Raw genomic sequence first — 461,373 nt, 5'->3', positions numbered from 1 at the left:
CGGCGGCTGTTTCTCACACGCGGAACACTTTCAAGCTAACCTGAAGGAATTGTTACAATACACAGACTTAATTTTACTTGATATCAAGCATATTGATCGAAAGAAGCATATCTCCTTAACTGGTATGGCTAATGAGCATATTCTAGAATTTGCACAATTCTTATCTGCTCAAAATATTCCCGTATGGATACGCCACGTACTTGTACCAACCATCTCAAATGATCGTGACGATCTAAAAAAACTTGGTGAATTCATCGGTGCACTTACTAATGTTAAGAAGGTTGAAGTACTTCCCTATCATGAGCTCGGAGTATACAAATGGGAAGCTCTTGGAATGGAGTACCCATTAAAAGGTATTCAACCACCAAGTGATGAAGAAGCCCAAGAGGCTCTTGAGCTTTTAACTGCTACAGTAAAATATGCATAATGAAAATGGGGAGCAAATTATTTGCTCCCCATTTTTTTACTTCCACCAATTATCAAACATCGTTGTCGGCGGGCGTCGTTTATGTTCCGTTATGAGATATCTCTGTTCAATTTTCTCCGCTACCTCGTTCGCCACTTCTTTTCCTTCAAGAAAATCATCCAGTTCCTCGTACGTAATTCCGAGTTCCGTCTCATCTGCTTGACCAGGCTTTTGATCCAATAAATCAGCTGTTGGGACTTTTAAATATAGACGTTCACTTGCACCGAGTTCTTTCAGTAGCTCTCGGCCTTGTCTTTTCGACAGTCCAGACAGAGGAAGCAAGTCCGCTCCCCCGTCTCCATACTTTGTAAAAAAACCTGTAACGGCTTCAGCTGCATGGTCTGTACCAACGACAAGTAAGCCTTCCTGCCCTCCGATGGCATATTGTGCAATCATTCTCATTCTCGCTTTGACGTTCCCTTTATGATAGTCGCGTAACGGCTCTCCTGCCGTTTTTTGATCATATTCAAACTTTACTGCATCCACTGCTTCCTTAATATTAAAAACAAATTCCTCATCCGGCTGTATGAACTTAAGGGAGCTTTGAGCATCTTCTTCATCTTGCTGAATACCATATGGTAAACGTACAGCGATAAACTTACATTCATAGCCTTCTTGTCTTAACTCTTCGACTGCTAATTGGGATAATCGACCAGCTAGTGTACTGTCTTGTCCCCCACTGATTCCCAATACTAAACCTTTTGCGTTTGTTTTCTTCACATATGCCTTTAAAAAAGCAATGCGATCGTTCACCTCTTGGTGAGCGTCAATAGAAGGCTTCACATGTAACTCATTTATTATAAGGTTTTGTATGTTCCTCAACTCTTCTCCTCCTTATCTTATATTCTGAGATTTAATATTAGCCTTAATCTCTGCTATATTTCTCATTTTGTTATCCCAACATTTTTGACTTAAATCCACTGGGTATTCCTCTGGGTTTAGCGCTCTTGTATATTCCTCCCAAAGCTGTTTGAGATTTTCTTTTGCATAATTCTGCATTTGAACTAAACTTGGTACCTCATATACTTGCTCTCCGTTAATAAAGATATCCTCGTGGAGATCCTTTGCTGTGAAATTCGTAATGAATTTACTGATATAGGTGTGGACTGGATGGAACATTTTAATTCTAGACTCCGCTTCTGGATGTTCCTCATCCAATGTAATATAATCTCCTTCAGATTTATGATTTTCATTATTAATAATCCGATATACCCTCTTTAGACCTGGGGTAGATACCTTCTCAGGATTACCACTAATTTTAATTGTATCAACAAGCTCTCCATTTTCACCCTCAATGGCCACGAGCTTATAAACAGCACCTAACGCGGCTTGGTCATAAGCTGTGATTAGCTTTGTACCTACTCCCCACGTATCAATCATAGCTCCCTGAGCTTTTAAGTTAATGATGGTGTACTCATCAAGATCGTTTGAAGCAATAATTTTCGTTTCCGTGAATCCAGCTTCGTCAAGCATTTCACGAGCTTTTTTTGAAAGATACGCAAGGTCTCCACTATCGAGACGAATACCAAGAAAATTAATTTTATCACCAAGTTCTTTAGCAACTTTGATCGCATTTGGTACACCTGATCTTAGTGTGTCGTAAGTATCTACTAGAAACACACAGTCCTTATGTCTTCGAGCATATTTATGAAATGCAATATACTCATCCTTATAGGCTTGGACCAAAGAGTGAGCATGGGTGCCAGCTACAGGTATGCCAAACATCTTTCCTGCACGAACATTAGAGGTAGCCTGGAAACCTCCAATAAAAGCTGCTCTTGTACCCCAAATAGCCGCATCCATTTCTTGAGCTCTTCTAGTACCAAACTCCATTCCCACTCCATCACCGATCACTTGTTTAATCCTCGATGCCTTCGTTGCAATTAACGTTTGATAATTTATGATATTAAGCAGTGCCGTTTCAATTAGCTGAGCCTCTGCTAAAGGAGCTTCCACTCTTAATAACGGCTCATTCCCAAAAGCAATTTCCCCTTCGACCATTGAACGGATATTTCCTGTAAAGGTTAACGTTTTTAAATAATCAAGAAAATCCTGCTTATATTGAGCGACCTCGCTTAAATATTCAATATCACTATCTGTAAACCGAAATCCTCTTATGTAATCAATGACCCTTTCTAAGCCTGCAAAAATAGCGTAGCCATTTCCAAAAGGCAAATTTCTAAAATATAAGTCAAATACTGCTTTCTTGTTGTGTATCCCATCCTCCCAATAAGTTTCTGCCATATTGATTTGGTATAAATCCGTATGTAAGGTCAAGCTATCGTCTGGATAGTCACGTTTCATTACTAAAATCTCCTTAACTTCAAAAATGCATTTTAACCTATCATAGCGAAACTACCTTTAAATGTCACGATTTTAAGTAAATTGTCAAAATAAATCCTTATTATCTTCGTATTTGCGCAGGAGTTTATGATTTACTATACTTATAAGGAGAACATTCAAAAGAAGTGAGGTGATTTCGATGGATGAGATTCTATTTGACTTAACAAATTTTTCAACAATGTATACCATTTATGCTTCTGTCGTGATCAGCCTGATCCTTCGATTGGTTTGGATTTGGAACATTGAGTTCCAATTTCTTGATACCGTTTGTTCCTCAACCGATCTAAGCTCGGAACATAGACAACTTGTTTATGAGCGAACATACTCTCACCAACTACACCCTGCACTAGTCTGGATATTTCGATACATTAGACGAAAAGTTGCAGGCAGTGATGATACAGATAGCACCTTTCCTCCTTCAGCCAGATAAAACAAAATGATACGGAGGAAAGATAAATGAGTGAATTTTTTCAAACAGTATTTGTAAACACATTCTCAAACGCCATCCATACCATTGCGATTTTTTTTAACGGAAGCTTCGGTTTATCGATTATATTTCTTACATTAATTGTTCGCCTTCTGCTCATGCCGCTTATGCTTAAGCAGTATAAAGGTCAGCAGCAGATGAAAGAAAAAATGGAGGCACTAAAGCCTGAATTAGATGGTATCCAGGCAAAAATAAAGAAAACAAAAGATAGTAAAGAGCAACAAAAACTGCAGCAAGAAATGATGGGTTTATACCAAAAACACGGAGTAAACCCGTTAGCGATGGGGTGTCTACCCATGCTCATTCAAATGCCTATTTTAATGGGATTTTATTACGCGATTCGAGAATCTCACGAAATTGCAACCCACTCATTTTTATGGTTCAACTTAGGCGAGTCAGATATTTGGATTACTGCAATTGCTGGTATTGTGTATTATTTACAATTCAAAGTGTCTATGTCTAACATAAGTGGTCAACAACAGCAGCAAATGAAGTTCATGGGTCTCCTTTCACCTATTATGATTGTCATGTTTTCATTTAATGCACCTGCTGCTTTACCTCTCTATTGGGCAGTTGGGGGTACTTTCCTCATTATCCAAACACTAATAGGAAAAAAATTATACCAAACACCTGCACCAACACTTTCAGCTAATACAGAAAAAGCATAGTTAAAAGGGTCTGCTCTAATAAGAGCAGACCCTCTTTTATGCCATCATAAATCCAATTGAAGCTAGGACAATTCCTAACCCGTAGCTCAATATCAAATATAGGACGAATGCTTTATGTTCTTTTGATTGCCAAAGCTGTATCAGTTCAAGTTTGAATGTAGAGAATGTAGTAAAAGCACCCATAAATCCAACTCCTAAAAAGGAGTAAACGTCCCCTCTTATCCCCTTACCTACCAACAAACCTAAAAGTAATGAACCTATTGCATTAATAAAGAGTGTACCAATAGGAATGGAAACGTTTATGTACTTTTTCGCAAGTAGACCAATAATATATCTAGCATTTGCTCCAATAAACCCACCTGCAGCGATTAGTATGAAATTCATTGAACAGCCACCCTTTTCTGCCCTATTTGGAAGCCGCCAAATGCACAGACAAGGCCACCTATCATACTTATAAATACATAACAAATAGCTAGAAGATATTGTCCCTCTTGTAAAAGCGAGCTAAGTTCCACACTTAAGGTAGAGAAAGTCGTAAAAGAACCAATTAACCCCGTCCCAATAGCAGCTGCTAAGTCATCAGGGAGCTTTTTTGATAGCAACAGTCTAGAAGTAAACCAACCAAGTGCAAATGCTCCTAACAAATTGGCAAGTAATGTTCCTAAAAATGGTAACCATTTTCCATTAATGGCTAACATATTGTAATAAATACTATATCTCAACACACTTCCAATGGAGCCACCGATACCTACAAATAATAACCTCATAATAATATTCACCCTATTAATTAGAAAAATGACAGATTAAAAGAAAATACTGTTAGCTACCCTGCTAACAGTATTATGTAGTCTGATGTTAAGCTTCTTTAAAATAATCCTTGTAATAGCCGCCGACTTTTCCACTATTATCTATAATAAAGTAAAATTCTTCTGTTTCATTTTTTACTTCGTACACATTTCCTGGTGTTAATTTATTATCTACAATATATTTTTCAGCTTTTGTGTGAACACAAGTTACCTTTTTTATTGTTTCTGACTCTGACCATTTTAGATGAATCACTACAGTCACTCCTTTTACATTATCTATCTTATTATAGAAAGGAAGTAACTACTTAGCAACTTTTTCTAAAAAATGCTTCTTTAAAGGCTTGATTCGAAAATTTCTTTTTGTCACTTTTCGAACTTTGTTTTCTTCAAAGGTAAAAAATTCACCTGTTAAGATATTTTTTAAAGTGATATAACTAATTTCACATATTGTATCTAATCTAATAAACTCTAGATAGTTGTATTGTCGATTATTATACACCAGCTCATAATAGCCATTTTCTCGATTCCCACTCATATTCTGACCCACTTTCTTAAGTTGGTGATATTAAGTGTTTACCACAATGGATACTCGTATTAAACCGATGTACAATAAAAAAGTTAACTATTGCTTGATTTTTTTAGACGATCAAGTTCTTTTAGTAGATATTGATAATACCTTTCACTCAATCTTCCTTTGGCCCCTCTAAGAATTTCGGTCGAATAATGGTCGGGGGGTGACACTTCGGGCATTTTGTTATACACATGGAATGTCAAAACATCCTTTAATATTTCTCCATCGATGTCCACATCTACAAAGGTAGGGCGATACCATCCTCCATAGAACCCCTCTCTACCAAATAAATACTCGACCCCTTCATATGGAGTTAAGTAAACTACCCCTTCGGTTTCACCACCATCTTCTACAATATCTGCTCTTCCGCCATCACTTACTCTGAAAAGATATTTCATGGAGTATCCCTTTAAAACGGCAGCACCGACGAGATTTTTAAAACAGTGATCTACCCCCGCTTTTCGGAATCGTTCATCATCCATACATGAACCATATGCAAAGTAATATACTTGTTCAGGACGATTTTTCATGAATCTATGTAACTTCCAATCTCCGTGGGTGATTTTTTCAGCCTTGCTTGATTCATCCACATTCACATACACGAGCGCTACTTTAGTGCCTTTATCAGTATGAACGGTAACATTTGTTCTGTCATACAAATTAGACTCTTTACCCTCTTCATAATCCTCCAATGCGTCAAGCTGAGGTAAAAGGTTTTTACTAACTTCATATAACTCTCCATGCACCTTACCGGAATCATTGAGTTCTAGTGTAGGATAACCGTTACCTGTATCAAAAAGCTCACCGTTTACCCATGCCTGTTCAGCGATACAAGTAGCTTCTCTGATTAATCTGTGATTCGTTTCATGTCTTCTTAATGTACCATAAACAAAAAGTGTAATCGTATCCATCCTTCTCCCCCATCGTACAAACTATTTACCATATTTTATCATGAAAAAAATCATTACGTGAAAATCCTGTAACAGAATATTAATAATTTTATGGCAGTAAATCTAGAGTTTTGGGTTTTCAAATGGATTAAAACCCGATACAATGATAAAAAGCTAGAAAATTCAGTCCATTTTAAGGAGGCTTGCAAATGAAGATTATGAGTAATGAAATGTTAGTTGTCTCGTATCGGAATGCATTGAAGTCAGGTGAGGATAAAGAATGGGCGAAGTTTTTGAAGAAGGAAATTGAGAAAAGAAATTTGAAACCGACAATTAAATCATAGGACACAACCACCGGCACCCAAGTGCCGGTGGTTTTATTTATCCTCGAAAATAAACAAGACGGGTTTCCCCGTCTATAACTGATTGATCATATTTAAGTAAAGTTGTTGCGGTGGTTGACTGGAGAGACGTTTCTCCTTTTGAGCTGATTCATTCATTTCTCTCATTTCAAGAGGAAAATCCACGTGACCACCTACAGGATAACCTTGAAGACCCTCACCTGATATAAACAATTCAATTCCATCCTCGGTAACAAAAAAGGCGTCTTCACTCAACATATACCGATGATGACATCTGCTTTTCGTTTGCATGAATTTCCCTCCACTTTTTGTTCTCAAACTTATTATATATTAAATGTTCTGAATATTCATATAGTAAATTTTAGGAAATTGTGAACAAAATTGTCGTTAATTTGTAAAAAAGATTGACACTTAGCGATTTACTGTAGTAAAGTTAGAAAAAATTAAATGTTTTGATTTCTTATCAAGAGAGGTCGAGGGTCTGGCCCTATGAAGCCTCAGCAACCATCAATTTTTTGAAAAGGTGCTAATTCCAGCAAGTATTTTACTTGGAAGATAAGAAGAATGGCTCATGTTGATAACAAAGTCTTCTTCTTAGAGAGAAGGCTTTTTTTTATTATTAGGATGTTGGGAGAGACTAAAATGTACAAAAATGAAACAAAGGTAGCGCAGATCGGAAACAGAAGTGAAACTCAAACTGGGACAGTAAACCCACCTGTATACTTTTCGACAGCTTATCGACACGAAGGAATAGGCCAATCAACTGGATTTGATTATATTCGAACAGGTAATCCAACAAGAAAACTTGTAGAGGCAGCAATTGCTGATTTAGAAGGCGGTGACCAAGGATTTGCCTGTAGTTCCGGAATGGCTGCAATCACTACCATTCTTGCACTCTTTGAATCTGGCGACGAATGGATTGTATCAAGAGATTTATACGGTGGAACCTATCGAATTCTAGAGCAAGGATTTAAAAAATGGGGACTTTCAAGTACGTATGTACAAACTCATGATGTGAGCATTATCGAACAGGCTATTACAGAAAAAACGAAAGCCATATTCATTGAAACACCAACCAATCCTCTAATGGAAGAAACGGATATTCAAGCGGTTGCTGAACTAGCGAAGAAATATAATATTTTATTAATTGTCGACAATACGTTTTACACTCCATTACTTCAAAGACCGATTGAGCTTGGAGCTGATATTGTCATTCATAGTGCTACCAAATACTTAGGTGGACATAATGATGTGCTAGCTGGCTTGATCGTCGGGAAAGGAAAAGAGGTTTGTGAACAGCTTGGATTCCACCACAACTCTATTGGAGCTGTTTTAAGTCCGTTTGACTCTTGGCTTCTTATTCGTGGGATGAAGACTTTAGCACTTAGAATGAAACAGCATGAAAAAAATGCAAGCGAACTTGCAAGCTTCTTAAAGAATCATGAAAATGTAGTAGATGTTCTTTACCCAGGCCGCGGCGGCATGCTATCCTTCCGAATAAAAAAAGAAGAGTGGGTTAATTCATTTTTACAAAATCTTAAGCTTATTACGTTTGCAGAAAGTCTTGGGGGTGTAGAAAGCTTCATTACATACCCAGCTACACAGACACACGCGGATATTCCGGAAGAAATTCGTTTTTCAATAGGCGTTTGTAATCGCCTGCTTCGTTTCTCTGTTGGTATTGAAGACGTGGAGGATTTAATTAAAGATATTGACCAAGCTCTTACTCGTTTAAGTTCGGAGGCATAAAAATGACAAAAGAACACAATTTCTCATTTGAAACAAAACTACTTCATAATGAACATAAATTTGATCCAACAAACGGTGCTGTTTCCGTTCCTATTCAACATGCATCCACCTTCCATCAGCATAGCGTCGATGAGTTTGGAAAATACGACTATGGTCGAAGTGCGAATCCAACTCGCGAAGCTTTTGAAACAGTCATTGCTAACCTTGAAGAAGGTACAAACGGATATGCCTTTTCATCAGGTATGGCAGCCATTTCGACTGCGTTTCTCCTTCTCTCTCAAGGAGATCATGTGGTGATCACAGAAGACGTGTATGGTGGGACCTACAGAATGGTGACGGAAGTTCTTTCGCGTTTTGGAATCGAGCACACATTTGTTGATATGACGGACCTCACAGAAGTTAAACAGGCGATTCGTCCGAATACAAAGGTTTTCTATGTAGAAACTCCTTCCAATCCCCTTTTAAAGGTGACAGATATCCGAGCCATTAGTGACATTGCTAAAAGTGTTGGAGCTTTAACCTTTGTTGACAATACATTTTTAACACCTGCTCTACAAAAGCCCTTACTTCTTGGTGCGGATGTGGTGCTTCATAGTGCCACGAAGTTCCTTTCTGGTCATAGTGATGTAGTTGCTGGTGCGATCGTTGTTAACGATCCTGATCTTGCTAAACAGATTGGATTTTTACAAAACTCATTTGGCGCTGTGTTAGGCGTTCAAGATGCGTGGTTAGTGTTACGAGGAATAAAGACCTTATCGGTTCGTATGGACTTCTCAATGAAATCTGCACTAAAAATAGCACACTTCTTGCAGGACCATCCTTCTGTGAAAAAAGTGTACTACCCTGGACTTACTGATCATCCACAGTACGAAATACAAAACGAACAATCAGAAGGGGCCGGAGCTGTTCTTTCGTTTGAACTCGAAAGTGAAGAAGCCGTAAAACAATTTGTTGAATTAACAGAGATCCCTGTATTTGCTGTTAGTTTAGGAGCAGTTGAATCGATCCTCTCTTACCCGGCGAAAATGTCCCATGCAGCAATGCCGATTGAACAACGCTTAAAAAGAGGAATCAGCCAAAGCCTGCTTCGCCTTTCTGTTGGCCTAGAACATCCAGATGATATCATTAAAGACTTCACGGCTGCTCTTGAAACGATAGCCGCGAATTGCCAAGGAGAGAAAGTAAGATGAGCCTTTTAGATAAACTTAAAAAAGACATTGTCATTGGTGATGGTGCAATGGGTACCCTTCTCTACTCTTATGGAACAGATACTTGTTTTGAAGAGTTAAACCTGTCGCATCCGGATGATATTTTTAACATCCATAAGGCCTATCTACGAGCAGGAGCGGATGTTATACAAACGAATACGTACGCTGCCAACTCTTTAAAGCTACAAAGATATGGTCTTGAGGACTCTGTTGAAAAAATTAATCGTGCTGCCGTAAAAGTTGCGAAGCAAGCCATTACAAATGAAAGCTTTGTTGTCGGGACCATTGGTGGTAACCGTGGTATTCGCCCCAACTCATTTTCTTTAGAGGAAATTGTCCAAAGCTTTTCACAGCAACTACATTACTTGCTGCTGGAAGATATTGATGGCCTATTACTTGAAACATACTACGATTTAGATGAAATTGAAGCAGTCCTATCCATTGCCAGAAAGGAAACCAATTTACCTATTATTGCTCAAGTTTCCATGCAGGTCCCTGGCATTATGCAAAATCGAACACCCATTAATGAAGCTCTCTTACGTTTAGAGAGTCTTGGTGCTGATGTGGTCGGTGTGAACTGTCGTCTTGGTCCCCATCATATGCTTGAAAGCTTGGAACAAGTTGAATTACCTAAAAAGGCTCTTCTATCAGCATATCCAAATGCTAGTCTTCCTACGTACACTGATGGGAAATTCCATTATGAAGGAGATGCGGATTATTTCCGAAAAAGTGCACAGGAATTCAGAGCTCAAGGTGTTCGTCTTTTAGGAGGATGCTGTGGCACAACTCCAGCCCATATTGAGGCATTTGCATCAGAACTAAAAGGAACTTCACCGGTGACGGAAAAGCAAGTTGAAGTAAAAAAAGAAGTGGTTCAAGTGAAAACTGTACAACCAAAACGCACGGAACGTCCTCTACAGGAAATTGTTAAAGAAAGATCATCAGTCATTGTTGAATTGGACCCGCCTCGAAAGCTGAACACAAAGAAATTTTTTGAAGGAGCACAAGCGCTTAAGGAAGCCGGTGTTGATGCTATTACATTAGCTGATAATTCACTAGCGTCTCCAAGAATTTGTAATACTAGCTTGGCTCAATTGACCAAAACAAATATCGGCTTACGACCACTTGTTCACATTACTTGTCGTGATCGAAATATTATTGGTCTTCAATCTCATCTGATGGGACTTCATACCCTAGGATTACATGATATATTAGCTATTACAGGCGACCCTGCTCGTGTCGGTGATTTTCCTGGTGCATCATCAGTATATGATGTCTCTTCTTTCGAACTCATTAGCATGATTAAGCAGTTTAATGAGGGCCTTTCCCCTACTGGTAAGGACTTAGGAGAAAAGGGCGTATTTTCGGTTGCTGCCGCGTTTAATCCAAATGTAAAATATATAGATAAAGCTGTTTTACGTATGGAAAAGAAAGCAAAGTATGGAGCAGATTACTTTATTACTCAACCAGTATATTCAGAGGAAAAACTATTAGAGATCTACCATGCAACTAGGCATATCAACCAACCTATTTACATTGGGTTAATGCCACTTACATCGAGTAAAAATGCGGAGTTTCTTCATAACGAAGTACCTGGAATAAAAATTTCTGATTCTATTAGAGAGTTAATGGCTACTTTAAAAGATGATCCTGTTCAGTCAGCTCAAGAAGGAATTGCTATTACTAAGTCCTTGATTGACGCAGCTTCTGAATTGTTTAATGGAATTTATTTAATTACTCCTTTTATGCGCTATGAAATGACCGCACAGCTCGCTACCTATACAAATACGATAAACAGCCAAGTGTTAAGGAGGAAGCTGAATGCAAACAGCATCGTTAAATGAACAACTTAATAAACGAATTCTCATCATGGATGGTGCGATGGGTACGATGCTCCAACAAGAAGCATTAACAGCTAAGGATTTTGGTGGAGAGGAGTATGAGGGTTGTAATGAAATCTTAAACCTCACTGCCCCTGATGTGATTGAAAAAATTCACCTTGAGTACTTACGCGCTGGAGCAGATATTATTGAAACCAATACTTTCGGTGCAACTAGTCTAGTATTAGATGAATACGATTTAGGCACTAAAGCGTATGAAATAAATGTGGTCGCTGCCAAGCTAGCAAGAAAGGCGTGTGATCAAATATCTACACCTGAGTGGCCACGCTTTGTCGCAGGGTCCCTTGGTCCTACAACCAAAACTTTAAGTGTAACAGGTGGAACAACCTTTTCTGCTTTAGTTGAAACATATGAGGAGCAGGTACTCGGTCTTCTAGACGGTAATGTAGATTTACTGCTTCTTGAAACCAGCCAGGACTTGTTAAATGTAAAAGCTGGATTTTTAGGAATTCAAAGAGCCTTCGACCTTCGTAACCGCAAGCTCCCTATTATGATTTCAGGAACGATCGAACCGATGGGAACAACACTTGCTGGTCAATCCATTGAAGCCTTTTATATTTCCATTCAACATATGAACCCTATAGCAGTTGGACTAAATTGTGCAACAGGACCTGAGTTCATGCAGGATCATATTCGTTCCCTTTCTTCCCTATCAAACTCTGCAATCAGTTGTTATCCTAACGCTGGTTTACCTGATGAAGAAGGTCATTATCATGAAACACCTGATTTGCTAGCAAAAAAGCTTGGTAACTTTGCTGCTGAAGGCTGGATTAATATTGTTGGAGGTTGCTGTGGTACAACCCCTGAACATATTAAAGCTATTTCTGATGAGATGAAAAAATACAAGCCTCGTCAACGAATTGAAAACCATACCCACATGGTGTCAGGCATAGAGCCATTTGTATACGATGATCCAACTCTACGACCAATCATGGTTGGGGAACGAACAAATGTTATCGGGTCTAGAAAATTTAAAAGATTGATTAGCGAAGGTAAGATTGAGGAAGCTTCAGAAATTGCTCGTGCACAAGTGAAAAACGGAGCTCACGTTATCGATATCTGCTTGGCGGATCCCGACCGAGACGAAATCGTTGATATGGAGAACTTTATTCAAGAAGTAGTTAAAAAGGTAAAGGTTCCTTTAGTTATCGATTCAACGGATGATAATGTGCTAGAAAAGGCACTTAGTTATTCTCAAGGAAAGGCCATCATCAACTCCATTAACCTGGAAGATGGCGAAGAAAAATTCGAATCGGTTTCCAAGCTCATTCACAAATACGGTGCCGCCATTGTTGTGGGGACCATTGACGAAAAAGGAATGGGTGTCACTGCCGAGAAGAAACTAGAGGTAGCGAAACGTTCTTATGATCTTCTAGTTAATAAATATGGTGTTCCTCCTCAGGATATTATTTTTGATCCGCTTGTCTTCCCTGTTGGTACCGGAGATGAACAATATATTGGATCTGCAAAAGCAACCGTTGACGGAATTCGAATGATTAAAGAGACGATGCCTGAAACTCAAACAATATTGGGAATCAGTAATGTATCCTTTGGTCTTCCACCTGTCGGCCGTGAAGTGTTGAACTCTGTTTTCCTTTATCACTGTACGGTTGCTGGATTGGATTACGCGATTGTTAATACAGAAAAACTCGAACGTTTTGCAAGTATTCCACCTGAGGAAGTAAAATTGGCTGAAGATCTTCTTTTCCATACTACAGATGAAACACTAGCTGTTTTTACAGATTTTTACCGAGAAAAGAAAAAAGAAGCCAAAAGCACGCTACCGGATATGACATTAGAGGAGAGACTCGCTTACTATATCGTTGAGGGCACAAAAGAAGGATTAATCCCTGACTTAGAGCTTGCTTTATCATCCTACCCTGCCCCACTAGATATCATTAATGGTCCATTAATGGATGGAATGAAGGAAGTAGGTCGCCTATTTAATGACAATCAATTGATCGTAGCTGAGGTACTTCAAAGTGCTGAAGTAATGAAAGCCTCCGTTTCCTTCTTAGAACCACATATGGAAGCTGGAGATACATCTGCATCAAAAGGGAAAGTAATTCTAGCTACTGTAAAAGGTGATGTTCATGATATCGGTAAAAACTTGGTGGATATTATCTTAAGCAATAATGGATATGATGTAGTTGACTTAGGTATAAAGGTAACCCCTACTACACTAATCGAATCAATAAAAAAGGAAAATCCCGACATTGTTGGATTATCAGGGTTACTAGTAAAGTCCGCTCAACAAATGGTTCTGACAGCTCAAGACATGAAGCAAGCAGGAATTAATGTTCCAATTTTAGTTGGTGGTGCAGCTTTATCTAGAAAATTTACTGACACGAAAATTTCTAAAGAGTACGATGGTTTAGTCTTGTACGCTAAGGATGCAATGAATGGCTTAAGTCTTGCCAACCAGCTCCAAGATGAAGAAGAGCTTAAAAAGCTAGAGATCGAGCATGCAGAAAAACAAGAGCGTTTATCTAGTGCAAGCATCGACACAAGTACTTCAACAGCTACAGCTACAGCCGTTAAGGTTCGCTCAAAAACAAAACGAGATTTTATCGTTCAAGTTCCAAAGGACGTTAAAAGACATATTTTACGACAGTACTCCCTTGCTCATATTGAACCATATATTAATGAACAAATGCTTATTGGTCATCATTTAGGGGTAAAAGGAACGATCGAAAAGCTATTAGCAGCTCAAGATGAAAAAGCGTGGAAAGTAAAAAATGTTGTTGATGAGCTCAAAGCAGATGCAAAACAAAAGGGTTGGATTAAACCCCAAGCAGTGTATCAGTTTTATCCTGCTCAATCAAAAGATGAGAGTATCTATATTTATAATCCTGAAAATCATTCAGAAATTATTGAAACCTTTACTTTCCCTCGTCAGGAATCAGAACCATTTTTGTGCTTAGCAGATTATGTTAAATCTGTTGAATCTGGTGAAATGGACTATGTCGGTTTCTTTGCAGTAACTGCAGGCACAGGGATTCGTCAGGTCGCAGAAGAATTAAAAAAGGCTGGAAAGTTTTTAGAAAATCATGCTCTTCAAGCTCTAGCGTTAGAGACTGCTGAAGGATTTGCAGAATTCATTCATCGCCTCATGCGTGACCAGTGGGGATTCCCAGATCCGGTTAGCATGACGATGAAGGATCGATTCTCGGCTAAATATACTGGTCAACGCTTCTCCTTCGGATACCCAGCTTGTCCAGAACTTGAAGATCAAACAAGACTATTCTCGCTTCTAAAGCCTGAGGAAATAGGCATTCAATTAACAGAAGGTTTTATGATGGAACCTGAAGCTTCTGTTACAGCGATGGTATTTTCACATCCAGAAGCCCGTTACTTCAATGTTTTAAGGTAATTGCTAGAGAGTGTTTAGCCTAACAAGCTAAACACTTTTTTGTTTTTTTCTCCCTATTTTTCTACTACAATAAAAGTAATGACAAAAAGAATAGGTGATTCAATGGATTTTTCAATTACTCCTTTAGGTGATGCTGCACTAATGGTTGAATTCCAAGCAACAGGGTTAAGTGAGAAGGCCAATGAATACGTTCACTCTGCGTATCATTTACTCTCAAAACGGCCAGTACCAGGAATGATCGCTTTAGTTCCCGCTTATACAACCTTAACGCTTCATTATGAGCCTTCTTACATAAATTCGGACTATCCTTATCAGCACATCAAAATTATCATCCAAGAATTACTGCGAAAAGGTTTTAAAACGGACAATAGACATGGAAATTGTTTTCTTATCCCAGTTTGCTATGAACCCCCTTTTTCTTTGGATTTAGCAGAGGTTGCGCAAGTAAACCATCTAGCCGAGGAAGAAGTTATTTATTTTCATACAAAGCAAATCTATCGCGTTAGCTTTCTCGGCTTTTCACCAGGGTTTCCTTTTTTAAGTGGACTACTTAAATCAATTGCTACCCCTAGAAAAGAAAATCCTAGAACCCTTGTGAAAGCTGGATCAATTGGTATTGCTGGTGAACAAACAGGAATTTACCCGACAGATAGTCCTGGTGGCTGGCAAATTATCGGTCAAACACCAATTCGGATTTATTATTCCGAAAAAAAGGAGCCCACGCTTTTTTCACCAGGCGATACGATCCGTTTTTACCCGATAACAGCTAAACAGTATTATCAACTGGAGGAATCTCATGAGTATAACTGTCCTTAAGCCTGGTCTCTTCACAACCATTCAAGATCTAGGTCGTACCCACTATCAAGCTTTGGGGATTGGCACTACAGGTGCGCTAGATCTTTCCTCTCATCGCCTTGCTAATTGGCTTGTGGGAAATGAAGATAACGAAGCAACGATTGAAATGACCCTTATTGGCCCTACTCTATTGTTCAAATGTGCAGCAGTCATTTCGATATGTGGAGCAGATCTATCCCCTTCATTAAATGGTACTAAAATAGACAATGGAAGAACTCTTCAGGTTTCAAATGGAGATATTCTCTCATTTTCCGCCATTCGTAATGGTAGTCGGGCGTATCTTGCTGTAAGAGGAGGTATCCATACTCCTTCCCAATTCGGGAGTAGAAGTACTGATACCAGATCACAAATTGGAGGCCACCATGGGAGACCATTAAAAGCAAAAGATCAATTATTGATTTCATCCAGTTATCTTTTACATCGGATACAATGGAAACTCTCCCCTGAATTACATAACCATGTGATGGAAAATAGAAAAGTACGATTTACAAAAGGAAAGCAATTCGATCTCTTTACTAGCGGTAGCCATCAAGCATTTATCTCGTCAGACTATCAAATCAATAAAGATTCAAACCGAATGGGAATCCGACTAAATGGACCTCCCCTTGATTTACAAACAAAACAGGAGCTTATTACTGAAGGAGTGGCACATGGCTCTATACAAGTTCCTCCAAATGGGCAGCCTATCATCCTTCTTTCAGATAGACAAACAACTGGAGGGTACCCGAAAATAGCACAAATCTCATCCGTAGACCTCCCCTATCTAGCACAAAAAAAACCAGGAGAAATGGTAAATTTTGAAGAAATCACCTTACAAGATTCTCAAAAATTATATGGTAGGATGAATCAACTTATGCGGGTGCAAAAGGCAATCATTAAAGAAAGATTAAAAGGAGTGATTCAATATGGAGGTTGATCTGAATTGTGATTTGGGCGAAAGCTTTGGTGTTTATAAACTTGGAAATGACCAAGAAATGATGAAATATATTACTTCGGCTAACATCGCATGCGGTTTTCATGCAGGCGACCCGATTACAATGAGAGATGCTGTACTAATGGCCTTAGCCAACGGGGTATCTATAGGAGCGCACCCAGGTTTAGCTGATTTGAGAGGATTTGGTCGGAGAAATATAACCATCTCTCCTAAGGATGCCTATCATGATGTAGTATATCAAATCGGTGCATTAGAAGCATTCGTCAAATCAGAGGGGGGATTATTACGACATGTAAAACCTCATGGAGCTTTATATAATTTATGCGCTGAAGATGTGGCACTTTCTGAAGCTGTTGCAGAAGCTGTTTACCGAGTAAATCCTTCTTTATATTTATATGGATTAAGCGGAAGTAAGTTAATTGAGGCTGGAAGGAAACTGGGTCTTAAAACCGTAAATGAGGTGTTTGCGGACCGAGCTTATATGGAAAATGGGACACTTGCTCCAAGACATATGGAAGGTGCCGTCATTAGCGACGAAAATACTTCTATCCAGCAAGTGCTTCAGCTAGTTCTTGAAAAGCGGGTAACAACTATTACGGGTAATGAAATCCCGATACAAGCAGACTCTATTTGCTTACATGGTGATGGGAATAAAGCCGTTGAAATGGCAAAATTCATTTCTTCTACGCTTAAAAACAAAGGAGTAATTTTAAGACCATCCTAATAAGAAAGAAAGAAGCGCCATTTATTGCTGCGCTTCTTTTAATCTGTTAGTGATTCCTTCAAAAGAAGAATTTCTTCCTCCGTTTTTGCGATCATCAATAATTGTGTATCCAATCTTTTTGATATATTATCAAAGTTTTTTTGATAACTAGCCTGCAATTTCGATAAAGTTTCCTCAATTGCTACGGTCACTTTTTCAAAGGGATGTTCCTCAATCTTTTGTAATAATTCCTTAATATCCCCTATATCAATTTGATTTACAGCTACACGATGCTCAATGCTATTCACTTTTTCAAGCGTTGCAAGTCTTGATTCAATAGAATCTAATTTTGAATTTACATTTATATTGATTTCATTTAAAAGCCGCACTAATTGCGTCATCTCACTCATGTACAAAACCCCTCAATGTTTTTTCTAATTGTATCATTTACAACATCAGAAAGGTGTTACAGAACTTCGTTTATTTCGTGTCAAAAAAACAAACATTTAAATTTTTAATTGACTACAAGCTCCACTTTTAATGTTTAGGATATTTTCCAACAACATGAATGGCTGAGATAATTTTTTTATTAATCCATTTTCGATTTTCTATTGTGTTAAGTGTTTCATAAACCATTTTTCTACCTTCTTCTGTCGTTACATAGTGACTAGGAAGGCTGTTTAAACTAAGTGCGATGATATCATTTCGACATTTGGAACATTTACAAAATATTTGATAATCAGGTCCAACCATACACATGGTGACTAAGGCGATTACTATTTCTTCCATAACATTTACGTAACTATTCATTTTTCCACTCCGCCTTATTAGGATAAAAATTGCCAAATTGAATGTATTCAGATACTCTATAGATACTTATTTTAACAGGAGATTCCTATGATTCGTATGATTGGCATTACAAAAGATTTTACCATAAAAGACATTAGTTTCCGTCATTTTAATCCAAATGACTGGATTTGGTATTGGATTGATTTCAATCAGCCAAGTGAAGAAGAAACGATTTTTTTAGAGAATCCCTTGCAATTTCACCCCCTCGCTATAGAAGATTGCATTAATAAACTTCAACGTCCTAAACTGGACTATTATGATCAGCACACCTTCTACGTTACACATCGCTTAGGTGAAGGGAGCCTTGAAAAGGAAGAAATTAACTTTTTTGTTGAAAAGCAATTTATTGTCACTTATCACCATTTACCATCACCAGAGATTGATCAAGTATGGGAGCGTTTAATTCATTCTCGTGAGATAAAAGACTGGAATCCATATTTAGTGTTCTACTACGTGCTTGATAAGATTGTTGACAATTATTTCCCCTTTTTATATGAAATCGAAGATACACTAAATGACATAGAAGATAATTCAAACCATTTATCAATGGAAAAGTTGCTTGATCAATTGTTTGAAACGAGACACCATTTATTGAGCCTGCGCCATACAATTATTCCTATGAGGGACCTTCTTTACCGAATGTTAAACTCTCACCGACTAGAAACCATTCAAGGAAAAAAGGAGTATTTTGCAGATATTTATGACCACTTGCTGAAACTATCTGAAATGATTGATGCAAACCGTGAAATAACTACTGATATACGCGATAGTTATATTTCGTATAACTCCCACCAAACCAATCGTGTAATGAAGGTACTTACAGTAATTACAACCATTTTCATGCCACTAACCTTTATAGCAGGCATTTACGGAATGAATTTTCAACATATGCCAGAACTCCGGTGGGAATACGGATACTTTCTTATACTTCTCATAATGGTTATTATTGGGGGAGGTATGTATATTTGGTTTAAAAAGAAGGGTTGGTTTCGATAAAAATGGAGCAAAATCCCCAGTAGTAGCTGGGGATTTCATTTTAGATGATTTTTTTATCATTTATATCATATTTTTCTTTTAACCATGGAGGAGCTGTTTTGATTAGTCTTTGTAGGATGAATGTTGTAAATAATAAATCATCCGTAAACCCAAAAATAGCAAATATATCTGGTATCACATCAATTGGCAATAAAAGATATCCAATAATAAGTGCTATTGGCCAGGCCTTATGTTTTAGTGATACGTCTCGTGCAAAATAAAACTCTCTTATGAAGGGTAAGAATCTCCAAAATTTAACGACAAATGCTACTCTTCTCCAAGCTTTTTTCATGCTCGATTCCCCTTCCTGAAGCTTTTACTGAATATGGATTAGATCTTGATCCTCACTCTTAACCCCTGCATCAAATATCATCTTAGTTTTAAATCGATACTTGATTGTTGATGACGATTTTTCAAGTTTTTCTGGCAAGGTAAATCGAAAATTCAATTGATTTTGTTCTTGTGATTCAATCATTTGTGTAGTATAGATTGTTGAACTTTCAATAATTACTTCTTTATCTTCCTCTTCATTTTTCATTACTAAATCACATTCAATTCTTCTTAACTGTTGCTCAATCGTTCCTCCTTGAATATGAAAATGGCCTGTGACACACTCCCCTGGTTGAAATTTTGTATGATCTAGCTTTAAGTCTATAGTAGCTGATCCAATTCCTAATAATGACATATACTTTCTCAAAATCATATGTTCCCAATCCCCTCAATATTTTTTAGTTACCCTTATCCTTATCCTATTATCAATAAAATAAAAATGGTCCTTACCCAGAAGGTAAAGACCATAAATAAAGACCTTTACCATATGGTAAAGGTCTTGCTAACAACAAGTAATAAGTGTTGCCAACAAAGCCGAGAGTTTCCTCCGAAGTGACGACTTTGCTGTAAAAGCTACTCCCCTTTAGGAGATGATATAAAATTTATATACTAATTTTATGTTGTTTCCCTTAAATTTGTCAATCTTTTTATAATGGAATTTCTAAAACAATCTTTGTCCCTTTACCAGGAGAGGAATGAATATGAACTTCCCCTTTTACCGCACGAGCACGTTCCTCCATACTAAATAACCCTACTCCCCTTTTAACGTTTGACAGATCAAACCCTTGACCATTATCTTCTATGATCACGCGAACCTCTTGTTCGCTCTCTCGAATAATGATGGAAACTTGCTCAGCATTTGCATATTTTTGAATATTAATTAATGCTTCCTGTAGAATACGATAAATAGTAATTTCCTTGTTTGATGAAAGCCGCTGTTGTAAAAAGCAATCAAATTGAACATCAATCTGATAATTCTCTGAAAAACGGGTTAAATAGGAACGGATCGCAGGTAAAAGACCAAGATCATCGAGAACAGACGGTCTTAATTCTTGGGATATTTTTCTAACTTCTTCAATAAGTACCGTAGCTTCTTTCTGGAGCATATCAAGTAAGGGATGCTTTAGTTGTGATTGTAAAATATTTATTGAAATCAAATGACTATACAGGTTTTGACCGATTCCATCATGTAGATTTCTTGAAAGCCTTTTTCTTTCGTCTTCTTGTACCTCAATGATTTTTGTCATCATACTTTGTAGCTCTTCTTCTACTTTTTTTCTTTCTGTTACCTCATGACGAATCGCCAAATACTGATACGGTTTTCCATTTGAATCCAAAAACGGAACAATTGTTGTATCAACCCAATAATATGTACCATCTTTTGCACGATTTTTTATTTCACCATTCCATACTTGGCCAGATGATATGGTCATCCAAAGGTCTTTGAAGAAAATCTTTGGATGAAAGCTTGAGTTAATAATTCGATGATCCGATCCGATCAGTTCTTCTCTTGAGTATTTAGAGATCTGAGAGAACTTATCATTTACATATGTAATTCGACCTTTTTCATCTGTAATAGCTACAATAGATGAGGCATCTAGGGCAAATTTGAAATCCTTTAATTCTTGAACAGATTTTTGTAACTCTTCGGATAGTTCGTTAAGAGGATTAGGTGAGTGGTGATTTACGTTGATGATCCTCGATTGATCCTTCAACTCTATAGCCTCCCTCTAAGATTCTTTTACAATTTTTCAAACGATAGAAATTTTTTTATATCCGCTGCAGCTTTCTCAACTAACTTTTTTTCATCATCACTAATGAAAGTTTCCGATCTAAACCCCACAAGCAATACACCTTTAGGTATGCCATTAATGAGTATTGGTACAGCGTACGCATAGAGAAGTTTTTCTGCTAACAGGATGGGATACTCTAATGCTTTCCCTAGGATATTCTGAGGAAAATACTTAATCTCCATCGGTCTACCAGTAGATATCACTCTACCTGCAATTCCTTTTCCATACCTTAGGGTGATTCTCTCATATTTATCATTGCTATTACCGGAAGCAAATTTCCAGCCAATATTAGGTCCTTTACTCTCTTGAAAGGCTAGACCGACAAAGTCACATTCAATCGTTCCTTTAAGCTGTTCACAAGCCTGTTTCATGTATGTCTGATTGTACAAGTTATCCATAACCATTGAATACATCCTTTACATGCCATAGCCGAGCAAGCCTTTTTTAAGTGCAAATGCAACTAGCTCAGGTCTAGTTTTCATTTGAAGCTTCTCCATAAGATTTCCCTTATGTGTTTCAACTGTTTTAACAGAAATGACCAGCTTTTCAGCAATTTCTTTATTAGCATAGCCTTTTGCAATTAAAGTTAAGACTTCTCTTTCTCTATCAGATAGAAGACTAAAAGTATCTTGATTACCTTGTTTCACACTGTCAATATACTCTTCCATTAGCCTTTTTGTAGCAGATGGGTGAAGGTAAGCATCACCTTTTGCAACCATTTTTATGGCACCTAACAATTCATCATGAGGTGCGCTTTTCAAAATACATCCTGATGCACCCGCTTGAATCGCTCGAAATAAATACTCTTCATCATCATGCATCGTTAAAATAAGAATTTGGACATTTGGCATCAACTTTTTAAGCTCTGATGTAGCTGATAACCCATCCTTGCCATGTGGCATGCTTAAGTCCATTACAACTACATCTGGCTTTAGCTCCTGGGCTAACTGAATACCTTCGTTCCCTTCTGACGCCTCCCCCACTACTTCCATCTCTGGATGGTTACTTAATAACATTTTCAATCCCATTCTAACGACAGCATGATCATCACATAAAATAATTTTTATCAAGGTAAGCCCCCCTATGACTTCTAAAAAGGAACATCATCCTTATATTCTTTTATTATAGCGGTAAAAGAACATCAATTGTAGTCCCTACCCCTATTTCAGAAGTGATCACGCATTGGCCCCCAACTAAATTCATACGTTCTTTCATTGCAGCCAAACCACTAGAACGTTGCATTTCATTTTCCACGATAAAACCATTACCATTGTCCTTAATTGTCATGTTTAATTTGTTTTCAACAAATAAGAAATCTAGCTGTACAAAATGAGTGTCCGCATATTTTGCTACATTCCCTAACGCCTCTTGACATACTCGAAAAAGGGTTATTTTTTGGGTTTCTGTTAAATTCGGTTCCTGTCCCTCAATATCAAGATCGACTAATATACCGTATGTCGACGTATACATCCGTAAATAGCTTTTCATTGCTGGTACTAACCCAAGTGTTGTTAACGTGGGAGGATGAAGTTCAACTGACAAAAGCCGAATTTCCTGAATCGTCTTTTCAAGTAATTGACTCATTTCATTCACATATGATTTCATATTTGAACTGTTTATCGCCTGTTCAATAAATTGGAGACCTGTATACATACTATAGAGAGTTTGCCCAACACCTTCATGAAGCTCAAGTGCGATACGTTTAATTTCTTCTTCTTGGGATTGGATAATGTATGAGCTAATTTGATTTTGAGTCGGTGAATTTTTCATAAGGAACCTCCCCGTAACCTATAAATATAGATAGACACATACCCCATCATTGTATGAAAACAAATGATAGGGCATATGCCTTGTTTTATGCTACATTTTTCGAAGGTGTTGTGCTTACAGTAGAGCGTTGATAGTAGAACCAGTTTAATACAACCGAAATTACATAGAACGCGATAAAGAAATAAAAGGCATTTACTGGTGTTCCAAACTGATTAACTGACCAACCGAAAAGCTTCGGTATAAAGAATGAACCATAAGCTGCAAATGCAGCAGTGAATCCTAGTACTGGAGCGGCTTCTTTTACAGGGAAAATATCTGGAATCATCTGGAATGTAGAACCAGAACCTAAACCTGCCGCGATAAATAGAACTAAGAACGATGCAAGGAATCCTGTAAACATTTTGTCATTTGTAAAGTAGATAACTCCTGATGCCCCAATTGCCATAACTACAAGAACCCAAGCAGTGACAAGAGCACCACCTACTTTATCGGAAATCCAACCACCAATAGGTCTTGCTGCTGCTGCTAAAAATGCTCCTAAAAAGGCTAAACCAACATGTTCTGGGAATTGAGATTTTAGTAGTAAAGGAAATGCTGCTGAATACCCAATAAAAGAACCGAAAGTAGCAACATATAAAACAGTCATAATCCAAGTATGTTTACGCTTAACGATAATAAACTGATCCTTCACTGATTGAGTTGCCGTTGGAATATTATCCATCCCAAACCAAGCAGCAATCGTTAAAATTGCAATCGGAATGACCCAAATGAAAGCTGCATTTTGAATCCAAACACTTTCACCTGTTGGCAATGTTTGACTTCCACCAACTAAAGCAAATGTACCAGATGCAATAATGAGAGGAGTCACGAATTGAACAACCGATACACCCATATTTCCTAGACCACCGTTAATACCAAGTGCTGTTCCTTTTTCTTTTTTAGGAAAGAAGAAACTCATATTAGCTGAAGAAGAAGAGAAGTTACCTCCACCAAGTCCACATAAAGCAGCAAGGATGAGCATAGTAGAATATGGTGTGTCAGGATTTTGGACAGCAAATCCAATCCCAACTGCTGGAATAGCTAAGATAGCGGTAGAAAAAACGGTCCAGTTTCTTCCTCCAAACTTACCAACTGCGAATGTGTACACAAACCTAAGCGTTGCACCCACTAGTCCTGGCATTGCCGCAAGGGTAAACAGCTGTTCAGGGGTAAAATTAAATCCAACATCATTTAAGCGTACTGCCACAACCGACCAAATTTGCCATACAACGAATGCCATCATTAAAGATGGAACAGAGATTAATAAGTTTCTCTTAGCATGTTTTTTTCCTTCTTTTTTCCAAAATTGTTCATCTTCCGGATTCCAATGAGTGATTCTTCCTTTACTCATGTTTATCAGACCTTTCTTATTACATAATATAGTTTACTAGCTTCATCAAACGCTACCCATTCCTTTTCACTAACACTTACTTGAGATGAACCAGGTATAGCAAAGAAGTTTCTGTCATCAAAATAGATTCTCACATGTGTTTCGTCAGGACATAATCCCACTTTTACTAATGATTTTCTTATAAACGGTGCTGCCTGTTCTTCACCCGAATAATCCTGGATTGAAAGCTCAACCGTTTGATTGACATAGATTTTTAGTTCCTCAAGATTAATGCCCTGCACAGCTGCTTCCACATCCTTTTCCATTAGGATAAACAAACATCTTATAACCTTGGAGATAAGACCAAAAGTCATCTTGTGCGTGTATCTCAATATGCTCAATAACTTCTTCTTCTGACTGAAACCGAGTCATACCTTTGATCTCTGCAATAACTATATCTGCACCTTCAGTTACTTTTTCATCCAGATACCAATTCACACGCATTCCTTTAAACAAATCCGTTAACAACTGATCAATGAGATTAGAGAATTCTCCAACATGTTCTCTTACAAAACAGAAGTCTAAGTAAGTTTCAGAATTCATTGTCAATCACGCCTTCTTTTGGTCTTGTTTGTAAATTAGAAATGCTATAGGGAATAAAACTAGATTTAATACACAATAAATAATTGCTGTTACATAGTTTTCAAAATAATACTGGTGTACCATTTTTTGCGTAAACACAATATTTAACATAAGAATGACTAACAGAGCAGCAAAGTTGAAATTACACTTCATAACGTTTCACCTTCACTGCATATACTGCGTCTTTCTCTACTATTACTTCAATTTCAGGTAATGGTCTTCGAGGAGGTCCGGCTGTTGGTGCCCCTGTTTCCACATCAAATTTCCCATGATGGCAAGGACAAAGCATCTCCCCTTTTTCCTTTTCCCAAAATACTGGACAGCGAAGATGAGTACATGCATTCTGATAAGCAACATACTTCGTTTCAGTTAAACGAATTAGAATGGCATCATCATGTTCTCCTGGAAATTTAAAATCAACTGAATGGCCAACAGGAATACTTTTTATATCAACGATCTTTTTGTGTGGATATTCCTTGTTACCTAGCCCCATTAATTCCTTGGCTGCCACCCCACCCCAAGGAAGAGATGAGACGGCAAATACACCAGCTGCCCCTACTAATGTCTTCATAAATCCTCGACGGTCTAGCTTTCTTTCATTGTTCCGATTGATATTATGGGTATAATTATCTTCATTAAAGGGGATTTTATTATTTTTATGTGTCATGATAATCCCTCCTAAAATAACTTGGTTACTCCCTGTAAAATACCAGGGAGATTCACTCGTACATTTGTTTCGCCTTCAAGATATGGCATACTTGTTACCCATTTACCATTATCTAAATTGAATTGCTTTTGCTTTGCTTCGATCTCATCATCCGTTAGCCACTGTAACGTATTTGATGGACATACACTTGCACACATAGGAGGTATTCCATCCTTAGTCCGGTCAATACACAAATCGCATTTGTACATAAGATTTTGTTCCGTATCAAATTTTGGAATTCCATATGGACAAGCGATCGTACAGTTTTGACAGCCAATACATTTTTCTACCAATGCAGACAATACCGCTCCTGTTTCATGGATTTGGATCGCCTGAGCAGGACAGCTTCTTGCACATGCCGGATTTACACAGTGAAGGCACATGAGAGGCATCGTCTGACGGTTTACAAGAGGATTCACATCATATACATAGTTTCTGTTTTTCTCTTCATGTCCTCCGCACTGCGTACACGCAGCCAGACAAGAACGGCAGCCGATACAGTTTTCTAATTCTAGATAGAGCCTCTTCTTCATTTATTGCACCTTCTTTATTTCTAGTTTTTCAATTTGTGCGGCACATGCCTTAAACTCTGGCATTCTTGACATCGGGTCAAGTGCTGCAATGGTTAGGAGATTAATAGATTGATCGTGACCAAAGTGATATGGTACGAACACCGTATCTTTGCGAATCGCTTCGGTTATTTTCACTTTATAATCAGCTGTTCCACGACGAGTGAACAGTCGAACCACCTCTTCATGCTGAATATCATATTTAGATGCGGTATCCGGATGCACCTCAACATAAGGCTCTGGACACATATCACGTAAAAATTGAATTCGTCTCGTTTGATTTCCGGATAGGTAATGGTACACCACACGCCCGGTTGTTAAACGTAATGGATATTCTTCACATGGCTCTTCGGCTGGTGGTCGGTATGGAAGTGCACAAATTTTGGCTTTTCCATCTGGATGATAAAACTTTTTGTCTAAGAACATATGTGGTGTTCCTTTATCAGCTTCATCTTTACAAGGCCAAAATACTCCATCTTGCTTCTCGATCTTATCCCACGTGGCTCCATAATAGTCTGCGTAACCACCTTTAGAGGCTAAGCGGAATTCGTCTCCCACATCTTTTGCTGTTTTTAAATGTCTGAAGTATTGCCCTCTTCCAAGTCTTTCAGCAAGATCAACTTGAATTTCCCAGTCTGGTTTAGATTCGCCAACAGGCTCTTGTGCTTTATTAATTTTAATGATACGACCTTCGATATTGGTGACCGTTCCCTCATCCTCAGACCAAGTGGTTGTTGGAAGAATAACATCGGCAAATTCGGCTGATTCAGAAAGATAAAAATCTGCAACAACCATAAAATCGAGATTTTTCAAAGCGTTTCGTACATAGTTAAGATTAGGAGCACTAACTGCTGGGTTTGAGCATAGTAAGTAAAGACCTCTAATCGTTTTGTCTGTCATTAGCTCAAACATCTCGTAAGCTGACACACCTGCTTGTGGCATCTCTTCTGGCTTGATTCCCCATACTTTACTTACTTCCCGAACATGTTCTGGATTGGCAATTTTACGATAACCAGGTAGCGCGTCCGCCTTTTGCCCGTGCTCCCGTCCTCCTTGCCCATTGCCTTGACCAGTAAAAGTGGCTACTCCTGATTTAGGGCGACCAATCTTGCCCGTTACGAGAGCTAGATTGGTATACGCGGAAACATTGTCAACACCCTTATGTTGCTGCTCAATTCCACGAGCAAACATAACTACAGCATTTGGAGCTTTTCCATATATCTCAGCTGCTCTAATAATCTTCTCTGGAGCAACACCTGTAAGTTCACTTGTATATTCTGGAGTAAATTGTTTCACTAATTCCTTTGTCTCTTCAAATCCATTTGTGTGATTGTTCACAAAATGTTCATCAATATGGCCCATTTCGATTAATTGATGGAGAATTCCATTTGCAAGGGCAAGGTCTGTACCTGGACGAAGATCCAAATGAAGATCTGCTCTTCTTGCAATTGGTGTTTCACGTGGGTCGACTACAATGATGTATCCTCCTCTTTCTTGTACATTCCAAATGCGGAACATAGAGGTTGGATGACATTCAGCTGTATTACTTCCAGCTATAAGCAAGCAATCTGTTTCATGTATATCTGTCCAAGGAATCGTTGATCCTCTATCGACACCTAGTGATCTCATAAATCCTCCAGCTGCACTCGACATACAGAAGCGGCCATTATAATCAATATATCTTGTGCCTAGTGCGACACGAGCAAACTTTCCAGTTAAATAGCATTTCTCATTTGTCATTGAAACTCCGCTAAAAACTGAAAGACTATCTTTTCCATAATCCTTCTGTAATTCTTGGAATTTCTTTACGATTAAAGTGTAGGCTTCTTCCCAACTCGCCTCTCGGAAACCTTCTTTGGTTCCTTTTAATGCTTGATTATCACGGATCAACGGTCTTAGAATACGATCATCATGATTTGTTTGCTGGTATGCTGTCACACCTTTCGGACACATTTTCCCAACTGTTACGGGCCATTCATAACGAGGCTCTACGCCTATTATTTTGTTTGTTTTTGTATCCACTCGTAAATTCATTCCACATTGCATTCCACAATAACTACAATGAGTTTTTACTAATTTCTCGTTAGGATGATGTAAGTTCTTTACATCTTTAAAAAATTTATCCCTTTGCATTCTGGTTTGCCTCCTTAACTTTCACTTCATGTGTAGGGAAGCCAGAGAACTGAGCGATACGGTACTTTCTCCGACATGGAAGACATAATTCCGCAAGATGGAAATCTTCCTTTTTAAATTCCATATGGTTCACGCCTAGTACATGGACGACATCATTTGATTGTTCAGTAGATACAAATTCCTCACCACAAACCTTGCAATGCTTCATTGACTGCTCAGCATAATGCTCACGGTAGTTCCTAGCAAAAATACTGACAGGACGGAAAGGAATATGTGCTAATTTTCCAAATGGTAAATATATTAAAGTAACAATCACGGAATATTGATGAATTAACGACATGACCGAGTGACCCCAGCCGTGTAAGAACATATTGATAAAGGTTAATGCAATCCCAGTGAAACTAACAAAAAGAAGTAAATATAATGGCAAAAAGTCGTAAACAATCGTTTGTTCTGCACGTGCTTGCATGTTCTTCAAGCGTCTGTAAATTATCATGCAAACACCAGTGATTACCATGACTGCAGATATGTTTAAAGCGTTATAGAAAAGGTAGCCTAATGCACCATCTGCTTTTATAGTCATGATGTCAATTCCCATTCCAACGACCGTATAATATCCGTTCTCTTCCATCGTAAAATACATCCAACCAAACACTAGTGGGAAAGTAACGAACGCTGCGATTACACAACCCCAACCCATTAAAATATGTTGAGTCCAACGATAGATCCCACGATTCCAAATAAAACGGTAGGTGACTAAGTGTTCTGTAGTCGTTTTAGGGGTGGACTTTCGAAACAAAAGTTTTAATCCCTTTTTAATAAAGATTTTTGTAGGTGGACGTTCTCCCCATGCGATAAATCGATAAAAGAATCCTCCTAAAAAAACAATTGTCCCAACCATGTATCCGTATAAATTTAAATCGATATGAGTAAACATTCTCGTTCCGATAAATGATAAAATTGCTAGTCCGCACACACTTATAAACATAGATTTGGCAAACTTAGAAGCAAACGCACGATCGATTGAATGTGTTGCTTTTTTATTTGCTGTTAGTTCTCCTTGCATTTTTTAGCTCCTCCTTGAAAAATCAACATTTAAGTTATCCTCATTTTATGTCTTGATCTCATTTCAACGTATCGGGGGATTTCCCTACCAACCTCTGAAAATTCCCTTAGAGGGCTATTTTTCGGCATTCACATGGAAGTCCGCACCTTACAAACGTTGATATATCAACGTTTTTTGATTTGTGGCGATTTTGTAACAGTTCATGTCATAATCGGTTTATAGGCAAAAAAAACACTTTTCTGTAGTAGAAAAGTGTTTTATCCCCCATTCAACTCGATATCAATCATGTGATCTAATCTTTCTAAACTTTTTCTTGCCCTTTCATTTGAAATGGTTCGATAATGATGCAATCCCCCTTCTTCCTCATCCATTTCATCCGCCTTTTTTACGATTTCTTGTAAGGGAGTTCTAATGATTGTATTGGTTGGTAAAAACGAATCGGTATGAAATAAGATGGCATGAGAAATGACCTTTGCTGACGCGGGATTTTCACCAAGGCGAATTAATAATTTATGAGCGCGCTCCGCCCCTTTTATAGGATGGATATCATATTTTTTATACATTTCATAATCCCACTTCCCATTTTTATACCAGGTGAAGTGTCCAATATCATGCAGCAACCCTGCTTTTGCTGCTAAATCAACAGGTACTGAGTGTTTCTTTGCTAAGTGAAAGGAATGATAAGCGACAGCAATCGCATGGGAAATGCCTGATCTAGTCAAATATTTTTGTGCAATGTGATGGTCAAAAATCGCCTTTAATTCAACGTCACGCAATTGTTGTCCCCTCCTTTTTACTCAGGTAAATTGCCAACATAAATGATATAGGCCAAAAAAACGATAATAAATGCAGCTAGGCCTACGGTAATAACACTTCTTATCGCTCCTTTCCAATTGGTAACACCTGAAAAACCAATGATACCAACGAAAAATACAATCATTGTAAAATAATAAATCATTTTTAACGGATGAACTCCAACCCACTGGATAAAGTAAGAAGTAAGTATATTAGTAGAGAGAACAAATACGAGGCCAGCAGATAGTAAAACCATGAAAAATGACCATGTATTGAGTATCTTTCCCATATTTTTCTCCTCCTTATTCTATTCTTACTATTAAATATATACAGAAAGAGATGGAGTTATTTCATATTGTCTTAATATTCCGTATATTATTCCACAAACTTTGCTGTAATCCTTCTTATTGAGAAATATCTTTTCAAATTTTTCTCAATTAAATGAAAAAACTGCAGGCCTCTTTAGCAAGCGAGCAGTTTTTTTAGAAGTCCGTACTTTTATATTAATACCGTTTAAACTGGCTAACGAATCTTTTACTTAATAGTCTAGGCATTGGTGGTAAGGCAACAACCGATAATTTTCCATCCAGCACTTCAGGGACTCCTTTTTCATGAACCGCATAAAAACCACTTTCCACCAACGTTTCAAGCTCGTTTTCACTACCTCTTAATATCATTTTTTTCATACCTGATTGGTACCATTCTACATAGTATTCAAAGTAATCAGGAAACCTAGCTTGCTTAGAGCTGACCATATTTATGGTGGATATAGTAGCAGCATGAGCAATCTGTGAGGCAAGTTTCCTCGGAGACAGCTTTAATTCCTCGTTCACAACGTAGTATTGCACGACCTCATTATTCACCGATTCCCCTCCCTTACAGCAACAAATTCAACTTTTTCTTCTATGTATACTCATAAAAAATACATTCTATGCGAAAACCATTGTTTCTGGACCATCAAACTTGTCCATAAAAAGAAAAGCACTCCTTTTAGAAGTGCTACCGTTTTATCCTTGATGACCAAAAGCATCAAAGCCTTCTCTTTCTGCCCTGTTTGCTAACTCTTCAGCTCTACTTCTATCTGCAAAAGCTCCTATTTGTACTTTGAATAACCCATCCTCTTGGTACACATAGGTCTCGAATCCATTCGAAACGGCTCTTTTGGCTAGCCCATCAGCATTTTCTTTTGTTCTGAATGCTCCTATTTGGACACGATAAACTTCTTGTCCAGGCGATGGAATATTTGTCGTTTTTCTTCTTAAATTTAACGCCCTAGCCAACCCATTCGTATGCCCCCTTGCCAAGCTAGAGATAAAAGCTGCACTTCTTAACTTCTCAGCATCAGAAGTGTTATCAATAAATCCATTCTCTGTTAGGACCGCATCCATAATGGTTTCCCTAAGCACATGAAAATCATCTTGCTTTTGTCCTCTATTAGAGAAGTTTACTACTTTAAGAACTTCCTCATGTATATCTTGTCGGTACGTAGTTGTAGGCGCTCCCACATTTGGGTAAATATAACTCTCAAATCCAGTCCCCCCACCTGCATTTACGTGAATCGAAAGGTAGAAGTCAGCTCCCCAGCTGTTAGCTGCATTTGTTCGGGAAGTTAAACTCACGGTTTGGTCCCCCGTTCGACTCATCTGAACTTCAACATTTTCGTATTCATTAATAAGAAAATTACGAATGGTAGAAGCTAAACTGAGCGTTATATTTTTTTCTTGAAGTCCATTACCAGTTGCACCTGGATCTGATCCCCCATGACCAGGATCCAAAAATATTTTCACCATATTATTTCTCACCTCCTTACTACTTATATATGAAAGAACAGCAAAATAAGACAATGTTTTCACCTATTAATTCTGAAATTTACTCACCGAAATAAATCTGATATTCGTTATTATTAAAAGTATTTTCCTTTACAGTTATTTTTTCATTTCATATATTAGAATAGAGCAGTATTTTATACATGCGAAAGAAGAATACTTTATACATAGAAGTAGAAAATATCTTAAAAGGATGATTTTGTTTTGACCATTGAACTCGTTATATTAGTTGTATTAATTTTACTAAATGCCTTTTTTGCAGCGTCAGAAATTGCACTTATTTCCCTAAATGATAATAAAATTAAAGTCATGGCTGATGAAGGACACAAGAAGGCAAAGATGCTCCACCAGCTATTAAGTGAACCGAGTCGATTTTTGGCAACCATACAAATTGGCATCACTTTAGCTGGGTTCCTAGCGAGTGCCTTTGCTGCAGAGAACTTTGCTAGTGACTTCACTCAACTGCTACTTACTTTAGGGGTACCCTTATCAGAAAGAATGCTTGGTACTGTTTCTGTTTTTGTTATTACTATCATTTTGTCCTACTTTACTCTCGTATTTGGAGAATTAGTCCCAAAACGTTTGGCAATGAAAAAAGCAGAAGCTATTTCAATGATAGCAGTAATTCCGCTTACCACATTGTCAAAAATTTCTGCACCATTTGTGAAATTGCTTACAGGATCAACAAACATTATTGTTCGTCTTTTTGGTGTAGATCCACATGCGGAGGATGAGGATGCAACAGAAGAAGAAATCAAACTAATGCTTGATATCGGCAAGGAAAGAGGGACCATCCAAGAGGCGGAAAGCGTTATGATAAACAATATTTTCGCCTTTGATAATACGTATGTTACTGATATTATGACTCATCGTACAAATATTGCCGGTATCCCTGATGATGCATCAATAAGGGATGTTGTACGCATTGTTAATGAAGAAAAGTATACGAGATTCCCTGTTTACGAAGAAGATATGGATACGATTATTGGTATTTTTCATGTGAAAGATTTAATTGAATTTATGGAGCATGAAGATAATCGTCCTTTTGAAATAAAAAAAATGATTCGTCCCCCATTTTACGTGATTGGATCTATGCGCACGGATGATGTGTTTAAAGAGCTTCAGAAGAATAAAACGCATATGGCCATTGTATTAGATGAATACGGTGGAACTGATGGAATTGTCACCATTGAAGACCTACTTGAGGAAATTGTGGGTAATATTTTTGATGAATATGATGAGCATGAAGAAGAAGAAATTGAAATAGTTAAAGTAAATGATGATGAATATAACATCTTAGGAACCACTAGTTTAGACGATGTGGAAGAAGTGTTAAAACTTGATCTACCTTTAGACCAATATGAAACATTGAGTGGGTTTTTCATTGGGGAACTAGGAAGATTTCCTGAGCAAAATGAGCAGCCATCTATTTCATTTAATGGTGTACTGTTTACTGCAACCCAATTGGATGAACTTAGAGTTTCTAAAATTCAGGTAAAAATTCTAAAGGAAGTAGAAAACACCAAGTAAAGACGTTCATGTAACGTCTTTTTTATATTTTTTCATGTCCTAGTTAAAATATAAATTGACATATTAGATGAATTTCTAGATAATTCAACTAATGTGCAAAAAAACGCAATTTTCGACATCAGGAGGATAATCAATGGAATGGATTCAAACAATTGTTGGACAAGCAAATAATATCTTATGGTCATATATTTTAATTGGCTTGTTATTAGGCTTGGGCATTTATTTCACCATAAGAATGCGGTTTGTCCAGATCGTAAAAATCGGGGAAATGTTTCGCGTACTAAAAGATAAAAATACAGACGTATCTGGTGGAAAAGGTGTTACCTCCCTACAAGCATTTTTTATCGGTGCAGCTACAAGAATTGGTACAGGAAATATTGCTGGGGTAGCAATGGCTATAGCAGTTGGTGGTCCTGGTGCTGTTTTTTGGATGTGGATGGTTGCCATATTAGGAGGCGCAAGTGCATTTGTTGAAAGTACTTTAGCTCAAATCTATAAAGTAAAAGATGGAGCCGGATTTAAAGGCGGCCCAGCTTATTATATGAGAAAACAACTCGGTTCTGTTGGACTTAGTAAAGTATTTGCCTTTGGTATCATATTTTCTTTTGGATTAACATTCATTGCTGTTCAAAGTAATGTTATTGCTGCTTCTTTTAACAGTTCATTTGGTTTTGATGGATCACTTGTAGGCATCGTATTAGCCATTTTAACAGCCATTATTATATTTGGCGGAGTACAACGTGTCGCAAAGTTTTCGTCTGTTATTGTACCGATTATGGCATTCTTTTATATTATTTTAGCCGCGTACATTATCATTACTAATATTCAGGAAGTACCAGCCGTTTTAGCACTTATTATAAAAAATGCATTTGGGATCGACCAAGCAATTGGTGGTGGCATGGGTGCTGCGATTATGATGGGTGTAAAAAGAGGATTATTCTCAAATGAAGCTGGTATGGGTAGTGCACCAAATGCTGCTGCGACTGCAGTTGTTTCTCACCCTGCAAAGCAAGGGTTTGTTCAAGCACTAGGTGTCTTCTTCGATACTCTTGTTGTGTGTACAGCTACAGCATTTATTATCTTACTGTCTGACTCTTATACGACAGGTCTTCAAGGTATTGAACTGACACAAGCATCTTTAGGTGAACATTTTGGAAGCTGGGCAAGTCTCTTCTTAACTTTTGCCATTTTTATGTTTGCATTTTCTTCAATTATTGGGAACTACTACTATGGGGAAGCCAATATAGAATTTGTTCATAAAAGTAAAGCTACCTTAATTATTTTCCGAATTCTAGCTGTTGGAATGGTCATTTTCGGTGCTGTTGCAAGCTTACAAATTGTTTGGGATTTGGCCGACTTAGCAATGGCCATTATGGCATTTACAAACCTTATTGCCATTGGTTTACTTGGTAATATTGCTTTTAAAACACTTGATAATTACCTTGAACAACGTAAGCAAGGTCTTGACCCTGTGTTTTTTGAAGATAGTATCCCTGGATTAAAAGGAGTAGAGAGCTGGCCTAAACAAAAGCAAGAAACAACTGAAAAAGCTTAATCAAAAGACTGGGAATTCCCAGTCTTTTTCATTTCTTTATCCCTCGCATAAGTAAATCGTGAACTTGGAATAATACTCATGGTACCTAAGTGGAAGGATGATACGATTGAAATTAACTGGACTTTTATCTATTCTCATGCTTATTCAACAACCAGCCAATCACGATGTACTTACATTGATGGATAATGATCAACCCATTATGACTGTAGATCGCGAAGAACTAGTTTTTCCTCTTCCCAATACTCCTCTTATGGACTTGCATCATCTTGACATCTTAACTTCTGAACTTTCCCAACAAGTATACATAGAGCCGAAAAATGCTTTTCTTGATGAACATGGAAATTTACAGCCAGAGCAGCTGGGATATCAACTTGATAAGAGAGCATTTCATACCCTATATCACTCCTATTTTTATAGTAAAGGTGCTAAAACGCTTAAAGTTCCTAAAAAACCGATTTATCCAGAGGTAGATAGTGAGCTATTGTCAAGAATTCGACAACAAGCGATTGGATATTATGTCACTTATTTCAATAGCTACAATACCTCAAGAACAAATAATATTAGAATATCATCCGAGGCAATAAATAACTACGTCCTATTTCCAGGTCAGACCTTCTCGTTCAATGAGGTGGTTGGTCAAAGGACTAAAGAACGTGGATATACTCCAGCTCCCATTATTGTTCGAGGTGAGCTTTCTGAGGGGGTCGGCGGAGGTATTTGCCAAGTATCTTCTACCCTCTTTAATGCTGTGGATCGAGCAGGGTTAAAAATCGTGAAACGATATTCCCACTCCAAACGTGTACCTTATGTTCCTCCAGGTCGCGATGCAACAGTAAGCTGGTATGGACCTGACTTTGTTTTTATGAATAACTATAAGCATCCTATTTTGATACGCTCCAAAGTAAGAGGCGGTTCCGTGTCCATTCTCTTGTATACTTCAGATGATGTGAATGTTGAACATAACCAAGTGCCAAGCATGTATCAATAAAAAAGGCTGTCCAGAGGGAGTACCCTACCCAATGGACAGCCACTTTTAATATAGATGAAAATACTTAGATCGGATGGAATCAGATAACAGCTCAGATACAGGGACGACCTTAATATGTTTCTGCTTAAATTGAGGCATTGACTCAGTAACTCCTAACGAGCATACCTTACCTGATGTACCAACATGTCCAATCGCAACAGCGGTACCTCGGCTCTCCGCAATCCTTGCAAGAATAAGCATTTGTTTTTTGACCTGATTCACAGAACAGATATCATCTAAAAACACATCTCGCTTAATAAATGGTACATTTAATTCCTCAGTGATTTCCTCAAATTTTGATTTTGGACTTGTTGCACTATCTACAATATATAGCTGCTTTTCCTTTGCCACTTCGACAATCACCCTGACAATCTCTTCATTCTCAACGACAAGCGAGCCCATATGATTATTTAATCCCATAGCATGAGGAACACTATCGATAGCATCAATGACTCTCTTTCTTACTTCTTCCTTTGATAAATCATTCGTTATTGGCTTTGGTCCTAACCAAGATGCCTTTCCTTTTTTCGGCTGCATAGGCAAGTGTACCATGATCTCTAAGCCATTTTCATATGCCCATTCTGCATGCTTTTTTGAAAGCTCATTAAAAGGCATAATAGCCGCTGTGATTTGCACATCACCTTCTAGAAAATCCTTAACACCTCCCACACCACCACCAAAATCGTCAATAATAATAGCTGCCTTTTTCACTTCCTGGCCATGTCCATGATGAGAGAACAGTGTAAAAATGACCAAAAAAATGATAAATGAAGTTTTTTTCATAAAATCCTCCATTTGAAATGTTAGTTATTGGTATAGTTTCTCTCATTGAGGAAAAACCATACAAAAAACTCGCCCAAAACATTGGACGAGTGTTGGATTACGATATTTTTTTCAAAGTCTCTGGAGAGGAAACCCTTTTGTGGAGAAGAAATCTTGGGGAACTAGACACTAAAAGGAATAAAATAACGGAACAATAGATGGCTGCTCCAATCATTGTTCCACCGTTTACGCCTAGTGAAAATAAGAATGGAGACATCCCATCCGGTGCATATTCTCCCCAGAATAAAAATCCCGCGATAAAATGCCAAAAATAACGTGCCGCACTTCCAACGAATGTGGCAACGATGATCCATTGAAGGGCTTTCTTTTTATTTTCTGTTAGTGCTACCTGAATTTTTTTCATAAAAAAACCTGCAAATCCAATAAACGCAAAGGCAAGAAAATACTCAATGAAGGCCTGTAACGGAGTCAAAATATATGCATCACCCATAGCAATTTGTAATAGTCCCCATAAAAAGCCAGAAGCGGTTGCAGCAACGAATCCCCATCTAAAGGCGATAATCAAAATTGGTACCATCGCAAATGAAATAGAAATACTAGGCGAAAGTTTAATCGATGGAAGAAGGTCTAGAATTAATGCAAAGGCTGCAAAAAAAGATGCTTCAATCATCATAATTAATCGTTTGTTTCCCATATAAAAAAATCTCCCCTTTTTCTGGAAACCTCAAGGAGAGCGTAGATAGACATGATTACACGAAAAATGCAGTCTTTCCACATCCCTGCGCTAGAATTATCTAACAGGTTCAAAGGGTCAGAACAAACGTTCACTCTCAGCATAACGCTCCCCTTGTGGTTTCGTTGTATGTAGTTTGTTTATAATTTCGTATTCATTATATCATATAAAATTAAATAGAAAAGCATCTAGTTGAAACTAGATGCTTTTCATGTTTATATTTTAAATCTGCGAACCAACTGCTGTAAGGTTTCTGCCATACCTGATAGATCTTGAGCACTTGCGGTTACTTCCTGGAGAGTAGCAACGTTTTCTTCTGTTCCGGCTGCTACTTCTCTGGTTGTTGCAACGCTTTCTTCTGCGATTCCTTTTACTTCGTCAATTGCTTGTACGACATTTGTACTATGCATACTTAGTAGCTCAATGGCACATGAAACGTCAGATACCTTTTCTATTACGTCTCCCATTGACTCTCCAATTAGAGCAAACGCTTTCTTTGCATCCTGACTATATTCGAATCCTTCTGATACTTTGTGAGACTGTTCTTCCATTGCAGATACAGCTAGATCCGTTTCAGATTGGATATAAGAAATCATTTTTGTAATTTGATCAGCTGATTTTTTTGATTCCTCTGCGAGCTTTCTTACTTCGTCTGCAACTACAGCAAATCCCTTGCCATGTTCACCTGCTCTTGCAGCTTCGATTGCCGCATTTAAGGCTAGCAGATTCGTCTGATCTGCAACCGTTGTAATCATATTTAGGATAGAAGTAATTTCATTTGAACGCCTACCTAACTGACGAATGATTTCTGAGGCATTCAAAACACCATCATTAATCAAATTCATTTGGTTAACTACTTTTTCTATAGATAATGCTCCTTGATCTGTAACTTGAAACGTATTATCAGCTGTGACGAGCATTTTTTCACTACTTTTTGTAATCAAACTTATATTGCTAGACATCTCTTCAATTAATGTGTGAATTTTGGTTAAATGTTGCAGTTGCAAATCCATACCCTCTGAGTTTTGTTCAACAATATAAGAAATTTGTTCACTTGCTTGAGTACTGTCCTGCGCACTTGTACTTAGTTGTTCACTACTAGCTGCAACTTGAGCTGATGAATCTCTAACTTGTATAACAACTTCTCTTAATCCAGAAACCATTGAGTTGACAGACTGGATCATTGCCCCAATTTCGTCTTTATTCTTCACTTGAATCTCATCTATAGATAGGTCTCCGCTCGCAACCTTTTCAATTGCCTTAGATGCATGAACAATTGGTTTCGCAATCTGTAAACTTATAATTGTCGCTAGTACTAATGCAACAAGAATCGCAGTTACACTGATCACAATCATTATTGTAACAATTCCATCTATTTTTTTTGTGGTCAAGCTACTTGCATGGTCTAAATGTTTCTCCTGAATAGATAGAAGTTCATTTACTTTTGCATTAAACTGCATACCTAACGTTTGTGCAGTTGATTTTGCTAGGATTAAATAACCTAATTCATCGTTGTCTTTTTTCATTTGTATTTGGTCTTGAGCAAATTTCGAATCATTTGTTGACATTTCCTCAAGAGCAGTTAACGTATCTAATAACTCCTTATCAGTGATTGTTGTTTTTAATTTTTTCATAGAGTTATCAAAGCTCTTTACTGCCTCATCGTATTCTGTCAGATAGTCAGCCTCTCCAGTGAGTAGGAAGCTCCTTACGGCTGCTGATTTTCTAATCATTTGCTCTTGGAGATTTTTCACTTCTAGCTTTTGACCTACTTCTTCACTTAAGAATGATTGATACGTATTGTTTACTGAATATAGTTGAAAAATCCCAGCACTTGCTACAACTACTAACATAAATAAAACAATAACAAAACTACCTATAATTTTTTTTCGAACAGTGATATTCATGTTTGCTCCCCCATTTATAGGTTGTACTTTATACCTATATTAACAATAGTTCTTTTGATATGGAAGCGTTTTATTTCAAATGAAAAGAAATAGACAAAATCTATTTCTTTTCGTAAGGAGCCATTTGATAAAAATAATTTGGCAATTGAGTGCTATTATCATATTGCTGGTGAAAGATATGGGTTAATGCGGGAGAAACAGGAGGAATTAACCAAGTCCAATTACCTGTTAATTTCCGACTTTTTTCTTTCTCTCTTTCTTCAAACAACTTAAACTGAGCCGCTGCGGTGTGATGGTCAACAATACTTACTCCAGCCTTTTTATAGGAAAATAGAACCGCTCGATTCACTTCAAGTAGTGCACGGTCCTTCCAAAGACTGCTATTTCTAGACATATCTAATTTCATATGATCAGCAACGATAGGTAACACATTGTATCGGCCTTCATCCGATAAATTTCGAGCACCAATTTCTGTTCCCATATACCACCCATTAAAAGGAGCTGCTGTGTATTGAATCCCACCAATTTCAAGACGCATATCAGCGATCATCGGTACACCATACCACTTTAATTTTAGGTCTTCAAACCACTCATATTCCGGATGTGAAAGATTGACCTCAAGAACGAGACTCGGAGGAATAGTTTTCCAATTTGGTTTTTCATTATTTACTTGAACCACTAGAGGTAAAAGGTCAAAATTTGTATGCTTCCCCTTCCACCCTAACTCTTCACATACCTTTGTAAACGGAATAGAGTGAGGGTCTCCAATCAATCCTTGCTGTGTATCATATCCAGCATATCGAACAAGCTGGTGGTTCCAAATTCTAATGGAGTGTTCCTTTGTTTTTTGTTTGAAAATAGAAATGGTTGGTCTAATATGACCATTGTTGGTTGCAAATTTGATATGTTCGAAAAGAGCATGGATGATCTCATCGGAGTGATGTAAATGACGACAATCTTTAACAACCAAAGACTCCCAAAACAAACGTCCAATACATTTATTACTATTCCTCCATGCCATCTTTGCGCCATGGGAAAGTTCTTCATATGTATGTTCATATGTTCCCGTCTTAAGAATCGAACTTTTAACTTCTTCCACTCTTGTTAATAAAGTAATATGATCTTTTTCTAGTTCTATATAACAAAGAGTGATAAACTCTTCTGCTTTTTGGAGTAAATCTTCATTCAATGCTAATCCCTCACGTTTTTAGTTTACATAATAATATTATCGTAACTTTTGACCTTAATTGAATCTCATTCATTTTAATTGATGTAAAAGCATGGTAAGCAGCGCATCAGAAGTTATCGTTTTAGCCTCTCCACCTCCTTGTGCCTGTTTTTCATTTCCTCCTCCCCTTCCATTGATCACTGGTAAGATTGATTGAGCAAGATTCTTCATATTGATAGCCGACTCTTCTCTTTGACACACAAATTGAAGTTTCCCATTTATCTCTGAAACGAAAAGAACATTGACTTCCGGGTCAAGAGCCAAAACATATCGAGCAACGGTTTGTAGCTCTTGAAGGCCCTTATCTGCAAAACTAGCTTGAACAACTCTATAGTGTTCAACTTTTATTGCTTTTTTTAATAAGTCCTGAGCTTCAAACTGTAATATATTTTCTTGTAGAACCTTTATTTCTTTTTCAAGTGTTTTATTTCTTTCAATGAGTCGGAGGGCAGCAGTCTCTAGTTCATTTTGAGGTGCATGTAAGAGACTTGTTAACTTTGATACAACAGTTGTCTTATCATGAATCTGCTTTCTAACACGGTTGCCACATACAAACTCGACCCTTGTCTTTTTCTTTTGTCGTTCAGTACCCAATATAGTAATCGCCTGAACCTCACCTGTACTTTGTGGATGGGTACCTCCGCACCCGTTATAATCAAATTCCGAAATGATTACTAAGCGGATATTTTCTTCAACTGAAAGGGTTTTCCGTAATGGATATTGGCTTACTTCCTCTTTTGAAACCCATTTAGTCTCTATTTTTCTTTGTTCTAGTATGATCTTGTTAGCTAATTCCTCAACTTTTTCCAGTTCGTTAGAAGAGATATTATCTACATTGAGATCAATTGTTACTTTTTCTGACCCAAGATGAAAACTGATGGTTTCATAACCATATAATTCTACAAATGCGGCAGTGAGGATATGCTGTCCAGCATGCTGCTGCATGTGATCAAATCTTCTTTCCCAATCTATATTCCCCTCAACTTTAGAACCAACAGAAATGGAGTCACTTATATAATGTCGAATTTCTCCATTGACTTCTTCGACATTCGAAACTGTCTTTCCGTTAATCGTTCCCGTATCGCATGGTTGCCCTCCACCAGTAGGATAAAAGGCGGTCTCACTTAGTACAATATAATCGTCTTCACTTTTCGTAACAGTTGCTACAAAAGTGGATTGATATACATTTTCATAATATAGTTTTTTTGTCATTTTTCTATAACACTCTCTTTCGTTAAGAAATGCTACACCTACTTTATCACAAAAAGAAAAGAGGTAGCTATTTTCTACCTCTCTACTAGTTTTTATCGGTTTCAAATACTCACATCACGTTTTTGAAAATAAACAAACGTTGAGATCATAAACACAATATAATATACAGTAAGAATCAATAGGGAACCATTTAAGCTAATATTATCCAAAATCTTATCTTGGAAGGCAAATACGGTTAAGTCTAGATGTGGAAAAATAAGAAACTTTGCCCAAGTATACTCTTCGGCGAGCATAATAATAAGTCCACCTAATGTAGTTGAAACAAATAGAACAAAAATTCCAACCCCTACTGCTACTGCCTGACTTTTAAAAAGAGTGGACAGCATAAAAGAAATCGTAGTGATCATTAGCAAACTTGGAAGAAAATAGACTGTTTTTAACAGAAACTGCGTTCCAAGTATGGCCTCTTTTTGTCCATCGAGCGTATATTCAAAGAATGGTGTCTGAAAGTCTCCTAGACCAAAAAATAAAATTCCTACAATAAATCCTGAGACAAATAATGTGGCCATTAAAATGATGGCATATAATAAAACCGCAACATATTTTGACAATAAGATTTTCCATCTTTTATGCGGTCTTATGAGCAACTGTTTAATTGTGCCATCTGAAAACTCAGCAGCGACGACCGCACTTGCTACAATAACAGAAAACAAGGTGACAAGTGTTGTTACACCTATAACGACATCGTTCATAAAATGCCAATTGGTTTTTGCCGTTGGATTTATATTTTCTTCAAGAAATCTGTCATTTTGTTTGATTTGATCTTCTAGCCACGTTGGATCTTGGTCGGCGGGAGTTTGCTCAATTTCTAGTTTATACTGAGCATTCTGTGCTTCTAAATTTTCACGCCAGTTCTCATCGGCTTCTCCATTAATTCTTTGATAAATAAATCCACCAATCACCATTGCAATAATTAATATAGAAATATAAATCCAGCTTGGCCGTTTCTCAAAGATTTTTATCATTTCATTTTGAATCAGACCGATCATATCGATAGCTCCTTCTTTTCTTTATTTGTTATCTCAAGGAAGCGATCTTCAAGTGATGCTTTTAAATAAGAAATTTCATATACTTGTAGTCCGTTTGAGACAAATAGCTGATTCGCCTTAGCGACTGTCTCCCGATCCATAGATGCATATATAAAACCCGCTTCTATCTTTCTTCCTTCTCCCAAATTTTGATTTACTAGTAGGTTAAAGGCCTGTTCAGTGTTATCAACCTCAAACATCACATGTTGCTTTGTTTGACTGCCTAGTTGGACTGCTTCATCCATTCGGGAAATATGAGTAAGCCTACCTTTTTCGATAATGGCAAATCGATCACACATGAGTTCCATTTCTGAAAGCAAATGGGATGAGACCAATACAGAAATACCTTGATTCACTAATAATCTTAAATAATCACGAAATTCTCTTATTCCTTGTGGATCAAGTCCGTTCGTTGGTTCATCAAGAATTAGGATGCTTGGACTATGTAATAAAGCTTGAGCTACGCCGAGTCTTTGTCTCATTCCTAGAGAATACGTTCTTACTTTCTGATGGATTGCTTGTTCTAGACCAACCAAACGGATGACCTCATCAAGCTTTTCAACTGAAACATCCTTTGTAGCCATTCTCATATAATGCTTTAGGTTTTTCATACCACTCATATATTTATAAAATTCAGGATTTTCTACAATGGCCCCTATTTCTCCCATTGCTTCTTTAAAAGACTGATCTAAATCATGTCCATTTATCACGACTTTTCCTTCTGTACGATTAATTAAATGGACGATCATTCGAATGATGGTTGTTTTTCCTGCTCCATTTGGACCAAGTAACCCGAAAATTTCTCCTTTTTCTATTTGGAAAGTTACGTTTTCAACAATCAGTTTCTTCCCTATTTTCTTTGTAAGATTGTGAACTTCTAGAGCATATTGAGACATTTTCACCCTTCTTTCTATCCTTTATTTAGAACTTGTAATAGTCTATACGATTGAAATTGAAAAAAGTTACAAATTATAATTTATCTTCCATTGTTCTTCCCTACCCTCTGTTAAAATAATAATAGATTTCAGTTTGAGCAATGAACAAACTACTTCCCGATTACCAACATCTTTTGTATAATTGGAACTTATGGGAACAACAATAAGTTTAGAATATTTTAAAGAGGTTTATTATGAAAATTAGTTCGAAAATCTTTATGGAAAAGCTATCATCCGTTCAAATCATTGTGATATTTTACGTACTTGCTGTGGTTATATCAACAGTACTTTTAATGCTTCCAATCACATTAAAATCTGGAGAGGACATTTCCTTTATTGATGCATTATTTACTTCTGCTAGTGCGGTAAGTGTTACAGGACTTTCTACCATCTCTATCTCTGAAAAGCTAAGTGTAGCAGGAACATTCATTTTCGCTTTCATTCTTCAATTCGGTGGAATTGGGATTATGACACTAGGCACATTTATTTGGCTCCTAATGGGAAAAAAAATTGGACTTCGTGAACGAAAGTTAATTATGACCGATCAAAATCAGTCCACTCTGTCAGGTCTGGTTCAGTTAATGAGACAAATTCTTTATCTTATCATCTTTATTGAAATAATTGGGAGTGTAGTACTCGGGATTTACTTGGTTAATTACTATCCCAATTGGCAGGAAGCCTTCTTACATGGCTTTTTCATGAGTGTTAGTGCGACCACGAACGCAGGATTTGATATTACCGGTCAGTCCCTGCTTCCATATGCTAATGATTATTTTGTTCAACTCGTTAACATCATACTGTTAATTCTTGGTGCTATCGGTTTTCCTGTTCTAATTGAGGTTCGTCACTTTTTATTTCGTAGAGAAGATAGCCTATTTCGATTTAGTTTATTTTCAAAAATAACAACAACAACTTTTTTCCTTTTAGTTATCGGTGGAACTTTACTCATTATTCTTTTTGAGTATAATCATTTTTTTGCAGGGAAATCTTGGCATGAATCATTTTTTTACGCATTATTCCAATCGGTTACTACTAGAAATGGTGGTTTAGCGACCATGGATGTAAGTGAATTCACAACCCCTACCCTACTACTTTTATGTATTCTCATGTTTATCGGGGCCTCTCCAAGTAGTGTGGGTGGAGGTATACGAACTACCACTTTTGCAATAATGATGTTAAGTATATTTACATATGCAAAAGGTCGAGATACGATAAAAGTATTTAAAAAGGAAATTTTACAAGAAGACATTCTTAAATCATATATTGTCATCACAACGGCAGTTATGATTTGTTCAGCATCTGTCATTATATTGGCTGTTCTAGAGCCTTCAATTGGTTTAATGGAGATTATCTTTGAAGTTAGCTCAGCATTTGGTACAACGGGATTATCAATGGGGATCACAGCAGATTTAAGTACAGCCAGTAAGCTAGTCATTATTTTGGTCATGTTTATTGGTCGTATCGGAATCTTCTCCTTCTTATTCATCATCCGTGGAAACCCAATTAAAGAAAAGTTCCATTATCCAAAAGAACGCATTATTATTGGTTAGTTATAGTAAAAACTCCGTTGCTAAGGCAACGGAGTTTTTTTACACTAATGGTGGAGTTTTCTTTTTTATTTCAATTTGCTTGATTTTATTATCCTCAACTACAAGCATTTCAAAGTGGAGGTGATGGTATTCAAATGTTTCCCCTTCCTCTGGGAAATGCCCCATCTCTTTTAATAAAAATCCAGTTAATACATCTTCATCTTCTGGAATCTTCGTTTTAAACACTTCATTTAATCTTCTTAAGGCTAACTTTCCATTACAAATAATATGAGAGTCCGTTAATTCATCGATCAAAATCTCTTCATTTTCATCCGTCTCATCTTTTATTTCAAGGCCTATCATGGCTTCTATAATATCCTCATTTGTAATAATACCTTTGGTTCCCCCATATTCATCAAGTACAATCGCTAAATGCTTACGTTCTTTTAGCATCATTTTAAATATTTTTTCAATAGAGTGAAATTCAAATACAAATAACGGGGAATTATCTGTGAAATCCTCTAATGGTTTATCCGGTTCTACTGACCAAGATAATAGCCCCTTCGAATGGAAGACTCCTACTATATTATCCATATTTTCTTTATATACTGGATATCTTGTATATTGATTGTTTATAACTACTTCTCTCGCTTCTTCAAATGTCGAGTCAAAAGGAATCCCTTGTATTTCCATGCGCGGGGTTTTTAATGCATCTCTAACATCTAAGCTATAAAAATCAATAACACCCTTTATACTTTTTGTCTCCTCATTTTGAAATGTACCTTCCGTCGCTGCAATGTCTACCATAGTAATTAACTCTTCCTTTGAAATAGACACGCCATCCTTATCTTCTTTTTCTAAAAGCTTAATGACAGCTCTTGTAAAGCGTGACAATAGAAACGTTAATGGTTTTAAAATAATCATTATGAACTGAATGACTGGAAATACGAGAAAGGCAATCTTTTCTGCAAAACTTGCAGCAATTGACTTAGGCAATACCTCAGCAAATACAATTAATACAACCGTTAAGATCCCAGTCACAATCCCTACATTCCATCCATACTCAATGGCAATAATGGTTACCAAAGTAGGTAGCATAATATTAGCTATATTGTTACCAATTAATATCGCTGTAATTAATTCGTCCAAATTAGACACCAGTGATAAAAGCTTTTGCGCCTTTTTGTCACCGCTTTCTGCCTTTGTCTTAAGTTTCATTTTATTAACCGCAGTTAATGCAGTTTCACTTCCAGATAGAAAAAAAGACATTAGCAGAAAAAATATAATGGCTATAAACACAAATCATCCTCCAAACAAATCTATGATGAGTATAACATTACCAAATTCCAATTCATTTTGCCACTATCATGTTATTTCTCATGCCATTGATTTAGCAAAAAAATGAAGCCCAATATCGTACCGATAATAACAACAATAAAGCTAATCCAATATGGTCTAGTATCACTAGAAACAGGATTTCTATATTTCAATGGAACGAACGAATCACCAAGAAACGCAAAGAAACGGATATATACCCAATAAAGAGAATACGAGTCCCATGTATCCCATGGACCTCTATACACAATAAAATGGAGAAAATACTTTAATACTATTTCAATCGCGAAAACAAGATTGATTATAGTAAAGTAGAAAATAAATGTATGGTGCTTCGGCTTATAATAAATGGAAAATAACACGAGAAACGTAAAACTCATAGCCACGGTAGGTAGAATAACTGGTAGAGGCAATACAAATCGATAAAACCCATTACTGTAGAAAAACATACACAATGCTATGGATATTATGATGCTTATTCCTGTAATAATGCCGTACCTTACATAATTCTTTCGTAAGATAACCAATAATCCGAGAGCAGTAAGGATAAATACAACGATTAAAATGATCCAATGGATTCCCGTCTGTTCGAGCATATCTAACCTCTTGTTTTTCATATTTCCTTTATTTTTCACCAAAACAAGATTATTATATCAAAAAAAAGAAGCATGAAAACTCATGCTTCTCTCATCTTATACCGGTACGCCGACAAAGAACTCATTATAAAGTGCTTTTACGGCATGCTTTTCATCCGCTTCTTTGACACCAAACATCATACTAACTTCAGATGAACCTTGGTTAATCATCTCTATATTCACACCAGCATCGGCAAGTGCCTTCGCAGCTTTTGCTGTTGTTCCAACATTTTGTCTCATGCCTTCACCAACAATCATGATTAAAGCCAAATCGTGCTCAACCTTCACTTCATCTGCATTCAACTCTGTGAAAATAAGGTTGACTATACGTTGTTCTGTTTCGTAATCCATTTGATCCTGACGTAAAATAACAGAAATATCATCAATTCCTGACGGAGTATGCTCGTAAGACATTCCATGTTCTTCTAATATTCTTAATAATCTGCTTCCAAAACCGATTTCTCTGTTCATTAAATATTTCCCAACATAAATGCTACAGAACCCTTTATCACTTGCAATACCTGTTACAGGACCATTTTGAACACTGCGCTCATGAACGATTAAAGTCCCTGGTGAAAGCGGGTTATTCGTGTTTTTAACCTGTACTGGAATTCCTGCCCTAAAAGCTGGAATTAATGCTTCATCGTGAAATACAGAAAAGCCAGCGTAAGAAAGTTCTCTCATTTCACGGTAAGTAAGTTCTTTTATTTCTTTTGGGTCTTGAACAAGATTTGGATTTACAGAATAAACAGCATCTACGTCTGTAAAATTTTCATACAGATCTGCTTTTATTCCATTCGCTAAGATCGATCCTGTAATATCGGAACCACTTCTCGAAAAAGTTACAACATTTCCAGCCTTTGTATAACCGAAAAATCCAGGGAAGATCAAAATCCCATCTTCTTCTCGTAGTTTATATAAATTGTCATATGATTCCTGTAATACTTGTGCATTTCCTGTCTCATCAGTTACAAACAATCCAGCGTCCTTTGGATTGATGTATTTTGCCTGCACTCCTTTTGATTGAAAGAAATTTGCTACTAATTTTGCATTATTGTCTTCACCGGCCGCTTTAAGAGCCTCCATATAATGGTCTGGATTGGATTTATCTGCAGATAATAAAGAGTGTAAAGTATTTGTAATCTCTTCAGTAATATCTGTTGAGAGATGGAGTTCCTTAACGATGCTATCGTAACGATCGATTATTTGCTCAAGTGTAGCCCTTGTATCTTCACCTTTTAAACCCTGCTCAGCGCATTGTATCAACAAATCTGTCACTTTTATATCATCTGATTTTCTTTTTCCTGGTGCTGATACAACAATTACCTTTCGGCTAGGATCAGCTGTGACGATTTGAAATACTTTTTGTAACTGCTCTCCATTTGCTAAAGATGATCCTCCGAATTTTGCTACTTTCATGTAAACATCCCCTGATAAATAAAATTTATATTTATTATCGCTTCAAAGTAGTAAAGAATCAAGCATTTTTTCCTTATTAGATGGACAAATGTATTTTCAGAGAGGACAATGTAGTTTTTTTATGTTTCTTTTCCTCTGGTGAATGGAAAATGAACTTACGTTTACAATATGTAAAAAGGAGTGAAAACTATGCGCACAAATTTTAAAATCATCCTTCTTAAGTTCATTGTCTGTACAATTATATTTACTATCGCCTTTGACCTGTTCTTTGAAGCTGGGGTTTCCGAAGTCTTATCATTCAGTATTTTGGTCACCATGGTTTCCTATTTCATTGGAGATAAAATAATCTTACCTAGGGTTGGAAACCGTGCCGCTGTTGTAATCGATTTTTTCACTGTTTACACAATTGTGTGGATTTTTGGAAATATTCTCCTACACAGCTATGAACAGATTGCGTGGGGAAGTATAATAGCAGCAACATTAGTCGGAATATCTGAGGTGTTTGTACATCTATTTCTTTTAGGTCGGTTAGAACCACTGACTCCTACAGAAAGGAAAATACCTTTACGAACCTCTCAGAAGCTAGCCTTTGGGACGGAATTTGCCGAAGAGTCAGATCCGCGCAAGAAAAACTAAAAACGTTACTGCTATAAAGCAGTAACGTCCTTCTATAAATTCCTTGTATGTTATGCATAGTTTTTTTCTTCTAAATGCATAGATAATTTTTTCCTCGCTCGATATAACACAGTTTTGACATTGTTTTGATTAAGGTGTAAAGCTTCGGCAATTTCTTTTTCCTTCAGCCCTTCTACAACTTTTAAATGAAGCACTGATTTTTGATTGGCATTTAGCACACCAAAGGCTTTTGTTATTTCATTCTGTAATAACAAGGAAGTCACTTCTTCTTCCACATTTCTATGAGATGCCACCTCTTGGTAGGTGATTTCAGTTTCAAGTACTTCTTTTCTTCTTTTTTCTTTTCTCACAAAATCAATTGCTGTTCTTGAAGCAATCGAGGATAGCCATGAGCGGAGCTTAGCATCATCAACTATTGTATCTATTTTTCGAAATGCTTTAAAAAACGTTTCTTGTACCACATCCTGTGCTAAATGGTAATCCCTTGTGATACCGAAGGCGATATGAAAGAGAAGTTTTTGATGACTAAAACAAATCGTCATCATATCTTCCTTCGATAAATGCTCATTCATGATCACTCCCTCCCTTTCCCCGTAATCAATTTATTTAAACATTTCATTTACAAATATAGGTGCATTGCTCTCGTCAAACGTTCCTAAATAAGGGTCCTGTTGATTTTTAAAAATATAGGCGACTACATACGTCTTTTGGCTATCTGGTAAATAAGCATCTTCCGTAATATTCATCAGTTCTTTTATTTGATCTTTCGTTTTGAAAGTTTTGGTGTTTGGATGATTATTCATGTTAGTAAACACTTCATGATTCGAATATCCATCAGGATTAATTTCAAGGTCCTCTTTTTCTAGAACCACAGCATAATCGATGTCCTCCTCCGAGATAAAGGCATTATCAAGCAGTTCTTTCTCAGCTAACCAATCTTCAAGCCTTTTGTAGGTAGCTAAGGCAGTGATATCAGCGTATCCGTAATACTCTTTGCTATTATCCAATGAAAAGGATATATGAGACTGAAAAGATTTTGAGCTATACATCTCTTCATACGTCGAAGCTAGTATATCTTCTTTTATAATTGATAGAAATTCCTTGATATCAGCTTTCTCAGAAATCACGGCACGATCATTTTTATATCCCATTGACTCAATAGTAATCATGTTAATTTCATCCATTGTTAAATTGAATAATGAATAGTTCACCTCTTTATATTCCTTTGATTCATGAATGGGTTTATAATACGCCAAATAATCATCCTTGTTTATTTCATATTCACGAACCATTTTTTTTCCGTTCTTTAACTCGTACACAAAGAAGGCGGTTTCGTTTTGTTCACTTGTTGCTTTTTTACTATCTTTATTGGATAGAATCTGTTTATGCAAATCGTGAACTAATTCAATATTGCTTTTTTCATTTAAGTAGAAGGTGTTTTTTGAATAGCCACTTTCCTCCGGGTTCAAATAAAGATACGGCCCATTACTTAAATGCACCTTTTGGATATCTTCTATTTCTGGAATTCGGTTTTCATAGTTAGTAAGATCAAACTGAAATATAGCTATGATTACTATTAAAATACCACCATAGTACAAATAGCCTTTAAGATGACCAAAGACTCTCCATGTTTTATGGAGTAGTATTTCAGCTAGTATATAGCCAAAAAAAGATCCAAACAGATATCCGAAAAATAACCAGCCTTCAGAAAGCTCACGATAGTCACCGAAATAAGCAGCCGCCAATAATGCACAGCAAACAGTCATTCCAAATTTTAAAATTGGTTTTAAGATTGGAAAAATAACAGCTTGTGATACAGATTCCGGTTTCCTTTTTTTATAAAGCGCTAAACTAAAGAAATACAATACTATGGAAATACCTGCATAAATTCCTAAAAGGATCATATTAGAAATATCTTGTATTGCTTCTATCATGGTTAACGGAGATAAATATTGTACTTTTCCATTTAGATGATAACTATCTGGAAAACCAAACATAAAAAACTGTAGATTAAATGCACTTAATACAAATAATCCCACTGGCAGAAGCAGAAAAATATACGATAGAATTCCTTGTACAATTGAAATACCAGTGATCATACCGATAAACACTGTACTTATATATATGATGGTATTAAAAAGAATTGTCATCCCTAGCCAATAAAAAATAGAGTCAATTTCTACTATAGATTGCAAATTCAAAACACTTCGCTGAACAAAAACAATCATTGCTATTAAGATGACCGGGATGTTCACCATTAACCAACCAGAAAGAGTGTATTGATGGAATATCTTTTCTCTACTTACTGGTAAACTATGAATAAGATCTGAGCTTTGTTTTGACTGCATAAAGTGAAACAAGAACAAGGGCAATAAAACAGGCACGGATACTAGTAAAATATATTGAAGTTCCAGATTGAATTGGAACACATTCGCTGGTTCAAACATCAAACGTTCATTTGTTGTACTCATTAATATTTCAAATGGAATAGCAAACAACAATACAAGAAAATAAATAATAGAAACCCAACCTGAGCTCCTAAGCATTAACTTGAATATCTCAGGGTTAAGCAAAAATGTTTTTGATGGCATATCCGACACCCTCCATTTCATAAATAAAGATTTCTTCTAATGTTAGTGGGAGAATATCGAGAATGACAGGTTGATATTTCATGACTTTATCTACTATTTCCGCTTCTTTTCCTTTAACAATACAGATAAAGACACTTCCTCTTTTCTCTTGATATAAAAGTTTGACATCGGTAAATAGATTCTCCGGAACATTTTCCTTGAATGCTACTTGAATTTTATGTGTGTCGGACTTTAAGTCATCAAGTTCCTTCTCAATCATTAGCTCTCCTTTATGCAAAATGCCTATATAATCACAAATATCTTCTACTTCACGCAAATTATGGGACGAGATAAGAACAGTCATTTCCCTGGATGCTACATCTTCAATAATTAAGCTTTTAATATTTTTCCGAACAACTGGATCGAGTCCATCCATAGGCTCGTCTAGAAGAAGGATGTCAGGCATGGTAGACAAGGCTAGAATAAACGCTGCTTGCCTTTGCACACCTTTTGAGAATTTATGAAGTTTTCTTTTTTCATCGATCTTAAATGCATCCACAAGTAATTCATATCTCTCTTGATTCCAGTTATGGTAAATCTTTTCATAAAATTTCCCCATATCAGCTAGTGTGTATTGTGAAAAGAAGAATGGTTGGTCAGGAATAAAGAAAACTCTCTGTTTTATGTAACTATTTTCAAATACTGAGCTCTCATCAACCAATACAGAACCGTGGTCAGGAACATAAATTCCAGCTAAAAGCTTTAATAAAGTTGTTTTCCCCGCTCCATTCGTTCCAAGCAATCCATATATTGATCCCTTTTGAATATGGAGGGTTATATTTTCAACCGCATCGGTTCCTTCAAAGGATTTACTTACCCTACTAAATTGAATCACTCTTGCTCCCTCCCCCTATTGTGGATTCCACTTCCTTTATGATCTCAACGAGTTGATCACTAGTGATTCCAAGATACATAGCTTCTGACAAAAGTTTTATTAGATCCGATTTAATTGTCTTCATTTTTTCACTGTTTTGCTTTGGAGTATCTGGACTCACAAAGCTCCCCTTTCCTTTAATTGAATAAATATATCCTTGAATCTCAAGCTCTCGATAGGCTTTTTGGATGGTATTCGGGTTAATCGTCAGTTGCTGCGCCATTACACGAACGGATGGTAGCTGTTCATCCGCTTTCATGACTTCACTAATAATAAGCTCTTTTAACTTGTCAACCAGCTGCTCATATATTGGCTTTCGACTTCTTATATCTAGCTCAAACATGATCATCCTCCAATCTGTACCTAGTGTACTATTAATCGTAATACAGATGGTACAGTTGAATTATATTTTAAATGTCCAAAAAATAGAAGGGTTTTTTTAAAAAAAATAAAAAAACACCGTCATTTGGTTAAAATGACGGTGCTTGTAAGGCAATATAACTATGACTTGCAGGATAGTTTCAACACAACTTTCCCAAAATTATTCCCATTCTCTATTCGATATTGGGCTTGCTGAACTTCTTCTAAAGAATAAACTGAATCTATAGCCGGGCGTAATTGATGTTCTTCATACAGTTTCAGCATATTTGTAAAGTCTTTTGGTGAACCCATGGTAGAACCAAGAATATCCAAATGCTTAAAAAATATTTTTGGCATGACGATTTGTGGAATTGGTCCAGCAGTTGCACCAAAGCTAACAATTCTTCCCCCGTTATTTGCTACATTGATGAGTTTAGAAAAACTAGAACCTCCCACACTATCAACTATGAGATCTGCGTAACCCATTTGCTCCTTTAATAGTTGATCCCATCTTTCTACTTTATAATTTACACCACCCGAAGCTCCCATGCTTATCGCTTTTTTAATCTTCTCGTCGCTACTAGATGTAACAAATACCTTTGCTTTTACAGCAACAGCCATTTGTAGAAGAAAGGTTGCAACGCCTCCGCCGATTCCAGGGATTAATACAGTCTCTCCTTCTTGTAGTTTTCCTCTTGTAAACAACGCACGGTAGGCAGTTAAACCTCCTAATGGAAGCGCTGCTGCTTCCTCCCAGCTAAGGTAAGCAGGCTTCGAGAATATATTTTCTTTAGGTATTTTTATGTATTCAGCAAAGGTTCCATTTGAAGGAACACCGATAATTTGAAAAGTTTTTGAATAGAAATTTTCATTTTCTCCCCAATTTAATGCTGGATAAATAATGACTTCGGTCCCGACTTCTAACACCCCAGCCCCATCAGCACCTGGTATTGCCGGTATCTTAATTCCTGGGTATTGTCCCATTCGAACATATATATCACGACGGTTCAAAGCTGACGCCTTCAACTTTACGAGCACTTCATGAGCATTCGGTATCGGCTTCTCCACTTCCTCTAGTCGAAATTGTTCTGGTCCTCCTAGTTCACGTAATACGATTGCTCTCATCCATTACCCTCCCCGTTTTTCTATAACTCTACCTTTAGTTTAGCGTTTGACACTTACAGTTTCTACCTTATTATTTCGAGGTTTTTTATTAATTTCGACTCTACAATCGCAAATAACCAAACTTCCCCTCAGCTTTTGTGGAAAGAACACTAGTTTTGATAGCTTTTGTCTTATGGCAGGAATCTAACTAGTTTCATAGAGAATAATTGTTAATATTGGCACACCACTAAATTTTTATAAGAAAGGAACGTCACTATGATAAATCAAGAAATTACAAGAGCCTATTCTATTCAAGAGGTATCAAAACTACTTGGAATTCCTTCTGGAACCATTAGACAGTGGGAAAAAGATTTAAGTGGACTATTAGTCATTCCGCGGACAAAGCAAGGTGCGCGTTATTATACAAGTGTTGAAATTAAACTTTTAGAAAAAATTTCAGCTATGAGAGCTCAAAATGTGGGCAAGGGGATGATTAGAACTCTTTTAGAGAAACACTTACAATCACCTTCAGAATCTGCCTCCGAATCATTCGAAATGGTTTTGGCAACGACAGATGTAGCAGAGACGGAAAAAACAAACGAGCACTCCTTACAATTAACTGACATTCAAGCTAGCCTTCAAATCTTAAAAGATGGTGTGATCCATGAAGTAAGGCGAGAGATGTTAGAACAGCGTTCCATCCTTATGGATGAAATCAAGTACGAATTAGCAAATTCATCTTTACAAACAGTCGTTGATCTTTCAAAGTCCATTCAAAGATCAAACGATAAACGAAAGGCCGATATGCAAGTACTAACAGAAGCGATTCAATCAAATTCGAAATATACCTCTGAAACATTCGGAACCTTATCAGAAACGATTGCGAAACATTCGAAAGCAACCTCTGAAAGCATTGAACAAAAAATAGAGCAAATGAACCAAGCCGTTCAAACAGAAAATGACCAGCTTCTATCATCAGTGTCTCAAACCGTAGCAGATGTCAAAAATGATGTTCGCACAGTTGCCTTTTCTTTGCATGAGGATCAGCAGCAGCTTCGAGAATCTATTCACGAACTCCAAGAATTTACTAGTCATATTCATCAACGTGAAGAAGGATTTCAAGATTTGGTTTCAGCTTTCCGTGAAGCAGCCGCAGCAAAACCAGTAAAAAAACGCAGCTGGTGGAAACTTTGGGGAGATTAATATGTGGTTAAAAGACAAAGCATGGGTGAATCCCGCTTTGTCTTTTTTGCCGATGGACACCTGCTTTTATGGATGACCTATACCATATTCACAACTATATTCCGAATCACTCGAACCCCCTACTCCTCTCGATTCTCTGAAACACCCAGAACTTACTACTTATAAAGTTAATTACCATCCCAAATCCTGTGCATATGACTTTTGCTATTAAAATTGGAAGATGAACCAGGTTGATAAGGAATAGAATCAACACCGACACTAAAATTAAGGTAGCTACATTTGCTACTACATATTTTAAGGGCTCAGAGTACTCATTACCTTTATTCTCCTTAAAGGTCCATAAACGATTCATTATAAAACTATTTAGCGTTCCACATCCATATGAGATGATTTGAGACATTAAAATAGGACAACCATTTGTAAGTAACAGGCTAAACACACCAAAATCAACCACCGTATTAATTGCTCCGACAATAGAAAACTTGATAAATTCAATAAATGTCTGATTCCTCATCAATCTCACTACTTTACCCATTTTTCATCCTATTATGTTTCAAAACTAGTCAAATTATTTATACGTAGTTAAAAATTGTTAGAAATAAGTTCTTATCTTATAATTATTTAGGTGGTTATTTTTCAATATAGAAGGAAAATGAATGAGTAAATTATCTGGTTTCATCAGCGGCTGGCTATCGCATAGAAAGGCATTACTTGAATTAATAAAAGTAGTTGACGATGAGCAACTCTCCTTTAAACCGTGGGAAAATGGAATGTCCTTATCGGAGCTTGTCCTTCATATCTCGGGTTCCACTTCAATGTTCGTAAACACAGTGAAGACTGGAGTGTTTGCACCTCCAACAGAAAAGAAGGAAGTTTCTACTGCAAAAGAGCTTATTGAATTTGTTGAAGCTCAGACTGAGTATGCTAAACAAGAGCTGGAAAAATTAACTGACGTACAATTGGAAAGCATCATTGCTTTTGCTGGAATGGACCTACCAGGAAAAGCTATTTTGGAGCTAGCAAAAGATCATGAAATTCATCATAAAGGACAACTTTTTACATATGTTCGTCTATTAGGACTTGAAGAGGTTCCTTTCTTCATCTATCGTCCATAAAAATAGCAAAAAAGAAGCAGGCCTTTCTTGAAAAAAGGCTTGCTTCTTTTTTACTCTCCTAAATCAACGTTATGATACACACGTTGTACATCTTCTAAATCTTCTAATGCATCAATTAATTTTTCAAATTGTGCTTGAGCTTCTGTGTCTAGGGTAATATCATTTTGAGCGAGCATCGTTAGCTCGGCAACCGTAAATTCTGTAATTCCAGCCCCTTTAAAAGCAACCTGTACAGCGTGGAACTGATCGGGTTCGGCATACACAATTACAGTATCCTCTTCTTCAAGAATATCACGTACATCAAGATCTGCTTCCATTAGTAACTCAAGTACCTCATCAGATGTTTTACCTTCAATACCAAATACAGCAGTATTATCAAACATATAAGCAACAGATCCGCTAACTCCCATGTTTCCGCCGTTTTTGCCAAACGCAGCACGAACGGTAGAAGCTGTGCGATTCACGTTATTGGTAAGTGCATCAACAATGATCATTGATCCGCTTGGTCCAAAGCCTTCGTAACGAAGCTCATCATAATTTTCTTCTGCTCCACCTTTAGCTTTATCAATCGCACGGTCAATAATAACTCTTGGTACGTTATACGTTTTCGCACGCTCTAAAACGAATTTAAGCGCCTGGTTTGATTCTGGATCCGGCTCACCTTGTTTAGCTGCTACATAAATTTCTAACGCAAATTTGGAGTAAACTCTACTCGTATTTGCATCCTTAGATGCCTTTTTTTCCTTAATATTGTTCCACTTACGGCCCATAATGAACACTCTCTTTCAACATTATATCTACCCGCCTAATAACTAGGCTTACACTTAATCACATGACATATTATACCGCAACAACTCCAATTACGAAAGAATTATAACGGTGACATTATATCGGTGACAGACACCCTTCGTGGACACTTCCCCTATTTTTGTCCATCTCAGGTGGACAGTGTGCACTTAGGACAACAAAAAAAGCTGCCGTAGCAGCTCATGTATAAAAAAGGCTCTTGGCTCTTATTAATCTCCATCCAACATTCTAAATACGCCACCCAATAAACTACCTTCGTCTTTTCCATTTCCACCAGCCTGCGGAGCTGCGGCAAATACACGGCTTGCTAAACGACTGAATGGTAGAGATTGAATCCAAATGGTTCCCGGTCCACGCAATGTAGCAAAAAACAACCCTTCTCCACCGAATAAAGCTGTTTTAACACCTTTAACCATTTCTATATTATAATCTACATCCTTCGTCATTGCGACTAGGCAGCCCGTATCGACACGTAAAACTTCCCCTGGTGTAAGCGTTTTTTGATAAATGGTCCCTCCAGCATGAACAAAGGCCATTCCGTCACCTTCAAGCTTTTGCATGATAAATCCTTCTCCACCGAAAAATCCTGCCCCAATTTTCCTCTGGAATTCAATACCAACGGATACACCTTTTGCAGCTGCTAGAAACGCATCTTTTTGACAAATAATTTTCCCTCCTAGCTCGCTGAGGTCCATCGGTACTATTTTTCCTGGGTAAGGAGAAGCAAAGGATACATGCTTTTTCCCACTTCCTTGATTCGTGAATGTCGTCATAAACAAGCTTTCGCCAGTAATCATTCTTTTTCCAGCTCCTAGCAATTTCCCCATCAGACCTCCACCTCCGGAAGAACCATCACCAAAGATCGTCTCCATATGAATGTGGTCCTCCATCATCATTAAACTCCCTGCTTCAGCCACAACCGTTTCTCCTGGATCAAGCTCCACTTCAACAAACTGCATGTCATCTCCATAAATCTTAAAATCAATTTCATGATTATTCATCTACATTTCCTCCAAATTAACTGTTTGGTATTTTCATTCTCGTCCTTATAAAAACTACTAGCCATTTTATATACGATGAAATTATAAAGAAGTTTCCTATACATACAATTTTTTTTGACTTGCTTATGTAGTAGAAACACCCTGCTATCAACCGCTAGCGTTATGCTATAAACAAATTTCCCCTTTAAGAAAAATAGTATTACACCATCTGACAGATTGCATGTATTATTTATTATAATTTTCTGACAACAAATGTCTCTATAATACAATTTCCGACACAGAAATCGCAGGAAATGTCAAGTCTTGCGCTTTCCCGAGAAATAATGTATGTGATGACAAAAATCTACACTAGGCTACTGCCTTGTCAATTATTTGTGGTATTCATACATTATACGGACTAACTTTAAAGGAGAGCTGCCTCAAATGTATCACTACCCTACTTATTTTACAAATGGTTATGTAGTCCCCACTACTTCCATTCATGACTATTATCGGCAACCACCTCAAATTCAAGGATTAGAAAGAAGATTAGCAACTTTAGAAAGAAAAAATGAAAACCAATCGAAAGAAATTGAACGCCTTAATAGAGAATTAACTCGTCAAATAACAGAAATCACAAGAATGAATAAAGAAATTGGCAGAATAAATCAAGAAATTGTCCGAGTGAACCAAAACGATGAAAAACATACTCGTCGACTAAGTCGATTGAACCAAAGACTTAGAACCGTTGAGAAGCGTCTAAATATCCCCTTTTCCACTCAGGATGAGGAATTTTAATAGACTATAGGGGAAGATCGTTATTCGGTCTCTTCCCCTCTTTGCAATCACCTTTTTAACCCTTTATTATTTTAAATTACGAAATAAATAATTTGAATTTTAAAAATTTTAATCGGAATCAAAGGAAATTCTATTCCAAGGATAACAAAATTAGGTTATATTAGGTTATATCGGAAGTATTCACAAGTATTTATGAGATGGAGTTGAACCAATGTTTGAACGCTACAAAGGTAGATTGACTTCAACTATTGCGTTTTTGATTGGAATGACTACATGGAATATAGTTTTCTATGTAGCAAAAAATTATGAGTATGATCCATGGCTTGACCTTCCTTTCACTTTTACCTTCGCCATAACTGCTTGGTGTCTAGGTTCGTATTTTGACAAATCAAAAGTACTTTTTAAAAAGCAATCAAACAGTGAAGAAAACTACAAAAAACTGTTAGAAACAAATACATACTTATTTAACAATTTGAATCAAGTAGTCTATCAAACGGATCACTTGGGTTGTTTTACAGTGTTGAATCCAGCCTGGGAGACGGTTACTGGCTATTCACCCCTCGAAAGTATTGGGCGTTCTCTTTTATTCTATGTGTACCATGAAGACCAAGAATGGATGAATCAACGAGCTATCGAAACGATTAAGCATTCCACTCAAATTGTCCAAGAAGAAGTACGTTTACGTAAGAAAGATGGTGGCTTTGTTTGGATAGAAGTCAACTCTAAATTTAATTTTAACGATAAAGGTAAGCTTATTTCTACGGTTGGAACATTAACGGATATTACCGAATGGAAGCTTTCAGAGTTAAAATTGCTTCAATTAAACGAAGACTTAGCCATACATTCTGACAAGTTAAGTGTGGTAGCAAATATGTCTGCAGCCATTGCCCATGAAGTCAGAAACCCTCTTACCTCCATTTCGGGATTTATTCAGTTATTGAAAGAGCAACGACATCTTCAAAAAGAGTATATTGATGTCATATTTTCAGAGATTGAGAGAATTGAACTAGTATTAAGCGAGATGCTGCTTCTATCCAAGCCACAAGTAGTCAATCTTAAAAAGTTTGACATCATTAAAACTTTAGACTATGTTATTGCACTTATCAGCACTAAAGCCAATATGAGTAGCATTGAAATAAAGCTGAAGAAAGATGATAAGCCAATTTGGGTGTATGGTGAAGAAAATCAGATCAAACAAGTTTTTATAAATATTATTAAAAATGCGATTGAAGCCATGCAAAATGGTGGAAAAGTCCACGTAAGTCTTGTGAATGACTGTCAGTTTGTTTCAATTTATTTTTCCGATACGGGATGCGGTATTTCTAAAGACACTCTTGAAAAGATCGGACAACCATTTTACACAACCAAGGAAAAAGGAACCGGTTTAGGTCTAACGACTTGCTTTAAAATCATTGAAAATCATAAAGGTAAAATACATATATCTAGCCAAGTTGGTATCGGAACAACTTTCGAAGTAATTCTCCCACTTACCGAGGCTGAAGTTTCTGCTGTCATATAAGAAAGTACCACTATATAGTGGTACTTTCTTTAATAGACATCTTGCCGAACAAAAACAGCAAAAGAGACAAACAATGCCACAACTGCCCAAACCGCTAGTATTCCAATAGAAAATAAAAGTGTCATCCCGGGTACTGGTGGAGAGCTGCCTGCTAAATATCCTGTTAAATCAAGATTGATCATAAACAAATATTTCGCCGATTGCCAGGAGGAAACAAGATTGCTCAAAATTAACCCAGCAATTAAAGCAGCAAGCATGACTCCCATGCTAGCTGACGTACTCTTTAATAAAACAGATAACATAAAACTAAGGGTTCCTACAACTATCGCAACAAACCAGACTAATCCAAACTCCATTAAAATATACTGCCACTGATCGATCAATTGTACATTTGACGTATTAAGCTCTCCTCCGACGCTAGTGAAACCTGTTAAAATCGGTGCCTTCCAACCTCCGAATCCAAACACCACTCCTGAGATCACATACGCCAGTAATCCCATAAGGACAACAATAATAGAAATAGACAATATTAATGCAACGTATTTACTTAAGAGGATCTTCCACCTTTTTACCGGCCTCGTTAATAGGAGCTTAACCGTACCCGCACTTCTCTCTGAAGATACGATATCTGCAGCAATGATCATAATTAATAATGGAACAAAGAGGGTAATTGACTCTTGTGCAAAACTACGAACAAATGTTGGAGCACCCGGCTCGGCTGGATTAATATTATTATCTAGATAGTATTGTTGCTGCTGGACACGAATTTGTAGTTGAGCTTTCCATTCATCTGAAATACCACTGCTCGTTAATCGGTTTTGTGTATCAACAATTTGTTGCTGTAAAGTGGTTCTCCAATCAACATCCCCTAATTTTTCAACTTGTCTTTGAACCTCACGAAATTGCGCATATGTAAAAAGACAAATTAAAACGGTCATAATCGCTACAACAACAATCAATTTTCTCTTCCGGATAATCTTTAGCATTTCATTAAATATAAGCTTATTCAACGGATTCTCCTCCTGTTAATTCGAGGAATAGGTCTTCTAATGTAGGCACTTTCCTTTGGATTTCGTGGACCTCTACCCCATTTTCTACGAGCATTCGATTCCACACAGAGGATTTTTCTAATAACGGAGTTACTAACAGGTTCTCTTCATCCAGAATGACCGACGTAGTCGACTCCAGAAGCTTTCTTCCCTTTTCAACTGGAGCCACTTTCCAAACTAATTGCTCTTGAAGATTTAACAAATTGCTAACTGTATCTACTTTAATTACTCTTCCTTTTGAAATAACAGCCACCCTATCACACATCAATTGTATTTCACTGAGCAAATGACTAGATACAAGCACGGTTAAGCCTTCTTTTTCAGCTAAAAACCGGATAAATTCTCTCATTTCACGTATTCCCATCGGGTCTAATCCATTTGTGGGCTCGTCCAAAATCAACACCTTGGGCTTTCCAAGTAGCGCCTGAGCAATTCCTAATCTTTGTCTCATACCGAGCGAGTAGGTTTTAACAGGATCATCGATTCGATCTTGAAGTCTGACTAATTTAACAACATATTCTAAATGTTTGGAATCGAAATTCGGTATCATCCGAGAAAAATGTTGAAGATTTTCCCTCCCTGTTAAATAAGGGTAAAGCTCCGGATTTTCTACAATGCACCCTAGGTGACTCATAGCTTTAACAAAATCCTTCTTCACATCATATCCACAGACATGAATGCTTCCTGCTGTTGGACGGATTAACCCCACTAACATTCGAATAGTTGTAGTTTTTCCTGCTCCATTTGGTCCTAAAAAACCAAATACTTCACCGCTTTTAAGCTCAAAGTCTAGTCCTTTAATAATTTCTCTTTTCCCTATTCTTTTACGTAATCCTTTAATAGATAAAGTTATCTCCGACATAATAAAACTCCTACCATGTTATTAGTGAAGCTACTCTTTCCGCGATTAATTGATATCCTTTGCTATTCGGGTGAAACTTGTCTGAAAACAAGTAGTCATTCACCTTAAGCTGAAATAAGTCAAAAGTTGGTACAAAAACTGTATTCGGGTATTGATCAAGAAGCTGATTGGTTGAATAATTCCAATCTCTTACCACAGCCGTTGTCGTTGCAGCATCCTCAAGGTCATTAAAGGGATTGTATAAGCCCACTAGAAAAATGACGGCATCTTGATTTTTTGATTTAATCAATTCAATGGTTTCATTGAGGTTTCTTACATATTGGTCTTTTATAACCGATATTTCGTCTTGCTTTGGACTAACGAGAGTTTGTCCACCTTGAAACAAGTCATTTCCACCGATTGTCATTAAAATGACATCTGCATCTTTGATTTGATTTTGAATCGTTTCCCCTTTTACTTGAGTTAGAAGTTGTTCTGAACGGTACCCTTTCACCCCAAAATTATGAAGAGTAAGCTTTTCATCCGTCTTCTTTTCTAATTCCTCAACTAAATAACCAATATATCCTTTTCCTTCTTCATCACCTGTTCCCCTAGTTAGAGAATCGCCAAGAGCAACAATGGTTTTTCCTTCCTTTTCGTTTACAATTTCCTCTACTTGAGTTTGTTCCCTAACCGTAGATTCTTTATTACTCAATTGATTGTAAATGGTCCATGAAAACCCAAATAACAAAACCAAGAATGCTCCTATCGATAGGAACGAGACAATGGTAACATACGTTTTATTCATAATTTTTCTCCTATTAGCAGTATTGGTCTATACTCATATTTTACTGACTGAAACCGCTTTGTTCAAATTTGACCTTCTTATTATAAAAGTTCATTACTAAATTATGGATATAATAACTAACTTTGGACAAATTAATAAGGAAAGTCAGTTATTATTAAGGAGTATGAGAAATGGATTTAATGAACAACATGTCATTTGAAATGACAAAAAGTTTTATCCCAAATATCAGTAAATCTGACAAACTGAAAATTGTAGAGTTAACAAGAGATGGAGTCGTGATTCAAATGGAAAACTCTAATTGTAGGGGTGTTTTTCCACTTGATAGTTTTCAATATTGGATAAAAAAAGGTTCACTTATCCATTTGGAGGAACAACAAAAATCATCATAATGTGAAAAACACTAGCTCGAAGCTAGTGTTTTTCATTATGTTTATCTTCAGCAACCAGGAAATGATTAACAACCTCAGGGAAATTTTTCAACTCTTTTTTACCTATATCAGAAATGGTATATACACCTCTGTTTACTTTTTCAAACCAGCCATAATAATTTTTTGAAAGAATCGATAATGTCTTTTCACCCGTCCCTTGTTGACGGAGTGACCTTGGAGTCATCGGGCCGTTTCTATCTAACAAACTGGCAATTTGTATACAGTTCTCTTTGTATGCGGTCATAATTTTTGTCTTTGAACTGCCGCCAATATTGTAATTAACGTTTCTTCCTTTCATTTCCTCAATCAACTTTTTCCGGTTTCTTACATGATAATTTTTACTTCTCTGTTTGTTAAATGGTTGTGGGGAAAAACAGACTTCCATTTTTGCACCGCTTTTTAAAAAAGAAACAACAATTAGCCCTAATTCGAGCCGTTTTAATAAGTGACAAAGATCATGCCATTTTTTGGAGTTCATCTTATATTTTGGCTTAGGAATTGCTATATACACTTGATCCGTTAGCTTCTGCCTTTTTGTTGCCTGCATAAGGAGGTCAACAGTTAAGGATAATTTCAATTCGACAACAATTAATTCGTCATCCTTTAGTGCCACTACATCACAATGATGAACTTCTCCCTGTACCTCAAAGCCAAGCTTAGAAAAAAACTTTTCTATCGGTTTATATAAATCTACTTCGTAGAGCTTCTTTTCCTTGCTTACCATTCTGTTCCCCTTCTAGCCCTTTTCCGAAAAGTATACCACACCGGGTAGGTGTCAGACACCCTTCGTGGACACTTTTCCTTTTTTGTCCTCCTCAGGTGGACAGTTTATTTAATAATAAAGCTCATATCCATTTGGTGTTAGGAACAGCTACCAAATAGATATGAGCTTAAGTAACAGATTATTTACTTATTGTTTTACTATTTTCAAAATCTTTTTTAGTCTCCTCGTGATCTCCAAGGTACACATATTCCTTTTCCCAGAATTCGGCGTTTTCAATTCCAACTTTAACTGGGTCGAACACAGGGTCTTTACCAGCTTTCTTTTGTTCTTCGTAGTCACGAAGAAGTTTTAATGCTGGCTTCGTTAGTAGAACTATCGCAATAATGTTTAGCCATGCCATACTTCCTACCCCAATATCACCTAACGTCCATGCAAGACCCGCTGTCTTCACACTTCCGTAGAACACCATAAATAGGAACACAACACGTAATATATAATCCATCCATTTACGGCTCTTCTTGCCATTTATGTAAGCAAGATTCGTTTCAGCCATATAGTAGTACGCCATGATTGTTGTAAATGCAAAGAACAATAAAGCAATTGCAACAAATGGACCACCAAATCCTGGCATTACTGACTCAACCGCAGCTTGAGTATATTGAGGACCAGGTTCTACTCCTTCTAAGTTCGTACGAATCGGGTCAGCCCCTTCAGGAGTAACATTGTACATACCTGTAATTAAAATCATAAACGCTGTTGCAGAACAAACGAATAATGTATCGATATACACCGAGAAAGCTTGAACAATCCCTTGCTTCGCTGGATGTGAGACTTCTGCTGCTGATGCCGCATGCGGTGCTGTCCCTTGACCGGCTTCGTTTGAATAAATCCCACGTTTTACTCCCCAAGCGATAGCAGATCCAAGTATTCCACCAAAAGCAGCATCTTGGCCAAAAGCACTCGAGAAGATTAATGAAATAACTCCTGGTAACTCAGAAATATTTAATACAATAATTGCTAATGCTACAATAATATATCCAACCGCCATAAATGGTACGACAATCTCAGCTGTACGAGCAATACGCTTAACCCCACCAAAGATGATAACAGCTAAGACGAAAACAACAATTGTACCGGTAATTGCAGGACTAATACCAAAAGCATTGTCTATACCCGCAGCGATACTATTTGCTTGAACTCCGGGAAGCAAAGCACCCGTTGCAAGTACCGTTACAAATGCGAATAAAACTGCATACCATTTCATTTTCAAACCTTTTTCAATATAGAAAGCAGGTCCCCCACGGTATTGACCGTTTTGTTTTACTTTGTACACTTGACCAAGCGCAGCCTCAACAAACGCAGACCCCGCTCCTAAAAAGGCAATTAACCACATCCAAAAAACAGCACCAGGTCCACCGTAAGCAATAGCTGTAGCAACCCCTGCGATATTACCTGTACCAACACGTCCCGATAGGGCTAATGATAAAGCCTGAAAAGAAGTAATACCATTTTCTGATGAATGCTTTTGGAACATTAACTTTCCAACATCACCCATATGTCGAACCTGTAAAAATCTAGTCGCAATTGAAAAATACAATCCTACTCCTAAACATAAATAAATAAGTGCTGGGCTCCAGATTATTCCACTTAACCAGTTTACGAAATCTTCCAAATAAATTCCCCCTTTAGTATATTATTTTCTTATTATAATAAGAGTTGTCATAATTGAAAAGTATTATTTTTAATTTTTTAAATATTTAGATTTAGTTTGTAAGATTATCTCACAATAGAATCCCATCATACTGTCCATCCCACACGGACAAAAATACCCATTTTGTCTTTTCAGGGTGTCTGACACCCTCTCTGTGGTACACTATTGACGTAGAGTTAATAAGATAAACAAGGCGAAAAATAGTCTAGATAAAGGGGAAGCAGTGGTTGAATATTTGTGTCACCCACTAATGTAATTTATATGAAAAATCGAGCTATCAGCGGGCTATTGTTTAATTGGAGAAATGTAGTTTTTGTTCTTGTTATTTTAGGTGTTTTTATTTTCCTGAGAAATACTACTCTGTTTGAAGCGATCCTAGAGGGTGACTTACAGAAGATTAAAACATTTGTTGGAAACAATCGAATCAGTATTTTACTATTTTCAACATTGGTCATGATCATTCAAAACACATTCACAATCATCCCATTACTAGTAGTAATAACCATTAATATAACTTTTTTTGGCTTTTGGTTAGGGTTTTTATGGAGTTGGTTAACAAGTATTCTTGCTGCCATCATTATTTTCTTCCTTGTTCGGTATTTATTTCAAAGCTGGCTTCTAGGCAAGGTAGATGAAAAACTAGTAAAAAAAGTTGAAAATAAGGGATTTCTTTATGTGTTTGAAGCAAGAGTATTTCCTTTTGTACCTACTAGTTTGGTGAATATACTAGCGGGGGTCAGTTCTATTAAGTTTTATAGCTTTCTTCTCGGAACCCTATTTGGAAATTTTATATACTTTTTCGTTTTAGCTCTTATTCCTGTTGGTTTTTTATCATCCACTGTTAACGAATATATAGTTGGGGGTATATTACTCCTATTTCTCACCTTTTATTATGTTTACAGTAAAAAAAGGGCAAAAAGAAAAACACCTTCTAAAATGGAAGAATAAATAATTTATCCTAGTTCTACTACTAGGATTTTTCCTACGTTCTGAAAATTAATAAATTTCACATAAAAAATTTTTTTAGTACAAAACTACTCTAGTGTGTAGTATGATTGGACAATATTATCACAACGAGGGGGATTACCTTGCAACACGGCTTAAAAGAAAAAAGAAAAAATCGTGGAATCCTACTAATCAGCTGCCCCGATAGACCAGGTATCGTTTCGAAGGTTTCTACGACATTATTTGAACATGACTGTAATATTATCGATTCAAACCAACATTCAACTGACCCAGAAGCCGGTCATTTTTTCTTACGAATTGAATTCGAATGTTCAGATTTAGAAAATACAAAACCATCTATTGAGAAGTCATTTGAACTTCTCTCCGAAACATTTGATATGAAGTATTCCTTTAACTATGGAAGTGAATCACAAAACTTAGCCATTTTTGTTTCAAAGGAGAATCACTGTCTCCTCGAATTATTATTAGAATGGCAACGTGGTGATTTGTTAGGTGATATTAAATTAGTTGTGGGAAATCATGAGGACCTTAGAGAATATGTTGAGAATGTTAATATTCCTTTTTACTATTTACCAGTTACTCGTGAAACCAAAGAAGAAGTTGAGAAAAAACAATTGGAACTATTAAAGGAATATAAAATAGATACTATTGTTTTAGCAAGATATATGCAAATTTTGTCTCCAGCATTTATCGAGCATTATCCTTATCAAATTATTAATATTCACCACTCTTTCCTTCCTGCATTTATAGGTGCAAATCCTTATAAGCGTGCCTATGAAAGAGGCGTTAAACTCATTGGTGCCACAGCCCATTATGTTACGGATGATTTAGACGAAGGACCTATTATTGAGCAAGATATCGAGCGAGTCAAACATCACCATGAACTTTCTGACTTAAAGAAAATTGGAAGTCAAGTTGAAAGGAAGGTATTATTAAAGGCGGTTCAATGGCATAATAGCCATAGAATTATTCCGTTTGGAAACAAAACAATCGTCTTTGACTAAAACACTTCAAAAAAACCGGCATATATTTACATATGCCGGTTTTCCAATTATTCCACCAATGGATTTTCTCCTCTCTGAACTCCGCTATATTTATTATGTAGGATAAAGTAAGAATCTTTCTTGGCAAGCCGCTGTTCCGTTCGTACTTTTAAAATGGCCGTTTGCTGCTGCTTGTTTATTAATCTAGCGGCTTTCTTGTTAATGATAATGCGCATCCCTGTTTTAAAAGAAACAAGCGATTGCAGATAGCTATATTGTACAATGTCCTCAATATGTACTAGTGAAATCCATATACAGTGGTCACTAGAAGGTGATTGGGTTGGAAACCAATACATGTTTAATGGTGCACTAATAACTATAGGAACCATATGATAATTACCTAATACTGCTTTTGCCCCATTAATCGCCCCTTCTAAGGTAAATCCATAGTATTTCATGGTTTCCTCTAAAATTCTTTTAGGAGATTTGGAAACCAAAAAGGAATTCTTTCCTTCCTGAACCATTGTACATACATTTTCGTTTGGATCGATTTCAGGAATCAAAAACAGTGTTTCACTTGTTAAAATATAGCTATCCATTATCTTCATCTAGAACTCCTCCAATTGGTCTCATAATACAAAATGAGTTATTTATAGCAATATTATCCTTAGCAGGTACGTACTCTTCAACAGTTGTTTCAATAGTTAAAAAATTCGCCATAATCCATGTTACATTTCCTAACACGGCCAATTTGACAAAACTAAATTAAGTATTATAATATACTTTTTTCCTATTACTAAATTACTATTTTCCTAATCCTCATGTAAAATTAAGGTCCATCTTAATAAGAGAAATAGGATTAGGACTGTTCACAAAACGTTCATATTTCCTCATTTTGATAAATTGGTGATAATACTCACAACATTAGTAATTACAAAGTGGATTTTTACCTATAATAATGTTAGTATCAATGGAAGAATAGGAAGTGAATACATATGATAAAAATTGAAATACCTAAACCAGATGTCGTAATTACTAAGAAGCGACAAGTTGGAGAGCCAGTTGAAGCAGTAATAAGCAGCGAATACGGTTTTACTGATTATCACAAAATCCCAAGAGATAAAGGTGGAATAATCCTTTTCTTTAATGCAAGTGATGATTTACTGTTTGTCGGTAAAGCAAGGAAGCTTCGCCCAAGAGTGAAAAAGCATTTTGAGGATCAAGTTTCCCCTATTAAAAATCATCGGGATGAAGTATACAAAATTGCTGTTATCACTGTTGAAGATGCGATGGAAAGAGAAATTTATGAAACATATATTATCAATACGGAGCAGGCAAAATATAATATTGATAAAGTTTTCTTTAAATAAAATAAGCAAATCAAACCCCTTCATTTCTAAAAATGAAGGGGCTTTTTCTACTCTAGTTCTTCTTTATTGTTTTTCTTTTTTACAAAGCGGTAGGCTAAATATGCGATGTAAAGCGGAGTTGCTATGTAGATTAAATATGGGAATTGCTTATATGTTCCTTTATAGATAACAAATAACAAACACCCAATAAAGAGAGTAACAATCGTCCCGTACTTGGGTAAAGGAATTTCCTTAAAACTTGGAATTCTTATCCGGCTGACCATTAAGAAACATAATCCTGTAAATACAACGGTTGTTATTATGTTTGGTATATAATTTCCAAACAGCGTTAATAAGGCCAAAATTCCACCTGCCGCAGTAATTGGTACACCTATAAAATAATTTAAGCTTGATTTCGAACTACTTATATTAAATCTGGCTAGTCGATAAGCACCAAACAATGGGAATAAACCAGCCACCATTATCCCTAGCTTTCCAAGTTGATTTAAATATGTATAATACACTAAAAATGATGGAGCGACTCCAAATGTAACAATATCTGCTAATGAATCCAGCTCTTTTCCTAGTGAGCTATCTGCCTTAAGCATTCTCGCTAAGCGCCCATCCATGCTATCTAACATCATTCCAATTAGTATTAAAATGGCCGCATTATTATACTCACCTTCCGCAGCAAAACCGATGGATAAAAATCCGCAAAATAAATTTCCTAATGTAAACATATTAGGAATACTTTTTGTAAACCGCACTAGCTCCTTCAACCTCCTTTTGAGCCTCTAAATACATTACCAACCTATTATACCATTTTCTTCTTCTATTCCTAGCGCTATAAAAGATAATGCCTAACCATCCTTGGATGTTAGGCATCTCCACAAATGAGGGGCATTTACTCAACCTTGAATTCTATTGACGTACTATACGCCTTCCCCGTCCTAGGTGTCATCCAAACATTTAACGTATATTTTCCTTTATTTAGTTCAACATCTTTCACGTTAATGTCATAAGAAAGTTCGTCCCCCGGAGCGAGTACCTCACTTCCTAGCACTTGTAAAAAAGAGCTAACACTTGAAAATAAGAACACCTCTTCTCCGCTTGAATTTATTATTAAATAATCAAACCTTTGAGAGGAAGAAAAATCGAGTTTAATTTCCTTACCTGAGTCATTTTTTACATGATACTGAAACAAAAGTGGACTAACTTCATTAAGCCTAGTAACTACTTCCCCTTGTGCTGTATCCATATTTTCCTCCTCTTTACCTGTTGATAGTACCGGTTCTGCTTCCCTTTTTGCACCACACCCACCTAAAATAAAAACTGCTATTAAGAACAATAAGATTTTCTTCACATTAACACCTCACTTTGTAACTCTTTTACCTTATTAGTCGTCTGGAAGTGTTTTGAAGTTACAAATTAACTCAGCAGGAATAAAATTATCTGAGACTCGATTCTCTGCATTCCACTTCCTTTTTTGAAAAAAACATGGTACTTTTACAGATAGAACTATCTTGAAATTTTATTAGTGCTTTTTTACTATTTTTTGTATATAGGATGAACAGGAGTACACTCATTGAAAAAAAACATAGTTATTGTCTATATCCTTTTTTGTTTTACTTTTATTTTAACTTCCGTTTATATAACTGGTGATCTCACCTCTAATAAGTTTTCACACCTTGTAAAAGATATTCTGTTCGTTATTTTTAATTTGTTCTTTTTCTATTTTATCATTAAGAAAAGCACTAAATTAAAAACGGTAGAAAAAGAGGAGCAACAATTATCTACTTTGATTAATTCAATGGTAGACTTTGTTTGTTTTAAAGATGGAGAAGGACGTTGGCTAAAAACCAATAGTTTTGGACTTGGACTTTTTCAATTAGAACATGTGGATTATAAAGGGAAAACGGACACAGAATTGGCTGAATACACTGAGTTTTATCGTGATGCTCTCATTTATTGTGAAGAATATTCAGACCGTATCGCATGGGAGAGCCGAACGGTTACTAGATGTGAAGAAGTCATCCCTCTTCCTGATGGAGGGACAAAAACATTTGACACCATTAAACATCCCCTATTTTATGAAGATGGCTCGAGAAAAGGTCTAGTAGTAATTGGAAGGGATATCACGGAAAAGAAACTTGCAGAAGAAAGATTAGTACGTTCAGAAAAACTATCTGTAATTGGGGAGCTAGCAGCTAGTGTTGCACATGAAATACGAAACCCCCTAACTTCTCTTAAGGGATTTGTTCAATTTATTCGGCCTGCTGATCAGAAAAACGATAGATATTATGAAATTATGCTCAGTGAACTAGAGAGAATAAATGATATCGTTAGTGAGCTCTTACTTTTAGCAAAGCCCCAAAAAGTAAATTTTTCAAAGACTCATGTTAGTAACACCATCGAACATGTTATTTCCTTATTAGAAACACAAGCAAATATGGTGAATGTAAGTATAAACTTCTATAAAGTTCACTCTCCCACCATCAATTGTGAAGAAAATCAAATCAAACAATTGCTTATAAATATCATTAAAAATGCTATTGAAGCGTCTAGAAACGGCGGTACAGTAGATGTCATACTTGATGTGAATTCTGATGGGATGACAGTTATTCGGGTGATTGATAGTGGAGAAGGAATATCTGAGCAAGCGAAAAACTGTCTTGGTGAGCCATTTTATAGTTCAAAAGAAAATGGAACGGGTCTTGGTTTAACCGTGAGCTTTAAGATTATTGAGCAGCATGGTGGAGATATTTCCTACAGTAGTGAGCCAAATAAAGGTACAACTGCAACCATTCTTTTACCCAGTTTTCCTATACAGGTAGAAAATGTTATAACATCTTAGTATATTTTTGAATACATCAACTTAAACTACATTTGAGCATAATTCTTGCTCAAAACTTGTGCCGGGAGTGGATATCCATGAGTAGAAACAAGCTATTGGTACCTGGGTCAGAAAATGCGCTGAATCAGATGAAAGAAGAGATTGCCAATGAGTTTGGAGTTCAACTTGGAGCAGATACAACCGCACGTGCAAATGGCTCTGTTGGAGGAGAAATGACTAAACGCCTCATCCAAATGGCAGAACAACAATTACGGTCTTAATCGAAGAGAAGCTCAGGAAAAATATCCTGAGCTTCTCTTTTTTTCTTAAAATGAAACTTTAGGATTGTATAATAGTACATAGTCACGCAAAATTTAGAAATAATAACTTTTATTGGAGAAGTTTGATGTTCAGGAGGAAATGATGGAAAATTACCCGCTTTTAGAAGTTGAAAAGCTCGCCTTAAAAAAATTAAAAACTTATAAACAAAGCATATTACGTTATCTATTACGTAGTATGCTTGCAAGTATGTTCATTGGGTTTGGAGTAATTGTTGCCTTTAAAACAGGTGGCTATTTTTACAATGAGCATTCTCCTGTGGCCTATCCAATGGCAGCTTTTACGTTTGGAGCAGCTATTATCCTAATCGCCTATGGTGGGGGGGATTTATTTACAGGTAATACCTTTTATTTCACCTACACAGCACTCAGAAAAAAAATGAGTTGGAAACATGTTTGGACACTTTGGGGGTTAAGTTACATAGGAAATATATTAGGTGCAACAGCATTTGCTTTATTAATTTATGTAACAGGTTTATTTGCGGAGGCTTCGGTAAATAGTTTTTTGTTAAGTGTTGTTGAGAAAAAAATGCATGTTCCAACAATGGAACTTTTCTTCCGAGCCATTCTTTGTAACTGGCTTGTTTGCCTAGCCTTCTTTATACCTATGGGAATGAAAGAGAATGGTGCAAAGCTATTTGTGATGATCCTATTTGTTTTTTGCTTTTTCATCTCTGGATATGAACACAGTATTGCTAATATGTGTACCTTTGCTATCGCTCTTGTTCTGAATCATCCTGGAACGATCTCCTTTTCAGGAGTTATTCATAATCTCGTTCCCGTGACCATTGGCAATCTTATTGGAGGTAGTATCCTCATGGGAGCCATGTATTATTACGTTAACCTTCCTTTTCTTGATGACGAGCATTAGTGATTACCTACTGTGTGAATAGGAGTTAATATGTTATGACACATTATTTAACTGTTGGATCGGAACTGTTTCTTGGTTTTATCGTGCTATTTCTATTAGCTAAAACGCTTGGTAAAACTCAACTCTCACAAATTACACCGTTTGATTTTATTTCAGCTCTAATCCTTGGTGAATTAATTGGAAACGCCATTTATGACCATGAAACAAGCTGGGTGGAAATCGTATTCAGCACTACGGTCTGGGGTGGTTTAATTTTTGGAGTCGAGATAATCACTCAGAAATTTAAAAAAACTCGAAAAGCGCTTGAAGGTGAACCAAATATCGTTATTCGGAATGGAATAATAAAATATGAAACGTTAAAAAAGGCTAAACTTGACATAAATCAATTGCAAAGTTTAGTTCGTCAACAAGGGTATTTTTCTCTGCAGGAAGTTCAATATGCAATCCTTGAGACAAATGGAATTGTTAGTGTACTACCGAAATCCCAGAATAGACCACCCACTTTAGATGAATTGAACATTCAGTCAGAGCAAGCTTCTATTCCTACAACATTAATACTTGATGGCGAAGTGCTGTATGGGAATCTCCAAGAAGCAGGACTAAATGAACAGTGGCTAAAAAACGAACTTTCGAAACAAAACTTTCATACGTATGACCAGGTTTTATATGCTGAGTGGAAAAAAAATCAGGAACTATTTGTGATGTCGTATCAATAAATCGGGCTTTGAGAGCCTGATTTTTGTTTTGTTCTCATAACCATTTTAAACTTATCATATGTAATCGTTTTCCTCTAAATATGAATGTTTTGTGACACCATGTCACAAAATTGTCGAAATTTACAACAGCTAAAGATATATTAAAAAATCCTTGATATATCAACATTCACCCTCACTTTTTCACCCTAACATTATTTTCCTTACTATTTTTGTCACATATTAATCTCACTTAACATGTTATTATCATCTACATAGTGGTAATTAGGAAGTAGATAGAATTTTACCTTAAGAAATACTAACAAAATGATCATTGTGAAAAAACGAACATTTTGTTATACAAAAATATCTTTTTGTGGTAAACTCTAATTTTCCTTGTGAAACAAAACACAAACCTGATTTCATATAAGAAGGAGATGAAACAATTGAAGTTGAAAATGCTATTTCTATCCCTTGTAACAGCCGTACCATTATTATTTTTGAGCGGTTGTGAAATGGTTGTATTTCAGCCTCAAGGGCCAGTAGCTAGAAGTATCATGGAGCTAATTAATTGGTCTTTAATGTGGATGCTTTTAGTGGTAGTTGTTGTATTTGGCTTATTTGGCTATATTGTTTGGAAATATAGAGAAAAGCCAGAAAACATGGGTTATGAGCCTCCAGAAGAACACGGTAGTACCGTATTAGAAATCGTCTGGACAGCAATTCCTATTTTGATCGTTATCGCTTTAACGATTCCTACAGTTACAACATTGTATGACTTAGAAGATGTTCCTGCAGGGTACGAGGAGAAAGAACCGATCGTTATTCACGTCACGTCTGCAGACTGGAAATGGATATTCTCTTATCCAGAAGAAGGAATTGAAACAATTAACTACGTGAACATTCCAGAAGATACTCCTGTATTGTTTAAATTAACATCGGCAGGAACGATGCAATCTTTCTGGGTGCCAGCTTTAGGTGGACAAAAATACTCAATGAATAAAATGGAAACAGAACTTTATTTAGTTGCTGACAATCCTGGTTCATATATGGGTAGAAACACAAACTTCAACGGACGTGGATACGCTCAAATGGAATTTGAAGTACTCTCTCAAACCGTTGATGAGTATGATGCATGGGTAAAAGAAGTAAAAGAAACAGCTCCTGAGCTTACAGAAGAAAAGTACATGGAACTGCTGAAACCAACACATCTTGGTCGTTTAACTTATTCCAACACCCACTTAGCTTGGATCAACCATGCGGAACACGATTCTGAACTTGTGACAGATCCTGAAGACTATCGTTACCATGGGTACCAAGGAAAGATTTTTGACCAGGAAGAAGAAAAAGATACTACTGATGTAGAAAATAACGAAGAAGACCATGGAGGTGACCATAGTGGGCATTAAGTGGGATGAAATTCTGATTACGGGAGATCCAATTATCCTAGGTTCACAGATTGCTATTTTATTAACTTCTCTAGGAATTATTGGTGGTATTACGTATCTTAAAAAATGGAACTGGCTATGGCGTGAATGGATCACTACCGTAGACCATAAACGTATTGGAATCATGTATATCGTTGCTGCTGTACTTATGTTCTTCCGTGGCGGTATGGATGGACTAATGATGAAAGCTCAAACATCTCGTCCAGAAATGGGCTTTCTAGACGCACAGCATTATAATGAAGTATTTACAGCTCATGGTGTTATCATGATTTTATTTATGGCTATGCCATTCTTAATCGGTTTAATGAACGTTGTTATTCCGCTTCAAATCGGAGCGAGAGACGTCGCGTTCCCTCAGCTGAATGCATTAAGTTTCTGGTTATTTTTCAGCGGTGCGATGCTGTTTAATATCGCATTCGTTGTGGGTGGTGCTCCAGATGCAGGATGGACTTCTTACTTCCCTCTTGCAGGTAAAGAATTCAGCCCAGGAATCGGGAATAACTACTATGCTATTTCATTGCAAATTGCTGGTCTAGGAACTTTGATGACTGGTATTAACTTTATCGTAACGATTTTAAAAATGCGTACAAAAGGCATGACATTAATGAGAATGCCTATGTTCACATGGACAACGCTTATCACTTCGGTTATTATCGTAGCCGCATTCCCGATTTTTACGGTTGCACTTGCGTTAATGACATTTGACCGCTTGTACGGTACACATTTCTTTACAGTAGCTGCTGGTGGATCTGACATGCTTTGGGCTAACTTGTTCTGGTTATGGGGACACCCTGAAGTATATATCGTTATCCTCCCTGCTTTCGGGATGTTTTCTGAAATTATTTCGACATTCTCTCGCAAACAGCTATACGGTTATAAATCGATGGTCGTTTCAATCGTTGCCATTGCAGTACTAAGTATGCTTGTATGGGTTCACCATTTCTACACAATGGGATCTGGCGCTTTAGTCAACTCATTCTTCTCTATCACAACAATGATGATTGCCGTTCCGACGGGTGTAAAAATGTTTAACTGGTTGTTTACGATGCGTAAAGGTCGAATTAAAATGACTACGGCTATGCTTTGGTCTTTAGCATTTGTACCTAATTTTGTTATTGGTGGAGTAACAGGTGTAATGCTAGCGATGGGTGCTGCTGATTATCAGTACCATAATACTTTATTCTTAGTTGCTCACTTCCACTATGTATTAATTCCAGGTGTGGTATTTGCAGTATTCGCTGGACTTTACTACTGGTGGCCAAAAATGTTTGGTTTTATGTTAAATGAAAAATTAGGAAAATGGCATTTCTGGTTGTTTGTAATCGGATTTAATGTAACCTTTATGCCAATGTTCTTCCTCGGTCTAAATGGAGCTGTTAGACGTGCTTATACCTTTTCTGCTGAGTCAGGATTTGCTCCTCTATTCTTACTGTCTGCAATCGGATCAGTTATCCTAGCAGCTGGTTTTGCAATGTTCTGCTACAATATTTATTGGAGCATTCGTTATGCGGACCGCAACATTTCAAGTGACCCATGGGATGCTAGAACACTTGAGTGGGCAACAGCTTCACCTGTTCAACACTATAACTTTGCTAAACTACCAGAAGTGAAATCTTTAGATGTATTCTGGTATATGAAAAAGAATAATGAAGGTCTTACATTAAAAGACGAAGAAATAGAAGAAATTCATATGCCAAGCAACTCTGGTTTACCTTTCTTAATGTGCGTCGCTTTTGGAATTGTTGGGTTCTTCCTTATATTCGAATGGCATTTATTAGCTGCAATTTCTGCTGTACTAATTATTGCAGGATTGATTTATCGTTCATTTGATTACAATGATGGTTACCACATTCATAAAGACGAAATTAAAAAGACAGAAAACGCTTGGAGAAAAATGGAAGGCAAGGTGAATAATCATGTCAGCTAATGTGAACACTTCCCTCCCATTAGAATATCAAACAGAACAAAGTCGTATGAATATTTTAGGGTTCTGGATATTCCTCGGGGCCGAAATTGTATTATTTGCTACCCTATTTAGTGTTTATGGAGTACTCTATAAAAATTATGCAGGTGGCCCAACTCATCAAGATATTTTTATGATTAAAGAAGTAATGATTCAAACGGTCCTACTCTTAACAAGTAGTTTTACGATGGGTGTTGCCATTTGGGAAATGCGTCGAAACAATAAGAAGGGCTTAATTGGTTGGTTTATTTTAACCCTTCTATTAGGTGCAGGATTCCTATTCATGGAGATTAATGAGTTTATTCACTATGTTCATGAAGGTGCAACTATGCAAACAAGTGCCTTTCTTTCTAGCTTGTTTGTCCTTTTAGGAACACACGGTGCTCACGTTACCTTCGGGATTTTCTGGGCAGCGATGGTTATCATTCAAATTGCCAAGCGTGGATTAACACCTGTTACTGCTAGAAAGACTTTTATCATTGGTCTTTACTGGCACTTCCTTGATGTTGTTTGGATCTTTATCTTCACGTTTGTTTATTTAAAAGGGATGGTGTTATAGATGGAAAAAAGTACAGAACGTTTTCCGCTAGCTCACGTCTTTGGATTCGTATTGTCACTAGTACTGACATTCGTTGCTGCATGGGTAGCACTTGAGATGAACTTGTCCTTTACAATTGTCATGTGGATTATTGGATCGCTAGCAATTATTCAAGCTGGTCTTCAATTGTTTATGTTTATGCATATGACAGAAGGAGAAGACGGCAAAGTAAATATCATAAATATCGCGTTTATGGTATTCTGTGCAGTTGTTATCGTTGTTGGTTCTATCTGGGTATTAACATCAGGACATGCTGCTCATTAATGAAAATAAAAAATCCGGCTAATTAAGCCGGATTTTTTTATTTGCGTACTTCCCCCATCAAGGAAATAAATAAGCCAAAACCGAACACCAACATGGATGAAGCCATAATACTAATGCTAATAGAAAGTGTATAACTCATTGTGATACCGCTTTCAAAAAAGCTGTATAAAAACAATAATGCCCCCATTACTAAACCAAATTTAGCAATTGTACTAATTGGACCTAACGCTCTACGTTGCATCTCATTCATATTATTTCATCCCCTTTATTTATATTTTAATAAAGTTCACAAATTTGTCAAATATTTTTTGAAAATTAGACACATTTTAGGCTTGTCTTATTTAAAATTACATTCTTATGAATGATTTTACCCTCCACTCGCATAAGATGTACAAGTTATCCCCTTTGGACAATCCTAGTGAGTGGAGTGATCTTGTGATTTATCTAAGTTATATCGTTCTTGGCTTAACATTGGCTGCCCCCATTGGGCCTGTAAATGCAGCAAGATTAGATAAAGGTTTAAAAAATGGATTTTGGCATTCATGGGCTGTTGGAGCTGGTTCGATGATTGCAGATGGAATATTTATGTTAACCGTGTATATGGGGATTGTACATTTTCTTGACAATCCATTAATCCAGGTTTTTTTATGGCTTTTTGGAGGATTTATTCTTATTTACAGCGGGATTGAAAGTATTGTGACTGCTAACAAGTTCACCTTTGACTATCAGCGCAAGAATGAATCCATTTTTCGTTGCTTTTTGATAGGGTTTATCATGTCTATATCTAGCCCTCTCTCCATTCTGTTTTGGCTTGGTATTTATGGATCGGTCCTGGCAAAAACAGCATCAAGCTTCGGGACAACAGATTTACTTCTGTATAGTTCCATGATATTTCTCGGACTTGCTCTATGGGATGTATTTGTTGCAGGCCTTACTAGCCTTTTTCGGAAGTGGCTTAGTTTGAAGTATATCATTCTTACCTCTATCCTCTCAGGCGTATCATTATTAGGGTTTGGTCTTTATTTTGCGTTCCAAGGGATAAAGGTATTATTTTTTCAGTAGTAACTACATATGATTTCAAAATGAGGAAGCAAAGGAAAATAACCAGAAGAAATGGTGGTGAATCATTTGAATTTTCCTCCTATTTTATCCGGTCCCATTTTGAGAAGAGTGGATGAACTTCAAATTACCGTATGGGTAGCAACTTCTAAGAACTATGACATTACGGCAGACCTTTATATCACCGATCAAAATCATAAAATGCTTCCTATTTCAGTAAAGAACCATAAACTACCCTTAGGAAAACAACTTTATTTACACTTAATAACCATCAATCCATTAAAGAAGCTCTTCCCCACCGATCAATTATTAAGCTATAATTTATTTTTTTCAAAGGGAAATCATACATTTGACTTACAACACCTAGGATATATTGACCATAATAGTATTTCTAGAATTGTTTATTCGACCTTAAAATACCCTTCCTTTTATATATCAAGTACGAAATCGTCCTCGTTCTTGTATGGCTCTTGCAGAAAAATACATGGCAAGGGTGATGACTGCCTTCATTTGGGAGATCAACTACTGGAAAAACACCCGTTAGATCATACAAAACGACCCTCCGCACTATTTTTATTGGGGGACCAAATTTATGCAGATGATGTTTCAGAACTCATCTTGCCTTTTATCCGCAAAATAGCAGAGGCACTGTTGGGATATGAGGAAGACTTATCTTCTATTGATGAGCGAATAACAAACTACACTGATAGAAAACAGATTTCTAAATATTTATGTAATTTCACGTCAAGAAAATCTAGTAATCACTTATTTACTTTCGGAGAATATGCAACCATGTATTTGTTAAGCTTCGGGCCGGCACTATGGAAGCACATTTTGCCTCAATTAAGTAACAACTCCGATCATACAGACATTATAAATTTCGCAAACTCTACATTCTCTACTCAAAGACTGCTAGCAAATATACCAACGTATATGATATTTGATGACCACGATATTACCGATGATTGGAATATAACAAAAAAATGGAAAGAAAATGTGGAGAACACTCCACTCGGAAAACATGTGGTTGCTAATGCCTTAACAGCCTACTTTGCCTTCCAAGGCTGGGGAAATGACCCATCACGTTTTTCTAGTGAATTCCTCTGTGCTTTAACAGAATATATAAATACTTACCCCACAAACATACACACTTATAAAAGTTGGATCACCTCAATAATTGGTTTTGGACCATGGACATACATAGCACCTACTAAACCAAAAGTGTTATGTCTAGACACGCGCACAAGCCGGGAATGGAGTTATAGTAAGAATCATTCAATCAGGTGGATACCTCCTTCTACATCAGGACCTGAACTAGTCAGTGAGAAAGGTTGGACTTTTGCTACAAACAAATTATTGGAAAGTGGTTGGCGGAAGAACGATCCATTAGTCATCGTTTCGCCTGCTCCTCTTTATGGGATAGAGGTAATCGAATCTTTCCTTGAAAAGTTTATTTCTCCGTTAAGAAATAGAGGGATACCTGTGACTACTTCCTTTGATTTAGAGGCATGGAGAATGAATGGGAAAGGCGTGTATCATTTTTATGAAGTACTTATGAAATTGGATCCCTGTGAAATAACTATTCTATCAGGAGATGCACATATGGCATCTGCGATAGAAGTATGGACACAATTCGGTAAAAAAGAGAAAATCAAACTACTCCAACTTACAAGCAGCCCATTAAAAAATGAAACCTTTAGAGGCGTTTCTGGATTATCACTAAAAGCTGCCATTGTTCTTTATACCATTTTTCAAACAGAAGACAGGATTATCCGCGTTTGTGACGAGAAGCAAAATTTCCATTACAATTCAATTGCAAAAACCCATGCAGTGACGTTAGCTGAAAGTATCCATTACCAATATGTAAATAAAAAGAGTATTACAGAGTTATCCAATAATCTAGGTTTAGTATCTTTTTCAACAGGGCAAACATATCACCAACTTTTAACCAAAAAGGATGAAGCATAAAGCTTCATCCTTTTTTGACTATAGGGGAAGTAACTCAATCGTTTCTCTATTCTTCAGATCTTCTACCATTTGGACCCACTGAACAGGCTTATTTGATAACACACTGTAATAAGTAGTAATGAAATCAACGACTAAATCTGAAGAAATCTCTTCAAGCAGGTCATCTAATGGCATAAAGCATAAATCAAGACCAGCTACCGCTTCTCCATCATTTTTCCAAGAGGGGTGTACATAAGTAAAGTTTAACTTTTTGTATCCTAGATGGGAAAGTACTTCCCTTCTTACAAACGGATCCATTGCTTTTACTCCACCAAATTCGAAATCACCGCGTTGATAAGGATCATAGATCTCCGCAAACATTCCGAACAGTTCTTTCCCATTTTCTTTCGCTAATTCAGATAAGTCCTTTAAACGGTTTTGAGCAAGAAAGCGACCTAAGCTAAGACCTTGGCGACCAATAATTGTAAAGTCTGTCATAGCAATGTTCCAGTTCGGATAGTAACGATATTCTGTGGAACCAACCACATCATCGTTATGTACTGCAACAAACACACGAATACTCGGATCTTCTAATGGCTCCTTCCATAATTCAAACTCTAAAACCTCTTCAGGTGGGAAAACTTCCTTCATTAACTCATGCATTTTAACAAACAAAGGATCCTCAATGTTCGTAATACGAATGTACTCCATTCCTTTCACTCCTTTTTAAAAATTTATTTCCAGTCAGTATAAAGATCTATTCTACGATCACGCCATGTCGTCACCGAACCCTTTTCCCTCGCTTCATATAGAAGGTCTAAGTCAAGGTCCGCAGTAACGATCATGTCATCATTAATTTCTCCCTGCACCATTATGCCTTGTGGTGGAAAAGGAACATCATTCGGTGTGATAACAACCGCTTGACCAAAATTGCCACGCATAAAGTCAACTGTTGGCAAGGATCCAACTGTTCCAGTTAGGACGACATAGATTTGATTTTCAATAGCTCTTGCATGGCTCGTATAGCGTACACGATGAAAACCGTGACGGTCGTCTGTACATGATGGACAGAAAATTACATCCGCCCCTTTTGCTTTTGCCATTCGAACGATCTCAGGAAACTCTATATCATAGCAGGTAAGCATCGCAATTCTACCTTTATCTGTATCAAACACTCGCAGTCCATCCCCAGGAGACATATTCCATTCTTCCACTTCAGTAGGAGTAATATGGAGCTTCGCTTGTTCTTCTACACGGCCATCTGGGTAAAACAGGTGAGCAACATTAAGGAGCTTACCCTGTCTTTCTAATACATGCGTTCCCCCAATGATATGCATACCTGTCTCTGAGGCGAATTTTTTGAATAATTCTACATATTTTTCTGTAAACTTTGGTAGATCATTTATGGATAAAGGTTTCCCATTTTTATCGCCAATGGATAAAAGTTGGGTTGTAAAAAATTCAGGAAAGAGTATAAAATCCGAACCAAATTCCTGTGCTGTTTTTATGTAGTGCTCACACTGAGCAGCAAAATCTTCAAATGATGAAATCGTATGTAAGTGATATTGAACAGCAGATACTCTATATTTCAAAAAGCAGCAGCTCCTTTACTGTTAACATATTCAATAGTATGGATGAAATTTAGAAAATCTACAACTTTCTTGCTCTATTTATTGGTTATTATTTATAAATTGTCAAAAGCATCTTTACATACTTTCATGAAAGTGCTAATTTATTAATAGTTTTATAAAGACAGTGTATACAAGAAAAACATAGGTGATTAGGAGTTTCGTAAAGAAGAAGAGGTGAATCTATGGACAGCCAAATCATTCGTTTTATTAGGGAAAGCTACAGCATGACCCAACGAGACTTTGCAAAACTTGTTAACTGTAGCTACTCACTTATCGCCTTAGTTGAACTAGGAAAACGCAATGTTACAAAAAATCTCGAAAAAAAGATTGCAGAGGCACTTGATCTCGATCAAAAACAAATTGAATCCATATCAATAATTGTAAAAGAAATGGGTAACGGTCTTCCTCCATTTATGTAATACACAAAATAAACAGTGGCTTCTACCAAGAAGCCACTGTTTTTATTGTTGTTGATATTGTACTTGATGGAGGTTCGCAAAAATCCCACCTTTTTTAATTAATTCATCGTGAGTGCCTTGCTCAGCAATTCCGTCCTCAGTAACCACAACTATTCGATTAGCATTTCTGATCGTTGCTAATCGGTGGGCAATGATCAATGTCGTTCGATTTTTAGCCAGCTCAGATAGGGCTGTTTGAATAATCATTTCCGTTTCAGTATCTAGTGCTGATGTAGCTTCATCTAAAATTAAGATAGGTGGGTTCTTTAAAAACATTCTAGCAATCGCCAGTCTCTGCTTTTGACCACCTGAAAGCTTTAAGCCCCTTTCCCCTATTTGTGTCTCGTATCCATTTGGCAAAGAAGCAATAAATTCTTGAAGATGCGCCTTTCTCGCAGCATCCTCAATTTCTTCCTGACTAGCATGTAAATTTCCATAAGCAATATTTTCTCGTATCGTTCCTGTAAATAGAAACACATCTTGTTGAACAATACCGATATTAGATCGAAGAGACTTTTTCGTCATGGAGCGAATATCAATGCCATCTATGGAGATAGCCCCGCTCGTTACATCATAAAAACGAGGAATAAGTGAGCAAATCGTTGTTTTCCCTGCTCCTGAAGGACCCACGAATGCAATCGTTTCTCCTTCATTTATTTCTAAATTGATGCCTTGTAAAATAGATTTTGAACTGTCGTAATGGAAATTTACATGATTGAAGCGAATATTTCCGTTTAAAGTATCCAACTCAATAGCATTATCTTGATCCAAAACATCTGGTGTCGTATCGATCAGTTCCAAAAAGCGCTTGAACCCTGCCATCCCCTTTGGGTAAAGCTCCATAATTGCACTGATTTTATCAATTGGCTTAAATAGAACATTCACGTATAAAATAAAACCTACAAGCTCACCATACGTCAGTTCACCTGAAAAACTAAGCCAAGCTCCATAAACTAACACAATAAGAACAAAGAAACGAGTCATCATATAAATGCCTGATAAACTAAAAGACATCACTTTATAGGCAGACAGTTTTGATAAACGAAAGCGTTCATTATTTGATTTAAATCGCTTTATTTCAAAAGCTTCATTGGTAAATGATTGTACAACCCTAGCTCCTGACACACTATCCTCTACCCTTGAGTTTACGTCAGCGATATCATTATACATATTACTCCATGCTTTATTCATGCGAAGATTACAAAATGTAATTAACCAGATTAATAGAGGCACCATAAACACAGCTATCAGCGCCAGTTTGACATTAATAGTTAGCATAATCCAAAACGCACCAATAAATGTCATACACGCAATAAAGATATCCTCTGGTCCATGATGAGCTAACTCCCCAAGGTCAAATAAATCGTTAGTTATTCTACTCATGATATGACCCGTCTTTGTGTTATCAAAGAATCGGAACGACTGTCTCTGAACATGGGTAAACAGTTGCTGTCTCATATCTGTCTCAATATTAATTCCTAGCATATGACCTAAATAGTTGACGATATACTGTAAAAAAGTTGAGAAAATATAAAACGCTAACAATCCTAGACTGACAGAAACAATCATCGACCAGTTTCCACTAGGCAAAAGAGAATCAATAAACCATTGAACAGCGAGCGGAAAAGCTAGCTCTAATAATGCAACAACTACAGCCGCAGTAAAGTCAATCGTAAACAACTTTTTATGTGGCCCATAATAAGAAAAAAATCGGCGAATCATAGTTAGTCTCCTTATACAAAAGCTATTGGATATTATTTCTAGATACGAATTATTATAGAGTAAGACTATTTACATAGCAACGAAAAAGAGAGCATTATAGCTCCCTTCACCTTTACTTTAATTTTAATTCTGAAATGAATTGATAGTTTTCTAAACTGTATGAACTTATTTTCGAATGAGATATGGCATAAAGTTGTGCATCTATATATACCAAGCGTTGAATTTCATTTTCCCATTCTTCATACAGTTCTTTCCCCTTCATATGAGTGATCTTTGACTTCAAGGAGAAACCTTTATCGAGGCTTAAATTATATACATAAGCACCTTGAAAAATAAACTTTTGCTCGTATTCATTTCCTTTCACACTCTCATACACATTGATCGGAAAAGCAAAGAGGCCATTCTCCCTATTATACAGTAATGCTTTATGATCGTAGTTTAAAGGTGAATATGTTCCTCTTCCTCCGATAATCTCTGTAAACTTTTCTTTTGGGTTATTAACATCGGTTATATCAAATAAAGAGAGTTTTACACCCTCAGTTATAACTCTTGGCTCCTTATCTCCCTCCATAGTAACAAGCTTCGTATCGTACCCAAAACCTATAATATGATTCTCATCGTAAGGATGGAGATAATTACTGAATCCAGGGATTTTCAGCTCCCCAAGAATCGTTGGATTACTTGGCTCTGATGCATCAATGACAAATAAAGGATCTGTCTCTTTAAAAGTTACAATATATATGCGATCCCCCAAAAATCTTGCTGAGTAGATTCTTTCTCCTTTTGCAAGATCAGACAGTGTACCGACCTGTTTTAAATTTTTATCAAATACGATCAAGTGATTTTTGGAAGGCTTGCTTTCATCCCAACTATCTCCTTCGGTTGTTGCTACTCGGAAATAACCATTATGTTCATCCATGGAGAATTGATTTAGAATTGTACCAACCAGCTCTGTACTGCCTTGAAAAGTAACATCTAACTGATTAACCCCAAATTTATATATCATTGTCTTTGGTGTGAACGCTTCCTCTCGTTCATCTGCAGATCTCCAGTTCGTAAGGGCTAAGTAGAGGTTTTCTTTCGACATATACAGCTGACCTCCACTCCCTAAATACGTTGTTATTTTCGCTTCCTGGCTAGGTTCAGCAAGGTCGAAAGCAGCAATAGTGGTATAATTTGCTTCCTTTGATCCAGGAATGTATTGTATTTCATCATATGATACAGAGGTTTCTTCCTCTTTATTTACAGAATCTGAGTATCTTGGACGTAGATCAACTCCATCATCATCTTCCAATAACCAATATTGTGGAAAATGATTTGCGATTAAATAAACCTTACTTCCTATCTTTCTAGCACTTGAAAGGTATCCTTCTAGCGATATTTCTCTTTCTAAAGTTGGCTTTGTTGGATCCTTTACATCATAAACAAGAGCCATTGTCATTTCATTCATAGGCGCATACAAACTATCTGTCGCTATTTTCTTTTCGGCTGTATCAGTTTCATAACTATAGCTATAGCCGATTATTAATAACTGTTCTTTATCCAAGAACAATTGTGAAGGAGAAAATGTTTTTTGAAATTGGATGGATGCCACATGTTCCATTTTTCCGGCTGATTTGGCAGAAATAATATTTACCCTACCATCTACTACTTGATATATATATTCACCGTCCGTTTTAACAATATCCGCTTCATCAATCCCTTGAACTTGAACATTTGTACTTGAAACCTCTTGACCACTTGCTTTTGAACTTGTGTCAGAAGCAGCATTATCCATGGAGGACTCCTCCATAGCTTTATCTTCTTTTGTAAAAGTAAAAAACTTTTGATTTTGTTTTTCTTCTTTAATAATTTGGTAAAAATACTTGTTTAACTGCCCTTTATTTTCAATAACGGGTAGTATGCCGTTAACTATCTCACCTTCGAGTTCATTTCCTGATCCATACTTTGCTGCAAGAAGTGTTTCTTTAGTGTACATAACAATCGATACCAATAAAAACCCAAGGAGAATAGAAATTCCAATCATCCATTTTATTTTCATTGCAACCACCCTTCTGAAAAACGACTCTTTATAGGATTGGACTCTAATGATTACAAAAAGGTTACAAATTAAAAAATATGAAACAAAAAAGTGTGTTTGACCTAGGTTACTTGTCCAACCACCATGACCTTTTTTTCATAGGATAAATAGACAGTAATACAAGCTGTTCACTTTTTAAGTGGAGGTGAAAAGAATGGGCGAAAGTTATAACGGAGGATTTAACAACGGATTTGCTCTACTTGTTGTATTGTTTATCTTGTTGATCATTGTCGGTGCTTCTTATTTTAACTACTAAAAATAACTAAAGGATACCTTTGCTTAACAGGTTTGCTTCCAAACAAAAAGACCTTGCTTCTATTTAAGAAGCAAGGTCTTTTTTATTTAAACGATAAATTTTAATTACATGTGTGACGAGTACTTTAACTATTGAATACACGGGGATAACAAAAATAATCCCTAACAATCCCATTAAATTTCCTGCGGTTAAAATTAGAACAATAATCGTTAACGGATGGATATTCAAGCTTTTCCCCATTACTTGTGGCGAGATGACATTGCCTTCTACTTGTTGAGCAATCACTGTTATGATGGCAACATAAACGAGCATGATGGGATCTTGAAATAACGCAACAAAAAGCGCAGGAATTACGGCTAAAAATGGACCTAAAAAAGGGATGACATTCATTAACATTGCAAACAGAGCTAATACTAATGAATACTCAAGATCAATAATTAAATATCCAATATATAGTAATATTCCAACACATAAGCTAACAATCAATTGTCCTTGAATATATGTAGAGATGGTTCTATCTGTTTCTTTTAAAATTTGTAATACATCTTGTTGTAAATCCTTTTTAAAGAAACTTGCCACTCTTGGTGCAAAATTGTTACTATCCTTTAACATATAAAACAGGATAAATGGAACTAGCACCAAATAGAAGATCGTATTAATAAAACCACCAATAAATCCAAAGATAGAAAAAATCCCATTAGCAATATTACCGGTATTGTTCTTTATTTGTGCCTCCAGCTGATTACTTCCATCAATAATACCTTGTTGAATAAATTCGGGAAACGTATCACGATTTTCTTGAATATATTTGATTCCGTCAACAACCGTGGAAACCATGTTTGGTATATTGTTAATAAAAAGATCTAATTGATCAGATATTATTGGTCCGATTAAACGAATGAAGCCATATAGGACTAGTGTAATCGCTAAATAAGCAGAAAGAATTGCCATCCATTTAGGGACCTTTTTCTTCACTAACCATAAGATTAGAGGCCTACACAAGTAAAATAATATTCCTGCAACTACAAAAGGCAAAAATATCGTCTGCAATAATACGATGAGAGGTTGAAATAAAAATGCATTTTCCCTAACTAATAAAGAAATTATTAATATGAAAATAATAGCGATCATCGCCTGAAACCATCTTTTATTTGTTAATGACATTTTACACTTCCCCATAATTTAGATATATATTTGATGATAGCAGGAAATGAAATAAATGCCAAACTTTTCTACTTTATGTTTTAACAACATGTAAATTCCCATTAATAGCAAATGTAATACGGCCCGTTTCCTCTGAAACTACAATCATTATTGCGTCAGTCAACTCAGATAATCCTAATGCAGCTCTATGTCTGGTACCGAGCTTTTTACTTTGAAATTCTTGACTGCTTACTGGTAGAATATTTCCCGCTGAGTGAATAAAATCATTTTGTATTAAAACTGCGCCATCATGCAATGGGTTCCCAGGATAAAATATGGTTTCAAGAAGAGTTTGACTGAATTTCGCACCTATTATGACGCCGTTGTGTAGAATTTCTGTTAATGGCTGCTTTCTTTCAACAACAATTAATGCTCCGTGTCTCTTTTCTGAAAGTTTGGATGCAGCCTTTGCAATTTGGTTGTATTCTGTTGTATATGGTGATAAGTATGACTCTAAGTAATAAGAGGATGCAACACTTTGAGCGTCAGAAACCAGCTTAAGTAAAAGATCGAACTCAGAAAGAATACAACAATCTTCTTCAGAAATTGTGTCTTGAATTGAATTTGTTTTCTCCTGTATCGTTGATAACATAAGCTTTACATCCTGTTGAAATCTTTTTTGTTCATACATCTTTCCCACCTCCTACAACCTACTTATGAAACAAGAGACGCCCTAGTAATATTTACTAAGGCTACCCTTTAATGCACATATTTTTCATTCCCTAGCATTTCTCTTTCGAAACGTCGTATTAGAAGATCCAAACCTTTTTTCAGTTCCATCCCCTCCATTGGCTTTCCGTGACCAGTAAAAATGAGCTCTGGATTAAGGTTTTGTATTTTCTTAATCGAATCAAAAGACTGATCCCAATCTTGAGTGAAATATGCTGGTGGAGCATGAATCTCTTTCCTTTGAGTTAAAACAGCCAAAGCCGATTCCTGCTTCACGGTAATAAGTGCGTCACCCGCGATTACGACACGGTCCTTTTCACGAAACAATGAGATATGTCCTTCTGTGTGTCCTGGTGTATGAATCCAGTTCCAACTAGGCATTTCTGGAATAGAACCATCTGTTGGAAGCAACCGTATATATGATTGAATATTTATCGCTTTTCTTGGATATAGAGGTGATAACCATGCCATAAGCCCTTTTTCAATGAACGGGTGTGGTGGAGGATAATCTTTTTTACCTGTTACATACTGTTGTTCCTGCTCATGAATATAAACAGGGACCTGCCATTCATTCAATAAATAGGAAAGAGCACCAACATGGTCAAAATGAGCATGCGTCAAGATGATAGAAATTGGTTTCTTTCCACCACCTAATACCTGTTCAATAAATTGCTTAATATAAATTCCTGAGAAAGGAACGCCCGCATCTATTAATACCCAATCGTTCCCCTCTTCTCCACATCCACCTACTAATGCAATATTTGCAATAGCTGTACGATAGCCATAAATATCTTGCGTTATCTTATTCCTTCTTGCATCCAAGTTCATTCACCTCCTATGAATAGGATGTGATAGTTTCACCCTATTCATGTTAGGAGATTGTTACAATTTTTATGATACTTCTGCAGTTTTGGATGCTTGAACTAAATGTTCAATTTCAGCTAATTTCTTTTCATGGAAGTATTGCACAATCTTACTGCCAACAACTACGCCATCGCAGTAAGAACCTAATTCTACGACCTGTTCAGGGGTGGATATCCCAAATCCAGCAAGCACTGGAATAGGACTTACGCTCTTAATATCCTTTAAATATTTTGAAACACTATCATTAAATTCTGTACGAGCACCTGTTATTCCAGTAACTGTGACAGCATATAAGAAACCTCGACCTTTCTTTGCGATTTCTTCTATTCTTTCAAGTGGACTTGTTAATGTGACTAGGCGTATCAACTCAATATTCGCATCCTGTAAGTGAGGAGCAATTAATTCTTCCTCTTCAATAGGTAAATCAGGAATAATGCAGCCGTCTATTCCAGCTTTAACCGCGTCATGAATAAATGAACCAATTCCATAAGCATAAATCGGATTCATATAAGTCATTAAAATAAGTGGGGTAGATACAATCGGACGAATCGTTTGAATCGCTAACAATACTTCCTTTAAGGTTGTACCTGATTGTAATGCCCGTATCCCAGCTTCTTGAATAGCTGGTCCATCTGCTACTGGATCTGAAAAGGGGATGCCAATTTCTATTGCCGTTGCTCCGCAATTCTCTAAAAAGATCAATTGATCCATTAACTGATCTAATCCTCCGTCCCCTGCCATCAGATACGGCACAAATGCCTTACTATTGTTCTCTTTTAGGCTATGGAACGCCTTTTCAATGCGATTCATTATTACAATGCCTCCTTCATATTTGCTTGAATAGTTTGTACATCTTTATCTCCACGACCTGAAAGACAGACGACAATTGACTCATTTTCTGTCATTGTTTGCGCATGTTTTAAGGCATATGCTACTGCATGTGCACTTTCAAGAGCAGGAATAATCCCTTCAAGCTTACACAACAATTTTAATGCTTCTAACGCTTCCTGATCTGTAATACTTTCGTACTGTACTCTCCCGATATCTTTTAAGTAACTATGTTCTGGCCCCACTCCGGGATAATCTAAACCTGCAGAAATGGAATGAGCCTCTTGGATTTGACCAGCATGATCTTGTAACAAATACATAAGAGCACCGTGTAGTACTCCTGGCTTTCCTTTTGTTAGAGAAGCTGCGTGCTGCTCCGTATCAATTCCATGACCAGCAGCTTCTACACCTATTAGTTGTACCTCACTATCCTCAATAAATGGATAAAACATCCCCATTGAGTTACTCCCACCACCAATACAAGCTACAATGGCTTCTGGGTTTTTGCTGAATTTTTCATTATATTGCTGCTTCGTTTCCTTCCCGATCACACTTTGAAAATCTCTAACCATCATCGGAAACGGATGAGGTCCCATAACAGATCCTAAAATATAGTGAGTATCTGTCACATTTGAAACCCAATAACGCAATGCTTCATTACATGCATCCTTAAGCGTTCTACTTCCAGAGGTAACAGGTACTACTTTTGCACCTAGCAACTCCATTCGAAACACGTTTAGTTGCTGTCTTTTAATATCTTCCTCTCCCATAAATATAACGCATTCCAGATTTAATAGTGCACAAACCGTTGCAGTAGCTACCCCATGCTGACCTGCTCCGGTTTCAGCAACAATTTTCTTTTTTCCCATTCTTACTGCTAACAGCGCTTGACCAACCGTATTATTAATTTTATGAGCGCCTGTATGATTTAAATCCTCTCTCTTTAAATAGATTTTTGCACCCTTCGCATGCTTGGATAAATTTTCAGCAAAATATAAAGGTGTTTCTCTTCCTACATACTCTTTTAATAAGTAGGCTAGATCCTGTTGGAAGCTTTCATCATTTTTGGCTTCCTCATAAGCCTTGCCTAGCTCTAAAACTGCTTGCATTAACGTTTCTGGTACAAATCTTCCCCCGTATATACCAAAATGGCCCTTTTCATCCGGCATTACATATGTCGTCATTTACAAATCTCCCCTGTTCCCAATTTCGCTTCCTTAAGAAAATGAATCATTTTCTCATCGTCCTTTTTACCGTTTGTCTCCACTCCACTACTAACATCAACCATATATGGCTGTAGTGCCTGAATAGCTAACGAGACATTTGTGATATTAAGCCCACCTGCTACAATAAGCTTTTTCCCTTTTATAGCCATTGAGTCCACGACCTCCCATGGAAACGTCTCCCCGTTACCACCTCGGTATTTTCCTTTAGGACTATCTAAAAGGATATATTCACATGGATATTCCTGAATTTTCTCACAATCCTTCTTTGATGATACACCTAATGCCTTGATCACTGGTACTGAAAATTTTTTACAAACATCAGGATTTTCATCTCCATGAAGCTGAACCACTGTTAATCCTGTCTTATCAACTATATCTTGGATGGTCTCTACATTCTCATTTACAAACACACCAACTTTTAATACATGAGCGGGAAGGGTGTCAATAATGGTTTTTGCTTGTTCAACTGTTACCTTTCGTTTGCTTTCTGCAAAAACAAAACCAATTGCATCTGCTCCAGCTTCCACAGCAACCTTTGCTGCATGTATGTCAGTGATTCCACATATTTTTACTTTCAATTAGAAGCCACCCTTCTTAACGGAAGCTTCATTGACCGTAATGCTTCTTCCGGCTTTTCATGCCTCATAAATGTTTCACCCACTAAAATACCTGAAGCACCAGCCGCTACCACTCTTCTTACATCTTCTGTAGTAGCAATACCACTCTCGCTTATTAAGTATCTATTGGAATCAACTATTTTAGTGGCTAATCTTTCTGTTGTTGCTAAATCGACTTCAAATGTTTTTAAGTTTCGATTGTTTACACCAATTAAAACATTATTAGTAGTTAACACTTTTTCTAATTCTGCCTCGTTGTGTACCTCCATGAGCACCTCAAGACCTTTGCTAGTAGCGTAATGATAGAGCGAATGCAAAGTATCTAAATCTAACGCAGCAGCAATTAACAAAATAAGATTAGCACCTGCATGCTTTGCGTAATCAATCTGAATAGGATCAATAATAAAATCTTTGCAAAGGATAGGTGCCGTGATCGTCTTTCTCACTTCTTCCAAGTCTCGAAAATCTCCTTTAAAGAAAGTACGGTCTGTCAAAACACTTACCGCATCCGCACCTGCTTGAACATATTGTAGGGTCTGTTCAGAAGGATCACAATCTAGATTAATTGCTCCTTTGGAGGGAGATGCTCTTTTAAACTCTGCTATAATTTTCACTTCTTCCGCTTGTTGTAACTTTTGAATAAATGACACAAGCTTCCTGTCAACTTCCTTTAGCACTGGTTGTTCTTTTAAAATAAGAACTTCCTTCTGTTTCTCAGCAATAATTCTGTCGAGAATCGTCTCCATACTTACACGACTCCTTCTTTTTTGTATTTTTTCCCTTTTGCAATTAGACTTTCAAGCTTCTGTTTCGCCGAACCGCTTTCAATACTCTCTTTTGCCTTTGCGATCCCTTCTTCAATGGAATTCGCTTTTCCACTTGCATAAATCCCAATCCCTGCATTGAACAACACGGTATCGCGGCAGGCTCCTTTTTCACCATTCAGAACAGATAATAAAATTTCCCCATTTCTCATGGCATTTCCACCGATAATTGCCTCGTTAGGATAAGAAGATAAACCAACCTCTTCAGGGGTAATTATCTTTTCTGAAATCGAGCCATTATCAACAATGATTAAATGATTTTCCCCTTGTAACGATGCTTCATCCATAAATCCTGCACCGTTAATTACAACTGCCCTTTTTCTTCCTAAGGTATGAAGAACCTCACCAAAGGTCTGAAGCAAATCTCTTCTATATATTCCTAATAATTGATAATCAAGTTCCATTGGATTTGTTAATGGTCCAATTAAGTTAAATATCGTAGGTATTTTTAACTCTCTTCTCACTTTCATAATGTTTTTTATTTTTGGATGTACATGTGGAGCAAATAAAAAGCTAATCCCAACATCTTCTAAACATTCTTCTGCTTCTTCAGGGGTTAAGGATAAATTAATACCTAAATACTCCAAAACATCCGCACTTCCGGTTTTACTAGAGATACTTCTGTTTCCATGCTTGGCAACTGAAATACCAGCACCAGCAATAACAAATGCGGAAGTAGTGCTTACATTGAAGCTTTTCGAACCATCTCCACCTGTACCACAATTGTCCATTACATTCTCCATCTTTTTGGTAAAGGTGAGTGATTTTTCACGAACTGCCTGAACTAAACCAACAATTTCCTCCACCGTTTCTCCCTTTGTCTTCAACCCGATAAGAAATGCAGCAATTTCACTATCAGTGACTTCGTCGGAAAAAAGTTTCCTTACTGCATCTTCCATTTCTATTTGTGACAATGACTTGTTTTCAGACAGTTTTTGTAGATACTCTTTCATTTAGAAACTCCTCTCCAATTGATGTTAGGAATGCTTGAATTAGTTTTTTTCCGCTATCTGTCCCAACTGATTCGGGATGAAATTGAAAACCATATAATGGTGCCTCTTTGTGTTTAATCGCCATAATCTCGCCATCATCAATGGAAGTAGCAAGAACTTCTATCGTGCTTGGAAGTGTTCCTTTTTCAATAACAAGGGAATGGTATCTCATTACCTCCAAAGGTTCTTCAAACTCTTTAAAAAGCTCTGACTTCTCATGAGAAATCTTTGATATTTTACCGTGCATAATTTCTTTCGCTTTTGAAACCGTTGCCCCAAAGGCATGACCTATTGCCTGATGTCCTAAACATATTCCAAGTATTGGTATCTTTGTATATAACTGTTGAATCACTTCAATACAAATCCCAGCGTGTTCAGGGCGTCCTGGCCCTGGTGAAATCACAATTGCTTTGGGAGATAGCTCAATAATGTCTTTTACTGTGAGACTATCGTTTCTTTTTACAACTATTTGTTCTCCTAGTTCACCTAAATATTGATATAGATTGAAGGTAAAGGAATCATAATTATCAATTAATAAAATCATTTTTCAACCTCCAAAAAAGCTTTCATTTTGTGAATGGTTTCTTCGTATTCTTTTTCTGGAACCGAATCATACACAATTCCTGCCCCAGCTTGGATATATGCTGTAGAATCCTTAACCACCATTGTTCGTATAGCAAGAGCAAAGTCGATATTTCCATTAGCAGAGTAATAACCGACTGCTCCTGAGTAAATGCCTCTTTTGACATCTTCAAGTTCGTTTATGATTTCCATCGCCCGAATTTTTGGTGCTCCAGAAACGGTACCTGCCGGTAGGCATGCAATCAATGCATCGATTGGATGATAACTGCTCAACAACGTTCCTTTTACTTCTGACACAATATGCATCACATGCTTGTATTTCTCGATATCCATGTACTTGCTGATCTGCACACTACCAAATTCACAAACTCTCCCTAAATCATTTCGACCAAGGTCAACGAGCATCCGATGCTCAGCTAATTCTTTTTCATCTTGAATTAATTCAACACTCAATTGCTCATCTTCTTCCAGAGTTTTCCCTCTAGGCCTCGTTCCTGCAATTGGATTTGTGTAGACAGTTTGCCCGACTGCCTTCATCAAACTTTCCGGTGATGCTCCTGCAACCACATAATCTTCAAAATCGAAATAATACATATACGGCGAAGGATTTTGAACTCTAAGCTTACGATAGAAAGAAAATGGATCACCCTTTATAGTTGCTTTCATCCTTTGGGAAAGGACGACTTGGAATATATCGCCTTCGACAATGTACTCCTTTGCTTTTTTCACTCTTTCAATGAACTCTTCTTTTGTGATTGACGCTTCATAGGAAGAAATGGAAACTGATGATGGTGCTTCTTCTCTTTCGTTCAAAATCTGATTCTTTGTTTCTTCGACCAAACCTTGTATATCCTCCAAAGAAGATTGATCACTGATTGGAATTCCAACAATGAACACCTTTTGAGTTAAATGGTCAAATACAACGATTGTTTCGAATAAGAGAAAATGAACTTCCGGAACGATCATTTCGTCTCTTGGTATTTCACCGATTTCCTCGTAATAACGAACGATGTCATAGCTTACAAAACCTGCAGCTCCCCCAATAAAAGGAATTTCTTTCATGAAATCATTTTCAATATTCGGTACAATCTTTTTCAGCACCTCAAGAGGGTTAGCTCGGAGGGTTTCACTGCTTTGTTTTTTAATAAGTATTGTGTTATTTCCGCTGCCCTTTAGTTCCACTGCAGGATTAGCTGCTATGAATGAATACCTCCCTGAGTGCTCGTGCTTTAACGAGCTTTCTAATAGACATTTCTTTACACCTTTAATTCGCTGAAATATAGAAATGGGTGTTAACGTATCACCAAGAATTTCTTCAATAATGATGTTTTGAACATTGGCATTCATGGTTTTTTCCCTCCTTATAAATAAAAAAATCCCCTATACGCAGAAAACTACGTATAGAGGACGATGATCATCGTGGTGCCACCTCAAGTTCAGAGCATACATGCTCCCTTTAATTCCTTGTAACGGTGGAATTCCGTTGGTCCCTACTCACGTTCAAGACCACTCTCATAAGTCCATTCAGCCAAGGGTTTGATCGGTTCTCAGCAATCCCGACTCTCTGTGTCAAACAAACTCGGCTTACTACTCTTAATCAACGATTTACTTTTATGAATACAAAAAGGGCTTCTCTCCTGAAAAAGGACGAGAAACCCGTGGTGCCACCTTTATTAGCTAATTAAATTAGCTCACTTTACAGATATCTTTGCTTTCATGAAGCAACAAATATCTGTCTCTTGTAACGATGAGACTTTCGCCAAGGCCTACTACTTTATAAGGTTCGGTTTGGAGGCTCCGAAGTCCATTCCCTAATACTTCCACACTGATTTGCACCAACCATCAGCTCTCTAAGGTTTCTGTAAAAGGTACTACTCTTCATCAACACCGTCGTCTTTAATTGTTTATTATCATATAAGATTTACCTAAAAAAGTCAACGATAAAAACTGAAAATTTAAAATTAAACCGTTTTCGCTAATAGTTTTTCTACATTTTCTCTCCACACATGTGCCAATTCATTTACTTCTAATAAGTTTTTTAAACCCTCTCTATTTTTCTTATCATGAAGGAAAATTTGATTAGCATAAAGGATAGAAATTTTTTCTTGGGTTCTTTCTAACAATTCAAGCTTCCCTTCACTATGTACGGTTCCTTCCTGCAGCACCTTAAAGAAATAACCCGTATAGTTTGTCTCGACAATTCTTTTTAAAAAGAGATCTACATCATTGAACTTCGAAATTTTGGAGCAAGGAACACGACCTTGTGTGACTTGCACAACTGCATTCCCAAGGGAATAAATATCTCCTATGTAAACATCCTTTTCAAGCATACCCGTTACAGAAAGGTTTTCTCCTAGGGCTGGTGGGGTTAGCTTTACACCAAACTCCTTTTCCCATTGCTTATAATGTTCAAAAGAATAAACGCATACCGCACGCTCTGGTCCCCCATGGTACTCTAGACTAGCAACACCATCTCCGTCAAACCCATCCTTTGTTAACTCGGCTACAGATACCTTTTCTTTTCCAATACCTGAGCTTTCGTTTTTCCCTTTCCACATAAAAGCTTTCGGCTTACCAACACTAAGAGTTATTATTTCTCCCATTATGTCACCCCATACAATTCATATGATGATTCATATTTTAGCCTACAGTTTCTGAAAAATCCATTTTTATGTAAAGAAAAAAACTCATGAGTTTTGATTCTAAGGTCCATATTATAGTTATGCGAGTAATCACCTAATTAGGTGAAAAGGTCCCTTTCTTATAAAAAAATGAATGAAGGCGGGTCGAAATGTCAAATTCTTATAAATCTAGAAACGGGAAAAAATATAAGGAAAACAAAAAGAATGGTGATGGTAAACACCATAATCAAAGGTGGGCAGTGCTATCATTATCATCTATTCCTCTTGTTATGACACTTGGTAATTCCATGCTGATACCGGTACTTCCCGTTATGGAAAAGAAAATTAATATTTCTCCCTTCCAAACAAGTATGATAATTACTGTTTATTCAATTGTTGCTATATTACTGATCCCAATCGCTGGTTACTTATCTGACCATATTGGAAGGAAAAAGGTAATAATCCCGAGTCTTTTCATTGCAGGTATCGGGGGACTTATTTCTGGTTGGGCCTCTTGGAAGATGGAAGATCCTTACTGGATTATTCTAATCGGCAGGGCTTTACAAGGTGTTGGTGCAGCAGGGGCATTCCCTATTGTTATGCCACTGATTGGGGATATGTTTAAAAGTGAGGAAGAAGTTAGTAGTTCTCTTGGCGTGATTGAAACTTCAAACACTTTAGGAAAAGTATTAAGCCCTATCCTTGGTGCTTTTTTAGCAAGTTTTTTCTGGCATCTCCCATTCTGGTCTATCCCAGCATTTTGTATAATTTCTATTCTTTTAACTCTCTTTCTCGTTCAAAATCCGAAAAAGAGAACTGAACCAATTCCATTTAAAAAGTTTTTTCAAAAGGTAAAGAAAATCTTTATTCAAGATGGTCGTTGGCTCTACACCGTATTTATTGTTGGAGTTATTCTCATGTTTGTTTTATTTGGAATACTATTTTACCTCTCAGATATATTGGAGAAACAGTATAATATTAAAGATGTGAAAAAAGGATTGTTTTTAACAATCCCGCTCGGAGCACTATGCCTTGCTTCGTATATAACAGGTAAAATGATTAAGGAAAATAAAGTTTTGATGAAATGGATTACGTTTGTTGGAATCGTTTTACTAGTGATTAGTACGGCTTCTCTAAGCTTTTCGGATAATTTATGGTTTATGATATCAATGTTTACTATCGGTGGCATTGGAATAGGCGTTGGACTTCCTTGCTTAGATGCGTTCATTACAGAAGGAATCGAGATGGAGGAGAGAGGCACGATTTCCTCTATCTACAGTTCAATGAGATTCATTGGTGTAGCAGCGGGACCACCTATTATGGCAATTCTTCAAAAACATCTGCAAAGTTCCCTATTTTATATACTAGCTGGTATAAGTGCAATTGGTTTACTTGTAATACTATTTGGTATAAAACCTGAGAAAAAAAGTGCATAAAAAAGAAGTCGTACTTTAGTACGACTTCTTTTTTATTTAATTTGGTCTCTTCTTCTCTGCCTTCTTTTCTTTTGTTGAAGCATTCCCTGACAAATCCATGTCATTAATGCTTTTCGGAACACTTTGCATACCTGATTTTGTTTTAATATTTCTCTTCGTCAAATGAATCCCCCCTTTATTCGAGCTACATTTAATATGGCTTTTCTGACCTTTTTCTACGCATATTAAAAAGGCCAGTGGGATCCACTGGCCTTGACGACTTATTCTTGAACTGGTTTCTTTACTAACCCAAGGATTACTCCTGATACGATGGCTCCAGCAACGATAGCGATTAAATACATAAACCATCCGCCCTCAACTAAAGGAACTACGAATAATCCACCGTGTGGTGCACGTAATCCAATACCAAACATCATTGTTAATGCACCAGCCACCGCTGAACCCGCCATTAGTGAAGGAATAACACGAAGTGGATCAGCCGCCGCAAAAGGAATGGCTCCTTCTGTGATAAAAGATAATCCCATAATATAGTTAACTTTACCTGCTTCTCTATCTTGTTTTGTGAACTTATGGCCAAAGAAAGTAGTAGCGATTGCAATTCCAAGTGGAGGAACCATACCTGCTGCCATAACTGCAGCCATTGGCTCATATACCCCATTTGCTAGCAACCCAGTTCCAAATACATACGCAGCCTTGTTAATCGGTCCACCCATATCAAATGCCATCATTAAACCTAATACTAATCCTAGTAATACTGCATTTCCTGTACCTAAACCTGATAACCAATTAGTAATTCCTGTATTAAGTGCCCCGACTGGACCATTTACGATATAGATCATTGCAAAACCTGTAAGAGCAATTCCTAGCAAAGGATATAAAAGAATTGTTTTAATACCTTCAAGAGATGATGGTAAACTTGTTAGTAGTTTTTTCAGACCAACAACAATATAACCTGCTAAAAAACCTGCAATAATTCCACCTAAGAACCCTGCACCACCGCTATTCGCTAATAAACCTCCAACTGCACCAGCTGCAAAGCCTGGACGATCTGCAATACTCATAGCAATAAACGCTGCTAAAATGGGAACAATAAACCCAAATGCACCACTACCACCACCGATTGTCATTAATGCTTCCGCAATTGGATGATATGAAGGATCCTCTGGATTAAAAGCATTGTAACCGAACATGAAAGAGATGGCAATTAATATCCCTCCACCTACAACGAATGGAAGCATATTAGATACACCGCTCATTAAGTGTTTGTAAATTGTAGCTCCCACACCTTGACCTTTTTGCTCAGACGAAGTAGAAGATGCATTCCCACTACCCTTAAAAATTGGGGCATCTTGTTTTAGAGCTCTTTCAATAAGTTCCTTCGGCTTACGAATTCCGTCTGCTACTTTTGTTTCAATAACATGCTTCCCACTAAAACGATCAGTTTCAACATTTGTATCAGCTGCAACAATTACAGCAACTGCTCTTTCGATTTCTGCAGGCGTTAAGACGTTCTTTGCTCCGCCAGAACCTCTTGTTTCAACTTTAATATCTACACCTAGTTCAGCCGCCTTAGACTTAAGAGAATCAGCAGCCATATACGTATGGGCAATTCCAGTTGGACAAGCAGTAACAGCAACGATAAATTTCTTTTCCCCAGACATCGTTTCCTCGTCCCCTTCCTCTTCCTGGTCGTACTGATCAATAATATTCAAAACATCACTTTCTGTTTTTGCATTTAATAATGATTCTCTTACTTCCGTTTTCATCAAAATAGACGAAAGTCTTGCGAGCGCTTCCAAATGAGTATTATTTGCCCCCTCTGGAGCTGCAATCATAAAGAATAAATGTGCTGGTTGACCATCCAGTGAATCGTAGTCAATTCCATTTACCGACTTACCGAATGCAATTGAAGCTGTTTTAACTGCCCTCGTTTTTGCATGAGGAATGGCGATTCCTTCGCCAATTCCGGTTGTACTTTGCTCTTCACGCTTTAAAATGCCTGCTTTAAATTCATTTGCATCCTCTAGCTTTCCAGCCCGATCTAATACATCTACGAGCTGATCAATCGCTTCAGACTTTGTTGAGCCTGAAAGGTTTAGATGGATGGTTTCTTTTGTTAAAATTTCAGTTATTTTCATCTCTATTTCTCCTTAGAACTTTGTAATGTTAACGCTTGTATATAGTGTTTCTATCATTTCTTTCGTTGCTAAACCAATTGAAAATGCAGTTGCGCTTCCAGATGCAACACTGTATCGAAACGCTTCCTCAATCTCCTTCGTTTCTTCGTATTTAGCTAGAAAACCGGCTACCATTGAATCTCCTGCTCCAACTGAACTTTTCACTACACCTTTTGGTACATTTGAAAGGTAAGCAACCTCACGATTTACTAACACGGCTCCTTCTCCTGCCAAAGAAACAATGACATTTTCCGCTCCCATTTCTACAAGCTTACGAGCATAAGGAACCACTTCTTTTGCAGTTGAAAAACTTGTATTAAATAATTCACCAAGTTCGTGGTGATTTGGCTTAATAAGAAAAGGTTTAAACGGTAGAACTTTCTTTAATAAATCTCCTTCTGCATCTACAACAAACTTTGTTTGGTTTAGATGGCAGATAGAAACTAGTTTTTCATACGTACTTGACTCCATACTTGATGGAATGCTACCAGCTAATACTAAAGTATCTTCTGAAGTTAATTGAGATATTTGATCCTGAAGCTTTTTAAAATCTGCTTCTGTGATGGTTGGTCCTTTTGCATTAACTTCTGTTTCGCTATTGGATTTCAACTTTACATTAATTCTCGTATCTTCATGAACCTCAACAAATTTTGTTTCAATATCTTCCATTTGCAAATAATTCTTAATGTAAAGTCCTGTAAAACCACCTACAAATCCTAAGGCTTTACTTGGAACACCCATTCTTTTTAGAAGTCTTGAAACATTTATTCCTTTACCACCAGGAAATTTAGATTCATTTTTTGTTCGATTCAGATCGCCAAGTGTTAAATCTTCAACCTCCACAATGTAATCGAGGGAAGGATTAAGTGTTACGGTGTAAATCATTCTTTCACAACCTTTATTGTCGTTTTGCTCATGTATTGATCTTGGAATTCACTATTTAGTTCATCCGTAATGATGGACGCTTCATGTAAATCAGCAATTTTTGCAAATGCTATTTCTGAAAACTTCGATTCATCACTTAACACAAATGCTTCTCTTGAGAGAGAAATAGCTGATTGTTTAATCATTGCTTCTTCTTGATCAGGTGTGGTGTACCCAAATTGAGTATGGATTCCATTGACTCCCATAAAGCATTTGTCAAAACGGTATAGCTCTAAACTTGTTAGCGCTCCTCGACCAATAATGGCATTCGTCTTAGGTTTTGCATACCCACCGATTAGATACATTGGGATGTCTTTATCTAGTAAAGGTTTTACATGCATAAGTCCATTTGTCACGACCACAATGTTTTTTGGTAAGTAAGGAATCATTTCCATTACTGTTGATCCTGCATCAAGAAAAATACAATCTCCTTCTTCCACTAAGCTAGAGGCATACTTGGCAATTCTTTTCTTTGGTTGAAGGTTTTTGGTGGCTTTTTCGACCATGCTCGGTTCTTGTAGCTTTCCCTGTAACCTGGCAGCACCACCATGTATTCTTTTTAAGAACTTATCATCTTCTAGTTGTGTTAAGTCCCTTCTAATCGTTGACTCTGATGAATTTGTTAAATCTACAAGGTCTTGTATCTTCACAACACCTTTTTCCTTCAATTGTTGCAAAATCAATCGATGGCGCTCTGGTGTTAACAATGTATCACCTCATTAAAACGCTTTCTTTTTTTATTTCTTGAATCTAGAGTACTATAACCCCTCTCGAAAATCAATCACTTTCTATCAAAATCTTTCTCAAATTATCAAAAACTATCAAAATTTCGACAAAATTCTACCATTTTCCTATGAGAAAATGAAGGAATTCGCTTAAAAACATTCACATGTTTTACTAACTGTTTGGGGAAAGTAGTAAATGAATTAGATAAGGAGGCTATAATTATGGATACTAGAAGAGTAAAGCAAATATTATCATCTTCAGCAGATATTCACGTGGAGTATAACGGTGCTTCTGTATGGATTGACGAACTTCATGAAGATGAGAAGACCGCAACCGTTCATTTGCGTGGACCATTGGAAGAAAGATCAACTGTCGATATTTCTGAACTAGAAGAAGCATAATAAATTACAACCAAAAGGACTTCAACTTATGAATCTTTTTGGTTGTTTTATTTTACAGATTTTTATTAGGTCAAAAAAAAGAAGCATCCATTCAAAATGTCGGATACTCCAATTATTTTCCTTCGGGTTGGGCCTGATTACGCTCATTTTGGACCTTTTCATACCATAAGCGGGCATGCGAGAGCATTGTAAATAATAGAAAGAAATTCATTGACCATACACTCACGAATGATGCAATTCCTCCAATTTCAATTGAGTGCCAACCTTTTAGCTTCATCACTAAAAAGGTCTCAATAAAAACCAGAAAAAAACCACCGATCCCAGCAATAATTGTTCGAAGCATGTGACACCCCCACGATCTATACAGAATTTTGTAATAATTATAACAAACTGTCACAAAAAGTTCAAATATTAAAAAAGGTTGGGCATATATCTATGCCCAACCCGACTTCTTAACGATTTCTACCTGTCATATTACCATTATTCCCACCAAGACCATTACGATCATTATTGTTATCTTCATCATTAAGATCTAAATCCAAGTCATTGTCGTCATTATCGTCATTTAAGATGTTGTTATCCCGATCATTTCGGTCATTGTCCAGGATATTGTTATTTCGGTTGTCTCGATCATTGTCAAAAATATTATTATCACGGTCATCGTTATCGTTATTAAAGATCCCATTTCCTCGATTACCGTTATTATTGTCTAAAATACCGTTATCATCATTTTGATTGTATCTTACCGGTCTATAATTGACGTCATCGTCATTGTTTAAGTTGTTATCGTCCACTCCACAAGCAGACAATAAACCAAGTGTCATAACGGATGACATCGCTGTAAGAAGTACTTTTTTCTTTATCATTTCGTGTTACCCCCTTGATTTCTTTTGGTGAAGCATCTTTAATTTGCTCTCTTCCAGGGGTTTTTAACCTACATTCCACTTATTGTTTTTTGACACATGCACCAATATAAGGTATTCAACTAATTGAGATATAGGGCAAAATAAAAAAGCCACGACAGTGACTTTATCTTTTTAACTTATAGAACGTTTCAATAAAGCAGTCTGGTTCTTCTCTTACCTTATAAGGAAACAATCCTTGATTTGTATGTAAATATAGAATTCCTAATTCTTTCGTCAATTTCCTATATGAAATATCAAGTATATCCGAAAAAGGAAAGGTTGAAACACTTGTAGTTATTTTGTCTTCATACATCCTTAAATGTTGCTCTTCGTGGAGGACTAACTGGGAACCATCTACAATTTTTCTTGTTACAGTAAAGTATCGCTGAGTCATAATCACAAAGAAATGTACTCCTTTTTATTTATAATCATTAGATTTTTATTTTCAATTATCCATTGAAAAGGTAAAATAGGAGATATTTTATCTTATTGGAGGATCTAACATGCTGAAGATACGCGAAGCACATATTAATGATTTACCTATCCTTTTATCAATATATAATGATGCAATCGTAAACACAACTGCCACCTTTGATTTGGAACCTGAATCATTAGAGAAGAGAAAAACATGGTTTGCCAAATACGGTGGTAAATATCCATTAATTGTTTCTGAATGGAATGGTGAAGTGGTTGGATATGGAAGCTTAAGTGCATTCCGTGAAAAACCCGCATTCAATTCAACCACCGAATTATCAATCTACATATCTTCATCAGCAAGGGGCTTAGGAATTGGTACCGCATTAATGACTGAGTTAATTACTCGAGCAAAAGAAAACGGATTCCATACAATGATCGGAGGAATTACGGCAGGAAACGAAGGAAGTATTGCCCTACATAAGAAATTTGGATTTACATTGGCAGGACATTTCAAAGAGGTTGGGTTTAAATTTGATGATTGGCAGGATGTACTCTTCTATCAACTCATCCTTCCAATCGAGTAGGAAGAAAACTTCGAGAAAGGCTAAGACTAGCCTTTCTCATTCATTTTAATAAGACTTACTTGGGTTGTTTAACACTTCTATGATTTTAGTTGATTGCTTCATTTCACTATGACATAAGGGGCAGCTTGGGCTTTCGGTGCTTTTAAAATTGTCACGAATCCAACACTTACAACTTTCTGATGAGCAGACCCACACCTTTGTTTCTTCTTTCACAACTTCTTCTTGATTTTTTCTTCCGAATCCCATATTTCCCCTCCTAAAGTAGCTAAATAATAAAAAATCCAGCTATTATAAAAAAGAAGACCAATCTATCACCCTTTTTATAATAATTGGATTTTCTATTCCGCTTTTTTTCCTTAAATAGATTATACCACTGTTGTGAAAATTTGTATAGAAAACATTTCCCCAATAATTACTACGAAAGTGTATATACTAACATTACATAGTTTATGAAAGGAGACTAATAATGGATTATAGAAAACAGAATAACTTCCAAATTCCTTATAAAAAGCAAGATACTAGTTATGGTATTGAAGAGGAAATGAGTCTTCAATCTATTCAATTTGCAACCACTCTTAATACTTACCTAAATGAACGAATAGATTCAGAATACCAAGAGAACGACTAATCCCTATTCCCTTCGACATAATCCTGTTGAAGGGGATTTTTTTCTGAATTCACATTAATCTTTTTGTCGTACAAGCAATCCTTCATGAATACAATGTGTACGAGCAGTTGTATTTGATTGGAGGGAATTTACTTTGAGTGTATTTTTTAGTTATGTGCTACTGGGTTTATCACTTGCTGCTCCGATTGGTCCTATTAATGCTGCACAAATGGATAAAGGCATTAAACATGGCTTTTTAAACGCATGGGTGCTAGGCCTAGGGTCTGTGATAGCAGACATTTTTTATATGCTGCTTGTTTTTTTAGGATTTTCTCAATTTATTGAAATTCCTATAGTAAAAATGTTTTTGTGGTTATTCGGTTTTTTTGTATTGGTCTATACAGGTGTGGAGGGGTTAATGGGTGCTGGAAAAATTGTACTTAGCAACGGAAACAGGGATGCATCTTTAACCAAATCCTTTATTACTGGATTTTTCATGTCCATCTCTAATCCACTAACTATTTTATTTTGGTTAGGAATATATGGATCCGTATTAGCAAAAACGGCAACCATGTACGCACACACAGAACTATTATACTTTAGCAGTGCCATCATTTTAGGACTTATTATCTGGGATGTGTGTATGGCAGCAGTTGCAAGCAGCTTTAGGAAATTACTCACAACAAAACTGCTAACAATTATAACAATCATCTCTTCTATATCCTTAATTGGTTTCGGCTTATATTTCGGGTTTGAAGCGTTAAAAATCTTTATGAACTAATTTAAAAGCCCCCTAAAAAATGGGGGCTTTTACCGTTTTCGATAGGGTCGATGGCTTTTTATCTTACCATTATGTGTGTTGATTTTTTTCTTTTTTGCCCGGTCTTTCACAAAATGGGAGATGATGTCAGCGCAAATAATTATTAGCACGATTAAAAGACTGACAAATAATCCAGGTCGGGAAGAAGCATGTAATAAAGTACCTGAAATGGCTAAAAGGATAAGTCCCATCCCGATAAACCTTTTGATATGGTCCCAGCGAGAAAAAGTAATGAGACGCGGCGCTGAAAATAAAACAAGAATCCAATTGTATAAAAGCATTAATCCGGCTGCGGTTGTAATATACTCATAAATGGAATCCGGCATCAACCGTGCGGTGACTATGGAAGCAACTAAGCCTGATATCGTGACCATTAAAGCAATGGGAGGTACTTTTAATTTCCCTTGCTTCGCTAATATTTTGGGAGCATCATGATCGTCTGCCATTGTTACTAACATGGTTGTTATAGCGAATAACGATGCTGCCATAGTCGAGAAACCAGCAATAATAAGAGCCCCATTAAACACATGAGGAACAAACCCTAAGTTGGCATATTCGTGAAGAGCGCTAACAAATGGACTTTTTTTATCGGAATGTTCTTGCCACGGAATCATTGTAACAGCTAGAAGTATGGATATAAGGTAAATGATCGTTAGGACGATGAGCATGATTTTACCTGCTTTTGGAGCTTCATCTTTGTTCTTTAAACGCGTGGCCATAATTCCCATAATTTCTATTCCGCCAAAAGCATAAAATCCAAAAATTAGAGCAGACCATAAGCCTTTTAATCCATTTGGTAAGATTTCATTTTTGGTATTAGGAAAATGATCAAATCCCTTCTGGCCGTCAATAACCCCAGTTAAAGCAAGAATGGCAATAATTATAAACATTAAAATAGCTGAAATCTTAATAACACCGAGGAGGTTTTCTATTTTCTCGAACCCTTTATTACCTAGAAGAACAACAATAATACCTAGTACGGCATAAAAAGCAGAAAATACCCATAAAGGGATATTCGGAAACCAAAATTTAGTAAAGATTGAAAGTGCTGTAAGTTGACTACCAGTAATGAGCATTTCTGACATCCAATATACCCATCCACTTGTAAACCCAGCCCATGGACCAAAAGCCTTTTTCGCATATGCCCGAAATGATCCTTTTTGAGGGTCCTGAGCGGACATTCTTCCGAGTGAGTCATATACAATATAAGTCCCTGTCCCTGCTATTAAAAAAGCCAATAAGACAGCTGGACCAGCCATTTGTATCCCGATGCTTGAACCTAAAAAGAAGCCCGTACCGATAATACACCCGACTCCAATTAAGGATAACGCATACCAGGAAAGTCCTTCCTCGTTTCCTTTTGTCTTTTTATCCACATAATTCTCCCCTTTCATTACCTATTGTTCGATGAACAGGAAAGAGTTATGTATCTATAAAACAAAATGTTTTACTTATGATTACAGAGGCACCTCACCTGTATATACAGGCAAATAAATAAGAAAGCGTGTTCCTAAAGGACTGCTTTTAACATTCATCGTCCCATGATAGTTTTCAATGATTTTCTTTGATACAGAGAGCCCTAATCCAGTTCCCTCATCCTTTGTCGTAAAAAAAGGATCAAATATATGTTGAAGTAGGTTAGGAGTAATTCCAGCACCATTATCAACAAACTCAATATATATATGCGGGCCCACCAACTCTGTTGAAATCGTGATTTCCATTGTACTATCATTTTTGGCTTGCAAGGAGTTTCGATATAAATTAGAGAAGACCTGAAATAACTCTTCTCGATCACCTATAAAGAAACATTTTGCAGATGCCTCACTAATTTTATATGTAATATTAACATTATGAAGAAGTGCATCACTGTTGAGAAAATGACCGAGATAATCAATAAAGAAATCTTTCACCTCTAGAATTTCTCTCTTAACCGTACCCGGCTTCGATATACGCAGAAAATCGGTTATAATCTTGTTGGCTCGATCAATCTCTGGAATAAGTAGAGACTGAAACATCTCCGCAGTCTCCTCATCAACTCTCCCCTGTAGTAATTGTAAATATCCTCTTACTGTTGTTAAAGGATTTCGAATTTCATGAGCAATTCCCGCTGCTATTCTACTAGCTAAAGTTTGTTTTTCCGCTTCCTTAATATAATTTAAGAACCGAAATACACCTACAACACGTTCGATCCTTCCTTCTGAGTTTTTAATTAGTCTTGTATTAATAATTCCGTAATTTTTATCTAATATTTCTTGATTGACAATTGGCTTACCTGTTCGTAGCGTTTCAAGCATTTTGATTTGTTCATCTGGAATCTGGAGTAGTTCTCGCACATGCTTGCCAACTACACTTTCACGATCCACATGTAAATCCATTGCAGCCTGCGCATTGCAAAGAGTTACTATCCCCTCAGAATTAATAAATACAATATGATGCGGTACTACATCTAATATTTCATTTAGAAAAATCTCAATTTCCCCAAAAGGAATCATAGGCGTCGAGGTGATCTTTAATTCTCTATTTTTTGCAGTTGAATCTTTTATTAAATTAACGTTCTGAACCTCATTTTTAGTAAGCTCCATTCTTAAATCCGGGTCAGTATATGTAAAAGAAAAAGGCAATGTAGATACAAACCTTTTGTATAAAGACAATTCTTGTATTAATTGTTCCATTTCATTTAAGTTATGATTAATTGTCAAAAGAAACTCTCCTAGCATATAACGTTCTTCCTATTATTATACGCTTAGTTCTAATTCATGAAAACTGCTTTTCCATCCTACAAAATAAGGTTATACTAATACAAGTTACAATCAGGAGGTAAAAGATGAAATTTACAGAATATACAGTAGAAAGAGTTGAAGACCCCTTCAATATATTAACAGGAAATCGATACGAATTTTTGATCGATTTTAATGTGGACGAAGAGGATGAATTGTTCAGAGAAGAGGGGCTAAAGTTAAAGGTCCTATATGTGGTTGATGAAAATGGCCTACGTATTTCACACTATCACATACTAGAATCAAATACAGAAAAAGTGTTGGAATTTGACTTAGAAGATGAAGAGCTAGAAATGCTTCAATCATTTTGTAAAGAACATTATCTAGAAGCTGAAGAGGAGTAAGAAGAGCATTCGCTCTCTTTACTCCTCTTCTACTTTTTTACCCTCTTCAATAATATGATACATTAAATGCGCTAAATGGTGAATGGGCCCATAATCTTCTTCAGCCTCTTGCCCCTCAGCTTCCTCTTCATTGTACTCCAAATCATTTAATTGAAGTGCTGCAAATTGATAAAAATCCTTAAGTTCAAACGAATAGCAACCACTTGGCTCTTCACTTTCTTCTTCATAGTGAAGAACAAGATACGATTCTTTTCCTTCTTTATCCACTGCATCAAAATAAACAAAAAACCCGATATTTGTATCTAATTCGAATAAATGCCTAGTCCCTCCTTCTGTTGCCAGGTGAAAATCTTCTTCATTTAGTTTATTAACTCTCATCTTATCCACTTGATCTTCTTTATGAAAATTTACTGCGAATGATTTCATATTCAACCTCCTATTTGATTCAGACACAAAAAAGAGCTCTAAAAAGAGCTCTTTTGGATCCATTAGATTTTATTAACATTAACAGCTTGTGGTCCACGCTGTCCTTGTTCGATATCAAAGCTAACTTCTTGACCTTCATCAAGAGACTTGAAGCCTTCGCTTTGAATTGCTGAGAAATGTACGAATACATCCTCTCCACCTTCAACCTCAATAAATCCAAAACCTTTTTCTGAGTTAAACCATTTTACTTTACCAGTTGCCATGTAAAAAATCCTCCTAAAATTCAAAAGCTCTTATTAATGATACCAGGTATCACATTTATATATTGCCTATTTTTTTGAATTTCAATCATAAAAATAGAATTTATTTTTGTTTTGCTGGTTTTCTATTACGAGATCCTCTATCATCTCTGCGATCTTTGCCTCGGAAATCCTTGCTTCTACCACGGTCATTCGAACGTGTACGGTCTCTAAAACCAGACTTCGGTTTACGTGAACGAACTGGTTCTACCGCTGTTAGTTTGATTGGAGTAACATCTGGTTCCTTAGTTAAAAGCTTTAATGTTGCAGCTAGTACCGTTACAGAATCAATATCCTCTAATAACGACTCAGCGGCACGTTTGTAATCAGAGTAATCATTATTTTCAATTACCTTCATAATTTTATTAATTGTAGCTTCTTGATTACCAGCGATTACATCTTTGTAAGAAGGAATTGGTTTTTTTACCATCTTTTTCTTTGTTACTTGCTCAATAATTTTTAAATGATCAAGTTCGCGTGGGGAAACAAATGTATAAGCTAGACCTTTCTTCCCAGCACGTCCTGTACGACCAATTCTGTGTACATAGCTTTCTGGATCCTGCGGAATATCAAAATTGTACACGTGTGAAACCCCACTAATATCCAGACCACGAGCGGCTACATCAGTTGCTACCATGATTTCAATTGTACCATCCTTAAAGCGACGAATGACTTGGTCACGTTTTGATTGCGGAATATCACCATGGATTCCTTCAGCTGAGTAACCACGCTTGATCAACCCTTCAACTACTTCATCTACACGCTTTTTCGTACGGCCAAAAACAATCGCAAGCTCTGGAGATTCAATGTCGAGTAAACTAGTTAATACATCAAACTTTTGCTTTTCATGTGTTTCAAGATAAAATTGTTCAATATTTGTGACTGTCATTTCCTTTGCTTTCACTTTTACAAGCTCAGGGTTTTTCATGAATTTTTCTGCAAGAGTTTGAATTCTCTTGGGCATTGTCGCTGAGAAAAGTAATGTTTGACGTTCCTCAGGAATATCACTTAGAATTCTTTCGATATCTTCGATGAAGCCCATATTTAGCATTTCATCTGCTTCATCTAGAACAACCATTTTAATATTATTTAGACGGATTGTTCTTCTGTCTAAATGGTCAATTAGTCGTCCAGGTGTTGCAGCAATGATCTGTGGTCGGTTTTTTAATGATCGAATTTGGCGATTAATATCTTGACCACCATAAATCGGAAGTGTACGAATTCCTTTTACTTGCCCAATTCGGTTTAATTCTTCAGCCACCTGAACTGCTAGTTCACGCGTAGGAGCTAATACAAGACCTTGAATACCCTCTTGTAAATCCATCTTTTCTAGTAATGGAACACCAAACGCTGTTGTTTTTCCTGTTCCTGTTTGTGCTTGCCCAATCATGTCTCTTCCTTGAAGAGCGATCGGAATCGCTTGTGCTTGTATCGGTGTTGGTTCTTCAAATCCCATATTTGATACTGCTTTTTGTAATTCACTACTTAGACCAAAATCTGAAAATGTTGTCAAAGTTATTTTTCCTCCTTAATTTTAAACACCTATATCATTATTTTGTACTTAGAATTATATTTTAAAGTTTTTTTTTGTAATTTTTTTGAGTGAAGGAATGATCGCGAGAGAATAAAACGGAGTTAATTATCATGGTTTCATTCCAAAGAAAAAGGTGATGCTTATATCAATGCATCACCTTAAATGACTCAATATATTAAGCTTTTTGAACGTTAGAAGCTTGTGGTCCACGGTTGCCTTCAACGATTTCGAAAGTAACTTCTTGGCCTTCTTCTAAAGTTTTGAAGCCTTCTGATTGGATTGCTGAGAAGTGTACGAATACATCTTGACCTTCAGCTGATTCGATGAATCCGAAACCTTTTTCTGCATTAAACCATTTTACTTTACCTGTGTTCATGTGTAAAACCTCCAAAAAATTGTTCACCATAAGTACTAAATATATAGATCAAAAACGTAAAAAGCCGTAACAAGCAAGGAAGGGAAGAAAATCGACCACATCCTGCAGTTACGACCACTTAACCAAAAATATATACCGAACTTTATAGCGTTATATTCATATTAATCGAATATGCAGAATAAGTCAAGAAGATTAAATGGATTGAACTACTTCATTTTCTACTTTTGACTGCAACGTACGTTCTGCTGAATCAACTGTATGTTTTAAAAGCATGGCAATCGTTACTGGACCAACCCCACCAGGAACTGGTGTAATAGCGGATGCTTTCTCAAAACAAGTATCGTACTCTACATCTCCAATGTTTCCTGGGTTATAACCAGCATCTAAAATCACAGAACCTTCCTTCACCCATTCACCCTTAATAAAGTTAGGCTTACCAACTGCAGCAACAACAATATCCGCTTGTTTCACAATATCTGGTAAGTTGTTAGTATATGAATGGCATGTAGTTACGGTTGCATTTTCATTTAATAGTAGTGCTGATACGGGTTTACCAAGAATAGGACTTCTCCCTACAACTACTGCATGCTTTCCTTGTACTGGAATTCCATATTCCTTAATAATGGTTAAAATAGCAGCTGGTGTACAAGAAGGAAACACACCAAACCCTAATGCTGTTTGTCCATAACCAAAGCTAGTAACACCGTCAACATCCTTTTCAATGCTGATTGTATCAAACGCTTTTCTTTCATCCACTTGCTTAGGTACTGGGTGCTGAAGTAGAATGCCATTTACATTATCATCGTTATTTAATTCAGTAATTGTGGCCAAAAGCTCCTCAGTAGTTGTGGTTGCAGGCAAATGAATTCTTTTCGATACAATCCCTAATTTCTCACATGCATTTCCCTTCATCTTCACATATGTGGCAGAAGAAGGATCATCACCAACGAGAATGGTAGCTAAACAAGGAGTAACTCCCGCTTCCTTGAGCTTTTCCACTCTTTCCTTAAGAGAATTTTTGACTTTGTTTGCTACCATCTGACCATCCAAAATAACAGGTTTCGTCACGTTAACCCCTCCATATATTAGAAAAAGAGACAGACGTACGCCTTCTCTCTGCCCAGACGACCGGCTTAACAGCGACGCAGCTCCCCTGTGGTTGCTTCCACATTTGTCGTCAGTTACTGCGATTTTTTATAAACTTTGTTAATTCATGCTTATTATATTCTTAAAACACATATATTTCAACCAAAATAATATATCAACGTTCGGGTTTTTCTTTTGTATATAGAAAACGGACAACTATTGTTGTCCGTTAAGAAAACTCTTTTGAGATATAATTGGCTGTAGTAATTTACCTAAAACAATGAAAGCCCTACCTCTCTTCCATCCTTACGGTTCCTAGACCGCGCCAGTGTGAATCAGGCCCTGTAATTCTTCAGGGAATGACACTCTTGTAAACTTAACTCTAAATCATTTGTTTGGAAATGAGTATATAAAGTGAAAATACGAAAAAAAAGAAGGATTGTTGGGGAAACCGTCTAATGTAATTTTCTAATGGTATCATGGAATACCATTCTGAAGAGTATCAATTGTATTACAAACATATTTCTTGTTGAAGTTTATTTTATTGTATAAATAACAATCCACCTCAAAAGAGCAACAGAATTCATTGTATAACATTTTTTTACTTTTGTCAAAAAAGCTCCCCATAAGGAGAGCTATGCTAGCTTTTCACTAGTTTGATCATCAATGGGAACAGTTGCATATAACACTTCAATTTCCAATTCCTTTTGATACTTCTGTTGGATCTCTTTATTCCAGTCAAGTTCTTCAGCCATGAAATCCAACACTTGGTCTTTATATGTTTTAACCGTATTTATATCAAAAAGAAGGGCCCCAGTTCTCCGATTGAAAAAATCAATAGGTGAATACGCCATTTCATGATCGATTGCGTACTTTAATTGTGCAAATAAAAATACAGGGATTTGATATTTTCTTGCTTCCTCTTTACTTTTTTGGATAATCTCCAGTAGGATAGGCACGTTGGAGCCATACATTTTTATCAATTTCGTTGCGTCTTCGGGTGATAATCCTACTTCAACTCCCTTTTTGACTTGATTAGAAATATACATATTAAATCCTGTACTCCCCCCAACATCGCCTCCAGAAATAGGATAATCCTTTGTGCGACAACTTGAGAACTCCTCTCCTGATTCTTCATTATATTTTTTTGCTAATAAGTCAACAACTGTCTCCGCCATTTTTCTATAGCCTGTTAACTTTCCACCCGCAATTGTAATCAAACCTGACTTTGATTCCCATATTTCGTCTTTTCTTGAAATTTCAGAAGGATTTTTTCCTTCCTCCCAAATTAATGGTCTAACTCCAGCCCAATTCGATTCAATATCATCAACTGAAATCTGAACCGTAGGAAACATATAGTTGATACTAGCAATAATATAGTCTCGGTCACTTTTGGTCATTCTAGGTTGGGCAATGGACTCGTCATAGAATGTATCAGTCGTACCTACATAAGTTTTTCCATCCCTAGGAATAGCGAATACCATTCTACCGTCAGGTGTATCAAAGTAAATGGCCTGCTTGAGAGGAAATCTTTCTTGATTAACAACAATATGCACACCTTTGGAAAGCTTTAGCACTTTCCCAGCTTTGGATCGATCAAGTTCTCGAATACTATCTACCCAAGGACCAGCAGCATTAATCACTTTCTTTGCCCGAATTTCATATGATTCTCCACTAATTAAATCACTTACTTTCGCGCCAACAATTGTACCATGTTCATAAACGAGTTTTTCTACCTTTGTATAATTAATCGCACATGCACCCTTGTCAACCGCTGCCTTCATTACTTCTATTGTAAGCCTTGCATCATCCGTACGATATTCGACATAGTAACCGCCACCCTTTAACCCATCCTGTTTCACAAGCGGTTCCTTTGTTAAGGTTTCATTTGCTGAGAACATCACTCTTCTCTCTGATTTTTTAACTCCCGCTAAAAAGTCATAAATACGTAACCCTACAGAGGTACTAAATTTCCCAAATGTCCCGCCTTGATGAAAAGGAAGCAGCATCCACTCTGGCGTAGTTACATGTGGGCCATTCTCATACACAATGGCTCTTTCCTTACCAACCTCAGCCACCATTTTCACATGAAACTGTTTTAAATACCGCAATCCACCATGAACAAGTTTTGTTGAACGACTGGAAGTACCAGCAGAAAAATCTTGCATATCAACAACCGCCGTTTTCATTCCGCGAAGGGAGGCATCTAGTGCAATACCAGCACCTGTGATTCCACCACCAATAACTAAGACATCATAATGTTTTGTTGAAAGTTCAGTTACTAGATATTTTCTTTGTTTATTTGAAAAACTCATCCCTGTTTCCCCCTACTTCTTAATTAGAGTGAATAAAAAAGACCACAAAATGCACTATCCTTAAAGATAATGATTTTGTGGTCTCTCCGATTCTCCAACCTGAATTATTAACTTGCTATTATTATACCAAACTGTATGTCACTGGTAAACATTAATCACATCAATATATTATTTAAATGCCATTGCTGCATGAACAGCCTTTTTCCATCCAGAATAAAGCACTTCTCTTTTATCAGAATCCATTTTCGGTTCAAAAGCACGATCCACTGCCCATTGCTTAGCAATATCTTCTCTGCTTTCCCAATACCCAACCGCTAAACCAGCTAAGTAAGCAGCACCTAGTGCGGTCGTTTCATTTACTTTTGGTCTTTCCACTGGTACGTTTAATATATCAGATTGGAAGCTCATCAAGAAGTCATTCTTAACAGCCCCGCCATCTACTCTTAACGCTTTAAGTTCAATACCGGAATCCGCTTCCATGGCAGAAAGAACATCCTTTGTTTGATAAGCTAAAGATTCTAGAGTAGCACGGACAAAATGCTCTTTTGAAGTTCCTCTTGTTAACCCAAACACCGCACCACGAACATCGCTATCCCAATAAGGTGTACCTAATCCAACGAAAGCTGGAACAACATATACTCCTTCCGTTGATTCTACTTTTGACGCGTAGCTTTCACTATCCGCAGCATTCTTTAACATTCTAAGTCCATCTCGAAGCCATTGAATGGCAGAGCCCGCAACAAAGATACTCCCCTCTAACGCATACTCAACCTTCCCATCAACACCCCACGCTAACGTAGTCAGTAAGCCATTGTCGGATTTCACTGCCTTTTCACCCGTGTTCATGAGCATAAAGCAGCCTGTTCCATACGTATTTTTAGCCATCCCTTCACCAAAACAAGCTTGACCAAACAAGGCAGCCTGTTGGTCTCCAGCAATCCCCGCAATCGGAACCTCTTGCCCAAAGAAATGATAATCAACCGTATGTGCATACACTTCTGAGGACGGACGAACTTCAGGAAGCATGGATTTTGGAACTGATAAAATTTCAAGAAGCTCCTCATCCCATTTCAAATCGTAAATATTATACATTAATGTACGAGACGCATTCGAGTAATCGGTAACATGAGCTTTACCACCGGATAACTTCCATACGAGCCAAGTATCTATTGTTCCAAAAAGGAGTTTCCCTTGATCTGCCTTTTCACGTGCACCTTCTACATTGTCGAGAATCCATTTTACCTTTGTTCCTGAGAAATAAGCATCGATAAGAAGACCTGTTTTATCACGGAAAAGATCATTGTATCCTTTTGCTCTTAACTCATCACATATTCCACTTGTTTGTCTCGATTGCCAAACAATTGCATGGTAGACTGGAAGACCTGTTTCCTTATCCCAAACTACAGCTGTCTCACGTTGGTTTGTTATCCCCAAACCAGCAATTTGTTCAGGTTTTACATTCGATTCAGACATAACACTCGCAATAACAGCTAATATAGACCCCCAAATTTCGCTCGCATTATGTTCGACCCAACCTGGCTTAGGAAAAATTTGAGTAAATTCCTTCTGAGCTACGTGGACGATTTCTCCCTCTTTGTTAAACAAAATCGCTCTAGAGCTTGTTGTACCTTGATCCAAAGATAAGATGTACTTTTCCATTAAAAGTTCCCCCTAATAATAGATAAAATTTAAGCTGCTTGTGAGGCAGTCGAATTACTTGATTGTTTTTTACCAAAAACATATGATAATGAAAGAACGACTATTGAAGTGCCTACTACCGGCCAAGTGTAGGAACCTGCTTCTCCTAGAAAGACTGTTTCGTAGAAAACTGCTCCTAATGCACCACCAAGAATTGGGCCAACAACTGGAATCCAGGAATAGGCCCAGTTCGAACCACCCTTACCTGGGATGGGAAGTAGAAAATGCGCAATTCTTGGACCTAGATCACGGGCGGGGTTAATCGCATACCCGGTGGTTCCTCCAAGTGACATCCCAATTACCACAATTAAAAGCCCCACTGCAATTGGATTAAGTCCTTCTGTGAAATTATTTGCTCCGATAAATAATAATCCTAATACTAAAATAAAAGTACCGAACATCTCACTAAATACGTTTGAGAAAGTATGAGGAATTGCAGGACCAGTTGCAAATACACCTAACTTCGTTCCAGGGTCTTCTGTACCTTTCCAATGAGGTAAATAATGTAAGAATACTAAACTAGCTCCTATTATAGCACCAAGCAATTGAGCAATTATGTAACTCGGTACATCTGCCCAAGGAAAACTTCCATTCACCGCAAGCGCAACCGTTACAGCAGGATTTAAATGTGCCCCACTAATAGAGCCTACTGCAAAAACAGCCATGGTTACCGCTAGCCCCCACGCTAGAGTAATCACAATCCAGCCAGGATTGTTAGAATAACTCCCCTTTAGAGAAGAACCCGCTCCAATTCCCGCTCCAAACACAATCAAAATCATTGTTCCAACCACTTCACCTAAAAACGGCGACATACACATACCCCTTTCTTTTTTATAAATTTCAAGCCAACACTTGGAACATCAAAAAAGACCCACGACAGAATACACCATTTAGGCAATCTGCGTGAGTCTCCTATTCTCCGTCACAAATGATTAACTTGTATTTACAGTATATAAATATTTGAAAACGCTGTCAATAACTATATGAATAAATTGCTAAAATTTACAAACATTTTAGTAGATTAATATAAGTTCCATAGTTCCTTTTTTGAAGTTGTTATAGACGTAGCACCTGCCTTTAATGCATTATCTACCTCATCAAACGTACGAATAAGACCCCCAGCAAAAATGGGAGTATCAAGTCTATTTTTCACTTCTTTTATCATCCAGGGCATAGCTCCTGGAAGGACTTCAATATAATCTGGCTTCGTTTTATTCACTAGCTTATAGCTCTTTTCTAGTGCATGGGAATCAATTAAAAAAATTCTTTGAACTGCAATTACCCCTTTTTGTTTTGCTTTTAAAATGACACTTGATTTGGTAGAGATTATTCCATACGGTTTAATTTCCTGACAAATATATTCTGTTCCATAATCATCATTTTTCAGACCATGAATCATATCAACATGGTAGATCATGTCCTTTCCATGTGCCTTAGCTAATTGATTAATATTTTTCAACTGGGCGATATGCGTTTCTAGGAACACCCCTACTCGATACGAGCTTTTTAAGAATAACTCAAAATCCTTTAAATTTGATGATGCTGGCAATATTTTTTGGTCCATCCTCTCACATCCTTATCTATTATCTTATTTTGTATATTTGTAATTCTCAAGGACTTTTTATGCAAAAAAAGAAAAAGTCAACCTTTGTTACCGGTTGACCTTTTTCTCTTATGCCTGCTTTTTAGTTTTGACTGTCGTTCGTTTTTTCTTGGGAGCTTCCGTGGTCGCTTGTTTCGGTTTTGTTTTATCAATAGACGCTTGTAGTGCAGCCATTAAATCAGTGACATTTGACTTTTGTTCTTTTTCAACTGGCGTAACAATATCTTTACCTGATCGCTTAGATTCAATCAGTTCAATCAATGCGGTTCGATATTCATCTGTGTATTTTTCCGGATTAAACGTTGTGGTTAATTGATCAATCAACATAATAGCTGTATCAAGTTCTTTATCTGTTACTTTATCTTCCGCAGGAACATTTGGGACATCAGCTGCGGATCTTACCTCATCCGGAAAATGAATCGTTTCTATTACTAATGAGTTTTCATACACTCGTATGACAGCCAACTGTTCTTTTGATCGAATGATAATCTTTGCTAGGCCAACCTTTTCAGATTCTTGAAGCGCCTTTCTTAATAAGGAGTATGCCTTTCCACCCCCATCACTCGGGGACATATAATAACTTCGATCAAAATAGATTGGATCGATTTCCTCCATCTTTACGAAATCAATAATCTCCACTGCCTTTTCTTCATTCTCTTTTTTTAATTTATTAAAATCCTCGTCTTCAAGAATGACGAATTTTCCTTTTGTGTATTCATATGCTCGAACAATTTCATCTTGCTTAACTTCTTCATCGCAAACAGGACAAGTTTTTTCATATTTAATCGGAGAGTGACATTTCTTGTGTAATGTCCGAAGCTTAATGTCCTTATCTTCTGTTGCCGAATGAAGCTTGATGGGGATATTTACAAGCCCAAAGCTGATACTCCCTTTCCAAATTGTATGCATGTGCATTCTCCATTCCTATTAGCCATTTTTATTATTTTTGCTTTTAAAAAACACATTATCCTACTTACTATTTGGAAAAAGAGTAAGTAAATGATGATATAGGAAAACTAATAAGTAAGGAGAGTGATTCGTGTGAAACCAATGCTACCTACTTTAACATTTGAGGTACCACAAGGTGATAATTGGAACTACGAAGTAAAATACGACGGCTTTCGTGCCCTTTTATTTTGGGATAAGGAAATAAAATTAATAAGCAGAAACGGAAACTCCTTACTCGAAATTTTCCCAGAAATTAAACTTTACTTAGAAAAAAACAATGAAGTGTTTAAAGAATTTCTACCCTTGGTACTCGACGGGGAGTTAGTGTATCTTGAAAATGAATATAAAGCGCATTTTAGCAACATTCAAGTTCGAGGCAGAATGCGCAGCGAAAAAAAAATACTTGAAAAAGCATTGCATAATCCATGCCGTCTCCTTGTATTTGACTTATTATCATTAAACGGAAAACCTTACAGTGATAGGAATTATGCTGATCGTAAAAAAGCACTTCTTAAGCTTTTTGAAGACTGTCACTTACCCACAGCTCCCGACCCCGTGAGTTCAGATTTAATTCAGCTAATCCCCGCTTCTAAAGATTATCAAGCCGTTTGGGAACACGTCGTTTTACATGATGGTGAAGGAATTGTGGCCAAACAAGATACAAATCAGTGGGAGGAAGGCAAACGAACCACTCTTTGGTTGAAGTTTAAAAACTTTAAATATGTTTCCTGTTTTGTCACGGCATATGAAAAGTCAAATGGGTATTTTTATGTAGGGGTTTACAAGGATACCAATATATATCCAATTGGACAATTTTTATTTGGTATTAAACCCGAGGAAAAACAAGCTCTATTTCAAATTATTAAAGAAAATAAAACAAAAGAGGATGACCGGTTCATCTACGTTCAACCTGCGATCTGCTTAGAGATTAAGTATTTAGAACTTTATGATGAACAAATGCGTGAGCCTCATTTTGAACGGTTTCGATTTGATCTTTCACCTGAGGATTGTACGTTTGATAAATTTGTTCACCAGCAAAAGAATTTGCCTCAGGATATTGATATCACCCATCCAGAAAAGCCCTTGTGGGAGAAACCAGCGGTGAAAAAGATTGATTTTATTCGTTATTTACAGGAAATTTCACCGTATTTATTGCCCTTTTTACATAACCGACTATTAACCGTTATACGTTATCCACATGGGATGTTCGGTGAAGCTTTTTATCAAAAAAACTGCCCTGACTATGCACCTGATTTCGTTGAAACCGCCTTCCACGAGGGAATCAATTATATCGTTTGCAATAATTTAAAAACGTTATTATGGTTAGGTAACCAGCTGGCATTTGAGTTCCATATTCCTTTTCAAACTCTATCTAGTTACGGACCAAGTGAAATTGTGTTAGATTTGGATCCTCCATCTAGAAAGGAGTTTAAACTAGCTATTAAAGCTGCTCAAATGATAAAAGAAGTTCTCGACCAATTGAAACTGATTGGGTTTGTAAAAACGTCGGGAAATAAAGGGCTACAGATTTATATCCCACTTCCTGAAAATGAATTTTCTTACGATGATACAAGACTGTTTACAGAATTCATAGCCGAATATTTAATCTCGAAAGCACCTGATTCATTTACTATTGAACGCTTAAAGAAAAATAGGCAAAATAAATTGTATATCGATTATATTCAACATGCTGAAGGGAAAACCATTGTGTCACCTTATTCTGCAAGGGGAAATGATACAGCCGCTTTAGCAACTCCCTTATTTTGGGATGAGGTAACAGACGAACTTCGTATGGAGGATTTTACAATCTTAAACATGATGAAGCGTATCAATGAAAAAGGCGACCCGTTTCAATCCTATTTCGAGACGAAACAAAAGCAAAACTTTTCACCCATTCTTGAATTTTTAAAACAAAAAAAATAGCCGGGGATTGACTTCACCCCGGCTTACCTTACAGCCATTCATTTAACATCTGTTTTGAATGTTCTTCCAGTTTCTTATATTGACTGATTTCTTTTGTGATTTCTTCCTTTTTCACATAAGAAAATACTTGTTGTTCCAACTGAACTTCTATTTGAAAACGATTTGTAAAGGTTGCATTCCCGATTAAGTCAATTTTAAAAGAGTCACCAACTTTATGTGCAACACAGCGTACCTTTCCACCTGGGTTAAACACATCTATCGGCTGTTCGAACTTATTTAGGCCAAGCAAACAAGTAACAAGTGTAGAAGCAGACATCGCTGTTCCACAAGCATTCGTAAACCCAACTCCTCTTTCAAATGTACGTACAAAGATACTTCCTTCCTGAAGCGGCTTAACGAAGCTCACATTTACTCCATCTGGAAATAACTCGTTTGGATTATTTACCTTTTCACTCAGTTCTTTTTGTATATTTGATTGAATTTGAGCTTTTGATACAATTCCAATTAGATGAGGGTTTGGTACTGCAACTGCAGTGAACTTAATTTCTGAAAGTTCTTGTATTGGTTCATCTATTAATGTTTTTTGATTCATATTTAATGGAAGATCTTTAAGTTCAAAGGAAACAGGCGAGATTTCTACCTGATATGTAGGGATTTCTCCAAGTATGCTTTCTCGCTCTTTCACTTCCAAATTCGCTTTCATCGTTTCTATGATTGCATTTTGGATGGAAAGTTTTTCACAAACATAACGGGCTACACAGCGTAATCCATTTCCACACATTGACGCCTCTGACCCATCTGCATTAAATACTCTCATTTTGGCATCAAATTTTTCACTACCTAGTACAAATAAAATACCATCAGCTCCAACACCATTTTCTCTATTACAAAGAAGTAATGCAAGCTCGGATCGCTGTTGCTCAGTAAATAAAGGATTGGTCATTTCATCAATGATGAGGAAGTCATTATTTGATCCATGACATTTTAATATTTCTAAAATCACATTCAAACCTCCGTAAACATACATATTAATATTCTACATTTCCTCTATTGTACAATAAAGTAATCGTGTAGAACATTATGTTTGTATTTTATAGATAACAAATATCTTCTACAACCATTCGATTAGACCAATTGATTGCTTCAGCATATAGTTTGAATAAATCTGTTTCCATGATTCCAAGCTTTTTACATAATTCTCCGATCATTTTCCATTGTGCCTTTTCAACAGCAACGGCAAGGTCCAACACATCTTTATACTCGTTTTGCACTCCCATTAACGCTTGGACCATCTCCTCGTTTAGCGGAAGTGAATCAATCATTTTCTCTATTGGAATGGCTTTAACCCCATTCATAAAAGAAAAAATTCCTGTCATAAAGTATCCTGGTATTTTTTCGGATTTACCATTCCGTATTCTCCCAATTTCTTCGCACAGTCTCCCTCTTGTTAAGCATAGTTTTGCCACGTCTAAGGAAACACTAGAGGTTTGAGTTAATTCTTCCCTTGCTGCCAAAACATATATCCAGTTCTCTATTTCAAAGGGTCCAAACTGTTCGACCGCTTGGCGAATATGATAGATTTTTTCTTTTAATTTATTTGCAGGTGAATTAATTAGTTTTAAAATTTTGTATGAAAGAGAAGGATCTCTTTCAATAAATTCAACTATATCATTAACAGAAGTCTTTTCCTTTGATATAAATGCTCTCATATCAACATAAGAGGTAAAACAAGCTGGGATATCAAATGTTGAGAAAATGGCAGGCTTTGCAAAATAATAGCCTTGAAACAGACTATAACCATTAGATTTTGCTTCCAAATATTCTTCATTGGTTTCTATTTTTTCAGCGATTAAGGTTGTATTACTATCCATTGCCTTCTTATTTATGCGCTGTCTTACGCTCTTATCTGTTTTTTGGAAGTCAACCTTTATAAAATTCGCCTGTTCTAATATGTCATTGGAATAGGGGTTTAATTCATCTAGCAAGCTAGAATTAATCGCAATTTTATAATGACTTTTCTTCATTTCTTTTAAAATTTCTAATAGATTTCTACTTGGGCGTGTAGTTTCAACAAGCTCTACGACAATTTTCTTTGAACTAACATAGGAAGGTAATCTCATATCTATAAGTTTCTCTGTAAAATTTATAAAACAAGGCCTTCCTTCAGAAAGAGCATCTATCCCTATATTTAGAAAGCTATTAATGATCAACTCAGTAGTAGCTCGGTCACCATCTACATTTGGAAATTCATTAATATTATTATTTCGATAAAGGAGCTCGTAAGCAAATATCCCTTCTTGCTGATTAAATATCGGCTGCCTTGCAACAAAAACTTCCATCTAACTCCCTCCGACCATTGCTCTTTGGCGAATATTTATATTTTATCGGAGGGAAATCATAGATACTGTCGAAGTTTGTAGGAAAGAAAATATTTATTGTTCTATAAATAAAAATAAGGAGCATCTCATAAAAGGATGCTCCTTATCAATCATATATAATGTGTAAAGAAATTAACAAGGAATAAAAAAGCGATAACATAAAGAGGAACTGAAACGTCTCTCGCTTTACCTATCGAAATTTTCACGAGCGGATATAATATAAATCCGATTGCGATTCCGTCAGCAATGCTATACGTGAATGGGATCATCACAATCATTATCAACGCAGGAAAGCTCTCGCTTAAATCCTTCATGTCTAGGTTTCGGATATTTTGAAGCATTAATCCACCAATAATAATGAGGATAGGTGCGATTGCCGAATCTGGTATCCACTTAAAAACCGGGATAAAAAATGCAGAAGCAGCAAATAAAAGACCTGTTGTTACAGCAGTTAACCCTGTTTTTCCACCTGCAGCCATACTCGATATACTTTCCACTGTAGAAACAGTTGGACTTGTACCGAAAATAGCTGAAACAAAGGCAGAAACAGAATTTGCTTGTAAACCTTTGGAAAACTTTTCTGGATGATTGATAAATTGCGCGTGGCCATGAACCAAGCCGATATTTTCAAAAATTAGTACCATCGATAATGAAAATACTGCAACCCAAAAAGAAAAAGTAAGCACTTTAGCAAACGACATAGCCCCAAAAACTTCTACGTATTCGCTGATAGAGAAACTTGCTTGATTTCCCCCAGAAACATCGATGGTTCCAAAAACCCAAGCAATCATTGTTCCAACCGCTACCGTTAACAGAAAGTTTCCTGGAACTCCTCTTAAAAATAAAATAACCGCAATAACAAAGGTAAAAATAGAAGCCAAGACACTAGGTTCATTTAACGCACCAAGTGCTATTAAACTATTGGTTCCTTTTACAACTAAGCCGGCTTTTTCTAGACCAATAAACATGAGAAATAGCCCTAAGCCTACCGTTATTGCTTCCTTTAATGACTGCGGGATTGCCTGACTAAGCTTAATAGACAAGCTAGTAAAGGCAACAATCATAAACATTATTCCTGATACAAATACAACCGCTAACGCTTCCTGCCAGCTAAGACCCATTGTTTGCACGAGGGTATAAGAAAACAGTGCGTTAATTCCCATTCCTGGAACAAGAATAATTGGTGCATTCGCCCACAAGCCCATTAGAAGACAACCGACAACAGACGTAAGAATAGTCGCGATTATTGCTCCTTCAAGCGGAATACCTGCTTCAGATAAGATAAGCGAATTAACAGCAACAATATACACAATTGTGAAAAAGCCAATTGTTCCTGCAGCTATCTCCTTTTGAAGGGATGATCCATGCGCTTCAATCCTAAAAAAACGATGTAACCATGCACTTATCATATGGATTCCAATCTATTTAATTAGCCCTCTCCCTACCCGCTTTCACTCAGTAAATATGAGTCAGCCACAATCATATATTTTATCACATTTTGCCCTTACTGCCAATTCCTTGTTAAGGTAGTCGCATCAATTCTTTATACATATTTTCTTTATCAAGAGCACCTGTCACTTTATTTCTTATGACTCCGGTTGAATCAATAAAATAACTTGTTGGATATGCCAAGATTTCATATTCAGCAGACACTTCTCCCTTTTCGTCTAATAAAATGGGAAAGGTCAGCTTTTGGTCGCGGACGAAGGCTGTTACGTCCTCAAGGCTATCTTCCGTGTTTGTCATGTTCAACGCAAGAATGACAAATCCATCATCCTTATGTTCTTTATACAACTCCTCCATATGTGGCATTTCAGCTTTACAAGGTGGACACCAACTTGCCCAAAAATTCAATAGAACCTTCTTTCCACGATAATCTGACAGGCTCACTTGGTTCCCGTTTAAATCCATCACTTGAACGTTTGGTGCTTGATTCTCCAATTTTATTCCTACTGGAAGACTGTTGGCATCTTTGATTATTTCGTATTTATTTTCGTCTACTTTGCTAATTAACCCCTTCTCTTTTAATACAAACTTGTCAATGATAAACAGAACTGAGACAATCAACGCAATGATGATCATAAATTTTCTCATCGTAAATCCTCCACAATAAAAACCAACCCAGGTTGAAGTTGGTTTCATCATACTATAACTATTTGAATTATTCTATCTCAGAGCTCAATGATTTCTATAGCGATAAATCTTGGTCAGAATGGAAAGGAGTATGACTTTATCGTAATCGGATACTTCTTTACTAAAAGTAAGTATGGGTGTATTAACATCTTTAATATGCTTGTCCCAGATACGCGGCAGAAAACCTCGTCTCACTCTAGCCAATATTTCTCCTTGAAAGTTGTATATTTTGATATCCGTAAAAAAGGCAGAGGATTGAACGATTACTTCCTTTTTAGCAAAATTCGTTTCTACCACATACCTTTTAATAGACTTCCTTTGAACACGCGTAACACATTTACCACCCACATTATTCATGATTAAAATGTTCTTACCTTTTAGTATAAACGTGTATAACTCTCCAACATCTGACTTTGAAAAGGTATACGTTTTCGGGAAAAGTTGATCTATAAAATAAGGAATAAACCATCTAAATTTGTATTGATAAAAGTCCTTTATTTCCGCACTAAGTTGACCATTTTCACTAAATAGAAGCATCCTTAATGAGGGGGCAGGAAGAAACTGAATAGCCATAGAAGAACCTACAACACACTCTGCTGATCTCCCAATAACCGACTCTTCCGAATCTTCCATTCTATGTTTATTGACTAGAAATATTTGATAAGATATGAAACTGTAAACAATAAAAGGCAGAATTGATAGGAGAATACTATAATGTTGTTTCAGAGTAATACCGATACATACTAGAAAAAATGGTGGTATTTGTGCAACAATGCTCGCATGTAAACTTGTCATCGCTGCGTAGTAATAATAATTATGGATTTTCATAAAACAGTCTCCTTAGAAAAAATTTCCCTAATTCATTCTATGAAACTGTTTCACTATTCATGATACTTCTTATTATCCTTGCACCCTTACTTTTGTTCGGTGAATTACATTCTTCACTTTTTTCAAACAGTTACCAATAAAAAGTGATAGTTTTTTCTCAATTTTTCCAGCCCCATATACATAACGTTGATAAAAGAATTGAATAACCTCTTCAAGAAACAAGAGAGTAATAAAAGGTGTAAGTGCAAGCAAGACCCATACCGTCATTTTAATCTCCTCCCTGATAATGTTTTACATTGTATTCAAAACAAAACCAATCAATGAAACTTGTATTATATGTAATTTTAGGCTTAAAGACGCATAATAGCCTCAATACTTGCAAGCCCATCTTCGTATCCTTGTTGATATAGCTCTTCTAGTCTCGTCGCATTCCTCTCTAATCGTCCAACCTTAATTGGGCTTGACGGTCGAATAACCATAATATTTCCCTTCTTTTCTTCCTGTATAATCTCATTTATTGTGTCATTATACATTTGATATCGGCGTGTTAACGCTCGTTGAAGACCGGGATACTGAGAGTACTTCTTTTTCACAATAAAACCAAATCGTGATGGTTTTTTTGTATACCCTTCGTTTCTAGTTAATACGATAACATTCTTTCCAAAACCATCACTCTTGGCCTTTTTTAAAGGAATCGAATCACTTATTCCACCATCTAATAGGTATTTACCTTTAAAAAATATTTCTTGTGATACAAATGGCAGAGAGCTCGACGCCTTCAATACCGTCAGCATATCTTTACCATAATCACTTTTTTTAAAATACACAGGTTGACCCGAAATACAGTCAGTTGTTCCAATGACAAATTCTGTTTTATTTTGATAAAACGTTTCGAAGTCAAACGGGATTAGCCTTGATGGAATTTCATTGAAGATGAAATCCATCCCAAATAACTCCCGTTTTTTTATATAATTCTGCAAAGAGAGATAACGTGAATCCGATATATACTCAAGATTCACCCTTTTATTTCTCCCTTTCTGCTGTGATAAATACGAAGCAGCATTACAAGCACCTGCAGACACTCCTATGACATAAGGAAAAGATATTCCATTGTCTAAGAAACTCTCTAACACACCTGCTGTATATACTCCGCGCATTCCGCCGCCTTCTAATACAAGACCTGTTCCCTCTACAAACACACCATTACTTCCTTTCTTTATACCTTCATTTACATATTATAACAAATTTCAATTTTTCTTACATACAAAAAAGCCCAGAGTCCTCTAGGCTTTTATGTGAAACATTATCGTATGAGACGGAAAATGAGCGGAATTCGATAAGATGTTCCCTCGTACGCTTTAATAGCCCCAATAATCGTAAAGATAAATCCAGCCAGTCCAACGACCCAAATGGTTAAAAAACCAATTAAGACAATCATTAAAATAACACTAACAAACGTGTAGACGGTGTAGGAGATAAAAAAATTCATGTACTCTTTTCCATGGTAATCAATGTATGATGACGAATCTTTTTTAATAAGCCAAATTAGCAATGGCCCGATAAACACTGTAAAAAAGCTAATCACATAAATGGCAGCTGCCAAGGTTCTTTCTTCATTTGTTGGCATTCTATTCACTCCTTTTTATCCTATAGTATTATTTACGGTTGAAATTATGAAAGGTTTCATAAGAATTATGTACAAATATTCCGACTTCGAGAGTTCTTGATCTGGACACGCTGCCATAGATATATAGTAGTCAACTTATAGAGAGGTGAAGCAGCTAATGATGTCTAAAATAGAAGCATTTGTACTCGGTATTATACAGGGATTAACAGAATTTATACCCATCTCTAGTACTGGTCACTTGTATTTAGGAAGGCATTTATTTGGACTTGATGAAGCGGGTATTTTCTTAGATACGATGCTACATATCGGAACACTATTAGCGGTTTTAGTCATTTATAAAAATGAACTCATTACAATAATAAAGAATCCTTTTGGAAAGCTTTCTAAACTTGTTATCATTGGTACGATTCCAGCAGTTATAGTTGGGCTCTTATTAAGTGATTTATTTGATTCTATCTCTAAGAGCGGTATCACCATAGGCTGGGAATTTATTATTACTGGAATTATTTTATGGATCGCAGAGGGTGTACGTCGCGGTGAAAAAACGCTTCATTCTATCACATACGGAGACGCTTTATTCATCGGAACTTTCCAAGCTGCAGCGATCTTCCCTGCTGTTTCACGTTCAGGGTTAACTATTGCCGCCGGTCTGTTCAGAAAGCTCGATCGCGAAACTGCTGCTTACTTCTCATTTCTACTTTCTATTCCCGCTATTGCTGGTGGAGTGGTTTTACAATTTGGAGAATTAGCATCTGGACAGGTTGAGAATATTAGCTTTAGCAGTCTTCTTGTTGCGACAATTGCTTCAGCTTTATTTGGATATTTTGCCATTGTTTGGATGATAAATTTTTTAAAGAAGCACTCCTTACGATTTTTTGCTGTGTATGTTTGGATATTAGGTCTATTAATCATCATACTACAGTTGATGGGAATTTTTTAATACACTCACCTTCTGGTGGGTTTTTTCCATTCTTTATAGTTTGGGAGATTGAAACATAAAAGAATATGAATGAAAGTTAGGTTGAAAAGATGAACAAAATACTATTAAAAAATGCTCATATTTATCCCATTACTTCAAAACCCATTCATTGTGGGGATATCTTAATCGAGGATGGTAAAATAAGTAAAATTCATTCTAAAATTTCTTCTGACAGTACAACAAAGATCATTGATTGCAATGGTTATTTTTTATTACCAGGTTTTATTGATACACATACCCATTTAGGTCTTTACGATGAAGGGACAGGCTGGGCTGGTAATGATGCGAACGAAACAATCGATCCAATGAGTCCTCATGTTCGTGCCATAGATGGTGTGTATCCTCTTGACCCTGCCTTTTCTGATGCTATCAAGCATGGAATCACCACTGCTCATGTTATGCCAGGAAGCGCCAACGTAATTGGAGGAACGACCTCTGTCATTAAGACATTTGGAAAAAATATTGAAAAGATGATTGCGCAAGAAACAGCCGGTCTAAAAATTGCATTAGGTGAAAATCCAAAAAGAATCCATAGTCAAGGAAATAATGATTCGATCACTAGAATGGGAATCATGGGAATGCTTCGTGAAAAGTTTAGAGAAGCTCAGTATTGTGATAATCCAGATTTATTACGAATTGCTCCGATTGTTATGGCATTAAAACGAGAGATACCAGTTCGTATACATGCTCATCGGGCAGACGATATCATTTCGGCGGTTCGATTTGCAGAAGAATTTAACCTCGACTTACGAATAGAACATTGTACAGAAGGCCATCTTGTTGCAGAAGAATTGGAAGGGATTGGTCTCAAGGTTAGTGTTGGCCCAACCCTAACAAGGCGTTCAAAGGTAGAACTAAAGAACAAAAGTTGGAAAACTTATCAGGAATTAACTGACCATGGAGTAGAAGTCTCCATTACAACGGATCATCCATATACCCCTATTCAGTACTTAAATATTTGTGCAGCAATTGCTACTCGAGAAGGACTTCCAGAGCAAAAGGCATTAGAAGGAATTACTATATTACCAGCACGAAATTTACGACTTGAGGATAAAATTGGAAGCATTGAAATTGGTAAAGAAGCAGACCTAGTTCTTTGGAGTCATCATCCATTCCATTTTTTATCAAAACCAAAATGGACAATGATAAAAGGCTCTATAGTATATAGTCAAGCGTGATTTTTGTAGGATTTTGTCTGTCAAAAATTGACGATAAAAATAGATCATTTTCTATGCATTTTCCTATTCCAATCGGGAATAAATTTTAGTATGATACTTTAGTGAGTAATAAGTAATTTATTTTATTAGAATAAAATATAGGCAAGACTAGGGAAGGCAAATGGTGCGCCACCAGGTATCTGGTTCTAGTGGGTTCGATTCCCACCCCGAAATTTTTTAGCACTACAAAAAATTTCGAGGGTAGGATCGGAGCTCTATTTGTCATGGAGTCGGACTGTCCTCATATTGGAGGGATACACATGATCAAGAAGCGCGAGCTTCACGACTGCCATGCACTTTACGATTTGATGACGCATCCAGAAGTCTTTCCTTTTGTGCGTCAAAAAGCACATTGTTATGACGAATATTTATTTATAACAAAACAAACAATGGAAGCAGAAGAACGTGGAGAAATAATCTCTCGTACGATTCTTGATGAATGGGGTTCTCCAATAGGTACAATTAATTTGTTTGATATCGAGGACAATGCCGGCTTTCTTGGCACTTGGCTTGGAAAACCATACCATGGCAAAGGATACAATAAGATTGCCAAAGAAACTTTTTTTGAAGAGCTTTTTTATGAATTAGGAATAGAGACCATTTATATGCGAATAAGAAAGGTTAATGTCCGCTCCCAAAAAGCAGCTGAGAAACTTCCTTATGTTGTTTGCGCAAATGAAACGAGAAAAGCATTACTTGACCAATTAAACAAAGATGAAGATCTTTATAACTTATACGAAATACCAAAAGATTTATACACATTGCATGTTAAGCGTGAAAGCCATCATCAATCGCAACAACCTTTACATCAAGATTCAACACACCTATTAGAAGCATAAACGTATATATGATTTAAAGAAACGCTCTTTTTATAATGAGCGTTTCTTTTATTGTGGTTGTTGAGGGACTTCCTCCTGAACCACGAAGTCGGCAGTAAGGAGGTCATCAAGTTCCTCATTGGTGAGTGTTTCAAAACGCCCATCCATGTATAGTACCTGAGTTTGATTGGGATTAATGCGATTTAAGTTGAAATTCATGCAGGTCGCTTCCTTTCAAGAGATGTTGTCTTCATTTTTCACAAAAGAATTAGATTTCATTCACCCCTATCAAACTGTTCATAAAATTTAAAAAATATTATGACATGTACGTGAAAGGTTTGTGTCAAAAATTTGTTAGGCAACAGAAGTAAATGTGTTATAATTTCAATCGTTACTTGAATAGAAACTGAGGAAAATCATAATGAATCAAACACACACAAAGAAAGAAAAAATCAAACAACTTTTGTACATTCTTTTACCCATTCTCGTTACTCAACTTGCTTTATTTTCAATGAATTTTTTTGATACAACCATGTCAGGTCACTACAGTCCGATTGATCTAGCAGGTGTCGCCATTGGTTCGAGTATTTGGACTCCTGTATTTACAGGTTTAAGTGGGATTTTGCTTGCAATAACTCCAGTTGTATCACAGCTTATTGGAGCAAAGAAACGTAAGGAAATACCTTTTCAGGTCATTCAAGGAGTTTATCTATCAATCACTCTAGCAATAGTTGTTCTTATCATAGGTGCGATTACATTAGACTATATTCTTCAGTCTATGAGTCTTGAACCAGCTGTTGAACAAGTTGCTCATGACTACTTAGTAGCTCTTAGTTTTGGGATTATCCCCCTATTTGTCTATCAAGTATTGCGCTCATTTATTGATGCACTTGGAAAAACTAGAGTTACCATGTTTATAGCTCTTTCCTCCCTACCTATTAATATTATTTTCAACTATATACTTATATATGGTAAATTTGGGTTTCCTGAGCTCGGGGGAGTTGGTGCTGGCTATGCCACGGCCATAACATATTGGATGGTTACAGGGATTGCGATATGGATTATTACTTCTAAAGAGTCTTTCTCAACTTTCCATGTGTTCAGTAAGATTTATCCATTCGCATTAAAAGCTTGGAAAGAAATACTTATGATTGGCATTCCGATTGGCTTAGCGATATTTTTTGAGACGAGTATTTTTGCAGCTGTTACCCTTTTGATGAGTACCTTTAATACCGTTACCATTGCTTCTCACCAAGCAGCTCTTAACTTCGCGTCTTTTCTTTACATGATCCCTCTCAGTATATCTATGGCTCTGACAATTGTTGTTGGCTTTGAAGTGGGGGCAAAAAGGTATCGTGATGCGCAAATCTATAGCTGGATTGGATTAATAATGGCTGTTAGTATGGCTCTTGTATGTGGAATTATTTTAGCTCTATTACGAACAGAAATTGCCTCTATATATACAAGTGATCATGAAGTATTACAATTAACGGCACATTTCTTATTGTATGCATTATTTTTCCAGCTTTCAGATGCCATTCAAGCACCTGTTCAAGGTGCTCTACGCGGCTACAAGGATGTTAACATCACATTTATTATGTCACTTGTTTCTTATTGGATAGTGGGCCTTCCATTCGGCTACTATTTAGGCCATTATACCGATTGGGGTGCTTTTGGATACTGGATTGGTCTCATTTCAGGATTAGCTGTTGGTGCAATATGTTTGTCCAGTCGCTTAATCTATGTACAAAGAAAAATGTATAGTAAGAAGGCCAGCTCTAACTAAGAGCTGGCCTTTTATCTTCTTCTTTTATACGATTCATATTAGAAATAAACAGATCCACCATTTCACTATCCCACTGGGTGCCTTTACCAGAAAGAAGAATATTTAATGCTTTTTCTTTTATCATTCCTTTTCTATATGGACGATCAGACGTCATGGCATCAAAACTATCAGCAACTGCAATAATTCGACCATAAAGGGGAATTTCCTGTCCTTTTAACCCGTCTGGATACCCTTTTCCATCGATTCGTTCATGGTGATGTCTAATACCTGGTAACATCCCAGCAACTTTACTTACCGGTTGTACCTGCTTTAATATATGTTCTCCAATTACGGGATGAGCTTTAATATGAGCGAACTCTTCTTCCGTTAACTTTCCTTCTTTGAGCAATACATGGTCAGGCACACCAATTTTCCCTATATCATGTAATAATGCTGTTTGGTAGAGCAGGTCTAAATCATCCTTATCTAAACCAAGGGCTTGACCAATTTCAAGGGAGAACTTTGCTACACGGGAAGAGTGACCTGACGTGTATGGATCTCTCGCATCAAGAGTAGTTGAAAGAGATGTCATAAAACTTTCTAATAGCTGTTTATTGGTGGATTCCCGTTCATTAATGGCATTCACCATATGATTAAATCCGATAAACACTTTTGAAAATTCATCTGTATACACATTTGTTTTAATAAAGTTATAGTTTTCATTTTTAACATTTTCCATTAATTCCTGTAGTTGACGAAGAGGACTTTCAATATCTCTTGTCATAAACCTAGATACTAATATGGAATATATAACGGTAAAAACAATAATTAATCCGGCCCATTGCCAATACACTTTTATTTCCATTCCGGTTAATTGCGACAATTTGATTTGTGCTGCTAAAAGGAAAAGTAGGACAGGGAGAACCCCAATAATTAATATAGTGTATTGAAATTTCTTCTGAATAGCAACAACCATATCATTTTCAAAAAATAAAGAGTTTTCACCTAATCTAAGCATATCTTTCATCGCTATTGAAATTGGTTGTATCGCTCGCAGTGTTAAATAAAACTCTGTTAATGCATGAAGAATCGCTACAAATATGGCTGCTATCGTTGAGTAAAGGATATATATCATGGGAACATGAAGTTTCCCCATAGAAATAAAGATAGCTGCTAACAATGTTGCGGGGATGGATAGTCCTAAGTAATGTGGCAGCATGATTCGTTTCACCGTAAGGATAGGAAACTGATATAGCTGTCTAAGACCTTTTCTTACTTCTTCGTCTTTTACATTGGTAGTAGTAAATACAGCTTTAATAGGCTTTATATGATAATAGAACGTAATCGCTTCACATGTGAACATACAAAAAACTGAGAGAACCATGATTAATAGTAAATAAAACTGGTCATTTGCACTAATATCAATAGTTGAAAACATGAGCGTTCCCCCGACTCCGAAGACGGCTAATAAGGAACCAATAATATAATTGGTGATTAGTTGTTTAATAAATTGTTTGTACGTTGTCATTTCTCTCACCTAGAGCCTTCATATTTTTACTACCTCATACTATTTTACTATAAATGATTATAAGAAAAAAGAAGGATCCAAGGATCCCTCTTTTTACTCATCCAGTTAATATTTCTTCGTCTGGAAATTTGAAATTTAATTTTTGTGGTCTTGCAAGCATAAACATTAATGTTAACGGACCGATTTTCCCAATAAACATGACAAGTATGATGATCAACTTTCCGAGAACAGTCAAGCTAGCGGTTATGCCCATGGACAACCCGACTGTTCCAAATGCAGATACAACCTCAAACAATAATGGTAAAAAAGGGATAGGCTCTATGATGTTAATAAGCAATACGGCTAACACCACGATAAGAACACTGGTCATAGCAATTGCTGTCACGCGTGCAATATATCCAGATGGAATATTCCTCCTATAGATTTGAATATCATCTCGTCCTCTTAAATAGAAAAATGTAGAAAACAATATAACCATAAAGGTGGTCAACTTAATCCCACCACCAGTAGAAGCACTACCGGCACCAATAAACATTAAAATTGTTATAAAGAAGATCGTTGGATCATTCATTGAACCAATATCAATGGTGTTAAAACCTGCTGTTCTTGGTGAAACTGCTTGAAAGTAAGATGCCCAAAGCTTTTCAACAGTTGTTAAGCTACCAAGAGTTAGAGGGTTTCTAAACTCTAATGCAAAAATGAGTAGAATGGATACGATATTTATTACTAAAGTCCCTACGATCATCATCTTACTATGTAAGCTAAGTTTTGAAAAAGAGTTCTTTTCCTTTAAATCAACTAATACAGTAAATCCTATTCCACCAATTATGAAAAGAGCACTAATGATAATATTTATGATAGGATCTCCCACAAACTGAATAAGATTATCCGGCCACAGGGCAAAACCAGCATTGTTGAATGCTGAAATAGAGTGAAAAAAGCTTGAAAACAACCCTTTTTTCCAACCAAATTCGGGAACAAGACGAAGTGCCAGAATAATCATGGCAATAAATTCAATAGTGATAGAAAAAAAGAACAAATTCTTAACGAGCTTTATAACCCCACCAATATTTACTTGGTTAAGAGCATGTTGCATAATCAGTCGATGTTTGAATCCAATCTTCTTTCCTAGAACAATAAAAATAAACACAGAAAAAGTCATAATCCCTAATCCACCAAGCTGTATGAGCAAAGCGATAATCAATTGTCCTACATAGGTGAAGTGTGTTCCTGTATCAACTACACCTAATCCTGTTACCGTCATGGCTGAAACGGTCGTAAACAACGCATCAATAAATGTAATTGGTTTATGAGTTGAAAACGGTAATAACAAAAGTATCGTTCCTAAGAAGATAAAAAAGATAAAAATGAAAATTAATAATTGAGCAGGAGTTAATTTTATGGTTTTGTTCATAAATACCCTTCTTTTATTAAAATATAAAACGCAAAATATCATTGGAATAGTATTCCAATGATATCGTAAATAATACTATATACTATACCTCTTTGAGAATCCTGTAAAGTGGTCATTTATTATGAACTTTCCCAAGTACGTCCACCCCTCCTGTTACGGGGATTATGCTACCGGTTATAAAGCTCGACTGGTCGTCAACGAGAAAAGCGACAACTCTTGAGATATCTTCTCCTGTCCCAGGCCTACCAACTGGTATACTTGTTGAAACTTGCGATTGTGCCTCAAGTATATTTGACTCTTTCCAATGACCAGTAATGTCTCCCGGACACACCATATTTGCTGTTATACCGTTTTCAGCCTCCTCGAGAGAAAGGGTTCTTGTTAAACTTGCTAGGCCCGTCTTTGCAGCAGCAAAAGCTGAACGATAAACCCAACCTGGTGCCGTTTCCACTCGATCAAATCCAATGGTTATGACTCTTCCCCACTTTTGCTCTCTCATCTTAGGGAGTAATTCTTTTGTTAAATAAAACACTGCGTTTAAATTACCATTAATTAAATAATTCCATTCATCAATGGAGTAATCAGTTAGTTTTTTCCTCTCATGAATATAAGGCCCCGCGTTATGTATGAGAATGTCTATCGTTATATTTTTTCGTTTGATATATTCGCAAATTTTTATACAATCCTGCTGACTAGAAATATCCCCCTGAATGAGTTCAATCCTGATTCCATATTTGGCGATTAATCCTTCTGTAAGGTTCATCGCTTCATTTTCACTGCTTCGATAGTTAACAACGAGATTTATTCCTCTTTGAGCAAGCTCCTCGGCAATTTTCTTCCCAATACCCGTCGCTCCCCCTGTAATCAAAGCTGTTTTTGAATTCAAATCAATAACCTCACAATAACTAAATTTTGTTTTCTCTAATAAATATACTAAAAAGAAGTCCGCTTGAATGCAAATATAAAGTGTCTAAATTGTATTTAACCATACCCATGTTATTGCATATGATGTAGTGGAGACTTTTTATAATTAGGGGTGGTACAAATGTTTCCATGGAATATGTTCCCCTTCGGAAAGGATATGAAGGGCAGTTTTCAAGGAATGAAACCTCACGATGTCGAGAAATACGTTCAGGAGACCATGAATAAAGTGTTTAACCAAGGAATGAATGGAGCCAGCTTTTCTCCTGAGTTTGCTACAAATTCACAAAGTAACCAGAATTCGAGCTCTTTAAAAAAGGACACTCATTCTGCTCATATTTTTGAAACACATGACTTCGTTTTTGCTATGATTCCCATTAAGGACGAAGACTGTCTTAAGAAAATAAAAGTCTGTCATACGTCGAATCAGCTTATTATTGAAAATTACCCAATTGAATCAGAACGTCAAGTATACACCTTACCAGCAACAGTGAAGAAAAAAGGTGGAGTAGCAACATATAAAGATGGCGTTCTTGAAGTAAAAATTCCAAAAAGCACAGATTTTCAGTACTCTGAAATTGATGTAAAAGAAATTTATTAAAGGGTGACCATGTGATGTTTTTTAATGATGACTGTAACTTAGAATCATCCTGGAGAAAAGAAGCCGAGTCAGCTATGAAGTGGACGATGGAGCTGCAACAAAAAAACTTTCCACGCTGTGATTTATATGAAGATGATGAAGCCTTTATTCTAGAAGCAGAGATACCTGGCATTAAAATAGGTGATATACTTGTAAAATTAGAGAACGATGTTTGTATCCTAACCGGTACATGCCGAACGATGAAAGAGGGCATACGTTATCACTTGAAGGAAAGACCACATCTTACATTTGAAAAAAGAATAACGCTTCCTTCTCATATTAATAAAGAAGAAATACGTTATTCTCTTACAGATGGGATATTAACCATTAAACTACCAAAAGAAAATGAAGTTGTTGTTTTATTTATAAATAGAGAGGATTAGTGACCGGTATGGTCCTCTTCATCTTCCATCCTTGAAGAAGATGAATCCTCTTCTTTTTCACTTGCTATCCCCACCACAAACTCTTTTTTAGGCATATTGTGCATGCTTCTTGCATTAACATGGGCATATACATAATACGTTCCATCCATATCAAAAGTTCTTTCTAGGGCGTACACTCCGTATTCTTTATGTTCTACTTTTATTTTTTCATGATTTTCATCATTTGCTCGCCATATTTCAAAGGAGACTTCATCCGCATCTGTTACCTCTTCTTCCCCATAGGTTACTTTCGCTTCAAATACAACCTTTTGTCCTTTTTCGGCATGTTCTGGATTAATCGTCAGCTTTACATCTAAAAACTGAGGGGTTTCATCCTCTGCTTGCGCACAAGCTGCTAAACTCATAATCAAAAATGTGAACATAATAAAAATAAATCCTTTTTTCACTCCGATTACTCCTTTCAGATCTTTTTTAGATAACTGGAAGAACGATGGAGATACACGTTCCTTCTCCAAGATCACTCTCTATGTCAAGCACGCCTCCATGTAGTTGAATCAACTTATTGGATATTGCCAACCCAAGACCTGTACCACCATCACTTCTAGTCCGTGCTTTGTTCACACGGAAAAATCTTTGTTTAACTCTTTGAATATCTTCCCTAGGAATACCAATGCCTGTATCCTTTATAGAAAGTATACACCCTTTTTCATGTTTTGATAGAAGCACGGTTATACGCCCTAGCACCGTATAATTAATTGCGTTATCTACGATATTCTGAATCACTTGTTCTATTCTGCCCTCATCAGCATTTACGATAATGTCAGGATCTAGGTTTGAGTTTAGTAGTAAGCCCTTCTGTTGCAGTGTAGGATTGTACTTTTCCAGACAATCCTCAACAAGTTGAGCTAATGGTAATGGACGTAATTCTAAACGAAAATCTTCTGAGTCAAATCTTGATAAATCAAGTAAATCTCCTACAAGCCTTTCCATACGGCTTGCTTCTCTATGTATCAAGGCTAAATAACGCTCTTGCTCTTGGGACGTCTTTACTAGACCCGTTTTTAATGCCTCACTATAACCCTTCACATAACTAATTGGGGTACGTAGCTCATGTGATACATCTTCTAAAAATACTTTTTTCCTTTCATCTTCTCTTTGTATGGAAATCGACATGAGGTTAAAGGCGGTTCCTAATTGGCCGATTTCATCTTTAGAAAAGACAGGTACTCTAGCTGAATAGTCCCCAGCTGTTACTTTTTCAGCAGCCTTTTTCATAATTTCTAAGGGTTTTGTCATTTTTTTTACAAAAATGGTCCCTATGTAAACTGACATAATGACAAAGATTAACCCGACCACCAGAGCAATGATTGAAAAATCGTTTGTAAGCTCTGAGATTCTTGCTAAAGGTACATATAAATAAATGATCCCCTCAAGTCGATCCGAATCAATTAAAGGGACAATCACGGCCATAACATCTCGATCAAACCGTTCTTCATACCCCATTTTTTCGACAGATTGGCCATTGAGTAACCGATCTCTTTCTTCCGGTCCAATAAGTGTATCGTAATCGATTTCATATGGTAAGCAAGCGCTTAACTCTTTTGGATTACTAACAATAAAAACCTCTGATTCGTTCTTTGTATTGTACCATTCTACTTTTTCGATTAAATCACTCGATAAAGGTCCACCTTCGTATTCATCAGAGAGCCTTGTTCCTTCTTCCAATAACCCTCTTCTTACGTTTTCAACATATAATTTTTCGTAAAAATAATTTGATAATACAAACGAAATACCAATGGTAATAATAATAGTTGTTGTAACAAAAACCCATAATTTCTTTGAAAGAGTATTAGGAAGAAATTGCATTAGCAGGCACCTCAAACTTGTAACCGATTCCCCAGACCGTTTCTATGTAATCTGCCTTACCAAGCTTCATACGTAAAGTTTTTATATGTGTATCAACTGTACGAAGACTTCCGCTATAACCTAAGCCCCACACATGTTCAAGAAGTTGTTCTCTACTTAGTGCTTGACCGTGGTGCTCGATTAAGGAAAGAAGTACTTCATATTCCTTTAAAGTCAGGACAATATGTTCATGTTGAACCATTACCTTACGAGCATTCTTATCGATAAAAATGGTACCTGCCTTAATCATTTCATTTTCATTCTTAAATGTATGACTTCTTCTAAGAACAGCATGTATTCTAGCAACAAGTTCACCAGGACTAAACGGTTTCACAATATAGTCGTCTGCCCCAGTTTTGAGACCCTTCACTTTATCCCATTCTTCTCCCTTTGCCGATAGAAAAATAATAGGTGTATTTGAGACTTGACGAAGTTTTTCACAAACAACAAATCCATCATCCCCTGGCATCATAATGTCCAGTAAGATAATGTCAAAGCGATTGCCAGTAACGTATTTATACGTCTCCTCGCCATTTGTGGCAAGTGTACAAATCATCCCAGCATTCTCAAGATACATTTTCAGTAACTGCCTCATATCCTCCTCATCATCCACAATGAGAACTTGAATTTGCATATCCATTAGTCAATCTCCCTAATGATTAATTTAAAGGGGCCTTTGCCAACCTTAACTGACTTCCCTTTACTTAAATCTTTTTCCGTGATGAAATGAATATCATTACTATCATAACCCGCTACAATTAGCTGGTCTTTATACTCTGTCATTTCAAAAGGATTCGCTCCCACAGTAATCTTCGCTTGTATAACTCCTTCATTTGATATTTTATAAAGGCTATTAGAACCATGACTTAGAGCAAATGTCCCATCATTATTTTGTAATAAATTAATTGGCATAATAGGAGCTGAAATCTTCCGTTTTAACTCACCGGTCTTACTATCATAAACATGGATATAACTTTCGAGCTCTGAGCCTAGCCCATGGCCACCTATCCATATTTCATTCTTATCTTCCTGTATAATCGCGCCAGTAGCTACCGAATGAATTGAAAATTGACTCGTTATTTCTTTGCTTTGGAGATCAACTATGGTTAGCTTTTTAGAATTATAACTAACTACAAATAATTGAGAGTTTGTAGGTATTAACGCTAGCGGATTACCGGTCTTTACCACTTCATTGATTTCCTTCCCATCAAAACGAAAGAATCTTACAGACTGTCTTTCTTGATCAGACAAGGCAATTTCTTCACGATCAGACATCAAAACTCCTTCGACGATTCCTCTACCTGTTTCCCAACTGTTAATACGCTTTCCTGTTCGTAAAGAGTAAATATCAACTGTTTCGACCTGCTTTCCGTATAAAAGAAGTGAATCATTATCTGGTAATAATACACCCCCAGTATAGGGCTTATCCATTTTCCAAGTTTCAATTACTTTTTCTTCTTCAAGATCAACAAAAGAAAGTGACATATCTTTTATGTTGACTGTAATTGCTAGCGACTTATTTTCCGGAATGATTGGTTGATCATTAGAACACCCTGAAACGATAAAGAGAAGTGTCCATATCGTAATCAGTATTACTTTTTTTACCTTCATTTTCATAATACTCCTCATAACAGTTCGAATACCGCTTATTATACGACTTGTGTGTGAAATAAGTGTGAAATACAAAAATATATTAAAATGTTTTATTTGTTGGTCAAAGTCTAGTAAAGTAAGAACATGATTATGTATAACGAAATGGAGTGATGACCTTTGGCTGAAACTCATGTTTTTACAAAAGGTGAAGAAATAGCAAATTCAATTACCCATGGAATAGGAGCCCTACTTAGTATCACTGCTCTCGTTCTTCTTATTGTCTTTTCATCTTTGTACGGAAATGTATGGCATATTGTTAGCTTTACCTTATATGGCTCAACAATGGTACTTTTATATATTTCTTCCACATTGGTTCATAGCTTTCCACAAGGAAGGATAAAGGATTTATTTGAAATCTTCGACCATTCATCCATCTACTTTTTTATCGCTGGAACCTACACTCCTTTTTTATTTTTACTTGTCAAAGGTGCACTAGGCTGGACTTTGTTTGGAATCGTTTGGGGATTAGCAATTGGTGGAACTGTTTTTAAAACCTTTTATGTCAAAAAATTTCTATTCATCTCCACTGCTTTATATGTAGTGATGGGGTGGTTAATAGTATTTGCCTATAAGCCAATCTCTACTGGCATGGATCCAACGGGTTGGTATTTACTCGTTATCGGAGGATTGCTTTATACCTTTGGTTCCATTTTTTATGTTTGGAGAGGGTTCAAATTCCACCACGCCATTTGGCACCTTTTTGTTATTGCTGGAACCACTCTTCATTTCTTTTCAGTGCTCACCTTACTTCCGTAACAAGAAGCTAAAGCTTCCTTGTTACGGACAATATTTTCTCCATTTCTTCCACATGGATGGTAAGAAGTGAAAGTTTCAATTCAGATTCGATGTCAGAATCAATCACCCTTTTTGTTGCTAAGTAATATTTGTCATGGGGCTGTTTTCGAACTCGAGGATGGGAAAACTCATCCTTAAGTTCCCGTGAGATCGCCTCTCTAAGAATTTCTTCATCATCTCCCTCATTAAGTAGACGATTATTCCAAAGCGATCGATATGCTTCTATCACTTTCTCCATTTACTTCACAACCATTCTATTTGTTATTATTCGAATACATATTCGATATAAAAAAGGAAAGAATATACATCATAAAAGACGAAAGGAGAATCAACATTGGCTGAGCCTTATCGTTGTCCAAATTGTAAAACGAATCGAAGTCGTTTTAATCTTATTAAGCAAGAACCACAATCCGTAAAGTTAGATCCTCAAACTGGTAACGTGATGGAGGAGTACTCACAAGAGCAACTTTCTCCATTCCATATGGCTTACAAAGGCCCATCTTATAAAGTACAATGTGCAGCTTGTGGACTTATTGAAGATGAAAGAACATTTGTTAAATTCGGACAAAATCAAAACAATTAAGCTTGGGCACATGTTCAAGCTTTCCTTTTCCCCTTACTTGAGGTACTTTTCCTCCAACTGCTGAAGCTTTTTAGAAATTTCATCCCATAGAATGTTTTCTCCAATAAATACTAGATTTAACGGCATATTCATCTCTTCTTTTATGTAAATCGGCATTCCATACGAAAACTGAAATAAGTAAGGAAATGAAGTAGATGAAAATTTCACATAACCCTTGATTCGATAAATCGTGTCGGGCAATTCTTGTAAGAAGCTCTCAAACCCATCCATATCAACAGCCTTTGAAAACGAATAAACAAATGTACTCAATTTTAAATCATTTTCAACATGACTCTTGTTCAAATGAGGCTTTTTCTGATATGCCAGAGATTGGATTTGATTCATTGACACACTAGAGTAGGTAGTTAAAATCACATTTGCCTTTTCATTAAGAGATTGAATGCCAGTCGTAATGATTACCTTTTCACCTTCACTTAGTTCATCTGTTTTATTTACGACAATTAAATCGGCGTGTCTAATTTGCTCTGTAACCAACTGCTGAATTTGAGGAGAGAATGATCGGCGCTCTAACCAAAGTCTACCGTCAACAACGGTAAGAATTCCTTTCACATGAAGTTGGGTTGCAAACAATGGAGAGAGCACAGCATCTAAAGTTTCGACTGGATGTGCAGCTCCCGTTGTTTCTATGTATATACAATCCGGTTGATGAGTCATTAATAACTCCTGAAGTTGTGCTTCAAGTTTATCTTGGATCGTACAACAAATGCATCCACCTAGTAATTCTTTTAATGGTACGTCATCAGATACTTCATCGGAATCGATGGATACTTTACCAAGTTCATTCATCAGTACGGCAACCTTTCTGCCTCTCTCCTTCTCTGCTTGTAAAAGTTTCTTTAATAAAGTCGTCTTGCCACTTCCTAAAAACCCCGATAATATATAAACTTCCGTTTGTTTCATAACCTATTTTCCCCCATTGGCATAATTACATTTTTCAGAAAAAAGAGAGAAGATGTATGAACAACTTCCCTATTCTCTAGCCTCTTTTGATAAGAATTTAGAAATAGCGTCCTTATTTCTCTGTATATCCAAATTTAATACTTCTCCTGCATGCTTAGTATATTTATTTGTGTAGCTATTTTCAACCGGTACTCGTAATGTTTCGACATTTGATACAGGGTTTAGAATAAAAGTCGCTCCAAGTGTCAAGTAATCCTTAAGAACAATGTCGGTGTCCACATGGTTAGCAACCTCAGTTAAAATTTCTGGTAATTTTACAATTCCATCAAATGAACCAAGTGTTTCAACCGCTTCATCCTTTAACGAAATGATAATCTCCTGCTGCCTTTCAACTCTTCCAAAATCACTCTTTGCATCATGCCTGAATCTTACATAATCCAATAGCTGTTGTCCATTAAGTACATGCATTCCCGGTTCACCATAAATCCGTAAATCCTTCATCATAGGTTTTGATACATCTACTTTTAATCCTTGTGGAGCAAGTATTTTTACCACTTCAATAAACCCTTGAAAATCAATCAGAGCAACGTAATCAATTTTTACATTGAAATTTTTTTCAATCGTTTCCTTTAGTAACTTGTCTCCACCATAAAAATAAGCGTGATTTAACTTACTTTTATTATATCCTGGTATCGTTACATAACAATCTCTCATTAAGGAAACTAGCTTGACCTTTTTGTTTAATGGCTCGTATTTGGCAAGCATAATAGTGTCTGATCTTGAGGATGATTCTCCTCTACTGTCTACCCCTAGTAATAGGACATTTACATCCTTTTTATATGATTGAAATGGATGAAACCGCTCCGATGGCATCTCTTCACTTGTTTCTTCAACGGTTCTGCTTATTATATTGGGTTGATTAATCTCATTGTTCTCTTTCGAGGAGTAATAACCACAGCCTGTTAATAAAAAAATCAGGAAAACAGCTATCATACGTCTCATTGTATTCACCCCGTCTGGAACTAAATTTTTCTTATCAACTTAGAGATTAGTGTTTGTCGTTTTGTACATTTTTACATAGAAAAAGCCTTCCCGAATAATGGGAAAGCTCTCACTTATTACTTTACCTCTTGTTGAAGAAGTTCCACTGCTTTTTGAATCTGTGGGTCGTTATCTTGAATGAGTTCTCTTAATTTCTCCATTAATAAAATGGTTGACTCACCCTTTAGAATACCTGTTTGTTCAACATTTTGCTGTTTCTGGAATTCAATAACAGCTTTTTGAGTGGCTTCATCAAAGTATCCATCTTCTCTTCCTGGCTCAATACCAAGAGCTTTTAACATTTGCTGGGCAGCTTTTACTTGATTGGAAGCAACCGAAAGTGTTAACTCCTGCTCTGGGTCAATATAGGATATATTTGCGTATTCTGGCATTGCTACTTCATAATCAGGAACAATCCCCTTTTCGTGAATCCAATTGCCTTCTGGGGTTAACCATTTTTCTGTTGTATACTTCATATTCGAACCATCAGAAAAATCTTGGGCTCTTTGGACCGTCCCTTTACCAAATGATTTTTCTCCGACCAATGGGACGTTTGCCGATTCACTCACCGCTCCTGCTAGTATTTCTGAAGCTGAAGCACTTCCTTTATCAACAATTACAACTAATGGGATATCTGGGTTTTCCTTTTGCTCTGATTTAACCTCTTCAATATTCCCATCCCGGTCCTCAACCTTAAATAGCACTTTTCCTTCAGGGACAAACAAGCTCGAAATCGCAACCGCTTGATTTAAAAGCCCCCCTGGATTTTGCCTTAAATCTAAAATTAGACCTTTCATTCCTTTAGATTGCAGATCATTTAAGATCGTAATTAACTCAGTTGAGGTATTCTCAGAGAAAGTCGTTATTTGAACTTTCGCAATCGTATCAGTTACCATTTCTCCATAGACTGTTTCAATCGGGATTGTATCTCTTACAATTGAGAAGTTTAGATGTTCTGACACACCAGGTCGTTGTACGACTAGCTTAACTGTTGTACCCTTTTCACCACGGATAAGTAAAACAGCCTCTGTGGAACCCATTCCTTGAATGTTTTTTCCATCCACAGATACGACTTTATCATTCGGCTTTAAACCAGCCTTTTCAGCAGGTGATCCCTTTAAAGGAGAGACGATAATAATATAGCCATCCTTTTCCTGAATTTCGGCCCCTATCCCTTCAAATGAAGAAGAAATACTATCATGAAAACTTGATGCTTCTTCTTCATCCATATAGTCAGAATAAGGGTCATCCAATGATTGGAGCATTCCATCAATTGCCCCATTTACAAGTTGTTTTTCATCGACCTCTTTAAAGTAATTATCTTGGATCGTATCAAAAGCATTGTATAGCTTCTCAAATTCTTTTCTCTCCGTACCTGCAGTTACTACTTTTTCATCACCAAATGCAAGGGCAAACGTAGTAATACCAGCAGCTAGGAATACCACTAAAAACAACAACATAACGAAATGAAATTTCTTTATTTGAATATAGGCTGATTTACCAGAACCTGTTTGTTGTTCCTCTGGTCGTTGTTCGTTTTCCAAATGCTTCACCACTTTCATTCCATAGGCTTGTTCTTACTGTTTAGAATAACATCTTTGCATTTGTTTTAACAAAGATTTTAGTATTTTAAAGTTGTTAATTAAATTTTTTCAACGATATCAAAGTATTCTTCAAGCGTAATGTTTTTTTCAAAGATGGTTTGCGCAGCGTCCACACCAACATAACGAAAATGCCAAGGCTCATATTGATATCCTGTAATGGATTCTTTTCCCTTTGGATATCGAAGGATAAACCCGTATTTATGTGCGTTTGCGGCCAACCATTTTCCTTCTGTTGTCTCACCGAAACTTTCTGTTAAACTTAAGTTAGCACTTTTTGCTGATATATCCATAGCAAGTCCACTTTGGTGCTCACTATTTCCAGGTACGGCCACGACTTGTGCTGCCTTTTCTTCTCCACTCTTCTTTACTTCTGCATCAAATATAACTCGTTGTCTTTCGTAAGACCGATATCCGGATACTGCATATAGTTCAATTCCACTCGCTTTTGCTTCGACAAACATTTTCTCTAGTGCTATTGCCGCCTCTTGCCTCATTAAGCTTTTCTCTATTGTTTGATCTCCGAAGGAAAATGAAACATTCGGTTTTACAAGGTCAGTAGGATTATAACTATCTGGCAAAGCAAACATTTTATTTACAAGAGCAAGTACATTCAGTGGGTTTTGAATGACTTGTTTTCCGTTAACTTCTTTTACGTCGTTAAAATAAATGGCCTCTAGAGTAGGTCCTTCCGGAATCTGCTGATCTTGAGTAGACTCTTCTTCAGTTGAATCACTTTGACCGTTATTTTCCTGGTCAACGATAGGTTCATTCTCCTGTTCATCCGTCTGTGTTGTTTCTTCCTTCTGATTATTATTTACGTATGGGATTTTACTAAAATCGCACCCGGACAATAAGAGGGTAATCCCTGCAATAGATAATAAATATTTGCGCATTATTTCCACCTATCTTCTTTTTCTAATACAATATTTCTATTTTATCATCAATAAAAAAATGCAGCATCCTTTTTGAGAAAAAGAGAATAGAAAAAGCAGCCTCTCTAATTTATAGAAGCTGCTTTGTTTTTTATTGAACGGCTGCATCTAATGCAACAACAATCATGTCATTGAAAGTGGTTTGTCTTTCTTCTGCTGTCGTTTCTTCTCCAGTAAGGATATGATCACTTACCGTTAGAACAGATAAAGCTTTACGATCAAATTTGGCAGCTAATGTATATAGAGCAGCTGTTTCCATTTCAATCGCTAGTATTTGGTATTTCGCCCATTTTTCGAGTTCGCTATTATCGTTATAGAACATGTCCGCAGTAAAGACGTTACCTACCTTCAAGTTCAAACCTTTCTCTACACCTACATCGTATGCGCGCTTTAATAAATCAAAGTTCGCAGTAGGAGCATAGTCGACGCCACCAAAAGTTAGTCGATTCATTTGGGAATCTGTAGAAGCACTCATTGCTAAAATCACGTCTCTTACTTTTACATCCTTCTGAATTGCCCCACATGTACCTACTCGAATGAGGTTTTGAACATTATAACTATTCATTAATTCATTTATGTAAATAGAGATTGATGGAACTCCCATACCTGTTCCTTGTACTGATACTCGCTTCCCTTTATATGTTCCTGTAAATCCTAACATTCCTCTAACTTCATTATAACAAGTAGCACCTTCTAAAAAGGTTTCTGCGATATATTTTGCTCGTAAAGGATCTCCTGGAAGAAGAACTGTTTCCGCTATTTCATTTTCTTTCGCGCCGATATGTACACTCATCTTGTTTTCACTCCCGTTTTAGTTTACAGATATAATATTTACCAAATAAAACTATACCATAATTACTGTAAAAATAAAAAACTGCGGAGTGTCTCCACAGCTTTGTTAAAGTACGTGAATTCGACTTATTTTTTTCCAACCACCTGGCTGAAGTTGATAGTAACTAGTCCCCTGTCTCCCCTCGTCAATATAAATAATATCACCTGTACCTATATATCGACCTTGATAATCATTTGGAATGCTGTCTTTTACATTAAATATACGAAACACATCTTCTAAAATATGCAGATGTGAACTGCCCGTTACATTCATACGGTACACTTGTTTATACCCTTTAGTCTGCCTGAATTTGGGTGTTTGAAAGATCATTACTTCATACGTTTTCTTTAATAACCTGCTCCGTTCCTTTAACAACCTCAAGCCCCCCCTTTTTATCCCCTCCCTTTTTGATTAGACTTTATCACTGTCGAATCCTTCATCAAAAAAACACTTTTTTTGTCGACTTACCTTTTTGACAAAAAAAGTGTTTAAATAAAGTTAAGAATATTGACTAATAATGGATTCAAGCTTTGATTTTAGAATCGGAAGGTCACTACTATGAATACTCAATTGGATATTCGTTTCATCCATTTCAAGAGCCTCTGCTAAAAACCCACCTAATCCTCTTGCTCTCCGGTCTATTTGTAGCGCAAGATCCATTTGCTCATCTGATTGCGGAAAGAATATCACTTCTAGCTCATCTAGTTTTCCTCGAAATGGTCCAGAAGTTGCTACAAATTCAAATTCCTGCGCAAAGGGTAATCGTCTTCTTTTTCGATATGGAAGCTCTTCACAATCTGCCTCTCTCAATCGAAAACCTAGTTCAGAAACAGTATCTAACACACTTCTCATTAATTGATTAGGGACTACATTAATATAATCTTTGTCTGAAGGATCAACAGCATTTTTTATATCCAATCCCGTTTCTACCCAGACTTTTGTACGTCCAATGCTGACCGGAGTATCAAATGGCACCCTAATTACAAATGGAATTTCTTTCGTCTCGTTTGCACCAATTGTAACTGCTTGAGTAAGGCGGAACCTTTCAATATCCCCTTTTACAATATGCTTTTTATCATCTGACTCCCTTAAATAGTTGGTATGTAGATTCAGATAAATATCATCAATTAGCTGCTCAAGCTTCCCTCCCTTTATCTGTACAATCCCTTTTATTTCCTCTCCTGGTACGAAGACATCTTTTTCAAGCTTTGTATCAACCGTTGCCGATCCAATCCCAATACTTGCAAATACTTTATTAAAAAGTGACATGTTTATTCCTCCCTTTATTTACCGCATGTAGGTAACAAGTTTTTAGTTCATTTATCGTTCCAAAAGGTTCGTCGACTTGGAGCAATCTTTTGATTAACTGATTGGTCTCAATTGATATTGATAACTCTTCGTCCCATGGTCGCTCCTTTTCACTACCATTTGTTTCAAAATTGGAATAAAGCAAAAACAGGAGAAAATGGCCTAGCTGAAAGTAATCAGCCTGAGGAGATATCTCGCTTTTTAGTTCCCTCTTTTTATTGTCAGCATGTGATAACCACTTGGCCAACCCAAAATCTATTACTTTTAAATCATCTCCTTCAAGCATTAGATTTGGTATTCTTAAGTCTCTATGGACGATGCCTTTTTGATGAAGGTACTCTATTCGTTCTAGAAGCTTAAATCCATATACCAAAGACTCTTCTTCGGTATATCTTTGTCCGTCAGTAAAGATAAGCTGCTCAAATGTTTTCCCATCGATAAACTCCATTGTAAAAAAAGGAATCCTTCCCCACATCCCTTCATCAAAAATAGTAGGAAAGGAGGAATGCTGTAAGCTTTTCAGTATCTTAATTTCATACTGATGAATTCTTATCCCCTTTTTTGTAATTCTTTTATGAAATCGAACTAGCTTTAAAACAACTTTTTTTTCTAAGTAGGAATCATAAACGAGATAACTATGGCCATAGCTCCCCATTCCTAAAAACTTTTTTATTATATAACGCTCATTGATTATCTCTCCCTCAACTAATTCCTTATCAATTAGTGAAGAGAAGGCCAAGATAACAGGCTTAAAAATCCTCATGTTTTACGACCTTTTTTCATATATGATACTAACTGCTAAAAAAGCTTTTCGAGCTAAAAAAGCTGCTTTTATGTTTTCTTTTGTAATGTGCATGACCGTAATGGCTATGTTTATGCATATTCCGACGCTTGTAATAATCACTTGAACTATACTTTCGATGATGAGAACTTCCCAATATTGACTTTAGGATTTTTTTTAACATCACTTAATCCTCCTAATGGTTGATATAAATATATACGTTGCTTCTGATGGAAGGTTTCATAGAAAGGTGGCAAAATATGAATTTTTCTTCTATTCCTTTTCTGGGTCTTCTTCAAGAAAAGATTTCCCACTGGATGCTTCCACTAATTAAACGTAAAGAAATCTATAGTTTAAAGGAAAAATCAATGTTTATCGAGCAATTAAACATGCATGCCCCGTCACCGATTCTTTATACGGATCAAAAAGAAAAAAACATCGTTGCGCAAATTACAAAGGAAACTCAGGCGTATAACAAAAATAACATCACGAGAACCCAAGCCTATTATGATTTTTTCACCAGAAATCAAGAGGTTCACTGGTCCTTCCTGGCTCATATCGTTTCCCGAAATGGGGGATATTACATGACCGACTTAAAGAGCTCTTATTTAAAGGACTTCCTGTCTGATTCTCAAATAAATCGCTACTTTTTATTCCTCGAACGATCAAATGCATTCATTTTTCAAGATGCCTTTCCACAATTGCTTCTTTATGAACATAGCAAAAGAATAGGAAAGCCACTTTTCCACCTTCTAACTGCATTTCATGTATCAACATTTATGGAACCCTTTTGGAATGATTTTTATTTAAAAAAGAATTCAAAGGGAATAACCGTAGCTATGATTATTAATGAACAATTTATGTTAGAGGAGCGAGTGATCAAAGGTATTTATCATTCAACCTCTCTGCTTCAAGAGCTCCCCTACAAATTACAAGAAAATCTTGGATTTACAACAATTTTTATTCCTTACAAAGTCTCAAAAAAATACCGGTATCGTCTTAGCGGAAAGACGGTAAGAGAATTTGAACATGTGAATAAGCGGGTTGAACTAGGGAAGGAGCTATATCAAATTTTATTCGAAGAACGATATATATCAGAAACAGTTAGATTTTCTCACAATCAACCGCATACGGGTTCCAGAAGCGACTATTGGGATTTTCTCTTTACGAAACTAAAGAACGCCAATGAAAAGCTATTTAGTCCAGCCCTTGAAAGTGCTTGGGATGATGTCACGCATCAGTATACGAATAAAGTTGACTGGTTTTCACAAAAAAACATGGATGTTTTATCGTTTTTCAATGAACTTCCAGAGGTGACCGACTATGATTTAACGGTAGTCGCTTTGCGTCATTATCTTTTGTATTCTGCCCTCGACAACTTTTCTGAATCATAGTGAAAGGACGAAGCTAATCGCTTCGTCCTTTCTATTGGGGTCATACAATGATTTTCATAAGCTATTCATCTTCGATTTCTTCATCTATAATGCATTTTTCGATTAAGTATTCGAAAGTAATATCAGCGAGTTCTTCCACTTCGCCTTCTGAGGGTACATAGCCCCTCTTCATCAACTCTTGAAAGAAAAACTCTGCTATTTCATCGGTGTCGATGAATACCTCAATCTCCTTCATTGACTCGCCCCCCTTTTGTTCAAAATGTATGATGCATAAAGCCTTTTCATGCTAATTCCCTTAAAAATACAACACCTTTGATCAAATTTTCTTTTCATACGTTTGGAATGTTTTTAGTTGGACAAGCATAAAGATGAAATACCAACAAAAGTTTTAGGAGGAGTTCTTATGACAACCTTTTCAAAGCTGTTTCAATCATTTAGTGAGGATATAAATAGTGAAGAAAGTGTACTAATAAATTCATTTGAGAAGATTACGTCTTTCTTTTTTCAAGGAGCTATTTGGACAGGAGTTCCGCTTTTTATTTATTTCATCTTCTTTTATTTAAACTGATCACACATTGCTTTTTCCATCGTTCGTTTTTAATTGCTGCAGTTTTTTTAATACTAGCTTCATGACTTTTACATAATCTTCATCATGAAACATTTCATATAGTATACGATAGTCATTATACAAGTCTAATAAGGCATCGATCATTTCACTTGATTGTTTTTTTTCATTTAATATTTCTCTTTCAGCTTTTCTATAGACATTTTTCGGTTCAGGTAGTTTAAGAGTTTTTTTCTTCTTATCTAGTGAATACAAAAGTCCAAGCTTTTGTATAAACGTATCTGCGCTATCGGCATCGGCAATCAGCGTCAACTCATCTTCATTCACTTCTAGCCATTCCCCATCACTGATACGTGAGAGCTCATAGATCACATCCTCCCATGCATCCTCTTTATAACGCCAGATTTCTGTTCGAAAACCAACTACCTTAAATAAATCCGCCCCATAACCTTTTACTTGGACAAGATCTCCAATAAAAAACTTGTATTCTATATCAATCTCTTCTCGTTCGATCGGATCACCTTCATAATCGGAAAGCATTTGGAGGCTTGATTCCATGTATAATCCTTCACTTTTATTTATTTCATATACATACATACCATCAAGCCACTTTAGATTTGTTACTTTGCCCACCGTACCATACATGGTGACCACGACAGTATCACCGATTTTATATTTTGGTTTTTTTCTGTCACTCATGTCTATGGTTCACCTCAAATGTTTGTCGTATTTACTGATTACAATAGCATATGCAAGCAATAAAAAAACGTCTCTTTATAGAAGAGACGTGTCAAGCGTTTTTATTCTAATGTGTTTATGACCTAGTCATTTACATATAAATCCCATGCATCATCAAATACAGCCATGCTCTCTAAGTACTGGCCATTTAACTCCAAATAGGAGGATAATTCAGTGTAGTCAGTTGATGTCTTCGGAAAGCTATGATCTACGTAGGCATCATTGGCAAACCGACTAATGGCATCCTTTGGTGCTGGATGCCTATATTTCATTAAGAAGTGATAGAACGATTTTCTCAAAATTTAGGACACGCCTTTCACAAATGGTTTCCCTGTTACCTTACTATAGGTATTTTGGAAAAGGCAAGTGTTTTACTATCTTAGCTTGTAAAGTCAACAGTAATTCCTTTTTATAAGCGTGGCTGATTCATTAAATCTTTGTAATTTTCCTGATTAGCAAGTATTCGTGGCAGTTCATGGGGTTTGCTTAAAGGCTTGATCTTTTGAATGCGTTTTTCCTAATGAATCTCCTAGAAATAGAGAAACTAAGACAAGACCTAAGGAAGCTCTCGATTATTGTTTTCTTGTTTACGGAGGTTTTTTGATGCAAATTATGAGATATGAGTTAAAGGAAGATCGTGGAAGTTACATATTAAATATCTATCTAGAACCACAGATGACCGAGTTTGCTGCAGAGCTAGGGGAACCTTCTGGGAGAAAAACAGAATTACAAACACATCTACGGTCAATCATTAAAGAAAGGTTCCAAAATGTACCGATTACAATTGTAAAGGTGCTCGTAGGTTCCTTTGTCGTCACTACTCTTTACTTGGGGGCATCAGGGAATATAGCAAGTGCGCAAACACCCACTCAAATGCAAACAGCACCAAAATATGATACGTACACAGTTAAAGCAGGAGATACGTTATACAAGATTGCAAGGGAACTAAATGTTGCAGTAGCGGACATTAAACAAGCAAACAATCTAACAACGGATATGATTCATGTCGGGCAAGAGCTACGTCTCCCTTATTATACATATACTGTTGTTTCAGGCGATACCCTTTACTCGATTGCCAAACGCAATAATACTTCCGTTTCGTTAATCCAAAGCTATAATCAGCTGTCTACAAACGTCCTTTCTATCGGACAAAAAATAAAAATACCACAACCAATTACGTCAGTGGCTCTTTCTTCTGCAGCTGAGGAACCAGCAGTCGTGAATCCAACAGCTCCTCCAGAACAAAATGTGAGCACAGTCACCCATATCGTTGCTGCAGGAGAAACCCTATATGCCATTTCTCGACAGTATGGTACAACCGTTAGTGCGATTAAAAATGCAAACAATTTTACATCTGACATCCTTTCGATTGGTCAGAAGTTAATCATCCCGACTGCAATAGAATCTATCCAGATACCGGTTGACACGACTCCACCCGCTGAACCCACGCCGACATTTGCTGAATTAATTACGAGTGAATCAGCTGCAAGCTATCCAATCAGGGGGACCACTGAACCCGGTGCGGTCGTACAAATCTCCATATCTGATGGGATTCATCCTTCTATTACGACGAAAGTAGTGGCGAATGGGAATGGTGAATTCAGTACGAATGTGGATGTTACTTCTTTACAGGATGGGTCACTTTCTATAGTTATGAAGGCAAGCGATAATTCAGGTAACGACAGCAGCGCCACAAAAGTAAATGTTTCAAAGGATACGTCTGTTATACAACCAGAGTTAGATATTCCTTCAATAGTAACCAGTGCGAATGCAGAAAATTTTGCTATAAGTGGAAAAACGGATGCAAACGCAACGATAACACTGCGTATCACTGATACAGGTAATCAAGCAAATGAAATCACTATAAAAGCTGATCCGAACGGTCAATTTGAAGCCGTGTTAAATGTAAAAGGGTTAAAGGATGGGCCGTTATCTTTGCTTGCAACTGCTACTGATGAGAATGGAAACAAAAGTGAACCGAAAGTAGCTACAGCCCAAAAAGATACATCAGCATTCACTCCAACGATAGAAGATATACAAGGGATTACCCCTGACAACGTTAGTCAGTATCCACTCGTCGGCCACGCAGAACCAGGAGCGGTTGTTGAAGTCGTTTTTTTTGATGATGGAAATCAAGAAATTGTCACAAGAGCTAAAGCCGATTCAACAGGTACCTTCCAGGCCACTGCCGATTTACGAACGCTGCGAGATGGTGCTATTCATGTGACCATCCGTGCAACTGATGAAGTAGGAAATCAAAGTGAGCCACAGCAAACAACCATCGAAAAACGGACCATCATTGCAGCACCTGAGCTTGCAGCCCTGGACGTAATAAATAGTAAAAATGCAGAGAATTACAAAATAATCGGAAAAGCACAACCTGGGGCTGTAGTTGATGTTAGCCTATCGGATGGGGTAAACCCCGATCAGTTGGTATCAACCACTGCCAATGAAAATGGGGAGTTTGAAGTTCGTGTTGATGTTAGTATGTTAATCGACACAAGCATTATGGTTTCAGCGTTTCAAACAAGCACTCATGGGTTGACCAGTGAAACGTTTGAAACCACGATTATTAAGGATGCATCCAATCCAAATGCACCTATTTTGCATAATACAAACTTTATTAATCAGGGCAATCAATCCTCCTATCATCTGCAAGGTAAAGGCGAGCCTAATGCCGAACTATTGATTCGTATGTTTCATCCAAATGGGCAAGTACTAAATGTAACTGGAACAGTCAATGAAAATGGCGAGTTTGATATTCCGGTTGATTTATCATCCATCGATGATGGAGAAGTCACATTCGAAATCATGCAAATCGATCAAGCAGGAAATGAAAGTGAAAGATATGCCAAAATGCTAGTAAAGGATACCATCGGACCGACTGACCTTACCCTTGAAAGTATGTCAAGTATATATAGTGGAAATGTCCTTTCCTATATGCTAAGCGGTAAAACTGAGGCCCATACAAAGTTAGAGATTCAGTATACTGATGGGACCAATACGGTAACAAAAACAGTCGAGAGTAATCATGAAGGAAAATTTGAGCAAAGCTTTGATTTAGGAGAACTTAAGGATGGAAGATTGATTGTTACTTTTCGAGCCATTGATAATGCGGGTAATGTTGGAATTCCAAAACCAGTTACCATTGTGAAGGACACGACGGCACCTGCCGAGGTGGTGACAAACTTACCTGATTTCATCAATCGCACCAATCAACAACCATTTACATTAAAAGGATCAAGTATGGAAGAAGGAGCAATCGTTGATATTTTAATCAGTGACAATGAACGACAAATACGTAAGTCTGCTCTGGTGATAAATGGTTCTTTTTCTGACACAGTAGATTTATCTGTGTTTAAGGACGGTCCATTAACTTTCGAATTTATCCAAACGGATCAAGCAGGTAACACAGGGATTGTGAACTCAGCAACAGTGATAAAGGATACCGTTGTTGAAAACCCAGTTGTCGCCAAAAGTGGTTTCCGTTATGAGAATTTGCAGCACCTTTTCACCTTACTTGGGAGTGCTGAACCCGATGGAACGATTGAAGTCACTCTGTTTGATTCAGCGAATAATAAGCTTGTTTCTAAAAGAACAACCGTTGATGAAGAAGGATATTACGCAGTCGATCTTTTTTTACAAGATATTCAAACGGTACACTCTGCAACCGTAAAACTAACAGATCCATCAGGAAACCTAAGTGGTGTAACGTCAGTAACATTAAACACCTATACGGTATCGGCTGGTGATACCCTTTATTCCATCGCTAAACGATACAATACGACAGTTGATGCATTAATGGCATTAAATCATTTACCAACCGATGCCCTGGTCGTTACCCAGACACTACGTCTTCCCTTAACAGCAAGTGAAGTCGTGAATCTCGGGTATTTATACTTTGGCAGTACTAAGGAATATGCCAATGTCGTGAATTCGACGGGCCATGCAGTCAATATTGTATCACCTAGCTATTTTGATATTAATCCAGATGGGACGTTAAAGCTCACCTATCAGGTCGATCAGAATTTTATTGATACGATGCATCGTCAAGGGGTACGAGTGGTTCCATTTTTAAGTAACCACTGGAATCGTGAAGTAGGTCGAGCGATGCTCCAAAATAAAGAATTAGCTGCCCGACAAATTGCAGATGCCATTGATCGATATAATCTGGATGGCGTCAATGTGGACATTGAAAATGTAACGGCCCAAGACCGTGAAAATTATACAGAATTTGTAAGGTTGCTACGTCAATTAATCCCTAATCATCAAGAGGTTTCCGTTGCAGTCGCGGCGAATCCAAATGGTTGGGAAGCAGGATGGCATGGTTCATATGATTACACAGAGCTAGCTAACATTGCGGACTACCTTATGATCATGGCCTATGATGAAAGCTATGAAGGTGGTGAACCGGGGTCTGTAGCAAGCCACTCTTGGGTAGAAAAGTCCATTCAATATGCTGTTTCGGAAGGAGTCGCCCCTGACAAAGTGGTTCTCGGCACCGCTCATTTTGGTCGCTATTGGCAAGAAGGAGCAAATTATGGCGGATACGGACTTTCGAATTGGCAAGTGAATATGTTGGTAGAACGATACCATGGCACAATCGAGTTTGATGAAATAAGCAAGACTCCGAAAGCTACATTTACAATCAAAGAAGGTGACCCAACAACCGTTATTTCTGGACGTACTCTATCTCTAGGAACGTATACTGTCTGGTTTGAAAATGAGGAATCGATTCAACACAAGCTTGAACTTGTTAGGAAATACAATCTACGTGGCGTCGGTAATTGGAGCCTTGGACAAGAGGATAAAGATATTTGGAACAGTTATATAACAAAACTTCCGAATACCGTTCCAGTGGTATCACCTGAAAAGCCATCCGAACCTGCACAAGCAGAGTATACGACATACCGAGTTGTTGCTGGTGATAGTCTCTGGCTGATCGCAAGTAAAAACAAGACAACCATTGATGAAATTAGAGCACTTAATTCTCTAACTTCTGATATGTTATATGTAGGACAAGTATTAAAGCTCCCAACAAATAACGTTTCGCCTACTACAACCGCAGCAGAACCAGAGTCGATACAAGATCCTGTTGCGGAGACTGAACCAGGGACGGAAACAGAACATGCTATAGAGGCAGAACAAGAGACGATCCTAGACCCAGTTGCAGAGGCAGAACCGGGTGCGGAGACAGTGCCTGAAACAGTTGCAGAAACGGAACCGGTTGGAGAGCCAATTTTAGAACCAGTGTCTGAGCCTGAATCCGTACCGGAACCATCAGTGGCTCCGACAACAACGACGATTATGCAGCCATATACGGTGGTAGCTGGAGACACGCTCTATTCAATTGCTAGCAAATATGGTACATCAGTAACGGCGATTAAATCAGCAAGCAATCTAACAAGCGACTTTTTAACTGTAGGACAAATCTTGAAAATACCACAAGAAGTCGTCATCCATAAAGTTGCATCTGGTAATAGCCTATACTCGATTGCCCGCACATACAATACAACCGTCACGGCGATCAAATCAGCAAACAACTTATCAACCGATACTATCCATTTGGGTCAAACGATAATCATTCCATGATTTTATTAAGGAAAGCATGGAAATCGCATCAAGGGGACGGTTCATCTGATGCAGCGGCATCAAATGAACCATCCCCTTGATGGTTCTAACTTGTATAATTACAAAAAGGCACCCACTAGTTCCTTTTTACGATTGCTATTATTCTATGAAGAAAAATCAAAGTAATTTCTCTTTAGCAATCTTGTTAGTTTCATTAGTTCCTTTAGACTTATCCTATTACCTATTCTCCCCGTATCGACTAAAAATAATTGATCCTCTATTTCCTTGATTACATTGTCTTCCTGATATACCATTCCACATTCGCTACAGATTATCGCTGGTGTTTCAGTAATCTCAATAGCCCTTGATCCGTCTGGAAGCTCCCAATATACAGTGCTCTCACCTACACTCGCCTTCCCTTCACACCATTCACATCTCATATTAAATTAATCACTACTCCTTTACGGTTATGTCTGGTTCTTGATCAGAAATTCCCCTGAATTTTTGTTGTTGTGCCCGATATTTCTTTTCCTTTAACTCATCACGCTTTTCACGTTTATTTTTTAAGGAAGAATGAGTTTGGTCTTCCTGATATTGATGTCGTCTGTCTAACCGTTGGAGTCCATCTGGAACGAGATTGAATTTACTGTCATTCATCACAGCTGCGATACCAACATTAGATTTATAGTTCTCATATTCAGGATAAACCTCTTTAAAATAATCCTCAGCCTTACCTGGGATATAGTTTTCTGGTTCCGGATAGGATGTAATCACGCCTTCAAAATTCCTCAATACGACTTTATCAGCACTTTGGGATATCAGATAATTCGGCTGAAGAGGAATTTTCCCACCACCTCCAGGACTATCAACAACGAAGGTTGGAATAGCATAGCCCGAAGTATGGCCTCGCAACCCTTCAATAATTTCAAGACCTTTTGAGACCGGAGCACGGAAATGGCCAATTCCTTCAGATAAATCACATTGATAGATATAATAAGGACGTACTCTTATTTTCACAAGGTCATGCATCAGCTTCTTCATAATTGGAACACTATCATTTATTCCTGCTAGAATAACAGACTGATTACCAATAGGAACACCGGCATTCGCCAACATTTCACACGCTTTTTTCGATTCCTCTGTTATTTCTATTGAGGTGTTAAAGTGGGTATTTAACCAGATTGGATGATATTTTTTCAAAATTGAACATAAATTCTCAGTAATTCGTTGTGGAAAAACTACAGGAGCACGGGTACCAATTCGAATAATTTCTACATGATCAATCTCACGCAGGTTTTTCAGAATATACTCTAAAATTTGGTCATTTATTAATAATCCATCTCCACCAGATATTAAAACATCTCTCACTGCTGGTGTATTTCTAATATAAGCAATTGCTTGATCTAATTGTTTTTTTGGAACTCCCATTCCAATTTGTCCTGAGAATCGCCTTCTGGTGCAATATCTACAATACATGGAGCATTGATTTGTCACTAGAAATAACACACGATCTGGATAGCGATGTGTTAAACCTGGTGCAGGTGAATCTTCATCTTCGTGAAGAGGATCTTCGAGATCATATCTTGTTTTATATATTTCCTGCGATATTGGTACTGACTGCATTCGAATTGGACAACGTGGATCATCGGGATTCATGAGAGATGCATAATATGGAGTAATATTTAGTGGAATGGTTTTTGTCGATATCCGAACACCGTCCTCTTCCTCTGGAGTCAGATTGATTACTTTTTTCAAATCATCAAGTGTTCGAACAGTATTTGTTAACTGCCAGAGCCAATCATTCCACTGCTCTTCAGTAACATCCTTCCAAAGGTCTATATCCTTCCAATGTCTATTGGGTTTATATAAATTATGTTTCATAATAGTCCCTCCTAAATCCATTTGGCACTTTATTAACATGCAATTTCCGTGCCAATTATTAAAGTTACCGAAAAAGTTGGTAAGATTGGGGTTGAGAACTTATGGAGGGGAGGGAGTTCCAGATATAGTAAAAAAAACTGCCAGAATTCGGGCAGCTTATTTTTTAAATTTACAGTTATCTAAGCAGCCTAAAAACTTAGCAAGCTTATAGAAATCTTAGTATTTATTATTATTAAAACTCAAAAACCATACATATATATACCTTAATATTAAGCATATATACCCCGTAATGACTATACGTATCGCTGAACCATTCATATTTTGTATCGTTTATATTTTTAGTTAGCTTATTTAATACCCCACTAATAGGTATATAGTTGTGCTGATATTCTGTCATTCAAATGCCCAAAATTCGGCATTAACTAATACGAAACCTTTTAAATAACCTCCACCATTTTCCAAGTTACTAAAAGTTTAACCAATAATTTTTAAAAAATAATTTATACAATAGACATAAAAGGTAATTGTTGAAAGTGATTCGCCAAACTTAAGTTTTTATTTCGAATTTCTGTGACCAAAAACCGTTTAGTTATTTCTAATGTGGAATGCAAAAAAAGCTACCTTGTAGAGCGATTTGTCCAACTTGGGTAGCTTTTCATAATAAAATATTATTTAGATTTATAGAATGTTAATAAAACTTTATCTGGTAATCTAGTGGCATAGCAAATAAAGATGTGATTCATCATCCATTTGTATTTTTCATCATATACCTCAAACGTTGGAATGGTTCTGAAATAGTAAACATCAGGATCTACAAACTTACCTGCTATTACATTCACTACATATTCCTCAGGAACTGTTCGTATTCCATTATTTTCTATGTAGATTGACGCACCATCGTCTAGCCTGATAGCATATCTAGCAGAAAGTTCACATTTTCCATCTGGACGAATAATCTGGCTATCTACCCCTCCCGGTAAAACCTTTCCATTAAAACCATTACCAATTACCTCACCTGATAATATGGGAATCAACTGTCTTCTTCCAACGATATCATCCTGACCCACTACAATGGGTTTATCAACTTCAATTGTAATAGTAAATACTTCCTCAAATGATGTTCTAGTAGTCAAAATCATTTCCCACCTTATGTTTTGTTTTTCTAAGAATTAGAGTTTTGTTTTTAATAGGAAGTGATATAGCGCACCGTATAAGTTTGCATCACTCCCAAATCTACAAGTTACAATTTTGGGTTTTGCCGTGTGTATTGGATTTTTCTCTTTTAATTCATTAATTGCCCATTTTATTCGTTCTAGAACCACTGGTTGTGAGCTTATTCCTCCCCCAATTGCAAAAATTTCTGGATCTAAAATATATTGCAAGTTTAGAATTTGTGTACCCAATTGAATACAGTATTCATTAAAGATCTCATTTGCTTCTTTATCATGAGCATTAATGAACTCAAATACAGCCTTTCCATCGGTTGTATCATTAAGATTCTTCAATTCTGCAATCCTAGTTACCATCTTAACAGCTGAAGATTCAATACCGACAAGTTTTCCTTCTCTGGTTTGTTGATTAACCTCACTCATAACATAACTAATTTCTCCAGCCGAAAGATTAAAACCTCTATGAAGTTTACCATCGATAATGATGCCTCCTCCAACACCACTTCCCAATACTAGAACTACTGAATCTTTTGCATCCTTAACATTTCCCATCCATAATTCGGCTAATGCTGCACATTTTCCATCATTCTCAATAGATACATACATTTCATATTTTTCATAAATGATATCCACTAAATTCACATCATGCAAAAACGGAAGAAGACCTCCATGATAAATTGTACCGCTATCTACATCTATTATTCCAGGACAGCTAATTGCGATTCCTTTCACATGAAATAAATCATGCTCTTCAATGATGGAAAAAATCACTTGCTTAAAGTCGGATAAATTGGTTGTTGGGGTCGGTCTGTTTCTTTTCTTAACAATATCTCCTTCACTGTTCATTAATGCATATTTAATAAAAGTGCCGCCAATATCAATTACTATATACAAGTTCTTTCACCTCAGTTTCATTAAGTCTGGGACATAATCCATAAAAGAAAATGTTCCACAAAAGGTTAACTTGTATGGAACATTTCTAACTTTCTATTGATTTACCTTTTCCTTACTGTAGATAATATTACCAAGTCCACCATCTCGTCTTGTCATGGTTTCATCAATTTCTTTTGCTATAAATGCTGTATATCCCATAAAATTAAATGGCACATCATCTGTTCTTCCAGCTTTAATGTCTTCACATACGGCTAAAACGGAATCCAACATTTCCTTCGGAGCATCTCCATCCCCATGAGATAAGTACACTCTGTCATAACGTCCCTTGGTCTTTTTATCTAATTCTCTCAAAGTCTTCTCATATGAACTTACACCGAGTGTATGCTCATCAAAAAGGAATGTTAAGGGGTTACAAGCATCACCTAAAAGTAATGATCTCTCCTCTACGATCAAGATTGTAACTAGACCCGGGGTATGTCCGGCCCCTATGCAAATTTCCAGGGTAATTCCACCAAGATCGAAATGATCTCCTGGCGAAAGCGATTTATAACGATCACACGACTCAATAGGAATATAATCCTCTTCTTTAATCAGTGCAAATTTGTCACCCATAGTCATTTGAAGATATTCTTTTCGAATCGCAAATTCACTATGATTTACATGGACTTCCTTATCTAATGAATTCATATATACTTCATCAAATGCAGGTGAACCCATAGCATGATCTACATGACCATGTGTTAATAATACAAAAACTGGCTTATCTGTCAGTTTATTAATATACGCTTTTAAATCTCCAACTCCAGTACCTGTATCTATAAGGGCAGCTCGATTGTTTCCCTCCACTAAATACATTAATTCACCAGTTGGGCCAAAAATTCTTGTCACATGCTTTGAAATTTTACTAGATTTAAAGAATTGAAATTTTTCCATCTTATTTCCTCCTAAATCAATCCAGTTAAACATCCAATGAAATTCTAGAGAAATCTTGATATATGATCGGTTTCTATATTACCCTTAATAAATTAAGCTTTAACTGCAACTTCAGATACTTTTGCTTTCTTTTCTCTTCTTTGTATAGAATCAATACCGACAGCTGCTATAAGTACAAGCCCTTTAATTACACCCTGCCAATTAGAATCAACATTCATCAATTGTAAACCATTATTTAAAATACCAATAATCAATACACCGACAACAGCTCCTCCAACCTTTCCTTCTCCACCGGCAAAACTGATACCACCAAGGACGGCTGCGGTCATACAATCGAAAGGATAAGATGCGCCAGCACCCGGTTGAGCAGAGTTTGTCCGTGAAAGCATTATCAAAGCTGCTATACTAGTAATAAATCCGCAAAGAGCGTAAACGATATAAGTCATTTTTTCTATATTAATACCCGCTAAACGTGCTGCCTCACGACTTCCACCCATAGCATAAACATATCGTCCAAAATAGGTTTTTTTCAAAATAAACCAGGCTATTGCAACAACTACTCCAAAAATAATAACTGGTATAGGAATTGGTCCAATGTATCCTTGCCCTAACATGGCAAATCCTTCTGGTAACCCAAAGACAGGTAATCCTTTTGTAATTACAAAAGCTAAACCTTGTAACGCCAGCATGGTACCTAGAGTTACTATAATTGGCATTATATTTAATTTCACGGCAATTAACCCATTAACCGCTCCCATTAATGTACCAATAATAATACCTATGATACAAGCAGGTACTATACCCACCCCAAAATTAACCATAAGAATTCCAACAATCATACCATTGACGGCCATTTGACCACCTACAGAAAGATCCATACCACCGGAGATCATGACAAAAGTAACACCGACGACAACGATACCAAACATAGAGACTTGTCGTATAACATTCATTAAGTTTTCAAAACTTAAAAAGTTCGGAGTAGAAAATCCAAAAATAGCAATCACACATAACAAAAGAATATAAATTCCATATTTTTTATATAATTCATAAATACTCATAAGTAATTCCTCCCATCTTTCTATGAAGCCTGTTGCTCGCCACCTGATGCAAGATCCAAGATTTTAGTTTGATCAAATTCCTCTTTCGTCAGCATGCCCATCTGTTTTCCCTCTGCAATTACGATGATACGGTCGCTCATACCAATTAGCTCAGGCATCTCTGAAGACACGATCATAATGGCATATCCTGAATTTGCTAGTTCATTCATCAACTTATAAATCTCTTGTTTCGCTTGAATATCAATTCCGCGAGTAGGTTCATCAAAAATAATAACTTGAGTCTCGGCAGCCATCGTTTTTGCAATAACAACCTTTTGTTGATTACCACCACTAAGGTTGCCCACATTTTGAAGAAGAGAGGGTGCTTTTATCTTGAACTTCTTTTTATACTCCTCAGAAATTTCCATCTCTTTCTTTGTATTTACTATCCCGAATTTGCTGATCTTTTTAATAGAATTAATTACCGTATTCCATTGGATCGACTTACTTAAAAATGCACCAGAGTTTTTTCTATCCTCTGGTATTAGTCCAATTCCTTTTGCAATCGCATCTCCGGGAGATTTAATTTTTACCTCCCTTCCACTCAAAAATATTTTCCCATCCGTGCGACGAGCTGCACCGTAAATTAACTCCATCAACTCAGAACGGCCTGCACCAACCAAGCCTGCAAACCCGAGGATTTCCCCCTTATGTAATTTAAAGTTGATATTTTCCACTCCATTACCACTTAAATCTTCTACTCGTAATATTTCTTCACCAATATAATTTTTGCGTGTTGGATAACTTTCTGTTAAATCTCGACCAGCCATAAGTGAAACTAATTCTTGACGATTGGTATCGGATATATTTTTTGTGTCCACATAATTACCATCTCTCATGATCGATACTCTATCTGCAATTTCAAATAACTCCTCTAACCGGTGGCTAATATATAAAATTGTGACACCTTTAGATTTTAAATCTCGAACAATATCAAAAAGCATGTCGACTTCTGATACTGTTAAAGGAGCAGTTGGTTCGTCCATAATTAACACTTTAACATCACGGCTAACAGCTTTTGCAATTTCAACAATCTGTTGAAACGCTGGGGAAAGTTCACGTACCGGTTTATTTGGGTTAATTTTCACATTTAACTGGTCAAATATCTCAGCGGTTCGTCTTATACGCTCTTTATCATCCACAATGAAAGATCCAGGTTTTTTCTCTCCTAAAAATACATTATCTGCAGCTGACAGTGATGGAACTAAAGTGAATTCCTGGTAAATCACTTCTATTCCGTTCGCTTTTGCATACTGCGGATCCATCGCTTTATTCTCTTTTCCATTAATAGATATAATACCGCTATCTGGAGAAATGGCTCCAGAAATTATTTTAATCAATGTAGATTTTCCGGCACCATTTTCTCCAATAATTGCATGTACTTCCCCTCGAAGAAAATCTATCGATACATCGCTAAGCGCTTTTACGCCCGTATAAGATTTATGAATATCCTTGATCCGTAACACTGTGTTATTCGTCAATTTCACATCCTCCTTTTTAAGAAAAAGGGAAAAGCAACTATTGCCTTCCCCTTACTTTTATAAATAAGGAAATTATTTATTTAAATATTCATTAACATTTTCGATCGTTACTTTTTTATTGGTGCCAATAAACTTTTTGTCTAATGTTTCATCACCAATGGCTAAACGATAAGAACTATCTGAAACTTGTTCCACTAAATCACCCATATCAACGGTTCCACTAAACATACTACCAGCAGCAATTTCCTTCAGTCCCTGTTGAGTCAAATCGCATCCAAAAGCAGCATAACCATCACCAGTCTTACCCGCTGCTTTAAAAGCTTCTACTGCTTCTAATGCCATCGCATCACCGTAAGAAACGATTACCTTTGTTTCTGGATGCTTCTGAAGAACATTTTCGGCAAATGTATAACCATCACCAGGTTTCATCGCGTCTTGCTTCATAACTATAGTGCTATCTGGTAAAAGTTTTTGAAGAGTTTCTACTATTCCATCAGATCTTCTGGCCATGTCAGTACTCTGAGTACTAGTAATAACGGCAATTTCTGTTTTGCCACCATAAGTTTCATTTACAAAATCTGCTGCCATCTCAGCAATTTTGGTTCCAACATCCGTATTATCAGCAACCATAAGATGGTCATAATATTTTGTCTCTACACCAAGTGCCATAACCTTGATGCCCTTATCCATTGCGGCTTTCAATGCTTCATCAGTAGAACCATCAGCAACCATTGCAATGATTTCGTCAACATTTCCTACTGTGTAGTTTTCAATTGCCGAAACAGCTTTACTTGAATCCATTTCAAAACTAGTAGTTTCAACTGTATACCCTTTTTCCTTAAGATTTTTGGTAACACCATCAACCAAATTAATAAAAAATTCGCTTTGAAGAGTTGGAACTAAGAATCCAATCTTCTTTGTAGCTGTTTTTGTTGAAGTAGTTGATTCTGTTGGCGATGATGTCGTTGGCTTCATACTGCAGGCAACCATGCTAAGAACTATTAATACAGAAAATATTGCTAAAACAACTTTTTTCATAGTAAATCTCCCCTTTTAATATATTTTTATAAAATGGAATCGCTTTCAATATAAAGTATAATTTTCTTTATTTAGAGTATCAATGAGAGTAAATTTAGATTTAGGTAGATAATATTAATTAATTTGGCCTTAATCTATTCATATAGTGAAAATTATGGGAAGAAAAAAATAACCATCTAGAATTTTAGAATGGTAACAAGTCATTTTTCAGTTGGAACTATATGGTCATTATAGAATTCTCCAACTTACTAATCTATTAGTTCCCTTTAATAATTTCCCCATTTTTAATAGTTAGAATTCTATCGCATTTATCCTCAATTTTACGTGTGCTCGATACAATTAATATAAAGGCTGTTCCTTCCTTAGTGAGTCTGCTCATAAAATCGAAAATTAAATTTTGACCATTTATGTCACACTTCAAAAAAGGTTCAAACATTATCACAACCTGTGGATGGTAAATATACCACCGTTCAAGTAATACAGCGATCCTCTCATTTCTATTCAGTTCTTTCACACTAGAGTTATTTAATTCATCAATAATTCCATTTACGATTGTCATCTGCAACTTGGTTAACTTATTACTTACAAATCCTAAAATACCACTTGCTTTTTTCATTGAAGGAAGAAGAATATTCTCTTCAATACTCAAATTTTCCAGCAATTCGTCCTCGTTTCCTAAACTGCTAATAGAAACAATCTTTTTTGAAAGCAATCCATGAATATTTTTATAATAAAGTTGTTTTCCATTTAGATACATCATCATACTTTCCTGATGTTCCCTTCCTGACAGAAGACAAAAAAGTTTTTCTTTTTCCATGATGTCAAAACCATTCAACACGACGGTTTCACCTTGCTTAACATATAAATTTATAGGCGGAACTGACTCATTCAATACAAGATTTTTAACTTCAAATGCGATATCTTTAGTTGTTGATAAGGAATCTTTATTGTCCATTTTAAGAGAGAAATTAACCATGTACTTCTCGACCATGTCTTCTTTCAATTGAACAGTATCCATTTTTTTTGAAATTTGACCATCTCTAAAAAAGACTACTTTATTCGAAAAAAATTGTACTTCTTCAAAGTATTCACAACAGATGATAAAACTTAATCCGTCTTTCTTTAAACGTTGTAAGACTGCCTGAAGAAATATTAATTCTAAAGAAGAATAGGAGGAAAAATTCCTTTCGAAAATAACTATTTTTGCACCACTACTAACTGCTTTAATCAGTTCGACCAGATGCTTTTGTGCTTCACTAAGTGCTCTAACATGAATGTTAGGATCAAGTTTTAGCCCAATACTACTTAAAAGTCTTAAAGTTTGAGAATAAATTAATTTTCCTGGAATCATGATTTTTTTTAAACTATTGTTTCGGATAACAAAAATATTTTCTGAAATGGTTAAATCATCAATCAAAGCGCTTTTTTGAGTTATTATATATATACCTTCCCTATTTGATATTTCCGGATTAAAAAGGTTAACACGCTTTTCATTGATAAAAATGTTGCCACTTAGGATGGGTAATTTACCACTTAAAATATCCAGTAGAATGGATTTACATGAGCCATTTGATTCCATAAGAGCTACTGTTTCGCTTTTATATACGTTTAAATCAATATGTGATATTCTAATTCCCTGTTCTGATTCTGCAATAAGGTTTTCAACTCTAAGAATTTCTTGTCTCATGTTCACGCCACTAGGCTTTTAAAAAGCCATTTTACTCCTTTAATTGTATTGTAAAAAAGCTACTTTATTTTTAACAATAGGTAAAGTAATTTCAACATCTGTGCCCAAATTCAAGGTACTATATAATTTTATACCATAATCCTCACCAAAAATTATCTTAATTCGATTATTTACATTGGCCAGTGCAATCCCGTTGCTAAGTGAACTTTGTTCTTCTTCAACAGCAAAAACCTCACCACATATCTTTTGGTTAATGGTCTCCAACGTGTCAGCATCCATTCCAGAACCATCATCTGAAATAGTAATAAGAAGTCTAGATTTCGTTTGTATGATATCAATGATGACTTTACCTTCCTCTGCTTTTGTTTCCAATCCATGGTATATTGCATTTTCAACAATGGGTTGAATGGTTAATTTTGGCAAATAATAGTCAAAAACTTCATTGTCTTCTTCATCTAAATTAATATTTAATTTGAATTTATTATTAAATCTATAATTTTGAATAGAAAAGTAATTTTTTATATTATTGATTTCATCCCTAAGAGTTACAAGATAATCCTTTTGGCTTATGCTATATCTAAAAAGCGTTGATAAGGCCTCTACCATTTTTGCTATTTCATCTGCTTCTTCTATAATCGCTTGGCCACGAATTGATTCAAGAGTATTATAAAGAAAATGTGGATTAATTTGACTTTGTAAAGCATTTATTTGAGACTGTTTGTCCAACATTTTTACAGAACTTTCGAATCTAAGCTCTTTTTCACATTGTTGAACAATTTTACAAACCTCATTCAGATGATAGTCTTGAGTTGCCCACCCATCGCTCAAACAAGCTTTCCAATCACCACCTTCTATAATTTTATTTAACTTTAAATCTCTCCGCCTTATAGGGAGCAAAATATAAAAGTATATACTATAAATCATGTACGCAAATAAAAAACTTAGTAAAATTAATATAGTTATAACGGAAATATTACATACTATAAAAAACATTATTAGGCTTAAAATAATAATGTAAATGATCCCTAATTTTCTAAAGAGTTTTATAAAATTCATATCAGTACACCTCTTTAAGAATACAGCTTTCTATATTGAGCTGGTTTTATCCCGACAGTCTTTGTGAAAATTTTACTAAAGTACTTTGCATCCTTATACCCAACCTTTTCGGAAATAACTGCAATTTTATCTTTTTCATTTCGTAAAAGATCTTTTGCGGCCTCTATTCTTACTTTACAAAGGTAATCAATAAAGTTTTCACCGGTTTCTTTTTTAAATATCACACTAAAATACACTGGGTTTAAGTTTACGATATTGGCAATATCCTCAAGTACTATTTTATTTGCATAATTTTCATCAATATATTGTTTCGCCTCACGAATTGGTTTGAGATCTTTATTTAATTGTATCTCTTCATAATTTTTCAATATAATGGTTAATCTTTCTTTTAACTGGTGTACCAATGTTTGTACCGAAAAAATGCCAGTTATTGTTTTAATCATTTCATTTTTACTTTGAACAAAATTTTCATTGCTTTCCATTTGAATCAAATTAAAAAATGAATCCACCAATTGAATCGCCAAATTATAATAATCACTTGGATTAGCCATTGGTTCTTCAATCATCTCATCGAATGCTTGATCAATTAGGCTACAAAGCTTAATCGTATCGAAACTTTTTATTATTTGATTTAATGAGTTATTAAATTTTTTAATTAAAGTGCTACCTGACTTTGATAGATAATAATTATAATGATCTGCATTTATTTTTCGTCTAGTCCCTACTACAATGCGGTACTGCAATCCTGTTAGAGCTGAATTCAAGGAATGATTAATGTTAGAAAACAAGTTCTCCACACTTCCTATTCCCATCGTAATTTCATAATTATTAAAGCCATAAACATAATTTTCAATTGTTGAAAATAGAGAGCTGAATTCGTCATTTATTTTATTACTTTGTTCTTCCTGAAAATTCATAACACAACATAATATCTGTTCATTCCAAGTAGCTACTAAACTATCATTTATATAAGGGTTCAAAGCCTGATGAATAAGATTAGCCAATTTTTCCATAACAAGATTATCCTGAAGATAATCCCTTTCATCTAAATTCTTGTAATCTAGGATAAAGGTAATTGCTTGGAAAAACCCTCCCTCAAAATTCAAAGAATATAAATTATTAACAACTTGTATATCATTGTTTTCAAGCTTGTTCGTAATTAATTTTTCTACTAGTTCTCTGTGAAGAGCATTCCTACTTTTATGTAGTTGATCTTGAATTAGAACTTGATTACTATGATTCCTCATATCATTTAGCTTTTCTTTTGTTATTTTTCTCAAAACTTGGTTTAATTCATCTTTATTAATAGGTTTAATCAAATAGTCCTCAACCCCATATTTCAAAGCACTATGTGCATATTCAAAATACCGATAACCACTTATTACCACAAACTTAGTTCCAAGTTTTAATTCTTTCACTTGACGTATTAATTCCAAACCATCTATCTCGGGCATTCTAATATCGGTTATTACTACATCCGGCTGGTATTTGCGAATTAACTCAAGAGCTTCACTCCCATTGTGGGTTATAGCAATAAGATCCATACCGAGCTCGTCCCAAGAAACAAGTTTTTTGATAAGTTGCGCAACCTTATTTTCATCATCTGCAATAATAGCGGTAAACATATATTTCCACTCCCTGATTTTTTAAAATTTTACCAAAGTACTGAGAGCATTTTATACCTCTATAACCAATCTTTTAAAAAAAAGAGAATCTTTTATAGATTCTCCTTTTTAAAAAATCAATATTAAAGATCGTTTTGTATGGTTTTTGCACCACGATCATTTCTTTTACTCACCTTCTAGGAAGTTCTGCAGATCCTTGGCAAATTTCACTGGATTCTTTGCTATCAGGAAATGATCGCCATGTTCTTCTTTTGAGTAAACATAGAGAGTAGAGTTAGGCATAACCGAATGCATCCAGCGCTGGCTTGGCAGATGCTGACTATATTTACCCGTAAAGATTGCTGTCGGCACATTAATCTTTTTAGTGATTACATCGCGCCAGTCGTTGCTGCAATGATCAAACATTATCAGTATCATGTACTTCATGTCTTTTTTGATGAATTGAGACGATAAGCTCCTCGAATTCTCAGAATACGGAGTATTTGGAGCATTAACGCTGCTGTCCATAATAGGAGGACCATTTTCAGATGTAAACGCACTGATCAATTGCTCCGCATGGTCGTACATTACGCCTGCATTTAATCTTTCCTCTTCTGTCATTCCTGAACGACTTAGAATGGACGGAGGCTGGTCGACAAAAGCGATCTTGTTGATTCCTTGAGTTCCGTAGAGGTCAATATAACTCCACAAAACGGCAGCTCCCATTGAGTGCCCAGCAAAATCTGCAGATTTGATACCAAGGTGCTCCGTAAACTCCTTAACATCCGTGGCATATCGGGAAATTCTATTTCCATAATAGACCTTTTCTGACAATCCTTGGTTGCGAAAATCAAGAGAGTAAACACGGTATTTTTCACGGAGAAGGTACATCACGTTAATGAAGTGTGTGCCGTTACCTGACCATCCGGGAAGAAAAATGAGTGGTTTTCCGGTTCCTATAGCCCAATACTTCAACTCCACACCATCACTTGTTTCGAACGAATCGATTTCCAGTCCCTCAAAGTCTGTTAGTTTAGAAGGTATTCCTTTAATTTCATTTGGAAATGTGAAGTCTTCACCAAGTACGGATGTGACTAATCCTGCAATTGAATTCTTATTCATGTCATATACCCCCATAATTTTGATACCAAAATACCGATTTGGTGATTATAGTTCTACATAAAGAATACAACAGATTTTCGAGCTTACTTTTTACCCACCATAACCAAAATTAGGATAGATTTTCAATTAAAATAGCCGTTCCTTGGCCTCCTCCTGCACAGAGTGCAGCAATACCGAAACGCCCACCTCTTCGTTGTAGCTCGTACATTAGAGTAACTACGATTCTAGTACCAGATGCACCTACAGGGTGACCAAGTGCAATTGCTCCTCCATTAATATTCATTTTTAACGGGTCAATGGAAAGTTCTCTTTGAACGGCTAGAGCCTGAGCTGCAAATGCTTCATTAATTTCAAACAAATCGATGTCCTGAATGGAAAGCTTTCTTCTTTCTAGTAATTTTTGAATAGCTGGTATTGGCCCAATTCCCATTATTTCTGGTGAAACTCCAACAGATACCCAATCCACAATGGCTGCTTTTGGTTTAAGCCCTAGATCACTAGCATTTGATTCAGTCATTAAAAGAACAGCTGCCGCCCCATCATTTCGTCCACATGAATTCCCTGCTGTAACTGTCCCAGCCTTCTTAAATGCAGGTTTCAAACTTTGAAGCTTTTCTAAAGTCGTTTCAGGACGTGGATGCTCATCTGTATCAAACACATGCTCTCCTTTTTTCGTTTTGATTGCAAATGGGACAATCTCATCCTTAAATTTACCTGTATTGATTGCTTCCCAAGCTCTTTTTTGACTCAAAAGAGCAAACTCATCCTGGTCTTCACGAGGAATATTAAATTTAGCAGCAACATTTTCTGCCGTTATCCCCATTCCCATGTCTTCACCATAGATCTCTTTTGGTTGATGGCCCGCTTCTAGATTTGAATCTACTAAATAAGACTTGTCTCCCCCAAACCTTGAACCTCGTAAATAGATGGGGGTTCCACTCATACTTTCTGTTCCTCCGGCAACGATAATCTCTGCCTGCGCTGATTGGATTTGTTGAACACCTGATGCAATGGATTGTATCCCTGAAGCACATAATCTGTTTACTGTAAATGCAGGGGACTCCACAGGAATTCCCGCTCGTATGGCCGCTACACGTGCAACGTTCGATGACTCTGTGGTTTGTCGAACTTCACCTAAGATGACTTCATCTATTTTGTTTGCAGGAACATTTGTTTTTTCAAGTAATTTTTCAATCACATGTGCCGCTAAAAAACCGGAATTAATGTCTTTTAAACTCCCCCCGTATCGTCCGATTGCCGTACGGACACCATCTATTATTACCACTCTTTCACTCATTTCTTCTCCCCCTTATAAACCGTATTTAGTTAGCCCTATTTGAAACTAGGTAAAATTTATAATGAAATTAATGATTGGCAGGATAATAATTAATAATCCTGAATTCAACACGATACTTGAATTGGCAAGATCAATATCCAAATCGTAAATTTGAGTTGGAATGACAGATACAAATGCTGGTGGCATAACTGATAATATTAATATAGCTTTTAACACCAGGCCATTCTCTAATTCTCCCATCCCTATAAAATAAGCAAGACTTATTATACAAAATGGAACCAAAACAAATTTAACACATGAAATACTAATACTTTCTTTTATATATTTTCTGATGGCCTTTAACTTAATATGATAACCAATTGGCATCATTAACAATAAGGTTGCCATGGGTACTAATAGGTCAATTAGCATGCTGTAAAATTCTGGCCGTTCTATTGAAGAAACACTTAAAGTTCCTCCTACCGTAATCCCTAAAACCGCTACAATAATGAACGGGTCCTTTGCAAGCCTCAAAATAATATGGAGGAACTTTTCTTGTGTATGCTGAGTTTTAGCATAGGACCTCGCAATTGGATAACCAATTGTATAATAGATAAAATCCTCAAATAAACGGAATAAAGCTACATAAACTAAACTTGCTTCACCCAAAAAGGAAAAACAAAAGATTGTACCAAATAACCCCAAATTAGTAAAGGAACCGGATACAAACATGGATCCCTTTCTCTTGTTATCCAGCTTAAGAAATTTAGATAATATGATTGCAAATATTCCACCTAAAATGATACAAATGGCTCCGAGAATCGGTAAAAGCGCAAGCTTAGGGTTATCTATATTTATCGTCCAAAAAACACCAATAAATATAATTGGGTTTATTATAAAAAGCACTAGTTTAGTCGAATAAACATAGATACGATCCACATACTTTATTTGGTTATGGAGTTCCGCCCATTTACTTGCAATACCTAAACATACACCAAAAAAAATAATCAAGAATGGAAATAATAATTTCTCTATATGATTCACTCCTGTAAATCCTAGTCAGTTGCTCCGAAAAGCTAACCGAAAAAAGTTATTTTACTATCAAGAAATTAAAACAAGCCTCATGACTAAATTGGGGCTAGAACACGGCATTACTGTCCAAGCCCCATATGGCAGCGATTATTTATTATCTTTAATATGTTGAAGTTCAAGTACATTTCCATCTGGATCATAAAGGAAAATTTGATACCATCCTTCGATAGACCATTCACCCATATCGGAGAAAGCTACATTGTTCTCTACTAATCTCTTTTTAACAGCTTCAATGTCGTCAACACGGAAAGCTACATGTCCCGTCAGAAGCGGATTAACATAATGTTTCGTTTTAAAACCATTATGCAGATCCATTGTCGCGATATGAACTTGGTTTCCGTTCTCATCTACTAAAAATCTTGTTTCTCCATCATATTGATTTAATATTCTTCCACCGTTCATTTCCTTACTTTCAGTCAAGCCCAATATATCTCTATAAAAGAAGGTCATTTCTTCAATATTATTTGTACTATAATTCCTATGGTGCAATTGAATATCCATTTTATGATCTTCTGGTTCTGCATCAACTTGTTGAACTTCAATGCAATTACCATCTGGGTCATATAAGAAGATTTGATACCACCCCTTAATTGACCATTCGCCAAAATCAGAATAAGGTACATTATGTTTATCTAATCTGGCTTTTAATTCCTCAATATCATCTGTACGAAATGCTAAATGGCCCGTTAGAAGCGGATTAACATAGTGCCCTGTTTTAAAACCATTAAATAGATCCCTTGTCGCAATATGAACTTGATAATCTCCGCCCGCAGATAAAAATCGGGTATAAGTATCATACCCTCGACCCGAAACTTCCTCCCCGCTCATTTCTGTACTTTCTTTTAAACCTAATACATTTTTATAAAAAGAGGTCATTTCATCCACATTATTCGTACTAAAATTATAATGGTGTAATGTAATTTTCACTTTATTCACTCCTAAATTTTTTAATATCTAAAAATAAATAATCCTCATTTGATCTAAATCATGGACGTAGTAAAACTTTTACTCCTTCACCATTCAACGCAACTCTAAACGCTTCTGCAAATTCTTCTAATGAAAATCGGTGAGTAATGGATGGCGTAACATTTAATTTATTTTCCAGCAGAAGTTGTTCCATTAAGTCCCAAGTCTCCCACATAATGCGACCAGAAATTCCACTTATGGTTATTTCTTTTGTTGCTACACTAGATAAATTTACCGGAACGTCTCCAGGGAACAATCCAACCATCACAGCTTTTCCGCCTTTTTTTAAATATGGAAGCGCTTCATTAAATGCGCGACCATTCCCTGTCGTTTCTATTATCACATCCACTTTGTTCTTTCCACTGAATATAGAGGATAGCGGTGTTTCAGTCGGGTTAATAACCTTAAAATCACCGCACTGCAATGCAACATCTAATCTTATTTGTTTTAAATCACTAATATACACGGAATCAGCACCTAAAGCTAAGCTTGCACATGCTGAGTAAAGGCCTATTGGACCAGCACCAAGAACCGCTACATTTTTCCCCTGTACATTCCCAACTTGAGCTGCATGCACTCCTACTCCTAAAGGTTCGAGAATGGCAGCAACTTCTTCTGGAATGGAATCAGGTACTTTACGCAGGCAGACTTCCGGAACAACTGCCCATTCTGCAAAACAACCATCGATATGAAGACCAAAATAAGTTAAATTCTCGCAAATATGTTGGCTCCCATTTTGACATAATTCACACTCACCACATGGTATATGAGTCTCAACACTGACACGGTCGCCTGCTTGAAAAGATGTAACACCATATCCAAGTTCAACAACTTCTCCAACACATTCATGACCCGAAATACCAGGAACTTTAAGCCCAACCTCTGCTGCCCAGTTATCCCACTGATAAATGTGAAGGTCGGTTCCACAGATTGTGGTCAATTTGATACGAATTAGTACTTCTCCTCTTCCAGGCTTAGGAATTTCTGATTCTTTAAATGTAAATCCAGGTGCCGAACTTTCTTTAACAAGAGATTTCATTGTTTTGACAAGCGATTTATTTGTCATAATGTCACACACCTTACAAAAAGTAGATTTACCACTGTGAATCCTAAAACTATTTACCACTAAATACGGGTGGTCTTTTTTCAACAAAAGCTCGGATGCCTTCAAAACGGTCTTCCGTATGTAAACAACGGCCATAGTAGTCATTTTCAATTTCCCTAGCTTCACTTTCAATCCTTCCCTGTATCTCGTTAACGGATGACTTACAATTTTGAACGGCAATCGGAGCATTTCTTGCAATACTTTCAGCAAGCTCAATGGCTCTACTATGAATAAGGGACGAATCCGTTAACTCATTTAATAATCCTGCCCGATTAGCTACTTCTGCTGTAACGAACTTACCCGTAAATAACCATTCTTTCGCAATATGCGTAGAAACCCTTCGCTGCAATAATCGAGAACCTCCTCCCCCCGGCATAATGCCGCGAGTTACCTCTGGAAGACCAAAAACAGCCTTTTCTGAAGCGAGGATCATATCGCAATTTAATGCTAATTCGAAACCTCCTGCTAGTGCATATCCATCCACTACAGCAATAACTGGTTGAGGTAACTCGGCAATCGCATTAAACATTTCAGCAAAGAGTTCATGGTGACGATGAAATTCTTCTTCCGATATTCCATTTCTTTCTTTTAAATCTGCACCAGAACAAAATGCTTTAGAATCAGATGAAGTTAACAACACAACACGAACTTCACTATTGGAGATTTCCTGACAGATGTCAATAATTTGCTTCCCCATTTCTGTGTTAAAGGCATTACGAGCTTCCGGTCGGTTTAAAACCATTTTTCCAATTGTCCCATTTTCACCTATTCTTTCCCATGTAACAAAGGCCATATCTTCACTTCCCTTATTTTGATAAAGAATCAATCTTCAACACTCATATTCTCAGACAACTAAACCCGAAATAGGTTTGCTTCTCTTTTACACTACTTTACTAGCCCTAAGTTTTTCAATTTCCACATCTGTATAGCCTAGTTGGGACAGTACTTCATTTGTATGTTCTCCAAGCAGAGGTGGATATTGCCTTACTTTACTAGGAGTGTCCGAAAATTTAACTGGAAATCCTGGCATTTTTAAATCCTTTATAAAAGGATGTTCAACCTCAATTATCATCTCTCTCTCTTTAATTTGAGGATGGTTGAGAACTTGATCAATTGTATGTATTGGGCCGCATGGTACCCCTGCCTCTTCCATCTTTTCAAAAATGTCTTTACTTTGCATTAGAACAATTCTACTTATCAGGATAGGAATGAGTTCGTCTCGATTGGCAACCCTGTTTTGATTGGTTTTAAAACGGTCATCCTCCAACAAATCTACCCAATCCATGGCTAAGCAGCATTTCTCCCAGAGTCTATCATTACCGACTGCGAGAATAATATATGAATCTTTTGTTTGAAAGGATTGATATGGAACAAGAGTTGGATGCGCCGACCCCATTCTTCCTGCAGGTTTTCCAGTTGCTAAGTAGCCTGTCGCCATATGGTTTAGCAACATGACCTGTCCATCTAATAAACTCACATCTAGTAATTGCCCTTTCCCAGTCTTGAGTCTGGAAAATAGAGCACTTAGTATTCCGTAAGCTGCAAACATTCCTGTTGATAAATCTACGATTGACATTCCTGCCTTAACTGGTGGTCGATCGGGGTCTCCAGTAATACTCATTAAGCCACCAAAGCCTTGTAACAACAAATCATAACCTGCCCTATGCTTTTCTGGACCCGTCCGTCCAAATCCAGAAATGGAGCAGTAAATTAAGTTTGGATTAATTCCCTTTAATTCTTCATAACCAAGTCCCATTTTATCCAGGGCACCAGTTCTGAAGTTTTCTACTAAAACATCCGCTTCCTTGACTAATTTATAAATAATTTCTTTACCTTCTTTACTCTTTAAATCTACTGTTATACTTTTTTTATTTCTATTAGCTGTTAGATAATAACAACTTTCTCCATCCCATGAAGGAGGAGTGAATCTTCTGGCTTCGTCTCCTTTTTCGGGTTGCTCTACTTTAATGACATCTGCTCCAACATCACCTAGTAACATAGCACAAAAGGGACCAGCAAGGGTTCGGGATAAATCAAGGATTTTAATACCTTCTAGTGGTTGCATGTGCATCTCTCCTTACTTTTAATCTAGTATCTTAGATATTTCGTGCTCCCAAGCTTTTGCCACCATCAACGTGCAAGACTTGGCCTGTAATATATCTAGCTTCTTCTGACGAAAAAAACAAAACCGTATTTGCAATATCTTCTGGCTCTCCAATTAATGGAGTTGGCTGGGCTTTAATAAGATTATCTTGCACCTTCTGAGGAAGACTACGAATTAAAGGAGTATCAATTAATCCCGGTGCAATACAGTTTACTGTTATATTAAATTTGGCAAATTCAAGTGCCAATGAACGTGTTAAACTGACAAGACCTCCCTTAGATGCGGAATAATTTGATTGTCCAACCTGTCCTAACCATGCACGTGAAGAAATATTGACAATACGGCCATATTCGGCTTCTTTCATATGTTCCAATACAACTTTGGAACATATCCATGCACCCTTTAAATTGACATTCATCACAAAATCAAAATCTTCCTCCGGCATATTTAAAATCAAATTATCTCTAACTACTCCTGTATTGTTAATTAAACCATCAATTTTTCCATATCTAGCAATGATCTCTTTTACCATCACTTGTACTTCATCCATTTTTGTGATATCGGCTTTTAGACTAATCGCTTTTTGACCTTTTTCAGTTATATCACTTACAACCTTTTCAGCCTTTTCCATGTTTACATCATTAATCACTATTCTTGCACCATTTTGTGCTAATTTTTTTGCAATTCCTTCCCCAATACCACTTCCAGCTCCAGTAACTAAAATGACTCGATTTTTTACATTCATATTTACTAATTCCTTTCTAATTTTAAATATGACAAACATGAATTGGATATGTTACTTCAACTGTTACCATCATCTCCGTGAATTTTCTAGTTATAAGGTTATCAGACAAGTCGAACAAGATTCTACATAACTCACCTATTAATAAACGCTTTCATTTTTCAGTTTATTTAGAATGCATTTGAAAATCTACTTTATTATTTATAAGGTTATCAGACATAATGATAAAAAATAAAGAACTTTAATAAAAAAATAACATATAGCCATTCTAAATGTCTATAAATTATTTTAAATTATCGGAAAATTCCCTAAAAAAGCACCAAGGAATTTTACCCCTTGGCACTTTTTTAATCTCAAAAATTAATTATATTTTGATTTCATGTATCTTCGTAGCTCGGTTTCAAAACGTTCTAGATGATCCTTCATACATTTATGAGCCTTCTCAACATTTTGTTCTAAAATAGCTTGATATATATTTTTATGTTCTTCTAATAGAATGTTAGATGTTGATGGATTACTAAATCCTACCTTACGTATTTCTCTCATAGCTTTTTCCATTTGTTCAGAGATGGTATCTAATAATTTTACCATAATGGAGTTTTGAGTTGCTTGAGCTATAATATGATGAAAGAACATATCTTCTTTTTCACTTTCCTCTTTGTTTAATACATTTAACTCCATTTGATTTAATACATGTTGGAACTTTTTTAAATCATTATTTTTTCTATTCCTAGCTGCTAACTCCACATTTGATAATTCTAATGATTTTCGTGCTTCCATTAATTCAAGAATGGTTTTGTCACTCAAGAGCAATCCGGAAAAGTCTGGGATTCCAACGTCATCTTGGACAATTTTACACACTGTACTTCCTTCGCCTTGTCTGGATTCTATAAGCCCCATAATTTTCAAGGCACTTAGAGCTTCTCTAATTGTAGAACGTCCAACTGAGTAGAGTTGACACAATTCTTTATCAGATGGTAATTTTTCTCCTGGTTTTAATTTACCATCTAAGATTTGTTGCTTTATATGATCTGCAATTTTTTCATATATTCTTACAGTCGTCATTTTTAGTGGCTCCATGTTTTCCTCCTATACGCAAAAATTAACAGTTTTCTAAAAATTCTCAATAATATATGGACTAAAAAAAAGTTCTTTGTTAATATAATTTTAGAAATGATACCGATTTCACTAATAGTTCCTGTCTGACAATCTAGTTGTCATACATACATCATACCACATTACTTAATGATTTTGGTATTGTCCCTTTTTTAATGATTTCAATATTAAATTCGCATTGTTTTTTATTTTTACAAAGTTGTCTGATAATCTTACATATTAAGTTGTCAGATAACCTTATAATAAATAAAATCAGACAAAGGAGGTTTTTATACTTAATATGTTAACTAATTTTTAGCTCTTTCCTACCAAATAGATAGATTAAAAAGTACAAATTCATTTCAAAAAATAATTACGGATAGTGGGAGGAAATAAATATGTCGACAAGCAAAGGGCGAATTGGATTTATTGGAGTTGGAACAATGGGTAGACACATGGTTAATAACCTCTTAAAAGGTGATTATGAAGTATTTGTCTATGATAGGAAACAAGAAGCGTTAGATTATGTTGCTTCCATGGGAGCAACACCTGTTAAAACGTTGAAAGCATTAATTGAGAAAAGTGAAATTGTATTTGTAGCCGTTCTTACTGATGATCAAGTTAAATCAGTTATTGCAGGTGAAGGTGGATTACTAGAATATGCTACACCTGAGAAACTGATTGTTGTTAATAGTAGCGTTAGTCCACAAACCGTTCTTTCGATGGCGGACTTAGCCATTCAAAAAGGGATCCATGTGATTGATGCACCTATGAGTGGAGGTGAACCTGGGGCTATTGAAGGTACTCTTACCTTTATGGTAGGAAGTAATAATCAGCAATTGTTTGAGCGAATCAAACCTATTTTAGATCATTTAGGAAGTAATATTTTCTATGTCGGTCCAACAGGATCAGGAGAAGCTATAAAACTGTCAAACAATCTAATGGCACTATGTAATAACTTAATAGCTTTAGAAGCTGTTAAATTAGCAAAAGGTTATGGTATATCTGAAGAACAACTTATGGAAGTTGCACAACTAAGTACTGGAAATAGCTTTATAGTTGAAAACTGGGATTATTTCGGCAATATAATGCAAACGCATTCATTAGCAGGAACAAAAGATGTTTATACATTCCTTACAAAAGACATAAAACTTGCGGTTGAATCTGCAAACGCCATCGACCTGTTCTTACCGATTGGCGGGCTTTGCTGGCAACTTTCTGAAGCGGAATTAGAAGCAAGAGATATTTCCAATAGGGAATCTGGACGCATTTACAATTCACCATTTACAACTCAAGTTTAACTAATTTCAAATTTCTTTAATAGCTATTAGTCTAATCCAACATAAAGTTTAATAGGAAAAAACCTTGTAGGCTGTCTGCAAGGTTTTTTCTATTAGTATTAGTTAGTAGACTTTGTGTTTCAAAGATTACCCCCTTTTAAGAAATCATCTGGTCTCTGATTGCACTAAAAAAACAACAACACCTTATTAAAAGCCTTAAAAAGGCTTTTTAATAAGGTGTTGTTAAAGCGCTTACTTGTCACGTATCTGCTAACTCTATTTTTTGATTGATTTGTTGCACATTATTGTTTTGCTTTTCGTATTTCTTAGCTAGAAAAGCCACATAAATTGGCAATAGTATTCCTGATGTTACACATGCAGCAGCAATTTGTACCGTAGCAATGCCTACTTCAGGAGCAAAGGTTGCGCTTACAGTAGCAATAGCTGCAGGAGTGGCAATCGCATTTCCTGCAACCGCACCTTCAGCTGCACCTACAATTGGATTCCAACCCATTTTTTTAAAGATAAATGAACATGTTGTACCTGTTAACAAAACAGTTAATACACCTAGAGCAATACCTGCCAAGCCACCTTCAAGAATAGCATTTAAATTAATTGTCATTCCAAGTCCAAACGCCATAAATGGAATAAGAGCATCGACTCCTTTTGTTAAGAAATCTCTCATCTCATAATCTATATTACCTAAGATCATACCTAATATGATAGGTAATAGTACTGCAATAAAATCTATTATCGAGAATAAATTTCCACCAAACCCCATTGCACCAAACATAGCTAAAGCAATCATGGTTAGAAACGGACCATCGTTTAAAGATAAAACTCCAATTGCAGCTCGGTCATCCTGCTTCCCAAATTGACTAGAAATGGCGATATACATAGTACCGTTACTATTGGTCATAGCAGCTATAATTGCCAAAGGTGCAAGACCTAAAAATAAACCGTTGGGACCGGCAAATATATACGCTGCAATACCAAAAAGTGCACCAATGATCCACTTTGTGACTAACATAGTTGTTCCTTTTGCCAGGGCACTCTTTGCGGTTTTCAAATTAATTTCAGCACCAATACAAACAAAGAAAAAAGCTATTAAAGGAATAACCCCATTGATAAACAAAGCTTCAGTAAAACCACCGATTCTTAATAAGTTAGGTGCAAAGCTGTTTACAATTGCACCTAAGAATAGTGGTACAATCATAATTCCCCCAGGAATTCGATCTAAGGTTCTTTTTATTGGTACCATAATGATCCTCCTACTTAATAGTATTTTATCTAGCTTTAACCATATATTTTAGATTTTATTTATGATGTACTCTATGTTGTTCTTTTCTGTCTCCATAATTAATTTTGTTAGGCTATCAGATAACTCGCTTTATTAAATTATCAGATATAACCCGACGCAAAGGTTTTCTATTTAGTTGCTTCCCATTTGTTCAATTGTTTCTAACTTAAGTATGCGAGCACTAGGAGACTGTATCTTACAAGTTTTAATCAATACCACTATGCATATAGTTCAACCTCCTACACTTAATTTCTTTCAATCCTCCTTACTACTATTATTTATTAACCCCTAAGCTCTTTATATTATAAGGTTATCAGACAACATGACTGTTGGATTTCCTGACAACCGTATATCAAAAAAGGACATCTTTCAAACCTTCAAAAAAATGTTCACTATCCATGTAGGAAAAAACTGCGTTTATTTATGTATGGTTAATAGGTTATCAGACAACTCGTTATCTTGAAGCGAACTCTAAGAAAACTCCTTAGAATATCCACCTGAAAAAGAAAGCCCTTACAAATGATATATTACCAAATGAAATTTTGTTTGTCTACGGAATTTTCTGAATATTTTTATCTAATTGCGATTAGGAAATAATGGCCCTTCCTGCAAGTGGTGCAATTATACTAAATATAAAAAAATCCGATGAGCTATTGCCCATCAGATTTTTTTAACAATTTTATTATTTATAATCTAAATGTTCTCCATTACTTGCAATAACCTCTTTGTACCAATAAAATGAATTTTTCTTTATACGACGTTTTGTTCCTCTGCCCATGTCGTCCTGGTCAATATAAATGTACCCGTATCGTTTTGAAATTTGGTTGGTTGAAGCACTTATCATGTCAATGCAGCCCCAGCTTGTGTATCCGAATACATCGACGCCATCAGCAATGGCTTCTTTCATTTGCTTTATATGTTCTATTAAATAAGTAATCCTGTAGTGATCGTTTATAATATCACCTTCTTCTAATATATCGATGGCTCCTAGCCCATTCTCGGCAACAAATAATGGTTTTTGATAGCGGTCATATAGTTGGTTTAAAGCACTCCTTAACCCCTTAGGATCGATTTGCCAGCCCCATTCGCTCTTAGGCAGGTATGGGTTCTTGATTCCTCCAACTAATAGATTACCTTCCGCACCCTCGAGTTCTTCCGGGTTTGCACTAACAGTACTTGACATATAGTAGCTAAAGGATACAAAATCTACCGGATAATCCCTTAAGATTTGTTCATCCTCCGGTTCTACCTCAAGGACGACATTCTTTTCGGCAAACATCCTGGCTGTGTAGGCAGGGTAATAGCCTCTTGCCTGAACATCACTAAATAATAATGCATCACGCTGTCTTTCCGTTGTTTTCTGGAAATCGTCCGGTGCGCAGCTATATGGGACAAACAGCGTATAGCTAATCATGCAGCCCATTTTTGCCTCTGGATCAATTTCTTTTAAGGCCTTTGTCGCAAGTGCACTAGCAACAAATTGATGGTGGGCTCCTTGATATTTTGCCTGTTCAAGTTTACCGTAGCCTTCCTCTATCAAACCTAGACTTACAAAGGGATGATGCTTGCAAGAGTTGATTTCATTGAATGTCATCCAGTACTTCACTTTTCCTTTATATCGATCAAAGACTGTTGTAGCATAGCGGACAAAGAAATTGACTAACTGCCTATTCACCCAACCACCATATTGTGTAACAAGGTAAAGTGGCATTTCATAATGTGATAACGAGACAACCGGCTCAATCCCGTATTTATTTAATTCGTCAAATACACGGTCGTAAAACGCAAGCCCCTCTTCATTTGGTTCCAATTCATCTCCATTTGGAAATATCCGTGTCCATGCGAGTGACATCCGGAAGGATTTAAAACCCATTTCGGCAAATAAAGCGATGTCTTCTTTGTAATGATTATAAAAATCAATTCCATACCTCTTCGGGTAGTACTGTTTACTTTCAGGATTTAACGCTTCCTCTACCTGCTTATGTGTCATTTTAAGCCACTGATCGGACCACCGCTCTTTTGGGATTGTTTCGTCAAAAGTATATACATCAGAGACAGAAAGTCCCTTACCACCAACATCGCTGCCTCCTTCGAATTGATTTGCAGCAGTAGCTCCTCCCCATAGAAAGTTTTCCGGAAACACTGTTTTTACTTGAAACATTAATGATACTCCTCCTAAACTTACAAAATTATAGATTCATTTTATCTTTTTTTCTGTCCTAGGGAAAACATTGCCGTCATTTGACAGGTAATGTTTCCCTACAGAAATCTACTATTTTATTTAAGCAAATAATTCGAGCAAAACTTCTTTTTCATTTGTTGTTTTAAGATTGGAACTTTCTACTTTGGAAAAATCTTTACTGTTCGTAATGATGACAGGCGTGATTGTATCATAGCCCTCTGCTTTAATTGCTTCCAGATCAAATTCAATAAGTAGGTCTCCTACTTTTACGTCATCCCCCTGTTTTACGTGGGCCTTAAAGAATTTTCCATCAAGCTTTACTGTATCAAGCCCGATGTGGACCAGGATTTGTGCGCCAGTGTCACTAGTTAATCCGATTGCATGGTTGGTATTGAAAAGAGAAGTAACGTTACCGTTTATTGGCGAAACAAGACGGCCTTCCGTAGGCAGGATTGCAATCCCTTCCCCCATAATTCCACTCGAGAATGTAATATCATCAACTTCTTCAATTGGTCTTACAAGTCCCTTTATTGGACTCAGTACTGTACTTTGACGAGTTTGTATGACAACTTTTCCTTCCTCTTCTGAGTCTTCTTCACCCACTGGCTGTTCAAACTTAAGGACAAATGTCATTAGTATCGTAACCACGATTGCAACGATCATTCCGAGTACAGCATACATGAACGTCTCACCCAAAAACATTGGAAGCCCCTGAATACCAGTTTTTCCGAAGAAAAAAGCTTTTGTTTCAAAAAACATCATGAAAGTAGAAGCAGCAGCACTTCCAATCATTGCAGCTATAAATGGCTTTTTTAAACGGAGGTTTACACCATACATCGCAGGTTCAGTCACGCCAAGTACGCCAGTGATTCCTGTTGAAAAAGCAAGCGACTTAAATTTCTTGTTTTTGGCTATAAAGAAGACAGCTAATGCAGCAGCTCCCTGAGAAATATTATTTACAGTTAAAATTGGCAAGATATAATCATACCCATTGGATGCAATAGACTCTAGGATTATTGGAACAAGAGCATAATGCATTCCTATCATAACAAGCAACGGCATCACACCACCAAGCACTAAGCCTGCAAGCGGACCGGCAACCTGGAAGAGAAAAGTTACCCCATCAGCAAGCCCTTTTCCTAGAATTGCACCTATCGGGCCAATTGCTACCAGAAACACAGGAACAGTTATTAACAAAGTAACGGTTGGAACTATTATTATTTTAAGAGCATTTGGCGTATATCGGTCGGTTACTTTTTCTATATAAGAGGCAAACCAGATGGCTAAGAACATTGGAATGACAGAAGCCGAGTAGGTTGCAGGTGTGACCGGCAAACCAAGGAATGAAAGGTTATTTCCGGCTTCTTTAGCTGTTGTCATCAATGCTGTCAGGCTTGGATAAAGTACAGCCGCAGCTATAGCAACACCAATATACGGATTCAATCCGAACTTTCTTGAAGCACTAAATGCAATCAAAATTGGTAGGAAGTAAAAGGCGCCATCTGCTAAAGCATTGAATATTTGATACGTTTGGCTGTCAGCTGACACGTAGCCTGCAATAAGAAGAACTGATAATAAACCTTTAATCATCCCTGCACCAACAATTGCAGGTAGGATTGGAGTGAATACCCCCGCTAATGTATCAAGGAATTTGTTTAGAATCCCTTGTTTTTTATCGCTTTTTTGATTATTTTGTTTATCCGAAATTCCAGCAACTTTGACAAATTCTTTATAAAGATTATTGACATCATTTCCGATGATAATCTGGAACTGTCCACCTTTTTCGGCAATCCCCATGACCCCGGGTGTTTTTTCAAGCTGTGCTCTATTGGCCAGTTTGTCGTCTTTTAGATTGAAACGTAGACGGGTCATGCAGTGCACCACATTTTCAATATTTTCGGTACCGCCTACATTTGTGAGAATTTTTTTTGATAGTTGTTCATAATTCATTTTATTAAGCCTCCTTATTCAATGTAAAAGTTTTATAATAAAAAAACCTAAGTCATATACAAAAGGAGTATTCTCCATTATGTGTATACAACTCAGGTTTTGCCTTTATCAGTTACAATCCCAAGATTGTGTATTCAATTTGTTGTTCTATCCGTCACACGATGGATATGGAGCATAAGATAAACCATTTCTGATTTAGACAGAGATATATCAGTTGCCTTCTTTACGTATTTATCGATAATTTCAACACTATCAAACGCTTGAGGGTATTTCTCTTTTACAAATTCGAAAAGATCATTGTTTTCATGCGGATTTGTCTTTTCTTCTAGCAGTCTTTGGGCAAAGAAGCGCAGATGAACCACAAATCTGCTATAGTTTAATGAATCCTCATCCAAATCAATACCATAATGATATTTTACAATTTGCAATATATCTTGCACTATCTTGGTAATCTCGATTGTTTGATCCATTTCCTGGATGCCATTTTGGGCATTTACTAAATGTAGAGCAATCGATCCTGCTTCATCTTCCGGCAATACCACCCCTAACTTTTCTTTTATAAGCTCTAGCGCATGGATGCCTACCCTAAACTCTTTAGGATAAATTTTTCTTATTTCCCACAATAATGGATTTCGAATAGGAAGCCCCTGTTGAATTCTTTCGATGGCAAAATCCAAATGATCGGTTAAGGTTATATAAATATAATCATTTAACTTTCTAGTTATTTGAGATTTTGCATTTTGTATGATCTCATCCGCTATATCTAAATGATTTTGAGGTATATCTTTTAGTAATTCTGATAGTTTAGTTGTTAAACTCTCTACAAACTTTTTATCAACATTTTCCTCATTAACCAAATCCCCAACTTTTTTTTGAAAAGCTATCCCTTTACCCATTAATATTAGTTCAACATCATCATCTGCCACTGCTAAAACAACATTATTATTAAAAATTTTTTTAATTTCCATTTGGTTTCACCTCCTAAATATCAATAAAAAAAACCTAAACCGATGGCAATATTGCAATCTTGCAATATTCTCATCAACTTAGGTTTTGCCCAGAAAGGTCACAATCCAATGTTTTGCTATTTAATTTAACTTTATAATACCCTCTTATGAAAACGTTGTCAACATTTTTTCTACTTTAAGTAATTTTTTGATATTAGTAAAACGAAATACAAATATATAAGCTCAACTAAGCTGAGTTTCAGGTATACTCGGGAATATTTTTTTAGACGAGAAAAAACGATACTTGTTTAAGTATCGCCTCCTAATATTACTGCTCCAAGAACTCCCTCAGGTCCTTTGTAAATTTGACCGGGTTTTTTTCCATTAGACTATGATCTCCATGTTCTTCTTTTGAGTAGACATAAAGAGCAGAGTTAGGGATAACAGAATGTATCCAGTTTTGACTTTGAAAATTTGGACTGAGTTCACCAGTAAAGATGGCAGTCGGAACATCAATTTTATTTTGGATGACGTCACGCCAGTCGTTAGTACCGTGATCATACATAACACGAATTAAGTACTCTATATCATTGTTGGCCAATTTATTAGATAGGTTCCAAGTGTTTTCGTAATATGGTGTTCTCAAACTGTCCATTATAGAAAAATCGAGAGTCGACATCATATTTTCCAACTGCTCGGAAGAATCAAAAGGTACTCCTAAGTCCTGACGTTCCTGGTCTGTCATACCCGGACGAGGTACAATGACTGGTGGCTGATCGATAAAAGCGACCTTGTTTATTTCTTTAGTTCCGTAAAGATCGATATAACTCCACAATGTGGCAGCACCCATCGAGTGCCCAGCAAAATTTGCAGATTTAATACCAAGGTGTCCCATGAACTCCTTAAGATCAGTTGCGTGACGAGATAAACGATTCCCATATTTGACATCTTCTGATAACCCTTGGTTACGTGGATCAAGAGTATAAACACGGTAGTTATCGCTAAGAAGGTACATTACATTCAGGAAGTGTGCTCCATTAAGTGACCATCCTGGTAGAAGGATTAGCGGATCACCTTTACCAGCTACCCAATATGATAATTCCACACCATCTTTAGTCTCGAACGAGCCGATTTTTAGATCTTTAAAATCTGATAATTTAGCAGGAATACCTTTAATCTTATTCGGAAAAATGTAATCTTCTCCAAGTGCGGATACCGCTGGCAAGGCCGAATCTTGCTTTTGTTTTACCTTTGATGGTTCATTATAGCTAGATGTACTAGCTTTTTGATCTTGAATATTCGAAAATCCAGCGGCTAACAATAGTACTGCCCCGAGTAATGCTGTAACAAGTTTCTTCTTCATATCAAATCTCCTTTTGCTTCTCTATCAAACTACTAAATATGGTAATTATAGTTATTCTCACAAAAAAAGTAATATAAAATAATCTACCTTACGCTTGTTCCACCTATAATGGAGGCTGTCGACAAATTGACTTGACTCTAAAACCTCCCACACATTTACTTATGGCGAGTTCATCCTAGTTTAGAAAAGAGTTTCTATTTTGGAAAAGCTTCTTTTTTCGAAACTCTTATCATGTCACTAGAAAAGAACTTCTTAAAATATTTTTCTACCTTTAGATGTAAATTCTTTTGATACCACTGCGATAGTTTATTTTCTTCAAATAACTTCGGCATCCCTAATATTTCTGAACGTTTTCCCATTGCACCATCACCGATTGAAAGGGTATCGATCCAAATATGGTCCACTATTCCCTCCAATATCTTTGGAAAATCAGGTGAAAAAGGCAAAACAGGTGAGATTGAAGCTTGAGTAGATATTCCTGCCTCATAAACTTCTCTTAATGCTTTTAACCTTAGTTGAATTCCAGGAGCATACGGTGCAAATATCCGCTTAATATCTTCTCTATCGGTTTCAATTGTCATCGATACTAGAACATCACATTTTTCTTTTAATTTTACTAACAAGTCAATGTCTCTTGTAATCAGCGGGCTTCTTGTTTGGATTTGAAGAAAATCAGGCGGATGATCGATCATTGCAATTAATATCTCACGAGTAATATTCACTTTACGTTCCATAGGTTGGTAAGGATCTGTTGCAGAAGACATAAAAATATTTACCGGCTTGTTTTTTTTACGTAGTAAACTTATTTCTTTTCGGTAACTTTCTGCGACATTTATTTTTATATCCAACCAGCTACCCCATGGAATTTCTTTATACTTTTGAATAGGCATTTCTCGTACGTAACAATATCTACAAGAAAACTCACAACCACTATAGGGATTTAATGAATGAGTAAATCCAACATCTAAATACCCCTTTGCTTCAGTTAAAATTTTTCTAGCAAAAATTTCTTTCACACTAGTTTTCATTCCCGCACATTCTCCCCTTATTACTTTCTATATAATGTAGAGAAAGGCATTTTTATCTTTATTCCTAAATTCCTTTTACCACTATATTCTTTTTTCAATCTTTCTTAATAAGGCATTAGAACCAATTGCAAGTAATGCTGCTAACACACTACCCCAAAGTATTTTATACGTATTTAAAGTTCTAAGGCCTTCAAATAAAATATCTCCTAACCCACCCGCATTAATAGTAGCAGCTATTGTTGCGATCCCTATCGTAGATACGGTTGCAAGTCGTATACCTGTAAATATGGCATTTTTTGATAACGGAAGTCTAATTTTAAACAATACCTGCATTGTACTCATTCCTATACCTTTTGCCGCCTCAGTTACAGCAGGATCCACTTCATTCAAACCGGCAATAAAATTCCTTAGTAATAAATACTGATTGTATATAACTAGTACAATGATCGCTGTTGTTTGCCCTAAGCCTGTTAATGGGATTAACAAAGCAAAAAGGGCTAAACTGGGTATTGAGTAAACTACAGAAAACGTGTAAATGAAAAACTTAGAAAGTGCTTTAGAATAGACAGAGAGTATCGTCAAAACAGATGCTAATAATAGTGAAATGATTAAAGTAATCACTACGATAACGAAATGTTCTAATAAAGCATTTCCTAATTTATCAGGATAATTTATCGCATACTCTAACAACTTAACCCCTCCCAGAAACTTTCTTGGTTTCTTGAAGAAGTTATGAGAGAAGAAACAAATTCATCTGCTGGATTTGAAACAATGTTTTTTGGGGTATCGAATTGAGATACCTTCCCGTTATCCATGATAATCACCCTAGAGCCTAGTTTAAAAGCCTCGTTTATATCATGAGTTACTAGTATGAATGTCTTTTTTAATCCCCCATGAATTCGTAATAATTCATCTTGGAGATTTAATCGAGTAATTGCATCAATGGCACCAAAGGGTTCGTCCAATAACATGATTCTCGGATTTGTTGCTAATGCCCTAGCGAGACCGACTCTTTGTTGTTGTCCTCCCGATAATTGGGTCGGATACCGATTCTTAAAATCACTCGGTACTAGACCTACAAGAGTTAACAATTCGTTTGTTCTATTCTCTATATCCTGCTTACTCCAGTTCAAGAGTTTTGGTACGGTAGCTATATTCTCTTCAATGGTCAAGTGAGGGAAAAGTCCAACTTGTTGGATCACATACCCTATTCCCCTTCTTAACTTAACTGGATTTACGTTGGAAATGTCCTCATTAAATAACGTTATAGTTCCAGTGTCAGGTTCATAAAGCCTATTAATCATTTTTAACAAAGTCGTTTTCCCTGACCCCGAAGAACCTAATATCGTGATAAACTCTCCCTCTTCTATGGTAAGGCTAACATGATTGACCGCAACAGAAGAGGAATTACGAAAACGTTTGGTTACATCCTTTATTTCAATGGCTACTTGCATCTAATACCCTCCAGAATCAATTATTTGATTGATTCATAATACTCTTTAGCTACTTCTTCATATTCTTCTTTGTCTACATCCACTTTTGCATTTAATGCCGTAATGGTTTTTGTATCAAGGGTGGCACTTACCTTATTAATTACATCTTCAATTTCCGGATTTGCTTCAAGTACGTTATTGCGAATAACAGGTGCTAAATTATATGGTGGCCACACTCGCTTATCATCTTCTAATAGAGTAAATTCATCTGTATTTACCAATTGACCTTCGGTTGTATATGCAGGAGCAACATCTGCCTCATTATTCTTTAACACTTCATACTTTAATGCGTTGTCGTATATCTTTGATGATTTCCAATCTAATTTACCATATACCTTTTCTAAAGCAGGAATTCCATCTTCTCTTTGGTCTACTTCACCTTGGGAGGCAAATCTAAGTTTACTCGCATGTTTTTGTAAATCAGTAATGGTTGTAATTCCTAACTCTTTTGATACCTGTGTACGAATAACCAATCCTGCGCCATCATTTGCTTCAGAATAGTCTAACCAAGTAACATCAAATTGTTTGTTGTACTCTTCTTTTACCGTATTATATACTTCCTCTGGATCCGTAATTAAATCCTTCTTTAATATTGTTAATAGCCCTGTACCAGTATATTCAGGGTAAATATCGATTTCATCGTTAATTAGGGAAGTATGAATCACTGAACCAGCTATATTGGGAATTCTTTCTACCTCATATCCCGCATCTTCAAGAGCCAAAGAATATAATTCTCCTACAATTAAGTTTTCCGTAAAGTCTTTCGTTCCAACCCGAATGGTGGCTTTATCTTCACCATTACTATTACTTTCTTCATTAGTATTTCCACATGCTACTAATCCAAGAGTCAGAAAAACCCCAGTAATCCCAGTTATAAATTTTTTCATTCCTTTTTTCATGTTTAATTCCTCCTATTTACTTTAAATATTTATATTTCACTATACTTTTTTCAATTAAGTCTAGTGATAATCCAGCCAAAATCGAAACTAGTCCTACTGAGACTCCACCAATAATCAGTAAATCCATTCGATTTAATCCTAAGCCAGTGAAAATAATGCCACCAAGTCCACCAGCACCTATTTTCGCTGCAAGAGTTGCACTTGCGATAATTTCAATAAGTCCCATCTTTATTCCCGTTAAAATGAAAGGCATTGCCAAAGGAAGTGTAACTTTCCAAAATACCTGCTGTTCTGTCATCCCCAATCCATAAGCTGTTTCTATCATAAAGCTAGGAACCTCTTTTAAACCTAACAAGGTATTCATAATTATGGACGGTATGGCTAATAGTACGAGAGCCACAATAGCTGGGGTGATACCAGTCCCTAGGATAGGAATAAATAAAAATAAAATAGCTAAACTTGGTATAATTCGTAATATCTGAAAAACTGGGACAAAAAATTTTTCCGCATTATTATACCTAGCACATAGGTAGCCAACCGGCATTCCAATTATCATGGCAATCATTAAAGCAATGGCACTAATCACTAAATGCTCTCTTAGAGCCAGTAGAAACGATTCATGATTATTACTGAAGTAATCTACTAGTTGAACCCAAAAATTACTATTCAACATTGCCCTCCTCACATCAAATGAAAGTTTTTGATGATACTTTATGGATTTACAACAACAATTTTGCCGTCGGCACGATTGCTTTCCATAAGCTGGTGAGCCTTACTTATTTCCTCTAGTGTAAACACTCTTGCGATCGGCACTTCAATCTGATAGTTGTTTATATGCCTGAATAACTCAGTTAGCAATTCTTTTTTGAAATTTTGCCCACTATCAAATTGGGTTAGATATGAACCAGACGGAATATCCACCATAGGCTCAAATTGATTCAAGACCCATTCTCCACCTAGTATCCCTGTCATACAAAGTATTCCTTTCTCCGCTAACATCCCTAGGGAATTCTTTATTGTAACAGTCCCAACCAATTCCAAGATTTTATTGACTCCTTGGGGAAAAATCATTTGTAGATCCTTTTGGATATCTTCATGATCCAATAACACATAGTCAGAACCATATTGTCTCAATTTATCAATCTTGTCTTTACTCCGCGTGGTAGTAATGACAGTCACACCAATGCTTTTAGCAAGTTGTAAAGCTGCTAATCCTACCGAGCTAGTACCTCCTCGTATTAGAAGAGTGTCCTCACCCTTAAGCATCAACACATCAAATAATGAAGCATAAGCCGTATAATACATTTCAGGAATCGCCGCTAACTTCACCCAGTCCATCTCATTGTGTACCGGGTATACTTGACTCGAAGGAATAAGGGTATACTCAGCATAACTTCCATCGAACTCACGCCCAAGCCCCCCCATTAACGAAACCACCCTCTGACCTTTTTGGAACGAACTATCAGATGGATCCACAATCTCACCAACACATTCTATTCCAATGATTCGAGGCAATTTTACCGAGGGAGAATCCCCTTGTCTAGTAAAAATCTCTGATCGATTGATGCCAAAAGCTTTTATTTTTATCAGTACCCATCCCTGCTTTACAGAGGGGATAGGTACTTCTTGTACAGTTAACTCTTTTGCTGTACATGCTTTTTCTAAAACTACTGCTTTCATACGTTTCACTTCCTTTTAATTATTTTTAGAGTTTATTTTCATATATCTTACCTGTAGCAGGCTTTTTAACAAGAATCCCATAAGCAATAATCGCTAATAAACTAGTTGTAAACAGAATAATGCCTAGTGGCATAGCGGAATACTCTCCTGCAATCCCTACAAGAGGTGAAGTAATAGAACCTAATAAAAAGGGAATGACGCCTAATAAAGCGGCAGCACTACCTGCAATATGCCCTTGCGACTCCATCGCTAAGGTAAAAGAAACCGGTGCAATGACTCCGAGCGAGGCAATAAATAGAAAGAGTGGTATAACAAGTGCAAACAATGGTCCGTGTGTAAGCACCACGATTAAAACTGCTGTACTAGACACTGAAGCTACCGATAACCCAATTAGTAGAATGTTACGTTCTGCTATCTTTCCAACAATTCTTCTAACCAATTGAGCTCCTAAAATTAAACTAATGCCATTCAACGCAAAGAGCACCGAAAAGATTTGAGGTGACACACCGTATATCTTTTGATAAATAAAAGGCGTTCCAGAAATATAGGCAAATACTCCAGACATCATGATTCCCTGTGCGAGTGCGTAACCCATAAATGTTCGATTTGTTAGCAGTGTTTTAAAGTTTCTTAATAATTCTTTTAAGTTACTAGAAACCCGTTTCTCTAAAGGTAAACTTTCTTTTAATTTCAAAAACGTTATTGTCCATAATAATATTCCCAGAAATCCTAAGAAGATGAACACGCCACTCCATGAGGTAAAGGTGATGATCGCGCTCCCTAGAATGGGTGCAAGTAAAGGTGCAATATTCCCAATTAACGTAAGAAGTGAAAAAAACTTCGTTAGTTCACTACCACTATATAGATCGCGTACCATCGCTCGAGAAATGACCATACCTGCTGCAGCTGCAAACCCCTGAATAAACCGCAATACGATAAAAATCGCAATATTAGGTGAAAAAGCACAGCCAAAGGATGAAAGACAATACACAATCATCGCAAATAGTAATGGTTTACGTCTCCCATGAACATCACTTAAAGAGCCCATAACAATTTGACCAAGTCCGACACCTAACAAGGAAGCAGTCAAGCTTACTTGAATAAGTGATGCACTTGATTCAAAAAGTTTCATTAGTTGTGGAAATGATGGAAGGTACATATCAAATGTAAAGGGTCCTAGCGCAGAAAACACACCTAATAGTAGAGCAAAACCTAGTTGATTATTTTTCGTTCCCGAGTCCATTTCTGTAAATCTCCAATCTATTATTCAATTTCATTTACGGATTAACTTCTCCCCTTCTAGTAACCCTTGAAAACATTCATATAGTTTTGGAAGTCTCCATCGCTAAACACATTAAATATAATTTTCTCAAAATGATGGGAATGACTGTTTAGCCATTCATCCACTGTTTTTACTGCAATATTCGCTGCCTCTTGCTTAGGAAAACCAAATACACCTGTTGAGATGGCACAAAAAGCAATAGTTTTGATTTCATCTATTTGGTTTGCAAGTTCTAAGCAAGAAGTATAACAAGAGGCTAATTGATCTCTTTGTATTTTGGTTAGTTCCGTTCCATTAGGGACAATTGGTCCAACGGTATGCAAAACAAAATTTGCTGGCAAATTATAGCCTCTTGTAATTTTTGCTCCCCCCGTCTCCTCTAACTCTCCTTGGAGGGACATAACAGTTTCACAGTCTTCCCTTAGTTGTGGTCCTGCAGCGGAATGAATGGCGTTATCAATACAAGCATGTAAGGGTTGAAAACAACCTAACATATATTTATTTGCGGCATTTACTATTACATCTGCCCTTAATTGGGTAATATCACCTTGCCACAATATGAATTTATTCGAATGGATAAAAGAGTTATTAGGAGCTAAATTAAAAACCGTTTCAAGTTGTCCCACTCCTACAATCCCTTTTTCCTTTAATTCCGTTTGGAGTAGGGAGTCTAGTTTTTGTAAAAAATGTGTTCCAAGAGGTTTAGGTTCTCTAGCATTCAAAAGTCCCCTTAATAGTCTCCGTTTGTTTGTATATTCTTCAGGTAAATCAATTTCCTTTAAGTCACTATTTTCTTCCTGAAGAATTTTTATTAGTTCGTTCACGATCTGCTCCTCTTGATTTAAATAAAGGAGTGACGGTTTGTAGGTATTTTCTAAATGAATGAGAGAAGAATATTCTTTTAAAAACAATTGTGACATGTTTACTCCCCTTTACTTCATTAAATTTAGTATCACTTTTTGCATATCCTCGGTGAATGAAACTGTTTTTCCTTCCGTTTCTTTAAAACCCTCTGGTTCATTTTTATTTAATCGAACTAGGGTTGCCTTCTCGTTGTGATAGGTCATCCTTTCAAATGGATAACGAATAATGCCCGGTGTATTAAATCCAACACCTAATTCCATATATACAATGTCCTTTCCTTCAGTTTCTTGAAGGAAGCTCTTATAGGCCATGTCTAACTCATACCATTTTTCATCCTGTACAAAGTATTGATCCTTCCGAAGATTCACGTCCATCTTGCCACCACAAACTGGACATATAGGAACAAGGCGAGTAGGAATTTTACAATCATGTGTCTCTTCTATCATTTCTCTTACTAATGATTCGTTATAATATAACTTGTCATGGCAACCTTTAGCACATTGTAAGTAACAGTAATCCCCCTGTATTTCAAATACTTTATCTGATGGGAACCCTGCTTTTTCAAACTGACTTTCTACATTTGTTGAAAGTACGAAATATTTTTTATCCTTTACTAGTTGAAATAAATCCTTGTATAGTTTTGTGGCGCCAGTATCATATCGGTTCAAACTAATGTGTTTTGCCCAATATGCCCACTTCTCTTCTTCCGTTTCAAACGGATAAAAGCTAGAAGTATAAAGGTCGGTAAATCTGTATTTTTCAATAAAGGGGCCAAAATGGTCAGTGAAACGTTTCCCGCTATAAGTTAACCCTGCAGCTGCCGATAGACCGGCTCCACCACCTAATAGAATATAATCAGCTTTTTCGAGAGCCATTTTAACTTTTTCTAAACGGAGTTTATAACTGTTTTTCATCTATATTTCCCCTTACTTTGTTCTGTGATTTTAATTTATTATTTCTAAAACTAACCATAAATTTATTAATCTTTTTTTTAAAAACGCTTGAATTGACATTGTATAAATGCAATCATAAAATCATGATAAACGCTTTACTAACTAATTAAAAGTAGGCACCTTAAGGTTGTATAGTAACCTTTTAGTAACTAATGGAGGTTGTTTTATGGAAATTAATAAGGAATTGCCTCTCTGCCCTGTGGCAACTACGGTAGGTTTAATAGGCAATAAGTGGAAGTTGCTAATCCTTCGTGAATTATTAACTGGTACGAAGCGATTCGGTGAATTAAGAAGTCGTATAACTGGGATTAGCCAGAAGGTATTAACACAGAACTTACGGTCTATGGAGGATGATGGGATTATCGAACGTAAGGTTTATGCCGAAGTTCCACCAAGAGTTGAATATTTTCTTAGCGAGTTGGGTGATTCTTTGAGACCAATAATCGATGTAATGGCTGATTGGGGATTAGGGTACCAAGCATTGGTAAACAATAGCTCTGACGAAAAGAAAGTCAATGATTTGTAACATGACAAAGCCCTTCGAAATTCATTAAGAGTTCTGTTTTCGGGTACTTTCTTAATTAAAATACACAAGTAAAGACGTATGAATACGTCTTTTCTTTATTTATTACCGTTTCTACGAGTTCCCATTTACTTTGACCTAGAAATGACATCATTATTAAGATGGACAATGAGTATTGTCCAATTAATAAAGAGGGTCCGCATTTATCGGTTGGGGAACAGGTTAAGCACCCGAGCTGATAAATAGACGGAGAGATTCCGCCTATTGGCTCGAAAAATTCGAAAATAGGCGATTTTGCTTTGCATAAGCGTAAAAACTCCCCTTATTTACCCCCAAACGAGGCTCCATTTTGCATCTAACCGGAAATTCTCCGCTTACTTTTGCTAGTTACTCAATTAAGGACAAAACATCTTATTTATAAAGGAGTTAGTTTTATCTCAAAAATCAAAAAAACTCATTTTGATGCAATACGGTGGACCGTTTCACATAATAAATAAACTCGCCAATTTGGCGAGTTTTACTTTTTTATATACCCATAATGATGCCAATACGACTGTCATTTCGGTACGTATTTTAAGAAAAGCACTTCAAAAACGGAACTCTATACGAAATTCGAAGGGCTATTTTTATTTCCTATTTACCTATTTTAACTATAGGTTTAATGGTCACTCCAGTCTTCGAATCTTCAAATGCTTTGTTAATGTCTTCAAAATCATAGAATTTCACCAGTTTATCAAAAGGAAATTTCCCTTCTTTGTAAAACTGTACTAAGCGTGGTATATGCAATTGTGGTACGGAATCTCCTTGAACGGTACCCACAATACGTTTCCCTTCCATTAAGATATCGTTTGTGAAGTTTAAAGTAACATCTCCACCCATACCTACGATTGCTACAGTACCAGAAACTCGTAAAGCATGAATAGATTGCTTAATTACTGGAGTTGCCCCTGTCGTCTCAACAGCATAGTGAGCACCACCGTCAGTGATTTCTTTAATTACTTTAACTACATCTACTTCTCTACCATTTAGTATATGGGTCGCACCAAGTTCTTTGGCAAGGTCTAAACGACTTTGGTGAAGATCAACAACAATAATATGTTTTAAACCAATGATTTTAGCTGCCATTACAGCACTCAATCCAACAGCTCCTCCACCAAAAATAACAATGGATGTACCCGTTTCAGGTTTTAAACTATTTAATACCGTACCACTTCCTGTTTGAATTCCACACCCCAATGGGCCTAATAAGGCTAAATCGACATCTTTATCGACTTTCACTACATTGTTTTTGTTTGCAATAGAGTAAGTAGCAAACGAAGATTGACCAAAGAAAGTTGAAAGTGAATGATCGTGCTGATGTAATCGGTTAGAGCCATCTTTAGACTTCCCCCCAAAGTTAAGCTCAACCGTTCTTTCACATAAATTTTGATGACCAGTTAAACATTGGCTACATTCCCCACAATAAGAATATGAAAGAACCACATGGTCTCCTGCTTTAACTGTAGTAACACCGGAACCAACTTTTTCTACAATGCCTGAACCTTCGTGACCTAATACAGCTGGAAAAGGAGCTCCATTTCCTTTTATTGATTCTGCATCTGTATGACAAACTCCAGAAGCTACAATTTTTATTAATACTTCATCTGCTCCTGGAGCCATTAACTCTACATCCTCAATTTTTAATTCTTCTCCGACATTATGTGCAACTGCTGCTAAAATTTCCATCCCCAAACATCCCCTTGCTGAACAACGCTATTTCATATAGTTCATTCATTTGTATTATTAATATTACTACCTGTTGTTTCGTTCTCTAACCAGACAACTATTCTCTACTTCTAATGGTTTTTTTTCTTCAAAATTAATCTTTTCCATTAGCTTATGAATGATTTTCGGGAAAAAGTAAGCCCCGAAAAACGCACAAATAAAAGCCTGTGACCAAGTTTTAAACCATGTTGATAAGAAAGTTTTATCAAAGCCACTATTTAATGAGACTAATATGAATGTGATAAAAAAGGACATACAAAAGGCCATTAAAATGGCAAAAATAATATTTTTGTATTTAACATGTATGGTCAAATATATAAATACCTCCTTTTCCAAGAAATCTTTTTAAAGTAGATATATATTACCATCTGCATTTACATTAGTGAAACGAATAATTATAATGTAAACATTAGAATTTCTAATATAAAGGAGTTAGAAATAGTGAATTCGTATTATGCATTTATCAAAGCCATTGAAACAGGCAGTTTTACAAAAGCTGCTGAGCAACTAGGCTATACTCAATCTGCCGTCAGCCAAATGGTCCTTTCGTTAGAGCAGGAACTATCTACTACTCTTATTTTACGTTCGAGAAAAGGCATTTCCTTAACACCAGATGGCGAAGAGTTTTTACCTTATATAAGGAAAATCTGTAATTCACATAGAGAACTTATTGAAAAGCTAAACGAGATGCAAGGGCTACAAAGTGGGCTTATTCGAATTGGTACATTCTCGAGTGTAACATGTCATTGGTTACCTGGATTTATTAAAGATTTTAAGGAAAGATATCCCTCCGTTCAGTTCGAATTACATCAAGGGAACTATACAGAAATATCTAATTGGATTATAGAAGGAACTGTTGACTTTGGTTTCGTGAATTCTAGTACAGTATCAAACCTAACTGTCACTCCTCTGCAAGAAGATGAAATGATTGCCGTTTTTCCAACAAATCACCCTTTAGCAAAATACAGCAGGATTTCATTGAAAGAATTAACAAATGAACCATATATATTATTAAATGAAGGAATAATAAATGATCCATTAACCTTTTTTGAACAGAACCATTTCAATCCAAACATTCAATACGAGGTACACGATCCTTATGCGATTATGTCAATGATAGAACAAGAACTTGGTGTATCTATTTTACCGAAACTTCTATTAAACAGATGTCCGTATAAAATAGTGTCTAGACCTATTTACCCAACTGTTGTTCGAACCATTAGCCTTGCTTACAGTGATAAAAAAGTGCTTCCAATAGCAAGCAGACTTTTTATTGATTATGTAATTAATAAGTTTATATAAGGAGATTTAAATGAATTTACTTAAAAACCGAATTTATTTGTAAGGTAGAAAAATTCTTATATTAAATTGTATAATGTATTCATCAGTGTTATGGGATAGATGTTCAGTACTTTATTATCCAATAAAGTTTATAAGGAGAAATAAAATGACCTCGGAAGAAATAACAAGTCAAGGGATTCAATCAGTTGAAGTGGGCATTGATATACTAAAAAAAATTGCTGGAGCAGGGAAACCTCTTACAATAACTGAAATTGCAGTATTATGTGATACATCAAAAAGTAAGTTACATCGATACTTAACAAGTTTCATTAAAACTGGGATATTGGATAAAAGTCAGGATGCCAAATATACACTTGGAACAGAATTAATTCTGTTAGGTTTAAAAGCCTCACAAAAACTTAGTATTCAGGATATTGCTGCGCAACATTTATTAGATATAAAAGAAATACTAAATGAAACTGCTGCTCTAGCTATTTGGGGAGAAAATGGTCCATTCTTTGTAAGGTGGGAAGAAAACAATAGACCAATAAATATTGGGATCAAATCTGGTTCCCAAGTTAGTCTAACAACAAGTGCTACTGGAAGGGTATTTGCAGCATTTTTACCCAATAAAAAAATTGAAAAGATAATTAACGAAGAACTTGCTAATTCCTCTATCACTCAAGAACAATTTCAAAACATTATTGAAATAACAAAAAAAGACAGATTTTCTTTTGTTAATAGCTCCTTTCTCCCTGGTATTAGTGCCCTTGCTTGTCCTATTTTTGATAGTTCCTCTAATATAGTTGCTGCCCTTACAGTAGTTGGACTCGAAAGCACATTAGATACATCAGATAATTCCAAAGCTGTCCAATTATTAAAGGAAAAGGCAAATCTTCTCTCTAAACTATTGGGTTGGAATGAACAGTAAGTATTTTTGAATTAAATGCAAAGGGAGTTGCTCGTCTTTGGCAACTCCCTTCTCAATGGTTTAACTACATAGTCAACACCGGTTTAATAGTGGTACCTTCTTTTGTATCACCTATTGCTTTATTGATTTCTTCAAACTTGTAAAATTTTATCAATTTGTCAAATGGAAACTGGTCAGCCATATACAAATGAATCAATTGCGGTATAAATACTTTTGGTATACTTCCACCTTGATGTACACCTACAACCGATTTAACATTTATTAACATATCCATTACATCTAAATGTACATTCGTCCCCATTTTAGGTGCACCGATTACAGCCACTTTTCCCATTGGTGCTAAAGATAGGGTCGCATCCCTAAGAACTTCTGGTACCCCTGTAGATTCAATAGCAAAGTTTACACCTTTTCCAGTGATCTTTCTTACCTCCTCAACTACATTCACTTCTCTAGAATTGAGGACATGTGTAGCACCAAGCTCTTTTGCTAACTCTAACCGTGATTCATGAATATCCACAACGATTCGTGTTGTACAACCTGCTACTTTAGCAGCCATGAGTGCGCTCATGCCTACCGTTCCGCTTCCAAAAACAATAACACTTGACCCAGGTGTTGGCTGGAATACATTCAATATTGCACCCGCCCCTGTTTGAATCCCGCATCCAAGGGGTGCTAATAAACTAAGATCCACACTTTTATTTACTTTAACCACATTTCGTGCATTTGCAACAGCATAAGTGGCAAATGAAGACTGTCCAAAGAAGGTCGATAAGTTTTGATCGTCTTGATGCAAACGATAAGTTTTATCATCCATTCTTCCAGAGAAATTCGCCTCTAAAATATCTTCACAAGCATAGGAATGACCAGTGAGACAATAGTCGCAATGACCGCAGGATGCATAGGACAACACGACATGATCTCCAGGCTCTAAACCTTTAACATCTTCCCCTACTTTTTCAATAATTCCAGCCCCTTCATGTCCCAGAACGGCTGGGAGAGGAACTGGAAGGAGTTGATGTTGCGCAGAAATGTCTGTATGGCAAATGCCTGATGCAACCACTCTAATTAATACTTCACCTGATTTTGGATTATCTAATTTAATTTCTTCTACCTGAAATTCTTGACCGGACTCATGAACAACAGCGGCTTTAATTTTCATTATTTGTTTCCTCCCCCTTGATTATTATTTTTTTACTTTAAAGAACGAATGGCATGATAATTAACATAAGCAGATAATGTGGATTCCCCAGAAAGCTCTCTTCCAATTCCGCTGTCTTTAACACCACCAAACGGCATTCCTAAGGATAAGGATTCAAAACTATGAGTATTAATAAAAGTTGATCCTGATTCAACTTGTCTCGCTACTCCTAATGCTCTCTCAAAGTCACTTGACCACACGGATGAGCCAAGACCATACTCTGAATCATTTGCCAATTCAACCGCCTCACTGATTGTTTTATAAGGAACGATCGGAATGACAGGCCCAAATTGTTCACATGATACTATAGGAGACGATTGAGTTACATCCTTAACAACATGAGGTAGGATATAATATCCATTATCCCATCCATCAGGATCTAACTTTTGTCCAAGTTCCCTTACAGTAGCTCCACTTTGTTTTGTTTTCTCAATCAGTGACTTTACAGAATCAAACTGCTTCTTATTATTTAAAGGTCCAAAAGATGCTAGTTCATTTAGTCCGTGTCCCACTTTATATTCATCTACAAATTCACAGAATGTATTGTAGAATTTATTAATCATATGTTCTTGAACATATATTCTTTTTACAGCAAAACAAATTTGACCACTTCTCGTATAAACTCCTTTTAAAAGCTTTGGAATGATGTTTTCTATTTGAACATCATCAAGGATGATCGCTGGGTCATTTCCCCCTAACTCTAGGGTTAAAGCTTTGAAACTATTTGCCGAATTAATAGCAACCGCTCTCCCTGTTGCTGTTCCACCTGTAAAAGCTACTTTATTAATTAATGGATGCTGAGTTAAGGCTTTACCAACTTCTGTATCCCCATGAATAACATTTATTACTCCATCAGGTAGAACCTCTGCCATTCGTTGAAGTAGAATACTTAAAGCAATTGGTGCTGTTGGTGAAGGTTTTATGATTATTGTATTTCCTGTAACTAAAGCAGGAGCTAACTTCATCATTGTTAAGATGATCGGCATATTCCAAGGGACAATTGCAGCCACTACACCCTTTGGTACTTTTTCAACACTGATCCAACTATTTTCATCACTACTTTGTTCAGGTTTTAAATAATCTTCACAAATACTAGCGTAATAATGTAAAACTCCATTCCCTAAATAAAAATCCGTTTCAGCTTCCCATAAAACTCCGCCATGTTCCTTTACTAAGAGAGGCTTTAACTCAGACATCGAGTCTTCTAATACTTTTGCTGCAGCCATTACTAATTGGACACGTTCTTGCACGTTTACTTTTTTCCATGATAAAAATGCTTTATGTGCTGCTCTCACCGCTCTATCAACATCTTCTATAGTCCCCTGAGCTACTTCACCCACTATTTCATTTAATTTTCCTGGGTCGCGGACTACAAAATACTTTTGAGTATGTACTTCCTGGTTGTTAATTAATAAGTTAACCTTTTTTTGTGTTGTAGCTGTCACTATTCATTTCCCCTTTCAATTAAAGAAATTTCTCCCTTTTTTAACAATAAGTAAGTTGCCCCCAAAACTATAAAACTATTAAGCTTACATCTTTATTAAAATTTTTCCACCCTAATGAAGCGCTTACAATAAATGAATACCTAATTAAAATAACATTCTCCCTTTGTTCACGATTAGTAAACTACATATCTTAATTGTTCCTCTCTTTTCCATCATAAATAGTGTAAAAATATTTGTAAATATATTTTTCAGAAAATATTAAATATTTTTCTGGAGTGAAAATATAAAAGAGTTTCCGAAACTTATTGTAAACTCATGGGTCTTGAATGAAAGAGAATGAAAGATTCTCCATTCCCTTTCAGAATTATACAATTGAATATGTTAATGTAGTACCTATTCTGCGGTTAAGGCTGTGTTATCTATATTTATACCAATACCACAGGTTTAAACTCACTTTTTATCTCTTGGTGTCCGTTATTATTTTCATAAACGACTTCTTGTTCTAGTTCAAATTTGTCCATTATCGGTAAATCATTCACAGAGAAGAAGAACGTATCTTCTAATGCAACATGTTCATGTACTGCCCAGTTAGGAATAATAAAATAATCGCCCTTTGACCAATCAAAACGAACACCATTGATAATGCTGTATCCTGATCCTTTAAACACTTGATAAATAGTTGAGTGTGTATGTCTATGTGCTTTTGAATGAAATCCCTTAGGTAGCTTTTGTAACCATGCGCCGATATTTGGATTGGCTGTTTTTCCTGTAGATGGATTGATATATTCTACTGCATAACCATCATATGGATCAGGCTCAAAGCGAGATAATCCTTCAATTGCTTTCAATGTTTGATTCCATTTATAAGCTCCAAGTGGTGCTTTCTTAGGATGACGATCTGAAATTGGTCGTACCATCCCACCTTCATAGCGGTGTGCTGTATAGTTATCAGGAACTCTCGGTTGCTCAATCCTTTCGGGATATGGTTCAAAGAAAGTCCCCCCCATCATATAAATGGTCGGGATATCTAACACATCCATCCATATCATTGGCTCTGTACCCTCATGGCCGTGTCCATGCCATAGATTTTTAGGAGTAATAACAAAATCCCCTTCTTCCATGAAGATACGTTCTCCTTCAATTATCGAGTATGCACCTTCACCGTGCGTTACAAAACGTAACGCATTTTGTGTGTGTCTGTGTGATGGAGCCACTTCACCTGGTTGAAGAAGTTGCACTGCTGCATAAAGGGTTTGAGATGTAGATGCCCATCCCCAAGGTTGACGATAATCCAATCCAGGGTTCTGTAGATAAATCGCCCTTCTTTCTCCTCCTCTATCAGGGGTGAAAATTTGTGCTGCCTCGCCAAGCTTTTTCTCAAGTAAATCCCATTTCCAAAGGTATGCTTGTGCGTGTGGTTCTGGCTTGTGATGCATCAACTCTGGAATCGCTTCCCAAAGTGGTCCAAGGTTATATTGGCGAATATCTCTAGTAAAATCTTGAACAATATTACTCTTAAAAAAGTCATTTTTTTCAGCCATATTCCTTCTCCTCCTAATTAATTGATTATGAACCTTCCCGAGGGCATGTTTTGATTTTCTTTTCCCTAGAGTTTTCTTAATTACTTATTAACTTTTGATAAGTTACGTTTGATTTGCCCTAGATGCTTATTTACATGTTCTACAAGTAAATGATCAACAATGAATGATATTGGCTTTGTACCAAACCTTGGATTCCGACTTGTAGCTTCCAAATTTATATTGTCTCTATTTAGTTTAGTAAGTGTTTGCTCAATTTGAGGTTTTACAGCTTTTAATTCCTTTAGTACTTCTTCAATTAAAGTATTTTCTACCCTACTCGAGCTTACCGCAGCTAAACGCCCTTCATCTTGCAGACCACGGCCCCACTCCACATTTTTATCCTTCAATATTTGCTCTATTTCACCAAGCCAATATGGGGTAGCTTCTACAACATGAGTTAAAATTTGCATAATTGACCATTCATCTTCTGAAGGGTTCCATCGAATTACATCATCTGGTAACCCTTTTACGGTCTCAATGATTTCATCGATTGACTGGTTAATAGATTTAATAGAGTGATTCACACTGACCATTTCCATTCCTATTTCACCTCTATAGTCTTTTTCACATTTGCTATACTGTTTTCTAATACACCTATTCTGTCAATTTCTATTCTTACAACGTCTCCATCTTTTAAGAACACTTGAGGATTACGGGCCACCCCAACCCCACCAGGAGTACCAGTTAAGATAATATCCCCTGGTTCTAAAGTCATAAGGTTTGATAAAAATTCGACTAAATATTGAACTGAGAATACTAGGTTTGCAGTATTTGAGCGTTGACGTTCCTCTCCATTTACTGTTAACACTACTTCTAAACCAGATGGATCTTGAAGTTCGTCAGACGTCACGAGCCATGGCCCCATAGGTGCGCTTCCTTCTACCGTTTTACCTTGTAGCCATTGAATAGTACGCCGTTGAATATCTCGGTATGTTATGTCATTTACAATTGTATAACCGGCTACATAATCAAGAGCCTCATCTTGTGTTACGTTTCTTGCTCTTTTTCCGATTACAAATGCAAATTCGGCTTCATAATCGAGCTGTTCAGAAATTGGGAAAAATGGGATATCATCATGTGGCCCAATTATGGTATTTGCAAATTTAGCGAAAACTACTGGGTATGCTGGTAATTCACGTCCCATCTCTAAAATATGCTCTCGATAATTGTGACCTACGCAGATCATTTTTCCTGGAGCAGGAACAGGAGCTTCTACTTTTACTTCATCTAAGTTATAAATGAGTCTGTAATCATTAAATGAAATTTGTTCTAAGGCATATTCAATAGCCTTTTCAGCTAGTTTAACGCTTTCATTTCCTCCTTGTAAAAATCCAGTCATATCCTTTGGAACAAATGCATGAGCAATTTCTTTAGCACGTATTTTTCCTTCCGCTGTAAGCAGTGACCTGTATGCAACATGTAAATCAATTACTTTTTCATTTACCAGTGCGCCTACTCGTTTCTTGATACCTTCGTAACTAAATGTAATTAGTTTCATTTTTATATCCTCCGATTGGTATGATAGATTCAATTAATACTAATGGAGTTAACATTAATGACTTAATTGAAGTAATTTTTCATTAAATTGTTTAACATCCTCATTTATTTGATGTATTAGCTGAGACTTTGAACCAAAAGCTCTTTCTTCTCGAATAAAGAATAATAACTCAACTTCCAATTCCTCACTATAAATATCTTTATGAAAGTCTAAAATATGAACTTCATATGAAACCGTGTTGTCATCCTTAAAAGTTGGTCTTACACCTATGTTCATGACTCCAAAGTAAGCTTTTTTGTTATGATAAACTTTTACCCCGTAAACACCTTTTTTCTGAGAGTCATTATTTCTAGGATGAACTACAAGGTTTGCTGTAGGAAACCCAATAGTCCTGCCAATCTGATGACCTTTTACAACCATACCTTTAATTAATGCTAAAGCTAGATTATTAACCACCATTTTTCACCCTTTTCGATTAATTTTTTCTCTAATATCTAGAGTGTAAGAAGAGTAAAAAAATGTTGTATTCTTATTTTAAAATAGGATAGAATTCAGTCGGTATAGCTCCAAAATGTCTGCGGTGATAAAGCATAGGTTCTTTATTATCTTTTTGTATATTTACTACTTCACCAACTAAGATGGTGTGATCTCCGGCTTCAATTGTTTGATATGTTTTACATTCCAAAACAGCATATGCTCCTTCAATGATTGGAAGCTGGTTTTTTGATAAATTCCAATTACAAGTAGAAAATCGATCTACATTTTTGCTAGCAAATGTCTTACAAAGCTCCTGCTGATCTCCCGCTAAAATATGAACAGCAAATTTACCTTCATTAACAAATGCACTAATGGTCGACACTCTATGGTCAATAGACCAAAGAATCAAAGTAGGATCAAGCGAAACAGAAGCAAAGGAATTCACCGTTAGCCCGACTGGTTTACCATCTTGGTCATTAGTTGTAACAATTGTTACACCAGTAGGATAATTTCCCATTACCTCTTTAAAAAGTAGTTGATCTTCAGAATTTTCCATGATTTTCTCTCCTTAAAATTTAAGTTTTTATCACTCATGAAGGGTAAACATGATAACAAAACCATCAAATTTAATATTTTTATTGTGTATTAGTAAATTCGCTTTCTAATGTTATTAAACTGGTATTATATCCTTCAGAATATCTTTCTTGTACAAAGAAAAGGGCAATTGCTCCTATCATTCCCGGAATAGCAAAGGCGAGGAAGTTTTGATAGTAAGGAAGGTTCATACTAAATAGATACCCTCCCATCACTGGACCAGCAATCGCCCCTAATCTACCTACCCCTAGTGCCCATCCAAGACCACTTGAGCGTATTTCACCCGGGTAGTATTGAGAGATATAGGAATTACAAATAATCTGCGTACCAATTGTACAAGCACCAGCGATACCTACAAGAACATTTAAAATAATAATGTTTTCCAAAAATCCTATAAGTGTTAAAGACACTCCTGCTGTAATAAAAAAGATAATTAGTACAGTCTTAGCATGCCATTTATCTGCCATCCAACCACCGAAGATTGCTCCTAAAACCGCTCCGAAATTCAGAACAAGTAGGAACATCAATCCCGAACCGACTGGTAATCCAGCACCAGTCATTAAGTTAGGCAACCAAGTGTTAAGACCATAGATCATCAGAAGACACATAAAAAATGAAATCCAAAACATGACCGTACTAAAAGCCCGACCATTTTTAAACAACTTAACCACTGGAGCCCCCGGATTTGAGATAAATTCCTCAAATGTCTGATTTTCACTACGTGTGTAATTAGGATCAATCTTTTTTAAGATAGAGTCGATATTACTTGGATCTTTCTTACGTAATAAAAATCGTGGTGATTCTGGTAAGGTTTTATAAATAAGTGGTAGAAGTAATAAAGGCAGGGCACCAACAAAAAATAATACCCTCCATCCAAATTGGCCCATCAAAGCAATTGCTAAGCCTGCAGAAATCATTCCTCCAATTGAATAACCACTGAACATAATGGAAACCAACATACTTTTTAAAGACTTCGGTGAGTATTCTGTCATCAAAGCAACTATATTTGGCATAATCCCCCCTAGTCCTAAACCTGCAATAAACCGGAATATTCCAAATCCGGTTGGACCATTCGTCAATCCAAGCAAAGCAGTAAACAAACTGAAAATAATAATACATATGAGGATTACACTTTTTCTACCGATTTTATCGGCTAAAGGACCAAAAATAAGAGCGCCAAGCATCATCCCAAATAAAGCAGCTCCTCCTAGTAATCCTGCCTGTGTAGAAGTTAGAGCCCAATCATCCATAAGTACAGGCAGTACAGATCCATAAATGACAAGATCATAGCCATCAAATATCATGATAAAGGCACCCCAAAATAATACTGTGGCATGGAAGCGGTTAAATTTTGATTCATCAATGATTCTTGCGGGATTTATTGAGTTCATACTTTACCCCCAATTATTGATTATTTGAGATTTATCTGATGGCTTCTCTCTGTTGACTACGCTTACATAAATTGACCAAATAATTACACCCCCTTATCTTATTGATTCGCAATTGGTGAATTATGTTAACAATATGTGAATATTAGTTTAGTGCATCATAAGATCATTTGTAAAGTAATTTTCAGAATTTTTTACTCTAAATATGAATCTTCAGAATTTTTATAAAAAATGTCTTTACAACATTTATAATTATTTGATACTGTTTTAGTAACGACACGTGAACAATAGTCACTAATCGTTAACAAATAATCAATGAGGTGAGTTTTATGAAAATTGGATACTTTACTTTGACTGATAACCCAATTGAATATGGGGATACCAGAAAAAATCCAAACCAAATGATCCTAGATTTAACAGAACAATGTATCTATGCTGAAGAGCTAGGTTTTAACTCTGTTTGGGTGCCTGAACATCATTTCAGTGCATTAGGAGTATTACCTTCTCCTTCCATGTTCCTTGGTCATGTGGCAGCTAAAACTAATCGAATCAAATTGGCCCCTGCAACAGTACTACTTCCAGCAAGTCATCCTATTCGCATGGCAGAAGAATACGCTTTATTAGATTTATTAAGTAATGGTAGGGCAATATTTTCTGCTGGACGTGGATATGATAAACGTGAGTACGATGTTTTTGGAATTGATTTCAACAAGAGCCGTGATCTCTTCTTTGAAGGTTTAGATATTATTCAAAAAGCATGGAGACAAGGTACCCTATCTTTTGAAGGTACACATTTCTCATTCCCAGAGATCGAACTGACACCTAAACCGGTGCAAAAAGAATTGCCTATTTATGTAGCCGCTTTCAGTAGACCTTCTATTGAAAAAGCAGCAGAAATGGGTGAGCATGTAATCTTCGCTCCATTTGCAGCAAACATGGTTTTTGGATCAATGGAAAATGCAATTAATACATTTAACGAACTATCAAATAAGCATGGTTTCTCAGGTAAAAAAGCAAGTTGCTCTTATTTCATCAATGTTACAGATTCCGCAGAAGAAACAGAAAAAACAAAACAAAGAATGTTAAAGTACTTTACTGGTTTAGTTCCTGCATTTCCTGATGACCCAACTAAAGCTCCACCACATATTCGATACTTTGCAGAAATAGTTGAAAATCTGAAAAGTATGACAACAGAAAAACTAAGCGATAAGAGCATTATTGTTGGGGATGCCGAATATGTTACAGGAAAATTAAAGGAAATGGAAAAGGCTGGATTAGACGAAGTTATTTTATATTTTGACTTTGGAGGTCTTTCTCACCTTGAAACAATGAAGTCAATGGAACGTTTCGCGACGAAAGTAATGCCCCATTTTAACCAGAAGGAAGAATCATTAGTTAAATAATCTTTTGAAACTGTCTCTAAAAAAAGGTCTGTTCTTTCAATTAATCTATTATAGTTAGGATTAGTTTGAAGACCAGACCTCTTGAGACATCTATTTTCTGATAACTATTAAGAAGGAAGGTCCTTGGCTAATGACAATTAATAAAAGTAAAATAGAAGTTGCTCAAATCCATTTACCTGACCTGCAGTTTATTCGTTATTGTGAAAAAGAATTTAATGTTAATAGAGGTATCTATAATACTATTGATGAATGGTTGTTTAATTATGGACTTAAAAATCTTTTAGTTAGACGAGAAGCTACTCTTTATTTTTTACAAAATCTAAATGAAAAAAGAATAGCGAATAATACTACTAAAATTAGATTTGGTAGTGGCGGACTTACTTATTACCTTACTGAATTTTGCGAAAAAACATCTATCTAAACCTTTCCTTCAGTGATCATAAAAGATAGAAAGCACACTATGTTTTCAGTGTGCTTAATAAAAAATATACTTTGTACAGGTTCTAATAGAGTATTAATAACAACAGGTTTATCAGCAACATTTCTCTCAATTATAAATCGGATAACCGACAAATTTATAATCAATCCCAACTTGTGTAATCATTGAATCTGAAAGTTCCACAGCATCCTTCATTTTATGTAATCCTGTACCACCCAAAAAGGAGGGTGACAATCTACCACCTATAAGCTTTGGAGCCATATAAAGAACGACTTTATCAATTAATTGGTGCTCAAAGAACGAAGCATTAATTTCTCCCCCACCTTCAATTAGTAAAGAAGACACAAGCCACTCACCTAATGTTTCTACCACATCATTTGGGTTCACTTGCTCCTTACCCGTTGTATGGAACACATTGATTCCCATGGTTTCAATAGTCTTTTTCTTTTCTTGATCATAATTTTGACTAGTAAATATCCATGTCTCAGCCTTTTGATCAGTAATAACCCTTGATTCCAGTGGAATTTTCAATTGGGAATCCATTATGATTCGAATCGGATTACGTCCATTAGGGATACGAGCTGTTAATTCTGGATCATCCTTTAATACCGTGTTCACTCCAACTAAAATCGCCATGTTCTCGTTTCTGAGACGATGTACATCTTCTCTAGCTTCATCTGAGGTAATCCACTTACTATCAGAGGAATGAGTTGCAATTTTCCCATCGAGAGTAATTCCTGACTTTAACGTGACAAATGGTATTTTCTCGACAATAAACTTGTTAAATACCTCATTCATCTTCTGGGATTCCTTTTCACGAATCCCAATTTCAACTTCTATACCAGCTTCCTGTAGTATTTTTACTCCATTTCCTGAAACGACTGGGTTTGGATCAAGCGTAGCAATAACCACCTTCTGAATTCCTGCTTCTACTATTGCTACTGCACAAGGGCCTGTTCTGCCATGGTGCGAACATGGTTCTAATGTTACATAAATAGTGCCTCCTATTGCTTTCTCACCAGCCATACGAAGAGCGTGAATTTCAGCATGAGGTTCTCCTGCCTTTAAATGCGTACCAACCCCTACCACCCTATTATCATTTACAATAACCGAGCCCACTAATGGATTAGGATCGGTTTGACCTTTCATTGCCTTTGCGTTTTGTAAGGCCAAGTCCATATAAAATTCATGACTAGTCATTACAGCAAGTCCCATCATCTTCTAGATGACCAGATTTGTTTATTTTTGTCTGCAAATATTTCTCGTTATATTCGGAAATATCTCCCCACAATGGCTTTCTTTCCGAAACTGTAAGCCCAGCATTCTTTAATGCTTCTAACTTTTTAGGGTTATTCGTCATCAGAGTCACTGGTTTTGTTCGAAGTGCCTTTAATACTTGAATAGCATCTGAATAGTTTCTAGAATCATCTACAAAGCCAAGAGCATGATTAGCTTCTACAGTATCGTATTCATTTTCTTGTAAAATATAAGCCATTGCTTTACTAAATAGTCCAATTCCTCTACCTTCATGATTGGCTAAATAGAATAATGCACCCGTCCCATGGTCTACAATCATTTTCAATGATTGTTTTAATTGATATCCACAATCGCATCGCTTACTACCAAATATATCACCCGTATGACAGATGGAGTGCATTCTTATAATTGCATCCTCTCCGTATGAAAAATCACCATATGCTAAAACACTAGACTGTTGTAATTCAGCTAAGTTAGCAGAGGACAATTTCTCAATAATTCGCTCATAATTCTCTGTTACTTCGTCACAATTCAGCCAGCAATACCATTGGAATACCACAGTTTCCCCATATAAATTAACAGGTAGACGAATCGGTCCGACCAGATAAATTGCCCCTTTATCCGTTTTTATTAACTGAATTTTATCCTCTAGAACTGAAAGGACTTTAGAATCAAACTTTGTTGGTGTCATTAATCTTACTCCCTCTTACTTTAAATGTGATGTTAAACTTATTATTTAATAAATAGGTTATTTTCATTCTCATCGTAAATTTGTACAGTCAAATAGATAAAGCACTACTCCAGATAATATAGGAGTAATGCTTTATCTCATCATATTTACCTTAGTTTAAAGATGTTGTTTTATCAGTCTTTTGACCTTTAAAAATAAGTTGATCTAGTGCATAAGCTTTAGACCCAGTGATAGCAATCGATACTGCCATCGCTAAAAACGCCAAATCCAATTCATAACCAGCCATTTGACCATTTCCTAAAAATCCAACTGCTAATTTCACTTTAAGGGTTGCACCGATCATTAGAAGGGCAATTAAGATTGAAACCCATCTAGTAAATAGTCCAACAACTAATGCTAGCCCTCCCACAACTTCTATCAAAGCAACACCATAAGCTAGAAAACCTGGTAACCCAATACTGCTAAACCATCCAACAATATTTTCAATTCCTCCCTGAAACTTAACTAGTCCGTGAATAAAAAAGGTAATTCCTAACACTACTCGTAAAATTACAACACTCAATTCAAATTTATTTTCCATTTTCTTTCCTCCATGTTTAGTTAATTTTTGATTATCTTGGTTATTATTTTGACGTAGCTCTCTAAATTGAAGCTAATTTTGTAAATCAGCAAGAATCCAATTGATAAAATCTTCCTGGTTTTTTATTGAAACCGTATGTCCTTCTGTGTAGGATTTAAAGGTAACTTTAGCATCTAGTGCCTGGAAAAATCGATTACTTTTTAATCCCCATTCATATGGAAGAACATTGTCATATTCCCCGTGTGAAATAAACAAGGAAAGCTGATTCAAAGGTTTTGAAGAAAACTCTTCCTTAACAAATTCGGGAATATATCCACTAAGAGCAACAATTCCTTTAATTCGTTTTCCTAATGTTAAACCAAGTGTCTTAGATAAAATCGCTCCTTGGCTGAATCCAAGCAAATATATATATTCTAGATCTACCGGATATGTGGCGGTGGCATAGTCAATAAAATTAGTCAACTGACTAATAGCTTGGTCAAACACTTCCCTATGTGGTTTTCCATAGCCTTGAATGGTAAAATAGGCAAATCCCGGTGGTTGGGACAAAGGACCTCGAATACTAAAAATATAAAACTTCTCATCTAACCCCTCGACAACTGGCAGCATATTTTGTTCATTACTACCCATTCCATGCATGACAAAAATAGCAGGATATTTTTTATTAGGATCAATATAAGATGGTTTGCGTAGTTCATATAACATAGGTGAGTTCAAAATACTTCCTCCCTTCTGATAGATGTTTTATATAGAGATAAAGTATTCTTATAAGAAAACGAAAGGTCAAAAAAAATTAAATATGCACTTGTTTACTCATATGAATACTTGTTACTTATAAGATAACAACAAGTACTATAGTATGTCAACGTTTTTTTTGCTACTATATAAATATGTTTCATAAAAGAAAACACTTGAGGTGATTTAATTGGATATTGGAACCAAAATTCGAACCATAAGAAATAGAAAAAAAATTACTATTACACAAATGTGTGAAGCTACAGGTCTTTCAAAGGGTTTTATTAGCAATGTTGAAAACAATAATACATCACCTTCTATTAATACATTAAATACAATTGCAAAATTTCTCGGTGTCCCTCTTCCCTATTTATTGTTAGAAAAGAAACAGCATATGCGTGTGGTTAGAAAGGATAAAAGAACTAATTCTTCTTTTAATAATTTAAAGATTGAACATCTAGCCTCTAAGGGTGGACTGAGAACGATGATCGTCGAGTTTCCACCCGGAGCCTCTATTGGAGAACCTCATGCACATGAAGGAGAAGAGTGTCATTTAGTTTTGGAAGGAAAAATCTTGGCTGAACAAGGTGAGGATTCATTTATTATAGCAGAGGGTGATTCCTTTAGTTGGAATGCGAGTGTGCCACACTTTGTGAAAAACATTGGAGATAACAAAGCTGTAGTATTTATTTCTATTTATTCAGAAACTGAATTGAAGGATATATTGTAAAATAACAAGGTAAGGGGAGCTGAATAAGCTTCCCTTTTTTATTTCTCCACTATTCCATCCACCAAAAACACTCGCCACTTGAACCCATTTTTTACAATTATTCAAAAATAAAAGTACCTATATTAGGGATTTTAATTTTTATAGTTTCTTTATTTGACACTAAACTCTTTAATCTCTATAATCAGTATTGTTAATACAAAGGAACAACCAAGAATTAGTACAAAACTAAGTTTAATAAGACTAAAATAAAAGGAGAATTTAAAAATGAAATTTGATCCTAAAAAAACAGCTTTATTAATTGTTGATTTACAAAATGATAATTTGATTAAAGGTGGTAAATTCGAAACTTCTGGGGCTGTAGAACATGCTGAAAAACAGAATGTCGTTAAAAATATAAAGAATATATCAGAAAAAGCGAGAGAAGTAGGAATCCCTGTTTTCCATAGTCATTTTGTTGTAGAAAAGGGTGCAAAGGGAATCGGTGAGAAAGCTCCAATTTTTAGAGCAATTGCTGAGACTGAAAGTATAGTTAGAGGAACTTGGGGAGCAGCACCAGTAGAGGGAGTGGAACCTAAAGAAGGTGATTTTGTAATTGAAAAAGTTCGTATGAGTTCATTTAATGGTACGCCATTAGATACCTTACTAAGAGGATTAGGTGTAGAAACGATTATCGTTACAGGCGTATGGACTAATATGGCTGTAGAACATACTTGTAGAGATGGTGCAGATTATGGATACAATGTCGTAATTGCAACCGATGGAACTTCAACAATTAGCGAAGAATGGCAAGAAGCAGCATTAAACTACGCTATGAATAATATAGCTACAAAAATGACTTCTGAAGAGATAGTTAATAATATGTAATAAAGGTACTTACAAAACGGCTCATGCTCTAATGGAGTGACTAGGGCCGTTTTTATGTTTATATTAATAAATTTTCAAAGGATACAAGACCATTTAGATGTAATTGAATATAAAACTGGAGGAGAAATAATGAAATTTTCAACTTTAAAAAAGACTGACATTCGTATCTCTAAAATAGGATTAGGTACAAATGCAGTTGGAGGACATAATCTTTTTTCAAATTTAGATGAAAACCAAGGGAAAGAAATGGTTAGTCACGCTATTGATAAAGGAATAACATTTATTGATACTGCCGATATTTACGGTAAAGGACGATCTGAGGAGCTAATTGGTGAAGTACTAAAAACTAAAAATCGTGAAGACCTCGTTATCGCAACAAAAGGCGGCAATGAATGGTTCGAAGATGGTACTGTTCGTACAAATAATAAGCCAGAATATTTAAGAAAAGCTGTAGAAAATAGCTTATCTCGCCTTAATATAGACTATATTGATCTATATTATATTCATTTTCCAGATAATGAAACCAATCTAGCTGATTCAGTTGCTGAACTATCTAAATTAAAAGCTGAAGGCAAAATTCGTGCAATCGGTATTTCTAATGTTACTTTAGAACAGCTAAAAGAAGCGAACCAGACAGGTGAAATAGTTGCCCTACAAGCAGCTTATAACATGTTTGAACGAAGTGTTGAAAAGGACCTTCTTCCCTATTGTTTAGAAAACAATATCTCATTTATTCCTTATGGTCCATTAGCTTTTGGTCTGTTAGGAGGAAAATATACAAAAGACTTTAGATTAACTGAAACTGACTGGAGAAACTCAGTTCCCCTTTTCCAAGGAGAAACGTTTATAAAAACTTTGGATAAAGTGGAACAATTAAAGGATTTAGCTTTTATAAAGGGAATTTCCCTTTCTGATATGGCTCTAGCTTGGTTATTAGCTCAGGAGGGTGTAGAAGCTGTAATACCAGGTGGAAAACGAGCAGATCATATTGATACTAATTTAGGTGCCAGTGACATTAGTTTAACAAAGGAAGAATTAAATGCAATTGAAGTTATTTTGAATAAATAAAAATTTAAACGACTAAAAGGCTGTTGCACTGCTGAGCAATGGCCTTTTAGTCGTTTAAGTCACTACGTTACTACTTTATCAGTCCTGTTAACTATATATTGAAAATAACTAGTCAGATGATTATAATCATTACGAAATGAATTATGTCGAAGTTAAAAGGAAGAATTCATATGAATGAAGTTGGCACGTTAAAAAAAGGGATAGACATATTATGGCTAATAATTGAAAGAGGAGACCTTTCAGTACTAGAAATTATGGAATTACTCCCTATAAACAGAAGCACTACATATCGTTTAATAAATACTTTAGAACTAAATCATTTAATCCAAAAAACTACTAAAAATACTTATGAAGTCTCAAGTCATTTGTTAGAAAAATTATTTAGTCATGATAATAATTTAAACTTTGACTTGGATTTAGGTATCATACGAGTTGCAGAGGAATTTAAAGAACATACTGGGGAAACTATTTTTGTTGGTGTTTTAAATGGTACTAAAGTAGTTGCTACACATATTATTCCTGGAAGTTATCCTACTAGAACACACTATGGAAAGGGAGAATTAATTCCAGCTCATCTAAGTGCGGTAGGGAAATGTATACTAGCCTTTCAACCATCAAAGATGCTGGATACTTTTAAAAGCCAATTTATAAATGAACCACAATTTCATTCAGATGCATGGTTTAAAGAACTTGAGAGAATAAAAGAAGTTGGTTATGCCATTGATGATGAAGAAGCTGAGGTTGGTGTTCGCTGTATTGCCGCTCCAATATGGAGAGATGGACGTGTGATTGCAGGAATTGCTATTTCAGGTCCGTCCGTACGGGTGTCTAAAGATAAGGATGAGGAAAATAGTAAAATGGTCATGCGATTTTCTCAAAAAGTAACTGACAGCTTTAAAGACTAAAAAAGCTCTACTCATTAAGTAGAGCTCCCCTTTTTATGCTAAGTGGTCTAATTCAATAGACAATTCAAACTTTTATAATCTATTATTTATATCCATTAAAATTAACGAACTCTCCTACAGGTTTTCGATATCCACGTGGACGGACTTTATCAGTACTTTTACCAATTGTAATCATCATCACAGGCAGTAAGTGGTCTGGGATATTAAACTCTTCTCTTAACTCCTCTATGTTATGAACATGCATTGGACAAGTATCGAATCCAAAATATTTTGCACTCAACATAAATAACATGGCATGAATCCCTGTATTTCGAACTAATTCCATTCCAAGTTTGTTGGAATCAGATTTTAAAGCATCACTAAAGTCTTTAATTTGATTTATTGTCATTTCGTATTCTAATTCATCTATGATTTTCAGCATTTTCATCGGTGCATATATTTTTTCAACTTCAGTTATTTCAATACTGTTTTTATTTCCCATTACAATAATAACAGCACTCGCAGTTTGAATCTTATATTGGTTATAGCTTAGTTCTTTTACTCTTTGTTTTTTATCTTTATCCGTGATCACCATGTAATCCGTATATTGCAAGTTATAAGCACTTGGTGCAAGCTTTGTTAATTCAAATATTTTTTTGAAATCTTCTACTGTCATTTCTACATCTTCCCTAAAATTCATTGTGGAATGACGGGAAGTTACTAATTCTTCAAAACTCATGTTGTGTTTCTCCATTTCTCTTGAAAATTAATTTATCTATTATTTTCATTACATTATTAGTATATAATGGATGTTTTAAGTTTTTTATTGTAATTGTGTTAATTCTGTTAATTTCTTAAGTTTTTATTCAGTTCTTTTCGAACTGCTGGAGCTATCTCGGTAGCCAATAACTCTATACTTTGAGCTACTTTCTTAAACGGTACACCACCTATATCAAGCTGAGCAAGAAAACGTTGATGTCCGAAAAGCTCATATTGGCGAAGTATTTTCTCGGTGACTTGTTGTGGACTGCCAACAAATAGGGCTGTGTTCGGGCTTGCCATTTGTTCAAAGTCTTCTTTTGACATTCTAAAACCCATTCCTCGCTGGCGATTAACATACTTCCAATAATTTGAATAATAAGGATAGAATTCGTCTTTAGCAGTTTGACTGGTCTTTGAAAAATATCCATGACCGGCCACAGCGATTTTCAGGTCATCCTTAGTAAATCCAGCCTCAGCACCTGTTTTGCGATATAAATCAACAAGCGGCTTAAATCGGATTGGATCTCCACCAAGTATTACGGCAGTCATACCAACACCTAACCTGCCAGCACGGGCTGCACTTTCTACTGTACCTCCTACACCTACCCATATCGGTATATCCTTTTGGAATGGTCTTGGTGCAATTTCAGCATCCTTCAAAGCAGAACGAAAATGGCCGTGCCATGTAATTCTCTCGTTTTTATTAAGTTTTAAAAATAGATCCATATGTTCCGAGAACAAAGCATCATAATCATTTAGATCATACCCAAAAAGAGGGAAGGATTCTACAAACGCTCCCCGGCCAGCAATGATTTCTGCTCTTCCATCTGAAAGCATATCTAATGTTGCAAAATCTTCGAATAGACGGACAGGATCAACAGTACTTAACACAGTGGTTGCGCTTGTTAGTCTAATTCGCTTCGTTACTTGAGCTATAGCAGCCAAAACAACAGGGGGTGCGGAAGTTGCATAATCTAATCGATGATGTTCTCCCACACCAAATACATCTAGTCCAGCATCATCTGCGAGTTTTGCCGCTTCAATTATTTCCTTCATTCTTTGTTGGGCACTAATTATCTTTCCAGTATGTGGATCTGGACCTATATCCCCAAGTGTATAGAGCCCAATTTCTATTCCTTGATCCTCTCTACGCATAGTAATACATTCCTCCAGCTAAGCTTTTAATAAAACAACCGTTATGGATTTAAAGCCAAGATTAAAACACACCGCCGATGATTAAAATTGGTTTCAATTAATTATCTTGAATTCAAGATAATTATAAAAAAAATTATCTAAAATATTACTACATATTTTCTTTTTTTGATGTTGATGAATTCATTAGAAATGAAATTTAAATTCATACTCACAATTCTCATTTTCATTAAATTCTATGACTTTACCCAAATTGCCAAACGCTATGACTTAAGTTTCCATATCTAAATTCTCGATGAAGTAACGATGCCTTTCGCTTATTATCAGCTGCCCCCATAGCATAAAAGATCGGGATAAAATGCTCATTCCCGAATGGAGGTACTGCGAGTTTCGCATTAGGAGCAAGTGAATCATAGTTAAATAGGGAGGCTAAGTCCCAATTCTCAAGATGTTTCGATAACCATTTCTCAAATTCAAGTGCCCAAGAATCTACGTCTCCATTGTCGGCCCACTTTAAGGCCCTTAAATTATGAACTGTTCCTCCGCTTGCGATGATTAAAATATCCTTTTCTCTTAATTCAGATAGAGATTTACCGATTTTATATTGTTCATCTGGAGTAAGAGTTGAATTCACTGACATGGCAATTACGGGAACTTCCGCATTAGGATAAAGCATACGCAGAACTACCCATGCTCCGTGATCTAAACCACGAGTTGTGTTATTTTCAAAAGAAATACTATTTTTAGAGAATAGGTCCCCAATTTCTTTTGTAATTTCGTGATTCCCATGAGCAGGATACTTGATCGTGAAAAGTTGCGGGTCAAATCCACCGAAATCATAAATCGTACTATACTGATCGACCCTACTTACCTGTTGAACCTTAGATTCCCAATGGGCTGAAAATAGAATAACAGCCTTTGGACGAGGAAGATTTTGACCTAATTGATTTAGAAGTTTTGTATAATCGTTATTTTCAATCGCGAGTAATGGTGTACCGTGAGCAATAAATAATGATGGCATCATTCTTTATTTCACTCCCTATTTCTTATAGTTGGCATTTATTTTATGTTTTCTCATGTGAATATTTTTTCTCTTATAAAATACCAAATACAAATATCGATGTCAATTTTTTTATAAATACGAAATAAAGTTTTCTATTAAAAAACAATTATACAAAGAGTATGTATTCCACCATGGCCTTAAGGGGAACATTCACTTTTAAAATACAATTCTCGATCATCTTGTTACTAATAAATTACAGTAAGTAGAAAACAAAAAGCCAAATCAATTTTTAGATTGGCTTTTAATTTCTCTCAACTAGATACTCTCTTTAATTTTCAACTCTGCATGCAGCCTTATAATCGCTTTCACCAGTAAAACCAAAGTCAATATAAATAATTTGCCCACTCAAATAGCTGCATAGCTTGCTGCCGATAACAACTAATGGATAACCCATTTCCTCAGGGGTTCCTGGGCGTCCATTCCAGCTCTTTAAAAAAAAGTCATGCATTAACTGTTCGCCACCCTTATCAGTACCATCCGGACTGACCGCCAGATTAAAATCCTTTGTCAATCCACTTAATGTATAACTTGGTGCTACCGCATTAATACGAATTTTTCTATCAATAAATTCAGGCGAACGAACTTTGGATTTAATATATGCGTTCATGCATTGTTTAGAAAAACAATATGCATCTGAAGAAAAACCATCAGAGAACATTCCAATATGTTTTTCAACCCATTTAACTCCATCTTCAAAAGTAGCGCAATCAAGCAAATCACTAACAACTGGCATTTGAGCTTCCCATCCATATCCACCAGTTGATGAAATAAATGATACGGATCCTTTGTCTACAATTTTTGGTAAAACTGTTTCAACAAAATATTTCTGTCCGATGAAATTAACAACTTGGATTAATTTCTCTTTTCCTGGAACAAGTGCCATTCCATGACACATAAATAATGCATCAATTGTGTCCGGTAATTGAGAGATTACATCATCGATTGTTTCTTTTTGCCCCAAATCTCCCTTTATTGCTTTATGAACAGGTAAATCAATATCACTACGATCAATGGCAAATACATTTGCCCCTAATAAAATTAACATTTCAGTAGCAGCCTTGGCCATACCAGAAGCAGAACCTGTAATTACAACATTTTTCCCTTTATAACCAAACAAATTTTCTAAAGTATTCATATGAGTACCACCTATTAAATATTTATTTTACTATTCTATTTTATCTATAATAGGATTCGAATTATAGTAGGCACCTTTTTATCAGATAGGAACCTTTTTGTAACTAATAGGTTTTTTTAGAAATCAATCTGCCCACTTCATAACCCTCGGATGTTGCATCCATAACATTTCCTAATTTTTTTGCATCCCCGATCACTTTAATCTCAAAACCAGCATTAGTTAACTCGTCCATTAGGCCAGTTACAGGCTTTGATCCTGCAGCAATGACAACAGTATCTGCTGGAAATTCCATTTGGGTATTACCCATAGCTATAACAGAATCCACAGTAATTTCTGATACTTTTACGTCAGTATGCAGCTGTACTTTTCGACTTTCTAAGTTTTTCATGAGCTGCCATCTAGGTCCTATCGGCTCATCAGGAGCAATTTCATGTTTCATTTCGAGTACAACGACATTTCTTAGTTTCTGTGCTAAGAAGTGGGCAGTTTCCACTCCTACCTGACCTCCACCGATGACTACACAATTTGTACCAGGGAATACTTTACCAGCAAGAATATCATTTGCAAATACAACATTACTATTCTCAGCTCCCTTAATTGGTGGTTTAACAGGAACAGCACCAGTAGCTAAAATAATGACATCAGGCTTTTCACTTTGCATTAATTCTACTGTCACTTCTGTATTATATTTCACAGGAATATTTAGCTTCTTGCACTGATTCGTTTGCCATACAATAAAATCAGTGATTTCACCTTTGCATGGTGGAAATGCAGCTAAATAAAATTGACCACCTGCATGGCTTTCCTTTTCATAAACAGTTACCTCGTGTCCAGCCTTTTTTGCACTCATTGCTGCCTCTAGACCCGCAGGGCCCGCACCAATCACCGCAATCTTTTTCTTAACCTCTGCAGGTTTAATTTCACAGTTTGATTCGTTACCTAGTGTAGGATTTAGGACACATCTAATTGGCTCATCATTAAATAGAGTACCGATGCATCCGTGGTTGCATCCAATGCATTTACGGATATCTTCAAATCTTCCTTCCAATGCCTTATTTGGCAATTCTGGATCAGCTAGAGATGCACGCCCCATTGCAGCAAAATCGGCTTTACCAGAACGAATAATGCTATTTGCTAATATTGGGTCATTTATTCTTGATACAGCAATTACAGGAATACTGCAAATTTGCTTTATTTCTTTTGCCATATCAGCCGTCCATCCATGGTTAACATAAGCGGAAGCTACATTTAAATCAACTGATAAATAATTACCTACGGATACATGAATAATATCCACACCAGCATCTTCTAGGAAAGGAACAAGTGCCTTATTATCTTCCATTGTTAGGCCGCCTTCAACCAATTCATCTGCGGAAATGCGCATACCAACAATGAAATCATCGCCACATTTGCTACGGATATCTCGAATAATCTCAAGTGCAAAGCGCGCACGATTTAAGAAGCTGCCCCCATATTCATCTACACGTTTATTCCTTAAATACTTTAAAATAATTACAAATACCACAAAAATTTTATTTTACTACTAGGAGAATATAGAATGGCAATATCTGAAGCAAAACAAAAAGAAATTGAGAGGAAAAGAAGAGAACAAATCTTGTCAGTAGCTCTGTCCTTATTTTTTAAAAAGGGATATAAAAACACGAAGATTTCCGATATAGCAGAAGCAGCAAACATCAGCAAGGGTTTAGTATACCGTTATTTTGAAAATAAAGCGGAAATTCTTTTTTCCTACCGTGATGTCCTTAACGCATGCTTGGAGGAAATTCAAGCGATGCCTAGCGCTAAGGAAGCTATTAAAGAATTTGGATTACGATTTCTATCCACGCCGGATGCAAATGGTTATATCCCACCCCTACAGGTGTACGTTATCGTGTTTGTAAAAGGAGAAATTAACGATAGTAAATATGAAAATCCTGTTTATCAGGACTTTGGAAGTATTTTCTTCGGGCCCATTTTCAAAAGAGGTATGCAAGCAGGAGAGTTCAAAGACGGTGATGCTAATGAGTTCGGTAATATTTATTGGCATTTTTTGTTAGGATATATCATGGATTCTATACAAAACCCTGGAAGGTCCATTCCAGAGCTAAATTTAGATTCTGTTATCTCCTTGTTTGAACCATAATTAGTTAACATAGAAATACAATAATATTGCTATCATAAAGAGCCAGATTCAAAATGTCGTAACATCCAACTCTTTCGAATCTGGCTCTTTTAAAATAGTTTTAATTGCATATCTAGATAAGATTCCTGCTTGGCTTGCTTTATTACATCCCCAGTACTTGATTTTCCAAATAAGAATGGTGAATAGGGATCGTGCTGTATCATGTTCTGCTTAACTACTTCCTGATTAAAATTAGCATAACAGTATAAGTAGCCATGCCCACAAGTTTTGTAGGCACCAATGTCGTTGCCAAGGAGGCAGTTACAGTCATCTCTTGAAGATTTCTTCATTTTGGGTACTTGCAAATTACAGTCAATTGCCCGCTCAATTACTTCTTTTGTCATACAGCCTGAGCAATCAACTCCATATTCTACTAAATCTTTACCCTCACAACAGGTACGAATGGCTATCCCATATTTTTTACCTATTTTCACAAATTCCTTTCCAATTATTGCTCTATCTACTTTCGTAACTTCTTTAACATTGGTAAAATGACGTTTTGTTTTCTCATATAAATCAACAAAGCTGATAACACAGTGGTCCGTATAACCTTCTAAATTTGCAGCAATCATTTCAAAGCTTTTTAAATGGAATTCTAAGGAGTATTTATCTGTTATAAAAATGGGATCATAACGCCATCCAATTGATGTTATCCCAACTATACTTGATAGGCTCTTAAAGTCTTGCAGGATTTTATTCTTGTGTGGGACATTTGGTTCAATTTCTTTTCCATATGGCGTAATGCTTACAAACCAGAATTTCCGAATTGCATCTAGTTCATGCATCCTTTCAAGCATTGGTGCCGGATTCTTAGTACAAAATACAAGACAATCCACTATATCAGGTGTCAAGCTGTACCTAATAACCTGCTCTGGATAGTATGGATTTCGAGTAAGCACATACCCTTCTTTTATTCTGTTGAAAAACCACCTGCTAAAATAAGCAGGAATATCTGTCCTACTTCCTGTATTAATAATCATGCAAGTAGCATCCTTTCTGTTTAAAACTTAAGTTTCTTGTTTCATGCATTCATTATTTCTGTAAAATTTTCTTTTATAGTTTGGTACATCCGTTTTAAAAATTCCCTAATGATTCGCGGTAGACCGTTATTGGAGTGATGAACATAACCAAAAAAATATGTATTGGAATGCGGAGGAGCAAAGTTAATCATCACATAAGAATTACTTTTGGATAAACCAGCATCCGTTCTAAAGGCATAATCAAATCCGATATTGATTGCAGTATTGTTCTCCAACGTATTACGAATCGTATCTACGTTATTCGTAGTAAATAAAATATCAAATGGTAAGGAGGTAAATGCTTTAATAAACTCCTGAATATATTTGTCATCATATAAAACAATAGGCTGATTAATTAACATATCCTCTGTAATCAGATTTTCTTTTGCTAATAGAGATTGCTTATTGACTGCAGTTATCATATGAACGTCCAACAGCCTATTGAATACAAGACTATGATACTTTCTTTCTTCCCTTTCTGTGTAAATAATTATCCCAATATCTACCTCCCCATCTAAGACTTTCTTAATAATATGTTCTGAGTTATTTTCATAAATAGAAGCTTTAATGTTCGGATATTCTTTCTTAATCTCCAATATTAAATTAACTAAGATTTCCATTGGTCCCGGGTAAGTGGCAATTTTCATTTCTCCATTCATCGTATTTGTATAGGCTTCAGCTTCTTCCATAAACTCATTTAATTTTTGCAGCACTGAATTAGCCTTCTCTATTAATTTACTTCCCTCTGCTGTTGGAATGGACCCTCTTCTCGAACGGTGAAAAACACTTATATTTAACTCTTTCTCTAAACTTGTTATCGATTGACTCAAAGCAGGAAGAGTAATATGCAGATTGTCAGCAGCTTCTTTTAATGAGCCTGTTTTAGCTATTTCTGATATGTATTTCAGTTGATCAATATTCATGGTCCACCTCTTTAGTTAAGTATTGGTTAACTTTGGTTAATTTTATCTGAATTTACCATATGGTTTGTTAGATGTATACTTAAAAAAGCGTAAATTAATCCGGATTTGATAAAACGCACAAACTACTTCTCTAATCGTTATTCAGCTATCTTAAGTTGTATTTAGCATTAATAAACGTTATAAACTGGGAGGAAAAATAATGGATAAACAAAAAGTAGCTATAATCACTGGCTCAGGCCAAGGAATTGGTAAAGGTTTAGCAGAACGTTTAGCAAAAGATGGATTTTCTATTGTACTTAATGATATTAATGAAAAAACATTAATTGAAACAGAGAAAGAATTTAAAGACAAAGGTGTAAATGTCACTTCATTGGTTGGAAATGTTGCTAAATTAGAAGATCAAATGGCATTAGTTCAAAAAGCCGTTGACACATTTGGGAGTGTCGATGTTTTTATTAATAATGCTGGAATTGAAGGGCAATTAGCCCCTATTACGGAGTTAGATCCTACTGCTGTAGATCGTGTGTTAGATATAAACGTGAAAGGTGTCATCTACGGAATTCAAGCAGCTGGGATCCAAATGAAAAAGCAGGGAACTGGCGGCAAAATAATAAACGCCTGTAGCATCGCCGGTCATGAAGGATTCGAAATGTTAGCTCCATATTCTGCATCAAAATTTGCTGTTAAAGGCTTAACTCATGTTGCTGCAAAAGAACTAGCAAAATTTAAAATCACAGTGAATTCTTACTGCCCGGGTATTGTCGGAACATCCATGTGGGAACGACTTGATGAAGAAATGATGAAATTTATGGGCACTAAAAAAGGGGAAGCATTCCAAAAATACGCTGAAGGAATAGCCCTTGGCCGCACTCAAACACCTGAAGATGTGGCAAATCTAGTTTCCTTTTTAGCCTCTCCAGCATCTGATTACATCACTGGACAAAATATTCTTACCGACGGTGGTATGGTGTTTAATTAATTATAATATTCATAAAAAGGGAAGCTTTGTCAAAAAAGCTTCCCTTTCCTATGGCCTCCTTTACCATCAATAAATGGACGGTTCGTCCCATTTATTATCTGATGATAGAGCCCATATGTAATCCTTAAAACTAACTAAAATTTGATTAAATATCCTGTCCATTTGTAGCAATAACGTTCTTATACCAAAAGAATGACTTCTTTTTCTTACGTTCCAATGTTCCAGAACCATCATCATTCTTGTCTACATAAATATAGCCGTAACGCTTACTCATTTCACCCGTCGATGCGCTAACTAAATCAATACATCCCCATGAAGTATATCCCATCAACTCGACTCCATCTTCAATGGACTCGGCCATAGCTTTGATATGTTCTTGTAGATATTCAATTCGATAATCATCATTGATTGAACCGTCTTCTTCCACTTTGTCGTAAGCTCCCAAACCATTTTCCACAATGAATAATGGCTTTTGATAACGATCGTACAATTGATTTAGAGAGATTTGAAGACCGGTTGGATCAACTTCCCATCCCCATTCACTGGCTTTTAAAAATGGATTTTTAATCCCGCCAAGGATATTCCCTTGACCAACTTCTTCAGGGGTTTTGTCCCTTTTTTCTGTCCGGGACATGTAGTAACTAAAAGCGATATAATCGACAGTATTTTCTTTCATCAATTCAAGGTCGCCTTCTTCAATTTCAATCTTAATACCATGCTCTCTCCAGTATCGCTTAATGAAAGAAGGGTACTCCCCGCGTACTTGTACATCTCCACAGAAGTAGTTAAATAACTGTTCTTCCTTTAACGCATAAAGTACGTTTTCAGGATCACAGTCAACAGAATAAGTAGGAAGATAAACAATCATACAGCCAATTTGAGCGCCAGGAATAATCTCATGACATAGCTGAACAGCTCTTGCACTTGCTACGAATTGATGATGATAAGCTTGGAATGTCGGCTGGTAACGATCTTCCTCATTTTTTATCGCAAACCCAAGTCCTAAAATCGGCATATGAAGACTGCTATTGATTTCATTAAATGTCATCCAGTATTTCACTTTATTTTTATATCGGTTGAAGATAACTGTTACATATCTTTCAAAAAATGCAACCAACTCACGGTTTCTCCAGCCCCCATATTCTTTTACAAGGTGAAGAGGTAATTCATAGTGAGAAATCGTGACTACAGGTTCTATATTATATTTAAGTAACTCATCAAATACGTTTTCATAGAATGCTAATCCTTCTTCATTTGGAACTAGCTCATCACCATTAGGGAAAATACGTGACCAGGAGATTGACATACGGAATACTTTAAAACCCATCTCAGCAAATAGTGCAATATCTTCTTTGTAACGATGATAAAAATCAATAGCTTCGTGATTTGGATATGTATAATTTTCAAAGTCCAAATCAAAATTAAAACCAGGGTCTTTTAATACTTTTAGTCTTACTTTCCCCCCCGGTAATACATCAGGTGTATTTAATCCCTTTCCACCCTCAAGATATGCACCTTCTAATTGATTAGCAGCCGTTGCACCTCCCCATAAAAATCCTGCAGGGAATTTACTTTTAATTTCTTCCATAAACTATTCCTCCTTTAGTAAAAAAACTTAGTCAGCCGTTCAAAATATATGACCCTTCTCAAGAAAAAGGGGAGTAAATGTCCACTCCCCACTCACATTACCTATACTACAAAACTAGGGTTAGTAATTTTTCTTCTTTAGCTTGAACGATCTTCTTATCTGATTTTACAATTTCAATATATTGATCTGTATTTGTGACAATAATTGGAGTTGTAACATCAAATCCTGCTTCTTTTATTTTTTCAAGCTCAAAATTCACTAATATATCTCCCTGTTTTACAGTGTCTCCCTGTTTAACTTGTGGAGAGAAATACTTACCATTTAGTTGTACTGTATTTATTCCAATATGAATCAAGATTTCTGCCCCATTACTTGAAGTAATACCAATTGCATGTCCGGTTGGGAAAATCGCAGTAACTGTACCATCAACAGGTGATACCACTTCACCTACAGTAGGTTCAATCGCAACTCCTTTCCCCATTGCTTCAGATGCAAACGCAGCATCATTTACTTCGCTTAACTCTTTTACATTACCTGACATAGGGCTTACAATACTCTCTCTTTTTAATAGAGGTTGAGTTTCAACGTCTACCTTTTCTCCAGTTTCTACTTCTTTGCTTTCTACTACATTTTCTTCCTTATTCTCAAAACCAAATAAGAGCGTTGCTAACATAGCTAATACAAAGGCAGTTAAAGCACCAATTAGATGGTATACCAATGGTGAATATGCTGGGATTGATAAAAAGCTAACAAAATTGAAAACTAAAGATTTTGAACCTAAGAATCCATTTATAGCTCCACCAATCGCGCCTGCAACAGCTACATAAATCAATGTTTTTCTATAACGGAGAATTAGACCGTAAAGAATTGGTTCTGTTACACCAGCCAAAGCACCTGGAAGCATTGTAGATCCTGCTAAAGATTTAACTTTTTTATCTTTTGATTTTAGGAAAATTCCTAATCCTACACCAATTTGAGCAAAAACTCCACCGGCTAACATAGATAATAGTGGGTCTCCTCCAGCAGCAAGATTTGAAATAATGATCGGAACGATTCCCCAATGTAGTCCTAATAAGGTTAAGAAAGTCCAGCCAGCTCCCATAACAGCTCCGGTAAGTATACCGCTGCGTTCAGTAAGGAATTGAATAATTGCACCAATACCATTTCCAACGTATACTCCAAATGGTCCAAAAACTAAAACCGTAAATGGAACAATAACAATTAATGACAACATTGGAACCAAGAACATTTGTAGATCTTTATGAATCACTTTCTTTAAAAACTTTTCAAACAATGCATATATGCATACGGCAATAAATACAGGGAAAACAGTTGATGAGTAGTCAACAATAATAGCAGGTATTCCTAAAAACAGTGTTTCTCCACCTTTTGCTAATATACCTGTTAAATTCGGTTCAAGGAGAGCAGCACCGATTGATCCACCAACGTAAGGATTAGCACCAAGTCTTATCGCAAGTGTTATTCCTAAAAAGATAGGAAGAAAGTAGAACACGGCGTTACCTGCAGCTGACAAAACAGAGTAAGTTCCACTATCAGTTGATAGCCCACCTACACTTGTTAAAACGACTAATAATGCTTTAAGCATCCCGGCACCCGCAAGTGCTCCTAACAATGGTGAGAAACTTCGTGAAATAACATCAAAAATTTGTGAAGTAAGGCTCTCTTTTTTCCCATTAGAAGGACTTGAATTTGCACCAACATTTGCTAATTTATTTATTTCCTTATATACGTCTGAAACATTCGAGCCAATGACGACTTGATATTGGCCACCACTTTGAACAACACTTAACACTCCTTCTGTCTCTTCTATTGCTTCGTTATTTGCGATACTCTCATCATTTAATTTAAATCTTAAGCGTGTAGCACAATGCACTAAACTTGAGATATTCTCTTCTCCACCAATGTTTTGCAAAATTTCTTTTGCAATTTTTTCGTTTTTCATTGTTTAAACTCCTTTATCAATAGGTTTTTATAAATTTTTTAAACAAAAGAAAAAACCTAAATTGAATCTTTCAGATGAAAGTTTCAATTTAGGTTTTGCCTAGTTAACTAGTTACAATCCTAAAATAGAATTTTTTTTATTTTTTTACTACTCTTTCAATGTGGATGGTTAAATAGAGTATTTCCTCATCAGTTAACTCATATCTATATTGCTTTTCCACAAACTTCCTAATTTTTTCCGAGCATTTGTATGCCTCAGGATATTTATCTTTGATAATGTTTAAAAGATCGTCCTCATGTTCATTTTTATAATGATTGCCTTTTACTAATCTATGAGCAAAGAACTTTAAATGAGTAATAAACCGATAATAATTCAATGCATTTTCGTCATACTCAATTTTAAAGTGATATTTAACAATAGTTAATATATCTTGTATCACTTTCGTCATATCAACAGTATTGGTCATATCTTCATTAAATTGGGCATTTACAAGGTGCAAGGCTATAAATGCCGCCTCATCTTCAGCCAAAATTACATTAAATTGATCACAAATCATATTTAATGCCTCTATCCCAATATCAAACTCTTCCTTATATAAATGTTTTGTCTCCCATAATAAAGCATTCTTAATGGGTAAATTGTTGTTATATCGGTCTATCGCAAAATGAAGATGATCCGTTAATGATATATAAATACTGTCATTAAGCTTTTTCCCAAGTTGAATTTTAGCGTAATTAATAATTCTTTCCGATAATTCCATATACTCAATTGGAATATCTGATATTAGCGTTTTGAACTTCTTTGTGATATCTTCGTCTTCCAAAGTGAAGATTTTATCAATTTTCTCTTCATCTATCTCATCACCAGTACGTTTATTAAATGCTACACCACGACCCATGACGATAACCTCTCGGCCATCTTTTAATGAGACAATGACATTGTTGTTTAGTATTTTAAGTATCTCCACTTTGACACCTCCAATCACAAAAAAGACAAAACCCTACTATAAAAAGTAAGCGGTTTTGCCTGATTTAACAGTCACAATCCGTTAATTGAATATGTTTCTTTTATAGTACTATATATTCTCTCTATATGCAACTACTTCATTGTCTATCTCTTTAATAGATTATATAAAAACATTTTATTATTTTTATATCGGTACGCAATAAACTTAATTTTCGTTAATTCAATAAAAATAGTATTAAAAAGCTCAACTTTATCTCTAAAGCGAATCCAAAAAACACCCCAATTGTTTTATTTAGTGAATAACAATTGGAGCGTTTTTCATATTAGATAGGAGTACTTATATGTTCATAGACCAAGAAGAGCATCATAATAATCTTCCCAGAATTTTTCCTTTTCTTCACTTAGTTTAGTCGTAATAACCTGATCCCCGAAATTAATAAAGGACATATTTCCGTTATACGCCTCCCAATTTAACAGTTTTCCCCCATTTGGATTTCCTGTTTTGGCGAAGTTGACCAAGTAATTTGACATTTTATCACCCAAATCGTAATCAACTTGAGTCCAGAAATTCTCTCTAAGTGGTGAGAAGTAATTCAAGAAATATGGTACATCTGCAGTGTGGAATGAGCCCCATTTAGCTGATTCCTCACCTGGCATTACATAATCAAAATAATAAACATATGTTGGAGCTTTGCCTTGTAAAGATCTAGCTTTTGCAAAAGAAAGTTGCGATGCCATCATTGCATCTTGATTTACCGCATTAAATTGACTAACCGCTTCGTCACCTGTTGCTGGGTACAAAGCAAGAACTTCCGATGCTTTATTGCCAAAAACTTGGTTTACTGTTAATTCATAATTCTCTTTACTAATAGTAGTTACAGGTTCAAAAGGGTTTGCTGATGGAAGAATCCCACCTATTCCTGAATCACCTTGTACATTACCAGTCATCATGGGAACATCATATTGATTACCTTCCTTAAGTACATCTAACGGATTTCCAGTAACTACCTTACCATCGATAGTGAATCCACCGCTAAATGGAAGAGATAACAATTGATCAGTTGGCATTGCTCTCATTTCTTCTAATGTTTTTCCTTCGAATAACTTAGCTGCCTCACCTTCCTTCTGCGCTAAAGTACGGTACTTACTTCTAATTTGATTTCCACTCATAGGAACCGCTTTCTTAAAAAGACCTTCAGCTTTAGGTGATAAAGTTAGAGCATTCACATTAGCTGCACCTGCTGACTGTCCTGCTATAGTGACATTATTTGGATCTCCACCAAATTTTGAAATGTTTTTCTTAACCCATTCTAATGCAGCGATTTGATCTAGTAATGCATAGTTTCCAGATACTTCATCTTTAGATTCAGCCGATAATTCTGAATGTGCTAGGAATCCAAGAATCCCAAGTCTGTAGTTAATGGTTACATAAACAGCATCTTTTTTTGCAATAGCCTCTCCATCATATACTTCAACTGATGAACCACCTGTTGTATTACCTCCACCGTGAATATATAAAATAACAGGACGTTTTTTTGTATTTGAATCTGTTTTAGTATAAATATTTAGTGTTAAACAATCCTCAGAGTATCCTTTAGATGTATCAATAATGAATTCCGTTGACCACATCCAAAATGGGGCTTGCACTGGCTGGACACAACTTGGACCAAATGTATCAGCTTCCTTTACCCCTTTCCATTTGACTACCGGCTGTGGCTCTTTCCATCTTAAGTCTCCCACTGGTGGGGCAGCATATGGAATACCTTTGTATATTGCTACTTTAGAATCAGAAGATAAGGTTCCAGTTATTTTTCCACCATCCACCTTAATGGGTTTGGAAGGATCAATTTCTCCACCAGAATTCGTGGAATCATTAGGTTTAATCTTATTCTCCGAAATTGGGGAAAATGCAGCTAAAATAATCAAGATTGTCATACTTAGCATAGTGCGTACAATTTTATTCATTTTAAACATTTTAGTCCTCCTTCTTATCTCAATATTTGTAACATTAAACCCGATACTAAGGATGGAACACTTACAAAAACAGCTACCTCTAGAGATTTTCCATTTGCCCTCTCCCTCCTATGTTAATTGTCCACTAAATTTTTGATAGCGTTTTCATAGTAGTTCTATGTTAATTATAGGTGTACACGACAACTCTTTTAAAACCAAAAAATTTCGCTAACAAAACGAAAAAAAATAAAAAATTATCCTACACTTCACCAACAGTGGTACTAGTAGGATTTATAAATTCACAATAATTTAAAGTTTAATAGGATTCATATTACTTTATACTGATCTGAAACTTATAACAGTATAAAGGCTATATTTCCAAACATTATAAGTAAAAGAAAGCTCTTATCTTCAGAAAGAGCTTATAAGCTATACAGTTTATAAGATTGAATCTATGTATTTTTCTAATTCTAAGATAAATTTAACATCAAATTCAGGAGTAATTCGATAAAATGGAATTTTGGTAATATCCGCCAATGGAGATGTTGTAATAATAAAATCTATCTTTTGCATATTTTCCTCTTTCTCGTTTATAAATTCTGCATAGGTATATAACCCATTAAAATATAATTTTTCTCCAAGGTATTTAATGATCTTATTTTTTATAAGACTAATGACACCTTCATCAAAGTCGCAAACCAATATTGTGTTTAATTTTTGTTTCCATAATTCATTTGTTGCCACTAAATGTAACGTTACATAAGCTATTTCAGTTAGATTGGTGTTTACATCTAGGTATTTTTTTAATATTGCAGATATATCTAAAGCCATTTTAGACTCTAGGTGAAATTTCCCCATAATATCATGAGGTATTGGATTTGGTATTCTATGGTTTAATTTTAGTCGATTAATCATTGGTGTAATGTATAAAACTAAATTTTCCTTAGCTACGGTTTGTTCGGATACATTTACATTAAATCTTCGATCAACTTCTTTAACGAATTCATTAACAATCTCCACTGATTCGGATGTTTCAATTTGTTTAATATTCGTACCAGTTAAAAATTGCTTTGATTGAAAATAACACTGCAAATTCAACCATTCATTTTCTGGTAACTCTACGTTAAAATAAACTTCTATTTCTCTCCGTAAAGATTCCATAACAGGTAATAGAACCTCTTCGCCTTCATAAGATTCTAAAAAGAAACCCAACTTGTAACGCCTGATTGCAATTAGTATTTCCAAACTAAACATCATACAACTATTTCCAGTTAAATAATACCTAAATTTCTTTGATTCACTTTCTACAACATCATAGGTTTCCTTAAACAAATTTGAAGGATTTGTTTCCTTAAAAATACAATTCCAATATTTTGTTATTGTACTAACACTTATTTTTTCCCCTATTATCCAGTAAACAATATTTCTCTTATCTTTTTCCCCGCATATAAGTGTTAAACCCTTCGATTTTGAAGTAGAAACGTTAATCCCAAAGTTAATTTCCAACCAGTTTTGCACCAATTTAATATCATTTCGTAAAGTCGCATCTGAAACAAAAAGTTGATCTGCTAATTCTTCTAACTCTAAATTTTCATTAAAAGTTAAATAAAGAAGAATATACATTTGTCTTTCAAATGGTGTAGTAGGTATGTCAGAGATATATTCAAAATCAAGACATGATCTTATAATATCCTTTTCTATTATATGCATCTTGGATTTTTCAGAAAAATAATACCCTCTTTTTGTGGCTATAATAGAAATATCAAAGTTCTTTAACAAGCTATTAACTTTTTTAATATCTAGTTGAATTGTCCTTATACTAACATTACATATAAGTGCCAACTCTCCAACAGATGTACATTTATGAGCGTTGAGTAACTTACTAATAATTTCTCTATACCTTCTATTCATTTGAACCATCTCCCTAATCAAAAAATGACTTATGATTCCAAGTAATATGGTACAAGGAAAGGAAAGGAAATAAAACTACCTGGATCATATTAATTACCAGGTAGTTTACTAAAGTTATTAGGAATATTATTCACTTTTGAACTTATGAATTCCTTCTTGCATCTTCATAATTAAACCTTACAGCTCATCATAAGTAATTAATTCTACATCATTATCTTTAAGCCACTTTCTTGTGTCTGGATCACATAACATATCGACTTCCATTGGTCTGGGCAAAGTAAGTGACGAGTGTTTTAAAATATACCCATCTAAATAACCAGGATGGCATACAAACATATAATATCTATCTTCATCTGCAGTTTCTATTGTTTTCTTCAAAGATTCAAAAGGATCATAATTTGGTTTCATGAAGTCCATACTAATAAAAACGTCTTTATTATTGATCTTTATTGACCCATCCATAGAAAACGGAGAATATTTCAACCCATATTTTTCCGCAACTATCTCTAACCCCTTAAAGAAATTTACGCTAGCAACTGCATGGCCCTCGAAATAACTTGGATTCTTACCAGTAAGCTCTACAAACCTTTTATATTGAGCTTCAATTTCAAGTATTACTTCATCCAAAACTACAAAGTCCTCTTCTGCCTGCCTATATTCTTTAGAAGATTTAAATTCACCATTCTTATGAGTAATACTAGGTATCAAAGAGGGATCCGTTAGAGGTTTGCCATTGCAAATGTTTGTATGTTGCCCTAAGCAGACTTCTGAATCTTCCAACAACTTCAATCCGTGGACAACCGCAGGCATGTTAGTCATAATACCTACACTTCCAATAATGCCTTCATTTACTGTTTTAGCAATACCATAATTAACACCTTCTGAATAACCTAAGTCGTCTGCACGTACTAACAATTTCTTCATATAAAAATTCTCCCTTAAAGAGTAATCCTAACTATTTTATGAGATTTGCATGATTTTTTCTGATCTTCCCTTAACTCCCTGCATTAATACTAATTCATTAGGATAATCCTCTGAGTTTGTTACAACAATAGCTGTTGTAGTTACATATCCAGCGGCTTCAATATCAGATATAGAAAACTTCATGATCGACTGTCCACATTTTACCCTGTCTCCTACTTTTACAGACGGTAGAAAGCCTTTGCCATTCATTTTAACTGTGTCCAATCCGACATGAATTAATAGTTCTATCCCATCATTGCTTTTAATTGCAAGAGCATGTTTTGTAGGAGTTATAAGAATAACTTCTCCATTAAAGGGTGCATATACTTCTCCCTTTAATGGTTTCATCCCACAACCTTTCCCTAACATTCCTTCCGAAAAAACACCATCTTCTATATCCTTAAGAGGAATAACTTCTCCATCAAATGGTGAATAAATATTACCACTTTCGGTTCTTTCATTTTGAATTATATTACGAAACTTTTCCAATATCCCCATTGGTAACACCCCATGACTGTTCTTTCTGAATAAGCGGATCGTCTTTCTTGAAACCAAAGAAATAACTTGCAGCCGCAGAAACAACAAATGCAATTATCAACGAGATAATCCCATTGATAAAATTAGCTGTTGGACCGCCTGCAAAGCTAAGTGCAGCAAGTACACTTGCAACTGGAATCATTGCATATGCAGTGACATTCATAATACCTGCATATAGACCTCCAACAAAAGCACCAACAATCATTCCAATAAACGGACGCTTGTATCGCATCCCAACACCATACATTCCTGGCTCTGTTACACCACCTATTGCCCCAGCAACAAGGTAACCAAAACTAAGACTCCGTTGTTCCTTATTTTTAAGGCGAAGTGCTACACCTAAACACATACCTGAAACAGCAAGACTAGCAATAGCTCCTGCAGGCATCATAAGAGCTTCATGTCCATTCGTTGAAAAAACAAGAATAAGGGTAGAAATCATTACAAGATGCATTCCGCTCAACACTAAGAATTGCCAAAGTGCAGCAATTATAGCAACCGCTATGAATCCACCACCGACACTTGATAAACCTAAAAGAGCCTTTGATGTGTAATTTCCGAGAAAAGAACCAGCAGGTCCAAGAATAACTAGAGAAATCGGTAACATGACTAGAATGGTTAATGATGGTGCAAAAATCGTCTTAAGTACATTCGGTAAATATTTCTTGAAAAACTTTTCGACATAAGACATAACCCAAACAGATAAGATAATCGGTATAATTGTACTAGCATAATTCTGAACCTGTGCAGGAATACCGAATACGTTAAAAGCCTTTCCCTCGGTTGCTATTGAAATTAACGTTGGGTGCAACATAATACCACCTAAAAACATTGCAACTACTGGTGTGGCACCAAACTTTTTAGCAGCTGTATAACCAACTATAATCGGGAAGAAGTAGAATCCAGCATCCCCAACAAATGTTAATAATGTATAAATGTCACTTGTTTCATCGATAACCCCTAACATTGTTGGTCCAAGTACTGCAACGAGTAATTTAAACATTGATGCTGCCAATAGTAATGGGATTAACGGTGTGAGACAGCCTGCAAGACCATCAAGAATATCTGAACCAACAGACTTAAGTGTCACCTTTTTCTTTTGTTGATCTTTATTATCAACTGCTGTTGAATCATTTTTAAAGCCACCAATTTCACAAAGGCTATTGTATACCTGATCTACAGTTTGACCAATAATTACTTGATATTGACCTCCTGCTTGCATGACACCAATAACACCCGGAATATTTTGAACTTCCTCTTGTTTTGGTATACTCTCATCCTTAAGATTAAAACGAAGCCTCGTCATACAATGAGTTACATGACTGACATTGTCCCTTCCTCCAACTGCCTTTAACACATCTTCTGCAATCTTTTGAAGCTGTTCTTTTTTAGCCATCTTTTTTTCCTCCTTTTATATATAAAAAAAACCCAAAGCTAATATGATTTTAATCTCATAATAACTTTGGGTGATGCCTCCATAACGAGTAACAATCCCTACTATTTAAATGTTGGTATTCTTTATAATCCGATTTATATGCATCATCAGATATAAAATTTCATCTTTTGTAGTGTTAGATTTCAACTTTTCATCTATATAATTACCAATCATAAATGCACATTCATAAACCTGTTCATTATTTTCTTTCATTACCTGCAAGATGGTGGAATTATCATTCATAAACTGTGTTTCTTCTTTGACCCTTTTAATATAATACCTCATATGCATAGCGAATCTATTAAAATTAAAGCTAGTTCTATCAATGGTTATTGAGAAAAAGATTTCAATCTTATCTGCAACTTCCCAGATTAATGATTCTGTATCTGGACCTTCTTTTTCAGGCTCCTTTTCTTCTTGTGCATTCACAAAATGCATCGCAATATTCGTAATTTCACTGTCAGGAAGTATCACGCCTAGTCTTTTTTTGATTAATTCGACTGCATATCTTCCTAGAGTAGTTTCTTGGGGATATAACTGCTCAATATCATAAGAAAACAACATCTGCATTTTTTTATATTTTTTTAAACGAATTATCGCAAAATTAATATGATCCGCTAAACCAATCAGAAGATTCGGATTAAGAGGTGATGTAAGTGTGTTTCTAGCTTTATCAACAATAAGAGCAGTTACCTCAAAAATATTTTCTGGAATTTCCTCAATTAGATTGTAGAACCTATTGTCAATCCGATAAAATGTCATGGATATTGAACTTAAATCGGTAATCTCATATGGCATCGGTCGAAAACCGATTCCTTTTCCAAAGGCTATTAGTTCTTTGTTATTACTATCTGTACATATTGCTACGTTGTTATTAATTTTTTTAATTGCCCTCATAATTTAACTCCTATATGGATTATTAAATACCAAAAAACTCTTCGAAGCATACCAAATAAAGATAGGTAATGCCTCAAAGAGTAACAATCTCAAAGAGTAACAATCCTTTTAAATAAGCAGTTATGTTAACGCTTGCACTTATACTATCATAAGACTTTTGGATTGGCAATACTTTTTCATTTGTATGCTATGTGAGTTTTTGGAATCTAGCGACTCGCATTAGAAGTTAGGTGTATTTGGACCTACTCTACAAGTAGGTTATTTAGTGGTATTCGAATTGTTGCTAATTCATAATAATGTCTATTAATCCGACTCTATTAAATTAGTTGTAATTTTGTTAACCCATTTAAGATTCCATCTTCTGAGTTAGAAGAGGTGATCAAGTCACTTACCTTTTTTAATTGAGGAATTGCATTACCCATTGCAACTGATGTTCCAACTAAAGAGAACATCTCCATATCATTAATATCGTCGCCAAAAGCATATGTATTTTCTTTGTCAATCCCTGCTATTTCAAGAAGTTTAGCAATCCCAGTTGCTTTTGAAATATCGTTTGGCAAGACATCTAAAGCAAATCTATTCCATCTAACAAACCTATTTTCAATATATCTTTCCTTGTACATAACTTCATCTGGATTCTCACAAAACAGAAGTAATTGGTAAATTGGTTCCGTACGATAATGATTTTGATCGACCGAAGGATAAGCCATTTTATTCGGTTCATAAAGGTTTCTAATATAAGGATGTTCTCCAATACTTGATTTCACGTCGGAAAGACTAACATACGCAAGTGCGTGATTTTTATTTGTAGAAAACTGCGTAATATCGTGTAGAAAATCAAAACTTAGAGGATTTTTATGAATTTCTTTTCCTTCGTAAACAACATACTGTCCATTGATTGATACGTATGAATTAATGTTTAATTCATCTAACAGCCATTTAACTTTTGCAGGCGTTCTCCCTGTTGCAACCGCTGTAATGATGTTATTTTCTTGAAGTTTTTTTATCGCTAATTTTGAGGACTCAAGCAGTTTCTTTTCTTCGTTTAATAACGTTCCATCAAGGTCAAAAAAGACAATTTTTTTATTCATAAATTTCCTCCTCAATGTTTTATGAAAAAAGTATTTAGAAATTAACATTAAGTAATCCCTAAAATTATGATAAATGCGTAGGTAACTATTGTGAAGAAGGCACCTGAGAGTAAGATAGTAACCTTTTAGTAACTATTGAGGTTTTTTTTGTAAATAAAGCAGTGTCTTTATGTACTTATTCTCTTTTGTTAACTTTTTCTTGTGGGATCCTTTTTAATACTTCACAGGCACTGGAACTCCCATCCAGTTACCATTCAACCTCTTTTTTCTCTCCATGGGAATCTACATCTTAATTTTCATACAAAAAGGTGCCAATTTAGTCGGCACCTTGTACCTCGTACTTTTGAATTTTGTATTGAAGGGTTTGTCTTGGAATTTGTAGACGTTTTGCTGCTTGCTTTATATTTCCATTTGTTTGCTCAAGTGCATCACAAATCATATTTTTTTCAAACTCCTGTATTTTTTCCTTTAGCGAATAACCTTTGATAATTTTCCTAGAAACAGATGTATTTCCTTTCAGCATCGCAGGTAGATGTTCTATATCCAAACTTGTATCTTCACAAACATTCATCATATACTCGATCGTATGTTTGAGCTCCCGAACATTCCCTGGCCAATCGTAGGAGTGAAATATGTTCATCACTTCAGTAGACACACCTTGAATATTTTTCTGAAGTACTCCATTATAATGGTCGAGAAATTTATTCGATAAAAACTTAATGTCTTCTGGCCTTTTCCGGAGTGGCAATAACTCAAACGTTAATACATTTAGCCGATAAAAGATATCCGTTCTTATCAGCTTTTCTTCCAGTGCTTTTCTCGGATGAACATTCATTGCAGCGATCACCCGAACGTCTACCTGTACACTTTTTGAGGAGCCAATACGCCGAATCATTCCGTCTTCAAGAACACGTAATAACTTTGCCTGCAAATCAATCGGCATGGCATGAAGCTCATCCAAAAACAGCGTCCCTCCATCCGCAAGCTCAAACAATCCAGGGCGGTCAACTGCTCCCGTATAACTCCCTTTTGCTGTACCAAAAAGAATACTCTCGAGTAATGTTTCTGGAATGGCAGCGCAATTTTGAACAATAAAAGGGGCATTTCTTCGAACAGATGCATCGTGTATCCCTTGAACAAATAATTCTTTCCCCGTTCCACTTTCTCCATAAACTAATATCGATGATTGCGTTTTTGCTAGCTTATAAGCTTCTTTTTTAAGTTGAAGAAACTCATTGTTTTCTGTTAGTAAATCATCAAAGGTATACTTAACGGTGCTTTTGCTTTTTTTCTTTGGATTCATCACTTGTTTTTCTTTTTGTAAATCCAATAATTGTTCAGACAATCTTTTGATGCTCGAATAATCCTTTGCTACTTCCATCGCGCCAAAAAAATCGCCATGTACACAAATAGGAATCGTTGAATTAATGGTTTCAATCTTTTTTCCGTGAATATTGTAATAAGATTGAGCCACATTTACAATTTCTTTTCTAGACTTTATTACTCTTAATAACGTGCTCGTCTTTTCTGTTAACGATGGAAACACTTCCAATAACGGCTTCCCTATTACTTCACCCACCGTTAATCCATCGTGTTGGGCGGCCACCTCGTTATAAAAAATCGTCTTGCCGTTTAGATCCACAACGTGAATGCCCTCATCAACGCCCTTTAAGATTTCCGTCACTACTTCAATGGAAATACTGCTTGTTTCAAACATCATTATCACCACCTAAAGCATATATATGCTTATGTGCCGAAAAACTGTCACTTTATATTAATTTTCGGAAGCTTGGTAGGTGGATAAATTTTTCACCCAAACATTCATGTCTTCGAGCTTATCAAAAATGTAACAATTGTTCACTAACCGTCCTCGGTATTGATAACCCAATTGATGGAGAACGGCATTCATTCCAAAGGATAGCGACCTTGCTATAGAGTAGGAACAATAGATTTGTTGTTCAAATAAGTCTTCTTCAAGCTTTTTCAAAAGGATCTTCATTAATCCAAATTTTCGGTGATCCTTCTTTGTCGCACAATCCGTTAATTCTGCGTTACGAAACAAGTAATTCACTTCAGCAGATGCTGCACTAATTATTTCGTTCTGATACATAAAGGCATAGTAGATGGTACCTTCTTTCATTGTCTTTTTCACATATTCGGGATCATGCAGGGGAGTGGGATAAATTTGAAATACCTCTCGATACAAATCCGAAAGCATTTCCGCTTCCTTCTCACCCACTTTCATAATCTTGTAATCTGCTGGTGGCATAATCACTTGTGACGATCTCTTTAGATGCTGAACAGAAGCAATGATATCTTCTTCGACTTGAAGATAAGCGGTACAAGATCTGACTGGCTCAAAGTATTTACAAAAAAAATAACCATCCGATCCTAAAAAATACCCATCTATGATCGCTTCATTCTTATATCCCTTTTCTAAAAATATTTTGTAGTCCTCAAATTTCCCTTTAATAATTATTTTTTCACTATGTGCCTCTTTTGCAAGCTCTTCGGTAGCTTGCATGACGAGGTAGGGGTCCCCCACATAATGATCCACTCGTACACGTTTATTAAAAACGTCCATGTAAACTTTGAATCGAATCCCACTCTCCTCAACTGTACGATAAGCTGGCAACTGATTCATCGTATCTCCTCCTAAAGGGAAAGCCCGACCAAATACTTGATCAGACTTTCTTCATTATTTCTATACAATCTATGAATCACTTCCACTTACTTCACACCAATTCAGGATGGTAGTAGCAATGATATCCGCACTCGTAAATATATCTTCTAAAACAATATATTCGTTCGCATCATGAGCGACCTCTGTTACCCCTGGACCGAAGATTACCACTGGAATATCCCCAATTTTTGATAGTACTCCTCCATCTGTACCCCATGGGGAAGCTTCAATAACAGGGGAAGATCCCATAACTTCTCGGTAAGATGACTCAAGAGTAGTAAGTAACGGATGTTCTAGTTCTAAATCACCGGGGATCCACCTTCCACCAAACCACTCAACCGTGGTTGGATAGTCTTTAAACCATTTGTCCTTCTTTTCGAGCTCCTGCAATGAATGTTTTAGTTCAGCCTGAACGGCAGACATTTTTTCATCGGGTGCTACACCAATTCTTCCCTCTATTATACAAATATCTGGAACGGAAGATGGCCAATCCCCGCTATAAATCTTCCCGATATTTATCGGAATGGGAATGGGTATATTTTTATACAATGGGTCTACAATTCTACTATTCCGAACCTTTTCTAGCTCATTCAACTGATTGATCACCAATATTCCTTTTTCAATTGCATTTACCCCTTCGTACCTAGTACCCCCATGTGCTGAGCGTCCTTTAACAGTCACACGAAACCACATAGAGCCTTGCTGCTTTGGAAAGATTTTCAGATTGGTAGGTTCAGGAATAATCGCTCCATCCGCCCGATATCCCCTTAGTACGGCAGCCAAGGTTCCAGCGCCTCCACTTTCTTCTTCTATCACACTTTGAAAGATAATATCACCTTTCAGCTGAATCTCTGCAGCTATAATCGCTTCCATCGCATGAAGCAGGGCCACCGTTCCTCCCTTCATGTCTGTGGAACCACGACCATATAATTTTCCCTCTTCGATTAAGCCACTAAACGGATCATTTTTCCACTCAGCCAAGTTATTTTCTGGCACCACATCAATATGACCGTTTAGAATTAATGATTTGCCATTTCCAGTCCCCTTCAAAACACCAACAACATTCGGATTCCCCGTATAATCCTTTCGATCCGAGCAGTAAGCAGGATGGTTCATAAGGGTTTTATCACCAATCTCCCATATATCAAGCTGAAGACCTAGCTCTCTACACTTTTCAATAATTATTGCTTGAGCAGCAGCTTCCTTCCCCCTTACGCTTCCCTCCTGTACAAGCTTTTGAAGAAGTCTAGTTGCATGTACGCGATTCCTTTTCATCCACTTTCTAACTTCGCGAAGCTCCTCTTCCATCCCTCTTCGCCCCTTTATCTATGTGTTACTTACAAAAAAATGAACAATCAGTAGACTCACGAACTTGATCCAATGTATAAGGTTGAAAAACCTCACTTAAAACTAAACCTTTATCCGTCACATGAAAGACGGCCATATCCGTTATAATCATATCCACACACGAGCGAGAGGTTAATGGAAAAGAGCATTCTTTTACAATTTTGCTATTTCCCGCTTTATCTATATGGTTCATTAAAACGATCACCTTTTGTGCTTTCTGTGCAAGCTCCATTGCACCTCCCATACCAGGTATTTTTTTACCCGGAACAATCCAGTTCGCTAAATCTCCTTTTTCACTTACCTGCAATGCTCCTAAAATGGTGATATCCACGATTCCCCTACGTATCATTCCAAAGGCAATGACACTATCACAATAAGAACCACCACTAACTAAACTAACCGGGTATCCTCCAGCATTACAGAGGTTTTCATCCTCATCCCCATGTTCTGGTGAAGGCCCCATCCCAACAATTCCATTTTCCGCATGAAACATGACGTTTATTTCTGATGGAAGATGGTTCGGAACAAGCGAGGGAATTCCTATCCCTAAATTAACCACCATGCCTTCTTTAATTTCTGCCGCAGCTCTTTTGGCCATTTGATCACGAATACCTATTCCCATACCCATTTCCAGTTCACCCCTTCAGTCGGAACAATATAATTGACGAACACTCCAGGTGTGACGATTTCATCCGGATGAAGTTCACCCACTTCAACGATTTCCTCCACCTCTGCGATCGTAATATCTCCAGCCATCGCTACCAAAGGATTGGTATTTCTTGCACTTTTATCATAAATAAGGTTGCCGTATTCATCTGCCTTCTTCGCATAGACAATTGATATTGGCGCACTTAATGCTGTCTCTAGTAAATAATTTTTCCCCTCTAATACAACTATCTCTTTATTCGTTGACACAAAGTCACTATCCATTCCAATATCTGTTAAAAAGGCTGGAATTCCAACGCCACCTGCCCTAATTCGCTCTACTAACGTTCCTTGAGGTGAAAATTCTACTTCAAGACTTCCCTCAGTCATTAGTTGCCCAGCAACAGGATTGGAACCGATGTGAGAAGCAATGACTTTTTTTACTCGTCCGTTTGCTACAAGCCTCCCAATCCCTATATGCGGAAATCCCGTATCGTTTCCAATAAGCGTTAAATTCTTAACCCCTTTATTCAGTAGCCCTTCTATAATAGATGGCGGAGAACCAACCCCACCAAAACCACCAAACATAATGGTTCCACCATCATGAAATAAATTTAAAACCTTTTCCACCGTGGTAATCTTATTGAAGCGATTTTTCATATCTTACCACCCCCCTCTAAAAATTCATTGGAAAAGTCTAGGAAGGTTTCACGCAGAAGAATTAGTAATTCATCGATCTCGTCCTTAGAAATCGTCAGGGGCGGAGCAAGGATAATAGCATCACCATGAATTCCGTCAAGTCCAGCAGCTGAAGGGTAAAGCAATAAACCATTATTAGCCCCAAGCTGAATCATTGTATTTGTAACTTGAGCATTTCTTGGAAAAGGCTCTTTATTTCCTAACGATTGAACAAATTCAATCCCAATTAACAAACCTTTACCTCGAATATCTCCAATAAATGAAAATTCTTTCTTTATTTCTTGTAAATGATGAAATAAATAAAAGCCCTTCAATTCGACCTGCTCTATAATTCTATTATTTTGTAAATAGTCCATGACTGCTAGTGAAACCGCGCATGATTGTGGGTTCGCACTTAGGGTATGACCACTCATTATACTTTTAGTTCCAGCCAAGATTGGTTCCATCACTTTGTCACTCACTAATGCTGCAGCTATGGGTGCATAACCTGCTCCCATTCCTTTGCCGAGTGCGACTATATCTGGCTCGACTCCCCAATGCTCACAAGCTAGCATTTTTCCCGTCCGGCCAAATCCAGTCATTACTTCATCTGCGATAAAAAGAATACGATGATGGTCACATATATCTTTTATTATTTTGTAATAACCCTCTGGAGGTGATATGGCCCCACCCGCAGCCCCAATTACCGGCTCTGCTATAAAAGCAGCAATCTGTTCTGCTCCTATTTTTTTAATCACATTTTCCAGTTCAGTTGCACAGGCAAACTTACACGAGGTCGGTTCTAAGTTATATGGACAACGATAACAATAAGGAGGTTGTATGGAGGGAAAATCCTCAAGTAGAGGGACGAATCTTGCTCTCCTCAAGGTATGACCTGACATCGATAACGCACCGAGTGTGATTCCATGATAACTAACCCATCGAGAAAGGATTTTATTTTTCGTTTTAACCCCTTTTTCCTGCCAATGCTGTATGGCAATTTTCATAGCAGTCTCTGTTGCTTCTGAGCCACTATTTACAAAAAAACTCCAGTTCAAAGACCCAACACATTGTTCAGCAATTTTTTCAGCTAGTGCTTCCGCTGCTTCACTAGTAAACTGCGATCGGTAGACAAAGGACACCCGCTTTGCTTGTTGAACCATCGCATCAATAATTTCGGGAACACCGTGACCAATATTGGCAGTTACAGCACCGGATGAAGCATCAACATACCTCTTCCCTTCCTTGTCATATAAATAAATGCCCTTCCCATAATCTATTGTTGGATATACCGCATCAAGCAACGGTTTAATTAAATATGAATGCTCCATTTGACTCCCCCGTTCATACAAGCGTAAGCGATGCCTTATAAGATTGTATGAGTAAGAAGAGGAAATCTTTCTTTGCAAAGTTGTTTTTAGTTCCTAATTCGTGTATACAAAAAGTGAAAAGGAGCCAAATATAAACAAATGGTTCCTTTTCACTGCTATAGTTGATCTATTTGTATTGAGCAGCTACCTTGCCCCGCTTCAATGGTTGCTTTTCCACCGATTGGAAGTGTCGCAATTGGACTAACATGTCCAAAGTTCACGTTTGCTATAATCGGTATATGTGAAAGCTCTCTTTTAGATGAAATGATTTTCCTTAAAGCTTCTTCGGTTACTTGGGAATCCTTTTGAAATCTTCCAATCACTATCGCTTGAATATCATAGGCATCTGGGAGATGAAGGAGAGATTGCAGGTCCCTGTCGAAGGTGAGTGCATGTGATTCGTCATCATCTTCAATAAACAGGACACTCCCTTTTAGCGACGGCATAAACTCAGTTCCTTGAAGAAGATTCATTGTACACAGATTTCCCCCCATAATGGTTCCCTTTCCACTTCCTTCCTGAAGGATAAGATATTCCTTTTGTTCATGGAAAGTCCGATCTTCTTGGTCTAAATACCAAGGATCATCACTCCAAAATTCGGAGGGTGCAATTTCATATGGTGCATCATTGGTGATTGCTTCAATAAAGGAATTCATCGTGTACTCCAAGCCATGTTTCATCCCAAAAGTAGAAAATTGTGGACCAGAGTAAGTGATCAATCCAGTCTTTTGATAAATAGAAAGGTTTAATGCGGTAATATCACTATAGCCAATAAATACTTTAGGGTTATTTTTAATGATATTAAAATCGATATACTTGAGCAATTGATTGGCGTTATATCCACCTATAGCTGTAAATACCCCTTTTACATTAGGGTCCAGAAACGCGTCATGCAAATCTTCAATCCGCTCTTTGATTGACGTACTAAAAAACTCATCGTGAGTATGTACATGTTTCCCAAACGTCACATGAAACCCTAATGCTTCTAATCGATTTCGAGCAATTTCAACTTGTTTTCCCTTAATGATCGCCATGCTTCTAGAAGGCGATATGACTCGAACTTCATCACCTGGTTGTAAACGTGGTGGAACAATTCCCATTGAATCCTTCCCCTTTTCTAATAGAAAAATAGAACCTGCCATGAATTGACAGGTCCTTCTTATTATACCAAAACTGGTTCTGTGTTTGTTCGTCTAGTTGATTTTGCAACGATATCTCTAGCAATCCAAACACCGCACGCACTAGCTTGAGCCAGTCCTCGAGTGATCCCTGCTCCATCTCCACCAACATAAAGCCCGCTAATTTCCGTCTCAAAACGATCATTTAGCTTTGGTCGTGCAGAGTAAAACTTCGCTTCTACACCGTAGAACAGTGTGTGCTCAGAAGCAAGACCTGGCGATACATGATTTAATGCTTCTGTCATTTCAACTAAACTCTTCAGTGTATTATATGGAAGCACTAACCCTAAATCTCCAGGTACTGCTTCTTTAAGTGTCGGCTCTAAAAAGCCCTCTTTAATACGCTTTTCAGTGGAACGGCGTCCTTTTAAAATATCTCCGTACTTTTGAACAATTAGTCCACCGTTAGATAAACTATTGGCTAGCCTAGAAATTTCATGTGCGTACTCATTTGGCTTATCAAAAGGATCTGAGAAGGTGTGAGATACTAATAAGGCAAAGTTCGTATTTGGGCTACCTAATTTAGGATCCTTATAAGCATGACCGTTCGCTAACATGATTCCAGAGTGGTTCTCAACAACGACATGTCCTGATGGATTGCTACAGAATGTTCTTACGCGAGTACCAACAGATGTATTAAACGTAAATTTACCTTCATACAAATGCTCATTAATTTCTTCCATGACAATATTTGATGTTTCTACACGAACACCAATATCCACTTGATTATTAATCATTTTTAAACGTCTCGATTTTAATAGCTTAGCCAACCATACCGAACCGTCGCGTCCTGGTGCAACCACCACTTTTTCAGCAGATAAGCTTTCCCCAGCCTTTAATTTAATTCCGGTTACCTTATGACCATCTGGCGTTTTTTCTGTGATTAAGTCCTCAACTTCTGCCTTGTAGACCATATCAATCTTTGTTTTTAAGTATTCGTATATGCTTTGAAGGATTTGTAGATTTTGTTCTGTTCCTAAGTGTCTTACTTGAGCACGTAACAGCTTTAATCCTGCTGCATATCCACGTCTCTCGATATCTCTAACTTTATCAGTTAAAGGGTCAGTGATGCTTTCTGTCGCTCCGTGGTCAAGGTTGATTCGGTCCACGTAATTTATTAAATCAACAACCTGTGAATCTGGTAAATAATCCGTCATCCAGCCACCAAACTCACTAGTGATATTAAACTTTCCATCCGAGTATGCACCTGCTCCTCCAAATCCGTTGGTAATAGAACACGCAGGTAGACATCCTGCAAATTCCTTCCTACCAGCGGCTGGTGGGCATTTCTCGATTTTTTTTTGTAAAATAGGACAGTTTCTTTTATATATGTCGTGACCTTTATCAATTAATAATATGGATGCTTCTGGCATTTTTAATGTAAGTTCATAACATGTAAAAATTCCAGCTGGACCTGCTCCAACAACGATAACATCATAATTTGTTTTCAAGGTATTCCCTCCGAGGCTACTATCTATATTCGTATTTCCTTTAACCATGTGTAAATATACCAAATATAGATTATTCAGTCAACAAAAATACGAACATTTTTTATAACTACAAATATAATGTTCGTATTTTAGTTTTTTGAATTCAAACAAAAACTCGAGCACTATCGCTCGAGCTTCTGTTTATATTAGCATCCTTTTCCGTAGAAACTAGCACCAATGATGATGAGTAGAATGAAAAGGACAACGATTAATGCAAAACCGCCACCATATCCACATCCAACTGGCGAAACTGCTGTAGGGTACCCGTAACCAGGGTAACAAGGGTCACATCCATGTCCGTAATGCATAAAGTTTATACCTCCTAATTAAGCTTTCCTTTTACACTATCCACAATATGTAGTAGGTCCTTGTCCCGCATGTGTATATGCCCATTTTTTCCGAAAAAGTTTAGGCGATCAGTGTTTCCCTTGTCAAAAGCGGATAAACATTGTAATGTTTTTATATTAAGAGGTTAGGAGTTATTTAAAAATGAAAAGTATTTTAAAGAGCTTTGTAAATGGTATTTTAACGATTGTACCAATTATTCTCGTAATTTACGTAACATATAAAACCTTCATGTTTTTAGATGGACTATTAGGTGGGTTCCTGAAGCAGTACTTTAAAGAGTCGTATGTTCCAGGGATCGGAATTTTGGCAACGTTAGTGTTAATTACCATTCTAGGTTTTTTATCTACGAAGTTTGTAACGGGTACCATCTTCCGAATCATTGACAGATTATTAGAGAAAATTCCTTTCGTGAAAACTGTTTATTCGGTTATCAAAGATACTGTCCATTCCTTCTTAGGTGAGAAAAAATCCTTCTCAAAGGTGGCACTTGTAACCGTACCAGGTACAAATATGAAAAGCCTGGGGTTTGTTACAGCAGAGGATCTTCAAGTTTTTTACGAACCGCTAAGTGATTATATCGCTGTGTATGTCCCACAAACCTTTCAAGTTGCTGGATTCACCTTTTTAATCAAAAAAGAGGATGTTGAATTTATCGATGTTAAGCCAGAAGACGCGATGAAATTTATCCTTTCTGGTGGCATGACCTCGAAAAAAACAACATTGTTAGAAGCTCAAAAAGAAAGGTAAAAGCCTCATTTGGCCTTTACCTTTTGATTTTATGAAAATAAAACTTTATACTTACCGTATCCTTTTTCATCCAGCTCCTCAACGGGAATAAATTGAAGTGCCGCAGAGTTAATACAGTACCTTAACTTCGTCGGACCTGGTCCATCATCAAACACATGACCAAGATGAGAATCTGCAGATTTACTTCGAACTTCGGTACGAACCATAAAATGACTATGATCCATTTTTTCGATAATTTCTTCCTCATCGATAGGCTTTGTAAAGCTTGGCCACCCACATCCCGCATCATATTTATCTTTCGAGCTAAAAAGCGGCTTACCTGAAACAATATCTACATAAATACCTTCGCCAAACTGATCCCAATATTCATTTCGAAACGGCGGCTCCGTCCCATTTCTTTGGGTCACTTCATATTGCATAGGAGTTAATCTTTCTTTTAAATCTCCCTCTTTTGTCACTGGTCATCCCCCCAAGCTTTCTTAATAAAGGCAGCACGCCCAGACCCCTCTGAATACCGTCCATATCGTACTGGGTTCTTCTTATAAAATTGCTGATGATAATCTTCAGCGGTATAAAATTCTTTTGCCGGTAAAATTTTTGTCGCGATAGGCTTTGAAAAACGACCACTTTGCGCTAATTCTAGCTTTGATTGTTCAGCTAATACTCTTTGTTCTTCGTCATGATAAAAGATTGCCGTTTCATACGATTGGCCCCGATCATAGAACTGGCCACCAGGATCGGTTGGATCAATCTGTTGCCAGTATACACTTAACAGCTTTTCATAAGAAAACACTTCAGGATCATACGTAATTTGTACAGCCTCGTAATGCCCCGTTGTTTCTTGGCATACCTCTTCGTAAGTAGGGTTTTCCTTATGTCCCCCTGTATAGCCACTGATGACAGAAATAATTCCAGGCTGTTCATCAAACGGTTTTACCATACACCAAAAGCATCCACCAGCAAATGTCGCAAGTTTCTCCATAAGGCACCTCTTTTCAAATAACTCCTACATATATAGAGTATTTCATTAAGACTTTCAATGCAAACAAGGAGCTTCCATACAGTAAAAAACATAGGCACCTCTTCGACCTTCAAAGCATATGTTACACTGAATATCCTTTAAGGAGTGAGGGGTTTGTCTGAATACAGAAACCATGATGACTATATGCATAAAGCTGCTAGGTATGATTTATTAGCACAATATTATAAATACTTAGATCCATCCATGCATATTCACTATTACCAAAGACACATTAGATACATGAACAAAGCAATGAGTTCCTTAAGAGCTCAATCAGTTGCAAACTACTATCAGAGCAGTTCACCAGCTAGAATTCGTATCCTACATGCTTCACCTGATGCACCGAAAGTTGATGTATATATTAATGGAAATCGAATTTTACGCGATTTTCCATTTAAAGAAACTAGCAATTACTTATCATTACCTGCTGGAAAGTATCAAGTTGACATATATCCTGCAGGAGACATGGTATCAACCGTTCTAAGTAAAAAGGTAACGGTTGAGGCTGGGAAGCAATATACACTTGCTGCTGCTGATATGGTTGAAAAGTTAAAGCTTGTAGAGCTTGAGGATAATCCGAGTATCCCGTCCGGTGAAACAAAAGTTCGATTTGTACATCTCTCACCTGATACTCAACCTGTTGATATAGCCGTAAAGAACGGTGATGTTGTATTCCGTAATATTGGGTTCAGGCGCTCAAGCGATTATTTAGCCCTGTCTCCATTGACCGTCGATCTTGAAGTAAGATCTGCAGGAACTAAGGATGTCCTTCTTCCGTTGCCAGCTCTTTCTTTCCAAAGAAATCAAGTTTACACACTTGTAGCGGTAGGACTAAGTGATGGTGAACCATCGATTGAACCTATCATTTTAACGGAGAGAGAATAAAATAGGTGGCCATTTCCCCACCTATTTTATTGGAACAAGAAGAGTAAATACAATATTATCTCTTTTTAAATCAAATGTATTTACTCTTACCTTTGTATCACTCTTTAGTTTTAGATCATGAAGGTTTACGTAGACCTCTTCATCATTTGGTCGAATCGTAATCCAAGAAGGTATATCATAACTGTCTCGAATGAATTTCAATACGACAGGTACGGGCAATTCTAAATGCCCGATTGAGATGGTCTTCTGTCTTAGGATCAAGTCACCATTATCTAAAGACGCTGGTTCAAAGGTAAGTTTTAATTCCACGTCTTGAGTAAATATTTTCATTGTCCCGTACAATTCTACCTGGTCAGTTAGTGTGACGTTGTATTTGATTCTCTCATTCAGCCCTTGCTCTTCAATATAATGATTGATCAATCTGTTTAAATCGGCTTTGTTTGATTGAACATGAAATTGTACATAATCATCCTGATTGATATCGTTTAGAGCAATCTCTTCATCCTTTGTAGGTAGGAAAATCAAGAAAATCACTCCAACTACAACGATGATATTAACAATGATCAAAGCTATAAAAAGTTTTTTCCAACTATTCATTAGTGTTTGCCTCATTTCTGGCAGTCGTTCTAACCTCATACCGTTCCGTCAATATTCCTAATGTAAGAGTTTCGTAAATTCTCACAGCAATTTTTTCGTAACCTAAATCATTAGGATGAAAGTAATCTGTATATAAAAGATTCTCTTCACTTTCCCGAAAAATATCAGCTATATCGACAAAATAGGCCCGTTCATAGTCGGTTAATATCGTCCGACTCGTTATATTCCAATCCTGCATTATGATATCCATCTCTTCTACATCAGGAAACCACTCGTAAAAAGGATTGTACAATCCGATCAAGACAACCGTACCTGAAGGATTTACTTCACGAATCAATTCAATTATGGTCCGAAGATTTTTTTCAAATTGTTTTTTTTCCGTTTTAAATAACTCCAGATCTAAGGTAGAAAAATTTTCTCTTACTACTTTCATTACATCATTTCCACCAATGGTGATAAGGATCATATCTGCTGACGTTATAGAATCCTTCACTTCATCTGTCTTTAATTTACTAATAAGCTGGGACGTTCGATTGCCTCTTACTCCATAGTTCACGATTTCCGCTTCGCTTATTCCCTTTTCTTTTTCTAGATACTCCTTAAGGTAAGGTACATAGCCTCCACGGTTTGTACTGTCCCCTACACCCTGAGTTAAAGAATCTCCTACTGAAACCATTTGAAAAGGTTCGGAAATAAAATCGATAGGAATAGATGCTTTGTTTTTTACCGTAGTTTCTCTAAACTGTATTTGATCTAACTTTTGATTTTGTATTTGACTGCAAGAGGAAAGTACAAAAGAAATAACAAGAATAAAGGCCCACCTCACGAAACACACCTGCCTTTATAGTTTTTTGTATAGTCTATGGTGAACTGCTTGTCAAATAAACTAAAATAGACCTTTAAAAGGTCTATTGAAGGGCTTTCATATCATTAATAATTTCCTCATAAGGAATTTCATTAAGACCAGTATAATATTTCATAATTTTACCATCTTGATTAACTAGATAAAAGTCAGTCCCGTGAATAACTTGGTCTTGATTTGTTGGTTTTTTAACTATTGTCTTGAATGAATCCATTGCAAACTCTTCTATATGCGTTTGCTCATATCCAGTCAGGAAATTCCAGTTAGAAAAATCAACCTTGAAATACTCGCCAAATTCTTTTAACACTTCAGGTGTATCAACATTAGGATCTACAGAAAAGGAAACAAACTCAACATTTTCAATCCCTTCATCTTTGACCATCTGTTGAAGCTTTTCCATATTATACGTCATTGGAAGACACACGTCCTCGCAGTTAGTAAAAATAAAGTCCGCCACCCACATTTTCCCTTCTAAATCTTCTAAACTAAAGGGCTTACCTTCCTGATTTGTATACGTAAAATCAGCAACTGGCCAATTTTTCGCATCTGGTATCCCATTATTCCCACATGCTGCAAGAATAAATACCATCAGAATACTTACCAATTTAAACATCTTAACCTTCATTTATCCACCTGCATTCATCATTCTATTCAAGTTTTATTCTAGCAAACGAGATAATAAGATGAAAGGGAAAAGAACTAAACTTCCTCTATTCTCTATATAACGGAAGAATAATTCGAAAAGTTGTTCCTACACCTTTTTGACTTTCTACTTCAATAGAACCTCTCATTCTTTCAATGATTTGATAACAAACCATTAGTCCCATACCAGTGCCCTTTTCCTTTAAGGAGTAAAAGGCTGTTCCTAATCTCTGAAGTTCATCCTCACTCATCCCAATTCCTGTATCAAGAATTTCAAAAATACCAAAGTGATCTTCTTCCCTTACAGACAAAATGAGCGTACCACCGTCCTTCATGGCTTCAATCCCATTTTTTAATATATTTATAAGTACCTGCTTTAACTCACTAACATTCCCTTTAATGAAAACATCACCTGACACCTTCGTTTGCATCCCAATGCTTTTTGACATGAGTGCATACGAATTCATTAAATCCATTACTTTGTTTGCAAGATCACCGGCATTCACCTTTTCTGAAAACTCCAGGTCTGGCTTCGCTAAAGATAAATATTCATTAATAATTTTTTCGGCACGATTCATTTCTTCAAGCATTAATTTCACGTACATATGTTCTTCTTCACTCAATCCATCTTTTGCTAAGAAGATTTGTAAAAATCCTTTTACTACCGTCATTGGATTCCGAATTTCGTGAGCTACGGAAGCAGCTAATTGACCAATGGCATTCATTTTCTCGGCTCGCTGAAGCTCCTTAAGTAATTTTGTTTCTTTAATGATTGTATCCATTTTCCCAATTGCCACTTCAAACGTATGTAATTGTTCTTCCGATACGGCATGCTTCCCCTTTAATGGACTTGAAATGGATAATCTATCAAACAATATAGCTAACTGTTGGGTCATAAAGTTGAACCGTTCATATAAGGGGTCAAGATTTGAATTTTTCTTCCCACTTAGATGTATATTGAAGTTTCCGACGCTTACCTCGTGTAATCCATACAAGATCTCATCAACAGGCTCCATTACATTATTTAACACATACTTCAGAGTGAAAAATACGATGACAATCGTTACGACAAAGACAACGGTTAAATACAATATCGTTTCTAACTGCGAATTCTTAATAAATGATGCTTCTGCATCAATGACTAATACCCCTACTACTTTTCCTTCTTCATTCTGTATCGGAGCAAACGCAGATAACCAAGTACCAAAATTATCTGTATACACCTTTGTACTTACTACTTTCTTTTCTTCAATAGCTTCTAAAAGAGCGTTGCTATGAATATCAACCGACTTATAAAAAGAAAAAGGCTTCAGTCCCTCATAACTATTCGATACAACCGTGGCATATATTTCTTTATCTTTATTTATAGATGTAGCTACAATCCCACTATGAAAATATGAAGAACCTCTTTCGTTTATTAAATTCACCTGTTGTTGTAGTCTCTTTGCCGCGGGATCATTTGGGTCCTTTGACATGATTGTCTCCTCTACATCCTCAGGAGACACAACGGCTGTCCACAGTGTTGATAGTCCCTCAACACGATCTGTCAATTGCTCTATTTCCTTTTTTGTCTGTAGAGCATAACTGAAACTCGAAATCATGAAAATCACAACAAACGTAATAAAAAAGGAAAAAAATAAAACTTGCCTATATAAAGAAAGTTGTCTGATCCATTTTTTCATGCATACACCGTTCCCTTTTTAATGGGTCTCACTCCCTTTTTATTCGACATCACTATCCAAAATCCTTGTCTTTCCTCCATATTTTTATAATTTCTTTACACAGTGTATAAAGTTTGTCGAGCAAAAAACCTGAACAGGTGTTGTTCAGGCAATTTACTCAAAATAGTACATAAAACCAATGGCACCTGGTCCAGTATGAGTACTAACGATTGGAGTGGTATATTCAATATCTAATAAATCAAAACCAGCTATTGTTTTTAAGGCTGAGATCAACTTTTGATTTAACTCTGGAGCCTCTGCATGAACGAGTCCAACACCTTTGATATGATGACCAGCTGTGTCTTCAGCGAATTGCTTTGCAAGGTAGTTAGCTACTTGACTATAGCTTCTAGCTTTCGATACAGGTGTATATACTCCACCTTCTAGAGAGGCAATTGGTTTGATATTAAGAAGGGAACCAATCATTGCCTTTCCCTTGCCAATTCTGCCACCCTTCACGAGATTTTCAAGAGTATCTACAACAACAAACAATCTTGTATTGGATCGAACTTGATCAAGTCTAGTTAATATCTCATCCATACTTCTTCCTTCTTTGGCCATTTGGGAAGCTTCTATGACTTGGAATGAAAGGGCTTTCGATATAAAACGAGAGTCAACAACCTTTACATTTGCCTTTGACATGGATGCTGCCGTCTCGGCTGACTGAACCGTACCACTCATTCCTCCAGTCATATGTATAGAAAGAACATCATACCCTTCCGAACCTAATCGATCGTACAGCTCAGCAAAAACGCCAACAGGTGGTTGCGAACTTTTAGGTAACTCTTCTGCTGCCTTCATCTTATTCAAAAAATCCTTTGGGGTTAAATCAACCCGATCGAGGTACGTCTCTCCTTCAATTTGAATAGATAATGGAACAACCTCAATATCATACTTCCTAATTAATTCATCGGACATGTCCACCGTTGAATCAGTCACTATTTTAATTTTACTCAAATCCTTCACATCCTAATGCTAAAATCTCACTACCTATTATACAGAATTCTAGGTTAATGTCGAAAAAAGAAAGAGTATCGGCATGTACCGATACTCTTCATGTAAAGACAATCATGTCAAAGTAAAACAAACACATCAATTACGCGTTATTCTTTAGCTCTGGCACTTGGAATACATCCTGGTACACTGGCCACTTCAACGCTTTTTTCAAATAGTCTCTAAAAGAATAGCATTTCTTCGGCTGTTTGTCCCGGTATAGAGACGTAATAAATGATTGCAAACGGACTTGGATTAAAAAATAATAAGGGCTATCTTCCTCCAATACTGGAATTTCCATGACTTTTACCTTCTGTCCAACAACATTTTTGAACTCTAGGCTTTTGAATAGCAAAATATCAATCCTCTTTTTCACCCGTTTGCATATATTATACAATATTTATTTGTCGAAGTGTGTCTGAATATACACAAGTTGTGAAAAAATTTAAATTTTTTTCATTATGAAAAGTAGTACTATTTCCGATCTATAAGAACCCTCATTATAATGTAAAAGAGGGCATTATGAAAACAAAAAACCCACTTTTATAAAAAAGTGAGTTTGAACTTTTATCCTAAATCTACTCTCTCATCCTCATCCAAGCCCCACTCTTTCTCTTTTTTCAACTTTCTTTTATAAACAATTTTGGAAAGATTGATACTTATTTCGTATAAAAACAGAAGTGGAATGGTTACTAAAATATCACTCATAAAATCCGGAGGCGAGATGACTACTGAAATTACAACCAGGACAAAATATGCATATTTCCGTATTTTTTGAAGTACATACGGATTTACAATTCCTAAAGATGTTAAAAACATAACGACAACAGGTAGTTCAAACAAAAAGCCAAATGGAAGCGACATATTCATAATAAAGCGGAAGTACTTGTCCGCAGTAAAATTAGCAACAAGCATATCGCCACTTAAATCGATCAAAAATCCCATTACAGTCGGAAAAATAACAAAATATCCAAAGCATAAGCCGACAATAAATAAAATGAACAAAGCTGGGATATAACTCAAAGTAATTTTTCTTTCTATAGGCTTTAATGCTGGTCTCACAAACAACCATATCTGCAACGCAAGTACAGGAATGGTTCCTGCAATCGCTATTAAACCTGCTAACATAAAATAAACCCACACGATATCGCTCGGTCCTAACGCAATCAACTTAACGTCTAAGTCCCGTACAAACCATTGATAGATTTCTTCAATATAAATAAAACCAACTACAAAGAAGCCAAAAAAAGCTACAATAGAGATAATAAGTCTTTTTCTTAATTCGTCAAGATGATCAACAAGCTGTAATTCTTTATCCTCCATGTAAGTCCCCTACCATAAACAAAATGTAATCGAGAAAAAAAAAGTGTAAGAAAATTTCTTACACCTTATTTCGTAGCATTCTTCTTTTTATCTTCATCGAGCTCTTCCATTACATCACTTGTTAGCTCACGAGTAGATTTTTTAAATTCACGAAGAGTTTGACCAAATGCACGACCAATCTCAGGGAGCTTTTTAGGTCCGAAAATAATTAAAGCAAGTACAAGGATAAGGATCAATCCAGGAACTCCGATGTTTGAAAACACTGTAGAACATCCCCTTTGGTAAATTAGAATAACTAATTCTACTACGATTATAGTACTTTTAACAACGGATGGGTCATTATTAACCACATTGTCATAAGAAGTTCACAAATTCAGTAGTGATTTTTCACTTATCATTATACCTTAAATGAGTAAATTAAATAAGTAACTATCTTTATTTACTTCTGTAAAAGCAAAACCTTTTTTGTTTAATCTTTCAATTAACCCTTTATAGTCTTCCTTCTTTTGTATTTCAATCCCTACTAGTGCTGGGCCATTTTCTTTATTATTTTTCTTAGTATATTCGAATTGTGTAATATCATCCGTTGGTGATAATACTTCATCTAAAAACTCTCGAAGTGCACCCGCACGTTGTGGGAAGTTAACGATGAAATAATACAGTAGACCCTCATACAACAATGAACGTTCTTTAATTTCCTGCATACGACCGATATCGTTATTTCCACCACTTATAATAACGACAATATTTTTCCCTTTGATTTCATCCTTATAAAGATCAAGAGCTGCAATTGGTAAAGCACCGGCTGGCTCAGCAACAATCGCATGCTCATTATATAATTCTAAAATACTTGTACAAACCTTTCCTTCTGGAACCAGTAGGATATCATCCAACAACTCATAACAAGTGTCAAAGGTTTTACTACCCACACTTTTTACAGCTGCTCCGTCCACGAACTTATCAATGTCATCAAGAGGAGTCACGACTTCGTTGTGGAAAGAGGTCTTCATTGCCGGAGCACCATAAGGTTCTACACCAATTAGCTTTGTTTGGGGAGAGACGCTTTTTACATATGTGCTCACACCCGCCATAAGCCCTCCACCACCAATACTGGCAAACACATAATCTACGGTTTCTTCACAATCCTGCAATATTTCTACAGCGACCGTTCCTTGCCCTGCGATTACAAGCTCATCATCAAAAGGATGAATGAAGGTCCTTCCTTCTTTTTCCGCACACTCAACCGCTTTAGCATAAGAATCATCGAACGTATCCCCAACAAGAATAATTTCGATAAAACCTCTACCAAATAACTCTACTTGCCCAACTTTTTGCTTCGGTGTTGTCGTTGGCATATAAATTTTCCCTTGTACACCAAGATGACGACAAGCATATGCTACACCTTGAGCATGATTCCCCGCACTTGCACAAACAACCCCACTAGAAAGATTGTCCTTACCAAGCGCTTTCATCTTATAAAAAGCACCTCTTAACTTAAAAGAGCGAACGTGCTGCAAATCTTCCCTTTTTAAATACACATTACAATCATATTTTTCTGATAAACGCTCGTTTTTTTGTAACGGTGTATGGGCAACGATGTCTTTTAGTTGGTGGTGCGCTATTAAAATATCTTCAACCTGCACCCATCTTTTTTTCAGCACTTTCTGTTCCATAACCATCCTCCATTTTCCCGTTATAATCAGTACATTATACCACTCTCACCCATCATTTCAAGCTTATTATCAAAAAATTTGTATTTTTCAATTTATACACCCGGTTACTCTTGGGTCAGAATAACCTCAGAAAATGGAAAAAAGCTAGACTCATTTAGCCTAGCAACTTATGATGCGATTTTTTCATCCTTTAGAGAATGAATAATTACCTCTCGGACATAATCTGAAACTTCTTTCATATCCTTTTGATCAAATATCGAAGAAGGAATACAAGGTAATATCCTCACCTGAATGGAAGCTGGTTTCACTAACCGGCCATTTTTTTCGAAGACATCAGATGTACCAGAAATACTAATTGGAACAATTGGTACCTTCGCATCCTTAGCTAATCGAAATCCACCAGACTTAAAGTCTCCGATCGGTCCACCTTTACTTCTCGTTCCTTCAGGAAAAATAGCAATGGAGTGACCCTCTTTTAATAACTGAACAGCCTCCCGTATCGATTGAACAGATTTCCTACGATCGCTTCGATCAATAAACACGCAATTCATAATTTCCATCCAGGTAGAAAGGATCGGAACTTTTTTTACTTCTACTTTTGATATAAACCCAAACGGCTTTTCAATACTTGCCAGTAATGTAGGAATATCAAAGTCTCCTTCGTGATTGCCTATCATGACAACCGCACCTTCAGGAAGATTCTCAATCCCCTCCACCTTCACCTCAGAACCCGTCAACTTCATAATTGTTTTCGACCATTTGTTTGGAATCGCATGTATTAATTGATCTCTCTCAGAAACTGATAAACGTTTGTCTAACTTTTTCAGTCTTTGTAATTTAGGTATGCTATAAACCAAATAACCACTCATGTACAAAAAAACAGCCATTAGTCTGATCATCCTGATATCCCTCCATTTGTAACCATACTAATTATACTTGATTTTATAGGTTTTAAGTATAAAAAATAAGCAGTGATGACTCACTGCTTACGTTGGTACACAAGAAATTCATAGTTGTATGGATTTTTTTCGTCTTTCATACCTGGAGTGGATTCAATAAGCTCCCATTCGAATAAATTGTATTCCGGGAAAAACGTATCTGCCTCGAACACTTCACGAATTTCCGTAACATAAAGGCGATCTGCGAAAGGAAGAATTTCTTTAAAAATTTCAGCGCCACCAATTACAAAAAGCTCCTCATCGTCACGCTTTAATAAATCTTTTACATCATGAATAACTGTACAACCTTCAATAGTTATTCCTTTACTACGTGTAATAACAATATTTTCTCGACCAGGTAGTGGCCTTCCAATGGAATCATAGGTTTTTCGGCCCATCGCAATTGGCTTTCCCATTGTAACTCTTTTAAAATACTTTAAATCCTCAGGAAGATGCCAAGGAAGCTGATTGTTACGACCTATTGCCCGGTTTTCGTCCATTGCCCAAAGAAGGGAAATCATACACTTACAACCCCTTTTATATGAGGATGGGCTTCGTAGTTAACCAACTCAAAATCGTCATACGTAAAACCAAACAAGTCTTTTTTCTCTGGATTAATCTTTAAAGTAGGTAATGGATGTGGCTGTCTGGTAAGCTGTAATTCCACTTGTTCTACATGATTTAAGTAAATATGCGCATCTCCAAACGTATGAATAAATTCACCAGGTTCAAGATCGCATACCTGCGCCACCATCAAAGTTAAAAGCGCATAGGACGCTATATTAAATGGAACACCTAAAAACACATCAGCCGAACGTTGGTATAACTGACAGCTTAGCTTTCCATCTGACACATGAAATTGAAATAGACAGTGACAAGGAGGAAGTGCCATATTATTAATATCACCCACATTCCATGCATTTACAATTAAACGCCTTGAATCAGGGTTTGTTTTAATTTGATTTATTAAGTCAGATATTTGATCCACTGTTTCGCCTGTAGAAGTCGTCCATGATCTCCACTGGTGTCCGTACACAGGACCTAAATTCCCTTCTTCATCTGCCCATTCATTCCAAATGCGAACGCCATTTTCTTGTAGATACTTTATATTCGTGTCACCTTGAAGGAACCAAAGTAATTCATGAATGATTGATTTCAAATGTAATTTTTTTGTTGTCACAAGAGGAAAACCTTCTTGTAAATCAAAACGCATCTGATAACCAAATGTACTAATAGTACCCGTTCCTGTACGATCCTGTTTTTTTACGCCATTATCCAACACATGCTTACATAGCTCTAAATATTGTTTCATTCTTCCACCTACTGTCACAAATTTTACGAAATACTAGTCTTTTACAAGGGTATAATTATTTTGATGTTAGGTCAATGCACGAAGACGAAAATTTTTGTGTTGTTAAGTTTTGGTTCCAAGTGATTGTAGGTGCAAATTTAGGCGCTTTTTCAAAACAAAACCCCTCTGACATAGTCAGAAGGGGTTCGTGTTAGCTCATCCATTTAGGTGGTGTGTTTGTGTCCCAATAGATTGATCCTAGTTCGTGATGGGCCTCGAAGTTGTCATCGCTTGTGTGGTAATGAAAGTTAAACCAATAGCCACTATGGGGTGGATGGTCCTTTCTTACGTGGAAGCGGATGATGTCTTTGTTGTTTTCTTTGCTATAGAGGTGAAATATTTTTTCAGTGTTGCCTCCAGTTGGGACTTCGCTTAATTCTAGGAATGCTAGTTTTTCTTCCGGGTACTGTACGGCTACTTCTTCAATTGCTTTATGAATATTCGGTAGGATGACCTGTTTGAATTCATCTTCTATCACAGGTTTGATTCTACTACCAAATTTTAGGTACGATAACTCTTCTGCCTCATATAACCAGCTTTGTATAATCTGGTCGCTACTGTCTGATTCTTCTTCGGTAATCTCATCAATTTGAGTGTATGTAGTTTCCGCTTTAACTGAATCTTCACGTGTTGGTTTATCCGCTGATGCTTGATTATATAGAAAGGTTTGGGATGGTGTTACCAAACCAAATGTTAAAATTGTTACCAACACGACGAAGGATTTTTGCAACCATTTTGGCATGATCTCCAATCCTTTCTACTAGCCTTTAAGAGTATTTAGAAAATATTGACTCTTTTCTCATATTATACTCTTTTTACAGTAGGAAGTGGGAGATTAAATCACAAATATCATCATTTTGTAATAATCCCGAAATGAAATTTAGCAGACGGTCTTTTTATAACTGAGAATCCAAAATGCTCGAAGCGCTTGCTACGAAAATGATCCTTTAGCACGAGTCGTCTCCTCGCTACTCTTTTTGCCTCCGAAATGAATTCTTCCGTTACGGACGTATACGCCGCTAACTCAGCTAACGCACGAATTCCGTCCGATTCTAAAATTGTTTCTTCAAACATTGGGTCAATATACACGCAATCAAACTCATTGCTAGGAATTTTCTTTAAATATGTTAGTGCACTTAAATGGTGCACGGAAATTGCACGCATAGCCTCATCCATTGCTGCTAAACCGGACTGCCAGCTGTTTAATCCTCGACCGACAAGATAAGCGAGGTATTTATTTTCTTCTGTCCCAACCACTTTTCCTGATGCTCCAACGACAAAGCTTGCAACAATACTGTCGGATGCAAGTCCTAATGTACAATCAAGAAGACTCATTCCTTTCTCCAGACCGGTTGCATCAATAAAAGGATCGTGTTCGTTATTTAGCAGTCTTTTAATTCTGAACATAGAGGAATTTGGATGGAAGAAGAACGGCTCTTCTCCGTTTAATAAAAATAACTCAAGTCTCTCCTTTCCAAAGACAATACAGTCATCCTTATACAAGGAATGAAGAGTCTGAACCGATTTTTTCCTTCTTTCCTGATAGGGACATCCAAGGTCCAACGCTATCTTCTTCGCTTCTTCAATCATATCAGGATTGGTTCGTCCTGCTGTTGTGACAAACATATAGCTTCTTTCCTTTCAGAAAAAAAGGAATGTCAGCTGACATTCCTTTTTCTTTAACAATTTTGTTCAAATGCTGATTGGAGATTCTCCATGATTTCTTCCATCGTGTGGTCTTCGATATTATGGCGATGGATAAAGCGAACCACTTGCTTCCCTTTTACAAGTACCATTGAAGGAGATGACGGTGGGAACCCTTCGAAATACTCACGCATTTTAGCCGTTGCTTCTTTGTCTTGTCCAGCAAATACAGTAACAAGCTTGGCAGGTTTTTTCTCAGTTCTAACCACTGCTTGAGTTGCCGCTGGACGTGCTAAACCTGCCGCACAACCACATACAGAGTTAACAAAGATTAACGCAGTGTCTTCATTTTGATCCATAAAATTTTCAACATCTTCTTCTGTTTCTAACTCTTCAAAGCCCGCATGTACTAGTTCTTCACGCATTGGCTTTACCATTTGTTTCATATATTCCTCATATGCCATTGACATAAAAAAATCCCTCCTATTAACTATATCCATTGTTAGCATACTATATTTATTTCAAATGATGCAATTTTCTTAGTTTTGTTTTCTTGCTTCCGTCATTTGTTTCCAAACAGATCCTTTTGCATCCTCACCCAATTCAATTCTTTCGATAGCAAGTTTAATTTGTAAGCTCACTTCAAATTCCGGATCTTCTTCAGCTGCCTTAAGCGCAGGAAGCGCACGGTCATCTCCCAATTCATATAAAAACATTGCCGCTCTCCAGCGCACTAATTTACTCTCATCACTTAATGCCATCATCATTTCTTCCATCGCCTCTTCAAACCCTAGGTCTGATAAGCAGTCTCCAGCCGTACGCCTAACAGTCACTGTTTTATCCTTTAACGCTTTATAGAGGAACGGTAATACTTTTTTATCTTCGATCATGCCTAAATAGACAGTAGCTAATCTCCTAATTGATGCCTTTTCGTCGTTTAATGCTTTTTCTAACACAGTCAGATCTTCAACTTCTGGATCATCCATTTGTTCAAGAAGCTGATATCTTTTTCTCCAATCCGGATCATTTAATGAATGAACATCAAGCTTTTGTTTTTGTCGCTTTACAATCTTAGCTGATCCCTTACTTGTTGCATCTTGAATAAGTTCGTCTAGTCGGTCTGTTGCATAAGCCGCCATTAGCTCTTCTAAAACTTCCTGGCCGATTTGATCGAAATCTCCGTATCGAACACCTAACTCTTTCCACCGTCGAACCATTACAACGTTATCCTCTGGATCCTGAGCCTTTGAAACCGCTTCTTTATACTGTTCTGGTAATCCATATCGTCTTTCTTCTGTTCCATCCGTTAGCTTAATTTGCATCGGAATTCCTTTATACATCTGAACAAGCACCTGTATTTCTCCGTAGTGCTCATTAATTGTTTCTTCTTGCTCCAATATTTCCGTTTCTTCGCCAAATGCAAGCCTTACTTTCGGTAGAATTTCTTTCCAATCATATTTTGCATTCCGTTCCACCGCTAGAAAATCAGCTACATGGTACACACCTTTTACACCTTCAATGGTTAAAATATCCTGAATGACCTTTGGAGCACCGGTACTTGTCTCTTTCTTATAGTTATTACTTTTTCCCATTGGGAGCTCTTCATTTAAAATAACCTTCATCGTATTCGGACTAGGAGTTGGTTCAATGGATCGTATTTTCAAACCTCTTCATCCTTCCCTTATTCTTATATTTAACTATTCTCTGCAATTTCAGATAAATAGCTCCAACGCTCAATCAAATATTCAAGCTTTTCGTTTAGAGCATTTTCCTCTTCCATTAAAGCTTGAGCTCTTTCAAAATCACTGCCTGTTTTCCCCATTTCTACAGCAATTTCTTCAAGTCTTTTTTCTGCATATTCAATATCAGAATCAATGGATTCCCATTCAAGCTTTTCCTTATAGCTCATTCGTTTTTTCTTTGGTTTTTCTTCTTCCACAGGTTTCTCTGCTGCAATTGCACGAACGACTGGCTTTTCTACTTGCTTTTCAAGGAATTCACTGTAGTTTCCATAATATAAATCAATTATTCCATCACCTTCAAGCACTAGCAATTGTTCTACCACTTTGTCTAAGAAATAGCGATCGTGTGATACGGTAATCACTACCCCGGGAAAATCTTCTAAATAGTCCTCTAGGACAGTCAGTGTTTGAGTATCTAGATCATTTGTTGGTTCGTCTAATAACAAAACATTTGGTTCAGTCATTAACAGTTTTAACAAATACAAGCGTCGTCGTTCTCCCCCTGATAACTTTCTGATCTGTGTACCGTGTGTGTATGAGGGAAAAAGAAATCTTTCTAGCATTTGTGTCGCGGAAATGGTTTTTCCATCTGACGTATGAATCACCTGTGCCGTTTCTTTGATGTATTCAATCATCCGTTTTGAAACGTCCATGTCTTCATTTTCCTGAGTATAAAATGCCACCTTCACAGTTTGGCCGATGATTCGTTCACCTGAATCTAGAGGGATTTTACCAGCTAGAATATTTAATAAGGTTGATTTACCTGTACCATTTTTTCCAATAATTCCGATTCTGTCATGAGGTTTCACTAGTAAATCGTAAGACTTAAGGATCACTTTCGATTCATACGTTTTTGTTGCATCTTTTAATTCGAATACTTGCTTACCCAATCGGCTGCCTGATAAAGATAAATCTAGCTTTTCCGAAGTTTTTACGGAGCTTAAATTCTCATCCAGCTTTTCAAAACGTTGAATTCTTGCCTTCTGCTTTGTTGTTCGTGCCTTTGCCCCTCGTCTAATCCACTCAAGCTCTCGTCTGAATAGATTTTTTTGTTTTTCAAGAGTTGCTGCTTCATTTTCTTCACGAATGGCCTTAGCTTCTAGAAAGTCCGCATAATTTCCTTTGTAGCTGTATAGTTTGCCACCTTCTAGTTCAAACACACGGTTCGTTACACGGTCTAAGAAATATCGATCATGTGTAACAAGCAATAAGGCACCTGTAAAACGGCTTAAATAATCTTCAAGCCATTTCACCGATTCGAAATCTAAGTGATTGGTAGGCTCATCTAGAATCAGTAAATCTGGAGATTGAATTAACACTTGAGCAAGAGCTACTCGCTTTTTCTGGCCACCAGATAATTCTCCAATCTTTTTTTCATATTCTTCAATTCCAAGCTTATTTAAAATCGTTTTTGCGTTCGTACTTGCATCCCAACCATCTAAAGCATCCATTTTCTTTTGTAAGTCAAAAAGTTTTTCCTGAATTTCACTATCATCCGGGACTTTATTAAGCTCAAGAAGAGTTTCTTCGTACTCTTTTAGAAGCTTTAAAACAGGTGCTTCACCAGCAAAAACCTGATCAAGGACCGTTAATTCTGGATTGAGATCCGGATTTTGCTCAGAATAAGCAATTCGGTAATCTTTCGGAGCAGTTACCTCTCCTGAATCTGGAAAATCAACGCCTGCTACTATTTTTAATAATGAGGACTTTCCTGTCCCATTAACCCCAATAAGTCCAACTCTTTCTTTCGCACTTATTGTAAAAGAAATTTCATTGAATAATTCCTTTTCTCCATATGTTTTTGTCACGTTATCGATACTAATCATTGACGTTTTCCATTCCAATCATTGTAAAATTCATGTAAGAAATCTTCCATATATGCATGCCGTCTATCAGCTATTTCTCTTCCTGATTTTGTATTCATATTTTCTTTTAGCTTTAATAACTTTTCATAAAAATGATTAATAGAGGAAGAATGGCCTTTGCGGTACTCTTCATTTGTCATGCTTGATCGGACAGTAATTGTCGGATCATAAATAGGTTGACCCTTTTTTCCTCCATAAGCAAATGCCCTTGCTATCCCTATCGCACCTATAGCATCTAAGCGATCAGCATCTTGGACGATAGCTGCTTCAATGGTTGAGATGTTTCGATTATTTCCACCTTTAAATGAGATGGTTTCAATGATTTCTTTAATTTGGTTTTTCTTCGAGTCATCTAATGGTATCTTATTCAAAAAAGAAGTAAGCTTCTTTTCTCCCTCTTCCTTCGAGCTATGTAATTTTTCGTCAGAAATATCATGAAGTAGAGCTGCTAACTCAATAACGAAAGGATCTCCCATCTTTTCCTTTTCATGAATTTGCAAAGCAATATTCCGTACTCTATCAATATGAAACCAATCATGACCAGTTGAATCTGCGTACATTTCTCGTTTGACAAACTCTTCTGCCTTGGCAATAACTTGCTTCATTATACCACCTCATTCTTTCCACTCATATTCTACCATGAACTTCTTTTTTTCGAAAAAGAAAAGGAAGTGCACAATCAACGCACTTCCTTTACAGTCTATTAAACCAGCTAATTCCGATTGTATTTTCTCCTGCATGGACACCGATCGTTGCACCTAAAGGATAAATACCAAAGGCAATATCAGGGAACCGTTTACACAATTCATCATGCCATTTTCTCGCTTCCGAATCATGAAGTCCGTATAAAATGTAGGCTTCTTTTATAGCATAAGCATCAATGGAAGCTTGAAAATAAGAGATGATTTTCTCCAATCCTTTGTTTTCACTTCTAATTTTCTCCTTAGCCTGTAATACGCCGTCCTCAATGGAAATGATCGGTTTAATATTTAGCATGCTGCCAAGGAAAAAGGATAATCCGTTCATCCGTCCACTTCTGTGTAATTGTTCCAAACTCCCAATTAAAACAAATGTTTCGTTTGTATTGGCAAGATCATTTAACTTTTGCTCAACCTCCTCAACGGAATTACCAGCCTCAATCCATTCCATCCCTTTCTTTATCATTCGTGAAAGAGGATAAGAGAGTATCTTTGAATCGATTGTAGTAACAGGTGTATTCACCATGTTGGCCGCCTGAACACTTGAAGAAACCGTACCGCTTAACATAGCTGATACAAGGACAGAGAACACGTGATCATACTGTTCTTCTAGCTTCTCAAACAATGATACAAACTCACCTACAGATGGTTGAGACGTTTTTGGCGGAACTTGAAGATGCTTTAATTTCAAATAGAGTTCTTCTGCTGTTAAATCTATGCCATCCTTGTATTCCCTTTCGTCTAAAACAATCGTCATTGGTACCGTAAAAACGTCTGGATGATTGGTTAGTTCTTCATCTAAGTAAGCAGTACTGTCCGTAACCCAGGCAATTTTCTTCATTTTAAGTCCCCCCTATTAATTTTATAGTATTAATAATTATTAATTATGTAAAGATAATTCAGAAAATTACATCTAATTAAGAACCCTTGCTATATGCAAGGGTTTTATATTAAATCAGCTTTTCAATATCTTTTGATATTTCTATTGGGTTCGTATTAGGTGCATATCTTTCTACTACCTCACCCGACCGGTTTACTAAAAACTTAGTGAAATTCCATTTAACAGCTTTCATTCCTAGTACTCCTGGTGCCTCTTCCGTTAAATATTGAAAAAGTGGGTGAGCATTTTTTCCATTTACGTCCACCTTCGAAAACAATGGAAACGTTACTCCGAAATTCATTTCACAAAATGACAGGATATCAGACTCGGTACCGGGTTCTTGACTCATAAATTGATTACACGGAAAGCCTAACACAGTGAATCCTTTTTCTTTATATTGTACATAAAGCTCTTGAAGGTCTTTATATTGGGGGGTAAACCCACAATTACTAGCTGTATTTACAATTAATAGAACGTCGCCCTTATATTCTGAAAGAGAAATCGTTTGACCATTAATTTTCTTCGCTTCAAACTGATACACCGTCATCCCTTAACTCCTCCAATGTTCAACATCTAGTTCAAGTTTATCTAAGGATTGTAATATAACATCTGCGAGCACCGTTAGGTCTTCCATTTGCTCCTCATAAATGAGTCTTTTAAAATTCACTTCTATCTCTACTTTATAGCCAGACTGTTCTTGGAGTGGATCAGAGATGATTTTACAATGATACTCTCTATCCTTCCCCCAAATGGATTGGAGAACCTCTAAAATTCTTATATCAAAAGAAAGTTGGTCTTTGATAGAGAAAATCATTTTAAAATGGCAGCCCGCATCCCTTTCTGATTGCAACTTTGGGTGTAACTCTGCAGCTAAATTAGAAATATCTGCACGTAAAACGACTGTACAGCTTTTCTTACTATCACTATTCTTCTTCAGGGTCATCTCTGACTGTCGCGAAAGCTTTGCTACATTTACAATATCGTTCCTATCAATGACGCATATTTGCCCCGCTAAATCTAGGTCATATAGGGCACCTTCTAAAATTACCTTTATATTATCAAAAGCCGTTGGATCAAACATATAAAAATACCTTATCCATCATCATTTGATTAAAATAATCCTATTGCATTCCCTTTATCATCAACATCCATTTTTAGCGCGGCAGGTTGCTTCGGTAAACCTGGCATCGTCATTACGTCCCCTGTTAAAGCAACAAGGAAACCTGCACCGATCGAAGGTTTTAATTCTCTTACCGAAACGGTAAAATCGGTTGGTCGACCAAGTTTACTTGGGTCATCTGAAAGGGAATATTGTGTTTTGGCCATACAAATCGGAAGGCCGTCCCATCCATATTGCTCAAAGTCCTTCATTTGCTTTTTCGCCTTTGATGAGAACTCGACATCCTTCCCTCCATACACCTTTTGAACAATTGAACGGATTTTCTCTTCAATCGAGTCACTTACCTTATATAATGGAGTATATTCTTCATTATGATTTTCAATCGCTTTTAATAGTTTTTCTGCTAGGGCAATACCACCTTTTCCACCCTTTTCCCATACTTCGGTTAAGGCAACTTGGACACCTTCCTTTTTACACAATTCCAATAAGGTGTCCACTTCAAGATTGGTGTCTGATATAAACTTATTTATGGCTACAACGACAGGTAATCCGAAGCTTCTTATCGTTTGTACATGTTTTTTCAAGTTATCAAAGCCAGCAATTAGTGCTTCAATATTTTCATTATTAAGATCCTGCTTTCCAACACCGCCATGCATCTTCAGAGCTCTAATCGTTGCTACGACAACAACCGCCTCCGGTAATACATCTCCGTTTCTTGCTTTTATATGTAAAAACTTTTCCGCTCCCAAGTCAGCACCAAATCCTGCTTCTGTAATAACGAAATCAGCAAGCTTAGATGCGGCTGTAGTAGCAATGACAGAGTTACAACCATGGGCAATGTTAGCGAACGGTCCACCATGAACGAGCGCTGGAGTATGCTCAATCGTTTGTACAAGATTTGGTTTGACCGCATCTTTTAATATTAGTGCTAGAGCACCCTCCACACCAAGATGCGAGACAGTGACCGGCTGTTTCTCTATATTGTATGCTACTACCATCTCAGACAATCTTCGTTTTAAATCCTTTAAATCTTTCGCTAAGCATAGTACAGCCATAATTTCTGATGCGACTGTAATATCAAATCCATCCTCACGAGGTACACCCTGCATCGGTCCGCCTAAACCAATAATCACATTTCTTAAAGCACGGTCATTTAAATCGAGTGCTCTCTTCCAAACAATTCTACGTTGATCGATTTGTAGTTCGTTTCCTTGTTGGATATGATTGTCAATTAATGCAGCTAATGCATTATTTGCTGTCGTAATGGCGTGTAGGTCGCCTGTAAAATGTAAATTTATTTCGTCCATCGGCAGCACTTGAGAATATCCACCACCAGCGGCCCCACCCTTAACTCCCATCGTTGGCCCTAAGGATGGTTCTCTCATAGCAATCATTACCTTTTTTCCAAGTTGAGAAAAAGCATCTCCCAATCCAACTGTTACAGTAGACTTTCCTTCTCCTGCGGGAGTCGGATTAATTGCTGTTACAAGAATGATTTTACCTTTTGGATTTCCTTGGATTTTACTTAATGTGTCAGACGAAAGTTTTGCTTTATACTTTCCATAAACCTCCAGGTCATCAGCTGTTAATCCAATTTTTTCAGCAATTTGAATGATCGGTTTCATTTCTGCAGATTGTGCAATTTCAATATCACTTTTTACGCTAACCTTGATGTTCAATGAAGTTACCTCCATGCCCGTATTTTTTCAATGTATATTGTACCATTTGAGAATGTTCCTGTATCCACTCTTTTTTTAAGTTCTTTGATCATTATTCTTGATACTAAAAAAATCCAGTATATAATATAAATAGCCTGAATATTGAATAAAGGAGTTGAAATTCATTGCCTATCAAAATTCCGAAGCTTTTACCAGCTCGAGAAATACTGGAATCTGAAAATATCTTTATTATGGACGACGAGAGAGCGAACCACCAGGACATTCGTCCTTTAAATATTCTCATCCTAAACTTGATGCCAGAAAAGCAAAAAACAGAGGCTCAGTTACTTAGACTTTTAGGGAATACCCCTCTACAAGTTAATATTTCATTTTTACAAACTGTTACTCATCAAGCAAAAAATACAAGCCAATTGCATCTCGATCAATTTTACACGTCATTCTCTGAAATTAAGCACCGCAAGTATGATGGACTTATTATCACAGGAGCACCAGTAGAACTATTATCCTTTGAAGAAGTTGATTATTGGGAAGAGTTAAAAATGATCATGGACTGGTCAAAAACGAATGTCACTTCAACCTTACATATTTGTTGGGGGGCACAAGCGGCATTGTATCACCATTTCGGTATTGGAAAGTATGAACTATCAAGAAAATGTTCCGGCATATTTACTCACCGCGTGCATGATCCTGTCGATCTATTATTAAGGGGATTTGATGATGAGTATCTCGCACCTCACTCCAGGTACACAGATGTGGCAATCAAGGAAATTTTGAACCATCCTTCACTCAGATTATTATCGAGTTCAGAGGAAGCAGGTCCATTTATCATTAGTGCCGATGAGGGCAAACAAATCATGATTACGGGACATTTAGAATATGAATCGACAACCCTATCTGAAGAGTACTCAAGAGATCAAATAAAGGGATTGGATATCCATGTTCCGGAAAATTATTTTCCTAACAATGACCCAAATCAAATTCCAGCAAATCGTTGGCGATCCCACGCACATTTATTATTTTCAAACTGGCTTAACTACTTTGTGTATCAACAAACTCCGTATGTATGGGAATAAAAAAAGAGAGCGGTATCGCTCTCTTTTTAGTTCTCTTCATTTTTCTTTTGAATTTCTCTTAACGCTTCTATTCGCCTTTCGTCCTCTTCAAAAAATTGGACGAGGTCACCTATCCGATCTATCGCATCCCAGCTTAAGTGATGCTCAATTCCTTCCACGTCATCATAAATATTTTCTTCTTTTACACCAATTGTTCGAAGAAGCTGCTCCAGTAACTCATGCCGATAAACGAGCCTTTTACCAATTTTTTTACCCTTTGGAGTAAGTACAAGCCCTCTATATTTTTCGTACACTAAGTACTCATCTCGATCTAGCTTTTGAACCATTTTCGTAACCGAAGAGGGATGAACAGATAAACCTTCCGCAATGTCCGAAACTCGTGCATAACCTTTTTCTTCAATTAAATTGTATATCTGTTCAATATAATCTTCCATACTCGGTGTTGGCATCCGTTGACCCTCCCGCGTGCATCATCAATATTAAAAGTTTACTATAGTTAAAAAATGGAGACAAGGGAATTCCCCTCCAAACAACCACTCTCACTTCAAAAATTCCATCTTCCAGCTATAGTACTCATTGTCAGGATTTTTCTCATAGCGCATATTTGCATCAAATTTATTTCCTTTTTTACTCGTTAGACCTTTTACGGTGGCTACCCCATTCTTCAAGAGCATTTTCACCATAGTTTTTGATGGTTTTTTCTTTAAGGCAGCCAAAAATTTATCATTTTTCCAAATAACAAATTTACAGCCATTTTTCCAGTTGTTACAGCCAAAACCTTTTTGCCCCTCTATAATACTTCCTTGATTACAGGCGGGGCATTTTCCTAATGCGTCAATTGATTTCTTTTCATAAGACACTTCATTAATAATAATAGCTTTTTCATTTTTAATAGTGTTTACAGCATTTGTTGTGAACTCAAATATTAAATTCAAGAAGCTTTCTTTCGTAAACTTTTGTTTTTCTATATCTGATAATGTTTTTTCTAGACGGCCAGTAAATTCTAAGTCAAATAATTCTTTCACAGGAAAAGTCTCAACCAAATTTTTACCAAGTTCAGAACAAATCAAGCTCTTATTTTGGGTCTCAATGTATCCGATATCCTTTAATTTCTTAATCGTTTCTGCCCTTGTAGCTGGAGTACCAATGCTATAACCACTTAAGATAGCAGCCATCATTTCTTCACTTTCTTCATCGCCTTGTCCTTTTCCACAAGTCTCCATTACTTTAAGCAACGTCTTTTCGGTATGGTGCTTTGGTGGTTTCGTAGCATGTGAAGTAAGCTTGTGATCAACCATCTCAACCAGATCATTAACTTTTACAAGTGGTAAAATATTATCTTTCGATTCAATTTTTTCCACCCTTCTCCACCCTTCAACAAGCTGTACACGTCCTTTTGATACAAATACACCATTGATGTCAGGGGTATTCATTTTTGTCATGACCTTGGTTTCTTCATGTTCAGCAACCGGCATAAATTGCATAATTAGACGGTTTTTTATAGCATGGTACACAATTTCTTCATCTTTTGTTAGCGATTTAGGTAGTAAATAGGTTGGAATAATCGCACTATGGCTTTCAACCTTTGAATTATCGAACACTCTCTTTAGCTTCGAAAACTTAACTTCATTCTCAAAGGGGAGCCCTTTAGTTATATTTTCTAAAACCTTTGCTGTTTTTCCAACAAGACTTTCCTCTAATACGACACTAGCCGTTCTAGGGTACGTAATATACTTCTTCTCATACAGTGATTGGGCTACTTTTAAGACCTTATCTGATGTCCAGCCTTTAAATTTACTAGTAATAAACCCCTGTAAATTAGACAGATTGAATAAATAGGGAGGATACTCTCTCTTCCGTTCTACTTGTTTATCTGCAATTGTTGCTGACTGATCCTTCAAAGCTTGCTGAATTTTTTCTAAGTGCTCTTTATTAGAAAACTTGTCTTCCTCGTTTTCAACATAAGTACCTTCATACGCTTCACCATCTTTTGTTTTGAAAGTAGCAGCCAATTTGAAGTATTCTTCCGGTTTAAAATTTTCTATTGCTCGATCACGATCATAAATAATTTTTAAGGTTGGCAAAAGAACTCTACCTATATTAAGTGCCTTTCCCTTCCCTTTTTGGTACTTTAATGTCGCAACGGAAGTCAAATTAATCCCGATCACCCAATCAGCCCATTGACGACCGATTCCAGCATCTTGAAGAGGCCTCATCTCTACATTAGGCTTTATTTGTTGGAGCCCTTTTAACACCTCATCTGGTGTCCATTCATTTAGTAACAATCTGTACACTTGCTTTTGTGTTTTTAGGTTATAAATAATCGTATCGCCAATAATTTGACCTTCTCGGTCATAGTCACAAGCAGATATGACCATTTCCACATCATTTCGTTTGATTAAATTGTAGATAATCTTTAGTTGCTTTCTTGCACCTAAATCTTCTTTTTCTTTGTTTCTTGGGTCACTTTTTACTTTGTACCGAAAGTTTGGAGGAATAAAAGGGAAGTTTTCCATATTCCATCTAGCCATTTTCTCATCGTAATCTTTTGCATCATAAAGTTGCATAAGGTGTCCAAATGCCCATGTAATAATATATCCATTACCTTCATAATATCCATCTTGTCTGCCTTTAATTTTTAATGCATCTGCAATATTTTTTGCAACAGATGGCTTTTCAGCGATAATCACTCTACTCACTATTTCACCTACTTTATTAAGAAAAAATCACCCTAATACTTATGCGATTTCACTTTTCTAGAACTAGAACAGTATTCTATTTTACCACAATATTTATTTGTAAGGTTTAAGATTTGTTGAACAAAAAAAGCAAAGGATTTTCTCCTTTGCTTTTTTGTAAAATAATATTACTAACTTATGTTACTTTCAAATAGCCATTGTCCATAGCTACCAGACTCAATAATCTCTCCATTATCAAAGACCAACCTTCCTCTATTGTAGGTTGCTGTTACTTGACACGGAAAGGTGTGATCTAAGTATATACTTTGTTTATGCTTGGCGAAAAAATTATTTTCTGTTACTTTATAATTCTTCATTGCTACCACCGCAAAGTCCGCATCCATTCCTACTCGGATTCTTCCTTTTGAATGAAGGTGAAATCGTTTAGCAGGTGCTTCTGATGTCCACTCGGCCACCCTTGTTAAAGAAATATTATGGTTAACTGCTAACTCAATCATCGATAATAACGTAAATTGTCCACCGCTTATACCTCCCCATGCTTGAAACAGATTGTAAACAGAGGGGTCTTTCATTGAAAAAGGACAAGGAGAATGGTCAGAGGAAATCATATCAAACTTTCCATCTATTAATAATTGTAGAAGTCTTTCTTGTTCTTTTTTCTCCCTTAGAGGTGGAGCACATTTAGCAATAGGTCCCTTCTCCACAAGATCCTGGTGAGAAAATAATAAATAATGCGGACAAGTCTCTACAGTTACATCCATCCCCTCTAGTTTAGCCGCTTCAATTTTTACGATCGCAGCTTCACTACTAATATGAACAAAATGCAAGGCGCATCCAGTTAACTTTGCATAGGCTAAGGCCCTATCAACTGCCTCTGCTTCTGCGATGGTTGGACGGGATTCCAAATAATCATCTGGGCTTACTAAACCTTTTTGCAGTTTTTCCTTTTGCAACCAGTTAGTAATCGGAGCACTTTCAGCATGTAACGCTAAAATCTTACCTAGTGAAGAAATTTCCTTCATCCCATTTAATAATGTATAATCATCCGCCCGTTCAAATTCATCATTTCCCGTTTCTGATAGAAAAGCTTTAAATCCTATAGCTCCATTTTCTGCAAGTCCTTTTATATCTTTTTCATGATTAGGGACTAGCCCACCCCATAAAGCAAAGTCAACAACGGATTTCTTTTGTCCAATTCCCCCCTTTTTAAGTAACACACTTTCATTAATAGTTGACGGGATTCCATTTAAAGGCATGTCAAAAAAGGTGGTACATCCTCCTGCAGCCATCATTTTAGAGCCTGTCTCAAACCCTTCCCAATGTTCTCGTCCAGGTTCACTAAAATGAACATGTACATCAATCACACCAGGAAAAATATACAATCCGGTTGCATCTCGCTCCTCTAGTGCAGTTCCGTCCATTCCCGCCTCCAGTTTTACAATGACCCCATCTTTTACTGCTATATCTACTTGAGTCACTTGATCTGAAAATACAACCAAGCCATTACGTATTAAAAGATCATATTTAGCCATACCAGCCTCACCTCTACTATAACTTTAGCAAACTTTGATTCTCATTCAGATAAACATCTAGGCTCGCCTGAACCGCATCTCCCCGATGAACATTCACTCCATGTCGAATTAAAACGGCTTCTAATGCGCCAAGTACAGCTAGAACATTTTCTCTTCGACAGCTGTATCCCATCGTACCAATTCTCCAAATTTTCCCATGCAAAGGGCCAAAAGAGGAAGCAATTTCAATACTAAATGCTTCTAGTAACATGGTCCTAACTGATTCGCCGTCTATCCCCTTTGGAATCTCTACACAAGTAACACAAGGCAGCTTATTTTCTGAATCACCGAAAAGCTTCAATCCCATCGCTTCTATCCCCGCTATTAATGCCCTTTCATGGAACTGATGCCGAGTAAAGCGCTCCTCTAAACCTTCTAATAAAACAAGCCTTAAACCTTCATGCAAAGCGTAGATCATTGAGGTTGCCTCTGTATGATGATTGAGTCTTCGCGGACCCCAATAATCCTGTAGCATACTTAAATCAAAATAATTACTGGCAATGAAATGATTACTTCTCTTAAAATTCAAATCCTGCTCTGTAGCAATCCCTCGCTCCACCTTTTTCCGAGTGTATAATATGCTTTCAATCCGTTCGTTATACGTAATAGGAGCCATCCCAGATGGAACAGATAAGCATTTTTGAGTGCCACCAATCATTCCATCAATAAACCATTCATCGGTTTTTACCTCAACCCCTCCGATAGATGCAACAGCATCCACCACAAGCAGCACATCTCTTTCTCGACATGCCCTTCCAATCTCTTCAAGCGGTTGTAATCTACCGGTTGATGTCTCCCCATGAACAATAGCTACAATTTTAGGCGACACCTTTTCAATCTCTTCAATGACCACTTTAGGATCAAACACTTCACCCCATGGACACTCTATAGAGTACACATCTGCTCCGTACCGTTCACAAATTTCTACTAACAAATGTCCGAACCTCCCATATATCGGAACTAAGACCCGATCTCCAGGTTCGATGATGCTACAAAGAATCGCCTCATTTCCCGATCTTGAGGTACCATCAATGGGAAAAGCCCAAGTGTTCTTTGTTTGAAAAACTTGACGAAGCATTGTCATGACTTCATTCATAATAGCTGTAAAAGCAGGATCAAACTGCCCTAAAATAGGTGTGCTCATCGCACGTAACACACGAGGATCAACTTCAACCGGGCCTGGGGTCATAATTGTACGCAATGGTGTATGCAATTCCGAAAAAACCACCATGTTTCACTCCTTTAATAAGCTAATTTATATAAAACTTCTGTTAATAACTCAATTCCTGTCTCCAAATCTTCCAAATCCGTAAATTCCTTTGGTGAATGACTAATTCCAGCACGGCTAGGTACAAACAATAAGGTAGTCGGGCAAGTTCCACCAAAAACTTGAGCGTCATGCCCAGCCCCGCTTATCATTTTTTGATAGCTGTATCGTTTTCTATCTGCAATCTCACTTGCCCACTCACACATTTCTTCATCCATCTTCACTGGCTTCACGTCCATCCATTGCACAATGTCCACTTCTATATTTGATACACCAGAGAAACGCTTAAACTCTGTGAAAATTTTTTGACAATATTGCTCAATAATTTCTTCCTGATGATGCCGAATATCTAAACTAAATTCTACCTCACCAGCTACTACATTGGGTACATTCGGCTTTACGTTTAATCTTCCAACTGTAGCAACTAACATAGCATCTGTATTCTTTGCTTTCTCAGTTAAGAAAGAGATTAGATGTGAAGCAGTGCTTACGGCATCTTTTCGAAACTGCATAGGGGTTGTTCCGGCATGATTACTTTCACCCTTAATTCGAATGGTATAACGGCGCTGACCTACGATATGAGTAACAATACCGATTTGGTTTTTATTTCGTTCAAGAGTCATTCCTTGCTCTATATGGATTTCTACAAATCTCTCTATATCTGTACGAACCGGTGAAACGTATGACGTTGGATCAAAGCCTGCTTGCTTCATTGCTTCGAAAAACGAAATACCCTCTCCATCCCTAACATTCTCCACTCGAGAAAGGTTGTAAGCACCACTAATATTCCTTGACCCCCAAAAAGTTAATGGAAAACGACTTCCCTCTTCCTCACATAAAGAAACCACTTCTATCGTTTTTTTCGGGTATCCATATCTATGAAACAGCCTTACCGTAGCTAATAAGCTTGCAATAATACCGTATGAACCATCGTACTTTCCACCGTCCACTACCGTATCAATATGAGAGCCTGTCAGAATCGTCTTTTCATTTCCATCTGTACCTGGTAATCTACCAAATAAATTTCCCACGCTATCAAAATACGTATATAACTTCGTTTGATCCATCATATTTTTTAATGCTACCTGTGCCTCTAGCCAGGCTGGTGAATACAGAAGTCTTGTTACACCCCCACTTTCTGTTTCTCCTATTGAAGCAAGCCATTCAATGACTGCTCCCACTTGTCCTTCTTCGATTAATTGTTTATTAACCTGAATGGCCATCCCCTTCACTCCCTATAAATAAATACATGTTATTTTTCTTAACATCGTCACGTTATATTATTAGTTTACCTATTTTCCCAGTGAACTTCATTAGCGTTTTTGTAAAATATTCGATAGTTTTTTATGCAAATTGACTAAATCATGATAATATTAAACAAAAAATACTAAATTTTCTGCATAATAAACGAAAGGAATGTTCCTATTGAAAGTAAACCAACTCTTAACTGTGCCGGATTTAGAAGGAATGAATATGATTGCCGGACAATCAGGAATGGAACGTGAAGTAAAGTCCGTTAACATGATGGATGCTCCTGATATCATTCATTACTTAAACAAAAATGAATTCCTTGTCACAACCGCCTACCATTTTAAAGATCACCCTCAAACTCTGACCAATTTAGTTGAAGCCATGGCTACACAAGACTGTGCCGGATTAGGAATTAAAACAAAACGATTTTTAAATAAAATTCCAGATGAAGTAATTGAACTAGCAAACGAACTTTCATTACCTGTTATTGAACTTCCGTTACATTTATCATTAGGTGAAATCGTGAACCATTCATTACGCGCCATTCTTGATCAACGTGCATCCGAATTAACATTTGCACTCGAAACACATAAGCAGTTCACAAAAATCATTATGGAAGGCAAAGGAATAGGACTGTTACTTCAAGATTTATCACAGATGATCCAACGACCGGTCCGATTGATTGATCAGTATTTTAAGCCCATTTTCCAACAAACACCAGAAAGCACATTCCCTATATTTCCAGATGAGATTACACTTCCTAAGTCTCCAATCTCACCGATTTCTTTTTCTATTTCTGACACAAGAGAGACATATACTTTATTTCCCATCCATATTAGCGAAAGAAAAAAAGGGTACCTGATGATTAACGGGGAGGTAAAAAAAACAGATCAGTTAACTTCATTAACAATTGAACAAGCAACAAATGTGATTTCATTTTCTCTTATGAAAGAAAGCGCCCTTAGACAACAAGATCGGAGCATTCGTAACGATTTTTTCATTCACTTTATTGACGGAACTTTTTCATCACAGGAAGAAATTATTGGCAGAGCATCTGAATTCTCATTAAAAAATGATCAAAAGTATATCTGTGTAATAGGTAAAATCGATGGTGATAAATTCCAACCTTCCTATGCCGAGCGTCATGAAAAAGCAGATGTAATTTATGATTTTATTGAAGGCGAAGTGTCTGCAATGACCCCCAAAATTCATTTTTTCACAAAGGGTGAATCTTGTATTCTCCTATTTGAATCAGATGAAAATGTGTTGCACCCTAGTATGTACTGCGAGTCTATTTTGGTTCAACTTCAGGAAAGAATATTTAAATACTATGAAAATACCATCTCATTCGGAATCAGCAATTTATGCCACACATTTATGGATGTTAAGAACGCCTACAAAGATGCCCTAGACGCACTATCACAAGGAAAATTTTCAAAGCAGATTGGATATATCCAAACATTTCAAGCAAAAGATATCTCTGAATTGTTACGCATGGTACCTCAAGAAGATTTAAGAAACTTTTATTCTTTCGCTTTAAGTAAATTTACAGATATTAAAATAGAAGAAGAACAAACTTTACTAGATACATTGTCTGTTTACTTAGAGACACACTGCCAAATTTCTGAAACGGCGAAAAGATTATTTATCCATAGAAATACGGTGGTTTACCGTATTGAAAAATGCGAAGAAATTTTAGGAAAAAGCCTAAAGGATTCAGAAACAACCCTACAAATAAGGCTAGCTTTACGGATTAGGGCCTTGTTACAAAATTAAAGTTCCTACATAACAAAACTCAAGCAAAAGCTTGAGTTTTTATCTTTTATATAAGTTGAATAGAGTTTAACTGAATTTTTAGTCATTTTAAACAATGACAGTTAACAAAATATTGATTATGATGTAACTATTCGTAACAAATCATGTTATATTATATTACATACATAACAGAAAGGAAGAATTAACCATGACCGGACTATCAAAAGTGTTTTCTTTAGGGTTACAGCACGTGCTTGCTATGTACGCTGGAGCTATACTCGTTCCCTTAATCGTAGGAGGCGCTTTAGGATTTACCCAACAGCAACTCTCCTTCCTAATCGCGATTGACCTACTCACCTGCGGAATCGCAACTGTATTGCAATCCATGAACAATAAATACATCGGAATCGGTCTACCAGTTGTTTTAGGAACATCATTTGTAGCTGTTTCTCCTATGATTACTATCGGTACGAATTATGGTATTTCAGCTATCTACGGTTCAATTATAGCAGCTGGTTTATTCATCTTAGTTTTTGCTTCTTTATATGGAAAACTAATCAAACTTTTCCCTCCTGTTGTCACCGGAACGGTTGTTATCATAATCGGATTATCTCTAATTCCCACTGGAATAAAAAACATGGGAGGAGGAGCTACCAATCCTGAATTTGGTTCTACAGAAAATCTACTTCTTTCATTCTTAGTACTAACCATCATCTTAGTAATGAATCGCTTCTTCACCGGATTTTTACGAGCTATCTCAGTTTTAATAGGCATAATAACCGGAACCATTGTGGCAGCATTTTTGGGAATGGTGAACATAGGCGCCCTAAAAGAAGCTTCCTGGTTTCATATCCCAACACCCATGTACTTTGGTGTTCCAACCTTCGAAGTCCTCCCCATCTTAACGATGATCTTGGTAGGTACTGTTATTCTCGTTGAATCAACTGGAGCATTTCTCGCTTTAGGTAAAATCACTAATAAAGAATTATCCGAAAACGATTTGATTCGCGGATACCGTACAGAAGGTATCGCTTTTACTTTAGGAGGGCTTTTTAACGCTTTCCCATATAGCACATTCGCACAAAATGTAGGATTGGTTCAATTATCTGGCATAAAGAAAAACACCATTACAATTGCAGCAGGATTTATTTTAGTGGCATTAGGGCTGATTCCTAAAATAGCAGCATTAGCCACGATTATCCCTACCTCAGTTCTAGGAGGAGCAACGGTTATCATGTTCGGAATGGTCGTATCATCTGGCATAAAGATATTAACAAACGTAAACTTTTCCGATCATAGCAATCAGTTAATAGTAGCCTGTTCTATTTCCTTAGGACTAGGGGCTACTGTTGTACCTGAACTATTCGCCGTTTTACCAGAAGCAATCCGAATAGTAGTCGGCGATGGAATTATTGCAGGTAGTCTATCCGCCATTCTATTAAATATAATCTTTACCACACGCCCATTAAGCTCTATTAAGACCACAACAAAAGCAACAGTAACCCCAAAAATAAAAAGCATATAAAGAAAGGAAGTGAACCTAATGTACACAATTAGCCAAATAAACGATACAAATCTGGATGAATTTATGAACATAATGAATGGAATTTTCGAACACTCTCCCTGGATTGCCCATAAAGCTTTCAGCGAAAAACCGTTTCCTTCTTTACATCATTTACACCGATGTATGGTAGATGTAGTCAAACGCGCTTCCCCTGAGCAGCAATTAACGCTAATCAAAGCCCACCCTAATTTAGGTGAACGAATCGCAATGACAAATCATTCCACCGAAGAACAAAAAGGTGCTGGGTTACAGAATCTTACCAACGATGAGTACGAGCAATTCCTCCAAACCAATCAAGAGTACATGGAGAAGTTTGGTTTTCCATTCATTTTAGCCGTTCGCGGAAAGAACAAACATGAAATATACGAATCGATGAAAACACGAATTTCTTCTGGCAAAGAGATTGAGTTTGAAACAGCTTTGACTGAAATATACAAAATCGCCCTTCTTCGCTTAGAAGAGATCATTAAAGGAAAGGATGATATATTATGATTTTAGAAACTTTAAATCTTCAAGTAAAAAGAGATCTCTCTTATCTCAATTTCGGTGGCACTAATTGGGTCCACCCCTATAGTCATCCCGATGGACATGTTTACGATGTCGTCATTGTGGGCGGTGGCCAAAGCGGTTTAGGCGCCGCCTTTGCATTATTAAAAGAGCGGGTAGCTAATATTCTTGTTTTAGACGAAAATCCCGAAGGCTTCGAAGGTCCATGGGAAACATATGCTCGCATGGTAACATTGAGAACACCTAAGCAATTAACCTCTGTTGACCTAGGCATTCCCTCCCTCACGTTCCGCTCTTGGTGGGAAGCACAATTCGGACCAAAAAGCTGGGACAATATCGACAAAATCCCTAGAGGAGATTGGATGAATTATTTACGATGGTACCGTCAAGTACTACAACTGCCTGTCATCAACGAAGTTAAACTTACATTAATCGAACCTTCCCAAGAAGGAATACATCAGCTTCATATCGAAGGAAAAGGGGCGTCTACGAACAAAATATTAACTCGAAAAGTGATCCTCGCCACAGGCATACAAGGCGGCGGAGAATGGCATGTTCCATCAATGATTTCTGATAATCTACCTAAGCATCTTTACGCGCATACATCAGAGCCTATCGATTTTGAAAGTTTAAAAGGGAAGAAAGTTGCCATTTTAGGTGGCGGTGCCTCAGCCTTTGATAATGCTAACTTCGCTCTTACAGAAGGCGTAGCCGAAGCACATGTATTCGTTCGGAGAAAGGAACTTCCAAGAATTAACCCGATTCGCCAAATGGAAACATCAGGCATGATTGAACGCTTCCACTCTTTAACAGATTCAAATAAATATAAAATCATTTCTCACTTTTTTAAACATAACCAACCACCAACGAACGATACATTTGCTCGCGCATCATCCTGGCCTGGCTTTAATCTCCATCTTGGCTCTCCATGGATTCATGTCGAGCCAAGTAACGACGGAGCAAAAATCACAACTCCCAACGGGATTTTCCATTTTGATTTTTTAATTATTAGCACCGGTCTACTAACCGACCCAGCTTTTCGTCCAGAATTAAAACTGGTTGAAAAGCATATTGCCAGATGGGAAGATCGCTACCAACCTACAGAGGCGGAAGCGAACCCAATCCTCGACGCACACCCTTATTTAAGTCCTGGTTTCGCATTCTTAAGCCGTGATGAAAAGGGAAAAAAATTATTACACGGAATATTCGCTTTTAATTATTCCGCATTAATTAGTTGCGGAATTTCCGCCTCTGCACTTTCCGGAATGAAAATCGGGATCCCCAAGCTCGTTTCGGCTGTAGCAGACCAACTTTTTTTAGACGATCAAGAAGAAATACTTACAAATTTCTTTAGCTATAAAGAAGTAGAATTTACAGGAGAATGGGACAAAGAAAAAGAATTAGTTGTATCCACAAAACACACAGAAACAGAAAAGGAGAAACAATGACAGGTCTAACTACACATATTTTAGATTTATCTCACGGCCAACCAGCCAACAACGTAACCATTGAACTGTATTTTCAAAAAGAAAGTTCTACAGAATGGACCCTTCTAAAAACCGCTGTAACAAATGATGATGGGAGACTTGATTCTCCCTTCTTATCTAAGAAAGAATTAAAAACCGGTTGTTATGAGTTAGTTTTTCACATCGGGAGTTATTTTCACAACATGAACCTTGATTTACCCAACCCGCCATTTTTAGATAAGATACCTGTTCGCTTCAACATCGTTGACACAACAACACATTATCATGTTCCACTACTCGTTTCTCCCTGGGGTTACCAAGTTTATAGAGGAAGTTAAATACCACTAATCACCTACTAAAATAGCAGGTGATTTCTTTTACTAAAAAAGATAGATTTCCACTCAAATAAATATCCCCGAGTAGTTTTACTACTCAGGGACTTTATTTCTATTATACTGTACCTATTGTAACTCCCAGTTCCTTTAGCCATCTCCGGTAGGCTACAGATAGGACGTCAACTTTGTGGTTCAGTTCTGCTTGTAAATCTAATGGTAGTAATTCCGGTTTTTGGGTTTCGATGATCCAAGCATCCTGTTGAAATACAGTGTCCTGGAATTTAATAAAGTCTTCATCCGATACTTCAAAGCCGTAGTTTCTGGATACTACCATATATACCTTACATTCCTTTTCACTTAACGGTAGTACCGTAAGCAAAATCCAAAGAGTTTGTCCCGTGTCAGCATCTCGTTTAGATAACCGAGCAGACATTGGTCGAAATACTTCTTTTACATACACGTAAGTTGTTCCCTCGCGAGCCTCTGATCCAGAGTGCGCCACCGGCTGAAATATAGGTACTTCAGAGGTGAAAATCCGGTCTTTTTCTTTTGTAATCGAAAAATCAGGAAGCTCCGCATAATCAGGATGCCCCAGTAATCCGCCATGAACATACATCAAATGAGCAAAATCCGTAAAGTTTTCAACCACCCTCGTCCCAGCTGCTTTAACATCATAAGGACCACACACTAACGGCTTACGCGCAGGGTCTTCAAACTCTTCTAAGTAAGGTAGTTCCATTGTAGGTTCACCTAAACAAACCCAGATAATTCCATACTTTTCTTGACAATGATACACTTCCGCTTTAGCTCTTTCCGGTATCTTCATTTCCTTACTTTGTGCAGGAATACTTACACATTTACCTACGTCATCATATTTCCAACCATGATAGGGACAAACAAGACAATCATCTACAACATATCCCTCAGAAAGCATCGCTCCTCTATGAATACACAGATCCCTAAAGGCGTGTACACCTTTTTTTGACCGGTAGATCGACACTCTTTCTCCCATGACAATAACTCCAACCGGCTTATCAGCTAAATCGCTAGAAACATAGACAGGGTGCCATTCATTTTCCAACACCGCATCTTGTAATCTACCTTCTACAACAAGTGTCACATAAAACCCCTCCTTTATATTTTTACTCAGATAAAAACTCAGTTGTAAAAATTTCCTTCGCATCAAACGTCTCTTCTAAAATTTTCAATTCGTTCAACTGATCAATCAAAGTCGCCCAACGCTCTTCTGTCATATAACCTACTCCATGTTCTGCCGCATCCCCGCCATAAACAAATTCGCTTTGAGCCTCTGCTTCAAACTTCAATGATTCCAACTCAATATCTGGGTTATCTTCTTGAATGACTTTGTTAATATCCTCGTAAGAATCTTTGTAAAGATTCCACCCCTCAACAAACGCAGTCGTAAATGCTTTAACCGTTTCTTTATTTTCCTCTAAATATTCCTTTGTTACATATAACACAATATTGTAAGGGTCATAACCAGCATCGGAAATTAACTTCGTTTCTACTTCTATACCATCTAATTTCATAAAATATGGTTCAGAAGTTACATATGATTGGGTCACAGAATTTTCATCAGATATAAAATTTCCATGTTGACCTGTATGCGCTAATTCCTCCACTTGACTCAAGTCGTATTGCGTCTTTAAATACTCCCAATAAACAATCCCAGGCTGAACAAATACCTTTCTTCCATTTAATTCATCAAAATCTTCAATTCCCTTTCCTTTGTGAAACATAAACGCTTGCGGACTCCCTTGCATAGCAGATGCTACAGCAACCAGTTCAATACCTTCATTTCTTGCATTCACTATTTGATCTGCATGAGCTAAACCAAATTCAGCTTTTCCTGAAGCGACCATATTAATAGAAGAAACCTGAGGTCCACCAGGCTCAATCGTCACATTTAATCCACTTTCTTCAAACAAGCCATTCTCTCGAGCGGCGTACACTCCTCCGTGTTGAGCTTTCGCAAACCAGTTTAGTACCACCTTAACATCTTTTACTTCCTCTTCAGTAGACTCACTTCCCTCAGTTGTAGAGCTACTTGACTCTGCGTTACCACAAGCAGCTAATACTAAAACTAAGACCATTCCCACTAAAAGATACTTCACTCTCATTAACACTTCCATTTGACTTCTCCCCTTATCTCTTTTTCTTTATTTTTCAACCTTCATTGCAGACTCGTGCCATGATTTAAGCATGAACTTCGAAACCAAGCTTACTAGAAGGTAAAAACCAATTCCAAATATCGCACCAGCAATGGCACATGCAAATAAATATGGTGTTTTTAATTGAACAGCAGCTACAGTGATGGCATAACCTAAGCCCCCTCTACCTCCACCAATTCCAGCAATAAACTCCCCTGTTATCGCACCAACTATCGCCAACGTACACGAAATTTTCAATCCAGACATCATATATGGCATAGCCGCCGGAATCCGAAGTTTCCACATTGTTTGCCATTTCGAAGCATTATATAGTGTAAATAAATCACCCATATTTTTATCAACTGAATTCAAACCCATCAATGTGTTCGATACAACTGGGAAAAATCCAATTAAAAATGAAATAATCACGATCGAATTAAATCCAGATCCAAACCAAATAACAATAATCGGAGCAATCGCCACAACCGGGATTGTCTGTAATATAACCGCATATGGATAAAGACTTACCTCTAATATTCTAGAACTCGCTAACAAAATCGAGATTCCGATTCCTACGATCGCACTAAAGACGAACCCAATGATCGATTCTGTAACTGTTATCTGAATAGCCGGCCACAGAAGGTGCCAGTCATCAATTGCCGCTTGTAAAACATCCGTCGGTTTCGGGAGAATAAATGGTTTGATTTCAAAGACGATTGGAATTGACTGCCATAAAGACAGGAAGATTACTAAAGCAACGATGGGCCCAATGATCGTTCCCTTCACCTTTCCCCGTGCCTTCTTTTTATCCGTTATGCTCGAATCAACTACCAATTTACTACGATTCGTCGTTGCTGTTTGACTGGTCATTCTTACACCAACTCCTTTCGATTCAAGCTATACTCAAGGCTTTGCGAAGCTAAATCCACATACTCCGTAAATGCCCTATTTACCCTGTCTCTTGGATAAGGGAGATTCACATCTATTAGGGAAGCCAATCTTCCAGGACGCGCTGACATAACTGCAATTTTTGAAGATAGATATACCGCTTCGTATACATTATGAGTAACAAATAAAATAGTCGTATGTTCTTTTTGCCATATGTTTAATAAATCCATTTGCAGGGATTGCCTTGTCATTTCGTCCAATGCTGCAAACGGTTCATCCATTAAAAGCAACTTCGGTTTTGCAGCTAGAGCACGCGCGATTGAGACCCTCATTTTCATCCCACCCGAAAGCTGTCTTGGATAGGACTTTAAATAGTCTTTCAATCCAACCATCTCTAGAACTCTCAAAGCTATTTCTTTTCTTGTATTTTTATTCGATCCTCTTAATTCTAGAGGGAGCACCACATTATCAAGGACTGTTCTCCACGGTAATAAATTCGAATCCTGGAATACGTAAGCAATATCATTTGAATTGCGAATCAAATCCTTCGGGTTTTGTCCGAACACCTCTACCTTACCTTTAGTCGCTTCACCTAAACCTGCAACCATTCTCAAAGCTGTTGACTTCCCGCAGCCTGAAGGGCCTAGGAAACTAATAAATTCTCCCTCTTGAATAGACAAGTCCAATTGACTTAACGCAACCGTACCCGTGTTGTAGATTTTATCCACACCTTTAAAAGATACTACCTCTTTTTGTATGGCCCCCATTACAACTCCTCCTTTTACTTACTAAAACTCAACTTATTTGAATATGTAACACTATTTAACATTTACATTTCTTACAAAACTCAATATGTAACAAAACATAACATGTAATGTAACATAAACCCATTATATAATTTTCAGACTAATTTGACATTAGTTAACACTTACAAACTTATCATTTCTTTTTAGTTACTTTAACCAAAGCTTCAAATCATAGTTAAAAGCGAAGGGAGATTAAATGACAATAGTAAAGCCCAGTGAATACTCACTGGGCCTAGATACTTGTTTCTATCTATTAACTTAAGAAAATCGCGCCGACCACTAAACCTCCGACAATTACAAATGCAGGGTGCACCTTCCACTTTTCGATGAGCAAAAAACTCACAATAGCGATTACAAAAGTTGACCATAAACCATTTGAAAAATAGGAGGTTTGGAAAAAATCAAAAGTAAGACTTGCCATCAAAACAGCTACTGCTGGCAGGACAATCTTTGATAATCTTTTCACTTTCGGCGAATCTTTGTACTTGAATAGTAACCTTAGTAAGACAATCATGATAAATAACGAAGGGGTAATCGTAGCGAGCACACCAGTGACCGCACCAAGCACTCCCCCTACCTCATAGCCAATATAACCTGCCATTTTGGTAGCTATCGGTCCCGGTAACGCATTCCCAAGCGCTAATACTTCACTAAATTCACTTGTCGTCATCCAACCATAACGACTAACCACTTCATGTTCAATTAAGGGAATGGATGCTGGTCCACCTCCATATCCGATAATACCAGGAATGAAAAATGCAATGAAAATCTGTATATAGATCATAGGCTCTCACTATTTCCTTTTACTTGTATTTCTATTTTTTCCTTCTTATCAGACATGGTAACTGCTATAACTAATAACCCTCCAATAACAATTCCTGGATGCACATTTATTATTTCCATCACGATAAAGCTACCTAATAATAGAAAGACTCCCCTCTTCCAACCAAAGCCTTGTTTTGTTTTTTTGATAAAATCCCAAGTTAGCGTAGCCATCATGACTCCAACAATTGGGACGACTCCATTAGTCATCCCTTCAACCCTAGGATGATCCTTAACTTTATTAAACGAAGTTAATATAAGTAACATTAAAAGAATGGTTGGTAGGACAGTAGCAATTACAGCATTTAGCATACCCCTGATTCCACCTACTCGGTATCCAATATACCCAGCCATCTTTGTCGCTATCGGTCCAGGTAAAGTATTTCCTAACGCCAATATATCACTAAACTCCTGATCATCCATCCATTTAAAGGTCCCTACTACCTCTTTATGTACAAGCGGGATCGTAGAGGGACCACCACCAAACCCTAACATTCCGGACCTAAAAAACGCGACAAAAATTTCCCATTGCAGTCTCATCTAAAAGAACACCTACTTTCTATAGTCGGTGCGTACATCCGTCCGCTAGTAACCAAGTGCCGCACCATCGCCACGCGGATCTGCACCACCATACATGATCTTGCTATCCGGATTGATTAATATCGCACCTGCATGACCCATAATATCACTAAATTCTGATACACTCTCAATCTCATGCCCTTTTTCTTTTAGCTCACTACTGATAACACTAGAAATTCTTCCTTCTACTTTTACACTGTTGGATTCAGCTCCCCACGTACGACCGTATAACCATCTTGGGGCTTCAATGGCAGCTTGGACGGGATAGTGATAATCTATTATCCTTGTGACTAATGCAGCCTGCGTTTGTGGTTGTCCTTCTCCTCCCATCGTCCCGTACACCAAGTATGGTTCCCCTCCTTTAAACAGCATCGCAGGATTGAGAGTATGGTAGGTTCTCTTTTTTGGTTGAAGGCAATTGACATCATTCTCATATAGAGAAAAGAAGCTTCCTCGATTTTGTAGGACAATACCAGTATTCTTAGGGATAAAACCTGAACCGTACTCATGATAAATGCTTTGTATAAGCGAAACAGAATTTCCGTAGCAGTCAACTACACCAAGCCAAACTGTATCTCCCTTTGGATCCAACTTCTTCTCTAATTGATTACTTTTATTAAATGAAATTTTACGAGCTAGTTCTTCTCCTCGTTTTGAGGAAAGTATCTCCTCTAGAGGGATATAGGAGAAGTCAGGATCTGTTAGATAACGATCGCGATCCTCAAAAGCTAGTTTAGTAGCTTCAATTAGCAAGTGGTAATAATCGGATGACCCCTCTGTCAAAGATGGTACGTCAAAATGGTTTAGTATATTTAATATGGACAACGAAGCAAAACCTTGTGTATTAGGTGGCAGATTATAAACAGTGTGTCCGCGATAATCTACCGAAATAGGATCAACCCAATCAGAATGATGAGAAGCAAAATCGTCCGCAGTTAATATTCCCCCATTAGCGTTAAGGTCTCTCGCGATATTCTTGGCCAACATCCCCTTATAAAACAATTCGCTCCCTTCTTCAGCTATCCCCTCTAATGTGGTTGCTAAATCTGATTGCTTCATTACATCTCCTGCGCAATAGGAAAGACCACTTGACTTTGTAAATATCTTTTTAAATTCAGAGTACTTCTGTAAATGTCTTAACTGATTGTCGGTTTCATCAAGATTTACACGGGTCCAATATTCCTGACTAGGGGTTACTGGATACCCGTCTTTAGCATAGCCAATAGCAGAATGAAGCAACTCTTTCCAATGAAAACTCCCCCTCATATTTTCGATGGAATACTGAAAAGCCTTTTCCCAGCCTGCAACAGCACCCGGAATTGTATTGGCAGCTAGAGCACCCCTGGGTGGAATTCTTTCTACTCCTTGCTTCTTGTAAAAATCAATCGTAGCAAGTTCACCAGAACGACCACTGCTATTTAACGCTTTCAGTTCCTTGTTGCGGGAATTGTATATTAACCAAAAATTATCACCACCTATGCCATTCATATGCGGATATACAACTCCAATGGTGGACGCAGCTGCAATGGCGGCTTCTATAGCGTTTCCTCCCTCCTGCAGCACTTTCATACCTGCTTGTGAGGCTAAATAGTGAGGAGTGGTAATCATACCATTCGGTGCCATAGTGGTCGGTCGATAGGAAGAATGTAAAGATCGATACATCAGAAAACCCCTCCAAACAAATTCATTTAATTGCTAGAATACTAATAAATTTTTGTTGTCTCTTCCGCTTTAACTGGATTTTGTAAAGGCACAAACCCATTTATCCGGCATTCTACAATATCATTTTCATTCAAAACAACAGATCCCGGAGTCCCCGTCATGATAATATCCCCTGGAGTTAAAGTGACTATTTTCGAAAAAAACGAGACGATAGACCAAGGACTAAACAGCATATTTGTGACCTCATTCGAGTGAATTATCTCTCCATTTAAAACTGTTTGAACGGCTATATCATCTAAATTAGTAGCTTCATCTATAGTGATGAGTTGTGGACCGAAGCTAAAAAAGGTATCAAATATTTTTGAGATTTGTAAAAAGCGAGGATTGCGTGCATGAAGATCTTTGGCGGTCATATCTAAAGTTGCCGTGAATCCTGCGACTACACCCGGCACCTCGTCTTCCTCTATATTCCGACACACTTTACCAATAATAATCCCCAGCTCCCCTTCCGCCGTCACAGTATGAGAATAAGCAGGTAATCGTATCGTTTCCATTGGCCCAATAAGACAGGAATCTGGTTTCATAAAACTTACTGGTTCTGTTTCAGTTGGTGTATAAGACAATTCTCTTGCCTTTTCAATGTAGTTCAATCCTACTCCAAGTATTTTCTTCGGTTTTCTATATAGTGCCGTATATGTAAAGTCTTGTGTTTTAATTTTCGGAAAAATATTCAGCCTCTCGGCACCTATATTTTGATACCAAGTTTTCAGCTCTTCTAGCTGATTCGCTTGTAACAAATCCACTATAGAAGTTTCCCAATTTGCACCTACAATTTTATTCAATTCCGTTATCAATATCGCGTCTCCACCATGTATAATGGCGGCTTCTTCCTGATTCATATATTTAATAGTTGCTAATTTCATGGAGTATCACCTATTACCGCTAATTTATTTGTTAGTTGTTGTACCCAACGCAATAATTTCAAATCTGAATGATGATTGGCGATGAAAGATAATCCAACCGGAATTCCATTCTCTTTTATTAAAGGAATCGTCACTTGAGGAAACCCCGATAGTCCCGCTATACATGTTAGCTGCATTGTTTTCGAACGATATTGTTCCATTTCTTCAACCGTTAAATTTCGCATGGGCGCTTCCCCTGGGGTAGTAGGTATTACTAAAAGACCATTACTATTTAACAAGGCAGACAGTTGATCCTTTAGTAGCTCCCTTTCCTCTTCATATTCATTTAAGCACTCATTATCAAGCGTACTTGCCCATTGGAAGCGTTCAGCAATCCCTGGACCAAATGCAGGCTTCACGCGGTTTATCCAATCCCCATGTTCATTCCAAACCTCAATGCCTTGGATATTCCTAAATAATTCTGCCCACTTTGAAAGTCCGTCCTTTGCGATGTTCACATTTTGAGTCATATAGTTTTCTTTTAACACCTCAATATTTTGCAAATAACTATCTTTAGTTTGGTTATCAACATATGACCATGCTTCATTTTCAAAAAACAAAGAGGAAAATTCCTCCCTTTCATTCGATCCATTATCTATAAGAAGCTCGCCTACTGTAAGCAATAAATTTGGATCTCTTGTCATCCAGCCAACCGTATCAAAGCTTTTAGCAAGCGGGATTACCCCCTTACTATCAACTAATCCATGCGTAGGTCTGAACCCAAATACCCCACAATAGGATGAAGGTACACGAATGGAACCTCCTGTATCAGTCCCGAGTGCAAAATCCACTACCCCAGCAGAAACCGCCACAGCTGACCCACTTGAAGATCCACCAGGTATACGATCAGATGATCTTGGATTTATCGGTGTCCCATAATGAAAGTTTTCGCCGTTCAAACTGTACATTAATTCATCCGTATGGGTCGTACCTTTAAGACAAGCACCTTGCTCTAATAGTTGATTAATTACAGGTGCATGTCGCTTAGAAGCTTGATGAGACTGAAACCAATCGGGATTTCCCGCACTGCTTCGATAATCCTTTATCTCAAACACATCCTTTACACCGAAGGAAAGCCCTTTTAATGCTCCCGACTCCGTTTGTTGAATATTTAGGTGGTCGTTCATAAACGCATTCCATTTGTCATCCATTTCTCTTTCCTCCTTCAAAATGTATCTTTCCATATCAGCTTTCATCACATTTCTTTTTATTATAGTTTGATTAATTTTACAAGTCATTGGCATTTTAACTAAAAATTAATTCAATATTGGTCAAAATAACCAATAAAATAGAATAATCTACTTAAATGAAAAAAACGGCCATATGTGGCCGTTTACCATTTCCAGTGATTAATAAGTTTTCCTTTTTGATGAAAACATTTTTCATTAGGTATTATATTAGATACGGTTAGGATAAGTGATGGTACTTTCTCAACATTAAAAACAATGATTCCTTCTTCTTCACTTTTAATAAGAAAGGACTGGCCATGCGCATAAGATGGGAGAAGATTTCCTAGCTGAATAATCCAATTCACTATTGTTAACTGAACGTCTTTCGGAACTTGGATATTGGGAGAGAATCGTAAAATCCAATCCTCTTTATCAATGGAAAATCGGTACATGTCCTCACCCTTTTCAAATTTTCCTTATAAAAATATATGCTAGAGCTTACACCTTATTCATCGTTTACGACTTTCTCAATATTTAACTCACGATTCATTTTAAGGTCAATGATTTGATCATTGACTTGCACGAGAGTCCGGAGAGGGTCATACCGATCAACCATTATGATTCTCCCAATACTTTCGTCACTTAGCATAACCGTTCGACCGATCATACTGTCCATTAATTTATATAGAAATAACAGCGTAATATTAGCATCTAATTTTCCGAATGCATGATCTTGAAGCTGTCTTAGCGCCGTATAATAAGGCAACGGCTCTTGATAAGCACGTCTAGATAGCATCGCGTGAAACATATCAGCTATCGCGACTATTTTGGAAAACAAATCAATTTGATTACCAACAAGCCCCTTAGGATATCCTCTTCCATCCTCCCGTTCATGGTGATGAAGCGCAATAAGAGCCACGCGATCGCTTAACTGATCAATCTTACGAAGGATTTCATATCCATAACTAGTATGAAGCTGCACTTCCTCGTATTCTTCCTTTGTAAGCTTTCCCTTTTTATTTAAAATATAAGGATCAATCCTTGTCTTCCCTATATCATGCAATGTCGCTCCGATTGCTAATTCTCTCAGTTCATCATCAGAGAGCTTTAACCATTTACCAATCATCAAGGAGATAATTCCTACACCAATTGTATGCTTGAATGTATATTCTTCAGTTTTGTTTAATTCATAAAATAGGTAATATATATGAGGGATTTCTGAAGCTTGAGATATGACAGGAAGGATTTCTTTCTCTAACGTATTTATATTTAATTCTTCACCTAGCATTATATTGGAAAAAATCAACTCCACTTGCTTTGATGCTTGATTGATTTTTTCTGTAATATTTTCGATCGCCTCTTTGTTTGAGTAGCCATATCGTATTTGGCCCTTGGTCTCATTTTTTAATTTTTCAAGAATATCATCAATCTCTTGCACCGTTAAATGCTCTTTCTCCATTGGTATCCCTCTTCTTCTATTAAGGATATGATTCTACTTAAATCATATCAAATTCCTTTTTAGTAGAATAGGTATTTTTTCCATTTCAAAGGTGATTTTCATAGGTGGAAAGTCTTTCAAAATGAGTGAAATTCTAGCGATAATTTATTGACTATTCACATATATTTCGTGTATATTAGAAGCATCATTAATCAGAATATATTTCCTTACTTGTTACATTTAGTTAAATATGTTCGGCTTGATGGTAATATATACTTGGGGACCTTATGTGTCTTGAAAGGCTTAGGAGGAAAAGTTTATATGCAAAATGGTAAAGTAAAATGGTTTAACAATGAAAAAGGCTTTGGATTCATCGAAGTTGAAGGTGGAGACGACGTATTCGTACACTTCTCAGCAATCCAAGGTGATGGCTTTAAGTCATTAGAAGAAGGTCAAGAAGTTTCTTTTGAAATCGTTGAAGGAAACCGCGGACCACAAGCTTCTAACGTAGTTAAGCTATAATCCAATATACTACTTGTAGGCTGGCTTTTTGCCAGCCTTTATTTATTCAGGTCAGTCTTTTTCCCACCTCTTTTATTTTCTCCCCAACCGTACAACTTGTAATACAAAATCGATGGGCGTATCTTCTCCCCTTTTCATCTTTGTGATGCTTATGTAGGAAACATTCCTTACAATATCGTCCCATTAATTCCTCTACTTCTCGTAAAATTTGTTGCCTACTCAGCACAATCCCCACCTTTTATTATATAACCTGCATTTTACTATGAATAGACTTACCTTCTAGAGCTTGAGTCGCCAACTTATCACTTTCTTTATTATCTTTTCTAGAGATCGCTTCATATCGAGGAAGTAAGCCGAGTTTTTTTATTTTTGCCTCTATCCGATCAAGCCATCGATTTAAATTTTCCTCGTAACATGGCCATTCTCCCTCTAGTTGTTTCAGAACCACCTGTGAATCTCCTTTAATGTCACAAGGAAGTTTAGTTACCCCAAGCTCTTCTAACAGATCAAGAGCAAAGTACAAAGCTGCATATTCCGCTTCATTATTTGTCTCCATCTCATCAATTACTTCATTTGCACGAAGACGGAATTTCTTTTTTCCTTGTTTATAATAAATAACCGCACCAATACCTGCCCGATTGCTGTTTATGTCATGTCCACCGTCAAAGTAGACCATTACATCATGCGGTTCCTCCTCAATTTCTTCCGATAACTTTTTCATTTCCTTAAGGGTCCACGTTGAGCCCATCTCATCATGAAATTCTAAATCAAGTACTTTTCCAGTTTTCTCAAGCTCTTCACCAGCGGTTATCGCATCCTCAGCTGACAAAAAATCATTAGAAGTTAAAGCTACTGGGGCAATATTTTTTATCCTATATTTATACTCTAATTTATATTTCATTCTTTTCATCCTCTCTTCATGCATAGCTGCTTTTTCGATGTTTTTATCTTTTCCTTTTTAAAGAAAAAGTTACAAAAGATTGGGATTTTGGTTTTAGAGCTTTTTTCTGACAATTCATTCGCTTAATCAAAAAATATGTTAAACTAGCTTATACTATGTAAAAATCACGTTTATTGGAGGAAATCAATGATTGAAGTATACATTGATGGCGCTAGTGCTGGCAATCCAGGGCCTAGTGGAGCTGGTATTTTTATTAAAGCGAATGGCAAAGTTGAACGCTATTCTATCCCATTAGGTGTAATGAGCAACCACGAAGCTGAATATTATGCTTTTATTGAAGCATTAAAAATATGTAAAAAGAATGGATATCAAGTAGTCTCCTTTCGAACGGACTCAGAACTAGTAAATCGAGCAGTTGAAAAGGAATTTGTAAAAAATAAGCAATTTGCTCCTTTACTTGAAGAAGCATTAACTCTTTCTAAAAATTTTGATTTATTTTTTATGAAATGGATTCCCAGCTCAGAAAATAAATCAGCAGATGAACTCGCCCGAGCAGCAATCCGAAAAAATGAAACCATCAAGGAGAACGAGGACATATGAAAAAGTCATTATTTGCAGACATTAGTTTACTTATGGTTGCCCTTGTGTGGGGTTCAACTTTTGTGCTCGTTCAAAATGCAATTGCATCCTTACCACCAAACGTGTTTAATGCCATTCGTTTCTTTATCGCTGCACTAATTCTTGGCGGATGGCTAATGATATTTGAACGGAAACAACTACTACTACTCAATCGATACATTCTTACGTCTGGCATTTTACTCGGAGGATGGCTATTTGCGGGATATGCTTTTCAAACTGTCGGATTACTATATACGTCATCCTCTAAAGCTGGTTTCATCACCGGACTAAGTGTTGTACTTGTTCCTCTCTTTTCTCTATTTTTACTGAAACAAAAGCCAACAAGAAATGCGTTAATCGGAGTGGGAATTGCAACGATTGGATTATATCTTCTAACATTAACAGATATGACATCATTAAATCGAGGTGATGCATTTGTTCTCGCATGTGCCATTGGTTTTGCCATGCATATCATCTTCACGGGTAGGTACAGTGAAAAATTCCCCACGTTGTTGCTGACTGTTATTCAAATTTTCACAGTGTCTGTTTTGTCAGGTTTGTTAGCTTTATTTACTGAAGATTATTCTTTAGCCTTTCGTCTAGATATTCTAGGACAACAAAATGTACTAATCGCTTTACTTATTACTTCTGTATTCGCAACAGCGATAGCCTTTTTTGCTCAAACAAGCTTTCAAAAATATACGACTCCAACAAGAGTTGCCTTAATTTTTGCCATGGAGCCAGTGTTCGCTGCCATTACTGCTTATGTTTGGGCCGATGAAAGACTAACATCCAATGCGCTACTCGGCTGTATATGTATCTTTGCAGGTATGATCTTTGCGGAACTGCCAGCGAAAAAAAAGCATTCGGTATATACCGAAAATAAGCAAGCGATATAAAAAAAGCGTGTGAACCTCACACGCTTTTTTTATATTGTCAGCAACTCGGCTTCTTTTATAAATTGATAAGCCTCTTTTTTCGTTTTAATTTGATTTGACATAAGCCATTCAAGTAAAGACACATAAAAACTTCCATCAAAGCTTTTTTGAGCCTTTAGTGTGACTTCAATCGCCACATTTGCTAGTTCATCTGAAGCACCGGTATAATTTTTTCCAAAATAAATAAAGCCAATCGCATCATCCTTTAGAAGGAATCCTTTGTCTAATAAATGACTTACGTACTCTTCCGTACTCAAGGTTCTCTACACTCCCTATGATCGCTTCACATCTTCTTGATTTTATCTCATCAACCGACATTTTTCTATCTTTTTCTATCCATTAAATAGCCTAAAGTCCCAGTTAGCACCCCAAGAAGCGCTCCACCAACTACTTCTTCTGGCTTATGACCAAGCATTTCCTTCAATTTATCTGGGGCCTTTTCTTCAAAATGTACGGGCTTTTCATGATTTACTTTATCAAGTAAATCATCCAAGTCATTTACTTTTAAAGTAAGCTCACCTGTTTGTCTTCTTATTCCCTGCGCATCATACATAACAATTAATCCATAAACAAGAGACAGAGCAAAATCAATGGTTGGTAAACCACGCTTTAAGGCAATATATGTTGTTAAGGAAGCGACACCAGCGGAATGGGAGCTAGGCATCCCACCCGTTTGAAAAAACAAATCCGGTCTGAACTCCTTCTTCTTCCAATAATGAATGGGAATTTTCAATCCCTGTGCTAAAGCTATGCTTGAAATCGCGATATAGACACCTTTATTCACATTCTCTCACCTCCTTTTTATTGTGAAGAAAGGAGAGTGAGATTATGCAATTAGGTAATAATATTATCGTTAAGACAGTAACAACCCTATAATAGGAGGAATGAAAATGGGAGGAAAAAACTCACATACAAACCGTGGTACCAAAGCTCCTGGTGTGAATCCTCAAGGATATGGACAGGATGCTGAATTTACACCGAATCCGAAAAGTAAATTAGAAAATAGAGCTAAGAAAAGCAATACTAAGATTTAATTAGAAAAAAGCTGCCCTATTAACATGGGCAGCTTTCAATTACGCTAATATTTGCTGGTCTGGTAATAAACGATCGAGCCCTCTAAACTCAACCTCTTTAAACTTTGTTAGAACCTTCTCCTGGTTGAATTGGAATACTGATTCCTCGTGTGAGAAGGAAATCGGAACATCACATTTGATTTCAGCAAGCTTTCTGCTTAAATAAAGCATGTCCAAATCCTGCTCTATTTTCGTTTTTTGCGCTTTAGTAAGCAATTGTAAATTCGAAACAATCCCTTCAACATGCTCAAATTGTTGAACTAACTTAAGGGCTGTTTTTTCACCAATTCCTTTTACACCTGGATAATTATCACTAGGATCTCCCATCAACGCTTTTACATCAATCATTTGCTTCGGGAGAATTCCCTTTTCTGTATAGAAGGAGTCAGGGGTATGAACAGCATAATTCCCAAAGCCTTTTTGCAGCAATATGACCTTAATTCGCTCATCTAACAACTGAAGAATATCACGATCTCCTGTTAATATGCTAACCTCAAAGTCGTTCATCGAAGACTTGGCAATTGTTCCGATACAATCGTCTGCCTCATACCCTTCTAACCCGATATTAGGAATGTCAAATGCACTAACTACTTCCTTGACTAAATCAAACTGCGGGATCAATTCAACCGGTGCATCTGAGCGATTTGCTTTATAATCTGTGAACATTTCATTTCGGAATGTTTTGCTTCCCATATCCCAACAGACGACTACGTGGCTTGGCTTAAACGTTGATATCGCTGTTAAAAAATGTTTCACAAAACCATGAACACCATTTGTTGGTATTCCTTTAGAATTTATCATAAATTGACCCGATACACTTGTTGCAAAAAAAGCACGGAATAATAGTGCCATTCCATCAACAAGTAAAAGGGAACGATCTGTAGATTGGTTCGTCATTCATAGTCCTCCTCTAAGAGCATAATCCCCATTATATCATGAAAATTAATTATCAAAGATGGTATTGTTTTCTTTATTGTGTTCTCTTAATTTCAATTCCTTGTTTCTCTAACTCGTAGTACATAGCAATTTTTGCTTTTCTTACATTTTCATTTAATAAAAAAGTATAACTTTTATCGTTAATAAAAGTAAGTGTAAGTTTCCCGCTACTCATCATTCCATTTTTAACGATTGCTTGTTCTTCTGCGGAAGTAATATCCTCCCATGTATATTTCTCATCTTCAAAACTCAAAAAGCGATTTAGGACAATGCCTGTTTGATTTGCATAATGATATTGATTGATACTCAGTACAAAAACCAGCACACTCAGTATATACCCTAGAATTATTAAAACCTTTATTCCCTTGGTCATCTTATCTTTATAGATAGCAATAGCTGTTCCTATTAACATCGCAGCTACAAGAAGGATTCCACCAATAAAGGCATAATAAGCACTTTTAGGAGGTTCAAAAAACCACTCCCCACGTGGCTTATAAAGTAAAAATTGAATCGGAGCAAGAAAAAACAAGGCAATAAAGATAGATCCAAGAATTAAAATAATGGCTATCGGAACTAACATTTGAGTATAGTCTGTCTTTTTCTTTTTTGTAACAGTATATCCACTAGAAATCATATGTACCCCCGAGTAATTTGAATTTTTTTACATTTCTAATTATAACGATAAGAAAATAAAAAATAAATCCCTTTTCAAAGGGATTTATGACAGTAGTTATTTACTTAATAGTTCCTCTAACTTAATTTCTGTTTCCTCGAGCATACTAATAGAGGTTTCATCGCTAAGTGCAGCCCGTAACCCTTCATAATAGTCATGGCACTCTCTACTAATTTGTTCTTTTAGTTGACGGATCTCAGAATTCATTATTTCTTGATAATGCTCCTTTAATCGTAGACTCCCTTCCTCCACATAGCTGTTGGCTATCGGAGATAAAATGGCTTCTAGTTCCTCCATCATAAATCGTTTATCATTACGCTCAAAAAACGATTTTGGATTTTTAAAATAGCTCAATGCCTTTTTAAACAAGGGAGCCTCTAAATTCTCGAAAGCATTATTAAATTCAATACTCTTCCAGACACCTTTCTCATACGAATGAAAGGATATATCTTTATTGATATCTACAATCGAGCCCTCTAGAAGCTGTTCAACTTCTACCACTAGCTTTCCGATGAATGACTCAATTCTAAGTGAAGTCGCTCGTAATTCTTGAGCAAAATCATATCCAAAACTTGTTAAGAATTCTTCAAGTCCTCTTTGTAACGCCTGTTTCATACTTCTTCCATCATCCTTTAATAGAGACGGATTAAACGCCTCCTTAAAGAAATCATTAAATCGATAAAATACTCTTTGCTTAATATAAAAGGCTAACTCATCCGTTTCTAAATGTAATCTTTTTTGAAGATTTTTTTCTTGATCATCTCTACGAAGCAGCTTTCCAATAGCTTCCTCTTGATCCTGAAGAGTTAACAAGTACGTGTCCTTTTCTTCTAGGTTCAACTTCGCATTTTGAATAAAAGCTTTAAGTACAGTATTCACTCGATTTAGATCTGACAGAGCAGAGTTTAGGGCAATCTCGTTTAAGTCGTGTTCAATAAACGAATAGAATCTCTCTTCGAATTGCGCCAAACGAGAGCCTTCTTGTGCTGCTTCTAATTTTTCTTTTAAACCTAACATGCTTGAAACTGGATACACATGAGGCATACGAATTCCATATTGAATCAATTGCTCTGTTACGTAACCAAGTACTTCTTGGACCTCTTCTTCATCACGCGCCAAGTCAATTGCATTTACAAGAAAGAACATCTTATCCATTGAAAAGGTGTCCTTAACTCGACCAAGCTGTATTAAGAACTCGCGATCAGCTTTTGAAAAGGCATGATTATAATAGGTCACAAAAAGTATAGCATCTGAGTTTTTGATATAGTCAAAAGCAACACCTGTATGTCGTGCATTGATTGAATCGGCTCCTGGTGTATCAACGAGCGTGATTCCATGACGAGTTAGTTCACAATCATAATACAACTCAATACTTTCTACAAAACACGATTTTTCTTCCTTTGCAACGTAATCAGCAAATTCTTCTAACTGTGTTTGAAGGGTATCTCCGAAGTGTCTTTTTGCTAACTCGTATCCCCGTAAAAATGCGGTTAGAAAAGAATAATGCACCTTACCTTGAACATCAAACAACGAATCTGTAGGATCTATTGATTGGATCACTTCTACTGCATGATCTAACGAACTCGCTGATAGCTCAAACAAGTGTAAGGACCTTTTCACTTCCTCAAATAAATTATCTGAATTTTTGAATTTCACTTTGACTAAACCGTGCTTATTTTCTTCTGTAACAGGCATGATTTTATTTATCGCTGCCGTAGTTGGATTAGGTGAAACCGGTAAAAGCTTCTGCCCAATTAATGCATTTGCAAAGGAGGATTTTCCTGCACTAAAAGCACCGAATAGAGCAATCGTAAATCCTCTTTGAGCTAATCTATCAGATGTTAAAGTCAGTTCCTCTGAAGTCGTTTTAAATCCTGGTACAGAGTTTAACAACGTCGCTGCTGTCTTTAGCTTTTTTACTACATCCCTTACTTGAAGTCCAGCTTGTGTTGAGTGCACCTCTTCTGTAGGTGTTTCTTTTGCCTTCTCTACCTTTTTTATTGAATCTACTGCTACACCTCGATCTTTTTCTGTAGAAGTCACGATTTCAAATTCTTCATTCACAGTAAGAAGTTTTTCTATCTCATGATCCCTTATTTCATCGCTCTTGATATTTTCAGTTATCATTTGGTCCATTGTATCTTTGGACTTTTGTTGGCTATTCGTTATGGTTTTTAACTCTGACCATGTATGGTTAAAATCCTTTATGACTTCTAACTCTTCCTCCCATTTTGAAACCTTCTTACTCATGTTAGTACTTAGAATTTTTAGGAAATCTTCCATAAATGGCTCGAGTTCTCTCCTAGCAAGGTTTTTTAAGCTTTCCGCAACATCGTTTGTATAGTTCAAAACGTATTCTCCAGACAAACGTGCGTCCTTCTTTTCCGCCTTAAACAGAAGCTCTGATGTAATCGGCACAGAGTATTCCTGGATTTTTGTTAGTAAATCTGCATTATTGATGTCTTCCTGCTTTAAAAAGCGAATAATCGCATCTTTTAAGTGCCATTCAAGTTGCGACTTTACTTTCTCTTGCATATCAGAAAAAAATGCATGTAATCTTGCTTGGCGTTCATGTTCTGTCTTATTTTTAGAAAACAATAATCCAACTTTAAACTCTCGCTGTCTAGATTCAAGAAATTTTTCTGCCAATTCTCTCGTTTGAAAAGGCATTAAATAAGCATTTTTTAAAATATCAATAATCACAAGCTCTAACTTCCTCTTTTGTTCAGTTAGTGCTTCCTCTTGTATGTCTAATTGCTGTTGTAACTCTACAATCTTACCTTGTAGTGAATTCCATTCACCTTCTGGTAGAGCGTTTAATTTTTGTTCAAGCTTTTCAATTGTTTCTTTATTCTGATTGAATTCGAATACAATTTGTTCTTGAATAAGCTTTTTGAGAGAATTTGAAACTGAAAGTTCTAACAACTGATCCTTCATAAGGACTTTTTCAGCAATAAACTTTTGTAGATCTTTTAACTCATTATGTGGATGATTTGGTTCCTTTAGCGTCGTATAAAATATATGACCCGGCTTCACTCCCCATGAAGCAAAGGATTCTTTTACGCTTTGTTGAAACTGAAGAAAACTTAGCTCTTCCTCACGATGCTTATCAATTTGATTAACAACTAAGAAAACTTCCTTACCTTCTTCTGTTAGTTCTTTTGTAAACATGAAGTTAACTTCAGATTGAACATGGTTATAATCCATGCAATAAAACACAAGATCGGCTAGGTGTAAAGCTGACTCTGTAGCGATTCGATGAGCATCATCTGTTGAGTCAATCCCTGGTGTATCTAATATCGCTGTACCATTTGTTAGCTTCGTGTTACTCTTGCTTATCTCAATGGACGTTATTTCATCTCCATTTTTGCAATACGTCTTGACCATACTATAGTCGTACGGTGCCTTATAGTATAGTGGTCTTCCTTCATTGAAATAGACCTTCGCATAGTCCTCTCCTGCTTTCACTTTTACTAAATTCGCACTTGTTGGAATAGGGCTGGAAGGAAGAATATTTTCACCAATTAAAGTATTAATCATGGTTGATTTTCCCGCTGAAAAATGACCACAAAATGCAATCGCATATTCTCTCTCTTGAAGTTTTATAGCTAATTGTTTTGCTTTTTCTGCCGTTTCTTCGTTTCCCCTTGATAGAAAATAGGTATGTAGATTTGCAAGACGTGATAGTGTGATCTGTGTATCGTGTTGAAAGATTGTATTTGACATGGTTCTACCCCTTGTTTGAACTTATTCCACTCTATTTTAACTGATTTTTCACGCATTTCCCAAACAAAAAAAAAATCAGGTTGACAATCACCTGATTTTTTTATTTATTTAATTGAATTGCTTGCGGTTTGCTTACATTCTTTAACACATGCATCATTAACCATCCATAAACGACAACCGTTCCGCCAATAAAAATCGTTACCATTTGAAAACACCGTCCCCTTTAATGAGAGTGATAATTATTTTCATATGAACACTATATCACGAATGATAATCACTATCAATAAGCTTTCTGATCATTCACATTTTTTTCATAAACGGTAACGGGAGTTTCTGCTTGTTTTATGAAATACCTCATTGTATTTTGTATGGTCACAAAGAGCTTTTTCCTCAGCCGGGATGCGTATCATCAAGATGAGAGCATTGAGGAGTGAAAAAGCAATAAGTGTTCCGTATGCTTGAAAAAGAAGTGGGATCACAAGAAACTCTACGGTGACGATTAAATAGTTTGGGTGCTTGAGATACTTATAAGGCCCTTTTTTAATAACTGTAGCATGAGGTACGACGATTATTTTCGTATTCCAATACTTCCCCAATGACGACAGTGCCCAAATTCTCCCTATTTGTGTGACCAAAAACAAGCTGACAAGCACTGGCCAATATGGAGAGATTTCTTTCTCTTGTACTAACACTTCGAGACAAAGTGATATAAAAAATAAGGCATGGACAAAAACAATAAATGAGTAATGTGTTTTCCCGAATTCTACGCCCCCCTGCTCTTTCATCCATTTCTCATTTCTTTTAGCGATTGCTAATTCACAAACTCGTTGAAAAATCACAAATGCAAGAAATAACGAAAACATTATGTTTCCCTCCATTGTAAGAGAAGTAATTCTGAGCTAAAACCAGGTCCTAATGCTGTTGCAAGACCCATATCATGTTTTTTTGCCACTTTCATGGTCCGATTCAAAACATATAAGATGGTTGCTGATGACATATTCCCGTAATTCTTTAATACATTTGCAGATATTTCTAACATTTCTGCGGGTAACTGTAATGATTTTATGTAGGCGTCTAGAACCTTTTTTCCTCCTGGATGTGCAATAAAATGCTGAAGCTCTTCTATCTGACAACCATTCTCTGTTAGAAAACTATTTGTATTGGGCTTTAGCCATTTTTCAATTATGGAAGGAATATCCTTGGAAAATACAACATAAAGTCCATTGTCTTTTACTTCCCACCCCATCACATCTAGCGAATCCTTCATGGTAGTTGACCTTGTAGCTAAGATAGTTGGATAGCAGGTTAATTGACTGAAACTTTCCTTCTGTATTTGATCTCCTACTACAAGAGCACATGCCACTCCGTCAGCAAAAAGCGAAGAGCCAATTAAGTTACTTTTGGACAGATCATTTTTCTGGAATGTTAAACTGCACAATTCAATGGTTAGCACAAGTACTTTTGCACTAGGAAAAGCTAGGCAGTATTCGTATGCTCTTGATAAGCCAGAAGCTCCCCCCGCACAACCAAGACCCCAAATAGGAATTCGTTTCGTATGTATTGAAAAAGGAAGCATATTCATAATCCTAGCTTCTATACTAGGAGTAGCTAAACCTGTACTTGATATGGTGAAAATTGCGTCTATTTCTTCATAACCTATCGGTTTCTTCAAATAATCCTTATGTTGCAAACAATTTTCTATTGCTTTTGCACCTAACTGGGTAGCTGTTTCTATATATGCATCATTTTTTTCCTTAAATGACCTCTCTTTATCAAACCATTCAATACTTCTAGCAAAATGTCGTTTAATAATTTGTCCGTTCTGGAATGCCTTAAGCAATCTTTCTATATCGTGAAAAGCTTCTGTAAAAAGCTTTCGCGAAAAATTCATCACTTCAGTTTGTGTTATTTCATATTGCGGGGTTGCTTCACCTACTGATAGAATTGCTGGCATTTCTTTACTCCTTCCACGTTCACCATATTAAGGATACTTTTTCCAAAAACAGGATATTTATTCAAGAAAAAAACTCCCTACTTTAGTAAGTAGAGAGCCATCCATGTCTTGAAGGAGTTGCTGTGCTTCTTCATTATATGTTGATTTTCGATTCAAATCACTAGATAATTTTTACCATAGAAATGAATCAAAAGCACCACACTAAATCCCATTATTTTTTACTATTGAAAATGAGAAAACCATGTTATTTTCATTAGCATCTATGATAATATAATGATATTCGACTAGTTGGAGGAATATAAATGACTTTATCAAAGCAAGTGACAGATATACTAAACGGGACTATCGATTCAGTTAAATCAGTTCTTCCATTTGACCTAACCGTTGAAAAACCGTCTCTTTTTACACAGCCCTTTACACAGCATTCAATTGGTGTTTTGATTGGAATGACCGGAGATGTTAGAGGTCGAATTATAATTGATGGAAATGAACAGGTGTTTGGCAAGATCGGAGAAGGAATGTTCGGTATGGCTTTAGAAGGAGAAATGCTAGAGTCCTTTGCAGGAGAGTTAGGAAACATGATTGCAGGGAATTTATCTACAACTATTTCACAAAAAGGCCATGAAACCGATATTACCCCACCTACTGTTTTGGTTGGAGAAACAAAGGTTTACGGATTTGAGAAGGCATTTCGTTTACCAATCACTATTCAAGACTTAGGAACGATTGAACTTATTATAATGGTAGAAAATAAGTAGAGAGGATTACCCTCTCTACCTTTTTTTAAAATCCGTGGATCGTCATCCCACCATCAACAAATATGGTTTGACCGCTGATATAATTTCCTGCTTCGGAAGCTAGCATGACAACAGGACCTACTAGTTCTGGTAATTCACCGACACGATTTAAAGGAGTGACGGCTAAAATATCTTTTACATACTCTTTGTTAGAAAGTAAGGTTTCCGTTAAAGGGGTTTTGAAATACCATGGTCCTATGCTATTCACATTAATATGATGAGGACCCCATTCTAATGCAAGCACCTTGGTCATTTGAATCATGGCCGCTTTTGTTGCTGCATAAACGACACCTGTCCGCAAAGCGACATGCCCGGCAACAGATGAGATAGATATAATTCTACCCGCCGTTCCGTGCTTCTGCATCACTTTACCAACTTGTTGTGACATCATAAAGGCTGACTTTAAATTAGTGTCCATAATTGTCTGCCACTCTTCTTCCGTAACCTCTATGGCTTTAGATCGAATATTCATTCCTGCGTTATTGATAAGAATATGTATTTCTCCCCACTCATCCTCAACGGTAGACACAGCCCTTGATATTTCCTCTGTTGAGGTGACATTCGTCGGTATAACGAGCACCCTCCTGCCAAGAGAACGAATGATTTCAGCCGTTTCCCTTAAATCTCCCTCGGTTCGGGAGAGTATTGCAACATCTGCCCCAGCTTCCGCTAAACCAATGGCTAGTGCTTTTCCTATTCCCCTGCCGGCACCAGTAACTATCGCATGTTTATTATCTAATCGAAATGATGGTAAGTACACGATGATCCCCCTTTTTCATTCATATATGAATCAACATATCAAACAGTAGTCAAAAAGAAAAGGAAAAAGGGATTCTTTTTCCTGCTACCTAATTACTTCTTATCTTGTTGTCTTTGAACCTCTATATAAATTTCTTTGCACACAAGTTCACCACACACCTGACATACTACCTTCCCATCATAAAGAGTTCGGCAGTGTTCACAATAGTATTTCACCATATATTATCCCTCACTATTTCTAACTGACCAATATTACTATCAGTATATTTATTTCAAGTATAAGAGGTTCCTACGAGTAGTCTAAAAGCTTTAGGAATAATAATAAATATGAAGATTTAATGGTGAACATAACCATATTCAACTACCAATTATTAACATCACCTTCACACCTCTATGTTAATAATATGTATAGAGGAAACCCCATTAGCAATAATAGGAAATAGGTGGTGATTAACCTTGGGAATCATTCAAGCCTTCTTTAATTGGCGAGAAGGAAAATATCAGGAGCATTTAGAAGCAATGTATGAAGAAGATAAGTGCCCACAATGTCATGGAAAAGGGTATCATGTATATCCTCCAGTAGGAGAATTTATCCCATATAACCATATCTTTGATTGTGCGGGCTGCGAAGGATCAGGATCTTATTCAAAGTGGGATAGCTCAATCGTGTAACACACTCTAGGTTTCTAGGGTGTGTTTTTTGTGTAATAAATATCACTCACCTACAAATGCTTTTATGTCGACATTCGTAACCGTTATCATATATTTTCAAAATTTATCTTCTTCACAAATAATTCACATTTCAAGAAACTTGAATGTGATTTAAATCACTGTCACAATAACTTTTCACTACTATCATAGTAAATACATAACAATTGAACAATTTGTGAAATCAATGAAAGCTAATGGAATTGCAACAATTGTCTTGTATTATGAAATTGTAATTATTTATTTATTGTGAAACCTTGGGGAGGGAGTGAGGGTTATGGCGAAAATGGAACTCAACCGAAAAACAAAGACGGAAATAGAGGATAGCTCTTCTTTAAAAGGCACATTAGCTTCCGTTTTCCTATTAGGATTCTTTCTAATAGTGACATGGGTGAGCGTTTACTTCTTATTTTTAGACCGTTTTTAGAGGAAAGGGGATATATTTACCATGCATATGCATAAGTTTGAAAAAATTTGGCTGATATTTGGGATTGGGACACTTTTAGTTTTCCTAACCGTTTTAGGTGTTAGCGCCTTTTATCTCGGAAATCAACCACCAAGCTGCTTAGCTACAATCAATCCTGAAAAAGTTGATACAACTGCCCCATTCAACGAGCCAGGACTTAAAAAAGTTGAGGGCAAAGACTGGGACTATGAATTAGTATATGTAGCTCAAGCTTTTGCTTATACTCCAGGAGAGATTGAAGTTCCACTTGGAGCAAAAGTAAAGGTAATTGCAACAACAAAAGACGTAATTCACGGATTTCAAGTTGCTGGAACAAATATTAACATGATGTTAGAGCCAGGTTATATAAGCGAGTATATCACAACGTTTGACAAAGCTGGAGAATACTTAATTTTATGTAATGAATATTGTGGTTCTGGACATCACATGATGACGTCTAAAATCAAGGTGGTGGAATAATGAATACATTAAATGCGAAAATCGATCCACGAGATGGAAAATTAGTTATGGCCCATTTTTATGTGGCATTTATCGCTTTGGCTGTCGGTGGGCTGGCAGGACTTCTGCAAACATTAGTACGATCTGGTAAATTTGTATTACCTGCAGGAATTGGCTATTATCAAATATTAACGGTTCACGGTGTTGTGCTCGGGCTTGTTTTAACAACATTCTTCATTATGGGCTTTCAAATTGCTGCCACAAGTCGCACCTCAGGTACATTATCCAATCTTCAAAGAAAATTAGGCTGGATTGGCTTTTGGTTAATGACTGCTGGAACGCTAATGGCAGCCACAATGATTCTACTAAATAAAGCTTCTGTTCTTTATACCTTTTATGCGCCATTACAAGCACATTTTATTTATTACCTGGGTCTAACACTTGTTGTGGTAGGCAGCTGGGTAGATGGAGCAGCAGTACTAGGTAAATATATTAGCTGGAGAAAGCAAAACCCTGGTCAGCCAAGTCCATTAATTACGTTCATGGCTGTTGTTAATACAATGTTATGGATTGTCGCAACAATAGGTGTTGCTGCAACTGTATTATTCCAGTTACTTCCATGGTCTCTCGGAATTGTTGATCGAGTGGACGTACTAGTTAGCCGAACACTCTTCTGGTATTTCGGACATCCACTTGTTTATTTCTGGTTATTACCTGCGTATATGGCATGGTATGTCGTCATTCCAAAAGTCATTGGTGCAAAAATCTTCTCTGATTCGCTTGCTCGTTTGTCCTTTATCTTATTTTTACTATTCTCTATCCCTGTTGGTTTTCACCATCAGTTAATGGAGCCTGGAATTGATCCAGCTTGGAAGTTTTTACAGGTTATCTTAACCTTTTTAGTTGTCATTCCATCATTAATGACCGCCTTCTCCCTCTTTGCCACTTTCGAAAGCTATGGTCGCTCAAAAGGAGCAACTGGACTCTTCGGATGGTTTAAGAAGCTTCCTTGGGGAGATGCAAGATTCACGGTACCTTTTATCGGAATGCTTTCATTTATACCTGCAGGTGCAGGTGGACTAGTGAATGCTTCTCATCAGTTGAACCAAGTGATTCATAATACGATTTGGGTTACTGGACACTTCCATTTAACACTTGCAACCGCAGTTGTTTTAACTTTCTTCGGTATTTCTTACTGGCTCGTTCCACATATAACAGGCCGTGTATTAACAAAAGCGATGAATAAACTTGCGATTTATCAAGGAGTCCTTTGGGCAATCGGTATGACCTTTATGTCAGGTGCGATGCACGCAGCTGGTTTACTAGGTGCACCACGTCGTTCTTCATTTTCAGAGTATGGAGGAGCTGCTCAAGCTACTGAATGGATACCGTATCAAATCGCTCAAGCTGTGGGTGGCACAATCCTTTTCATTGCGATTATTCTAATGCTCTACATTTTTGTTAATTTAGCATTTTTCGCTCCAAAAGGAGAAGAAGAATTTCCAATTGGGGAAGTCAATGATAAAGCTGAAAAAACACCAATGGTATTTGAAAACTGGAAACTTTGGTTAGGAATTACTGCGTTACTGATCTTGTTCGCTTACACCATACCATTTATTGATATGATTCAGAATGCTCCAATTGGATCAAAAGGTTATAAGTTATGGTAATAACAAACAGCGCCTATTAATGGGCGCTGTTTGTTATTTCTACAGGTAATTTATTTTTCTTTTCGTAACTGACTAAAATAACTGAAGAAAGTATAATTATACCTCCAATGACTTGAATCATACTTAATGTTTCATTGTAATAGAACAACCCTAATAAGGTAGCGACAACCGGTTCGACCGTGGCAATAATAGATGCCTTGCTGCTATCTGTTTTCTTTAATCCCCATGTGTATAAAAAAAAGGCAGCTACCGTTGTGATCAACGCAAGACCTACACTATACCAAACCACTGTTGGCTGAAACAGTATACTTGACTTTGTCCACAAGGCTGTAGATGGAACTAAAGTTAGAGAAGCAATAAGAAATGTATAATACGTAACCGTAAAGGGTGCATACCTTTGAAGTGCTAGCTTTCCAAATATACTGTAAAGCGCATAACCAAATCCAGATCCTAATCCGATGAACAATCCTATTGTTGTCATCTTAGTCGTTTCTTCCATTTGGAGACCTGCAATAAGTACACATCCTATGACGGTACCTATCACGGCTACGATTTTTTTTCGACTAAGCTTTTCCTTTAAAAAAGCAAATGAGAGAATGGTAACAAAAGCAGGTGATGTATAAAGGAGTATAACGGCTAAAGAGACATTCATTTCATTAATGGTTGTAAAATAACACCAATTAAAAAATACAATACTAAAGATTCCAGTTCCAATAAAAAGATAGGTATCTTGAAATCTAATTTTCACTTGTTCCCTGTTCTTGACGATTCCGATAATGAATAGGAGAAGGAACGCAAATCCCACTCGAATCGTAACAATCTCCATAGCTGTAAATCCCGCTACTTTTAACTCTCTTACAAAAAGGGCGAGTAGCCCCCATAGGAATGCAGCTAATCCAATAGAAAAGCTCGAAGCAAGATGCATGATTTCCTCCTAAAAGGACGACATGTTGTGATCCTAAGTTTTTATTTTAACTGATAAATATTTTCATACTTATCATAAAGATAGGAAACTAGATGGGAAGCATTTAAGCCCTCTCCTGTAATATCTTTAATCATTTCAAGAGGTAGCTTCATTTTTCCATACTGATGTATTTTATCAGTTAGCCACTCTTTTATCGGCAGAAGATTTCCTTCCTCAAGCAACTGGTCAAAATTCGGGATATCCTTAAGCAAGGCATTCTTCAGTTGTGCTGCATAGATATAACCAAGCGCATAGGACGGAAAGTAACCAAAGCTTCCATCAGACCAATGAACATCCTGCAGAACTCCATTTGAATCATTATCTGGAGTAATTCCTAAATATTTTTCATATTTCTCATTCCAAACTTTTGGCAAGTCCTTTACTTCAATTTCATCATTAAAAATCCCTTTTTCAATTTCGTATCTGATCATAATATGCAATGCATAAGTTAGTTCATCCGCTTCTATGCGAATAAGCGATGGCTTTGATTCATTAATTGCTCGGTAAAATTGTTCAATCGAAACATCTTGAAACTGAGTAGGAACGTATTCTTTTAGCAAGTCAAAATTACCTTTCCAAAAAGAAGGATTTCTACCAATGAAATTTTCATAAAATAGAGATTGGGATTCATGAATTCCCATAGATGTTCCCGTACATAAAGGAGTTCCGATTAATGCAGAAGAAATATTCTGTTCATATAATGCATGTCCTGCCTCGTGTATCGTACCAAATATAGCTGTACGGAAGTCATTTTCATCGTACTTCGTTGTCACACGAACATCTCCTGGATTTAAGCCACTTGCAAATGGATGAACCGTTTCATCCAATCTACCAGAGTCAAAATCATATCCAACTTTTTTAAGTATCTCCAAACTAAATTCTCGCTGTTTTTCCTTAGGAAAATGTTTATACAGAAATTGTGTGTTTGGATTGTTTTCTGATTCCTTTATTTGTTGAACAAGAGGAACGATCTTTTCTCGAAGTTCACTAAATACTTGATCAAGAACGTCTACTGTAATACCAGGCTCATACATATCTAGGAGAGTATTATATTTATTTCCCGTGTAGCCCCAGTAGTTTATAAATTTTTTTGTCATATCAACTATCTTCTCAAGGTATGGTTGGAACATGGAAAAGTTGGAAATATCCTTTGCCTCTTCCCAAACTGACTCTGATTTTGACTGAAGGATAACAAATTCTTTATATTCTTCAGCTGGAATTTTTTTGTTTCGGTCGTATTCCTTTTTACACTCAGCAACCGTTTTTTTTGTTATTTCGCTCAGTTCATTATCATGTGTCACTTGTGTCAGATTTGCTATGTATGCAGCCATTTCCTCAGACGTTGACATTTTAAATACTTCACTAGAAAGCATACCAATGACTTCTGAACGCTGCTCCATCCCTTTTTTCGGTGCTCCCGTTCGAAGATCCCAATATATAAGTGCAAGAGCTTCTTTATACGCACCCATTTTTTTTACATAGTCCAAAAACTCTCGTTCCATTTGCTTTATGGCAATAATCATCCTGTTCCCTCCTCTAAAACCTTCTCGCAAAAATTTTATCATAATTTTCAGGAAAAATCTTGAATAAATAAGAAAGGAGCAGATGAATATCTGCTCCAAGCTTATTTCGATACCGATACAGGTAAAGAAGAATGAACGAGATCAATTATTTTTTGAGACTCGTTTTGATTCATTAAAATATGCACTTTTCCTTTGTCTTCATGTGTGCGTATTAAACGACCGATTCCTTGGCGTAGTCGGAGAAGCATATACGGGATATCCACTTCCTCAAAGGAGTTTTCTGTACTCTCCCTTTTCGCAGTAAATACGGGATCGTGAGGTGGAAATGGAAGAGAAAAGATGAATACATTCTCTAATGAAGAACCTGGAATATCGAGCCCTTCCCACAAATGGGTGGAGCAAAGTACAGCACTCTCTTCCTGTTGAAATTTCGAAACTAACGTACTTATTTCGGCGTCTCCCTCAAAATAGATCGGGAAAGGAAGTTCTTCTCGAAGATGATGTTTGAAATACTGCTGTTCTTCATCATTGGAGAACAAAACTAGCCCCTTTCCTCCGGCTTCTATCAATTGCTTAACAGTATACATACATTTTTCATCAACTGAGGTCAAGTAAGGCATCTGTATTTCCATCGCTTCTTCATAATTAAACGGTGAATTTACACGGAATGATAAAAATTCATCTATTCCAAGACTTTTAGCAGTATATGAAAAAGAGCCATTTTCGGATAGAGTTGCAGAAGAAAAAATGAATGGCTTTTTCTGTGAAAATACCTCTTCACGCATGATATCTTCCACCATTCTCGGCATAATCACGAGCGTTCGTTTTCCCTCATGTTCCTCAAACCAAATAATTCCTTTTAGCTCCTTTAAAAATAAACTTAATGAATACGTTATCTGCTCCAAATATCCTTCGACAATCTTTAGGTCATATTCATTAATTACATATAATTCACTTTCAAAAACAAGTTCTTCTTCCAGATCCGATAATAAAGAGGCAAGTTTTTTCCCTTTCGCTAACACGTCCGGTGTTTTTTTAATCATCTGCTTATCAGAGCCTACTGTCTTTTCAGATGCATCTTGTAAAACTTCAAAAAATCGTTCACTAGCAATAATGGATTCGTCTATTAGGTTAAGAGTCTTATCCCTTACATCATTAGCGGTTAGACGCTCTAGTAATGTTTCAAGTGTTTGTTCTGTTAACTTATACGTTAAAGCCTTTTGACTGGCATATTCTAAAAGATGACCCTCATCAAACACGACACATGAGCTTTCAGGCAGTAGCGGAAGCTGGCCTTCTCGTTTTCTTGCTTCCTTCGTCCAAATATGCTCCATATAAAAATCATGAGAACAAATAATCAAATCCTGTGAACTTCTGTAATAATCACGGTGCAATGTTTGTCCACATCTATGACGCTGATCACAAGAAAAGCAGTCTTGTAAACTATCCCAAGCTATTTCGTTCCACTGCTCGTTTGACAGTTTTGGAAAATCCTTACGATCTCCGTATCGTTCAAAAGATTGCATTGATATTCCTGTATGTACAAAATCAGGCAATTGATGGAACACATCCATATGTACATCGGAAGACGCAACGGATTGATCTAGTTTATTCAAGCACAAATACTGATCTCTTGATTTAGCTAATCGAACGTCAATATTGAGCTGCAACGCTTTTTCAAGCTTGGCTATATCTCCTTCTTTTTTAACAAGCTGTTCAATAAGTGTTTCATCTGCACAGGCAATAATTGCCGGTCTGTTTTTGTAACGAGCGTAACAGATCGCATACAAAAGGTAAACAATTGTCTTTCCCGTACCTACACCAGCTTCTGCAAACATTACTTTATTTTCTTGAAAGGCTTTTTCTAGTTGAAATGCCATATAGATTTGTTCGTCACGTACTTCAAATCCCTCTTCTGGTAGTAAATCATAGAACACATCCCCGATCCAATCCCCTAATTTCTCAAAAAAGGATTCAGATTTAGATAGGGTGAATGGTAGCTGTTTTTGCAAAGTAACCCCTCCAGTATTTTATTCAGAACTAAGCGATAAAAAACTGACTCGTAAGCGAGTCAGTTTTAAATCATTTTATTTCTCTAGGTGGTCTCTTACCCCAGTATTGATAATAATTCGTTTGTATAAACCCATTAAATAATTTTCGTTTTTTGGTTGCTGGTTTTCCGTAACATTCTTCAAACCTTTCATTTGACGTTAGCATGTAAACCGACCATGTTTCGTATGGAGAAAAAGCTTGTCCCATGTCTGTGTACATTTTTTCAACCGTTGGCTTATCACCTAGTCTTTCTCCGTATGGTGGGTTCCCAACAATTACACCATATTCCTTTGTCGTCGTAAAATCTTTTACTTGCATTTGTTTGAATTGAATTAAATCTCCTAAACCAGCTTCAAATGCATTAGCCTTAGCAATATTTACCATCTTATGGTCAACGTCTGAACCAAAAATATCTATTTCTTGATCATATTTTGCAAGATCTTCAGCTTCGTTTCTCGCATCTTCCCATAGCTTATCGGGAATCCAGTCCCATCCTTCGGAAACGAATTCTCGGTTAAAGCCTGGCGCAATATTTTGCCCTATCAAAGCAGCCTCTATTGGAATCGTTCCTGAACCACAAAAAGGGTCAACAAACGGGCGGTCTGGTGTCCAATTTGTTAGCATTACTAGTGCTGCTGCTAACGTTTCCTTAATTGGTGCTTCTCCTTGTTCCGCACGATATCCTCTTTTGTGTAAGCCCGCTCCACTAGTATCAATGGTTATCAAGGCTGTATCCTTTAAGAGAGACACTTCAATTTTAAACAGAGGACCATTTTCTTCGAACCAGCTTGTTCTACGATAATGAGTGCTTAAACGGTTAACAATTGCTTTTTTGACGATCGCTTGGCAATCTGAAACACTGAATAAAGTTGATTTCACTGACTTCCCTGACACAGGAAACTCAGCATTTTCTGGTAGGTATTTTTCCCAAGGTAATGCCTTTGTTTTTTCAAACAATTCATCAAAAGTTTTGGCTTTAAATTCTCCTACTTTAATTTTCACTCGGTCAGCTGTACGTAACCACAAATTGCTCTTACAAATGGCCATCTCGTCCCCTTGAAAACGAACACGTCCATTTTCAACCGTACACTCATACCCTAAATCTCTTACTTCCTTCGCCACTACCGCTTCAAGCCCCATCGCTGCGGTAGCTATTAATTCAAATTTCGTCATCGTTTCACCTCAGACAGAATGTATCTTGCCTTGTTTATTATATGTATAATACAAGAAAAGCTCTCCAACAGAGGAGAGCTATCATTAGAAAACACTCATACAATTCCATTAATAACGTTCTATAAGCCATGTTTTGTTCCTTTGTACTACCATCGACTGATCGTCTCGTACTCAGGTGGCAATCATCTATCTACAGATTCAAATGAACCTGTCCTTCCCCTCGTTCATTTCCTAAGAGAAGGTGCCCCTACCATAATTTGGGTTTCTCGCTCGTGGGGTTTACCTCGTTCCACCCCATTCATTTCTAAATGGGCTCCGTCACTGTGGCACTTTCAAGGTATTCATGCCATATCTTAGTAGACTTAGGCATTTTCCCTGCCGTCAGCCAAGTATAAACCTAGCTGCCCTAGCTTATGAATTGGCTAGGCACGAACACTACGGTCATCTCAGACCGTGCGAGCATGGACTTTCCTCTACAATTCACTTACGATCCTTGCAGCGATTACCCGAACGTTATTAACGAACAATACATATTATATGTAATTGTGAATGAAATATCAATGCCTTCTTACATGGTAATTTCTGTTAATCGTATAATTTACTACCGAAAACATGCTTTTCTAGATTTGATAATCTTTTGAGAATATCAAAATTTGTTGTACCAGCGGATGGTTGCTGAACGGAAGGTCTTCTTACAGCATCTTCTAATTGTTTCTTCAAACGTGCGTTTTCCTGTTGAAGTTCTTCAATCTCTTGCTGTAGAATCTCATAATCTTTAATTACTACATCAAGAAATTTGTCAACATCCTCTGGCTTGTAGCCTCTCATGGCTGTTTTAAATTCTTTTTCCAATATGTCTTTCGCAGTTAGCTTCACTTTATCTATTTGCATTTATTATTTCACCTCGGTCACTCAAAGAAACATTATCTATATTTTTTCAAAAATATGCACTTTTGTCAATTTTTCTTTTATATGGGTCACTTTTAATAAAAATCTTTTTGCTTTTGCTGTTCTTCTTCGACTAATAATTGAAGGTCGTAGAAGGTTATTTGTGTGATGGGATATTCATTATTCTCTTGATAATGTTTGGCGGTTTGAAGTAAGTATTTCGGGCTTCCGTCTCTTTCTTCGTCATATACAAGAAGCAATGCATCCGTTTTTTTGATGGCAAATTGGTTTTTAAGCCGAAATTGGGCTGGACTATCGTACTTCCTTTTTGTAACTGAGTCTACATAGTCGGCCCTCTGGATAATGGAGTGATACCACTCCTTATTTTTATCGCTCCAGTTACCTTCTTGATCTAAAAACGGGGTAATTATTGCTAGTTTTAGGTCCGGATAGTCCTTTTTCCTCAGTTCAATAACGACTTCTGCCGCCCACATTTCTACACCGAGCTGACCTGATACCATTACCCATTCAAGCCCTTGGTCTAACAGCTGAAGAAGGGCTTTTTTTATAGCCAGTTTTATGTATACAACGCCAGGATCATTTTCTTTGAATATCCCTAACTCACTGGCCTTATAACCCGATATATATACCATTTTAATCAATCGATTTGCTCCCTCTCTCAAGGCCTTATATATGAATAAACAAGGGCTTAATAATAAGCCCTTGTAAGAAGTATTATCTTCCAAAAGATGGTCCAGGTGCTGCTCCGAATCCTGGGCCTGCTCCAAATCCTGGACCTGCTCCAAATCCTGGACCTGCTCCAAATCCTGGGCCTGCTCCAAAGCCTGGGCCTGCTCCGAATCCTGGGCCTGCTCCAAAGCCTGGTGCTCCTCCGAATCCTGGCGCTGGAAATGGTCCAGGTACAGGACGAGGTGGTGCAAAGCTTTGAGTATGAGTCACTTCATTAACAACAGACTGTGTTTGTGGGAAGAAGTGTTGGTGTTCAAAATTGGTGTGATTGACAGTTGTTGTATGCTGAGGGTGAATATGTGGCACCACATTGTTTGAGAAAGTATGATTTACACAGCATTTTGTTGGGTGAACAACAGCAGGTAATACATTAGTTGGTCCGCAATGTTTTTTATGCATATTTGAACTTCTCCTTTCGAATAGTGTTTTTTGTGCTTTACAATAACAGCCTATGATAAAGAAGTCCATCTTGTACTAATGCAAATACCTATTTTCGCTGATTTCTTTGTTATTAGACCCAAAGGTTACATTAATGTATAAAAACTTTCCTTTAAGTTCGTAAAAATAATCGCAGTTAAACAGACAACAAGAAAAAACATAAACAAAATTGCTTTATACATCGAATTCATCCATCTCCACTTTTTATTCTAGCATTTATCACTCAATGATACATTTTACCCTCTAATTTAAAGGGAGACAACACCAAAAAGGCGGATTTTGTCGATTATTTTTTTACATTTTTGTTACAAGATTTTCTTGTGATTCTTTCCAGACGTTTTTCGAGATCAAATATCTGATCCATCTTACAATCACTACGTTTTTCAAGTAATAATTTCGCTTTCTCTCCGAACTGAAGTGCCTTCTCATAATCCCTTTTTTTATGTTCATACCACTTAGAAAGTTCAAGTGAGGAGTCAAAGGCAATCACATCGTCAGATACATTCGACAATTTCACCCAAATTTCACTAGCCGCTTCATAATCTTTCTTCTTCTTTAATTGTAAAGATAGTTGCCAGCGAGAATGATAGGCTTCCATACTTTCCCCTGACGCTAATTCTATAAATGTATTTTCAGCAGCCGAATCTTCCCCAAGGTAAGTAAACCAACGGCCCACCTCAAAAGCTTCTTTCACCGTTTGATCATGATCCATTCTTAAAATCTGAAATGTTAAATGGGTATACAAACTAATAAGAGATAGAATATCTATCTCGTTATGTTTGATAATTCCGATCATTCCTTCTGGCTTTTGCGTTTCAACATAGTCAAAGTAAATCATCGGTGCTAAGAATCCTGGAACGTCATCGACTCTTTGAATATCAAGAATTTCCTTCTCGACGATCGATAGCTTTAATCGGTCTAGCTTATGCTTCCATATTCTTCGAGAGGCATGAAACAAATCAAAATGTCCAAATGAAGGTAACTTTGGAACATGATCTTTTAGCAAAGTATGCCTTGTTTTTACTTGTGGCCAATCAAAGGCTTTTCCGTTATACGTCACTAGCGTCGTATAATCAACCTTTTCAAGAAAACTAGTATACAGAGGAATTTCGCTTCCGGGTCGTGGAAGAATATGCTGTCTCACAACAAAATGATTGTCTTCCAACGTGGCATGTCCAAGAAGAAAAATCGTATTTCCTACTCCCCCACCCAGTCCTGTTGTTTCTGTATCGAAAAAAAACAATTGCTCTGGTAGAAACCCCTTTGCTGACAGTGGATGAGAGATATTTGACTCATTCCAAGCTTTCACAGCGTCAATAAATTCGCCTAACTGATATCTGCCATGTTGGTAATCAAACGGATACTTTACTTCTCTTAAAAGGCAATAATCGTCCTCTAAAAAGTACGGAGTAACTCCATTCTCCTTCCACTCATCTAAAAAAGGGATTTCCTTATTTGACTTTACAGGCAGAGAGCTCGAACTTTGTTTCGAGCCTTCTGGAATAGATAGATGAGGTTTTAATCGATTTAGCTTATTTTTCAAACTCAACTGACTCTACCCTTTCCCACTTCATTTTGAAACAAATTTAATATTTTCAAGCAGTCAATCTTTGCCGTTTCCGCCGTAGGATCTGTGCCAATACAAGACGGACAACCCTGATGACAATTACAACGGGTAATCATCTCTTTCGCCTCTTTAATAATTATTTCCATTCCATCATAGATCTTTTCGCTAAGACCAATTCCACCAGGATAGCGGTCATAGAAAAATAACGTCGGCTTTTCATTGTGCACAGCTTTCACTTGTGGAACGACATGAATATCCTGTGGGTCACACATAACAAATAAAGGAGCAATATGTTTAAACGCATGAGAAATTCCAATTAAGCCTTGATCCAAACGTTCCTCTGGTAATTCAGTGGAGGCTTTTTCAATCGAAATCCACGCAGAACTCGTATGAAGCTCAACTTCCGGTAAATGAATTGGTCCGGACCCTATATTTTCATGTGTTTCGAATTTGATTTTTTTAAAGATCGTTGCTTTAGCTAATACGCTAACATCTCCATAAGCAACTTCTACCATTGAATTTTCCCTATTCTTATCAATCTCTAATACTTTTAATTCGACCGCTAAATTGGCGTCCGTAAAATAATCAACAGCTACCTCTCGAACGAATGCCTTCTTTTCCTCCCAATCGAGCTTTTCCACCTGATATTGTGTTCCTTGATGCAAATAAATAGCCTCTTCATGCAGTAAGGTCATACTTGAGAAAAGATCCATTTCACCTATCACACGCGCTTTAGAAACATCAGATTGGTCTATTATGACAACATTAGCTTGTGAGGCAGAACGCAAGCTAATATTGTGAGCAGGGAACGAATCATTCATCCAGTAGTATTTCTCACCATTTTCAAAAAGCACCCGTTCTTCTACTAAGTATTCTAGTAGTTCTTCGATTTCGCTTTCTCCAAAATAATCACCTTTCTTAAATGGTAACTCATACGCTGCACACTTCAAATGATCAATAAGAATAATCAAGTTATCTTTATTGATTCTCGCTGTTTCTGGGCTGCTTGTAAAAAAATAATCAGGATGCTGTATAATGTATTGATCTAGCGGACTAGAGCTTGCCACAAGTATCACTAACGATTCTCCATGCCTTCTCCCAGCTCTTCCCGCTTGTTGCCATGAACTTGCGATCGAACCTGGATAACCCGTCATAATACATACCTGCAACTGACCAATATCCACTCCTAATTCTAATGCGTTTGTACTTACGACACCATAGATGTCCCCGTTCCTTAGACCTTTTTCAATTTCTCGTCGCTCCGTTGGCAAATATCCACCCCGGTATCCTCTTATTGCCTTTGGACCAAGCTGATACTTTACAAGCTCTTGAAGATACGTTAGTAAAATTTCAACTCTCACTCTGCTTTTCGCAAAAACAATGGTTTGAATTTTATTTTTTAATAATATACGTGCGATATTTCTAACCTCAAGAGTTGCACTCCTTCGAATATTTAAAGGTTTGTTTACAATGGGAGGGTTATAAAAAAGAAAATGCTTCCTGCCACTTGGTGCACCATTATTATCAATTAACCTCATGTTTGTTTCTGTTAAATGTTCGGCTAACTCAAGTGGATTAGCAATTGTCGCAGAAGTACAGATAAAAATAGGGTTACTTCCGTAAAATTCACAGATTCTTTTCAAACGCCTAATTACATTTGCGACATGACTCCCAAATACACCACGATAAATATGTAGCTCATCAATGACAACAAACTTTAAATTTTCAAATAACGATACCCACTTGGTATGATGAGGGAGAATGCCCGAATGAAGCATATCTGGGTTCGTTATGACGACATGTCCAGCCTTCCTTACTTTTTCTCTTATATTTGCAGGAGTATCTCCATCATATGTGTAACTATTAATTTGAAGCTCTGTTGCTGTTATTAGCTCATTAAGTTCACTTTTTTGGTCCTGTGCTAGCGCCTTAGTAGGAAAGATATACAAGGCTCTAGAATCCATCGATTCGATGACCGTTTGAATAACAGGGAGATTGTAACAAAGCGTCTTACCAGAAGCCGTAGGTGTCACTGCAACCACACTTTTTCCCCGTCTAATCGCTTCATAAGATGATTTCTGATGAGTAAACAGCCTTCCAATTCCTCTCTCCTGCAATGCCCTTTGTAAGTTAGGATGGAGGTCATTAGGCAATTCCGATGTTTTTGCTTCTCTTTCTTCTATTGTATGCCAATGCACGATTTGGTCTTTAAATTCTTCATTTTTCTTCAACTCAACAATAAGATCCTGTAAACTTTTTCTTACCTTCATTGTACAGATCACCTCTATAACTCTATCATACCGAATAAACGTTCGTAATTAAAGTACTGTTTAAAAATAACAATGTTTCCCACCAATCTATTCTTTCAGCTTTGGATTTTTGGTAAAATAGAAACTAGGTTATTGCTAAGATTGAGGTGTGTAGGAATGAAAAGTACTGAAATTAAAAAAGTATTATCTGAGTTCTCTTTATTTCGAAGCTTAGACGAAGATGAGCTTCAAAAAATTATTGATATATCTATTTCAAGAGATTGGAATCGTGGTAGTCATGTTTTTATGCAGGATGATCCCCTTGAAAACGTATATTTTATCCACTCTGGAAAAGTAAAGATATATAAAAGTGATATAAACGGGAAAGAACAAATCGTTGCGATTTTAAAAAAGGGTGAAATGTTCCCACATGTTGGTTTCTTTCGAAAAGGGGGATACCCTGCGTATGCAGAAGTATTGGAGGCTACAACCTTAGTAGTGGTTCCTATCTTACCATTTGAAAAGGTCCTTATTGAGAATCCTACGCTTTGTATTAAAGTATTTAACGTATTAAGCGAGAAAATTGTCGACCTTCAAGACCGGTTAGAAGAACAAATCCTTAATAATACATATGAACAAATAATTAAGCTACTGATCCGGTTGGCAAAATTACATGGTAAAGAAACAAATGGAATCTTTACGCTAAATGCTGAATTTACTAATAAAGATTTAGCCAATATGATTGGAACGACACGCGAAACCGTTAGCCGTACTCTCACCAAAATGAAAAAAGACGAGCTTATTGAAGTAGATGGCAACGGTACCATGACTTTTGTCCTCGATGAACTACTCGAGGAATTAATTTAATAAAAGTGGACGCATACATGTTGGTATGCGTCCATTTTTTCTATTTTCTTAGCTGTTACAAAAGGATGAACCGCCTATATCGAAATTGCATAATCTGTTAGGGAGAATCATATAGAGAGGGGTAGGATCATGTCTAATAATTTGCCAAATAAACCAAATCGTAACGATCGTCCTGAACCGTTCGGAGAGATTGCCAAAGCGATGAATGACTTTTTTCAAGAAAGACCAGTCAGAGGTTTTTTACAAAGCATTGATGAGTTCTTCAACCTTCCGTTTGCGACCTTTCCCGTTTCTGTGAAAAGTTACGACAGAGAGCATCATATTGTTGCTGAACTTCCAGGTATTAAAAAGGAACAAATTAGTATCGATGTCCTTAATAACACACTGTCGATTACAGTAAAAAATGGAGAAGTGATTATTGAAGAAGATGAGGTTCATAAGGTCTATAGTAGGAAAAATAAAATGCAACAAATGAGTAGAACTATTACTCTTCCCCAGCCAATAAACGAAAAAAAGGTGAAGGCCTCTTACCATGATGGCTTGCTAACAATTATTGTGCCGAAGCTACCTGGAAAGAAAATTCATATTATTAATGACTAAGCAGACTTTATTCTGCTTATTTTTTTCCGTGTAAAAAGGTATAGGGCACCCCTATACCTTAAACATGCCTCCAAGACCCTTTACCATCGAAGAGACTTGGGTGACTGCATTCATCATCTGACCAGCTGTATCAACCATTTTGTTAACGTCAAATGTTCCATCTTGTGTTTTAAAAGAGTTCATTATTGATTTCACACCAGTTGGCGGCCTTGGTATAGCAGATTGCTTAGGATAAGGGTGTGAAAATGGTTGGCTATATTGACCATACGCAAATTGATTGTGATACGATATTTCAGGTTGTTGAAGAGGATTATGAAGAACGGCTTCCGAAAGCTTATGCTTCTTTTCTTGTGAGTAAGGTTGATTTCCCTGATATGGATAATCAAAACCCTGTCCCTGAAATCCTCCCCCACCGTATGGATATGCTGGGCCATAAAAGGAATCATTAGGAAAATAATTATAACCATTTTGTACCGGTCCAGAGTAGTTCATATTGTACATAGGAACATTCATAGGTTGTTCAAAGTAGTTGGCGTATGCCTCTGGCCGAGTATGGACTGCTTCATTTCCCCACATATAAGGATAGGCTTCATTCATCATCGGTTGAAATTGTGGACGATTATATCTTTGACCGAACAAGGGCACACAACCTCCTTTCTTATATTCACTGCTATAATTTATGTTTCATCCGCCTAGATGGTGAATAAAGAATAAAACATCTGCTATAAATCACCATTTTTGTCTAACGGTGTCGGAAGTCTCAATATTTAAAAAAACATCAGTTTGTGCCTCCACATGATACGATAATAGAGAAGAAACAACCTATATAAAGGGGGAATTTAGGTGAATATTCAAGAATTAAAAAATCATTTCCAATCAATTAAAAAATACGAAACACAAGACGTAAACGAGTTATTAGACTTTGTTAAGAAATGTTATATTTACAATGAAATAACTACTTGTGAATACCGTAATCTTGTTTATGAACTTGAAACACTAGGTGCAAAAACCCCTGAACTTGAATCATCTTTATAAAATACATTCGTAAAATGTTAAAAAAGTAGCACCTCTCCGAAATGGCGAGTGTGCTACTTTTTATGTTTCATATTGATTTATATTTGTTCGTAATACGGTTAACACATATCTTACAGATTGAAGGTAATTTATGAATCTTGTTCGACTTGTTTCCGGAAAAAAGGCTTGTACAGAAATCATTTCCATTTGTTCCGCTGCCGATTCAATTTGAGCAATATGAAGATTCTTCGGTCGGTTTTCCCCAATCCAAGCCACCGATTCCTTTCTCCAGTGATCAACCACCTCTTTTACTTCGTCAGCAAATGGTTTAACTTGGGTAAAAAAGTCACCCTTCTCACCTGACATCTTCACGGATAGAAATGTATCTTCTATTTCCTTTGTGTATCCGTACAAACGTTCATTTAATTGTTCTAACATTGAAAGATTATCCAAGTTGCCATGCTCCTTTATCACATATACCCCTACTATAAAGGATAAACGAGAAATTTGAAAAGTTTAAGCAGTCGTTCTCTTATGTTGTCTATCATTAGTAGACTTATTTTGGGCTAAATTGAATTTCCCCTCTAGTATATAATAGCGGTTTTCCGTTTTCCATAAGCTTTTTTGTTGTTGCTTTAACATATCTGATTCTACATCTGGCAATTTAAAATCAATGGATTTCTCTAGTTCCACAAGATCATTTTGTATTTCAGAAAGCATTTGTAAAATATCTGATTTTAGAATCATCGAACATCCCTCCAAGAATATTTTTCAGCTCTAAGTAAATCTCTTTTGTACTTATTCTTTGTCTTCTTCAAACCTCCTTCCCTTATGACAAAACTAGAAGCAATTCGCCAAAAGAAGTGTAAAATTTTTGTTCTCCCAACTAGGTTTCGACATGAATGAAAAAATGAAGGATGAAACAAACTAATCTCGGAGGTGGTAAAGAATGAAGAAGAGAAATCAAAACAATGAAAAAGAAAATACTCAACCGAAAAAGCTGGAAGAAACAAAACCTGGGTACGGAGATAAAAAGCTTGAAGGTATTGACCGTCCTTCAACATAAAGATATAAAAAGCAAGAATCTAAGAGGATTCTTGCTTTTTATATCCGTTTCTTCAATTGAAGTAACTTATAACACATAATAAAAAAACGAATTTGTTTCTGTTTGTTGGAGTACCAATGAGTCATTTCCCATGGGTGTCGGTGAGTAATCTCCGTATTGAACCATTTATTTTTCACACGAGGCTGTTTTGTCCACTCATTCGGAAGATGGATATGGTGTTTAATAACTGGGTAGGTTTCTCTTAAGACGGGAGTAGTTTCTTCCTTGTTTTTCATAAATTGTTCGTAATCATGCCTCGACCCCGTGTGTTCCGTTGTTTTTGCAAAATGAAAGACCTTCGAGAATATTTCGGGATCAAACAGAATATCAGCTAATCTTTTACCTAAATCAATTCGGTTATCCACCTCTTGAAAACCAAATACACTTGCTCCATAAAGCTCTCCATGATGAGTAGGAAATAAAACAGCACTAAAATGAAGATAATCCTGAAAAGCAAAGAGAATTGAGTGAAACACTTTTTTATTATAGATTGGATGCTCAATGACTGGTTTTTGAATGACATTTTGCTCATTGATGATGAGTGCCGTCATCAGTCTTCTTTTATCTTTCTCCCTCCAATAATACGCCCATTCATTAATCATAAAAGACGAAACATGAAAATATCGTAATAAGTGAAACATCGGAGTATTTAGTTTCGTCGAATATTCATACAGCAACAGTTGGGGGTAGGCATCCTGAAAAATTAACCAATTCGCTCGTTCATAGGTTAAATACAATTGTCTTCTGGTTTCTGCTTCTAAAGCCTGAGGAAACCACTTACCTTCTAAGTCACACATATTCCAGCCAGCATTTCTTGACACCATACTTGCCAAAAAGGACCAAAGAATATCCGAGTGATTTAAAAAATACGTAAAATACGCATCGGTTCTTGAAATATTGTCTATATTACTCGACTCAACTTTTTTCATTATTTCTGTAACCAATTGCTGCTCATCAAAATGATTAAAGGTATTTTTGATATCTTTTTACTCCCTTCAAATGCTATCTTACGTTATAATTCGTTAATCAGTAGTTTTTATTCACCCTATATGGAGCCAATTTTGGTATGATAGTGTAGTTAAAGAGGTGTTAAAAAATGAATATTCATTATCCAAATGGAAAAAAGTTTATGAATCAGTTAAGCACCAGTCAAACAGTGAAGACACGAAAGGACCCAACCTATAGCAACCGAGGAATGACGTTAGAGGAGGATTTAAACGAAACAAATGAATTTTACTTGTTAAATAATATTGCCGTTATTCATAAAAAACCAACACCGGTTCAAATTGTAGAGGTGAATTATCCAAAAAGAAGTGCTGCTGTAATAAAAGAAGCCTACTTCAAGCAAGCCTCTACAACTGATTACAACGGCGTATATAAGGGGAAATACATTGATTTTGAAGCAAAGGAAACAAAAAATTTAACTTCTTTTCCCCTACAAAATTTTCATGCGCACCAAATTCAGCACATGGAAAAAGTCATTCAACAAGATGGAATTTGCTTTGTTATTCTTCGTTTTTCAAGTACAGAAGAAGTATTTCTGTTAGAAGCAAAGCAATTGTTATCGTATTGGGAGCGTATGAAAGAAGGAGGCCGAAAGTCGATTACAAAAGAGGAGTTACTTTCGACAGCACATCTTATTTCACTTGGCTTTCGCCCCAGAATTGACTATATTAAGAAAATAGATTGTTTATATAATCTCTAATTTTTATCTTTTTCTTAAGGGAAAGGAAGCTTTTTTAGTAAGAAAGGAAGGAAACAATATGGCAGAGCAATATCAATCTAGAGAGGAGCGCCGCAAACAGTTAGAAAAGCAGAAACAATCTAATAAGAAAAAAGGCAAAAAGCCTACAAAAGGATTGTTCATGAAGATTTTTCTTATCCTTGTCGCACTTGGAATTACAGGGATTGTTGTCGGTGCTGCTACATTTGCATATATGATTAAAGACACTCCAGAACTTGATGAAGCACTTTTAAAGGATCCGATTTCCTCCCAAGTCTTTGATATGAACGGAAAGCCTTTCACAGAGATTGGGTCCGTAAAAAGGGACTATGTAAATTATGAAGATATACCGAAAACGGTTAGAGATGCTTTTATTGCAACGGAAGACTCTCGCTTTTTTGAACATAATGGAATTGACTTGATTCGTTTAGGTGGTGCGGTTATCGCGAACGTCACCGACGGCTTCGGTTCTGAAGGAGCTAGTACGATTACACAGCAGGTTGTAAAAAATTCATTCTTAACTCATGAAAAAACTCTTTCACGTAAAGCACAAGAAGCATGGCTTTCTTTTCAGCTAGAACAACAGTATACAAAGGAAGAAATCTTTGAAATTTACGTAAATAAAAACTGGATGGGTAGTGGCGGACACGGTGTTGCTACAGCTGCGAAAACCTATTACGATAAAACCTTAGATGAGCTTACATTAGATGAAGCAGCATTATTAGCTGGTTTACCACAAAGTCCAGCAAATTACGACCCTTTCAAATATCCTGAAAAGGCTAAAAAACGTAGGGATATTGTTCTCTCTTTAATGAATCAACACGGCTATATTACAGAGGAAGAGATGGTAGCTGCACAATCGGTTGATGTATCTGCTGCACTTGTCCCAGAAGACAAACGCGAGACCAATGGGGAAATTGCCTATGACTCCTTTGTAGGACAGGTTATTAAAGAAATTGAAGAAAAGTATCCTGATCTTGATCCGTTCTCTGAAGGCTTAAAAATTTACACAACATTAGATACAAGTGCTCAAGAATATGTAGAACAAATTCTTGATGGCAATGAAATTGTGGAATTCCCTGATGAAAAATTCCAAGCGGGAATCACCTTACTAGATACAAAAACGGGCGCCATTCGTGCGCTCGGTGGTGGAAGAAACCAAACACAAACATTCGGATTTAATTATGCGACTGACCCAAGACGTCAACCTGGTTCGACTATTAAACCGGTTTTAGACTACGGTCCTGCAATTGAATACTTGAATTGGGGAACGTATCAGACATTAGTGGATGAACCATATACGTATTCAAGCGGGCAAGAAATAAATAACTGGGATAACAAGCATATGGGCTCGATGACGATGAGAACAGCTCTTGCTCTTTCACGTAACATACCTGCCTTAAAAGCGATGCAAGAGGTTGGGCTTGATAAATCAAAAGAATTCGGCGCGAAACTAGGAATACCTGTTAGTGAGTTAACAGAATCCTATTCCATTGGTGGATTAGGTGGAGCCGATAAAGGCGTTTCCTCCCTCCAGATGGCGGGTGCATATAGCGCATTTGGAAATAACGGCTTTTACACAGAACCATATTCCGTCGTTACGATTGAACTTCGTGATGGAACAAAGCTTGATTTAAAACCTGAAACTGAAGTGGTTATGAAAGATTATACGGCATTTATGATCACTGATATGTTAAAGGATGTTTTAACTTACGGTACGGGTTCTCGTGCCAGAGTAGACGGCCTTGCAGTCGCTGGTAAAACAGGAACAACGAACTATCCTAAGACAGAAAAAGACAAATATGGTATCCCATCCGGTGCTGTTCCTGATTCTTGGTTTGTTGGTTACACAACCAACTACACAGCGGCGGTCTGGACAGGATATGACGATCGTACAAAAAATTGGCTAACAAGCGACGAACAGAAAATCTCTCAGTTAATCTTTAAAAACCTTATGACCCAAGTATCTCAAGGAAAAGAAACAGCTGACTTTGCAGTACCTAACAGTGTAGAAAAAGTACGAATTGAAAAAGGGACATTCCCTGCAAAGCTAGCAAGCGAATACACTCCTAATGATCAAGTAATCATTGAGTATGCAGTTAAAGGAAGTGCACCAAAACAAGTATCAAATAAATATGATAAGCCTTCAGCACCTAGCAATTTAAAAGTTACTCTTGATGAAGCGACTAAGGAACTTCTTGTAACTTGGGAATACAGCGGTGACAATGCGGAAGGCGTGCAATTCCAGTTATATGGATCCTTAAATGATGGTGGAGAACAACTTCTAAACACCACTGCAGAGAAGCAGGTTCGCTTAAAAGCAGAAACACCTGGCTATTATACCTTCAAGGTAATTGCCGTTCGTGATACTCAGCTAAGTGAAGCAGTTACTACAACAATAGAAGTAGTGATTCCTCAAGAGGAAGAAGAACAAGAGGTGGAAGAGGAAGAAACCGAAAATGAGGAAGGTACCGAAGAGGGAACTACCGAAACGGGAGAAACAGGCGGTAATTCCAATACTGGAAATACTGGTACTGGTACTGGAACTGGTAATGGTAACGGGAATACTAGTACAGGAAATACTGGTAATACTAACAATCAAGGATCAGGTAATAATTAAAAAAAAGGCATCTTTAGTATTTTTCTAAAGATGCCTTTTTTGCGTATTGTTTTTCCAGTTCTTTAAAGAGCTCTACTAATTGCTTATAAGAGTGGAAAGAACCCCGTCGCCCCTGGATAAAACTCAATCTTTCCTCGACATTAATGGGCTTAATTTTCACTTCTTTCCATGAAACATTATCAGGTATAGGTTCCATATTATTTATTAATAGTACCATTTCATGAAATACAGATAAGCCTTTATCCATGAGCCTAGCCGTTTCTTGTTTTTCTCTAATTTTAATAAGCTCCTCAATCTGTCTCTCTATATTTTTCCACTCTCGAAATCCAATTTGAATATCATTTTTGCTCATGAACTACCAGTTGACCTTTCATTCTCTTTTTTCCTTCTCGGCATAAGTTTAGTAAAGGACAGCTTGGACACTGAGGGTTTTGTGCTTTGCAATGATATCTGCCAAAGAAAATCATTCGGTGGTGGGTTACTGACCACTCATCCCTCGGTACTTTTTTCATTAGTGTTTTCTCAACTTCTAGTACAGAATCCTTCCAACGACATATGGCCAGTCTTTTACTCACTCTTTCAACATGAGTATCCACCGCAATGGCTGGTATACCAAAAGCAACTGACACGACTACGTTAGCTGTTTTTCTACCAACACCAGGAAGCTTGGTTAGCTCATCGCGATCCATAGGTACTTCCCCATTGTACTCATCTAGTAGAAGTTGAGAGAGCTTTTGGATATTTTTTGCTTTATTTCGAAAGAGACCAATTGACCTGATGTCATTTTGCAATTCTTCAAGTGAAACTTTCAAATAATCTTCTGGAGTTTTATATTTTTCAAACAAAGTTTTTGTTACCTTGTTTACAAGTACGTCGGTACATTGGGCAGATAATGCCACTGCTATCACAAGTTCAAAAGCATTTGAATGATTTAATTCACAATGCGCTTCAGGAAACATTTCACCCATCGTATCCAAACAAAATCTTATTTGCTCTTTATTCAGCATTTCATCCACTCAACTTTCAAAAAAATGTAAAAAAAATGAGAGACTATGCTCTCTTGCACGATTTATTGTTCAAGCCAATTATAAAATGGAATAGGTTCGGTTTTATTTTCTGGTCGATCAATTTGTTTATTTTTCGCTTGTGATTGATGTGGCCTAAATCTTTTTCCATAATTTTTTGCCTGATCAACGGTTTTGATTCCGTTCTTTTTCCACTCAAAAAGAATGCGATCAATATATCTGAAATTCAACTTACCTGAAATAACAGCCTCCTTTAATGCTGCCTTAATAATCACAGGGTCATGCCGATCATCATCCATCCAGAGAGCAAGGGTCTCGCACTCAAATGGCGATAATGGTCTACCAAATTCCTGTTCAAAGCATGTATACACATCCGTTTCTACTGTTTGTTGCTCCATAAAAACTTTGGCTTTTTTCTGTTGTAGAAAAACATCTAAAAGCTTATCCCATAGAGGATCCAGAGAGTATTTCTCAAAACGAATTCCATCGCTCGAATGCCCATCTTCAATCTCAATGAGTCCCTTTTGAATAAGTCGGCGAAGCATATCTGAGCACTGAGTGCTGGTAATTGTCATTAGAGAAGATATCTCATTCGGGGTTGGAAAACTATTGCCTCTTTCGGTAAAACTATATACGTGAATTAATAGTAATAATTCAAGTTCATCAATATTAAGAAGTTTATAAGAAGTTAATAGAGCATTAGGGATTGTGGTATTCCCTAGTTTCATCCAATCAAGCATATTCTCTTTCATTCAAGACACCTCCCCTTTAGTATAACATGAAGTAAGATGTTCAGTAAGGAACTTTCAGTGATTGCCAAATATATACAGACAATAAAAAAAGCTCGCATAAGCGAGCTTCTTCTTTGATTAAGGATACAAGCGGTTTAATAAACGTGGGAATGGAATGGTTTCCCTAACATGCTCGACACCACTTATCCAAGCTACTGTTCTTTCTAACCCAAGACCGAATCCTGAATGCGGAACAGAACCAAATTCTCTTAATTGTAAGTACCATTCATACGCTTCTAAAGCTAGTCCATGATCCGTTAAGCGTTGCTTTAAAAGCTCATGATCATGAATACGCTCTGACCCACCGATAATTTCTCCATATCCTTCTGGAGCAATTAAATCTGCACATAAAACAACATCATCACGGTTTGGATGTGGCTGCATATAAAATGGCTTTAAAGTTGTCGGATAGTGGGTAATAAACACAGGCTTATCATAGCTCTCTGCAATCGCCGTCTCATGAGGTGCACCAAAATCATCACCCCAAGAAATGTCTGTGAAGCCCTTCTCGTGTAAGAATTTAATGGCATCATCATAACTAATTCTAGGGAAAGGTGCTTGAATTTTCTCAAGCTTCTCTGTCTCTCTACCTAATGTCTTCAATTCTAATTGGCAGTTTTTCAAAACAGATTGAACAATATGTGACACATATTGTTCTTGTACTTCTAAGTTTTCTTCAAACTCCACAAATGCCATTTCAGGTTCAATCATCCAAAACTCAATTAAGTGTCGGCGAGTCTTTGATTTTTCTGCGCGGAAAGTAGGTCCAAACGAAAAAACCTTACCTAGCGCCATGGCTGCAGCTTCCATATATAACTGTCCACTTTGTGAAAGATAAGCATCCTCGTCAAAGTACTTTGTTGCAAATAATTCCGTTGTCCCCTCAGGTGCACTACCTGTTAAAATCGGAGGATCCACCTTTGAAAATCCTTGCTCATTAAAAAACTCATACGTAGCTCGGATAATTTCATTACGAACCTTCATCACCGCATGCTGACGTTTAGAACGTAACCAAAGATGTCTATTATCCATTAAAAACTCTGTTCCATGTTCCTTTGGTGTAATTGGATAGTCAACCGATTGATGAATCACATCAATTCCTTTAACTTGCAGCTCATAGCCGAATGGAGAACGCTCATCTTTTTGTACCGTTCCTGTCACATATACAGAGGATTCTTGCGTGATTCCTTTTGCTTGCTGAAATACTTCTTCATCTACTTCTGCTTTAACAACAACACCTTGAATGAAGCCTGTCCCATCGCGAAGCTGAAGGAAAGCTATTTTTCCACTAGAACGCTTATTAGCAATCCAAGCTCCGATTTTAACATCTTCTCCAACATATTTGTGAACTTGTGAAATAGTTGTTTTATTCACGACAATTCCCTCCAAAAATCTAAAAAGAAGCTAAAAGTATGTATAAAATATTTGTTTATAACACCTATAAGTAAGTATCAACTTCTCTTTAACAGTTTAAACTTCGTTTGAATGCGTAAAGTCCCATCTCATTATACAATTCGAAATATAGACTATCAAGTTTATATCAAAGAAAAAACAGAATGCCATTGCACTCTGTTTCATTATGTTAAGCCATTTTATTTTCTACAAAGGTTTTCATACGTTTAATAGCTTCTTCTAACTGGTTTAATGACGTCGCATACGAGAGGCGAATATTATCAGGTGTTCCGAAGCCAGAACCTGGAACAACCGCGACCTTTGCCTCCTCAAGTAAACCTTCCACAAATCCGTCTACTGAATCATATCCACAGGCTTGAGCCGCTTTGCTTGCATTTGGGTATAGATAAAATGCACCTTGTGGCTTCACACAGGTAAAGCCTGGGATTTGTAATAGCTGATCAAAAATAATGTTTAAGCGCTCTTCAAAAGCCTTTTTCATTTCAGAAACAGGTTCCTGTGAACCGTTATATGCCGCAATTGCACCAAACTGAGCAGTTGTCGTAGGGTTTGATGTACTATGACTAGCAAGATTGGTCATGGCAGCAATAATTTCACGATTTCCTGCTGCGTATCCAATTCTCCATCCTGTCATGGAATGTGACTTCGACACGCCATTAATAATAATCGTTTGTTCTTTTAATTCAGGTGATAATTGAGCAATAGAAATATGTTTATTTTCTCCGTAAACAAGCTTTTCATAAATCTCGTCAGAAACGATTAATACATTTTTTTGCAAACAAATTTGCCCTAGCTCAAATAGCTCCTTTTCTGTATACAACATTCCCGTTGGATTACTTGGAGAATTGATAATTACCGCTTTTGTCTTTTCTGTAATGGCGTCAGATAATTGAGCAGGTGTAATTTTAAACTCATTTTCTTCAAGTCCATCGATATAAACTGGTTGTCCTCCAGCTAACTTTACTTGTTCAGGGTAACTTACCCAATAAGGAGTTGGGATGATGACTTCATCCCCCTCATCTAAGATTACTTGAAAAAGTGTATAAAGAGCGTGTTTTGCTCCATTGGTAACAATGATTTCTTTTGCTGAATAGTCAATGCCTTGATCTTCTTTAAACTTTGTCGCAATCGCAGCTAAAAGCTTTGGCAACCCTGCAGAAGGAGTGTACTTTGTTTGACCTTCATTCATTGATGCCACAGCAGCATCAATGATATGCTGTGGCGTATTAAAATCTGGCTCACCAGCACCTAATCCAATCACATCATGGCCTTCTTCCTTTAATGCTTTTGCCTTTGCAGTAATTGCTAAAGTTGTCGATGGTGTTAATGCCTTTACTCTTTTCGCTAATGCAAATCCCATTTTCTTTGCCTCCAAAATCATAAGTTCTTTATTTCTCTAACTTCTTCCCCTGTTTCAAAATCAATATAGAAGTAGTTAATCTTATCGTTGTTTGAGCGATAGTAAATTTCCCATAGTGGGTTGTTCTTTTCCATCCCTAAACGAACATCTATAATTTGGTCGGGAGATACTTCATTAGATAAAGTATTAATCGCTTCAGACTTTGTGATTCCATCTTCTGCCGGTAAGACCACTATTTTTCCACCTTTTTCAGGAATCCAAGCAATCAGCTTTTCCCCTTCTTTGTTGCTGCCTTGAACAACATAATACGCATCCGATCCATGGTATAGCGAAAATTCCGTAATATCAGTTATTTCCGTTTCTTCCATAGTGATTGCTGTAGCACGACTTTCCGCATCAGCAATTGGTGCAGTTGCGTTTAAATATATTTTAATCATAATTCCGATGAGGATAATTACTCCAATTATTGCTATCCAAAACCACTTCTTCATGAATTTAGCACCACTTTATGTACGATAAATAGTAAATACTGCTTTTGAGTTATCTTGTTGATCTAGAGCTAGACCGAACATTAAATTCTCTCTTTTTAACGTCCGATTTAAGGCATCGACCACCTTATAAAGGTCTGATGTATACTCAACCTTTACAGTTGACAATACCTCTATTTTACTTTCCACTACATATTTCACTCCATTCTCTAATATTTGTTAGCAATAGCTTTTTCAGAAAAGGTTACAATATATTTAAGCAACTGCTTATTTCTTATCAAACATTATAACAGCTTTTGAGCGATTGATATTAAATTTTTTTCTAGTTCACACACAATTTTCCCGCGCTGTATAAGCGCGGACTTTTTTATTCCTCTGACTTGGAAATAGATATGATTTCATAGTTCTTAGGAGTGAATTTAATTGTTAAAATTCCGTGCATTTTAGTGTAATGAACATCAAGCCAAATATCTTGAAGTAGCTTTAATATATCCTGATGGGGAGCTAGATGCTTAGATTGAAATATGACAGCCAATTGAGGATCCATATGTCTTAATAATTTTTCATTTATGGAATTCTCCACTGCAAATTGTGGAATTTTGACGATATTAACATTTGAAAGATCAAACTTTAACAACGTACGATTTGATTCCTCGGTCATTGATGTAAGAATGAGAAATCGGCTACTCTTGTATGTGAAAGAAAGGTCCAAGCCTTCTTCCTTAGAAGTACCATTATATAAAACTTCTGCTTCAAGATTTTCGACAAGCATTTGCTTTGTACCCTGTGCCCATAGATGTATTCCAATATCCTGTATCTCATTACTTCCCGTTTTTATCGTTTCTATTTCTTCTGCTATAGACTTGCTTGTGATAACCTGCTTTACATCATAAAATTCAGCAAGCATATTTAAATTTCCAACATACCCTTCTTCCGGGCTCGTTAAGATGATAGTTGAAATATGACTAACCTTATACAGTTTTAATACGCGCTTTAGTTCTTCCTCTGAATCTTGATGACCTGTATTAACTAAGATATGTTCTCCTTGTCCATTTTGGATAAGTGTGGCTTCCCCATTTGTTAAAGGCAAAAATGTAACGGCTAATTCATCATCTTTTAAGTTCAAGTCAATGCTTTCTACTTCAGCAGGAATAAACGGCGAATCCGCAGGTATGTAATACCAATTTGCTACAATCAGGCAGATCGTAAAAATAAAACTCATTATTCGTCCCCCCTAATACTCTAAATTGTAGTTTGTGATGTTTAAGAAAATTTATCCATTTAGAGGGGACATGTTATTTAAAGCCATTCTTCTATTATGGTTAACATTTCATTAATGTCTAATGTTTTTACTGGAACGGTAGGAATCGATTTTAAAAAGGCCTTCCCATACGTGGTTGTCACAATTCTACGATCGAAAATGATAACAAACCCTCTATCTGTTTTTTTTCTGATTAACCTTCCAAAACCTTGTTTAAATCGTAGTACTGCTTCAGGTAATGAATGCTTTGAAAACGCATTTTGACCTTTTGCTTGAATTAATTCTCCTTTTGCTTCCGCAATTGGGTCGTCTGGAGGTGTGAAAGGTAATCGAACAATAATCAGGCAACTTAGAGCTTCCCCTGGTATATCAATCCCTTCCCAGAAACTGCTTGTTCCTAATAAGATAGATTTTTCAAACCGTTGAAAATTTCTAGTCAGTCTCGATCTACTTCCACTTGTAATTCCTTGAGCAAATAGAACATAGTCATCTAATAAACCACTTTCTTTTATTAAGTCATACGTTTTCTTTAACATATCATACGAAGTAAAGAGTATCAGCATTCTTCCCTTTGTTGCTTCTGCAATTGAGATGATATGTTCAGTAATGGCTGCCACATAATCTGATAAAGGTCCCTTATTTATTTCTGGTAAATCTTCCGGGATTAATACTTGAACCTGCTCTTTATAGGCAAACGGAGAAGGAATATGAAGGGTACTACAATTCTCTTTTCCAAGCCCTAATGAATCCAAAACATAATCAAATGATTGATTTACTGTCATAGTAGCAGAAGTAAGTACTGCACTTTTTTTCTTATCAAAAAAATGTTCCTTTAAAAATTCAGAGATAATTACAGGTTGAGAATAGATAGAAGTTAAATTTTGCGTTGCCCTTCCATCCATTTCAATCCAGGTTACATGTGAAGGTAGAGGTTGAATAATCAGATTTTTCATTTGATTGCGGATCTGTTCAATCTCATCTAAAAACGAAATCACTTCATTCATTGTGATTTTTTGATGATCATCAAGGGTAAGTTGATGGCTTTTTACAGCATCCACCCATTTACATACGGTCTCATATAAATCCTTCAATAAAAACTGACATCGCTCTGCAGATGCAACCGCCGAGTGCCACTCTTTAGCTGATTCATCATGGGTCACTCTTTTAATCAATCTTTGGTTTCCTTTTTTTGCGTTCTTTTTTACAAATAACGCAATCGCTCTAAATAAGTCGTCTAATTCAAACTGAAGTTCAACGATTATTTCATTTACTTGAAAAGAGTGCAAGAGTTGATGGTCGTCTTCAATAGGCAATTTCAAAAAGATTTGCTCTAATTCATAGAAAGTTTGTCTTTGATCGGAACTACCAAACTGACTTATAAGCATTCTTAATGATAAATAATCAATAGATTGATTAAAACTCTTCCCAACAGCTTTTTCAAAATGATGAGCTTCATCGATAATGACAAATTCAAAAGGAGGAAGGATACTATGCTCTGCGTTCAAGTCAGCCATTAACAATGAGTGATTGGTAATAATAATTTTTGCATCATTTACCCGTTGTCTAGTAAGAAAATAGAAATCGTGAGATAGCCATGAACGATCCTTCACGAAGGACGAACTATCATTTTTTATACGATTCCAGTAAAGAAGACCACCACTTGATAAGTTCAGTTCCTCATAATCACCTGTTATTGTTTGTGTGAGCCAGACTAAGATTTGCATCTTTGTTAAGCTTGTATCGTAATTATCTTCTTCCTCGAATAAAGTTTGGTGAAACTTTTCTAGGCTTATATAATGGTGTCTCCCCTTTAAGAGAACTACTTCTATAGGGAAGTCTACCATTTTTTTTAGCAATGGGATGTCCTTTGTTAGCAACTGCTCCTGAAGTTGGGTCGTGTACGTACTTACCACGATTTTATGATTTGTGTTGTTGGCAAATATCGCTGCTGGTAACAAATAACCCAATGATTTACCGACCCCAGTTCCGGCTTCAATCAGGGCATGACGCTCCTCTTGGAAAGCGGAATACACATGGTCGAGCATTTGAACCTGTCCTTCTCGTTTCTCATAATCCTTAAATGCCTTTTGAAACATTGCTTCTTTTTCTTGGGTCGTGCTCGGATAGATACCCTCTGTAGGATGTTCTATCTCGTCTAACTCTTCTTTTTTCCTCAATACAAGACCTTGAAATATTTCTAGTCCTTCAGGGATCACGTCTCTTGAACTAGACTTTCCTAGTACATACTCATCTAGCAACAAGGATATATCACTTTTCAAGCCTCCAGCGAGCTTTAAGAGTTGTCTTAAAGTGAGTTCAGGAAGATCCCTTAACAAATTAATTAAAATAAGGAATAGCTCTGCTGTTACATATGCATCACTATCAGCCTGATGTGGGCGATCGTGTGCTAACCCCTCTTGAATCGAAAGGTCGGTTAATTTAAAGCTATCAGCAGTAGGAAAGACAATTCTCGAGAGCTCAACTGTGTCAATAACTGGTCCAAAAAATCCTTCATACCCCGAATGAATTAACTCTTCCTGTAGAAAAGAAAGGTCAAATAAAACATTATGAGCGACAAAAAAAGCGCCATCTAATAAGTGTAAAATTTTCGGTGCTATCTCAGAAAAGGTTGGCGCGTCCTTTAACATGTCATTATTAAGACCAGTCAACTCCTCGATAAAAAGAGGGATCGGTTTATCTGAACTTACCAAAGAAGAAAACGTTTCTTTGATTTCGCCGTTTTCTACCACTACAGCGGCAAATTGAATTATTTTATCCCCTTTTTTCGGTGAATTTCCTGTGGTTTCTAAATCTACTACTACAAAACGATTTGTCATTCGTCACACCTCGAACATTCATTCAATCAAACGGTAACACAAATTAGCCAAAAGAAAAAGTAGAAGCCATTGATTGAATTGCATTTGGCTATGAAAAAACCCCCTGTGGAAGGGGGAATTATCGTATCGTTCTTTCTGGTTCGGCATGAAGTAATTCTACAATTTGATTTTGCTCATTCATAATGGCTACTTTCGGTTCGTGGGTGGCAACCTTATCTTCTGCAACTATTGCGTATGAGATAATGATGACTACATCCCCTTCTTGGACTAATCGTGCTGCTGCTCCATTTAAGCAAACAACACCACTACCTCTTGTTCCAGGAATAATATATGTTTCAAATCTAGCTCCATTATTATTATTCACAATTTGAACTTTTTCATTAGCAACCATACCTACCGCATCTAAAATATCTGTATCAATCGTGATGCTTCCTACATAATTTAAATTCGCTTCCGTAACTCTTGCTCGATGGATCTTTCCGTTCATCATTGTACGAAACATAGTTATTTCTCCTCTCCTATTTCTCGTTGTCTATATAGTGAGCACCAGATTATCTATTAAACGAGCATTCGAAAACTTCACTGCAAGAGCGATGATGACTTTTCCCTCTAGAACCTCTAGTTTTTCCAGTTCTGGATAAGAGTAGATCTCTATATAATCAACCGCTCCAGATGAATTCATACTTATCGTATTTTTCATGTTTAAAATGATTACTTCGACATCTCTTTCCCCTGCATGGATTTGTTTTTCCGCTTCTTTTAAGCTTTTATACAGAACAGATGCTTCTTCTCGCTCTTTAGGCGTTAATCTTACATTACGGGAGCTCTTTGCTAAACCATCCTCTTCCCTTACGGTTTCTACAGGAATTAATTCAATTGGGAAATGTAGATCGGATATTAACCCATCAACAACCGCTACCTGCTGTGCATCTTTCATACCAAAATACGCACAAGTTGGCTGGATAATATGGAAAAGCTTCGCTAATACGGTTGCAACCCCATCAAAATGACCAGGCCTTGAGCTTCCACAAAGTACATCAACCCTCTTTTGAACAACCAGTGTAACAGAAGGCTTCGATGGATACATCTCTTCAACTGATGGATAAAAAATATAATCTACCTTTTCATTTCTTGCTATTTCACTATCGCGCTCAAAATCCCGCGGATAAGCATCAAGGTCCTCATTCGGTCCAAACTGTAATGGATTCACAAATATACTCATAATTACAATATCATTTTCTTCTCTTGCATTCTTTACTAAACGGACATGACCCTCGTGAAGGTATCCCATGGTTGGGACATAACCGATTGAAAGCTTGTCATTTTTTAGTGATTGTACTTCTTTTTGCATTTGTGAAATTGAAGTAATTACTTTCATCTTTCTCCTCCATACAGACCTTTTAACTCTTCTTCTTTCATCGAAAAGCTCTGATCATCTGAAGGAAATTGAGTGCTCTTCACCTCAGATACATAAGCCGAAATTCCTTTAGTAACTACCTCATCTACATTTCCAAATGTCTTCACAAATTTTGGAACTCTATTCACACCATATGTGACGACATCATGATAGACAAGAACTTGACCATCTACCTCCACACCTGCACCAATCCCAATGACCGGAATAGTTAATTGCTTCGTAATTTCCCTTGCTAGTTGCTTTGGTACACATTCTAAAACAAGCATAAATGCGCCTGCTTCTTCACAAAGCTTCGCGTCTTGAATTAATTTTTGTGCCGCTTGAGCATCTTTCCCTTGAACCTTGTAACCACCTAACACCGCTACTGATTGAGGTGTTAAACCCAAATGTGCACAAACGGGAATTCCTGCATTAGTTAAGGCTTGAATATGTTCAAGTACCCCATCTGCACCTTCAAGCTTAAGAGCCTGTGCTCCGGTTTCTTGTATCATTTTTGCTCCAGTTAGTAATGTATCGCGGACGGATAAATGATAGCTCATAAAAGGCATATCGACAACTGTAAAAGTATTGGAAGCCCCACGTCTTACCGCTTTACTGTGGTGAATCATATCAGCCGTTGTTACTGGAATCGTTGAATCATACCCTAACACAACCATCCCTAGTGAATCACCAACAAGAATCATGTCTACTTCGCAACCTTCTGCTTGCTTGGCTGAAGGATAATCGTATGCGGTTAACATTACGATTTTCTCACCATTTTTTTTCATACTTCTAAAATCATTCAACTGTTTCATATACATTCTCCTTTCCCGGAGAGGAACAAAACATTTGATTACAATATAAAAAGGAATCCTAAAAATACACAGAAGGATCCCTGAATTTGATGTTTTGTTTATCCCTCTGTCCCGGTCCATCTTCGGATCTAGGCAGACTACTTATAAAATTTTGTATATACCAAATGGTGCAGTTCACCGTGGATACTGCCCGACGCTTCAAATTATAGCAAAATCTTCTTAAATTATCTATTTACAAATTAGTGAAGTTCTATGTCTGCGGAATAAATATGATGTATTTCACCTAAATCATCTTCTACCTTCAGTACACCCTCATCCGTAATTCCAAGTGCTTTTCCACTAATTGAACCATTCAAGGTTCTTGCTGTAATTTCTTTACCGATGCTTATTGCATAGCTTTCCCATAATAACTTAATAGGATAAAAACCTTTATCTAAAAAAATCTTGTATAGCGTTTCAAACTTTTGGAAAATTACTTTTATTAATTCAGCTCTGTCCAGTTCCTTCCCTTCCTTTATACGTAAGGAAGTAGCAATTTCATGAAGTTCAGGTGGAAAATCATCTTCTGTTTGATTAATGTTCAAACCCATTCCGATAATAACCGAAATAATTCGGTCCGCATCTGCCTGAAGCTCAGTCAAAATACCAGTCACTTTTTGTTGCTCAATTAATATATCATTCGGCCATTTAATTTGCGGAGTTAAACTAGTTGTTTCTTCTATTGCTTGTACAATTGCTACAGCAGTAAGTAAAGTAAGCTGCGGTGCTCTCTGAATGGGTATTTTCGGTCTTAAAATAAGGCTCATCCAAATCCCCGTAGATTTTGGTGAATGCCACACACGATCCATTCTTCCTCTTCCGCCTTTTTGTTCCTCAGCAATCACAACGGTCCCTTCGACCGCCCCTTCATGCGATAACAAATGAGCAATCTTTTGAGTAGAATCAACCGTCTCTTCATAATGAATTACTTTACCGATAAACTCTGTTTTTAACCCCAATTGTACGCGATCAGCTGAAATACTCTTTGGCAAGTTTAAGATTTTATATCCCTTTTTCCTAACCGCCTCTAATTCAAAGCCTTCTTTTCTTAAATCCTCAATATGCTTCCATACAGCTGTTCTTGAACAACCCATTACATCTGCTAAGTACTGTCCAGAAACATACTCTTGCTCGGAATTCGTAAATGCCTCAAGAAGCTTTTTTCTTAATTCAGACTGCATTTTGTCACCCACTCTTTTATAACCTCATTTTTATTCTCAAGTCTTCCATGGAGAATTTCTGTTTCAATCTCTTTAAGTACATCCTTCACCCATGGCCCTGCATTTTTCTGTTTCCATTCAATTAGGTCTGATCCTGAAACTTTTACATCCGCTAAAGAATGAATAGGAAGAGATTCAATGATTGTCTGGAGGCTGGCAAATGCAAGGGGATCAACCTTCCTTTTGTAAGTTTGGTAAATCTTCTCCACTTGAAGCGCTGTCTCTTTTCTAGAAGCATATACGGACTCGATTGACCACTTTTTTCTTGAGCGTTCATTTAACCATGTCGACAAATAAGCAATCTGTTGAACTCTTTTATTTGAGAATCTTAATCCGCTAAAAAATTGTTTAATTTCTTTTTCACCTTTTTGTATGAGGTGAGAAAATAATGCCCACTTTTCATCAACGGATAATGATTGAACCGGCAGTTGGGCTAGCTGCATCAATGCTTCTTTTTTATCTACTAAACCCGGTATGTATTTATGTATTTCTGTTTCTATTAACAATTGAATTCCTTGAGGCGTATGGGCTCCACTGATCAATTTATCTAATTCGGCTGTAATCCTTTCAACCGCAATATGTGAAAGTAAGTGTTTATTATCCTTTATTCCTTGGTATGTATCAGAATCTAATACAAATGAAAGCTTGCTAACAAACCTGATGCCCCTTAGCATGCGTAGCGCATCCTCTGAAAAGCGCTCACTGGCCATTCCTACGGTACGTATCGTTTTAGCCTCAATATCTATTTTTCCTTCAAAAGGGTCAAGTATCTCCCCAAATCGATTCATTGCCACGGCATTCATCGTAAAATCACGCCTTGCAAGGTCTTCTTCAATGGATCGAATAAATGTTACGGATGTAGGCCTCCGATAATCTACATAATCTGACTCAGAGCGAAAGGTCGTAATTTCATACGAATGGTTATTATATAGAACCATGACCGTTCCATGTTCAATCCCAAGGTCAATTGTTTTTGGAAATATCTCTTTAATTTCACTTGGTGTCGCAGAAGAAGCAATATCAATATCATTAATTGGAAGTCCAAGTAAATAATCACGAACAGAGCCTCCCACAAAGTAGGCTTTAAACCCAGCTTTTTCAATTAACTCAAGGACTGGAATCGCTGACTTAAAAGGTTCTTTCATATGGTTGTTCACCGCTTTGCAATAAACTTTTATATAAGTCTTCGTACTGCTTAACGATTGTCGTCGCTTGGAATTTCTCTCTTACAAGTTTAACCGAAGCTTCTCTGAATCGCTGGTGCTTCACTGAATTTCGTAAAAGATCAATTGCTTTATCAGACATATCCTCTATGTCTCCAAGTTCACAAATAAACCCACTTTGACCATGGTCGATAACTTCAGGGATGCCTCCTACATTCGTTCCAATACATGGGACGCCGCAAGCCATCGCTTCTAATGCAACTAATCCAAAGCTTTCTTTTTCAGATAATAAAAGCATGAGGTCACTAATTGAATAAAGCTCTTCTACACTATCTTGTTTGCCAAGAAACAACACTTTATCTGCGATATTTAGCTTTTTAACTAGTTTACAAACGACTGTCATTTCTGGTCCATCACCAACAAGTAATAGCTTAGCTGGAATTTCTTTTGTAATCTTCTCAAATGTACGAACAACATCCTGAACCCTTTTCACTGGTCTAAAATTAGATACATGAATGATTATCTTTTCTTCCGGCAGGATTCTGTACTCGTCTTTTAAATGAGAGGAATCTGATCTATTATAGACTCGTTCATCAATAAAGTTATAAACCGTCTCGATTGTTTTATCAGGATTTATCAGGTCGTACGTCTGACTAATTAAGGATTTAGACACGGCTGTAACAATATCTGATTTTTCAATTCCAAATCGAATAGCATCCGTTAATGAAGGATCATACCCCAAAACAGTAATATCGGTACCGTGTAATGTGGTTACAATCTTTACATCTCTTCCACTCATTTGCTTTGCTAAAATGGCACAAACAGCGTGCGGAATCGCATAATGGACATGAAGAAGGTCCAACTCTTCACGGTTAATAACCTCCGCCATTTTACTAGCTAGAGCAATATCATAGGGAGGATATTGAAAGACCGAGTATTGATTTACCTCTACTTGATGGTAATACACATTATGGTACATCCGATTTAACCGAAATGGGAGGCTCGAAGAAATGAAATGAATCTCATGCCCATTTTCCGCCAACATTTTCCCAAGCTCGGTAGCAATGACACCCGAGCCCCCTACTGTTGGATAACAGGTAATACCTATTTTCATTTTTTTATTCATTGTTATTCTCCTAGTAAATCACGATTGAGTAAAATCGGAGCTCTTACTTTAAAACCTTCTGCGTAAAGAGTTCCAACTTCTTTACCAAATAAAAGCTCCCTTGCCTCCAAAGAAGGAATATAATTATTCGTGAGAGGTGTGTCTATACTATTCGCTTGCTTTGTAAATTGGCTTTTATATGCCTCTAGACTTTCTTTTTTCCTTTCATACATATTCGTCACATCGACTACGAAATCAGGAGTAGAAAATCCGTTTATCATATAGTAGTAAAGCTGCTTAGGTCGGTAGGCCCTATCATCAAACCCTGTCTGAAACTTTTGAATACCGGCAGAAAAAAAGGCTTCTTCCACAATTCTGGCGCAGTTTCCATGATCAGGGTGACGATCTTTTTCATAAGGAACAAAAACAATCTCCGGTCGATACAACCGAATAATATGAGCGACTTGACGAATCGCTCCCTCTGATAAAAATAATCCTCGATCAGGAAGATTTAATGTAATTCTTTCTTTTACACCGAGAATTCCAGCCGCTTTCATCGCTTCTTCTTGTCGAAGTTCTACTGTTCCATTACTTGAAAGCTCAGCTTTTGTTAAATCACAAATTACTACTGTTTTCCCTTCAGAGGTATATTTCGCAATTGTTCCACCCATGCCTATTTCAACATCATCTGCATGTGCTCCAAAGGATAGGATATGTATATTATTTGTCATTGCCCTCACCTTGTTCTTGATGGATGATGTCTCTCCAGGCAAGATCACCACGCTCGAGTCCTTTTATTAGTACTTCCGCCGTCCCAATATTAGTTGCTAACGGAATGGCGTACACATCACAGAGACGTACTAACGCGGTCACATCCGGTTCATGTGGTTGAGCCGTTAGCGGATCTCTAAAGAAAAACACTATATCCATTGAATTTTTAGCAATCATTGCCCCGATTTCTTGGTCCCCACCAAGTGGCCCTGACTGAAATCGCTGAATCGACAATCCCGTTGCTTCCATAATTCTTAGGCCTGTTGTTCCTGTTGCAAACAAGGTATGCTCTTCGAAAATATCCTTATAGGCGATTGAAAAACGTACTAACTCATCCTTTTTATTATCATGAGCAATTAAGGCAATGTTCAAGATAATTCCCCCCCTAGTTATTCAATTATATTTTCTAAACCATAAACAAACACATTAAGCTTCATCACTGAGTCAACTGCTAGCTTTACACCTGACATAAACGACTCACGATTATATGAGTCATGGCGAATAGAAAGGGTTTGACCTGATGAACCAAACATGACTTGTTGATGGGCAATTAGCCCTGGTAGACGAACAGAATGAATATGCATCCCCTCAAAATTTGCTCCTCTTGCACCAGACAACGTTTCTTTTTCATTTGGATGCCCTTGCTCTTTATGATCCCTTACTTCTGCAATCATCTGGGCAGTTTTCAAAGCAGTTCCCGATGGTGCATCTAGTTTTTGATCATGGTGTAACTCGATAATCTCAACATCTTGAAAGTATCTACCTGCTAGACGCGCAAATTTCATCATTAATACAGCCCCTAATGCAAAGTTTGGGGCAATAATGCAGCCTCTTTTTTGATCATCACAAAGACGTTCTAGTTCTTTTAAGTTATCATCAGAAAAACCGGTCGTACCAACAACTGGCCTAACCCCATGTAGAAGAGCGGTTTTTGCATGGTACATTCCAAATTCAGGTGTTGTTAAATCAATCAACACATCAGGTTTTACTGTATTGAAACATTCTTCGACTTCTGTAAATATAGGTGCATCTGCAGAAGGAAACCCAATATCACTAAGCTTCAATCCATTATTCTTATAGTCTAGTGCTCCAACGAGCTCATATTCCTCAGTATTCATAACCAGCTTTACTGCCTCAGAACCCATTCTCCCACGAGGTCCTGCAACTACTACTTTAATCTTTTCCACAATTATTCCCCTTCCGTTTCAATTCTTGTCCATCGATTTTTATCTCGTGTATTAAACTTCTCCATTACACGGTTATGAGCTTCTTCTAAATCAATATTGAGTGAATTTGCAAAGCAAATAAGAACGAATAACATATCGCCAAGTTCTTCTTCAATGGTATTTGCCTTCTCAGATGCCTTTTTTGGTTTCTCCCCGTAATAATGATTTACTTCTCGAGCTAGTTCACCAAGCTCTTCTGTCATTCTTGCAAGCATAGCAAGTGGACTAAAATAACCTTCTTTAAACTGGCCAATGTATGTATCTACCTCTTCTTGCAATTGCTTCATTGTCTTATTACTGTTTTCCAAAGGTATTCACCTCATATCATATCGTGTGCAGCTATTTTTCTCTACACCTATTATTACAATGTTAGCTAAAAGGAACACTATTTACAAATAATTTGATAACGTTCGCTTCATCAGATTTTAATGAAGAACAGCTATGATATTGCGTTTAAACTTTGATTTCCCTATAATTAGAAACGCACTAATAGAAATAGCTAAAAATTTTCGTTTATAAAGTGAGGTCAACAGCATGCTTTTTACGCTTAAACTAAAGAATATCTTCTTTATTCTACTTGGTTCCGCTATCTTTTCCTTTGGCATTGTTCATTTTAATATGCAAAACAATCTAGCTGAAGGTGGTTTTACAGGTATAACCTTATTACTATATTTTTTATTTAATTTAGATCCTTCCTACACAAATCTACTCTTAAACATTCCTTTATTTATTATTGGCTGGCGATTATTAGGAAGAAACGTCTTTTATTATACACTTATTGGTACACTCGCAGTCTCTGTGTTTTTATGGATTTTTCAACGCTATCAAATCAATATGCCACTTAAAGACGACTTAACTCTTGCTGCACTGTTTGCTGGTGTGTTCATTGGTGTAGGTCTAGGGATTATCTTTCGCTTCGGTGGAACGACTGGTGGCGTGGATATTATTGCACGCCTAGTCCATAAATACATTGGCTGGAGCATGGGGAAGACAATGTTTTTATTTGATGTAGTTGTTATTTCACTATCCCTAATTTTCTACCTAACCTACCAAGAAGCGATGTACACCCTTGTTGCCGTATTTGTTGGAGCTAGAGTCATCGATTTCATGCAAGAAGGAGCTTATTCTGCAAGAGGCGCCATCATTATTTCTGAGAAGAACCAAGAAATTGCAGACAAAATTATGACCGAAATGGAACGAGGTGTTACTGTTCTTAAAGGCCATGGTTCTTATTCTAAACAAGAAAAGGAAGTTCTTTATTGCGTTGTTGGTCGAAACGAGATCGTTCTTTTAAAGCGGGTCATTACTTCAGTGGATCCTCACGCATTTGTTTCCGTTACAATGGTGCATGATGTATTGGGAGAGGGATTCACTTTAGATGAAAACAAACGCCCTATCGAGCATTAACAAAAAAACAGCCCTATTTGAAGGGCTGTTTTTTTATTTAATCTTCACTTCTGGACATTCCTGTATATATCAAGACTAAACGTACTAACTCAAGAACAGCAACTGCTGCTGCTGCAACATATGTTAAAGCGGCTGCATCTAGCACGCGTTTTGTCTCTCTTTCCTCATCATTACGAATGATCCCCATTGAAACTACTTGGTCCATGGCACGATTGGAAGCATTGAATTCTACTGGTAGTGTAACAACTTGAAAAACAACAGCTGCTGCCATAAAGACGATTCCCAGTAAAAGTAATCCACTAATTTGAGCAAAAATACCGACCATAATCAATATCCAAGATAGGTTTGAACCTAAATTCGCAACAGGAACTAATGCATGTCTAAAGCGTAAGAATGCATAATTCTGGTCATCTTGAATCGCGTGTCCAACTTCGTGTGCAGCAATCGCAGCGGCTGCTACAGAGTGACCGTGATAATTTTCGGAAGAAAGTCTTACTGTTTTTACCCTTGGATCATAATGATCTGTTAAATGTCCTCGAGTTTCTTCTACACCGACATGATATAAACCGTTGGCATCTAAAATTTTACGAGCTACCTCTGCCCCACGAATATGGGAGGAAGAAGCTACTTTAGAGTATTTTGCGTAAGCTCTCTTCACTTTAAATTGAGCCCAAAGTGGTACCAATATAATTAAAGCAAAGTAAATAAGGGTTGTCATTATGTTCCTCCAATTCAAAACAAGTTGTTACCCTAATTTTATAATTGACAACTATTGATGTCAATCTTTTAGCTCTCTTGAGCGGTTTTGCTCCCGCCTTTGATTTTTTTCACCGGCATACTTTCTAAACCCTACATAAGATAAAGTTGCAACAATGATACTACCTGTTGTAAAAATTACCCACCAAAGGGAAGGATCCGCTTCGTCTTCGGTCATTCCTTCAAAGATACCCTTTAAATCACTTTCAATCGAATCTAAATCCTTCATACTACTTTCCTCGGAAAGTATTTTCGGTCGATAATGATCAATATAATTGATTTTTGTATCAAGTCTTTGGACTTTCTCTGATCTAATATCAAGTTTTAAACTAGGGTGAATCATTTGATATAGAGATAGGAAAGAGTTTAATTGCTCATGAAACCTCTCTGTATGCCCACTTTTGACCGCTTCTTTTACACCGCCAAATACCATGAGCACCTGTCCTTCCATCTCAGTCCAAAGAGGTTGACGACCTGTATTTATGGCGTCCATAACAAGGCGGAACTTTGTTACTTTATTTACGATCTCCGAATGTTCCATTGAATCATTAGCTGTTGCCTCTAACGCCTCATTATGAGCGACCGTAACAATCCGTAATTCGTCCATAGAAAACGGTCTTTGGTCCATGCTAATGAATTCTTCAGAGAAATACAAGAGAAGCTTATGTGCATCATCATATCGAGATGATCTCACCATTTGTAAGGCCTCATCTGAAATTGAATTTAGCTTATCGATAGGCGACGTTTCATCTGCATGTATCGTTATAGGAAATAGTAGAATCAAAATACATATAAATATAACAACTCTTGCTTTCATACTTGTCCCCCCTCTTTATACTATTAAATGTTATGTATGGGAGGACAAGGTTAGACCAGAAATTATTGAATAGCTAGAATCAAAATGTAAGTTCCATTTTCTTGCTGTTTGCTCTTACTACAAACCAATAAGCAAGCGATAATGATACAATACTTAACCAAAATGTAAAATAACCAATTTGAGGAATATAATCATCAAGCATATGATATCTAGGTAGCATTTTAAACACATAATCTATCACATCATTATGTATTGTCCAAATACCAGTTACAACTAAATGCCATGCCTTAAAACGGTAAAATGGCGCATATAATAAACCCTGTAAGGCCATTGCACCATGCGATAGCATTAGCATATAACCAATCATATCTAACTCTCCAGATACAACTAATACAAGATAGTTCATCACAACTGCCCAGATACCATACTTAAACAAGGTCACCATAGCTAACGCCTCAAATAGAGGCCAATTTCTACCCAGTAAAAAGGCAACTAAAACAAATACAAAAAATAAACAAGCTGTTGGGCTGTCCGGAACAAAGAGTAAGAAAATCGGTGGTGTTTCTGCTAGCTGATATCGGTACCAATAATAGGCGTAGATGGTCCCAAGAATATTAATTACAAGTAAGAACCAAAGAATCATTCGATTGGTTAAAAAATAGTAAATCCACTTCATCTTGCACACCTCGCTATCATTTGAAAAAAGCTGGCATATACTATGCCAGCTCTCAGGTATTATTCACTTTTAAGAGAAGAGACAAACTCTGCAAGTACTTCTAACTCTTCATCAGTACCTTTAAACATTCCAGCAGGCATAGAGCCTCTACCATTTGTAGCAATATCCTTAACTTCCTCAGCAGTTAATTCATTACCAACTAAAGCTGGGTTTGGCCCTCCCCCTTGGAGATCGCCTCCATGACATGCTAAACAGCCATTTTGATCGAGAAGCTTATAGCCGTCAGACTCTTGGTCAAACTCGACCTCAGCAACGATTTGACCTTGAGCTTTAGCAGCTTCCCAGTCATGTGTTGCAACAGATTCCCAAGTTAAAAATGTAATAGCTGCAAGAGCTAGTAACATAAAACCAGTTGCTAATGGACGTTTAGAAGGACGACGTTCAGGTCCACGGTCGATAAATGGTGCTAACAATAATCCACCAAATGCTAAACCAGGAATAATAAATGCCCCAATCGCATTGTATGGTCCTGAAGCATAGCTATACTTTAACAATTGGTATAAGAATAAGAAATACCAGTCTGGCAGTGGAATATATGCCGTATCTGTTGGATCAGCCATTTTCTCTAGAGGAGATGGATGAGCAATAGTTAAACATAAATATCCAATAAGGAAAACTGCCCCTACCATCCATTCTTTGAGAAGGAAGTTAGGCCAGAATGCTTCCGTTTTGCCAGGAAATTCCGAGTAGTCTTTCGGAATATTCGGTTTGCGTTCTGCAGGTACACGAGAATCACCTACGAACTTCATACCTTTTCCACGATGCATACAACAATCCCCCTCCTTTTTTATCAATCTCTTTCAATAGATTATATTTAGGTTTTACAATGGACCAGAGATACCTTGCTTACGAATCATTAAGAAGTGAGCTCCCATTAATCCTAATAGAGCACCAGGTAAGAAGAATACATGAATTGCAAAGAAACGAGTTAATGTTTGAGCACCGACGATATCAGAGTGTCCAGCAAGTAAGATTTTCACTTGTTCCCCGATAAGTGGAGTTGACTCAGCAATTTTAATCCCTACCTGAGTAGCAAATAGAGCTTTCATATCCCATGGTAATAAATATCCAGTGAATCCTAAACCAAGCATAACGAAGAAAATTAATACTCCGACAATCCAGTTCAATTCACGAGGCTTTTTATACGCACCTTGGAAAAACACTCGCAATGTATGTAAGAACATCATAACGATAACAAGACTAGCACCCCAGTGGTGCATGCCGCGAACAATTTGTCCAAATGCAACTTCATTTTGAAGATAATAAACAGATTCCCAAGCATTTTTTATATCTGGAACATAATACATCGTTAGAAACATACCAGATAAAATTTGAATAACCGTAACAAAGAACGTTAAACCACCAAAACAGTACACGAACGCTGAAAAGTGATGAGCAGGGTTAACGTGCTCAGGAACTTCATGGTCAGCAATGTCGCGCCACAAAGGCGTAATATCTAAACGTTCATCTACCCAATCATAAATTTTGTTTAACATCTATTACGCCTCCTCTCTTGGCTTGGCTTTTCCTAAAAGTAGAAAGCCGTCTTTTTCTTGTGTTGGATATACATCAAGTTTTGCAATCGGTGGTGTACCAGGTACGTTCGTCCCGTCCTTTTCATACAATCCACCATGACAAGGGCAATAAAAACGATTTTGATTTGCTTTGTCAGTGTTCCAGTCAACCACACAGCCTAAATGCTTACACACGGGTGATAAAGCGACGATCTCCCCATTTTCATCCTTGTATACCCATGCCGTATTTGTTACTTCTGAAGTGTACCAAGCATCTTGTTGTTCAAATGAAAAGTCAACTCGAGTTGGTTCCTCAGTAATTTCACTGATTTTTTGCGGTGTAGGAATATAATCCCCACTTGCACTCGCTTTCAATACTGGATCTACAGCAAAGCGAACCATTGGCATAAGCATTCCAGCAGCCATGAAACCGCCTACACCAGTGAGAGTGTAGTTTAAGAATTGACGTCTAGAAACACGATGTTTGCTCATACTTTTCCCCCCTCTATTATGAAGTTGAGTCCAACGGACATAATTCAACACATTATAAAACTAGGACATAACCATGATATATCAAGATGTAAGCGAGGTCAATATAATACTTTGACCAAACGATGTCAACTGTGTGACTATTATCTCTTTTTATACATCGTCTTGCCATTTTTGCATGAACAATTGTAAAAGCTGTTTTACTTGATCTTCTAAAATACTGTTTCTAGCACCCTCATCCATAGCTGCTAACGGGATGGACGGTAGCCAAATTAGGCCTCCCTTTAGTTCCCCTTCAATGGATTTCCATATACTATCTGATGTAACAAAAAAAACATGTTTAAATCCGTTTTCGAAAAGCTCTTTCTCCCAACCAATGACTTCTTCTAAAAGCTTCTCTTTACTCTTATTCTTTAGATAACTATGTCCTGGAAGCATAATCATCCTTCCCTTAAACTGCCTTTCTAAAGGGATTGTAAGCAGCTGGATAAATTCCGTCATCGCAACCGACTGCTTAATATCATTTCCAAATGACACTGGAAACAAAGGCAACACAGCTGTGTCTACATACTCTTTTGCTCCTAAAAACATGTCCATATCCTGAGAAACCCATTTCACAAGAACCACTCCAATTATCTATTAAATCATTCTTATCATACCATTTTTTAGAAATAAAAAAAACCTGCTATGTACTAGCAGGCTTCTTCTTTATTCACTGTTTCCGAGCAGTTTTAGCTGTCTTGTTAGTTTCTGAAAGGCTTCCTGATCCTGTCTGTCAAGTGCATCATCAATCAACGTAAGAAGCTTATCACGCTGGAATTTTGATAAACTAGTTGTTAAAAATCTTTCAGCAAGGATACGATCCTTTTCATTAATTTGCAGACTGTTTGGCATAAATGGATTATCCTCTAGCACAATCACATATTGATGCGCTTGATTTGATGCGTGAAAATTCAACTGAATATAAATCTCTTCATCTCGATTAAGGCGAATGTCATGGAATGATTTTTCAGCATCCGTTGTCATCACATTTTCCTTATAAAAACGAAATGGTACTTCATCAACGCAATGTGTAGACATAACGAGACCACGTGGGCAATATTGCGCTTGATCAACAAAGTGCACTTTCTCCATTAATTGATCATGGCTCATTAAGTAATTTAAAATCCATACACATTCACGTCTTTTTAATTGATAATGATTTAAAAACCAGCGAATAAAATCTTTTTTCTCGTTGACAGATACAGGGGTCGTCATCGTTGCTTCCCTCCTCTGCATACAACTAATTTCGATTAAACACCTGTTTTTTCACTTACATGTCTTCAGAAAATCTCTGCACCAATTCTGCAAACTCTTCATTACTTGGATCCATTTGAAGAAGTATACTAAAAATTTCTGCAGCGTCATGCGTTTTTCCTTCTTCAATTAAAAAATATCCGTAGTCTGTTAAAAATTCTTGTTGATTCTTAAAGAAATTATATGCAAGTTGATATTTGTTTAATGCCTCTGAATATCTTTCAACATTCGCCAAAGCATTTGCTTCATCCCACAATAACTGCGGTTCTTCTACTCCATGCTCATTCATAATATCAATAATTTCTAACACATCTTCATATTTTTCTTGGTGAAAAAACAGCTTATTTAAGGTAAGTGCGGCTTCAACGAACTCCGGGTCAAGTGCTAACGCTTCCCTAATCAGCCGCTCTGCTTCATCTTCAAGATTTAATTTTAATGCAATTTTTCCACCGTAGAAGAAGAGGTCTTTATTAAACTCATCATGTTGAATGCCTTCTTTAATTACCACGAGACTTGTCGATAACTCTTCTTCATGCTCATAAGCCTTAGCTAGGTATAAGTAAAGAGAGTTGTACTCACGGTCCATATTCTTTAATTCTGTAAGTTTCTCGATTGCCGTTTGGTAGTATCCGGCATGAAGGGCTGTAAAACCATACCCGAACAATGTATTCAATTCAAATCTGTCCTCTAGTGCTTGTTCATAATGGGGCAATGCCTCTTCAAACGCTCCACCTGCACTGTACGCCTCTGCTAAACGTTGGTGAATACTTGTCCCTGCAAGTTCTTTTTCCTTTTTAAGTACACCCTCGTACAATTGAATGGCATTTGTAAATCTTCCTTGTTCCATATAAAGCTCAGCCAAAGCAAAGTCTATCAATACTTCATCAGGAAGCACTTTTTTAGCTGTTAAGAGCTTCTGTTCACTTACTTCAAATAATCCTTGCATTTGGTATAAATCAGCTGCAAGAAGCAAGGCCTGTGGATAGCTCTGGTCAGACGAGTGAATTTTTTCAAGAGCTAGCATTGCTTCCTCCTCATTCCCGAGCTCGATACAAGCTTCTGCCAATAACACAAGCAGTTCCCCTTCTTCGGGGTACGCAATTAAAAGCGTTTCAAAAAGTTCTTTTGCTTCCTCTAGAAAACCTAGCTGAAGTAGTTCCTCACCAAGAACAAATCTCTCTTCATTTGATCCATTTAATAAAATATCTTGATAACTTTTTATTGCTTCATCATGTTGACCACTTTCTAATAGTGAAAGGATCTTTTCTACTTTATCCATCTTGTATCCCTTCTTACTCTAATCTATTCCCCTGCAAAAAAACTAGGAGTCTTTATTATGACATGTTCTCCATATCCTGACCGAAACCATACCTTATCGCCTGCACGAATCACTTCGCCTTTATGCACGGTTACTAGTAGTCTATCACTATGATATAAAAATAGGGTCTTTTCATCAATATTTATGATTTCAGATGGTTTCACATAGAAATTATAACTCACTTCACTTCCTGGATGTAAATGAGATTTAACAGGTAGAATTCCCATCTTATGCAGCGCTTCCTGTGAAATAGGTTCCCCTTCTACTAGTTCTTCTCTTATTCTTGGAATATTATGTTTATCCATAATATCATCCCATACTTGACTGGCACGCTTCTTCTCGCGTTCTCCATCCATTAGAAAGCATGGAATTAAGGGACTATTATATGGAAACACAGCTTCCCTTATCCATCCCCAAGGCTTCTCTTTCAATTCATCTACTGAAGAAAACTCAATAAAAACCGCTGGTACCTTTTCTCGTTTGACTGATCGAATAAAGGATGGAGTCAATGCAGAAATAGGAATCTTTACTCCAATAACATAGTCAATTGGACTACTTAATAACCCCATTTTCACCTGTTTCAAGCTTGTTTTTAAATTCTTCTCTTGAGATACTGACACATAAGTTAAAAATGTGGTACAGCCCTTTTTAAGAAACCTTTCCGTCATATATGGCTTCATTTCTGAAAAGGTTGTGAGGGATGGTACTTTCGGGTCAAAGATGATATGGGGATTTGTCGTAATATAGCCGCTGGCATTCATTTTTACATAAGAATAGTTTTTCATTTCACTAGTGATCGAGGAAATACGCTCATTTTTCACAAGAATAGATATTTTCTCAAGCTTGTCCTTCTTTAAAAGGTTTATATTCTCTATAATATACGCCATAAAACCACCTCTTTTTAGGGTCTTATGACAAACTATGAGACAAAATGGACAATCATACATATTTATAGAAAATATAAAACTGGCACGTATCAAATACGTGCCAGTTTCATTTGCTAATTAATTAATTTATTTAAGTGTGAGAAGAACTTTGGATAAGAAACAGAGATTGCTTCTTCGTTTTCTAAGGTTACTTCCTCACTGCTGATTAAGCTTGCAATCGCAAGCATCATTCCGATTCGATGGTCTCCATGGCTATTCACTTGGCCGCCATGAAGCTTGCTTCCACCGTGAATAATCATACCATCGTCCGTTGCTTCAATCGACGCCCCTAATTTCTTCAACTCATTAACAACTGTATCAATTCGGTTTGTTTCTTTTACCTTTAATTCCTCAGCGTCCTTAATAATCGTTGTTCCATTAGCTTGTGTAGCTAATAGAGCAATGATAGGAATTTCATCGATTAAGCGAGGAATCATATCTCCCTCAATCGTTATTCCCTTTAGACTTGAGGTTGTAATAGTTAAGTCTGCTACAGGCTCTGCCGCATCCTTACCTTCATCAGAAACATGTAGAGAAGCTCCCATCTGAAGCATCACGTCAATAATCCCTGTTCTAGAAGGGTTAATACCAACATTGCGCAATGTCACTTCACTATTAGGAACAATCGCACCAGCTACTAAAAAGAACGCAGCAGAAGAGATATCACCCGGTACATGAACATGAGTTGCCTGGAGTGTTTGTCCACCAGTTACAGAGACCTTTAAACCATCAACAGAAACTTCCCCACCAAATTGGCGAATCATTCTTTCCGTATGATCTCTTGTTTTCGATGGTTCAATGACCGTTGTCGTTCCTTGTGCTTGTAAACCAGCTAGTATAATTGCTGATTTTACTTGCGCACTTGCCATTGGAAGCTCGTACGTAAATCCTTCTAAATTTCCACCTCTAATAGAAATAGGAGTGAACTTTCCATTTTCTCTGCCGTCAATAATTGCGCCCATTTGACGAAGTGGATTCGTAACCCTTGTCATAGGACGTTTGGCGATGGAAGAATCTCCTTCTAATGCAGTAAAAAAAGGTCTACCGGATAAAATACCAAGCATCAATCGAATCGTTGTTCCCGAATTACCTACATCTAGTCGTTCATTAGGTTCTTCTAGGCCTTCAAAGCCCTTCCCAACGATTTCAACCGTATCTTCATGCTGGTGAATCGATACCCCTAATTTTCGAAAACAAGCAATCGTACTAAGACAGTCTTCACCTGTTAGAAAATTAGATACTGTAGTCGTACCATGAGCAATCGCTCCAAACATAACAGAACGATGAGAAATAGACTTATCTCCAGGGATAGAGAGTTCCCCTACCAGTCTCTTTACTTGTGACGTTAACACCGTTGTCATTGATTGTATCCTTCCTTTCGTGTAACCAAACCTATAGGCCGGTTGAGGTACCATAATTGGTATAGCGTTGGATGCATTCCTCCGCATTCGCCATATCGACCTCTGTTTGAAAACTGATAACAAGTACCCCGTTTATATCTTCTCTAGTTTCTAGAATACGGATATTGGTAATGGAAATACGCTCTTTTGCTAAATAACCTGTAATTTCTGAGATAACACCTGGGTAATCCGGAACATCTACAAATAGATCGTAAAATGCAGGGATTGCTCCCTTTTCCTTACTAGGAAGATCATCCCGAAAATTTTTGGCTTCGGCAAAATAATCAAACAGCTCCGCCTCATTGTTATCTGATAAAATTTTTGAGAACTTATCCATTTCATCCTTCCAACGATCTAACAAAGAAAGAAGTACCTTCTTGTTGTGAAGGGAAATATCCTTCCACATGGCTGGACTGCTTGAGGCAATTCTAGTAATATCTCTAAAACCACCAGCAGCTAACCTTGTAATAAGCTGATGGTCTCTACTTGTTTGCTCCGCCTGATGTACGAGAGAGGCCGCAATCACATGCGGAAAATGACTAATAACACCTGTTAAGTAATCATGTTCTTCAGGTGATATAGTAATAAATTTCGCTCTAGTTCCTTCAAGCCAACTCTTTAATAAATCAACCTTGTCCTGTGAGATATGTGGCTCTGGTGTGAATAAGTAAAAAGCATTTTCAAATAGAATTTCCTTGGCTGCAGCAACTCCACTTTTGTGTGAGCCAGCCATCGGATGCCCACCAATAAACGTGATGTTTTTCTCCTTTAAACACTGTGCTTTCAAAACAATTGCTTCTTTTGTACTTCCAGCATCACTGATAATGACATCTTTTTTTAGAGGAAGTTCACAAAGCTTCTCAATCATTTTTTCTGTTTCTATAACAGGAGTTGAAATAAGAATAACATCTGCGTTCATTGCTTCTTCTTCCAAATTGTCACAAATCTCATCTATTACGCCAAGCATCTTACCAAGACGGCATTGTTCAAAATTAATGTCGAAACCTATTAGTGTTGCTTCTGGGTGTCTTTTCTTAATGCAAAGAGCTAATGACCCCCCAATTAGCCCTAGTCCAATGACTAGCACACGCCCTTTCAAGAAATCACCGCCTAAAGTTACTTAATGTGCTTTTACTTGCATGTATTGTGACATTTTTTCAATAATGCCAGCATTTTGTTCCTTCGAGCCAACCGTAACTCGGACCGATGTCGGAAAACCAAGGGCATTTCCTGACCGTACGATATATCCTCTCTCTAATAAGAACTGAAATACCTCATTGCCATCAGTCTTAAAATCTATTAAGATAAAATTCCCTTGCGAAGGCATATAAGTAAGATTATGCTCCTCACAGAACTTATAAAACTGTTCTAATCCTTGATGGTTTAAGGTACGACAGTTTTCCACGTACTCTTGATCACCTAAAGCTTCAATAGCCGCTAATTGCGCAAAACTATTCACGTTAAATGGCTCTCTCACCGGCTCTAGCGCACGAATGATTTCTTTGGAAGCAAATCCATATCCCACACGCAAGCTAGCTAAACCATAAATTTTCGAGAAGGTTCTAAGAACAATCAAATTTGAATACTGCTCAACCAGTTCCACAGAATTATAGTAATCATCCGCAATTACATACTCATAGTAGGCTTCATCCAATACAACGAGTGTTTCTTTTGGAACTCTAGAAAGAAAACTTTCCAACTTTTCTTTTGGAATATATGTACCAGTAGGATTATTCGGACTACACACCCAAACCACATTTGTTTTCTCGTCAATTGCCGCAAGCATTTGATCTAAATCATGGTGACCATCTACCAAAGGAATCTCACGAATTTCTGCACCCTCAATAATGGCATTGTGCTTATACTGCGGGAAGGTTGGAGTAGCCATTACCGTATTATAGCCAGGACGTAGAAGGGCACGGGCAATAATTAGAATCAATTCATCTGAACCGTTCCCAAAGATTAATTGATCTTGTGTCACTCCCACATGAGATGCTAATACATCGCGTAAGGTCGTGGCATAGCCATCTGGATAAAGAGCGAAATAGCCTGTTTCTTTAGACATGACTTCACTCACTTTTTTTGAACAACCAAAAGGGTTTTCATTGGATGCTAATTTAATGATTTCTTCCAACCCATACTGCCTTTTTACTTCTTCCTTTGATTTCCCCGGCTGATAAGGGGCTAACGACTTTATTTGATCCTTCCATCTCATCATCCATCACCTCTTACGTATAAATAAAAATCCCTATTGCTTTAAATCCGGTCGTAAAAGAACTGCTTCCTCCAAATAAACATGTTCAATATCCGTTTGTGCTATTTCAGTATTTACGTGCATCATGACCCTGATACATAAAGTAATTCCAGTCGGAACAGAGATTTCCTTCATACACATAACAGGAACATATGTCCAACCTTCTAATTGACGCATAGCTTTAGCTGGAAATGTAGCTGTAACATCATCAGTTACAGAAATAAATACAGATGCGACTGACTCTGGAGAGATTCGATTAGCTTGAATCATTTCATCGAGCAGTCTCTTGGTGGATGCTAAAATTTCTTCTTCTTTATTTTCTTGGACCGTAATAGCACCTCTAACTCCTCTAATCATCGGCTCTCCTCCTTCATAAATAGTTTTAGTTCTTCCAAAAGGACCATTTCGTCGATTTTATAAAGGACTGGTTTCCCTATATCCTCTAATAATACAAATAGAATCACTTGACCAATGGTCTTCTTATCCTGTTTCATACGATCGATTAAGTTTTCTTCATATAGCCCTGAAGGAACTTTTGTTGAGTAACCAAGTTTATGTAGCCAATCAACAAACTCTTGGAGATCAAACTGTAAATGTAAAAGTTTTTTACTTAACCGCAATGCGAATACCATCCCGATTACAACTGCTTCCCCATGTGAAATGGAGCCGTATCCTGCTTCCGCTTCAATAGCATGACCAAGTGTATGGCCAAAGTTTAGAAATGCTCGTATCCCCAGCTCTTTTTCATCTTTTGAAACAACAGATTCTTTTACCTTTATTCCCTTTGATAAACACTCTTGTAATTGCTCGGTCGTTATCGTTTGAAGATTATCTACATCTGTTAAAAGCCATTGATAAAAATGAAGTTCATTTATTAGTGCATGCTTCATTACTTCTGCAAAGCCTGAACGACGTTCCATCGCTGGAAGACTTTGCAAAAAATTAATATCGTATATAACAGCTTCAGGTTGATAGAATGCACCTATCATGTTTTTACCAAGTGGATGATTGATTGCAACCTTCCCGCCAACTGCACTATCGTGTGCCAGAATGGTAGTAGGCAGCTGAATAAAAGGGACACCTCTCATAAAAGAAGCAGCAACAAACCCACATAAATCACCAATCGCCCCTCCACCAAGCGCGATAAACAATGATTTACGGTCCAGTTTTTCCTGTAATGCAGCCGTTAAACAATCATAAAAAACATCAAAAGTCTTTGCTTTCTCTCCATTAGGAACAAGATGCGTGACCACCTCGTATTCACCTAATTGCTGTTTTACTTGATTTAAATACCGATCCCCAACATTACTGTCCGTAATAATCATAATTTTGGTAACGTTTGATAGTTGTTCCTTTAAAAAAGGGGCTATGGCTGTTACTGCCTCAGCCCCTAAAATTACAGGATACTCCTTAGAAGTAGTATGGATTTGAATCGTCTCCATTAGAACTCCCTCGCATATGCTCTTTGATCTTCAATTGATTTTATTAATGTATCTAGACGATCTGCGTAGAATTGATTAGTTATTGCTGTAGCAAGCTCCCAAGCAATTACATTTTCAGCAACGACTGCGGCAGCAGGTACTGCACAGCTATCTGATCTCTCAATACTTGCAGTAAAAGATTCTTTAGAATCAATATCAACACTTTGTAGTGGCTTGTAAAGTGTTGGTATTGGCTTCATTACTCCACGAATAACAATTGGCATTCCTGTCGACATTCCACCTTCAAGGCCACCTAGACGATTTGTGCTGCGATGGAAACCTTCTCCTTCACTCCACTCAATCTCATCATGAACTTCGCTGCCAGGTTTCCTAGCTGCTTCAAATCCAATCCCAAACTCAACACCCTTAAAGGCGTTAATGCTCACGATAGCAGCAGCTAGCTTAGAATCGAGCTTTCTGTCATAGTGAACATAGCTCCCTACACCAGGAGGCATTCCTTCAACAACAACTTCTACGATTCCTCCAATAGAATCTCCATTCGCTTTTGCATCATCGATTGCCTGCATCATTTTCTTTTCAGCCACAGGATCTAGACATCTTACTGGTGAATTCTCGGTAATCTCCGCCAAACTCTCAATGGAGTCATATGCATTTACCTCAGATTTAATCCCACCAATCTCAACCACATGTGATGCAACGTGAATTCCTAGTAAAGATAAGAGTTTTTTTGCAACTGCTCCAGCAGCCACTCTTACCGTTGTTTCTCTAGCAGAGGATCTTTCAAGAACGTTACGCATATCTCTATGTCCATATTTAAGTGCACCGTTTAGATCGGCATGTCCCGGACGTGGACGAGTTATAACACGTTTAACTTCTTCATCATCTGTAGGTTCTGCACCCATAATCTTTGTCCAATGCTTCCAATCGTCGTTTTGTACAACGAGCGCTACAGGTGATGCAAGTGTTAATCCATGTCTGACACCGCTTGTAATATGTACAGTATCCTTTTCAATTTGCATCCTTCTACCGCGACCATGCCCTTTTTGTCTTCTTGCTAATTCTTTGTCAATGTCTTCTGCAAGAAGCGGCATTCCTGCTGGTAAACCTTCAATAATTGTTGTTAATTGTGGACCGTGTGACTCTCCTGCTGTTAAATATCTCATTTCTCTTTCCCCCTTCAACTCATTAAAGGATTATTTCTCAATATAACATATGTCCTTCAATAAACATAGCAGAAATTTGTGAATTTACAAAAAAAGAAGCCAAATTCTTGGCTCCTATCTTTTACGATAAAAAAACGTGTCTTCCGTTTCCAGTCCATATAAAGATGGATTAAAGATTTGCTCGGTACTGCCGACAAAGAAAATCCCATCCTGTCTTAATGCCTCACTGAACTTATAGTATAATACATCTTTAGCTTCTTCAGTAAAATAAATCAAAACGTTTCTACACACGATCAAGTCAAAAGATCCAGCAAATGGATCAGCGAGTAAATTCTGCTTTTTGAATGTTACCGTCTTTTTAATATCGTCAGAAATCTTAAAAAAGCTTCCATCCTGTGTAAAAAACTTCTTTTTCATTTCGGAAGGAACTTCATTCAAAGAACGTTCTGGATACATGCCAATCTTTGCTCTTTCAATTACATTATCATCAATATCAGTCGCTAAAACTTGAATCTGCGAAAGTGGCATAAAGTTTGAAAGAATCATGGCAATTGTATATGGTTCCTCACCTGTTGAGCAAGCAGCGCTCCACACCTTCAGTCGTTTATTCTTCTCTAATAGTTTAGGAAGTATTTTTGATTCTAATACTTCCCACCGTTTACCATTTCGGTAAAATTCAGACACATTGATCGTCATACGGTCAAGAAACTCATTTAATAGTAGCTTGTCCTGACTTATTGCTGTGTAAAAGTCCTGAAATGAGCCTAACCCCTTTTTTTCATAGAGAGAAATTAAACGTCTTTTCATTTGTGCTTCTTTATATAACGACAAATCAATCCCAGTTTTTTTCTTTATGTTTATTGTAAATTGTTCATAATCATTTCCCAGCATACTTTTCTCCCTTGAATTTGAACTTTTCTATCTGTATGTTTTATTATAGCGAAAATCAGTAAAAATGGAGAAAATTTATGTGAAAAAAGACTTGGGTATTTTTTACTCCTATCAATTGAATGCGGTTACAAAAAAAGAGACTTGAAAAAACAAGTCTCTTTTAGTATTAATAAGCCCAATTGTTTAAAAGCTTGCTATATGAAAGAAGTTCCTCTTCTTTAAAGAATAAAGCGATTTCTCTTTCAGCACTTGCAGGAGAATCTGATCCATGTATTATATTTTTCCCAACAGTCACGGCAAAATCTCCACGGATCGTTCCTGGTTGAGAATCCTTTGGATTTGTAGCTCCCATCATTTGGCGTGCTGAAGCAATTACATTTTCCCCTTCCCAAACCATAGCGAAAACAGGTCCTGAAGTGATAAAGTCTACCAACTCACCGAAGAAAGGGCGTTCCTTATGTTCACCGTAATGCTGTTCAGCTAACTCATTAGAAATCAGCATTAACTTTGCACCAACTAATTGAAAGCCCTTCCTCTCAAAACGCCCAACTATTTCACCAATCAAATTACGTTGGACCCCATCTGGTTTAACCATTAAAAATGTTTTCTCCATCAGTTACACTCCTCTTTGATTCGTATATGTATATGATTGCAATAGACAATCCACGAAAATCGTAACATAGTTATAACTGATTTCGCAACATTTAAAATTTTCTTTTACCTATGTACACAGCTATATCTCTAAGCGTCTTTTTAGCTCGGTTATTCGGTAATTGATTTAGTACATCAATTGCCTTGTGTAGGTATCGATCACTTATAGAAAGCGAACGCTCAATGGCACCTGAATTCTTTATTGAAGTGATAATCTCATCAATTTCCGGCGAGGAAGTATGTTCATGAACCGCGGTAATTTTTTTTCGTAAAGATTCATCCTCCATCGCAAATAGTACAGGTAATGTGATATTCCCTTGCAATAAATCACCACCAGCTGGTTTACCTAATTGCTCTTCGGTACCCGTAAAATCTAGCACGTCATCTGTGATTTGAAAGGACATGCCTACATAATATCCAAACTGATACAACTTCTTGTGAACCTCTTCATCTACATTTGCTGCCACCGCTCCTAATTGGCAACTGGCTGCAATCAACAAAGCTGTTTTCCGCTTAATTCGAAGTAGATAGTCACGAAGCGTTTGATTGTAGTCATATTTAAATTTAATTTGTTCAATTTCTCCAACACATAACTCAACAATCGTTTCTGAGAGAATTTGATGTGCTAATGGGTTTTTAATATTTGTCATTAATTCTAGCGATCTGGCAAAAATATAGTCACCTGTATACATCGCAATTCGGTTATCCCATTTTGCTTTAATCGTTGGCTGGCCACGTCTAAGTTCTGCATCGTCAATGACGTCATCATGAACAAGTGAAGCCATATGAATAAGTTCAAGCGCAACTGCCACGTTTTTTATCTCATGTATATCATAGTTACCAAACTTTCCTGACAGCAAAACAAAAACAGGGCGAATTCTCTTCCCCCCTGCTTGCAACAAGTGTAGAGATGCTTGACGAAGAAGAGGTGACTCAGCCTCCACCGTATCCTCTAGTGTTTTCTCAATAATATTAATATCTGAGTTTAAAAATGAATACATCATTTTTAGCTTCATTCGTGAATCACCTAGCCTAACCTGTACATGAAAATTATTTTATTTATGACCAAAATGAACAGCAGCTGCCCCGCCGCTGTATGGCTTATATGTGACGTCATTAAAACCAGCCTGTTTGAATAAACTAGCGAGTTCTTTTACACCTGGAAAATCTCTAGCTGATTCTTGTAACCAGGAATATTCCCTATAGCTTTTTGCAAACACCCTACCAAACAATGGCATAATAAATCGAAAATAGAAATAGTATAACTGTCGATAGCCTATCAATGTTGGTTGTGAAGTTTCAAGACAGACTGCAATTCCACCCGGCTTTAAAACACGATTCATCTCTTTTAATACTTGAAGATAATCTGGTACATTTCTTAACCCGAACCCAATCGTAACATAATCAAATGAATGGTCAGGAAACGGTAACTCCATGGCATTTCCATGGATGAGCGTTACTTGGTTAAGATTGGATTCAGTAACTTTTTGTTTTCCCACATTAAGCATATTTTGACTAAAGTCTAGTCCTATCACTTCTCCAGTAGGTCCTACAGCCTCTGCAAGAGCAATGGTCCAATCCGCTGTTCCGCAACAAACATCTAGTGCCTTTTTTCCTTTTTGCACATTCATTTTTTTCATCGTATCTTCTCTCCATTTAGTATGGAGTTTAAAACTAATAACAGAATTCATTTTATCGTAGTTATCTGAGATCTTTTCAAAAACGTTATGAACTCGTTCTTCTTTTGACTGATGCATGCTTGTTACCCTTCTTCCACAAATGTTTTTGCCATCGTTTTTTGGTTTAGGATGGATGTGATTCGCGAATCTAACAGCTCATTTATTCGAGGAAGCCCTTTTTTAGCCTTTTCTAATAATTGTTTAGAAAACTCTATATATCGGTCACAAATTAATATTAAATAGTTTTGTTGCTCAAAAGATAGGTCTTTAAGTGAACCGTTATGTTTTGGAAAAATAAGAGTATGAAGAGCGTCAAATACAATCGAAGATTTCTTTTGTACAAAGTTTTCCTTTTCCTTACAAAGGCGCTTGATTAACAATAAATTTTCAACAATGTCATTCCATCCATCTAAATGAAATTTTTTGGAAAATTGATCAATGAGAGATGATTCAATCAACTTCACATTATTCATCAATGTGTCAATTTCTGACACATCTTTTTGATATACAATTATTTTTTTATCATTGATTGTTTTTATTCCTCGAGCTAACATTCGAATGGTATGCACATCATTACAATCTGCAAGTAGTTTATAATATAACCCACTATAATAAACCCCAGCTAATACGGTTAATTGTCGCTGCTTTAATACTTCATTATTTGCACGGATGTTAGTTACTTGTTCATGAGTATCAAGGGCTACTTGAAGCAACATGGTCGTTATAGAATAATTCTCCAACTCTTTATTAGATAGCTTACATTGATCCAAAATTGAAATAAGCAACAAAAGCTTATCTTCATCTAACACTGGTGTATTGATATATTGGAACATATAGGGGTGAAGGAGCCTTTCCTCTACTTTTTCCTTCACATCGGCTATTTTTCTTTGAAAGTCTCCCACAATTATCACCCTTGTATCCCCAAATTCTGTATATGTAATGTGATTAGCCTCATTTCTTCTCATGAGGATTACTGCATATGTACGATTTACCACTCACTAAAGGCAGAGACAATTATATCACAAATGCCTACCAAATGGACATGATTCGCATTTATTTCGCTTTTGTTTCGCTCTCAACCTCTCCATAGGATGTAATAATTTTTGCATTTCCGCGAATCTTAATAGCTGACGTGTGCTCAGTAAACTGAGCAATCATCACTTCGCCTTTATCCAATTTCTCAGAGTGATGAAATTTGGTATCAGTTCCTCTTGTTAAACCGATTACATTCACACCATCTTCTATAGCTTTAATAACAATGTAATCACTTGTTAAAGAATTTTTTTGGTCCACCAATTCTTGCTCCCTTCATTTTTGTATGAAAGGGCTAACCATTATGTAGCCCTTTTTATAATGTTTAGTATTTAATTAGGGAAAGTACCTCTGCTCTAGCTGTTGCGTCCTCCGCAAGAGTTCCTCGGACTGCTTGAGTTACGGTTTTGGCCCCAGGCTTTTTCACTCCACGCATAGTCATACACATATGCTCTGCTTCAACAACGACCATTGCACCATAAGGCTCCAGCTTCTCCATAATCGCGTCAACAACTGTGGAAGTAATTCTTTCTTGTAACTGAGGACGTTTAGCTACTGCTTCCACAGCACGAGCTAACTTACTCAATCCAGTCACTCGACCATTTCTTGGTATATAAGCTACATGAGCGACACCATAAAAAGGAACAAGATGATGTTCACACATAGAATAAAATGGAATATCTTTTACAAGGACAATCTCTTCATGGTCCTCACTAAATACTGTTTCAAAATATTCTTTTGGATCTTGGTTCAATCCTGAGAATACTTCCTCATACATTTTCGCTACTCGTTTAGGCGTATCTAACACACCCTCACGATTTGGATCTTCACCTACGGCTTCTAATATAAGACGCACCGCTTCCTCTATTTGGGTACGATTAACTTCTGACATACTAAATTCCTCCTACTGCAATGAGTTCCCTCTGTTTTTTCATATCATGCCAACTACTTATACATATTAGCACAACCAATTTCTTTCTAGCAAAGTAGAAGTTTCTTTTAATGTGCCACAAAATAGCTGAAAAAATAGAAAAAGGATCACGTATAAACGAGATCCTTTTCTATAACATAATCATGTATCGATTTATGTAATTATTTTACAGCATCTTTAAGTGCTTTTCCTGGTTTGAAAGCAGGAACCTTGCTAGCAGAGATTTCGATCTCTTCACCAGTTTGTGGGTTACGTCCTTTACGAGCTGCACGCTCACGAACTTCGAAGTTCCCAAATCCGATTAATTGAACTTTATCACCGTTTTTAAGGGCTTCAAGAATTGAATCGAAAACTGCGTCAACTGCCTTTGTAGCGTCCTTTTTAGAAAGTTCACTCGCTTCAGCAACTGCGTTGATTAGTTCTGTCTTGTTCATGCCTTTCACCTCCTCCCAAAATGGTATATTCAGTTAGTGAAAACGTTCTTATCTTCATTAGTAAACAATTTAGTCGAATTCTATACGTAATTGAAGCTGTTTTCTCTGACATGCCTTATATTAAATGATGAAAACTAATTTTTCAACGTTTTTTTTAAGAAAAACCTTTATTTATAAGGCTTTGACGGCATATCGTACTAATTCTGTTAAAAGATTATCATAATAAATTGGGGTTATCAAGAATTTTCGCTAATTTATGGTAGTATTTTCGGGGTTTTTGATGAATTCTGTCGTGAATTTATTAAAATCAAGCAAAAAAAAGACTCCCATCTAGGAGTCCATGCATTTATAAGATTATCGCAATTAATCCACCAGAACCTTCGTTGATGATTCTTTCTAGCGTTTCTTTTAATTTGTATCTTGCATTTTCAGGCATTAATGATAATTTTGCTTGGATTCCTTCACGAACGATTGAACTCAGGCTTCTTCCAAAAATGTCTGAGTTCCAAATCGAAAGTGGATCGTCCTCAAAATCCTGCATCAAGTATCGAACCAATTCCTCACTTTGCTTCTCTGTACCGATAATCGGAGCAAATTCGGACTCTACATCCACTTTAATCATATGAATGGAAGGAGCTACCGCTTTTAAGCGTACACCAAAGCGTGGTCCTTGACGGATGATCTCAGGTTCATCTAAGCTCATATCAGCGAGCGACGGTGCAGCAATTCCATAGCCTGTTTGTTTTACCATCTTAAGTGCATCAGAGATTTGATCATATTCTTGCTTCGCATGAGCAAAGTCTTGCATTAGCTCTAACAAATGATCTTTTCCTCGGATTTCTACTCCGACAATTTCTTTTAATATGTCATCGTATAAATCGTCTGGCGCATACAGGTCGATCTCAGCAATTCCTTGACCCATCTCAATTCCAGCAAGCCCTGCACGATCAATAAATTCATAATCACTAAATTGACTAACGACTCGGTCAACATCTCTTAATCTCTTAATATCTTTAACTGTATCTTTCACTGCTTCCTGATAGCTTTCTCTTAGCCAGTGATCCTCTCTAAGTACCATGACCCAGCTAGGGAGGTTCACGTTTACTTCAAGCACAGGGAATTCATAAAGTGCTTCACGCATTACGTTCATGACGTCACCTTCGCGCATTCCTTCCACGCTCATTGCCAATACGGGAATATCGTATTTCTCTGAAAGCTCTGTACGTAATTTTTCCGTATTTGGATGATAAGGTTGTACGCTGTTAATGACCATAATGAATGGTTTTCCAACCTCTTTTAATTCATTGATTACTCTCTCTTCAGCTTCTAAGTATGCAGAACGTGGAATTTCTCCAATGGTACCATCTGTAGTAATAACTACACCAATCGTTGAGTGCTCTTGAATAACCTTCCTTGTTCCAATTTCAGCTGCTTCATGGAATGGAATTGGCTCCTCATACCAAGGTGTATTAATCATTCTAGGTCCATTTTCGTCTTCATAGCCCTTCGCACCTGGAACCGTATAACCAACACAGTCAACTAAGCGGATGTTCACATCCAACCCGTCATCAACATGTATGCTTGCAGCCTGATTTGGGACAAATTTTGGTTCAGTTGTCATAATCGTTTTCCCTGCAGCACTTTGAGGCAATTCATCTTGGGTGCGAGCTCGATCTGATTCATTTGCCATGTTTGGAATAACTACTAGCTCCATAAACTTCTTGATAAAGGTTGATTTCCCTGTTCTTACTGCTCCTACAACTCCTAAATATATATCGCCGCCCGTTCTTTCGGCAATATCTTTAAAAATATCTACCTTTTCCAAGTGATCCCCTCCTGAAATCAATGAGATAGTGGGATAAAATAACCCTAATGTATAGACAATATATGTGTATGACGTTGTCCTACAACGTTATGACAGTTTTTATAATTTTTTTTGCCTAACTGTTATAGTCCATACAAATATAAAAAAACCTCTCTCCTACATTGTATTTCTGTAGGAAAGAGGTTATGACTAATCCACTAAAAAGATAGGTTCTTTTGTCTTTTCATCCATTGTATATGGCAGTGAAAAGGCAGGCACAAACAATGAATCCTGCAATAAGCAGTCGCGAATATCGTCACCTGCTGCCTTCTTACAACTTCCATTTTGCATTGCTTGATATAAATCACTTCTGTAATCGATAAAAACTTCTCCACTTCCAGTTATAACAAAAGATAGGTTTTGGTTCGTATACGGGCTCACAACAAATGGTTCTTCGTCATAACCTATTTTCTCGAAATCCATTGTGTATACACCTTTTGTTATTTCTTCTTTGTATGGAGGATATTTTTGTAAACTAATTAAAAGATTTATACCTTTGATTTTTTCCGCCATTCGTAAATCAAAAATCTTAACCGTTGGATTTTCCTCAACGTCAACTAGTACGTATTGAAACACACCTCCGGATTCGTAAGCGTTTCCAGGTGGTTCTGCTAAATACTTCGGACTGATTCTGTTAAAATCAATCGGGTACTTTTCATAAATAGGAGTGTCCATTTCCTTTGTCTTTATTGGCAATATACCACCATTATCCTCTTGAAATTGCTTAACTGCAGATTGAACCGCTTGAACTTGATCTTCATACGGTATTTGATTTTGTACCAACTCATCCTGCGGGTACATACAGCCTGTCAACACCATTATAACGATGGACAATAACAATAATACTTGGCCTTTCATACACTCAACCCTTTTAACCTATGTATTTTCCATTACACTTAACTTGTTGGTCCCGATAGTACGACAAAAAAAATGATTATTCCAGAAAGAATCATTAAAAAATAGGCAACAATAGCTGTTATTGCTTTTAGAACTTTGTTAGAAAACTTAAATCTGCTTAAATAAATTAAAATAATGGAAATAAACATAAAGCCCATCCCCGCCAAGGAGATCCACATTTTCATTAGTGACGGTGACATTTGTAACTCCCTCCCTTTGCCTAAAATATTATATCATAATTGTCTCAATGCTTGCCTTTTTCGTTTTTTAGATCGAAAAAAAAGCTAAAGCAAAGGAGGGGCGTCACTTTACTTTAGCTCGTAAGACTAAATATACATACTCCCTGTTCATTTTACCAGGTTTGCTTCGTTGCATTGTATGCATTTCTCTATGTAAACGCATCATTGAAAAGCCTATTTTTAAAAATATTTATTCTAATCCCTTTTCAACAAGTACATTTGCAAGATCTTCCATCTCATGAGTCTTTACACGTGTCATGAGCAAATCCACTTCATCCTTCGGTTTTGCATGGTTAAATAGGACATTGTACAACGCCGTTGTGATTGGCATCTTCACACCGTACTTTTCCGCTAATTGATACGCGGCTTTTGTGGTCCGAACACCCTCTACTACCATTCCCATATTTTCCAGCACTTCATCTAAATTATGACCTTTGCCGAGCAAATTTCCAGCTCTCCAATTTCTTGAGTGAACACTTGTAGATGTAACGATTAAATCACCTATCCCTGTTAAACCAGAAAATGTTAGCGGACTTGCACCCATTTTTGTGCCTAGTCGAGCAATTTCAGCAAGCCCCCTAGTTATTAAGGCTGCCTTTGCATTATCCCCATATCCTAACCCGTCAGTGATACCAGCGGCTAACGCAATAATATTCTTTAATGCGCCACCCACTTCTACTCCGATAATATCCGGATTTGTGTATACACGGAAATGTTGATTAATAAATAAATCCTGTACACGTTCAGCTGCTTCCATGCTCTTGGATGAGACAGTCACTGTTGTTGGTTGACGTAGACTCACCTCTTCAGCATGACTCGGCCCTGATAATACAACCACATCCTGTAAAAGATCTTCTGGCATTTCGTCTTCAATCATCTCTGAAATGCGCATAAGTGTATCTGGTTCAATCCCTTTACTAACATGGACAATGGTTAGCGGATTTTCAATAAAAGGAACCATCTTTTTTATTACTTCACGAATGGCCTTTGTTGGTACAGCCAATATGATGGTCTTCACTCCTTTTAAAACCTCTTCAAGAGAGTCGTAACCAACAATTGTTTCCGGAAGTATTATCTCAGGCAAATACTTTTTATTGGTGTGAGTGGTGTTTAACTCAATAATTTGATCACGATTATGCCCCCATAACCTTACCTCATGATCGTTGTCGGCTAACACTAGCGATAGCGCGGTTCCCCAGCTTCCCGCTCCAATTACAGTAATTTTTTCTTTTTGGATTTGCATAGCATCACAACCTTTTACTTATTTTCTTTCTCTAGCAAAGATTTTGATAGGAGTTCCTTCAAACCCGAAAGCTTCTCTTATACGATTTTCTATAAAACGCTGATATGAGAAATGCATAAGCTCTGGATCATTGACAAACACAACAAAAGTAGGCGGCTTGACTGAAACTTGAGTCGTATAATAAATTTTCAGGCGCTTTCCATTGTCTGTTGGTGTTGGGTTCATAGCAACAGCGTCCATAATAATATCATTTAACACACTTGTGTCCACACGCATCGAATGATTTTCACTTGCCTTGTTTATCATTGGAATCAATGTATGAATTCTCTTTTTTGTTTTAGCAGATAAAAACACAATTGGAGCATAGTCTAGGAATAAGAAATGCGCACGTATTTTTTCCTCGAATTCTTTCATCGTCTTTTCATCTTTTTCCACTGCATCCCATTTATTTACGACTATCACTATAGCTCGTCCTGCTTCATGGGCATACCCAGCTATCTTTTTATCCTGTTCTATAATTCCCTCTTCTGCATTAATAACCACTAAAACGACGTCGGAACGTTCTATAGCACGTAACGCACGAAGCACACTATACTTTTCAGTTGTTTCGTACACTTTTCCTCTTTTTCTCATACCTGCCGTATCGATAATGACGTAGCGTTCTCCATTTACCGTTACCATAGAGTCTATTGCATCTCTTGTTGTACCAGCGATATCACTTACGATTACGCGCTCTTCTCCAAGCATCGCATTCACTAGTGATGATTTCCCTACATTTGGTCGACCAATCAGAGAAAACTTAATAACGTCATCATCATAGTCTTTCTCGTCCTTACTTGGAAAATGATTAGCTGCTGCGTCTAAAAGATCACCAAGACCTAGACCATGTGAACCTGAGATTGGGTAAGGCTCTCCAAATCCTAAGGCATAAAAATCGTAAATTAGATCTCTCATTTCTGGGTTATCAATTTTATTTACTGCCAGGACCACCGGTTTTTTGGCACGATAAAGAATTTTCGCTACCTCTTCATCTGCAGAAGTAACTCCCTCTCTGCCATTTGTTAAGAAAATAATTACGTCTGCTTCCCTGATTGCAATTTCTGCTTGTTGACGAATCTGTTCTAAAAACGGTTCGTCTCCAATGTCAATTCCACCAGTATCGATAATATTGAAATCATGACTAAGCCACTCAGCTGAACTATAAATTCGATCTCGAGTAACCCCAGGTATATCTTCAACAATCGAAATCCGCTCACCAACTATTCTATTAAAGATTGTAGACTTCCCAACGTTAGGACGACCCACAATCGCTATTACAGGTTTTACCATTTTTTTCATCCTTCCTAAAATAATAAAAGAGATATCAACAATCATTCAGACAATATATAAGCAAAGTTATGTATCCGTGCAAGAACAGTTGAAATTACAAACATCTCATTTAATTATGGTGTAAATCAGCATTTAGTAAAGAAACCCTTCTACAAACAGAAGGGTCTAACTTTATTATATTATCAAAGTGGACATGTACTAGCAAACAAAATCAGAAGAAACCACTTTAATGTTTCACAATTACGTACAATTCATCAGTAAGAGAATGGGCAATTCCATCCAAAATAGCTTCAAGATTCGTCGTGATCTTTTCCATCTCCTCTTTATCATCACAATGAAAAACCGCCACCCCACATGGGACTTTTTTAGGATTCGTCGTAATGGCAGCAAGGATAAACTTTTCAATATCCATTTTATCTCTCCTCTAATTTTCTCTCTCTCTCTTTTGGCATTCGGATGGCATTTTCTAAAGTCGGAACCTTTTTAATAATTTTCTTTGCCTTTTCAATATCATTTTCTTGAGGAAGAATAAATACCCCCACTCTTCCATCATCTAGGTCTCTTTTCGCCAATGGAACGAGAGCTGGTGTACCAGAATCTCGATACACTCCTAATGCGTTAGATACATCATGTAGAATTGCCTGGCGTTGTCCAAGATTCGCAATTGTCGCTCTTGCGTCAAAATTTTTCGGTTTAAGAATAAACCCCATCCCATAGCTTAGTACTTCCTTTTGTCTTTCTGGTAGTCCAATGTTCATTATATAAATATTGTCCACATACAAGCCTGGACCATCAAAACGAGGTTCAAAGTACTCTACTTCTACAATATCACCAAGCCTGCCTCCAGACATTAGTTTGGTAGAAATGAAAATGGCAATGACCGCTGCAATGACCCCACCCAAAATATTAAAAAGGAGAAATCCAAGCGTACATAGAAAGGAAGTAAAAATAACTAAATAATTTCTACTTTCAAAAGCTATGGCAATGCCTTCAATATACGTCTTTCCTCGTGGAACTAGTTCATAGTTATCCAATTCATTTAATGTATTTCTTTCCATATTTCTCACATCTCTAAATTGTGAGGCAGCCAAAGTTAAAAAGGTGATGGCAGTAAACTCTTCTTCAAGTATAGATGGTATGGCAACAGTACCTAGCCCTGCTGCGATGAACCCTAAAGCTACATGAATGATTTTTCCGTGAAGGTAGGTAGGATACTGTCGATAATCCGTTCGTAGCATATAAATTCTTGTTGCTGTTCCAACAACCACTCCAAATAATATAGGATAAGTGTACTCACTCACGATTGTCTTCCTCTCCCCTTTTCTAGTTGATAAACATGTCCTTCAAACAGGCTAGTTAGCTTTTCAAAACCGCTCCAGGCCAGAATGAGACAAACAGATATGGAAATAACATCCAAAAATTGAAGTGACCCGATTGGGATTTCCATTGAATATACATCCAACACTAGAGAATAAACAAACTCTCCGTGGATGCTCCCAAAAAGAAGCGCAACCACCCTTTTAAAAACCTCATTATGCATCATTATGGTCATATACGTTAATACGACGGCAAACATCCAATTTCTATCAAGGATTAACCAAACAGGATCAAATAGTTCAAATAATTGAAAACTGCCATACGCAAGCATTAGAATAAATGATGTGATCAAAAAGTAGACCAGTGATTTTCCTTTCATTTTCCCAATTTCATAATAGGCTAGGATTAAAAAGAAAATTGAAACAACAGACACTTCTAGCCCAAACAAGTGTATAGATTGAGAAGACAAAATAATCGAAAATAATATGATGACTGTGTACTTCACTCGGTTGGGATTCGTTTTACTCATAAAAAAGGTCGTACAAATCCAAAGCGCCCAAAATGTCCAATAAAAGAATATTCCTTCCATGTCACCCCTCCTATCATCTCCATTATGGCTTTTCAGTATGTACTTTAACCGTAAGATGTATAAACTTTCAAAAATGATTCATGTTAATGGAGAGGAGGTGGGATCATGGGTAAAGATCGTCAACAAAGCAAGTTAAAAGCAAGTGGTCGTGTCGAGTCCGATCGAGACCAAGAGTTGGAGAAAAAAGGGGCAACCAAACTATCCAGCCCAGAAGAGGCTAGAGAGCTAAATAATAATAAAAGATATTAATGAAAAAAGCTCCCTTTTCCGGGAGCTTTATCGATTGCTATATATTTTTGTGTTTATTCCTCGTTCATTAAGCCAATGATGAGTTTTCCCCTCGATTACCAAAGGTGCCTTTTGAAGATCCATAATCGTTCTTGCACCAAGAGCGGTCAGCATAAACCCAATTTCCATCTTGATTTCTTCAATTTCTGAAATACTTGCCTCTATTCCTTCTTCTAAAAGGATTTTGAGCAAATACCCTGCTAACCCTGTTGCGGATGCACCTAAAGACAGTGCCTTAACAACGTCTAAGCTTGACTGTATGCCTCCTGAACCTAATACAGTTAAGTCATGGAAACTGTATTTCACCTCTGCAATGGAAGCAGCTGTAGGAATTCCCCATGAGTTAAAAAACGACAGCAACCGATTTCGTCTTTCATTTTCGATTTTGGCAAAGTTTGTCCCACCAAAACCACCGACATCGACAATAGAAACTCCCACTTGAGTGAGTTTCTTTACTGTTTCACGACTCAGGCCAAAACCAACCTCTTTGACAATGACAGGTACAGGTAATTTTTTTACTATTTCTTCAATGCGTGATAGTGCACCAGTAAAATCCCGATCTCCCTCGGGCATCGTTAGTTCTTGAATTGTATTTAAGTGGATTTGAAGCGCATTTGCTTCTAGCATATCAACCGCTTGAAGCGCCTGATCCACTGATGCTTCACTACCTAAATTTGCGAATATCAATCCATTCGGATTTACTTTTCTAACAATTTTATAAGTGCATATCTCACTAGGGTTCTTTATTGATGACATTTGTGATCCAACTGCCATTGCCACTCTTGTTTCCTTTGCCACAAGGGCTAGCTGTCCATTTATTTCTTCTGTTCGTTCTCCACCACCGCCGGTCATGGCATTGATAAAAAGAGGCGAACTCAAAGAAAGTTCGCCAATCATAGTATCAAGACTCACCTGCTCCGTTGAGGAGTCAGGCAAGCTTTGGTGAATAAACGTAATATCATCAAAACCAGTATCTCTCGATTGCCCTGTAGAGAGAGCAAATTGTATATGGTCCCATTTCCGTTTCGATCTAGTCAATGATCATCACCATTATCTCTTTAAATTCTTCAGTTGATCTCCAATCATTTCACCTAACTGAAAACCTTTTGATTCTTCAGGAAGTTCATAATCCTTCACTTCTTCTTCCTTTTCAGATAGTTCTTTTATACTTAGAGAAAGTCTTTGTTCTTGCTCATTTACTTCAAGAACCTTCACTTTCACTGTTTCATTTTCCTTTAATATTTCATGTGGTGTAGCTATATGCTTATGTGAAATTTGAGAAATATGAACTAACCCTTCTACTCCTGGGAACACTTCAACAAAAGCACCATAAGAAACAAGACGTTTTACTACCCCTTCTAAAGTGGTACCTTTTGCTGCTTTTTCAGAAATATTAGCCCATGGTCCAGGTAATGTTTCTTTAATAGATAAAGAAATACGCTCATTATCACGGTCAACACTAAGCACCTTTACTTGAACCTGCTGTCCCTCTTGAACGACATCCGTTGGCTTAACCACATGCTCATGAGATAACTGAGAAATGTGAACTAATCCATCAATTCCACCAATATCTACAAATGCACCAAAATCAGTAATTCTTTGAACAGTACCTGAAAGAACCTGACCAGGAGCTAATGAATCTAAAATATTTTTCTTTTGTTTTCCTTTTTCAAGCTCAATAACAGCACGATGAGAAAGGATAAGACGATTCTTCTCCTTGTCTAATTCAACAATTTTAAATAGCATCGTTTTACCTTTATAATCAGAGAAATCTTCAACAAAGTGTGCTTCCACTAAAGAAGCAGGTACAAAACCTCTAACTCCAAGATCTACTACAAGTCCGCCTTTTACAACATCTTTAATCTCAGCATCAAAGACTTCACCAGATTCAAACTTTTGCTCAAGCTCTTGCCATGCATTTTCAGCATCTACTTTTCGCTTTGAAAGGATCAGGGCATCTTCTTCTACCTTTAGGACTTCTAATTCAAGCTGGTCACCTTCATTAACCGCATCGCTTGCTTTTTCAATGTGCAGACTTGATAATTCACTAATTGGTATAATTCCATCAAGTTTACTGTTTGGTATTGAGATAATAACCTGTTTTTCCTCCACCTTTGTCACTTGTCCGCTTACTTTGTCACCCACTTGAAAATCCATAACTTCCACTTGATTCATTTCTTCAGACATATGTACTCCTCCTTAATCCATTAACTGCTCCATTTTTATAAAAAGTGATGTTTGCATCACCGTTTGAAACAATGGCTTCTGACCATACTTAGAGAATAATCTAAAAAATCTCTTTAATTAAACTTCTTATAAATGGCCACTTTTGTCAAGCGAGATACTCCCTATTTGTTCGCAATAATCAGTTTTCTGATTTCTTCCATAATGATTTTTGTAGCCTCATCTGCTGATATTTTATTTTTACGATATTCTGAAAAGTCAACTGGCTTACCATAAACCACTTTTAACTTATTAAATGCTTTATATGGGCCAATAACTGCACAAGGGACAATTAGCGCTTCGGATCTTGTTGCAAAGAATCCAGCACCGGCTAACCCTTCTCCTAACTCACCCGTCTTACTTCGAGTTCCCTCTGGGAATAAACCAAGAACACTATCTTCTTTAAGGATAGCGAGCCCTTTCCTAAGTGCTTCACGATCACTCATCCCTCTTTTTACAGGAAATGCATTCAAATAAGGGACGAACTTTCCAAATAAAGGAACTCGAAATAACTCCTCTTTTGCCATAAAATGCACCGGTCGGGGAGTTGTTATTCCTACGACAATTGGATCAAAATTTGAAATATGATTGGAACAAAGTAAAACTGATCCTACTTTAGGAATATTTTCTTGGCCAATTGTCTCTATACGATACAAAGGCTTGTAGATCATGTTTACAACGGATCGTGCAAAAGTATATACCGTCAATAGGATCCTATCCTTTCTTCTGCTAATGCTAAGATTTTCTCAACTACCTCTTGAATCGATAAGGAAGTGGTATCTATCTCTACTGCATCATCCGCTTTTTTTAAAGGTGCTACTTCTCGCTCAGAATCTAATTTATCTCTAGCCGCAATCTCCTGTTTTAGCATTTCTAAGTCAGCTGGAAATCCTTTTTCAAGGTTTTCTTGATATCTTCTTTCCGCTCTTTCCTGAACGCTTGCTAGAAGAAACACTTTGATTTCAGCGTGGGGAAGGACATGTGTACCAATATCTCGACCATCCATAACTACTCCCCCACTCGCACCGAATTGCTGTTGTCTTTTCACCATTTCTTCTCGAATTAATCGGTGTTTTGCCACGATAGAGACTTGATTTGTCACCTCGGCAGATCGAATTTCATTTGTAACTTCTTGGCCGTCAAGAAATACAAGTTGTCCTTTTTCACCTGGCAACAAGTCAATTGTTGTATTTGCTAAAAGCTCATGAAGGGCACTCTCATCGGTAAGCTCACAATTAGACTGTAAAGCTTTATATGTAATTGCACGATACATAGCACCTGTATCAATATAAATATATGAGAGTTTCTCAGCTATTATTTTGGCAACAGTACTTTTTCCTGCAGCAGCAGGACCGTCGATTGCGATAGATATTTTACTCATATGTCCTCCTAGTTGTTTGAACTTCAATATGGTTAGTTTGTGCAATTTGAATCATAAACGAATGATTCCTTATATATTTTAGCATATACTTGTTCGTAGCTTGTTAATAATATTGCAAAAAACAAAAAAAGCAGGAGCGCTCCCTGCTTTTCATTTCCCATTAAAGGTTTCTAGAAAATCCGTAAAATTATTTTTGTTAACACCTTCGTATTTTGTAATAATTTTCAACTCAGGAAAAATGCTTAACTGATGAAAGAAAAACTGTGCACCGATAAGGAAAAGAAACTGAATGACAATGATCTTAACAATAATACGTTCAAACGTCTTCACCATTTCACTTCCTCCCATAATATCAGTACTATTATAGGGAATTTATGACTATTTTATTCAAGTTTCGAGTCCCTTCTTCTTTAGAAGCAACTGGCGGTCAAAGCTAAAACGGAGCAAAAGTTGACGGTCCTGTGGACTCATATCAACAAATTGTAATGATGCCTTCTTACGACTGTCATCTAAAGGAATAAGCCTTACTACTTTACTTCTTACTTGTAAATAATGAATTTCTCCGCTTTGCATAGAAAGTACCACCCATAATTGAAGGGTTTGACCAGCGAGGATTCCATGTTTATCGTTGATAAGGATTGCTGCACCGCCTGCACTTATATCATCTGTAACAGTTGTAAATGGCTTAAACTCTGAATTTGTTGGATGTACTGCTACGTCTGCAGTAGTTTCGACCCTTACATATTGACGCCTTTGAACCTTTACCAAGTGCTCATCACCAGGATAAGAAAGAATAAGCATGGGAATATTCTGCTTCGTTCTACCTAAAACCTCAGATTCAAATAAAAAGACGGAGTTATTGTCCTGAGAAACAAACGAACCTTTTAACTGTGTCCCATCAATTAGAAAGACCGTTCTTTCTGTTGCCATATTAATTGGATAATCGATATAGATTTGATTTTCTTTTTGTTCGACAACCTTACATTTAAATTTATCTAATTTATCTCCATATTTTAACTCAAGCATAATTACAGTGCCTATTTTCAACATACATCACACATCCTGTCAAAACTTGTCACACAAATTATGACATGAACTCATTCATTGACGCAATACGAATCTAAAAAAAAGGAAAAGCAGGCGCTTTTCCTTAGACAACATCCTCATATACTTCCTCGGCATTTTCTAGCTTATCGACCTTTTCTTCGATCCCACTATCTGCGTTAATGAAAATACGGTACGTGTCATCACCTAGTGTTCCCATAAATTCATAACACAGTACTTCTTCGTTCATATCGTTAATAATAATAGATTGTCTATTTTCCATCACCTTAACACTTGGGTTAATTTTCTTTTGTGCGTCTTCCACCGATAGAGTTGGCTTAGGAATATCTCTCACATGGTGAGAACGTAAATAATCATCAGCAGAAAAGCCTAAAATATTTCCATTATCCAATGCTACCTTTACATTAATAGAATCCGGATACACTCTAACATCATTTTCATTTGTAACAAAGGTAAATACTCCAATATTATCGTACTGTGTGCTTTCAAATAGATCTAAATTTTCAAAGCCCGTATCCTTTAAGAATTGAATCGCTTTCGTACTAGCATCATTTAGACTTATTTTTTGCTCTTTTACATCACGAGAGTAGATAAACCAAATTGGATAACCACCTTTTTTCGTGACATCCATATTTGCTTCTTCATTCGTCCCCTTCTTTTGTACAGAAATGCTATAAAAACCCGTACTTGCACCTTTCCCACTTTCCGTAACCTTAACAGTCACATCATTTCCAAAGGCTGCATATTTTTTTGCAATTTGGACGGCCTCTTCTTCTTTTACTTGTTTCCCTTGCAAGTATTTAAACTCATTGTCTTCTTTTTGACTTAAAGACACAAAGTCAGGTCCAAAATCTGTGTCTCCATATCCTTCAACCGTTTTCTCAACGGTCTTAAAGCCATCAATGATTGTATTATCTAAAGGCTCTTCAGTTGATGCTAGAGCCAGTTCAACATCCATCCAGCGTAAGTTATTTTCTAAAACCATATGCTGTACCTTTCGCAATTCACCTTGTATCTCTGCTGACTGCTTATACAGGTCCTGCAATGATTGGTACTCTTTACCCGTTAATGGTTCTTTCTCTAAATCTCTAATTGCAGTACGGTAACTAAAATCACCAATTTTCGCGAGAAACTCCTCCGTCTTGTTGAAAGGTAGAAGCGTTAACGGAAGTTGACCAACATCACTATGAGCATCAGATGTTATTTTCCAAACCTCTGCTAAAGAAGGCGATAATGATTCCCTTGAATTCATAGCTAATGTAGTTCCAATTTTATTATTCAGTAAATCTACCTGATAGCTTAGATCGTGAAACGCTCTTTGATAGTTGTTCTCAGCATTAATGAGTACGGCATTTTTTTCACGATGCTCTTGGTAGCCCCAAAAAGCTGTACCTGCTACCCCGAGCACCAAAACACCTATTAAGATTGTTCTAATCAATTCGACCTCACCCCTATTTACAGAATATATGCTTTCCGATGCGCTTAATTTGTGGTCTAGACCAAATCCATCCACTTGTCGCCGTGTCAGGGTTAAAATAATAGATGGCATTACCAGTCGGATCCCAACCGTTCATGGCGTCCAGAACTGCTTTTTTTGCGCTTTCATTTGGGGTTAACCAAATCTGGCCATCTGCAACGGCAGTAAACGCTCTTGGCTCAAAGATAACACCTGAAACCGTATTAGGAAATGTAGCACTTTGCACCCTGTTTAATATGACAGCCGCCACCGCTACTTGACCAATATAAGGTTCTCCCCTTGCTTCTCCATACACAGCGTTTGCCATTAACTGAATATCATTCTGTGAAAAACCACTTGGTACATTAGCTGCTGTAGGTTTTTTTGGTGGTGTTGCAGCTGTTGCTTTTGGTCCTGCTTGGTTTCCAGCATTTGCTTGTGGTGCAGCATTTCCTTGTGGTGCAGCAGGTTTCTTTGCTGCCGTATTATTATTTTGCGGCTTCTTAGCTGCTGTTGTATTCTGTTTACTTTGTTCAGCTGTTGTATTTTGTTTCGGTTGTTGTGCAGTTGGAGCCTTTGCTTGGTTTTTTGCTGTTGGTTTTTTTGCTGTTGCCGTTCCTTGATTCTTATTCGGCTGCGCCTTATTTGCTTTCGGGTTAGGCTTTTTTTGCTTTGCTAAATCTACTCCACCATAATGAGTAAATTTGTTTCCATTATTTATTTGTTCCTTAACAAATTGTTCATTGTACTTTGTTGCTTTTACTAATTTCTGCTTTGTTGTTGGACCAGCAAGTCCATCGATTGGTAGTCCAAATTCGTACTGAAAGTTTCTTAGAGCCCAATACGTCTTCCATCCAAATACACCGTCAATTTTTCCATTATAATAACCGATGTACTGAAGACGTGATTGAAGTTCAATAACATCTTCACCTACTGCCCCTTGTTGAATCACTTGATTGGTGAAGGCATCAACCTGATCCACCTTTGTTGTAAAGGGGATAATAACTTGTGTTAGAAAGAAGATTGTAGCAACTTTCATTAATAAAATTTTTTTGTTCATCGTTTGCAACCCCCAGATGTAAATCTTATTAACATTAATCCTATTTTTTGTAGAGGTTGGTTTTTTATGCAAAAAGCTACTAGAAACTTCTTAAATAAGAATCGAAAGACAAAATAAAACCCCTCTCAATTTTATAATTGAAGGGGGTTTTGAATGTGTATATCATCATTAGTTGCTTTTATTCCGCTCAAGTGTCTCGCACTCTTCACCTTACGGAGAGCAAGCCACCATAAAAAAATCATAAATGGCAGTATAAAGATCAGCCAGTATTCAAAAGACATTAATATATAATCATAAATACCATGAAAAAATACAGGAAGAAACAGTGAAAAAAGGAGCCATTTCCCTTTTTTCTCTTTTGTAAATTTCCCTTTTCCTAAATAGTAGCCCATTAACACACCAAAAAGCGCATGACTTGAAACAGGTAATAGCGCTCGACCCACAGCGTGCTCGACCCCATTTGCCAACAAATACAATATATTTTCACTTGTTGCGAACCCAAGTGCTACAGAAGTACCATATACAATTCCATCATACGGTTCGTCAAATTCAACATGTTGATAGATTGCATAAAAAAGGATGAACCACTTGAAAAATTCTTCCAAAAACCCTGTCGTAAAGAAGGCATTTAAAAAATCAGAAACAACCAAATGCTCTACATCAATCACATATTGAATAAACATAATTGGAAATACAAGCAGTGCCCCGTATATAAATGTACGTAAAACCACTGAGATTGGTTCTGACCCGTACTCATCCCTTAAGTAGAAATAACTAAGAAGAGCTAAGCCAGGAGCTATCCCAGCAGAAAAAATCCCTAGCATTTGCTATCCTCTTTTCCATTCGTTTCTTCCATCGTATCATGAGTTCTTAAGAAAGAAAATCTATATTTTTGACGTTTCATGTAGACGAAGTAGCTTTCATATAGGTATGATTCTAACAGGATCATTTAACGGGAGGTTCTTATGAAAAATTTACTTGTTATCCACACAGGCGGGACGATATCAATGAGTGAGGATACGGAAACAGGAGCTGTAAAACCGGGCGAAAAAAATCCAATTGTCGATAAAACAAGGGAGCTTTTGTCGGTTGCGAATTTAATCATTGAGGAGCCTTTCCAGCTGCCCTCACCCCATATAACGGCAAAAGAAATGCTGCAGTTAAGAACAATTATTGAATCTTATATAAAGGAAGATAAAATTAACGGAGTTGTGATTACACATGGCACTGATACATTAGAGGAAACTGCTTATTTCTTAGATTTAACGATACGGACAAGCATACCGATTGTTTTGACAGGGGCAATGAGGTCAAGTAACGAAGTTGGTTCAGACGGTCTATATAATTTACTTTCAGCATTAAAAGTAGCAAATAGTGAAGAAGCAGTTGGAAATGGAGTTCTAGTGGTGTTAAACGACGAAATACACACGGCAGTAAATGTAACAAAGACTCATACAAGCAATGTATCTACCTTTCAAAGCCCGCAGTATGGACCCATTGGGACTGTGACAAAAAGAGGAGTTTTCTTTCACCACTCACCAAAGAAAAGAGAAGTGTATCATGTGGAGAACATTTCTAAACGTGTGGTACTAATTAAAGCTCATGCCGGAATGGATTCTTCCCTCCTTTATGCGATAAACGATTTACATTTTGACGGTGTTGTCATTGAGGCGTTAGGACAAGGAAATCTTCCACCTGCAACTATTCATGGTATTAAGCTTTTGCTCGAAAATAAAATACCGGTTGTATTTGTTTCAAGATGCTTTAATGGACTAGCGGAAGATGTTTATAGCTATGAAGGCGGTGGAAAGCAATTTAAGGATTTGGGCGTCATTTTCTCTAAAGGTCTTAATGGGCAAAAGGCTAGAATTAAATTGATGATTACTTTAGAAACGACTACCGATATAAAAAAACTAGATCACATGTTTCAATAAGAAATACCGGGCAAACATTTGCCCGGTATTTCTTACGATTCTTTATTAGCTATTGATTGAGCTATTTGCTCTCCATGGAAGCGGCCGTTTTCAATAAAAATTTCATTCGCATTGTTTCCAGCCGCTAATACACCTGCAATATAAATGCCGTTAATATTGCTTTCCATCGTTTCTCCATTATACCTTGGCCTTCCAGTGTCACGATCAATTTCTATTCCCATTTGAGCAAGAAAGCTATGATCTGGATGATAACCAGTCATAGCAAACACAAAGTCGTTTTTTATGCTATACACTTTGCCATGTTTGTGATAAGTTACTTTTTCAGATTCAATTTCCTTTAACTCTGCTTCAAATTCCATCTTTACGACACCATTTCGAACGAGTGAATCAAATTCAGGAAGAATCCATGGTTTAATAGAAGGAGAATAATCTTTCCCACGATAAATAACGGTTACTCTTGCACCTGCTTTTACAAGCTCGATCGTAGCGTCAACGCTTGAGTTCTTTCCTCCAACGACAACAATATCTTGATCAAAATAAGGGTGGGCTTCTTTGAAATAATGAGAAACTTTAGGTAAATCCTCACCTGGAATTCCCATCAAATTTGGATGATCATAATAACCAGTTGCTACAATCACATATTTTGCAGCGTACTCCTTTTTATCGGTGCTAACGATAAACATATTATCTTCTTTTATCACTCTTGTTACTTTTTCAAACGGATACACCCGTAAACCTTTCCTTTTTACTACTTCCCGATAATATACTAATGCTTGATTTCTTCTTGGTTTGTATTCTTCTGTTAAAAAAGGAACATCTCCAATTTCTAACTTCTCACTCGTACTAAAAAATGTTTGGTGTGTAGGATAATGATAAATCGCATTCACTATATTTCCTTTTTCAATAATTAGCGGATTTTTCCCAATTTTTTTCAATGCGATTGCCGCTGATAAGCCACACGGTCCTCCACCAATAATAATTGCATCTTCTATTTGCATCGCTCTCTCTCCTAAACAAAAAAATCTCCATCATTTTATGATAGGAGATTTTTTATTTCTTTTCAAATATAAATCATTAAATCCAACCTCTAAATCTTGATGCTTCAGCCATTTTCCTTACACCAACCATATATGCTGCTAAGCGCATATCTACGCGTCTAGTTTGTGCAGTATCATATATATTATTAAAAGATTTACACATAACCTTTTCTAACTTTTCTTCTACTTCTTCTTCCGTCCAGTAATACCCTTGATTATTTTGGACCCACTCAAAATAAGACACGGTAACTCCACCCGCAGAAGCAAGCACATCAGGTACAAGTAAAATCCCTCTGTCCGTTAAGATCTTAGTCGCTTCGAGTGTCGTTGGACCATTTGCCGCTTCAACAACTATCTTCGCGCGAATATTATGAGCGTTTTCTTCTGTGATCTGATTCTCAATGGCTGCAGGAACCAAGATGTCACAGTCTAATTCAAGCAACTCTTTATTCGTAATCGTATTATTAAATAGCTTTGTAACTGTTCCAAAGCTATCACGTCTGTCCAATAAATAATCTATATCCAATCCATTTGGATCATGTAATGCTCCATACGCATCGGAGATACCCACTACTTTTGCACCTGCATCATGCATAAACTTTGACAGATAGCTACCTGCGTTTCCAAATCCTTGAACAACCACACGTGCACCTTCAATATTAATACCCTTTTTCGCAGCAGCTTCTCTTATACAAATAGTTACACCTTTTGCTGTTGCCGATTCCCTACCATGTGAACCACCTAGTACGAGTGGTTTTCCAGTAATAAAACCTGGAGAATTAAATTCATCTATTCGACTATATTCATCCATCATCCAAGCCATAATTTGTGAATTTGTAAACACATCTGGCGCCGGTATATCTTTTGTTGGTCCAACAATCTGACTAATCGCTCTAACGTAGCCTCGACTTAAGCGTTCTAGTTCACGAAATGACATATCACGAGGGTCACACACAATGCCCCCCTTACCTCCGCCATATGGTAAGTCAACGATTCCACATTTTAAACTCATCCAAATAGAAAGTGCCTTTACTTCCTTTTCTGTTACACCTGGATGGAAACGAATTCCTCCTTTTGTTGGCCCAACAGCATCATTGTGTTGTGCACGATACCCTGTAAATATCTTTACTGACCCATCGTCCATCCTTACTGGGATTTTTACTGTTAACATTCTCATTGGTTCTTTTAATAGTTCATATACTTCTTCAGGGTAGCCAAGCTTTTCTAATGCACTGTGAATAACGGTTTGAGTCGATCTTAGCACATCAAGCTTTTCTTCATGGTTTATGTTTGTAGTCCCTTTTTCGGCCACTATTTTACCCTCCTAAAATCACTAACAATGTTGTCCCATTCATGACATAGTATACACTTTTAGGTAATTTATGCAATAATAAATGAAAATTTTTTGACATTTTTAATATATTTTTTGAAAACGCTACCATCGTTGTTATTTAGGGAATTTTCTGTATTTTTTCACTTCCCTTATCAGCCTTAAATGGGGTTTTCCACCTTCTGTTTAAATACTATTTACTAGTGTCTGTTTTTCATCTCAAGATATTCTTTTAGAAAAAAAACGGCAGAGACAGACCATTACTTAAAGTAATGGACAATAGTCTCAACCGCTTTCTGATCAATCACTGTTTTCCCATACTCCTTTATGCGATGGATACTTTCAAGAGTAGGGTTTGAGTATTCAGATAGAACAACTGCCACTAACGTGAAGTTACAGTCCTCTACATTTTCTATACAAAAATAATACCTGTCATCCATTACATATAAGCTTCCCCCAGTAAAGCCGAGTACATTAAGCTGATGAGACACTTGAATTACATACTCAATATTGGTAAATTCATAAATCAGGTCCTGCTTTTCCTTTACACTTACCTGTAAATCATAAAAAGAATCCACTAAAGAGGTATCTTCTTCTTCCTCATCCATCGTGACAATCATGACCATACCCTGAGTATGCATCGTAAAGATTTCTACCGCAACCGTTCCTTGTATATCCACATCAAATTGTTCACTAGCTTCTTCAAGCATTTCATGGAACAATTGATGCCACTTTAAAGAATCTTTCCAAATATCCTCTTTTGTTAAACCTCTTTCAGATAAATCATCAATAGTTAAAAATATTTTAATTTTATTATATGTTAATCGTTCTAAGCGCATTATAAAGCCCCCTGCTGTGAACAACTGTTTGTTTAGTTTATGACATTCTTGCAGGAAGGTGAATTGTCTAATCGATATTCCTTCTTACATTCTAGTTTTTAACCAACTATCCCACTTATTACGCGAGGTACCTATAATGTGTTCCTGATATTTGACGTTTTCTTTTTCAGAAATGGTATCAAATGCAAACCCACCTAATCCAATATGTATGTCTTCGTAGTTCTTTATCAATTTCTCTGTGAGTTGTAGCGTTCCTCTAACATTTTCCTTCATTGTGCAAGAAAAGAAGATAAATTTTGGTTTTACAATCTTAATAACCTCATCGATATCTTTCTCTGCTATACTTGCTCCCAAATAAATCACCTCAAATCCTTTACGTCTTAAAAATAACGTAAAGATGAGTAGGCCAAGTTCATGCCACTCACCTGGCCCACACACTGCAATGGCCTTTGGCATCATCGGATTATGCGGAAAGGAGTGCAAGATCATACCAATTCTTGATCGGAGAATAGATGAAGCAAAGTGTTCATGTGCGGTGGTAATCTTAGAATTTTCCCATAAGTCACCAATTTTCACCAGCAATGTGCCCAAAATATCTACCATTACCTTATCTACTGTAAACAAACTAAATGCTTGATTAATGATATCGTGTGCAGTCTTTTCGTCAAAGGCAAGTAGTGATTGAAGTAACTTGTCCGCCATGGCATTTGATTGGTCTCCACCTATTTGAACATGTAGAATACCTTCTTTTTCTTCAACCTCATTATTTTCAAGTAAAGTAACAGCTTGACTAATGGTAAACCCTTTAGACACTTTGTCTTGGAGCCATCTTAATATCCTTACATGTTCTTCTGTGTATAGACGGTGTCCCGATTCGTTTCTTTTTGGCGCTACCATCTGATAGCGCCTTTCCCAAGCACGTAGCGTTCCTGCTTGAATTCCTAACATTTTTGAGACCGCTTTTATATTATATTTTCCTTCTTCTGTCACCATTGTCTTTCCTCCGTATAACTCGTAACTTACTCACATTATACAGTTCATATAAAATATGTGTAAACTTTGTATAGGCTAACATCAGTCTGTGTCTTTATTGAAAATAAAAATAAAATGCGTTTCAGCTCTTGCTCCTAATCTTAGGGGCACAGCTGTCGTCCCATAGCCATTACTTACAAAAAGAGAGGTATTTGTTAATTTTCGGAATCCCCCTAACTCATATGGTCCGAACCCAAATATTCTAATTTGACCTCCATGTGTATGACCACTCAACACTAACGAGATCCGATCTTTCACCTGTATTTTTTCCGTGATTCTGGGATTATGGCTGACGAGTATCCGAAACCCCTCCTCTTTAGCATCCTGAAGTGCTAAGTCTAACCGGTCTCTCTTTAATTGAAGGTCATCAACTCCAAGAAGGACCATCACTTCCCCTGCTTCTGATTCAAAGGAAACCGCTGTATTATCTAATATCTTCACTCCGTTATCAAGAAGCAAAGCATCTAGCTCATGATAGTCAACCTCATAATCATTATTTCCCCAAACAAAATACAATGGTCCCAACTGTTTGAGAAGGGCAAGATTTTGTCTTACCTTCCGGAAATCGACTCCTTTTTCAAGCAGGTCACCACCAATGATTACTAGGTCTACCTGTCCTTTTGATTTCACATCCTGTATTATTTTGTCAGAGATCATGCGCTTATGAATGTCTGATATAAAAAAAAGCTTTAGTTCACCAAAGCTCTTAGGAAACTCTGAAAAAGTAAAATGATGGGTTTGAACTTTATTTCGAAATGCCTCTTTGTACATAAAAATAAGGAGAGAGACAGCTACAAACACTAACGCATAAAATAGGAACTCCATATATCCTCCACTTTATATTATTCTTTACTTTCACGAAGAAGCTCGTAATCTAATGAAATCATACCATAAAGCAATGAGAAACAAAAAAAAGCAACAGCTGGCCATAGAGAGACCATTGATAAAAAATAAAAACTTAAACACACAAAAAAAAGCAAGAGACATTCAAGCTTTAACAACCTCCCCCGCCACCTGCTAACAACCAACATTTCAATAACGTTCTTAATTAAATCAGCATTTATTAAAAATCCAATAAAAAACGCTAAAATAGAAGCAATAAAAGGAACAGGACTCAATACAACCTCTACAATAATATCAGATAAAGTATTTGGAAAATGGATAGGTATCCATACGATAAATAATAATCCACATATATATCCGAACAAAAGTTTCATGAGTTTTTTCACAAACATAAAAATCCCTCCCATAAACAATGTATGAGAGGAATCAAACTTGTTACACATTTATCTTACAATTAGTCTTCATATATGTTTAGAATACGAAATCCAAAATCCTCTAGCTTTTTCACAAACTTGTCAATGTTATTATTTTTTTCAACTTTCAAGACAATTCGTCGAACCAATTTATCCGTTTCATCAAAAGTTACTAATGAAATAATTTGCTCATGAAATTGATGAGCAATTTCTGCTAATTTTGCAATCCTGCCCTCTGTTTCCACAGAGGTAAATGCAATACGAATTCCTGAGCGATGAACGCCAAACGCTGAACCGAATTGCTCTAAACAATCAGAACGAGTGACAACCCCTAAAAACTTTCGATTTTCATCAACTACCGCCACTAAGGGGTAATCCTTTAAATCCAACAATATATTCTCAAAGATTTCATTTCCTTCCAAAAAGCGATCTTGATGTGTTGCAATTTGAGAGACGGTTGTATTTGTTAAATAATCATCTTTTGTTTGCTGGCTTTTAAAGTAATTTTCATAAATGCTGTATCTTGTAACCGTTCCTACATAAGTGTGTCCATCTAACACGGGCAACCCATCAATTTGTTCTTCCTCAAGCTTAGTAAGCGCACTCAGCAGAGAGTCTTGATGAGAAACAACATGACAATGATGCTTTGGTATCATAATACTTTTTACGAACATGTCAATCACCTCAGGAAAGAGTAAATGGCTTCCATAATTTATTCGACAATAAGGTCAAAGAATCCTTTTTTTTCAACCCCTACTTACTTTCATGATAAAGATTTATGTCAAAATTTTTCTTCATCATTTCAAATACTTTGTGACGATTTTTCCACTCATCTTCTTTTTTCCAAAGGTCTTTACTTTTATCAATGATTTCACATCGAAGTGCATGGTATTCCTTTTCGGCTTTCTCACGCTTTTCTCGAAGTAAATTCATAAATCCATATAATCCTACAATGATGACTAGCATATAGAGGTTACTTGATTGATCAACAAAAACTGAAAACATGGCTGCAAAAGAATATGAGTAAGGTGTTAATACCACTTTATAAAGATAGTAAAAATAAATAAAACAGAGAAAAATGGTCGTCCACATCACAAGTAAATGACGAAGCTTCAATTTATCAAACTTTCTTTTTTTATCTATCACTTTCTGTAACATTTGCCTGGTAGCCTGATCCGTTCGATTGTCCAATAATAAAATTTCAGATTCCATTATTTCTACCCTCCCTTATCAAATAAATATGAACTTGTCCGATGTTTTATGATGATTACAAAAAAAGAGCTCAGCCATTTATATGGCAAAGCCCCATTACTTACTTAGCGGTATGGTTAAGGTTTGTCCTACTGTTATTTCGTTTGTTGACAATGAATTTGCTTTCTTAATAATATCAATACCAGACTGTGATTTATAATACTTCATAGCGATTCTAAATACAGTTTCTCCTGGCTGAACCTTATGGTAAACAACGGTTTGATCCACTGGCTCTACTTTTGTAGTTGAGTTAGTTGTGCTTTCAGGAGTTGTTGTTGTTCCTTGAGCAGTTTCGCTGCTATTAGCTTGGTCAGCATTTACTGATTCTTCAACTGTATCTCCTTCTGCTTCCACATTCTCGTCGGTCACGACTTCTTCCGTTTCCGTTTTTTCTTCCTCCTCTACCGCTACCTCCTCTTCTGCATCTGTATAATATACAGCCTCTGCTCCCTTACTTTCTTCAACCGTCGTACTTACTGATGATTTTTGAGAATCGTTATATGTGTAAATACTAAAAATTACGATTGGTAATAAGATAAAAAACATACCTAGCAAGCGTATGAGAGGATACTTTACTTTTATCTTTGTCTTTTTTTTCAATTGTTTTTGTTTATGAACTCTACTCCTTGGTGGAAGCTTATCATTTGAAAGGGTAGCCTTTCCGTCTTGTGACGACTCTACTTTAAGATCAACATCCTTCATCCTTTTACGAAGTTTTTCTGCTTGATCTCTAATAGGCTCTTCTTTATTCATTTCTTTCACTTTCCTCTCTTATCCTCTCTTTTCTTTTGATAATAAATCCCAATAACGCATCAATGACAAAATGCATCGCAATAGTCACTAGGAGATTTCCAGTCCACTCGTATATAACTCCAATAAAGAAGCTGAGCAGAGTGATATTTAAAAAGAGAAACCAATTAAATAGATAGCGATAATGGATAACAGCAAAAATAACGCTAGATACAATTAGTCCAAAATGAGTTTGTATAATCCCTCGAAAAAGAATCTCTTCACTTGTGGCAACAATCACTGAAATAAAGAGAATTTCCCATCCTTTTCTCTTTGAAAACAACTTCTCATTTAACCCTCCATCATCATAATAAGAGGAGGGAAGGAATTTCATAAACATTGCATCAATACATACGATAAGTAATCCTGCAGGAATCCCTACCCACCAGATAAAAGGGTCGTTCCAGTCAAAGAGATCTAGAAAGGGCTTTAGACTGTCAAATAAAAAATACCCCATAACTATGGAAAGGACCCCAAGTATGACTTGTGTCATGTATAGATGTTTTAACAATTCCTTGTCTGATAACTCATCAATCAACTCTTCATATTTATTATTCATAACTAGTCCCACTCTTCGTAAGCAAGCCCTTCAAATAATCCTTCCACTGAAAAGGCCAATTCTCTACTACTTCTGAACACTTGATTTTGTAGTGATCGTAAACTATTCCACACACAGAACAACAATCGTCAATGGTCACGTGGGTGATTTCTCCAAAATAAGAAAGAACTTTCTTGCGCTTACACTCTTTCGACTGAATCCAGTTCAACATCTCCACTATCTTTTTCCTTTTATGCTTTTTTCTATTGTCAACATATTCTATAAACCGTTCTTCCTCTAACTTTAAATCCATACTGTTAGATAGACTACGGAGAAAATCCTTTGTTAATCTCCAGGAAGTATCCGAAAATCCTCCAATATGTCGAATGGTTTCCTCCATTTCTTCCCACTCATCAAGCAGTTGGTCTCCAAAATGTTGAAACAGCCAACGAATTTGATATTCTGTAGGAAGCTCTCCTTCTGCTAATTGGTATGGAAGTTGCTCATCATAAGGAGAATACAAAAGAATGGATATGCTATTCTCCCCATCCCTTCCCGCTCTCCCAATCTCCTGTAAGTAAGACTCTAGCTGTAAGGGCATATGGAAATGGATGACAAACCGAACATTTTCTTTATTGATTCCCATTCCGAAGGCGCTAGTGGCACAAATTACATCAAGCTGCCCTTTAATAAATTGCTGCTGAATAAGTATTCTACTTTCCTGGTCAAGCCCACCGTGATACGCCATTGATCTTGGAACGCCACTATCTCTTAGCATAACAGCTACTTCTTCGGCTAATTTTTTACTAGAAAAATAGATAATCCCAGGACCTTGTAAAAAAGATACCCACTCCAACAGCCTTTCAAGTTTTTCCCTTGCATCATGCACAAAGTCTACGACCATTTTAATATTAGGACGGTCAACAGAGGAAACAAACTCCTCCCACTCCTCTAGCTTTAAAGTTCTTACAATATCGGACCGAACCTCCTGATCTGCTGTGGCAGTCAAAGCAATCGTTTGAGGACTTCCAAGAGCTTCACGAATGTCACCTAACTTTAAATAATCAGGTCTAAAATCATAACCCCACTGCGATATACAATGTGCCTCATCTACCACAAATAGGCTGATTACTAACTTATTTAGTTGTGAAACAACAAATTCATTCATTAGCATTTCAGGTGAGATATAAATAAACTTATACGTATGCAAACGACCAAATACACTACCTCTCTCCTCACGTTCTAGAAAAGAATTGATCGCTACCACTCGTTTTTCACCACGTGCCATCATCTGTTCAACTTGGTCCTGCATCAATGAAAGCAACGGGGTAACCACTATCACAACACCTTCCATAAGATAAGCGGGTAGTTGATAACAAAGTGACTTACCAGTTCCAGTTGGAAGCATTGCAAGGACATTCTTTCCTTGTAATAATTCTTCAATAATCTCTTTTTGACCTATTTTAAATTGATCGTATCCAAAATGTGTTTTTAATTCATTCTCTAACATCATAGTAGGTCACCAAATTTCGCAATCACTAATCGAATTTGGAAATAATCTACATCTATTATTTCTCGTATTTTCCTCAACTGCTTTGACGATGCTTTTTGAATCGCCTCTTTTATCCTTTCCTGAAGTGGCTCTTCAACAAATCGGTCAATATTAAACCCATTAACGAAAAGGGCAATCTCAACTATATGATCTTGAATCGTACTTTCTTTTAGTTTTCTTATTCGGCCAATCTCTACAATTCCTTTTCCTCTCTGTATTAATTCGAATGTTTTTTTTGCAGAAACTGTTAGTTGATGAAGCTTATCTGTAACTGCCATTCTAGCTAATAACGGAAAGGCTGTAGGGGTTTCCTCGATTGACCTCATTAAATAATGAAGCAAGGCTTGAAATTGAAATCGATAGCTGTTCTCTTCAATCCCAAGCATTTCTATCGTTTGCATTTCCGTTAACCCTATTGATTGAAATCCCGAAAATCTTGCAACTAATACGCTTGGGTCAACCTCTAGCTCTGAAGACTCCAATAATGACTGTAATTCCTTAAGCAACTGATGAGGAAAGTCTTTGCTGTTTCCTACCGATGTTGCAAATAAATGCTTAATCCAATTTTGAGTATCTTTATTTTTCTGAACTGGTATATAGCTTGTTTGTTTATTAACTTGATTAGAGCATACTTGGACGAGCAAAGATAATCTTTCCCAAAACTGCATGCAATTGTGATATTTTCCTCCTTGCAAATTTTTCAAGAATGGATACATTGAATACAATTTATTGATCAAAAGTTGTCCACTTTCGCTAACGACAATCTGCTGATCGCTAGAAATATACATAAGTTCATGTTTTATTAATTTGCTTATAATGCTGTCATATTGTTCTCTTGTTAAATGATGCGCTGTATGAAAAAAGGAATCTAATTGAAAAAGATGTGAGTCCTGTATGGTTTGAGATGATTTTTTACCATTTAATAAATGAAACACGCTTGAGCTGCTTCTTTCTCTACCCAGTTTTGATAAACAATAGAGAACGACCTGTTCAAGAATATTTATCAATTCACTTCACCTTCGCTACGTAGGTTTTTTTGTATTTTTATGTCTATTATTGTAGCATGAAATGAGTCGCATTTAATGAATAAAAAATGCCATAAATGGTCAAACCCTTATATGATAAGCATTCTCAATACTTTTTCTATTGAAATGTTGACCATTCAGTTTTACAATAAGATATGAGGGATGCATTCCTAATGCATTTGGGAATGATAAAATATACTTGTTTAATTTTTGGGAGGTATTTTACATGGCAAAATACACAATTGTAGACAAAGAAACTTGCATTGCATGTGGTGCTTGCGGAGCAGCTGCACCTGACATTTACGATTACGATGATGAAGGCATTGCATTTGTTACTCTTGACGATAACCAAGGTATCGTTGAAATTCCAGACGTACTATTAGACGATATGATGGATGCGTTCGAAGGCTGCCCAACAGATTCTATTAAAGTAGCTGATGAAGCATTTGATGGAGACGCTCTTAAATTCGAATAGTAAATAAGTAAAAGCAACGGCTTTGCCGTTGCTTTTTTATGACTATGCTGCTCTGCTTTGCACTTTTTGTTTGTTCATCCATGTTCCCATTCTTGCAAACAGAAGCATAAAAATAACTGATATTAATATACCCTTAACGAGGTTAAAAGGAAGTATGGCCGTAACAATCATTTGCCTTGTTTCTTCGCCAGACATAGCAGGCGTATTTAAAAAGAATGTATAAGCAGGCAAAATAATGTAATAGTTAAGCACACTCATAAGAACTGCCATAGATATGGTACCTACTACTAAGCCAAATGTCATACCTTTTGAAGATTTCACTTTTTGATAAATATAGTATGTTGGCAAAATAAACAGAATACCAGCAACAAAATTTGCAACATGGCCAACAGGAACTCCAGTTGCACTTCCTGTTAAAAAGTAATCAAGTACATTCTTTAGAAGCTCAATCAATATTCCAGCAACTGGTCCGAGTATTAGAGCACCAATCAAAGCTGGCACATCACTAAAATCCACCATTAAAAACTGTGGAAAAGGTGGAAGCGGAAAATTAAGAAGCATTAATACATATGAGATGCTACTTAACATTCCAATCATTACAAGTGTTCTTACGTTGAATCTTTTCATTTCCCTCTCTCCTTTTTTAGGATCCATCTCACCTAAAGAAGAAAGGTTCAGCATCACGTACCTCATTAACAAATAAACCTCAAGCGAGTCGCTTGAGGGAGATGTTTTAGAGGTCACGCTTAATAAACGTTCAAAACTCTCATTTTTAAACGTCTGCAGAACCTCCATCTTCTCCCATCCAGACTATACTGTCGGCTTTGGAATCTCACCAAATCCTGCCCAAAAATCAGGCTCGCGGGCTTAGAGTTTACACTCATTACCGCCGGTCGGGAATTACACCCTGCCCCGAAGATAGACCAATATTATATTTTCTACATAATTATAGCTGAATTCTTACTTTTTGTGAAGAAGTTTGCATTCTGAATGAATTATTTTTTGTCCTTCTAATGTATTTGTGTTAAATTATTAAAGTATATGTACATACGATATTGATTAATTTAAAAGGAGATAATCATGGAAAAAGTTCTTATTTTTGGTCATAAAAATCCTGATACAGACACAATTTGCTCAGCAATCGCTTATGCTGAATTAAAAAAAGCTCTTGGTATGGATGTGGAAGCGGTTCGATTAGGGGAAGTAAGTGGAGAAACACAATTTGCCCTTGATACGTTCAAAGCAGAAGCTCCTAGACTCGTTGAAACAGTTGCTGGTGAAGTAAACAGCGTTATCCTAGTTGACCACAACGAAAGGCAACAAAGTGTAAGTGATATTGAACAAGTTCGTGTTCTAGAAGTAATTGACCATCACCGTATTGCAAATTTCGAAACGAGCGATCCGCTTTACTACCGCTGTGAGCCAGTTGGTTGTACGGCAACTATTCTTAATAAGCTTTATAAAGAAAATAATGTTCAAATTCGTCCAGAGATTGCTGGTCTTATGCTTTCTGCAATTATCTCTGATTCATTATTATTCAAGTCTCCTACATGTACGGCTGAGGATGTAGCTGCAGCAAAAGAATTAGCTGAACTTGCTGGTGTTGATGCAGAGAGCTATGGATTGGACATGCTTAAGGCTGGCGCAGATTTAAGCGACAAATCCATTCAGCAGCTTGTATCCCTTGACGCAAAAGAATTCCAAATGGGAGCAAGTAAAGTAGAAATTGCCCAAGTGAATGCAGTAGATATTAACGATGTATACTCAAGACAAACTGAACTAGAAGAAACGTTATCAAACATCATTTCAGAAAAAGGTCTAGACCTTTTCTTATTTGTTGTAACAGATATCTTAACAAATGATTCAACAGCTCTTGCATTAGGAAATGCACGATCAGCCGTTGAAGAAGCATACGGTGTAACATTAGAAAATAACAAAGCCTTGTTAAAAGGTGTTGTATCACGTAAAAAACAAATCGTACCCGTTCTTACAGATCTATTCAATTCAAAAATGTAGGATGATTAGCGCAAACTTTAGAAGTTTGCGCTTTTTGTTAAAAAATATAACAAAATCGTGACTTTAAATCATTAAAGCGTTTACATCGCTCGATCTGAATGCTTGAGTCCATTGACAGATAAATGTTCGTTTTGTAAAATAATCAGAAAATTGATAATTGGGTAGGTGTTTTGAATGTTTCAAATTCTAGTAGCCGATGCAATAAATGAGGAAGGACTATCTCCCTTATTAGATTTTAATGAAGGAACTTTAATTCAGAAAAAAATTAATGATCCAGAAGTAGATTTAGAAAAAATTGATGCGCTTCTAGTTCGAAGTGCAACAACTGTTACAGAAGAACTGCTCAAAAAAATGCCTCAATTAAAAATTATTGCACGTGCTGGTGTTGGTGTCGACAACATCGACGTGAATGCTGCTACGAAACGAGGAATCATCGTCGTCAATGCTCCAGATGGAAATACCATTTCTACAGCTGAGCATACTTTTGCCATGATGGCCTCCTTAATGAGAAATATTCCACAAGCCCATCAATCGGTTAAAAATCTTGAGTGGAAACGAAATGCATTTATCGGAACTGAACTATATGGAAAAACTCTTGGTATCGTTGGTATGGGTCGAATTGGTTCTGAATTAGCTAAAAGAGCAAAAGTGTTCGGAATGAATGTAAAAGTTTACGATCCTTTCTTAACCAAAGAACGTGCTATAAAGCAAGGTGTTTCTCACGGTAGTTTGGATGAAGTATTGGCAGAAGCAGATATTATTACTGTTCACACTCCATTAACACCAGAAACTAAAGGACTTATTAACGAAGAAACATTAAGTAAAACGAAAAAAGGTGTATACTTCCTTAATTGTGCACGTGGGGGAATTATCGATGAACAAGCTTTGGCGAAGTTCGTTGGCAATGGTCATGTAGCAGGAGCTGCAATCGATGTATTTGAAGTAGAACCGCCTGGAGAACATCCATTGTTTAAGTTTGATAATGTGATCGTCACACCGCATCTAGGTGCGTCTACAAAGGAAGCTCAGCTTAATGTTGCTACACAGGTGGCTAAAGAAGTTCGTATGTATTTTGAAGGCAAACCGGTGTTAAACTCTATTAACCTACCAGCAATGTCTAAAGATATTTTTGAAAAGATAAAACCTTTCCACCAGTTATCTAAGCAAATAGGAACTATTTTGTCACAGTGCATGAAACAAGGAGTAAACGAAATCTCTATTACTTACTCTGGCACAGTAACTGACCTTGAAACATCTTACTTAACAAAAGCGGTCCTTTCTGGATTCTTTAAAAATAGAATAGACGTGAACGTCAATGAAGTAAATGCGTTACTAGCTGCCAAAGAAAGAGGAATTACCGTTGGTGAGAAAATATCAACGAATACTTATGGATATGCAAATAGCATCACTGTCACAGCTAAAACAGAAAACCATCAGTTTACGGTAAGAGGTACTTTCATTGACCATTATGGACCAAGAATTGTGTACTTAAATGACTTTGTTATCGACTTCCTACCTGAAGGCAATATGCTTTATATTCAGCATATGGACCGCCCAGGTGTCGTTGGTAGAGTGGGTAAAATCCTAGGTGATCAAGAGGTAAATATTGCAACCATGCAAGTCGGTAGAAAGCAAGCTGGGGGAGAAGCGATCATGGTTCTATCATTTGATAAGCCATTAAACGATCACCAGATCGCTACTCTAGCAGCGGTTGATGATATCGTATCGATTAATCGAATCAATCTATAAAAAAAGATCGGAGGTATATTCCTCCGATCTTTTTCTTATCCTAGTGGATGTATTTTACGTTCTCCTTTTGAGAACGTCATGATTTCTTTATATCCAACCTCTTTTGCAAGCACCAACGCCTGATCATAATCAGCACCAACATGCTCTGGAAAATGAGCATCAGATGACAATACGATTGGTATCTTTTTATCGAAACACATCTGCAATAATCGTTTGTCAGGATACAATTGACCAATGGGCTTACGTAAACCCGCTGTGCTAATTTCTACACAAGTTTTCGAATTCGCTAGTGCTGTTGTAGCCTTATCATATTGCTCTAGTAAAAACTCTTCTTCCTTCGGTATGTATTTAAAGATTTTTACTAAGTCCAAATGACCCACAATATCAAATAGATTTGACTCCGCTAATGTAACGACCTGTTGAAAGTAATTTCGATAGACTTCATGCAGATCACGCTTTTCCCATTCATGAATATATTCCTTTAAATCAATTCCAAAGTCATCTACCCAATGAATCGAACCAATTACATAATCGAAATCATAGCTTTTAATAAAAGCTTCCATTTCCGCATGTTTTCCAGGAGTGTAGTCCATTTCGATTGACATTTTTACATCAATCTCATGACTCCATGCCTCATGAAATAAATTCACATAGTCTTTCATATCATAGTATCTACGTTCATTTACCCATGGATTTTGAAGAATATCTGCTGTTTGATAGAAATGATACGCATGCTCAGAAATACCAAATTGGGCGATTCCCTTTGCCTTCGCCTCATCTGTAAATTTCTTTAAATAATCTAACGTTAATGTCCCTGTTTCCAAATGATTATGATAATCTGTTAACATCCAACCAGCCTCTTTTTGAATTTTCTTTCTATTATATACCGATTCAGTAACTGTCGCAATGACAATTCATATTATTCTAATTGCAATACTTGTCTTGGTACGATCATATCATTTTGTAATTGATTTACCTGTTTTAGCTGCTGGACTGACTTACCTGTTTTATGAGCAATGTCTTCAAGTGTATCGCCCTCTTGGACAACATATTTATTTGTATACGATTCGTCGATTGTTAGCGTTTGATTGACAACAATCGTATCGCTAGTAAGATGATTGGCAGACTTAATGGCATTTACATTAATATTGTATTTTTGAGCTATTGACGAAAGAGTTTCTCCGGTTTGTACGGTATGTGTAATGCTTGATTCAACTTTTTCCGCGGATAATACAACGCTTTCCTGCTCATCAATTTCATTATAAGTTTTTCCATGTCCTTCATATAGTCTAGTTTTGGCAACTGTCTCTAGTACACTAGAGTCTTCTTCCCTTTTTTGTACCGCTACTTCTTGTCCCACTTTTACCTCACCTAATGCTAACACTGGATTAACAGCATTTCTTTTATCAACCGTCCATTCGTTCAGATGAACTTCAAAGTGCAAGTGGACACCTGATGAGTCACCGGTGCTGCCCATTTCACCAAGCTGCTGACCTGCTGTTACCGGATCTCCAGCGTTCACAAACCTTGATTTTAAATGTGCATAAACCGTTTCAATATTATTTTGATGTTTAACAAATATAACATGTCCATATGAACCCGAATAGTAAGATTTAGTAACGACTCCGCCATCAACAGAGTAAATGGGTGTACCTAGAGAAGATGCTATGTCGATTCCTTTGTGGCTTCCTCTTCTTGTTCCATATGTATCGGTGATCATTCCATCAGCCGGCCAAATCCAGTCAGCGGTCTCCTGGCTAATATTCATACTTGCTTGAGAGTGTTTTCCTCCGAGAAATAGCAATGTGATACATAATGCCATTAAACCCGCAATCAAAAAACGTTTTATGTAATCTCGCATTTTTTTCCTCCTTGTTATTGTACTCTCCTTTCTCACTCTATGACAGCATGTCTAAAAAAAGACCTCTATCTAAAAAGTACAACTAAGGAAGCAGCCTCCTTTTATATATCCTCACTATTAAAAAGTGAGCGATTAATAAAAACACATTTGTTATTATTTGGACGAAGTGTTTTCTTTTATTCATGAAAAATAGAAAAAGATCAGCATCTTGTGCTGATCTCCTTTGTTTTAGTCGATAGATTTTTTGTTTGCTGCGATTGGTACTTGGATTTCTTCTTGTAATGAAAATCTGCCGACATGATTAATCGGTGCATTACTGAATTTTACTTTTTCATATCCAAAGCTCTTTACTGTTAAAAGAATGGCTTCAATTGATTGTGAGGTTTCAGGTGTATCCTCTATATTTATCCCTTTGTTTAACGTAATGTTTACAATTTTTTGAGTATCATCTATATCAACTGAATTGATTTGATCGACCAATAATGGTGCTCTTAGGTTGTGTGTATCAATATTTGTTTTCATTGCTTCAAAGGCATTTTCAATTGTAGAATATGATTCTGTATATGGAACAAGGTATGGTTTTGTTGATTCATTATTTGGATAATAAAAATAAAATGCGAGATTCGATTTCTTTTCTATTGATTTTTCAGTGAAAAAATCATGTCCTGTTGACATTCCTTTTTCTGTTTCATCTGTTGTAAAAACAGCTTTTTCTAAATTAAGGTCGAGTAGTATTTGCTGAATGGCTGCTACAAATGGAGTTCCAGCAGTTCCAAATTGATACGGATGATCTGCCGCAACATTGACATTCAATGTGCTATTATTCGTATCTATCGCTAAGTCTGCCTCTAACGGATAAAAATTATCTAGTCCCCATTCTTGTTCGTTAATGCTTGCCATTCCCTCTTCTAATTGAACCAATTGATCAACTTGGTCTGATGGTTCAATCAAGAAGCTAACAGGAATAATATTTTGAACTTGGCTATCTGGTATAGCTAACGTAAATACCTGCATGGCTCCTAAATCCTCAGCATAAACGGCAGTTGTTGAGTCTTCTATAGTTTGGAACGTAATATCATTCATATCATTTGAGTTTTCTTCGCTACCAACGTCCATTCTTGCTTCATTTTCGGTAGTAGATTCTTCCTTTTTTAATGAAGAATTTTGTTCAGTTACAGCTTCTTCTTGCAGGCTTTTATCTGCTGATTGGTTGAAGCTTGTTCCATCAAACAAATTAAAGGAGAGAATAGCTACTAATAATACAGCTGCTGCAGTTGCAAACGATGGAATAATCCACGTTTTACGCGGTCGTTCCTCTAGCTTTTTTGATATATTTTCGTATATGACATGAGGATCACGATGATCTTTAAGCTTTGGCATTTCGCGCAACCATTCTTCTAGTTGTTCATCACTTATCTTTTTCATCGATTCCCCTCCTTTTCTAATAGTTGTTGCATTTCCTTTTTCAGAACCTTTAACGCACGGTGTTGAGTGGTTTTTACTTTACTTTCGGTCCAACTTAAAGCTTCGGCGGTTTCGGTGATTGAAAGCTCCTGGATATACCTCATAATAATCACAATACGCTGATCAAATGTACAATGATCTAAGCATTGGTAAATATATTGATATTCTTCCCTTTGCATCGCAATCTCTTCCGGAATGGGTTGCATATCCTTTACTTGCTGCGTTGACCAATCAAATTTCTCAATGATTCTTTGCTTCCACCCTTTTTGCTTCCTGAACGAATCGATCGCAACATTTCTAGCAATAGAGAAAAGCCATGTCTTTTCACTACTCTTCCCTTCAAAGTTCTGATACGCTTTTAGAACCCTTATATATACTTCTTGAGCAAGATCCTCAGCTTGCTCTCGATTCTTAACCATATAAAACAAAAACTGAAATACGTCTTGATGATATTTCTCATACAACTCGTCAAAAATCGAGTTCACCGGGTTCCCCTCCCCGTTCATCTAATTAGTCGTTCTTTATGTATAGAAAGTTACACTTTAAATATATTATCTATCTAAATAAAAAGGAAGGATTTATTTTACTTAAATCCCTCCCATCATACACAATATTCAATAAAGCATGTTTCCCGTGAATCAAGAATTTTCGGCATTCTTTAGCAAATTATCCACTTATTCGAGGAATTTGGAAGCTAAATGTCGTTCCATGGTCTAATTTACTTTGCACCGTAATATCGCCTTTGTGGGCTTGAATAATATTCCGTGCAATCGCCAATCCTAATCCGGTACCAGATCTTCCTCTTGTTCTTGCTTTATCTGCTTTATAAAAACGCTCAAACACAAACGGGAGATCTTCTTCAGAAATCCCAGAACCTGAATCACTTACTTCCACATGGAAATTTTGATCATCGATTTTTGCAATTAACTTAACCGTTCCGCCTTCTGGTGTATGTCGAATCGCATTATCAATGAGATTGGTTAGAACCTGCTCAATACGGTCTGGATCCAACACAATGGTCGAGTATTTTAGATCCTGCTCGTAAAGTAGCTGAATTCCCTTTTCTTTTGCAAGCCCTTGAAACTTACGTATGATTCTTTGAATATAGGAGTCGATTTCAACATGATCAGTGGTTAGTTGAATATGTCCGGCCTCCATACGGGCAAGATCTAACAGTTCGTTCACTAGACGACCCATTCTTAGTGATTCATCGTAAATCACCCGTGCCATTTCTTTCTTTTCCTCTGTTGTTTCAGCAATATCATCCACTATCGCCTCACTATATCCCTGAAGCATAGAAATAGGCGTTCGCAGCTCGTGTGATACATTCGCAATAAAATCTTTCCTAAGCTTGTCAAGCTGTCTCTCTTCGGTCATATCTCGAACGACAGCCACTGCACCACGTATGAATGTATTGTTATAAAGAGGACTAACTATGACCACCCAATGACGACCTTGAAGGGAGAATTCGCCTACTTGTTCTTGTTCCATATCTACTGCCCATTGAAAAAGCTCCATCACATCCTGAGGAACCGCTTCTGCCTGAACAGATTTTCCTTCAAGTGTAAAATACCAATGCTGTAAAAAGCGTTCAGCAGGGGGGTTTGTGATTAATATTGTTCCATCCCTATTAAACGTAATGACTCCATCAGCCATACTACTTAAAATACTGGATAATTGTTCTTTTTCCTGACTTAAGGCATTCATATTAAACTTTAATTGCCTTCCCATCTGATTGAAGGCAGTCGCTAGCTCTCCTATTTCATCCCTTGTAAGAATAGGAACCTTCGTATCGAACTTTCCTCTTGCCGCCTCTACAACAGCCTCCCTCATTTTTCGTAGAGGGGCAGTGATACGAGTTAATAAGAAGAAAGCAAAGATAGTAGTTAAAACAATTGCAATTCCAGCAGCTAAGAGAATAAACTTCGTTGTTGATTCAGTTGTTTCTTGAAGAGCCTGTAATGATTGAAAAATATAAACGGCCCCGTTTTCTCCGTCTAGGTTTGCAATTGGTACTCCAATTATTAAAATACTTGAATCACCTTGTGTTTCAGAAAAAGGAATCTCGACTATTTTTTTTGATATTTCTTGCTGTTCCAGAACTTTGGATAACTCTACATCTTTTAGAAAGAAACTTACTGGCAGCTCTAATGATTCTGGGATATCTGGTGAGTAGAACGATTCATCTTCACTTTTAATCACCATGGCCCCTGTAACATCATCCAGTAGCTCCCATGAAATCTGTAAACCAATCTCTAGTTCCTGATCCTCTACAAAATGAGCCATATTTGAAGCGAGATTGGTCAAATTCCCCTCTGTTTCTTTTATATGATAATTCTCAAAAAACTCTAGTAACAATACCGTTAAGATAAATAGCACAAATGAGACGAGCAGGAGGATAGTGAACCATAGTTTCCCTACAACACTACGCCAAAACATTATTCATTGACTACTTCGAACTTATAGCCAACACCCCATACAGTTACAATCATTCTAGCCGCTTGCTCAGATACTTTGTTTAACTTTTCTCGCAAACGTTTTACATGGGTATCAACCGTTCGTAAGTCTCCAAAAAACTCGTAATGCCAAACCTCTTTAAGTAATTGTTCACGATCAAACACCTTATCTGGAGATTTAGCTAAGAAATATAATAACTCATATTCTTTTGGTGTTAGGCTCACTTCTTTTCCATCTGCTAAAACACGGTGTGCATCATTATCAATGGTTAAATGAGGGAAAACGATCACATCTTTAGCGGTTGTTTCTGTGTGTAGATAGCTTGTGCTAGATGAACGACGTAGAAGTGCTTTTACTCGTAATACAACCTCTCTTGGGCTAAATGGTTTGACAATATAGTCGTCTGTGCCCACTTCAAATCCTTGGACACGGTTGACTTCTTCACCTTTTGCCGTAAGCATAATAACAGGAGTTGCCTTCTTTTCACGTAGTTCACGACAAACCTCAATACCATCCTTACCAGGCATCATTAAGTCAAGAAGGATAACATCATAGTCATTGCTTATCGCCTTCGTCAAGGCTTCATTCCCATCTTCTGCCTCATCAATCATATAATTTTCACGCTCTAAGTACATTTTTAATAAACGGCGAATTCTTTCCTCGTCATCTACAACTAGAATCTTAACATCCTTTTCCATTAAACAATCCCCCTAGATTTTATTTACATAAGTATGTTTTGAAAACAGCCCTCACAAAAAGTGAAGGGCTATCCGAAATCTTTCTTTTTAGGATCCTGCGTAAGAATGAAGCCCTGCAATCACAAGATTGACAGCAACTAAATTAAACATAATAATAATAAATCCAATAACAGCTAACCACGCAGATTTTTCTCCATGCCATCCTTTAGAGAGACGAAGATGTAAAAATGCTGCATAAAAAAGCCAAGTAATGAGTGCCCAAACCTCTTTAGGATCCCATCCCCAAAAACGGGTCCAAGCGATTTGTGCCCAGATCATTGCAAAAATAAGACCACCTAATGTAAACACTGGAAAACCGATTAACACTGAACGGTAGCTGATTTCATCTACTAAGTCTAGATTAATATTTTTTGTAAATGGTTTCAATGCTGCTCCAATTCTTTTTCTTAAGACTAAGCGGAAAAGACCATATAGTAGGATACCCGCAACAAATGACCAAATAACCGTATTTAGCTTTTTCGCATTGATAATACCTGGTACTGAGACAAGTGGTTCCAATTTCCCGTCTGTTAGAAGTTCTCCTTGATTTGGACCAACTAGAGCTGGCAAATGGTACTCAACTTTTGCTTCATTGTCATTTTTATCAACCCAATTAAATTCTGCCTTATAATCAGCAAAGGAAAATGCTGATACAACGATGACAAATCCCAATGTAGCGATTAATCCATACATGACAACCTCTAACCAGGTAGTACTTTTACTATTTTTAGTTTGATCAATCACTTTTACTAAATAAATTAATGCGGCTCCAAAGCTAACGGCTAATATCGCTTCACCTAAAGCCACAGTAGTTACATGTATATGAAGCCAATCACTTTGTAAAGCTGGAATAAGTGGTGAAATATCTGTTGGGAACATACTTGCAAATGCAATCACCAATAGGGCAATTGGCATTGTAAATAACCCTAATAAAGGTGTCTTATAGATAAAATAGATGATGATAAAAGCACCAACTAAACACATTCCAAAAAAGGTCGTAAATTCAAATAGATTACTCACTGGAGCGTGTCCCGCAATTGACCATCTTGTAAAAAAGAAACCAAGCTGTGCAACAAATCCAACAATGGAAAGGACGATCCCAAAATTGGCCCACTTGCCACTATTTTGTTGATGATCTAAGTTTTTCTTTTGCTTTATTGCACCTCCAAAAAACGGAATAGAAAGTAAGTAAAATATAAACGCAATATATAATAGATTCTCACTAAGAGTGATCAATCTTTTTCCCCCTCGTCCACCTGGTTTTCCTTCAATTGGTCCAGCGGTTCTTGTATTTCTGTCCCCGCAAGAACCAGCTGTATTTCTCTTTTCAGTCCAAACCAGTTTTTATTCGTATGTGCTGCTACCCAAACCTCGTCACCTTTACGCTGAATCCATATGCGACGATGGTTCCAATAAGCTCCTTGAACTACACCAATCATGAAGATCAACCCGCCTAGTCCAATGACCCATAGAGTTAAGTCTTTACGCACGGTGAGACCAGTTACATCCTTTGTTTCAATTCCATTGAAGGCCATCTTGTATTCATTATCCCCTAGAGGTTCAATCGTTTGCTGAATGGCAACGAAACTAACTTCTCCTTCAGGTTTTTCTGGTGAATACATCTTAAATACGAAAGCTGGATTATTTGGAACTCTTGACTTTGTTGTAGGATTTCCATCTTCACCAAATTCAAAGTCTGGGAAGTAACTCATTAGTTCAACTGAGTAACCGTTATCAAGTTCATACATTTTCTCCGGGTCGTTCAAATTAATAGTAATATCACCAAAAGTTTCCCCTGTAGTCTTATTTGTTAGTAAAAATGACATTTCAGATAATTCATCGAGTTTATAATTGACCTGATAAAGAGCAAACTTTTCAAACTTTAGCGGTTCATTCACTCGAATACTACTAGATTCAACTTCCTCTAGTTCAGGTTCCTCACCTGCTACCGTATTTCCCTTTGTCTTATATAGTATGACATCAGATTGATAGTTTTTTGCAACCATTCCTGCACTATCTAAAGCATCACCGAATGCTTCATTATCCGTTTCCTTATCATACACCTCTAACTTAAAATCCACATTCTTTAGGTAATATTGTCCATCTGTCTCTGGAATCACTTTTGTTTCCCCTTCTCGGAGCCAAAGAATTTCATCAATGTACATTCCTGGAACAAATCGGAGCATACTACCAATGAGAAAGATGATTAATCCTACATGATTTACATAAGGACCCCATCTAGAGAAACGTCCTTTTTCAGCTAAAATATTCCCTTCATCTTCACGGATGTTATAGCGTTTCTTTTTTAATTGTTCTTTTACTGATTCATAGGAATCTTCACTTATTGCAATGCTTGTCGTTCCAAATATTCTTTGTCTTTGTAAAAAGCTCTCATGTCGAATGACTCTTTGTTTCTTTAATGCTCTATATAAGGGCACCACGCGATCAAGACTACAAATAACCAGTGAAACCCCGATCGCTGCAATTAATAATAGATACCACCATGAGCTATATAAATTATGAAAACCAAGATCATAATACAATCTACCAAACCAACCGTATTGGTCCTCATAATAATCAGCAACAGGCATAATATTTGGAATATACATCTCTTGAGGTAAAATGGTTCCTAACGAAGAAGCAATAAGTGTCACAATAATAAGCCATACCCCTACTTTTACCGATGAGAAAAAGTTCCAAACCTTATCAATCATTGATTTATTATATGTTTGTGACCTTCTTGCACTTCCTTCGTACCGCATGTCTATTACGGGTTCTGCTGTAATTTGAGTTCCATCCTCTATGATTTTCCCACATGCCTCACAGAGGATTGTGCCATGTGGATTAACATGACCACAATCACATTTTACTTGATTCATTGCAAAATCTCCTCATACCCTATGGTTTTATCTTCTCCATCATCTCTGTAACATCAGCCTCAGCAATGATCTGCCCCTTATGTATTTCTACCACATTTCCTTGTTTATCAATGAGAAACGTAATTGGAAGAGGATCTACTCCATAAGCTGTCATTACTTGACCGTCTTTGTCAGTAACAATTGGAAATTGCAAATCATATCGTTTAGAAAAATCAGAAACAGCAACATTAGATTCCCCAATATTTACTGCAATAACTTGTACCCCTTGATCTTTATATGCTTGATATTGGCTATTTAAAAACGGCATTTCTTTCTCACAAGGCTTACACCAAGTTGCCCAAAAATTTAACAGCACACCTTCTCCTTCATACTCGGAAAGCTGATGTTTTTCCCCATCAAGATCAGTAAGAACAAAGTCAGGTGCTTTTTTCCCTACCTCGACCTTTTGTACCTCATCCTTAGTAAAATTGGCGTATAGTGTATAGGCAACCGCAGCGCCAAGAAGCAGTAGAATGACCGTTCTTATTAGCAGCCTCTGCTTTTTCATATGGTTCCTCCCCCATTCACAGTCAAATTGCACAATTTGCTTTATTATATCATTTTTCAACATACTCATATTGTTATCGCTATCAAAAGACTGTGACACTTCTATGAACTTTTTATTTTTTTAGTGCAAGTGTACGTAATTGTTTTACTTCATGAGGAGAAAGCTCTCGAGCATCGCCCACTTTTAATCCTTGAAGAGTCAGAAAACCATAACGCTCTCTTTTTAGCTTTAGAACAGGATTCCCTACAGCTTCAAACATTCTTCTAACCTGTCTGTTTCTTCCTTCATGGATGGTAATCTCAACAATCGCAGTTTGTTTTTTCTTGTCGACAGTATGCATTTTCACTTTTGCAGGAGCGGTTTTCCCATCCTCTAGACGAACCCCTCTTTCAAGAGCCTTCAATGCTTCCCTTGTAGGAATACCTTTTACCTTTGCCACATACACTTTATCGATTTGGTTACTAGGATGCATTAGTGTATTAGCAAATTCACCATCATTCGTTAAAATTAATAGACCAGATGTATCATAATCTAATCTTCCAACTGGATAAATTCTTTGTTCAATCATTGGGAAAAAATCTGTTACTACTTTTCTCCCTTTATCATCGTTAACACTCGAGATTACTCCCCTAGGTTTATAAAGCATAAAGTAGATCGGTTCTTCTCTTTCTAAAGGAATTCCATCCACTTCTACTTTATCTGAAGAAGAAACCTTTACTCCAAGCTCTTTTACAACCTTCCCATTCACTCGAACATGTCCTTCTTCAATTAATTGTTCTGCTTTTCTTCTTGACGCAATCCCTGCGTGTGCGATTACTTTCTGTAATCTTTCCATATATGTCACCTCATAATGTGTGTTTCCTGTAGTGTTTACTCCTCTAGCATTATGACATATATTTTCATGATTTCAAAGTAACCTGTACGAAATAACAAGTGTAAAAAAAGATACTCCCCACATAATGTGAAGAGTATCCTCGTTTTAATTAGTATCCAAATACAATTGTAACTACAACAATGGCAGCGATAATTCCTACCAAATCAGCCAGAAGCCCAACTTTTAAGGCATCCCCCATCTTTTTGATTCCTACAGCACCAAAATAAACGGTTAACACATAGAAGGTAGTATCCGTACTTCCTTGTAAAGTGGCTGCTAATCTACCAATATATGAGTCAGGCCCATGCTGTGCCATTAAATCACTCGTCATCCCTAGTGCAGCTGTTCCAGAGATTGGTCGAATAATGGCTAGAGGGGCTATTTCAGGAGGTACACCGATTGCTTCAAGGACTGGTTTTAGAAAACCCATGAAATACTCCAACGCACCTGATGCACGAAAAACGGAAATAGCTACTAGCATTCCAACTAAAAAGGGAATGATTGAGACGGCTATTTTAATTCCTTCTTTTCCGCCTTCTACAAAGCTTTCATATGTAGGAACTTGTTTATATGTTCCATATAAGAGAATAACAGCAATCAATACGGGGATAAACCATAATGAAATAGCTGTAACGATACCCATTTTCTACATCATCCTTTACGGCTTCTTCGGTAGTAATAAAAACGATCAATAAGGATTGCACCAATGGAGGAACATATAGTTGCAATTAAGGTTGGACCGACTATATCCGTAGGTGAGGCTGAATTATAGTTCATCCGAATAGCGATTACCGTCGTTGGAATGAGCGTGATACTTGAAGTATTAATGGCAAGAAATGTAATCATGGAACGGCTTGCTTCATTCTTACCTCCATTTATTTTTTTCATTTCTTCCATTGCTTTAATACCAAGAGGAGTAGCTGCATTTCCTAGTCCAAACATATTTGCCATCATATTTGAAAGGATATATCCCATTGCTGGGTGATTATGAGGAATTTCTGGAAACAATCTTGTAATAATAGGCCTAAATAAATTTGATAATTTTTTTAGTAGTCCTGCATCTTCCGCTATCCTCATCATTCCAAGCCAAAACACAAGAATACTAATGAGACCAATACATAGTGTAACTGCTTCCTTGGCTCCATTAAATATAGCTTCGTTCACCTCAGACATCGTTCCATTAACCATTGCAAATACAATTCCAATTACGGTTAAGCAAACCCATATAATATTAACCATTAGCTTTCACGCCTATCATCGTAGTAAATACTTTCTTAAAAGTTTCAAAATAGCTCGTTTCTTTTTTTTCATTGTTATAATAAATTGGCATCGTTTTAATTGGCTGATCATCGAAGGTAATGATTAGTTCCCCGATTACTTCAGGAATATTTCTTTCACTCTTAAGTTGTTTTAATTTATACTCAAGCTCAAATTCATCTTTTTCTGTTTCTAATACAGGGTACTGAAAGTCGTGTTTGACCAAAGCTTTATTCTTATACTTGTCTGATTGAATTCCAGAAATGAACCCCTTTTCAACAACTTGTACCATTTCATACGTTTTAAAAGCTGTTTCGAACATATTAATATGATCATTCCAATCGTCCGGCCCGTTCAATGTAACAGCGATTAAATCCATTCCATCCTTCGTAGCAGTGGACACTAATGTGCGTTTTGCTAGCTTTGTAAAGCCTGTTTTTCCACCTGTACTAAAGTCATATAACTCTGTTAGCAAACGATTCTTGTTACGCCATACCCGGTCCCAGCTTTCACTAGGATTAGGGGCTCTGTGTACTTCTGTTCCTGCAATCAATTTATAAGTATCATTCATCATTGCATATCTTGTTAAAATAGCCATATCATATGCTGTTGAATAATGATCATTCGAATCATCTAAGCCATGTGGATTGGTAAAGTGAGAATGTAACATGCCGATCTCATCTGCTTTTTGATTCATTAAGAACGCAAACCCCTCCACACTGCCTCCGATATACTCAGCTATCGCAACCGCAGCGTCATTGCCTGAGCGAAGCATTAAACCGTACACTAAATCTTCTAGCTTGATTTCTTCATTCTCCTTTAGATATAGAGAAGATCCTTCTGCTCTAGTCGCATTTTTACTCACTTTTACCATCTCATTTAGTTTTCCTGACTCGATGGCAAGAACAGCTGTCATAATCTTTGTGATACTGGCAATTCGCCTTTTTTCATGTGCACCCTTTTCAAATAATACTCTCCCTGAGCTTTGTTCAATAAGAACAGCATATTGTGAGCTAACATTGATATTCGTGTTGGCACTTACTGGAATATGAAAAAGAATCAAAAAGGTGATCATTATTAACACAAATACCTTTTTACTTCTAGCCATTCTTCAACCCTCGTCTCCTAGTTATGTTTGTACAAGTTTATGCTTGATAAAAATGAATATGCCAAAAAGAGTCCACCAGCATAAAAGCGGTGAACTCTCCTTTTTACAATAGTTTCCATTTAATTTGTGATGCTTGTGAAAGTCTCTCCTCCACTTTTCTCCAATTCACCACGTTCCACCAATTAGAGACGTAATCTGCTCGATTATTGTTATATTGCAAATAATATGCGTGTTCCCACACATCTAAAGGCAGGAGTGGAATCGTATCCCATTGCGTCAAATTCATATGTTTTTCTGATTGAAGGATTTCTAGATGGCGTGTTCTTGGTGACCACACTAAAATAGCCCATCCACTTCCTTCCACAGCTTTTGCTGCTTCTGTAAAATGCTTTTTAAAAGCATTAAAATTGCCAAAATATTTGTTGATCTCCTCTAGTAGCTTTCCTGTCGGCTGCCCCCCTCCATTCGGTTTCATCGTTTCCCAGAAGAGACTGTGTAAGTAATGTCCCGATCCATGAAAGGCTAGCTCTCTTGACCAATGCTTTACTAACGAATAATCACTCTTTTCTCGAGCTTCCTTAAGCTTGACCTCCGCTTTATTCATTCCATCAACATAGGATTGATGATGCTTACTATGATGTAACTCCATAATCTTTTCAGAAATATAAGGTTCCAACGCATCATACCTATAAGGTAGTTTTGGCAAAACATGCTCTCCTGCTTTTAAGGAAGGTTCCTGCAAATAAATGGATCCTATCTGTTGCCTCTTTAAAAAATATGCTTCCATTTCATCATGTAATTCTTCAACTTTTTCTTGAACAGTCGTAAATTCTTCCTGAGTTAAATCTCCGCTCCGCGTAATATGATTCATAATTTCACTAAAATGATCAAGCTTACTCCATAATCCATCTTCCTCTGGAACATGTTCTTGCTCTAGAAATTGTTTAAGCTCTTCGTTGTAGCTGATAACATCCTTAACATACTGTTCAAACCGATTCATTATCATCACCTCAGAACAATTGGGTTTACCTTAAAGCATATGAGAGGATTGCCTGGTTGACACCATTTTGAATGGAAAGCACAAAAAAATAACGACCAATTGGTCGTTATTTCGATTGTGTCATTTTTGTTCGATAATCTGTTTCGTAATACTCTAGCTCTTCACGTATCTTCTGGAATTCCCCTTCAAACCCTTTTAGTAGCTGAAGAATACTATCAGGAACGTCTTCTTGAAATTTGATTGAGTTCTTACCCGTATAAGCGGATCGGCTATCTTCGTACCACACATCATTTTTTGGTGAGAAAAATTCTTCAATACATTTATGATAAATTCTATAAAGCGTCTTTTCAGCTGCTCCTTTTGGAAAAGACTCTGACTGTAAAATCACTGCACAAGCATCTAATCCCTCTTCACAATATACAAGTAGCTTTCTTAAATTACCTAAGATTCGTTTATAATATTCTTTATCGCCTTGTTTTTCTGACAATAGCCCATCTATCGTTGTACTGTTTAAGAAAGACTCTAAACCTGTTACTGTATTTGTTAAAAAAGACTTTACGTCCATTACTTGAACTTTCACCATTGAATTACCCACGGTCTACACCCCTACCCTTTGTAATAACTCTGAATGTTTGGTTTATTGGATAACTAATTTTATGCTTGCACTGTAAATTCCAATAGTGAAGGAAGCTGGCAAGCCTGATTACTTTTAACCTTTTTAACAACTTCAATAATCTTTTCAAAATCAATGTCTTGAAAATAAGCAGCAAATTCATTCTGATTATTTATATACACTCTTTTACGATGTCTAAAACCTGGATTTTTAATTAATAATACGAGGGAAACTATATCCATTAAATGAATTTCTAGCCCATCCTCTTGAAAGATCGGATTCGCTGAAAATGGAGTGAACTCATTCAACTTCTCCTCAAAAAAACGGACATAAAGAACAGCTAGAGTTTTCTCTGTATTCTCTTCTTCAAAAATCACTTCGCTTCGGTTGAAAAAATCCTCCGAAGTGTTAGATTTTTCTTTTTCCAGCTCATACCCTGCACAGCTTTTTATTAACACGTTCATACATCCCTTTCTTACCTCCTAAAGAGGCAGGTGCAAATTGTGTTAAAAATGCTCCCTAATAGAAGCATTTCTCTGAAAATTAATTATATTTTATCACAAATAATGAATATATGCGTAAGAAAACTTATGATTCCAGATTTTCTTGGAATTTCTCGAAAAACAAGTCTGCTTCTTCTTGTACAAACTCATCATCCACTTTCTCTGGCAATGGAGGCAGCTCCTCTAAACTCCTTAAACCAAAATAATCTAAAAATTCTTTTGTTGTACCATAAAGGATTGCCCTGCCAGTTCCTTCCGCTCTCCCAACTTCCTTTACAAGTACTTTTCCAACCAGTGTTTGTAATGGTCGCTCGGTCTTTACTCCTCGAATTTCTTCTATTTCTGCTCTAGTGATTGGCTGCTTATAAGCGATAATAGCCAACGTCTCTAATGCAGCCTGTGAGAGGGTTGAAGTACTTGGTGATTCAACCAGTTTCTTTAAGTAAATGGAATTCTCCTTTTTTGTTGCGAGCTGATAGGTACCAGCCAGTTGAACAACCCCTATTCCTCGATTTTCATTTTTAGAAAGCTCATCCATTAAATCTCTGACAATTCGTTCCGCTTCGACCTCTTCGATTTCAAGGACCACTGAAATTTGCTTTATTGTTAAGCCTTCATCCCCTGCAGCAAACAAGAGACTCTCCACTATTCCATTCCAATTTATAATATCCAATGACGTTCTTATACTCCCTTCGCAATAACATAAATCTCAGAAAAATTACTTTCTTGCTCTACAAATATTTCTTTCCTTTTCATTAACTCTAGTATAGAAAGAAAAGTTACGACAATATAATCCTTCTCTTGGATAGGAAATAAATCATAAAAGCTAACTCTTCCTTTCACTTTACGCAGCTTCCCCATGATTTCAGCCATTCGTTTTTCAATAGGGATTTCTTGTCTTGCAATCTTAGTAGATAACGGTTTTTGAAGTCTTTTTCTTCGCAAGAGCTTTTGAAAAGCACCAAGCATATCGTACAACGATACGTCGAGGTTTCTTCTGTCTGTTTCCTCCTCTTTCGAATAATCCGAAAGATCGCTCGGTGGCTTTGTGAATATTAGTCCTCTCTCCTGCTCTAAAGTCTTTAAATCGTCAGCTGCTTCTTTATATTTTTTGTATTCCATTAGTTTTTCAATTAATTCTTCTCTCGGGTCTTCTTCGTAACCAAATTCCATATCTTCTTCAAGCTCTTCCTCATGTTTGGGAAGTAGCATCTTACTTTTAATGGCTAGCAAAGTGGCTGCCATGACCAAATACTCACTTGCTACATCTAACTGTAGCTCCTTCATTGTGTGGATATATAGTAAATATTGCTCTGTAATTTGTGCTACCGGTATATCATAAATATCAATTTCTAGTCGATTAATGAGGTGCAGTAATAAATCTAACGGTCCCTCAAATGCATCGATCTTCACATTATAGTGCATAATCCCACCAAAATTTCTTTCTTAATTTCTTAAAATAACTATACTTAGTATAGAGGAAAGATTGGGTTAATCCAAGATTCTTTCTGAAAGTTTGTTCCTATTTCTTCACGTAAGCAACATGAAAAGCGTATAGATAGAAAACATGGTAAAATTAAGTAGTGAAAGGAGCGTATCTATGTTTACGACAGATTTCATTAATTATTTAGTTCATTTTCATAGTGACAGAGATTATTTTGAATGTCACGAGATTCTAGAAGAACACTGGAAGGATGTAGATGCGCGTAATAAGGAATCTATTTTAGTTGGATGGATTCAACTGGCAGTCAGTCAATATCATCACCGTCGAGGAAATTTTGCTGGAGCTTTGCGAACGATCCAAAAAGCATTATCAATACTAACCGTCCATAAACAGTTAATCAAAGAATACGGTATTGATGAGGATAAGCTACTTGAGACCATTTTAAGAAAAAAGGAAGAGATTGAGCGTACACTTCCTTATAGAAGCATGAACCTTCCTTTTTCTGATGCTTCATTATTAAGCGCTTGCGAGCATCAAGCCGAAAAAGCTGGTCTAATTTGGGGTGTTGATAGCGATTTAACAAACAGTGATATTATTCATCGGCACTCGATCAGAGATCGTTCAGAGGTCATCCAGAGCAGATTGCACGCATTAAATAAAAAAAAAGGAAGCAGTGACTAATCACTGTTTCCTTCTTCTATTTATGATAAAAGAGAGTCGCATTTTTCAAAGAAAGCAGAAGTTTCTTCATTTGCACGTATCTCTTTTCCAGGGAAAAACTCTTTTAATGCCTTGATCATCGTTTTTCCAATTCCTTGGTGCCGATGCGAAGGATTCACAGAAATATGTTGAATTTCTAGCATGTCCTCTGACACTGCCGTTACCCCAATTAAACCAATAATATCTTCTTCTTTCCAAAGAAACAATTGCCAATCTTCTGATTGGTCATACTGCTTCATTGTTTGCTGTAGCTTTTTCAGGTCTTTTTCATTAGGCATAAATGACAGCAAGCCCATCGCAATCTTTTCAAAAGCTTTTTTGTAGCGAATTAACATAAGTGATCCCTCATCATATCCTGAGCTTTTAAGGAGTTAAATTTCTTTTAAATACATTTGTATTATATGTCAATTATTTCTTTTTGTTTCAATGTATATTCCTCAATACGATATTATCATACAAGATTCTATACATTTCTTCAATGTATTTTCAGATTCAACAACTTTTGTATCATAAAGTGAGTCTTTTTTCTTTACAGCCCTGGTGATAAGAATAACCAATAATACGCGCCCCAAATGAGCGAAATAAGTAAGATGAAAATAAATAAAAGTGCATTATTTTTTTTCACAAATACCTCCAAAAGATCTATGTACTGTAAAAAGCTGTCACAATCGCGACAGCTCTCTAAATTAGCTTTTTACTCGCTGCACAAATGGCAAATCTTGTTTAACTATATCTTCAAACGTCTCCCTACGAACAACTAAAACCGCTTTTCCATTTTCAACAAATACCACTGGTGGCCTTGGAATACGATTATAGTTATTTGCCATCGAATAACCGTAAGCTCCGGTACAGAAAACCGCTAGAATATCGTCACTGTCCGTCTTCGGTAATGGTAAATCCCAAATAAGCATATCTCCCGATTCACAGCATTTCCCTGCAATAGAAACTGTCTCTTCGACTGGCTGAAGTGGTTTGTTCGCTAAGATCGCTTCATATTTCGCCTCATACAATGCTGGACGAATATTATCACTCATTCCACCATCTACGGCTAAATATTTACGAACATTGGGAACATCCTTCTTTGACCCAATTTTATAAAGTGTAGTGCCCGCATCACCAACCAGGGAACGACCTGGTTCAATCCAGATTTCAGGCATAGTCATTGAGAACTCCAATGCCTGCTCCTTTACTTCTTCTATAATTTCTTTTACATATTGCGAAGCTGGAATTGGCTCATCTTCACTTGTATAACGAATACCGAAGCCACCACCTAAATTAAGTACCTTTGATTCAAAAGAAAACATTTCTTTCCACTCATGGAGCTTAGAAAATATTTTTCTTGCTGCTAATAAAAATCCAGTTGTTTCAAATATTTGTGAACCGATATGACAATGCACTCCAAGTAGGTCTAAGTACTCAGATTCCATTGCCTTTTGCAGCGCTTCTGCCGCTTGTCCATTTTGTAGGTCAAAACCAAATTTCGAGTCTTCCTGGCCCGTTAGAATATAGTCATGTGTATGAGCTTCAATCCCTGGTGTGACTCGAAGCAAAATAGAAACAGATTGCTTTCTCTCCGCACAGATGGTATCTAATAGTTCTAATTCATAAAAGTTATCAACAACAATACAGCCGATTTGATAGTTTAATGCCATTTCAAGTTCTTCACGACTTTTGTTGTTTCCATGAAAATGAATTCGCTCCACAGGGAATTCAGCTGCTATAGCTGTATAAAGCTCTCCCCCGGAAACAACGTCCAACGAAAGCCCCTCTTCCTCTGCGAGTTGGATCATTGCAATCGTGGAAAATGCTTTACTAGCGTAGGCAACTTGAGCTTTTATACCTAGTTGGTCAAAGGTTTGTTTGAAACCTCTTGCCCGCTCACGAATCAATGACACATCATAAACATATACAGGTGTTCCGAACTCTTTTACGAGGTCTGTCGTATCGACACCACCAATTTCTAAGTGGCCTCTCTCATTTATCTTTGATGAACCATGAAAAAACATTTCTTCCCCTCACTTCTATGGATACACAAATAGACAGCTATGCTGTCTATTTGTTGATTAAACTAGTTTGAAATTAAACATTACTTTACCATAGATATAGTAAATTCGCAATATTCCCATTTAATTCCCGTTTGTTTTTTGTCTGTAACGATCTCTAGGTTGAACAATGCTTGGTCTAAGCTTTGTCCCTGGAACCGACCTGCGGAAAAGTACTTCAAGAAAGGCTTTAGGATGAAACGGCAAAAACGGCCACATATATGGACTGTTCAACGATCGAATACTTGTTAAGTATAAAATATAAGCCGTTACCCCTATTACAAAACCTGGTAGTTTAAAAATCGCTACAACAATTAATAAGAAAAGCTTCATAAGATTATTTGCAATTCCAAGTTCATAACTTGGAGTGGTAAAAGTTCCAACCGCCGAAACCGCTACGTACAGAATCACTTCTGGTACAAATAAGCCCACATCAATGGCAATTTGACCAATAAGTACGGCGGCAACTAAGCCCATTGAGGTTGCCAATGGAGTTGGGGTATGAATAGCCGCCAGTCGTAAAAACAAGATTCCGAAATCGGCCAAAAACAATTGAACTACTGTTGGTATATTTGTTGATTTGTTAGGACCGATAAATTTAAGAGCTTTAGGTAGTAACTCAGGCTCTAAGACAAATAAAAACCATAACGGGAGTAAAAACAGGGATGCTAAAACACCAAACAAGCGCGTCCAACGTACGACTGTACCAACGAGTGCTGATTCACGATACTCTTCTGCATGATGTAAATGATGAAAATATGTAGTAGGCGTGATAATAACACTTGGTGATGTATCCACGTAAATTAAGACATGTCCTTCTAAAATATGTGTGGCTGCAATATCGGCTCTTTCAGTATATCTTACTAAAGGATACGGGTTATACCCTTGCTTTACGAGGAATTCTTCGACTGCTTTATCTGCCATTGTTAATCCATCAATCTCAATGGATTCGAGTTCTTTTCTAATAATATTCACAAGATCAGGATTGGCAACATCCTTTAGGTAACCAATCGCAATGTCTGTTTTTGATCTCTCGCCAACCGTTAGCTTTTCAAAGCGCAATCTTCCGTCTTTTATTCTTCTTCTTGTTAGCGCAGTGTTCACGATAAAGTTCTCTACAAAGCCATCTCGAGATCCTCTTATTACCTTCTCTGTATCAGGTTCTTGAGGAGTTCTACCTGGGTACGCTCTTACATCCACTACTAATGCTTCTGAATACCCCTCAACAACAATAACAAGAGTTCCTGTTAAAACTTGGTCTACTATTTCACCTATTGTTTTAATTTTAGATACAGATTGATGAACTAAGCGATTTTCGATTAAGGCTAAATAATCGGAAGTGGTTTTCTCATGGTCATTGATTCTTACAATTTCCTCCGTGTTTTGAATGACCACGTTTGTATCAACTAGACCATTTAAATAATACAAATGTACATCCTTTTTCAATACCTTAAACTTTCTGACTCCAATATCAAACGTTTCCTCTAATCCAACATGCTCCTTCATATAATTTTCAAGTTCGTCAAGAGAAGGAATCGGTAGGGGATTAATTGGTGTCTTAGTCATAGAATCCACTCCTTTCTAGGATGATTTGTACTGCTTTATGTGTAATGGGAGCACCTATTTTAACATCGTCATTCCTAGCCATTTTTCCTATATCGCCTATCCCAACTACTACAGGTGCATGAAGCTCATCTACACAATATACGGTGTCTCCATTCATTCTTCCAAGTTCTAAATCTGCTTCACCAAATTTATCTACCCCATAAGGAGTGAGTTCACCGTATCGGTCTACACAAACATCAATTTTTGTCCACTCGGCTTTTCTTGTTTTAGCTGCAACTGCTAATACACCAAGAACTTCAATATCTTTATGTGTTGCCACATACCTCATTGCCTGTTCTCCAGCCCCTTCTCCTACATATCCACTATCATCAAACATGACAAGAACCGGATCATTGGATGCCTTCTTTATGAGCTTAACCATTTCCTCCCCTGAAATCGTCGTCGGGTTTCCATGCGACATAGAAATACATCTTCCACCAATTTCCTTCGCAACATGTTCGACTGCTTTTCTTGCGTATTCATCTCCGTCTGTTACAAGAATCACGCGGCGCCGTCTATCCATAGGAAATGTTCCTTTCTTAACTTATTTACTCATTTACGAAGTACATCCAATGAAACAGGGAACCGAAAATTTTTCCGAACACAAAGGCCATCATCAAGATCATAATTTTGTCCTCTATTCTTACTCTTTTTGCCAGGATCGGAAAAACATTTAATACCTCGGTTAAGGCAGCTGCAAGTAAACCAACAAATACTCCTCCAGCAAGGCCTAACGGAATTAGTATAATCGAAGGTAAAAAGAGAGCAGGTTCTCTTAAAGAGGCTATTGTACCAGCAATTGCACCGAAAACGACAGACCATTCATACCAATGAATCATCTTCATCGTTTTTGATAATTGAGTAAGCCTTGGAATAATCCCTAATACGGTGAGGAAAGCCACAAACCCTGAACCAACTGCAATCCCTCCTGCAAGACCAATAAAAATGATAAATACGATATTAATGATCATGATGAATTCGTTTCATACTTTCTTCATTTTCATTAATGATTACATAGCGGTCCAGGTCTTGCTGGTAGTTGAACATTTCAACTTCTAGCGGACTAGGTTCTTCATTTAGTCGTTTTTTAAATACATGGTTAAAAAATAAAATCATACCTAAGCCTAGACCTATTGAATAAGGGATCTGCAATACAAGTGGTTTTACATTTTCCTTGCCAGTAATAATCTTATATATCCGCTGATGGACCGCTTGCATACTAACATCCTCATGGAAATTCATAATGGCAAGTGCTGCACCAAAAAACAACAGGAGCCAAATGAGAATAAAAAGAGGAATTGATACCCCGATTTTTTTGTACACTACCTCCACTATCGTTTGTGTTTGACCAATAATTTCAATATTTATATGTTCAACCACATTTGTTAAAATTGGTATTACTTTCATCACATCCAAAATAATAATATTTTGGTCTTTCTCTGACACCGTATACACAATACAATCTTTTACCTTTTCTAACAGTGAATCTTCAGCGATTATTTGCGCAACATCCTGAAGTTTTATGGAATCGTGAGGTCGAACTTGGAGACGATGTCGCATTCGGATGTAAATCGTATTTTCCACAACGTTCACTCCCACACAGTGATTTCCTCGTATAAATAGTATGCTATGGATTGTTTCCCTTCATGTTCACCAATAAGTGGTTTGAATGGGGCAAATATCCAATTAAAACAAAAAGATCGAACGGATTATAAATCCATTCGATCTTTCATTTGTTGTAATATCTTTTTTTCCAGTCTGGATACTTGAACTTGCGATATCCCTAGTCGTTCTGCCACCTCTGACTGTGTTTGGTCCTTGTAATAACGTAAATAAACAATCAGCCTCTCACGTTCATCTAGCTCTCGAATTGCTTCTTTTAATGCAATTTTATCAAACCATTTCCCTTCATTCCCATCATCGATTTGGTCGAGTAAGGTAATCGGATCTCCATCATTTTCATACACGGTTTCGTGAATAGAAGATGGTTGCCGGCTTGCTTCTTGAGCTAAAATGATATCTTCCGGAGTCAGATTTAAATGTTCAGCTATTTCAGAAACAGTTGGTATTCTGCCTAGGTTTTTGGACAGTTCGTCCTTCGCTCTTCTTATTTTATTGCCCATTTCTTTTAAGGAACGGCTTACTTTGACAGATCCGTCATCTCGGATGAACCGCTGGATTTCTCCAATGATCATCGGTACTGCGTAGGTTGAAAACTTCACATCATAAGATAAGTCGAATTTATCGACCGATTTCAATAAGCCTATGCATCCAATTTGGAATAAGTCATCTGGTTCATAGCCTCGATTGAGAAAGCGTTGAACAACTGACCAAACAAGACGCATATTTTTTTGCACAATTGTATCTCGAGCTTCTTGATCTCCATCTTGACTTCTCTTGATTAGATCCTTCACTTCATGATCCTTTAAATACGTTTGTTTGCTATCAGTCTTTACCTCCACATCCATAAGCAATACTCCCTTAATTGCATAGCATTTCGCTCTTTGCTAAATGCTTTCTTAATCGAATTGTGGTACCTATCCCTAGCTCTGAATGAACGTCGATTTCATCCATAAAATTTTCCATAATCGTAAAGCCCATTCCTGACCTTTCTAACTCTGGCTTAGTTGTAAATAAAGGTTGTCTTGCTTCCTCAATATCCAAAATTCCAGAGCCCTCGTCTTTAATCTCCAACTCAATAAAACTATCCTCAATCTTTACTGAGATAAAGACCGTACCTGAAGGATCGTTGTTATAACCATGAATAATGGCATTTGTCACTGCCTCAGAAACGACGGTTTTAATCTCCGTCAATTCATCCATAGTTGGATCTAGCTGAGCCACAAAGGCTGCTACCGTGACACGTGCGAAAGATTCATTTTGACTTAAAGCAGTAAATTGAAGCTGCATTTCATTTTTCATTGTTTACGCTACCCCCAATACTCGAAGAGCAAATTCTTCTGTCGGCTCCAAACGGATAATTTTAAATAAGCCAGACATATCAAAAAGTCTTTGAATAGGAGGTGAAATTGCACAAACAACCATTTCACCATGTTGTTGCTTAATTTGCTTATATCTCCCAAGAATCACACCTAAACCTGAACTATCCATAAAATCCAACTGCTCTAGGTTAAGAATAATATGACGTATATCATGTGTTTCAATGGCTTTGGTTGCTTCTGCACGAAGTACATCTGCAGAATGGTGGTCCAATTCGCCGCTAAGTCGTAACAATAGGACATCGTTCTTTGTTTCCATATCAATGTGTAGACTCACTATCCATAGCCTCCTTATGTGGTATAGTGAGTCTTTTTCGATATTGGAATGATGATTTCCTTCTTACAGACAAAACTAGTGTTCATTCGCTAAAAAAAGTATGAATAAAAAATCATTCGACATATTTATTTGGTCGTTTTTGTGAACATACCAAATGCGCGTTTATAAAGCGTCCACCAATTTGCTTCTTTCACAGATGCTTCCGCTACAAGCGGACTCGACACAAGTGTCTCTCCATTTTTTACGAGCTTTAATGTACCTATGGTCTGTCCTTTTTCAATTGGTGCTTTTAAATCTTTTTCGTAAGTGATTTCCTTCTTTACATCATCCACTTTTTCACCTTTTTTCGTTAACAAGGAAATCGGTTCACTTGTAAGGGCCTCCACTTTGCTCTCACTACCTTTGCTCACCTTAACTTCACCCACTGAAAAACTTCTTTCATACATTGGATGCGTTTGATACTGTGCAAAAGCATAGTCCAGCATCTTCGAAATTTGAGCATTTCGTTCTTTAGAGGTTGGGGCACCAAAGACAACTGCAATCACACGCATTCCATCTTTCTCTGCGGTTGCCGTTAAGCAGTATTTTGCCTCGTTAGTAAAACCAGTTTTTAACCCATCGACTCCAGGATAAAAACGAACGAGACGATTTGTATTAACAAGCCAAAACTTTTTATCACTTTGTTCGCGTAAGTAGGCTTCGTATGTACCTGTAAATTTTGTAATTCCTTCATATTTTAATAGCTCTTTTGCCATAACTGCCATGTCATGAGCTGTACTATAATGTCCATCCTCCGGTAAACCGGTAACATTTTTAAAAACCGTATTTTTCAAGCCTAGTTCTTTAACCTTCGCATTCATCATCTCGACAAAAGCTTCCTCGGAACCTGCAATTCTTTCCGCCATCGCAACGGAAGCGTCATTGGCAGAACCAATCGCTATTCCTTTAAGCATTTCTTCAGTGGTCATTTCTTCCCCAGGCTCTAGGAAAATCTGAGAACCTCCCATGGAAGCTGCGTATTCACTTGTCCGAATACTTTCATCCCATTTTATTTTTCCTAAGTCGATAGCTTCCATAATTAACAGCATCGTCATGATTTTTGTCATACTAGCAGGTGGAAGCATTTCATCACTGTTTTTGTTATAAAGAATTGTTCCAGTATCTCTTTCAATTAATACGGCTGACTTTGCATTATCAACAAGCTCAACACCCGTTGTTTTCTCTTCAGCAAAAGTTGGGGTTGCAATAGATGTTAAAAAAGTAAAAGCCATTAATAATGATAGAATCTTCTTCATAGCACATAGCCCTCCATTCTTTATACATCCATTTTTCACCAAGAAAAGAGAAAATATACAAAAAGAACCAATCAAAGAAAAAAATAAAAAACCTCCCTAATTTTAGGAAGGTTTTACACTTGCTATTCGGTTATTTCTTCATGAACTAGTATGGGTGCTGAGATTTTTTCTTTCGTGATAGTGATGCTATTATAAATCTTTTCTTTAACTTCTTGGACATCCTCAAAATTACTATAAATGGTAACGATGGATTCTCCTACTTGAACTTGATCTCCAATTTTCTTTTTTAATAAAAGGCCAACAGCTAGATCGATTTCTGATTCCTTTGTCGCTCTACCAGCTCCTAAAAGCATGGCAGCTGTTCCAATTTCATCTGCAATAATTTCTGCAATATAGCCTTCTTCCTTCGCTTCTACTTCTATCTTAAAGCTGGCTTGTGGCAGTCTTGATGGATCGTCAACAACAGAATCATCGCCTCCTTGAGAACGAAGGAAAACTTTCAATGTTTCAAGTGCTGAACCATCCTTTATGGCATTCCTCAGCATTTGACGTGCCTCTTCTACATTTGTAGCTTTTTCTGCTAACAGGACCATATGGCTACCAAGAGTTAAACATAGTTCTGTCAAGTCCTCTGGGCCTTCCCCTTTTAACGTATCAATGGCTTCCTTTACTTCTAAAGCATTTCCAATTGCAAATCCTAGAGGCTGGCTCATATCAGAGATGACAGCCATCGTTCTCCGGCCAACATTGTTTCCGATTCGTACCATTGCTTTCGCAAGTTCACGAGAATCCTCAAGAGTTTTCATGAAAGCTCCAGCACCTGTTTTTACGTCTAACACAATCGCATCGGCACCAGCTGCAATTTTTTTACTCATAATAGAGCTAGCAATTAATGGAATACTCTCTACCGTACCTGTTACATCTCTAAGGGCGTAAAGGTTTTTATCAGCTGGTGTTAAGTTCCCACTTTGGCCAATAACCGCTATTTTATTTTGGTTCACTAGACGGACAAACTCTTCATTTTCTAATTCCACATGAAAACCTTCAACCGATTCAAGTTTATCAATGGTTCCACCTGTATGTCCGAGCCCTCTTCCGGACATTTTGGCAACAGGTACGCCTACAGAAGCTACCAATGGGCCTAATACGAGAGTGGTTGTATCTCCCACTCCTCCTGTAGAGTGTTTATCCACCTTGATTCCATGTATCGCAGATAGATCGATTTGGTCTCCTGACTCAACCATAGCCATCGTTAGAGTCGCTCTTTCAGCCTCTGACATACCTTGAAACACGATTGCCATTGTAAGAGCACTCATTTGATAATCAGGAATGCTTCCATCTGTGTATCCTTTTATACAAAATTGAATTTCTTCTGTCGTTAATTCTTTGCCATCACGTTTTTTCTCAATAATATCAACCATTCTCATTTTTCTCACCGCTTTATAAGGAATATTGTTTTCTTTTATGCTCCTATTTCCTTAACCACTGCTTTCACTAATCTTAAAAAGTCATGTTTTACTTTTTCTGTTGTTTCTATTACTTCCTCGTGATTTAACGGCTGGTCTAGTATTCCTGCTGCCATATTGGAAATACAAGAGATGCCTAGAATTTTTAAGTTCGCATGTCTTGCAACAATAACCTCCGGAACAGTTGACATTCCAACTGCGTCGCCACCCATCACACGTAACATACGAACTTCTGCTGGTGTCTCATATGTAGGTCCCGTGTTTCCAACATACACTCCCTCTTGAAGAGTAAGACCTAAGCCATTAGCTACCTGCTTTGCTTTTTCACGTAAATCCCTTGAATAGGCTTCAGACATATCAGGGAAGCGTACGCCTAATCTTGAATCATTTGGTCCGATTAATGGATTCGATCCCATATTATTAATATGATCGGTAATTAACATTAAATCACCAGGATGAAAGGACTCATTTACACCACCTGCTGCATTTGTGACAATTAGTATCTCTACGCCAAGTTCTTTCATTACGCGAACAGGAAATGTCACTTTATCAAAGCTATAACCCTCGTAGTAATGAAATCTCCCTTGCATGGCGACGACCTCAACACCTTCTAACGTCCCAAATACAAGCTGTCCTGCATGTCCTTCAACTGTTGAAACGGGGAAGTCAGGTATTTCATTGTATGGAATTTTTGTAGGCTCAAGAATCTCATCCGCAAGCACACCTAGCCCGGAACCAAGGATCAGTCCAATTTTTGGTGTTTTTTTGTATTTTTTCTTTAAAAAAGAAGCTGAATTATTTATGTTTAACACGTCCATCTTACAAAACTCCTTTAAGATTTAATTTAATTCGTTTAAAAAGCTTTTTCCATACTTTGGCATTTTCACTTGGAAATTCTCTGCTACGGTTGCGCCAATATCTGCAAATGTCTCACGAACCGGCAGTTTTTTTCCACCCTTCATCACAGGTGAATAGACTAGTAAAGGAACGTATTCACGTGTATGGTCTGTTCCAGGGTGAACCGGATCATTTCCGTGATCTGCCGTAATGATTAACAAATCATCTTCTTTTAGTTTTTCAAATACTTCAGGTAAGCGTGCGTCATACTCTTCTAATGCTTTTCCATAGCCAATAGGGTCTCTACGATGACCAAATAATGCATCAAAATCAACTAAATTTAAAAAGCTCAAGCCTGTAAAATCCATATCAAGCGTTTGAACAAGCTTATCCATTCCATCCATATTAGACACCGTACGTAAAGACTCAGTTACTCCTTCGCCGTCGTAAATATCTGATATCTTCCCTATCGCAATCACATCAAACTTGCCATCCTTTAATTCATTCATTACTGTTCTATCGAATGGTTTTAGTGCATAATCATGACGGTTCGCTGTTCTCTTAAAATTCCCTGGTTCTCCTACAAATGGTCTGGCAATAATTCTACCGACCATGTATTTTTCATCCAAGGTTAGCTCTCTAGCTATTTTACAGATTTTATATTGCTCTTCAATCGGAACAATGTCTTCATGTGCCGCAATTTGCAAAACGGAATCAGCAGATGTATAGACAATTAATGCACCTGTCTTCATATGCTCTTCACCCAGTTCATCAAGAATTTCCGTTCCACTGGCAGGCTTATTTCCAATAATTTTTCTTCCCGATTTTTCTTCTAGTTCAGTTAATAATTCATCCGGAAAACCATCCGGGAATACTTTAAACGGGGTGTTAATATTAAGCCCCATGATCTCCCAATGACCTGTCATCGTATCTTTTCCATTAGAAGCTTCTTGCATCTTTGTATAGTAAGCAAGCGGGGACTCCGCTTTTTCAATTCCACCTACTAGCTCAATATTACTAAGGCCAAGCTTTGCCATATTCGGCATATGTAAACCATTCATTCTTTCTGCAATATGACCTAATGTATTTGAACCTTTATCTCCAAATTTCTCGGCATCTCTTGCTTCACCGATCCCAACGGAATCCATCACAATTAAAAAAATCCGTTTATATTGATAAGGCATTCATTTTCCTCCTTAAAATTAACCGTTTACAACTCTCATCAAATAGCTTTCCCAAATATTAATCTGACGGATCAATATCTAACAACGTCAGAAGTCTGACATCTTCATTGTACAAGAAGTTTCATATAAAACACAACGAAAAGCTGCTATCTTTTCATGGCAGCTTTTTGAACATTTATTACTTTCTCTTAATCTATTAGGCTCTTGGGTGGAATTGACTATACACGTCCTTTAAACGTGTTTTCGTTACATGTGTGTATATTTGCGTAGTCGATATATCCAAATGTCCTAGCATTTCCTGAACCGCTCTTAAATCTGCTCCATTCTCGAGAAGATGTGTAGCAAAGGAATGTCTAAGTGTATGAGGAGTTAGTTCCTTCTCAATGCCGGCTTCCTTCGTTAATCCCTTTAAAATCTTCCAGAATCCCTGTCTTGTTAATCTTCTTCCATGATGGTTGACGAACAACGAGTCTTCACGCTGGTTTTTAATGAATTGCGGGCGCCCCTTGTCTAAATACTCTTGAATGGCTGTTGCGGCTGTTCGGCCTAATGGAATAATTCGCTCTTTATTTCCCTTTCCAATACAACGAACAAATCCCATTGTTAAATGGGCATCATCGAGATTCAAACCAATTAGTTCACTTACACGAATTCCTGTTGCATATAAAAGCTCCAGCATCGCTTTATCGCGCAATCCGTAATGGGTATGAAGCTTGGGTACATCTAACAAACTTTCCACCTCTTGCAGATTCAACACCTTTGGAAGTGTTCGTTCAAGCTGAGGTGTTTCAATATGAACAGAAGGATCCTGCTCTGCTACTTTTTCACGTAACAAGAACTGATGAAAAGCCCGTATAGAAGCTATATTTCTCGCAATCGTTCTTGACGATTTTCCCTGTTCTTTTAAATGACCTAAAAAGTGTACAATCTGAATCCGGCCGACATCGTTAATGGATTGAACATTTTCTACTGTCTTTATATATTTTAAGTATGCTTTTAAATCTCGTTCGTATGATACGATCGTATTTTTAGCTAATGCCTTTTCAACTAGCAGAAAATGCATAAAGTCCTTTAACTCATCTTCCATCCAACATTACTCCCCATTTAAGTAAAAAAGAACGATGCGATCAAACCAAGTAGATTTTTCAGCATCTACATTTGCTGACACTTTTACCGCTGTCCCGTTTGGTTCATCGTATCGATGATAATCTTGATACTCTTCATTTACCCACATAATACCATAATAAAAGAGGATTGTGCATCCGGTAAAAAGGATAAATACCTTCAAGGTTTGAAAAACGAGCTGGAACCACGTTTTCATTTCTGATGTCCTCCAAGTCCAAAATAAGGTATTGGCTCTTACTCTTAAAGAACCTACTAATAAAGGGTATGCCAGTTTGGACAAGAATTATACCTTGGTTCCGGATTTCTTCTTAAATACAGGAAGTTTGTGAGGAGTTCTTTTATTAGTATTACTTGATCTAGTTTCTGATTTGGACTTCGGATTCGTTTGCGTGGGTGTTTCTGTCCGAATCAACTATTCATTTGGACTCGGGATTCGTTTACGTCGGAGTCCCTGTCCGAATCAGGCACTAATTCGGACTCTAAAATCGATTGCATGGGAGTTTATGTCCGAATCAGCTATTCATTCGGACTCGGGATTCGTTTACGTCGGAGTCCCTGTCCGAATCAGCTATTCATTTGGACTCGATATCCGATTGCATGGGAGTTCCTATCCGAATCAGCTATTCATTTGGACTCGGGATTCGTTTACGTCGGAGTCCCTGTCCGAATCAGGCACTAATTCGGACTCTAAAATCGATTGCATGGGAGTTCCTGTCTGAATCAGTCGCTTATTCAGACTCGGGATTCGTTTACGTGGGTGTTTCTGTCCGAATCAGCTATTCATTCGGACTCTAGAATCGATTGCACGGGAGTTTATGTCCGAATCAGCTATTCATTGGGACTCGATATCCCATTCAATCAAACCTATCAAAAAAGCAAAAATAAAAAACCTTTCCTATTTGAAAAGGTTTTGCTGGTTTTGTTATTCTTCCTCTACTTTGTCATGACAGCGGTGGCATATACCATGAAAGGTTAAACGGTGGTCCTTAATTTTAAAGTTCCAGCGGCGCTCTACCGTCTCTTCCACATCTTCAAGTAGATCTTCTTGTATTTCGTCAACTGCTCCACATTCAATACATACTAAATGGTGATGAAAGTGTGCTGCGCCTTCTTGTCTTAGGTCGTACCTTGAGACTCCATCTCCAAAGTTTATTTTATCAACAATTTTCAATTCTGTAAGTAATTCTAGAGTTCGATAAACAGTTGCCAATCCAATCTCAGGCGATTTTTCTTTTACAAGGAGGTATACATCTTCCGCACTTAAATGATCCTCTTCATGCTCTAATAACACTCGAACGGTTGCTTCGCGCTGAGGTGTTAACTTGTAACTGGACGAATGTAACTGCTTTTTAATTCTATCAATTCGATTTTCCATCACGAAAGTCCTCCCTCGCCACTGTCAATAACCATTATAACAGATGGAAATAGACTTTCAAAATAAAATAATTACAAATAAACGAAAATAACTATTATCATATAAAAATTATTATCATTAAGAATGAATCGATTCAACAATTGATTTCATTAATAATGGTGATATATATGCTTCAATGGCAGCAGCTATGGCAATAAATACGAGAGCTGCTAAAAAGGCTGCAACGTATCCACCTAGCATCGGCATGATTGGCTGGCCCTGTTTTTTCATAAACTGTCTTCGAATCATCTTTAGTGAGAATGCAACTGACAGAGTAGCACCGATTATAAATACTGGGATAATTAATAGATTTTGCGGAAGGACAGATACAAATGATAAAACAAATCCTTCCCATCCCATTTGATTCACTAAAAAACCAACCGTAAACCCAATAACCATTCCTTTCATAAACAAAAGTATAAGTGTAATCGGTAAACCGATAATGGATACACCTAATACCCACATAAGCCCCACAAACTTACTGTTATGAAAAAAGCTTTGGTAAAACAAATCTTTTGAGGCCGCTACTTTTCCGTCTGATACTTGTCCGAAAAATTGTGACAAATAATAAAATAGGTCTTCCTTCTGGGTAAAGCTTAAGCTATTGACGATAATCGCTCCAAAGATGACTCCCATTAGAAATAACACCACGACAAATAAATAAATCGAGGAGTGCTCGCGGAAATGCATTGCTACGACGTTTTGGTATTTTCTTTTCTTCAATTGCCTTTCCTCCCCTTACAACTCAGTTAGTAAAATGTATGCGAACTCTAGTAAAGGTATGACTAGATAGATTCCTAAAACTGTTAAAAATCCTCTTGTCCTAACCATAACTAACCAGTTATAATACTCAAAATCTCTATTTTCAGGAGGAATATTGAATGAAACCTATATTAATAGATTTTCCAGAAAAAATAGAATCAGAGCGTCTTTATATTCGACCTTGTATGCCTGGAGACGGTCATCTTGTGTATGAAGCCATTCAAGCTTCTCTAAACGAATTACAACAGTGGCTCCCTTTCGCTCATACTAATCAAACACTCGAGGAGGTAGAAGAAGGGGTTAGAAAATCGTATGCACAATTTATATTAAGAGAGGATATTCGCCTTCATATTTTCAGAAAAGAGGATCATCAATTTATTGGTTCTACAGGACTGCACCGAATCAATTGGGAGGCAGGTTGCTTTGAGATCGGTTATTGGTGTGACAGCCGCTTGACAAAAAAGGGGTATATAACTGAATCCACAGCTATTTTAATAAAAACTGTCTTTGAAGATTTGCAAGCGAATCGTGTGGAAATCCGTTGTGATCCGGATAATATCGCTAGTAGAAGCATTCCTGAAAAACTCGGATTTACCCTAGAAGCCACCTTAAAAAATAATAGTAAAAGTGCAGATGGAAAAACACTTAGGGATACCTGTGTTTTTTCAAAGCTTAAATTATAAAAGAGACAGTAACTGCTACTGTCTCTTCTAATCAATTATCTTCCCGTATCTTCCGCCACCGCCTGCATGGAAATGAAGTTCTCCATTTCTTGCTGAAACAATTAATTCTGCCACGCGTTTTGGTACAATCTCATGTAAAGCTTCTTCCGGTACGTGGTGGAGAATGGCCATTTCCGTGCCAAAATGATCTAATAATTTTTGGAAAAGTTTTGGTCCGAGTCCTGGAATGAAGTCTAAAGGAACTTGATGAATATATGGAGGTCGCCCCCTCTTTCCCTCTTTAGAGGTCTGAAGCTCGCGTATTCTTGTTGTGACTCCTTTAATGAATTTTGTATGTCCACAAGCTTCACATGAATGATCGGACAACTGAACTTTTTCATGGCAGTGAGCACATACGGTTTCGTGATACTTTCCAAGCAATGGATCAAGTCCATAATTTGCTTCCACATACTGCCCATCTTGGTTATATAAAGCCTCCTGAAAACTAGTAAAAGACAGCTCTTTCATTTTTATCTGCTGATATTCTCTTGCAATTTTCCCTAATGAGTGTGCATCCGAATTCGTCACATATGAATACCGATGAAGCTCTCCTATTTGGTCTGCCATTTGCGTATTCGCGCTTAATCCAAGCTCAATACCGTCTATTAAGTCTGGGTCAAATACTTCGGTGAGTGACTGTTCTACTCCCTTTCCAAACAGGCTTTTAAAAGGAGTAAATACATGGGCCGGAATAAATAATCCCCCTAGCTCCTTCGCCTTTTTCTGCAACTCAAGTCCCGTGACATAGACACGCTGCGAGCTGAGGTTGATATTTTTCAAATGATTGGAAAGCCATTGTGAAAATTCCTTTAATCGAGCCATGTCAGGCAAAAAGGCTAGTATATGAATGGGTCCCTTGCAGTTATCGTCATAGATTTCAAGTTCAGAACCCATTAGGATAAGCATGTCTCCATACAGTAAACCACCTCTTTTAGCCTCTATTATTTCCCCTTCACTCATCAATGCTTCGATCTCTTGAATGACCTCAGGTGAATGGCAATCGATGATTCCTATGATATCCAATCCTTTAATCGTTCTCGCATGCTGAATAATATTCGTAAACGTTAATGATTTTGACCCCGTTATTTTCACTGCCTTCCCATTCCATGTTCTCCCAATATGGATGTGAAGGTCGGCGAAGTATGAGTTCATTTCTTTAATGCCTCTTGAAGTTGTAAGTATTGAACAGCGTAGGCTGTTTTTGCATCATATATTTTTCTCTCTTCTATGTATTCTAGTGCTTCTTCAAGCGTTAGCTCTACTAATGTAACAAATTCATCCTCGTCAGGTGATGCAGCGTCTTCTTTTTTCTCTAATCCACGTGCCACATATACATGAACAATTTCATCCGCGAACCCAGGTGATGTGTAAAAAGAAATCAACCAGTCTAGGGTTTTGCATACATAACCTGTCTCTTCTTCTAGCTCACGCTTCGCACAAAGGGATGGTTCTTCTCCCTTTTCAAGCTTTCCTGCAGGGATTTCCACTACATCTCTTTCCAAAGCCTTTCTGTATTGCTCAACCATTACCATTTTTCCTTCATCCGTAATCGCAATAACAGCAACTGCTCCTGGGTGTTTAATCAGCTCGCGTTTCGAATGCTTCCCATTTGGTAACTCCACATCGTCTACCTGTAACGAGATGATTTTCCCAGAGAAGATCTTTTCTGATTTTATTGTTTTTTCTTCAAAGGATGAACTCATTTGTCTCCACTCCTGTTCTATAGTCAGCTAGTTTCCTCATACATTTTATCATACCTTAATTTGGAGGAAAGTGATGAAAATATACTTACATGGAAAAGGAATTGTTCTTGTCGGGAAAGCATGGGAAATTCGACACAAACTTCTCCAATATTCTAAAGACTATACTCTTGTAAAAGATTGGGTGGAGGATGAGAGAAAGAAAAAGTAATGCTTGTTCTTCGCATCAATGGAAAATTTTCTGTAAAATAATGAGCAGAAGGTAAACTATTTTATAGAAGAAGGTGCGTAATCGCATGGAAAAGAGGCGTCTCGGTAAGTCGGATTTGTATGTAACAGAGCTAGGACTTGGATGCATGACGCTTGGAACAGATGCACTTGCAGCAGAACGAATCATCAACGCCGCTCTTGAAGAAGGAGTCAATTATTTTGATACGGCAGACTTATACGATTTTGGTGTGAATGAATCAATTGTCGGACAAGCTTTGAAGCCTGTTCGAGAGCAGGTAATTATTGCAACAAAGGTCGGCAATCGTTGGAACAACAATCAGGATGGTTGGAGCTGGGATCCGAGTAAAACGTATATTAAGGAAGCGGTTAAAGACAGTCTTACTAGACTTGGAACTGATTATATTGATTTATATCAACTTCATGGCGGAACTTTGGATGATCCGATTGATGAAACCATTGAGGCATTTGAAGAGCTGGTTAGTGAAGGGTTTATTAAATATTACGGCATCTCCTCGATCCGACCAAATGTGATTCGGGAATATGCTAGTAAATCGAATATCTCATCCGTGATGATGCAGTACAGTATCCTTGATCGCCGTCCGGAAGAGGAAGCTCTAAGTGTTCTTCGTGAGAATGATATTTCAGTTGTGGCACGAGGACCTGTTGCAAAGGGTTTATTAAGCGATGTTGGTGTAAACAAAATCACGGAAAAGGGGTTTATGGATTATTCAGAGGAAGAGGTATGCTCTCTCTTATTAGAATTGAAAAACCATTTTGGGGATCGATCTTTAACTGAAGTTGCTTTACGATACGTTCTTCATAACCCGACGATTGCGAGTGTTGTTGCTGGTGCAAGCTCAGTGGAACAAGTGAAAAACAATGCAAATGCAGTTCGTTCTCAATCCTTATCAAAAGAAGAGGTTTCTTTTATTAAGGAAGTGTCAAAAGTGAGTGTGTATGGCCAGCATCGGTAATCTGAAAATGCACGTCTAACAATGGAAGGTCCTTCATCACAAAGATGAAGGACCAACATGTGCAATCACTTAAACTTTTTCCAATCAAACTCACTTTCATTTAGGAGCTCTTCGAATGTTTTGTTTTTTTCTTTTAGGCGACGTTCTTCTCTTTTTCTTTCCTCTTCCGCTTCCTTTATAGCTTGAGCTTCTTCCTCAAGTTCATTTTTAGTATTCTTTAATTGTTTGACTAGCTCCACATTCAATAGGTCACCAAGAGTAACTGGCTTGTCTTCGACTTTCTTTTGAGCCGGGCGAGTTTGTTTTTTCTTTTTCATTCAAAATCCCTCTCTACATGTTGATGACGAATATTATATCAAATGTTCGGTCATCGTTCTATCCATCACTCAAAACCATCTAACCGGACCTTATCATCAATTAATAGCTCAGGTTCGGTGGATGCAACCACATCCTCTACCGTATAGCCCTTTGCCACTTCCACAAGCTTTAACCCATTAGAAGTTACATCAATAACAGCTCTGTCAGTAATAATTCGGTCCACTACTCCTTGCCCCGTTAAAGGCAAACTACAATTTTTAAGGATTTTTGCGTCACCTTTTTTATTTGTATGCTCCATGATGACGATGATTTTTCTCGCTCCATGAACAAGGTCCATAGCTCCACCCATGCCTTTAATCATTTTTCCTGGGATCATCCAGTTCGCCAAATCTCCCGTCTCAGAGACTTCCATCCCTCCAAGGATAGCAATGTCTACATGACCTCCACGAATCATTGCAAATGACTCTGCACTGTCAAAATAAGCTGCACCTGGTATGGCTGTTACCGTTTCTTTCCCCGCATTAATTAAATCGGCGTCCACTTCCTCTTCCTTAGGAAAAGGGCCGATCCCGAGGAGTCCATTTTCAGATTGCAAAACCACTTCTTTATCTTTTGAAATAAAATTTGCCACAAGAGTCGGCATGCCTATGCCTAAGTTAACGTAGTAGCCGCTTTCAATTTCCTTTTCTGCTCTTTTGGCTATTCTCTCCCGAATATTTGTCATTTCCCCACTCCCTTTCTACCCTTGAACGGTTAGCCTTTCAATCCTTTTCTCCTGCTTCCCCTCAATCAGTCGTTGTACATAAATGCTTGGTGTATGAATTTCATTTGGATTTAATTCACCTGTTTCGTATAAATGCTCAACCTCTGCAATGGTTACTTTCCCCGCCGCGGCAATCATTGGGTTAAAATTACGTGCCGTCTTTTGATAAATGAGATTTCCCATCTTATCTGCCTTCCATGCTCGAACTAAACTAAAGTCAGCATGGAGGGCCTCCTCTAGTAAATATTCTTTTCCATTAAACACTCTTGTCTCTTTCCCATCAGCAATGGGAGTGCCCACTCCAGCAGGCGTATAAAAGGCAGGAATACCTGCTCCACCGGCTCGAATCTTTTCAGCAAGCGTCCCTTGTGGAGTCAATTCCACTTCAAGTTCCCCTGACAATACTTGTCTTTCAAACTCTTTATTTTCACCCACATAGGATCCAATCATTTTTCTAATTTGCTTATTTTTTAGTAACAGTCCTAAACCCCATTCATCCACTCCACAGTTATTAGAAATGACCGTCAAGTCAGTGACTTTCTTTTCAACGAGAGCTAAAATTAAATTCTCTGGAATTCCACAAAGTCCAAAACCCCCTACCATCAGAGTTGCACCATCATGAATATCCTTTACCGCCTCCAAATAAGACGTATAAATTGGTTTCACATCATTCACCCCTTCTCTTTATGTAAACGCTACCACTTGTTATATTTCTAGCGGAAACAGAAAAACCCTTCTATTTCGAGAAAATTTCTATTATTCTTGCATATTTAAAATCAATCACTCTACAATTAACGTATGAAGGGGTGAATAAAACATGACGATTGTTTTACCTAAGAAAGCCACAATTATTGAAGTCGGTCCTCGTGATGGCCTTCAAAATGTAAGCGTTTTTATACCAACTGAGGCAAAGCTTCAGTTTATTGACCAATTAAAGAAATCGGGTATTAAAGAAATGGAGATCACCTCCTTTGTCTCACCAAAATGGGTTCCACAAATGCAAGATGCCGAGGATATTGTCTGGCACTCCCTAGATCCTAACACCCGGACTATTGTTCTAACTCCTAATCGTTCGGGTATTCAGCGCGCTCGCTTGTCCAATTGCCAAGAAATTGCTCTGTTCGTTGGAGTAAGCAACCCGTTTAACCAAAAGAATATTAATCGAACAACGGCTCAGGCAATGGAAGAGCTTCTCCCACTTATAAAAGAGCTAAAAGCGCAAGGTGTTTTTGTACGAGCATGCATTTCAACCGCTTTTTACTGCCCGTTTGAAGGCCGAGTCGAAGAAAAAGAAACGATTCAATTATGCGAGCAATTTGTTCAAGCAGGGGTGGATGAATTAAGTGTTGCAGACACCATCGGGATGGCTGCACCACACGAATCGTATTCTTTGTTTTCAAAGCTTACTAATCTCTTTGCTACTACACTTATTACAGCCCATTTTCATGACACTCGCGGAATGGCACTTGCCAATATATTTGCCGCTCTACAAGCAGGGGTTACCCGCTATGATACTTCCGCCGGGGGAATTGGTGGTTGTCCATTTGCCCCTGGCGCCTCTGGAAATGTCGCGACTGAAGATGTTGTATTCATGCTAGAGCGAATGGGAATCCAAACGGGTATACAATTGCCTCAATTGGCACAAGCCATTGAGATCATTGCTCCTTATCTTCCTGTCCCTATTACAAGCTCTTACTATACGCTTCAGCAAAAAGCTTAGATACACTTCTAAGCTTTTTTTTGTTTTAATTTTCTTCAGAATGGTAAACTTAATTAAAACATTATGTATCGGAGGGATGTTTGCCTGAGAAAAGCACTCCGTTTCCTTTTAGGGTTTTTTCTTTTTTTTATCACGTTCGGTTTGTACTTTACCAATCGGCTTATGTATATGAGAACAAAGGATCCACTTTTCGTTGTTGATCGTGAACAGACAGCAGGTCGTTACAACCCTGATGATTTTGATCGGATTCCTAAACGTGAAGTACTAATTACCTCACCATTTGGATACCAATTAAAAGCCATTGTGCTCGAGCCACATCATACAAAGAAGTATGTGATTATCTGTCATGGTGTTACCGAAAATAAAATCAATTCCATTAAATACATGAATTTGTTTATCGAAAGAGGCTTTAACGCGGTTATTTATGACCATCGTCGCCACGGAGAATCCGGAGGAAAAACGACCAGCTACGGTCACTATGAAAAATTTGATTTAAAAGCGATTGTTGACTGGTTAAAAGCTGACCAAGGTCCACAGCTCCTTCTTGGTATTCATGGGGAATCAATGGGAGCAGCAACCATGTTATTGTATGCAGGAATGCTCGAGGATGGGGCTGATTTTTACATTGCTGATTGTCCTTTCTCTGACTTTAAGGAGCAGCTTGCTTATCGTTTAAAGCGAGAATTAAAGCTTCCTGGAAAGGTGTTTCTCCCTGTCGCAGATTTGTTCCTTCGAATGCGCGATCGCTACTCCTTACAAAGCATCGCTCCGATTACCGTTATTGACTCAATTAAAAAACCGATTCTTTTTATTCATAGCAAAAAGGATGATTTTATTCTTCCAACGATGACACAAGCCTTGTATGAAAAAAAGAAGGGACCCAAAAAATTATTTCTCGCTGAAAATGGGGTCCATGCCCAATCACTGAATGAAAACAGAGAGGACTACGAACAGGTGATTGATGAATTTCTCCATGACTTTGTGTTCTCTCCCCTATTAACTGAGTAAAAAAAAACAGCCGAGACTCTAGCGTCTCGGCTTTTCTTCCGCAATCACTTTCTTTTCTTTATCTAGTGCTCGGATGTAAGGGTATTTTTTCATTTCAAAAAAATATCTTTTCCCTTCTTTTTCAATGATATTTAGATTGGTGTATTGATTTCCCGTTTCCGACCCTTCTATAGAGACAATATCTGTACTTTCTACCTGTCCATATGTAAGCTGAAATCTACTCAGAATTTTTCCCTGACTACTATAATCATATATATCTCGGTAATAGACGGTTAGTGGGTTAGTTCCTTTATATTCCCAATGATTACCACCCTCATTCGTCCAGCCTTTCTCTTCATCTCCCTCCAGGTATGCGATGCTTATCGCATCAAAATCTTCTCCTTCATGCTCTTGAGCTGTTGTATACATGATGATGGCACCATCCGTAAGCTTTTCTTCTACAATCGTTTCTTTTACTTCAAAAGGCACTGCCACTTCTATAGTTGCTGCCCGACATGATGTGAGTAGAATAGCAATACCAATTAGCAGTATTCCTCGCCAATTTCGCATATCATCCCCCCACTATCAGTGAATGTAAAAAACATCCAAAAAATGCTAATTTTCTATAAAAAGAAAAACAGATCTACTTTTTTAGTTGATCTGCTCGTTGAATAGTTTTATTTTGTTTTATCGACAAAGGCCATTCTTGGGTTTAGGTATTGTCCTACACTTTTTAATTGGAATGTATTTGAGTCTTTAGAGAAATCAATTTTTAGTTCTTCATCAAGAAATACTGCCTTTGATTTTTCGATATACACCGTTTGCTCGTTCGTTTCAATGGCTGTATCATCATCCTCATCCAGCTCATTCACTAACCATAGAGTTGGTACGCCACTTACTACACACCCACAGCCTTCTATATCGTACTTTAGCTTCAAAAAGCCTTGCTTTCCATTTATTTTCTCGCTAATTTTTTTTGCTGCTATTTCTGTTATCGTAATATTCATTGTCTGTTCCTCCAGCTTTTCATCATGTTTCCTATGTCACTTCATATAATCATTGTAACATAGCGTTTTTTTATTGCCCTATGATTTGCTTTTCAGCAATGAATTCTTTACGAGATTATTACATTTTTTTGGTAGGAGTGGTCAGTTTGTCGAAGGTTCAGATTAAAGTAATGGACAACGGTTCTTTACGTGTCACTGGTGAGGTTGAATTGATTGATATGGACGGAAATATATTTGAAACGAAACCCACGTTTTCTTTATGCCGTTGTGGTCTCTCATCCAAACGTCCCTTTTGCGATGGAGCGCATAAAGGAAAGTTTCAGGCCCGTGATCGCGCAGTAAAAACTCCTGAATAATCTTCAAGCAGCGGTTTCCTTTCGGAGACTGCTCTTACTCTTTCATTTTCATTTGTACATCTACAATGCTCGAAAGCGGGACTCGGTGAACCTCCCCAAAATGATCAACAATATGAAGCCTTTGCTGAAGCTCATCCCAATAATGGATTTGTCCGATAATCAATTCGTGCTTCCGGTAACGATAATGAGTGACCATCACCGCTTGATGCTCCTCCATCGCCGCTAATAACAAATGGTTCATCTCCTCCAGCTTTTGTTCATCCATCTCCTTTTCTTTCTCGTAAGAATCCGCTTCCGCCCAATCGCGCAATAGCTTAACATGCTCAGGAAGCATCATTGATGTCCACTTGATTCTTCCTCTATCTCGAATCATCCTTGTTCCTCCTTACCTCTTATGACCGCCAACTAGTTTCGCACGATGCTTCGCCGTTCCCGCTGCTGTATACGATACCGCACGTAATAGAGCACCATGTCCATACCGATTGCAGATACGGTCCACAACATAGCCGAGCTCTCGTTCCTTCCAGCCATTCGGTTCAAAAATATTTAACTGATAGTCTGTATCATCACAAATATTGCTAAGGGCGATGGAGATTTTCCGTACCGTTTTTCCTTCGTAGTGCTCCGCAAATAGACGTAGACAAACGTCATACAGCTCCATCGTCACGTTTGTCGGTATCTCAATTGACCGCGAACGGTAAAAGCCTCCACCGAACTCGTCCTGACTATAACCAATCCCGAAGCTAATCGTTCGACCTGCCTTCTTATGGGTTCGTGCTCTTCTCGCGACCTCTTCACACATTTCTAGAATGACGCGTTTGATTTCTACTTCCTCTTTATAATCACGAAGCAAAATTTGACTCTTTCCAAAACTAATTTGTCCCTCCATAATCGGTGCTCCAATTTCGGATAAATCCACTCCCCATGCATGGTGGTACAGTTGATTTCCCATAATCCCAAACTTTTTCTCAAGCTTTTTCAAATCAAAGCGAGCAAGCTGACCGACCGTAAAAATTCCCATTCCATTTAATGTTTTCTCTACCCTTCTTCCGATTCCCCACATCTCACGTAAAGGAGAAACATTCCAAAGCTTTGTTTTTACATCCTCGTACGTCCATTCAGCAATTCCCTTCTTTTTTGCTTCCAAATCAAGACAAAGCTTTGATAATAGCATGTTCGGACCAATTCCAATCGCACAGGGCAGCTGAAATTCTCGCTCAATATCATCACGAATCTTCTGTGCAACCGTCCATGCATCTCCCCATAAATGAAGGGCTCCATCAATTTTTAGAAAGCTCTCATCGACGCTATACGTATGAATAGCCTCTTTTGGAACGTAACGATGAAACACCTTCGTAATTTCAGTGGAAATACGTAAATAAGTAGCCATTTTCGGCTCAACTACTTGAATTTTCGGATCGTCTGGAATTTCAAACTTCCTTGATCCGGTTTTAATCCCAAATTCCTTCTTTAACTTCGGTGATGCAGCTAATACAATACTTCCCTCTCGCTCTTTATCTCCAATCACTGCCAAATAACACTCAAGTGGATCTAACCCTTCAATAACAGCTGAACAGCTAGCATAAAAACTCTTCATGTCCACACATAAAATGGTTTGATGGGGCAACTCACTGTAATTAATCATCGTGTTCTCTCTCTCCCAAACATCAAATAGGAACATTCGTTCTCTTTTTAGTATATTCTTATATTAAGCGAATATACGTTCGGTTTCAATGGTAATTTTATTCTGTGTTTCCTTTTGTGAATATTGATAAGTTATAATGGCTAAAGAAGAGGTGTAAGGGAATGGAGAAGAAACTCATTTATAAAATGATTAGGCAATGCTTTCAGCAGTACGAGCATGAGGTGAGTGAAGAGGACTGTGAGAAATTATACGAACGGATAGTAGAAGAACAAGCACAAGAGGATCAGGTTCCTTTATTTGAATTAATCAACGATGCTGTTTATGAATATTTGACCAATTAAAAAAATCACCCACAAGGTGATTTTTATTTTTTATCGAAAAAGCCACCAACAAAGCGTTCAGCTAACCCTGGGATGAGATTGTAGATGGTACTCCCCATATTCATCCAGCCTGGAAGGTTAAGCTCACGCTTAGGGTTGAGCATTAATTGAATGATTTTTTCGGCAACATAATCCGATTTCAGCATGAATCGATTCACGTTTTTTACGTAGTTTCCTGATTTATCAGCAATTGAAAAGAAATTGGTTTCAATCGGACCAGGGTTTACCGCAGATACACGTATATTTGATTTTGCAAGCTCTAGTCGTAAGCTATTCGTAAATCCTAACACTGCATGCTTCGTAGCCGAATATCCACTGGACTTAGGAGTCGCAAGCTTGCCGGCCTGTGAGGCAATATTAATGATATGACCTGAATTTTGAGCCATCATCACAGGAAGAACCTCTTTCGTACAAGCCATTAAACCGAGTACGTTCACTTGAAACATTTTTTCAATATCAGCAAAATCGGCCTCATGGAAGGAATCAAACACGCCAAACCCAGCATTGTTTATGAGGATATCGATATGACCAACCTCTTGTTTAATTTGTGAAAACACCTGTTGAACCTGATTGATATCACCAACATCCAACTGAAAAAACAAGGCATTCGCACCCGTTTTTTGGTTAATTTCCTCACCGATTGTTCGCAGCTTGTCAATAGAGCGAGCTACAAGAATGGGCCGTGCTCCACGCTCAGCCGCCATAAGAGCCACCTTTTCTCCAATCCCAGAAGATGCTCCAGTGATAATAATATTTTTCCCTTTTAATTGTTCCAATACAATCACCATCTTATCTATGTAGCATTTGTCGAGCTACATATAACTTACCATAAACCCTTTGAAAAAAGCTAAAATTTATCCATACGTATTTACAACCTCGATTAGTCTTCTCATCCCCGCTCTTAGTTCTACTTCATTTGCATAGGAATAGCTTAAACGAAGAGAGGAGGAAAATCGTTCTTGTAACGGATCAAAAATCAAGCCAGGAACAAAAGAGACCGATTGTCCTATTGCTCTTTGTAAAAGTGGCTCTGTCGACAAATCCATCGGAAGCTGAATCCATAAATTAAGTCCCCCATTTGGGCTCACCCAACTCCAATTCGTGTCTTTAAGCTCATCCTCCATAATCTCCTTGCGAATTTGAAGAGCGATGCGGAGCTTTTCTAGATGCTGCTGCAGTCTTGGCGAAGAAAAATAGTGAAGGAAGATCTTCTGATTGAGAAGTGGTGAGCCATTATCGGCAAGCGCTTTAGCCGTAAATAAACCTTCCTTAAGATTAGGCGGGAAAACGACAGCTGCGACGCGTAACCCAGGGGATACATACTTGCAAAAGCTTCTGACATAAAGAACCACTCCTGCTGTATCAAACGTATACAACGGTGGTGGTGGAGCCTTTTCAAAATAGATATCATGGTAGGCATCATCCTCAACAATAAGACAATGATATTGTTCGGCTAACTCTACTAATTTCTTTCGTTGTGCTGTTGGAACCGTATACCCCGTTGGATTATGAAAAGTGGGATTCACATAAAAAAGTCTTGGTTTGTATGTTTTCATGAGCATTTCAACCTGCTCTAAATCGTATCCGTCTGGGTGGATATCAACAGCAAGCATGTGTGCATGTTGACTTTTAAAAATATCAATAGCCGCACTATAGCTAGGACGCTCAATTAAGATGGTATCCCTAGGACTGAGGAATAACTGCGAAATTAAATGAATCGCTTGCTGAGAACCCGAAGTGATGAGAATATCTTCATGGGATAAGTGAGTTTTATAACGCTTTGTAAAATAATCAGCTAATACCTCACGTAGTTCTATATCACCTTGTACGGTAGAATATGTTGACAATACCTTAGGGTATAAATCAAACACCTTTTTTACATAGTCCGATAGATAATGATTGGGAAGCAAATTAGGGTCAATCAAGGCTTTCGAAAACTGATATTGAACACTTTGCTCATGAATATCTGAGAGGGTATACCTTTTCTTATTAGCCTGTATATGCTCGTCAGCATGGGTGGAATGGGAGTTACCCAAAACATAGTAGCCTGACTTGTCTTTTACCAATACCTTTCCTTGTTGCTTAAGCATTTGGTAGGCTTTAAATACAGTCAACCGATGAACATTCAGTTCCAATGATAATTCTCGAATCGATGGTAGCTTTTCCCCAGCTGTCCATTCCGAGCGCTCCATACGTTGTAAGATAGACTCATAAATTTCTTCAAAAAGGTATTTTCGTTGACCCTGCTTATTCATTTTCTAACCTCCCTCTATGACGTTGATTGTACCATGACTTCCGCTTAACTGTTCTACTGATCAACAACTGTTCTATTCCTCAAGCTGTAAGATTAGGGGCAAGGAGGAATGGAAATGATTATTTTGTTTTATGTGCTCATGTGTGTTATTTTTGGCACTACGTTTTTAGCGATTAAAATAGGGGTAGATGCAGGCATTCCGCCGTTTTTTGGGGCCGGACTTCGCTTTTTTAGTGCTGGGTTTATATTATTTTTATTTATGATGTGGAAGGAAAAGGTTTCTTTAAAAATCCTTCTAAAGAAGGAGCTCTTTTTTACGGGAATGGGATTAACCTTTGGTACATTTGCGACCCTTTATTGGGCCGAGCAGTATGTTTCTTCAGGATTGGCAGCCGTTTTATCAGCAACAGGACCAATGATGATTTTAATCCTATCTACGGTTTTCCTGAAGCAGAAAACAACATACTCTTCTATGATTGGATGCCTGGTTGGAATGGTCGGTGTCATCGTGTTAATTTTACCGAGCCTGTCGCTGAAAATGAACTCCTTATGGATCATAGGATGTTTAGTAATCATTTTAGGAGAAGTATTTTATGCGTCAGGAACGCTTTATACGAGGCATGTGAAGGACAAAATATTAGCTTCGCCACTCGTGTTAAATGCGGTCCAAATGATGCATGGAGGATTGCTACTGTTCCTTTTATCCTTCCTAACGGAAAAGGTTGAGCTATCCTCACTCACACACTCGGCTTCCATCGTTTCCCTTCTGTATTTAACCGTGATTGGGTCTATGGTGGGACATAGTTTATACTACTGGCTGGTAACAAAAACCAACCCTGTTTTCCCCTCTACATGGCTGTACATTTCACCGCTCATAGCCGTAGGAGTGGGAATTACCTTCTATCAGGAAGAAATAACCTGGTACACCGGGATAGGCACCTTAACGATTTTGTTAGGAACCATCTTAGTCAACTATCCTGCGCTACACTCACTAGCAGTAAAAAAAATGATCTCACAAAAAGGATAAAAAGAGGCTCCACGCTGTTTGTTTAAGCATGGAGCCCGAACTTATGTAGTAGCTTTATACATAAAAGTTCCGTTAACCTTTGTCGCCTTGATTTTCCCTAAATCCCCCAAATAATCAATTTGTGCAATGGATTCAGATAGGGTCAAGCCTAATTGTTTCTTATAAACCGCAGGAAATAACCGTTGGCAAATATCGAATAAAGTCATCGATTCATGCGTAAGCCATTCATATACTTGCTCGGCTCTCTCGACTTGATGGGTAAGTCTTTTTTCCACAAGTCCTGCAACATCCGTCACCTCTTCCCCGTGACCAGTATATAAAAGACAGATAGGTAACGTCAAAAGCTTCTGTAAAGATTGATTCACTTGTAACTGAGGCTTCGGGCGATTGGTCTCCCCGGGAAGCGGAGGCTCTAGCAAAGGATTAGCAGAGATATGTGCAAGTAATAGGTCTCCACCAATGAACACTCCATCTTTTTGACGAAACAGTCCAATTTGACTTTGTGCATGTCCTGGAGTTTCAATGACCGTCCACTCAGATAACCCTAGCGGAACCTGCCCCTCTGAAAGTATACCTGTAAGAGAACGATGACAGGAAAACAAAAGCATATTCTTCATTCCAGCGATAAAAGGACCATAATACTTGTCTGGAACTCCGCATTCAATAAACATCTCTTTATAAAAAGATTCGTATTCGTTATAAAAGCGGTCCGTTCGATTCAGCCAGCGTTCATTGTATGCATGTCCATACACATCTAACTCTAATGGAAAACGGTCAAGTAAACCGGCATGGTCCGGATGATCATGGGTTAGGATGACCTGCTCAATATCTGCTAGCTTAATGCCAAGAGTAGCAAGTTGATCTTGAAGCATTTGAAAGCTTTCTTCTGTATTAGGACCCACATCAATTAAAGTTAACCTTTCCCCCATCACGACGTACACATTCACATCACCCACTGGAAAGGGTGTAGGTAAAACAATCTTTGCAATTCCATCACGCCATTCTGTCATATTCAAACCCCTTGATTATAATTGTTATATAACAATAGTACATATGTATATTTTACCCAATGTTATTAAGAATGTCATTATTTTCATATATCGTTTTTTGAAAATTGCAAATAGTCAAGCTGCATTCCCTCTTGACAGAAGGGCTTGTTATCTTGCATAATCACTAGTAAATCATTTAGAGCGTTAAAGTGGCAATGAATAAGACCAGTACGTGGCAAAAGACGAAAGAGAGTAAAGCTCACCGGCTGAGAGGTTTTACCGTCCCTTACCCACCGAACCTACCTTATGAGCTGTTAGGCAAACCTAACCGTGTTCTCCGGCGTTAACGGATTTGAGTTTCATTTATGCGAGGTGCGCAAAAATGAAAATGAAGGTGGTACCACGGAAGCTAAGATCTTTCGTCCTTGTTAGGATGAAGGGTCTTTTTGTTTTTGTAAATGGATTTTAGGAGGAAGAAACGTGGAGAAAATAGCGATTATCGGAGCAGGATCAATGTCAGAAGCATTAGTAGCGGGGATTGTGGAAAATCAATTAATCAACCCAGAAAAAATATGGGTGACCAATCGCAGCAATGCAGATCGACTGGCAACACTTCACGATCAATACGGCATAAGCTCCACGTATGATCATCGTGAACTATTGGAAGGAGCAGACATGGTTCTACTTGCGATGAAGCCAAAGGATGCTGCAACCTCCATTGAACAAGTGCGGCATTTATTAAAGTCTAATATGTTGATTGTCTCTGTTTTAGCAGGTGTCTCAATGGGTTCGATTGAATTACTCTCACAAAAACAGTTGGCAATCGTTCGCGCGATGCCTAATACATCGGCAACAGTAGGCCTATCTGCCACAGCGATTGCGGTCAATGACAAAGTAGATGAGGATCAAAAAAGAAATGTGCAAATGCTTTTTGACACAGTGGGGATGACAGCTTTTGTAGAGGAACACCAGTTAGATGCGGTTACAGGCTTATCCGGTAGTGGTCCTGCCTATATCTATTATTTGATCGAAGCGATGGAAAAAAGCGCCGTCGAGATAGGATTAGAGCGAGAAATGGCACAACAATTGATTGTTCAAACCTTAATAGGGGCAGCGCATATGGTAGCCAAAACAACAAAAACACCACAGGAACTTCGCCATGCGGTAACAAGTCCTGGTGGAACAACGGAAGCAGGCTTAAAAATTCTTGCTGCTCACGGCGTTCAAGAAGCGTTTGTGGAATGTATTAAAGAGGCGACGGCTCAGTCAAAACGGTTAGGGAAAAATATCGCGGAGCAGATGGAGAGCGTACAGAGGACTTCCTAAAGACTCCCGAGATCATTTTAGACAAAAACCTTCTCCATTTTGGATGAAGGTTCCTTTTTATGCTCATAAGCTTGTGAAATTAGGCTAGCTTCCTTTTGTAATGTTTTACCAATGCGTGTATAGACAATTGGGAAGAGAGAAAACTAACTTTTGTAAGTTATTAGTAAAGGTGGGAGCTTTATGGGAGTAAATGTCCTGTGGGTTACATTAGCGTTCTGTGTTGGCTTGATTATCCTAAATGTACTTAATACTGTTCTAGTGGAACGGATGAATAGTGATGTGGCTTTTGCTATATCTGGGATCGTACTCCTTGTTAGTGGCGTGGCATATCTTGTTACTTGCGGGATCATGCTAGAAGCGTTATAGGGAACAATTGCTCTTAGTTGGAGTTCTGAATTTGCGGAACTCCTTTTTAATTATATAAATTAGGGGATGCCTTTAGAGAGTCAACATTTGTTCTTTCTTAGAGAACGAGTATAATTAAAACTGTAATATAAACCTACTTACAAATAAATAAAAGGGTGTTTAGATGTCCTTATTTCTAATCGTTTCATCTTTATTAGCGATCAGCATTGTGGTTTGGCTACTGATTTTTATTGATGCTAAGATTGGACTTCCGAGAATCGATCGTCTCGAAAACGAACCTGCATCCCAAGACGGTCCTTTAGTGTCCATCATCGTTGCGGCACGAAATGAGGAAAAAAGAGTAAAAGAAAGCTTACAAAGTCAGTTTTCGCAGAGTTATGGTCATGTGGAATGGATTTTGGTGAACGACCGCTCCACCGACAACACTCCAGTCATAATGAATGAGATGCAATCTGCACACAAAAATGTAAGCGTAATACACATTACTACTCTTCCAACAGGATGGTTAGGAAAGAATCATGCGATGTATGTTGGTGCAAAGCAAGCGAGAGGACAGCTTTTCTTATTCACAGATGCAGACGTGATATTTCACAAAGATGCAATCGCAAAAGCCGTTTATTATACTATGAAACATGAACTAGACCACTTAACGGCAGCTCCTAATTTACGTGGGAAGCGCTTATGGTTAAATAGCTTTATTGCCTTTTTTATGTTTGGTTTCTCCTACTTTAAACGTCCTTGGCTTGCGAATCATCCTCGTTCTAAGGTGGGGATAGGAATTGGAGCATTTAATCTAGTGAGGAAAGACGCCTATGAGAAGTTAGGAACACATGAAGTGATAAAAATGCGTCCGGACGATGATTTAATGCTAGGAAAAAAAATGAAGGAAATGGGATTTAGACATCGGATTGTAACAGCTTTGACACTTCTTGAAGTTGAATGGTACTCGACTTTAAAGGAAGCTCTTATTGGCTTAGAGAAAAATACATTTGCGGGACTGCATTACCGAATTAGCATGGTGATGTTTGCGATTTTCGGAGTTTTTGTATCACAGGTACTCCCCTTTTTCACTCTATTTTCCTTTGAACCTATTTTAATCTATTTAAGTATCGGTAATATTTTTTTACTCGCATTGATTTACTCCATGATTATTAAAAGAATGACAACATATTCGCCATGGATGTTTCTCTTCTTTCCTTTTACAGCTATATTGTTTATTTACTCAATCATACGGGCCAGCTTCTTAACCTTTAAAAGAGGGGGCATCATTTGGAGAGGGACGAAATATCGCTTAAAAGATTTACGCAGCGATAATAGGTAAATAGATAAAAATAAATCGGGACCATATCGGTACCGATTTATTTGTGTACAGAAATAGATATTTCTTTAAAATCATCGGCGATATCTGTAGCTGGAAACACTTCTCTTGCTTCCTCTACATGTAATTGCGAAGCTCTTTTGTCATATCTAGAGCTGATATGTGTAAGACATAGCTGTTTCACTCCAGCGTCTCGTGCGACCTTTGCTGCTTGTGTTGTTGTTGAATGAAAATAATCATACGCAAGCTGTTCCTCACCCCTAGAAAACGTGGCCTCATGGATGAGAAGGTCAGCATTTGAAGCTAATGTATAGGCGTTGTCACATAGTCTTGTATCACCTAAAACAGTCACGATTCTCCCCTTTATATCCTCGCCACGAAACTTGGAAGAATCAATGATGGTTCCATCTTCTAAAACGACGTTTTCCCCAGCCTTTATTTTTTTGTATAAAGGTCCAGGTGGAATATTTGCTTCCTGAAGCTTTTCTACTAATAAAGAACCTGGGCGATCCTTCTCCACGACTCGATAGCCATATGATGGAATTCCATGCTCCAATTTACGTGCTTCAACCTTGAACTGCTCATCTTCAAAAACAATCCCCTCTTCAATCTCTACAATCTTTAGAGGATACTTTAAATACGTTCCGCTTACTTGCAAGGAAACATCGATATAATCTTTTATCCCCTTAGGGCCATATACCGTAACGAGTGACTCTCCTCCTTGGAAGGATCTACTGGACAATAAACCAGGTAAACCATATATGTGATCGCCATGAAGATGAGTAATAAATATCTTTTCAATGCGGCGTGGCTTAATAGAGGTGTGTAAAATTTGATGCTGAGTGGCTTCACCGCAATCAAACATCCAAATTGTCCCTCTCTCATCCAACAGCTTCAGTACAAGAGAGCTTACGTTCCTAAGTTTTGCCGGAACCCCTGCCCCCGTACCAAGAAATAAAACATCCATATGATACGCTCCTTTATGTAAAAAAACCGACGTCATCAAAGACATCGGATTACGTCCATTTCTTACTATCACTATACCATATCTGTAACGAGATTCTTACTATATATGCAGATCTCTCTTTTCATAAGCGATAAAGGTATAGAGTGTCATAGCGACAACTAATAGGACGCTAACTATTATATATATTGCATCATACCCGGTGCCGCCAATGATGTCCTTTGCCTCATAATATTTGAAAGGGGTGAAGACAGAAAGAATCTCGAGATTTTCGTTAAGATCAATAGCCATTGATAGAAAAAATGTAACTAATAATACAGCTGTAGATATGCTTGTAGCTCTTTTAGATTGCTTAATGCTAGCTGCAATCGATGTCCCTAGGCATAAAAATAGAAGCTGCAGGATAAACATCCCACCCATCAATTTAGCAATCTCTATTAGATATGACTCATCTGTCTTATTATAATAATCCACCATCAAGTGAGAAATCAAAAAGGTGACAAGATTTAGAAAAATAATAGCTACCAAGGATGCCATCCATTTTGAAAAGATCACCTGTTTTCTAGAGATTGGTTTTACTAATAAAAATTCTGCTGTTTTATCTCTTTCCTCTTTTGAGATAATGTTCGCACCTAACATCACAGCATGAATCGTGGTCATAACAATCAAATATAAAAACAAAATACCATAATAACCGCTTACAGTCGTTAAATCCAACGAACCTGTTCCCATAATGGCCTGCATGGCCTTTGGCATACTAGCCATGAGGTCATTAATAGACTGACCGGAAGATTCTGTTGCTCCGTACTTACTCATTCCCCCAGCTACCATAGCAAGAATTCCTAGACACCAAATAACGAGTGACTTTTTTAGTGCTTTTAACTCTCTAATAAATACATTCACCTTAACCCCTCCTTCCTTACACGGAATTCATATCCTTTTTAGTATAGATGAAAAAGCTGGCAATAAGAGCTGAGATGATCCATACCAAACCGACTATCAAATACGACCATTCATACTGACTGTTTTTAATAATATACATCGAGTCAAAATACTTGAATGGAGTGATATATCGAACGGAAGCTTCACCTACTGTAGAACCAAACATTCCAATAAAAAAGAAAGCAAAGACGACACCTAGTGATAAAGAAAGAACCGATTTCAACTTTGGCAATAACATGGATGCAATCACCCCAATGGCTAAAAACATAACCTGAACAAAAAAGAGCGTAAATGAAAGAAGAAAAAATGCTTGTTCATTAAAATTCTCCGTCCTTACGTATAAAGCAATAAAATAAGCAAAGAGAATGAAGGATAGGCTAGTAATCACAATAGACACAAATGCCGCAGAGAGCTTTGACACAATGATCGTTGTCCTTGAAACAGGCTTGGTAAGAAGAAAATCAACTGTCTTTTCACGTACCTCCTTGGATAGGATTGAAGCACCTATCATCATCGCCTGTATCGCACCGCATAACGCAATATACATAAAAACATACGAGTAAAAACCAAGGATGCTAGTAAAGCTACCAATTTCAATCCCAACCGCTTTACGCAAGGATTCCGGGAGAGTTTTTAACAGCTCGTTCACTTGTTCCGCATCTTTCGCAAAGGAAGGAAAAAGTGACATAAAAAAGAGCACAAGGGCAATAAGGGAAACTGTCCAGACTATCGTCGACTTTCGATAAGCTCTTACTTCATGAAGAAAGATATTCACCTTCTACTCCTCCTTTTCGTAGTAGTGCATGAAAATCTCTTCAAGGGTTGGTTCTTCTACCCACAAATTCTTAAGTGGTATTTCTGCTATTTTGCTTATAATTGCATTGATGTTTCCTTTGTAAATAAAGGACACCGTCTTTTCTTTCACCTTAATATCTGTGACACCGTCTAGCTGGAAAACTTCAGTAGTTACTTGATTAACAACTTCTAGTCTAAATTTCTTATAACTATTCTCTGTTAACGCGCTCATCGTCTCGACTTTCACGATTTCCCCTTCTTTAATAATGGCCACACGATCACAAAGCTTTTGAACCTCACTCAAAATATGAGAGGAGAAGAGAATAGTTGCTCCCTTTTTATTTTCTTCTCTTAATAATTCGAAAAATTTCTGTTGCATTAATGGATCTAAGCCACTTGTCGGCTCATCAAGAATAATGAGCTTCGGTTCGTGTAATAATCCTTGAACGATTCCAACCTTCTTTTTATTGCCAAGCGAAAGATCGTCAATCTTCTTAGAGGCATCTAGATTTAATGCTTCAGCAAGTTCACGTATTCTCTTTGTACAATCCTTTTTATAAAAGCTTGCAGAATACTTAAGCAAGTCAATAACCTTCATATTGTCATAATAAAAAACCTCTGATGGAAGATAACCAATCTCCTTTTTTATTTCAGGAGCATATTTTATACAATCCTTCCCAAAAATCGTAGCACTTCCACTTGTTGGATAAATAAGTGCAAGCAGTGTTCGAATGGTCGTCGATTTTCCAGCTCCATTTGGTCCAATGAATCCAAAAATCTCCCCTTCTTTCACAGAGAAACTGACATTGGAGATTCCTCTTGCTTTTCCATACATTTTCGTTAATTGATTGCTTTCAATCACATTCATAAAGAAAGCCTCCTTTTTAGACAGTTGTTCTATCTAACAACATCATACTACATGAAAAAAAAGGCAACAATCATTTTATGAAATATTTTTATAAAATTATTTCATAAATTAAATAAATAACGCTTTCATTTTCATTAAGGATAGTTCAAGCGATTTGGTTAAAAATAAATACGTAATTTTGTGAAGAATTATTTGCTTATTTCGTTAGAAACCGATAAAATTCTGTACTTGTATAGGTCAATTTTTTTTTATAAAAATACATATATAACATGGAAATACCCTGGAAGAGAGGTTCTTAACGTGACACAAAACGAGAAACCGACTGCATTAATCATGATATTTGGAGCAACTGGTGATTTAGCAAATAGAAAACTGTATCCATCGCTCTATAAATTGTTTGAAAAAGGAAAGCTTTCAGACAAATTTGCTGTAATCGGAGTTGCCAGAAGACCATTAACAAATGAAGAATTCCAAGAGAACATTAAAAAATCGGTAAAGTCTTCTATTCAAAAAGAAAATCGAATTGATGAATTTGCGTCGCATTTTTACTATCATTCACACGATGTAACTGATTCAAATTCATACGCAGTGCTTAATAACCTAGCAAATCAACTTGACTCAAATTATGGTTTACAAGGCAATCGCATCTTTTATCTAGCGATGGCACCTGAGTTCTTTGGAACCATTGCACTACATTTAAAAGAAGATGGTTTGACCAATGTGAGTGGGTTTAAACGCTTAGTCATTGAAAAACCATTTGGTCATGATCTTCAATCAGCACAAGAGCTAAATAATCAAATCAGAACTGCCTTCTCTGAAGATGAAGTGTACAGAATTGACCATTACCTAGGAAAAGAAATGGTTCAAAATATAGAAGTTATTCGATTCGCGAATGCGATTTTCGAACCGCTTTGGAACAACCGTTATATTTCGAATATTCAAGTAACTTCTAGTGAGGTTCTAGGAGTTGAAGAGCGCGGACGCTACTATGAGAAAAGCGGCGCGTTAAGAGATATGGTTCAAAACCATATGCTCCAAATGGTCGCATTACTTGCAATGGAGCCCCCAATTAAGCTAACAACAGAAGAAATTCGTTCTGAAAAGGTGAGAGTCCTTCGTGCTCTTCGTCCAATTGAAGGTGAAGAAATAAAAGAATACTTTGTTCGCGGTCAATACGACAAAGGAACGGTAGAAGGTACAGAAGTTTTAGGATACCGTGAAGAGCAAATGGTTAACCCTGAATCTAACACGGAAACATATGTAGCCGGAAAACTAATGATTGATAATTTCCGCTGGGCAGGGGTTCCTATTTATATACGTACAGGAAAGAGAATGGATTCCAAATCTACAAAAATTGTTATCCAGTTTAAAGATATTCCTATGAACCTATATTATAGCCCTGAGGAAACATTGAATCCGAACCTACTTGTGATTCATATTCAACCAGAAGAAGGCATTACACTTCATCTAAATGCGAAAAAAGCAGGTCAGAACATTGCAGCAACTCCTGTTAAGTTAAACTATGCAAATCGCGGAATCGATGGATTAAATACACCAGAGGCATACGAGAAGCTTCTATTTGATTGCATGCGCGGTGATGCAACCAACTTCACACATTGGGATGAAGTTGCTCTATCTTGGAGCTTTGTTGATAAGATTTCTGATGTTTGGGAAAATCAAAAGGCCGAGAACTACCCTAACTACAACGCAGGTACTGTGGGCCCTCGTGAAGCGGATGAGCTTCTTGAGAAAGATGGATTCCATTGGTGGCCAATCTCTAATTTTGACGTTGATAAATGCTAAAAAATAGCTCCTGTCCATTTAGGTAATGGGTTCTATTTTCTGGTATATTTCTTAATTAAAATACACCAGAAAAGACGTATGAATTGGCATACGTCTTTTCTTTATTTATTAAGCTGCTGATTCCCACATCTAGGTTCAAGTGGGTCCGCACTTATCAGTTGTGGATCAGGTTAAGCACTCGAGCTGATAAA

Annotated in this window: 484 protein-coding genes, 1 other RNA gene, 2 pseudogenes, 4 riboswitches and 2 other annotated features (1 of these 493 only partly in view); of the genes and pseudogenes, 108 read left to right on the top strand and 379 right to left on the bottom strand. The window is 37.0% G+C overall.

The annotated features are described in order from the left end of the window. Positions 1-427, top strand: partial view of a pyruvate formate-lyase-activating protein gene (pflA, locus tag ACQ5H4_RS02435; protein ID WP_430773392.1) — the 3' portion only. The gene continues 314 nt to the left of window position 1, outside the view; the window shows 427 of its 741 coding nt (coding positions 315-741); its start codon lies beyond the left edge, outside the window; its stop codon occupies positions 425-427. 36 nt (positions 428-463) lie between these two features. Here the strand turns inward: pflA and nadE are convergent, their stop codons facing one another. Together nadE and ACQ5H4_RS02425 are read right to left on the bottom strand one after the other, a co-directional pair. Beyond that, positions 464-1,288: an NAD(+) synthase gene (gene nadE / locus ACQ5H4_RS02430; protein WP_430773391.1), complete on the bottom strand. Its 825-nt coding sequence runs from the start codon at positions 1,286-1,288 to the stop codon at positions 464-466. A gap of 12 nt (positions 1,289-1,300) precedes the next feature. Next, on the bottom strand, positions 1,301-2,770 hold the full coding sequence (locus ACQ5H4_RS02425; protein WP_430773390.1) for a nicotinate phosphoribosyltransferase: 1,470 nt from the start codon (positions 2,768-2,770) through the stop codon (positions 1,301-1,303). 178 nt (positions 2,771-2,948) lie between these two features. Here ACQ5H4_RS02425 and ACQ5H4_RS02420 point away from each other — a divergent pair, with 178 nt between their 5' ends. Together ACQ5H4_RS02420 and yidC are read left to right on the top strand one after the other, a co-directional pair. Continuing rightward, positions 2,949-3,239, top strand: a complete 291-nt coding sequence (locus tag ACQ5H4_RS02420) for a hypothetical protein (RefSeq protein WP_119708676.1) — start codon at positions 2,949-2,951, stop codon at positions 3,237-3,239. Between the two features lie 26 nt (positions 3,240-3,265). After that, a complete protein-coding gene (gene yidC, locus ACQ5H4_RS02415) occupies positions 3,266-3,964 on the top strand; it encodes a membrane protein insertase YidC (RefSeq protein ID WP_430773389.1) in 699 nt (232 codons plus the stop codon). A 36-nt stretch (positions 3,965-4,000) separates the two neighbouring features. Here yidC and crcB (ACQ5H4_RS02410) read toward each other — a convergent pair whose 3' ends face one another. From crcB (ACQ5H4_RS02410) to ACQ5H4_RS02390, 5 genes are all read right to left on the bottom strand, one after another. Further along, positions 4,001-4,348, bottom strand: coding sequence for a fluoride efflux transporter CrcB (gene crcB / locus ACQ5H4_RS02410; protein WP_430773388.1), 348 nt, complete (start codon positions 4,346-4,348; stop codon positions 4,001-4,003). After that, on the bottom strand, positions 4,345-4,731 hold the full coding sequence (gene crcB, locus ACQ5H4_RS02405) for a fluoride efflux transporter CrcB (protein ID WP_430773387.1): 387 nt from the start codon (positions 4,729-4,731) through the stop codon (positions 4,345-4,347). Before crcB (ACQ5H4_RS02405) ends, crcB (ACQ5H4_RS02410) begins: the two co-directional genes overlap by 4 nt. A gap of 88 nt (positions 4,732-4,819) precedes the next feature. After that, positions 4,820-5,023 carry a DUF6501 family protein gene (locus ACQ5H4_RS02400; RefSeq protein ID WP_119708680.1) on the bottom strand — a complete coding sequence of 68 codons (204 nt, stop codon included), beginning with the start codon at positions 5,021-5,023 and terminating at the stop codon, positions 4,820-4,822. A 48-nt stretch (positions 5,024-5,071) separates the two neighbouring features. Then, the gene (locus ACQ5H4_RS02395; RefSeq protein ID WP_430773386.1) at positions 5,072-5,305 is read right to left on the bottom strand and encodes a hypothetical protein; all 234 of its coding nucleotides are present in this window, start codon (positions 5,303-5,305) and stop codon (positions 5,072-5,074) included. A gap of 83 nt (positions 5,306-5,388) precedes the next feature. Then, positions 5,389-6,252: a gamma-glutamylcyclotransferase family protein gene (locus tag ACQ5H4_RS02390; protein ID WP_430773385.1), complete on the bottom strand. Its 864-nt coding sequence runs from the start codon at positions 6,250-6,252 to the stop codon at positions 5,389-5,391. Between the two features lie 188 nt (positions 6,253-6,440). Here ACQ5H4_RS02390 and sda point away from each other — a divergent pair, with 188 nt between their 5' ends. Beyond that, positions 6,441-6,575, top strand: coding sequence for a sporulation histidine kinase inhibitor Sda (gene sda / locus ACQ5H4_RS02385; RefSeq protein ID WP_430773384.1), 135 nt, complete (start codon positions 6,441-6,443; stop codon positions 6,573-6,575). A 72-nt stretch (positions 6,576-6,647) separates the two neighbouring features. Here the strand turns inward: sda and ACQ5H4_RS02380 are convergent, their stop codons facing one another. Beyond that, the gene (locus ACQ5H4_RS02380) at positions 6,648-6,884 is read right to left on the bottom strand and encodes a hypothetical protein (RefSeq protein ID WP_430773383.1); all 237 of its coding nucleotides are present in this window, start codon (positions 6,882-6,884) and stop codon (positions 6,648-6,650) included. A 166-nt stretch (positions 6,885-7,050) separates the two neighbouring features. Next, positions 7,051-7,155, top strand: a riboswitch (SAM riboswitch). An 80-nt stretch (positions 7,156-7,235) separates the two neighbouring features. On the opposite strand from ACQ5H4_RS02380, the gene ACQ5H4_RS02375 reads away from it, so the two are divergent. The 7 genes from ACQ5H4_RS02375 (at position 7,236) to ACQ5H4_RS02345 (ending at position 17,337) form a co-directional block, all read left to right on the top strand. Next, positions 7,236-8,342 carry a methionine biosynthesis PLP-dependent protein gene (locus tag ACQ5H4_RS02375; protein ID WP_430773381.1) on the top strand — a complete coding sequence of 369 codons (1,107 nt, stop codon included), beginning with the start codon at positions 7,236-7,238 and terminating at the stop codon, positions 8,340-8,342. A gap of 2 nt (positions 8,343-8,344) precedes the next feature. Continuing rightward, positions 8,345-9,532 carry a cystathionine beta-lyase gene (metC, locus tag ACQ5H4_RS02370; RefSeq protein WP_430773380.1) on the top strand — a complete coding sequence of 396 codons (1,188 nt, stop codon included), beginning with the start codon at positions 8,345-8,347 and terminating at the stop codon, positions 9,530-9,532. After that, positions 9,529-11,394: a bifunctional homocysteine S-methyltransferase/methylenetetrahydrofolate reductase gene (locus tag ACQ5H4_RS02365; RefSeq protein ID WP_430773379.1), complete on the top strand. Its 1,866-nt coding sequence runs from the start codon at positions 9,529-9,531 to the stop codon at positions 11,392-11,394. Before metC ends, ACQ5H4_RS02365 begins: the two co-directional genes overlap by 4 nt. Continuing rightward, a complete protein-coding gene (metH, locus tag ACQ5H4_RS02360; RefSeq protein ID WP_430773378.1) occupies positions 11,372-14,824 on the top strand; it encodes a methionine synthase in 3,453 nt (1,150 codons plus the stop codon). The genes ACQ5H4_RS02365 and metH overlap by 23 nt, the downstream gene beginning before the upstream one ends. Before the next feature lie 102 nt (positions 14,825-14,926). Beyond that, on the top strand, positions 14,927-15,640 hold the full coding sequence (pxpB, locus tag ACQ5H4_RS02355; protein ID WP_430773377.1) for a 5-oxoprolinase subunit PxpB: 714 nt from the start codon (positions 14,927-14,929) through the stop codon (positions 15,638-15,640). Next, complete coding sequence (locus ACQ5H4_RS02350) at positions 15,621-16,595, top strand: 5-oxoprolinase subunit C family protein (protein ID WP_430773376.1); 975 nt, start codon at positions 15,621-15,623, stop codon at positions 16,593-16,595. The genes pxpB and ACQ5H4_RS02350 overlap by 20 nt, the downstream gene beginning before the upstream one ends. Continuing rightward, positions 16,585-17,337 (top strand): LamB/YcsF family protein, encoded by a 753-nt coding sequence (locus ACQ5H4_RS02345; protein WP_430773375.1) that lies wholly within the window; start codon positions 16,585-16,587, stop codon positions 17,335-17,337. Before ACQ5H4_RS02350 ends, ACQ5H4_RS02345 begins: the two co-directional genes overlap by 11 nt. Before the next feature lie 38 nt (positions 17,338-17,375). Here ACQ5H4_RS02345 and ACQ5H4_RS02340 read toward each other — a convergent pair whose 3' ends face one another. After that, positions 17,376-17,726 (bottom strand): hypothetical protein, encoded by a 351-nt coding sequence (locus tag ACQ5H4_RS02340; protein WP_430773374.1) that lies wholly within the window; start codon positions 17,724-17,726, stop codon positions 17,376-17,378. A 127-nt stretch (positions 17,727-17,853) separates the two neighbouring features. Continuing rightward, positions 17,854-18,126, bottom strand: a complete 273-nt coding sequence (locus ACQ5H4_RS02335) for a late competence development ComFB family protein (RefSeq protein ID WP_430773373.1) — start codon at positions 18,124-18,126, stop codon at positions 17,854-17,856. An 87-nt stretch (positions 18,127-18,213) separates the two neighbouring features. On the opposite strand from ACQ5H4_RS02335, the gene corA reads away from it, so the two are divergent. After that, positions 18,214-19,161, top strand: a complete 948-nt coding sequence (gene corA / locus ACQ5H4_RS02330) for a magnesium/cobalt transporter CorA (RefSeq protein WP_430773372.1) — start codon at positions 18,214-18,216, stop codon at positions 19,159-19,161. A gap of 40 nt (positions 19,162-19,201) precedes the next feature. Here corA and ACQ5H4_RS02325 read toward each other — a convergent pair whose 3' ends face one another. The 17 genes from ACQ5H4_RS02325 to ACQ5H4_RS02245 all read right to left on the bottom strand — a co-directional run bounded on the left by ACQ5H4_RS02325 (position 19,202) and on the right by ACQ5H4_RS02245 (position 32,163). Continuing rightward, entirely contained in the window at positions 19,202-19,492 is a 291-nt protein-coding gene (locus ACQ5H4_RS02325; RefSeq protein WP_430773371.1) for a YkvA family protein, read from the bottom strand. 24 nt (positions 19,493-19,516) lie between these two features. Then, positions 19,517-19,903, bottom strand: coding sequence for a sporulation protein (locus ACQ5H4_RS02320; protein ID WP_430773370.1), 387 nt, complete (start codon positions 19,901-19,903; stop codon positions 19,517-19,519). A 274-nt stretch (positions 19,904-20,177) separates the two neighbouring features. Then, positions 20,178-21,245 carry a PAS domain-containing sensor histidine kinase gene (locus tag ACQ5H4_RS02315; protein ID WP_430773369.1) on the bottom strand — a complete coding sequence of 356 codons (1,068 nt, stop codon included), beginning with the start codon at positions 21,243-21,245 and terminating at the stop codon, positions 20,178-20,180. Positions 21,246-21,271: 26 nt separating this feature from the next. Beyond that, the gene (locus ACQ5H4_RS02310) at positions 21,272-21,727 is read right to left on the bottom strand and encodes a GAF domain-containing protein (protein ID WP_430773368.1); all 456 of its coding nucleotides are present in this window, start codon (positions 21,725-21,727) and stop codon (positions 21,272-21,274) included. Between the two features lie 12 nt (positions 21,728-21,739). After that, a complete protein-coding gene (locus ACQ5H4_RS02305; protein WP_119708697.1) occupies positions 21,740-22,393 on the bottom strand; it encodes a response regulator in 654 nt (217 codons plus the stop codon). A gap of 52 nt (positions 22,394-22,445) precedes the next feature. Then, complete coding sequence (locus ACQ5H4_RS02300; RefSeq protein WP_430773367.1) at positions 22,446-23,093, bottom strand: sensor histidine kinase; 648 nt, start codon at positions 23,091-23,093, stop codon at positions 22,446-22,448. Between the two features lie 85 nt (positions 23,094-23,178). Further along, entirely contained in the window at positions 23,179-24,483 is a 1,305-nt protein-coding gene (locus ACQ5H4_RS02295) for a NarK family nitrate/nitrite MFS transporter (RefSeq protein WP_430773365.1), read from the bottom strand. 5 nt (positions 24,484-24,488) lie between these two features. After that, entirely contained in the window at positions 24,489-24,764 is a 276-nt protein-coding gene (locus ACQ5H4_RS02290; protein ID WP_430773364.1) for a hypothetical protein, read from the bottom strand. Further along, entirely contained in the window at positions 24,751-25,065 is a 315-nt protein-coding gene (locus ACQ5H4_RS02285) for a hypothetical protein (RefSeq protein WP_430773363.1), read from the bottom strand. The genes ACQ5H4_RS02290 and ACQ5H4_RS02285 overlap by 14 nt, the downstream gene beginning before the upstream one ends. Before the next feature lie 181 nt (positions 25,066-25,246). Then, entirely contained in the window at positions 25,247-25,771 is a 525-nt protein-coding gene (locus tag ACQ5H4_RS02280) for a QcrA and Rieske domain-containing protein (RefSeq protein WP_251519380.1), read from the bottom strand. A gap of 11 nt (positions 25,772-25,782) precedes the next feature. Further along, a complete protein-coding gene (locus tag ACQ5H4_RS02275; RefSeq protein WP_066048124.1) occupies positions 25,783-26,343 on the bottom strand; it encodes a 4Fe-4S dicluster domain-containing protein in 561 nt (186 codons plus the stop codon). After that, a complete protein-coding gene (locus ACQ5H4_RS02270) occupies positions 26,344-28,512 on the bottom strand; it encodes a molybdopterin oxidoreductase family protein (RefSeq protein WP_430773361.1) in 2,169 nt (722 codons plus the stop codon). Continuing rightward, positions 28,499-29,578: a hypothetical protein gene (locus ACQ5H4_RS02265; protein ID WP_430773359.1), complete on the bottom strand. Its 1,080-nt coding sequence runs from the start codon at positions 29,576-29,578 to the stop codon at positions 28,499-28,501. The genes ACQ5H4_RS02270 and ACQ5H4_RS02265 overlap by 14 nt, the downstream gene beginning before the upstream one ends. A gap of 257 nt (positions 29,579-29,835) precedes the next feature. Further along, positions 29,836-30,354: an HD domain-containing protein gene (locus ACQ5H4_RS02260; protein WP_430773357.1), complete on the bottom strand. Its 519-nt coding sequence runs from the start codon at positions 30,352-30,354 to the stop codon at positions 29,836-29,838. A gap of 17 nt (positions 30,355-30,371) precedes the next feature. Continuing rightward, positions 30,372-30,662: a hypothetical protein gene (locus ACQ5H4_RS02255; protein ID WP_430773356.1), complete on the bottom strand. Its 291-nt coding sequence runs from the start codon at positions 30,660-30,662 to the stop codon at positions 30,372-30,374. A 214-nt stretch (positions 30,663-30,876) separates the two neighbouring features. Beyond that, positions 30,877-31,236, bottom strand: coding sequence for an aminoacyl-tRNA hydrolase (locus ACQ5H4_RS02250; RefSeq protein ID WP_430773355.1), 360 nt, complete (start codon positions 31,234-31,236; stop codon positions 30,877-30,879). Between the two features lie 144 nt (positions 31,237-31,380). Continuing rightward, complete coding sequence (locus ACQ5H4_RS02245) at positions 31,381-32,163, bottom strand: N-acetylmuramoyl-L-alanine amidase (RefSeq protein WP_430773354.1); 783 nt, start codon at positions 32,161-32,163, stop codon at positions 31,381-31,383. Between the two features lie 240 nt (positions 32,164-32,403). Between ACQ5H4_RS02245 and ACQ5H4_RS02240 the strand changes: the two genes are divergently transcribed. The 3 genes from ACQ5H4_RS02240 (at position 32,404) to ACQ5H4_RS02230 (ending at position 36,272) form a co-directional block, all read left to right on the top strand. Beyond that, positions 32,404-33,729 carry a hemolysin family protein gene (locus tag ACQ5H4_RS02240; protein WP_430773352.1) on the top strand — a complete coding sequence of 442 codons (1,326 nt, stop codon included), beginning with the start codon at positions 32,404-32,406 and terminating at the stop codon, positions 33,727-33,729. A 133-nt stretch (positions 33,730-33,862) separates the two neighbouring features. Further along, entirely contained in the window at positions 33,863-35,284 is a 1,422-nt protein-coding gene (locus tag ACQ5H4_RS02235; protein WP_430773351.1) for an alanine/glycine:cation symporter family protein, read from the top strand. A 97-nt stretch (positions 35,285-35,381) separates the two neighbouring features. After that, the gene (locus ACQ5H4_RS02230; RefSeq protein ID WP_430773350.1) at positions 35,382-36,272 is read left to right on the top strand and encodes a VanW family protein; all 891 of its coding nucleotides are present in this window, start codon (positions 35,382-35,384) and stop codon (positions 36,270-36,272) included. Between the two features lie 45 nt (positions 36,273-36,317). Here ACQ5H4_RS02230 and ACQ5H4_RS02225 read toward each other — a convergent pair whose 3' ends face one another. The 8 genes and pseudogenes from ACQ5H4_RS02225 to ACQ5H4_RS02190 all read right to left on the bottom strand — a co-directional run bounded on the left by ACQ5H4_RS02225 (position 36,318) and on the right by ACQ5H4_RS02190 (position 44,158). Further along, positions 36,318-37,094 (bottom strand): divergent polysaccharide deacetylase family protein, encoded by a 777-nt coding sequence (locus ACQ5H4_RS02225; RefSeq protein ID WP_430773349.1) that lies wholly within the window; start codon positions 37,092-37,094, stop codon positions 36,318-36,320. A 97-nt stretch (positions 37,095-37,191) separates the two neighbouring features. Next, positions 37,192-37,788, bottom strand: coding sequence for an energy-coupled thiamine transporter ThiT (gene thiT, locus ACQ5H4_RS02220; protein WP_430773348.1), 597 nt, complete (start codon positions 37,786-37,788; stop codon positions 37,192-37,194). 65 nt (positions 37,789-37,853) lie between these two features. After that, a riboswitch (TPP riboswitch) is annotated at positions 37,854-37,952 on the bottom strand. A 90-nt stretch (positions 37,953-38,042) separates the two neighbouring features. Beyond that, entirely contained in the window at positions 38,043-38,840 is a 798-nt protein-coding gene (locus ACQ5H4_RS02215; RefSeq protein ID WP_430773545.1) for a methyl-accepting chemotaxis protein, read from the bottom strand. Positions 38,841-38,981: 141 nt separating this feature from the next. Next, a pseudogene (locus ACQ5H4_RS02210) lies at positions 38,982-39,734 on the bottom strand (CHASE3 domain-containing protein); the annotation flags it as partial. A gap of 100 nt (positions 39,735-39,834) precedes the next feature. After that, on the bottom strand, positions 39,835-40,923 hold the full coding sequence (locus ACQ5H4_RS02205; protein WP_430773347.1) for a nitric oxide synthase oxygenase: 1,089 nt from the start codon (positions 40,921-40,923) through the stop codon (positions 39,835-39,837). Between the two features lie 69 nt (positions 40,924-40,992). Then, positions 40,993-42,174: an alanyl-tRNA editing protein gene (locus tag ACQ5H4_RS02200; RefSeq protein WP_430773346.1), complete on the bottom strand. Its 1,182-nt coding sequence runs from the start codon at positions 42,172-42,174 to the stop codon at positions 40,993-40,995. Positions 42,175-42,275: 101 nt separating this feature from the next. Then, a complete protein-coding gene (locus ACQ5H4_RS02195) occupies positions 42,276-43,223 on the bottom strand; it encodes a DUF2705 family protein (protein ID WP_430773345.1) in 948 nt (315 codons plus the stop codon). Further along, positions 43,220-44,158, bottom strand: coding sequence for an ABC transporter ATP-binding protein (locus ACQ5H4_RS02190; protein WP_430773344.1), 939 nt, complete (start codon positions 44,156-44,158; stop codon positions 43,220-43,222). The genes ACQ5H4_RS02195 and ACQ5H4_RS02190 overlap by 4 nt, the downstream gene beginning before the upstream one ends. A 233-nt stretch (positions 44,159-44,391) precedes the next feature. Between ACQ5H4_RS02190 and ACQ5H4_RS02185 the strand changes: the two genes are divergently transcribed. Further along, complete coding sequence (locus ACQ5H4_RS02185) at positions 44,392-45,747, top strand: TrkH family potassium uptake protein (protein WP_430773343.1); 1,356 nt, start codon at positions 44,392-44,394, stop codon at positions 45,745-45,747. A 39-nt stretch (positions 45,748-45,786) separates the two neighbouring features. On the opposite strand, the gene ACQ5H4_RS02180 is transcribed toward ACQ5H4_RS02185, so the two are convergent. From ACQ5H4_RS02180 to ACQ5H4_RS02170, 3 genes are all read right to left on the bottom strand, one after another. Then, positions 45,787-47,025: a hemolysin family protein gene (locus ACQ5H4_RS02180; protein WP_430773342.1), complete on the bottom strand. Its 1,239-nt coding sequence runs from the start codon at positions 47,023-47,025 to the stop codon at positions 45,787-45,789. 71 nt (positions 47,026-47,096) lie between these two features. Continuing rightward, positions 47,097-47,657: a hypothetical protein gene (locus ACQ5H4_RS02175; RefSeq protein WP_430773341.1), complete on the bottom strand. Its 561-nt coding sequence runs from the start codon at positions 47,655-47,657 to the stop codon at positions 47,097-47,099. Positions 47,658-47,753: 96 nt separating this feature from the next. Beyond that, positions 47,754-49,115, bottom strand: a complete 1,362-nt coding sequence (locus tag ACQ5H4_RS02170; RefSeq protein WP_430773340.1) for an aspartate kinase — start codon at positions 49,113-49,115, stop codon at positions 47,754-47,756. A 189-nt stretch (positions 49,116-49,304) separates the two neighbouring features. Here ACQ5H4_RS02170 and ACQ5H4_RS02165 point away from each other — a divergent pair, with 189 nt between their 5' ends. Beyond that, positions 49,305-49,751, top strand: coding sequence for a YndM family protein (locus tag ACQ5H4_RS02165; RefSeq protein ID WP_430773339.1), 447 nt, complete (start codon positions 49,305-49,307; stop codon positions 49,749-49,751). Between the two features lie 50 nt (positions 49,752-49,801). On the opposite strand, the gene ACQ5H4_RS02160 is transcribed toward ACQ5H4_RS02165, so the two are convergent. From ACQ5H4_RS02160 to ACQ5H4_RS02140, 5 genes are all read right to left on the bottom strand, one after another. After that, positions 49,802-50,323 carry an RNA polymerase sigma factor gene (locus tag ACQ5H4_RS02160; protein ID WP_430773338.1) on the bottom strand — a complete coding sequence of 174 codons (522 nt, stop codon included), beginning with the start codon at positions 50,321-50,323 and terminating at the stop codon, positions 49,802-49,804. A 30-nt stretch (positions 50,324-50,353) separates the two neighbouring features. Beyond that, positions 50,354-52,342, bottom strand: coding sequence for a DUF6449 domain-containing protein (locus tag ACQ5H4_RS02155; RefSeq protein ID WP_430773337.1), 1,989 nt, complete (start codon positions 52,340-52,342; stop codon positions 50,354-50,356). Further along, entirely contained in the window at positions 52,317-53,216 is a 900-nt protein-coding gene (locus tag ACQ5H4_RS02150; RefSeq protein ID WP_430773336.1) for an ABC transporter ATP-binding protein, read from the bottom strand. The genes ACQ5H4_RS02155 and ACQ5H4_RS02150 overlap by 26 nt, the downstream gene beginning before the upstream one ends. Further along, a complete protein-coding gene (locus ACQ5H4_RS02145) occupies positions 53,203-53,598 on the bottom strand; it encodes a GntR family transcriptional regulator (protein WP_160547006.1) in 396 nt (131 codons plus the stop codon). Before ACQ5H4_RS02145 ends, ACQ5H4_RS02150 begins: the two co-directional genes overlap by 14 nt. A 158-nt stretch (positions 53,599-53,756) precedes the next feature. Beyond that, positions 53,757-54,740, bottom strand: a complete 984-nt coding sequence (locus ACQ5H4_RS02140) for a zinc-binding dehydrogenase (protein WP_430773335.1) — start codon at positions 54,738-54,740, stop codon at positions 53,757-53,759. Positions 54,741-54,995: 255 nt separating this feature from the next. Here ACQ5H4_RS02140 and ACQ5H4_RS02135 point away from each other — a divergent pair, with 255 nt between their 5' ends. Continuing rightward, a complete protein-coding gene (locus ACQ5H4_RS02135; protein ID WP_430773334.1) occupies positions 54,996-55,922 on the top strand; it encodes a MerR family transcriptional regulator in 927 nt (308 codons plus the stop codon). Positions 55,923-56,028: 106 nt separating this feature from the next. Here ACQ5H4_RS02135 and ACQ5H4_RS02130 read toward each other — a convergent pair whose 3' ends face one another. Then, complete coding sequence (locus tag ACQ5H4_RS02130) at positions 56,029-56,457, bottom strand: GtrA family protein (protein WP_430773333.1); 429 nt, start codon at positions 56,455-56,457, stop codon at positions 56,029-56,031. 121 nt (positions 56,458-56,578) lie between these two features. Between ACQ5H4_RS02130 and ACQ5H4_RS02125 the strand changes: the two genes are divergently transcribed. Next, entirely contained in the window at positions 56,579-57,037 is a 459-nt protein-coding gene (locus ACQ5H4_RS02125; protein WP_430773332.1) for a DinB family protein, read from the top strand. A gap of 50 nt (positions 57,038-57,087) precedes the next feature. Here the strand turns inward: ACQ5H4_RS02125 and ACQ5H4_RS02120 are convergent, their stop codons facing one another. Both ACQ5H4_RS02120 and ACQ5H4_RS02115 read right to left on the bottom strand, forming a co-directional pair. Then, positions 57,088-57,807 (bottom strand): YebC/PmpR family DNA-binding transcriptional regulator, encoded by a 720-nt coding sequence (locus tag ACQ5H4_RS02120; protein ID WP_430773331.1) that lies wholly within the window; start codon positions 57,805-57,807, stop codon positions 57,088-57,090. A gap of 246 nt (positions 57,808-58,053) precedes the next feature. After that, positions 58,054-58,845 (bottom strand): TIGR00266 family protein, encoded by a 792-nt coding sequence (locus ACQ5H4_RS02115; protein ID WP_430773330.1) that lies wholly within the window; start codon positions 58,843-58,845, stop codon positions 58,054-58,056. Positions 58,846-59,268: 423 nt separating this feature from the next. Here ACQ5H4_RS02115 and ACQ5H4_RS02110 point away from each other — a divergent pair, with 423 nt between their 5' ends. Then, the gene (locus tag ACQ5H4_RS02110) at positions 59,269-59,622 is read left to right on the top strand and encodes a hypothetical protein (RefSeq protein WP_430773329.1); all 354 of its coding nucleotides are present in this window, start codon (positions 59,269-59,271) and stop codon (positions 59,620-59,622) included. A gap of 211 nt (positions 59,623-59,833) precedes the next feature. Then, positions 59,834-61,141, top strand: coding sequence for an ATP-binding protein (locus ACQ5H4_RS02105; protein WP_430773327.1), 1,308 nt, complete (start codon positions 59,834-59,836; stop codon positions 61,139-61,141). A 29-nt stretch (positions 61,142-61,170) separates the two neighbouring features. On the opposite strand, the gene ACQ5H4_RS02100 is transcribed toward ACQ5H4_RS02105, so the two are convergent. The 3 genes from ACQ5H4_RS02100 to ACQ5H4_RS02090 are packed head-to-tail and all read right to left on the bottom strand — an operon-like array spanning position 61,171 to position 63,839. Then, positions 61,171-62,151 (bottom strand): ABC transporter permease, encoded by a 981-nt coding sequence (locus ACQ5H4_RS02100; protein ID WP_430773325.1) that lies wholly within the window; start codon positions 62,149-62,151, stop codon positions 61,171-61,173. Next, positions 62,144-63,052: an ABC transporter ATP-binding protein gene (locus ACQ5H4_RS02095; protein WP_430773323.1), complete on the bottom strand. Its 909-nt coding sequence runs from the start codon at positions 63,050-63,052 to the stop codon at positions 62,144-62,146. Before ACQ5H4_RS02095 ends, ACQ5H4_RS02100 begins: the two co-directional genes overlap by 8 nt. Before the next feature lie 10 nt (positions 63,053-63,062). Continuing rightward, complete coding sequence (locus ACQ5H4_RS02090; protein WP_430773322.1) at positions 63,063-63,839, bottom strand: SGNH/GDSL hydrolase family protein; 777 nt, start codon at positions 63,837-63,839, stop codon at positions 63,063-63,065. Between the two features lie 170 nt (positions 63,840-64,009). On the opposite strand from ACQ5H4_RS02090, the gene ACQ5H4_RS02085 reads away from it, so the two are divergent. Continuing rightward, positions 64,010-64,228, top strand: a complete 219-nt coding sequence (locus ACQ5H4_RS02085; RefSeq protein ID WP_251519339.1) for a hypothetical protein — start codon at positions 64,010-64,012, stop codon at positions 64,226-64,228. A gap of 22 nt (positions 64,229-64,250) precedes the next feature. On the opposite strand, the gene ACQ5H4_RS02080 is transcribed toward ACQ5H4_RS02085, so the two are convergent. Both ACQ5H4_RS02080 and ACQ5H4_RS02075 read right to left on the bottom strand, forming a co-directional pair. Then, on the bottom strand, positions 64,251-64,991 hold the full coding sequence (locus ACQ5H4_RS02080; RefSeq protein ID WP_430773321.1) for a DUF2161 domain-containing phosphodiesterase: 741 nt from the start codon (positions 64,989-64,991) through the stop codon (positions 64,251-64,253). 178 nt (positions 64,992-65,169) lie between these two features. After that, complete coding sequence (locus ACQ5H4_RS02075) at positions 65,170-66,663, bottom strand: alanine/glycine:cation symporter family protein (RefSeq protein ID WP_430773320.1); 1,494 nt, start codon at positions 66,661-66,663, stop codon at positions 65,170-65,172. 276 nt (positions 66,664-66,939) lie between these two features. Here ACQ5H4_RS02075 and ACQ5H4_RS02070 point away from each other — a divergent pair, with 276 nt between their 5' ends. After that, a complete protein-coding gene (locus tag ACQ5H4_RS02070) occupies positions 66,940-67,650 on the top strand; it encodes a TVP38/TMEM64 family protein (protein ID WP_430773319.1) in 711 nt (236 codons plus the stop codon). A 140-nt stretch (positions 67,651-67,790) separates the two neighbouring features. Continuing rightward, the gene (gene purU, locus ACQ5H4_RS02065; protein WP_430773318.1) at positions 67,791-68,672 is read left to right on the top strand and encodes a formyltetrahydrofolate deformylase; all 882 of its coding nucleotides are present in this window, start codon (positions 67,791-67,793) and stop codon (positions 68,670-68,672) included. A 47-nt stretch (positions 68,673-68,719) separates the two neighbouring features. Here the strand turns inward: purU and ACQ5H4_RS02060 are convergent, their stop codons facing one another. Beyond that, complete coding sequence (locus ACQ5H4_RS02060) at positions 68,720-69,259, bottom strand: competence protein ComK (protein WP_430773317.1); 540 nt, start codon at positions 69,257-69,259, stop codon at positions 68,720-68,722. A 387-nt stretch (positions 69,260-69,646) separates the two neighbouring features. Between ACQ5H4_RS02060 and ACQ5H4_RS02055 the strand changes: the two genes are divergently transcribed. After that, positions 69,647-70,021 (top strand): nucleotide excision repair endonuclease, encoded by a 375-nt coding sequence (locus ACQ5H4_RS02055; protein WP_430773316.1) that lies wholly within the window; start codon positions 69,647-69,649, stop codon positions 70,019-70,021. Between the two features lie 47 nt (positions 70,022-70,068). On the opposite strand, the gene pssA is transcribed toward ACQ5H4_RS02055, so the two are convergent. Continuing rightward, positions 70,069-70,767 (bottom strand): CDP-diacylglycerol--serine O-phosphatidyltransferase, encoded by a 699-nt coding sequence (gene pssA / locus ACQ5H4_RS02050; protein ID WP_430773315.1) that lies wholly within the window; start codon positions 70,765-70,767, stop codon positions 70,069-70,071. Between the two features lie 137 nt (positions 70,768-70,904). Beyond that, entirely contained in the window at positions 70,905-71,363 is a 459-nt protein-coding gene (locus tag ACQ5H4_RS02045) for a BsuPI-related putative proteinase inhibitor (protein WP_430773314.1), read from the bottom strand. A 222-nt stretch (positions 71,364-71,585) separates the two neighbouring features. Here ACQ5H4_RS02045 and ACQ5H4_RS02040 point away from each other — a divergent pair, with 222 nt between their 5' ends. From ACQ5H4_RS02040 to qoxD, 8 genes are all read left to right on the top strand, one after another. Then, entirely contained in the window at positions 71,586-72,854 is a 1,269-nt protein-coding gene (locus ACQ5H4_RS02040) for an ATP-binding protein (protein ID WP_430773313.1), read from the top strand. 77 nt (positions 72,855-72,931) lie between these two features. After that, a complete protein-coding gene (locus ACQ5H4_RS02035) occupies positions 72,932-73,114 on the top strand; it encodes an alpha/beta-type small acid-soluble spore protein (protein WP_119708747.1) in 183 nt (60 codons plus the stop codon). A 142-nt stretch (positions 73,115-73,256) separates the two neighbouring features. Then, the gene (locus tag ACQ5H4_RS02030; protein WP_430773312.1) at positions 73,257-74,042 is read left to right on the top strand and encodes a formate/nitrite transporter family protein; all 786 of its coding nucleotides are present in this window, start codon (positions 73,257-73,259) and stop codon (positions 74,040-74,042) included. A 35-nt stretch (positions 74,043-74,077) separates the two neighbouring features. Continuing rightward, complete coding sequence (locus tag ACQ5H4_RS02025; RefSeq protein WP_430773311.1) at positions 74,078-74,758, top strand: DUF421 domain-containing protein; 681 nt, start codon at positions 74,078-74,080, stop codon at positions 74,756-74,758. 413 nt (positions 74,759-75,171) lie between these two features. Continuing rightward, complete coding sequence (gene qoxA, locus ACQ5H4_RS02020; RefSeq protein WP_430773310.1) at positions 75,172-76,143, top strand: cytochrome aa3 quinol oxidase subunit II; 972 nt, start codon at positions 75,172-75,174, stop codon at positions 76,141-76,143. Further along, complete coding sequence (qoxB, locus tag ACQ5H4_RS02015; protein ID WP_430773309.1) at positions 76,133-78,109, top strand: cytochrome aa3 quinol oxidase subunit I; 1,977 nt, start codon at positions 76,133-76,135, stop codon at positions 78,107-78,109. The genes qoxA and qoxB overlap by 11 nt, the downstream gene beginning before the upstream one ends. Next, on the top strand, positions 78,099-78,704 hold the full coding sequence (gene qoxC / locus ACQ5H4_RS02010; RefSeq protein ID WP_430773308.1) for a cytochrome aa3 quinol oxidase subunit III: 606 nt from the start codon (positions 78,099-78,101) through the stop codon (positions 78,702-78,704). Before qoxB ends, qoxC begins: the two co-directional genes overlap by 11 nt. Next, positions 78,705-79,007 (top strand): cytochrome aa3 quinol oxidase subunit IV, encoded by a 303-nt coding sequence (qoxD, locus tag ACQ5H4_RS02005; protein WP_430773307.1) that lies wholly within the window; start codon positions 78,705-78,707, stop codon positions 79,005-79,007. It abuts the gene before it with no gap. 37 nt (positions 79,008-79,044) lie between these two features. On the opposite strand, the gene ACQ5H4_RS02000 is transcribed toward qoxD, so the two are convergent. Beyond that, the gene (locus tag ACQ5H4_RS02000) at positions 79,045-79,257 is read right to left on the bottom strand and encodes a hypothetical protein (RefSeq protein ID WP_340904182.1); all 213 of its coding nucleotides are present in this window, start codon (positions 79,255-79,257) and stop codon (positions 79,045-79,047) included. Positions 79,258-79,394: 137 nt separating this feature from the next. Between ACQ5H4_RS02000 and ACQ5H4_RS01995 the strand changes: the two genes are divergently transcribed. Together ACQ5H4_RS01995 and ACQ5H4_RS01990 are read left to right on the top strand one after the other, a co-directional pair. After that, positions 79,395-80,069, top strand: coding sequence for a LysE family translocator (locus ACQ5H4_RS01995; RefSeq protein ID WP_430773544.1), 675 nt, complete (start codon positions 79,395-79,397; stop codon positions 80,067-80,069). A 57-nt stretch (positions 80,070-80,126) separates the two neighbouring features. Continuing rightward, positions 80,127-82,034 carry a metallophosphoesterase family protein gene (locus ACQ5H4_RS01990; protein WP_430773306.1) on the top strand — a complete coding sequence of 636 codons (1,908 nt, stop codon included), beginning with the start codon at positions 80,127-80,129 and terminating at the stop codon, positions 82,032-82,034. 18 nt (positions 82,035-82,052) lie between these two features. On the opposite strand, the gene ACQ5H4_RS01985 is transcribed toward ACQ5H4_RS01990, so the two are convergent. Both ACQ5H4_RS01985 and ACQ5H4_RS01980 read right to left on the bottom strand, forming a co-directional pair. Continuing rightward, positions 82,053-82,724 carry a GNAT family N-acetyltransferase gene (locus tag ACQ5H4_RS01985; RefSeq protein ID WP_430773305.1) on the bottom strand — a complete coding sequence of 224 codons (672 nt, stop codon included), beginning with the start codon at positions 82,722-82,724 and terminating at the stop codon, positions 82,053-82,055. 23 nt (positions 82,725-82,747) lie between these two features. Beyond that, positions 82,748-83,605, bottom strand: coding sequence for a carbon-nitrogen hydrolase family protein (locus tag ACQ5H4_RS01980; protein ID WP_430773304.1), 858 nt, complete (start codon positions 83,603-83,605; stop codon positions 82,748-82,750). A 221-nt stretch (positions 83,606-83,826) separates the two neighbouring features. Here ACQ5H4_RS01980 and ACQ5H4_RS01975 point away from each other — a divergent pair, with 221 nt between their 5' ends. Then, positions 83,827-84,063, top strand: coding sequence for a helix-turn-helix domain-containing protein (locus ACQ5H4_RS01975; RefSeq protein ID WP_430773303.1), 237 nt, complete (start codon positions 83,827-83,829; stop codon positions 84,061-84,063). Between the two features lie 42 nt (positions 84,064-84,105). Here ACQ5H4_RS01975 and ACQ5H4_RS01970 read toward each other — a convergent pair whose 3' ends face one another. Together ACQ5H4_RS01970 and ACQ5H4_RS01965 are read right to left on the bottom strand one after the other, a co-directional pair. After that, positions 84,106-85,824, bottom strand: a complete 1,719-nt coding sequence (locus ACQ5H4_RS01970; protein WP_430773302.1) for an ABC transporter ATP-binding protein — start codon at positions 85,822-85,824, stop codon at positions 84,106-84,108. Positions 85,825-85,936: 112 nt separating this feature from the next. Next, positions 85,937-87,865, bottom strand: a complete 1,929-nt coding sequence (locus ACQ5H4_RS01965) for a beta-propeller domain-containing protein (RefSeq protein ID WP_430773301.1) — start codon at positions 87,863-87,865, stop codon at positions 85,937-85,939. 193 nt (positions 87,866-88,058) lie between these two features. Here ACQ5H4_RS01965 and ACQ5H4_RS01960 point away from each other — a divergent pair, with 193 nt between their 5' ends. After that, positions 88,059-88,160 (top strand): YjcZ family sporulation protein, encoded by a 102-nt coding sequence (locus tag ACQ5H4_RS01960; RefSeq protein ID WP_119708760.1) that lies wholly within the window; start codon positions 88,059-88,061, stop codon positions 88,158-88,160. 63 nt (positions 88,161-88,223) lie between these two features. Here the strand turns inward: ACQ5H4_RS01960 and ACQ5H4_RS01955 are convergent, their stop codons facing one another. The 11 genes from ACQ5H4_RS01955 to ACQ5H4_RS01905 form a co-directional block, all read right to left on the bottom strand. After that, a complete protein-coding gene (locus tag ACQ5H4_RS01955) occupies positions 88,224-89,324 on the bottom strand; it encodes an AI-2E family transporter (protein WP_430773299.1) in 1,101 nt (366 codons plus the stop codon). 73 nt (positions 89,325-89,397) lie between these two features. Then, positions 89,398-89,994, bottom strand: a complete 597-nt coding sequence (cdaS, locus tag ACQ5H4_RS01950; RefSeq protein ID WP_430773298.1) for a sporulation-specific diadenylate cyclase CdaS — start codon at positions 89,992-89,994, stop codon at positions 89,398-89,400. A gap of 68 nt (positions 89,995-90,062) precedes the next feature. Then, on the bottom strand, positions 90,063-90,854 hold the full coding sequence (locus ACQ5H4_RS01945) for an MBL fold metallo-hydrolase (protein WP_430773297.1): 792 nt from the start codon (positions 90,852-90,854) through the stop codon (positions 90,063-90,065). A gap of 69 nt (positions 90,855-90,923) precedes the next feature. Then, positions 90,924-91,706: a tryptophan synthase subunit alpha gene (trpA, locus tag ACQ5H4_RS01940; protein ID WP_430773296.1), complete on the bottom strand. Its 783-nt coding sequence runs from the start codon at positions 91,704-91,706 to the stop codon at positions 90,924-90,926. Between the two features lie 2 nt (positions 91,707-91,708). Next, the gene (gene trpB / locus ACQ5H4_RS01935) at positions 91,709-92,908 is read right to left on the bottom strand and encodes a tryptophan synthase subunit beta (RefSeq protein WP_430773295.1); all 1,200 of its coding nucleotides are present in this window, start codon (positions 92,906-92,908) and stop codon (positions 91,709-91,711) included. After that, positions 92,905-93,528 (bottom strand): phosphoribosylanthranilate isomerase, encoded by a 624-nt coding sequence (locus ACQ5H4_RS01930; RefSeq protein WP_430773294.1) that lies wholly within the window; start codon positions 93,526-93,528, stop codon positions 92,905-92,907. The genes trpB and ACQ5H4_RS01930 overlap by 4 nt, the downstream gene beginning before the upstream one ends. Next, on the bottom strand, positions 93,525-94,313 hold the full coding sequence (gene trpC, locus ACQ5H4_RS01925; protein WP_430773293.1) for an indole-3-glycerol phosphate synthase TrpC: 789 nt from the start codon (positions 94,311-94,313) through the stop codon (positions 93,525-93,527). Before trpC ends, ACQ5H4_RS01930 begins: the two co-directional genes overlap by 4 nt. Positions 94,314-94,315: 2 nt before the next feature. After that, a complete protein-coding gene (gene trpD, locus ACQ5H4_RS01920; protein WP_430773292.1) occupies positions 94,316-95,344 on the bottom strand; it encodes an anthranilate phosphoribosyltransferase in 1,029 nt (342 codons plus the stop codon). Further along, complete coding sequence (locus ACQ5H4_RS01915; RefSeq protein WP_430773291.1) at positions 95,316-95,927, bottom strand: anthranilate synthase component II; 612 nt, start codon at positions 95,925-95,927, stop codon at positions 95,316-95,318. Before ACQ5H4_RS01915 ends, trpD begins: the two co-directional genes overlap by 29 nt. After that, on the bottom strand, positions 95,924-97,312 hold the full coding sequence (trpE, locus tag ACQ5H4_RS01910) for an anthranilate synthase component I (RefSeq protein WP_430773290.1): 1,389 nt from the start codon (positions 97,310-97,312) through the stop codon (positions 95,924-95,926). Before trpE ends, ACQ5H4_RS01915 begins: the two co-directional genes overlap by 4 nt. Before the next feature lie 53 nt (positions 97,313-97,365). Further along, positions 97,366-97,575: a binding site (T-box leader), on the bottom strand. 30 nt (positions 97,576-97,605) lie between these two features. Continuing rightward, positions 97,606-97,859 (bottom strand) — a binding site (T-box leader). Positions 97,860-97,926: 67 nt separating this feature from the next. After that, positions 97,927-98,568: an MOSC domain-containing protein gene (locus ACQ5H4_RS01905; protein WP_430773289.1), complete on the bottom strand. Its 642-nt coding sequence runs from the start codon at positions 98,566-98,568 to the stop codon at positions 97,927-97,929. Positions 98,569-98,756: 188 nt separating this feature from the next. On the opposite strand from ACQ5H4_RS01905, the gene bcbE reads away from it, so the two are divergent. Further along, a complete protein-coding gene (bcbE, locus tag ACQ5H4_RS01900) occupies positions 98,757-100,022 on the top strand; it encodes a bacillibactin exporter BcbE (RefSeq protein WP_430773288.1) in 1,266 nt (421 codons plus the stop codon). A 36-nt stretch (positions 100,023-100,058) separates the two neighbouring features. Here bcbE and ACQ5H4_RS01895 read toward each other — a convergent pair whose 3' ends face one another. From ACQ5H4_RS01895 to ACQ5H4_RS01880, 4 genes are all read right to left on the bottom strand, one after another. After that, positions 100,059-100,184, bottom strand: coding sequence for a hypothetical protein (locus ACQ5H4_RS01895; RefSeq protein ID WP_391559619.1), 126 nt, complete (start codon positions 100,182-100,184; stop codon positions 100,059-100,061). Between the two features lie 98 nt (positions 100,185-100,282). Beyond that, complete coding sequence (locus ACQ5H4_RS01890; protein WP_430773287.1) at positions 100,283-102,160, bottom strand: PTS fructose transporter subunit IIABC; 1,878 nt, start codon at positions 102,158-102,160, stop codon at positions 100,283-100,285. 12 nt (positions 102,161-102,172) lie between these two features. Continuing rightward, entirely contained in the window at positions 102,173-103,084 is a 912-nt protein-coding gene (gene pfkB / locus ACQ5H4_RS01885) for a 1-phosphofructokinase (protein WP_430773286.1), read from the bottom strand. Next, a complete protein-coding gene (locus ACQ5H4_RS01880) occupies positions 103,081-103,830 on the bottom strand; it encodes a DeoR/GlpR family DNA-binding transcription regulator (RefSeq protein WP_430773285.1) in 750 nt (249 codons plus the stop codon). The genes pfkB and ACQ5H4_RS01880 overlap by 4 nt, the downstream gene beginning before the upstream one ends. Before the next feature lie 240 nt (positions 103,831-104,070). On the opposite strand from ACQ5H4_RS01880, the gene ACQ5H4_RS01875 reads away from it, so the two are divergent. Then, positions 104,071-104,250, top strand: a complete 180-nt coding sequence (locus ACQ5H4_RS01875) for a small, acid-soluble spore protein, H family (RefSeq protein ID WP_430773284.1) — start codon at positions 104,071-104,073, stop codon at positions 104,248-104,250. A gap of 112 nt (positions 104,251-104,362) precedes the next feature. Here ACQ5H4_RS01875 and ACQ5H4_RS01870 read toward each other — a convergent pair whose 3' ends face one another. The 3 genes from ACQ5H4_RS01870 to ACQ5H4_RS01860 form a co-directional block, all read right to left on the bottom strand. Beyond that, positions 104,363-104,593, bottom strand: coding sequence for a hypothetical protein (locus tag ACQ5H4_RS01870; protein ID WP_430773283.1), 231 nt, complete (start codon positions 104,591-104,593; stop codon positions 104,363-104,365). A 109-nt stretch (positions 104,594-104,702) separates the two neighbouring features. Further along, a complete protein-coding gene (locus ACQ5H4_RS01865) occupies positions 104,703-105,086 on the bottom strand; it encodes a hypothetical protein (protein ID WP_430773282.1) in 384 nt (127 codons plus the stop codon). Positions 105,087-105,279: 193 nt separating this feature from the next. Beyond that, positions 105,280-105,555 carry a hypothetical protein gene (locus ACQ5H4_RS01860; RefSeq protein WP_430773281.1) on the bottom strand — a complete coding sequence of 92 codons (276 nt, stop codon included), beginning with the start codon at positions 105,553-105,555 and terminating at the stop codon, positions 105,280-105,282. Positions 105,556-105,658: 103 nt separating this feature from the next. On the opposite strand from ACQ5H4_RS01860, the gene ACQ5H4_RS01855 reads away from it, so the two are divergent. Then, positions 105,659-106,156 carry a GNAT family N-acetyltransferase gene (locus ACQ5H4_RS01855; protein WP_430773280.1) on the top strand — a complete coding sequence of 166 codons (498 nt, stop codon included), beginning with the start codon at positions 105,659-105,661 and terminating at the stop codon, positions 106,154-106,156. A 45-nt stretch (positions 106,157-106,201) separates the two neighbouring features. Here ACQ5H4_RS01855 and ACQ5H4_RS01850 read toward each other — a convergent pair whose 3' ends face one another. Then, positions 106,202-106,402 carry a cold-shock protein gene (locus ACQ5H4_RS01850; protein ID WP_251515172.1) on the bottom strand — a complete coding sequence of 67 codons (201 nt, stop codon included), beginning with the start codon at positions 106,400-106,402 and terminating at the stop codon, positions 106,202-106,204. Between the two features lie 220 nt (positions 106,403-106,622). Here ACQ5H4_RS01850 and ACQ5H4_RS01845 point away from each other — a divergent pair, with 220 nt between their 5' ends. Both ACQ5H4_RS01845 and ACQ5H4_RS01840 read left to right on the top strand, forming a co-directional pair. Continuing rightward, the gene (locus ACQ5H4_RS01845) at positions 106,623-106,784 is read left to right on the top strand and encodes a hypothetical protein (RefSeq protein ID WP_430773279.1); all 162 of its coding nucleotides are present in this window, start codon (positions 106,623-106,625) and stop codon (positions 106,782-106,784) included. Between the two features lie 133 nt (positions 106,785-106,917). Next, positions 106,918-107,544: a LysE family transporter gene (locus tag ACQ5H4_RS01840; RefSeq protein ID WP_430773278.1), complete on the top strand. Its 627-nt coding sequence runs from the start codon at positions 106,918-106,920 to the stop codon at positions 107,542-107,544. A gap of 29 nt (positions 107,545-107,573) precedes the next feature. On the opposite strand, the gene ACQ5H4_RS01835 is transcribed toward ACQ5H4_RS01840, so the two are convergent. Further along, the gene (locus ACQ5H4_RS01835) at positions 107,574-108,977 is read right to left on the bottom strand and encodes an amino acid permease (RefSeq protein ID WP_430773277.1); all 1,404 of its coding nucleotides are present in this window, start codon (positions 108,975-108,977) and stop codon (positions 107,574-107,576) included. Between the two features lie 63 nt (positions 108,978-109,040). Further along, positions 109,041-110,282 carry a two-component system sensor histidine kinase NtrB gene (locus ACQ5H4_RS01830; RefSeq protein WP_430773276.1) on the bottom strand — a complete coding sequence of 414 codons (1,242 nt, stop codon included), beginning with the start codon at positions 110,280-110,282 and terminating at the stop codon, positions 109,041-109,043. 125 nt (positions 110,283-110,407) lie between these two features. Here ACQ5H4_RS01830 and ACQ5H4_RS01825 point away from each other — a divergent pair, with 125 nt between their 5' ends. Then, complete coding sequence (locus ACQ5H4_RS01825) at positions 110,408-110,704, top strand: DUF6509 family protein (protein WP_430773275.1); 297 nt, start codon at positions 110,408-110,410, stop codon at positions 110,702-110,704. A gap of 18 nt (positions 110,705-110,722) precedes the next feature. Here ACQ5H4_RS01825 and ACQ5H4_RS01820 read toward each other — a convergent pair whose 3' ends face one another. From ACQ5H4_RS01820 to ku, 10 genes are all read right to left on the bottom strand, one after another. Further along, positions 110,723-111,130: a cytosolic protein gene (locus tag ACQ5H4_RS01820; protein WP_430773273.1), complete on the bottom strand. Its 408-nt coding sequence runs from the start codon at positions 111,128-111,130 to the stop codon at positions 110,723-110,725. A gap of 62 nt (positions 111,131-111,192) precedes the next feature. Further along, positions 111,193-111,393, bottom strand: a complete 201-nt coding sequence (locus ACQ5H4_RS01815; protein WP_430773272.1) for a cold-shock protein — start codon at positions 111,391-111,393, stop codon at positions 111,193-111,195. Between the two features lie 100 nt (positions 111,394-111,493). Beyond that, on the bottom strand, positions 111,494-112,942 hold the full coding sequence (cshA, locus tag ACQ5H4_RS01810; RefSeq protein ID WP_430773271.1) for a degradosome RNA helicase CshA: 1,449 nt from the start codon (positions 112,940-112,942) through the stop codon (positions 111,494-111,496). A gap of 196 nt (positions 112,943-113,138) precedes the next feature. Then, positions 113,139-113,339: a cold-shock protein gene (locus ACQ5H4_RS01805; RefSeq protein ID WP_119708787.1), complete on the bottom strand. Its 201-nt coding sequence runs from the start codon at positions 113,337-113,339 to the stop codon at positions 113,139-113,141. A 192-nt stretch (positions 113,340-113,531) separates the two neighbouring features. Continuing rightward, complete coding sequence (locus ACQ5H4_RS01800; protein WP_430773543.1) at positions 113,532-114,377, bottom strand: bifunctional 5,10-methylenetetrahydrofolate dehydrogenase/5,10-methenyltetrahydrofolate cyclohydrolase; 846 nt, start codon at positions 114,375-114,377, stop codon at positions 113,532-113,534. A 73-nt stretch (positions 114,378-114,450) separates the two neighbouring features. Further along, positions 114,451-114,534, bottom strand: a riboswitch (ZMP/ZTP riboswitch). A 526-nt stretch (positions 114,535-115,060) separates the two neighbouring features. After that, positions 115,061-116,740 carry a glycerol-3-phosphate dehydrogenase/oxidase gene (locus tag ACQ5H4_RS01795; RefSeq protein ID WP_430773270.1) on the bottom strand — a complete coding sequence of 560 codons (1,680 nt, stop codon included), beginning with the start codon at positions 116,738-116,740 and terminating at the stop codon, positions 115,061-115,063. Between the two features lie 168 nt (positions 116,741-116,908). Continuing rightward, complete coding sequence (gene glpK, locus ACQ5H4_RS01790; protein WP_430773269.1) at positions 116,909-118,399, bottom strand: glycerol kinase GlpK; 1,491 nt, start codon at positions 118,397-118,399, stop codon at positions 116,909-116,911. A gap of 29 nt (positions 118,400-118,428) precedes the next feature. Beyond that, positions 118,429-119,250, bottom strand: coding sequence for an MIP/aquaporin family protein (locus ACQ5H4_RS01785; protein ID WP_430773268.1), 822 nt, complete (start codon positions 119,248-119,250; stop codon positions 118,429-118,431). Positions 119,251-119,459: 209 nt separating this feature from the next. After that, complete coding sequence (locus ACQ5H4_RS01780) at positions 119,460-120,002, bottom strand: glycerol-3-phosphate responsive antiterminator (RefSeq protein WP_430773266.1); 543 nt, start codon at positions 120,000-120,002, stop codon at positions 119,460-119,462. A gap of 108 nt (positions 120,003-120,110) precedes the next feature. Continuing rightward, positions 120,111-120,950 (bottom strand): non-homologous end joining protein Ku, encoded by an 840-nt coding sequence (gene ku, locus ACQ5H4_RS01775; protein ID WP_430773265.1) that lies wholly within the window; start codon positions 120,948-120,950, stop codon positions 120,111-120,113. A 132-nt stretch (positions 120,951-121,082) separates the two neighbouring features. On the opposite strand from ku, the gene ACQ5H4_RS01770 reads away from it, so the two are divergent. Continuing rightward, positions 121,083-122,912 (top strand): DNA ligase D, encoded by a 1,830-nt coding sequence (locus tag ACQ5H4_RS01770; protein ID WP_430773264.1) that lies wholly within the window; start codon positions 121,083-121,085, stop codon positions 122,910-122,912. Positions 122,913-122,940: 28 nt separating this feature from the next. Here the strand turns inward: ACQ5H4_RS01770 and dapF are convergent, their stop codons facing one another. From dapF to ACQ5H4_RS01730, 8 genes are all read right to left on the bottom strand, one after another. Continuing rightward, positions 122,941-123,915: a diaminopimelate epimerase gene (gene dapF, locus ACQ5H4_RS01765; protein ID WP_430773263.1), complete on the bottom strand. Its 975-nt coding sequence runs from the start codon at positions 123,913-123,915 to the stop codon at positions 122,941-122,943. Positions 123,916-124,003: 88 nt separating this feature from the next. Continuing rightward, complete coding sequence (locus ACQ5H4_RS01760) at positions 124,004-125,251, bottom strand: EAL and HDOD domain-containing protein (protein ID WP_430773261.1); 1,248 nt, start codon at positions 125,249-125,251, stop codon at positions 124,004-124,006. 149 nt (positions 125,252-125,400) lie between these two features. Then, entirely contained in the window at positions 125,401-126,696 is a 1,296-nt protein-coding gene (locus tag ACQ5H4_RS01755) for an NCS2 family permease (RefSeq protein ID WP_430773542.1), read from the bottom strand. Positions 126,697-126,811: 115 nt separating this feature from the next. Beyond that, complete coding sequence (locus ACQ5H4_RS01750; RefSeq protein ID WP_430773260.1) at positions 126,812-127,384, bottom strand: TlpA disulfide reductase family protein; 573 nt, start codon at positions 127,382-127,384, stop codon at positions 126,812-126,814. 84 nt (positions 127,385-127,468) lie between these two features. Then, on the bottom strand, positions 127,469-128,251 hold the full coding sequence (locus tag ACQ5H4_RS01745) for a hypothetical protein (RefSeq protein ID WP_430773259.1): 783 nt from the start codon (positions 128,249-128,251) through the stop codon (positions 127,469-127,471). Between the two features lie 72 nt (positions 128,252-128,323). After that, a complete protein-coding gene (locus tag ACQ5H4_RS01740; RefSeq protein WP_430773258.1) occupies positions 128,324-128,518 on the bottom strand; it encodes a hypothetical protein in 195 nt (64 codons plus the stop codon). A gap of 83 nt (positions 128,519-128,601) precedes the next feature. Further along, a complete protein-coding gene (locus tag ACQ5H4_RS01735; protein WP_430773257.1) occupies positions 128,602-129,450 on the bottom strand; it encodes a patatin-like phospholipase family protein in 849 nt (282 codons plus the stop codon). Positions 129,451-129,554: 104 nt separating this feature from the next. Beyond that, complete coding sequence (locus ACQ5H4_RS01730) at positions 129,555-129,878, bottom strand: DUF4870 domain-containing protein (RefSeq protein WP_430773256.1); 324 nt, start codon at positions 129,876-129,878, stop codon at positions 129,555-129,557. Between the two features lie 160 nt (positions 129,879-130,038). Between ACQ5H4_RS01730 and ACQ5H4_RS01725 the strand changes: the two genes are divergently transcribed. The 4 genes from ACQ5H4_RS01725 (at position 130,039) to ACQ5H4_RS01710 (ending at position 134,678) form a co-directional block, all read left to right on the top strand. After that, positions 130,039-130,818, top strand: a complete 780-nt coding sequence (locus ACQ5H4_RS01725; RefSeq protein WP_430773540.1) for an undecaprenyl-diphosphate phosphatase — start codon at positions 130,039-130,041, stop codon at positions 130,816-130,818. Between the two features lie 89 nt (positions 130,819-130,907). After that, complete coding sequence (locus ACQ5H4_RS01720; protein ID WP_430773255.1) at positions 130,908-132,035, top strand: amidohydrolase; 1,128 nt, start codon at positions 130,908-130,910, stop codon at positions 132,033-132,035. 299 nt (positions 132,036-132,334) lie between these two features. Continuing rightward, entirely contained in the window at positions 132,335-132,913 is a 579-nt protein-coding gene (locus ACQ5H4_RS01715; RefSeq protein ID WP_430773254.1) for a GNAT family N-acetyltransferase, read from the top strand. 400 nt (positions 132,914-133,313) lie between these two features. Further along, complete coding sequence (locus ACQ5H4_RS01710; protein WP_430773253.1) at positions 133,314-134,678, top strand: MATE family efflux transporter; 1,365 nt, start codon at positions 133,314-133,316, stop codon at positions 134,676-134,678. On the opposite strand, the gene ACQ5H4_RS01705 is transcribed toward ACQ5H4_RS01710, so the two are convergent. The 3 genes from ACQ5H4_RS01705 to ACQ5H4_RS01695 all read right to left on the bottom strand — a co-directional run bounded on the left by ACQ5H4_RS01705 (position 134,671) and on the right by ACQ5H4_RS01695 (position 138,485). Then, positions 134,671-136,185, bottom strand: coding sequence for an HD domain-containing phosphohydrolase (locus ACQ5H4_RS01705; RefSeq protein ID WP_430773252.1), 1,515 nt, complete (start codon positions 136,183-136,185; stop codon positions 134,671-134,673). The genes ACQ5H4_RS01710 and ACQ5H4_RS01705 overlap by 8 nt on opposite strands. Before the next feature lie 97 nt (positions 136,186-136,282). Beyond that, positions 136,283-137,599 carry a TrkH family potassium uptake protein gene (locus tag ACQ5H4_RS01700; RefSeq protein ID WP_430773251.1) on the bottom strand — a complete coding sequence of 439 codons (1,317 nt, stop codon included), beginning with the start codon at positions 137,597-137,599 and terminating at the stop codon, positions 136,283-136,285. Positions 137,600-137,711: 112 nt separating this feature from the next. After that, on the bottom strand, positions 137,712-138,485 hold the full coding sequence (locus ACQ5H4_RS01695; RefSeq protein WP_430773249.1) for an SDR family oxidoreductase: 774 nt from the start codon (positions 138,483-138,485) through the stop codon (positions 137,712-137,714). 159 nt (positions 138,486-138,644) lie between these two features. On the opposite strand from ACQ5H4_RS01695, the gene ACQ5H4_RS01690 reads away from it, so the two are divergent. Together ACQ5H4_RS01690 and ACQ5H4_RS01685 are read left to right on the top strand one after the other, a co-directional pair. Beyond that, entirely contained in the window at positions 138,645-139,121 is a 477-nt protein-coding gene (locus ACQ5H4_RS01690) for an Hsp20/alpha crystallin family protein (RefSeq protein ID WP_430773247.1), read from the top strand. Positions 139,122-139,135: 14 nt separating this feature from the next. Beyond that, on the top strand, positions 139,136-139,543 hold the full coding sequence (locus ACQ5H4_RS01685; RefSeq protein WP_430773246.1) for an Hsp20/alpha crystallin family protein: 408 nt from the start codon (positions 139,136-139,138) through the stop codon (positions 139,541-139,543). Here the strand turns inward: ACQ5H4_RS01685 and ACQ5H4_RS01680 are convergent. The 4 genes from ACQ5H4_RS01680 to ACQ5H4_RS01665 are packed head-to-tail and all read right to left on the bottom strand — an operon-like array spanning position 139,540 to position 143,059. Next, positions 139,540-139,989 (bottom strand): FixH family protein, encoded by a 450-nt coding sequence (locus ACQ5H4_RS01680; protein WP_430773245.1) that lies wholly within the window; start codon positions 139,987-139,989, stop codon positions 139,540-139,542. The two genes, ACQ5H4_RS01685 and ACQ5H4_RS01680, sit on opposite strands and share 4 nt — an antisense overlap. 25 nt (positions 139,990-140,014) lie before the next feature. Beyond that, positions 140,015-141,409, bottom strand: coding sequence for a sensor histidine kinase (locus ACQ5H4_RS01675; RefSeq protein WP_430773243.1), 1,395 nt, complete (start codon positions 141,407-141,409; stop codon positions 140,015-140,017). After that, complete coding sequence (locus ACQ5H4_RS01670) at positions 141,393-142,082, bottom strand: response regulator transcription factor (RefSeq protein WP_488592166.1); 690 nt, start codon at positions 142,080-142,082, stop codon at positions 141,393-141,395. The genes ACQ5H4_RS01675 and ACQ5H4_RS01670 overlap by 17 nt, the downstream gene beginning before the upstream one ends. A 5-nt stretch (positions 142,083-142,087) precedes the next feature. Continuing rightward, a complete protein-coding gene (locus ACQ5H4_RS01665) occupies positions 142,088-143,059 on the bottom strand; it encodes a YncE family protein (RefSeq protein WP_430773241.1) in 972 nt (323 codons plus the stop codon). 159 nt (positions 143,060-143,218) lie between these two features. Here ACQ5H4_RS01665 and trhA point away from each other — a divergent pair, with 159 nt between their 5' ends. After that, positions 143,219-143,857 (top strand): PAQR family membrane homeostasis protein TrhA, encoded by a 639-nt coding sequence (trhA, locus tag ACQ5H4_RS01660; protein ID WP_430773240.1) that lies wholly within the window; start codon positions 143,219-143,221, stop codon positions 143,855-143,857. 7 nt (positions 143,858-143,864) lie between these two features. Here the strand turns inward: trhA and ACQ5H4_RS01655 are convergent, their stop codons facing one another. Then, on the bottom strand, positions 143,865-144,134 hold the full coding sequence (locus ACQ5H4_RS01655) for a hypothetical protein (RefSeq protein WP_430773239.1): 270 nt from the start codon (positions 144,132-144,134) through the stop codon (positions 143,865-143,867). Between the two features lie 96 nt (positions 144,135-144,230). On the opposite strand from ACQ5H4_RS01655, the gene ACQ5H4_RS01650 reads away from it, so the two are divergent. Then, positions 144,231-144,479 (top strand): DNA alkylation repair protein, encoded by a 249-nt coding sequence (locus tag ACQ5H4_RS01650; RefSeq protein WP_430773238.1) that lies wholly within the window; start codon positions 144,231-144,233, stop codon positions 144,477-144,479. A gap of 33 nt (positions 144,480-144,512) precedes the next feature. Here the strand turns inward: ACQ5H4_RS01650 and ACQ5H4_RS01645 are convergent, their stop codons facing one another. From ACQ5H4_RS01645 to ACQ5H4_RS01610, 8 genes are all read right to left on the bottom strand, one after another. Then, on the bottom strand, positions 144,513-145,439 hold the full coding sequence (locus ACQ5H4_RS01645) for a CobW family GTP-binding protein (protein ID WP_430773236.1): 927 nt from the start codon (positions 145,437-145,439) through the stop codon (positions 144,513-144,515). A 69-nt stretch (positions 145,440-145,508) separates the two neighbouring features. After that, on the bottom strand, positions 145,509-146,441 hold the full coding sequence (locus tag ACQ5H4_RS01640; RefSeq protein WP_430773235.1) for an LCP family protein: 933 nt from the start codon (positions 146,439-146,441) through the stop codon (positions 145,509-145,511). Between the two features lie 116 nt (positions 146,442-146,557). Then, positions 146,558-148,042, bottom strand: a complete 1,485-nt coding sequence (locus ACQ5H4_RS01635) for a lmo1851 family serine protease (RefSeq protein WP_430773233.1) — start codon at positions 148,040-148,042, stop codon at positions 146,558-146,560. Between the two features lie 80 nt (positions 148,043-148,122). Further along, positions 148,123-148,977, bottom strand: coding sequence for a M15 family metallopeptidase (locus ACQ5H4_RS01630; RefSeq protein ID WP_430773232.1), 855 nt, complete (start codon positions 148,975-148,977; stop codon positions 148,123-148,125). Between the two features lie 130 nt (positions 148,978-149,107). After that, entirely contained in the window at positions 149,108-149,809 is a 702-nt protein-coding gene (gene deoD / locus ACQ5H4_RS01625) for a purine-nucleoside phosphorylase (RefSeq protein ID WP_430773231.1), read from the bottom strand. Positions 149,810-149,914: 105 nt separating this feature from the next. Further along, positions 149,915-150,223 (bottom strand): YodL domain-containing protein, encoded by a 309-nt coding sequence (locus tag ACQ5H4_RS01620; protein WP_430773230.1) that lies wholly within the window; start codon positions 150,221-150,223, stop codon positions 149,915-149,917. Positions 150,224-150,346: 123 nt separating this feature from the next. Then, positions 150,347-151,117: a sporulation protein gene (locus tag ACQ5H4_RS01615; RefSeq protein WP_430773229.1), complete on the bottom strand. Its 771-nt coding sequence runs from the start codon at positions 151,115-151,117 to the stop codon at positions 150,347-150,349. Beyond that, positions 151,104-151,919 carry a serine/threonine protein kinase gene (locus ACQ5H4_RS01610; protein WP_430773228.1) on the bottom strand — a complete coding sequence of 272 codons (816 nt, stop codon included), beginning with the start codon at positions 151,917-151,919 and terminating at the stop codon, positions 151,104-151,106. The genes ACQ5H4_RS01615 and ACQ5H4_RS01610 overlap by 14 nt, the downstream gene beginning before the upstream one ends. Positions 151,920-152,197: 278 nt before the next feature. Here ACQ5H4_RS01610 and ACQ5H4_RS01605 point away from each other — a divergent pair, with 278 nt between their 5' ends. Further along, positions 152,198-153,331, top strand: coding sequence for a DUF2515 family protein (locus tag ACQ5H4_RS01605; RefSeq protein WP_430773227.1), 1,134 nt, complete (start codon positions 152,198-152,200; stop codon positions 153,329-153,331). A gap of 61 nt (positions 153,332-153,392) precedes the next feature. Here the strand turns inward: ACQ5H4_RS01605 and ACQ5H4_RS01600 are convergent, their stop codons facing one another. Continuing rightward, positions 153,393-153,566, bottom strand: coding sequence for a YozD family protein (locus ACQ5H4_RS01600; RefSeq protein WP_084361903.1), 174 nt, complete (start codon positions 153,564-153,566; stop codon positions 153,393-153,395). A gap of 168 nt (positions 153,567-153,734) precedes the next feature. Here ACQ5H4_RS01600 and ACQ5H4_RS01595 point away from each other — a divergent pair, with 168 nt between their 5' ends. Then, positions 153,735-153,899, top strand: a complete 165-nt coding sequence (locus ACQ5H4_RS01595; RefSeq protein ID WP_430773226.1) for a hypothetical protein — start codon at positions 153,735-153,737, stop codon at positions 153,897-153,899. Here ACQ5H4_RS01595 and ACQ5H4_RS01590 read toward each other — a convergent pair whose 3' ends face one another. After that, the gene (locus ACQ5H4_RS01590; RefSeq protein WP_430773225.1) at positions 153,900-154,595 is read right to left on the bottom strand and encodes a hypothetical protein; all 696 of its coding nucleotides are present in this window, start codon (positions 154,593-154,595) and stop codon (positions 153,900-153,902) included. Positions 154,596-154,717: 122 nt separating this feature from the next. After that, positions 154,718-154,933, bottom strand: coding sequence for a YozE family protein (locus ACQ5H4_RS01585; protein ID WP_430773224.1), 216 nt, complete (start codon positions 154,931-154,933; stop codon positions 154,718-154,720). Positions 154,934-155,237: 304 nt separating this feature from the next. On the opposite strand from ACQ5H4_RS01585, the gene ACQ5H4_RS01580 reads away from it, so the two are divergent. Further along, positions 155,238-160,226: a LysM peptidoglycan-binding domain-containing protein gene (locus ACQ5H4_RS01580; protein WP_430773223.1), complete on the top strand. Its 4,989-nt coding sequence runs from the start codon at positions 155,238-155,240 to the stop codon at positions 160,224-160,226. A gap of 143 nt (positions 160,227-160,369) precedes the next feature. Here ACQ5H4_RS01580 and ACQ5H4_RS01575 read toward each other — a convergent pair whose 3' ends face one another. The 20 genes from ACQ5H4_RS01575 to ACQ5H4_RS01480 form a co-directional block, all read right to left on the bottom strand. Next, on the bottom strand, positions 160,370-160,645 hold the full coding sequence (locus ACQ5H4_RS01575; protein WP_430773222.1) for a YokU family protein: 276 nt from the start codon (positions 160,643-160,645) through the stop codon (positions 160,370-160,372). Between the two features lie 13 nt (positions 160,646-160,658). Further along, on the bottom strand, positions 160,659-162,086 hold the full coding sequence (kamA, locus tag ACQ5H4_RS01570; protein ID WP_430773221.1) for a lysine 2,3-aminomutase: 1,428 nt from the start codon (positions 162,084-162,086) through the stop codon (positions 160,659-160,661). Positions 162,087-162,754: 668 nt separating this feature from the next. Beyond that, positions 162,755-163,219 carry a DUF3237 domain-containing protein gene (locus ACQ5H4_RS01565; protein WP_430773220.1) on the bottom strand — a complete coding sequence of 155 codons (465 nt, stop codon included), beginning with the start codon at positions 163,217-163,219 and terminating at the stop codon, positions 162,755-162,757. Between the two features lie 36 nt (positions 163,220-163,255). Continuing rightward, entirely contained in the window at positions 163,256-164,149 is an 894-nt protein-coding gene (locus ACQ5H4_RS01560; RefSeq protein ID WP_430773219.1) for an ROK family protein, read from the bottom strand. Positions 164,150-164,242: 93 nt separating this feature from the next. Then, positions 164,243-165,082 (bottom strand): MBL fold metallo-hydrolase, encoded by an 840-nt coding sequence (locus tag ACQ5H4_RS01555; protein ID WP_430773218.1) that lies wholly within the window; start codon positions 165,080-165,082, stop codon positions 164,243-164,245. Between the two features lie 92 nt (positions 165,083-165,174). Beyond that, the gene (locus tag ACQ5H4_RS01550; RefSeq protein ID WP_430773217.1) at positions 165,175-166,143 is read right to left on the bottom strand and encodes an ABC transporter permease; all 969 of its coding nucleotides are present in this window, start codon (positions 166,141-166,143) and stop codon (positions 165,175-165,177) included. A gap of 20 nt (positions 166,144-166,163) precedes the next feature. Continuing rightward, a complete protein-coding gene (locus ACQ5H4_RS01545; protein WP_430773216.1) occupies positions 166,164-167,663 on the bottom strand; it encodes a sugar ABC transporter ATP-binding protein in 1,500 nt (499 codons plus the stop codon). 72 nt (positions 167,664-167,735) lie between these two features. Then, on the bottom strand, positions 167,736-168,638 hold the full coding sequence (locus tag ACQ5H4_RS01540; protein ID WP_430773215.1) for a sugar ABC transporter substrate-binding protein: 903 nt from the start codon (positions 168,636-168,638) through the stop codon (positions 167,736-167,738). A 319-nt stretch (positions 168,639-168,957) separates the two neighbouring features. Then, positions 168,958-170,388, bottom strand: coding sequence for an ATP-binding cassette domain-containing protein (locus ACQ5H4_RS01535; protein ID WP_430773214.1), 1,431 nt, complete (start codon positions 170,386-170,388; stop codon positions 168,958-168,960). A 39-nt stretch (positions 170,389-170,427) separates the two neighbouring features. Further along, positions 170,428-171,444, bottom strand: coding sequence for a sensor histidine kinase (locus tag ACQ5H4_RS01530; protein ID WP_430773213.1), 1,017 nt, complete (start codon positions 171,442-171,444; stop codon positions 170,428-170,430). Between the two features lie 14 nt (positions 171,445-171,458). Next, on the bottom strand, positions 171,459-173,069 hold the full coding sequence (locus ACQ5H4_RS01525; protein ID WP_430773212.1) for a response regulator transcription factor: 1,611 nt from the start codon (positions 173,067-173,069) through the stop codon (positions 171,459-171,461). A 165-nt stretch (positions 173,070-173,234) separates the two neighbouring features. Continuing rightward, positions 173,235-174,185 carry an alpha/beta fold hydrolase gene (locus tag ACQ5H4_RS01520; protein WP_430773211.1) on the bottom strand — a complete coding sequence of 317 codons (951 nt, stop codon included), beginning with the start codon at positions 174,183-174,185 and terminating at the stop codon, positions 173,235-173,237. A gap of 94 nt (positions 174,186-174,279) precedes the next feature. After that, positions 174,280-175,467, bottom strand: a complete 1,188-nt coding sequence (locus ACQ5H4_RS01515; RefSeq protein WP_430773210.1) for a thiolase family protein — start codon at positions 175,465-175,467, stop codon at positions 174,280-174,282. A gap of 45 nt (positions 175,468-175,512) precedes the next feature. After that, positions 175,513-176,490: an AEC family transporter gene (locus ACQ5H4_RS01510; protein WP_430773209.1), complete on the bottom strand. Its 978-nt coding sequence runs from the start codon at positions 176,488-176,490 to the stop codon at positions 175,513-175,515. Between the two features lie 135 nt (positions 176,491-176,625). After that, the gene (locus ACQ5H4_RS01505; protein ID WP_430773208.1) at positions 176,626-177,465 is read right to left on the bottom strand and encodes a VOC family protein; all 840 of its coding nucleotides are present in this window, start codon (positions 177,463-177,465) and stop codon (positions 176,626-176,628) included. Between the two features lie 58 nt (positions 177,466-177,523). Then, positions 177,524-178,570: an alcohol dehydrogenase catalytic domain-containing protein gene (locus tag ACQ5H4_RS01500; protein WP_430773207.1), complete on the bottom strand. Its 1,047-nt coding sequence runs from the start codon at positions 178,568-178,570 to the stop codon at positions 177,524-177,526. A 49-nt stretch (positions 178,571-178,619) separates the two neighbouring features. Further along, complete coding sequence (locus tag ACQ5H4_RS01495; protein ID WP_430773206.1) at positions 178,620-179,435, bottom strand: enoyl-CoA hydratase/isomerase family protein; 816 nt, start codon at positions 179,433-179,435, stop codon at positions 178,620-178,622. A gap of 54 nt (positions 179,436-179,489) precedes the next feature. Continuing rightward, the gene (locus ACQ5H4_RS01490) at positions 179,490-180,674 is read right to left on the bottom strand and encodes a CaiB/BaiF CoA transferase family protein (protein WP_430773205.1); all 1,185 of its coding nucleotides are present in this window, start codon (positions 180,672-180,674) and stop codon (positions 179,490-179,492) included. Positions 180,675-180,705: 31 nt separating this feature from the next. Beyond that, positions 180,706-181,458: an SDR family NAD(P)-dependent oxidoreductase gene (locus tag ACQ5H4_RS01485; RefSeq protein WP_430773204.1), complete on the bottom strand. Its 753-nt coding sequence runs from the start codon at positions 181,456-181,458 to the stop codon at positions 180,706-180,708. 357 nt (positions 181,459-181,815) lie between these two features. Next, entirely contained in the window at positions 181,816-182,535 is a 720-nt protein-coding gene (locus tag ACQ5H4_RS01480; RefSeq protein ID WP_430773203.1) for a FadR/GntR family transcriptional regulator, read from the bottom strand. Between the two features lie 413 nt (positions 182,536-182,948). Here ACQ5H4_RS01480 and ACQ5H4_RS01475 point away from each other — a divergent pair, with 413 nt between their 5' ends. Continuing rightward, the gene (locus ACQ5H4_RS01475) at positions 182,949-183,851 is read left to right on the top strand and encodes an NAD(P)-dependent oxidoreductase (RefSeq protein ID WP_430773202.1); all 903 of its coding nucleotides are present in this window, start codon (positions 182,949-182,951) and stop codon (positions 183,849-183,851) included. Between the two features lie 238 nt (positions 183,852-184,089). Here ACQ5H4_RS01475 and ACQ5H4_RS01470 read toward each other — a convergent pair whose 3' ends face one another. The 14 genes from ACQ5H4_RS01470 to ACQ5H4_RS01405 all read right to left on the bottom strand — a co-directional run bounded on the left by ACQ5H4_RS01470 (position 184,090) and on the right by ACQ5H4_RS01405 (position 199,732). Further along, on the bottom strand, positions 184,090-185,091 hold the full coding sequence (locus ACQ5H4_RS01470; protein ID WP_430773201.1) for a 2-keto-3-deoxygluconate permease: 1,002 nt from the start codon (positions 185,089-185,091) through the stop codon (positions 184,090-184,092). A gap of 721 nt (positions 185,092-185,812) precedes the next feature. Continuing rightward, positions 185,813-187,291 carry a 6-phospho-beta-glucosidase gene (gene ascB / locus ACQ5H4_RS01465; RefSeq protein ID WP_430773200.1) on the bottom strand — a complete coding sequence of 493 codons (1,479 nt, stop codon included), beginning with the start codon at positions 187,289-187,291 and terminating at the stop codon, positions 185,813-185,815. Positions 187,292-187,411: 120 nt separating this feature from the next. Beyond that, entirely contained in the window at positions 187,412-189,262 is a 1,851-nt protein-coding gene (locus tag ACQ5H4_RS01460) for a beta-glucoside-specific PTS transporter subunit IIABC (RefSeq protein WP_430773199.1), read from the bottom strand. 134 nt (positions 189,263-189,396) lie between these two features. Further along, the gene (gene licT, locus ACQ5H4_RS01455; RefSeq protein WP_430773198.1) at positions 189,397-190,230 is read right to left on the bottom strand and encodes a BglG family transcription antiterminator LicT; all 834 of its coding nucleotides are present in this window, start codon (positions 190,228-190,230) and stop codon (positions 189,397-189,399) included. A 307-nt stretch (positions 190,231-190,537) separates the two neighbouring features. Then, the gene (locus ACQ5H4_RS01450) at positions 190,538-191,572 is read right to left on the bottom strand and encodes an alpha/beta fold hydrolase (RefSeq protein ID WP_430773197.1); all 1,035 of its coding nucleotides are present in this window, start codon (positions 191,570-191,572) and stop codon (positions 190,538-190,540) included. Between the two features lie 194 nt (positions 191,573-191,766). Further along, on the bottom strand, positions 191,767-192,600 hold the full coding sequence (locus tag ACQ5H4_RS01445; RefSeq protein WP_430773196.1) for an SPL family radical SAM protein: 834 nt from the start codon (positions 192,598-192,600) through the stop codon (positions 191,767-191,769). A gap of 81 nt (positions 192,601-192,681) precedes the next feature. Beyond that, on the bottom strand, positions 192,682-193,290 hold the full coding sequence (locus ACQ5H4_RS01440; RefSeq protein WP_430773195.1) for an ABC transporter permease: 609 nt from the start codon (positions 193,288-193,290) through the stop codon (positions 192,682-192,684). Next, positions 193,284-194,054: an ABC transporter ATP-binding protein gene (locus tag ACQ5H4_RS01435; protein ID WP_430773194.1), complete on the bottom strand. Its 771-nt coding sequence runs from the start codon at positions 194,052-194,054 to the stop codon at positions 193,284-193,286. Before ACQ5H4_RS01435 ends, ACQ5H4_RS01440 begins: the two co-directional genes overlap by 7 nt. 20 nt (positions 194,055-194,074) lie before the next feature. Next, positions 194,075-194,992 (bottom strand): glycine betaine ABC transporter substrate-binding protein, encoded by a 918-nt coding sequence (locus ACQ5H4_RS01430; RefSeq protein ID WP_430773193.1) that lies wholly within the window; start codon positions 194,990-194,992, stop codon positions 194,075-194,077. Between the two features lie 16 nt (positions 194,993-195,008). Next, positions 195,009-195,662 (bottom strand): ABC transporter permease, encoded by a 654-nt coding sequence (locus ACQ5H4_RS01425; protein ID WP_430773192.1) that lies wholly within the window; start codon positions 195,660-195,662, stop codon positions 195,009-195,011. Positions 195,663-195,703: 41 nt separating this feature from the next. After that, positions 195,704-196,672 carry a zinc-binding alcohol dehydrogenase family protein gene (locus ACQ5H4_RS01420; protein ID WP_430773191.1) on the bottom strand — a complete coding sequence of 323 codons (969 nt, stop codon included), beginning with the start codon at positions 196,670-196,672 and terminating at the stop codon, positions 195,704-195,706. A 25-nt stretch (positions 196,673-196,697) separates the two neighbouring features. Then, on the bottom strand, positions 196,698-197,915 hold the full coding sequence (locus ACQ5H4_RS01415; RefSeq protein WP_430773190.1) for a multidrug effflux MFS transporter: 1,218 nt from the start codon (positions 197,913-197,915) through the stop codon (positions 196,698-196,700). A gap of 56 nt (positions 197,916-197,971) precedes the next feature. Next, positions 197,972-198,874 (bottom strand): protein-ADP-ribose hydrolase, encoded by a 903-nt coding sequence (locus ACQ5H4_RS01410; RefSeq protein ID WP_430773189.1) that lies wholly within the window; start codon positions 198,872-198,874, stop codon positions 197,972-197,974. 12 nt (positions 198,875-198,886) lie between these two features. Continuing rightward, on the bottom strand, positions 198,887-199,732 hold the full coding sequence (locus ACQ5H4_RS01405) for an SIR2 family NAD-dependent protein deacylase (protein ID WP_430773188.1): 846 nt from the start codon (positions 199,730-199,732) through the stop codon (positions 198,887-198,889). A gap of 205 nt (positions 199,733-199,937) precedes the next feature. Between ACQ5H4_RS01405 and ACQ5H4_RS01400 the strand changes: the two genes are divergently transcribed. Next, positions 199,938-200,297, top strand: a complete 360-nt coding sequence (locus ACQ5H4_RS01400; protein WP_430773187.1) for a winged helix-turn-helix transcriptional regulator — start codon at positions 199,938-199,940, stop codon at positions 200,295-200,297. Positions 200,298-200,927: 630 nt separating this feature from the next. Here the strand turns inward: ACQ5H4_RS01400 and ACQ5H4_RS01395 are convergent. Beyond that, positions 200,928-202,019 (bottom strand): NAD(P)-dependent alcohol dehydrogenase, encoded by a 1,092-nt coding sequence (locus tag ACQ5H4_RS01395; RefSeq protein WP_430773186.1) that lies wholly within the window; start codon positions 202,017-202,019, stop codon positions 200,928-200,930. A 66-nt stretch (positions 202,020-202,085) separates the two neighbouring features. Next, positions 202,086-202,370 (bottom strand): DUF2798 domain-containing protein, encoded by a 285-nt coding sequence (locus tag ACQ5H4_RS01390; RefSeq protein WP_430773185.1) that lies wholly within the window; start codon positions 202,368-202,370, stop codon positions 202,086-202,088. Positions 202,371-202,499: 129 nt separating this feature from the next. Between ACQ5H4_RS01390 and ACQ5H4_RS01385 the strand changes: the two genes are divergently transcribed. Both ACQ5H4_RS01385 and ACQ5H4_RS01380 read left to right on the top strand, forming a co-directional pair. Beyond that, the gene (locus ACQ5H4_RS01385) at positions 202,500-203,360 is read left to right on the top strand and encodes a LysR family transcriptional regulator (RefSeq protein WP_430773184.1); all 861 of its coding nucleotides are present in this window, start codon (positions 202,500-202,502) and stop codon (positions 203,358-203,360) included. A 145-nt stretch (positions 203,361-203,505) separates the two neighbouring features. After that, positions 203,506-204,270, top strand: a complete 765-nt coding sequence (locus tag ACQ5H4_RS01380) for an IclR family transcriptional regulator (RefSeq protein ID WP_430773183.1) — start codon at positions 203,506-203,508, stop codon at positions 204,268-204,270. 64 nt (positions 204,271-204,334) lie between these two features. Here ACQ5H4_RS01380 and ACQ5H4_RS01375 read toward each other — a convergent pair whose 3' ends face one another. The 8 genes from ACQ5H4_RS01375 to ACQ5H4_RS01340 all read right to left on the bottom strand — a co-directional run bounded on the left by ACQ5H4_RS01375 (position 204,335) and on the right by ACQ5H4_RS01340 (position 212,453). Then, entirely contained in the window at positions 204,335-205,429 is a 1,095-nt protein-coding gene (locus tag ACQ5H4_RS01375; protein WP_430773182.1) for an NAD(P)-dependent alcohol dehydrogenase, read from the bottom strand. A gap of 32 nt (positions 205,430-205,461) precedes the next feature. Continuing rightward, positions 205,462-206,913: an aldehyde dehydrogenase family protein gene (locus ACQ5H4_RS01370; protein WP_430773181.1), complete on the bottom strand. Its 1,452-nt coding sequence runs from the start codon at positions 206,911-206,913 to the stop codon at positions 205,462-205,464. Positions 206,914-207,338: 425 nt separating this feature from the next. Further along, positions 207,339-208,454, bottom strand: coding sequence for a cupin domain-containing protein (locus ACQ5H4_RS01365; protein WP_430773180.1), 1,116 nt, complete (start codon positions 208,452-208,454; stop codon positions 207,339-207,341). Between the two features lie 80 nt (positions 208,455-208,534). Beyond that, positions 208,535-209,032 (bottom strand): DinB family protein, encoded by a 498-nt coding sequence (locus tag ACQ5H4_RS01360; RefSeq protein WP_430773179.1) that lies wholly within the window; start codon positions 209,030-209,032, stop codon positions 208,535-208,537. Between the two features lie 2 nt (positions 209,033-209,034). Next, positions 209,035-209,991 (bottom strand): fumarylacetoacetate hydrolase family protein, encoded by a 957-nt coding sequence (locus ACQ5H4_RS01355; protein WP_430773178.1) that lies wholly within the window; start codon positions 209,989-209,991, stop codon positions 209,035-209,037. A gap of 54 nt (positions 209,992-210,045) precedes the next feature. Beyond that, the gene (locus ACQ5H4_RS01350; RefSeq protein WP_430773177.1) at positions 210,046-210,447 is read right to left on the bottom strand and encodes a riboflavin kinase; all 402 of its coding nucleotides are present in this window, start codon (positions 210,445-210,447) and stop codon (positions 210,046-210,048) included. 73 nt (positions 210,448-210,520) lie between these two features. Next, complete coding sequence (locus ACQ5H4_RS01345; protein ID WP_430773176.1) at positions 210,521-211,024, bottom strand: flavin reductase family protein; 504 nt, start codon at positions 211,022-211,024, stop codon at positions 210,521-210,523. Positions 211,025-211,103: 79 nt separating this feature from the next. Further along, positions 211,104-212,453 carry an MFS transporter gene (locus ACQ5H4_RS01340; protein ID WP_430773175.1) on the bottom strand — a complete coding sequence of 450 codons (1,350 nt, stop codon included), beginning with the start codon at positions 212,451-212,453 and terminating at the stop codon, positions 211,104-211,106. 326 nt (positions 212,454-212,779) lie between these two features. Here ACQ5H4_RS01340 and ACQ5H4_RS01335 point away from each other — a divergent pair, with 326 nt between their 5' ends. Both ACQ5H4_RS01335 and ACQ5H4_RS01330 read left to right on the top strand, forming a co-directional pair. Beyond that, positions 212,780-213,853 (top strand): LLM class flavin-dependent oxidoreductase, encoded by a 1,074-nt coding sequence (locus tag ACQ5H4_RS01335; protein ID WP_430773174.1) that lies wholly within the window; start codon positions 212,780-212,782, stop codon positions 213,851-213,853. 130 nt (positions 213,854-213,983) lie between these two features. Beyond that, positions 213,984-214,274, top strand: a complete 291-nt coding sequence (locus ACQ5H4_RS01330; protein ID WP_430773173.1) for a hypothetical protein — start codon at positions 213,984-213,986, stop codon at positions 214,272-214,274. 126 nt (positions 214,275-214,400) lie between these two features. Here ACQ5H4_RS01330 and ribD read toward each other — a convergent pair whose 3' ends face one another. From ribD to ACQ5H4_RS01310, 4 genes are all read right to left on the bottom strand, one after another. Continuing rightward, positions 214,401-215,492 (bottom strand): bifunctional diaminohydroxyphosphoribosylaminopyrimidine deaminase/5-amino-6-(5-phosphoribosylamino)uracil reductase RibD, encoded by a 1,092-nt coding sequence (ribD, locus tag ACQ5H4_RS01325; RefSeq protein ID WP_430773172.1) that lies wholly within the window; start codon positions 215,490-215,492, stop codon positions 214,401-214,403. Continuing rightward, the gene (locus ACQ5H4_RS01320) at positions 215,485-216,240 is read right to left on the bottom strand and encodes a GTP cyclohydrolase II (protein WP_430773171.1); all 756 of its coding nucleotides are present in this window, start codon (positions 216,238-216,240) and stop codon (positions 215,485-215,487) included. The genes ribD and ACQ5H4_RS01320 overlap by 8 nt, the downstream gene beginning before the upstream one ends. Positions 216,241-216,391: 151 nt before the next feature. Continuing rightward, the gene (locus ACQ5H4_RS01315) at positions 216,392-216,820 is read right to left on the bottom strand and encodes a DoxX family protein (protein ID WP_430773170.1); all 429 of its coding nucleotides are present in this window, start codon (positions 216,818-216,820) and stop codon (positions 216,392-216,394) included. A 72-nt stretch (positions 216,821-216,892) separates the two neighbouring features. Continuing rightward, positions 216,893-217,537 carry an alpha/beta hydrolase gene (locus ACQ5H4_RS01310; protein ID WP_430773169.1) on the bottom strand — a complete coding sequence of 215 codons (645 nt, stop codon included), beginning with the start codon at positions 217,535-217,537 and terminating at the stop codon, positions 216,893-216,895. Positions 217,538-217,745: 208 nt separating this feature from the next. On the opposite strand from ACQ5H4_RS01310, the gene ACQ5H4_RS01305 reads away from it, so the two are divergent. The 4 genes from ACQ5H4_RS01305 (at position 217,746) to ACQ5H4_RS01290 (ending at position 221,122) form a co-directional block, all read left to right on the top strand. Further along, complete coding sequence (locus tag ACQ5H4_RS01305) at positions 217,746-218,285, top strand: helix-turn-helix domain-containing protein (protein ID WP_430773168.1); 540 nt, start codon at positions 217,746-217,748, stop codon at positions 218,283-218,285. 264 nt (positions 218,286-218,549) lie between these two features. Next, positions 218,550-219,149, top strand: coding sequence for a cysteine hydrolase family protein (locus ACQ5H4_RS01300; protein WP_430773167.1), 600 nt, complete (start codon positions 218,550-218,552; stop codon positions 219,147-219,149). 129 nt (positions 219,150-219,278) lie between these two features. After that, positions 219,279-220,217: an aldo/keto reductase gene (locus ACQ5H4_RS01295; protein WP_430773166.1), complete on the top strand. Its 939-nt coding sequence runs from the start codon at positions 219,279-219,281 to the stop codon at positions 220,215-220,217. 170 nt (positions 220,218-220,387) lie between these two features. Continuing rightward, positions 220,388-221,122: an IclR family transcriptional regulator gene (locus ACQ5H4_RS01290; protein WP_430773165.1), complete on the top strand. Its 735-nt coding sequence runs from the start codon at positions 220,388-220,390 to the stop codon at positions 221,120-221,122. An 82-nt stretch (positions 221,123-221,204) separates the two neighbouring features. Here the strand turns inward: ACQ5H4_RS01290 and ACQ5H4_RS01285 are convergent, their stop codons facing one another. The 5 genes from ACQ5H4_RS01285 to ACQ5H4_RS01265 form a co-directional block, all read right to left on the bottom strand. Further along, entirely contained in the window at positions 221,205-221,840 is a 636-nt protein-coding gene (locus ACQ5H4_RS01285; protein ID WP_430773164.1) for a nitroreductase family protein, read from the bottom strand. A gap of 107 nt (positions 221,841-221,947) precedes the next feature. Then, on the bottom strand, positions 221,948-223,018 hold the full coding sequence (locus tag ACQ5H4_RS01280; protein ID WP_430773163.1) for an LLM class flavin-dependent oxidoreductase: 1,071 nt from the start codon (positions 223,016-223,018) through the stop codon (positions 221,948-221,950). 241 nt (positions 223,019-223,259) lie between these two features. Next, complete coding sequence (locus ACQ5H4_RS01275; RefSeq protein ID WP_430773162.1) at positions 223,260-224,039, bottom strand: DODA-type extradiol aromatic ring-opening family dioxygenase; 780 nt, start codon at positions 224,037-224,039, stop codon at positions 223,260-223,262. Between the two features lie 307 nt (positions 224,040-224,346). Beyond that, entirely contained in the window at positions 224,347-225,213 is an 867-nt protein-coding gene (locus tag ACQ5H4_RS01270) for an SDR family oxidoreductase (RefSeq protein WP_430773161.1), read from the bottom strand. A gap of 103 nt (positions 225,214-225,316) precedes the next feature. After that, positions 225,317-226,738, bottom strand: coding sequence for an FAD-dependent oxidoreductase (locus ACQ5H4_RS01265; RefSeq protein ID WP_430773160.1), 1,422 nt, complete (start codon positions 226,736-226,738; stop codon positions 225,317-225,319). Positions 226,739-226,771: 33 nt separating this feature from the next. On the opposite strand from ACQ5H4_RS01265, the gene ACQ5H4_RS01260 reads away from it, so the two are divergent. Further along, entirely contained in the window at positions 226,772-227,356 is a 585-nt protein-coding gene (locus ACQ5H4_RS01260; RefSeq protein ID WP_430773159.1) for a TetR/AcrR family transcriptional regulator, read from the top strand. Between the two features lie 89 nt (positions 227,357-227,445). On the opposite strand, the gene ACQ5H4_RS01255 is transcribed toward ACQ5H4_RS01260, so the two are convergent. Beyond that, positions 227,446-228,375 (bottom strand): DUF1848 domain-containing protein, encoded by a 930-nt coding sequence (locus tag ACQ5H4_RS01255; protein WP_430773157.1) that lies wholly within the window; start codon positions 228,373-228,375, stop codon positions 227,446-227,448. A gap of 41 nt (positions 228,376-228,416) precedes the next feature. Further along, on the bottom strand, positions 228,417-229,337 hold the full coding sequence (locus tag ACQ5H4_RS01250; protein ID WP_430773155.1) for a LysR family transcriptional regulator: 921 nt from the start codon (positions 229,335-229,337) through the stop codon (positions 228,417-228,419). A 199-nt stretch (positions 229,338-229,536) separates the two neighbouring features. Between ACQ5H4_RS01250 and ACQ5H4_RS01245 the strand changes: the two genes are divergently transcribed. Next, complete coding sequence (locus ACQ5H4_RS01245; protein WP_430773154.1) at positions 229,537-230,316, top strand: acetoin reductase; 780 nt, start codon at positions 229,537-229,539, stop codon at positions 230,314-230,316. Positions 230,317-230,461: 145 nt separating this feature from the next. Here ACQ5H4_RS01245 and ACQ5H4_RS01240 read toward each other — a convergent pair whose 3' ends face one another. The 19 genes and pseudogenes from ACQ5H4_RS01240 to ACQ5H4_RS01150 form a co-directional block, all read right to left on the bottom strand. Continuing rightward, the gene (locus tag ACQ5H4_RS01240; protein ID WP_430773153.1) at positions 230,462-231,904 is read right to left on the bottom strand and encodes a glycoside hydrolase family 1 protein; all 1,443 of its coding nucleotides are present in this window, start codon (positions 231,902-231,904) and stop codon (positions 230,462-230,464) included. A gap of 106 nt (positions 231,905-232,010) precedes the next feature. Further along, positions 232,011-233,867 carry a beta-glucoside-specific PTS transporter subunit IIABC gene (locus ACQ5H4_RS01235; RefSeq protein WP_430773152.1) on the bottom strand — a complete coding sequence of 619 codons (1,857 nt, stop codon included), beginning with the start codon at positions 233,865-233,867 and terminating at the stop codon, positions 232,011-232,013. 136 nt (positions 233,868-234,003) lie between these two features. After that, positions 234,004-234,834 carry a BglG family transcription antiterminator LicT gene (licT, locus tag ACQ5H4_RS01230; protein WP_430773151.1) on the bottom strand — a complete coding sequence of 277 codons (831 nt, stop codon included), beginning with the start codon at positions 234,832-234,834 and terminating at the stop codon, positions 234,004-234,006. Positions 234,835-235,178: 344 nt separating this feature from the next. Next, positions 235,179-236,807 (bottom strand): carboxylesterase/lipase family protein, encoded by a 1,629-nt coding sequence (locus tag ACQ5H4_RS01225; protein ID WP_430773150.1) that lies wholly within the window; start codon positions 236,805-236,807, stop codon positions 235,179-235,181. Between the two features lie 417 nt (positions 236,808-237,224). Further along, on the bottom strand, positions 237,225-238,697 hold the full coding sequence (locus ACQ5H4_RS01220) for a BglG family transcription antiterminator (protein ID WP_430773149.1): 1,473 nt from the start codon (positions 238,695-238,697) through the stop codon (positions 237,225-237,227). Positions 238,698-238,874: 177 nt separating this feature from the next. Then, positions 238,875-239,621, bottom strand: coding sequence for a ChbG/HpnK family deacetylase (locus ACQ5H4_RS01215; RefSeq protein ID WP_430773148.1), 747 nt, complete (start codon positions 239,619-239,621; stop codon positions 238,875-238,877). A 36-nt stretch (positions 239,622-239,657) separates the two neighbouring features. Next, complete coding sequence (locus tag ACQ5H4_RS01210; protein ID WP_430773147.1) at positions 239,658-240,158, bottom strand: PTS sugar transporter subunit IIA; 501 nt, start codon at positions 240,156-240,158, stop codon at positions 239,658-239,660. After that, positions 240,133-241,593 (bottom strand): PTS transporter subunit EIIC, encoded by a 1,461-nt coding sequence (locus ACQ5H4_RS01205; RefSeq protein WP_430773145.1) that lies wholly within the window; start codon positions 241,591-241,593, stop codon positions 240,133-240,135. The genes ACQ5H4_RS01210 and ACQ5H4_RS01205 overlap by 26 nt, the downstream gene beginning before the upstream one ends. A 105-nt stretch (positions 241,594-241,698) precedes the next feature. Continuing rightward, a complete protein-coding gene (locus tag ACQ5H4_RS01200; protein WP_430773144.1) occupies positions 241,699-242,529 on the bottom strand; it encodes a PRD domain-containing protein in 831 nt (276 codons plus the stop codon). Positions 242,530-242,846: 317 nt separating this feature from the next. Further along, the gene (locus ACQ5H4_RS01195) at positions 242,847-243,620 is read right to left on the bottom strand and encodes a Cof-type HAD-IIB family hydrolase (RefSeq protein ID WP_430773143.1); all 774 of its coding nucleotides are present in this window, start codon (positions 243,618-243,620) and stop codon (positions 242,847-242,849) included. Between the two features lie 316 nt (positions 243,621-243,936). Next, positions 243,937-245,337, bottom strand: a complete 1,401-nt coding sequence (locus ACQ5H4_RS01190) for a sigma-54 interaction domain-containing protein (RefSeq protein ID WP_430773141.1) — start codon at positions 245,335-245,337, stop codon at positions 243,937-243,939. A gap of 57 nt (positions 245,338-245,394) precedes the next feature. After that, entirely contained in the window at positions 245,395-246,264 is an 870-nt protein-coding gene (gene ablB / locus ACQ5H4_RS01185; RefSeq protein WP_430773139.1) for a putative beta-lysine N-acetyltransferase, read from the bottom strand. Between the two features lie 69 nt (positions 246,265-246,333). Further along, positions 246,334-247,611 (bottom strand): peptidase, encoded by a 1,278-nt coding sequence (locus ACQ5H4_RS01180; protein WP_430773138.1) that lies wholly within the window; start codon positions 247,609-247,611, stop codon positions 246,334-246,336. Between the two features lie 25 nt (positions 247,612-247,636). After that, positions 247,637-248,278 (bottom strand): 3-oxoacid CoA-transferase subunit B, encoded by a 642-nt coding sequence (locus ACQ5H4_RS01175; RefSeq protein WP_430773137.1) that lies wholly within the window; start codon positions 248,276-248,278, stop codon positions 247,637-247,639. Continuing rightward, on the bottom strand, positions 248,263-248,955 hold the full coding sequence (locus tag ACQ5H4_RS01170) for a CoA transferase subunit A (protein WP_430773135.1): 693 nt from the start codon (positions 248,953-248,955) through the stop codon (positions 248,263-248,265). Before ACQ5H4_RS01170 ends, ACQ5H4_RS01175 begins: the two co-directional genes overlap by 16 nt. Further along, entirely contained in the window at positions 248,952-250,304 is a 1,353-nt protein-coding gene (locus ACQ5H4_RS01165; RefSeq protein ID WP_430773134.1) for an aspartate aminotransferase family protein, read from the bottom strand. The genes ACQ5H4_RS01170 and ACQ5H4_RS01165 overlap by 4 nt, the downstream gene beginning before the upstream one ends. Positions 250,305-250,459: 155 nt before the next feature. Continuing rightward, positions 250,460-251,437, bottom strand: a complete 978-nt coding sequence (locus ACQ5H4_RS01160; protein WP_430773539.1) for a S66 family peptidase — start codon at positions 251,435-251,437, stop codon at positions 250,460-250,462. A gap of 68 nt (positions 251,438-251,505) precedes the next feature. Further along, positions 251,506-252,972 (bottom strand): NAD(P)/FAD-dependent oxidoreductase, encoded by a 1,467-nt coding sequence (locus ACQ5H4_RS01155; RefSeq protein ID WP_430773133.1) that lies wholly within the window; start codon positions 252,970-252,972, stop codon positions 251,506-251,508. A gap of 185 nt (positions 252,973-253,157) precedes the next feature. After that, positions 253,158-253,250, bottom strand: a pseudogene (locus ACQ5H4_RS01150) (YjcZ family sporulation protein); the annotation flags it as partial. Between the two features lie 250 nt (positions 253,251-253,500). Between ACQ5H4_RS01150 and ACQ5H4_RS01145 the strand changes: the two are divergent. Continuing rightward, complete coding sequence (locus ACQ5H4_RS01145; protein WP_430773131.1) at positions 253,501-254,106, top strand: DUF502 domain-containing protein; 606 nt, start codon at positions 253,501-253,503, stop codon at positions 254,104-254,106. A gap of 29 nt (positions 254,107-254,135) precedes the next feature. Here the strand turns inward: ACQ5H4_RS01145 and msrB are convergent, their stop codons facing one another. Together msrB and msrA are read right to left on the bottom strand one after the other, a co-directional pair. After that, positions 254,136-254,525: a peptide-methionine (R)-S-oxide reductase MsrB gene (msrB, locus tag ACQ5H4_RS01140; protein WP_430773538.1), complete on the bottom strand. Its 390-nt coding sequence runs from the start codon at positions 254,523-254,525 to the stop codon at positions 254,136-254,138. Positions 254,526-254,560: 35 nt separating this feature from the next. Then, the gene (gene msrA, locus ACQ5H4_RS01135; RefSeq protein WP_430773130.1) at positions 254,561-255,088 is read right to left on the bottom strand and encodes a peptide-methionine (S)-S-oxide reductase MsrA; all 528 of its coding nucleotides are present in this window, start codon (positions 255,086-255,088) and stop codon (positions 254,561-254,563) included. 153 nt (positions 255,089-255,241) lie between these two features. On the opposite strand from msrA, the gene ACQ5H4_RS01130 reads away from it, so the two are divergent. Beyond that, on the top strand, positions 255,242-256,012 hold the full coding sequence (locus tag ACQ5H4_RS01130) for a DUF4397 domain-containing protein (RefSeq protein ID WP_430773129.1): 771 nt from the start codon (positions 255,242-255,244) through the stop codon (positions 256,010-256,012). 21 nt (positions 256,013-256,033) lie between these two features. Here ACQ5H4_RS01130 and ACQ5H4_RS01125 read toward each other — a convergent pair whose 3' ends face one another. The 22 genes from ACQ5H4_RS01125 to ACQ5H4_RS01020 all read right to left on the bottom strand — a co-directional run bounded on the left by ACQ5H4_RS01125 (position 256,034) and on the right by ACQ5H4_RS01020 (position 275,740). Further along, on the bottom strand, positions 256,034-256,609 hold the full coding sequence (locus tag ACQ5H4_RS01125) for a YpmS family protein (RefSeq protein WP_430773128.1): 576 nt from the start codon (positions 256,607-256,609) through the stop codon (positions 256,034-256,036). Continuing rightward, entirely contained in the window at positions 256,602-257,435 is an 834-nt protein-coding gene (locus ACQ5H4_RS01120) for an SGNH/GDSL hydrolase family protein (protein ID WP_430773127.1), read from the bottom strand. Before ACQ5H4_RS01120 ends, ACQ5H4_RS01125 begins: the two co-directional genes overlap by 8 nt. 82 nt (positions 257,436-257,517) lie before the next feature. Continuing rightward, the gene (locus ACQ5H4_RS01115) at positions 257,518-258,096 is read right to left on the bottom strand and encodes an SCO family protein (RefSeq protein WP_430773126.1); all 579 of its coding nucleotides are present in this window, start codon (positions 258,094-258,096) and stop codon (positions 257,518-257,520) included. Between the two features lie 85 nt (positions 258,097-258,181). Continuing rightward, positions 258,182-259,663 carry an ATP-binding protein gene (locus ACQ5H4_RS01110; RefSeq protein ID WP_430773125.1) on the bottom strand — a complete coding sequence of 494 codons (1,482 nt, stop codon included), beginning with the start codon at positions 259,661-259,663 and terminating at the stop codon, positions 258,182-258,184. Between the two features lie 285 nt (positions 259,664-259,948). Further along, the gene (locus tag ACQ5H4_RS01105; RefSeq protein ID WP_430773124.1) at positions 259,949-260,791 is read right to left on the bottom strand and encodes a DegV family protein; all 843 of its coding nucleotides are present in this window, start codon (positions 260,789-260,791) and stop codon (positions 259,949-259,951) included. 139 nt (positions 260,792-260,930) lie between these two features. Continuing rightward, positions 260,931-261,182, bottom strand: a complete 252-nt coding sequence (locus tag ACQ5H4_RS01100) for a DUF2535 family protein (protein WP_251514983.1) — start codon at positions 261,180-261,182, stop codon at positions 260,931-260,933. 212 nt (positions 261,183-261,394) lie between these two features. Then, a complete protein-coding gene (gene tatC, locus ACQ5H4_RS01095) occupies positions 261,395-262,150 on the bottom strand; it encodes a twin-arginine translocase subunit TatC (RefSeq protein ID WP_430773123.1) in 756 nt (251 codons plus the stop codon). A 65-nt stretch (positions 262,151-262,215) separates the two neighbouring features. After that, the gene (locus ACQ5H4_RS01090) at positions 262,216-262,413 is read right to left on the bottom strand and encodes a twin-arginine translocase TatA/TatE family subunit (RefSeq protein WP_119708849.1); all 198 of its coding nucleotides are present in this window, start codon (positions 262,411-262,413) and stop codon (positions 262,216-262,218) included. A 141-nt stretch (positions 262,414-262,554) separates the two neighbouring features. Beyond that, a complete protein-coding gene (gene ilvA, locus ACQ5H4_RS01085; RefSeq protein WP_430773122.1) occupies positions 262,555-263,823 on the bottom strand; it encodes a threonine ammonia-lyase IlvA in 1,269 nt (422 codons plus the stop codon). A gap of 167 nt (positions 263,824-263,990) precedes the next feature. Continuing rightward, positions 263,991-264,722, bottom strand: coding sequence for a lysophospholipid acyltransferase family protein (locus tag ACQ5H4_RS01080; protein WP_430773121.1), 732 nt, complete (start codon positions 264,720-264,722; stop codon positions 263,991-263,993). Between the two features lie 80 nt (positions 264,723-264,802). Then, positions 264,803-265,282 (bottom strand): dihydrofolate reductase, encoded by a 480-nt coding sequence (locus ACQ5H4_RS01075; protein WP_430773120.1) that lies wholly within the window; start codon positions 265,280-265,282, stop codon positions 264,803-264,805. Next, positions 265,279-266,073: a thymidylate synthase gene (locus tag ACQ5H4_RS01070; RefSeq protein WP_430773119.1), complete on the bottom strand. Its 795-nt coding sequence runs from the start codon at positions 266,071-266,073 to the stop codon at positions 265,279-265,281. The genes ACQ5H4_RS01075 and ACQ5H4_RS01070 overlap by 4 nt, the downstream gene beginning before the upstream one ends. Positions 266,074-266,263: 190 nt before the next feature. Next, the gene (locus ACQ5H4_RS01065) at positions 266,264-266,854 is read right to left on the bottom strand and encodes a YpjP family protein (protein WP_430773118.1); all 591 of its coding nucleotides are present in this window, start codon (positions 266,852-266,854) and stop codon (positions 266,264-266,266) included. Between the two features lie 110 nt (positions 266,855-266,964). Continuing rightward, a complete protein-coding gene (locus ACQ5H4_RS01060) occupies positions 266,965-267,738 on the bottom strand; it encodes a class I SAM-dependent methyltransferase (RefSeq protein WP_430773117.1) in 774 nt (257 codons plus the stop codon). A gap of 53 nt (positions 267,739-267,791) precedes the next feature. Continuing rightward, positions 267,792-268,226 carry a BrxA/BrxB family bacilliredoxin gene (locus ACQ5H4_RS01055; RefSeq protein WP_430773116.1) on the bottom strand — a complete coding sequence of 145 codons (435 nt, stop codon included), beginning with the start codon at positions 268,224-268,226 and terminating at the stop codon, positions 267,792-267,794. A gap of 69 nt (positions 268,227-268,295) precedes the next feature. Next, a complete protein-coding gene (locus tag ACQ5H4_RS01050; RefSeq protein WP_430773115.1) occupies positions 268,296-269,420 on the bottom strand; it encodes a conserved virulence factor C family protein in 1,125 nt (374 codons plus the stop codon). Positions 269,421-269,449: 29 nt separating this feature from the next. After that, on the bottom strand, positions 269,450-271,324 hold the full coding sequence (locus tag ACQ5H4_RS01045; protein WP_430773114.1) for an ABC-F family ATP-binding cassette domain-containing protein: 1,875 nt from the start codon (positions 271,322-271,324) through the stop codon (positions 269,450-269,452). Continuing rightward, positions 271,321-271,968 carry an HD domain-containing protein gene (locus ACQ5H4_RS01040; protein ID WP_430773113.1) on the bottom strand — a complete coding sequence of 216 codons (648 nt, stop codon included), beginning with the start codon at positions 271,966-271,968 and terminating at the stop codon, positions 271,321-271,323. The genes ACQ5H4_RS01045 and ACQ5H4_RS01040 overlap by 4 nt, the downstream gene beginning before the upstream one ends. 88 nt (positions 271,969-272,056) lie before the next feature. After that, complete coding sequence (locus tag ACQ5H4_RS01035; RefSeq protein WP_430773112.1) at positions 272,057-272,902, bottom strand: DegV family protein; 846 nt, start codon at positions 272,900-272,902, stop codon at positions 272,057-272,059. A 109-nt stretch (positions 272,903-273,011) separates the two neighbouring features. Then, positions 273,012-273,488: a glutathione peroxidase gene (locus tag ACQ5H4_RS01030; RefSeq protein WP_430773110.1), complete on the bottom strand. Its 477-nt coding sequence runs from the start codon at positions 273,486-273,488 to the stop codon at positions 273,012-273,014. A 3-nt stretch (positions 273,489-273,491) separates the two neighbouring features. Continuing rightward, a complete protein-coding gene (locus tag ACQ5H4_RS01025) occupies positions 273,492-274,022 on the bottom strand; it encodes a hypothetical protein (RefSeq protein ID WP_430773109.1) in 531 nt (176 codons plus the stop codon). A 29-nt stretch (positions 274,023-274,051) separates the two neighbouring features. Further along, on the bottom strand, positions 274,052-275,740 hold the full coding sequence (locus ACQ5H4_RS01020) for a formate--tetrahydrofolate ligase (RefSeq protein WP_430773108.1): 1,689 nt from the start codon (positions 275,738-275,740) through the stop codon (positions 274,052-274,054). A 164-nt stretch (positions 275,741-275,904) separates the two neighbouring features. Here ACQ5H4_RS01020 and metA point away from each other — a divergent pair, with 164 nt between their 5' ends. Further along, positions 275,905-276,813, top strand: a complete 909-nt coding sequence (gene metA / locus ACQ5H4_RS01015) for a homoserine O-acetyltransferase MetA (protein ID WP_430773106.1) — start codon at positions 275,905-275,907, stop codon at positions 276,811-276,813. 26 nt (positions 276,814-276,839) lie between these two features. On the opposite strand, the gene mntR is transcribed toward metA, so the two are convergent. The 5 genes from mntR to allC all read right to left on the bottom strand — a co-directional run bounded on the left by mntR (position 276,840) and on the right by allC (position 283,573). Continuing rightward, positions 276,840-277,262, bottom strand: a complete 423-nt coding sequence (mntR, locus tag ACQ5H4_RS01010; RefSeq protein WP_430773105.1) for a transcriptional regulator MntR — start codon at positions 277,260-277,262, stop codon at positions 276,840-276,842. A gap of 90 nt (positions 277,263-277,352) precedes the next feature. Continuing rightward, positions 277,353-279,512: a type IA DNA topoisomerase gene (locus tag ACQ5H4_RS01005; RefSeq protein ID WP_430773104.1), complete on the bottom strand. Its 2,160-nt coding sequence runs from the start codon at positions 279,510-279,512 to the stop codon at positions 277,353-277,355. Positions 279,513-279,682: 170 nt separating this feature from the next. Beyond that, a complete protein-coding gene (locus ACQ5H4_RS01000; protein WP_430773103.1) occupies positions 279,683-281,044 on the bottom strand; it encodes an allantoinase in 1,362 nt (453 codons plus the stop codon). 16 nt (positions 281,045-281,060) lie between these two features. Continuing rightward, complete coding sequence (locus ACQ5H4_RS00995; protein ID WP_430773102.1) at positions 281,061-282,314, bottom strand: pyridoxal-phosphate-dependent aminotransferase family protein; 1,254 nt, start codon at positions 282,312-282,314, stop codon at positions 281,061-281,063. A gap of 11 nt (positions 282,315-282,325) precedes the next feature. Beyond that, on the bottom strand, positions 282,326-283,573 hold the full coding sequence (gene allC, locus ACQ5H4_RS00990) for an allantoate deiminase (protein ID WP_430773101.1): 1,248 nt from the start codon (positions 283,571-283,573) through the stop codon (positions 282,326-282,328). Between the two features lie 202 nt (positions 283,574-283,775). On the opposite strand from allC, the gene ACQ5H4_RS00985 reads away from it, so the two are divergent. The 5 genes from ACQ5H4_RS00985 to uraH all read left to right on the top strand — a co-directional run bounded on the left by ACQ5H4_RS00985 (position 283,776) and on the right by uraH (position 289,231). After that, positions 283,776-285,377, top strand: a complete 1,602-nt coding sequence (locus ACQ5H4_RS00985) for a PucR family transcriptional regulator (RefSeq protein ID WP_430773100.1) — start codon at positions 283,776-283,778, stop codon at positions 285,375-285,377. A 187-nt stretch (positions 285,378-285,564) separates the two neighbouring features. After that, positions 285,565-286,881 (top strand): nucleobase:cation symporter-2 family protein, encoded by a 1,317-nt coding sequence (locus tag ACQ5H4_RS00980; protein WP_430773099.1) that lies wholly within the window; start codon positions 285,565-285,567, stop codon positions 286,879-286,881. An 18-nt stretch (positions 286,882-286,899) separates the two neighbouring features. After that, positions 286,900-287,412 (top strand): 2-oxo-4-hydroxy-4-carboxy-5-ureidoimidazoline decarboxylase, encoded by a 513-nt coding sequence (gene uraD / locus ACQ5H4_RS00975; RefSeq protein WP_430773098.1) that lies wholly within the window; start codon positions 286,900-286,902, stop codon positions 287,410-287,412. Beyond that, positions 287,409-288,875 (top strand): NAD(P)-binding domain-containing protein, encoded by a 1,467-nt coding sequence (locus tag ACQ5H4_RS00970; protein WP_430773097.1) that lies wholly within the window; start codon positions 287,409-287,411, stop codon positions 288,873-288,875. Before uraD ends, ACQ5H4_RS00970 begins: the two co-directional genes overlap by 4 nt. Beyond that, positions 288,872-289,231: a hydroxyisourate hydrolase gene (uraH, locus tag ACQ5H4_RS00965; protein WP_430773096.1), complete on the top strand. Its 360-nt coding sequence runs from the start codon at positions 288,872-288,874 to the stop codon at positions 289,229-289,231. Before ACQ5H4_RS00970 ends, uraH begins: the two co-directional genes overlap by 4 nt. A 112-nt stretch (positions 289,232-289,343) precedes the next feature. Here uraH and ACQ5H4_RS00960 read toward each other — a convergent pair whose 3' ends face one another. The 11 genes from ACQ5H4_RS00960 to ACQ5H4_RS00910 all read right to left on the bottom strand — a co-directional run bounded on the left by ACQ5H4_RS00960 (position 289,344) and on the right by ACQ5H4_RS00910 (position 299,746). After that, positions 289,344-290,348, bottom strand: a complete 1,005-nt coding sequence (locus tag ACQ5H4_RS00960) for an aromatic ring-hydroxylating dioxygenase subunit alpha (protein ID WP_430773095.1) — start codon at positions 290,346-290,348, stop codon at positions 289,344-289,346. 22 nt (positions 290,349-290,370) lie between these two features. Then, positions 290,371-291,381 carry an ABC transporter substrate-binding protein gene (locus ACQ5H4_RS00955; protein ID WP_430773094.1) on the bottom strand — a complete coding sequence of 337 codons (1,011 nt, stop codon included), beginning with the start codon at positions 291,379-291,381 and terminating at the stop codon, positions 290,371-290,373. 27 nt (positions 291,382-291,408) lie between these two features. Beyond that, complete coding sequence (locus ACQ5H4_RS00950; protein ID WP_430773093.1) at positions 291,409-292,269, bottom strand: ABC transporter permease; 861 nt, start codon at positions 292,267-292,269, stop codon at positions 291,409-291,411. 2 nt (positions 292,270-292,271) lie between these two features. Continuing rightward, a complete protein-coding gene (locus ACQ5H4_RS00945; protein ID WP_430773092.1) occupies positions 292,272-293,054 on the bottom strand; it encodes an ABC transporter ATP-binding protein in 783 nt (260 codons plus the stop codon). A 292-nt stretch (positions 293,055-293,346) separates the two neighbouring features. Further along, positions 293,347-293,877 carry a chromate transporter gene (locus tag ACQ5H4_RS00940; protein WP_430773090.1) on the bottom strand — a complete coding sequence of 177 codons (531 nt, stop codon included), beginning with the start codon at positions 293,875-293,877 and terminating at the stop codon, positions 293,347-293,349. Next, complete coding sequence (locus ACQ5H4_RS00935; protein ID WP_430773089.1) at positions 293,874-294,455, bottom strand: chromate transporter; 582 nt, start codon at positions 294,453-294,455, stop codon at positions 293,874-293,876. The genes ACQ5H4_RS00940 and ACQ5H4_RS00935 overlap by 4 nt, the downstream gene beginning before the upstream one ends. Before the next feature lie 45 nt (positions 294,456-294,500). Further along, entirely contained in the window at positions 294,501-296,156 is a 1,656-nt protein-coding gene (gene ggt / locus ACQ5H4_RS00930) for a gamma-glutamyltransferase (protein WP_430773088.1), read from the bottom strand. A 41-nt stretch (positions 296,157-296,197) separates the two neighbouring features. Continuing rightward, complete coding sequence (locus ACQ5H4_RS00925) at positions 296,198-297,079, bottom strand: fumarylacetoacetate hydrolase family protein (protein ID WP_430773087.1); 882 nt, start codon at positions 297,077-297,079, stop codon at positions 296,198-296,200. Further along, a complete protein-coding gene (locus ACQ5H4_RS00920; RefSeq protein ID WP_430773086.1) occupies positions 297,076-298,269 on the bottom strand; it encodes an amidase in 1,194 nt (397 codons plus the stop codon). Before ACQ5H4_RS00920 ends, ACQ5H4_RS00925 begins: the two co-directional genes overlap by 4 nt. 182 nt (positions 298,270-298,451) lie before the next feature. Then, on the bottom strand, positions 298,452-298,739 hold the full coding sequence (locus ACQ5H4_RS00915) for a hypothetical protein (protein ID WP_430773085.1): 288 nt from the start codon (positions 298,737-298,739) through the stop codon (positions 298,452-298,454). A gap of 53 nt (positions 298,740-298,792) precedes the next feature. Next, complete coding sequence (locus ACQ5H4_RS00910) at positions 298,793-299,746, bottom strand: HD-GYP domain-containing protein (RefSeq protein ID WP_430773084.1); 954 nt, start codon at positions 299,744-299,746, stop codon at positions 298,793-298,795. A 300-nt stretch (positions 299,747-300,046) separates the two neighbouring features. Between ACQ5H4_RS00910 and cspD the strand changes: the two genes are divergently transcribed. After that, positions 300,047-300,247, top strand: coding sequence for a cold-shock protein CspD (gene cspD, locus ACQ5H4_RS00905; RefSeq protein WP_268337208.1), 201 nt, complete (start codon positions 300,047-300,049; stop codon positions 300,245-300,247). A gap of 46 nt (positions 300,248-300,293) precedes the next feature. Here cspD and ACQ5H4_RS00900 read toward each other — a convergent pair whose 3' ends face one another. Next, on the bottom strand, positions 300,294-300,473 hold the full coding sequence (locus tag ACQ5H4_RS00900) for a zinc-finger domain-containing protein (RefSeq protein ID WP_430773083.1): 180 nt from the start codon (positions 300,471-300,473) through the stop codon (positions 300,294-300,296). Between the two features lie 15 nt (positions 300,474-300,488). Continuing rightward, positions 300,489-301,148, bottom strand: coding sequence for a ribonuclease H family protein (locus ACQ5H4_RS00895; RefSeq protein WP_430773082.1), 660 nt, complete (start codon positions 301,146-301,148; stop codon positions 300,489-300,491). Between the two features lie 186 nt (positions 301,149-301,334). Here ACQ5H4_RS00895 and ACQ5H4_RS00890 point away from each other — a divergent pair, with 186 nt between their 5' ends. Together ACQ5H4_RS00890 and ACQ5H4_RS00885 are read left to right on the top strand one after the other, a co-directional pair. Further along, complete coding sequence (locus ACQ5H4_RS00890) at positions 301,335-301,748, top strand: reverse transcriptase-like protein (RefSeq protein WP_430773081.1); 414 nt, start codon at positions 301,335-301,337, stop codon at positions 301,746-301,748. Continuing rightward, positions 301,745-302,665 carry a DMT family transporter gene (locus tag ACQ5H4_RS00885; RefSeq protein WP_430773080.1) on the top strand — a complete coding sequence of 307 codons (921 nt, stop codon included), beginning with the start codon at positions 301,745-301,747 and terminating at the stop codon, positions 302,663-302,665. Before ACQ5H4_RS00890 ends, ACQ5H4_RS00885 begins: the two co-directional genes overlap by 4 nt. A gap of 29 nt (positions 302,666-302,694) precedes the next feature. Here ACQ5H4_RS00885 and ACQ5H4_RS00880 read toward each other — a convergent pair whose 3' ends face one another. Continuing rightward, a complete protein-coding gene (locus ACQ5H4_RS00880) occupies positions 302,695-302,961 on the bottom strand; it encodes a DUF6123 family protein (RefSeq protein ID WP_430773079.1) in 267 nt (88 codons plus the stop codon). Positions 302,962-303,026: 65 nt separating this feature from the next. Next, a complete protein-coding gene (locus ACQ5H4_RS00875) occupies positions 303,027-303,488 on the bottom strand; it encodes a divergent PAP2 family protein (protein WP_119708887.1) in 462 nt (153 codons plus the stop codon). Positions 303,489-303,594: 106 nt separating this feature from the next. Here ACQ5H4_RS00875 and sspL point away from each other — a divergent pair, with 106 nt between their 5' ends. Continuing rightward, on the top strand, positions 303,595-303,738 hold the full coding sequence (gene sspL, locus ACQ5H4_RS00870; protein ID WP_119708888.1) for a small, acid-soluble spore protein L: 144 nt from the start codon (positions 303,595-303,597) through the stop codon (positions 303,736-303,738). A 39-nt stretch (positions 303,739-303,777) separates the two neighbouring features. Here the strand turns inward: sspL and ACQ5H4_RS00865 are convergent, their stop codons facing one another. The 5 genes from ACQ5H4_RS00865 to ACQ5H4_RS00845 all read right to left on the bottom strand — a co-directional run bounded on the left by ACQ5H4_RS00865 (position 303,778) and on the right by ACQ5H4_RS00845 (position 311,066). Then, the gene (locus tag ACQ5H4_RS00865) at positions 303,778-304,674 is read right to left on the bottom strand and encodes a 5'-3' exonuclease (protein ID WP_430773078.1); all 897 of its coding nucleotides are present in this window, start codon (positions 304,672-304,674) and stop codon (positions 303,778-303,780) included. A 73-nt stretch (positions 304,675-304,747) separates the two neighbouring features. After that, positions 304,748-305,347 carry a hypothetical protein gene (locus ACQ5H4_RS00860; protein WP_430773077.1) on the bottom strand — a complete coding sequence of 200 codons (600 nt, stop codon included), beginning with the start codon at positions 305,345-305,347 and terminating at the stop codon, positions 304,748-304,750. 96 nt (positions 305,348-305,443) lie between these two features. Next, positions 305,444-309,112, bottom strand: a complete 3,669-nt coding sequence (locus ACQ5H4_RS00855) for a dynamin family protein (protein WP_430773076.1) — start codon at positions 309,110-309,112, stop codon at positions 305,444-305,446. A 311-nt stretch (positions 309,113-309,423) separates the two neighbouring features. Then, complete coding sequence (locus ACQ5H4_RS00850) at positions 309,424-309,978, bottom strand: isoprenylcysteine carboxyl methyltransferase family protein (RefSeq protein WP_430773537.1); 555 nt, start codon at positions 309,976-309,978, stop codon at positions 309,424-309,426. Further along, entirely contained in the window at positions 309,975-311,066 is a 1,092-nt protein-coding gene (locus ACQ5H4_RS00845) for a type III polyketide synthase (RefSeq protein ID WP_430773075.1), read from the bottom strand. Before ACQ5H4_RS00845 ends, ACQ5H4_RS00850 begins: the two co-directional genes overlap by 4 nt. A gap of 302 nt (positions 311,067-311,368) precedes the next feature. Here ACQ5H4_RS00845 and ACQ5H4_RS00840 point away from each other — a divergent pair, with 302 nt between their 5' ends. Further along, positions 311,369-311,824, top strand: a complete 456-nt coding sequence (locus ACQ5H4_RS00840; protein WP_430773074.1) for a chemotaxis protein CheX — start codon at positions 311,369-311,371, stop codon at positions 311,822-311,824. A gap of 25 nt (positions 311,825-311,849) precedes the next feature. On the opposite strand, the gene ACQ5H4_RS00835 is transcribed toward ACQ5H4_RS00840, so the two are convergent. After that, positions 311,850-312,623, bottom strand: a complete 774-nt coding sequence (locus tag ACQ5H4_RS00835) for an SDR family NAD(P)-dependent oxidoreductase (protein ID WP_430773073.1) — start codon at positions 312,621-312,623, stop codon at positions 311,850-311,852. A gap of 455 nt (positions 312,624-313,078) precedes the next feature. Between ACQ5H4_RS00835 and ACQ5H4_RS00830 the strand changes: the two genes are divergently transcribed. The 4 genes from ACQ5H4_RS00830 (at position 313,079) to ACQ5H4_RS00815 (ending at position 315,904) form a co-directional block, all read left to right on the top strand. Then, positions 313,079-313,294 (top strand): methionine aminopeptidase, encoded by a 216-nt coding sequence (locus ACQ5H4_RS00830; RefSeq protein ID WP_430773072.1) that lies wholly within the window; start codon positions 313,079-313,081, stop codon positions 313,292-313,294. Positions 313,295-313,607: 313 nt separating this feature from the next. Continuing rightward, positions 313,608-313,757 carry a cytochrome c oxidase subunit 2A gene (locus ACQ5H4_RS00825; protein WP_119708897.1) on the top strand — a complete coding sequence of 50 codons (150 nt, stop codon included), beginning with the start codon at positions 313,608-313,610 and terminating at the stop codon, positions 313,755-313,757. Between the two features lie 21 nt (positions 313,758-313,778). Continuing rightward, entirely contained in the window at positions 313,779-314,255 is a 477-nt protein-coding gene (locus ACQ5H4_RS00820) for a cytochrome c oxidase subunit II (protein ID WP_430773071.1), read from the top strand. Beyond that, positions 314,255-315,904 carry a b(o/a)3-type cytochrome-c oxidase subunit 1 gene (locus tag ACQ5H4_RS00815; protein WP_430773070.1) on the top strand — a complete coding sequence of 550 codons (1,650 nt, stop codon included), beginning with the start codon at positions 314,255-314,257 and terminating at the stop codon, positions 315,902-315,904. The genes ACQ5H4_RS00820 and ACQ5H4_RS00815 overlap by 1 nt, the downstream gene beginning before the upstream one ends. A gap of 16 nt (positions 315,905-315,920) precedes the next feature. Here ACQ5H4_RS00815 and ACQ5H4_RS00810 read toward each other — a convergent pair whose 3' ends face one another. The 10 genes from ACQ5H4_RS00810 to ACQ5H4_RS00765 all read right to left on the bottom strand — a co-directional run bounded on the left by ACQ5H4_RS00810 (position 315,921) and on the right by ACQ5H4_RS00765 (position 327,529). Then, entirely contained in the window at positions 315,921-316,829 is a 909-nt protein-coding gene (locus tag ACQ5H4_RS00810) for a DMT family transporter (protein ID WP_430773069.1), read from the bottom strand. 41 nt (positions 316,830-316,870) lie between these two features. Beyond that, positions 316,871-318,391 carry a carboxypeptidase M32 gene (locus ACQ5H4_RS00805; RefSeq protein ID WP_430773068.1) on the bottom strand — a complete coding sequence of 507 codons (1,521 nt, stop codon included), beginning with the start codon at positions 318,389-318,391 and terminating at the stop codon, positions 316,871-316,873. A 101-nt stretch (positions 318,392-318,492) separates the two neighbouring features. Then, a complete protein-coding gene (locus ACQ5H4_RS00800) occupies positions 318,493-320,403 on the bottom strand; it encodes an ATP-dependent DNA helicase (protein WP_430773067.1) in 1,911 nt (636 codons plus the stop codon). Between the two features lie 70 nt (positions 320,404-320,473). Continuing rightward, positions 320,474-321,616, bottom strand: a complete 1,143-nt coding sequence (locus ACQ5H4_RS00795) for a THUMP domain-containing class I SAM-dependent RNA methyltransferase (protein ID WP_430773066.1) — start codon at positions 321,614-321,616, stop codon at positions 320,474-320,476. Positions 321,617-321,733: 117 nt separating this feature from the next. Beyond that, an RNA gene (gene rnpB / locus ACQ5H4_RS00790) (RNase P RNA component class B) lies at positions 321,734-322,130 on the bottom strand. A 71-nt stretch (positions 322,131-322,201) separates the two neighbouring features. After that, the gene (gene gpsB / locus ACQ5H4_RS00785) at positions 322,202-322,507 is read right to left on the bottom strand and encodes a cell division regulator GpsB (RefSeq protein WP_430773065.1); all 306 of its coding nucleotides are present in this window, start codon (positions 322,505-322,507) and stop codon (positions 322,202-322,204) included. A gap of 92 nt (positions 322,508-322,599) precedes the next feature. Next, complete coding sequence (locus ACQ5H4_RS00780) at positions 322,600-323,163, bottom strand: SLOG family protein (protein WP_430773536.1); 564 nt, start codon at positions 323,161-323,163, stop codon at positions 322,600-322,602. A gap of 76 nt (positions 323,164-323,239) precedes the next feature. After that, the gene (locus ACQ5H4_RS00775; RefSeq protein ID WP_430773063.1) at positions 323,240-323,653 is read right to left on the bottom strand and encodes a CotD family spore coat protein; all 414 of its coding nucleotides are present in this window, start codon (positions 323,651-323,653) and stop codon (positions 323,240-323,242) included. A gap of 325 nt (positions 323,654-323,978) precedes the next feature. Continuing rightward, on the bottom strand, positions 323,979-325,241 hold the full coding sequence (locus tag ACQ5H4_RS00770; protein WP_430773062.1) for a ribonuclease H-like domain-containing protein: 1,263 nt from the start codon (positions 325,239-325,241) through the stop codon (positions 323,979-323,981). Beyond that, a complete protein-coding gene (locus ACQ5H4_RS00765) occupies positions 325,238-327,529 on the bottom strand; it encodes a DEAD/DEAH box helicase (RefSeq protein ID WP_430773061.1) in 2,292 nt (763 codons plus the stop codon). Before ACQ5H4_RS00765 ends, ACQ5H4_RS00770 begins: the two co-directional genes overlap by 4 nt. Before the next feature lie 156 nt (positions 327,530-327,685). On the opposite strand from ACQ5H4_RS00765, the gene ACQ5H4_RS00760 reads away from it, so the two are divergent. Continuing rightward, positions 327,686-328,375: a Crp/Fnr family transcriptional regulator gene (locus tag ACQ5H4_RS00760; RefSeq protein ID WP_430773060.1), complete on the top strand. Its 690-nt coding sequence runs from the start codon at positions 327,686-327,688 to the stop codon at positions 328,373-328,375. Between the two features lie 129 nt (positions 328,376-328,504). Next, complete coding sequence (locus ACQ5H4_RS00755) at positions 328,505-328,975, top strand: Hsp20/alpha crystallin family protein (protein WP_430773059.1); 471 nt, start codon at positions 328,505-328,507, stop codon at positions 328,973-328,975. Positions 328,976-329,026: 51 nt separating this feature from the next. On the opposite strand, the gene ACQ5H4_RS00750 is transcribed toward ACQ5H4_RS00755, so the two are convergent. After that, positions 329,027-329,614, bottom strand: a complete 588-nt coding sequence (locus ACQ5H4_RS00750; protein WP_430773058.1) for a YppG family protein — start codon at positions 329,612-329,614, stop codon at positions 329,027-329,029. 204 nt (positions 329,615-329,818) lie between these two features. Here ACQ5H4_RS00750 and yppF point away from each other — a divergent pair, with 204 nt between their 5' ends. Then, positions 329,819-330,010: a YppF family protein gene (yppF, locus tag ACQ5H4_RS00745; protein WP_430773057.1), complete on the top strand. Its 192-nt coding sequence runs from the start codon at positions 329,819-329,821 to the stop codon at positions 330,008-330,010. Between the two features lie 60 nt (positions 330,011-330,070). Here yppF and ACQ5H4_RS00740 read toward each other — a convergent pair whose 3' ends face one another. The 3 genes from ACQ5H4_RS00740 to ACQ5H4_RS00730 form a co-directional block, all read right to left on the bottom strand. Beyond that, positions 330,071-330,442, bottom strand: coding sequence for a YppE family protein (locus ACQ5H4_RS00740; protein ID WP_430773056.1), 372 nt, complete (start codon positions 330,440-330,442; stop codon positions 330,071-330,073). Positions 330,443-330,505: 63 nt separating this feature from the next. After that, on the bottom strand, positions 330,506-330,736 hold the full coding sequence (locus ACQ5H4_RS00735; protein ID WP_430773055.1) for a hypothetical protein: 231 nt from the start codon (positions 330,734-330,736) through the stop codon (positions 330,506-330,508). Positions 330,737-331,093: 357 nt separating this feature from the next. Then, positions 331,094-332,023 (bottom strand): DUF2515 domain-containing protein, encoded by a 930-nt coding sequence (locus ACQ5H4_RS00730; protein ID WP_430773054.1) that lies wholly within the window; start codon positions 332,021-332,023, stop codon positions 331,094-331,096. Between the two features lie 167 nt (positions 332,024-332,190). On the opposite strand from ACQ5H4_RS00730, the gene recU reads away from it, so the two are divergent. Beyond that, positions 332,191-332,799 (top strand): Holliday junction resolvase RecU, encoded by a 609-nt coding sequence (gene recU / locus ACQ5H4_RS00725; protein WP_430773053.1) that lies wholly within the window; start codon positions 332,191-332,193, stop codon positions 332,797-332,799. 58 nt (positions 332,800-332,857) lie between these two features. Beyond that, positions 332,858-335,437, top strand: a complete 2,580-nt coding sequence (locus ACQ5H4_RS00720) for a PBP1A family penicillin-binding protein (protein WP_430773052.1) — start codon at positions 332,858-332,860, stop codon at positions 335,435-335,437. A 13-nt stretch (positions 335,438-335,450) separates the two neighbouring features. Here ACQ5H4_RS00720 and ACQ5H4_RS00715 read toward each other — a convergent pair whose 3' ends face one another. From ACQ5H4_RS00715 to ACQ5H4_RS00625, 19 genes are all read right to left on the bottom strand, one after another. Continuing rightward, positions 335,451-335,789: a YpoC family protein gene (locus tag ACQ5H4_RS00715; protein WP_430773051.1), complete on the bottom strand. Its 339-nt coding sequence runs from the start codon at positions 335,787-335,789 to the stop codon at positions 335,451-335,453. Continuing rightward, positions 335,776-336,444, bottom strand: coding sequence for an endonuclease III (gene nth / locus ACQ5H4_RS00710; protein ID WP_430773050.1), 669 nt, complete (start codon positions 336,442-336,444; stop codon positions 335,776-335,778). The genes ACQ5H4_RS00715 and nth overlap by 14 nt, the downstream gene beginning before the upstream one ends. A 62-nt stretch (positions 336,445-336,506) precedes the next feature. Next, positions 336,507-337,214, bottom strand: coding sequence for a DnaD domain-containing protein (locus ACQ5H4_RS00705; protein WP_430773049.1), 708 nt, complete (start codon positions 337,212-337,214; stop codon positions 336,507-336,509). Positions 337,215-337,331: 117 nt separating this feature from the next. Then, positions 337,332-338,627: an asparagine--tRNA ligase gene (gene asnS / locus ACQ5H4_RS00700; protein WP_430773048.1), complete on the bottom strand. Its 1,296-nt coding sequence runs from the start codon at positions 338,625-338,627 to the stop codon at positions 337,332-337,334. 208 nt (positions 338,628-338,835) lie between these two features. After that, the gene (locus tag ACQ5H4_RS00695) at positions 338,836-340,026 is read right to left on the bottom strand and encodes a pyridoxal phosphate-dependent aminotransferase (protein ID WP_430773047.1); all 1,191 of its coding nucleotides are present in this window, start codon (positions 340,024-340,026) and stop codon (positions 338,836-338,838) included. Positions 340,027-340,043: 17 nt separating this feature from the next. Further along, on the bottom strand, positions 340,044-340,517 hold the full coding sequence (locus ACQ5H4_RS00690) for a cell wall elongation regulator TseB-like domain-containing protein (RefSeq protein ID WP_430773046.1): 474 nt from the start codon (positions 340,515-340,517) through the stop codon (positions 340,044-340,046). 15 nt (positions 340,518-340,532) lie between these two features. Then, positions 340,533-340,703 (bottom strand): YpmA family protein, encoded by a 171-nt coding sequence (locus ACQ5H4_RS00685; protein WP_119708921.1) that lies wholly within the window; start codon positions 340,701-340,703, stop codon positions 340,533-340,535. A gap of 178 nt (positions 340,704-340,881) precedes the next feature. Continuing rightward, positions 340,882-341,736 (bottom strand): ComEC/Rec2 family competence protein, encoded by an 855-nt coding sequence (locus ACQ5H4_RS00680; protein ID WP_430773045.1) that lies wholly within the window; start codon positions 341,734-341,736, stop codon positions 340,882-340,884. 77 nt (positions 341,737-341,813) lie between these two features. Further along, complete coding sequence (gene dinG / locus ACQ5H4_RS00675; RefSeq protein ID WP_430773044.1) at positions 341,814-344,612, bottom strand: ATP-dependent DNA helicase DinG; 2,799 nt, start codon at positions 344,610-344,612, stop codon at positions 341,814-341,816. A 118-nt stretch (positions 344,613-344,730) separates the two neighbouring features. Continuing rightward, complete coding sequence (gene panD, locus ACQ5H4_RS00670) at positions 344,731-345,114, bottom strand: aspartate 1-decarboxylase (RefSeq protein WP_430773043.1); 384 nt, start codon at positions 345,112-345,114, stop codon at positions 344,731-344,733. Positions 345,115-345,144: 30 nt separating this feature from the next. Next, entirely contained in the window at positions 345,145-345,990 is an 846-nt protein-coding gene (panC, locus tag ACQ5H4_RS00665; RefSeq protein ID WP_430773042.1) for a pantoate--beta-alanine ligase, read from the bottom strand. Beyond that, a complete protein-coding gene (panB, locus tag ACQ5H4_RS00660; protein WP_430773041.1) occupies positions 345,987-346,823 on the bottom strand; it encodes a 3-methyl-2-oxobutanoate hydroxymethyltransferase in 837 nt (278 codons plus the stop codon). The genes panC and panB overlap by 4 nt, the downstream gene beginning before the upstream one ends. Positions 346,824-347,062: 239 nt before the next feature. Continuing rightward, positions 347,063-348,043, bottom strand: a complete 981-nt coding sequence (locus ACQ5H4_RS00655; protein ID WP_430773039.1) for a biotin--[acetyl-CoA-carboxylase] ligase — start codon at positions 348,041-348,043, stop codon at positions 347,063-347,065. After that, on the bottom strand, positions 348,028-349,227 hold the full coding sequence (locus ACQ5H4_RS00650) for a CCA tRNA nucleotidyltransferase (protein ID WP_430773038.1): 1,200 nt from the start codon (positions 349,225-349,227) through the stop codon (positions 348,028-348,030). The genes ACQ5H4_RS00655 and ACQ5H4_RS00650 overlap by 16 nt, the downstream gene beginning before the upstream one ends. Then, a complete protein-coding gene (gene bshA, locus ACQ5H4_RS00645; RefSeq protein WP_430773037.1) occupies positions 349,211-350,371 on the bottom strand; it encodes an N-acetyl-alpha-D-glucosaminyl L-malate synthase BshA in 1,161 nt (386 codons plus the stop codon). Before bshA ends, ACQ5H4_RS00650 begins: the two co-directional genes overlap by 17 nt. A gap of 2 nt (positions 350,372-350,373) precedes the next feature. Beyond that, entirely contained in the window at positions 350,374-351,081 is a 708-nt protein-coding gene (gene bshB1, locus ACQ5H4_RS00640) for a bacillithiol biosynthesis deacetylase BshB1 (protein WP_430773036.1), read from the bottom strand. Beyond that, complete coding sequence (mgsA, locus tag ACQ5H4_RS00635) at positions 351,071-351,493, bottom strand: methylglyoxal synthase (RefSeq protein ID WP_430773035.1); 423 nt, start codon at positions 351,491-351,493, stop codon at positions 351,071-351,073. Before mgsA ends, bshB1 begins: the two co-directional genes overlap by 11 nt. Positions 351,494-351,510: 17 nt before the next feature. Further along, a complete protein-coding gene (gene dapB, locus ACQ5H4_RS00630) occupies positions 351,511-352,308 on the bottom strand; it encodes a 4-hydroxy-tetrahydrodipicolinate reductase (protein ID WP_430773034.1) in 798 nt (265 codons plus the stop codon). A gap of 2 nt (positions 352,309-352,310) precedes the next feature. After that, complete coding sequence (locus ACQ5H4_RS00625; RefSeq protein WP_430773535.1) at positions 352,311-352,634, bottom strand: nucleotide pyrophosphohydrolase; 324 nt, start codon at positions 352,632-352,634, stop codon at positions 352,311-352,313. Between the two features lie 247 nt (positions 352,635-352,881). Here ACQ5H4_RS00625 and ACQ5H4_RS00620 point away from each other — a divergent pair, with 247 nt between their 5' ends. Then, on the top strand, positions 352,882-353,754 hold the full coding sequence (locus tag ACQ5H4_RS00620; RefSeq protein ID WP_430773033.1) for a YitT family protein: 873 nt from the start codon (positions 352,882-352,884) through the stop codon (positions 353,752-353,754). Positions 353,755-353,791: 37 nt separating this feature from the next. Here ACQ5H4_RS00620 and ACQ5H4_RS00615 read toward each other — a convergent pair whose 3' ends face one another. The 32 genes from ACQ5H4_RS00615 to ACQ5H4_RS00460 all read right to left on the bottom strand — a co-directional run bounded on the left by ACQ5H4_RS00615 (position 353,792) and on the right by ACQ5H4_RS00460 (position 380,961). Continuing rightward, the gene (locus tag ACQ5H4_RS00615; RefSeq protein ID WP_430773032.1) at positions 353,792-354,472 is read right to left on the bottom strand and encodes a zinc metallopeptidase; all 681 of its coding nucleotides are present in this window, start codon (positions 354,470-354,472) and stop codon (positions 353,792-353,794) included. Positions 354,473-354,532: 60 nt separating this feature from the next. Then, complete coding sequence (ypjB, locus tag ACQ5H4_RS00610) at positions 354,533-355,327, bottom strand: sporulation protein YpjB (protein WP_430773031.1); 795 nt, start codon at positions 355,325-355,327, stop codon at positions 354,533-354,535. A gap of 79 nt (positions 355,328-355,406) precedes the next feature. Beyond that, positions 355,407-356,003 (bottom strand): lipoprotein heptaprenylglyceryl N-acetyltransferase LhaT, encoded by a 597-nt coding sequence (gene lhaT / locus ACQ5H4_RS00605; RefSeq protein ID WP_430773029.1) that lies wholly within the window; start codon positions 356,001-356,003, stop codon positions 355,407-355,409. Between the two features lie 59 nt (positions 356,004-356,062). Beyond that, on the bottom strand, positions 356,063-356,830 hold the full coding sequence (locus tag ACQ5H4_RS00600) for a c-type cytochrome (protein ID WP_430773027.1): 768 nt from the start codon (positions 356,828-356,830) through the stop codon (positions 356,063-356,065). A 54-nt stretch (positions 356,831-356,884) separates the two neighbouring features. Next, positions 356,885-357,559 (bottom strand): menaquinol-cytochrome c reductase cytochrome b subunit, encoded by a 675-nt coding sequence (gene qcrB / locus ACQ5H4_RS00595; protein WP_119708936.1) that lies wholly within the window; start codon positions 357,557-357,559, stop codon positions 356,885-356,887. A 3-nt stretch (positions 357,560-357,562) separates the two neighbouring features. Next, the gene (locus ACQ5H4_RS00590; RefSeq protein WP_430773025.1) at positions 357,563-358,069 is read right to left on the bottom strand and encodes a QcrA and Rieske domain-containing protein; all 507 of its coding nucleotides are present in this window, start codon (positions 358,067-358,069) and stop codon (positions 357,563-357,565) included. 150 nt (positions 358,070-358,219) lie between these two features. Further along, positions 358,220-358,684, bottom strand: a complete 465-nt coding sequence (locus ACQ5H4_RS00585; RefSeq protein ID WP_430773023.1) for a YpiF family protein — start codon at positions 358,682-358,684, stop codon at positions 358,220-358,222. A gap of 90 nt (positions 358,685-358,774) precedes the next feature. Continuing rightward, complete coding sequence (locus ACQ5H4_RS00580) at positions 358,775-359,323, bottom strand: ReoY family proteolytic degradation factor (protein WP_430773022.1); 549 nt, start codon at positions 359,321-359,323, stop codon at positions 358,775-358,777. A 55-nt stretch (positions 359,324-359,378) separates the two neighbouring features. Continuing rightward, positions 359,379-360,641, bottom strand: coding sequence for a tetratricopeptide repeat protein (locus ACQ5H4_RS00575; RefSeq protein WP_430773020.1), 1,263 nt, complete (start codon positions 360,639-360,641; stop codon positions 359,379-359,381). 23 nt (positions 360,642-360,664) lie between these two features. Then, positions 360,665-361,567, bottom strand: a complete 903-nt coding sequence (locus ACQ5H4_RS00570; protein ID WP_430773018.1) for a hypothetical protein — start codon at positions 361,565-361,567, stop codon at positions 360,665-360,667. Positions 361,568-361,680: 113 nt separating this feature from the next. Further along, positions 361,681-362,967, bottom strand: a complete 1,287-nt coding sequence (aroA, locus tag ACQ5H4_RS00565) for a 3-phosphoshikimate 1-carboxyvinyltransferase (RefSeq protein WP_430773017.1) — start codon at positions 362,965-362,967, stop codon at positions 361,681-361,683. Between the two features lie 31 nt (positions 362,968-362,998). Beyond that, complete coding sequence (locus tag ACQ5H4_RS00560) at positions 362,999-364,105, bottom strand: prephenate dehydrogenase (protein ID WP_430773016.1); 1,107 nt, start codon at positions 364,103-364,105, stop codon at positions 362,999-363,001. A 21-nt stretch (positions 364,106-364,126) separates the two neighbouring features. Continuing rightward, complete coding sequence (gene hisC, locus ACQ5H4_RS00555) at positions 364,127-365,221, bottom strand: histidinol-phosphate transaminase (RefSeq protein ID WP_430773534.1); 1,095 nt, start codon at positions 365,219-365,221, stop codon at positions 364,127-364,129. A 33-nt stretch (positions 365,222-365,254) separates the two neighbouring features. After that, complete coding sequence (aroH, locus tag ACQ5H4_RS00550; RefSeq protein ID WP_430773015.1) at positions 365,255-365,617, bottom strand: chorismate mutase; 363 nt, start codon at positions 365,615-365,617, stop codon at positions 365,255-365,257. Next, positions 365,614-366,702 (bottom strand): 3-dehydroquinate synthase, encoded by a 1,089-nt coding sequence (gene aroB / locus ACQ5H4_RS00545; RefSeq protein WP_430773014.1) that lies wholly within the window; start codon positions 366,700-366,702, stop codon positions 365,614-365,616. The genes aroH and aroB overlap by 4 nt, the downstream gene beginning before the upstream one ends. Then, positions 366,702-367,865 (bottom strand): chorismate synthase, encoded by a 1,164-nt coding sequence (gene aroC, locus ACQ5H4_RS00540; protein WP_430773013.1) that lies wholly within the window; start codon positions 367,863-367,865, stop codon positions 366,702-366,704. Before aroC ends, aroB begins: the two co-directional genes overlap by 1 nt. A 114-nt stretch (positions 367,866-367,979) precedes the next feature. Continuing rightward, the gene (locus ACQ5H4_RS00535; RefSeq protein WP_430773012.1) at positions 367,980-368,756 is read right to left on the bottom strand and encodes a CheR family methyltransferase; all 777 of its coding nucleotides are present in this window, start codon (positions 368,754-368,756) and stop codon (positions 367,980-367,982) included. 166 nt (positions 368,757-368,922) lie between these two features. Further along, complete coding sequence (gene ndk / locus ACQ5H4_RS00530) at positions 368,923-369,369, bottom strand: nucleoside-diphosphate kinase (RefSeq protein WP_430773011.1); 447 nt, start codon at positions 369,367-369,369, stop codon at positions 368,923-368,925. A gap of 91 nt (positions 369,370-369,460) precedes the next feature. Further along, entirely contained in the window at positions 369,461-370,423 is a 963-nt protein-coding gene (gene hepT / locus ACQ5H4_RS00525; RefSeq protein ID WP_430773010.1) for a heptaprenyl diphosphate synthase component II, read from the bottom strand. A gap of 39 nt (positions 370,424-370,462) precedes the next feature. Then, positions 370,463-371,164 carry a demethylmenaquinone methyltransferase gene (menG, locus tag ACQ5H4_RS00520; RefSeq protein ID WP_430773009.1) on the bottom strand — a complete coding sequence of 234 codons (702 nt, stop codon included), beginning with the start codon at positions 371,162-371,164 and terminating at the stop codon, positions 370,463-370,465. Positions 371,165-371,169: 5 nt separating this feature from the next. Then, complete coding sequence (locus ACQ5H4_RS00515; protein WP_430773008.1) at positions 371,170-371,988, bottom strand: heptaprenyl diphosphate synthase component 1; 819 nt, start codon at positions 371,986-371,988, stop codon at positions 371,170-371,172. A 151-nt stretch (positions 371,989-372,139) separates the two neighbouring features. Further along, positions 372,140-372,379 carry a trp RNA-binding attenuation protein MtrB gene (mtrB, locus tag ACQ5H4_RS00510; RefSeq protein WP_430773007.1) on the bottom strand — a complete coding sequence of 80 codons (240 nt, stop codon included), beginning with the start codon at positions 372,377-372,379 and terminating at the stop codon, positions 372,140-372,142. Between the two features lie 64 nt (positions 372,380-372,443). Then, entirely contained in the window at positions 372,444-373,010 is a 567-nt protein-coding gene (folE, locus tag ACQ5H4_RS00505) for a GTP cyclohydrolase I FolE (protein WP_251514661.1), read from the bottom strand. 200 nt (positions 373,011-373,210) lie between these two features. Continuing rightward, complete coding sequence (locus tag ACQ5H4_RS00500; protein ID WP_066047575.1) at positions 373,211-373,483, bottom strand: HU family DNA-binding protein; 273 nt, start codon at positions 373,481-373,483, stop codon at positions 373,211-373,213. 346 nt (positions 373,484-373,829) lie between these two features. After that, complete coding sequence (spoIVA, locus tag ACQ5H4_RS00495) at positions 373,830-375,308, bottom strand: stage IV sporulation protein A (protein ID WP_119708952.1); 1,479 nt, start codon at positions 375,306-375,308, stop codon at positions 373,830-373,832. Between the two features lie 189 nt (positions 375,309-375,497). Then, entirely contained in the window at positions 375,498-376,205 is a 708-nt protein-coding gene (locus ACQ5H4_RS00490; RefSeq protein WP_430773006.1) for a hypothetical protein, read from the bottom strand. A 38-nt stretch (positions 376,206-376,243) separates the two neighbouring features. Further along, positions 376,244-376,444 (bottom strand): DUF2768 domain-containing protein, encoded by a 201-nt coding sequence (locus ACQ5H4_RS00485; RefSeq protein ID WP_430773005.1) that lies wholly within the window; start codon positions 376,442-376,444, stop codon positions 376,244-376,246. 229 nt (positions 376,445-376,673) lie between these two features. Next, entirely contained in the window at positions 376,674-377,726 is a 1,053-nt protein-coding gene (locus ACQ5H4_RS00480; protein ID WP_430773004.1) for an NAD(P)H-dependent glycerol-3-phosphate dehydrogenase, read from the bottom strand. 18 nt (positions 377,727-377,744) lie between these two features. After that, positions 377,745-379,055: a ribosome biogenesis GTPase Der gene (der, locus tag ACQ5H4_RS00475; protein ID WP_430773003.1), complete on the bottom strand. Its 1,311-nt coding sequence runs from the start codon at positions 379,053-379,055 to the stop codon at positions 377,745-377,747. 226 nt (positions 379,056-379,281) lie between these two features. Next, positions 379,282-379,467: a capping complex subunit for YIEGIA gene (locus ACQ5H4_RS00470; protein ID WP_251514652.1), complete on the bottom strand. Its 186-nt coding sequence runs from the start codon at positions 379,465-379,467 to the stop codon at positions 379,282-379,284. Position 379,468: 1 nt separating this feature from the next. Next, entirely contained in the window at positions 379,469-380,356 is an 888-nt protein-coding gene (locus ACQ5H4_RS00465; RefSeq protein WP_430773002.1) for a YIEGIA family protein, read from the bottom strand. Then, positions 380,353-380,961 carry a YphA family membrane protein gene (locus tag ACQ5H4_RS00460; RefSeq protein ID WP_430773001.1) on the bottom strand — a complete coding sequence of 203 codons (609 nt, stop codon included), beginning with the start codon at positions 380,959-380,961 and terminating at the stop codon, positions 380,353-380,355. Before ACQ5H4_RS00460 ends, ACQ5H4_RS00465 begins: the two co-directional genes overlap by 4 nt. 105 nt (positions 380,962-381,066) lie before the next feature. Here ACQ5H4_RS00460 and ACQ5H4_RS00455 point away from each other — a divergent pair, with 105 nt between their 5' ends. Next, positions 381,067-381,210, top strand: a complete 144-nt coding sequence (locus ACQ5H4_RS00455; protein WP_119708959.1) for a YpzI family protein — start codon at positions 381,067-381,069, stop codon at positions 381,208-381,210. 27 nt (positions 381,211-381,237) lie between these two features. Here the strand turns inward: ACQ5H4_RS00455 and fni are convergent, their stop codons facing one another. The 9 genes from fni to prsW all read right to left on the bottom strand — a co-directional run bounded on the left by fni (position 381,238) and on the right by prsW (position 389,258). Continuing rightward, entirely contained in the window at positions 381,238-382,287 is a 1,050-nt protein-coding gene (gene fni, locus ACQ5H4_RS00450; protein ID WP_430773000.1) for a type 2 isopentenyl-diphosphate Delta-isomerase, read from the bottom strand. A gap of 12 nt (positions 382,288-382,299) precedes the next feature. Beyond that, positions 382,300-383,436, bottom strand: coding sequence for a 30S ribosomal protein S1 (rpsA, locus tag ACQ5H4_RS00445; RefSeq protein WP_430772999.1), 1,137 nt, complete (start codon positions 383,434-383,436; stop codon positions 382,300-382,302). Between the two features lie 161 nt (positions 383,437-383,597). Beyond that, complete coding sequence (locus ACQ5H4_RS00440; protein ID WP_430772998.1) at positions 383,598-384,179, bottom strand: lysophospholipid acyltransferase family protein; 582 nt, start codon at positions 384,177-384,179, stop codon at positions 383,598-383,600. Beyond that, a complete protein-coding gene (gene cmk / locus ACQ5H4_RS00435) occupies positions 384,176-384,853 on the bottom strand; it encodes a (d)CMP kinase (protein WP_430772997.1) in 678 nt (225 codons plus the stop codon). Before cmk ends, ACQ5H4_RS00440 begins: the two co-directional genes overlap by 4 nt. Before the next feature lie 150 nt (positions 384,854-385,003). Further along, positions 385,004-385,186: a YpfB family protein gene (locus tag ACQ5H4_RS00430; protein WP_430772996.1), complete on the bottom strand. Its 183-nt coding sequence runs from the start codon at positions 385,184-385,186 to the stop codon at positions 385,004-385,006. Between the two features lie 54 nt (positions 385,187-385,240). Continuing rightward, complete coding sequence (locus tag ACQ5H4_RS00425) at positions 385,241-385,903, bottom strand: flagellar brake protein (RefSeq protein WP_430772995.1); 663 nt, start codon at positions 385,901-385,903, stop codon at positions 385,241-385,243. 100 nt (positions 385,904-386,003) lie between these two features. Continuing rightward, a complete protein-coding gene (gene ypeB, locus ACQ5H4_RS00420) occupies positions 386,004-387,356 on the bottom strand; it encodes a germination protein YpeB (RefSeq protein ID WP_430772994.1) in 1,353 nt (450 codons plus the stop codon). Between the two features lie 13 nt (positions 387,357-387,369). Further along, a complete protein-coding gene (sleB, locus tag ACQ5H4_RS00415; protein WP_430772993.1) occupies positions 387,370-388,434 on the bottom strand; it encodes a spore cortex-lytic enzyme in 1,065 nt (354 codons plus the stop codon). Between the two features lie 131 nt (positions 388,435-388,565). Then, positions 388,566-389,258: a glutamic-type intramembrane protease PrsW gene (prsW, locus tag ACQ5H4_RS00410; RefSeq protein ID WP_430772992.1), complete on the bottom strand. Its 693-nt coding sequence runs from the start codon at positions 389,256-389,258 to the stop codon at positions 388,566-388,568. Positions 389,259-389,399: 141 nt separating this feature from the next. Here prsW and ACQ5H4_RS00405 point away from each other — a divergent pair, with 141 nt between their 5' ends. Continuing rightward, complete coding sequence (locus ACQ5H4_RS00405) at positions 389,400-390,368, top strand: asparaginase (protein ID WP_430772991.1); 969 nt, start codon at positions 389,400-389,402, stop codon at positions 390,366-390,368. Positions 390,369-390,400: 32 nt separating this feature from the next. On the opposite strand, the gene ACQ5H4_RS00400 is transcribed toward ACQ5H4_RS00405, so the two are convergent. The 12 genes from ACQ5H4_RS00400 to ACQ5H4_RS00345 all read right to left on the bottom strand — a co-directional run bounded on the left by ACQ5H4_RS00400 (position 390,401) and on the right by ACQ5H4_RS00345 (position 400,999). Continuing rightward, positions 390,401-391,366: a YpdA family putative bacillithiol disulfide reductase gene (locus tag ACQ5H4_RS00400; protein WP_430772990.1), complete on the bottom strand. Its 966-nt coding sequence runs from the start codon at positions 391,364-391,366 to the stop codon at positions 390,401-390,403. 76 nt (positions 391,367-391,442) lie between these two features. After that, positions 391,443-392,720, bottom strand: coding sequence for a Glu/Leu/Phe/Val family dehydrogenase (locus ACQ5H4_RS00395; protein WP_119708969.1), 1,278 nt, complete (start codon positions 392,718-392,720; stop codon positions 391,443-391,445). Positions 392,721-392,995: 275 nt separating this feature from the next. Next, entirely contained in the window at positions 392,996-393,574 is a 579-nt protein-coding gene (locus ACQ5H4_RS00390; protein ID WP_430772989.1) for a genetic competence negative regulator, read from the bottom strand. A gap of 84 nt (positions 393,575-393,658) precedes the next feature. Continuing rightward, the gene (locus tag ACQ5H4_RS00385; RefSeq protein WP_430772988.1) at positions 393,659-394,567 is read right to left on the bottom strand and encodes a MerR family transcriptional regulator; all 909 of its coding nucleotides are present in this window, start codon (positions 394,565-394,567) and stop codon (positions 393,659-393,661) included. An 81-nt stretch (positions 394,568-394,648) separates the two neighbouring features. Further along, positions 394,649-395,431: a metallophosphoesterase gene (locus ACQ5H4_RS00380; protein WP_430772987.1), complete on the bottom strand. Its 783-nt coding sequence runs from the start codon at positions 395,429-395,431 to the stop codon at positions 394,649-394,651. Positions 395,432-395,448: 17 nt separating this feature from the next. Then, positions 395,449-395,841 (bottom strand): hypothetical protein, encoded by a 393-nt coding sequence (locus ACQ5H4_RS00375; RefSeq protein ID WP_430772986.1) that lies wholly within the window; start codon positions 395,839-395,841, stop codon positions 395,449-395,451. 62 nt (positions 395,842-395,903) lie between these two features. Further along, a complete protein-coding gene (locus ACQ5H4_RS00370) occupies positions 395,904-396,536 on the bottom strand; it encodes a CBS domain-containing protein (RefSeq protein ID WP_430772985.1) in 633 nt (210 codons plus the stop codon). A gap of 79 nt (positions 396,537-396,615) precedes the next feature. After that, on the bottom strand, positions 396,616-397,074 hold the full coding sequence (locus tag ACQ5H4_RS00365) for a YpbF family protein (RefSeq protein ID WP_430772984.1): 459 nt from the start codon (positions 397,072-397,074) through the stop codon (positions 396,616-396,618). Positions 397,075-397,170: 96 nt separating this feature from the next. Then, a complete protein-coding gene (locus ACQ5H4_RS00360) occupies positions 397,171-397,866 on the bottom strand; it encodes a LysM peptidoglycan-binding domain-containing protein (RefSeq protein ID WP_430772983.1) in 696 nt (231 codons plus the stop codon). Next, complete coding sequence (locus ACQ5H4_RS00355; RefSeq protein ID WP_430772981.1) at positions 397,859-398,461, bottom strand: CPBP family intramembrane glutamic endopeptidase; 603 nt, start codon at positions 398,459-398,461, stop codon at positions 397,859-397,861. The genes ACQ5H4_RS00360 and ACQ5H4_RS00355 overlap by 8 nt, the downstream gene beginning before the upstream one ends. After that, positions 398,454-399,953 carry a RecQ family ATP-dependent DNA helicase gene (locus ACQ5H4_RS00350; RefSeq protein ID WP_430772980.1) on the bottom strand — a complete coding sequence of 500 codons (1,500 nt, stop codon included), beginning with the start codon at positions 399,951-399,953 and terminating at the stop codon, positions 398,454-398,456. Before ACQ5H4_RS00350 ends, ACQ5H4_RS00355 begins: the two co-directional genes overlap by 8 nt. Next, positions 399,950-400,999: a YpbB family protein gene (locus tag ACQ5H4_RS00345; protein ID WP_430772979.1), complete on the bottom strand. Its 1,050-nt coding sequence runs from the start codon at positions 400,997-400,999 to the stop codon at positions 399,950-399,952. Before ACQ5H4_RS00345 ends, ACQ5H4_RS00350 begins: the two co-directional genes overlap by 4 nt. Before the next feature lie 244 nt (positions 401,000-401,243). Here ACQ5H4_RS00345 and ACQ5H4_RS00340 point away from each other — a divergent pair, with 244 nt between their 5' ends. Further along, a complete protein-coding gene (locus ACQ5H4_RS00340) occupies positions 401,244-401,492 on the top strand; it encodes a ferredoxin (RefSeq protein WP_066047499.1) in 249 nt (82 codons plus the stop codon). A gap of 42 nt (positions 401,493-401,534) precedes the next feature. Here ACQ5H4_RS00340 and ACQ5H4_RS00335 read toward each other — a convergent pair whose 3' ends face one another. Beyond that, the gene (locus tag ACQ5H4_RS00335) at positions 401,535-402,119 is read right to left on the bottom strand and encodes an ECF transporter S component (protein ID WP_430772978.1); all 585 of its coding nucleotides are present in this window, start codon (positions 402,117-402,119) and stop codon (positions 401,535-401,537) included. Positions 402,120-402,281: 162 nt separating this feature from the next. Further along, positions 402,282-402,416, bottom strand: a riboswitch (FMN riboswitch). A gap of 156 nt (positions 402,417-402,572) precedes the next feature. Here ACQ5H4_RS00335 and ACQ5H4_RS00330 point away from each other — a divergent pair. Continuing rightward, complete coding sequence (locus ACQ5H4_RS00330) at positions 402,573-403,508, top strand: manganese-dependent inorganic pyrophosphatase (RefSeq protein WP_430772977.1); 936 nt, start codon at positions 402,573-402,575, stop codon at positions 403,506-403,508. A gap of 174 nt (positions 403,509-403,682) precedes the next feature. Beyond that, positions 403,683-405,257, top strand: coding sequence for a phosphoglycerate dehydrogenase (gene serA / locus ACQ5H4_RS00325; RefSeq protein WP_430772976.1), 1,575 nt, complete (start codon positions 403,683-403,685; stop codon positions 405,255-405,257). A 35-nt stretch (positions 405,258-405,292) separates the two neighbouring features. Here the strand turns inward: serA and ACQ5H4_RS00320 are convergent, their stop codons facing one another. From ACQ5H4_RS00320 to ACQ5H4_RS00235, 18 genes are all read right to left on the bottom strand, one after another. After that, on the bottom strand, positions 405,293-406,105 hold the full coding sequence (locus ACQ5H4_RS00320) for a histidinol-phosphatase (RefSeq protein WP_430772975.1): 813 nt from the start codon (positions 406,103-406,105) through the stop codon (positions 405,293-405,295). A 71-nt stretch (positions 406,106-406,176) separates the two neighbouring features. After that, positions 406,177-407,118 carry a peptidoglycan DD-metalloendopeptidase family protein gene (locus tag ACQ5H4_RS00315; RefSeq protein ID WP_430772973.1) on the bottom strand — a complete coding sequence of 314 codons (942 nt, stop codon included), beginning with the start codon at positions 407,116-407,118 and terminating at the stop codon, positions 406,177-406,179. Positions 407,119-407,346: 228 nt separating this feature from the next. Next, on the bottom strand, positions 407,347-408,543 hold the full coding sequence (locus tag ACQ5H4_RS00310; protein WP_430772972.1) for a hypothetical protein: 1,197 nt from the start codon (positions 408,541-408,543) through the stop codon (positions 407,347-407,349). After that, positions 408,540-409,067 carry an RNA polymerase sigma factor SigX gene (gene sigX / locus ACQ5H4_RS00305; protein ID WP_430772971.1) on the bottom strand — a complete coding sequence of 176 codons (528 nt, stop codon included), beginning with the start codon at positions 409,065-409,067 and terminating at the stop codon, positions 408,540-408,542. Before sigX ends, ACQ5H4_RS00310 begins: the two co-directional genes overlap by 4 nt. 181 nt (positions 409,068-409,248) lie before the next feature. Further along, the gene (locus tag ACQ5H4_RS00300; protein ID WP_430773532.1) at positions 409,249-411,024 is read right to left on the bottom strand and encodes an ATP-binding protein; all 1,776 of its coding nucleotides are present in this window, start codon (positions 411,022-411,024) and stop codon (positions 409,249-409,251) included. Beyond that, complete coding sequence (locus tag ACQ5H4_RS00295; protein ID WP_430772970.1) at positions 411,021-411,737, bottom strand: response regulator transcription factor; 717 nt, start codon at positions 411,735-411,737, stop codon at positions 411,021-411,023. Before ACQ5H4_RS00295 ends, ACQ5H4_RS00300 begins: the two co-directional genes overlap by 4 nt. An 87-nt stretch (positions 411,738-411,824) precedes the next feature. Beyond that, the gene (ccsB, locus tag ACQ5H4_RS00290; RefSeq protein WP_430772969.1) at positions 411,825-413,012 is read right to left on the bottom strand and encodes a c-type cytochrome biogenesis protein CcsB; all 1,188 of its coding nucleotides are present in this window, start codon (positions 413,010-413,012) and stop codon (positions 411,825-411,827) included. Next, the gene (resB, locus tag ACQ5H4_RS00285) at positions 413,009-414,655 is read right to left on the bottom strand and encodes a cytochrome c biogenesis protein ResB (protein ID WP_430772967.1); all 1,647 of its coding nucleotides are present in this window, start codon (positions 414,653-414,655) and stop codon (positions 413,009-413,011) included. The genes ccsB and resB overlap by 4 nt, the downstream gene beginning before the upstream one ends. A 19-nt stretch (positions 414,656-414,674) precedes the next feature. After that, positions 414,675-415,202 (bottom strand): thiol-disulfide oxidoreductase ResA, encoded by a 528-nt coding sequence (resA, locus tag ACQ5H4_RS00280; RefSeq protein ID WP_430772966.1) that lies wholly within the window; start codon positions 415,200-415,202, stop codon positions 414,675-414,677. A gap of 112 nt (positions 415,203-415,314) precedes the next feature. Next, complete coding sequence (gene rluB, locus ACQ5H4_RS00275) at positions 415,315-416,037, bottom strand: 23S rRNA pseudouridine(2605) synthase RluB (RefSeq protein ID WP_430772965.1); 723 nt, start codon at positions 416,035-416,037, stop codon at positions 415,315-415,317. Between the two features lie 148 nt (positions 416,038-416,185). Beyond that, positions 416,186-416,719 (bottom strand): spore maturation protein, encoded by a 534-nt coding sequence (locus ACQ5H4_RS00270; RefSeq protein WP_119708990.1) that lies wholly within the window; start codon positions 416,717-416,719, stop codon positions 416,186-416,188. 8 nt (positions 416,720-416,727) lie between these two features. Continuing rightward, complete coding sequence (locus ACQ5H4_RS00265) at positions 416,728-417,315, bottom strand: nucleoside recognition domain-containing protein (protein WP_430772964.1); 588 nt, start codon at positions 417,313-417,315, stop codon at positions 416,728-416,730. Next, positions 417,308-418,441: a D-alanyl-D-alanine carboxypeptidase family protein gene (locus ACQ5H4_RS00260; protein ID WP_430772963.1), complete on the bottom strand. Its 1,134-nt coding sequence runs from the start codon at positions 418,439-418,441 to the stop codon at positions 417,308-417,310. Before ACQ5H4_RS00260 ends, ACQ5H4_RS00265 begins: the two co-directional genes overlap by 8 nt. A 103-nt stretch (positions 418,442-418,544) precedes the next feature. Then, positions 418,545-419,441, bottom strand: coding sequence for a superoxide dismutase (locus ACQ5H4_RS00255; RefSeq protein WP_430772962.1), 897 nt, complete (start codon positions 419,439-419,441; stop codon positions 418,545-418,547). Between the two features lie 106 nt (positions 419,442-419,547). After that, on the bottom strand, positions 419,548-420,036 hold the full coding sequence (locus ACQ5H4_RS00250) for a YpuI family protein (protein ID WP_430772961.1): 489 nt from the start codon (positions 420,034-420,036) through the stop codon (positions 419,548-419,550). A gap of 59 nt (positions 420,037-420,095) precedes the next feature. Continuing rightward, positions 420,096-420,518, bottom strand: coding sequence for a hypothetical protein (locus ACQ5H4_RS00245; RefSeq protein ID WP_430772960.1), 423 nt, complete (start codon positions 420,516-420,518; stop codon positions 420,096-420,098). A 124-nt stretch (positions 420,519-420,642) separates the two neighbouring features. Next, entirely contained in the window at positions 420,643-421,230 is a 588-nt protein-coding gene (gene scpB, locus ACQ5H4_RS00240) for an SMC-Scp complex subunit ScpB (RefSeq protein WP_430772959.1), read from the bottom strand. 8 nt (positions 421,231-421,238) lie between these two features. After that, positions 421,239-421,982: a segregation/condensation protein A gene (locus tag ACQ5H4_RS00235; protein ID WP_430772958.1), complete on the bottom strand. Its 744-nt coding sequence runs from the start codon at positions 421,980-421,982 to the stop codon at positions 421,239-421,241. A 175-nt stretch (positions 421,983-422,157) separates the two neighbouring features. On the opposite strand from ACQ5H4_RS00235, the gene ACQ5H4_RS00230 reads away from it, so the two are divergent. Next, complete coding sequence (locus ACQ5H4_RS00230) at positions 422,158-422,682, top strand: DUF309 domain-containing protein (RefSeq protein WP_430772957.1); 525 nt, start codon at positions 422,158-422,160, stop codon at positions 422,680-422,682. Positions 422,683-422,702: 20 nt separating this feature from the next. Here the strand turns inward: ACQ5H4_RS00230 and ACQ5H4_RS00225 are convergent, their stop codons facing one another. The 17 genes from ACQ5H4_RS00225 to spoIIM all read right to left on the bottom strand — a co-directional run bounded on the left by ACQ5H4_RS00225 (position 422,703) and on the right by spoIIM (position 437,688). Further along, positions 422,703-423,056 (bottom strand): GNAT family N-acetyltransferase, encoded by a 354-nt coding sequence (locus ACQ5H4_RS00225; protein ID WP_430772956.1) that lies wholly within the window; start codon positions 423,054-423,056, stop codon positions 422,703-422,705. A gap of 351 nt (positions 423,057-423,407) precedes the next feature. Then, positions 423,408-424,727: a diaminopimelate decarboxylase gene (gene lysA, locus ACQ5H4_RS00220; protein WP_430772955.1), complete on the bottom strand. Its 1,320-nt coding sequence runs from the start codon at positions 424,725-424,727 to the stop codon at positions 423,408-423,410. Between the two features lie 120 nt (positions 424,728-424,847). After that, a complete protein-coding gene (locus tag ACQ5H4_RS00215) occupies positions 424,848-426,329 on the bottom strand; it encodes a spore germination protein (RefSeq protein WP_430772954.1) in 1,482 nt (493 codons plus the stop codon). Further along, positions 426,322-426,891 (bottom strand): stage V sporulation protein SpoVABEA, encoded by a 570-nt coding sequence (spoVAEA, locus tag ACQ5H4_RS00210; RefSeq protein ID WP_430772953.1) that lies wholly within the window; start codon positions 426,889-426,891, stop codon positions 426,322-426,324. Before spoVAEA ends, ACQ5H4_RS00215 begins: the two co-directional genes overlap by 8 nt. Positions 426,892-426,916: 25 nt before the next feature. Beyond that, complete coding sequence (locus ACQ5H4_RS00205; protein WP_430772951.1) at positions 426,917-427,339, bottom strand: stage V sporulation protein AB; 423 nt, start codon at positions 427,337-427,339, stop codon at positions 426,917-426,919. Then, complete coding sequence (locus tag ACQ5H4_RS00200; RefSeq protein ID WP_430772949.1) at positions 427,329-427,952, bottom strand: stage V sporulation protein AA; 624 nt, start codon at positions 427,950-427,952, stop codon at positions 427,329-427,331. Before ACQ5H4_RS00200 ends, ACQ5H4_RS00205 begins: the two co-directional genes overlap by 11 nt. Before the next feature lie 125 nt (positions 427,953-428,077). Next, positions 428,078-428,836 carry an RNA polymerase sporulation sigma factor SigF gene (sigF, locus tag ACQ5H4_RS00195; RefSeq protein WP_119709002.1) on the bottom strand — a complete coding sequence of 253 codons (759 nt, stop codon included), beginning with the start codon at positions 428,834-428,836 and terminating at the stop codon, positions 428,078-428,080. A gap of 13 nt (positions 428,837-428,849) precedes the next feature. Further along, positions 428,850-429,290 (bottom strand): anti-sigma F factor, encoded by a 441-nt coding sequence (spoIIAB, locus tag ACQ5H4_RS00190; RefSeq protein WP_430772948.1) that lies wholly within the window; start codon positions 429,288-429,290, stop codon positions 428,850-428,852. A gap of 3 nt (positions 429,291-429,293) precedes the next feature. Continuing rightward, on the bottom strand, positions 429,294-429,644 hold the full coding sequence (spoIIAA, locus tag ACQ5H4_RS00185) for an anti-sigma F factor antagonist (protein ID WP_119709004.1): 351 nt from the start codon (positions 429,642-429,644) through the stop codon (positions 429,294-429,296). Between the two features lie 125 nt (positions 429,645-429,769). Then, a complete protein-coding gene (locus ACQ5H4_RS00180) occupies positions 429,770-430,939 on the bottom strand; it encodes a D-alanyl-D-alanine carboxypeptidase family protein (protein ID WP_430772946.1) in 1,170 nt (389 codons plus the stop codon). Between the two features lie 122 nt (positions 430,940-431,061). Continuing rightward, a complete protein-coding gene (locus ACQ5H4_RS00175) occupies positions 431,062-432,366 on the bottom strand; it encodes a pyrimidine-nucleoside phosphorylase (protein WP_430772944.1) in 1,305 nt (434 codons plus the stop codon). Positions 432,367-432,401: 35 nt separating this feature from the next. Next, positions 432,402-433,223 carry a purine-nucleoside phosphorylase gene (locus ACQ5H4_RS00170; protein ID WP_430772942.1) on the bottom strand — a complete coding sequence of 274 codons (822 nt, stop codon included), beginning with the start codon at positions 433,221-433,223 and terminating at the stop codon, positions 432,402-432,404. 21 nt (positions 433,224-433,244) lie between these two features. Continuing rightward, complete coding sequence (gene deoB / locus ACQ5H4_RS00165) at positions 433,245-434,426, bottom strand: phosphopentomutase (protein WP_430772941.1); 1,182 nt, start codon at positions 434,424-434,426, stop codon at positions 433,245-433,247. Between the two features lie 196 nt (positions 434,427-434,622). Beyond that, on the bottom strand, positions 434,623-435,513 hold the full coding sequence (xerD, locus tag ACQ5H4_RS00160; protein ID WP_430772939.1) for a site-specific tyrosine recombinase XerD: 891 nt from the start codon (positions 435,511-435,513) through the stop codon (positions 434,623-434,625). Between the two features lie 6 nt (positions 435,514-435,519). Continuing rightward, positions 435,520-435,747 carry a YqzK family protein gene (locus tag ACQ5H4_RS00155; RefSeq protein WP_391559503.1) on the bottom strand — a complete coding sequence of 76 codons (228 nt, stop codon included), beginning with the start codon at positions 435,745-435,747 and terminating at the stop codon, positions 435,520-435,522. A gap of 726 nt (positions 435,748-436,473) precedes the next feature. Continuing rightward, complete coding sequence (gene fur / locus ACQ5H4_RS00150) at positions 436,474-436,926, bottom strand: ferric iron uptake transcriptional regulator (RefSeq protein ID WP_430772937.1); 453 nt, start codon at positions 436,924-436,926, stop codon at positions 436,474-436,476. 117 nt (positions 436,927-437,043) lie between these two features. Then, positions 437,044-437,688 (bottom strand): stage II sporulation protein M, encoded by a 645-nt coding sequence (spoIIM, locus tag ACQ5H4_RS00145; protein WP_430772935.1) that lies wholly within the window; start codon positions 437,686-437,688, stop codon positions 437,044-437,046. Positions 437,689-437,846: 158 nt separating this feature from the next. Here spoIIM and ACQ5H4_RS00140 point away from each other — a divergent pair, with 158 nt between their 5' ends. Next, the gene (locus ACQ5H4_RS00140) at positions 437,847-438,410 is read left to right on the top strand and encodes a GNAT family N-acetyltransferase (protein ID WP_430772933.1); all 564 of its coding nucleotides are present in this window, start codon (positions 437,847-437,849) and stop codon (positions 438,408-438,410) included. A 27-nt stretch (positions 438,411-438,437) separates the two neighbouring features. On the opposite strand, the gene ACQ5H4_RS00135 is transcribed toward ACQ5H4_RS00140, so the two are convergent. Then, on the bottom strand, positions 438,438-439,601 hold the full coding sequence (locus ACQ5H4_RS00135; protein ID WP_430772932.1) for an endonuclease Q family protein: 1,164 nt from the start codon (positions 439,599-439,601) through the stop codon (positions 438,438-438,440). After that, positions 439,598-440,152, bottom strand: coding sequence for an NUDIX hydrolase (locus ACQ5H4_RS00130; protein WP_430772930.1), 555 nt, complete (start codon positions 440,150-440,152; stop codon positions 439,598-439,600). Before ACQ5H4_RS00130 ends, ACQ5H4_RS00135 begins: the two co-directional genes overlap by 4 nt. 73 nt (positions 440,153-440,225) lie before the next feature. On the opposite strand from ACQ5H4_RS00130, the gene mciZ reads away from it, so the two are divergent. Both mciZ and ACQ5H4_RS00120 read left to right on the top strand, forming a co-directional pair. After that, positions 440,226-440,360 (top strand): Z-ring formation inhibitor MciZ, encoded by a 135-nt coding sequence (gene mciZ, locus ACQ5H4_RS00125; RefSeq protein ID WP_160546505.1) that lies wholly within the window; start codon positions 440,226-440,228, stop codon positions 440,358-440,360. An 85-nt stretch (positions 440,361-440,445) separates the two neighbouring features. Continuing rightward, positions 440,446-441,354 carry an aldo/keto reductase gene (locus tag ACQ5H4_RS00120; protein WP_430772927.1) on the top strand — a complete coding sequence of 303 codons (909 nt, stop codon included), beginning with the start codon at positions 440,446-440,448 and terminating at the stop codon, positions 441,352-441,354. A gap of 65 nt (positions 441,355-441,419) precedes the next feature. Here ACQ5H4_RS00120 and ACQ5H4_RS00115 read toward each other — a convergent pair whose 3' ends face one another. From ACQ5H4_RS00115 to ACQ5H4_RS00105, 3 genes are all read right to left on the bottom strand, one after another. Next, the gene (locus ACQ5H4_RS00115) at positions 441,420-441,671 is read right to left on the bottom strand and encodes a YqkE family protein (RefSeq protein WP_430772926.1); all 252 of its coding nucleotides are present in this window, start codon (positions 441,669-441,671) and stop codon (positions 441,420-441,422) included. Positions 441,672-441,736: 65 nt separating this feature from the next. Beyond that, positions 441,737-442,396, bottom strand: a complete 660-nt coding sequence (locus tag ACQ5H4_RS00110; RefSeq protein ID WP_430772925.1) for a CoA transferase subunit B — start codon at positions 442,394-442,396, stop codon at positions 441,737-441,739. A gap of 15 nt (positions 442,397-442,411) precedes the next feature. Further along, complete coding sequence (locus ACQ5H4_RS00105; RefSeq protein ID WP_430772924.1) at positions 442,412-443,101, bottom strand: CoA transferase subunit A; 690 nt, start codon at positions 443,099-443,101, stop codon at positions 442,412-442,414. Positions 443,102-443,252: 151 nt separating this feature from the next. Here ACQ5H4_RS00105 and ACQ5H4_RS00100 point away from each other — a divergent pair, with 151 nt between their 5' ends. Next, positions 443,253-444,155 carry a hydroxymethylglutaryl-CoA lyase gene (locus tag ACQ5H4_RS00100; RefSeq protein ID WP_430772923.1) on the top strand — a complete coding sequence of 301 codons (903 nt, stop codon included), beginning with the start codon at positions 443,253-443,255 and terminating at the stop codon, positions 444,153-444,155. A gap of 84 nt (positions 444,156-444,239) precedes the next feature. Continuing rightward, positions 444,240-445,163, top strand: coding sequence for an alpha/beta hydrolase (locus tag ACQ5H4_RS00095; RefSeq protein ID WP_430773531.1), 924 nt, complete (start codon positions 444,240-444,242; stop codon positions 445,161-445,163). A gap of 18 nt (positions 445,164-445,181) precedes the next feature. Here the strand turns inward: ACQ5H4_RS00095 and ACQ5H4_RS00090 are convergent, their stop codons facing one another. After that, positions 445,182-445,712, bottom strand: a complete 531-nt coding sequence (locus tag ACQ5H4_RS00090) for a hypothetical protein (protein ID WP_430772922.1) — start codon at positions 445,710-445,712, stop codon at positions 445,182-445,184. 107 nt (positions 445,713-445,819) lie between these two features. After that, the gene (locus ACQ5H4_RS00085; protein WP_430772921.1) at positions 445,820-446,149 is read right to left on the bottom strand and encodes an iron-sulfur cluster biosynthesis family protein; all 330 of its coding nucleotides are present in this window, start codon (positions 446,147-446,149) and stop codon (positions 445,820-445,822) included. Positions 446,150-446,295: 146 nt separating this feature from the next. Between ACQ5H4_RS00085 and ACQ5H4_RS00080 the strand changes: the two genes are divergently transcribed. Further along, positions 446,296-446,505, top strand: a complete 210-nt coding sequence (locus ACQ5H4_RS00080) for a CDGSH iron-sulfur domain-containing protein (protein ID WP_430772920.1) — start codon at positions 446,296-446,298, stop codon at positions 446,503-446,505. A gap of 34 nt (positions 446,506-446,539) precedes the next feature. On the opposite strand, the gene ACQ5H4_RS00075 is transcribed toward ACQ5H4_RS00080, so the two are convergent. Then, complete coding sequence (locus ACQ5H4_RS00075; RefSeq protein ID WP_430772918.1) at positions 446,540-446,878, bottom strand: YolD-like family protein; 339 nt, start codon at positions 446,876-446,878, stop codon at positions 446,540-446,542. 12 nt (positions 446,879-446,890) lie between these two features. Next, complete coding sequence (locus tag ACQ5H4_RS00070; RefSeq protein WP_430772917.1) at positions 446,891-448,150, bottom strand: Y-family DNA polymerase; 1,260 nt, start codon at positions 448,148-448,150, stop codon at positions 446,891-446,893. Between the two features lie 161 nt (positions 448,151-448,311). On the opposite strand from ACQ5H4_RS00070, the gene ACQ5H4_RS00065 reads away from it, so the two are divergent. Then, positions 448,312-448,491, top strand: coding sequence for a YqzH family protein (locus ACQ5H4_RS00065; protein WP_430772916.1), 180 nt, complete (start codon positions 448,312-448,314; stop codon positions 448,489-448,491). Between the two features lie 23 nt (positions 448,492-448,514). Here ACQ5H4_RS00065 and ACQ5H4_RS00060 read toward each other — a convergent pair whose 3' ends face one another. Continuing rightward, a complete protein-coding gene (locus ACQ5H4_RS00060; RefSeq protein ID WP_430772915.1) occupies positions 448,515-449,318 on the bottom strand; it encodes an SDR family NAD(P)-dependent oxidoreductase in 804 nt (267 codons plus the stop codon). A 66-nt stretch (positions 449,319-449,384) separates the two neighbouring features. Continuing rightward, positions 449,385-450,785: an aminotransferase-like domain-containing protein gene (locus ACQ5H4_RS00055; RefSeq protein WP_430772914.1), complete on the bottom strand. Its 1,401-nt coding sequence runs from the start codon at positions 450,783-450,785 to the stop codon at positions 449,385-449,387. Between the two features lie 114 nt (positions 450,786-450,899). On the opposite strand from ACQ5H4_RS00055, the gene ACQ5H4_RS00050 reads away from it, so the two are divergent. Beyond that, positions 450,900-451,811 carry a DMT family transporter gene (locus ACQ5H4_RS00050; RefSeq protein ID WP_430772913.1) on the top strand — a complete coding sequence of 304 codons (912 nt, stop codon included), beginning with the start codon at positions 450,900-450,902 and terminating at the stop codon, positions 451,809-451,811. A gap of 41 nt (positions 451,812-451,852) precedes the next feature. Here ACQ5H4_RS00050 and ACQ5H4_RS00045 read toward each other — a convergent pair whose 3' ends face one another. Continuing rightward, the gene (locus ACQ5H4_RS00045; protein WP_430772912.1) at positions 451,853-452,821 is read right to left on the bottom strand and encodes an MBL fold metallo-hydrolase; all 969 of its coding nucleotides are present in this window, start codon (positions 452,819-452,821) and stop codon (positions 451,853-451,855) included. A gap of 459 nt (positions 452,822-453,280) precedes the next feature. Here ACQ5H4_RS00045 and proC point away from each other — a divergent pair, with 459 nt between their 5' ends. From proC to ACQ5H4_RS00030, 3 genes are all read left to right on the top strand, one after another. Then, positions 453,281-454,126, top strand: coding sequence for a pyrroline-5-carboxylate reductase (gene proC, locus ACQ5H4_RS00040; protein ID WP_430772911.1), 846 nt, complete (start codon positions 453,281-453,283; stop codon positions 454,124-454,126). Between the two features lie 180 nt (positions 454,127-454,306). After that, positions 454,307-454,492, top strand: a complete 186-nt coding sequence (locus tag ACQ5H4_RS00035) for a hypothetical protein (protein ID WP_430772910.1) — start codon at positions 454,307-454,309, stop codon at positions 454,490-454,492. 163 nt (positions 454,493-454,655) lie between these two features. Further along, the gene (locus ACQ5H4_RS00030; protein ID WP_430772909.1) at positions 454,656-455,813 is read left to right on the top strand and encodes a glycosyltransferase family 2 protein; all 1,158 of its coding nucleotides are present in this window, start codon (positions 454,656-454,658) and stop codon (positions 455,811-455,813) included. Positions 455,814-455,850: 37 nt separating this feature from the next. On the opposite strand, the gene rnz is transcribed toward ACQ5H4_RS00030, so the two are convergent. From rnz to ACQ5H4_RS00010, 4 genes are all read right to left on the bottom strand, one after another. Then, on the bottom strand, positions 455,851-456,777 hold the full coding sequence (gene rnz, locus ACQ5H4_RS00025; RefSeq protein ID WP_430772908.1) for a ribonuclease Z: 927 nt from the start codon (positions 456,775-456,777) through the stop codon (positions 455,851-455,853). A gap of 99 nt (positions 456,778-456,876) precedes the next feature. Continuing rightward, on the bottom strand, positions 456,877-457,677 hold the full coding sequence (locus ACQ5H4_RS00020) for a DUF2705 family protein (protein ID WP_430772907.1): 801 nt from the start codon (positions 457,675-457,677) through the stop codon (positions 456,877-456,879). 16 nt (positions 457,678-457,693) lie between these two features. Then, a complete protein-coding gene (locus tag ACQ5H4_RS00015) occupies positions 457,694-458,491 on the bottom strand; it encodes an ABC transporter permease subunit (RefSeq protein ID WP_430772906.1) in 798 nt (265 codons plus the stop codon). A 3-nt stretch (positions 458,492-458,494) separates the two neighbouring features. Next, the gene (locus ACQ5H4_RS00010) at positions 458,495-459,379 is read right to left on the bottom strand and encodes an ABC transporter ATP-binding protein (RefSeq protein WP_430772905.1); all 885 of its coding nucleotides are present in this window, start codon (positions 459,377-459,379) and stop codon (positions 458,495-458,497) included. Positions 459,380-459,712: 333 nt separating this feature from the next. Here ACQ5H4_RS00010 and zwf point away from each other — a divergent pair, with 333 nt between their 5' ends. Beyond that, positions 459,713-461,182, top strand: coding sequence for a glucose-6-phosphate dehydrogenase (zwf, locus tag ACQ5H4_RS00005; protein WP_430773530.1), 1,470 nt, complete (start codon positions 459,713-459,715; stop codon positions 461,180-461,182). The last annotated feature ends 191 nt before the right edge of the window (positions 461,183-461,373 follow it).

It is taken from the genome of Bacillus coreaensis, assembly GCF_050586445.1.
In the GTDB taxonomy this organism is placed as follows: domain Bacteria; phylum Bacillota; class Bacilli; order Bacillales; family Cytobacillaceae; genus Robertmurraya_A; species Robertmurraya_A coreaensis.
The sequence above is the reverse complement of the archived record's forward strand: the minus strand, read 5'-3'. Positions and strand labels throughout refer to the sequence as shown.

What these genes read in the sequence shown, in the direction of transcription:
- sigF (WP_119709002.1), bottom strand. Translation starts at nt 428,836, where the DNA reads ATGGATGTGGAGGTAAAGACTGATAGCAAACAAACGTATTTAAAGGAT.
- ACQ5H4_RS02170 (WP_430773340.1), bottom strand. Translation starts at nt 49,115, where the DNA reads ATGAAAGTAGCAAAATTCGGAGGATCATCTTTAGCAAATGGAGAGCAG.
- sspL (WP_119708888.1), top strand. Translation starts at nt 303,595, where the DNA reads ATGGGAGGAAAAAACTCACATACAAACCGTGGTACCAAAGCTCCTGGT.
- ACQ5H4_RS01475 (WP_430773202.1), top strand. Translation starts at nt 182,949, where the DNA reads ATGTCGACAAGCAAAGGGCGAATTGGATTTATTGGAGTTGGAACAATG.
- ACQ5H4_RS02035 (WP_119708747.1), top strand. Translation starts at nt 72,932, where the DNA reads ATGAGTAGAAACAAGCTATTGGTACCTGGGTCAGAAAATGCGCTGAAT.
- ACQ5H4_RS00735 (WP_430773055.1), bottom strand. Translation starts at nt 330,736, where the DNA reads ATGATTCTAAAATCAGATATTTTACAAATGCTTTCTGAAATACAAAAT.
- rpsA (WP_430772999.1), bottom strand. Translation starts at nt 383,436, where the DNA reads ATGTCTGAAGAAATGAATCAAGTGGAAGTTATGGATTTTCAAGTGGGT.
- ACQ5H4_RS01905 (WP_430773289.1), bottom strand. Translation starts at nt 98,568, where the DNA reads ATGGGAGAAATAATAACTCTTAGTGTTGGTAAGCCGAAAGCTTTTATG.
- ACQ5H4_RS01760 (WP_430773261.1), bottom strand. Translation starts at nt 125,251, where the DNA reads ATGGAAGTTTTTGTTGCAAGGCAGCCGATATTTAATCAGCAAGAAGGG.
- ACQ5H4_RS01985 (WP_430773305.1), bottom strand. Translation starts at nt 82,724, where the DNA reads ATGGAGTACATTCGTATTACGAACATTGAGGATCCTTTGTTTGTTAAA.
- aroH (WP_430773015.1), bottom strand. Translation starts at nt 365,617, where the DNA reads ATGATTAGAGGAGTTAGAGGTGCTATTACGGTCCAAGAAAATAAAGAA.
- ACQ5H4_RS01180 (WP_430773138.1), bottom strand. Translation starts at nt 247,611, where the DNA reads ATGGAAGAGGAGCTTCGCGAAGTTAGAAAGTGGATGAAAAGGAATCGC.
- ACQ5H4_RS01115 (WP_430773126.1), bottom strand. Translation starts at nt 258,096, where the DNA reads ATGAAGGTTAAGATGTTTAAATTGGTAAGTATTCTGATGGTATTTATT.
- msrA (WP_430773130.1), bottom strand. Translation starts at nt 255,088, where the DNA reads ATGGAGAAACTTGCGACATTTGCTGGTGGATGCTTTTGGTGTATGGTA.
- ACQ5H4_RS01445 (WP_430773196.1), bottom strand. Translation starts at nt 192,600, where the DNA reads ATGAAAACTAGTGTGAAAGAAATTTTTGCTAGAAAAATTTTAACTGAA.
- hepT (WP_430773010.1), bottom strand. Translation starts at nt 370,423, where the DNA reads ATGAAGCTAAAAATGATGTATTCATTTTTAAACTCAGATATTAATATT.
- ACQ5H4_RS01750 (WP_430773260.1), bottom strand. Translation starts at nt 127,384, where the DNA reads ATGAGAAAATTTATGATCATCATTGCGTTGATTGTCTCAGTTCTGTTT.
- ACQ5H4_RS01970 (WP_430773302.1), bottom strand. Translation starts at nt 85,824, where the DNA reads ATGATTCGCCGATTTTTTTCTTATTATGGGCCACATAAAAAGTTGTTT.
- ACQ5H4_RS00860 (WP_430773077.1), bottom strand. Translation starts at nt 305,347, where the DNA reads ATGATTTCTAGTGGATATACTGTTACAAAAAAGAAAAAGACAGACTAT.
- ACQ5H4_RS01480 (WP_430773203.1), bottom strand. Translation starts at nt 182,535, where the DNA reads ATGGAGCCACTAAAAATGACGACTGTAAGAATATATGAAAAAATTGCA.
- ACQ5H4_RS01520 (WP_430773211.1), bottom strand. Translation starts at nt 174,185, where the DNA reads ATGGGGGTATATGACATGAATAAGAATTCAATTGCAGGATTAGTCACA.
- ACQ5H4_RS02110 (WP_430773329.1), top strand. Translation starts at nt 59,269, where the DNA reads ATGTATCACTACCCTACTTATTTTACAAATGGTTATGTAGTCCCCACT.
- ACQ5H4_RS01400 (WP_430773187.1), top strand. Translation starts at nt 199,938, where the DNA reads ATGGAAATTAATAAGGAATTGCCTCTCTGCCCTGTGGCAACTACGGTA.
- ACQ5H4_RS01215 (WP_430773148.1), bottom strand. Translation starts at nt 239,621, where the DNA reads ATGAAGAAATTGTTAGTACGTGCAGACGACTTAGGTTATTCAGAAGGT.
- prsW (WP_430772992.1), bottom strand. Translation starts at nt 389,258, where the DNA reads ATGCTAGGGATTTTTTCTGCTGGGATAGCTCCTGGCTTAGCTCTTCTT.
- tatC (WP_430773123.1), bottom strand. Translation starts at nt 262,150, where the DNA reads ATGGAGGATAAAGAATTACAGCTTGTTGATCATCTTGACGAATTAAGA.
- ACQ5H4_RS00135 (WP_430772932.1), bottom strand. Translation starts at nt 439,601, where the DNA reads ATGAACTCATACTTCGCCGACCTTCACATCCATATTGGGAGAACATGG.
- mciZ (WP_160546505.1), top strand. Translation starts at nt 440,226, where the DNA reads ATGAAAATATACTTACATGGAAAAGGAATTGTTCTTGTCGGGAAAGCA.
- ACQ5H4_RS00715 (WP_430773051.1), bottom strand. Translation starts at nt 335,789, where the DNA reads ATGAGCAAAAATGATATTCAAATTGGATTTCGAGAGTGGAAAAATATA.
- ACQ5H4_RS02320 (WP_430773370.1), bottom strand. Translation starts at nt 19,903, where the DNA reads ATGATTTTGAGAAAGTATATGTCATTATTAGGAATTGGATCAGCTACT.
- ACQ5H4_RS02165 (WP_430773339.1), top strand. Translation starts at nt 49,305, where the DNA reads ATGCGCACAAATTTTAAAATCATCCTTCTTAAGTTCATTGTCTGTACA.
- qoxA (WP_430773310.1), top strand. Translation starts at nt 75,172, where the DNA reads ATGAAACAATTGAAGTTGAAAATGCTATTTCTATCCCTTGTAACAGCC.
- spoVAEA (WP_430772953.1), bottom strand. Translation starts at nt 426,891, where the DNA reads ATGGATAGACGGCGCCGCGTGATTCTTGTAACAGACGGAGATGAATAC.
- folE (WP_251514661.1), bottom strand. Translation starts at nt 373,010, where the DNA reads ATGTCAGAAGTTAATCGTACCCAAATAGAGGAAGCGGTGCGTCTTATA.
- ACQ5H4_RS01485 (WP_430773204.1), bottom strand. Translation starts at nt 181,458, where the DNA reads ATGAATGTAAAAAATCGAGTCATTTTAGTTACTGGAGCTGGAAGTGGT.
- ACQ5H4_RS01635 (WP_430773233.1), bottom strand. Translation starts at nt 148,042, where the DNA reads ATGAAAGTGGTGAAGCATTTGGAAAACGAACAACGACCAGAGGAACAA.
- ACQ5H4_RS02055 (WP_430773316.1), top strand. Translation starts at nt 69,647, where the DNA reads ATGATAAAAATTGAAATACCTAAACCAGATGTCGTAATTACTAAGAAG.
- ACQ5H4_RS01435 (WP_430773194.1), bottom strand. Translation starts at nt 194,054, where the DNA reads ATGCAAGTAGCCATTGAAATAAAGGATGTAACCAAACGTTTTCGTAAT.
- ACQ5H4_RS01835 (WP_430773277.1), bottom strand. Translation starts at nt 108,977, where the DNA reads ATGAAAGGGGAGAATTATGTGGATAAAAAGACAAAAGGAAACGAGGAA.
- ACQ5H4_RS00655 (WP_430773039.1), bottom strand. Translation starts at nt 348,043, where the DNA reads ATGCAGTCTGAATTAAGAAAAAAGCTTCTTGAGGCATTTACGAATTCC.
- ACQ5H4_RS00320 (WP_430772975.1), bottom strand. Translation starts at nt 406,105, where the DNA reads ATGTTAACAGATTATCATAATCATTTGGAAACAGGGACATTAACGTTA.
- ACQ5H4_RS00910 (WP_430773084.1), bottom strand. Translation starts at nt 299,746, where the DNA reads ATGGAGAAAGAGCATTTAACGGTGCAAGAGATTGATGATATTCTTGAA.
- ACQ5H4_RS02060 (WP_430773317.1), bottom strand. Translation starts at nt 69,259, where the DNA reads ATGAAGATAATGGATAGCTATATTTTAACAAGTGAAACACTGTTTTTG.
- cmk (WP_430772997.1), bottom strand. Translation starts at nt 384,853, where the DNA reads ATGAGTAAAATATCTATCGCAATCGACGGTCCTGCTGCTGCAGGAAAA.
- ACQ5H4_RS00855 (WP_430773076.1), bottom strand. Translation starts at nt 309,112, where the DNA reads ATGTCAAATACAATCTTTCAACACGATACACAGATCACACTATCACGT.
- ACQ5H4_RS00480 (WP_430773004.1), bottom strand. Translation starts at nt 377,726, where the DNA reads ATGCAAATCCAAAAAGAAAAAATTACTGTAATTGGAGCGGGAAGCTGG.
- panD (WP_430773043.1), bottom strand. Translation starts at nt 345,114, where the DNA reads ATGTTTCGTACAATGATGAACGGAAAGATCCATCGAGCAAGAGTTACG.
- ACQ5H4_RS00370 (WP_430772985.1), bottom strand. Translation starts at nt 396,536, where the DNA reads ATGTTCGTAAAAAGTATTATGATACCAAAGCATCATTGTCATGTTGTT.
- ACQ5H4_RS01000 (WP_430773103.1), bottom strand. Translation starts at nt 281,044, where the DNA reads ATGGCTAAATATGATCTTTTAATACGTAATGGCTTGGTTGTATTTTCA.
- allC (WP_430773101.1), bottom strand. Translation starts at nt 283,573, where the DNA reads ATGGCCATTCAGGTTAATAAACAATTAATCGAAGAAGGACAAGTGGGA.
- ACQ5H4_RS01175 (WP_430773137.1), bottom strand. Translation starts at nt 248,278, where the DNA reads ATGGGTATGGGAATAGGTATTCGTGATCAAATGGCCAAAAGAGCTGCG.
- ACQ5H4_RS01340 (WP_430773175.1), bottom strand. Translation starts at nt 212,453, where the DNA reads ATGAACTCAATAAATCCCGCAAGAATCATTGATGAATCAAAATTTAAC.
- ACQ5H4_RS00205 (WP_430772951.1), bottom strand. Translation starts at nt 427,339, where the DNA reads ATGATCATTAATATCGTATTTATCATTTTTATTGGTCTTGCAGGAGGG.
- trpB (WP_430773295.1), bottom strand. Translation starts at nt 92,908, where the DNA reads ATGACGACATATGTAATGCCGGATGAAAAGGGCCATTTTGGTATATAC.
- ACQ5H4_RS01975 (WP_430773303.1), top strand. Translation starts at nt 83,827, where the DNA reads ATGGACAGCCAAATCATTCGTTTTATTAGGGAAAGCTACAGCATGACC.
- gpsB (WP_430773065.1), bottom strand. Translation starts at nt 322,507, where the DNA reads ATGCAAATAGATAAAGTGAAGCTAACTGCGAAAGACATATTGGAAAAA.
- ACQ5H4_RS02145 (WP_160547006.1), bottom strand. Translation starts at nt 53,598, where the DNA reads ATGTTTGAGCTAGATATAAGAAGTCGAAAGCCAATATATGAGCAGCTG.
- ACQ5H4_RS01210 (WP_430773147.1), bottom strand. Translation starts at nt 240,158, where the DNA reads ATGGGGATATTGGAAAAGTTTCGTAATATAATTCAAAATGAAAGAACC.
- ACQ5H4_RS01030 (WP_430773110.1), bottom strand. Translation starts at nt 273,488, where the DNA reads ATGACGGTGTATCAGTTTGAAGCGAAGAAAATTAATGGTCAAACGATT.
- ACQ5H4_RS01360 (WP_430773179.1), bottom strand. Translation starts at nt 209,032, where the DNA reads ATGGAAATGGTCAGTGTGAATCACTCTATTAAATCTATTAACCAGTCA.
- ACQ5H4_RS02115 (WP_430773330.1), bottom strand. Translation starts at nt 58,845, where the DNA reads ATGAATAATCATGAAATTGATTTTAAGATTTATGGAGATGACATGCAG.
- ACQ5H4_RS01060 (WP_430773117.1), bottom strand. Translation starts at nt 267,738, where the DNA reads ATGTTTGTCACAACAGCAGGACGAACCAATCCTGATATGATTGAAGAA.
- ACQ5H4_RS00615 (WP_430773032.1), bottom strand. Translation starts at nt 354,472, where the DNA reads ATGACAACCCTTATTTACTTTGCTTTAATTATATTGGTACCACTTTGG.
- ACQ5H4_RS01850 (WP_251515172.1), bottom strand. Translation starts at nt 106,402, where the DNA reads ATGGGATTCGGAAGAAAAAATCAAGAAGAAGTTGTGAAAGAAGAAACA.
- ACQ5H4_RS00255 (WP_430772962.1), bottom strand. Translation starts at nt 419,441, where the DNA reads ATGAATCGGTTTGAACAGTATGTTAAGGATGTTATCAGCTACAACGAA.
- lhaT (WP_430773029.1), bottom strand. Translation starts at nt 356,003, where the DNA reads ATGAAGTGGATTTACTATTTTTTAACCAATCGAATGATTCTTTGGTTC.
- ACQ5H4_RS02340 (WP_430773374.1), bottom strand. Translation starts at nt 17,726, where the DNA reads ATGAGTGAGATGACGCAATTAGTGCGGCTTTTAAATGAAATCAATATA.
- cspD (WP_268337208.1), top strand. Translation starts at nt 300,047, where the DNA reads ATGCAAAATGGTAAAGTAAAATGGTTTAACAATGAAAAAGGCTTTGGA.
- ACQ5H4_RS00980 (WP_430773099.1), top strand. Translation starts at nt 285,565, where the DNA reads ATGACCGGACTATCAAAAGTGTTTTCTTTAGGGTTACAGCACGTGCTT.
- ACQ5H4_RS01405 (WP_430773188.1), bottom strand. Translation starts at nt 199,732, where the DNA reads ATGAAAAACAGTTATAAACTCCGTTTAGAAAAAGTTAAAATGGCTCTC.
- ACQ5H4_RS01820 (WP_430773273.1), bottom strand. Translation starts at nt 111,130, where the DNA reads ATGAAATCATTCGCAGTAAATTTTCATAAAGAAGATCAAGTGGATAAG.
- ACQ5H4_RS01615 (WP_430773229.1), bottom strand. Translation starts at nt 151,117, where the DNA reads ATGTCACTTTTTAATAAAGTATTTGCAAGTATTGGGATTGGATCGGCA.
- recU (WP_430773053.1), top strand. Translation starts at nt 332,191, where the DNA reads ATGAATATTCATTATCCAAATGGAAAAAAGTTTATGAATCAGTTAAGC.
- cdaS (WP_430773298.1), bottom strand. Translation starts at nt 89,994, where the DNA reads ATGTATGAACAAAAAAGATTTCAACAGGATGTAAAGCTTATGTTATCA.
- ACQ5H4_RS01395 (WP_430773186.1), bottom strand. Translation starts at nt 202,019, where the DNA reads ATGGAAATTTTAGCAGCAGTTGCACATAATGTCGGAGAAGAATTAAAA.
- ACQ5H4_RS01345 (WP_430773176.1), bottom strand. Translation starts at nt 211,024, where the DNA reads ATGGAAAATTCTGAAGATCAACTACTTTTTAAAGAGGTAATGGGAAAT.
- ACQ5H4_RS01430 (WP_430773193.1), bottom strand. Translation starts at nt 194,992, where the DNA reads ATGAAAAAAGGAATGAAAAAATTTATAACTGGGATTACTGGGGTTTTT.
- qoxD (WP_430773307.1), top strand. Translation starts at nt 78,705, where the DNA reads ATGGAAAAAAGTACAGAACGTTTTCCGCTAGCTCACGTCTTTGGATTC.
- ACQ5H4_RS00180 (WP_430772946.1), bottom strand. Translation starts at nt 430,939, where the DNA reads ATGAAGAAGATTCTATCATTATTAATGGCTTTTACTTTTTTAACATCT.
- ACQ5H4_RS01690 (WP_430773247.1), top strand. Translation starts at nt 138,645, where the DNA reads ATGTTTCCATGGAATATGTTCCCCTTCGGAAAGGATATGAAGGGCAGT.
- ACQ5H4_RS00400 (WP_430772990.1), bottom strand. Translation starts at nt 391,366, where the DNA reads ATGCAAATAGAAGATGCAATTATTATTGGTGGAGGACCGTGTGGCTTA.
- ACQ5H4_RS00805 (WP_430773068.1), bottom strand. Translation starts at nt 318,391, where the DNA reads ATGATTATTGCCATAAAGCAAATGGAACGAGAGTTTTTGGACTATGTA.
- ACQ5H4_RS02280 (WP_251519380.1), bottom strand. Translation starts at nt 25,771, where the DNA reads ATGACACATAAAAATAATAAAATCCCCTTTAATGAAGATAATTATACC.
- ACQ5H4_RS01600 (WP_084361903.1), bottom strand. Translation starts at nt 153,566, where the DNA reads ATGAAGGAGATTGAGGTATTCATCGACACCGATGAAATAGCAGAGTTT.
- ACQ5H4_RS01070 (WP_430773119.1), bottom strand. Translation starts at nt 266,073, where the DNA reads ATGAAACAATATTTAGAGCTATGTAAGCATGTGTTGGATAATGGCGTA.
- uraH (WP_430773096.1), top strand. Translation starts at nt 288,872, where the DNA reads ATGACAGGTCTAACTACACATATTTTAGATTTATCTCACGGCCAACCA.
- nth (WP_430773050.1), bottom strand. Translation starts at nt 336,444, where the DNA reads ATGCTGAATAAAGAGCAAATAAGATTTTGTTTGGATACGATGGGTGAA.
- ACQ5H4_RS00755 (WP_430773059.1), top strand. Translation starts at nt 328,505, where the DNA reads ATGTCTAATAATTTGCCAAATAAACCAAATCGTAACGATCGTCCTGAA.
- ACQ5H4_RS01240 (WP_430773153.1), bottom strand. Translation starts at nt 231,904, where the DNA reads ATGGAAGAAATTAAAAGTAAATTCCCTGCAGGATTTTTATGGGGAGGT.
- ACQ5H4_RS00050 (WP_430772913.1), top strand. Translation starts at nt 450,900, where the DNA reads ATGATTATTTTGTTTTATGTGCTCATGTGTGTTATTTTTGGCACTACG.
- ACQ5H4_RS00895 (WP_430773082.1), bottom strand. Translation starts at nt 301,148, where the DNA reads ATGAAATATAAATTAGAGTATAAATATAGGATAAAAAATATTGCCCCA.
- ggt (WP_430773088.1), bottom strand. Translation starts at nt 296,156, where the DNA reads ATGTATCGATCTTTACATTCTTCCTATCGACCGACCACTATGGCACCG.
- ACQ5H4_RS02255 (WP_430773356.1), bottom strand. Translation starts at nt 30,662, where the DNA reads ATGGGAAAGATACTCAATACATGGTCATTTTTCATGGTTTTACTATCT.
- ACQ5H4_RS01540 (WP_430773215.1), bottom strand. Translation starts at nt 168,638, where the DNA reads ATGAAGCCAACGACATCATCGCCAACAGAATCAACTACTTCAACAAAA.
- ACQ5H4_RS02200 (WP_430773346.1), bottom strand. Translation starts at nt 42,174, where the DNA reads ATGACAAAAAAACTATATTATGAAAATGTATATCAATCCACTTTTGTA.
- ACQ5H4_RS01165 (WP_430773134.1), bottom strand. Translation starts at nt 250,304, where the DNA reads ATGGAGCATTCATATTTAATTAAACCGTTGCTTGATGCGGTATATCCA.
- ACQ5H4_RS01825 (WP_430773275.1), top strand. Translation starts at nt 110,408, where the DNA reads ATGAAATTTACAGAATATACAGTAGAAAGAGTTGAAGACCCCTTCAAT.
- ACQ5H4_RS01065 (WP_430773118.1), bottom strand. Translation starts at nt 266,854, where the DNA reads ATGCCAAAATGGTTGCAAAAATCCTTCGTCGTGTTGGTAACAATTTTA.
- ACQ5H4_RS02120 (WP_430773331.1), bottom strand. Translation starts at nt 57,807, where the DNA reads ATGGGCCGTAAGTGGAACAATATTAAGGAAAAAAAGGCATCTAAGGAT.
- ACQ5H4_RS02085 (WP_251519339.1), top strand. Translation starts at nt 64,010, where the DNA reads ATGGATTTAATGAACAACATGTCATTTGAAATGACAAAAAGTTTTATC.
- ACQ5H4_RS01045 (WP_430773114.1), bottom strand. Translation starts at nt 271,324, where the DNA reads ATGATTAGTATCGATAACGTGACAAAAACATATGGAGAAAAGGAATTA.
- der (WP_430773003.1), bottom strand. Translation starts at nt 379,055, where the DNA reads ATGGTAAAACCTGTAATAGCGATTGTGGGTCGTCCTAACGTTGGGAAG.
- ACQ5H4_RS01055 (WP_430773116.1), bottom strand. Translation starts at nt 268,226, where the DNA reads ATGTCAATGGCATATGAGGAATATATGAAACAAATGGTAAAGCCAATG.
- spoIIAB (WP_430772948.1), bottom strand. Translation starts at nt 429,290, where the DNA reads ATGAAAAATGAAATGCAGCTTCAATTTACTGCTTTAAGTCAAAATGAA.
- ACQ5H4_RS02025 (WP_430773311.1), top strand. Translation starts at nt 74,078, where the DNA reads ATGACACATTATTTAACTGTTGGATCGGAACTGTTTCTTGGTTTTATC.
- ACQ5H4_RS01965 (WP_430773301.1), bottom strand. Translation starts at nt 87,865, where the DNA reads ATGAAAATAAAATGGATGATTGGAATTTCTATTCTCCTTGGGTTTTTA.
- ACQ5H4_RS01415 (WP_430773190.1), bottom strand. Translation starts at nt 197,915, where the DNA reads ATGGACTCGGGAACGAAAAATAATCAACTAGGTTTTGCTCTACTATTA.
- ACQ5H4_RS01375 (WP_430773182.1), bottom strand. Translation starts at nt 205,429, where the DNA reads ATGAAAATTAAAGCCGCTGTTGTTCATGAGTCCGGTCAAGAATTTCAG.
- ACQ5H4_RS00920 (WP_430773086.1), bottom strand. Translation starts at nt 298,269, where the DNA reads ATGGATGACAAATGGAATGCGTTTATGAACGACCACCTAAATATTCAA.
- ACQ5H4_RS01205 (WP_430773145.1), bottom strand. Translation starts at nt 241,593, where the DNA reads ATGGCTAAAAAAGAACAGCTTCAAAAGATTGCAGAAGATGTGTTAAAG.
- ACQ5H4_RS01270 (WP_430773161.1), bottom strand. Translation starts at nt 225,213, where the DNA reads ATGAATACTTTAGAAAATTTGTTTGGTTATAAAGGGAAAAATGTTGTA.
- ACQ5H4_RS00070 (WP_430772917.1), bottom strand. Translation starts at nt 448,150, where the DNA reads ATGATTAATTACAGTGAGTTGCCCCATCAAACCATTTTATGTGTGGAC.
- ACQ5H4_RS02245 (WP_430773354.1), bottom strand. Translation starts at nt 32,163, where the DNA reads ATGGTGAAAATATTTTTGGATCCTGGTCATGGGGGATCAGATCCAGGT.
- qcrB (WP_119708936.1), bottom strand. Translation starts at nt 357,559, where the DNA reads ATGTTAAACAAAATTTATGATTGGGTAGATGAACGTTTAGATATTACG.
- ACQ5H4_RS02365 (WP_430773379.1), top strand. Translation starts at nt 9,529, where the DNA reads ATGAGCCTTTTAGATAAACTTAAAAAAGACATTGTCATTGGTGATGGT.
- ACQ5H4_RS00590 (WP_430773025.1), bottom strand. Translation starts at nt 358,069, where the DNA reads ATGAGCAAACATCGTGTTTCTAGACGTCAATTCTTAAACTACACTCTC.
- resA (WP_430772966.1), bottom strand. Translation starts at nt 415,202, where the DNA reads ATGAAAAAGCAGAGGCTGCTAATAAGAACGGTCATTCTACTGCTTCTT.
- aroA (WP_430773017.1), bottom strand. Translation starts at nt 362,967, where the DNA reads ATGACAACGGTGTTAACGTCACAAGTAAAGAGACTGGTAGGGGAACTC.
- ACQ5H4_RS01705 (WP_430773252.1), bottom strand. Translation starts at nt 136,185, where the DNA reads ATGACAACGTACAAACAATTTATTAAACAACTAATCACCAATTATATT.
- lysA (WP_430772955.1), bottom strand. Translation starts at nt 424,727, where the DNA reads ATGTTTTTTCATGGTTCATCAAAGATAAATGAGAGAGGCCACTTAGAA.
- ACQ5H4_RS00380 (WP_430772987.1), bottom strand. Translation starts at nt 395,431, where the DNA reads ATGGAGTTCCTATTTTATGCGTTAGTGTTTGTAGCTGTCTCTCTCCTT.
- ACQ5H4_RS01740 (WP_430773258.1), bottom strand. Translation starts at nt 128,518, where the DNA reads ATGACGGTATGGGTCTTGCTTGCACTTACACCTTTTATTACTCTCTTG.
- ACQ5H4_RS01315 (WP_430773170.1), bottom strand. Translation starts at nt 216,820, where the DNA reads ATGGAAAATAAATTTGAATTGAGTGTTGTAATTTTACGAGTAGTGTTA.
- ACQ5H4_RS00115 (WP_430772926.1), bottom strand. Translation starts at nt 441,671, where the DNA reads ATGAAAAAGAAAAAACAAACTCGCCCGGCTCAAAAGAAAGTCGAAGAC.
- ACQ5H4_RS01255 (WP_430773157.1), bottom strand. Translation starts at nt 228,375, where the DNA reads ATGATTATTAATACAGGAAGTAGGACAGATATTCCTGCTTATTTTAGC.
- ACQ5H4_RS01080 (WP_430773121.1), bottom strand. Translation starts at nt 264,722, where the DNA reads ATGATCAGACTAATGGCTGTTTTTTTGTACATGAGTGGTTATTTGGTT.
- ACQ5H4_RS01710 (WP_430773253.1), top strand. Translation starts at nt 133,314, where the DNA reads ATGAATCAAACACACACAAAGAAAGAAAAAATCAAACAACTTTTGTAC.
- panC (WP_430773042.1), bottom strand. Translation starts at nt 345,990, where the DNA reads ATGAAAGTAATTACTTCAATTTCACAAATGCAAAAAGAAGTACAATCA.
- ACQ5H4_RS00885 (WP_430773080.1), top strand. Translation starts at nt 301,745, where the DNA reads ATGAAAAAGTCATTATTTGCAGACATTAGTTTACTTATGGTTGCCCTT.
- ACQ5H4_RS00090 (WP_430772922.1), bottom strand. Translation starts at nt 445,712, where the DNA reads ATGCGAAATTGGCGAGGAATACTGCTAATTGGTATTGCTATTCTACTC.
- ACQ5H4_RS01800 (WP_430773543.1), bottom strand. Translation starts at nt 114,377, where the DNA reads ATGGTAGCAAACAAAGTCAAAAATTCTCTTAAGGAAAGAGTGGAAAAG.
- bshB1 (WP_430773036.1), bottom strand. Translation starts at nt 351,081, where the DNA reads ATGACAAATAATATACATATCCTATCCTTTGGAGCACATGCAGATGAT.
- ACQ5H4_RS00385 (WP_430772988.1), bottom strand. Translation starts at nt 394,567, where the DNA reads ATGGTGACAGAAGAAGGAAAATATAATATAAAAGCGGTCTCAAAAATG.
- ACQ5H4_RS00355 (WP_430772981.1), bottom strand. Translation starts at nt 398,461, where the DNA reads ATGAATAATAAATATGAAGAGTTGATTGATGAGTTATCAGACAAGGAA.
- ACQ5H4_RS00820 (WP_430773071.1), top strand. Translation starts at nt 313,779, where the DNA reads ATGCATATGCATAAGTTTGAAAAAATTTGGCTGATATTTGGGATTGGG.
- ACQ5H4_RS00760 (WP_430773060.1), top strand. Translation starts at nt 327,686, where the DNA reads ATGAAAAGTACTGAAATTAAAAAAGTATTATCTGAGTTCTCTTTATTT.
- aroC (WP_430773013.1), bottom strand. Translation starts at nt 367,865, where the DNA reads ATGAGATATTTAACAGCAGGAGAGTCACACGGTCCACAATTAACAACA.
- zwf (WP_430773530.1), top strand. Translation starts at nt 459,713, where the DNA reads ATGATATTTGGAGCAACTGGTGATTTAGCAAATAGAAAACTGTATCCA.
- metC (WP_430773380.1), top strand. Translation starts at nt 8,345, where the DNA reads ATGACAAAAGAACACAATTTCTCATTTGAAACAAAACTACTTCATAAT.
- ACQ5H4_RS02275 (WP_066048124.1), bottom strand. Translation starts at nt 26,343, where the DNA reads ATGAAGAAGAGGCTCTATCTAGAATTAGAAAACTGTATCGGCTGCCGT.
- ACQ5H4_RS01715 (WP_430773254.1), top strand. Translation starts at nt 132,335, where the DNA reads ATGATCAAGAAGCGCGAGCTTCACGACTGCCATGCACTTTACGATTTG.
- ACQ5H4_RS00270 (WP_119708990.1), bottom strand. Translation starts at nt 416,719, where the DNA reads ATGGGTATCGTTACAGCTATTTCATTATGGTTTATCCCCGTATTGATT.
- ACQ5H4_RS02130 (WP_430773333.1), bottom strand. Translation starts at nt 56,457, where the DNA reads ATGGGTAAAGTAGTGAGATTGATGAGGAATCAGACATTTATTGAATTT.
- ACQ5H4_RS01855 (WP_430773280.1), top strand. Translation starts at nt 105,659, where the DNA reads ATGCTGAAGATACGCGAAGCACATATTAATGATTTACCTATCCTTTTA.
- ACQ5H4_RS01260 (WP_430773159.1), top strand. Translation starts at nt 226,772, where the DNA reads ATGGCAATATCTGAAGCAAAACAAAAAGAAATTGAGAGGAAAAGAAGA.
- ACQ5H4_RS00620 (WP_430773033.1), top strand. Translation starts at nt 352,882, where the DNA reads ATGCTTTTTACGCTTAAACTAAAGAATATCTTCTTTATTCTACTTGGT.
- ACQ5H4_RS01685 (WP_430773246.1), top strand. Translation starts at nt 139,136, where the DNA reads ATGTTTTTTAATGATGACTGTAACTTAGAATCATCCTGGAGAAAAGAA.
- ACQ5H4_RS02325 (WP_430773371.1), bottom strand. Translation starts at nt 19,492, where the DNA reads ATGAAAAAAGCTTGGAGAAGAGTAGCATTTGTCGTTAAATTTTGGAGA.
- ACQ5H4_RS00625 (WP_430773535.1), bottom strand. Translation starts at nt 352,634, where the DNA reads ATGAAGCAATTGCAAGAAGAGGTAGATACATACATTGGCCAGTTTAAA.
- ACQ5H4_RS02270 (WP_430773361.1), bottom strand. Translation starts at nt 28,512, where the DNA reads ATGCAAAGGGATAAATTTTTTAAAGATGTAAAGAACTTACATCATCCT.
- ACQ5H4_RS02135 (WP_430773334.1), top strand. Translation starts at nt 54,996, where the DNA reads ATGATAAATCAAGAAATTACAAGAGCCTATTCTATTCAAGAGGTATCA.
- ACQ5H4_RS01890 (WP_430773287.1), bottom strand. Translation starts at nt 102,160, where the DNA reads ATGAAAATAACTGAAATTTTAACAAAAGAAACCATCCATCTAAACCTT.
- ACQ5H4_RS01200 (WP_430773144.1), bottom strand. Translation starts at nt 242,529, where the DNA reads ATGAGGGCAATTAAAAAAATTAATAACAACGTAGCAATATGTACAGAT.
- ACQ5H4_RS00945 (WP_430773092.1), bottom strand. Translation starts at nt 293,054, where the DNA reads ATGGGGGCCATACAAAAAGAGGTAGTATCTTTTAAAGGTGTGGATAAA.
- ACQ5H4_RS01245 (WP_430773154.1), top strand. Translation starts at nt 229,537, where the DNA reads ATGGATAAACAAAAAGTAGCTATAATCACTGGCTCAGGCCAAGGAATT.
- ACQ5H4_RS00810 (WP_430773069.1), bottom strand. Translation starts at nt 316,829, where the DNA reads ATGCATCTTGCTTCGAGCTTTTCTATTGGATTAGCTGCATTCCTATGG.
- ACQ5H4_RS00225 (WP_430772956.1), bottom strand. Translation starts at nt 423,056, where the DNA reads ATGTTAATTCGCTACAAAAAAGCTTTTGAAAAGATTGCGATGGGCTTG.
- ACQ5H4_RS02080 (WP_430773321.1), bottom strand. Translation starts at nt 64,991, where the DNA reads ATGGTAAGCAAGGAAAAGAAGCTCTACGAAGTAGATTTATATAAACCG.
- ACQ5H4_RS00570 (WP_430773018.1), bottom strand. Translation starts at nt 361,567, where the DNA reads ATGGCGTATATTATAGAGAATATAAACCTTTTAAAGAAGGACAAGCTT.
- ACQ5H4_RS00705 (WP_430773049.1), bottom strand. Translation starts at nt 337,214, where the DNA reads ATGAAAGAGAATATGCTTGATTGGATGAAACTAGGGAATACCACAATC.
- ACQ5H4_RS01865 (WP_430773282.1), bottom strand. Translation starts at nt 105,086, where the DNA reads ATGTCATCCGTTATGACACTTGGTTTATTGTCTGCTTGTGGAGTGGAC.
- corA (WP_430773372.1), top strand. Translation starts at nt 18,214, where the DNA reads ATGATTCGTATGATTGGCATTACAAAAGATTTTACCATAAAAGACATT.
- ACQ5H4_RS02190 (WP_430773344.1), bottom strand. Translation starts at nt 44,158, where the DNA reads ATGTCTCAATATGCTCTAGAAGTTCACAATCTTACAAAGAAAATAGGG.
- ACQ5H4_RS00260 (WP_430772963.1), bottom strand. Translation starts at nt 418,441, where the DNA reads ATGGCTAGAAGTAAAAAGGTATTTGTGTTAATAATGATCACCTTTTTG.
- ACQ5H4_RS01815 (WP_430773272.1), bottom strand. Translation starts at nt 111,393, where the DNA reads ATGGCAACTGGTAAAGTAAAATGGTTTAACTCAGAAAAAGGTTTTGGA.
- ACQ5H4_RS00695 (WP_430773047.1), bottom strand. Translation starts at nt 340,026, where the DNA reads ATGGGATTTGCATTAGCGAAAAGAGTAAAGGCATTAACACCATCGACA.
- ACQ5H4_RS01725 (WP_430773540.1), top strand. Translation starts at nt 130,039, where the DNA reads ATGTCTAAAATAGAAGCATTTGTACTCGGTATTATACAGGGATTAACA.
- ACQ5H4_RS02195 (WP_430773345.1), bottom strand. Translation starts at nt 43,223, where the DNA reads ATGATCGGTCTGATTCAAAATGAAATGATAAAAATCTTTGAGAAACGG.
- ACQ5H4_RS01870 (WP_430773283.1), bottom strand. Translation starts at nt 104,593, where the DNA reads ATGCTTCGAACAATTATTGCTGGGATCGGTGGTTTTTTTCTGGTTTTT.
- ACQ5H4_RS02155 (WP_430773337.1), bottom strand. Translation starts at nt 52,342, where the DNA reads ATGCCATCAAAAACATTTTTGCTTAACCCTGAGATATTCAAGTTAATG.
- ACQ5H4_RS00060 (WP_430772915.1), bottom strand. Translation starts at nt 449,318, where the DNA reads ATGGTGATTGTATTGGAACAATTAAAAGGGAAAAATATTATTATCACT.
- ACQ5H4_RS01785 (WP_430773268.1), bottom strand. Translation starts at nt 119,250, where the DNA reads ATGTCGCCGTTTTTAGGTGAAGTGGTTGGAACAATGATTTTGATTGTG.
- deoB (WP_430772941.1), bottom strand. Translation starts at nt 434,426, where the DNA reads ATGCCTTATCAATATAAACGGATTTTTTTAATTGTGATGGATTCCGTT.
- ACQ5H4_RS01605 (WP_430773227.1), top strand. Translation starts at nt 152,198, where the DNA reads ATGAATTTTTCTTCTATTCCTTTTCTGGGTCTTCTTCAAGAAAAGATT.
- ACQ5H4_RS01420 (WP_430773191.1), bottom strand. Translation starts at nt 196,672, where the DNA reads ATGAAAGCAGTAGTTTTAGAAAAAGCATGTACAGCAAAAGAGTTAACT.
- ACQ5H4_RS01380 (WP_430773183.1), top strand. Translation starts at nt 203,506, where the DNA reads ATGACCTCGGAAGAAATAACAAGTCAAGGGATTCAATCAGTTGAAGTG.
- sda (WP_430773384.1), top strand. Translation starts at nt 6,441, where the DNA reads ATGAAGATTATGAGTAATGAAATGTTAGTTGTCTCGTATCGGAATGCA.
- crcB (WP_430773387.1), bottom strand. Translation starts at nt 4,731, where the DNA reads ATGAGGTTATTATTTGTAGGTATCGGTGGCTCCATTGGAAGTGTGTTG.
- ACQ5H4_RS00055 (WP_430772914.1), bottom strand. Translation starts at nt 450,785, where the DNA reads ATGAATAAGCAGGGTCAACGAAAATACCTTTTTGAAGAAATTTATGAG.
- qoxC (WP_430773308.1), top strand. Translation starts at nt 78,099, where the DNA reads ATGTCAGCTAATGTGAACACTTCCCTCCCATTAGAATATCAAACAGAA.
- mntR (WP_430773105.1), bottom strand. Translation starts at nt 277,262, where the DNA reads ATGCCAACACCGAGTATGGAAGATTATATTGAACAGATATACAATTTA.
- ACQ5H4_RS00845 (WP_430773075.1), bottom strand. Translation starts at nt 311,066, where the DNA reads ATGCCAGCAATTCTATCAGTAGGTGAAGCAACCCCGCAATATGAAATA.
- ACQ5H4_RS00335 (WP_430772978.1), bottom strand. Translation starts at nt 402,119, where the DNA reads ATGAAAAGATTCAACGTAAGAACACTTGTAATGATTGGAATGTTAAGT.
- ACQ5H4_RS01490 (WP_430773205.1), bottom strand. Translation starts at nt 180,674, where the DNA reads ATGCAACCACTAGAAGGTATTAAAATCCTTGATTTATCCCGAACCCTT.
- ACQ5H4_RS02175 (WP_430773341.1), bottom strand. Translation starts at nt 47,657, where the DNA reads ATGCTCGAACAGACGGGAATCCATTGGATCATTTTAATCGTTGTATTT.
- ACQ5H4_RS01035 (WP_430773112.1), bottom strand. Translation starts at nt 272,902, where the DNA reads ATGAAGAAAATTGCCTGGGTTACGGACAGTACTGCTTACTTAGATGAA.
- ACQ5H4_RS00470 (WP_251514652.1), bottom strand. Translation starts at nt 379,467, where the DNA reads ATGGATATTGAAAAGTTTATCCTTGCTGCCATTACGACGAATCCTAAA.
- ACQ5H4_RS00130 (WP_430772930.1), bottom strand. Translation starts at nt 440,152, where the DNA reads ATGAGTTCATCCTTTGAAGAAAAAACAATAAAATCAGAAAAGATCTTC.
- ACQ5H4_RS00085 (WP_430772921.1), bottom strand. Translation starts at nt 446,149, where the DNA reads ATGAATATTACGATAACAGAAATAGCAGCAAAAAAAATTAGCGAGAAA.
- ACQ5H4_RS01295 (WP_430773166.1), top strand. Translation starts at nt 219,279, where the DNA reads ATGAAATTTTCAACTTTAAAAAAGACTGACATTCGTATCTCTAAAATA.
- ACQ5H4_RS00330 (WP_430772977.1), top strand. Translation starts at nt 402,573, where the DNA reads ATGGAAAAAGTTCTTATTTTTGGTCATAAAAATCCTGATACAGACACA.
- ACQ5H4_RS01280 (WP_430773163.1), bottom strand. Translation starts at nt 223,018, where the DNA reads ATGCGTAGAGAGGATCAAGGAATAGAAATTGGGCTCTATACACTTGGG.
- ACQ5H4_RS01525 (WP_430773212.1), bottom strand. Translation starts at nt 173,069, where the DNA reads ATGTTTACCGCTATTATTGCAGATGATGAAAATAAGGTTGCGCAACTT.
- ACQ5H4_RS02090 (WP_430773322.1), bottom strand. Translation starts at nt 63,839, where the DNA reads ATGAATAAAACGTATGTTACCATTGTCTCGTTCCTATCGATAGGAGCA.
- ACQ5H4_RS01575 (WP_430773222.1), bottom strand. Translation starts at nt 160,645, where the DNA reads ATGAGATGTGAATGGTGTGAAGGGAAGGCGAGTGTAGGTGAGAGCACT.
- ACQ5H4_RS00155 (WP_391559503.1), bottom strand. Translation starts at nt 435,747, where the DNA reads ATGAAAACGTGGTTCCAGCTCGTTTTTCAAACCTTGAAGGTATTTATC.
- dinG (WP_430773044.1), bottom strand. Translation starts at nt 344,612, where the DNA reads ATGACAAATCGTTTTGTAGTAGTAGATTTAGAAACCACAGGAAATTCA.
- rnz (WP_430772908.1), bottom strand. Translation starts at nt 456,777, where the DNA reads ATGGATGTTTTATTTCTTGGTACGGGGGCAGGGGTTCCGGCAAAACTT.
- ACQ5H4_RS01630 (WP_430773232.1), bottom strand. Translation starts at nt 148,977, where the DNA reads ATGCGCAAATATTTATTATCTATTGCAGGGATTACCCTCTTATTGTCC.
- ACQ5H4_RS00265 (WP_430772964.1), bottom strand. Translation starts at nt 417,315, where the DNA reads ATGGTTAATATTATATGGGTTTGCTTAACCGTAATTGGAATTGTATTT.
- ACQ5H4_RS00680 (WP_430773045.1), bottom strand. Translation starts at nt 341,736, where the DNA reads ATGAGTTTTATTTTTACGATCTGCCTGATTGTAGCAAATTGGTATTAC.
- ACQ5H4_RS02375 (WP_430773381.1), top strand. Translation starts at nt 7,236, where the DNA reads ATGTACAAAAATGAAACAAAGGTAGCGCAGATCGGAAACAGAAGTGAA.
- ablB (WP_430773139.1), bottom strand. Translation starts at nt 246,264, where the DNA reads ATGAATCAGTTGCCAGCTTATCGTACAGTTGAGGAGAGTGGGATTCGA.
- ACQ5H4_RS01530 (WP_430773213.1), bottom strand. Translation starts at nt 171,444, where the DNA reads ATGAATTTTATAAAACTCTTTAGAAAATTAGGGATCATTTACATTATT.
- ACQ5H4_RS00485 (WP_430773005.1), bottom strand. Translation starts at nt 376,444, where the DNA reads ATGTCACCGTCACTAATGAAAATGTGGATCTCCTTGGCGGGGATGGGC.
- glpK (WP_430773269.1), bottom strand. Translation starts at nt 118,399, where the DNA reads ATGGAAAAGTACATCTTATCTTTGGATCAAGGTACAACAAGCTCTAGA.
- ACQ5H4_RS00295 (WP_430772970.1), bottom strand. Translation starts at nt 411,737, where the DNA reads ATGGAAAAGGATGTTAAGATTCTAGTTGTAGATGACGAGGAAAGAATT.
- ACQ5H4_RS02390 (WP_430773385.1), bottom strand. Translation starts at nt 6,252, where the DNA reads ATGGATACGATTACACTTTTTGTTTATGGTACATTAAGAAGACATGAA.
- ACQ5H4_RS02095 (WP_430773323.1), bottom strand. Translation starts at nt 63,052, where the DNA reads ATGTCGGAGATAACTTTATCTATTAAAGGATTACGTAAAAGAATAGGG.
- ACQ5H4_RS02295 (WP_430773365.1), bottom strand. Translation starts at nt 24,483, where the DNA reads ATGAGTAAAGGAAGAATCACTCATTGGAATCCGGAAGATGAACAATTT.
- ACQ5H4_RS00430 (WP_430772996.1), bottom strand. Translation starts at nt 385,186, where the DNA reads ATGGTGAAGACGTTTGAACGTATTATTGTTAAGATCATTGTCATTCAG.
- ACQ5H4_RS01745 (WP_430773259.1), bottom strand. Translation starts at nt 128,251, where the DNA reads ATGAAAATCCATAATTATTATTACTACGCAGCGATGACAAGTTTACAT.
- ACQ5H4_RS02230 (WP_430773350.1), top strand. Translation starts at nt 35,382, where the DNA reads ATGATACGATTGAAATTAACTGGACTTTTATCTATTCTCATGCTTATT.
- fur (WP_430772937.1), bottom strand. Translation starts at nt 436,926, where the DNA reads ATGGAAAATCGAATTGATAGAATTAAAAAGCAGTTACATTCGTCCAGT.
- ACQ5H4_RS01670 (WP_488592166.1), bottom strand. Translation starts at nt 142,082, where the DNA reads ATGCAAATTCAAGTTCTCATTGTGGATGATGAGGAGGATATGAGGCAG.
- ACQ5H4_RS00865 (WP_430773078.1), bottom strand. Translation starts at nt 304,674, where the DNA reads ATGACGAACCAATCTACAGATCGTTCCCTTTTACTTGTTGATGGAATG.
- ACQ5H4_RS00140 (WP_430772933.1), top strand. Translation starts at nt 437,847, where the DNA reads ATGAAACCTATATTAATAGATTTTCCAGAAAAAATAGAATCAGAGCGT.
- ACQ5H4_RS01320 (WP_430773171.1), bottom strand. Translation starts at nt 216,240, where the DNA reads ATGACACCAACAAAGTTTGATTCTAAAGTCCTTTCAGTTCTAGAGGAT.
- ACQ5H4_RS00955 (WP_430773094.1), bottom strand. Translation starts at nt 291,381, where the DNA reads ATGGAAGTGTTAATGAGAGTGAAGTATCTTTTAGTGGGAATGGTCTTA.
- ACQ5H4_RS01225 (WP_430773150.1), bottom strand. Translation starts at nt 236,807, where the DNA reads ATGTTTAAAATGAATAAAATTGTACGCACTATGCTAAGTATGACAATC.
- ACQ5H4_RS00840 (WP_430773074.1), top strand. Translation starts at nt 311,369, where the DNA reads ATGACTTTATCAAAGCAAGTGACAGATATACTAAACGGGACTATCGAT.
- ACQ5H4_RS00120 (WP_430772927.1), top strand. Translation starts at nt 440,446, where the DNA reads ATGGAAAAGAGGCGTCTCGGTAAGTCGGATTTGTATGTAACAGAGCTA.
- ku (WP_430773265.1), bottom strand. Translation starts at nt 120,950, where the DNA reads ATGCATACAATTTGGAAAGGGAGTATCAGCTTTGGGCTTGTAAATATC.
- ACQ5H4_RS02310 (WP_430773368.1), bottom strand. Translation starts at nt 21,727, where the DNA reads ATGGTTATGGATAACTTGTACAATCAGACATACATGAAACAGGCTTGT.
- ACQ5H4_RS00825 (WP_119708897.1), top strand. Translation starts at nt 313,608, where the DNA reads ATGGCGAAAATGGAACTCAACCGAAAAACAAAGACGGAAATAGAGGAT.
- ACQ5H4_RS01805 (WP_119708787.1), bottom strand. Translation starts at nt 113,339, where the DNA reads ATGAACACAGGTAAAGTAAAATGGTTTAATGCAGAAAAAGGTTTCGGA.
- ACQ5H4_RS02380 (WP_430773383.1), bottom strand. Translation starts at nt 6,884, where the DNA reads ATGCAAACGAAAAGCAGATGTCATCATCGGTATATGTTGAGTGAAGAC.
- ACQ5H4_RS01285 (WP_430773164.1), bottom strand. Translation starts at nt 221,840, where the DNA reads ATGAGTTTTGAAGAATTAGTAACTTCCCGTCATTCCACAATGAATTTT.
- ACQ5H4_RS00915 (WP_430773085.1), bottom strand. Translation starts at nt 298,739, where the DNA reads ATGTACCGATTTTCCATTGATAAAGAGGATTGGATTTTACGATTCTCT.
- thiT (WP_430773348.1), bottom strand. Translation starts at nt 37,788, where the DNA reads ATGGGAAACAAACGATTAATTATGATGATTGAAGCATCTTTTTTTGCA.
- ACQ5H4_RS00995 (WP_430773102.1), bottom strand. Translation starts at nt 282,314, where the DNA reads ATGGTGGTTTTTTCGGAATTGCATACACCATTGCGTACAATTATGACC.
- ACQ5H4_RS01500 (WP_430773207.1), bottom strand. Translation starts at nt 178,570, where the DNA reads ATGACAAATAAATCGCTTGTCAAAACAATGAAATCTCTTGTTAAAGAA.
- ACQ5H4_RS01665 (WP_430773241.1), bottom strand. Translation starts at nt 143,059, where the DNA reads ATGAAGGTAAAAAAAGTAATACTGATTACGATATGGACACTTCTCTTT.
- ACQ5H4_RS01555 (WP_430773218.1), bottom strand. Translation starts at nt 165,082, where the DNA reads ATGGAAAAATTTCAATTCTTTAAATCTAGTAAAATTTCAAAGCATGTG.
- ACQ5H4_RS01335 (WP_430773174.1), top strand. Translation starts at nt 212,780, where the DNA reads ATGAAAATTGGATACTTTACTTTGACTGATAACCCAATTGAATATGGG.
- ACQ5H4_RS01590 (WP_430773225.1), bottom strand. Translation starts at nt 154,595, where the DNA reads ATGAGTGACAGAAAAAAACCAAAATATAAAATCGGTGATACTGTCGTG.
- ACQ5H4_RS01960 (WP_119708760.1), top strand. Translation starts at nt 88,059, where the DNA reads ATGGGCGAAAGTTATAACGGAGGATTTAACAACGGATTTGCTCTACTT.
- ACQ5H4_RS01730 (WP_430773256.1), bottom strand. Translation starts at nt 129,878, where the DNA reads ATGCCAACAAATGAAGAAAGAACCTTGGCAGCTGCCATTTATGTGATT.
- ACQ5H4_RS00100 (WP_430772923.1), top strand. Translation starts at nt 443,253, where the DNA reads ATGACGATTGTTTTACCTAAGAAAGCCACAATTATTGAAGTCGGTCCT.
- ACQ5H4_RS01250 (WP_430773155.1), bottom strand. Translation starts at nt 229,337, where the DNA reads ATGAATATTGATCAACTGAAATACATATCAGAAATAGCTAAAACAGGC.
- ACQ5H4_RS01330 (WP_430773173.1), top strand. Translation starts at nt 213,984, where the DNA reads ATGACAATTAATAAAAGTAAAATAGAAGTTGCTCAAATCCATTTACCT.
- ACQ5H4_RS00940 (WP_430773090.1), bottom strand. Translation starts at nt 293,877, where the DNA reads ATGATCTATATACAGATTTTCATTGCATTTTTCATTCCTGGTATTATC.
- xerD (WP_430772939.1), bottom strand. Translation starts at nt 435,513, where the DNA reads ATGGAAGATGAGTTAAAGGACTTTATGCATTTTCTGCTAGTTGAAAAG.
- ACQ5H4_RS01675 (WP_430773243.1), bottom strand. Translation starts at nt 141,409, where the DNA reads ATGCAATTTCTTCCTAATACTCTTTCAAAGAAATTATGGGTTTTTGTT.
- serA (WP_430772976.1), top strand. Translation starts at nt 403,683, where the DNA reads ATGTTTCAAATTCTAGTAGCCGATGCAATAAATGAGGAAGGACTATCT.
- ACQ5H4_RS01875 (WP_430773284.1), top strand. Translation starts at nt 104,071, where the DNA reads ATGGATACTAGAAGAGTAAAGCAAATATTATCATCTTCAGCAGATATT.
- ACQ5H4_RS01300 (WP_430773167.1), top strand. Translation starts at nt 218,550, where the DNA reads ATGAAATTTGATCCTAAAAAAACAGCTTTATTAATTGTTGATTTACAA.
- ACQ5H4_RS00765 (WP_430773061.1), bottom strand. Translation starts at nt 327,529, where the DNA reads ATGAAGGTAAGAAAAAGTTTACAGGATCTTATTGTTGAGTTGAAGAAA.
- ACQ5H4_RS01700 (WP_430773251.1), bottom strand. Translation starts at nt 137,599, where the DNA reads ATGAACAAAACCATAAAATTAACTCCTGCTCAATTATTAATTTTCATT.
- ACQ5H4_RS01535 (WP_430773214.1), bottom strand. Translation starts at nt 170,388, where the DNA reads ATGAGACAAGAAATTCTTAGAGTTGAAAACCTTATTGCAGAATCAGAA.
- ACQ5H4_RS01075 (WP_430773120.1), bottom strand. Translation starts at nt 265,282, where the DNA reads ATGATTTCCCTTCTTTGGGCAATGGACGAAAACCGGGCAATAGGTCGT.
- ACQ5H4_RS02425 (WP_430773390.1), bottom strand. Translation starts at nt 2,770, where the DNA reads ATGAAACGTGACTATCCAGACGATAGCTTGACCTTACATACGGATTTA.
- ACQ5H4_RS01460 (WP_430773199.1), bottom strand. Translation starts at nt 189,262, where the DNA reads ATGAATTATGAACAACTATCAAAAAAAATTCTCACAAATGTAGGCGGT.
- ACQ5H4_RS02185 (WP_430773343.1), top strand. Translation starts at nt 44,392, where the DNA reads ATGAAAATTAGTTCGAAAATCTTTATGGAAAAGCTATCATCCGTTCAA.
- ACQ5H4_RS01170 (WP_430773135.1), bottom strand. Translation starts at nt 248,955, where the DNA reads ATGAAAAATCGCTTCAATAAGATTACCACGGTGGAAAAGGTTTTAAAT.
- ACQ5H4_RS02300 (WP_430773367.1), bottom strand. Translation starts at nt 23,093, where the DNA reads ATGAAAAATTCACCGACTCAAAATCAAATTAGCTCATACATTATCCAA.
- ACQ5H4_RS01040 (WP_430773113.1), bottom strand. Translation starts at nt 271,968, where the DNA reads ATGAAGCAAGTTATTGCCAAGGCAGAAGAGTTTGTCAAACGAGAAATG.
- ACQ5H4_RS00310 (WP_430772972.1), bottom strand. Translation starts at nt 408,543, where the DNA reads ATGAAAAAGATAAGTGATGAACAACTAGAAGAATGGTTGCGCGAAATG.
- kamA (WP_430773221.1), bottom strand. Translation starts at nt 162,086, where the DNA reads ATGAAACATAATTTATATAAACCCAATAGACATTGGAAGGATATAGAC.
- pfkB (WP_430773286.1), bottom strand. Translation starts at nt 103,084, where the DNA reads ATGATTTACACCGTAACACTTAATCCTTCCCTCGATTACATTGTGGAG.
- ACQ5H4_RS01365 (WP_430773180.1), bottom strand. Translation starts at nt 208,454, where the DNA reads ATGGCTGAAAAAAATGACTTTTTTAAGAGTAATATTGTTCAAGATTTT.
- ACQ5H4_RS00455 (WP_119708959.1), top strand. Translation starts at nt 381,067, where the DNA reads ATGGGTAAAGATCGTCAACAAAGCAAGTTAAAAGCAAGTGGTCGTGTC.
- ACQ5H4_RS00030 (WP_430772909.1), top strand. Translation starts at nt 454,656, where the DNA reads ATGTCCTTATTTCTAATCGTTTCATCTTTATTAGCGATCAGCATTGTG.
- ACQ5H4_RS00500 (WP_066047575.1), bottom strand. Translation starts at nt 373,483, where the DNA reads ATGAACAAGACAGAACTAATCAACGCAGTTGCTGAAGCGAGTGAACTT.
- ACQ5H4_RS00375 (WP_430772986.1), bottom strand. Translation starts at nt 395,841, where the DNA reads ATGTTTGTGAAAAAACTCATGAAACTTTTGTTCGGATATATATGTGGA.
- ACQ5H4_RS01195 (WP_430773143.1), bottom strand. Translation starts at nt 243,620, where the DNA reads ATGAATAAAAAAATTGTCTTTTTTGACCTTGATGGAACGTTATTAAAC.
- ACQ5H4_RS02215 (WP_430773545.1), bottom strand. Translation starts at nt 38,840, where the DNA reads ATGGATTTGCAACTGCAACATTTAACCAAAATTCACACATTAATTGAA.
- ACQ5H4_RS00365 (WP_430772984.1), bottom strand. Translation starts at nt 397,074, where the DNA reads ATGGAATCTGAAATTTTATTATTGGACAATCGAACGGATCAGGCTACC.
- ACQ5H4_RS00890 (WP_430773081.1), top strand. Translation starts at nt 301,335, where the DNA reads ATGATTGAAGTATACATTGATGGCGCTAGTGCTGGCAATCCAGGGCCT.
- menG (WP_430773009.1), bottom strand. Translation starts at nt 371,164, where the DNA reads ATGCATCAGTCAAAAGAAGAACGAGTTCATAACGTTTTTGAAAAGATC.
- rluB (WP_430772965.1), bottom strand. Translation starts at nt 416,037, where the DNA reads ATGGAAAGATTACAGAAAGTAATCGCACACGCAGGGATTGCGTCAAGA.
- ACQ5H4_RS01125 (WP_430773128.1), bottom strand. Translation starts at nt 256,609, where the DNA reads ATGAATAGTTGGAAAAAACTTTTTATAGCTTTGATCATTGTTAATATC.
- ACQ5H4_RS01355 (WP_430773178.1), bottom strand. Translation starts at nt 209,991, where the DNA reads ATGAAACTAATTACATTTAGTTACGAAGGTATCAAGAAACGAGTAGGC.
- bshA (WP_430773037.1), bottom strand. Translation starts at nt 350,371, where the DNA reads ATGAATAAAAAAATGAAAATAGGTATTACCTGTTATCCAACAGTAGGG.
- ACQ5H4_RS00390 (WP_430772989.1), bottom strand. Translation starts at nt 393,574, where the DNA reads ATGCGCTTAGAACGATTAACATATAATAAAATTAAAATATTTTTAACT.
- ACQ5H4_RS02350 (WP_430773376.1), top strand. Translation starts at nt 15,621, where the DNA reads ATGAGTATAACTGTCCTTAAGCCTGGTCTCTTCACAACCATTCAAGAT.
- ACQ5H4_RS01595 (WP_430773226.1), top strand. Translation starts at nt 153,735, where the DNA reads ATGACAACCTTTTCAAAGCTGTTTCAATCATTTAGTGAGGATATAAAT.
- ACQ5H4_RS02345 (WP_430773375.1), top strand. Translation starts at nt 16,585, where the DNA reads ATGGAGGTTGATCTGAATTGTGATTTGGGCGAAAGCTTTGGTGTTTAT.
- ACQ5H4_RS00815 (WP_430773070.1), top strand. Translation starts at nt 314,255, where the DNA reads ATGAATACATTAAATGCGAAAATCGATCCACGAGATGGAAAATTAGTT.
- ACQ5H4_RS01655 (WP_430773239.1), bottom strand. Translation starts at nt 144,134, where the DNA reads ATGGAGAAAGTGATAGAAGCATATCGATCGCTTTGGAATAATCGTCTA.
- ACQ5H4_RS01145 (WP_430773131.1), top strand. Translation starts at nt 253,501, where the DNA reads ATGAAAAGTATTTTAAAGAGCTTTGTAAATGGTATTTTAACGATTGTA.
- licT (WP_430773198.1), bottom strand. Translation starts at nt 190,230, where the DNA reads ATGGAAATTAAAAAAATTTTTAATAATAATGTTGTTTTAGCAGTGGCA.
- bcbE (WP_430773288.1), top strand. Translation starts at nt 98,757, where the DNA reads ATGTCAAATTCTTATAAATCTAGAAACGGGAAAAAATATAAGGAAAAC.
- ACQ5H4_RS00035 (WP_430772910.1), top strand. Translation starts at nt 454,307, where the DNA reads ATGGGAGTAAATGTCCTGTGGGTTACATTAGCGTTCTGTGTTGGCTTG.
- ACQ5H4_RS01470 (WP_430773201.1), bottom strand. Translation starts at nt 185,091, where the DNA reads ATGGTACCAATAAAAAGAACCTTAGATCGAATTCCTGGGGGAATTATG.
- ACQ5H4_RS02140 (WP_430773335.1), bottom strand. Translation starts at nt 54,740, where the DNA reads ATGAGAGCAATCGTATTACGTGAACTAGGAGGACCAGAACAATTTCGA.
- ACQ5H4_RS00045 (WP_430772912.1), bottom strand. Translation starts at nt 452,821, where the DNA reads ATGACAGAATGGCGTGATGGAATTGCAAAGATTGTTTTACCTACACCC.
- msrB (WP_430773538.1), bottom strand. Translation starts at nt 254,525, where the DNA reads ATGCAATATGAAGTGACCCAAAGAAATGGGACGGAGCCGCCGTTTCGA.
- ascB (WP_430773200.1), bottom strand. Translation starts at nt 187,291, where the DNA reads ATGTTTCAAGTAAAAACAGTGTTTCCGGAAAACTTTCTATGGGGAGGA.
- ACQ5H4_RS00405 (WP_430772991.1), top strand. Translation starts at nt 389,400, where the DNA reads ATGAAAAATTTACTTGTTATCCACACAGGCGGGACGATATCAATGAGT.
- ndk (WP_430773011.1), bottom strand. Translation starts at nt 369,369, where the DNA reads ATGGAGAAAACATTTTTAATGGTTAAACCAGATGGGGTCCAACGTAAT.
- ACQ5H4_RS02235 (WP_430773351.1), top strand. Translation starts at nt 33,863, where the DNA reads ATGGAATGGATTCAAACAATTGTTGGACAAGCAAATAATATCTTATGG.
- trpC (WP_430773293.1), bottom strand. Translation starts at nt 94,313, where the DNA reads ATGGAGACGATTCTCGACAGAATTATTGCTGAGAAACAGAAGGAAGTT.
- ACQ5H4_RS00215 (WP_430772954.1), bottom strand. Translation starts at nt 426,329, where the DNA reads ATGACTAAGACACCAATTAATCCCCTACCGATTCCTTCTCTTGACGAA.
- ACQ5H4_RS00490 (WP_430773006.1), bottom strand. Translation starts at nt 376,205, where the DNA reads ATGAAAGGCCAAGTATTATTGTTATTGTCCATCGTTATAATGGTGTTG.
- trpA (WP_430773296.1), bottom strand. Translation starts at nt 91,706, where the DNA reads ATGAATCGCATTGAAAAGGCGTTCCATAGCCTAAAAGAGAACAATAGT.
- ACQ5H4_RS02160 (WP_430773338.1), bottom strand. Translation starts at nt 50,323, where the DNA reads ATGAATGAGCATTTATCGAAGGAAGATATGATGACGATTTGTTTTAGT.
- metH (WP_430773378.1), top strand. Translation starts at nt 11,372, where the DNA reads ATGCAAACAGCATCGTTAAATGAACAACTTAATAAACGAATTCTCATC.
- ACQ5H4_RS01290 (WP_430773165.1), top strand. Translation starts at nt 220,388, where the DNA reads ATGAATGAAGTTGGCACGTTAAAAAAAGGGATAGACATATTATGGCTA.
- ACQ5H4_RS01845 (WP_430773279.1), top strand. Translation starts at nt 106,623, where the DNA reads ATGGATTATAGAAAACAGAATAACTTCCAAATTCCTTATAAAAAGCAA.
- ACQ5H4_RS00535 (WP_430773012.1), bottom strand. Translation starts at nt 368,756, where the DNA reads ATGCTGGGAAATGATTATGAACAATTTACAATAAACATAAAGAAAAAA.
- ACQ5H4_RS00315 (WP_430772973.1), bottom strand. Translation starts at nt 407,118, where the DNA reads ATGCGAGATTACATAAAACGTTTTTTGATTGCGGGTTTAATGGCATTA.
- deoD (WP_430773231.1), bottom strand. Translation starts at nt 149,809, where the DNA reads ATGAGTGTACATATCGGCGCGAAAGAAAATGAAATAGCGGAAACAGTT.
- ilvA (WP_430773122.1), bottom strand. Translation starts at nt 263,823, where the DNA reads ATGGAACAGAAAGTGCTGAAAAAAAGATGGGTGCAGGTTGAAGATATT.
- ACQ5H4_RS00425 (WP_430772995.1), bottom strand. Translation starts at nt 385,903, where the DNA reads ATGTTGAAAATAGGCACTGTAATTATGCTTGAGTTAAAATATGGAGAT.
- ACQ5H4_RS01995 (WP_430773544.1), top strand. Translation starts at nt 79,395, where the DNA reads ATGTACAAGTTATCCCCTTTGGACAATCCTAGTGAGTGGAGTGATCTT.
- ACQ5H4_RS00065 (WP_430772916.1), top strand. Translation starts at nt 448,312, where the DNA reads ATGGAGAAGAAACTCATTTATAAAATGATTAGGCAATGCTTTCAGCAG.
- ACQ5H4_RS00600 (WP_430773027.1), bottom strand. Translation starts at nt 356,830, where the DNA reads ATGCATCGTGGAAAAGGTATGAAGTTCGTAGGTGATTCTCGTGTACCT.
- ACQ5H4_RS02285 (WP_430773363.1), bottom strand. Translation starts at nt 25,065, where the DNA reads ATGAATTCTGAAACTTACTTAGACTTCTGTTTTGTAAGAGAACATGTT.
- ACQ5H4_RS00720 (WP_430773052.1), top strand. Translation starts at nt 332,858, where the DNA reads ATGGCAGAGCAATATCAATCTAGAGAGGAGCGCCGCAAACAGTTAGAA.
- ACQ5H4_RS00650 (WP_430773038.1), bottom strand. Translation starts at nt 349,227, where the DNA reads ATGAAAGAACCTTTTAAGTCAGCGATTCCAGTCCTTGAGTTAATTGAA.
- ACQ5H4_RS01410 (WP_430773189.1), bottom strand. Translation starts at nt 198,874, where the DNA reads ATGTCACAATTGTTTTTAAAAGAATATTCTTCTCTCATTCATTTAGAA.
- ACQ5H4_RS01610 (WP_430773228.1), bottom strand. Translation starts at nt 151,919, where the DNA reads ATGAGGATTTTTAAGCCTGTTATCTTGGCCTTCTCTTCACTAATTGAT.
- ACQ5H4_RS01025 (WP_430773109.1), bottom strand. Translation starts at nt 274,022, where the DNA reads ATGTTTGATCCAACGGCTTTTGATAATATAAAGGTAATTTTAGAAGGT.
- pxpB (WP_430773377.1), top strand. Translation starts at nt 14,927, where the DNA reads ATGGATTTTTCAATTACTCCTTTAGGTGATGCTGCACTAATGGTTGAA.
- ACQ5H4_RS01780 (WP_430773266.1), bottom strand. Translation starts at nt 120,002, where the DNA reads ATGGACCAAAAAATATTGCCAGCATCATCAAATTTAAAGGATTTTGAG.
- ACQ5H4_RS00950 (WP_430773093.1), bottom strand. Translation starts at nt 292,269, where the DNA reads ATGACCAGTCAAACAGCAACGACGAATCGTAGTAAATTGGTAGTTGAT.
- ACQ5H4_RS01915 (WP_430773291.1), bottom strand. Translation starts at nt 95,927, where the DNA reads ATGATTTTATTAATTGATAATTATGATTCCTTTACCTTCAATCTATAT.
- yidC (WP_430773389.1), top strand. Translation starts at nt 3,266, where the DNA reads ATGAGTGAATTTTTTCAAACAGTATTTGTAAACACATTCTCAAACGCC.
- ACQ5H4_RS00175 (WP_430772944.1), bottom strand. Translation starts at nt 432,366, where the DNA reads ATGAGAATGGTTGATATTATTGAGAAAAAACGTGATGGCAAAGAATTA.
- ACQ5H4_RS01450 (WP_430773197.1), bottom strand. Translation starts at nt 191,572, where the DNA reads ATGAAGAAGAAACTTGTTACAGCATTACTCGGGGCAGTACTATTGTTA.
- ACQ5H4_RS00230 (WP_430772957.1), top strand. Translation starts at nt 422,158, where the DNA reads ATGTTTACGACAGATTTCATTAATTATTTAGTTCATTTTCATAGTGAC.
- ACQ5H4_RS01580 (WP_430773223.1), top strand. Translation starts at nt 155,238, where the DNA reads ATGCAAATTATGAGATATGAGTTAAAGGAAGATCGTGGAAGTTACATA.
- ACQ5H4_RS00795 (WP_430773066.1), bottom strand. Translation starts at nt 321,616, where the DNA reads ATGACGAAATTTGAATTAATAGCTACCGCAGCGATGGGGCTTGAAGCG.
- panB (WP_430773041.1), bottom strand. Translation starts at nt 346,823, where the DNA reads ATGAAACAGTTGAATGATTTTAGAAGTATGAAAAAAAATGGTGAGAAA.
- ypjB (WP_430773031.1), bottom strand. Translation starts at nt 355,327, where the DNA reads ATGAAAGCAAGAGTTGTTATATTTATATGTATTTTGATTCTACTATTT.
- crcB (WP_430773388.1), bottom strand. Translation starts at nt 4,348, where the DNA reads ATGAATTTCATACTAATCGCTGCAGGTGGGTTTATTGGAGCAAATGCT.
- ACQ5H4_RS01640 (WP_430773235.1), bottom strand. Translation starts at nt 146,441, where the DNA reads ATGAGACGTATGATAGCTGTTTTCCTGATTTTTTTATTAACAGGCTGT.
- ACQ5H4_RS00690 (WP_430773046.1), bottom strand. Translation starts at nt 340,517, where the DNA reads ATGAAGAAGTGGTTTTGGATAGCAATAATTGGAGTAATTATCCTCATC.
- ACQ5H4_RS00010 (WP_430772905.1), bottom strand. Translation starts at nt 459,379, where the DNA reads ATGAATGTGATTGAAAGCAATCAATTAACGAAAATGTATGGAAAAGCA.
- ACQ5H4_RS01275 (WP_430773162.1), bottom strand. Translation starts at nt 224,039, where the DNA reads ATGATGCCATCATTATTTATTGCTCACGGTACACCATTACTCGCGATT.
- ACQ5H4_RS02000 (WP_340904182.1), bottom strand. Translation starts at nt 79,257, where the DNA reads ATGAATGAGATGCAACGTAGAGCGTTAGGTCCAATTAGTACAATTGCT.
- ACQ5H4_RS01190 (WP_430773141.1), bottom strand. Translation starts at nt 245,337, where the DNA reads ATGTTTGAAACAAGCAGTATTTCCATTGAAGTAGTGACGGAAATCTTA.
- ACQ5H4_RS00360 (WP_430772983.1), bottom strand. Translation starts at nt 397,866, where the DNA reads ATGAATAAAGAAGAGCCTATTAGAGATCAAGCAGAAAAACTTCGTAAA.
- ACQ5H4_RS02105 (WP_430773327.1), top strand. Translation starts at nt 59,834, where the DNA reads ATGTTTGAACGCTACAAAGGTAGATTGACTTCAACTATTGCGTTTTTG.
- trpE (WP_430773290.1), bottom strand. Translation starts at nt 97,312, where the DNA reads ATGAATGCCAATGTTCAAAACATCATTATTGAAGAAATTCTTGGTGAT.
- ACQ5H4_RS01720 (WP_430773255.1), top strand. Translation starts at nt 130,908, where the DNA reads ATGAACAAAATACTATTAAAAAATGCTCATATTTATCCCATTACTTCA.
- ACQ5H4_RS00925 (WP_430773087.1), bottom strand. Translation starts at nt 297,079, where the DNA reads ATGAAATTAGCAACTATTAAATATATGAATCAGGAAGAAGCCGCCATT.
- ACQ5H4_RS01515 (WP_430773210.1), bottom strand. Translation starts at nt 175,467, where the DNA reads ATGAGTGAAAGAGTGGTAATAATAGATGGTGTCCGTACGGCAATCGGA.
- hisC (WP_430773534.1), bottom strand. Translation starts at nt 365,221, where the DNA reads ATGAGATGGAAGGATCAAATAAAGTCGTTAGCCCCTTATCAGCCGGGG.
- ACQ5H4_RS02420 (WP_119708676.1), top strand. Translation starts at nt 2,949, where the DNA reads ATGGATGAGATTCTATTTGACTTAACAAATTTTTCAACAATGTATACC.
- ACQ5H4_RS02125 (WP_430773332.1), top strand. Translation starts at nt 56,579, where the DNA reads ATGAGTAAATTATCTGGTTTCATCAGCGGCTGGCTATCGCATAGAAAG.
- ACQ5H4_RS02030 (WP_430773312.1), top strand. Translation starts at nt 73,257, where the DNA reads ATGGAAAATTACCCGCTTTTAGAAGTTGAAAAGCTCGCCTTAAAAAAA.
- ACQ5H4_RS00350 (WP_430772980.1), bottom strand. Translation starts at nt 399,953, where the DNA reads ATGATGTTAGAGAATGAATTAAAAACACATTTTGGATACGATCAATTT.
- ACQ5H4_RS00970 (WP_430773097.1), top strand. Translation starts at nt 287,409, where the DNA reads ATGATTTTAGAAACTTTAAATCTTCAAGTAAAAAGAGATCTCTCTTAT.
- ACQ5H4_RS01235 (WP_430773152.1), bottom strand. Translation starts at nt 233,867, where the DNA reads ATGAAAAACGAAAAAATTGCAAAAGAAATTTTGCAAAACATTGGTGGA.
- ACQ5H4_RS00110 (WP_430772925.1), bottom strand. Translation starts at nt 442,396, where the DNA reads ATGACAAATATTCGGGAGAGAATAGCCAAAAGAGCAGAAAAGGAAATT.
- ACQ5H4_RS02395 (WP_430773386.1), bottom strand. Translation starts at nt 5,305, where the DNA reads ATGAGTGGGAATCGAGAAAATGGCTATTATGAGCTGGTGTATAATAAT.
- resB (WP_430772967.1), bottom strand. Translation starts at nt 414,655, where the DNA reads ATGAATCAAGTAAAATGTGATTGTGGTCATGTTAATCCACATGGCACA.
- aroB (WP_430773014.1), bottom strand. Translation starts at nt 366,702, where the DNA reads ATGGAGACGATTCAAATCCATACTACTTCTAAGGAGTATCCTGTAATT.
- ACQ5H4_RS00460 (WP_430773001.1), bottom strand. Translation starts at nt 380,961, where the DNA reads ATGGAAGGAATATTCTTTTATTGGACATTTTGGGCGCTTTGGATTTGT.
- ACQ5H4_RS01795 (WP_430773270.1), bottom strand. Translation starts at nt 116,740, where the DNA reads ATGAGTTTTTCAAATAAACAAAGAAAATATCTAGTAACTGAACTTTCA.
- ACQ5H4_RS02265 (WP_430773359.1), bottom strand. Translation starts at nt 29,578, where the DNA reads ATGCAAGGAGAACTAACAGCAAATAAAAAAGCAACACATTCAATCGAT.
- ACQ5H4_RS00245 (WP_430772960.1), bottom strand. Translation starts at nt 420,518, where the DNA reads ATGAACGTGTTAATAAAAAGCTGTGCAGGGTATGAGCTGGAAAAAGAA.
- ACQ5H4_RS01550 (WP_430773217.1), bottom strand. Translation starts at nt 166,143, where the DNA reads ATGAGTATTTATGAATTATATAAAAAATATGGAATTTATATTCTTTTG.
- ACQ5H4_RS00340 (WP_066047499.1), top strand. Translation starts at nt 401,244, where the DNA reads ATGGCAAAATACACAATTGTAGACAAAGAAACTTGCATTGCATGTGGT.
- ACQ5H4_RS02335 (WP_430773373.1), bottom strand. Translation starts at nt 18,126, where the DNA reads ATGAATAGTTACGTAAATGTTATGGAAGAAATAGTAATCGCCTTAGTC.
- ACQ5H4_RS00170 (WP_430772942.1), bottom strand. Translation starts at nt 433,223, where the DNA reads ATGGACGTGTTAAACATAAATAATTCAGCTTCTTTTTTAAAGAAAAAA.
- ACQ5H4_RS00235 (WP_430772958.1), bottom strand. Translation starts at nt 421,982, where the DNA reads ATGCACTATAATGTGAAGATCGATGCATTTGAGGGACCGTTAGATTTA.
- trpD (WP_430773292.1), bottom strand. Translation starts at nt 95,344, where the DNA reads ATGAAAGAGTATCTACAAAAACTGTCTGAAAACAAGTCATTGTCACAA.
- sleB (WP_430772993.1), bottom strand. Translation starts at nt 388,434, where the DNA reads ATGAACAAAAAAATTTTATTAATGAAAGTTGCTACAATCTTCTTTCTA.
- ACQ5H4_RS00935 (WP_430773089.1), bottom strand. Translation starts at nt 294,455, where the DNA reads ATGAGACTGCAATGGGAAATTTTTGTCGCGTTTTTTAGGTCCGGAATG.
- ribD (WP_430773172.1), bottom strand. Translation starts at nt 215,492, where the DNA reads ATGACTAGTCATGAATTTTATATGGACTTGGCCTTACAAAACGCAAAG.
- ACQ5H4_RS00580 (WP_430773022.1), bottom strand. Translation starts at nt 359,323, where the DNA reads ATGACGACCCCTGTATCTGTCAACGAGAAAAAAGATTTTATTCGCTGG.
- uraD (WP_430773098.1), top strand. Translation starts at nt 286,900, where the DNA reads ATGTACACAATTAGCCAAATAAACGATACAAATCTGGATGAATTTATG.
- ACQ5H4_RS00730 (WP_430773054.1), bottom strand. Translation starts at nt 332,023, where the DNA reads ATGAAAAAAGTTGAGTCGAGTAATATAGACAATATTTCAAGAACCGAT.
- ACQ5H4_RS00775 (WP_430773063.1), bottom strand. Translation starts at nt 323,653, where the DNA reads ATGCATAAAAAACATTGCGGACCAACTAATGTATTACCTGCTGTTGTT.
- ACQ5H4_RS01955 (WP_430773299.1), bottom strand. Translation starts at nt 89,324, where the DNA reads ATGTCATTAACAAATAAAAGATGGTTTCAGGCGATGATCGCTATTATT.
- ACQ5H4_RS01220 (WP_430773149.1), bottom strand. Translation starts at nt 238,697, where the DNA reads ATGAATAGAAGGTATAGAGAAATTATTAGTAAGTTACTCAACGCTCAT.
- ACQ5H4_RS02225 (WP_430773349.1), bottom strand. Translation starts at nt 37,094, where the DNA reads ATGAAAAAAACTTCATTTATCATTTTTTTGGTCATTTTTACACTGTTC.
- ACQ5H4_RS01645 (WP_430773236.1), bottom strand. Translation starts at nt 145,439, where the DNA reads ATGAAACAAACGGAAGTTTATATATTATCGGGGTTTTTAGGAAGTGGC.
- ACQ5H4_RS00575 (WP_430773020.1), bottom strand. Translation starts at nt 360,641, where the DNA reads ATGGATAAAGTAGAAAAGATCCTTTCACTATTAGAAAGTGGTCAACAT.
- ACQ5H4_RS00075 (WP_430772918.1), bottom strand. Translation starts at nt 446,878, where the DNA reads ATGATTCGAGATAGAGGAAGAATCAAGTGGACATCAATGATGCTTCCT.